The organism is Bacillus tuaregi (assembly GCF_900104575.1).
GTDB classification, from domain to species: Bacteria; Bacillota; Bacilli; order Bacillales; family Cytobacillaceae; genus Bacillus_BD; species Bacillus_BD tuaregi.
Genome location: NZ_LT629731.1, coordinates 2,942,981 through 3,404,353 on the forward strand (window position 1 = coordinate 2,942,981; position 461,373 = coordinate 3,404,353).

467 protein-coding genes, 2 other RNA genes, 5 pseudogenes, 3 riboswitches and 5 other annotated features (2 of these 482 only partly in view) are annotated in these 461,373 nt (G+C 39.3%); of the genes and pseudogenes, 74 read left to right on the plus strand and 400 right to left on the minus strand.

Features of this window, described 5'->3' with window-relative positions; all coding sequences use genetic code 11:
• Window positions 1-908, plus strand: partial view of an ATP-dependent Clp protease ATP-binding subunit gene (locus BQ5321_RS16450; protein WP_071395517.1) — the final stretch only. Its footprint begins 1,231 nt before the window's first position; only the last 908 of its 2,139 coding nucleotides appear in the window; its start codon lies beyond the left edge, outside the window; its stop codon occupies window positions 906-908.
• Window positions 909-955: 47 nt separating this feature from the next.
• On the opposite strand, the gene BQ5321_RS16455 is transcribed toward BQ5321_RS16450, so the two are convergent.
• Complete coding sequence (locus BQ5321_RS16455) at window positions 956-1,393, minus strand: MarR family winged helix-turn-helix transcriptional regulator (protein ID WP_071395518.1); 438 nt, start codon at window positions 1,391-1,393, stop codon at window positions 956-958.
• A 201-nt stretch (window positions 1,394-1,594) separates the two neighbouring features.
• On the opposite strand from BQ5321_RS16455, the gene BQ5321_RS16460 reads away from it, so the two are divergent.
• Complete coding sequence (locus tag BQ5321_RS16460; protein WP_071395519.1) at window positions 1,595-3,100, plus strand: PAS domain-containing sensor histidine kinase; 1,506 nt, start codon at window positions 1,595-1,597, stop codon at window positions 3,098-3,100.
• 111 nt (window positions 3,101-3,211) lie between these two features.
• Here BQ5321_RS16460 and BQ5321_RS16465 read toward each other — a convergent pair whose 3' ends face one another.
• Window positions 3,212-3,727: a hemerythrin domain-containing protein gene (locus tag BQ5321_RS16465; RefSeq protein WP_159433438.1), complete on the minus strand. Its 516-nt coding sequence runs from the start codon at window positions 3,725-3,727 to the stop codon at window positions 3,212-3,214.
• Between the two features lie 278 nt (window positions 3,728-4,005).
• Between BQ5321_RS16465 and BQ5321_RS16470 the strand changes: the two genes are divergently transcribed.
• Window positions 4,006-4,242, plus strand: coding sequence for an aspartyl-phosphate phosphatase Spo0E family protein (locus tag BQ5321_RS16470; RefSeq protein WP_071395520.1), 237 nt, complete (start codon window positions 4,006-4,008; stop codon window positions 4,240-4,242).
• Window positions 4,243-4,342: 100 nt separating this feature from the next.
• On the opposite strand, the gene BQ5321_RS16475 is transcribed toward BQ5321_RS16470, so the two are convergent.
• Window positions 4,343-6,637, minus strand: a complete 2,295-nt coding sequence (locus tag BQ5321_RS16475; protein ID WP_071395521.1) for a transketolase C-terminal domain-containing protein — start codon at window positions 6,635-6,637, stop codon at window positions 4,343-4,345.
• Window positions 6,637-7,650 (minus strand): 2-oxoacid:acceptor oxidoreductase family protein, encoded by a 1,014-nt coding sequence (locus BQ5321_RS16480; protein ID WP_071395522.1) that lies wholly within the window; start codon window positions 7,648-7,650, stop codon window positions 6,637-6,639. The genes BQ5321_RS16475 and BQ5321_RS16480 overlap by 1 nt, the downstream gene beginning before the upstream one ends.
• A gap of 436 nt (window positions 7,651-8,086) precedes the next feature.
• Here BQ5321_RS16480 and BQ5321_RS16485 point away from each other — a divergent pair, with 436 nt between their 5' ends.
• Window positions 8,087-9,130: an acyltransferase family protein gene (locus BQ5321_RS16485; protein WP_071395523.1), complete on the plus strand. Its 1,044-nt coding sequence runs from the start codon at window positions 8,087-8,089 to the stop codon at window positions 9,128-9,130.
• 211 nt (window positions 9,131-9,341) lie between these two features.
• Window positions 9,342-11,093 carry a B12-binding domain-containing radical SAM protein gene (locus tag BQ5321_RS16490; protein ID WP_071395524.1) on the plus strand — a complete coding sequence of 584 codons (1,752 nt, stop codon included), beginning with the start codon at window positions 9,342-9,344 and terminating at the stop codon, window positions 11,091-11,093.
• Window positions 11,094-11,119: 26 nt separating this feature from the next.
• Here the strand turns inward: BQ5321_RS16490 and BQ5321_RS24485 are convergent, their stop codons facing one another.
• Window positions 11,120-11,296: a hypothetical protein gene (locus tag BQ5321_RS24485; RefSeq protein WP_187143752.1), complete on the minus strand. Its 177-nt coding sequence runs from the start codon at window positions 11,294-11,296 to the stop codon at window positions 11,120-11,122.
• A gap of 3 nt (window positions 11,297-11,299) precedes the next feature.
• Window positions 11,300-11,461: a hypothetical protein gene (locus BQ5321_RS24490; RefSeq protein ID WP_187143753.1), complete on the minus strand. Its 162-nt coding sequence runs from the start codon at window positions 11,459-11,461 to the stop codon at window positions 11,300-11,302.
• A 169-nt stretch (window positions 11,462-11,630) separates the two neighbouring features.
• On the opposite strand from BQ5321_RS24490, the gene BQ5321_RS16495 reads away from it, so the two are divergent.
• A complete protein-coding gene (locus tag BQ5321_RS16495; RefSeq protein ID WP_187143754.1) occupies window positions 11,631-11,966 on the plus strand; it encodes a DUF3905 domain-containing protein in 336 nt (111 codons plus the stop codon).
• A gap of 53 nt (window positions 11,967-12,019) precedes the next feature.
• On the opposite strand, the gene BQ5321_RS16500 is transcribed toward BQ5321_RS16495, so the two are convergent.
• A complete protein-coding gene (locus BQ5321_RS16500) occupies window positions 12,020-14,167 on the minus strand; it encodes a DNA topoisomerase III (RefSeq protein ID WP_071395526.1) in 2,148 nt (715 codons plus the stop codon).
• 408 nt (window positions 14,168-14,575) lie between these two features.
• On the opposite strand from BQ5321_RS16500, the gene cspD reads away from it, so the two are divergent.
• Complete coding sequence (gene cspD / locus BQ5321_RS16505; RefSeq protein WP_019155915.1) at window positions 14,576-14,776, plus strand: cold-shock protein CspD; 201 nt, start codon at window positions 14,576-14,578, stop codon at window positions 14,774-14,776.
• 62 nt (window positions 14,777-14,838) lie between these two features.
• On the opposite strand, the gene BQ5321_RS16510 is transcribed toward cspD, so the two are convergent.
• Window positions 14,839-15,024, minus strand: coding sequence for a zinc-finger domain-containing protein (locus BQ5321_RS16510; RefSeq protein WP_071395527.1), 186 nt, complete (start codon window positions 15,022-15,024; stop codon window positions 14,839-14,841).
• A gap of 29 nt (window positions 15,025-15,053) precedes the next feature.
• Window positions 15,054-15,710: a ribonuclease H family protein gene (locus tag BQ5321_RS16515; RefSeq protein WP_071395528.1), complete on the minus strand. Its 657-nt coding sequence runs from the start codon at window positions 15,708-15,710 to the stop codon at window positions 15,054-15,056.
• A 253-nt stretch (window positions 15,711-15,963) separates the two neighbouring features.
• Between BQ5321_RS16515 and BQ5321_RS16520 the strand changes: the two genes are divergently transcribed.
• Window positions 15,964-16,353 carry a reverse transcriptase-like protein gene (locus BQ5321_RS16520; RefSeq protein WP_071395529.1) on the plus strand — a complete coding sequence of 130 codons (390 nt, stop codon included), beginning with the start codon at window positions 15,964-15,966 and terminating at the stop codon, window positions 16,351-16,353.
• Between the two features lie 143 nt (window positions 16,354-16,496).
• Here the strand turns inward: BQ5321_RS16520 and ltrA are convergent, their stop codons facing one another.
• From ltrA to BQ5321_RS16535, 3 genes are all read right to left on the minus strand, one after another.
• Window positions 16,497-17,798, minus strand: coding sequence for a group II intron reverse transcriptase/maturase (ltrA, locus tag BQ5321_RS16525; RefSeq protein WP_084786688.1), 1,302 nt, complete (start codon window positions 17,796-17,798; stop codon window positions 16,497-16,499).
• A 591-nt stretch (window positions 17,799-18,389) separates the two neighbouring features.
• Window positions 18,390-18,659 carry a DUF6123 family protein gene (locus tag BQ5321_RS16530; RefSeq protein ID WP_071395530.1) on the minus strand — a complete coding sequence of 90 codons (270 nt, stop codon included), beginning with the start codon at window positions 18,657-18,659 and terminating at the stop codon, window positions 18,390-18,392.
• 66 nt (window positions 18,660-18,725) lie between these two features.
• Entirely contained in the window at window positions 18,726-19,187 is a 462-nt protein-coding gene (locus tag BQ5321_RS16535; RefSeq protein WP_071395531.1) for a divergent PAP2 family protein, read from the minus strand.
• Between the two features lie 66 nt (window positions 19,188-19,253).
• Between BQ5321_RS16535 and sspL the strand changes: the two genes are divergently transcribed.
• Window positions 19,254-19,409, plus strand: a complete 156-nt coding sequence (gene sspL / locus BQ5321_RS16540) for a small, acid-soluble spore protein L (protein ID WP_084786839.1) — start codon at window positions 19,254-19,256, stop codon at window positions 19,407-19,409.
• A gap of 48 nt (window positions 19,410-19,457) precedes the next feature.
• On the opposite strand, the gene BQ5321_RS16545 is transcribed toward sspL, so the two are convergent.
• The 3 genes from BQ5321_RS16545 to BQ5321_RS16555 form a co-directional block, all read right to left on the minus strand.
• The gene (locus BQ5321_RS16545; RefSeq protein ID WP_234978477.1) at window positions 19,458-20,327 is read right to left on the minus strand and encodes a 5'-3' exonuclease; all 870 of its coding nucleotides are present in this window, start codon (window positions 20,325-20,327) and stop codon (window positions 19,458-19,460) included.
• Window positions 20,328-20,517: 190 nt separating this feature from the next.
• Entirely contained in the window at window positions 20,518-21,270 is a 753-nt protein-coding gene (locus BQ5321_RS16550) for a nucleotidyltransferase domain-containing protein (RefSeq protein ID WP_159433439.1), read from the minus strand.
• A 57-nt stretch (window positions 21,271-21,327) separates the two neighbouring features.
• Window positions 21,328-24,999, minus strand: coding sequence for a dynamin family protein (locus BQ5321_RS16555; protein WP_071395534.1), 3,672 nt, complete (start codon window positions 24,997-24,999; stop codon window positions 21,328-21,330).
• Between the two features lie 760 nt (window positions 25,000-25,759).
• Here BQ5321_RS16555 and BQ5321_RS16560 point away from each other — a divergent pair.
• Complete coding sequence (locus tag BQ5321_RS16560) at window positions 25,760-26,218, plus strand: chemotaxis protein CheX (protein WP_071395535.1); 459 nt, start codon at window positions 25,760-25,762, stop codon at window positions 26,216-26,218.
• A gap of 85 nt (window positions 26,219-26,303) precedes the next feature.
• Here the strand turns inward: BQ5321_RS16560 and BQ5321_RS16565 are convergent, their stop codons facing one another.
• Both BQ5321_RS16565 and BQ5321_RS16570 read right to left on the minus strand, forming a co-directional pair.
• On the minus strand, window positions 26,304-27,641 hold the full coding sequence (locus BQ5321_RS16565; RefSeq protein ID WP_071395536.1) for a nucleobase:cation symporter-2 family protein: 1,338 nt from the start codon (window positions 27,639-27,641) through the stop codon (window positions 26,304-26,306).
• On the minus strand, window positions 27,638-28,234 hold the full coding sequence (locus tag BQ5321_RS16570) for a xanthine phosphoribosyltransferase (RefSeq protein ID WP_071395537.1): 597 nt from the start codon (window positions 28,232-28,234) through the stop codon (window positions 27,638-27,640). The genes BQ5321_RS16565 and BQ5321_RS16570 overlap by 4 nt, the downstream gene beginning before the upstream one ends.
• Before the next feature lie 149 nt (window positions 28,235-28,383).
• Window positions 28,384-28,485, minus strand: a riboswitch (purine riboswitch).
• A 364-nt stretch (window positions 28,486-28,849) separates the two neighbouring features.
• Here BQ5321_RS16570 and BQ5321_RS16575 point away from each other — a divergent pair.
• The 3 genes from BQ5321_RS16575 to BQ5321_RS16585 are packed head-to-tail and all read left to right on the plus strand — an operon-like array spanning window position 28,850 to window position 31,155.
• Complete coding sequence (locus tag BQ5321_RS16575; RefSeq protein WP_071395538.1) at window positions 28,850-29,002, plus strand: subunit I/II of b(o/a)3-type cytochrome C oxidase; 153 nt, start codon at window positions 28,850-28,852, stop codon at window positions 29,000-29,002.
• Between the two features lie 21 nt (window positions 29,003-29,023).
• Window positions 29,024-29,503, plus strand: coding sequence for a cytochrome c oxidase subunit II (locus BQ5321_RS16580; protein ID WP_071395539.1), 480 nt, complete (start codon window positions 29,024-29,026; stop codon window positions 29,501-29,503).
• Window positions 29,500-31,155: a b(o/a)3-type cytochrome-c oxidase subunit 1 gene (locus BQ5321_RS16585; protein WP_071395540.1), complete on the plus strand. Its 1,656-nt coding sequence runs from the start codon at window positions 29,500-29,502 to the stop codon at window positions 31,153-31,155. The genes BQ5321_RS16580 and BQ5321_RS16585 overlap by 4 nt, the downstream gene beginning before the upstream one ends.
• A gap of 49 nt (window positions 31,156-31,204) precedes the next feature.
• Here the strand turns inward: BQ5321_RS16585 and BQ5321_RS16590 are convergent, their stop codons facing one another.
• The 10 genes from BQ5321_RS16590 to BQ5321_RS16635 all read right to left on the minus strand — a co-directional run bounded on the left by BQ5321_RS16590 (window position 31,205) and on the right by BQ5321_RS16635 (window position 42,278).
• Window positions 31,205-32,725 (minus strand): carboxypeptidase M32, encoded by a 1,521-nt coding sequence (locus tag BQ5321_RS16590; protein WP_071395541.1) that lies wholly within the window; start codon window positions 32,723-32,725, stop codon window positions 31,205-31,207.
• Between the two features lie 128 nt (window positions 32,726-32,853).
• Window positions 32,854-34,779 carry an ATP-dependent DNA helicase gene (locus BQ5321_RS16595; protein WP_071395542.1) on the minus strand — a complete coding sequence of 642 codons (1,926 nt, stop codon included), beginning with the start codon at window positions 34,777-34,779 and terminating at the stop codon, window positions 32,854-32,856.
• A gap of 121 nt (window positions 34,780-34,900) precedes the next feature.
• Window positions 34,901-35,155: a hypothetical protein gene (locus BQ5321_RS16600; RefSeq protein ID WP_071395543.1), complete on the minus strand. Its 255-nt coding sequence runs from the start codon at window positions 35,153-35,155 to the stop codon at window positions 34,901-34,903.
• Between the two features lie 115 nt (window positions 35,156-35,270).
• Window positions 35,271-36,410, minus strand: coding sequence for a THUMP domain-containing class I SAM-dependent RNA methyltransferase (locus tag BQ5321_RS16605; RefSeq protein WP_071395544.1), 1,140 nt, complete (start codon window positions 36,408-36,410; stop codon window positions 35,271-35,273).
• A gap of 171 nt (window positions 36,411-36,581) precedes the next feature.
• Window positions 36,582-36,967, minus strand: an RNA gene (rnpB, locus tag BQ5321_RS16610) — RNase P RNA component class B.
• A 61-nt stretch (window positions 36,968-37,028) separates the two neighbouring features.
• Window positions 37,029-37,328, minus strand: a complete 300-nt coding sequence (gene gpsB, locus BQ5321_RS16615) for a cell division regulator GpsB (protein ID WP_071396955.1) — start codon at window positions 37,326-37,328, stop codon at window positions 37,029-37,031.
• Window positions 37,329-37,425: 97 nt separating this feature from the next.
• Entirely contained in the window at window positions 37,426-37,992 is a 567-nt protein-coding gene (locus tag BQ5321_RS16620; protein WP_071395545.1) for an SLOG family protein, read from the minus strand.
• Window positions 37,993-38,088: 96 nt separating this feature from the next.
• The gene (locus BQ5321_RS16625; RefSeq protein WP_071395546.1) at window positions 38,089-38,394 is read right to left on the minus strand and encodes a CotD family spore coat protein; all 306 of its coding nucleotides are present in this window, start codon (window positions 38,392-38,394) and stop codon (window positions 38,089-38,091) included.
• Between the two features lie 346 nt (window positions 38,395-38,740).
• Window positions 38,741-39,988 (minus strand): ribonuclease H-like domain-containing protein, encoded by a 1,248-nt coding sequence (locus BQ5321_RS16630; protein ID WP_071395547.1) that lies wholly within the window; start codon window positions 39,986-39,988, stop codon window positions 38,741-38,743.
• A gap of 10 nt (window positions 39,989-39,998) precedes the next feature.
• Window positions 39,999-42,278, minus strand: a complete 2,280-nt coding sequence (locus tag BQ5321_RS16635; protein ID WP_071395548.1) for a DEAD/DEAH box helicase — start codon at window positions 42,276-42,278, stop codon at window positions 39,999-40,001.
• 159 nt (window positions 42,279-42,437) lie between these two features.
• Between BQ5321_RS16635 and BQ5321_RS16640 the strand changes: the two genes are divergently transcribed.
• Window positions 42,438-43,133: a Crp/Fnr family transcriptional regulator gene (locus tag BQ5321_RS16640; RefSeq protein WP_071395549.1), complete on the plus strand. Its 696-nt coding sequence runs from the start codon at window positions 42,438-42,440 to the stop codon at window positions 43,131-43,133.
• A 45-nt stretch (window positions 43,134-43,178) separates the two neighbouring features.
• Here BQ5321_RS16640 and hcp read toward each other — a convergent pair whose 3' ends face one another.
• Both hcp and BQ5321_RS16650 read right to left on the minus strand, forming a co-directional pair.
• Window positions 43,179-44,471, minus strand: a complete 1,293-nt coding sequence (gene hcp, locus BQ5321_RS16645; RefSeq protein WP_071395550.1) for a hydroxylamine reductase — start codon at window positions 44,469-44,471, stop codon at window positions 43,179-43,181.
• 211 nt (window positions 44,472-44,682) lie between these two features.
• Window positions 44,683-45,195 carry a YppG family protein gene (locus BQ5321_RS16650; protein ID WP_071395551.1) on the minus strand — a complete coding sequence of 171 codons (513 nt, stop codon included), beginning with the start codon at window positions 45,193-45,195 and terminating at the stop codon, window positions 44,683-44,685.
• 204 nt (window positions 45,196-45,399) lie between these two features.
• Between BQ5321_RS16650 and yppF the strand changes: the two genes are divergently transcribed.
• Window positions 45,400-45,603: a YppF family protein gene (gene yppF / locus BQ5321_RS16655; RefSeq protein ID WP_071395552.1), complete on the plus strand. Its 204-nt coding sequence runs from the start codon at window positions 45,400-45,402 to the stop codon at window positions 45,601-45,603.
• A gap of 83 nt (window positions 45,604-45,686) precedes the next feature.
• Here yppF and BQ5321_RS16660 read toward each other — a convergent pair whose 3' ends face one another.
• The 3 genes from BQ5321_RS16660 to BQ5321_RS16670 all read right to left on the minus strand — a co-directional run bounded on the left by BQ5321_RS16660 (window position 45,687) and on the right by BQ5321_RS16670 (window position 47,725).
• Window positions 45,687-46,052, minus strand: a complete 366-nt coding sequence (locus BQ5321_RS16660; protein ID WP_071395553.1) for a DUF1798 family protein — start codon at window positions 46,050-46,052, stop codon at window positions 45,687-45,689.
• Window positions 46,053-46,134: 82 nt separating this feature from the next.
• Window positions 46,135-46,383: a hypothetical protein gene (locus tag BQ5321_RS16665; protein WP_071395554.1), complete on the minus strand. Its 249-nt coding sequence runs from the start codon at window positions 46,381-46,383 to the stop codon at window positions 46,135-46,137.
• A gap of 355 nt (window positions 46,384-46,738) precedes the next feature.
• Window positions 46,739-47,725, minus strand: a complete 987-nt coding sequence (locus BQ5321_RS16670) for a DUF2515 family protein (protein ID WP_071395555.1) — start codon at window positions 47,723-47,725, stop codon at window positions 46,739-46,741.
• A gap of 158 nt (window positions 47,726-47,883) precedes the next feature.
• On the opposite strand from BQ5321_RS16670, the gene recU reads away from it, so the two are divergent.
• Window positions 47,884-48,495 carry a Holliday junction resolvase RecU gene (gene recU, locus BQ5321_RS16675; protein WP_071395556.1) on the plus strand — a complete coding sequence of 204 codons (612 nt, stop codon included), beginning with the start codon at window positions 47,884-47,886 and terminating at the stop codon, window positions 48,493-48,495.
• 39 nt (window positions 48,496-48,534) lie between these two features.
• Window positions 48,535-51,177: a transglycosylase domain-containing protein gene (locus BQ5321_RS16680; protein ID WP_071395557.1), complete on the plus strand. Its 2,643-nt coding sequence runs from the start codon at window positions 48,535-48,537 to the stop codon at window positions 51,175-51,177.
• A 42-nt stretch (window positions 51,178-51,219) separates the two neighbouring features.
• On the opposite strand, the gene BQ5321_RS16685 is transcribed toward BQ5321_RS16680, so the two are convergent.
• The 16 genes from BQ5321_RS16685 to BQ5321_RS16760 all read right to left on the minus strand — a co-directional run bounded on the left by BQ5321_RS16685 (window position 51,220) and on the right by BQ5321_RS16760 (window position 67,248).
• Complete coding sequence (locus tag BQ5321_RS16685; RefSeq protein ID WP_071395558.1) at window positions 51,220-51,735, minus strand: YpoC family protein; 516 nt, start codon at window positions 51,733-51,735, stop codon at window positions 51,220-51,222.
• Window positions 51,732-52,391, minus strand: coding sequence for an endonuclease III (gene nth / locus BQ5321_RS16690; protein ID WP_071395559.1), 660 nt, complete (start codon window positions 52,389-52,391; stop codon window positions 51,732-51,734). Before nth ends, BQ5321_RS16685 begins: the two co-directional genes overlap by 4 nt.
• Window positions 52,392-52,425: 34 nt before the next feature.
• Complete coding sequence (locus BQ5321_RS16695) at window positions 52,426-53,127, minus strand: DnaD domain-containing protein (protein WP_071395560.1); 702 nt, start codon at window positions 53,125-53,127, stop codon at window positions 52,426-52,428.
• A gap of 252 nt (window positions 53,128-53,379) precedes the next feature.
• Window positions 53,380-54,672, minus strand: a complete 1,293-nt coding sequence (asnS, locus tag BQ5321_RS16700; protein ID WP_147525502.1) for an asparagine--tRNA ligase — start codon at window positions 54,670-54,672, stop codon at window positions 53,380-53,382.
• Between the two features lie 167 nt (window positions 54,673-54,839).
• Window positions 54,840-56,027 carry a pyridoxal phosphate-dependent aminotransferase gene (locus BQ5321_RS16705; protein WP_071395562.1) on the minus strand — a complete coding sequence of 396 codons (1,188 nt, stop codon included), beginning with the start codon at window positions 56,025-56,027 and terminating at the stop codon, window positions 54,840-54,842.
• A 61-nt stretch (window positions 56,028-56,088) separates the two neighbouring features.
• On the minus strand, window positions 56,089-56,562 hold the full coding sequence (locus tag BQ5321_RS16710; RefSeq protein ID WP_071395563.1) for a cell wall elongation regulator TseB-like domain-containing protein: 474 nt from the start codon (window positions 56,560-56,562) through the stop codon (window positions 56,089-56,091).
• Between the two features lie 302 nt (window positions 56,563-56,864).
• On the minus strand, window positions 56,865-59,651 hold the full coding sequence (gene dinG, locus BQ5321_RS16715; protein ID WP_071395564.1) for an ATP-dependent DNA helicase DinG: 2,787 nt from the start codon (window positions 59,649-59,651) through the stop codon (window positions 56,865-56,867).
• Window positions 59,652-59,876: 225 nt separating this feature from the next.
• Complete coding sequence (panD, locus tag BQ5321_RS16720) at window positions 59,877-60,260, minus strand: aspartate 1-decarboxylase (RefSeq protein ID WP_071395565.1); 384 nt, start codon at window positions 60,258-60,260, stop codon at window positions 59,877-59,879.
• A gap of 11 nt (window positions 60,261-60,271) precedes the next feature.
• The gene (panC, locus tag BQ5321_RS16725; RefSeq protein WP_071395566.1) at window positions 60,272-61,120 is read right to left on the minus strand and encodes a pantoate--beta-alanine ligase; all 849 of its coding nucleotides are present in this window, start codon (window positions 61,118-61,120) and stop codon (window positions 60,272-60,274) included.
• Complete coding sequence (panB, locus tag BQ5321_RS16730; RefSeq protein ID WP_071395567.1) at window positions 61,120-61,953, minus strand: 3-methyl-2-oxobutanoate hydroxymethyltransferase; 834 nt, start codon at window positions 61,951-61,953, stop codon at window positions 61,120-61,122. Before panB ends, panC begins: the two co-directional genes overlap by 1 nt.
• A 323-nt stretch (window positions 61,954-62,276) precedes the next feature.
• Window positions 62,277-63,257 carry a biotin--[acetyl-CoA-carboxylase] ligase gene (locus BQ5321_RS16735; RefSeq protein WP_084786842.1) on the minus strand — a complete coding sequence of 327 codons (981 nt, stop codon included), beginning with the start codon at window positions 63,255-63,257 and terminating at the stop codon, window positions 62,277-62,279.
• Window positions 63,242-64,441: a CCA tRNA nucleotidyltransferase gene (locus tag BQ5321_RS16740; protein ID WP_071395569.1), complete on the minus strand. Its 1,200-nt coding sequence runs from the start codon at window positions 64,439-64,441 to the stop codon at window positions 63,242-63,244. The genes BQ5321_RS16735 and BQ5321_RS16740 overlap by 16 nt, the downstream gene beginning before the upstream one ends.
• A complete protein-coding gene (bshA, locus tag BQ5321_RS16745) occupies window positions 64,438-65,583 on the minus strand; it encodes an N-acetyl-alpha-D-glucosaminyl L-malate synthase BshA (RefSeq protein WP_071395570.1) in 1,146 nt (381 codons plus the stop codon). Before bshA ends, BQ5321_RS16740 begins: the two co-directional genes overlap by 4 nt.
• Window positions 65,584-65,657: 74 nt before the next feature.
• Window positions 65,658-66,080 (minus strand): methylglyoxal synthase, encoded by a 423-nt coding sequence (gene mgsA / locus BQ5321_RS16750; RefSeq protein WP_071395571.1) that lies wholly within the window; start codon window positions 66,078-66,080, stop codon window positions 65,658-65,660.
• A gap of 15 nt (window positions 66,081-66,095) precedes the next feature.
• A complete protein-coding gene (dapB, locus tag BQ5321_RS16755; RefSeq protein ID WP_071395572.1) occupies window positions 66,096-66,896 on the minus strand; it encodes a 4-hydroxy-tetrahydrodipicolinate reductase in 801 nt (266 codons plus the stop codon).
• Between the two features lie 16 nt (window positions 66,897-66,912).
• Window positions 66,913-67,248, minus strand: a complete 336-nt coding sequence (locus tag BQ5321_RS16760; protein WP_071395573.1) for a nucleotide pyrophosphohydrolase — start codon at window positions 67,246-67,248, stop codon at window positions 66,913-66,915.
• Between the two features lie 179 nt (window positions 67,249-67,427).
• Between BQ5321_RS16760 and BQ5321_RS16765 the strand changes: the two genes are divergently transcribed.
• Window positions 67,428-68,300, plus strand: a complete 873-nt coding sequence (locus BQ5321_RS16765) for a YitT family protein (RefSeq protein ID WP_071395574.1) — start codon at window positions 67,428-67,430, stop codon at window positions 68,298-68,300.
• A 45-nt stretch (window positions 68,301-68,345) separates the two neighbouring features.
• Here BQ5321_RS16765 and BQ5321_RS16770 read toward each other — a convergent pair whose 3' ends face one another.
• The 31 genes from BQ5321_RS16770 to BQ5321_RS16920 all read right to left on the minus strand — a co-directional run bounded on the left by BQ5321_RS16770 (window position 68,346) and on the right by BQ5321_RS16920 (window position 95,914).
• On the minus strand, window positions 68,346-69,020 hold the full coding sequence (locus tag BQ5321_RS16770; RefSeq protein WP_234978422.1) for a zinc metallopeptidase: 675 nt from the start codon (window positions 69,018-69,020) through the stop codon (window positions 68,346-68,348).
• A gap of 115 nt (window positions 69,021-69,135) precedes the next feature.
• A complete protein-coding gene (gene ypjB, locus BQ5321_RS16775; RefSeq protein WP_071395576.1) occupies window positions 69,136-69,921 on the minus strand; it encodes a sporulation protein YpjB in 786 nt (261 codons plus the stop codon).
• A 61-nt stretch (window positions 69,922-69,982) separates the two neighbouring features.
• Window positions 69,983-70,573, minus strand: coding sequence for a lipoprotein heptaprenylglyceryl N-acetyltransferase LhaT (lhaT, locus tag BQ5321_RS16780; protein WP_071395577.1), 591 nt, complete (start codon window positions 70,571-70,573; stop codon window positions 69,983-69,985).
• A 122-nt stretch (window positions 70,574-70,695) separates the two neighbouring features.
• Complete coding sequence (locus BQ5321_RS16785) at window positions 70,696-71,475, minus strand: menaquinol-cytochrome c reductase cytochrome b/c subunit (protein ID WP_071395578.1); 780 nt, start codon at window positions 71,473-71,475, stop codon at window positions 70,696-70,698.
• Between the two features lie 45 nt (window positions 71,476-71,520).
• Window positions 71,521-72,195: a menaquinol-cytochrome c reductase cytochrome b subunit gene (gene qcrB / locus BQ5321_RS16790; protein ID WP_071395579.1), complete on the minus strand. Its 675-nt coding sequence runs from the start codon at window positions 72,193-72,195 to the stop codon at window positions 71,521-71,523.
• Window positions 72,196-72,198: 3 nt separating this feature from the next.
• Window positions 72,199-72,705, minus strand: a complete 507-nt coding sequence (locus tag BQ5321_RS16795; protein WP_071395580.1) for a Rieske (2Fe-2S) protein — start codon at window positions 72,703-72,705, stop codon at window positions 72,199-72,201.
• Window positions 72,706-72,885: 180 nt separating this feature from the next.
• Complete coding sequence (locus BQ5321_RS16800) at window positions 72,886-73,350, minus strand: YpiF family protein (RefSeq protein ID WP_071395581.1); 465 nt, start codon at window positions 73,348-73,350, stop codon at window positions 72,886-72,888.
• 142 nt (window positions 73,351-73,492) lie between these two features.
• A complete protein-coding gene (locus tag BQ5321_RS16805) occupies window positions 73,493-74,035 on the minus strand; it encodes a ReoY family proteolytic degradation factor (protein ID WP_071395582.1) in 543 nt (180 codons plus the stop codon).
• Window positions 74,036-74,074: 39 nt separating this feature from the next.
• Complete coding sequence (locus tag BQ5321_RS16810) at window positions 74,075-75,340, minus strand: tetratricopeptide repeat protein (RefSeq protein ID WP_071395583.1); 1,266 nt, start codon at window positions 75,338-75,340, stop codon at window positions 74,075-74,077.
• Between the two features lie 62 nt (window positions 75,341-75,402).
• Window positions 75,403-76,290 (minus strand): hypothetical protein, encoded by an 888-nt coding sequence (locus BQ5321_RS16815; protein WP_071395584.1) that lies wholly within the window; start codon window positions 76,288-76,290, stop codon window positions 75,403-75,405.
• Between the two features lie 113 nt (window positions 76,291-76,403).
• Entirely contained in the window at window positions 76,404-77,690 is a 1,287-nt protein-coding gene (gene aroA / locus BQ5321_RS16820) for a 3-phosphoshikimate 1-carboxyvinyltransferase (protein WP_071395585.1), read from the minus strand.
• A gap of 29 nt (window positions 77,691-77,719) precedes the next feature.
• Entirely contained in the window at window positions 77,720-78,826 is a 1,107-nt protein-coding gene (locus BQ5321_RS16825) for a prephenate dehydrogenase (RefSeq protein ID WP_071395586.1), read from the minus strand.
• A 49-nt stretch (window positions 78,827-78,875) separates the two neighbouring features.
• Window positions 78,876-79,979 carry a histidinol-phosphate transaminase gene (gene hisC, locus BQ5321_RS16830; RefSeq protein WP_071395587.1) on the minus strand — a complete coding sequence of 368 codons (1,104 nt, stop codon included), beginning with the start codon at window positions 79,977-79,979 and terminating at the stop codon, window positions 78,876-78,878.
• Between the two features lie 76 nt (window positions 79,980-80,055).
• Complete coding sequence (aroB, locus tag BQ5321_RS16835; protein WP_071395588.1) at window positions 80,056-81,123, minus strand: 3-dehydroquinate synthase; 1,068 nt, start codon at window positions 81,121-81,123, stop codon at window positions 80,056-80,058.
• Window positions 81,123-82,292 (minus strand): chorismate synthase, encoded by a 1,170-nt coding sequence (gene aroC / locus BQ5321_RS16840; RefSeq protein WP_071395589.1) that lies wholly within the window; start codon window positions 82,290-82,292, stop codon window positions 81,123-81,125. The genes aroB and aroC overlap by 1 nt, the downstream gene beginning before the upstream one ends.
• 141 nt (window positions 82,293-82,433) lie before the next feature.
• Window positions 82,434-83,219: a CheR family methyltransferase gene (locus tag BQ5321_RS16845; protein ID WP_071395590.1), complete on the minus strand. Its 786-nt coding sequence runs from the start codon at window positions 83,217-83,219 to the stop codon at window positions 82,434-82,436.
• 176 nt (window positions 83,220-83,395) lie between these two features.
• Window positions 83,396-83,842 carry a nucleoside-diphosphate kinase gene (gene ndk, locus BQ5321_RS16850; protein WP_071395591.1) on the minus strand — a complete coding sequence of 149 codons (447 nt, stop codon included), beginning with the start codon at window positions 83,840-83,842 and terminating at the stop codon, window positions 83,396-83,398.
• 108 nt (window positions 83,843-83,950) lie between these two features.
• On the minus strand, window positions 83,951-84,913 hold the full coding sequence (hepT, locus tag BQ5321_RS16855; protein ID WP_071395592.1) for a heptaprenyl diphosphate synthase component II: 963 nt from the start codon (window positions 84,911-84,913) through the stop codon (window positions 83,951-83,953).
• A 117-nt stretch (window positions 84,914-85,030) separates the two neighbouring features.
• Window positions 85,031-85,735, minus strand: coding sequence for a demethylmenaquinone methyltransferase (locus tag BQ5321_RS16860; protein ID WP_071395593.1), 705 nt, complete (start codon window positions 85,733-85,735; stop codon window positions 85,031-85,033).
• 5 nt (window positions 85,736-85,740) lie between these two features.
• Window positions 85,741-86,559 (minus strand): heptaprenyl diphosphate synthase component 1, encoded by an 819-nt coding sequence (locus BQ5321_RS16865; RefSeq protein ID WP_159433440.1) that lies wholly within the window; start codon window positions 86,557-86,559, stop codon window positions 85,741-85,743.
• A gap of 187 nt (window positions 86,560-86,746) precedes the next feature.
• Window positions 86,747-86,998 (minus strand): trp RNA-binding attenuation protein MtrB, encoded by a 252-nt coding sequence (gene mtrB / locus BQ5321_RS16870; RefSeq protein ID WP_071395594.1) that lies wholly within the window; start codon window positions 86,996-86,998, stop codon window positions 86,747-86,749.
• An 83-nt stretch (window positions 86,999-87,081) separates the two neighbouring features.
• The gene (gene folE, locus BQ5321_RS16875; protein ID WP_071395595.1) at window positions 87,082-87,648 is read right to left on the minus strand and encodes a GTP cyclohydrolase I FolE; all 567 of its coding nucleotides are present in this window, start codon (window positions 87,646-87,648) and stop codon (window positions 87,082-87,084) included.
• A 297-nt stretch (window positions 87,649-87,945) separates the two neighbouring features.
• Window positions 87,946-88,218, minus strand: coding sequence for an HU family DNA-binding protein (locus BQ5321_RS16880; RefSeq protein ID WP_071395596.1), 273 nt, complete (start codon window positions 88,216-88,218; stop codon window positions 87,946-87,948).
• A gap of 515 nt (window positions 88,219-88,733) precedes the next feature.
• Window positions 88,734-90,212, minus strand: coding sequence for a stage IV sporulation protein A (gene spoIVA / locus BQ5321_RS16885; protein ID WP_071395597.1), 1,479 nt, complete (start codon window positions 90,210-90,212; stop codon window positions 88,734-88,736).
• A 316-nt stretch (window positions 90,213-90,528) separates the two neighbouring features.
• The gene (locus BQ5321_RS16890) at window positions 90,529-91,242 is read right to left on the minus strand and encodes a hypothetical protein (RefSeq protein ID WP_071395598.1); all 714 of its coding nucleotides are present in this window, start codon (window positions 91,240-91,242) and stop codon (window positions 90,529-90,531) included.
• Window positions 91,243-91,269: 27 nt separating this feature from the next.
• Complete coding sequence (locus BQ5321_RS16895; RefSeq protein WP_071395599.1) at window positions 91,270-91,473, minus strand: DUF2768 domain-containing protein; 204 nt, start codon at window positions 91,471-91,473, stop codon at window positions 91,270-91,272.
• A 257-nt stretch (window positions 91,474-91,730) separates the two neighbouring features.
• Window positions 91,731-92,786, minus strand: coding sequence for an NAD(P)H-dependent glycerol-3-phosphate dehydrogenase (locus tag BQ5321_RS16900; protein WP_071395600.1), 1,056 nt, complete (start codon window positions 92,784-92,786; stop codon window positions 91,731-91,733).
• A gap of 25 nt (window positions 92,787-92,811) precedes the next feature.
• Entirely contained in the window at window positions 92,812-94,122 is a 1,311-nt protein-coding gene (der, locus tag BQ5321_RS16905) for a ribosome biogenesis GTPase Der (protein WP_071395601.1), read from the minus strand.
• Between the two features lie 108 nt (window positions 94,123-94,230).
• A complete protein-coding gene (locus BQ5321_RS16910; protein ID WP_071395602.1) occupies window positions 94,231-94,416 on the minus strand; it encodes a capping complex subunit for YIEGIA in 186 nt (61 codons plus the stop codon).
• Window positions 94,413-95,309 carry a YIEGIA family protein gene (locus BQ5321_RS16915; RefSeq protein WP_071395603.1) on the minus strand — a complete coding sequence of 299 codons (897 nt, stop codon included), beginning with the start codon at window positions 95,307-95,309 and terminating at the stop codon, window positions 94,413-94,415. Before BQ5321_RS16915 ends, BQ5321_RS16910 begins: the two co-directional genes overlap by 4 nt.
• Window positions 95,306-95,914, minus strand: a complete 609-nt coding sequence (locus BQ5321_RS16920; RefSeq protein WP_071395604.1) for a YphA family membrane protein — start codon at window positions 95,912-95,914, stop codon at window positions 95,306-95,308. Before BQ5321_RS16920 ends, BQ5321_RS16915 begins: the two co-directional genes overlap by 4 nt.
• A gap of 159 nt (window positions 95,915-96,073) precedes the next feature.
• Between BQ5321_RS16920 and BQ5321_RS16925 the strand changes: the two genes are divergently transcribed.
• Window positions 96,074-96,217, plus strand: a complete 144-nt coding sequence (locus BQ5321_RS16925) for a YpzI family protein (RefSeq protein ID WP_071395605.1) — start codon at window positions 96,074-96,076, stop codon at window positions 96,215-96,217.
• A gap of 26 nt (window positions 96,218-96,243) precedes the next feature.
• Here the strand turns inward: BQ5321_RS16925 and fni are convergent, their stop codons facing one another.
• The 9 genes from fni to prsW all read right to left on the minus strand — a co-directional run bounded on the left by fni (window position 96,244) and on the right by prsW (window position 104,263).
• On the minus strand, window positions 96,244-97,305 hold the full coding sequence (fni, locus tag BQ5321_RS16930) for a type 2 isopentenyl-diphosphate Delta-isomerase (RefSeq protein ID WP_071395606.1): 1,062 nt from the start codon (window positions 97,303-97,305) through the stop codon (window positions 96,244-96,246).
• 12 nt (window positions 97,306-97,317) lie between these two features.
• Complete coding sequence (gene rpsA, locus BQ5321_RS16935; protein ID WP_071395607.1) at window positions 97,318-98,454, minus strand: 30S ribosomal protein S1; 1,137 nt, start codon at window positions 98,452-98,454, stop codon at window positions 97,318-97,320.
• 162 nt (window positions 98,455-98,616) lie between these two features.
• The gene (locus tag BQ5321_RS16940; RefSeq protein ID WP_071395608.1) at window positions 98,617-99,198 is read right to left on the minus strand and encodes a lysophospholipid acyltransferase family protein; all 582 of its coding nucleotides are present in this window, start codon (window positions 99,196-99,198) and stop codon (window positions 98,617-98,619) included.
• Between the two features lie 2 nt (window positions 99,199-99,200).
• The gene (gene cmk, locus BQ5321_RS16945) at window positions 99,201-99,875 is read right to left on the minus strand and encodes a (d)CMP kinase (protein ID WP_071395609.1); all 675 of its coding nucleotides are present in this window, start codon (window positions 99,873-99,875) and stop codon (window positions 99,201-99,203) included.
• A 170-nt stretch (window positions 99,876-100,045) separates the two neighbouring features.
• Window positions 100,046-100,225 (minus strand): DUF5359 family protein, encoded by a 180-nt coding sequence (locus tag BQ5321_RS16950; RefSeq protein ID WP_071395610.1) that lies wholly within the window; start codon window positions 100,223-100,225, stop codon window positions 100,046-100,048.
• A 57-nt stretch (window positions 100,226-100,282) separates the two neighbouring features.
• On the minus strand, window positions 100,283-100,948 hold the full coding sequence (locus BQ5321_RS16955; protein WP_071395611.1) for a flagellar brake protein: 666 nt from the start codon (window positions 100,946-100,948) through the stop codon (window positions 100,283-100,285).
• A 178-nt stretch (window positions 100,949-101,126) separates the two neighbouring features.
• Window positions 101,127-102,479 (minus strand): germination protein YpeB, encoded by a 1,353-nt coding sequence (ypeB, locus tag BQ5321_RS16960; protein WP_071395612.1) that lies wholly within the window; start codon window positions 102,477-102,479, stop codon window positions 101,127-101,129.
• Window positions 102,480-102,492: 13 nt separating this feature from the next.
• The gene (sleB, locus tag BQ5321_RS16965) at window positions 102,493-103,422 is read right to left on the minus strand and encodes a spore cortex-lytic enzyme (RefSeq protein ID WP_071395613.1); all 930 of its coding nucleotides are present in this window, start codon (window positions 103,420-103,422) and stop codon (window positions 102,493-102,495) included.
• A 157-nt stretch (window positions 103,423-103,579) separates the two neighbouring features.
• Window positions 103,580-104,263 (minus strand): glutamic-type intramembrane protease PrsW, encoded by a 684-nt coding sequence (prsW, locus tag BQ5321_RS16970; RefSeq protein WP_071395614.1) that lies wholly within the window; start codon window positions 104,261-104,263, stop codon window positions 103,580-103,582.
• 146 nt (window positions 104,264-104,409) lie between these two features.
• Between prsW and BQ5321_RS16975 the strand changes: the two genes are divergently transcribed.
• The gene (locus tag BQ5321_RS16975; protein ID WP_071395615.1) at window positions 104,410-105,375 is read left to right on the plus strand and encodes an asparaginase; all 966 of its coding nucleotides are present in this window, start codon (window positions 104,410-104,412) and stop codon (window positions 105,373-105,375) included.
• Window positions 105,376-105,421: 46 nt separating this feature from the next.
• Here the strand turns inward: BQ5321_RS16975 and BQ5321_RS16980 are convergent, their stop codons facing one another.
• From BQ5321_RS16980 to BQ5321_RS16995, 4 genes are all read right to left on the minus strand, one after another.
• Window positions 105,422-106,399 (minus strand): YpdA family putative bacillithiol disulfide reductase, encoded by a 978-nt coding sequence (locus BQ5321_RS16980; protein ID WP_071395616.1) that lies wholly within the window; start codon window positions 106,397-106,399, stop codon window positions 105,422-105,424.
• A 112-nt stretch (window positions 106,400-106,511) separates the two neighbouring features.
• Window positions 106,512-107,789, minus strand: coding sequence for a Glu/Leu/Phe/Val family dehydrogenase (locus BQ5321_RS16985; protein WP_071395617.1), 1,278 nt, complete (start codon window positions 107,787-107,789; stop codon window positions 106,512-106,514).
• Window positions 107,790-108,053: 264 nt separating this feature from the next.
• Complete coding sequence (locus BQ5321_RS16990) at window positions 108,054-108,629, minus strand: genetic competence negative regulator (protein ID WP_071395618.1); 576 nt, start codon at window positions 108,627-108,629, stop codon at window positions 108,054-108,056.
• 131 nt (window positions 108,630-108,760) lie between these two features.
• Entirely contained in the window at window positions 108,761-109,540 is a 780-nt protein-coding gene (locus BQ5321_RS16995) for a metallophosphoesterase (RefSeq protein ID WP_187143755.1), read from the minus strand.
• Between the two features lie 172 nt (window positions 109,541-109,712).
• Between BQ5321_RS16995 and BQ5321_RS17000 the strand changes: the two genes are divergently transcribed.
• The 3 genes from BQ5321_RS17000 (at window position 109,713) to BQ5321_RS17010 (ending at window position 110,857) form a co-directional block, all read left to right on the plus strand.
• The gene (locus BQ5321_RS17000) at window positions 109,713-109,943 is read left to right on the plus strand and encodes a spore coat associated protein CotJA (RefSeq protein WP_071395619.1); all 231 of its coding nucleotides are present in this window, start codon (window positions 109,713-109,715) and stop codon (window positions 109,941-109,943) included.
• On the plus strand, window positions 109,940-110,200 hold the full coding sequence (locus BQ5321_RS17005; RefSeq protein ID WP_071395620.1) for a spore coat protein CotJB: 261 nt from the start codon (window positions 109,940-109,942) through the stop codon (window positions 110,198-110,200). Before BQ5321_RS17000 ends, BQ5321_RS17005 begins: the two co-directional genes overlap by 4 nt.
• Window positions 110,201-110,287: 87 nt before the next feature.
• Complete coding sequence (locus BQ5321_RS17010; protein WP_071395621.1) at window positions 110,288-110,857, plus strand: manganese catalase family protein; 570 nt, start codon at window positions 110,288-110,290, stop codon at window positions 110,855-110,857.
• Between the two features lie 38 nt (window positions 110,858-110,895).
• Here BQ5321_RS17010 and BQ5321_RS17015 read toward each other — a convergent pair whose 3' ends face one another.
• The 5 genes from BQ5321_RS17015 to BQ5321_RS17035 form a co-directional block, all read right to left on the minus strand.
• Window positions 110,896-111,354, minus strand: coding sequence for a YpbF family protein (locus BQ5321_RS17015; protein ID WP_071395622.1), 459 nt, complete (start codon window positions 111,352-111,354; stop codon window positions 110,896-110,898).
• Between the two features lie 76 nt (window positions 111,355-111,430).
• Window positions 111,431-112,108 carry a LysM peptidoglycan-binding domain-containing protein gene (locus BQ5321_RS17020; RefSeq protein WP_071395623.1) on the minus strand — a complete coding sequence of 226 codons (678 nt, stop codon included), beginning with the start codon at window positions 112,106-112,108 and terminating at the stop codon, window positions 111,431-111,433.
• Between the two features lie 13 nt (window positions 112,109-112,121).
• The gene (locus tag BQ5321_RS17025; protein ID WP_390622173.1) at window positions 112,122-112,733 is read right to left on the minus strand and encodes a CPBP family intramembrane glutamic endopeptidase; all 612 of its coding nucleotides are present in this window, start codon (window positions 112,731-112,733) and stop codon (window positions 112,122-112,124) included.
• Window positions 112,734-112,784: 51 nt separating this feature from the next.
• Entirely contained in the window at window positions 112,785-114,275 is a 1,491-nt protein-coding gene (locus tag BQ5321_RS17030) for a RecQ family ATP-dependent DNA helicase (RefSeq protein ID WP_071395624.1), read from the minus strand.
• Window positions 114,272-115,327, minus strand: a complete 1,056-nt coding sequence (locus tag BQ5321_RS17035; RefSeq protein ID WP_071395625.1) for a YpbB family protein — start codon at window positions 115,325-115,327, stop codon at window positions 114,272-114,274. The genes BQ5321_RS17030 and BQ5321_RS17035 overlap by 4 nt, the downstream gene beginning before the upstream one ends.
• Before the next feature lie 283 nt (window positions 115,328-115,610).
• Here BQ5321_RS17035 and BQ5321_RS17040 point away from each other — a divergent pair, with 283 nt between their 5' ends.
• Window positions 115,611-115,859, plus strand: coding sequence for a ferredoxin (locus BQ5321_RS17040; RefSeq protein WP_071395626.1), 249 nt, complete (start codon window positions 115,611-115,613; stop codon window positions 115,857-115,859).
• Window positions 115,860-115,966: 107 nt separating this feature from the next.
• Here BQ5321_RS17040 and BQ5321_RS17045 read toward each other — a convergent pair whose 3' ends face one another.
• From BQ5321_RS17045 to BQ5321_RS17115, 15 genes are all read right to left on the minus strand, one after another.
• On the minus strand, window positions 115,967-116,572 hold the full coding sequence (locus tag BQ5321_RS17045; protein WP_071396959.1) for an ECF transporter S component: 606 nt from the start codon (window positions 116,570-116,572) through the stop codon (window positions 115,967-115,969).
• Window positions 116,573-116,745: 173 nt separating this feature from the next.
• Window positions 116,746-116,883: riboswitch (FMN riboswitch) on the minus strand.
• Between the two features lie 184 nt (window positions 116,884-117,067).
• Window positions 117,068-117,784, minus strand: coding sequence for a peptidoglycan DD-metalloendopeptidase family protein (locus tag BQ5321_RS17050; RefSeq protein ID WP_139187822.1), 717 nt, complete (start codon window positions 117,782-117,784; stop codon window positions 117,068-117,070).
• A gap of 270 nt (window positions 117,785-118,054) precedes the next feature.
• On the minus strand, window positions 118,055-119,839 hold the full coding sequence (locus BQ5321_RS17055; protein ID WP_071395627.1) for an ATP-binding protein: 1,785 nt from the start codon (window positions 119,837-119,839) through the stop codon (window positions 118,055-118,057).
• A complete protein-coding gene (locus BQ5321_RS17060) occupies window positions 119,836-120,552 on the minus strand; it encodes a response regulator transcription factor (RefSeq protein WP_071395628.1) in 717 nt (238 codons plus the stop codon). Before BQ5321_RS17060 ends, BQ5321_RS17055 begins: the two co-directional genes overlap by 4 nt.
• Window positions 120,553-120,685: 133 nt before the next feature.
• Window positions 120,686-121,870, minus strand: coding sequence for a c-type cytochrome biogenesis protein CcsB (gene ccsB / locus BQ5321_RS17065; protein ID WP_071395629.1), 1,185 nt, complete (start codon window positions 121,868-121,870; stop codon window positions 120,686-120,688).
• 12 nt (window positions 121,871-121,882) lie between these two features.
• The gene (gene resB / locus BQ5321_RS17070) at window positions 121,883-123,508 is read right to left on the minus strand and encodes a cytochrome c biogenesis protein ResB (protein WP_071395630.1); all 1,626 of its coding nucleotides are present in this window, start codon (window positions 123,506-123,508) and stop codon (window positions 121,883-121,885) included.
• 19 nt (window positions 123,509-123,527) lie between these two features.
• A complete protein-coding gene (gene resA, locus BQ5321_RS17075) occupies window positions 123,528-124,052 on the minus strand; it encodes a thiol-disulfide oxidoreductase ResA (protein WP_071395631.1) in 525 nt (174 codons plus the stop codon).
• Window positions 124,053-124,198: 146 nt separating this feature from the next.
• On the minus strand, window positions 124,199-124,921 hold the full coding sequence (rluB, locus tag BQ5321_RS17080; RefSeq protein WP_071395632.1) for a 23S rRNA pseudouridine(2605) synthase RluB: 723 nt from the start codon (window positions 124,919-124,921) through the stop codon (window positions 124,199-124,201).
• A gap of 210 nt (window positions 124,922-125,131) precedes the next feature.
• The gene (locus BQ5321_RS17085) at window positions 125,132-125,659 is read right to left on the minus strand and encodes a spore maturation protein (RefSeq protein WP_071395633.1); all 528 of its coding nucleotides are present in this window, start codon (window positions 125,657-125,659) and stop codon (window positions 125,132-125,134) included.
• Between the two features lie 6 nt (window positions 125,660-125,665).
• Window positions 125,666-126,259: a nucleoside recognition domain-containing protein gene (locus tag BQ5321_RS17090; RefSeq protein ID WP_071395634.1), complete on the minus strand. Its 594-nt coding sequence runs from the start codon at window positions 126,257-126,259 to the stop codon at window positions 125,666-125,668.
• Window positions 126,252-127,403, minus strand: a complete 1,152-nt coding sequence (locus BQ5321_RS17095; protein WP_071395635.1) for a D-alanyl-D-alanine carboxypeptidase family protein — start codon at window positions 127,401-127,403, stop codon at window positions 126,252-126,254. Before BQ5321_RS17095 ends, BQ5321_RS17090 begins: the two co-directional genes overlap by 8 nt.
• Window positions 127,404-127,531: 128 nt before the next feature.
• A complete protein-coding gene (locus tag BQ5321_RS17100) occupies window positions 127,532-128,431 on the minus strand; it encodes a superoxide dismutase (RefSeq protein ID WP_071395636.1) in 900 nt (299 codons plus the stop codon).
• A gap of 126 nt (window positions 128,432-128,557) precedes the next feature.
• Entirely contained in the window at window positions 128,558-128,944 is a 387-nt protein-coding gene (locus BQ5321_RS17105; RefSeq protein WP_071395637.1) for a hypothetical protein, read from the minus strand.
• A 124-nt stretch (window positions 128,945-129,068) separates the two neighbouring features.
• Window positions 129,069-129,647, minus strand: coding sequence for an SMC-Scp complex subunit ScpB (gene scpB / locus BQ5321_RS17110; protein ID WP_071395638.1), 579 nt, complete (start codon window positions 129,645-129,647; stop codon window positions 129,069-129,071).
• Window positions 129,634-130,404: a segregation/condensation protein A gene (locus tag BQ5321_RS17115; protein WP_187143756.1), complete on the minus strand. Its 771-nt coding sequence runs from the start codon at window positions 130,402-130,404 to the stop codon at window positions 129,634-129,636. Before BQ5321_RS17115 ends, scpB begins: the two co-directional genes overlap by 14 nt.
• 225 nt (window positions 130,405-130,629) lie before the next feature.
• Between BQ5321_RS17115 and BQ5321_RS17120 the strand changes: the two genes are divergently transcribed.
• Window positions 130,630-131,157: a DUF309 domain-containing protein gene (locus BQ5321_RS17120; RefSeq protein WP_071395640.1), complete on the plus strand. Its 528-nt coding sequence runs from the start codon at window positions 130,630-130,632 to the stop codon at window positions 131,155-131,157.
• A 21-nt stretch (window positions 131,158-131,178) separates the two neighbouring features.
• Here the strand turns inward: BQ5321_RS17120 and BQ5321_RS17125 are convergent, their stop codons facing one another.
• Complete coding sequence (locus BQ5321_RS17125) at window positions 131,179-131,523, minus strand: GNAT family N-acetyltransferase (protein ID WP_071395641.1); 345 nt, start codon at window positions 131,521-131,523, stop codon at window positions 131,179-131,181.
• 396 nt (window positions 131,524-131,919) lie between these two features.
• Between BQ5321_RS17125 and BQ5321_RS17130 the strand changes: the two genes are divergently transcribed.
• Window positions 131,920-132,789 carry a DUF1002 domain-containing protein gene (locus BQ5321_RS17130; protein ID WP_071395642.1) on the plus strand — a complete coding sequence of 290 codons (870 nt, stop codon included), beginning with the start codon at window positions 131,920-131,922 and terminating at the stop codon, window positions 132,787-132,789.
• 17 nt (window positions 132,790-132,806) lie between these two features.
• Here the strand turns inward: BQ5321_RS17130 and lysA are convergent, their stop codons facing one another.
• From lysA to BQ5321_RS17225, 18 genes are all read right to left on the minus strand, one after another.
• Window positions 132,807-134,135 (minus strand): diaminopimelate decarboxylase, encoded by a 1,329-nt coding sequence (gene lysA, locus BQ5321_RS17135; RefSeq protein WP_071395643.1) that lies wholly within the window; start codon window positions 134,133-134,135, stop codon window positions 132,807-132,809.
• 367 nt (window positions 134,136-134,502) lie between these two features.
• On the minus strand, window positions 134,503-135,981 hold the full coding sequence (locus BQ5321_RS17140) for a spore germination protein (RefSeq protein WP_071395644.1): 1,479 nt from the start codon (window positions 135,979-135,981) through the stop codon (window positions 134,503-134,505).
• Entirely contained in the window at window positions 135,944-136,546 is a 603-nt protein-coding gene (locus BQ5321_RS17145; protein ID WP_071395645.1) for a stage V sporulation protein SpoVABEA, read from the minus strand. The genes BQ5321_RS17140 and BQ5321_RS17145 overlap by 38 nt, the downstream gene beginning before the upstream one ends.
• 35 nt (window positions 136,547-136,581) lie before the next feature.
• Entirely contained in the window at window positions 136,582-137,004 is a 423-nt protein-coding gene (locus tag BQ5321_RS17150; protein ID WP_071395646.1) for a stage V sporulation protein AB, read from the minus strand.
• The gene (locus BQ5321_RS17155) at window positions 136,994-137,614 is read right to left on the minus strand and encodes a stage V sporulation protein AA (protein ID WP_071395647.1); all 621 of its coding nucleotides are present in this window, start codon (window positions 137,612-137,614) and stop codon (window positions 136,994-136,996) included. The genes BQ5321_RS17150 and BQ5321_RS17155 overlap by 11 nt, the downstream gene beginning before the upstream one ends.
• 137 nt (window positions 137,615-137,751) lie before the next feature.
• Window positions 137,752-138,510: an RNA polymerase sporulation sigma factor SigF gene (gene sigF / locus BQ5321_RS17160; protein ID WP_071395648.1), complete on the minus strand. Its 759-nt coding sequence runs from the start codon at window positions 138,508-138,510 to the stop codon at window positions 137,752-137,754.
• A 12-nt stretch (window positions 138,511-138,522) separates the two neighbouring features.
• Window positions 138,523-138,963 carry an anti-sigma F factor gene (spoIIAB, locus tag BQ5321_RS17165; RefSeq protein ID WP_071395649.1) on the minus strand — a complete coding sequence of 147 codons (441 nt, stop codon included), beginning with the start codon at window positions 138,961-138,963 and terminating at the stop codon, window positions 138,523-138,525.
• 2 nt (window positions 138,964-138,965) lie between these two features.
• Window positions 138,966-139,316, minus strand: coding sequence for an anti-sigma F factor antagonist (gene spoIIAA, locus BQ5321_RS17170; RefSeq protein ID WP_071395650.1), 351 nt, complete (start codon window positions 139,314-139,316; stop codon window positions 138,966-138,968).
• A gap of 168 nt (window positions 139,317-139,484) precedes the next feature.
• On the minus strand, window positions 139,485-140,648 hold the full coding sequence (locus BQ5321_RS17175; protein WP_139187824.1) for a D-alanyl-D-alanine carboxypeptidase family protein: 1,164 nt from the start codon (window positions 140,646-140,648) through the stop codon (window positions 139,485-139,487).
• A gap of 150 nt (window positions 140,649-140,798) precedes the next feature.
• Window positions 140,799-141,992, minus strand: coding sequence for a phosphopentomutase (gene deoB / locus BQ5321_RS17180; RefSeq protein ID WP_071395651.1), 1,194 nt, complete (start codon window positions 141,990-141,992; stop codon window positions 140,799-140,801).
• 173 nt (window positions 141,993-142,165) lie between these two features.
• Window positions 142,166-143,059, minus strand: coding sequence for a site-specific tyrosine recombinase XerD (gene xerD, locus BQ5321_RS17185; RefSeq protein ID WP_071395652.1), 894 nt, complete (start codon window positions 143,057-143,059; stop codon window positions 142,166-142,168).
• A gap of 7 nt (window positions 143,060-143,066) precedes the next feature.
• Window positions 143,067-143,294: a YqzK family protein gene (locus tag BQ5321_RS17190; protein WP_071395653.1), complete on the minus strand. Its 228-nt coding sequence runs from the start codon at window positions 143,292-143,294 to the stop codon at window positions 143,067-143,069.
• Window positions 143,295-143,462: 168 nt separating this feature from the next.
• Window positions 143,463-143,837: a zinc ribbon domain-containing protein gene (locus tag BQ5321_RS17195; RefSeq protein WP_071395654.1), complete on the minus strand. Its 375-nt coding sequence runs from the start codon at window positions 143,835-143,837 to the stop codon at window positions 143,463-143,465.
• A gap of 785 nt (window positions 143,838-144,622) precedes the next feature.
• A complete protein-coding gene (locus tag BQ5321_RS17205; protein WP_071394989.1) occupies window positions 144,623-145,228 on the minus strand; it encodes an IS607 family transposase in 606 nt (201 codons plus the stop codon).
• Window positions 145,229-145,383: 155 nt separating this feature from the next.
• Window positions 145,384-145,842 (minus strand): ferric iron uptake transcriptional regulator, encoded by a 459-nt coding sequence (fur, locus tag BQ5321_RS17210; RefSeq protein WP_071395656.1) that lies wholly within the window; start codon window positions 145,840-145,842, stop codon window positions 145,384-145,386.
• 126 nt (window positions 145,843-145,968) lie between these two features.
• On the minus strand, window positions 145,969-146,610 hold the full coding sequence (gene spoIIM, locus BQ5321_RS17215; RefSeq protein WP_071395657.1) for a stage II sporulation protein M: 642 nt from the start codon (window positions 146,608-146,610) through the stop codon (window positions 145,969-145,971).
• 101 nt (window positions 146,611-146,711) lie between these two features.
• On the minus strand, window positions 146,712-147,872 hold the full coding sequence (locus BQ5321_RS17220) for an endonuclease Q family protein (RefSeq protein WP_071395658.1): 1,161 nt from the start codon (window positions 147,870-147,872) through the stop codon (window positions 146,712-146,714).
• A complete protein-coding gene (locus BQ5321_RS17225; protein WP_071395659.1) occupies window positions 147,873-148,424 on the minus strand; it encodes an NUDIX hydrolase in 552 nt (183 codons plus the stop codon).
• Between the two features lie 101 nt (window positions 148,425-148,525).
• On the opposite strand from BQ5321_RS17225, the gene BQ5321_RS17230 reads away from it, so the two are divergent.
• Window positions 148,526-149,443: an aldo/keto reductase gene (locus BQ5321_RS17230; RefSeq protein WP_071395660.1), complete on the plus strand. Its 918-nt coding sequence runs from the start codon at window positions 148,526-148,528 to the stop codon at window positions 149,441-149,443.
• Between the two features lie 73 nt (window positions 149,444-149,516).
• Here the strand turns inward: BQ5321_RS17230 and BQ5321_RS17235 are convergent, their stop codons facing one another.
• Both BQ5321_RS17235 and BQ5321_RS17240 read right to left on the minus strand, forming a co-directional pair.
• Entirely contained in the window at window positions 149,517-149,759 is a 243-nt protein-coding gene (locus BQ5321_RS17235) for a YqkE family protein (protein ID WP_071395661.1), read from the minus strand.
• 137 nt (window positions 149,760-149,896) lie between these two features.
• Window positions 149,897-150,583, minus strand: a complete 687-nt coding sequence (locus BQ5321_RS17240; RefSeq protein ID WP_071395662.1) for a CoA transferase subunit A — start codon at window positions 150,581-150,583, stop codon at window positions 149,897-149,899.
• Window positions 150,584-150,732: 149 nt separating this feature from the next.
• Between BQ5321_RS17240 and BQ5321_RS17245 the strand changes: the two genes are divergently transcribed.
• The 3 genes from BQ5321_RS17245 (at window position 150,733) to BQ5321_RS17250 (ending at window position 152,871) form a co-directional block, all read left to right on the plus strand.
• Window positions 150,733-151,638 carry a hydroxymethylglutaryl-CoA lyase gene (locus BQ5321_RS17245; protein ID WP_071395663.1) on the plus strand — a complete coding sequence of 302 codons (906 nt, stop codon included), beginning with the start codon at window positions 150,733-150,735 and terminating at the stop codon, window positions 151,636-151,638.
• Window positions 151,639-151,698: 60 nt separating this feature from the next.
• Window positions 151,699-151,830, plus strand: coding sequence for a hypothetical protein (locus BQ5321_RS24855; protein WP_261798744.1), 132 nt, complete (start codon window positions 151,699-151,701; stop codon window positions 151,828-151,830).
• A 120-nt stretch (window positions 151,831-151,950) separates the two neighbouring features.
• Window positions 151,951-152,871: an alpha/beta hydrolase gene (locus tag BQ5321_RS17250; protein ID WP_071396962.1), complete on the plus strand. Its 921-nt coding sequence runs from the start codon at window positions 151,951-151,953 to the stop codon at window positions 152,869-152,871.
• A gap of 29 nt (window positions 152,872-152,900) precedes the next feature.
• Here BQ5321_RS17250 and BQ5321_RS17255 read toward each other — a convergent pair whose 3' ends face one another.
• The 6 genes from BQ5321_RS17255 to BQ5321_RS17280 all read right to left on the minus strand — a co-directional run bounded on the left by BQ5321_RS17255 (window position 152,901) and on the right by BQ5321_RS17280 (window position 158,599).
• On the minus strand, window positions 152,901-153,227 hold the full coding sequence (locus BQ5321_RS17255) for an iron-sulfur cluster biosynthesis family protein (RefSeq protein WP_071395664.1): 327 nt from the start codon (window positions 153,225-153,227) through the stop codon (window positions 152,901-152,903).
• 77 nt (window positions 153,228-153,304) lie between these two features.
• Window positions 153,305-153,637: a YolD-like family protein gene (locus BQ5321_RS17260; RefSeq protein ID WP_071395665.1), complete on the minus strand. Its 333-nt coding sequence runs from the start codon at window positions 153,635-153,637 to the stop codon at window positions 153,305-153,307.
• A 29-nt stretch (window positions 153,638-153,666) separates the two neighbouring features.
• A complete protein-coding gene (locus tag BQ5321_RS17265) occupies window positions 153,667-154,926 on the minus strand; it encodes a Y-family DNA polymerase (protein WP_071395666.1) in 1,260 nt (419 codons plus the stop codon).
• A 102-nt stretch (window positions 154,927-155,028) separates the two neighbouring features.
• The gene (locus tag BQ5321_RS17270) at window positions 155,029-156,450 is read right to left on the minus strand and encodes a hypothetical protein (protein WP_071395667.1); all 1,422 of its coding nucleotides are present in this window, start codon (window positions 156,448-156,450) and stop codon (window positions 155,029-155,031) included.
• 148 nt (window positions 156,451-156,598) lie between these two features.
• Window positions 156,599-157,807 (minus strand): MFS transporter, encoded by a 1,209-nt coding sequence (locus tag BQ5321_RS17275; RefSeq protein ID WP_071395668.1) that lies wholly within the window; start codon window positions 157,805-157,807, stop codon window positions 156,599-156,601.
• Window positions 157,808-157,978: 171 nt separating this feature from the next.
• The gene (locus BQ5321_RS17280; RefSeq protein WP_071395669.1) at window positions 157,979-158,599 is read right to left on the minus strand and encodes a hypothetical protein; all 621 of its coding nucleotides are present in this window, start codon (window positions 158,597-158,599) and stop codon (window positions 157,979-157,981) included.
• A gap of 317 nt (window positions 158,600-158,916) precedes the next feature.
• Here BQ5321_RS17280 and BQ5321_RS17285 point away from each other — a divergent pair, with 317 nt between their 5' ends.
• The gene (locus tag BQ5321_RS17285; RefSeq protein ID WP_071395670.1) at window positions 158,917-159,297 is read left to right on the plus strand and encodes a PilZ domain-containing protein; all 381 of its coding nucleotides are present in this window, start codon (window positions 158,917-158,919) and stop codon (window positions 159,295-159,297) included.
• Window positions 159,298-159,358: 61 nt separating this feature from the next.
• Here BQ5321_RS17285 and BQ5321_RS17290 read toward each other — a convergent pair whose 3' ends face one another.
• From BQ5321_RS17290 to BQ5321_RS17310, 5 genes are all read right to left on the minus strand, one after another.
• Window positions 159,359-160,540 carry an NAD(P)/FAD-dependent oxidoreductase gene (locus BQ5321_RS17290; RefSeq protein WP_071395671.1) on the minus strand — a complete coding sequence of 394 codons (1,182 nt, stop codon included), beginning with the start codon at window positions 160,538-160,540 and terminating at the stop codon, window positions 159,359-159,361.
• A 33-nt stretch (window positions 160,541-160,573) separates the two neighbouring features.
• Entirely contained in the window at window positions 160,574-161,017 is a 444-nt protein-coding gene (locus BQ5321_RS17295; protein WP_071395672.1) for a helical membrane plugin domain-containing protein, read from the minus strand.
• 298 nt (window positions 161,018-161,315) lie between these two features.
• Window positions 161,316-162,059, minus strand: a complete 744-nt coding sequence (locus tag BQ5321_RS17300; RefSeq protein WP_071395673.1) for an amino acid ABC transporter ATP-binding protein — start codon at window positions 162,057-162,059, stop codon at window positions 161,316-161,318.
• 15 nt (window positions 162,060-162,074) lie between these two features.
• Window positions 162,075-162,734 (minus strand): amino acid ABC transporter permease, encoded by a 660-nt coding sequence (locus BQ5321_RS17305; RefSeq protein ID WP_071395674.1) that lies wholly within the window; start codon window positions 162,732-162,734, stop codon window positions 162,075-162,077.
• A 76-nt stretch (window positions 162,735-162,810) separates the two neighbouring features.
• Window positions 162,811-163,602: an amino acid ABC transporter substrate-binding protein gene (locus BQ5321_RS17310; protein WP_071395675.1), complete on the minus strand. Its 792-nt coding sequence runs from the start codon at window positions 163,600-163,602 to the stop codon at window positions 162,811-162,813.
• Between the two features lie 185 nt (window positions 163,603-163,787).
• Here BQ5321_RS17310 and BQ5321_RS17315 point away from each other — a divergent pair, with 185 nt between their 5' ends.
• Both BQ5321_RS17315 and BQ5321_RS17320 read left to right on the plus strand, forming a co-directional pair.
• Window positions 163,788-164,963, plus strand: coding sequence for an MFS transporter (locus BQ5321_RS17315; protein ID WP_071395676.1), 1,176 nt, complete (start codon window positions 163,788-163,790; stop codon window positions 164,961-164,963).
• Window positions 164,964-164,977: 14 nt separating this feature from the next.
• Window positions 164,978-165,172 carry a YwbE family protein gene (locus tag BQ5321_RS17320; RefSeq protein WP_071395677.1) on the plus strand — a complete coding sequence of 65 codons (195 nt, stop codon included), beginning with the start codon at window positions 164,978-164,980 and terminating at the stop codon, window positions 165,170-165,172.
• 42 nt (window positions 165,173-165,214) lie between these two features.
• Here BQ5321_RS17320 and BQ5321_RS17325 read toward each other — a convergent pair whose 3' ends face one another.
• A complete protein-coding gene (locus tag BQ5321_RS17325) occupies window positions 165,215-166,009 on the minus strand; it encodes an SDR family NAD(P)-dependent oxidoreductase (protein WP_071395678.1) in 795 nt (264 codons plus the stop codon).
• Window positions 166,010-166,151: 142 nt separating this feature from the next.
• On the opposite strand from BQ5321_RS17325, the gene namA reads away from it, so the two are divergent.
• Window positions 166,152-167,192, plus strand: a complete 1,041-nt coding sequence (namA, locus tag BQ5321_RS17330; protein ID WP_071395679.1) for an NADPH dehydrogenase NamA — start codon at window positions 166,152-166,154, stop codon at window positions 167,190-167,192.
• Between the two features lie 37 nt (window positions 167,193-167,229).
• On the opposite strand, the gene BQ5321_RS17335 is transcribed toward namA, so the two are convergent.
• On the minus strand, window positions 167,230-168,564 hold the full coding sequence (locus BQ5321_RS17335; protein ID WP_071395680.1) for a sodium-dependent transporter: 1,335 nt from the start codon (window positions 168,562-168,564) through the stop codon (window positions 167,230-167,232).
• Between the two features lie 105 nt (window positions 168,565-168,669).
• Window positions 168,670-168,886 (minus strand) — a binding site (T-box leader).
• Window positions 168,887-169,001: 115 nt separating this feature from the next.
• Window positions 169,002-169,922 carry a ribonuclease Z gene (rnz, locus tag BQ5321_RS17340; RefSeq protein WP_071395681.1) on the minus strand — a complete coding sequence of 307 codons (921 nt, stop codon included), beginning with the start codon at window positions 169,920-169,922 and terminating at the stop codon, window positions 169,002-169,004.
• Between the two features lie 244 nt (window positions 169,923-170,166).
• Here rnz and zwf point away from each other — a divergent pair, with 244 nt between their 5' ends.
• Window positions 170,167-171,669 carry a glucose-6-phosphate dehydrogenase gene (gene zwf, locus BQ5321_RS17345; protein ID WP_071395682.1) on the plus strand — a complete coding sequence of 501 codons (1,503 nt, stop codon included), beginning with the start codon at window positions 170,167-170,169 and terminating at the stop codon, window positions 171,667-171,669.
• A 76-nt stretch (window positions 171,670-171,745) separates the two neighbouring features.
• Here the strand turns inward: zwf and gndA are convergent, their stop codons facing one another.
• The 6 genes from gndA to mce form a co-directional block, all read right to left on the minus strand.
• Window positions 171,746-173,155, minus strand: a complete 1,410-nt coding sequence (gndA, locus tag BQ5321_RS17350; RefSeq protein WP_071395683.1) for an NADP-dependent phosphogluconate dehydrogenase — start codon at window positions 173,153-173,155, stop codon at window positions 171,746-171,748.
• Between the two features lie 321 nt (window positions 173,156-173,476).
• Window positions 173,477-174,742, minus strand: coding sequence for a DNA polymerase IV (locus BQ5321_RS17355; protein ID WP_071395684.1), 1,266 nt, complete (start codon window positions 174,740-174,742; stop codon window positions 173,477-173,479).
• A gap of 98 nt (window positions 174,743-174,840) precedes the next feature.
• Window positions 174,841-175,506 carry an FMN-dependent NADH-azoreductase gene (locus BQ5321_RS17360; protein ID WP_071395685.1) on the minus strand — a complete coding sequence of 222 codons (666 nt, stop codon included), beginning with the start codon at window positions 175,504-175,506 and terminating at the stop codon, window positions 174,841-174,843.
• 139 nt (window positions 175,507-175,645) lie between these two features.
• Complete coding sequence (locus BQ5321_RS17365) at window positions 175,646-176,767, minus strand: tripeptidase T (protein WP_071395686.1); 1,122 nt, start codon at window positions 176,765-176,767, stop codon at window positions 175,646-175,648.
• A gap of 203 nt (window positions 176,768-176,970) precedes the next feature.
• Window positions 176,971-178,521, minus strand: coding sequence for an acyl-CoA carboxylase subunit beta (locus tag BQ5321_RS17370; protein ID WP_071395687.1), 1,551 nt, complete (start codon window positions 178,519-178,521; stop codon window positions 176,971-176,973).
• Window positions 178,514-178,933: a methylmalonyl-CoA epimerase gene (gene mce / locus BQ5321_RS17375; RefSeq protein WP_071395688.1), complete on the minus strand. Its 420-nt coding sequence runs from the start codon at window positions 178,931-178,933 to the stop codon at window positions 178,514-178,516. The genes BQ5321_RS17370 and mce overlap by 8 nt, the downstream gene beginning before the upstream one ends.
• Before the next feature lie 211 nt (window positions 178,934-179,144).
• Here mce and prli42 point away from each other — a divergent pair, with 211 nt between their 5' ends.
• The gene (gene prli42 / locus BQ5321_RS24305; protein WP_150439870.1) at window positions 179,145-179,246 is read left to right on the plus strand and encodes a stressosome-associated protein Prli42; all 102 of its coding nucleotides are present in this window, start codon (window positions 179,145-179,147) and stop codon (window positions 179,244-179,246) included.
• A gap of 52 nt (window positions 179,247-179,298) precedes the next feature.
• Here the strand turns inward: prli42 and BQ5321_RS17380 are convergent, their stop codons facing one another.
• The 16 genes from BQ5321_RS17380 to BQ5321_RS17460 form a co-directional block, all read right to left on the minus strand.
• Window positions 179,299-179,811 carry a L,D-transpeptidase gene (locus BQ5321_RS17380; protein WP_187143757.1) on the minus strand — a complete coding sequence of 171 codons (513 nt, stop codon included), beginning with the start codon at window positions 179,809-179,811 and terminating at the stop codon, window positions 179,299-179,301.
• 26 nt (window positions 179,812-179,837) lie between these two features.
• The gene (locus BQ5321_RS17385; RefSeq protein ID WP_071395689.1) at window positions 179,838-180,839 is read right to left on the minus strand and encodes an aromatic acid exporter family protein; all 1,002 of its coding nucleotides are present in this window, start codon (window positions 180,837-180,839) and stop codon (window positions 179,838-179,840) included.
• 107 nt (window positions 180,840-180,946) lie between these two features.
• Window positions 180,947-181,669, minus strand: coding sequence for an amino acid ABC transporter ATP-binding protein (locus BQ5321_RS17390; RefSeq protein ID WP_071395690.1), 723 nt, complete (start codon window positions 181,667-181,669; stop codon window positions 180,947-180,949).
• Window positions 181,662-182,321 (minus strand): amino acid ABC transporter permease, encoded by a 660-nt coding sequence (locus BQ5321_RS17395; RefSeq protein WP_071395691.1) that lies wholly within the window; start codon window positions 182,319-182,321, stop codon window positions 181,662-181,664. The genes BQ5321_RS17390 and BQ5321_RS17395 overlap by 8 nt, the downstream gene beginning before the upstream one ends.
• Window positions 182,322-182,415: 94 nt before the next feature.
• Entirely contained in the window at window positions 182,416-183,201 is a 786-nt protein-coding gene (locus BQ5321_RS17400; RefSeq protein WP_071395692.1) for a transporter substrate-binding domain-containing protein, read from the minus strand.
• A 214-nt stretch (window positions 183,202-183,415) separates the two neighbouring features.
• A complete protein-coding gene (locus tag BQ5321_RS17405) occupies window positions 183,416-183,853 on the minus strand; it encodes a BrxA/BrxB family bacilliredoxin (RefSeq protein WP_071395693.1) in 438 nt (145 codons plus the stop codon).
• A 76-nt stretch (window positions 183,854-183,929) separates the two neighbouring features.
• Entirely contained in the window at window positions 183,930-185,054 is a 1,125-nt protein-coding gene (gene meaB / locus BQ5321_RS17410) for a methylmalonyl Co-A mutase-associated GTPase MeaB (protein ID WP_071395694.1), read from the minus strand.
• Window positions 185,055-187,247 carry a methylmalonyl-CoA mutase gene (gene scpA, locus BQ5321_RS17415; protein ID WP_071395695.1) on the minus strand — a complete coding sequence of 731 codons (2,193 nt, stop codon included), beginning with the start codon at window positions 187,245-187,247 and terminating at the stop codon, window positions 185,055-185,057. It abuts the gene before it with no gap.
• A 3-nt stretch (window positions 187,248-187,250) separates the two neighbouring features.
• Window positions 187,251-189,104, minus strand: a complete 1,854-nt coding sequence (locus tag BQ5321_RS17420; protein ID WP_071395696.1) for a methylmalonyl-CoA mutase subunit beta — start codon at window positions 189,102-189,104, stop codon at window positions 187,251-187,253.
• 181 nt (window positions 189,105-189,285) lie between these two features.
• The gene (locus tag BQ5321_RS17425; RefSeq protein WP_390622193.1) at window positions 189,286-190,554 is read right to left on the minus strand and encodes a dihydrolipoamide acetyltransferase family protein; all 1,269 of its coding nucleotides are present in this window, start codon (window positions 190,552-190,554) and stop codon (window positions 189,286-189,288) included.
• Between the two features lie 38 nt (window positions 190,555-190,592).
• Window positions 190,593-191,576 (minus strand): alpha-ketoacid dehydrogenase subunit beta, encoded by a 984-nt coding sequence (locus BQ5321_RS17430; protein ID WP_071395698.1) that lies wholly within the window; start codon window positions 191,574-191,576, stop codon window positions 190,593-190,595.
• 11 nt (window positions 191,577-191,587) lie between these two features.
• On the minus strand, window positions 191,588-192,583 hold the full coding sequence (locus BQ5321_RS17435; RefSeq protein WP_071395699.1) for a thiamine pyrophosphate-dependent dehydrogenase E1 component subunit alpha: 996 nt from the start codon (window positions 192,581-192,583) through the stop codon (window positions 191,588-191,590).
• A 63-nt stretch (window positions 192,584-192,646) separates the two neighbouring features.
• Complete coding sequence (gene lpdA / locus BQ5321_RS17440; protein WP_071395700.1) at window positions 192,647-194,068, minus strand: dihydrolipoyl dehydrogenase; 1,422 nt, start codon at window positions 194,066-194,068, stop codon at window positions 192,647-192,649.
• Window positions 194,069-194,080: 12 nt separating this feature from the next.
• Window positions 194,081-195,187 carry a butyrate kinase gene (gene buk, locus BQ5321_RS17445; protein WP_071395701.1) on the minus strand — a complete coding sequence of 369 codons (1,107 nt, stop codon included), beginning with the start codon at window positions 195,185-195,187 and terminating at the stop codon, window positions 194,081-194,083.
• Window positions 195,188-195,283: 96 nt separating this feature from the next.
• Window positions 195,284-196,381, minus strand: a complete 1,098-nt coding sequence (locus BQ5321_RS17450) for a Leu/Phe/Val dehydrogenase (protein WP_071395702.1) — start codon at window positions 196,379-196,381, stop codon at window positions 195,284-195,286.
• A 216-nt stretch (window positions 196,382-196,597) separates the two neighbouring features.
• The gene (locus BQ5321_RS17460) at window positions 196,598-198,658 is read right to left on the minus strand and encodes a sigma-54 interaction domain-containing protein (protein ID WP_071395704.1); all 2,061 of its coding nucleotides are present in this window, start codon (window positions 198,656-198,658) and stop codon (window positions 196,598-196,600) included.
• 147 nt (window positions 198,659-198,805) lie between these two features.
• Between BQ5321_RS17460 and BQ5321_RS17465 the strand changes: the two genes are divergently transcribed.
• Window positions 198,806-199,066 carry a DUF2627 domain-containing protein gene (locus BQ5321_RS17465; RefSeq protein WP_071395705.1) on the plus strand — a complete coding sequence of 87 codons (261 nt, stop codon included), beginning with the start codon at window positions 198,806-198,808 and terminating at the stop codon, window positions 199,064-199,066.
• Between the two features lie 76 nt (window positions 199,067-199,142).
• On the opposite strand, the gene BQ5321_RS17470 is transcribed toward BQ5321_RS17465, so the two are convergent.
• From BQ5321_RS17470 to BQ5321_RS17590, 25 genes are all read right to left on the minus strand, one after another.
• Window positions 199,143-199,877, minus strand: a complete 735-nt coding sequence (locus BQ5321_RS17470; protein ID WP_071395706.1) for a glycerophosphodiester phosphodiesterase — start codon at window positions 199,875-199,877, stop codon at window positions 199,143-199,145.
• A gap of 134 nt (window positions 199,878-200,011) precedes the next feature.
• On the minus strand, window positions 200,012-200,803 hold the full coding sequence (spo0A, locus tag BQ5321_RS17475) for a sporulation transcription factor Spo0A (RefSeq protein ID WP_071395707.1): 792 nt from the start codon (window positions 200,801-200,803) through the stop codon (window positions 200,012-200,014).
• Window positions 200,804-201,117: 314 nt separating this feature from the next.
• Window positions 201,118-202,407: a SpoIVB peptidase gene (gene spoIVB, locus BQ5321_RS17480; RefSeq protein ID WP_071395708.1), complete on the minus strand. Its 1,290-nt coding sequence runs from the start codon at window positions 202,405-202,407 to the stop codon at window positions 201,118-201,120.
• 190 nt (window positions 202,408-202,597) lie between these two features.
• Window positions 202,598-204,286 carry a DNA repair protein RecN gene (gene recN, locus BQ5321_RS17485; RefSeq protein WP_071395709.1) on the minus strand — a complete coding sequence of 563 codons (1,689 nt, stop codon included), beginning with the start codon at window positions 204,284-204,286 and terminating at the stop codon, window positions 202,598-202,600.
• A 36-nt stretch (window positions 204,287-204,322) separates the two neighbouring features.
• On the minus strand, window positions 204,323-204,772 hold the full coding sequence (gene ahrC, locus BQ5321_RS17490) for a transcriptional regulator AhrC/ArgR (RefSeq protein WP_071396964.1): 450 nt from the start codon (window positions 204,770-204,772) through the stop codon (window positions 204,323-204,325).
• Window positions 204,773-204,860: 88 nt separating this feature from the next.
• Window positions 204,861-205,706: a TlyA family RNA methyltransferase gene (locus BQ5321_RS17495; protein ID WP_071395710.1), complete on the minus strand. Its 846-nt coding sequence runs from the start codon at window positions 205,704-205,706 to the stop codon at window positions 204,861-204,863.
• A 3-nt stretch (window positions 205,707-205,709) separates the two neighbouring features.
• Complete coding sequence (gene dxs / locus BQ5321_RS17500) at window positions 205,710-207,602, minus strand: 1-deoxy-D-xylulose-5-phosphate synthase (protein WP_071395711.1); 1,893 nt, start codon at window positions 207,600-207,602, stop codon at window positions 205,710-205,712.
• 293 nt (window positions 207,603-207,895) lie between these two features.
• The gene (locus BQ5321_RS17505) at window positions 207,896-208,783 is read right to left on the minus strand and encodes a polyprenyl synthetase family protein (protein WP_084786846.1); all 888 of its coding nucleotides are present in this window, start codon (window positions 208,781-208,783) and stop codon (window positions 207,896-207,898) included.
• A gap of 3 nt (window positions 208,784-208,786) precedes the next feature.
• Entirely contained in the window at window positions 208,787-209,023 is a 237-nt protein-coding gene (gene xseB / locus BQ5321_RS17510; protein WP_187143758.1) for an exodeoxyribonuclease VII small subunit, read from the minus strand.
• Window positions 209,024-209,025: 2 nt separating this feature from the next.
• Complete coding sequence (gene xseA / locus BQ5321_RS17515; RefSeq protein ID WP_071395712.1) at window positions 209,026-210,366, minus strand: exodeoxyribonuclease VII large subunit; 1,341 nt, start codon at window positions 210,364-210,366, stop codon at window positions 209,026-209,028.
• A 126-nt stretch (window positions 210,367-210,492) separates the two neighbouring features.
• The gene (nusB, locus tag BQ5321_RS17520; RefSeq protein ID WP_071395713.1) at window positions 210,493-210,882 is read right to left on the minus strand and encodes a transcription antitermination factor NusB; all 390 of its coding nucleotides are present in this window, start codon (window positions 210,880-210,882) and stop codon (window positions 210,493-210,495) included.
• 261 nt (window positions 210,883-211,143) lie between these two features.
• A complete protein-coding gene (locus BQ5321_RS17525) occupies window positions 211,144-211,551 on the minus strand; it encodes an Asp23/Gls24 family envelope stress response protein (protein WP_071395714.1) in 408 nt (135 codons plus the stop codon).
• Between the two features lie 17 nt (window positions 211,552-211,568).
• A complete protein-coding gene (gene accC, locus BQ5321_RS17530; protein WP_071396967.1) occupies window positions 211,569-212,924 on the minus strand; it encodes an acetyl-CoA carboxylase biotin carboxylase subunit in 1,356 nt (451 codons plus the stop codon).
• A 16-nt stretch (window positions 212,925-212,940) separates the two neighbouring features.
• On the minus strand, window positions 212,941-213,453 hold the full coding sequence (accB, locus tag BQ5321_RS17535; RefSeq protein ID WP_071395715.1) for an acetyl-CoA carboxylase biotin carboxyl carrier protein: 513 nt from the start codon (window positions 213,451-213,453) through the stop codon (window positions 212,941-212,943).
• A gap of 326 nt (window positions 213,454-213,779) precedes the next feature.
• The gene (locus tag BQ5321_RS17540) at window positions 213,780-214,343 is read right to left on the minus strand and encodes a SpoIIIAH-like family protein (RefSeq protein WP_071395716.1); all 564 of its coding nucleotides are present in this window, start codon (window positions 214,341-214,343) and stop codon (window positions 213,780-213,782) included.
• Window positions 214,344-215,009 (minus strand): stage III sporulation protein AG, encoded by a 666-nt coding sequence (gene spoIIIAG, locus BQ5321_RS17545; protein WP_071395717.1) that lies wholly within the window; start codon window positions 215,007-215,009, stop codon window positions 214,344-214,346.
• A complete protein-coding gene (gene spoIIIAF, locus BQ5321_RS17550; RefSeq protein WP_071395718.1) occupies window positions 215,006-215,632 on the minus strand; it encodes a stage III sporulation protein AF in 627 nt (208 codons plus the stop codon). Before spoIIIAF ends, spoIIIAG begins: the two co-directional genes overlap by 4 nt.
• An 11-nt stretch (window positions 215,633-215,643) precedes the next feature.
• A complete protein-coding gene (gene spoIIIAE, locus BQ5321_RS17555) occupies window positions 215,644-216,843 on the minus strand; it encodes a stage III sporulation protein AE (protein WP_071395719.1) in 1,200 nt (399 codons plus the stop codon).
• A gap of 30 nt (window positions 216,844-216,873) precedes the next feature.
• Entirely contained in the window at window positions 216,874-217,257 is a 384-nt protein-coding gene (gene spoIIIAD / locus BQ5321_RS17560) for a stage III sporulation protein AD (RefSeq protein WP_084786847.1), read from the minus strand.
• 20 nt (window positions 217,258-217,277) lie between these two features.
• On the minus strand, window positions 217,278-217,484 hold the full coding sequence (gene spoIIIAC / locus BQ5321_RS17565; RefSeq protein WP_009794945.1) for a stage III sporulation protein AC: 207 nt from the start codon (window positions 217,482-217,484) through the stop codon (window positions 217,278-217,280).
• A gap of 19 nt (window positions 217,485-217,503) precedes the next feature.
• Complete coding sequence (spoIIIAB, locus tag BQ5321_RS17570) at window positions 217,504-218,019, minus strand: stage III sporulation protein SpoIIIAB (RefSeq protein WP_071395721.1); 516 nt, start codon at window positions 218,017-218,019, stop codon at window positions 217,504-217,506.
• Between the two features lies 1 nt (window position 218,020).
• Window positions 218,021-218,944, minus strand: a complete 924-nt coding sequence (gene spoIIIAA / locus BQ5321_RS17575; protein WP_071395722.1) for a stage III sporulation protein AA — start codon at window positions 218,942-218,944, stop codon at window positions 218,021-218,023.
• Between the two features lie 188 nt (window positions 218,945-219,132).
• A complete protein-coding gene (gene efp, locus BQ5321_RS17580) occupies window positions 219,133-219,690 on the minus strand; it encodes an elongation factor P (protein WP_071395723.1) in 558 nt (185 codons plus the stop codon).
• A gap of 29 nt (window positions 219,691-219,719) precedes the next feature.
• Window positions 219,720-220,781 carry a M24 family metallopeptidase gene (locus tag BQ5321_RS17585; RefSeq protein WP_071396968.1) on the minus strand — a complete coding sequence of 354 codons (1,062 nt, stop codon included), beginning with the start codon at window positions 220,779-220,781 and terminating at the stop codon, window positions 219,720-219,722.
• A gap of 175 nt (window positions 220,782-220,956) precedes the next feature.
• Window positions 220,957-221,469 (minus strand): YqhR family membrane protein, encoded by a 513-nt coding sequence (locus tag BQ5321_RS17590; RefSeq protein ID WP_071395724.1) that lies wholly within the window; start codon window positions 221,467-221,469, stop codon window positions 220,957-220,959.
• A gap of 457 nt (window positions 221,470-221,926) precedes the next feature.
• Here BQ5321_RS17590 and BQ5321_RS17595 point away from each other — a divergent pair, with 457 nt between their 5' ends.
• On the plus strand, window positions 221,927-222,316 hold the full coding sequence (locus BQ5321_RS17595; protein WP_315970108.1) for an SA1362 family protein: 390 nt from the start codon (window positions 221,927-221,929) through the stop codon (window positions 222,314-222,316).
• A gap of 20 nt (window positions 222,317-222,336) precedes the next feature.
• Here the strand turns inward: BQ5321_RS17595 and BQ5321_RS17600 are convergent, their stop codons facing one another.
• The 5 genes and pseudogenes from BQ5321_RS17600 to BQ5321_RS17620 form a co-directional block, all read right to left on the minus strand.
• Complete coding sequence (locus BQ5321_RS17600; protein WP_071395726.1) at window positions 222,337-223,242, minus strand: patatin-like phospholipase family protein; 906 nt, start codon at window positions 223,240-223,242, stop codon at window positions 222,337-222,339.
• A 125-nt stretch (window positions 223,243-223,367) separates the two neighbouring features.
• A pseudogene (locus BQ5321_RS17605) lies at window positions 223,368-224,489 on the minus strand (vitamin B12-dependent ribonucleotide reductase); the annotation flags it as partial.
• Between the two features lie 201 nt (window positions 224,490-224,690).
• Complete coding sequence (locus tag BQ5321_RS17610) at window positions 224,691-225,152, minus strand: HNH endonuclease (protein WP_071395727.1); 462 nt, start codon at window positions 225,150-225,152, stop codon at window positions 224,691-224,693.
• Window positions 225,153-225,266: 114 nt separating this feature from the next.
• Window positions 225,267-226,706, minus strand: a pseudogene (locus BQ5321_RS17615) (vitamin B12-dependent ribonucleotide reductase); the annotation flags it as partial.
• A 361-nt stretch (window positions 226,707-227,067) separates the two neighbouring features.
• Window positions 227,068-227,901, minus strand: a complete 834-nt coding sequence (locus BQ5321_RS17620; protein ID WP_071395728.1) for a lipoate--protein ligase family protein — start codon at window positions 227,899-227,901, stop codon at window positions 227,068-227,070.
• 292 nt (window positions 227,902-228,193) lie between these two features.
• Here BQ5321_RS17620 and BQ5321_RS17625 point away from each other — a divergent pair, with 292 nt between their 5' ends.
• The gene (locus tag BQ5321_RS17625; protein ID WP_071395729.1) at window positions 228,194-228,574 is read left to right on the plus strand and encodes a rhodanese-like domain-containing protein; all 381 of its coding nucleotides are present in this window, start codon (window positions 228,194-228,196) and stop codon (window positions 228,572-228,574) included.
• A gap of 53 nt (window positions 228,575-228,627) precedes the next feature.
• Here BQ5321_RS17625 and gcvPB read toward each other — a convergent pair whose 3' ends face one another.
• From gcvPB to gcvT, 3 genes are read right to left on the minus strand one after another with little or no spacing between them, the layout of a single operon-like run.
• Window positions 228,628-230,091, minus strand: a complete 1,464-nt coding sequence (gene gcvPB / locus BQ5321_RS17630; protein ID WP_071395730.1) for an aminomethyl-transferring glycine dehydrogenase subunit GcvPB — start codon at window positions 230,089-230,091, stop codon at window positions 228,628-228,630.
• Entirely contained in the window at window positions 230,084-231,430 is a 1,347-nt protein-coding gene (gcvPA, locus tag BQ5321_RS17635; protein WP_071395731.1) for an aminomethyl-transferring glycine dehydrogenase subunit GcvPA, read from the minus strand. The genes gcvPB and gcvPA overlap by 8 nt, the downstream gene beginning before the upstream one ends.
• A gap of 19 nt (window positions 231,431-231,449) precedes the next feature.
• A complete protein-coding gene (gene gcvT, locus BQ5321_RS17640; RefSeq protein ID WP_071395732.1) occupies window positions 231,450-232,553 on the minus strand; it encodes a glycine cleavage system aminomethyltransferase GcvT in 1,104 nt (367 codons plus the stop codon).
• 240 nt (window positions 232,554-232,793) lie between these two features.
• Window positions 232,794-232,884: riboswitch (glycine riboswitch) on the minus strand.
• 144 nt (window positions 232,885-233,028) lie between these two features.
• On the opposite strand from gcvT, the gene BQ5321_RS17645 reads away from it, so the two are divergent.
• Together BQ5321_RS17645 and BQ5321_RS17650 are read left to right on the plus strand one after the other, a co-directional pair.
• Complete coding sequence (locus tag BQ5321_RS17645) at window positions 233,029-234,717, plus strand: DEAD/DEAH box helicase (protein ID WP_071395733.1); 1,689 nt, start codon at window positions 233,029-233,031, stop codon at window positions 234,715-234,717.
• Complete coding sequence (locus BQ5321_RS17650; protein WP_071395734.1) at window positions 234,695-235,480, plus strand: YqhG family protein; 786 nt, start codon at window positions 234,695-234,697, stop codon at window positions 235,478-235,480. Before BQ5321_RS17645 ends, BQ5321_RS17650 begins: the two co-directional genes overlap by 23 nt.
• 29 nt (window positions 235,481-235,509) lie before the next feature.
• Here the strand turns inward: BQ5321_RS17650 and BQ5321_RS17655 are convergent, their stop codons facing one another.
• From BQ5321_RS17655 to comGA, 8 genes are all read right to left on the minus strand, one after another.
• Window positions 235,510-235,713, minus strand: a complete 204-nt coding sequence (locus BQ5321_RS17655) for a YqzE family protein (protein WP_071395735.1) — start codon at window positions 235,711-235,713, stop codon at window positions 235,510-235,512.
• A gap of 104 nt (window positions 235,714-235,817) precedes the next feature.
• Window positions 235,818-236,204: a competence type IV pilus minor pilin ComGG gene (gene comGG / locus BQ5321_RS17660; RefSeq protein WP_071395736.1), complete on the minus strand. Its 387-nt coding sequence runs from the start codon at window positions 236,202-236,204 to the stop codon at window positions 235,818-235,820.
• Window positions 236,194-236,640 (minus strand): competence type IV pilus minor pilin ComGF, encoded by a 447-nt coding sequence (gene comGF, locus BQ5321_RS17665; RefSeq protein WP_071395737.1) that lies wholly within the window; start codon window positions 236,638-236,640, stop codon window positions 236,194-236,196. The genes comGG and comGF overlap by 11 nt, the downstream gene beginning before the upstream one ends.
• Window positions 236,624-236,950, minus strand: coding sequence for a hypothetical protein (locus tag BQ5321_RS17670; RefSeq protein ID WP_071395738.1), 327 nt, complete (start codon window positions 236,948-236,950; stop codon window positions 236,624-236,626). The genes comGF and BQ5321_RS17670 overlap by 17 nt, the downstream gene beginning before the upstream one ends.
• Complete coding sequence (gene comGD, locus BQ5321_RS17675) at window positions 236,934-237,392, minus strand: competence type IV pilus minor pilin ComGD (RefSeq protein ID WP_071395739.1); 459 nt, start codon at window positions 237,390-237,392, stop codon at window positions 236,934-236,936. Before comGD ends, BQ5321_RS17670 begins: the two co-directional genes overlap by 17 nt.
• Window positions 237,382-237,681 carry a competence type IV pilus major pilin ComGC gene (gene comGC / locus BQ5321_RS17680; RefSeq protein ID WP_071395740.1) on the minus strand — a complete coding sequence of 100 codons (300 nt, stop codon included), beginning with the start codon at window positions 237,679-237,681 and terminating at the stop codon, window positions 237,382-237,384. Before comGC ends, comGD begins: the two co-directional genes overlap by 11 nt.
• 25 nt (window positions 237,682-237,706) lie before the next feature.
• Window positions 237,707-238,738: a competence type IV pilus assembly protein ComGB gene (gene comGB, locus BQ5321_RS17685; protein WP_071396969.1), complete on the minus strand. Its 1,032-nt coding sequence runs from the start codon at window positions 238,736-238,738 to the stop codon at window positions 237,707-237,709.
• A complete protein-coding gene (comGA, locus tag BQ5321_RS17690; RefSeq protein WP_071396970.1) occupies window positions 238,725-239,795 on the minus strand; it encodes a competence type IV pilus ATPase ComGA in 1,071 nt (356 codons plus the stop codon). Before comGA ends, comGB begins: the two co-directional genes overlap by 14 nt.
• 301 nt (window positions 239,796-240,096) lie before the next feature.
• Between comGA and BQ5321_RS17695 the strand changes: the two genes are divergently transcribed.
• On the plus strand, window positions 240,097-240,798 hold the full coding sequence (locus tag BQ5321_RS17695) for a helix-turn-helix transcriptional regulator (RefSeq protein ID WP_071395741.1): 702 nt from the start codon (window positions 240,097-240,099) through the stop codon (window positions 240,796-240,798).
• Window positions 240,799-241,016: 218 nt separating this feature from the next.
• The gene (locus tag BQ5321_RS17700) at window positions 241,017-241,262 is read left to right on the plus strand and encodes a DUF2626 domain-containing protein (protein WP_071395742.1); all 246 of its coding nucleotides are present in this window, start codon (window positions 241,017-241,019) and stop codon (window positions 241,260-241,262) included.
• Window positions 241,263-241,345: 83 nt separating this feature from the next.
• Here the strand turns inward: BQ5321_RS17700 and BQ5321_RS17705 are convergent, their stop codons facing one another.
• Window positions 241,346-242,407, minus strand: a complete 1,062-nt coding sequence (locus BQ5321_RS17705) for a class I SAM-dependent methyltransferase (protein ID WP_071395743.1) — start codon at window positions 242,405-242,407, stop codon at window positions 241,346-241,348.
• Window positions 242,408-242,557: 150 nt separating this feature from the next.
• Window positions 242,558-243,172 (minus strand): MBL fold metallo-hydrolase, encoded by a 615-nt coding sequence (locus BQ5321_RS17710; protein ID WP_071395744.1) that lies wholly within the window; start codon window positions 243,170-243,172, stop codon window positions 242,558-242,560.
• 251 nt (window positions 243,173-243,423) lie between these two features.
• Between BQ5321_RS17710 and BQ5321_RS17715 the strand changes: the two genes are divergently transcribed.
• Window positions 243,424-243,597 carry a DUF2759 domain-containing protein gene (locus BQ5321_RS17715; protein WP_071395745.1) on the plus strand — a complete coding sequence of 58 codons (174 nt, stop codon included), beginning with the start codon at window positions 243,424-243,426 and terminating at the stop codon, window positions 243,595-243,597.
• Between the two features lie 61 nt (window positions 243,598-243,658).
• Here the strand turns inward: BQ5321_RS17715 and BQ5321_RS17720 are convergent, their stop codons facing one another.
• The 4 genes from BQ5321_RS17720 to BQ5321_RS17735 all read right to left on the minus strand — a co-directional run bounded on the left by BQ5321_RS17720 (window position 243,659) and on the right by BQ5321_RS17735 (window position 246,864).
• Window positions 243,659-243,973 carry an MTH1187 family thiamine-binding protein gene (locus tag BQ5321_RS17720; protein WP_071395746.1) on the minus strand — a complete coding sequence of 105 codons (315 nt, stop codon included), beginning with the start codon at window positions 243,971-243,973 and terminating at the stop codon, window positions 243,659-243,661.
• A 15-nt stretch (window positions 243,974-243,988) separates the two neighbouring features.
• The gene (locus tag BQ5321_RS17725) at window positions 243,989-245,083 is read right to left on the minus strand and encodes a YqgU-like beta propeller domain-containing protein (RefSeq protein WP_139187826.1); all 1,095 of its coding nucleotides are present in this window, start codon (window positions 245,081-245,083) and stop codon (window positions 243,989-243,991) included.
• 205 nt (window positions 245,084-245,288) lie between these two features.
• Window positions 245,289-246,476 carry a M14 family metallopeptidase gene (locus tag BQ5321_RS17730; RefSeq protein WP_071395748.1) on the minus strand — a complete coding sequence of 396 codons (1,188 nt, stop codon included), beginning with the start codon at window positions 246,474-246,476 and terminating at the stop codon, window positions 245,289-245,291.
• A gap of 181 nt (window positions 246,477-246,657) precedes the next feature.
• Window positions 246,658-246,864 carry a YqgQ family protein gene (locus tag BQ5321_RS17735; protein ID WP_071395749.1) on the minus strand — a complete coding sequence of 69 codons (207 nt, stop codon included), beginning with the start codon at window positions 246,862-246,864 and terminating at the stop codon, window positions 246,658-246,660.
• A gap of 181 nt (window positions 246,865-247,045) precedes the next feature.
• Between BQ5321_RS17735 and BQ5321_RS17740 the strand changes: the two genes are divergently transcribed.
• The gene (locus BQ5321_RS17740) at window positions 247,046-247,912 is read left to right on the plus strand and encodes a hypothetical protein (RefSeq protein WP_071395750.1); all 867 of its coding nucleotides are present in this window, start codon (window positions 247,046-247,048) and stop codon (window positions 247,910-247,912) included.
• On the opposite strand, the gene BQ5321_RS17745 is transcribed toward BQ5321_RS17740, so the two are convergent.
• The 7 genes from BQ5321_RS17745 to BQ5321_RS17775 form a co-directional block, all read right to left on the minus strand.
• The gene (locus tag BQ5321_RS17745; RefSeq protein WP_071395751.1) at window positions 247,878-249,425 is read right to left on the minus strand and encodes a rhomboid family intramembrane serine protease; all 1,548 of its coding nucleotides are present in this window, start codon (window positions 249,423-249,425) and stop codon (window positions 247,878-247,880) included. The two genes, BQ5321_RS17740 and BQ5321_RS17745, sit on opposite strands and share 35 nt — an antisense overlap.
• A gap of 137 nt (window positions 249,426-249,562) precedes the next feature.
• Complete coding sequence (locus BQ5321_RS17750) at window positions 249,563-249,757, minus strand: hypothetical protein (protein ID WP_071395752.1); 195 nt, start codon at window positions 249,755-249,757, stop codon at window positions 249,563-249,565.
• A gap of 95 nt (window positions 249,758-249,852) precedes the next feature.
• A complete protein-coding gene (locus tag BQ5321_RS17755; protein WP_071395753.1) occupies window positions 249,853-250,632 on the minus strand; it encodes a DUF92 domain-containing protein in 780 nt (259 codons plus the stop codon).
• Entirely contained in the window at window positions 250,629-251,195 is a 567-nt protein-coding gene (locus BQ5321_RS17760; protein ID WP_071395754.1) for a 5-formyltetrahydrofolate cyclo-ligase, read from the minus strand. Before BQ5321_RS17760 ends, BQ5321_RS17755 begins: the two co-directional genes overlap by 4 nt.
• Window positions 251,196-251,270: 75 nt before the next feature.
• Window positions 251,271-251,420, minus strand: a complete 150-nt coding sequence (gene rpmG, locus BQ5321_RS17765) for a 50S ribosomal protein L33 (protein ID WP_071395755.1) — start codon at window positions 251,418-251,420, stop codon at window positions 251,271-251,273.
• A gap of 77 nt (window positions 251,421-251,497) precedes the next feature.
• Window positions 251,498-253,045 (minus strand): glycosyltransferase family 4 protein, encoded by a 1,548-nt coding sequence (locus BQ5321_RS17770; RefSeq protein WP_234978423.1) that lies wholly within the window; start codon window positions 253,043-253,045, stop codon window positions 251,498-251,500.
• Window positions 253,042-253,716 carry a DUF4912 domain-containing protein gene (locus BQ5321_RS17775; RefSeq protein ID WP_071395756.1) on the minus strand — a complete coding sequence of 225 codons (675 nt, stop codon included), beginning with the start codon at window positions 253,714-253,716 and terminating at the stop codon, window positions 253,042-253,044. The genes BQ5321_RS17770 and BQ5321_RS17775 overlap by 4 nt, the downstream gene beginning before the upstream one ends.
• Window positions 253,717-253,935: 219 nt before the next feature.
• Here BQ5321_RS17775 and BQ5321_RS17780 point away from each other — a divergent pair, with 219 nt between their 5' ends.
• The gene (locus tag BQ5321_RS17780) at window positions 253,936-254,316 is read left to right on the plus strand and encodes a hypothetical protein (protein WP_071395757.1); all 381 of its coding nucleotides are present in this window, start codon (window positions 253,936-253,938) and stop codon (window positions 254,314-254,316) included.
• Window positions 254,309-254,560, plus strand: a complete 252-nt coding sequence (locus tag BQ5321_RS17785; protein WP_071395758.1) for a hypothetical protein — start codon at window positions 254,309-254,311, stop codon at window positions 254,558-254,560. Before BQ5321_RS17780 ends, BQ5321_RS17785 begins: the two co-directional genes overlap by 8 nt.
• 32 nt (window positions 254,561-254,592) lie before the next feature.
• Here the strand turns inward: BQ5321_RS17785 and phoU are convergent, their stop codons facing one another.
• The 8 genes from phoU to BQ5321_RS17825 form a co-directional block, all read right to left on the minus strand.
• Entirely contained in the window at window positions 254,593-255,252 is a 660-nt protein-coding gene (gene phoU / locus BQ5321_RS17790) for a phosphate signaling complex protein PhoU (RefSeq protein ID WP_071396972.1), read from the minus strand.
• Window positions 255,253-255,270: 18 nt separating this feature from the next.
• Complete coding sequence (gene pstB / locus BQ5321_RS17795) at window positions 255,271-256,050, minus strand: phosphate ABC transporter ATP-binding protein PstB (RefSeq protein WP_139187933.1); 780 nt, start codon at window positions 256,048-256,050, stop codon at window positions 255,271-255,273.
• An 84-nt stretch (window positions 256,051-256,134) separates the two neighbouring features.
• A complete protein-coding gene (pstA, locus tag BQ5321_RS17800) occupies window positions 256,135-257,013 on the minus strand; it encodes a phosphate ABC transporter permease PstA (RefSeq protein ID WP_071395760.1) in 879 nt (292 codons plus the stop codon).
• Window position 257,014: 1 nt separating this feature from the next.
• Window positions 257,015-257,980 carry a phosphate ABC transporter permease subunit PstC gene (gene pstC / locus BQ5321_RS17805; RefSeq protein ID WP_071395761.1) on the minus strand — a complete coding sequence of 322 codons (966 nt, stop codon included), beginning with the start codon at window positions 257,978-257,980 and terminating at the stop codon, window positions 257,015-257,017.
• A gap of 120 nt (window positions 257,981-258,100) precedes the next feature.
• Window positions 258,101-259,069: a PstS family phosphate ABC transporter substrate-binding protein gene (locus BQ5321_RS17810; protein WP_071395762.1), complete on the minus strand. Its 969-nt coding sequence runs from the start codon at window positions 259,067-259,069 to the stop codon at window positions 258,101-258,103.
• 224 nt (window positions 259,070-259,293) lie between these two features.
• A complete protein-coding gene (locus tag BQ5321_RS17815; protein ID WP_071396973.1) occupies window positions 259,294-261,387 on the minus strand; it encodes a peptidoglycan D,D-transpeptidase FtsI family protein in 2,094 nt (697 codons plus the stop codon).
• 186 nt (window positions 261,388-261,573) lie between these two features.
• On the minus strand, window positions 261,574-262,815 hold the full coding sequence (locus tag BQ5321_RS17820; protein WP_071395763.1) for an MFS transporter: 1,242 nt from the start codon (window positions 262,813-262,815) through the stop codon (window positions 261,574-261,576).
• 127 nt (window positions 262,816-262,942) lie between these two features.
• Window positions 262,943-263,551, minus strand: a complete 609-nt coding sequence (locus BQ5321_RS17825) for a superoxide dismutase (protein WP_071395764.1) — start codon at window positions 263,549-263,551, stop codon at window positions 262,943-262,945.
• Window positions 263,552-263,932: 381 nt separating this feature from the next.
• Here BQ5321_RS17825 and BQ5321_RS17830 point away from each other — a divergent pair, with 381 nt between their 5' ends.
• Entirely contained in the window at window positions 263,933-264,637 is a 705-nt protein-coding gene (locus BQ5321_RS17830) for a Crp/Fnr family transcriptional regulator (RefSeq protein WP_071395765.1), read from the plus strand.
• Window positions 264,638-264,693: 56 nt separating this feature from the next.
• On the opposite strand, the gene BQ5321_RS17835 is transcribed toward BQ5321_RS17830, so the two are convergent.
• A complete protein-coding gene (locus BQ5321_RS17835) occupies window positions 264,694-265,173 on the minus strand; it encodes a DUF456 domain-containing protein (protein ID WP_071395766.1) in 480 nt (159 codons plus the stop codon).
• A 144-nt stretch (window positions 265,174-265,317) separates the two neighbouring features.
• Here BQ5321_RS17835 and BQ5321_RS17840 point away from each other — a divergent pair, with 144 nt between their 5' ends.
• Window positions 265,318-266,103, plus strand: coding sequence for a DUF1189 domain-containing protein (locus tag BQ5321_RS17840; protein WP_071395767.1), 786 nt, complete (start codon window positions 265,318-265,320; stop codon window positions 266,101-266,103).
• Window positions 266,104-266,222: 119 nt separating this feature from the next.
• On the opposite strand, the gene BQ5321_RS17845 is transcribed toward BQ5321_RS17840, so the two are convergent.
• From BQ5321_RS17845 to BQ5321_RS17885, 9 genes are all read right to left on the minus strand, one after another.
• Complete coding sequence (locus BQ5321_RS17845; protein ID WP_071395768.1) at window positions 266,223-266,573, minus strand: 2Fe-2S iron-sulfur cluster-binding protein; 351 nt, start codon at window positions 266,571-266,573, stop codon at window positions 266,223-266,225.
• Window positions 266,574-266,641: 68 nt separating this feature from the next.
• The gene (locus BQ5321_RS17850; protein ID WP_071395769.1) at window positions 266,642-267,322 is read right to left on the minus strand and encodes a GntR family transcriptional regulator; all 681 of its coding nucleotides are present in this window, start codon (window positions 267,320-267,322) and stop codon (window positions 266,642-266,644) included.
• Window positions 267,323-267,352: 30 nt separating this feature from the next.
• Complete coding sequence (locus BQ5321_RS17855; protein ID WP_071395770.1) at window positions 267,353-267,889, minus strand: chromate transporter; 537 nt, start codon at window positions 267,887-267,889, stop codon at window positions 267,353-267,355.
• Entirely contained in the window at window positions 267,886-268,479 is a 594-nt protein-coding gene (locus BQ5321_RS17860; protein ID WP_071395771.1) for a chromate transporter, read from the minus strand. The genes BQ5321_RS17855 and BQ5321_RS17860 overlap by 4 nt, the downstream gene beginning before the upstream one ends.
• Window positions 268,480-268,582: 103 nt before the next feature.
• Window positions 268,583-269,062, minus strand: a complete 480-nt coding sequence (locus BQ5321_RS17865; protein WP_071395772.1) for a GlcG/HbpS family heme-binding protein — start codon at window positions 269,060-269,062, stop codon at window positions 268,583-268,585.
• Between the two features lie 28 nt (window positions 269,063-269,090).
• A complete protein-coding gene (locus tag BQ5321_RS17870; protein WP_071395773.1) occupies window positions 269,091-270,554 on the minus strand; it encodes an aldehyde dehydrogenase family protein in 1,464 nt (487 codons plus the stop codon).
• A gap of 138 nt (window positions 270,555-270,692) precedes the next feature.
• The gene (locus BQ5321_RS17875; RefSeq protein ID WP_071395774.1) at window positions 270,693-271,424 is read right to left on the minus strand and encodes an iron-containing redox enzyme family protein; all 732 of its coding nucleotides are present in this window, start codon (window positions 271,422-271,424) and stop codon (window positions 270,693-270,695) included.
• A gap of 229 nt (window positions 271,425-271,653) precedes the next feature.
• Window positions 271,654-272,424 (minus strand): creatininase family protein, encoded by a 771-nt coding sequence (locus tag BQ5321_RS17880; RefSeq protein ID WP_071395775.1) that lies wholly within the window; start codon window positions 272,422-272,424, stop codon window positions 271,654-271,656.
• A gap of 79 nt (window positions 272,425-272,503) precedes the next feature.
• Window positions 272,504-272,833, minus strand: coding sequence for a 2Fe-2S iron-sulfur cluster-binding protein (locus BQ5321_RS17885; RefSeq protein WP_071395776.1), 330 nt, complete (start codon window positions 272,831-272,833; stop codon window positions 272,504-272,506).
• A gap of 255 nt (window positions 272,834-273,088) precedes the next feature.
• On the opposite strand from BQ5321_RS17885, the gene BQ5321_RS17890 reads away from it, so the two are divergent.
• Both BQ5321_RS17890 and BQ5321_RS17895 read left to right on the plus strand, forming a co-directional pair.
• The gene (locus tag BQ5321_RS17890; RefSeq protein ID WP_071395777.1) at window positions 273,089-273,424 is read left to right on the plus strand and encodes a hypothetical protein; all 336 of its coding nucleotides are present in this window, start codon (window positions 273,089-273,091) and stop codon (window positions 273,422-273,424) included.
• A gap of 396 nt (window positions 273,425-273,820) precedes the next feature.
• Entirely contained in the window at window positions 273,821-275,203 is a 1,383-nt protein-coding gene (locus tag BQ5321_RS17895; protein WP_071395778.1) for a hypothetical protein, read from the plus strand.
• 60 nt (window positions 275,204-275,263) lie between these two features.
• Here the strand turns inward: BQ5321_RS17895 and BQ5321_RS17900 are convergent, their stop codons facing one another.
• The 3 genes from BQ5321_RS17900 to BQ5321_RS17915 all read right to left on the minus strand — a co-directional run bounded on the left by BQ5321_RS17900 (window position 275,264) and on the right by BQ5321_RS17915 (window position 278,824).
• Window positions 275,264-275,953 carry an NAD(P)-binding domain-containing protein gene (locus tag BQ5321_RS17900; protein WP_071395779.1) on the minus strand — a complete coding sequence of 230 codons (690 nt, stop codon included), beginning with the start codon at window positions 275,951-275,953 and terminating at the stop codon, window positions 275,264-275,266.
• Window positions 275,954-276,122: 169 nt separating this feature from the next.
• Window positions 276,123-277,574, minus strand: coding sequence for a hypothetical protein (locus BQ5321_RS17905; RefSeq protein ID WP_071395780.1), 1,452 nt, complete (start codon window positions 277,572-277,574; stop codon window positions 276,123-276,125).
• Between the two features lie 575 nt (window positions 277,575-278,149).
• The gene (locus BQ5321_RS17915) at window positions 278,150-278,824 is read right to left on the minus strand and encodes a GntR family transcriptional regulator (RefSeq protein WP_071395782.1); all 675 of its coding nucleotides are present in this window, start codon (window positions 278,822-278,824) and stop codon (window positions 278,150-278,152) included.
• A 199-nt stretch (window positions 278,825-279,023) separates the two neighbouring features.
• Between BQ5321_RS17915 and BQ5321_RS17920 the strand changes: the two genes are divergently transcribed.
• On the plus strand, window positions 279,024-279,353 hold the full coding sequence (locus BQ5321_RS17920; protein WP_071395783.1) for a hypothetical protein: 330 nt from the start codon (window positions 279,024-279,026) through the stop codon (window positions 279,351-279,353).
• A 205-nt stretch (window positions 279,354-279,558) separates the two neighbouring features.
• Complete coding sequence (gene ispG / locus BQ5321_RS17925; protein WP_187143796.1) at window positions 279,559-280,644, plus strand: flavodoxin-dependent (E)-4-hydroxy-3-methylbut-2-enyl-diphosphate synthase; 1,086 nt, start codon at window positions 279,559-279,561, stop codon at window positions 280,642-280,644.
• 84 nt (window positions 280,645-280,728) lie between these two features.
• On the opposite strand, the gene BQ5321_RS17930 is transcribed toward ispG, so the two are convergent.
• The 4 genes from BQ5321_RS17930 to BQ5321_RS17945 form a co-directional block, all read right to left on the minus strand.
• On the minus strand, window positions 280,729-281,112 hold the full coding sequence (locus BQ5321_RS17930; protein WP_071395785.1) for a DUF308 domain-containing protein: 384 nt from the start codon (window positions 281,110-281,112) through the stop codon (window positions 280,729-280,731).
• A 210-nt stretch (window positions 281,113-281,322) separates the two neighbouring features.
• A complete protein-coding gene (locus BQ5321_RS17935; RefSeq protein ID WP_071395786.1) occupies window positions 281,323-281,736 on the minus strand; it encodes a Fur family transcriptional regulator in 414 nt (137 codons plus the stop codon).
• A 14-nt stretch (window positions 281,737-281,750) separates the two neighbouring features.
• Window positions 281,751-282,593 carry a metal ABC transporter permease gene (locus BQ5321_RS17940; RefSeq protein ID WP_071395787.1) on the minus strand — a complete coding sequence of 281 codons (843 nt, stop codon included), beginning with the start codon at window positions 282,591-282,593 and terminating at the stop codon, window positions 281,751-281,753.
• Window positions 282,590-283,381, minus strand: a complete 792-nt coding sequence (locus BQ5321_RS17945) for a metal ABC transporter ATP-binding protein (RefSeq protein ID WP_071395788.1) — start codon at window positions 283,379-283,381, stop codon at window positions 282,590-282,592. The genes BQ5321_RS17940 and BQ5321_RS17945 overlap by 4 nt, the downstream gene beginning before the upstream one ends.
• 135 nt (window positions 283,382-283,516) lie before the next feature.
• On the opposite strand from BQ5321_RS17945, the gene BQ5321_RS17950 reads away from it, so the two are divergent.
• Window positions 283,517-283,771: a DUF2624 domain-containing protein gene (locus tag BQ5321_RS17950; protein ID WP_071395789.1), complete on the plus strand. Its 255-nt coding sequence runs from the start codon at window positions 283,517-283,519 to the stop codon at window positions 283,769-283,771.
• A gap of 42 nt (window positions 283,772-283,813) precedes the next feature.
• Here the strand turns inward: BQ5321_RS17950 and BQ5321_RS17955 are convergent, their stop codons facing one another.
• Window positions 283,814-284,710: a deoxyribonuclease IV gene (locus BQ5321_RS17955; RefSeq protein ID WP_071395790.1), complete on the minus strand. Its 897-nt coding sequence runs from the start codon at window positions 284,708-284,710 to the stop codon at window positions 283,814-283,816.
• Between the two features lie 19 nt (window positions 284,711-284,729).
• Entirely contained in the window at window positions 284,730-286,043 is a 1,314-nt protein-coding gene (locus BQ5321_RS17960; protein WP_071395791.1) for a DEAD/DEAH box helicase, read from the minus strand.
• Window positions 286,044-286,291: 248 nt separating this feature from the next.
• On the opposite strand from BQ5321_RS17960, the gene vrrA reads away from it, so the two are divergent.
• Together vrrA and BQ5321_RS17970 are read left to right on the plus strand one after the other, a co-directional pair.
• Window positions 286,292-286,822 carry a VrrA/YqfQ family protein gene (vrrA, locus tag BQ5321_RS17965; RefSeq protein ID WP_071395792.1) on the plus strand — a complete coding sequence of 177 codons (531 nt, stop codon included), beginning with the start codon at window positions 286,292-286,294 and terminating at the stop codon, window positions 286,820-286,822.
• Window positions 286,823-286,965: 143 nt separating this feature from the next.
• Entirely contained in the window at window positions 286,966-287,907 is a 942-nt protein-coding gene (locus BQ5321_RS17970) for a 4-hydroxy-3-methylbut-2-enyl diphosphate reductase (protein WP_071395793.1), read from the plus strand.
• Window positions 287,908-287,963: 56 nt separating this feature from the next.
• Here the strand turns inward: BQ5321_RS17970 and BQ5321_RS17975 are convergent, their stop codons facing one another.
• The 37 genes from BQ5321_RS17975 to gpr all read right to left on the minus strand — a co-directional run bounded on the left by BQ5321_RS17975 (window position 287,964) and on the right by gpr (window position 326,835).
• The gene (locus BQ5321_RS17975) at window positions 287,964-289,079 is read right to left on the minus strand and encodes a Nif3-like dinuclear metal center hexameric protein (protein ID WP_071395794.1); all 1,116 of its coding nucleotides are present in this window, start codon (window positions 289,077-289,079) and stop codon (window positions 287,964-287,966) included.
• Window positions 289,066-289,785 (minus strand): tRNA (adenine(22)-N(1))-methyltransferase, encoded by a 720-nt coding sequence (locus tag BQ5321_RS17980; protein WP_071395795.1) that lies wholly within the window; start codon window positions 289,783-289,785, stop codon window positions 289,066-289,068. Before BQ5321_RS17980 ends, BQ5321_RS17975 begins: the two co-directional genes overlap by 14 nt.
• Before the next feature lie 124 nt (window positions 289,786-289,909).
• Window positions 289,910-290,275 (minus strand): cytochrome c550, encoded by a 366-nt coding sequence (cccA, locus tag BQ5321_RS17985; RefSeq protein ID WP_071395796.1) that lies wholly within the window; start codon window positions 290,273-290,275, stop codon window positions 289,910-289,912.
• Window positions 290,276-290,469: 194 nt separating this feature from the next.
• Window positions 290,470-291,609: an acyl-CoA dehydrogenase family protein gene (locus BQ5321_RS17990; protein ID WP_071395797.1), complete on the minus strand. Its 1,140-nt coding sequence runs from the start codon at window positions 291,607-291,609 to the stop codon at window positions 290,470-290,472.
• A gap of 252 nt (window positions 291,610-291,861) precedes the next feature.
• Window positions 291,862-292,392, minus strand: a complete 531-nt coding sequence (locus tag BQ5321_RS17995; protein WP_071395798.1) for a hypothetical protein — start codon at window positions 292,390-292,392, stop codon at window positions 291,862-291,864.
• Window positions 292,393-292,480: 88 nt separating this feature from the next.
• The gene (gene rpoD, locus BQ5321_RS18000) at window positions 292,481-293,605 is read right to left on the minus strand and encodes an RNA polymerase sigma factor RpoD (protein ID WP_071395799.1); all 1,125 of its coding nucleotides are present in this window, start codon (window positions 293,603-293,605) and stop codon (window positions 292,481-292,483) included.
• A 33-nt stretch (window positions 293,606-293,638) separates the two neighbouring features.
• Window positions 293,639-295,447 (minus strand): DNA primase, encoded by a 1,809-nt coding sequence (gene dnaG, locus BQ5321_RS18005; RefSeq protein WP_071395800.1) that lies wholly within the window; start codon window positions 295,445-295,447, stop codon window positions 293,639-293,641.
• A 592-nt stretch (window positions 295,448-296,039) separates the two neighbouring features.
• On the minus strand, window positions 296,040-296,858 hold the full coding sequence (locus tag BQ5321_RS18010) for a pyruvate, water dikinase regulatory protein (protein ID WP_071395801.1): 819 nt from the start codon (window positions 296,856-296,858) through the stop codon (window positions 296,040-296,042).
• 43 nt (window positions 296,859-296,901) lie between these two features.
• On the minus strand, window positions 296,902-297,525 hold the full coding sequence (locus tag BQ5321_RS18015; RefSeq protein ID WP_071395802.1) for a transcriptional regulator CcpN: 624 nt from the start codon (window positions 297,523-297,525) through the stop codon (window positions 296,902-296,904).
• Between the two features lie 203 nt (window positions 297,526-297,728).
• Window positions 297,729-299,801 (minus strand): glycine--tRNA ligase subunit beta, encoded by a 2,073-nt coding sequence (glyS, locus tag BQ5321_RS18020; protein WP_084786852.1) that lies wholly within the window; start codon window positions 299,799-299,801, stop codon window positions 297,729-297,731.
• Window positions 299,794-300,684 carry a glycine--tRNA ligase subunit alpha gene (glyQ, locus tag BQ5321_RS18025; protein WP_071395803.1) on the minus strand — a complete coding sequence of 297 codons (891 nt, stop codon included), beginning with the start codon at window positions 300,682-300,684 and terminating at the stop codon, window positions 299,794-299,796. The genes glyS and glyQ overlap by 8 nt, the downstream gene beginning before the upstream one ends.
• Window positions 300,685-300,748: 64 nt before the next feature.
• Window positions 300,749-300,939 (minus strand) — a binding site (T-box leader).
• Window positions 300,940-300,980: 41 nt separating this feature from the next.
• Entirely contained in the window at window positions 300,981-301,733 is a 753-nt protein-coding gene (gene recO / locus BQ5321_RS18030; RefSeq protein WP_071395804.1) for a DNA repair protein RecO, read from the minus strand.
• Between the two features lie 29 nt (window positions 301,734-301,762).
• Window positions 301,763-301,906, minus strand: coding sequence for a YqzL family protein (locus BQ5321_RS18035; RefSeq protein WP_071395805.1), 144 nt, complete (start codon window positions 301,904-301,906; stop codon window positions 301,763-301,765).
• Between the two features lie 168 nt (window positions 301,907-302,074).
• The gene (gene era, locus BQ5321_RS18040) at window positions 302,075-302,995 is read right to left on the minus strand and encodes a GTPase Era (protein WP_071395806.1); all 921 of its coding nucleotides are present in this window, start codon (window positions 302,993-302,995) and stop codon (window positions 302,075-302,077) included.
• Between the two features lie 343 nt (window positions 302,996-303,338).
• Window positions 303,339-303,713, minus strand: a complete 375-nt coding sequence (locus tag BQ5321_RS18045; RefSeq protein ID WP_071395807.1) for a diacylglycerol kinase family protein — start codon at window positions 303,711-303,713, stop codon at window positions 303,339-303,341.
• Complete coding sequence (gene ybeY, locus BQ5321_RS18050; protein ID WP_071395808.1) at window positions 303,691-304,161, minus strand: rRNA maturation RNase YbeY; 471 nt, start codon at window positions 304,159-304,161, stop codon at window positions 303,691-303,693. Before ybeY ends, BQ5321_RS18045 begins: the two co-directional genes overlap by 23 nt.
• Window positions 304,158-306,263, minus strand: coding sequence for an HD family phosphohydrolase (locus BQ5321_RS18055; protein WP_234978424.1), 2,106 nt, complete (start codon window positions 306,261-306,263; stop codon window positions 304,158-304,160). Before BQ5321_RS18055 ends, ybeY begins: the two co-directional genes overlap by 4 nt.
• A gap of 296 nt (window positions 306,264-306,559) precedes the next feature.
• Window positions 306,560-307,519, minus strand: coding sequence for a PhoH family protein (locus BQ5321_RS18060; protein WP_071395810.1), 960 nt, complete (start codon window positions 307,517-307,519; stop codon window positions 306,560-306,562).
• Entirely contained in the window at window positions 307,516-308,709 is a 1,194-nt protein-coding gene (gene yqfD, locus BQ5321_RS18065) for a sporulation protein YqfD (protein WP_071395811.1), read from the minus strand. The genes BQ5321_RS18060 and yqfD overlap by 4 nt, the downstream gene beginning before the upstream one ends.
• 114 nt (window positions 308,710-308,823) lie before the next feature.
• Window positions 308,824-309,108: a sporulation protein YqfC gene (yqfC, locus tag BQ5321_RS18070; RefSeq protein WP_071395812.1), complete on the minus strand. Its 285-nt coding sequence runs from the start codon at window positions 309,106-309,108 to the stop codon at window positions 308,824-308,826.
• Window positions 309,109-309,188: 80 nt separating this feature from the next.
• Window positions 309,189-309,665, minus strand: coding sequence for a hypothetical protein (locus BQ5321_RS18075; protein WP_071395813.1), 477 nt, complete (start codon window positions 309,663-309,665; stop codon window positions 309,189-309,191).
• 40 nt (window positions 309,666-309,705) lie between these two features.
• On the minus strand, window positions 309,706-310,707 hold the full coding sequence (gene floA, locus BQ5321_RS18080) for a flotillin-like protein FloA (protein WP_071395814.1): 1,002 nt from the start codon (window positions 310,705-310,707) through the stop codon (window positions 309,706-309,708).
• Window positions 310,708-310,721: 14 nt separating this feature from the next.
• Entirely contained in the window at window positions 310,722-311,498 is a 777-nt protein-coding gene (locus BQ5321_RS18085; protein WP_071395815.1) for an NfeD family protein, read from the minus strand.
• Between the two features lie 141 nt (window positions 311,499-311,639).
• The gene (locus tag BQ5321_RS18090; protein ID WP_071395816.1) at window positions 311,640-312,083 is read right to left on the minus strand and encodes a GatB/YqeY domain-containing protein; all 444 of its coding nucleotides are present in this window, start codon (window positions 312,081-312,083) and stop codon (window positions 311,640-311,642) included.
• 15 nt (window positions 312,084-312,098) lie between these two features.
• Window positions 312,099-312,272 carry a 30S ribosomal protein S21 gene (gene rpsU, locus BQ5321_RS18095; RefSeq protein WP_015595024.1) on the minus strand — a complete coding sequence of 58 codons (174 nt, stop codon included), beginning with the start codon at window positions 312,270-312,272 and terminating at the stop codon, window positions 312,099-312,101.
• A gap of 324 nt (window positions 312,273-312,596) precedes the next feature.
• A complete protein-coding gene (gene mtaB / locus BQ5321_RS18100; protein ID WP_071395817.1) occupies window positions 312,597-313,946 on the minus strand; it encodes a tRNA (N(6)-L-threonylcarbamoyladenosine(37)-C(2))-methylthiotransferase MtaB in 1,350 nt (449 codons plus the stop codon).
• 2 nt (window positions 313,947-313,948) lie between these two features.
• Window positions 313,949-314,704: a 16S rRNA (uracil(1498)-N(3))-methyltransferase gene (locus tag BQ5321_RS18105; protein ID WP_071395818.1), complete on the minus strand. Its 756-nt coding sequence runs from the start codon at window positions 314,702-314,704 to the stop codon at window positions 313,949-313,951.
• Between the two features lie 136 nt (window positions 314,705-314,840).
• On the minus strand, window positions 314,841-315,779 hold the full coding sequence (gene prmA, locus BQ5321_RS18110) for a 50S ribosomal protein L11 methyltransferase (protein ID WP_071395819.1): 939 nt from the start codon (window positions 315,777-315,779) through the stop codon (window positions 314,841-314,843).
• A gap of 18 nt (window positions 315,780-315,797) precedes the next feature.
• Window positions 315,798-316,934 carry a molecular chaperone DnaJ gene (gene dnaJ / locus BQ5321_RS18115; protein WP_071395820.1) on the minus strand — a complete coding sequence of 379 codons (1,137 nt, stop codon included), beginning with the start codon at window positions 316,932-316,934 and terminating at the stop codon, window positions 315,798-315,800.
• A gap of 201 nt (window positions 316,935-317,135) precedes the next feature.
• Window positions 317,136-318,965, minus strand: a complete 1,830-nt coding sequence (dnaK, locus tag BQ5321_RS18120) for a molecular chaperone DnaK (RefSeq protein ID WP_071395821.1) — start codon at window positions 318,963-318,965, stop codon at window positions 317,136-317,138.
• Between the two features lie 28 nt (window positions 318,966-318,993).
• On the minus strand, window positions 318,994-319,587 hold the full coding sequence (gene grpE / locus BQ5321_RS18125) for a nucleotide exchange factor GrpE (protein ID WP_071395822.1): 594 nt from the start codon (window positions 319,585-319,587) through the stop codon (window positions 318,994-318,996).
• Between the two features lie 107 nt (window positions 319,588-319,694).
• A complete protein-coding gene (hrcA, locus tag BQ5321_RS18130) occupies window positions 319,695-320,726 on the minus strand; it encodes a heat-inducible transcriptional repressor HrcA (protein ID WP_071395823.1) in 1,032 nt (343 codons plus the stop codon).
• A gap of 124 nt (window positions 320,727-320,850) precedes the next feature.
• Complete coding sequence (gene hemW / locus BQ5321_RS18135) at window positions 320,851-321,981, minus strand: radical SAM family heme chaperone HemW (protein ID WP_071395824.1); 1,131 nt, start codon at window positions 321,979-321,981, stop codon at window positions 320,851-320,853.
• Window positions 321,982-322,069: 88 nt separating this feature from the next.
• Window positions 322,070-323,908, minus strand: coding sequence for a translation elongation factor 4 (gene lepA / locus BQ5321_RS18140; protein ID WP_071395825.1), 1,839 nt, complete (start codon window positions 323,906-323,908; stop codon window positions 322,070-322,072).
• A 108-nt stretch (window positions 323,909-324,016) separates the two neighbouring features.
• On the minus strand, window positions 324,017-324,364 hold the full coding sequence (locus BQ5321_RS18145; protein ID WP_071395826.1) for a YqxA family protein: 348 nt from the start codon (window positions 324,362-324,364) through the stop codon (window positions 324,017-324,019).
• A gap of 17 nt (window positions 324,365-324,381) precedes the next feature.
• Entirely contained in the window at window positions 324,382-325,578 is a 1,197-nt protein-coding gene (gene spoIIP / locus BQ5321_RS18150) for a stage II sporulation protein P (protein WP_071395827.1), read from the minus strand.
• A gap of 138 nt (window positions 325,579-325,716) precedes the next feature.
• The gene (gene gpr / locus BQ5321_RS18155; RefSeq protein WP_071395828.1) at window positions 325,717-326,835 is read right to left on the minus strand and encodes a GPR endopeptidase; all 1,119 of its coding nucleotides are present in this window, start codon (window positions 326,833-326,835) and stop codon (window positions 325,717-325,719) included.
• Between the two features lie 287 nt (window positions 326,836-327,122).
• Here gpr and rpsT point away from each other — a divergent pair, with 287 nt between their 5' ends.
• Complete coding sequence (rpsT, locus tag BQ5321_RS18160) at window positions 327,123-327,389, plus strand: 30S ribosomal protein S20 (protein ID WP_071395829.1); 267 nt, start codon at window positions 327,123-327,125, stop codon at window positions 327,387-327,389.
• A gap of 38 nt (window positions 327,390-327,427) precedes the next feature.
• On the opposite strand, the gene holA is transcribed toward rpsT, so the two are convergent.
• Window positions 327,428-328,450 (minus strand): DNA polymerase III subunit delta, encoded by a 1,023-nt coding sequence (gene holA / locus BQ5321_RS18165; RefSeq protein WP_071395830.1) that lies wholly within the window; start codon window positions 328,448-328,450, stop codon window positions 327,428-327,430.
• A gap of 307 nt (window positions 328,451-328,757) precedes the next feature.
• On the opposite strand from holA, the gene BQ5321_RS18170 reads away from it, so the two are divergent.
• Window positions 328,758-328,892 (plus strand): YqzM family protein, encoded by a 135-nt coding sequence (locus tag BQ5321_RS18170; protein ID WP_071395831.1) that lies wholly within the window; start codon window positions 328,758-328,760, stop codon window positions 328,890-328,892.
• A 65-nt stretch (window positions 328,893-328,957) separates the two neighbouring features.
• On the opposite strand, the gene BQ5321_RS18175 is transcribed toward BQ5321_RS18170, so the two are convergent.
• The 3 genes from BQ5321_RS18175 to BQ5321_RS18185 form a co-directional block, all read right to left on the minus strand.
• Window positions 328,958-331,273 carry a DNA internalization-related competence protein ComEC/Rec2 gene (locus tag BQ5321_RS18175; RefSeq protein ID WP_071395832.1) on the minus strand — a complete coding sequence of 772 codons (2,316 nt, stop codon included), beginning with the start codon at window positions 331,271-331,273 and terminating at the stop codon, window positions 328,958-328,960.
• A 282-nt stretch (window positions 331,274-331,555) separates the two neighbouring features.
• Window positions 331,556-331,984 carry a deoxycytidylate deaminase gene (locus BQ5321_RS18180; RefSeq protein ID WP_234978425.1) on the minus strand — a complete coding sequence of 143 codons (429 nt, stop codon included), beginning with the start codon at window positions 331,982-331,984 and terminating at the stop codon, window positions 331,556-331,558.
• 96 nt (window positions 331,985-332,080) lie between these two features.
• A complete protein-coding gene (locus BQ5321_RS18185; RefSeq protein WP_071395833.1) occupies window positions 332,081-332,728 on the minus strand; it encodes a helix-hairpin-helix domain-containing protein in 648 nt (215 codons plus the stop codon).
• 107 nt (window positions 332,729-332,835) lie between these two features.
• Between BQ5321_RS18185 and comER the strand changes: the two genes are divergently transcribed.
• Window positions 332,836-333,660 (plus strand): late competence protein ComER, encoded by an 825-nt coding sequence (gene comER / locus BQ5321_RS18190; RefSeq protein WP_071395834.1) that lies wholly within the window; start codon window positions 332,836-332,838, stop codon window positions 333,658-333,660.
• 162 nt (window positions 333,661-333,822) lie between these two features.
• On the opposite strand, the gene BQ5321_RS18195 is transcribed toward comER, so the two are convergent.
• Genes BQ5321_RS18195 through BQ5321_RS18230 form a run of 8 tightly spaced genes read right to left on the minus strand, consistent with a single transcriptional unit; the run spans window position 333,823 to window position 338,853 of the window.
• Window positions 333,823-334,569, minus strand: a complete 747-nt coding sequence (locus tag BQ5321_RS18195) for a class I SAM-dependent DNA methyltransferase (protein WP_071395835.1) — start codon at window positions 334,567-334,569, stop codon at window positions 333,823-333,825.
• Window positions 334,566-334,922, minus strand: a complete 357-nt coding sequence (rsfS, locus tag BQ5321_RS18200; protein WP_071395836.1) for a ribosome silencing factor — start codon at window positions 334,920-334,922, stop codon at window positions 334,566-334,568. The genes BQ5321_RS18195 and rsfS overlap by 4 nt, the downstream gene beginning before the upstream one ends.
• Before the next feature lie 4 nt (window positions 334,923-334,926).
• Entirely contained in the window at window positions 334,927-335,490 is a 564-nt protein-coding gene (gene yqeK, locus BQ5321_RS18205; RefSeq protein ID WP_071395837.1) for a bis(5'-nucleosyl)-tetraphosphatase (symmetrical) YqeK, read from the minus strand.
• Window positions 335,480-336,046: a nicotinate-nucleotide adenylyltransferase gene (locus BQ5321_RS18210; protein WP_071395838.1), complete on the minus strand. Its 567-nt coding sequence runs from the start codon at window positions 336,044-336,046 to the stop codon at window positions 335,480-335,482. The genes yqeK and BQ5321_RS18210 overlap by 11 nt, the downstream gene beginning before the upstream one ends.
• A 21-nt stretch (window positions 336,047-336,067) precedes the next feature.
• Window positions 336,068-336,358: a ribosome assembly RNA-binding protein YhbY gene (yhbY, locus tag BQ5321_RS18215; protein WP_071395839.1), complete on the minus strand. Its 291-nt coding sequence runs from the start codon at window positions 336,356-336,358 to the stop codon at window positions 336,068-336,070.
• A complete protein-coding gene (gene aroE, locus BQ5321_RS18220) occupies window positions 336,352-337,191 on the minus strand; it encodes a shikimate dehydrogenase (RefSeq protein WP_071395840.1) in 840 nt (279 codons plus the stop codon). Before aroE ends, yhbY begins: the two co-directional genes overlap by 7 nt.
• Window positions 337,192-337,228: 37 nt before the next feature.
• Entirely contained in the window at window positions 337,229-338,332 is a 1,104-nt protein-coding gene (yqeH, locus tag BQ5321_RS18225) for a ribosome biogenesis GTPase YqeH (protein ID WP_071395841.1), read from the minus strand.
• A gap of 5 nt (window positions 338,333-338,337) precedes the next feature.
• Window positions 338,338-338,853 carry a YqeG family HAD IIIA-type phosphatase gene (locus tag BQ5321_RS18230; RefSeq protein WP_071395842.1) on the minus strand — a complete coding sequence of 172 codons (516 nt, stop codon included), beginning with the start codon at window positions 338,851-338,853 and terminating at the stop codon, window positions 338,338-338,340.
• A 455-nt stretch (window positions 338,854-339,308) separates the two neighbouring features.
• On the opposite strand from BQ5321_RS18230, the gene sda reads away from it, so the two are divergent.
• Entirely contained in the window at window positions 339,309-339,449 is a 141-nt protein-coding gene (gene sda / locus BQ5321_RS18235; RefSeq protein WP_071395843.1) for a sporulation histidine kinase inhibitor Sda, read from the plus strand.
• A gap of 40 nt (window positions 339,450-339,489) precedes the next feature.
• Here sda and BQ5321_RS18240 read toward each other — a convergent pair whose 3' ends face one another.
• The gene (locus tag BQ5321_RS18240) at window positions 339,490-340,281 is read right to left on the minus strand and encodes a phosphatidylserine decarboxylase (RefSeq protein WP_071395844.1); all 792 of its coding nucleotides are present in this window, start codon (window positions 340,279-340,281) and stop codon (window positions 339,490-339,492) included.
• 111 nt (window positions 340,282-340,392) lie between these two features.
• On the opposite strand from BQ5321_RS18240, the gene pssA reads away from it, so the two are divergent.
• Together pssA and sigK are read left to right on the plus strand one after the other, a co-directional pair.
• The gene (pssA, locus tag BQ5321_RS18245; protein WP_071395845.1) at window positions 340,393-340,932 is read left to right on the plus strand and encodes a CDP-diacylglycerol--serine O-phosphatidyltransferase; all 540 of its coding nucleotides are present in this window, start codon (window positions 340,393-340,395) and stop codon (window positions 340,930-340,932) included.
• Between the two features lie 184 nt (window positions 340,933-341,116).
• A complete protein-coding gene (gene sigK / locus BQ5321_RS18250; RefSeq protein ID WP_071395846.1) occupies window positions 341,117-341,836 on the plus strand; it encodes an RNA polymerase sporulation sigma factor SigK in 720 nt (239 codons plus the stop codon).
• A gap of 507 nt (window positions 341,837-342,343) precedes the next feature.
• On the opposite strand, the gene BQ5321_RS18255 is transcribed toward sigK, so the two are convergent.
• Both BQ5321_RS18255 and mtnN read right to left on the minus strand, forming a co-directional pair.
• Window positions 342,344-342,601: a YrhC family protein gene (locus BQ5321_RS18255; protein ID WP_071395847.1), complete on the minus strand. Its 258-nt coding sequence runs from the start codon at window positions 342,599-342,601 to the stop codon at window positions 342,344-342,346.
• Between the two features lie 142 nt (window positions 342,602-342,743).
• Window positions 342,744-343,445, minus strand: a complete 702-nt coding sequence (mtnN, locus tag BQ5321_RS18260) for a 5'-methylthioadenosine/S-adenosylhomocysteine nucleosidase (RefSeq protein ID WP_071395848.1) — start codon at window positions 343,443-343,445, stop codon at window positions 342,744-342,746.
• 162 nt (window positions 343,446-343,607) lie between these two features.
• On the opposite strand from mtnN, the gene BQ5321_RS18265 reads away from it, so the two are divergent.
• Entirely contained in the window at window positions 343,608-343,817 is a 210-nt protein-coding gene (locus BQ5321_RS18265) for a YrzA family protein (RefSeq protein ID WP_071395849.1), read from the plus strand.
• A 147-nt stretch (window positions 343,818-343,964) separates the two neighbouring features.
• Entirely contained in the window at window positions 343,965-345,215 is a 1,251-nt protein-coding gene (locus tag BQ5321_RS18270; protein ID WP_071395850.1) for a PucR family transcriptional regulator, read from the plus strand.
• Between the two features lie 51 nt (window positions 345,216-345,266).
• Here the strand turns inward: BQ5321_RS18270 and BQ5321_RS18275 are convergent, their stop codons facing one another.
• From BQ5321_RS18275 to BQ5321_RS24500, 28 genes are all read right to left on the minus strand, one after another.
• Window positions 345,267-346,001, minus strand: coding sequence for a YrrS family protein (locus BQ5321_RS18275; RefSeq protein WP_071395851.1), 735 nt, complete (start codon window positions 345,999-346,001; stop codon window positions 345,267-345,269).
• Window positions 346,002-346,081: 80 nt separating this feature from the next.
• The gene (locus BQ5321_RS18280) at window positions 346,082-347,851 is read right to left on the minus strand and encodes a peptidoglycan D,D-transpeptidase FtsI family protein (protein WP_071395852.1); all 1,770 of its coding nucleotides are present in this window, start codon (window positions 347,849-347,851) and stop codon (window positions 346,082-346,084) included.
• A gap of 63 nt (window positions 347,852-347,914) precedes the next feature.
• On the minus strand, window positions 347,915-348,391 hold the full coding sequence (gene greA / locus BQ5321_RS18285) for a transcription elongation factor GreA (RefSeq protein ID WP_071395853.1): 477 nt from the start codon (window positions 348,389-348,391) through the stop codon (window positions 347,915-347,917).
• A 245-nt stretch (window positions 348,392-348,636) separates the two neighbouring features.
• On the minus strand, window positions 348,637-349,905 hold the full coding sequence (locus tag BQ5321_RS18290) for a peptidase U32 family protein (protein ID WP_071395854.1): 1,269 nt from the start codon (window positions 349,903-349,905) through the stop codon (window positions 348,637-348,639).
• 56 nt (window positions 349,906-349,961) lie between these two features.
• Window positions 349,962-350,891: a peptidase U32 family protein gene (locus tag BQ5321_RS18295; protein ID WP_071395855.1), complete on the minus strand. Its 930-nt coding sequence runs from the start codon at window positions 350,889-350,891 to the stop codon at window positions 349,962-349,964.
• A 5-nt stretch (window positions 350,892-350,896) separates the two neighbouring features.
• Entirely contained in the window at window positions 350,897-351,535 is a 639-nt protein-coding gene (locus BQ5321_RS18300; RefSeq protein ID WP_071395856.1) for an O-methyltransferase, read from the minus strand.
• Between the two features lie 221 nt (window positions 351,536-351,756).
• The gene (mltG, locus tag BQ5321_RS18305; RefSeq protein WP_071395857.1) at window positions 351,757-352,884 is read right to left on the minus strand and encodes an endolytic transglycosylase MltG; all 1,128 of its coding nucleotides are present in this window, start codon (window positions 352,882-352,884) and stop codon (window positions 351,757-351,759) included.
• Window positions 352,885-353,026: 142 nt separating this feature from the next.
• Window positions 353,027-353,314 (minus strand): DUF1292 domain-containing protein, encoded by a 288-nt coding sequence (locus tag BQ5321_RS18310; protein ID WP_071395858.1) that lies wholly within the window; start codon window positions 353,312-353,314, stop codon window positions 353,027-353,029.
• Between the two features lie 13 nt (window positions 353,315-353,327).
• Window positions 353,328-353,744 (minus strand): Holliday junction resolvase RuvX, encoded by a 417-nt coding sequence (gene ruvX, locus BQ5321_RS18315; RefSeq protein ID WP_071395859.1) that lies wholly within the window; start codon window positions 353,742-353,744, stop codon window positions 353,328-353,330.
• Between the two features lie 213 nt (window positions 353,745-353,957).
• Entirely contained in the window at window positions 353,958-354,221 is a 264-nt protein-coding gene (locus tag BQ5321_RS18320; RefSeq protein WP_071395860.1) for an IreB family regulatory phosphoprotein, read from the minus strand.
• 102 nt (window positions 354,222-354,323) lie between these two features.
• The gene (alaS, locus tag BQ5321_RS18325; protein WP_071395861.1) at window positions 354,324-356,957 is read right to left on the minus strand and encodes an alanine--tRNA ligase; all 2,634 of its coding nucleotides are present in this window, start codon (window positions 356,955-356,957) and stop codon (window positions 354,324-354,326) included.
• A gap of 384 nt (window positions 356,958-357,341) precedes the next feature.
• On the minus strand, window positions 357,342-358,445 hold the full coding sequence (locus BQ5321_RS18330; RefSeq protein ID WP_071395862.1) for an AI-2E family transporter: 1,104 nt from the start codon (window positions 358,443-358,445) through the stop codon (window positions 357,342-357,344).
• 125 nt (window positions 358,446-358,570) lie between these two features.
• Window positions 358,571-358,702, minus strand: coding sequence for a YrzQ family protein (locus BQ5321_RS24860; protein ID WP_084786854.1), 132 nt, complete (start codon window positions 358,700-358,702; stop codon window positions 358,571-358,573).
• A gap of 18 nt (window positions 358,703-358,720) precedes the next feature.
• Complete coding sequence (locus BQ5321_RS18335) at window positions 358,721-358,912, minus strand: hypothetical protein (protein ID WP_071395863.1); 192 nt, start codon at window positions 358,910-358,912, stop codon at window positions 358,721-358,723.
• A 15-nt stretch (window positions 358,913-358,927) separates the two neighbouring features.
• Window positions 358,928-359,398: a PRC-barrel domain-containing protein gene (locus BQ5321_RS18340; protein ID WP_071395864.1), complete on the minus strand. Its 471-nt coding sequence runs from the start codon at window positions 359,396-359,398 to the stop codon at window positions 358,928-358,930.
• A gap of 130 nt (window positions 359,399-359,528) precedes the next feature.
• Entirely contained in the window at window positions 359,529-361,937 is a 2,409-nt protein-coding gene (recD2, locus tag BQ5321_RS18345) for an SF1B family DNA helicase RecD2 (protein ID WP_071395865.1), read from the minus strand.
• Window positions 361,938-361,982: 45 nt separating this feature from the next.
• Window positions 361,983-362,639 carry a tetratricopeptide repeat protein gene (locus BQ5321_RS18350; RefSeq protein WP_071395866.1) on the minus strand — a complete coding sequence of 219 codons (657 nt, stop codon included), beginning with the start codon at window positions 362,637-362,639 and terminating at the stop codon, window positions 361,983-361,985.
• 126 nt (window positions 362,640-362,765) lie between these two features.
• Entirely contained in the window at window positions 362,766-363,878 is a 1,113-nt protein-coding gene (gene mnmA, locus BQ5321_RS18355; RefSeq protein WP_139187828.1) for a tRNA 2-thiouridine(34) synthase MnmA, read from the minus strand.
• Between the two features lie 25 nt (window positions 363,879-363,903).
• Complete coding sequence (locus tag BQ5321_RS18360; protein WP_071395867.1) at window positions 363,904-365,049, minus strand: cysteine desulfurase family protein; 1,146 nt, start codon at window positions 365,047-365,049, stop codon at window positions 363,904-363,906.
• 164 nt (window positions 365,050-365,213) lie between these two features.
• A complete protein-coding gene (gene cymR, locus BQ5321_RS18365) occupies window positions 365,214-365,633 on the minus strand; it encodes a cysteine metabolism transcriptional regulator CymR (RefSeq protein WP_071395868.1) in 420 nt (139 codons plus the stop codon).
• Between the two features lie 252 nt (window positions 365,634-365,885).
• A complete protein-coding gene (locus tag BQ5321_RS18370; RefSeq protein WP_071395869.1) occupies window positions 365,886-367,172 on the minus strand; it encodes a replication-associated recombination protein A in 1,287 nt (428 codons plus the stop codon).
• Between the two features lie 113 nt (window positions 367,173-367,285).
• On the minus strand, window positions 367,286-368,245 hold the full coding sequence (locus BQ5321_RS18375) for an ABC transporter permease (RefSeq protein WP_071395870.1): 960 nt from the start codon (window positions 368,243-368,245) through the stop codon (window positions 367,286-367,288).
• On the minus strand, window positions 368,238-369,164 hold the full coding sequence (locus tag BQ5321_RS18380; RefSeq protein ID WP_071395871.1) for an ABC transporter ATP-binding protein: 927 nt from the start codon (window positions 369,162-369,164) through the stop codon (window positions 368,238-368,240). The genes BQ5321_RS18375 and BQ5321_RS18380 overlap by 8 nt, the downstream gene beginning before the upstream one ends.
• 62 nt (window positions 369,165-369,226) lie before the next feature.
• Window positions 369,227-369,991 (minus strand): tRNA threonylcarbamoyladenosine dehydratase, encoded by a 765-nt coding sequence (locus BQ5321_RS18385; RefSeq protein ID WP_071395872.1) that lies wholly within the window; start codon window positions 369,989-369,991, stop codon window positions 369,227-369,229.
• A gap of 201 nt (window positions 369,992-370,192) precedes the next feature.
• Window positions 370,193-370,403: non-coding RNA, 6S RNA (gene ssrS / locus BQ5321_RS18390), on the minus strand.
• A gap of 64 nt (window positions 370,404-370,467) precedes the next feature.
• Window positions 370,468-372,237, minus strand: coding sequence for an aspartate--tRNA ligase (gene aspS, locus BQ5321_RS18395; RefSeq protein ID WP_071395873.1), 1,770 nt, complete (start codon window positions 372,235-372,237; stop codon window positions 370,468-370,470).
• A gap of 14 nt (window positions 372,238-372,251) precedes the next feature.
• Window positions 372,252-373,523, minus strand: coding sequence for a histidine--tRNA ligase (hisS, locus tag BQ5321_RS18400; RefSeq protein ID WP_071395874.1), 1,272 nt, complete (start codon window positions 373,521-373,523; stop codon window positions 372,252-372,254).
• A gap of 145 nt (window positions 373,524-373,668) precedes the next feature.
• Window positions 373,669-373,915 (minus strand) — a binding site (T-box leader).
• Between the two features lie 128 nt (window positions 373,916-374,043).
• Window positions 374,044-374,220 (minus strand): hypothetical protein, encoded by a 177-nt coding sequence (locus tag BQ5321_RS24500; protein WP_187143760.1) that lies wholly within the window; start codon window positions 374,218-374,220, stop codon window positions 374,044-374,046.
• Between the two features lie 261 nt (window positions 374,221-374,481).
• Between BQ5321_RS24500 and BQ5321_RS18405 the strand changes: the two genes are divergently transcribed.
• On the plus strand, window positions 374,482-375,828 hold the full coding sequence (locus BQ5321_RS18405; protein ID WP_071395875.1) for an N-acetylmuramoyl-L-alanine amidase family protein: 1,347 nt from the start codon (window positions 374,482-374,484) through the stop codon (window positions 375,826-375,828).
• A gap of 29 nt (window positions 375,829-375,857) precedes the next feature.
• Here BQ5321_RS18405 and dtd read toward each other — a convergent pair whose 3' ends face one another.
• The 6 genes from dtd to BQ5321_RS18435 all read right to left on the minus strand — a co-directional run bounded on the left by dtd (window position 375,858) and on the right by BQ5321_RS18435 (window position 384,540).
• Window positions 375,858-376,295, minus strand: a complete 438-nt coding sequence (dtd, locus tag BQ5321_RS18410; protein ID WP_071395876.1) for a D-aminoacyl-tRNA deacylase — start codon at window positions 376,293-376,295, stop codon at window positions 375,858-375,860.
• Window positions 376,296-376,306: 11 nt separating this feature from the next.
• Window positions 376,307-378,502: a RelA/SpoT family protein gene (locus tag BQ5321_RS18415; protein WP_071395877.1), complete on the minus strand. Its 2,196-nt coding sequence runs from the start codon at window positions 378,500-378,502 to the stop codon at window positions 376,307-376,309.
• A 229-nt stretch (window positions 378,503-378,731) separates the two neighbouring features.
• Entirely contained in the window at window positions 378,732-379,244 is a 513-nt protein-coding gene (locus tag BQ5321_RS18420) for an adenine phosphoribosyltransferase (protein ID WP_071395878.1), read from the minus strand.
• 2 nt (window positions 379,245-379,246) lie between these two features.
• Window positions 379,247-381,604: a single-stranded-DNA-specific exonuclease RecJ gene (gene recJ / locus BQ5321_RS18425; protein ID WP_071395879.1), complete on the minus strand. Its 2,358-nt coding sequence runs from the start codon at window positions 381,602-381,604 to the stop codon at window positions 379,247-379,249.
• A gap of 149 nt (window positions 381,605-381,753) precedes the next feature.
• Window positions 381,754-384,021: a protein translocase subunit SecDF gene (secDF, locus tag BQ5321_RS18430; protein WP_071395880.1), complete on the minus strand. Its 2,268-nt coding sequence runs from the start codon at window positions 384,019-384,021 to the stop codon at window positions 381,754-381,756.
• A gap of 222 nt (window positions 384,022-384,243) precedes the next feature.
• On the minus strand, window positions 384,244-384,540 hold the full coding sequence (locus BQ5321_RS18435) for a post-transcriptional regulator (protein WP_071395881.1): 297 nt from the start codon (window positions 384,538-384,540) through the stop codon (window positions 384,244-384,246).
• Between the two features lie 111 nt (window positions 384,541-384,651).
• Between BQ5321_RS18435 and spoVB the strand changes: the two genes are divergently transcribed.
• Window positions 384,652-386,241, plus strand: coding sequence for a stage V sporulation protein B (gene spoVB / locus BQ5321_RS18440; RefSeq protein WP_071395882.1), 1,590 nt, complete (start codon window positions 384,652-384,654; stop codon window positions 386,239-386,241).
• A 66-nt stretch (window positions 386,242-386,307) separates the two neighbouring features.
• Here the strand turns inward: spoVB and BQ5321_RS18445 are convergent, their stop codons facing one another.
• The gene (locus BQ5321_RS18445; protein ID WP_071395883.1) at window positions 386,308-386,952 is read right to left on the minus strand and encodes a DUF421 domain-containing protein; all 645 of its coding nucleotides are present in this window, start codon (window positions 386,950-386,952) and stop codon (window positions 386,308-386,310) included.
• Window positions 386,953-387,197: 245 nt separating this feature from the next.
• Between BQ5321_RS18445 and BQ5321_RS18450 the strand changes: the two genes are divergently transcribed.
• Window positions 387,198-387,587: a TIGR04086 family membrane protein gene (locus BQ5321_RS18450; protein ID WP_071396977.1), complete on the plus strand. Its 390-nt coding sequence runs from the start codon at window positions 387,198-387,200 to the stop codon at window positions 387,585-387,587.
• A gap of 64 nt (window positions 387,588-387,651) precedes the next feature.
• Here BQ5321_RS18450 and yajC read toward each other — a convergent pair whose 3' ends face one another.
• From yajC to nadB, 13 genes are all read right to left on the minus strand, one after another.
• Entirely contained in the window at window positions 387,652-387,918 is a 267-nt protein-coding gene (gene yajC / locus BQ5321_RS18455) for a preprotein translocase subunit YajC (protein WP_071395884.1), read from the minus strand.
• 74 nt (window positions 387,919-387,992) lie between these two features.
• On the minus strand, window positions 387,993-389,132 hold the full coding sequence (gene tgt / locus BQ5321_RS18460; protein ID WP_071395885.1) for a tRNA guanosine(34) transglycosylase Tgt: 1,140 nt from the start codon (window positions 389,130-389,132) through the stop codon (window positions 387,993-387,995).
• 52 nt (window positions 389,133-389,184) lie between these two features.
• A complete protein-coding gene (queA, locus tag BQ5321_RS18465) occupies window positions 389,185-390,213 on the minus strand; it encodes a tRNA preQ1(34) S-adenosylmethionine ribosyltransferase-isomerase QueA (RefSeq protein ID WP_071395886.1) in 1,029 nt (342 codons plus the stop codon).
• A gap of 30 nt (window positions 390,214-390,243) precedes the next feature.
• Window positions 390,244-390,450, minus strand: a complete 207-nt coding sequence (locus BQ5321_RS18470; RefSeq protein ID WP_071395887.1) for a DUF2905 domain-containing protein — start codon at window positions 390,448-390,450, stop codon at window positions 390,244-390,246.
• A complete protein-coding gene (ruvB, locus tag BQ5321_RS18475) occupies window positions 390,447-391,448 on the minus strand; it encodes a Holliday junction branch migration DNA helicase RuvB (RefSeq protein ID WP_071395888.1) in 1,002 nt (333 codons plus the stop codon). Before ruvB ends, BQ5321_RS18470 begins: the two co-directional genes overlap by 4 nt.
• 19 nt (window positions 391,449-391,467) lie before the next feature.
• Window positions 391,468-392,076, minus strand: a complete 609-nt coding sequence (gene ruvA / locus BQ5321_RS18480; protein WP_071395889.1) for a Holliday junction branch migration protein RuvA — start codon at window positions 392,074-392,076, stop codon at window positions 391,468-391,470.
• Between the two features lie 145 nt (window positions 392,077-392,221).
• Window positions 392,222-392,767: an intercompartmental signaling factor BofC gene (locus tag BQ5321_RS18485; RefSeq protein ID WP_071395890.1), complete on the minus strand. Its 546-nt coding sequence runs from the start codon at window positions 392,765-392,767 to the stop codon at window positions 392,222-392,224.
• A gap of 173 nt (window positions 392,768-392,940) precedes the next feature.
• Window positions 392,941-393,672 carry a YhcN/YlaJ family sporulation lipoprotein gene (locus BQ5321_RS18490; RefSeq protein ID WP_071395891.1) on the minus strand — a complete coding sequence of 244 codons (732 nt, stop codon included), beginning with the start codon at window positions 393,670-393,672 and terminating at the stop codon, window positions 392,941-392,943.
• A 198-nt stretch (window positions 393,673-393,870) separates the two neighbouring features.
• A complete protein-coding gene (locus BQ5321_RS18495) occupies window positions 393,871-394,854 on the minus strand; it encodes a phosphotransferase (protein ID WP_071395892.1) in 984 nt (327 codons plus the stop codon).
• Entirely contained in the window at window positions 394,838-396,799 is a 1,962-nt protein-coding gene (safA, locus tag BQ5321_RS18500) for a SafA/ExsA family spore coat assembly protein (RefSeq protein WP_071395893.1), read from the minus strand. Before safA ends, BQ5321_RS18495 begins: the two co-directional genes overlap by 17 nt.
• A 348-nt stretch (window positions 396,800-397,147) precedes the next feature.
• Window positions 397,148-398,245, minus strand: coding sequence for a quinolinate synthase NadA (gene nadA, locus BQ5321_RS18505; protein ID WP_071395894.1), 1,098 nt, complete (start codon window positions 398,243-398,245; stop codon window positions 397,148-397,150).
• Between the two features lie 54 nt (window positions 398,246-398,299).
• Window positions 398,300-399,136 (minus strand): carboxylating nicotinate-nucleotide diphosphorylase, encoded by an 837-nt coding sequence (nadC, locus tag BQ5321_RS18510; protein WP_071395895.1) that lies wholly within the window; start codon window positions 399,134-399,136, stop codon window positions 398,300-398,302.
• On the minus strand, window positions 399,105-400,667 hold the full coding sequence (nadB, locus tag BQ5321_RS18515) for an L-aspartate oxidase (RefSeq protein WP_071395896.1): 1,563 nt from the start codon (window positions 400,665-400,667) through the stop codon (window positions 399,105-399,107). Before nadB ends, nadC begins: the two co-directional genes overlap by 32 nt.
• A 298-nt stretch (window positions 400,668-400,965) precedes the next feature.
• On the opposite strand from nadB, the gene BQ5321_RS18520 reads away from it, so the two are divergent.
• Together BQ5321_RS18520 and BQ5321_RS18525 are read left to right on the plus strand one after the other, a co-directional pair.
• Window positions 400,966-402,114 carry an IscS subfamily cysteine desulfurase gene (locus tag BQ5321_RS18520; RefSeq protein WP_071395897.1) on the plus strand — a complete coding sequence of 383 codons (1,149 nt, stop codon included), beginning with the start codon at window positions 400,966-400,968 and terminating at the stop codon, window positions 402,112-402,114.
• A complete protein-coding gene (locus BQ5321_RS18525) occupies window positions 402,111-402,656 on the plus strand; it encodes a transcription repressor NadR (protein ID WP_071395898.1) in 546 nt (181 codons plus the stop codon). Before BQ5321_RS18520 ends, BQ5321_RS18525 begins: the two co-directional genes overlap by 4 nt.
• 58 nt (window positions 402,657-402,714) lie before the next feature.
• Here BQ5321_RS18525 and pheA read toward each other — a convergent pair whose 3' ends face one another.
• The 35 genes and pseudogenes from pheA to BQ5321_RS18695 form a co-directional block, all read right to left on the minus strand.
• Entirely contained in the window at window positions 402,715-403,566 is an 852-nt protein-coding gene (gene pheA, locus BQ5321_RS18530) for a prephenate dehydratase (protein WP_071395899.1), read from the minus strand.
• 135 nt (window positions 403,567-403,701) lie between these two features.
• Window positions 403,702-404,157, minus strand: a complete 456-nt coding sequence (locus tag BQ5321_RS18535) for an ACT domain-containing protein (RefSeq protein WP_071395900.1) — start codon at window positions 404,155-404,157, stop codon at window positions 403,702-403,704.
• A gap of 109 nt (window positions 404,158-404,266) precedes the next feature.
• Window positions 404,267-405,556: a GTPase ObgE gene (gene obgE, locus BQ5321_RS18540; protein WP_071395901.1), complete on the minus strand. Its 1,290-nt coding sequence runs from the start codon at window positions 405,554-405,556 to the stop codon at window positions 404,267-404,269.
• 37 nt (window positions 405,557-405,593) lie between these two features.
• Entirely contained in the window at window positions 405,594-406,133 is a 540-nt protein-coding gene (locus tag BQ5321_RS18545; RefSeq protein WP_234978426.1) for a sporulation initiation phosphotransferase B, read from the minus strand.
• Window positions 406,134-406,310: 177 nt separating this feature from the next.
• Window positions 406,311-406,604: a 50S ribosomal protein L27 gene (rpmA, locus tag BQ5321_RS18550; RefSeq protein WP_071395902.1), complete on the minus strand. Its 294-nt coding sequence runs from the start codon at window positions 406,602-406,604 to the stop codon at window positions 406,311-406,313.
• 13 nt (window positions 406,605-406,617) lie between these two features.
• Window positions 406,618-406,950 carry a ribosomal-processing cysteine protease Prp gene (locus BQ5321_RS18555; RefSeq protein WP_071395903.1) on the minus strand — a complete coding sequence of 111 codons (333 nt, stop codon included), beginning with the start codon at window positions 406,948-406,950 and terminating at the stop codon, window positions 406,618-406,620.
• An 11-nt stretch (window positions 406,951-406,961) separates the two neighbouring features.
• Window positions 406,962-407,270: a 50S ribosomal protein L21 gene (rplU, locus tag BQ5321_RS18560; protein ID WP_071395904.1), complete on the minus strand. Its 309-nt coding sequence runs from the start codon at window positions 407,268-407,270 to the stop codon at window positions 406,962-406,964.
• 12 nt (window positions 407,271-407,282) lie between these two features.
• Window positions 407,283-407,365: a sequence feature (ribosomal protein L21 leader region), on the minus strand.
• 163 nt (window positions 407,366-407,528) lie between these two features.
• Entirely contained in the window at window positions 407,529-408,971 is a 1,443-nt protein-coding gene (locus BQ5321_RS18565) for an Rne/Rng family ribonuclease (protein ID WP_071395905.1), read from the minus strand.
• A gap of 270 nt (window positions 408,972-409,241) precedes the next feature.
• The gene (locus BQ5321_RS18570; RefSeq protein WP_071395906.1) at window positions 409,242-410,108 is read right to left on the minus strand and encodes a M50 family metallopeptidase; all 867 of its coding nucleotides are present in this window, start codon (window positions 410,106-410,108) and stop codon (window positions 409,242-409,244) included.
• Complete coding sequence (locus BQ5321_RS18575) at window positions 410,101-410,883, minus strand: M23 family metallopeptidase (RefSeq protein ID WP_071395907.1); 783 nt, start codon at window positions 410,881-410,883, stop codon at window positions 410,101-410,103. The genes BQ5321_RS18570 and BQ5321_RS18575 overlap by 8 nt, the downstream gene beginning before the upstream one ends.
• Window positions 410,884-411,039: 156 nt before the next feature.
• A complete protein-coding gene (minD, locus tag BQ5321_RS18580) occupies window positions 411,040-411,843 on the minus strand; it encodes a septum site-determining protein MinD (RefSeq protein WP_071395908.1) in 804 nt (267 codons plus the stop codon).
• Window position 411,844: 1 nt separating this feature from the next.
• Complete coding sequence (gene minC, locus BQ5321_RS18585; RefSeq protein WP_071395909.1) at window positions 411,845-412,525, minus strand: septum site-determining protein MinC; 681 nt, start codon at window positions 412,523-412,525, stop codon at window positions 411,845-411,847.
• A 286-nt stretch (window positions 412,526-412,811) separates the two neighbouring features.
• Complete coding sequence (gene mreD, locus BQ5321_RS18590; RefSeq protein ID WP_071395910.1) at window positions 412,812-413,330, minus strand: rod shape-determining protein MreD; 519 nt, start codon at window positions 413,328-413,330, stop codon at window positions 412,812-412,814.
• On the minus strand, window positions 413,327-414,205 hold the full coding sequence (gene mreC / locus BQ5321_RS18595; RefSeq protein WP_071395911.1) for a rod shape-determining protein MreC: 879 nt from the start codon (window positions 414,203-414,205) through the stop codon (window positions 413,327-413,329). The genes mreD and mreC overlap by 4 nt, the downstream gene beginning before the upstream one ends.
• A 20-nt stretch (window positions 414,206-414,225) precedes the next feature.
• Entirely contained in the window at window positions 414,226-415,248 is a 1,023-nt protein-coding gene (locus tag BQ5321_RS18600; protein WP_071395912.1) for a rod shape-determining protein, read from the minus strand.
• Window positions 415,249-415,486: 238 nt separating this feature from the next.
• Window positions 415,487-415,627 (minus strand): annotated as a pseudogene (locus tag BQ5321_RS23820) (JAB domain-containing protein); the annotation flags it as partial.
• 79 nt (window positions 415,628-415,706) lie between these two features.
• A pseudogene (locus BQ5321_RS18605) lies at window positions 415,707-417,329 on the minus strand (reverse transcriptase domain-containing protein).
• Window positions 417,330-417,902: 573 nt separating this feature from the next.
• A pseudogene (gene radC, locus BQ5321_RS18610) lies at window positions 417,903-418,451 on the minus strand (RadC family protein); the annotation flags it as partial.
• Window positions 418,452-418,493: 42 nt separating this feature from the next.
• On the minus strand, window positions 418,494-419,066 hold the full coding sequence (locus BQ5321_RS18615; protein ID WP_071395914.1) for a Maf family protein: 573 nt from the start codon (window positions 419,064-419,066) through the stop codon (window positions 418,494-418,496).
• 293 nt (window positions 419,067-419,359) lie between these two features.
• Window positions 419,360-420,487, minus strand: coding sequence for a hypothetical protein (locus tag BQ5321_RS18620; RefSeq protein WP_071395915.1), 1,128 nt, complete (start codon window positions 420,485-420,487; stop codon window positions 419,360-419,362).
• Between the two features lie 129 nt (window positions 420,488-420,616).
• A complete protein-coding gene (locus tag BQ5321_RS18625) occupies window positions 420,617-421,408 on the minus strand; it encodes a hypothetical protein (RefSeq protein WP_071395916.1) in 792 nt (263 codons plus the stop codon).
• Window positions 421,408-422,079, minus strand: a complete 672-nt coding sequence (locus tag BQ5321_RS18630; protein WP_071395917.1) for a hypothetical protein — start codon at window positions 422,077-422,079, stop codon at window positions 421,408-421,410. Before BQ5321_RS18630 ends, BQ5321_RS18625 begins: the two co-directional genes overlap by 1 nt.
• Window positions 422,080-422,081: 2 nt before the next feature.
• Window positions 422,082-423,068 carry a type IV pilus biogenesis protein PilM gene (gene pilM, locus BQ5321_RS18635; RefSeq protein WP_071395918.1) on the minus strand — a complete coding sequence of 329 codons (987 nt, stop codon included), beginning with the start codon at window positions 423,066-423,068 and terminating at the stop codon, window positions 422,082-422,084.
• A gap of 12 nt (window positions 423,069-423,080) precedes the next feature.
• The gene (locus BQ5321_RS18640; RefSeq protein WP_071395919.1) at window positions 423,081-423,836 is read right to left on the minus strand and encodes a prepilin peptidase; all 756 of its coding nucleotides are present in this window, start codon (window positions 423,834-423,836) and stop codon (window positions 423,081-423,083) included.
• A gap of 60 nt (window positions 423,837-423,896) precedes the next feature.
• On the minus strand, window positions 423,897-424,322 hold the full coding sequence (locus BQ5321_RS18645; RefSeq protein WP_071395920.1) for a type IV pilin protein: 426 nt from the start codon (window positions 424,320-424,322) through the stop codon (window positions 423,897-423,899).
• Between the two features lie 118 nt (window positions 424,323-424,440).
• The gene (locus BQ5321_RS18650) at window positions 424,441-425,652 is read right to left on the minus strand and encodes a type II secretion system F family protein (RefSeq protein WP_071395921.1); all 1,212 of its coding nucleotides are present in this window, start codon (window positions 425,650-425,652) and stop codon (window positions 424,441-424,443) included.
• Entirely contained in the window at window positions 425,639-426,694 is a 1,056-nt protein-coding gene (locus BQ5321_RS18655; protein WP_071395922.1) for a type IV pilus twitching motility protein PilT, read from the minus strand. Before BQ5321_RS18655 ends, BQ5321_RS18650 begins: the two co-directional genes overlap by 14 nt.
• A gap of 12 nt (window positions 426,695-426,706) precedes the next feature.
• Window positions 426,707-428,368 carry a GspE/PulE family protein gene (locus tag BQ5321_RS18660; RefSeq protein ID WP_071395923.1) on the minus strand — a complete coding sequence of 554 codons (1,662 nt, stop codon included), beginning with the start codon at window positions 428,366-428,368 and terminating at the stop codon, window positions 426,707-426,709.
• Window positions 428,369-428,388: 20 nt separating this feature from the next.
• Window positions 428,389-429,723 carry a VanW family protein gene (locus BQ5321_RS18665; protein WP_084786859.1) on the minus strand — a complete coding sequence of 445 codons (1,335 nt, stop codon included), beginning with the start codon at window positions 429,721-429,723 and terminating at the stop codon, window positions 428,389-428,391.
• Between the two features lie 67 nt (window positions 429,724-429,790).
• Window positions 429,791-430,579 carry a PRC-barrel domain-containing protein gene (locus BQ5321_RS18670; protein ID WP_071395925.1) on the minus strand — a complete coding sequence of 263 codons (789 nt, stop codon included), beginning with the start codon at window positions 430,577-430,579 and terminating at the stop codon, window positions 429,791-429,793.
• Between the two features lie 71 nt (window positions 430,580-430,650).
• Window positions 430,651-432,171 (minus strand): hypothetical protein, encoded by a 1,521-nt coding sequence (locus BQ5321_RS18675; RefSeq protein ID WP_071395926.1) that lies wholly within the window; start codon window positions 432,169-432,171, stop codon window positions 430,651-430,653.
• 233 nt (window positions 432,172-432,404) lie between these two features.
• On the minus strand, window positions 432,405-433,841 hold the full coding sequence (locus tag BQ5321_RS18680) for a hypothetical protein (RefSeq protein ID WP_071395927.1): 1,437 nt from the start codon (window positions 433,839-433,841) through the stop codon (window positions 432,405-432,407).
• Between the two features lie 85 nt (window positions 433,842-433,926).
• On the minus strand, window positions 433,927-435,432 hold the full coding sequence (locus BQ5321_RS18685; RefSeq protein WP_071395928.1) for a hypothetical protein: 1,506 nt from the start codon (window positions 435,430-435,432) through the stop codon (window positions 433,927-433,929).
• A 13-nt stretch (window positions 435,433-435,445) separates the two neighbouring features.
• A complete protein-coding gene (locus tag BQ5321_RS18690) occupies window positions 435,446-435,937 on the minus strand; it encodes a PilW family protein (protein ID WP_071395929.1) in 492 nt (163 codons plus the stop codon).
• On the minus strand, window positions 435,934-436,383 hold the full coding sequence (locus tag BQ5321_RS18695) for a type II secretion system protein (RefSeq protein WP_071395930.1): 450 nt from the start codon (window positions 436,381-436,383) through the stop codon (window positions 435,934-435,936). The genes BQ5321_RS18690 and BQ5321_RS18695 overlap by 4 nt, the downstream gene beginning before the upstream one ends.
• Window positions 436,384-436,781: 398 nt before the next feature.
• On the opposite strand from BQ5321_RS18695, the gene BQ5321_RS18700 reads away from it, so the two are divergent.
• Genes BQ5321_RS18700 through BQ5321_RS18710 form a run of 3 tightly spaced genes read left to right on the plus strand, consistent with a single transcriptional unit; the run spans window position 436,782 to window position 439,030 of the window.
• On the plus strand, window positions 436,782-437,243 hold the full coding sequence (locus tag BQ5321_RS18700) for a type IV pilus modification PilV family protein (protein ID WP_071395931.1): 462 nt from the start codon (window positions 436,782-436,784) through the stop codon (window positions 437,241-437,243).
• The gene (locus tag BQ5321_RS18705; protein WP_084786860.1) at window positions 437,240-437,704 is read left to right on the plus strand and encodes a prepilin-type N-terminal cleavage/methylation domain-containing protein; all 465 of its coding nucleotides are present in this window, start codon (window positions 437,240-437,242) and stop codon (window positions 437,702-437,704) included. The genes BQ5321_RS18700 and BQ5321_RS18705 overlap by 4 nt, the downstream gene beginning before the upstream one ends.
• Window positions 437,705-437,707: 3 nt before the next feature.
• Window positions 437,708-439,030, plus strand: coding sequence for a hypothetical protein (locus BQ5321_RS18710; protein WP_071395933.1), 1,323 nt, complete (start codon window positions 437,708-437,710; stop codon window positions 439,028-439,030).
• Window positions 439,031-439,082: 52 nt separating this feature from the next.
• Here BQ5321_RS18710 and BQ5321_RS18715 read toward each other — a convergent pair whose 3' ends face one another.
• Complete coding sequence (locus BQ5321_RS18715) at window positions 439,083-440,387, minus strand: bifunctional folylpolyglutamate synthase/dihydrofolate synthase (RefSeq protein WP_071395934.1); 1,305 nt, start codon at window positions 440,385-440,387, stop codon at window positions 439,083-439,085.
• A 75-nt stretch (window positions 440,388-440,462) separates the two neighbouring features.
• A complete protein-coding gene (locus BQ5321_RS18720) occupies window positions 440,463-443,105 on the minus strand; it encodes a valine--tRNA ligase (RefSeq protein WP_071395935.1) in 2,643 nt (880 codons plus the stop codon).
• Window positions 443,106-443,155: 50 nt separating this feature from the next.
• Window positions 443,156-443,392, minus strand: a binding site (T-box leader).
• A gap of 174 nt (window positions 443,393-443,566) precedes the next feature.
• Between BQ5321_RS18720 and BQ5321_RS18725 the strand changes: the two genes are divergently transcribed.
• Window positions 443,567-443,758: a hypothetical protein gene (locus tag BQ5321_RS18725; protein ID WP_071395936.1), complete on the plus strand. Its 192-nt coding sequence runs from the start codon at window positions 443,567-443,569 to the stop codon at window positions 443,756-443,758.
• A 57-nt stretch (window positions 443,759-443,815) separates the two neighbouring features.
• Here BQ5321_RS18725 and ysxE read toward each other — a convergent pair whose 3' ends face one another.
• From ysxE to hemA, 8 genes are all read right to left on the minus strand, one after another.
• Window positions 443,816-444,853, minus strand: a complete 1,038-nt coding sequence (gene ysxE / locus BQ5321_RS18730; RefSeq protein WP_071395937.1) for a spore coat protein YsxE — start codon at window positions 444,851-444,853, stop codon at window positions 443,816-443,818.
• 24 nt (window positions 444,854-444,877) lie between these two features.
• Window positions 444,878-446,164 carry a stage VI sporulation protein D gene (gene spoVID, locus BQ5321_RS18735; protein WP_071395938.1) on the minus strand — a complete coding sequence of 429 codons (1,287 nt, stop codon included), beginning with the start codon at window positions 446,162-446,164 and terminating at the stop codon, window positions 444,878-444,880.
• A 170-nt stretch (window positions 446,165-446,334) separates the two neighbouring features.
• Window positions 446,335-447,624, minus strand: coding sequence for a glutamate-1-semialdehyde 2,1-aminomutase (gene hemL, locus BQ5321_RS18740; protein WP_071395939.1), 1,290 nt, complete (start codon window positions 447,622-447,624; stop codon window positions 446,335-446,337).
• Between the two features lie 88 nt (window positions 447,625-447,712).
• Window positions 447,713-448,693 carry a porphobilinogen synthase gene (hemB, locus tag BQ5321_RS18745; protein WP_071395940.1) on the minus strand — a complete coding sequence of 327 codons (981 nt, stop codon included), beginning with the start codon at window positions 448,691-448,693 and terminating at the stop codon, window positions 447,713-447,715.
• 8 nt (window positions 448,694-448,701) lie between these two features.
• On the minus strand, window positions 448,702-449,484 hold the full coding sequence (locus BQ5321_RS18750; RefSeq protein ID WP_071395941.1) for a uroporphyrinogen-III synthase: 783 nt from the start codon (window positions 449,482-449,484) through the stop codon (window positions 448,702-448,704).
• Complete coding sequence (hemC, locus tag BQ5321_RS18755; protein WP_071395942.1) at window positions 449,481-450,416, minus strand: hydroxymethylbilane synthase; 936 nt, start codon at window positions 450,414-450,416, stop codon at window positions 449,481-449,483. The genes BQ5321_RS18750 and hemC overlap by 4 nt, the downstream gene beginning before the upstream one ends.
• Window positions 450,417-450,435: 19 nt before the next feature.
• Window positions 450,436-451,266 carry a cytochrome C assembly family protein gene (locus BQ5321_RS18760; RefSeq protein ID WP_071395943.1) on the minus strand — a complete coding sequence of 277 codons (831 nt, stop codon included), beginning with the start codon at window positions 451,264-451,266 and terminating at the stop codon, window positions 450,436-450,438.
• A gap of 15 nt (window positions 451,267-451,281) precedes the next feature.
• Window positions 451,282-452,628, minus strand: a complete 1,347-nt coding sequence (gene hemA, locus BQ5321_RS18765) for a glutamyl-tRNA reductase (protein WP_071395944.1) — start codon at window positions 452,626-452,628, stop codon at window positions 451,282-451,284.
• Window positions 452,629-453,089: 461 nt separating this feature from the next.
• On the opposite strand from hemA, the gene BQ5321_RS18770 reads away from it, so the two are divergent.
• Window positions 453,090-453,578 carry a LiaI-LiaF-like domain-containing protein gene (locus BQ5321_RS18770; protein WP_071395945.1) on the plus strand — a complete coding sequence of 163 codons (489 nt, stop codon included), beginning with the start codon at window positions 453,090-453,092 and terminating at the stop codon, window positions 453,576-453,578.
• Window positions 453,579-453,612: 34 nt separating this feature from the next.
• Here BQ5321_RS18770 and yihA read toward each other — a convergent pair whose 3' ends face one another.
• From yihA to tig, 5 genes are all read right to left on the minus strand, one after another.
• On the minus strand, window positions 453,613-454,242 hold the full coding sequence (gene yihA, locus BQ5321_RS18775) for a ribosome biogenesis GTP-binding protein YihA/YsxC (protein WP_071395946.1): 630 nt from the start codon (window positions 454,240-454,242) through the stop codon (window positions 453,613-453,615).
• Window positions 454,243-454,244: 2 nt separating this feature from the next.
• Window positions 454,245-456,566 carry an endopeptidase La gene (gene lon, locus BQ5321_RS18780; RefSeq protein ID WP_071395947.1) on the minus strand — a complete coding sequence of 774 codons (2,322 nt, stop codon included), beginning with the start codon at window positions 456,564-456,566 and terminating at the stop codon, window positions 454,245-454,247.
• 234 nt (window positions 456,567-456,800) lie between these two features.
• Window positions 456,801-458,471: an ATP-dependent protease LonB gene (gene lonB, locus BQ5321_RS18785; RefSeq protein ID WP_071395948.1), complete on the minus strand. Its 1,671-nt coding sequence runs from the start codon at window positions 458,469-458,471 to the stop codon at window positions 456,801-456,803.
• A 134-nt stretch (window positions 458,472-458,605) separates the two neighbouring features.
• On the minus strand, window positions 458,606-459,871 hold the full coding sequence (gene clpX, locus BQ5321_RS18790; protein WP_071395949.1) for an ATP-dependent protease ATP-binding subunit ClpX: 1,266 nt from the start codon (window positions 459,869-459,871) through the stop codon (window positions 458,606-458,608).
• Window positions 459,872-460,264: 393 nt separating this feature from the next.
• Window positions 460,265-461,373: the 3' portion of a trigger factor gene (gene tig, locus BQ5321_RS18795; protein WP_071395950.1), read on the minus strand. Its footprint extends 187 nt past the window's final position; only the last 1,109 of its 1,296 coding nucleotides appear in the window; its start codon lies off the right edge, out of view; its stop codon occupies window positions 460,265-460,267.

Genomic DNA, 461,373 nt, shown 5'->3' on the forward strand with positions numbered 1-461,373 from the left:
AGATTAGAATGAAGGAATTTCAGAAAAACTTAGCATCTAAGGTTATTGGTCAAGAGGAAGCAGTTGATAAGGTATCAAAAGCCATCAGACGCAGCCGGGCAGGGCTAAAATCAAAGCACCGTCCAATTGGCTCTTTCCTATTTGTTGGCCCGACTGGTGTCGGTAAAACCGAACTGTCTAAAACATTGGCGGAGGAATTGTTTGGAACAAAGGACGCGATGATTAGACTTGATATGAGCGAATACATGGAAAAACACAGTGTTGCCAAAATTATCGGTTCTCCTCCTGGCTATGTGGGTCATGAGGAAGCAGGACAGCTCACTGAAAAGGTGCGCCGTAATCCTTACTGTATTATTCTGTTAGACGAAATTGAAAAGGCACATCCTGATGTACTTCATATGTTCCTCCAAATTCTTGAAGATGGCCGTTTAACAGACAGCCAAGGTAGAACTGTCAGCTTCAAGGAATCTGTCATTATTATGACAAGTAATGCCGGTGTCGGTGACAGAAGAATTGAGGTCGGCTTCGAAAAGAATAGTATCGAAAAAGAGTCCAATATCCTGCATTCACTTGGAAACTATTTCAAACCAGAATTTTTAAACCGTTTTGACAGTATCATTGAATTCAAATCATTGGAAAAAGTACATCTTCTAAAAATTATTGAGCTGATGCTTGCCGAATTAAATGAAACCTTAAAGGAACAGCAATATACCTTAACCGTAACAAGGGAAGTAAAAGAGAAACTTGTTGAACTTGGCTATAATAAGACCTTTGGTGCTCGACCTTTAAGACGTGTCATTCAAGAAAAGTTAGAAGATAATATTGCTGACTATATCTTTGAAAACGGTCAAGCATCCTCACTAATCGCCGTTCTAGACAATGATCAAATTATGATTAAAGAACAATAATCAGTAAGAAAGGAGTCACATTTGTGACTCCTTTCTTACTTGTTCTATTAATACTCTTTTAAAGAAAGTCCAATTTTTTTCATTAAATCTATCGCTGTCTCTTGCTCTTCACTAGATAGAACGGACATTATTCTTTCTATTTCATTTCTATGTGAAGGAAATACCTGCTCGATCAGTTTTTTTCCGCTTTCTGTAATTTGGGCAAATGTAACCCGTCTATCCTCTGCACAGGCAATTCGGGTAATATAGCCTTTTTTTTCAAGTTTATCGATAACGTATGTCATGCTTCCGCTTGCCAATAATATCTTTCCGCCAATTTGCTGTAATGGCTGGTCTCCTTTATGATATAACAATTCTAAGACAGCAAATTCAGTAGGGTTTAACCCATAACGTTGAATTCTTTTGTTTACTTGTTCATTTACTGCTCGATATGCGCGTGATAGAACTATAAATAGCTTTAATGATTGATCGTTTTCAATCCCCATAGCTTAACCAATCCTTTATGATTAATAAAAATATAGCTGAATAAATATTCAACTCCTTAAAATTCAATTATATGAAACAATATATTTTATGTCAATTTGCTCTAGTCACCAATTAGAAAAGTATAACTATTCTTTACCATATCGATGCTTTTATATTATTTTGGTATAATAATATTAGTATCAAGTTTGGAGCCATAGCCGATGAAAAACAGAAGTATTGTAACTCTATTATACATTATGATTGTAATGCTACCGGTCTTAAGTATGAGCTTTTTTTATTCAAAAGAATTAAAGCAAAAAGACGAAGCAGAGCGAATTGATCATGCTAAATGGGTAGCAAATATACATGAGGAGCATTGGAACACTTTAATTAGTGAATCAGTAACGATCATGGATATGCTTTCAGTCACTGCAGCATCCATTCAAGAGTATCCCAACCAATTGGATGCTATTCTTTATAAGGCAAACCAGTCAGACCCTCGTTATGGTGGTATATATTTATTAGATGCAATGGGGAATGTAATCGCCGGTAATACCCTATTATTATCAGAACAAAATTTAGCTGCCCAGCCTTACATCCAAGAGGTGATTGCTTCGAAGGATACCATTATTTCAGACCAAAATGAAATATTAACAAACGGGCAGAATGTGGTTGGTATTGCCAAACCTGTACTAAGCGATAATCAAAAACTGCTTTTTATTATCGTTGCTTACTTGAAGGTTGGCTACATCCAAAATGTAACGGAAATGTTAACCCCTGAGGACCAATTCTTTATCACAAATTCAGATAATAAAAAAATTATGCGCGTAATTGGCAATGAAAGTATTAGCATGACAGATAAATATTATTCCCTTCCAATTGAAAGAATTCCCTGGGAGATTCATGTTGTGATTCAGGAGGCTAATAAGCAGCTACTTCGTTGGAAAATGATAAATTTCGCCTTAATGATTTTAGTAATATGCCATATCGTGTACCTTTTAACCTACTACCTTCTAAAGCGAAGACAAGTCATCAAGCAAAAAAAGGAAAATGACCTTCACAAGCTCGAATTAGTTGGAACATTTGCGGCAAGTATTGCCCATGAAATACGAAATCCATTAACAGGAATAAAAGGACTTGTCCAATTATTAAGTGAAAAATACACATCAGAAAAAGACCTGACTTATTTTTCCGTAATAAACCAGGAGATTAATCGGATTAATGAAATTGTGAGCGAGTTTTTAGTTCTTGGAAAACCCTCCGTCATTAAGACGGAATCCACCAAAATAAACGAAATTCTAACAGAATTAGTACCGTTAATTGATTATGAAGCAAAACGATATCATCATGAATGTAAATTTCTGATACCAGACAATCCCATTTTTGTTCATTGTTCTAAGGACCAAATGAAACAGGTCTTGTTAAATATTTGTAAAAATGCAATTGAATCCATGCAAACAAGAGGACAGTTGACCATAAACCTTCAGTTAAAAAATAACGCATGTCAGCTTCTAATTTCTGATACGGGAATGGGCATTTCTGCTAAAGAGATGAAAAAAATATTTAAACCTTTTTATACTTCAAAAGAGACCGGCACAGGCCTCGGACTTGTTGTCTGTAAAAGAATCATTGATTCCTTTGGGGGAGAAATCACCTTTGATAGCAAAGTAAATAAAGGAACTACGGTTACAATATCTCTACCCGTAAGCGAAGCAACTCCCGATTGAATTAATGCAAAATGAGGGTAGAGACTTAAATCTTGTGCACCTAACAAGAAAATAAAAAATAGCCGAAGGGTGTGAACACACCCTTCGGCTATTTTTTAATCATGATGAACACTACATAGATAGTTTCTCGAATAATTCTTCTTTTTCAGTATCGCTAAATAGTCTTTCTCCCATCGGAAATAACACATTTTCCTCTTTCATAAAATGCGAGTTTAAAAGCGAATGGGCCTCTTTAACCAGCGTAGCATGTGATACCATTTCCACATCGCTCAATAATAAAGCGGCCTTTGCTAGAAAGGCTTGAATTAATCCTTTAGCCTGCTCATGCTCATACTCCATTACGGCAATAGGTCCACCGTTTTTTCCAATAAAGGTCTCTAGCATCGGGAAAAGAATCGTCTCTTCTTTTTCCGAATGGGCTTCAAGAGCCTTAAAAAAGACCACAACATTCTCAGTTAAGGCAGTAAAAACTTTCGCCTTCTCCACTTGATTCTCTAGGTGATGAACCATTTGAAGCAATTCGTCTAACTGCTCCCTTAAAGCATCATGGTCAGCAAGTAGCTTTACGAAGCCTTCACTATACTTCACTGGATCATTCCCCATCATAGAACTCATACAGCCTTCCATTTCTATTACCCCTTTCATGGTTTAAAAATTTTCCTCTTTTTTATTGTAATTACACTATAAACAATCCTTTCAACTGCTGTAGTGATGGTTATCACAATATAAATATCATGTAGATCAAACCATTGCTCATATTCTTTTATATGTCGAAACATTTTTTAAGTAAAAAAAATGTCTAATATTGCGATTCTATTTACAATATTAAAAATTATTGCAATAATTCAACAAGGGTAGTTTTTCCATATTTACTATGAGAAATTGTTGGGGCAGGAGGAAGTTCGTTGCAAGACAAGAAAAAGACCATATTAGCTGAGATTCAGAAGAAACGAGAAAAGATGATAGAATTAGCTCATGAAAAGGGTCTAACTAATAATGATACCATTAAATGCAGCCAAGAATTAGATCAGCTCATATACCAATATCAATCTTCTTTTCGCAAAAACCGTCGGCAAAGAGGTGAAAGAAAAAGGAATATAAAATATATGTTGCTTTGGTCCAAAATAGCCATTACCTCATAATCTAAAAGTATTCCCCCACTATTTATAAGATTTCATCCAAATAAAAAGTCGAGATACTGTGTATCATTACCAGAATCTCGACTTTTTTTAGTTTACTGCATTATAGAAGCGGATTTTCGTGCTTAGCTTTAAGAATTTGCCATCTTCTTTCAATTTCTGCTTCGAAATCTAATAAAATAGGCTTGTTCTCTTCTTTTAATAAATGCTTTGTCTTACCCATATAGTTAAGCCAATCAGAAACCGGAATACGTTTCTTTTTTGCTTCTGGATCATACGTAATCGTTGTTTCACCCTGCTCGACCTCGTAAAGCGGGAAAAAGCATGAATTCACGGCTGCCCCGACAATTTTTTCTCCATCCTTGTCATTTGATTTCCAGTTTAACGGACAAGCAATTAAAATTTTCCCGTATACAGTACCAACATTTTTGGCATACCATTGTGCCTTTGCGGCTTTTTTCACAAGATCTTGTGGGAATGCTTCTGTGCCTGTAAAGACATACGGAATATTGGTTGATGCCATGATTTGTGCCGTATCTTTATGATGGAATTTCTTCCCTTTTTGCGCACGCCCAACATTCGTTGTACTTGTCATATGACCTAATGGAGTTGAATAGGACATTTGTGAGCCTGTATTCATATAGCCTTCGTTATCATACTCTAACATTATTAAATGATGACCGCGAAGTGCTGTTCCGATAGCAGATCCCATCCCAATATCCATACCACCGTCTCCGGAAATCATCACAAATGTGGCATCATCTGATACCTCAATTTCGCCTCTGCGTTTCAATTCAAGGAAAGCATCCACTGTACCAGACAATGTGGCCGCACCATTTTGGAACAGATTATGAATCATGGTCTGTTTATGGGAAGTATAAGGATAAGCAGTGGTTGTTACATAAGCACAACCAGTTTGGTAAAGAACGACTACGTCACCTTCAATTCCTTTAAAGAACAGCTCTAATCCGCCAAAAATCCCGCAGCCTGGACATGCACCATGACCTGAACCAAGACGTTTAGGCTTTGAGGTTAATGCACGTAATGGCGGAATTTTCACTTTTAATTTATGTGTTTCTTCATCCTGAGTTACTTCAATTAATCCAGAATGATAAATATCACCATGCTGTGGCTCAATAACCGGCTTTAGAGCCTTATCTGGATTACCTGGAACTACCCCATAGTAATCAAATGGTTTTTCTGCATTACCTTTTTCGACTGCATCGATGGCTAATTTAAAGAATTCCTCTGCATCATCAGCATAGAAATCAGTACCACCAAGACCAAATACTCTGCTAATGACAATCGTATGATTATCCGGGTCAGATTGAAGAGCTGATTTAATTTCATGTGTAAGATTGGCTCCATGACCGCCATATGAATCTGCACGCTCACCAATTAGTAATCCTTTTACATTCTTCAACGCTTCACGAATGGTTTTTTCAGGGAATGGACGGATTATATTCGGACTGATAACACCAGCTTTTATTCCTTGAGCACGTAATTTGTCCACAACGTCTTTTGCTGATTCTGCCGCAGAGTTCAATAAGAAAACGGCCACTTCAGCATCATCCATGTGATATAAATCAAGAACCGGATAGTCACGGCCAGATATTTTTGCATATTCACTAGCAACTTCTTCATATACTTCTGCTACGGCATACATCGCTTCAGATTGTTGGTAATGGTTGTTCATTAAGTTTGGACCATCCATATGTGCACCAATTGTCACAGGAAGCTTTGGATCACGAGCAAAGTTGTAGTCTAATGCAGGCTCACCGACAAAACGTTGTACGACTTTACGGTCTGTAAAATAGTTTACTTTTCTCTTCTGATGGGATGTCCAAAATCCGTCAAAAGCAACAATAACCGGTAAACGGACTTTCGCATGCTCAGCAATTTTTAATGCCATAATATTCATATCATAAACAGCTTGGGGTGTCCTAGCTAGTAAAATTGGCCAACCTGCATTTAATGCAAAGTAAAGGTCTGAGTGGTCCCCACGAATATCAAGTGGACCGCTGACAGATCTTGTTACTAAATTCAACACCATTGGAAATCTTGTCCCTGCTTGTACAGGCAGTTGTTCCAACATGTACATTAAACCGTTTGCACTTGTTGCATTAAATACACGGGCCCCCGTTACAGCAGCACCATAACAAATACCTGCAGAACCATGTTCACCATCAGCAGCAATCAACTGAATATCATGTTCTCCCCTTGCCTTCATCTGATCCAAATACTGGGCCACTTCTGTTGAAGGTGTAATTGGGAAATACCCCATAATATGGTAATTAATATGTGCAGCCGCCATAGCCGCCATTTCATTTCCTGATTCAAATGTTGTGGTTTGTGCAGCATATTGATTTACTTTTAATTCTTCTTCTTTAATAGCCATCACATTACCCCCCCAGTAACATATGGAAAGTTATGCTTCACACGGTTTTCATCTGCATAACCGATTGTTTCTCGTAATTCTCTTAAAGCTGTTGTCGGACATGCTTCCACACATTTCAAGCAGCCTTTACAATATTGATAATCAATCCCCTTAAGGAACATTTGCTTACGTCCACGCTTATCCTCGCCAGCTTCCCAAACAAAACAAAAATCAGGACAAACAGTATCACATTGAGCACAGTTAATACATTCATCTTTAATAAACTCCGGTAAAAACCCTTGTCTTGAACCACTTAAATCTTTAAAGATACTATTTGCCTGTGCGGTGACTACACCACCAAGTGCCTGTGTTTCATATCCATGTGGTGTGGTTGGGCGTGTAAATACTCTGTTTTTGGCGTCTTCGGGTGTTTCAATTGTTTTAAACCGAACCTCGTTATAGCCTCTATCAAATGTACGAATATTGGGTTCAACCAAATGCGGATATTTCTTTTCAAATGTTTTACGAATCACTTGACGCATATCATCTGGGTTTAAGAAATCACAAATTTTGAATAGTGCACCAAGCATCGCTGTATTAACTTTTGTTTTCTCTTCAACAGAGATACTCAAAGCATCAACAATAGCTAATGTTCCATACTCTAATTTCAAATCTTTTTTTACCTCATGAAAATCTCTTGTTGAGTTGACAAGCACAATACCATCAGGTACTAATCCGCTTACAACATCAACCGTTTTATATAACGCCTCGTGAAATACACCGACTACATGAGGCTCCTCAATTGGGCTGTGGTCACGGATTTCTACATCAGGATCACAATAACGAATAAAGCTCTTAACGGGTGAGCCCTTTTTTTCTGAACCATAGGAAGCAAAGTTCGACCCGTTTAAACCGAGACCAAGTACTCCGGCTTCTGCTAGCATTTTACCAGCCAAATTCGCACCCAATCCCCCGATGGATTCTAAGCGAATTTCAAAAAAACCTAACTCATTCTTTTTTGGCAAAATAGACATTACGTATCCCCTCCCATTACAAAATGGCAAGACAGCGGATTCAATTGAATCCAGTCTGCCTTTTGCACAGACTATATAAAGACAGTCCCCTGTCTTTCCACTTGATAGCTATTTTCAAAGCTAACAATTGGCTCAATCTACCAAGTTTAATTCTAAGTGAATTTTTTTACTTTAGCTGTGACAAATATCATTAAATAAAAAGCAGTTTTAATACAATCTTTTCATTATATAACAGGTAAATGATGTTTATATGACAGTTTGAAGCCAAGTTTATAAGTATGTTAAAAATCGTTGTTTTAATAGTTTTATCCTTTGCTATGTGAGAAAATTTGTATAGACTTTTCCAATTATATGGATTTACTATTGTCTATCTCTTGGTCTATTATGAATGCAGGTCATTAATTTTGTTTTACCTAATGGGGGATTTGATAACTTTATGAAACAACGTGAATATTATTTCGATAATGCCAAGTTTATCTTAATTTTCTTTGTTGTATTTGGCCATTTATTAAGAACCTTTATTGAAGAAAACGAGGTGATCTATTCATTATATAAGGTCATTTACACCTTCCATATGCCCGCATTTATCTTAGTTTCTGGTTTCTTTGCCAAAAGCTTTAGAAAAAAGGGCTATGTAATCAAAGTAGCTAAAAAGCTGATTGTACCTTATCTCGTTTTTCAAACGATTTATTCTTTTTTTTACTATTTTCTTTATCACAAGCCACAGATTACCATCGATCCACTTGATCCACATTGGTCACTGTGGTTTTTAATCAGTTTATTCTTTTGGAATATCATGCTGTATGGAGTTGCACGCTTTCACTGGAAGTATTCCTTAACGATTACGCTCATGGCTGCACTCTTCATTGGTTTTTTTGATTCGATTTCTAATTATTTAAGTTTATCAAGAACTTTTGTGTTTTTCCCATTATTTTTACTAGGCTATTATTTGAAAAAGGAACATTTCTATCATTTATTAAATGGTAAATTGAGAATGGCAGCTGGAGTCATTTTCCTTTTGGTTCTTGTCGGCTTTTACCTTTTCCCTAACCTGGATTATGAATGGTTATTAGGATCAAAGCCATATGCTGAAATGGGTGTTGACTCTTTTACCGCTATGTTTACTAGGCTTGGTGTTTATGGCTTAAGTATTATTATGATGGCCTGTTTTTTTGCGCTCGTTCCGACGAAACGGTATTTTTTCACCAATTTGGGCAGAAACTCACTATATGTGTATTTGCTACATGGGTTTTTCATCCGTTTATTCCGGGTAAGCGAGGTCAAAAATTACTTTTCAGACGTCGAAAGCTTTTTACTGCTAGCAGTCATTTCACTTTCATTAACCTTAGTGTTATCAAGTAAAACCATTACATCGTTTGCTCAGCCCTTAATTGAATTAAAAGTATCGAACACAAAAGAACTAATCATGAAGCTATTATGGTATGTGAGATTTTATCGAACTAAACGTTGGAACCATTAAATATTATTAGATATTGACCTTACAGAAAAGAAACTGTTTAAGCTTAGACAGTTTCTTTTCTGTATATCTGGTGCTTTATTGTAATGCTCTGCCCATTTCATATACAATGAAGAGAAGTGGAAGGAATATCTCAATTGGTTTGCTTCCAAAATAACATCGATACATAATCAGCATCAGGAAGATTTGATTGAGTAGAAGGAGTTAAATAGGAATGAACATTATTTGTGCTACGTTGAATGCAAAGTATATCCATACAAACTTGGCTATTCGTTATTTAAAGGCCTATGCAAAGCCTGAATATGATGTGGAATTAGCGGAATATACCATTAAGGACCCCATTATGAATATCGTTACGGATTTAATCCGTAAAAAACCCTCTGTAATCGGTTTTAGCTGCTACATTTGGAACATTGAAGAAACGATCAAGGTGGTCAAGATGATTAAAAAAATTGACCCAGCGATTACGATTATGGTCGGTGGACCTGAGGTTTCTTACGATGTCCAGGAATGGATGGAAACTGTGCCCGAGTTTGATTTTATTATTATCGGAGAAGGCGAAGAAACCTTTAAATCCTTGCTTGGGGAATTAAATGGCAGCAAACAATTCGAGGCTGTTGCTGGTCTTGCCTACCGCGTGCAGGAGCAAATATCTATAAACCATCCACTTCATAAAATTGATTTGCGTGACATTCCAACACCATACCGATTTGAGGAAGATCTTCCCCATCTTAGTAAACGCATCACCTATATCGAAACAAGCCGTGGCTGTCCATTTAGCTGTCAGTTTTGCTTATCCTCAATCGAAGTCGGTGTACGATATTTTGATCGGGAAAAAATAAAGGACGATATTCGTTACTTAATGAATAATGGTGCTAGAACCATTAAATTTGTCGACCGAACCTTTAATATCAGCAGAAGCTATGCGATGGACATGTTTCGCTTTTTAATAGATGAACATTTACCAGGAACAGTATTTCAATTTGAAATCACAGCTGATATTATGCGTCCGGAAGTCATTGAGTTTTTAAACAAAGAAGCACCACCCAATCTATTCCGCTTTGAAATTGGAGTCCAATCAACCAACGACTACACAAATGAACTGGTGATGAGAAAGCAAAATTTTTCCAAGCTAGCAAGAACCGTTACGCTAGTAAAGGAAGGCAAAAAAATTGATCAGCACCTTGATTTAATTGCCGGCTTACCTGAAGAGGATTATCATTCGTTTCGAAAAACCTTTAATGATGTATTTGCTTTTCGCCCTGAGGAATTACAGCTAGGTTTTCTAAAAATGCTGCGAGGAACTGGTTTACGAAATCGCGCTGAAGAGTATCAATATATTTACAGTGATCATTCACCATATGAAATACTTGGCAATCGCGTGCTACCCTTTGATGACATTATCCGGATTAAGCAGGTAGAGGATGTACTGGAAAAATATTGGAATGATCACCGAATGGACCATACGATAGAATATCTTGTCAGTACAGTTTTTCCTTCTCCATTCGATTTTTTCCAGGAGTTTGGTAGTTATTGGGAAGCTAATGGATGGTCAAAAATTGGTCATCAGCTAGAAGATTTATTTAAACGACTTGATCAATTTCTTCAAGCTAAAGATATGAAGAATAGAGAAATGATTAATGATTTAATGAAATACGATTACCTAGCAAAGCATAAGTATAAACCGCGAAAACCATGGTGGGAGCCAACACTTACGAAAAAAGACAGATCCCAATTTTATCAGACACTTATGAAGGACCCGTCCCTTCTTCATGAACTTGAACTGGATGAAAAGGATTTGTTCAAGCATACACTGTTAGAGCCGATTTCATTCAATATCGACCAATATCTTATGAATGGTACCATTGAACGAAAGCCCCATATGCTATTCGTTTATTTCAATCCAAAAAGCAATATCCCTAAACTGATCACAATGGAATATCATCGTGATGGTTTGGCTAATTAATATAAGAGGGTGCTTTCAGCACCCTCTTATTCATGATTTGAATTTCTTTCCTTTACCTGTCCTTTATTCGTAATAAACGGAAATTCATATTGCTTGCTTGCATTAATATCACCAAACTCCATTCCAAATTCTACATTGGATGTTGTTTTCCCTTGTTGGTTGCGAGTTGTTTTTTTATTTGGTGTCGTATATTTTAATGGCACGTTTTACCCTCTCCCCTCACGACCTTGTTTTGAGTTGCGATTGGCACCTTTCATTGGATTTTCACCATGACTAAACTCAGCAGAAAACTCGGTTTCTTGACGGTTCTTCCTCGGTGTTTTACTGTGTTTAACAGCTGCATTATATTCCGCTTTTCGTTTTGCCATTTGTCCATCCTCCTATTGATTTGTCAGGCTACGCTCATGATAGAGAATACGTAACGACAAGCATAGCATCTGCCTGCCCATTATTTTTCATGCAGTAGTAGTGCTTCCTTTTTTTTCAGTACATAAACCATTGTTAAGAGCAGAAAATACTACAAAAAGGATGAGAAAAATGAAGAAAAAACAACGAATGGATATTGATCAAACACTTCCGCATCAAATAAACGCCCCAAGCTTCAAGAATACCGGAATGGAAATCCAGCCTCCCTTCGTCAATACCTTTGGTGTTACGATTGGTGACAGTAAATATCGTTCCGAAAACTCTCCATTGGAAAACTGGAGTGAGGATACAGACCCTGCAATCATGTCCGGTAGTGAATGGGTTCACCCGACAAACGATATCGGCTGGAATACAACAGAAAATAGAGAGTTACTTGAAAACTTGAAACCTCCACAGGCAAGTCCCTTTATGCATCCAACCATTGATGTAAGCAAAAATACAGATTAACCAAATGCTTAAATGGCCTGCAGAGCTCTGCAGACCATTTTGCACCCTATTCATCATGAAAAAACAAACTGGATTTTCTTCTCTTGCTCATCCCATTTAATGCTTGCTGCAAACTCCTTTTCCTTGCCTTTAAATCCTTCAATTACTTCAGTCTTACCATCAAGAAGCAGCTTTTTTATTTGCTTTTGTGTGATAGATTTACCCTTTATTTTTTTTGAAATGGTGAATTGGCAGCCTGTTTTTTGATAGTTGGAACAGCCATAAAAGCTTCCCTTATCAATGACAGTTCCCCCGCAGAGTTTACAAATACCCAGTTTCGTTGGCGCAGTCTTTTTAAATTGTCGCGGTACAAAGGATTCCGTTGTTTCATTATCAAAGCTCCATTTGTTTGACTCATCAACACTACTTGAAATCAAGTATGTAATCATTTTATTCGTTTGGTCCATAAACTGTTTGGGTGACGCAGCTCCCTCTGAAATTTCCTTCAACCGTTGTTCCCATTTGGCTGTCATTTCAGGCGATGCCAATATTTCATTTCCAACTGCCGAAATTAATATCTTTGCTTTGGCTGTGGCATAGACGAGATTTTTCCTTATCTCTATATACTTCCGGTCCTTTAACATTGTAATGATGCCGGCACGCGTGGCTTCCGTACCAAGTCCTTCGGTTTTCATTAGAACTTTTTCAAGCTCTTTATCCTCCATGTGTTTACCGGCAGTCTTCATCAATGTGATTAATTGACCTTCAGTGTAGCGTTTTGGCGGCTGAGTTTTACTTTCTTTCACTGTGACTTTTGCCACCACCCCTTGTTCTCCCTTTTCCACAACGGGAAGCATGGGGTCTTTGTCTTTTTCATTAGGTGGGATAACCTTTCGCCAGCCCTCTTGAAGTTGAACCTTTCCTTTCGATATAAAAACAGCCCTTCCATCAACAAGCGTGGTAACCGTTGTATACTCCGTAATTGACTTATCATAATGGGCAGCAATTAAACTCTTCACAATTAGGTCATAGAGCTTTTGCTCATCAGGACTTAAAGAGGTAAGATTGGGAACCTGCTCAGTAGGAATAATCGCATAGTGATCGGTTACCTTTTTTTCATTGACATAACGCTTATTTGTGAGAATGGATTCATTTGGAAGCGGGAAAAAGTCCCCATATTGCGCTATGTTTGACACTTTCTGCAAAATATCCGGAAACATCTCAGCTTCTCCCTCCGTAACATGCCGGGAATCGGAACGCGGATAAGATACAATTCCTTTCTGATACAGCTTTTGTAAAGTATCAAGCGTTTTTTTCGGAGGAAATTTAAACAAACGATTGGCATCAGCCTGAAGAGAAGATAAATTGTACAATAATGGAGGCAGATAATCCTTTCTTTCTGCCTGAACATCCGTTACTTCGGCAGGCTTTTGCTCACAGAAACGAGCAATTTTCTCTGCCATTTCCTTCGTTTTAATTCTAGATTCACCGTCCTGCTCCCATTTCCCCTTATATTTCTTGCCTTCCATTTTAAAGTCGGCTAACACCTCCCAAAACGGTTCAGAAACAAACTCTTCAATCTCGTGTTCACGTTTTACTATCAGCGCTAAGGTAGGGGTTTGGACTCTGCCGACCGAAAACACATCTGAAAAACCTCTTTGCTGCAGGAGAAGACTGTATAATCTGGATGCATTCATCCCCACTACCCAATCCGCACAGGCTCTTGTATAAGCTTCATAGTATAAGTTTCTTGTTTCTGATTCAGATAATAAAGACTGAAAGCCTTCCTTTATCGATTTAGGGGTAAGAGAGGAAATCCACAGTCTTTTCATGGGCAGACGTGCTTTTGTTAAGCGAAGGATATTCCTGACAATCAGTTCACCCTCGCGCCCTGCGTCTCCTGCGTGGATAATCTCAGTAATCTCCGGGTTAGCTATTAAATCCTTAATAATATTGAATTGCTTCACTTTATCCTTTGTTACTTCATATTGAAATTGCTCCGGAATCATCGGCAGTGTTGCAAGTGACCATTTTTTCCATTCGGGTACATATTTTTCAGGATTAACTAATTGGCATAAATGACCTACTGCCCATGTAACATACGCCCCTTTTTGAAAAATTTCATTCGGTAAAATTTCAATAAATCCATTTTGTTTTTTATGCTTAAAGACAGAAGCCAAGGTTGAACCCTGGTCAGGCTTTTCAGCTATAATTAATTTCATCTTCGTATGCTCCTTTAAAAGCCGTAAATGTTAAGGCGAGCAAGATTTATTTACTTAAATGAGGGAAAAAAGAAAAGCCTTCTGGAGATTTCACAGGTATTGCTAACTAGTAGTTAATCGAGGAATAACTATTCATTATGATATTTATATTCTATCAGTCTTTTTGATCATTTGCATATAGAAAAATCATAATCATAAGAGGTTCTTTCTCCCTTATTTCCTACCCGTTTTTCAGGAAATTATACATGTAAACCTTGACTGAAAGCGTTTATTCAGGTATATTATAGACATCATTTATCAGAATATATTTCCGCTATCACTAGATTTAGCCATTATATTTTGTGCAATGATAATATTTATTTTTTTAGACGCTTGTTCGTCTTGAAAGGCTTAGGAGGAAATGTAAACATGCAAAACGGTAAAGTAAAATGGTTTAATAATGAAAAAGGATTCGGTTTTATCGAAGTTGAAGGCGGAGATGATGTATTCGTACACTTCACAGCTATCCAAGGTGACGGTTTCAAATCATTAGAAGAAGGCCAAGAAGTTTCTTTTGAAATCGTTGAAGGAAACCGCGGACCTCAAGCTTCCAACGTTGTAAAACTGTAATTATAAAATATATAATTGATATTAATGAGGCCGACGTCTTGACGTCAGCCTTTTTTATTTGGTTATTTTTGCTGACTAAGTTTTTCTCCACATTGTCTAATCTGTTCGCCAATTGTACATGTTGAAATACAGAAGCGATGAGCAAAGTTTCTTCCCTTATCTTTTCGATTCTGTTTATATAAAAAACAATCACTACAATATTCTTGCATAATAGCTTCCACTTCATTAAAAATATCCTTCCGCTTCAAATATATCCACCACCCTTCGCTGTTACCTTTTATATTAATTGCATTTTACTAAATATTGCTTTACCTTCCAAAGCCTGTGTTGCAAGCTTATCTGCTTCCTTATTCTCACTCCTTGGAATCGGCTGATAACGGGGGTTTAATCCTAGCGACTTTATTTTCTCTTCAATCCTGTCGAGCCAACGGTTAAAATTTTCTTCATAACAAGGCCACTCACCTGCAAGTTGTTTTAACACGCCCTGTGCATCTCCCTTAAAATCGCAGGGAACATGATGAACACCAAGCTCCTCTAATAAATTTACAGCATAGTATAGCGCTGCATATTCCGCTTCATTATTAGAATCCATTTCATCAATAAGCTCATTGGCACGGAGACGAAATTTCTTTTTTCCCTGTTTATAATAGATGACGGCACCTAGACCTGCTTGAGCCGTATTGATTTTAAATCCACCGTCAAAGTATACCATTACTTCATGGGGGTCCTCTTCGACTTCAGCTGTAAGCTTTTTCATTTCCTTTAAGCTCCAGGATTGTCCCATTTCATCGTAATAAGTAAGTTCACTTGCCTTCCCTGATTTTTCAATATCCTCTCCCCCGGCTATGGCCGACTCGGCATCCAGCCAATCAGAGGTAAAATAGATCCCTTCTCTGCCTTTTAATTTGTACGTCCATTCTATCTTGTACTTCATTGCAAATTCATCCCCTTCTATTCAGTTAATATCGAGGCTATTGTTCATAATAGTAATGAATATGTAGTTGAGTTGATACCCGTTATTGTTTTTTCGTTATGATATTGTTATTTAGTTTATACCTTCTTCAGCGAGTAAATGCCATGAAAGGTGAATTTTTGTAATGTTTTTATCCGTAGGTTGTCTGTATAATTAGAATGACAAGTAGTTTCAGTAATTGGTATAAGAACTAACAGTTATTGGAGGCCATTTTATGATAGAAGCATATTTTGATGGTGCTAGCGCTGGGAATCCTGGTCCAAGCGGGGCAGGAATCTTTATTAAAGCAAATGGCCAGGGAGAACGTTTTTGTTTTCCGCTGCCCGAGATGAGTAATCATGAAGCAGAATTTCATGCCTTTATTGCTGCTTTGGAAATATGTCTGGAAAAAGGATATAAAACAGTTTCGTTTCGGACTGACTCTGACCTTGTTAATCGGGCGATTGAAAAAGAATTCGTCAAAAATAACACGTATAGGCCCTTACTTGAAAAGGCGCTTACGCTTACAAAACAGTTTGATCTCTTTTTCTTAAAATGGATTCCTAGCCGGGAGAACAAAAATGCAGATGAGCTCGCGAGACAAGCGATTCAAAAAGGAAAATAAAGGTCTGGAGTAGAGTAAGAAACTGATTTCAAAGGGATAGCTTGAGCTATCTCTTTTACTTTCAGTTCCTCCTCATCAAACCGTACGTGAGGTTTTCCCTCATACGGCTTTCCGACGTTCTTCTTTCTTTGGCTTTACGGTGTCTAACCAGCCAATTTCACTAAAATATGATCAACTTCTTCTCTAACATCCTTTAGTTTTCCGTGCTTCTTTCGATTGTTCCTCTTTTTGTTATAAAACAAGACGAGGCGTTCTAACACATACCAGTCAATACGATTCAGCCATTTCTTTGCGTGAGTTGATATAAGGTAATAGTTCTTGAAACCTTGCAGTTTCCTATTTAGTCCTTTCACTAACTCTTTGATGTCCAAGAATAATTTATTCCTTGGTTCTGTGTAGGCTTTAATCTTGGAGCGCATTTTCTTCATTGCGTCCCTCTTCGGTATATGTGACATGACATATAACGTGTTTCCACCTTTTCGTCTGATTGGAAACTTCCGATTATGAAAACCTAGAAAATCAAAACCATCTATGTCATTCCACAGATTAACTAGTCTCGATTTGTTTCTATTAATAGTAAGGTCGAGTTTTCCCATTATTGATTGGATAACCTTTATACTTTCAAGTGCTTGTGATTTGGTTTTGCACATGATGACGAAGTCATCCGCATACCTTATGAGTTCACCCAAGTCTTTGAACTTCTTCTCCCAAAGCATATCCATTGTATTTAAATAGATATTCGCTAAAAGAGGTGAAATTACACCACCTTGAGGTGTACCAGTAATCGGATTTCTTATTTTGCCTTCCTCCATTATGCCTGACTCTAACCATTTTCGAACAAGTTTTAAAACCCGTCGGTCACTAATCCTTTGTTCTAATAATTTCATCAACTTATGTTGATTGATATTATCGAAATATCCTTGGATATCGACGTCTACTACCCAAAAACATTTCTTACTGGCTTTTCTTATCTTTGCCATTGCTTGATGGGCATTTCGTTTTGGACGAAAACCAAACGAACAGTCATGAAAGTCAGCTTCGAATATTGGTTCAATAACCATTTTCGTTGCCATTTGTGCGACTCGGTCTTTAATAGTAGGAATTCCTAATGGACGTTTCTTACCATCATCCTTTGGAATATAGGTTCTTAGGACTGGACTAGGGTGATAACGTTTCTCCTTTAATTCTAGATAGAGTTCGTTCATAAATTTCTTCTCACCGTACTCCGAGACGATTTGTTCAATCGTCTGTCCATCGACACCTCCACTTCCTTTCTTACGTTTCACACGTTGCCACGCTTCCCATAGAATATCAGGACGATAGATTTTGTCATATAAAGCGTGAAATCTTCGAGTTGGACATTCCTTGGCACAAAGATATAACGTCTTCCAGAGTTCTTGAGCTTTTACATTATTGGTGTAGTTAGTCATTTTCCTGACATTCACTGACTCTTACCTCCTTCTGACATATGAACGAAGTAGGGTAATGGCTAACGCCGTCCTTCCCTAGACAATGTTGTGTTGTCATTGTCATCATTGGTACTATGACCCCCTCCGACTCCCTCTCATCCATCTACCATTTCGTTTGCACTTATAGGTTTCTGCTTTACTTTCTTGAGAAAGTGATGAGGAGGGTATCCCCAGTTCCGTTAACTACTTTCCTAACATGTCGTTCCCCTTACCCCGAGAGATTCTTCGGTGCTGCTGTTCCAAGTTCTTCACACCTTCCATGGTCTTCGCCCATATTCACAAGGCTCGACTTCTCTTTAGCCACCGTAGGTGGGTTCTTTTGACGAGACGGCAGGATTCACTTTATGTTACAACCTGTTAGTTTGCTCGCACTCTGCTAGAGAGTTACTTTGTCACAGGGCTTCAACCTTAGAATTTCTTCACCAGTTGCCTGTCAGCTACTGAGCGTCTTGGTACTTACTCAGATTGGACTTTCACCAATTAGCAATTAACGGCTTGCTGGGCACGCTGGATTGAAAAGACGCGCCAATCTGGCACGTCTTTTCTTATGTGTCATCCACATCCCCATTATATAGCCATTAATTCTCGTTCTCTAATGAAACGAATAGCAGCTCCACGAGTACTGATTTTATTTTTGACGAGCATTTCCAATAATGAAATGTAATAGCTGCCATCAAATTCCTTTTGTGACTTTAGTGTTAGCTCAATCGCGGTATTGGTCAATTCATCCGATGCTTTCGTATACTGTTTTCCGAAGTGGATGAAGCCGATTGCATCCTCTCGCAAATTGAATCCTTTACTTTCTAGAAAATCAACATATTGTGCTACTGTTTTCAATTGTATCCATCCCTCTCCCTAACAATTTCCCTATACCATATTACTTCAATTTTAGACAAATTTCTATTACTTTTTTGTCAATAGATGACCTATTGTACCTGTTATGATACCAAGAATTGCTCCGCCTACTACTTCTTCTGGTTGGTGACCAAGCATTTCTTTTAGTTTTTGCGGTGTTTTTTCTTCGAATTCTACGGTAGTCTCATCTTTATGAGCCTTTTCAAGTAAATCGTCTAAATCATTTACCTTCAACGTTAATTCACCTGTTTGACGGCGGATTCCTTGAGCATCATACATGACAATTAGACCATAGATCATCGAGAGGGCAAAATCAATCGTTGGAAGACCTCTTTTTAAGGCGATGAAAGTGGTCAATGATGCTACACCTGCGGAATGGGAGCTCGGCATCCCTCCGGTTTGAAAAAATAAATTAGGGTCCCATTTTCCTGTTTTTGCAAAATGAATAGGAATTTTCAAACCTTGAGCCAAGCCTATGCTGAGTAAAGCAATATATACCCCTTTGTTCATACACTTCACCTCTCTTTATAGTGTGAAGAATGAAGAGTGGATTTATTCTCATTGGAAATAATAGTAATGGAGGTGAAGGAATTGGGCCAAAAAAAGCAGTCTAACAGAGGCAAAAAGGCTCCTGGGGTTAATCCACAAGGGTACGGTCAAGATGCAGAATTTGCCGAGGAGCCAAAAAGCAAACTCGAAAATAAAGCGAAAAAGTCAAACACAAAAATTTAAGCTTGTTCAGTAAAAAAAGACAGACAATACTGTCTGTCTTTTCTCCATTTAGTTGGCTATTTCTGTTTCAAAATCAATAAAGCGATGGAGCCCCTTCATTTCCACTTCATTAAATTTAGCCATAACCTTTCCTTGGTTAAGCGTGAATTTCGCTTTTTCGAGCTCGTATTTAATGGGCACATCGCATTTTATTTCAGCTAGCTTTCTGCTTAAATAGAGCATTTCCAGATCGCTCTCAATCTTTGTTTTCTGAGCCTTTGTTAATTGATCCAAATTCGCTACCACACCATCCACATGGCTATATTGCTGTAGCAGCTTTAAGGCTGTTTTTTCACCGATTCCCTTTACACCAGGATAATTGTCACTGGGATCTCCCATAAAGGCCTTCAGATCAATCATTTGTCTCGGCATTATTCCTTTTTCTGCAAAAAATGTATCCTTATTATGCACAAGGTAGTTTCCAAAGCCTTTTTTTAATAAGATAACCGAAACATAATCATCAATCAGCTGTAAAATATCCTGATCGCCTGTAAGAATATAGACATTAGCTTCGTCCTTTGCCTGGTTAGCAATGGTCCCAATACAGTCATCAGCCTCAAATCCCTCCAAGCCAATGTTTGGTACATCGAAGGCATCCACTACTTCTTTTACCAAATCGAATTGCGGAATTAACTCAACCGGTGCTTCTGAGCGATTTCCTTTATAGTCTGCAAACATCTCATTGCGGAAAGTTTTGCTGCCCATATCCCAGCACACTGCAACATGGCTTGGTTTAAAGGATGAAACAGCCATAAAAAAGTGCTTCACAAATCCGTTTACCGCATTAGTGGGAATGCCTTTTGAATTGATCATAAACTGTCCTGTTACAGCTGTTGCAAAAAACGCTCGAAACAAAAGTGCCATACCATCGACAAGCATTAACGAAGGTTTATTGTTATTCTGATTCAAACATTTCACACTCCCTTTAAACTTAATCATAATTATAGCATTTTTATGTATTGAATGTGCTGGTAATCATCTGATTGATTGGCTTAATAAGGAAAACCGTTGCCTTTCTGTACAGAAAAAAGTGTCAGACTAGGTTGACTGACACTTCATGCTGCTCCTTTCATACACGTAATAGCTCCCAAATCCATCGGTTCAGTTCTTTTTCAATCAATTTCCCTTTTGGTAAACGATGGGATTCATCAAGTAACCCTTGTTTTTCCTGCTCTATCCTCACTAATACAGTTCTAACATCTGAAGCAGGAAATAGCTCTCCTTTCACCTTTGCTGCCAATAGCTGTTGGTAAAAAGTAACAATAGTATCATCCTCCGGAAATGAAGACGAAAAATCACTATATAGAGCGTCTAACGGCACTTTTTGTTCGGTTACAATCACTTTTGCTAGCAAAAACGCACGCACCGCTTGGATGAATTGCTTTTGCTTTCTCTCTGTCAAAGCCTTATGACAAATGTCCTTTACATTGCGATCCATTAAATGAATATAATGATAAAACAAGGAAACAAGAGAATAATTATCCTTAATATATTTTCGCAGCCTGACAGAAAAATGCTGACAATCACGATACAGAACGGGAGAAAAAACCCATTCGCATAAACCTGGATTCGATTTTTGCATTAAATGGAAGGCTTTATATATATCCCATCCTTGGGCATCATAAGGCGCAGGAAAATCAATCGTTTCCTGCGCCTTTCTTAAAGACAAATAACTTCTAATATCACGGTGCTTATAGATAAAACGAATATCATAGTCAGATTGCTTTGTTGCTCCTCCCCAGACCCGACTTCCGGTTTCAGAGGCGAATAAAATCTCAATCCTGTAATTTTCTTCGATTTCCTTTAACCAAGACTCAATCATTGCTTCCACCTCTTTTGTGTCCGATAGAGAATAAAGGGTCTGTTCAACAAGCATCTATTACTGCTTCTGTATTTTTTCGGCATTTACCAGCAAATTTCTCTCAATCGCCCGAAGCTCATCAATCGGAATTTCATTTGATATCGAAGCAAGTACTCCTTGATAGTATTCTTCCACTTGCTCCGTCAAATACGCAAGCAGTTGATGAAACTCTGCTTCAAGCAGATTTCCGTAATGCTCCTGTAAACTCTGCTTGCCAGCGGCTAAATAATCATCTGCAGGCTCTTGGAGGTTTGCTTCTAATTCTTCACCTAACAGCTTCCGCTCATTTTTTTCAAAGAATGATTTTGGATTTTTAAAATAGGCTAATGCTGCTTTAAAACGCTCTTTATCAAGTGATACGAACGCTGTTTCAAAATCAATCCCTTCCAATCGGTTCATTTCGTAGCTGCTGAAGGAAAGCTCCGAGTTATGTTCCTCTATCGCCGAAATGATTGAGCGCTCAGACTGTGTTAGGTTCTTGCGAATAAAAGCTTCAATGCGCAAGGTAGTAGCGCGCAGCTCTTGGGCAAAATCATAGCCAAAATCCTCAAGAAATCCATCAAGTGCCGTTTGAAGTGCCTTTTTCAGATTTCTTCCATCATCCTTTAAAAGAGCAGGATTAAAGGCTTCCTTTAAAAAGTCGCTGAACCGTAAGAACACACGCTGCTTAATATAAAACACAAGTTCGTCAGCTTCCTGCGCCAATCTTTTTTGTACAAAAACAGTCTGCTGCGATTGGATCAGTTCAGAGATTTGAACTTTTTCTGTTTCCAACTGGATTCGCTTTTTAGCCTTTGTATCTTGGTCCTCTTCTGCTGAATGAATAAAGCTTTGCAGCTGCGTCAGTACCCGTTCCATTTCCAATTTTGCTGAATTTACCGCGATTCCCCTCAAATCATTCTCGATAAAGGAGTAGAAGCGTTCTTCAAATAAACGAATTCCTGACTGCTCGGTTAAACGACCTGCGAGCTTTTCTTTCAATGATATGAGACTTGATACAGGATACAGGTGCGGCTGTCTAATTCCATAGGTCACGAGCTGATCTTCCACATAATCAAGGACAGCATTCATTTCCTCTTCATCGTGTGCTAAATCAATCGCGTTGACAATGAAAAACATCTTATCAAGTGCAAAGGTGTCTTTCACACGCCCTAATTGAATTAAAAATTCACGGTCTGCTTTTGAAAAGGCATGATTGTAATAGGTTACAAATAAAATAGCATCAGAATTCTTGATGTATTCAAAGGCAACACCTGTGTGGCGAGCATTGATGGAATCAGCTCCTGGAGTATCCACTAACGTAATCCCTTTTCGAGTTAATTCACAATCAAAATACACTTCAATCCACTCTACTAAACAGGACTTCTCTTCATTTGCAACAAACCCTGAAAAATTAGCTAAATCGGTTTGAATCGTCTCGCCCAGCTGATTCTGATAAGCTCCAATTCCGCGAACAAAGGCTTGCAAAAAGGCTAGATGTGTTTTCTCATAGGCATCCACATCGTTATGGTTCCCAATTACTGCTTGTGCTGATGTTACGGCGTTTTGCAGTGTATCTGCATGTGAGCCAAATGCCGCAAGCGAGCGAGTCACATCATCCATTAATGTAGTAAAAGCCTTTAGCTTTACCAGCACTGTTCCGTGAGGATGCTCCCCGTCAATCGGCATTATTTTATTAATGGCCGCAGTTGTTGGATTAGGTGAAACAGGGAGAAGCCTTTCTCCTAAAAGTGCATTAGCAAAGGATGATTTCCCAGCACTGAAAGCACCAAATAAGGCAACTGTAAAGGATTGGTTTTCAAGCCTTTCAGCTTTTTGCCCAAGCTCTTCGGCTAGCTTTTTAAATCCTGGTACTCCCTTTACTTGATTAGCAGCAAATTTTAAGCCTGGAATAAGGGCTTCCAATTCAGTTTGATGATTCTGTTGATTAGATACCACTGAACGAACAGAACGTGATTTTTTCTCTTTTTCCACTTCTGACGGTTTATCCAGGCTATCAGTAATAATAACCTCCGCCTCTTCCGTTTGGTCTACGGCCAACTTCTTGATCAGCTCTTGATAATCATGGTGATTAAAATGTCCAGTTAACACCTGCTCGATTTGAATATTAGCCAAGAGTTGCTTTTCTTCAAGCTCTGCAATTTCCTGATAAGCGCTGTAATAAGCTGAAAGCATTGCATATTCCTCGTCAAGCTTTCGTTTTTGCACATCCTGCTTTTCCTTTAATCTTGTGAAAAAGGCAGTCTGGTATGGTAATATTTGCTCTTTCGTCTTTCTTTTGATTTCATTTGTTACGTCCCTTGTGTACGTCAAAACATAATCACCAGAAAGCCGAGCACCATCCTTAACCGTTGAAACAAGAAGGTCTTGATCAAATCCAACCTTAAAGCTTTGAACTGAAGAAAGCAGTTCGTCATCTTCAATTTCATTCTCTTTCAAATTCCTCACAAACAATTCCTTCATATGCCAATCAATCTGTGATGTAACCTTTTCAGCAAAATCTGCAAAGAAACGGTCTAGCCTCTGTCTGCGCTCCTGCTCGGTTTTCTGTTTTGAGAAAAACAAACCGACCTTGAACTCAGGCTGTCTAGAAGCTAAATATTGCTCCGCTAAATCACGAGTTTGGAAAGGCATGACATAGGCATTATCTAGTACACTATCAATCTCATCATACAGCTTCTTTTCCTTCTGCTTCAAAGAATCCATTAATTCATTCAGCTGACTTTTAAGTGCTGCAACATTTTCAGGCAGACTGCTCCTGTCAGCTTCTGACAACTGTGCTAAACGTTCATTGAGCTCACGAATGGCTTCCTCGTCTTTTTCTTTTATGAATAATCGATGCTCCTCACCTAATTTCGTGAGTGATTGGAAAACCGATTCAGGAAGAGCATCCAACCGGCTGTTGACCTTTTCCTCAATAAACTGTCTAAGAGCTGGAAACTGATTATGTGGGTGGTCCGTTTTCTTTAATGACGTATAAAAGATTTTTGCCGGTGTTACGCCCCACGATGCAAATGAATTCTTTACACTTTCCTGAAACTCAGTAAAGCTCAATTCCTCATCACGATGCTTATCTATTTGATTTATGACTAAATAGACTTCCTTACCCGCTTCTGTCAATTCCTTTGTAAAAAGAAAGTTCAATTCACTTTGAACATGATTGTAGTCCATGACATAAAAGACCAAATCGGCCAAATGTAATGCAGATTCAGTTGCGATGCGGTGGGCATCATCCGTCGAATCAATCCCAGGTGTATCCATAATGATGGTATCCTTCGGGATGGATGTTTTTGAATAACTAATTTCAATCGATTGAATCTGATCTCCATCCTTACAATATGATTTTACTTGATCATAATCATACGGAGCTGGATAAACGAGCGGCCGGTCTTCCTTAAAGAATACCTTTGCATAATCATCTCCAGATTTGATTTTAACAAGATTAGCGCTCGTCGGTATCGGACTTGAGGGCAGAATGTTCTCACCCATAATCCGGTTAATCATACTGGATTTTCCCGCAGAAAAATGACCACAAAAGGCGATAGAATATTCTTGTTTTTCAAGCTTAAGAGCTAAATCTCTTGCCCGTTCAGCCGATTGACTATTTTCTTGCTTTTGAAACATTTCATATAAAGCAGCAATTTGTCCCCTTAACAATGCTGCATCTTTCTTTATTTCAATTTTGACCATGAATGACTACCCCTTATTTTTTCAATATACTAACTATTTTAAACGATTTTACGTTTATTTCCTACTAAAAAACGCAGTTTCGTCTTATAATAGGTACACTTTAATCATATGGTCCGTTTTTGTCTATTATTATAATGGTTTGGAAATAACAAATAAAGCCGAGATTCTTTAGTTAAGAATACTCGGCTTTATCAATCGTGACCTCTAAACATTGATTAACTCCCCTCTATAAGAGCTTGTCTGAAAACGTTTCCGATACAGACTAAAAAAATAGAAGTTATTTTTGGATTGGATGCGGCTTTGAGACATTATTTAGCACATGCTTTAAAACTAAAGAATATACACCAACAGTAACTGCAATAAAAACGGCTGTCATCCATTAACACCATCCTCGTAGTGATAATAACTCTCATTTACATTTAAATCATATCACGAATGATAATCCTTTTCAATAGCAATATGTGAGGATTAGGCTTTATTAACATTTTCTGGATACATTCTTTTAAGTATAAAAAAAATCCCCGTGTGTAACACGAGGAACTAACGTTTTGAAGGATTTCATGTTGTGCACTTACAAATCCTATTATAGAGCATCTAAGGATGTTCATCATTCAATAATTTTTTCCATTTTCACATCTTTTCTCTAGATATTCGCTATATTTTTTCAAAAAAATAGTAAAATTTTCACGCAAAGTAGAATTTCCCCTATAATATTATGCTAAAATTATGTTTAGTTGATTGAATGCTGGGGGAATTATACATGCCATTAACAAAGCTAGCAACTGATATTTTACAGGGAACCATTGAAGCTGTTAAAGAGGTTCTTCCATTTGAACTTACGTTGGATAAGCCATCCATGTTTACTCAACCATACACACAACATTGCATTGGAGTCCTTATTGGCATGACAGGTGATGTCAGAGGACGATTGATTATCGACGGAGATGAGGAAACGCTCGGTAAAATTGGTGAAGGAATGTTTGGTATGATGGTTGAAGGTGAAATGCTCGAATCCTTTGCAGGAGAACTTGGCAATATGATTGCCGGTACACTATCCACTTTCATCTCTCAACAAGGACTTGAAATGGATATCACACCACCAACAGTACTTGTTGGACAAGCAAAGATATATGGCTTTGAAAAAGCCTTTCGCTTGCCTATTACCGTCCAAGGTGCAGGAACCATTATTATTCTTTTGATGATTGAACAGGAATCATGATTGACGAATAACTCTACGTAAATTATTATCTCTAAATAATAAGCCCCTCATTCGATATTCCTATCGATAAAGGGGCTTTTATTTTTCAATATACTTTTCTCTTGTTCACAATCATGTCAGTTGAATCGGTTTCCTGAACAGTTATTGTGGACGGCTGCTTCTTTTTTACTTCATTAAAAACAATGTTCATGATAATAGCGGTTAAGCTGCCCGCGACAATTCCATTTTCTGTTAAGATTCGGATGCTTTCAGGCATTTGAGCGAATAGTCCCGGAACGGCCGTTACACCGAGTCCGAGTCCGACCGAGCAGGCAATAATCAGGAGGTTCTCCTGCGACGAAAAGTCAACCTTACTCAGCATCTTTATCCCATTGGCTAGAACCATTCCAAACATAGCAATCATGGCTCCTCCTAATACGGCTGCTGGTATAACTGTTGTCAGCGCACCAATTTTTGGCAGTAGGCCAAGTCCCATCAGCATAAAGCTCATCACAATAATGACTCTTTTTTCCTTTACACCGGTTAGCTGAATCAGACCTACGTTTTGCGAAAAGGTAGTATATGGAAATGAATTGAAAATACCACCAAAAATAATAGCGATTCCTTCTGCACGATAGCCTTTTGCTAGATCCTCTTCTTTAATCTCTTTTTCACAAATATCACCTAGTGCAAAATAGACTCCAGTGGCTTCCACAAGACCAACCATGGCGACTAATATCATCGTAATTATAGCCGATAATTCAAAGGTAGGCATTCCGAAGTAAAACGGTTGAATCAAATGAAACCATGATGCATCCGAAACCGGCGAAAAATCAACCTGCCCCATAAAATAGGCTGCAACTGTTCCGACAATGATCCCGATTAAAATACTAATAGAGCGTATAAATCCAGTGAAAAAACGATTGATCAGGATGATGATGAATAAGGTGCCAAATGCAAGGCCAATATTTGACAGGCTTCCGAAGTCTGGACTCCCTTGCCCACCTGCCACATTATTCATGGCAACAGGAATAAGCGTAATTCCAATAATCGTCACAACACAGCCTGTGACAACAGGAGGAAAAAACTTAACCAATCGGCCAAATGATTTCGCCACAACAATGACAAACAAGCCCGAAACCATAATGGCCCCATAGATGGCTGAAATGCCATGCTGGTTACCGATAGAAATGATAGGAGCTACCGCTGTAAAGGTACAGCCTAGGACAACTGGCAGGCCAATACCAAAAAAGCGGTTGCTTATTACTTGAAGCAGGGTAGCAATTCCGCACATGAAGATATCAATGGAAACAAGGTAGGTTAATTGTTCGACTGATAGACCAATAGCTCCGCCGATAATTAACGGTACGATAACGGCACCCGCATACATAGCCAATACATGTTGAATTCCTAATGATGTTAATTTGAAGTACTGCTGTTTCATTTCATGACCTCTGGTGCTTTCACCGTTTCAAACGAAACCTTTCCTTCTTCTAATGAGGTGATACTAGCTAATGATTCTACGACCATTCCTTGATTTCTAAGGAGCTTACCCCCATCCTGAAATGCCTTTTCAATGACAATGCCCACTCCGGCAATACTTGCCTTAGCCTGGTTGACAATCTCAATCAATCCGAGTGCAGCCTGTCCGTTCGCTAGGAAATCATCAATAATTAATACCGTATCGTTCTGACTAATATATTTATTTGCTACTGAAATTTCATTTGTTTCATTCTTTGTAAAGGAGATAACATTTGCCGTTAATAAATCATTAATAAGCGTCATTGACTTCCTTTTTCTTGCAAAAATAACGGGTATATTCATGTGCAGCCCTGTCATGACAGCTGGAGCAATTCCCGATGACTCTACCGTTAATATCTTTGTTATTCCTTTACCTGCAAAACGGTTCGAAAACTCTTTCCCTATCTCCAGCATAAGCTCTGGATCGATTTGATGATTTAAGAAAGAATCTACCTTTAATACTGAATCGGACAAGACAATCCCTTCCTGGATTATTTTCTTTTTTAACATTTCCATGATCTATTACCTCCTCTATGATGTCTGGGAAGAGAATTCTTCTAACGCAAAAATGCCTGAAGATCATTGCATCACATCCCAATAAAAAATGAGTGAAGCAATGCTTCAGGCATTCAAATCACAGATCAATAAATCCAAGAAAGAATGTCTAACAAACATTGCTCACCCATAGTCAGACTATTTACGGTAGTCTGGTAGAAACTTACAGGCCATATTCCTGAGATTATATGAGTGACTATTATGAAACTAGTAACAATTATATCATCATTTTTTCATAATTCAATACAATATACGAATTATTTCAATGAATATACTAAAATTGTTCGTGTTTTTTTACATATTTATCCTCTTCATTTCTTTTATTAAGTTCTGCGGCACCTTAATTGTCCCATCTTTTTCCTTGTCACAACTTCACAATTCATTCACATTTCCCCTGTAACCAAAGTGACTTAAATCACTATTGATTCAATTTTTCACTATCGCCATAGTGCTTATGTAACGAATGAACATTTTGTGAACTATGTAAAACTATGTAGAATTTTCTCAATTGTCGAGTATTATGAATTTGTAATCATTTATCAATTTCCACTTTTTCGAAAGGAGGGACTTATAAAGATGGCACTTCATCAAATTGACACAAAAACTTCAAAAACGAAAGTTGAGGACAGCACTTCATTAAAAGGAACTTTAGCTTCCGTATTCTTAGTTGGTTTCTTTCTTGTTTCAGTATGGGTCGGCGTTTACTTTTTATTTTTAGATCGTTTTTAAGAAATTGGGGGTGGGTTGAATATGCATATGCATAAGTTTGAAAAAGCTTGGCTTACATTTGGTATAGGAGCACTGCTAGTCTTTTTAACCGTTTTAGGTGTTAGTGCTTTCTATCTGGGAAACCAGCCGCCAAGCTGTCTAGTTACCATTGATCCGGAAAAGGTGGATACAACCAAGCCTTTTGACGAGCCAGGCCTTAAAAAGGTTGAAGGCAAGGATTGGGATTACGAGTTAGTTTTTGTTGCATCAGCCTTTTCATATAATCCTTCATCAGTTGAGGTTCCATATGGTGCAAAGGTTAAAGTTATGGCTACCACAAAAGATGTCGTTCACGGTTTTCAGGTTGCCGGAACAAATATTAATATGATGCTTGAGCCTGGCTATATCAGTGAATATACAACAACATTCGACAAAGCAGGAGACTACTTAATCCTGTGTAATGAATATTGCGGGGTTGGACATCACATGATGACATCGAAAATTGAGGTGGTTAAGAAATGATAAGTCCTTCTACATTAATAAAAATTGATCGACGTGACGGCAAATTAGCCATGGCCCATTTCTATGTAGCGTTTACGGCATTAGCTATTGGCGGTCTTGCCGGCTTATTACAGGTACTTGTTCGGACCGGAAAGCTGGAATTACCAGCACCAATTACTTATTATCAAATTTTAACAGTACATGGCGTTGTACTCGGTCTTGTATTAACGACATTCTTTATTCTTGGATTTCAGCTTGCTGCTACTAGTAGGACAGCTGGAACCTTAACAGCAGGTCAACGACGTACAGGCTGGATTGGCTTTTGGCTAATGACAATTGGAACAGTCATGACAGCTACCATGATTCTGCTTAACGAAGCATCCGTACTCTATACATTTTATGCACCACTTAAAGCTCACTTTTTATTCTATCTTGGTTTAACACTAGTTGTCATTGGAAGCTGGATTGATGGGGCCGCTGTTATTATGGCGTATGCAAAATGGCGAAAAGCTAATCCAGGAAAACCAAGTCCATTATTAACCTTTATGGCCGTTGTAAATACGATTATGTGGGATGTAGCTACTATTGGGGTAGCAGCTTCTATGCTCACTCAATTATTGCCATGGTCATTAGGATTAATTGATACTGTAGATGTTCTTGTGACACGGACACTATTCTGGTATTTTGGTCACCCGCTTGTATATTTCTGGCTACTGCCTGCTTATATGGCGTGGTATGTCGTTATACCAAAGGTTATCGGGGCAAAAATTTTCTCCGATTCATTAGCAAGGATGTCCTTTATCCTATTCTTATTATTCTCAATTCCGGTTGGATTTCACCATCAGTTAACAGAGCCTGGAATTGACCCTGCTTGGAAGTTTTTACAGGTTATCTTAACATTTTTAGTTGTCATTCCTTCACTCATGACGGCTTTCTCATTGTTCGCAACCTTTGAAAAACACGGCCGTTCAATGGGAGCTAAAAGTCTGTTTGGTTGGTTGAAAATGCTTCCATGGGGTGATGCACGCTTTATCGTTCCGTTCATTGGAATGCTAGCTTTTATTCCAGCCGGAGCCGGCGGGCTTGTTAATGCTTCACACCAAATGAACCAGGTTGTTCATAATACCATTTGGGTAACTGGTCACTTCCATTTAACTTTAGCAACTGCAGTTGTCTTAACTTTCTTTGGAATCGCTTACTGGCTAGTTCCACATATCACAGGTCGTACGCTTTCAAAAGCGATGAATAAATTAGCCATTCTTCAAGGGGTACTTTGGGCAATCGGTATGACTTTTATGTCAATGGCTATGCATGCAGCGGGTCTTCTGGGAGCGCCACGTCGCTCAGCCTTTTCCGAATATGGCGGTGCAACACAAGCAGCTGAGTGGATCCCATATCAAATTGCACAGGCAGTCGGAGGTTCCATTCTATTTATCTCGATTATACTTATGCTTTATATTTTCATTAACCTTGCCTTCTTTGCGCCAAAAGGTGAGCAAGAATTTCCTGTCGCTGAAGTTGACAGCGATGCAGAAAAAACTCCGCTTGTCTTTGAAAACTGGAAATTATGGATTGGTATCACGGCACTGTTAGTAATCTTTGCCTATACACTTCCATTTATCGATATGATTCAAAATGCACCACCAGGATCAAAAGGCTATAAGCTTTGGTAATAAATAGATTAGAGAAGAACTCTGCTTTTGGCAGAGTTCTTCTTTGCGATCAATCTAATTGATAAACTCGACTATATTTTTCTGTCAGGTATTGAATCAGATGGCTTGCATTTAGACCTTCTCCAGTTACATCCATTAATATTTCGAGAGGTTCCTTCAGCTTTCCAAATTGATGTATATTGGCTGTAAGCCACTCTTTAATAGGCAGCAGGTTTCCCTGTTCTAACAATTGATCAAAATCAGGCAAATCCTTTAGCATAGCCTGTTTAAACTGAGCAGCGTACATATAACCTAAGGCATAGGATGGAAAATATCCAAAGCTTCCCCCTGCCCAGTGTACATCCTGTAGTACACCTTCCCCATCGTGGTGAGGACGTATCCCTAAATATTCTTCATACTTGGCATTCCAAATCTCAGGCAGGTCCTTCACTTCCATTTCATTATTAAATAATCCTTTTTCAATTTCATAACGAATCATAATATGCAAAGGATAGGTCAGTTCGTCTGCTTCAATTCGAATAAGCGATGGCTTTGCCTCATTAATTGCCCGGTAGAAAGTTTGAACATCAACTTGTTCAAACTGAGATCTACTATATTTCTGTAGTAATGGGTAATTCTTTTTCCAAAAAGAAAGATGGCGCCCAACAAAATTTTCATAAAATAATGATTGTGATTCATGTATCCCCATCGATGTACCAGTACAAAGCGGCGTACCGATTAACTCAGATGAGATACTCTGCTCATATAGAGCATGACCACCTTCATGAATGGTGCCAAAAACAGCCATCCGAAAATCCGCTTCATCATATCTTGTGGTAATTCTGACATCCCCCGTATTTAGACCTGTCGCAAAAGGATGGACCGTTTCGTCAAGACGACCCGCTTCAAAGTTATAGCCCATTTGCTTTAGAATATCGATGCTTAAAAGCCGTTGGTTTTCTTTTGAAAAAGACCGAAATAAAAAATTGGTTTCAGGCTTATGGTTAGAGCGGCTAATGTTGTGGACGAGCGGAACAATTTTCGCTCGTAAATCAGCAAATACACGATCTAATACATCCACTGTCATGCCTGGTTCATATAAATCAAGGAGGGTATTATATGGATGATCACTATATCCCCAATATGTAATGAATTTTTTATTTGCTTCAACAATCTTTTCTAGATATGGCTGAAACATTGGAAAATCTGATTTCGCTCGTGCCTCCTCCCATACTGATTCAGCCTGTGATAATAGAATGACGTATTCCTTATATTCATCCGCCGGGATTTTACGATTATGGTCATATTCCTTTTTACATTCTTTTACTAGCTTTTTCGTTACGGCTGAAATCACCTCCTGCGCTACTTCAGTGGAAAGGTTGGTTATATAGGAAGCCATTTCTTCTGATACTGACAGCTCATACACTTCAGAAGATAGTATTCCAACCACTTCTGAACGCTGCTTCACACCTTGTTTTGGAGCTCCAGTACGCATATCCCAATAAATTAAACCAAGCGCTTCATTATAAGCACTGATTTTTTTTACATACTCGGTAAACCTTCTTTCTTCTTGTAAAATACTTTGCTTCATCGTGAACCCCTCCCATTATTTACTTATTATCCTATTCTGATTAATAGACAGTTAATCATATCAAACAAAAAAAGACAACAGTTATGTCTGCTGTCTAAATTTTGTTAACGGCTGCCATTTCTTTTTGTTTATTGTAATACCTTCGTCGGTAAGACTGAAAGGACGGCTTCAATTACATGTCTATCCTCTTCCTTGTTGATTAAAATATGGACAATTCCTTTGTCCTCATGTGTTCGAATCAGTCGGCCGATTCCTTGTCGTAAACGCAGCAGCATATACGGTAAATCCACATTAGCAAACGGGTCGTTAACCGCATTGCGCTTGGCTGTGAACACAGGATCATTCGGAGGGAACGGTAAGGAGAAGATAATGACATTCTCCAAGGACTGTCCCGGTATATCGAGTCCTTCCCAAAGATGAAGGGAGCATAGCACGGAATCTACTTCATTTTGAAATTGTGAGACGAGTGTACTGATTTCAGCATCTCCCTCGAAATAGATTGGAAAGGATTGTTCTCCTCCCTGACAATACCGTTTGAATGAAGCTAATTCCGTTTGAGTAGAAAATAATACAAGCCCATGACCATTCGTTTGCTTTAACTGTTCAAGAGTATAGGCGCATTTTTGTGCTATAGCATCTTGAGAGATGGCAGGCATTTTAATCGTCATATTTTCTTCATAATCAAAAGGCGATGCCACCATACAGGATAGAAAATGATCGATTCCTAATGAATGAGCAGTATAATCAAAGGACTTATTTTCAGAAAGAGTGGCGGAAGAGAAAATATAGGGTTTCTTAATGGCAAATACCTCTTCCTTCATGATTTCCTGTACAAGCCTTGGCATAATGACTAATGTTCTTTCCCCGTTGTAATCTTCCAACCAGGTAATACCATTCATTTCTTTCAAAAATAATGATAAAGAATAAGAAATTTGTTCGAGATACTCCTCCACAATTTTTAATTCATACTCATTAATCGTATACATCTCACTATCTAGAACGAGCTCTTCTTCGAGCTTATTGATCAGTGAATGCAGTTGTTTACCAGCAGCTCTAATTGCTGCATTTTTTTCGATTGTAAGTTTATCAGAACCATCATTCATATAAGCAGAATTTTTTAATTCGTAAAAAAACTGCTCGTTTTGGATAAGCAGGTCCTCAATGGTATAAAGCGTATTTTCCCTGACATCATTAGCCATCAGCTTTGTTAACAGTGTTTCGAGTACTCGTTCACTAAACCGATAGGTTAATGCCTTTTGACTGGCAAACTCCAATAAATGTCCCTCGTCAAAAACAACACAAGAATGCTCAGGCAAAAGCGCGAGTTGTCCTTCACGTTTACGTGATTCCTTTGTCCAAATATGCTCCATATAAAAATCATGTGAACAGATAATTAAATCCTTCGAATGACGATACCAATCTCGATGCAGAGTTTGTCCGCAGCGGTGCCTATTTTCACACGTAAAGCAGTCCTCTAGTGAATCCCAGCCAATTTTTGCCCATTGTTCATCTGTTAGCTCAGGATAATCTTTTCGATCACCATATCTCTCAAATGATTGCATGGAGTGGCTTCCATGAATAAAATCAGGAAGTCTATCATGAATCAAACTGAAGGCTTCATCTTCACTACCCGTCAAAAGTTTATCTAGTTTATTCAGGCATAGGTATTGATCTCTCGATTTAGCTAATCTAACGTCTATTTGTAAAGACAATGCTTTTTCAAGCTTAGCAATATCTCCCTCTTTTTTCACTAGCTGCTCAATTAAAGTTTCATCTGCACACGCAATAATGGCAGGCTGATTTGTATATCTTGCATAGCAGATTGCATATAAAAGATACACAATCGTTTTTCCCGTTCCAACTCCGGCTTCAGCAAACATGACTTTTTTATCTTTAAATGCTTTTTCCAATTGAAACGCCATATAAATTTGTTCATCTCTTAATTCAAAACCCGCTTCCGGAAGGCTGTCATAGAAAACATCTCCAATCCATTCACCTAATTTCTCAAAAAAGGATTCAGTTTTTGATAGTTCGAAAGGCATCCGATTCTGCATATTTTTTCCTCCATATCATAGCGAAAGCGTCTTTCGATGAAAGACGCTTTTTAACAACTGTCTTATTATAACAAACAGCTAAAATGAAATACATGCTTTTGCTTATTACATCTGATTTTTATTAATTGCTTGTCTTATCGTGACCATTTCCATTACGTAAATTCTTACTTCCACTATATAATCCAGAAGCTGACAGTCCTACCATGAGACCGACAATAATGCCCTCTATTAATACGTCAAAATAAAAGATACCAAAAAACAAACCGATTGCTACTGCTACTAATGGTGAAAATCGTACCGGTAAACCAGCTTTTTTTATGACTTCCACAATGCCGATGATAAGCGGGATAACGACTAAATGTAAAAATTCATACATATGTTTCCCCCCAATCTTATCTTTTCTAGTATTACTCATAGTACATAATACTAAGATTGGACAAGAATGGAACGGCTTTTAGCAAATAAAATCTATTATTTTGACAGGAGCTGATTTATTTTTCACGTGGCGGTCTTTTGCCCCAATACTGATAATAGTCAGTGCGGATAAATCCGTTAAAGAGCTTTCGCTTTTTTGTTGCCTTTTTCCCATAATAGGTTTCAAATTCCTCTTCAGATGTCAGCATATAAATGGACCAGGTATCTAGACTAGCAAAGGTCTGTCCCATTTCCTGATACATTTTATGAACCGCTGGTTTATCTCCTAATCGCTCACCATATGGAGGATTCCCTACAATCACACCATACTCTTTTTCAGTTGTGAAATCCTGAACACGCATCTGCTTAAAGGATAATAAATCCCCAAGTCCCGCTTCAAACGCGTTTTCCTTGGCAATATTGACGAGGCGGTGATCAATATCTGTTCCTGTAATATCCAAGGGCTGATCATACTTAGCGAGGTCCTCCACCTCTACACGTGCATCATCCCAAACCTTCTCATCAATCCAGCTCCAGCCTTCCGAGACAAAGTCTCGATTGAATCCAGGGGCAATATTTTGCCCGATTAAAGCTGCTTCAATGGGAATGGTTCCAGAGCCGCAAAACGGATCGACAAATGGACGATCTGCCGTCCAGTTTGTAAGGAGTACTAAGGCGGCAGCAAGAGTTTCTTTCAACGGAGCTTCGCCTTGCCCGACTCTATACCCCCTTTTATGGAGACCACTTCCGCTTGTATCGATCGTTAATAATGCCATATCCTTATGTAAAGCCACTTCAATTTTATACAGCGGACCGTTTTCTTCAAACCAGCCTGTCTTTTTATAATGCTGTTTCATTCTTTCGACAATCGCCTTTTTAACAATAGCTTGACAATCAGAGACACTAAAAAGTTTTGATTTAACTGATTTACCTGAGACAGGGAATTCAGCATTTTCCGGCAGAAACCTCTCCCATGGTAAAGCCTTTGTTTTTTCAAATAATTCATCAAAGCTTGTAGCCTTAAACTCCGCTACCTTTAGCTTAACTCGGTCAGCAGTACGCAGCCAAAGATTGCTTTTTGCAATCGCCATTTCATCACCTATAAACGTAATACGGCTGTTTTCCACCTGACAGTCATAGCCTAAGTTTCGTACTTCCTTTGCAACAATTGCCTCGAGACCCATTGCAGAAGTCGCTATCAATTCATATTTCGCCATGTTTTCACCCTTATCAATCACATTATTGTCGCTTTATATGTATCCCTGTTACATTATTATCCAGTTTTACCCAAAAACAATGCACAAAAAACTTATCATATCCTTAGGAATTACAAGAAAAGCTCTCCTTTTTTGGGAGAGCTTTTAATCTTTCATCAGACATTAATAACGTTCTGTAAGCCATGTTTTGTTCCTTTGTACTGCAAGCGACCCTTAGTCTTGTACTCAGGTGGTAATCATCTATCTACAGATGATAATCATCTGTCCTTCTCTTCGTTCATTTCCTCCAAGAAAGTGCCCCTACCATAATTTGGGTTTCTCACTCGTGGGGTTTACCTCGTTCCACCCTTTACATTTCTGAAAAGGCTCCGTCACTGTGGCACCTTCAAGGTATTCATACCATATCTCAAGAGACTTAGGTATTTTCCCTGCCGTCAGCCGGTTACCCGACTGCCCTGGCTTATGACTTCGCCAGGCACGAACACTACAAACATCTCAGTCTGTGCGAGCATGGACTTTCCTCTGCATGATGAATCATACAGCGATTACCCGAACGCTATTAATGATCACAATGTACATTATAATAAAACTCCATCGTAATAACAATAGCAATAAAAGTTATTCGTACAATTTACTTCCAAAAACATGCTTTTCAAGATTAGATAATCGTTTTAAAATATCAAAATTAGTTGTACCAGCAGTTTGTGTGGTTGGACGCTTTGCGGCCTCCTCCACTTGTTTTCTTAATCGCATATTTTCCTGTTGTAATTCTTCAATTTCCTGATGAAAGGTTTCATAATCCTTTATAATAAGATCAAGAAACTTATCTACATCTTCTGGCTTATAGCCTCTCATCGCTGTTTTAAATTCTTTTTCCAATATGTCCTTTGCCGTCAATTTCACTTTATCAGCAAGCATCATTCTCACCTCAACCATAGCCCATGTAATGTATATTTTTTCAAAAATATACGTTTTTGTCAATTTTTCTTTCTTTTAGGCTTACGCTTTGCTTAGCCTAACTAAAATGATCATAATTCCATTGCTCTTCTTCTGCTAATACTTGTAAATCATAAAACTGAATGGTTCGAATTTCGTATTCATTGTTTTCCTGATAATGTTTTGCTATTTCATATAGATATTTAGGGCTGCCTTCCTTTTCTGAGTCATAGAAAAGTAAGAGAATATCACTTTTTTCAATATGAAATTGGTTCTTCATACGAAGCTGCCATGGCTTTTCATAGGGGCGATGCGATACTGAATCAACGAAATCGGCTTCCATTAATATAGATTCATACCACTCTTTATTAGTTTCACTCCAGGCTGCCTCTTGTTCAAGATATGGTGTAATAACAGCCAGCTTCAACTCCGGATATTCTGTTTCCCGTAGCTCAAACACTACTTCTGCAGCCCATAGCTCTGTACCTAACTGACCTGAAATCAATACCCATTCTAGACCTTCCTCAAGCATTCCCTGCAAAGAATTGCGAATCGCTTTTTTTATGTATGGAATGGCTGGATGATTTTTTTTTAATATGCCAAGTTCAAAGGATTTATATCCTGATATCGCTGCTACCTTAGCCAAATCCTTCCCACCTATCTCATTGGAAAAATAAATCCACTCTTTATCATTCTACCATTAAGAAAAAACAAGGGCTAATATCGGCCCTTGTTTTTATTACTATCTAAAAAATCCAGGTCTTGGTCTCATTCCAGGAGGTCGGTAACCAGGGTATCCTGTTGGTCCAAAGCCAGTAGTCGGTGCAGGTGGCGGACCAGGAACAGGACCGATGTTTGTGCTTGTCACCTCATTCACGAAGGATTGAGTATGTGGAAAATGATGTTGATATTGATAGTTTGTGTGGTTTACATGCGTTGTATGTGAAGGATGAACAACAGGAACCACAACATTTTCTTGACTATGAGTAACGCAGCACTTTGTCGGACAAACAATTGCCGGTAACACTTTTGTTGGTCTGCAATGCATTATATTTTCTCCTTTCATCATAAATTACTTTACATTAATAACCTATGATAATCGGAGGTATCTTGTACTAATGAATATACCTAAATTTGGCTACCCTTTATAAACCCACTAATTCTAAAAAAGTGCATAGAAATTATCTCTAAAGCTTGTAAAAATAAGGGCAGTTAAACCGATCACAACAAAAAAGAGATACAGAATAGCTTTATACATGTTCCCCGCCTCACTCATTTTTAATCTAATAAAACTCAACAATTTCTAATTTTACTCGCAAGTGAGGAGACAAACAACTGTTTATTAGCCTATAGAACAAAAAAAAGAAAAACTGTCATTTATTTGACACAAACAATCATTTTTTCAATTGTTTTCTCTTTAGTCGGTTCATCCTTTTTAACAAGTCGTCATATACCCGATTATGCTGACGTCCATATATATCTAGCGCTTGCTCTGTCACTCCTAAGGCCTTGTCCATGTTCTTGTAGCGATGTTCATATATCTTTGCTAGCTCGATACAAGCCTCTACTTGGCTAAGAGAATCTCCCTGACTTACTACCTCTTCCCATAGACTGACTGCTTCTGGCCAATTTTGCTTTTTTTTTGCTTGAAATGCAAGAGCATGCTTAGCTTTGACAGCTTCTACTTGATTTCCTTCTGTCAGCTTTGAAAATACCTCTTCAGCTGCATCTGTCTCGCCAAGATAGGAATACCAGCGACCCACTTCAAAGGTTTCCTTCCCTGTTTGTGCTTGATCAATGCCTAATAACTGATAGGAAAGATGTGTGTAAAGGGTTATGAGCGATAAAATGTCCAATTCATTATGCTTTAGAATTCCAATCATGCCCTCAGGATCCTTCCGTTCAACAAAGTCAAAATAAATCATTGGCGCTAGGAAGCCTGGTACATCATCTTTTCTTTCAAAGGCTAAAATTTCTTTTTCAACCATTGAAAGCTTGACACTTTCTAAACGATGCTTCCAGATTCTCCTTGCTGCGTGATAAAGGTCAAAATGACCAAATGGAGGAAGCTTCGGAACATGCTCTCTGATTAACGTATGCCTTGTTTTTACCTGCGGCCAGTCAAAAGCCTTGCCATTATAGGTCACCATCTTAGCGTAATCAATATTCTCTAAAAAGCTCAAATAAAGAGGAACCTCTGACCCAGGCTGCGGGAGAATATGCTGCTTTAATACAATCTCCTTACCGTTAAAGCTAGCATGTCCCAGTAAAAAGATCGTATTTCCAGCACCGCCCCCAAGCCCGGTTGTTTCCGTATCAAAGAAAAATAACTCATCCGGCTGATAACCTTTAGCAGATAGGGGATGATTAACCGCACTATCATTCCAGGCAGCCACAGCCTGTAAATAGTCAGAGTAACGATATTTCCCGTGCATTGTATCGAGGGAATACTTTACTTCGCGAATGAAACAGTAATCATGATCTGTGTAGTACGGTAATACGCCAAATTCCCTCCATTTTTCAAGAAACGGAATGTCCTCCCCTCCCTTGTTGGGTAGAATAGCAAAAGCTTCCGATTTCAGATCATCCTTCTCAGTACGTATATGTGCCTTTAAGCGATTTAGTTTATTTTTTATTGACATGATTATTCACCTAGGAAAGAGTTGAATTTTGAATAAAAGAAAGCAGCTTAATTGTATCATGTTTTGCTGATTCGTTTTGCACATCCATGCCGATACAGGATGGACAGCCGGCTTCACAGGCACAGTTTTGCACCATTTTCTTAGCCTCATCTAATATGGTTTCAATTCCTTGATAGATTTTATCACTCAGCCCTACCCCTCCAGGATAACGATCATAGAAAAAGACAGTCGGCTTCTCATTATGAGCTGCTTTTACCTGTGGGACAACATGGATATCCTGTGCGTCACACATCACAAACAGTGGTGCAATATGTCTAAGTGCATGGGCCATGCCAATTAAACCTTGATCAAGCTTTTCTTCACTGAGCCCGCTCTGCTCTTTATCTAAAGAAATCCAGGCAGCACTTGTATGAAGCTCCTCCTCCGGAAGCGAAATAGGCCCAGAGCCAATATTCTCATGTGTTTCAAATTTTATTTTCTTAAAGATTGTTGCCATTGCCAGGACACTCACATCACCATAACCGATTTCCAACCGATTTATATTATGCTGCTTATCCACTTCAAGCACCTTTAGTTCCACGGCCAGATTTGCATCTGTATAGTAATCGACGGCAACCTCACGGACAAACGCCTTCTTTTCCTCCCAGTCAAGGGTTTCCACCTGATATTGAACTCCTTGATGTAAGTAGATAGCTTCTTCATGCAAAAGCGTCATGGCTGAAAAACGATCCATTTCACCAATGACCCTTGCATGAGCTGTTTCAGAAATGTCGATGATTACTACATTTTCCTGCGAAGCCGACCGGAGTGAAATATTATGGGCAGGGAAGGAATCATTCATCCAATACCATTTATCACCATTCTTATACAGAACCCTTTCCTCGCTTAAATAATCTAGAATTTCATTAGTTTGAAAGCTTCCAAAGCTCTCTCCTTCTTTAAAAGGTAACTCATAGGCAGCACATTTAATGTGATCAATTAGAATAATTAAATTATCTGGATTTATTCGGGCACTTTCCGGACTGCGGTGAAAAAAATATTCTGGGTGTCCAATAATATATTGGTCAAGCGGACTGGAGCTGGCTACCATCATAACAAGTGATTCGCTATGCCGTCTTCCAGCCCTTCCAGCCTGTTGCCAGGCACTTGCAATTGTACCGGGGTAACCCGTCATGATACATACCTGAAGCTGACCAATATCAACACCAAGTTCGAGCGCATTTGTACTTACGACACCGTAGATTTCACCTGAACGCAAACCATTTTCAATACTACGGCGTTCAGTCGGTAAATAGCCGCCTCGATAGCCTCTAATTGCTTTTGGACCAAGCTGATATTTGACCAGTTCCTTTAAATACGTTAATAGAATCTCGACTCTAACTCTGCTGCGGGCAAAAACAATCGTTTGAATTTTATTCCTCAATAACTCAGCAGCCAGCTTTCGCACCTCAAGTGTTGCACTTCTGCGAATATTTAACGGTTTATTGACAATTGGAGGGTTATAAAAAAGAAAATGCTTTACGCCACTCGGTGCTCCGTTGTTATCAATAAGAACCATTTGACTATCAGTTAGTGCTTCAGCGAGCTCGAGTGGATTAGCAATCGTTGCCGAGGTACAAATAAAAATCGGATTGCTGCCATAATATTGGCAAATTCTTTTTAACCTTCTAATGACATTGGCAACATGACTACCAAATACACCCCTATAAATATGAAGCTCATCAATAATTACATAGGTTAAATTTTCAAAGAGAGAAACCCATTTCGTATGATGGGGTAAAATTGCAGAGTGAAGCATATCTGGATTTGTAATGACAATATGCCCAGCCTTTCTTACCTTTTGTCGAATATTAGCCGGTGTGTCACCATCATACGTGTAGCTGTTGATTTGCAGGCCTGCGTCCTGGATTAATTCATTTATTTCACTTTTTTGATCCTGGGCAAGCGCCTTGGTCGGAAACATATATAGTGCTCTTGCATTTGGATTACGAGTGATGGTTTCAAGAACGGGAAGGTTATAGCATAAAGTCTTCCCGGAGGCAGTTGGTGTAACCGCAACAATGTTTCTCTTTTCCATTACCGATTCAAATGCTTCTCTTTGATGAGTATATAATGTATGAATTCCCCGACTCTGCAAGGCCGCTCTAAGCGAAGGATGAATAGAGGCTGGAAAATCAACCGTCCTCGCTTCCCTTGCCTCCATTGTCTGCCAATGAACAATATTTTCTTTCACGTCATCGGTTAGCTTTAATTGTTGAATAATTTCTTGCAAACTCTTTCGACGATTCATTCATTCTCACCTCATAACGTTTATTTTATCGAATAAACGTTCGTTATAAAAGGTAAAACCTTGATATATTTTAATTTATTATCTTTGCACAAGAATAAACGGACATTTTTATGTCTTTTTTGTTACAATAGGAGTTAAGAAATGTGATGAGGTGTCAGCATGAATAAAGAACAAATCGAAGACGTATTATCCGAGTTTTCCTTATTTCGTGAGCTAAGCAAACACGAAATCAATAAGATTGTTGAAATATCTATTTCAAGGGAATGGAACAAGGGCAGTCATGTTTTTTTACAGGATGAACCTCTTGAAAATGTTTATTTTATATACGATGGTAAAGTAAAAATATATAAAACAGATGTCAATGGAAAAGAACAGATTGTATCCATTCTAAAAAAAGGAGATATGTTCCCGCATGTTGGTTTTTTCCGCAAAGGCGGCTATCCAGCATTCTCTGAAGTACTCGAAAATGCCAACCTCGTCGTTGTCCCAATTGTCCAATTTGAACGAGTTTTAATCGACAACCCTGAGCTGTGTATTAAAGTCTTTAAGGTATTAGGAGAAAAAATTGTTGATTTGCAGGAAAGATTAGAATCACAAATTCTTAATAATACCTATCAGCAAATCGTTAAGCTACTTCTAAGACTTGGAAAAGAGCATGGCCAACAATTAGATGATGGACGTACTCTTTTAAAAGGTGAATTTACTAATCGTGATTTGGCTAATATGATTGGAACGACAAGAGAGACCGTTAGCCGCACCCTAACTAAGCTTAAAAAAGAGAATCTTATTGAAGCTGATTCAGACAGTGATTTATTGTTTGATGCAGAGGTGTTGGCAGAGGAGCTATTCTCTTAAACCAATTCAAAAAAGAGAGTGGGATTCACTCTCTTTTTCAATGCTTTAATTTAATTGGAGCATTTCCTTCATATCTTCTGCGGCGGTTCCGATTAATTTCAGGTTAAAGGTCTGCTGTAAAACACTCATAACTCCTTCAGAGATAAATTCAGGTGGCTTTGGTCCAATCCGAATATCTTGAATTCCAAGGCTGAATAATCCAAGAAGAATGGCAACGGCCTTTTGCTCAAACCAGGAAAGTACAATGCTTACAGGCAGTTCATTGATTTCACACTCAAAGGCGTCCGCCAAAGCTTTTGCTATTTTTACTGTTGAACCGGAATTATTACACTGTCCTAAATCAATATATCGAGGAATATCAGTGCCTGGAACGGTTCCATAGTCCACATCATTAAAACGGAATTTACCACAGGAAGTAGTTAAGATGACCGTTTCTGGAGGCAGCGAAGTCGCTAATTCACGATAATATTCCCCACCTTTTCCAGGCGCATCACAGCCCGCAATAACGAAGAAGCGTTTAATTTTGCCTTCCTTAACTGCTGCAATTACCTCAGGTGCTAATCCAAGAACTGTTTCATGATGAAAACCGGTAAGCAAGGTTTCATCTGATTCAATATTTGCTTCTGGAAGCTCCAGTGCCCGGTTAATTAATGGACTGAAATCATCCTCCTCGATTTTCTGTACCCCTTCAAGTCCCGCCACCTCATAGGAGTACATACGGTCAGCATAGGTACCTTTTATCGGCATAACACAGTTTGTCGTAGCCAAAATAGCACCCGGGAATTTTTCAAACAATCTTCGTTGGTCATACCAAGCTTTTCCGATATTGCCTTTCAAATGGTCGTATTTCTTCAATTCAGGATAACCATGTGCTGGAAGCATTTCTGAATGTGTATAGATATTAATTCCTTTTCCTTCTGTTTGTTTCAATAATTGCTCAAGGGCAAATAAATTATGTCCTGTCACAACAATCGATTTACCTTCAATTTTATTCTGTGATACACGTACAGGCTCTGGAATACCAAGTAGCTTTGTATGTGCTTCATCTAGTACTTCCATAATACGCACTGCAGACTGACCGACCTTCATAGCCATTTCAATATGCTCCTGGACATTGAAATTCGAATTTGTTAATGTCATATACAATGCTTCATGTGTTGTTGCATCGACAAACGGATCTGTATAGCCTAATTGATTTGCATGAGTACGATAGGCAGCAATTCCCTTTAATCCGAAAATGATGGTATCCTGCAAACTGGCAATGGTTTCATCTTTTCCACAAACACCGATAACTTTACAGCCACCAGTAGGTGTTTGCTCACATTGGTAACAAAACATTCTTTACAAATCCCCTCTCTACTTGAATTCCTTTACAGTGTACCTTCCTGAAATTACCATACCTGTGATTCATATCACACTTTGAATGAATGTCATAAAATTTTCACTATTTAACCAGTGATTTTCGAACAAACTGTGACAAATAGTGATTAAAGTCCTTGTCTAATAAAAAAAACGGTCCATATCAAGGACCGTATTCGAGTATTTGCTATTAAGCTTTAAACATGCCTCCGAATCCTTTTACAACAGATGATACCTGACTGACAGCATTAATCATTTGCCCAGCAGTATCAACCATTTTGTTGATATCTAATGTTCCATCCTGTGCCTTGAACGAATTTAACACTGTTTTCATTCCTGACGGCGGCTTCGTAAGAAAAGATCCCTTAGGATATGGATTCATGTAGGGATAGCCGTTCTGCTGCGGCTGCTGTAATGACATATAGGCCTCTTCTTTTTCCTGGAGCGGGTTATGAAACACGGTTGATGAATAGGATGGTTGTGACGGCTGCGGCTGAAGATAGCCAGAAGACCCTTGATAAGAAGGAAAATATGACGGATGTACTTGATAAGGATTCAAGTATGGATAATCAGACGGAGGCTGAGTCCCTTGCATGATTGAGTATGGCTGTTGTCTCATTTCAAGATTTACGAATTTATTGGCTAAGGACGGCATAGAATGATATCCAAAGTAACGACTGTGTCTAAACCTTGGAGCATACACGGGCAGTATCCCTCCTTTATAAGTTCCTATATTTTTAATTATATGATGGATTCGCCCAGTTGGTGACTGTGTCAATTGGTGTATCTTTCTTTTTCTGATTATGTCAGCTGATGGGGGATTCTGTCGGAAGTCTAAATATTTTAAAAACAACTGACAATTCTTTTGTCATGTTAAAATAAAGTAAAAGACGAAGGAGGTATAGGCATGACTATTCACGAACTAAAATTAAAGTTTCTGCAGCTTCGTGATTATTTAACCGATGATGTGAATGTTTTATTGGACTTCACAAAAAAAGAGTATGTGCAAAATAAAATTTCAATCATTGAATACCGAAACCTTGTTCGCGAACTAGAAAACTTAGGGGCGAAATTTCCCGACATATTCATCGATCATTCCATAATACATTAACAGCCAAACACAGTAGCTGTAGTCCTAGAACATACCGTTCAAAAGGAAGTCCCCACATAGAAGACTTCCTTTTTGTTTTCCATTTACACATAATCGTCATGTAATTCATTAAGAATGCCCTTAAGGACAAACTCTACAGAGTGCATCATATGATGAAAGCGCGTCATGCTCGTTTGCGGAAAAAAGGCTTGAACAGCAAGTATTTCCAACTGCTGTATGACCGAATCAAGCTGTTCAAGATGTAGATTCCGTGGTTGAACAGAAACAATCCAACCTTTAGCAAGCGGATACCAGCTTTCCAGCTCTTCTTTAAGCTTATTCGCAAATGGCAGCACCTCATGATGAAAATCAGCTGCTTGATTTGACTTCTTCGCTTCCACAAAAATGCCCATAACTTGTTGGCAAAAACCTAACAGTGTCTCAGTCTTACTGAACAGCCCCTGAGTCATCTCCATTCACCCCAAACTTAATTGTATTACCTGTCAAATAAAATAGAGAAGCCATTAGGCTTCCCTTACTGAATGTATATATTTAATAACTAAGTGTCAACTTTAACGATTTTTTAGGCTGTTCCTTTCGTTCTTTTAAGGAGGTCATGTTCTTTTCCAGCGTTTCCAATTGCTCGTCACAGAAAGCAATACGTTGTTCCTGTATTCTTTGCCATTCATCCTGTTGTTGTGACATATTGGTCTTGATTGATTTATCCAATTGCTCGAGCTGATGATTCATCTCTTCAAACATGTCAATTAGTTCTTCTCTTCCAATAACAGTTGCCTTCATTCTCCATCTGCCTCCCTCTTGAACTTTAGTAATAATACTTATTCTCCCTTTCCTTTTATCTTCCTTCCCGCTTGACAAAACTAGTTAGAATTCGGCAAAGGTAGAAGAAATTTTCTTTTTAAGCACTCTGTTCGACAAAACAATAAGAATGAAAATATCCCCCTTGAACAAACTAGTAGTGGAGGTGTTTTAAATGGGGCAAAAAGAAAAACAAAATAAAGTCCAACCTAAAAAACTAAATGAATCAAAACCTGGCTATGGAGACAAAAAACTTGAAGGTCCTGATCGTCCTTCAACATAAGTAAGACAAAAAAAGCAAGGACTCGCTCCTTGCTTTTTATATTATTGGTATACATCATTCTATTATCTGTTTGAATAGTGCCATTCTTTGTATCTGGCTTTGCTTACGAAAAAACCAATCATTTAATAAAATAGGATGATAATGAATTGGATTTTCATACCATGACTTCCTTATTTTTGTCCTCACTGACCAGTCTTCGTGGTCCATTATTCCATGAGTGCCAGGCTCTATAATAGGATAAACCGCACGCAAAATCGGCGTCTCTCTCGTTTTTCCTTTCATAAAATAAGATTCATAATCATATCTTGAGCCAGTATGAACACTTTTAGATGCAAACTTATAAAAGGCAGGATATAGCTGTTCATTGAATAAAATGGAAGCAATTCTTTTGCCAAGATCTATCCGTTTATGAACATTTTTAAACCCATTGACGCTTGCCCCATAGAGATTCCCTTCACAGGTAGGCAACAGGATTGAACTAAAGTGGAGCAAGTCCTGAAAGAAAAAAGTAAAGGTTCGAAAAACATTACTTTGGACATGCGGATGGGTGATGACTGGTTTATGAATGACATGCTGTTCATTCACAATGAGTGAAATGAGTAAGCGTTTATAATCTCTATAGCTCCAGAAGTGGTTCCATTCTCTTTCCATAAACGCAGAAACTTGGAATTCATTCAATAAATGAAACATGGCACTATCCACTTTCGTCGAATAATGATAGAGCAATAACTGTGGATACGCATCGCGAAAAATAAGCCAATTTGCTTTTTCATAGGTATAGAAGAGTCTTACCCGAACTTCCTTACTTAAGAGCTGTGGAAGCCAGCTTCCTTCTAAATCACACATATTCCAGCCAGCATTACGTGAAACCATCGATGCCAAAAAGGACCAATGTATTTCCGGATGCTGTTTATAAAATTGAAAATAAGCATCTGTGCGGGAAATATTATCTTTGTTTAAGGCTTTTGTCTCATTTTTAATATTCTGCACTAGAAGCTGTTCATTTGAAAGGATAGGATGTGATGCTGGTTTTAGTATCATGATTTAATTTGCAACCTCACGCTTCTATAATCAACAGTAGAAAACTGAATGCTCTCCGTGATTTTTTTACTCCTATCGTTTGTTAAATGATTCTTTTTATTCAACATGAATGCGCAGATATTTGATATTATAAGTAATAGCATGTGAGGTGAAATATAATGACTTTCCATTATCCGAATGGTAAGCGCTATGTAGCAGCAACAGCAGAAACTGCTAAGAGCAAAACTATGGATAAAAAATGGTCCTACGGAAAAAGGGGGATGACATTAGAGGAGGACATTAATGAAACAAATCAATATTATTTAGAGCAAGGACTTGCTGTCATTCATAAGAAACCTACACCTGTACAAATTGTTGATGTGAATTACCCAAAGAGAAGTGCAGCGGTAATAAAGGAAGCTTATTTTAAACAAGCATCAACAACCGACTATAATGGTGTCTATAAAGGTAGATATATAGATTTTGAAGCGAAAGAAACGAAACTTGAGACCTCTTTTCCGCTAAAGAACTTTCATGAACATCAGATTATACATATGAAACAGGTTATAAAGCATAAAGGAATTTGCTTTGTATTACTGCGTTTCTCGTTGACGGAGGAAGTTTATTTTCTAGAGGCTCTGCATCTCCTCTCCTTTTGGCAGAGAATGCTGGATGGTGGAAGAAAATCCATTACCAAATTAGAAATCGAAAACCTAGGATGCCAGATTCCACTTGGTTTTCAACCAAGAATTGATTATATTAAAGTCATTAATAATCTTTATGATTTATAAATGTACTTATGTTGTTTTTTGAGAAAGGAAGGAATAGGTATGACTGAGAAATATCAATCGAGGGAGGAGCGTCGAAAACAGCAGGAGGCTGCTAAAAATAAGCATAGTAAGAAGAAAAAGCCAAAAGGATCGATTTTCAAACGGGTTTTTCTTATTCTCGTAGCCCTAGGCATTATTGGCATAATTGGCGGAGCAGCTACATTTGCTTTCATGGTTAAAGACGCACCTAAGCTTGATGCAGATACATTAAAAGCAGCAATACCCTCAGAAATTTATGATACAGAAGGAAAACCCATCACCGAAATTGGGACACAAAAGCTTGAATATGTAGAGTATGAGGACATTCCCGAATTAGTCAGGGATGCTGTTATCGCAACCGAAGACTCACGATTTTTCAAACACCATGGGGTTGACCCGATTCGTTTAGGCGGAGCCGTTATTGCAAACTTTACTAACGGCTTTGGTTCCGAGGGTGCCAGTACAATTACACAGCAAGTTGTTAAAAACTACTTTTTAACCGCTGATAAGACCCTTTCACGGAAAGCACAGGAAGCATGGTTATCCATCCAACTAGAGCGCAAATATACAAAAGAAGAAATTTTCGAACTATATGTTAATAAAGTATTTATGTCTGAAAGAATTACGGGGATTGCCACTGCATCACAGGTTTATTTTGGAAAGCCTTTAAATGAATTAACCCTGCCTGAAGCAGCATTACTGGCTGGAATGCCGCAAAGTCCTAACAACTATAACCCGTTTAACTATCCGGACAAAGCAGAAAAAAGAAGAAATATTGTCCTTTCATTAATGAACCAGCATGGTTATATTTCTGAAAGCGAAATGAAGGAAGCACAAGCTGCATCTGTCACCGATTCCCTTGAGGAGGAGCGTGCCCAGCAAGGTGATATTCCATACGATTCCTTTATTGGACAAGTGATAAAAGAAATTGAGGAAAAATATCCTGAATTAAATGTATACACCGATGGGCTGAAAATTTATACAACCCTTGATACAAAGGCACAGAACTATGTCGATCAAATCATGTATGAAAACGACATTGTTCCCTTCCCTGATGAAAAATTTCAGGCTGGGATTACCCTGTTAGATACAAAAACAGGAGAAATCCGCGCCCTTGGAGGCAGTAGAAATAAGGACATCGATTTTGGTTTAAATTATGCCACTTCAGTTCCGCGGCAGCCAGGATCGACTATTAAACCGATTCTAGATTATGGACCTGCGATTGAATTTTTGAAATGGGGTACTTACGAAACAATTGTCGATGAACCCTATAAGTATTCAACGGGGCAAACCATTAATAACTGGGATCATAGTCATATGGGCCCATTATCCATGCGAGAGGCGTTAGCAAGGTCTAGAAATGTTCCTGCTTTAAAAGCCCTACAGGAGGTGGGACTTGAAAGAGCACATGAGTTTGCTAATAATCTTGGACTGAACCTTGAGGAAATGGTTGAATCAAATGCAATTGGTGGACTCAAAAATGGAGTCACTTCCTTGCAGATGGCGGGAGCCTATAGCGCCTTCGCAAATAACGGCTATTATACAGAGCCACATTCTGTTAAGGAAATTGAATTCCGCGATGGAACCAAAATCAATATGGCACCAAAATCAGAAGCGGTGATGAGCGATTACACAGCCTTTATGATTAGCGATATGCTGAAGAGCGTTGTCTCTTCCCCTTATGGCACAGGTCAAAAGGCAAATGTATCTGGTCTTCCAGTTGCAGGGAAAACAGGAACAACTAACTATTCCACTGATGAAATGAAGAAATTTGGCATCACCGCAAGCGGAGCTGTACCTGATGCATGGTTTGTCGGCTATACGACAAATTATACCACCGCCGTATGGACCGGTTACGAGGAAAGAAAGAATGCGATACTTCCTGGTAAAGATCAACGAATCGCAATGGAAATCTTTAGTAAACTAATGAAGTATGTATCTGAAGACAAAAAAACTGCAGACTTTACCGTTCCAAAATCAGTACAAAAGGTGAGAGTTGAAAAAGGTTCTCGACCTGCCAAGCTTGCCAGTGAATACACACCTGATAGTCAGGTGATTTATGAATATGCTGTAAAAGGAAATGCACCTAGCACGGTGTCAAATAAATTCAAAAAACTTACAGGTCCTTCTGATTTATCTGCAGTTTATGACTCAGAAACCAATGAAATCGTCCTCTCTTGGTCTCATGGAGAAGATGAAGATACGCAATATCAGGTATCTGTTTCGCTTAATGGCGGTGCCGAACAGGCTTTAAGCACTACGTCTGAAAGTGGATTGCGAATGTCTAATCCTCAGTCTGGCGGAACCTATACATTTAAGGTCATTGCCGTGAGAGACGAACAAACAAGCAACCCGGCTACAACCAGTGTCACGATTCCTACTGAAGAACAAGAGAATGATGAGGAAACTGACGAAGGTCGTAACGAAAATAATAACGAAGAAAATCCAGGCAACAATCCTGGAAATCCAAACAATAACAACGGTAATCCAGGTGGAAATAATGGAAATGGAAGGCCTGGCAACAACAATGGATCCGGTAATGGGAATAATCAAACCAATCCTGGACATACACAGCCAGATGATGATGTGGAGGATGTTGATTCCTCCAACGAGCAGCCGCAAACTGGAGCCCAGGACCATAATTCCACCACTCCGCAACAATAAATAAGGTGAAAAGATAATAAAAAAGCGTCGAAAAGCTGATCATTAGCTTTTCGACGCTTTTTTTGCCTTCATGACGGTTTGCTGTTTTACGTAGCTTTTTTCCTGTTCTGAAAAAAGCTCTGCTAATTGAATATAGGAGTGGTACTTGGTTGGATTGGCCAGGATATATTCAAGCCTTTCTTCCCAATTCACCGGTTTACGAACAAGCTTAACAGCTTTGTCTAGCTTCCAAACGACTGGTGATTGATTACACCAGTATAGTATCTCTAGAAACAGGCCCATCCCTTTTTTCATCTGTTCTAAGATATTGTTTACATCACGATGCGAAAACTTTTCATGCAGGTCCGCTTTGATTATTGTCCAACTCTCAAACACTTCTGGTATCGTTCTTTCCATCCTATTCCAAGGTTTAAGCGTGTCAATACTATTAATAAAAGCAGCGTCATAAAGCAGCGGAATATGTACCTGAAATTCCTGCGTATATGTTTCCTGCCAGACTGACTCTTTTTCCAGTAAAAACGCTGTCCACTCAACAGGAAAGACTATTTGATTACTCATGACACTTTATCTTTTCCCTTCATTCGTTTCTTTCCTTCACGACACAGCTCCAATAACGGACAGGACGGGCATTGCGGATTCTGCGCTTTGCAATGGTATCGTCCAAAAAAAATCATCCGGTGATGCGTCACAGACCATTCCTCCTGAGGCACCTTTTTCATTAACGTTTTTTCTACCTCAAGGACCGAATCTTTATATCGACAAAAACCAAGCCGTTTACTTACCCGCTCAACATGTGTATCAACGGCAATGGCAGGAACACCAAAGGCTACAGACACCACTACATTGGCTGTTTTTCTACCAACACCGGGAAGGTTTGTTAATTCATCACGATTTCTCGGAACTTCCCCTTGGTACTCTTCAAGTAGCATTTTACAAAGCTTTTGGATATTTTTTGCCTTATTTCGGTATAGACCAATAGAACGAATATCCTGCTCCAGCTCTTCAAGGGGTACATTTATATAATCCTCAGGGGCTTGATACTTTTCAAACAACCCTTTTGTTACCTTATTGACCAGTACATCTGTACACTGTGCAGACAAAGCGACAGCAATCACTAATTCAAATGGATTAGAATGATTCAATTCACAATGTGCATCAGGAAACATTTCTCCCATTTTGTCTAAACAAAATCTAATCTGACTCTTATTTAACATTATTTTATCCCTTCTATTTTTTCACAATTCCCTATTAATGTTCAAGCCAATTATAAAATGGGAGTGATCCATTCGTTTTTGTAGGCTCCTTAGGTTTATTTATTTTCTGATACTGCCTGAATTTCTGACCATAGCTCTTTGCCTGCTCGATGGTTTTAATTCCATTTTTCTTCCATTCAAAAAGAATCCGATCTATATAGCGAAAGTTCAGCTTACCTGATATTACCGCTTCCCTTAAGGCAGCTTTAATAATGACCGTATCATGATGGTCATCATCCAGCCACATCGCTAGAGTCTCACATTCAAACGGAGACAATGGTCTGCCAAATTCCTGTTCAAAGCATGAATAGAGATTTGTTTCCTCCTGTTGGGTAACCATCGTCTCTGCCTGCTTTTCTTGTAATAAAAAGTAATCAACACATTTTTCCCATAAAGGATCGAGCGAATATCTTTCGAATCTTATTCCATCACTTGTAAAACCATCCTTTATTTCAATAAATCCCTTTTGAATTAGTTTTCGCAAAATATCGGAACATTCTGAAACACCAATCGTCATGGAGGATGAGATTTCAGCAGGAGTAGGAAATTCATTTCCTTTTTCGACAAATGAAATCAGTTGTAATAATAGGACAAGCTCATGTTCATTTAAGTTCATTGCTTTATATTGGGTTAAAAGGACATTCGGAATCGTAACCTGACCTTCCTTAAGCCAATTTAATAAGTTCGCTTTACTCATATTTAAGACACCTCCCTATTAGTATAACATGAAGTATTTTCGTAAGTAAGGTGAATGAAAGGCAGTCTTGCCAAATTAAGTGAGTATCAAATTCGCCCGTCGAATTTGCGTCCGGATTACCTGAGCTCGCTCGATAAACTACCTTTAAAAAATCCGTGACATCCGCCGGAGGCTTCTGCTGAATGTAGTATAAACAAACCAAAAAATCCGCCATGCAATGTGCGGATTTTTCGACTTATGATTGTTCTTATTTTAAGGATACAAACGATTTAATAAACGAGGGAATGGAATGGTTTCCCGAACATGTTCAACGCCACTAATCCACGCTACCGTTCTTTCTAGTCCTAGCCCAAAGCCAGAATGAGGTACAGAGCCATATTGACGAAGTTCTAAATACCACTTATACGCATCTAAGTCTAATTGATGTTCTTCCAAGCGTTTTTTCAGCAGTTCCTCATCATGAACACGCTGAGAGCCACCAATAATCTCCCCATAGCCTTCTGGTGCAATTAAATCAGCACATAGAACCACATCATCTCGATTTGGATCAGGCTGCATATAAAATGGTTTTAATGTAGTAGGATAGTGTGTGATGAAGACAGGCTTATCAAAGCTTTCAGCAATAGCCGTTTCATGCGGTGCACCGAAATCATCTCCCCACTCAATGTCATTAAATCCCTTTTCATGCAATAAAGTAATCGCATCATCATAGGAAATACGTGGAAACGGAGCCGTAATTTTCTCCAGTATACTCGTATCGCGTCCAAGCGTAGTTAATTCTAGCTTACAATTCTTTAGGACCGCTTGAACGACATAAGAGACATATTCTTCCTGGACGCGTAAATTTTCATCAAATTCACAAAAGGCCATTTCAGGCTCAATCATCCAAAACTCAATTAAATGCCGGCGTGTTTTGGACTTTTCTGCTCTAAAGGTCGGTCCAAATGAAAATACTTTACCTAATGCCATCGCTGCTGCTTCCATGTATAGCTGACCGCTTTGAGATAGAAAGGCATCTTCATCAAAATATTTAGTTGCAAATAATTCCGTTGTTCCTTCAGGAGCACTTCCCGTCAAAATAGGTGGGTCAACCTTAACAAAGCCATTTTGATTGAAAAATTCATAGGTTGCCCGGATAATCTCATTTCGAATTTTCATCACGGCATGCTGACGTTTGGAACGAAGCCATAAGTGGCGGTGATCCATTAGAAATTCTGTTCCATGTTCTTTCGGTGTAATGGGGTAATCAACAGAGTGATGCAGTACTTCGATTTCTTTTATATGCATTTCATAACCAAACGGGGAACGTTCATCCTTATGTACCACACCCGTTACATATAATGAGGACTCCTGGGTAATTGATTTTGCTGTTTGGAATACTTCTTCCGGTACCTCTGCCTTTGTTATAACACCTTGCATAAAGCCCGTTCCATCTCGCAGTTGTAAAAAAGCTATTTTACCACTAGAGCGTTTATTAGCAACCCAAGCGCCAATTTTTACTTCTTGATCAACATATTTATATACTTCAGCAATGGTTGTTTTAATCACGTTTATTGGTCCCTCCAGAAACTATAAAAGTCAACTATGTATCGTATCTAATTATACCTGTCTGTTTAATGACAAGCAAATCAATCCTTAGGGGATAAACAAAAGTGGAAAAACACAAAAAAGGCGAAAAAATGAAAGTTTTCCGCCTTTTTATTGAGTAGCTTTTACGAGTTCTTCTCGACAAATGCTTTTATACGAGACACTGCTTCTTCTAATAATTCAAGAGATGTTGCATAGGATAAACGAATATTTTCTGGTGCCCCGAAGCCTGAGCCTGGAACAACCGCTACCTTCGCCTCTTCTAACAATGCGGCAGAAAATTCATCTACCGTTTTAAAGCCTGTTAATTCAGCTGCTTTTTGGGCATTAGGGAAAAGATAGAATGCACCTTGTGGTTTAATACATGTGATTCCAGGTATCTGAACTAGTTGGTCGTAGATGGTATTTAATCGCTCTTCAAATGCTTTTCGCATCATCTCTACAGCATCCTGGGACCCACTGTAGGCTGCAATTGCCCCATACTGTGCTGTTGTATTCGGATTGGATGTACTGTGACTGGCAAGGTTGGTCATAGCACTGATAATTTGCTTACTTCCTGCAGCATAGCCGATTCTCCAGCCTGTCATGGAATGAGATTTGGATACGCCGTTAATGATAATTGTTTGCTCCTTTAATTCCGGTGAAATTTGGGCAATAGAGATATGCTCATATGCACCATAAACTAATTTTTCATAAATTTCATCCGAAATAATTAAAATGTCTTTAGCTAAACAAAGTTCACCTAATGCTGCAAGCTCATCCTTTGTATATATCATACCGGTTGGGTTGCTCGGTGAGTTGATAATGACAGCCTTTGTTTTATCAGTAATGACAGCCTCAAGCTGTTCCGGTGTTATTTTAAATTGGTTGTTTTCGTAGCCTTCCACATAAACGGGAACACCGCCAGCCAATTTTACTTGCTCAGGATAGCTTACCCAGTATGGGGTAGGGATAATCACTTCATCCCCTTCATCAAGCAGGACCTGGAATAAGGTATAAAGTGCATGTTTCGCACCGCTTCCCACCATAATTTCTGTTACTTCATAATCTATACCTTGATCTTTTTTAAACTTCTTTACAATCTCTTCTTTTAAGGCAGGTAACCCTGCAGATGGAGTATACTTTGTTTGCCCTTCATTCATTGATTTTACAGCCGCATCGATAATATGCTGCGGGGTATTATAATCAGGTTCGCCGGCACCCAAACCAATGACATCATGACCTGCTGCCTTTAGCTCCTTTGCTTTTGCAGTAATCGCTAATGTTGTTGATGGAGTTAATGTTTTTACTCTTCCTGCCAGTTTCGCTTCCATATTTACTTCCTACTCCTTCTATCATGAATATATATGATCTGCTTATTAACAGATTTTCCCTTTATAAATTCTCAATTTTTTTCAACCATTCGCCACTTTCAAACACAACGGAATGGTAATTCAAGAGATTTTCTTTTGTACGGGAATGGATTTCCCACAGTGGAATTCCATTTTCCATACCAAGCTTAACTGAAATAATTTCGGCTGAATCAATGTCTGCAAGAACCTTTTTTACGGCCTGCTCCCGAGTTAGTCCTTCAGTAGATTTTTTCACTAGTATCTTGCCTTTTTTTTCCGGAAGCCAGACAATTAGCTTGGTCCCCTTATCGTCTTCTCCCTGTACAATATAATAGGTTTCTTCCCCGTGATATGAACTAAATTCCTTCACTTTAGTTAAGGCAGTCTTCTCCAGTGCCTGTTTGACTGCGAATTCCTCTGCTTTTTTAACAGGCTCAACAGCATTAAAATAAACGACTGCCACTATTCCTGCTAAAATGACTATGCATAAACTTAAAATAACTAACCACTTTTTCATTATTATCACTCTTTATTTATCAAAAGTATGGAGAGGCGTATTTTGTTCTTATGTACGAAAACATTTCATTTTTTATTTTCCAACCTGGAAACGCCTCCTGAAGTCTCGTCATTTTTTTCTACTTATATCGTCACTTTAACCTGGTTAAAATAACGAAACAGGATAGCCTTATGAATTATTATAACAGCTTACATGTAAATTAGTTCAATTTTTCATTAAATTATTCTAGTTCAAACCGTCCTTTAGGCTGCAAATTGCAGCCCCTTTTTATGTGGCTGCAATTTATAATTGAAACGTTACACCTACAGCCATTTATGAATAAAATGGACAGTCTGACCGATATCCATTTCATTTTCCTGAACACCTGGCAGCGAGTCAAGAAAAATCTTTCCGTATTGTGCTGATAGAATTCGACGATCAAAGACAATCATGATACCTTTATCGTTTTTCGTCCGTATGAGACGGCCAAAGCCCTGTTTAAAACGCAAAACCGCTTCCGGAAGCGAATAATCATAAAATGGATTCCCGCCACTCGTTTGTATCCTCTTGCATTTTGCCTCTGTCAGTGGATCATCAGGGGGTGAGAAAGGCAGTCTGACCATAATAAGACAAGAAAGGTCTTCACCCGGGATATCAATCCCTTCCCAAAAACTACTTGTACCAAGTAGAATCGCTTTATCAAAGCGCTGGAAATTCTTCACAAGTCTAGTGCGACTGCCAGCCGTAATACCCTGTGCCAGCATCGTATATTCCTGTAAAAATCCACTTTCCTTTATAAGCTCATATGTTTTCCGAAGCATATCATATGACGTAAAAAGGATCATCAAACGCCCTTTCGTAGCTTCTGCAATAGAAATAATATGGGCACTAATTGACGACACATACTCCTGTATTGGGACAGAGTTTACTTCAGGTAAATCATTCGAAATGATTAATTTCACTTGATTTCCATAATCAAAAGGAGACGGAATTTGCTCATAATGGCACGATTCAGACTGTAACCCTAAAGCTTCTGTCATAAAGGAAAATGAACCTTTAACAGATAAAGTTGCTGAAGTGACCACGACACTCTTTTTTTGCTGGAATAACAGCTCTCTAAGCTGATTTGAAACAGATACCGGCTGCGAGTAAAGCGTGGTTCTATTCTGCCATGAGCGGGCATCCATTTCAATCCACGCTACATCATCAGTGTGATTTTCGTGGATGATTTTCCTAATACATTTCTTTAATTTCTCAATATCCTCAAGCCATGCAGCGGTTTCATGTACTACAGCTTCATGGGGGATATCTATTCTACCCTGTTTCTTCAACATATCAAAACGAGAAGAGATTTCTTTTGAATAATCATTTAATAGAAATAGGAATTGCTCCGCCTTTGCCCTGAAAGCTTTTGTCTCTCTCGACATATCAAATTGGAATGAACAGCTCATTCTGCCTTGAATCTTATTTACACTTTTTTTAGCTATCATGGCAAGAATGGAGAAGAGCTCATCCATCGTAAAAACTAATTCAGACATGATATCATTCAGGTCAACGGAAGAAAGCAGCCCCCGTTCTTGTTTAGAATGCTCCTGCAGTAAGGCAGCTATTTTTTGAGAAAGCATTTTCTGCTCTGACAGTCCCATCTGCTGAAGAAGATATCTTGTCGATGCATAATCCATTTTGCTGCCAAAATATTTCCCAGCTACCTGTTCAAAATGATGCCCCTCATCAATAATGATAAAATCAGACTCGGGAAGTACGTGATTATCAGCTGTAAGATTTGCAAGCAATAGACTGTGATTGGTGATAACAATATCAGCCCTTTTCGCTTTTTCACGCATTTTTAAATAAAAATCGCTGTTTTCTCCAGACTGCTTTCGTCTATGAAAACTGTCATCATGTTTAATTCGATGCCAGAACAAGTTTCCTCCGCTTGATAAATTTAACTCATCACGGTCACCCGTACTGGTTTCAGTAAGCCAAACAAGAATTTGCATCTTTGTTAAAGTTGTATCATAATTATCATTCTCTTCTTGAAGGAGTCTAACAAACTTTTCAATATTAATATAATGCCCTTTACCTTTCATCAACACTGCTTGAAAAGGAAAGTCTACCGCCTTTCTTAATAAAGGGATATCCTTTTGCAGTAGCTGCTCCTGAAGCTGGTTTGTATAGGTGCTGATTATAACCGGCTTTTTACTGCTAACAGCCTTATAGAGGGCAGGCAATAAATAGGCAAGTGATTTTCCTACACCGGTTCCGGCTTCAATCATTGCATGCAGCTCATGTTGAAAGGAATGATAAACGATATCCATCATTTGATACTGACCTTTTCTTGTCTCAAAGGCTGGAAATGCTCTTTTTAGTAGATGTTCTTTCTCAAATTCCTGTAGTGGATAGTTAGGCTCCTCTCGGTCCGCAAAGCTCTCTTCGGCAGAAGGAGTTTTGAGACAAACTCCTTTATACTCAAAATAATCGGGAATTTCTTCAATCTCCGTTTCTCTTTCTGCTAGAAGCTCTTCGACGATATCAATTAAATCACTTTTTAACCCGCCTGAAAGATGATGGAGCTGCCTAAGCGTTTTTAATGGCAGTTTCTGCAAACGATCAAATAAAATCAGTAATAGTTCACCGGTTGCATAGGCATCACTATCAGCCTGATGGGGTCTGTCATGCAGAAGGCCTTCTTGAACAGCCAAATCAGATAATTTATAACTGTCACTTGATGGAAAAAGAATCCTTGCCAATTCCACGGTATCTAGAACAGGGCCATAAAAGCCCTCAAAACCGGCCATAATTAATTCTTCTTGTAAAAAGGATAAATCAAATAACACATTATGTGCGACAAAAAATGCATCCTGCAACATTTCCATTATTTTAGGAGCAATGTCCGGAAATTTCGGCGCGTCCTTTACCATCTCATCTGTTAGTCCTGTTAATTCTTCAATAAAGACAGGAATAGATTGTCCGGGGTTCAGTAATGATGAAAATTGGTCTACGATGCACCCATTTTCAATTACTACAGCTGCAAACTGGATAATACGATCCCCTTTTTTAACTGAATTCCCGGTTGTTTCTAGATCAATCACAATATATTTATTACTCATCTATTTACACCTCAAACATTCCGTTTCCCAATCAAACTAGAATGTGGTTTACACTTTTATATTTTTGACTAGCCATTACAGAGCCATATTTTTAAACGGTATCATATTTTACAGGAAAGAAAAAGAGTTTCATGCAATCCACCTTAACAAGCTCTTCAGCCTTTACCCATTCTATTTTGCCCAGTTTATATGAAAAGCTGACTCAATTTGAGTCAGCTTTTCCATTTACATTATAGTCATTTCAGGTTCTGCGTGGATGATTTCCTTAATTCGATTCTCTTCACCCATAATAGCCACTCTTGGATGATGATCAGCAATTTTATCTTCATGTACTAAAGCATAAGAAATGATAATAACGGTATCTCCTGGCTGTACAAGACGAGCTGCCGCTCCATTTAGACAAATGGTTCCAGAACCTCTTTGCCCAGGGATAATATATGTTTCTAAGCGTGCACCGTTATTATTATTGACGATTTGCACCTTTTCATTTGCAACCATCCCTACCGCATCGATAATATCAGTATCGATGGTAATACTTCCTACATAATTTAAATTGGCTTCTGTAACGGTTGCACGATGGATTTTACCATTCATCATGGTGCGAAACATTCTGCTTCCTCCTATTCTTCTACTAAAATCACATTATCTATTAAACGGGCTTTTGAAAATTTAACGGCTAGCGCCATAATAAAATTGCCTTGCACCACTTCGACTTTTTCAAGATCAGGATAGGTTAGAATACTAACATAATCAATTTGACCAGACGTTTCAGTTTGAATTCTATCCGAAATCACCTGAACGATTCTTTCAGGATTAACCTCTCCTGCTTTGATCCTATTAACCGCATCTAGCAGACTTCGATAAAGTGCCGGTGCTTCAGCACGTTCTTTTTCCGACAAGTAAACATTTCGTGAACTTTTCGCTAAGCCATCATGCTCTCTTACCGTATCAACAGGTACAATCTGCAAAGGGAAATTGAAGTCATTCACAAGGCCCTCTATCACAGCAAGCTGCTGTGCATCTTTTTTTCCAAAATAGGCTTTATCCGGCTGCACAAGATGAAAAAGCTTGCTTACTACCGTTGCAACCCCATCGAAATGACCGGGACGAGATTCACCACATAGCACATCCGTTCGTTTTTTTACCTTCATCGTTACAGAAAGCTCATTCGGGTACATTTCCGTAACAGATGGGTGGAAAATAATATCCACACCTTCTTCCTGTGCTACCTTTTGATCCTGCTCAAAATCTCTAGGATAGGATTCTAAATCTTCGTTAGGTCCAAATTGTAACGGATTTACGAATATACTTAGAACAACCACTTGATTTTCCTCACGTGCTTTTTTTAATAAAGCTTTGTGTCCTTCATGGAGATACCCCATTGTTGGTACAAAACCAATCGTTTTTTGTTGTGATTTCTCAGCCTTTATAGCTGCCTTTAAATCAGAAATCGTGGTGATTACTCTCATCATTTCCCACCATAAAGAGTCTGCAACTCTTCCTCTGCCATTGTATAACTATGTTTTTCTGCTGGAAATTCTCTAGATTTTACCTCACTCACATACTGCTTTAAGCCTTCCACAACCATTCCATCTATAGAGCAGTATTGTTTAACAAATTTCGCCACTCGTTCAACACCATAGCCAGCCACATCATGGTAAACGAGAACTTGTCCATCTGTACCATCACCAGCACCAATTCCAATGGTAGGAATCGTTAGTAGACTACTAATTTTAGTTGCTAATTGTTTAGGAACACATTCAAGAACAATCATAAAGGCACCAGCTTCTTCACATTTTTTGGCGTCCTCTATGAGCTTTCTAGCTGCTTCGGCATTTTTCCCTTGTACCTTGTAGCCACCTAATACACCAACAGATTGCGGCGTTAACCCAAGATGTGAGCATACAGGGATACCAGCCTGTGTTAAAGCTTTAATATGCTCTAGTACACCATCGGCACCTTCCAGCTTTACAGCATTTGCACCGCTTTCCTGCATCATCCTCGCGCTTGTCATAATCGTATCCTTAATGGAGAGATGATAGCTAGCAAAAGGAAGATCAACAATGGTGAAAGTATCTTTCGCACCTCTTTTAACGGCTTTTGTATGGTGGATCATATCTTCTACTGTAACAGGAATGGTGGAATCATATCCTAGTACGACCATACCAAGCGAATCCCCTACAAGAATGACATCAGCCTCAGCCTGGTCTGCATGCTTTGCAGACGGATAATCATACGCTGTAATCATGGCTATTGCTTCGCCGTTTTTTTTCATTTTCATAAAATCAGTAGTTTGCTTCATTCCAATTCCTCCTGTTAGGAAGAGGCATAACACGTTTAGAGTATGATCTGGTTGACTTTCAGAATAGGACACAAAATCATGTTCTATTTCCGGTTAGTCAAAAAAATCCTTCTACACAGCAGAAGGATTTTGAATAGTAAGTTACGTGTTTTATCCCTCTGTCCTGGTCCTATTTTCGGATCTAGGCAGATATTATTATTGAATCCATTTACTTGCATTGGTGCAGTTCACAACAATGATACCGCCCATAAGAAATTATAACAGATAAAATTAATTTTTGACTATAATAATATATAATTTTCACAATAATTTGTCAACAATTGTCACGACAGCTCAATATCTGCAGAATATACCAAATGAACTTTCCCTGTTTCATCCTCAAGCATTAAGGCTCCATCATCGGTAATGCCAAGTGCTTTTCCGTATAAATCCCCTTGCACCATTCTTGCTGTAATCATCTTCCCTATACTGATTGCATAGCTTTCCCATAAGATTTTAATCGGCTCAAAGCCTTCCTGTAAATACAAATCATATAAGTATTCAAGCTTCGCTAATACCAATCGAATTAGCTCAGCACGATTTATACTTTTTCCCGTTTCAATTCTTAACGAAGTTGCAATAGAGCGGAGTTCTTCCGGATACATCTCCTGTTCTTGATTAACATTCATCCCGATTCCGATAATGACCGAATTGATCCGATCACTTTCTGCCTGTAGCTCTGTCAAAATGCCGGTAATTTTTTTCCCATTCAATAGAATATCATTAGGCCATTTTATTTGCGGCTTAATGGAGGCTAATTCCTCAATCGCTTGTACAACTGCCACAGCTGTTACTAATGTTAATTGCGGGGCCTTGTGCGGCAAAAGCTGGGGCCGTAGAATCACACTCATCCATACACCAGTATATTTGGGTGAGAACCAAGTTCTGGCCATTCTTCCCCGCCCCGCCGTTTGTTCTTCCGCAATCACAACAGTGCCTTCAGAAGCACCATCAAGGCTCAACTGAAGGGCCATTTTTTGCGTTGAATCTATCTTTTCCTCGTAATGAATATTTTGTCCCAGCCTTTTTGTCAACAATCCAAGCCGAACCTCATTCGCCGTTATTTTTTCTGGTACTTTCACAATTCGATATCCTTTTCTTCTGACCGCTTCAAGCTCAAAGCCTTCCTTACGAAGCTCTTCAATATGCTTCCATACAGCCGTTCTCGTACATCCAATTAATTCTGCTAAATATTGACCAGATAAAAATTCATCCCCACTATTGGTAAAAGCATCAAGCAATCGTTTTCTTAGCTCTGATTGCACTTTAACAGCCACTCCCTTATAGAATCTCTATTATTGTTAACCACATTATTTATAACGGCCTTCTCAATTTGATTCAGCTTTTCATTTACCCATGGTCCGCCTGTCTTGTTACACCATTCCATTAAATCATGTCCACTAACAGCAAGTTGATGACGACTTTTGATGGTCAGCTTTTCATATTTCTCTGTCAGCTCTGCCATAGATTCTGATATGGGACGATGCTGATAAATATTAAAAATTCTTTCCGCAGGTAGAATGTGCTCATCACCTGCATGATAGAGATCTTCTCGATTCCATTGCGAATTCAGGCGGTACCGCACCCAACCGACGATGTGTTTAATCATTTTGATTTTTTTTACGGGTAGCTTCCATTTTCTTAAAAAATGCTCTGCTTCGTCGGTTTCAATCCCTACTAGCAATAATAATAACGACCAGATTTCAATGGTGGTTAATTCTCTTATATCGTACTGAAGCAATTGCTCAAGTGCTTTTTCTTGATTTCGCAGTCCTGGTAAATACTGATATAGACCTGAATCCAGCAGAAGCTTAAAGCCTGCCATTCTGTCTTCACCCTTCAGCAGCTTTTCAAACTCAAGTGTTTTTCGTTCTGTTGCAATTTTTTCCAGCAGTCCGGCATTTGCCTTTAAGGCTAAGAAGGTTTCCGAATCAATGGAAAAGTTTAATTGACTAACAAAGCGAACGGCCCTCATCATCCTTAATGCATCCTCATGAAAACGTTCTGCAGCAGAGCCCACTGTTTTGATGATTCTATTGTGAATAGCCTCTTGACCATAAAATGGATCAATTATTTGACCTTCCTTGTTCATCGCCATGCTATTCATCGTAAAATCACGACGTTTTAGATCCTCTTCCAGGCTACGAATAAAAGTGACATCACTAGGTCTGCGAAAATCATGATATTCTCCATCTGTACGAAACGTTGTTAATTCGTAGGTTTCCTTATCCCATAGGACAATGACGGTTCCGTGTTCAATCCCGACATCAATTGTCTTAGGAAAAATGTGTTTTACTTCCTCTGGAGTTGCCGAAGTGGCAATATCCACATCGGCGATTTCCTTACCTAGTATGTAATCTCGAACACAGCCGCCGACAAAATAAGCTTCAAAACCAGCTGCTTCCAATCTCTCAAAAAGAGGGATGGCTCTTTTAAAAATCGGCATCATCCCACTTCACCACTTTTCAATAATTGATAATATATTTGTTCATACTGCTCCACAATCTTTTCAGCCCGAAAGTGATCATTCACTATCTGGACAGAATGCTGTGAAAACACCTTATGCTTTTGTTCATCCGTTAGGAGTTGGACCGCTTTTTCTGCTATTTGCTCGATATCTCCTAACTCGCATAAATACCCATTAACACCATCCTGAATCACTTCAGGAATACCGCCGATATTCATCCCGATACATGGAACTCCACATGCCATTGCCTCGAGGGCTACAAGACCAAAGCTTTCTTTTTCTGATAAAAGGAGCATTAAATCACTGATGGAATACAATTCCTCAAGATTATCCTGTTTTCCGAGGAAAAGCACATGGTCCTGGATATCTAATTTTTCAACCAACTGGCTGACAATGGAAAATTCCGGTCCATCACCAACCAGTAAAAGCTTGGCAGGAATTTGTGCTACAATTTTAGCAAATGCCCTTACGACATCTGGAACACGCTTGACATTTCGGAAGTTTGAAACATGAATAACAACCTTTTCATGCTGATTGATTTCATATTCTTCTTTTAGATGACAAGTCGATATTTTATGATAGACCCTCTCATCGATAAAATTATAGACTGGCATGATTTTATTTCTTGGTTTGACAAGATCATAGGTTTCAGCAATTAAGGAATGAGACACGGCCGTAACCGCGTCAGATTCTTCTATACCAAAGCGAATAGCATCTGTTAACGATGCATCATAACCAAGTACCGTGATATCTGTACCATGTAGGGTAGTAACAATTTTGATATTTCTTCCTGACATTTGCTTAGCTAAAATAGCACATACAGCATGAGGAATTGCATAATGCACATGAAGTAAATCAAGTTTTTCTCTTCTTATGACTTCTGCCATTTTACTGGCAAGAGCAATATCATATGGTGGATATTGAAAAACAGAATATTGATTTACCTCTACCTGATGATAGTAAATATTATGATACATTTTCTTCAATCTAAAGGGCAGGCTGGATGATATAAAGTGGATGCTATGACCCTTCTCCGCTAGCATTTTTCCCAATTCAGTTGCAATAACTCCTGAACCACCAACAGTTGGGTAACAGGTAATGCCAATTTTGAGTTTTGTTTTCATACTGTTTCTCCTCGACTTCCTAATACACTGTCGGCTTTTTTATTCTCTTGCTTGTATGTATTTGTGCTACATCCTTACTCCATATTATTATCGGGTACTTCTCCTCTAACAATATTACGCCAGGACAAATCATTGCGCTCTAGGCCTCTAATCAATACCTCTCCTGTTCCCATATTCGTTGCGAGTGGTACGGAATACACATCACATAGTCGAATTAACGCTGTTACATCAGGCTCGTGTGGCTGTGCGGTTAATGGATCGCGAAAGAAAAAAACCATATCCATTTTATTATTGGCAATCAACGCTCCAATTTCCTGATCACCACCGAGCGGTCCTGATTGAAACCGAGTAACCGTTAGCCCCGTTGCATCCATTATTTTTTGACCAGTTGTACCCGTAGCAAATAAAGTATGCTCCTGTAGAATTGCTTGATAGGCAGTGGTAAAACGTATCATATCATCTTTTTTCTTATCATGGGCAATCAACGCAATATTCATTAGGCTCTCCCCGCTTTATTCAATAATATTTTCCAAACCATATACAAGTGTAGTAAGATTCTTAACTGTATCTACTGCTAGTTTTACTCCAGACATAAACGAAACTCGATCATAGGAATCATGGCGAATGGTTAGCGTTTGTCCTTCGGCGCCAAACATCACCTGCTGATGCGCAATTAATCCTGGTAAACGGACAGAATGAATGTGCATTCCCGAAAACTCAGCCCCTCTTGCACCTTGTAGCGTTTCTTTTTCATCAGGATGACCCTGTGATTTTTCTTCTCTAAACTGGGAAATCATTTCAGCCGTTTTTACTGCCGTTCCTGATGGAGCATCTAGCTTTTTATCGTGATGCAATTCAATAATTTCTACATCCTGGAAATATCTTCCTGCTAACTGTGAAAACTTCATCATGAGCACAGCACCTAAAGCAAAGTTTGGCGCAATAATACAGCCTGTTTCTTTTTCTCGGCATAGCTCTTCAAGCTCTTTAAGATTTTCTTTTGTAAATCCAGTTGTCCCCACTACTGGACGTACGCCAAATTCTAGTGCGGTTTTCGTGTGATGCATTCCAACCTCTGGTGTTGTTAAGTCAATTAGCACGTCTGCCTTAATTTCCGATAAGCATTCAGAGATATCAGCGAAAACAGGTACCGGCAATGCTGAAACACCTGTTAATTCATTTAATAATTTTCCACCATGCTTGTGGTCTACGACTGCGACTAATTCATATTGTTCGGTCCTCTCAACAAGCTTAACTGCTTCAGATCCCATTCTCCCCCGCGGACCTGCAATGATTATTTTTGTTTTTTCCATTCTTTTCCCCTCTTTCTTACGATTCATCGATTTTTGTCCAGCGGTCTTTGTCCCTCGTATTAAACTTTTTCATCACCCGGTTATGAGCTTCTTCAAGATCTATATGTAAGGAATTCGCAAAGCAAATCAAAACAAATAGTAAATCGCCAAGCTCTTCTTCAATCGTATTTTCCTGCTCTGTCGATTTTTTAGGCTTTTCTCCAAAGTAATGATTAACCTCTCTAGCCAGTTCACCTAATTCCTCAGTCATTCGAGCCGTCATCGCCAGCGGACTGAAATAACCTTCTTTAAATTGACTAATATAATCATCCACTTCCTTTTGAAGATCCTTTATTGTTTTATCATTTGACAAAAAAATCACCTCTAAAGCTGGTTAGGATAAAATATTTACTCTTCTATCATGTTAGCTAAACAAAGCCAATTTGACAAATTTTTTTCTTCTTTCAAAAGCTTTTATGAATTTGTTCCACCATCACTTTTCCTATATAATTATAATCGCTTTAAGGTCGTATTTGGAAGAGGAGGTATCATATGGTTTTTGGCATCAAATACAAAAATATTTTATTTATTCTCCTAGGTGCTAGCATCTATTCATTTGGCATTGTTCATTTTAATATGCAGAATAACTTAGCAGAGGGTGGCTTTACTGGAATAACACTTTTGTTTTATTTTCTATTTTATTGGGACCCTTCTTATGTCAATTTAATCTTAAATATTCCTTTATTTTTTCTTGGTTGGAAAATACTAGGCAGGAAATCCTTAATTTATACAATAATAGGAACAGTAGCCGTTTCTCTATTTCTCTGGATTTTTCAAAGGTATCAGATTAATATGCCTCTTAAAGAAGACATGACATTGGCTGCCCTCTTTGCAGGGGTGTCCCTTGGGGTCGGGTTAGGGATTATTTTCCGGTTTGGCGGTACAACCGGAGGGGTTGATATTATTGCACGCCTCGTCTATAAATATAATGGCTGGAGCATGGGAAAGACGATGTTTATTTTTGATGCCGTCGTCATTACCTTATCACTCATTTTTTATTTAGATTACCATGAAGCCATGTATACCCTTGTGTTAGTTTTTATTTCAGCAAGAGTTATTGACTTTATGCAGGAAGGCGCCTATTCAGCAAGAGGAGCGATGATTATTTCTGAGCGCAACGATGAAATTGCCGATAAGATTCTTCAGGAGATGTGCAGAGGAGTTACGGTGCTAAAGGGCTATGGTTCCTATACAAAACAGGACAGGGAAGTATTGTATTGCGTTGTAGCTAAAAATGAGATTGTTCGTTTAAAAAGCGTGATTATGGAGGTGGATCCGCATGCATTCGTATCCATCAGTATCGTCCACGATGTCATTGGGGAAGGCTTCACATTAGATGAAAACAAGAAGCCAATTGTTCATTAAATGAATAAAAAAAAGGATTTAGACCGAAGTCTAATCCTTTTTTTATTAATCCTCACTTTGCATTCCTGTATATATGAGTATCAAGCGAACTAGCTCTAATACAGCAATAGCAGCTGCTGCTACATAGGTCAGTGCTGCTGCACTTAAGACTCTTTTCGTTTCACTTTCTTCGTCATTACGAATAACACCGAGTGCCACACACTGATCCATTGCACGGCTTGAAGCATTAAACTCAACTGGCAATGTTACTAACTGGAATAAAACAGCTGCGGCCATAAAAACAATCCCCAGCAAGACAAAGTTACTCATTCCAAGCAGCATACCAATAATAATTAATATCCAAGAAAAGTTTGAACCAATATTAGCAACCGGCACTAAACTATGGCGTAAACGGAGAAAACTGTAAGCTTCTTTATCCTGGATAGCATGACCAACCTCATGTGCCGCAACCGCTGCTGCTGCTATCGAATGACCATGATAATTGTCCGAGGATAATCGAACTGTCTTTGTTCTAGGGTCATAGTGATCAGATAATATTCCACGAACTTCCTCAATATTCACATGATATAATCCATTTTCATCAAGAATTCTTCTTGCCACTTCCGCACCCCGCATTTGGGAGGATGAAGGCACATTAGAGTATTTTGAATAGGTTTTCTTGACCCGTAGCTGCGCCCATATCGGAATAATAATAATAATCGCAAAATAGATTAAAAACAATTTCTTTGTTCCTCCATTCAACATAAACTATTATCTACTATTGTAAGAGTTGTTATCATTCTATGTCAATCGATAAGCTTCAATGAAGAAACAGTCCTACTACTCTTATTATAACTCATCTGGAACGATTCTTACTTTTTTCCTTCTCACCCATATATTTTCTCCATCCTACATAGGATAATGTAGCAATAATGATACTTCCTGTTGAAATGATGACCCACCATAGGGATGGATCTGCCTCATCTGCTTGTAGATCGTCAAAAATTCCTTGCAATTCTGTTTCGAGAATAAGCAGCTCCTTCATTGAATTCTGCTGTGTTAATATATCCTGCCTGTAGCGGTCAATAAAATGAACTCTTGTATCAAGCCTTTGAAAGCGCTCTGTCGAAACATCAAGCTTCATACTCGGATTAATAATCTCATACAATGATAAAAAAGCATCAAGGTTATGATGAAATACGTCTCGATTACCATTAAAAGCAGCTTCCTTTACCTCATCAAATACAGCTAAAATCGGTTCCTCCATTTTTGTCCAAAGTGGGTGCTTTGTTGAAGAAATAGCGTCAATAACTAAACGAAATTTAGTTACTCGGTTAATCCTTTCATCCGGGTTCATGGTTACATTGGTGGTTGCTTCAATCGCCTCATTGTGTGCAATCGTGACAATCCGCAGTTCATCCATCGTAAATGTGTTTTCTTTTATCGTTACAGAGGAAAATTTATCTGAAAAAGCCTCTAGTATTTTTTTAGCATCCTCATATCTTTGTGATTTCGTTAATTGAAGTGCCTCATCTGACAGAGCGTTAAGCTGATCGATAGGTGACATATCCTCATCTGCTAAAGCATTGTTAGATAATAAAAGAATAAATAAAAAAAATACAATCCCAAGCTTGGATTTCATGCTTGTCCCCCCTCATTAGTAACAATGTATGAGAAACGGGACAAGGATAGACCACTATCATTTAGATCTTTAATTCATAGCGATTTTTTCTCACAGCTATCAGATAAGTGATAAATAATGAAAAAATACTAAGCCAAAATGTAAAATAACCAATCTCAGGTATGTATTGATTAAGCATGCTATATCGCGGAAGCATAAAGAAAACATAATCTATCACATCATTATGTAATGTCCAAATTCCAGCTACAACCAAATGCCAGAGCTTCATTCGATAAAAGGGTGCATATAAAAGACCTTGAACGGCCATTGCAGCATGAGAAAAAATCAACATCCACGCTGTCCAGCTAACCTCTCCACCAACGATAAACACAAGCAGGTTCATCACAACTGCCCAAATCCCATATTTGATCAGAGTAACGACAGCCAGAGCCTCAAATAAAGGCCAATTTTTTCCCATTAAAAAAGCAATCAGAACAAAAACGAAAAATAGGCTTGCTGTCGGACTATCTGGAACAAACAGGAGAAATTTCGCCGGTGTATCGGCTAATTGCCAGCCATACCAATAATATCCATACAGAGTTCCTAAAACATTAATGATTAATAAAAGCCATAAAAACTGACGATTTCCTAAGATTGGGTACAACCATTTCATCTTTACTTCCCACACCTCTCTCCATATCATACACATCTATCTTATCACAAGCTTACGGGCTTAGATAAATAATAAAATAGGAAAAAAGCCGACAGATACTTGCCGGCTTTTTTCCTATTTTATTATTTACTTTCTACACTTGAAATAAACTCTGCTAATTTCGATAATTCCTCATCAGTACCAGTAAATAGTCCTGGAGGCATTTTTCCGTTTTCAGAACCATTTTTAGCGATATTTGCTACTTCTTCAGGAGTTAAACCTGTATCAATTAAGGCAGGTGCAGCTGCTCCCCCTTCTAATTGATTACCGTGACAGCTTACACAGCCATTGGCCTCAAAGATTTGATAGCCCTCAGCAGAAGTATCAATATCAGCCTCTGCCACAATCTTACCTTGCTCGGCAGCAGCCTCCCAGTCATGAGTGGCAACTGATTCCCAAGTAAGATACGTAATACCTGCAATGGCTAATAGCATAAAGCCTGTTGCTAAAGGACGCTTTGACGGACGTCTTGCTGGTCCACGGTCAATAAATGGTGCTAATAATAAGGCACCGAACGCAAGGCCCGGGATAACAAGCGCACCGATTGAATTATAAGGACCAGATGCATAGCTATATTTTAATAATTGATATAAGAATAAGAAATACCAGTCTGGCATCGGAATATATGCAGTGTCACTTGGATCTGCAATTTTTTCTAACGGAGACGGATGCGCAACTGTTAAGCATAAGAAGCCGATAAGAAAAACCGCACCAACCATCCATTCTTTTAATAAAAAGTTTGGCCAGAAAGCTTCTGTTTTACCAGGGTATTCCGAATAATCTTTTGGAATATTCGGTTTTCTATGTTCAGCCGCAGGCACACGTGAATCGCCTACGAACTTCATACCTTTTCCACGATGCATGAATAGTCTCCCTCCTTTTAAGAGATATTAAAACAAATGTTATGATTACAATGGACCTGAAATACCTTGTTTACGAATCATCATAAAGTGAGCAGCCATTAAGCCGAACAGTGCAGCAGGCAGGAAGAACACGTGAATCGCAAAGAAACGAGTAATCGTTTGAGCACCAACAATGTCGGAGCTACCAGCTACTAGAATCTTTAAGTATTCCCCAATAAATGGAACTGACTCAATGATTTGAATCGTTACCTTAGTCGCAAATAGCGCTTTCATATCCCACGGTAATAAATAACCAGTAAGACCAAGACCAAGCATTACAAAGAAAATTAACACACCAACAACCCAGTTTAATTCACGAGGTTTTTTGTATGCACCTTGGAAGAAGACACGCAATGTATGTAAAAACATCATGACAATAACTAAGCTTGCGCCCCAGTGATGCATTCCTCTAACAATTTGTCCAAAAGCCACTTCATTTTGCAAGTAATAAACAGATTCCCAAGCATTTTTGATATCTGGAACATAGTACATGGTTAAGAACATACCAGATAAGATCTGTATTACGGTAATAAAAAAGGTTAATCCCCCAAAACAATAGACAAAAGCCGAAAAATGATGTGCCGGGTTTACGTGCTCCGGTACTTCATGATCAGCAATATCCCGCCATAAAGGCGTAATGTCTAAACGTTCATCTACCCAATCATAAATTTTGTTTAACACTGATTACGCCTCCTTTCGCGGCTCGGCTTTACCTAAGTACAGTAAACCGTCTTTTTCTTTAAATGGATATTCATCCAATCGTGCAATCGGTGGTGTACCTGGAATGTTTTTACCATCCTTTGAATACAGTCCCCCATGACATGGACAGTAAAAATGATCTGGATGAGACTTGTCCGTATTCCAGTCAACCGTACAGCCTAAATGTTTACATACTGGAGAAAGGGCAATAATCTCGCCTTTATCGTCTTTATAGACCCAAGCTGAATTCGTTACCTCTGACTCATACCAAGCATCCTTCTGTGTGAAAGCGAAGTCCACTCGTGTAGGAACATTAGTAATTTCACTAACTTTCTGTGGTGTTGCGATAAAATCGCCGCCGCTTGTATGCTTTAATACTGGATCAACAGCAAATCGAACCATTGGCATTAGCATTCCAGCAGCCATAAATCCACCCACACCTGTTAATGTATAATTTAGGAACTGACGTCTAGACACATGATTTTTGCTCATATTTCTCCCCCCCCTTTAAAACAATTTTAAATTAACACAATTTTCATACTAGGACATACCAATAATATATCAATATTTCAGTAAGGTCAATATAATCAGAAAATATATGTAACTTTTATCGCTTTTTTATTCACATTTTTCCATTTATATTTCATAATTTTCCATTTTTATACACAATTTTTATTCTATATTTTCCCATTTTTGGACAAATAAAGAGATAAGTTGCTGAATCTGGTCTTTTAAAATAGTATTCCGGTATTGCTGGTCCATTTGCTGAAGCGGGATGGTTGGCAGCCATATTAGGGAACCGGTCAATTTCGCTTCAACAAGCTTCCAGTCACTATCAGAAGTTATGTAGACAATGTGCTTGAAGCCTTTAGCCATAAATTCCCTTTCCCATTTTAACAGGTCTTGAAGTGTAGCGTCTCCGTCTGTTGACTTTAAATAGTTAAACCCGGGTAGCATGATTAATCTTCCTCTAAACTGCCTCTCTAGCTGCACTGACAAGAGATTAATAAACTCCGTCATTTCTGCTGTCTTTTTGATTTGTTCATCAAGTGCGACCGGATATAATGGCAATACAATCGTATCAACATATTCCTTCGCTTTGATGTACATATCGATGTCTTCGCTCGTCCACTTCATTCTCTTCACTCCATCTCTTTCAATTTCTTACTATTCTAACATGTTGAAAAAAAATGTCTAGAAGTCTTTGACACCCCAGCTTCGCCATTTAGCATCGTTTTGGACAAAATAAAAAGACCTGTCACCTACAGGCCTCAAATGGTTATATATTAAATTTTTTCAACTGTTCTGTTAACTTTTTAAATGCACTTTCATCATTATTGTCTAATGCCTCGTCAATTTGTTTGACAAGCTTTTCTTTCTGAAACCGCTTAATACTTGAGGAAAGAAAGTCTTCCGCCATTAACCGCTCTTTTTCACTTATCTGCAGGTTCTTCGGCATATATGGGTTTTCTTCTAATACGGCTGCAAATTGCGGAGCCTGAAAGGAAGCATGAAAATTAAGTTGAATAAAAATATCCTCATCTCGATTTAATCGGATGTCATGAAATGATTTTTCCGCATCTGTTGTCATCACATTTTCTTTATAGAAACGAAATGGGACATCATCCACACAATGTGTGGACATGACAATTCCCCGTGGACAAAATTGAGCTTGTTCAACAAAGTGTACCTTTTCCATAAGTTGATCATGACTCATTAAATAGTTCAAAATCCAAACACATTCACGTCTTTTTAATTGATAATGATTGAGAAACCAACGAATAAATTCCTTTTTCTCATTGACAGATACAGGGGCGCTCATGTTGATTCCCTCCTCTGCTTTCAGCAAATTTTATCCTAATTATCTAACGTCATCTGTTAGTCTTTGCCACACGTCTTGAAATTCTGTATTGCTTGGATCAAGCTTTATTAGTCTATTAAACACTTCGACAGCCTGTTCTCTTTTTCCTTCTTCAATTAAAAAATAACCATAGTCCACTAAAAAGTCCATACTGTCTTTATAAAAATTATATGCGTTTTCATAGCTGTTTAATGCCTGTGAAAAATTTTCCAGATTTTGATGAGCTACAGCTGCATCCCATAAAAATTGTGTTTCAATTTCGCCCCCCTCTTCCATTATATGAACAATTTCAAGAACGTCCTCCCATCTTTCCTGATGAAGCAGCAGCTTATTTAATGTCAAGGCAGCATCTGTAAGTTCAGGATCAAGAGCGATCGCCTCACGAAGCATTTTCTCTGCTTCTTCCTCCTTACCCATTTTCAATGCCAATTTTCCGGCATAAAAATATAAATCCTTATTATATTCATCATACTGAATTCCTTCTATTAGAGTCTGAAAACCCTTTTCCGGATCCTCTTCTCTTTCGTACGCACGAGCTAAATTCATATACAATGAATAATACTCAGGATCCAGTTCCTTTAATTCACTGAATTTTTCTATTGCTTTGCCATTATAACCTGCCTGTAAGGCTGTAAAGCCATAATTAAAAAGCGTATTAATCTCTAATTTATTTTCTAAAGCTCTTTCATAATAAGGTAGTGCCTCTTCAAATGCCCCGCCAGCACTGATGGCATCGGCCATTCTTTGATTCACATCCACTCCACCAATTTCATTTCTTGTTTCCAGTACATGTTCATAGCATTTTATCGCATGAGTAAATTTCCCTTCCTCAGCATAAAGCTCACCAAGGGCAAAATCAATAATAACCTCTTCCGGAAGCATCGTCTTTGCTTTTAGCAGTTTTTGCTCACTGACCTCGTATAGACCCTGCATTTGGTATAAATCGGCCAACAAGACGAGTGATTCTGGAAAGCTTGAATCCTGCGCATCGATTTTTTCCAATTCCAGAATTGCTTCCTCTTCTTTTCCAAGCTCAATTAATGTTTCCGCTAATAGAACAAGGATTTCACCCTCTTCCGGATAGATATTGAGCAGATATTCGAACAAGCTCTTTGCTTCCTCTAAAAAACCGTATTGGAAAAGCTCCTCCCCTAAGAGAAATCTTTCCTCATTCGAGCCGGCATTAAGAATTTTCTCATAGCCCTTTAGTGCCTCTTCATGTTGACCATTTTCTAATTGTGTAATTATTTTATTAACTGATTCCATATTTAAGACCCTTTCTATTTAAAAAGCGTAAAATACCCATGTTCATTATTATAGATGAGCTTTTAAGATTGTAATTTGATATTTATATTTTCACCGCACCCGGGCTGAAAGAAAACCTGCTTTCCAGCCCTGATTACCTTCCCTTTATGGACCGTTACTAGTAATTTTTCTTCAGCTGGTTCAAAAAGTGTACTCCCATCCAATCGTGAGATACTGCTGTATTCATATAGATTATAGCTTACTTCCCTGCCCTGTTGAATGGATGCCTTTACGGGATAAAGCTTGATTTTAGCCAGCTCCACCTCTTTGATTGGAAATTGATGAGGAATTTCATCCTCGAGTGACGGAAGCTTTTCTTTTTTCGTAACTTTTTGCCATAAAGCTTTGACCTGCTTCAATTCTTTTCTGTTATATTCTCTGGGGAAAATCGGTATTAAAGGACTATTCAACGGAAACATGGCTTCCCTAATCCAACCCCACGGTAAAGTCTCTAACTCTTCCTTATTTTTAATATCAACAAAAACAGCAGGAATTCCTTTCTGTTTACATTTTCTCATAAAACTTGGTGTTAATAAACGAATAGGAATCTTGACCCCGAGCAGATAATCAATCGGGGAGTTTAACAACCCCTTTTCACCTAGCATCAGCTTATTTCCCAGCTCGTACTCATAATCGATGCTTACATAGGTCAAAAGGATTGTACAGCCTTTCATAATGAAATGACTAGAATAATAATCCTTTTGTCGCTGAAATGATTCATCGACAGGGATTTGTGTATCAAATATAGCATATGTGGGTGTCATAATATAAGATTCTGCATTCATTCTCATAAACCTGTATTTTTCTAGAGATGATTTTATATAAGCAACCTTATTTTGTTCAATCATAAGGCTTGTCCGGTCCAGTTGTCCATTTATTAACCTATTTACATTCTCAATTATATACGCCATATGCTCACCTCTATAACAGTCATATGACAAATTATGAGGATGGAGCTTAAATTATTCATAGGTTAAAATAAATACACAAAAAAACTGCATCGGCCTGCAGTTTTTTTGTGTATTTACATTAACTTTTCTAAATCTGTAAAAAATTGCGGATATGATACAGAAATAGCCTCTTTTTGTTCCAAACTTACATCCTGTTTACAAATAAGTGCCGCAACCGCCAGCATCATCCCAATCCGGTGATCTCCATGACTGGACACAACACCGCCAGCTAATTTATTCTTCCCTTTAATAATCATGCCGTCATCGGTTGCTGTAATGTCTGCACCCAGCTTTGACAGTTCCTGTACGACTGTATCTATCCGATTTGTTTCCTTTACTTTTAATTCTTGTGCATCACGGATAACCGTTTCGCCTTCTGCCTGCGTAGCAAGCAACGCGATAATCGGGATTTCATCAATTAGGCGCGGGATTAAGTCTCCACCAATGGTCGTCCCTTTTAAATGCGACGTTCTTATGGTAATATCGCCGACTGGTTCTGTTTGCTCTGCCACTAGAGGTTCAATTGTCATGTCAGCACCCATTTCCAACATAACATCAATAATACCTGTTCTCGTTGGATTTAAGCCAACATTTTTCAAAGTAATGCAACTATTAGGCACAATCGCTCCGGCAACCAGGAAAAAGGCCGCAGATGAAATATCGCCAGGAACCTTAATATTCGTTCCTTTTAGGACCTGACCACCACGGACTGAAACAGACAGACCATTTTCCTCTACAGTACCGCTAAATTGCCTGATCATTCGCTCGGTATGGTCTCGAGATTTCTCTGGTTCAACTACTGTTGTAATACCATCTGCCTGGAGACCAGCAAGTAAAATAGCCGACTTTACTTGGGCACTGGCTACAGGTGACGCATACTCAATACCAGAGATTCCTCCACCGCGAATGGACAATGGCGTATACTCACCAAATTGTCTACCTTCAATTTTTGCCCCCATACTACTAAGCGGCTTGGTCACTCTTGTCATGGGCCTTTTACCAATTGATTCGTCACCGATAAGAGTGGTATGAAAAGGACGTCCGGCCAATATTCCCATCAATAGGCGGATTGTCGTTCCTGAATTTCCAACATTCAGCACTTCTTTTGGCTCCACCAGGCCATCCCAGCCTTTCCCATGGATAACCATTTGATCGGCTGTTTCCTCAATTTCTACTCCAAGCTGCCTAAAACAAGAAACCGTGCTTAAACAATCTTCCCCCATTAAAAAACCCGTAACAGTTGTGACACCTTCCGCCACAGCACCAAACATAACAGATCGATGGGAAATAGATTTATCTCCAGGGACAATGATATCCCCCTTTAATGAAGTAATATTTGTTTTCAATGTATGTTTACCCATCTTTTCCCCCTCTTTAATCTCGATCAAATTTAAGGACCAGTTGAAGTTTCAAAGCTTGTATAGTGTTCAATACAAGCTTTTGCACGAAGACGATCATGCTCTGTTTGAAAACTAATGACAAGTACGCCAATAATATCTTCCCTTGTTTCCCTAATTTGAATATTCGTAATGCTGATTTCCTCTTTCGCCAGATACCCAGTTATTTCAGAAACAACACCGGGGTAATCAGGCACATCCACGAACAAATCATAAAAGGCTGGAATAGCTCCCATTTGTTTTTGCGGTAGTTCATCCCTGAACTTTTTGGCACTTTCAAAATAACGATAAATTTTTTCACCATCCTGCTCCTTAAGCATCTCAGCCACTTCTTTCATTTCTTGCTGCCAATCTGAAAGAAGCAGAAGCAAAGTATCTTTATTATGAAGAAGAATATCTCTCCACATTGTCGGACTGCTAGAAGCAATCCTAGTAATATCACGGAAACCTCCTGCAGCCAAGCGCGTAACTAGACTTTGCCCTTGACTGGTCTTTTCAGCCTGATGGACTAAGGAGGCAGCAATAATATGCGGAAAATGACTGATGATTCCTGTTAAATAATCATGTTCTTCAGGAGAAGTTACAATGAATTTTGCCTTCGTTCCTTTCAGCCACAACTTCAGCAATTCAATTTTCTCCTCTGGCATATGTTTTTCCGGAGTTAATAGATAAAAGGCATTTTCAAACAAGAGCTCTCTAGCAGCGGATACACCGCTTTTATGGGAGCCTGCCATCGGATGTCCTCCGATAAAAGTAATGCCTTTGGCAGTTAGTTTATCTGCCCTTTTAACAATTTCGGCTTTTGTACTTCCCGCATCACTGATTATCACTGTTTCCTTTAACGGCAATTCTGCGAGAAGCTCTAGTATTCTCTCAGTCACTTGTACAGGTGTTGTAATTAATATTAAATCAGCTTCCTTTGCTCCCTCTTCAATGCTGCCTGCTATGCAGTCAACAACGCCCAGCATCTTCGCCAATTTTCCCTGCTCCTCATTGATGTCATACCCTGTAATCTGGCAGCCTTGATGCTGCCCCTTTATACACAATGCGAGAGAACCGCCTATTAGGCCTAAGCCAATCACGAATACACGGCCTTTCAAACCGGATCATCCCCTTATCCATCGCATTGTTAACATCAGCATCGTTCCTTTATTTCGTTACAGATGCATTCTCTGCTAAATATTGTTTCATTGCGTGTATGACTCCATTGTTCTCCTCGGCAGACCCTACAGTCACCCTAACAGAAGAAGCATAGCCTAAAGCATTGCCTGAACGAACAATATAGCCTTTCTTAAGCAAATATTGAAATACTTCATCACCGCTCGTTCCAAAATCGATGAGAATGAAATTAGCCTGTGAAGGGAAATAGTGTAATTTATGTTCTTCACAAAATTGCTCGAACTGTGCCATTCCCTCGCGGTTTTTCTGCCTGCAATGAACTACATATTCTTGATCATCGATCGCTGCAACGGCAGCAATCTGCCCTAATGTATTGACGTTAAAAGGTTCTCTGGCAGGTTCAAGAACACGAATAATGTCTTGATGTGCTATTCCATAGCCAACACGCAAGCTGGCAATGCCATATATTTTAGAGAATGTTCTTAACACAATTAGATTTCTATATTCGTTTACAAAGTCTTCCGCATTATAAAAATCATCAGCAACTACATAATCATGGTAGGCATCATCAATGACAACCAAGGTCTCCTTTGGTACCTTATTAAGAAACGCAGTCATATTCTCCTTTGAAATATAGACTCCTGTCGGGTTATTGGGACTACATACCCAAACAACAGCTGTATTCTCATCAATTGCCTTTACCATTGACTCAAGGTCATGTTCCCCGTCAAGTAACGGTATTTCTCTAACCTCGGCTCCATCGATAATAGCATTATGCTTATATTGTGAGAAAGTAGGACTAGCCATAACGGTATTTTTTCCTGGCATTAGAAAAGCACGGGAAATAATCTGAATTAAGTTATCAGCCCCATTTCCGAATATTAACTGCTCTTCATTGATATTTAAAAACTCCGCAACAGCAGTACGTAAATTCGTTGCATAACCGTCAGGATAGATAGCAAACGAAGTAAGTGCTGATTTTAGTGCAGTGACAACCTTTGGTGATGTACCAAATGGATTCTCATTTGATGCCAGTTTTACAACCTTTTCAAGTCCATACTCTTTCTTAACAGATTCAATTGGTCTGCCGGGTTTATACGGAGCCAATGACAATAATTGTTCTTTCCACTTCATAACAACATTCACCTCGTTCAATGATGATTTCTGATAAAGCTAAATCCGGTCTTAAAAAAGATAATCTCCCTTATTATTAAAAAAGACCCAATTCTAAAAGTATTTCCTTTTCTGATAATTCATAAAGTCCTGGCGAGCCAACTTTATTTAGAAGCACCATTCGAATTTGTTGTCCGACTGATTTCTTATCACCCTTCATGCGTTCAACTAGACTTTCATAGGATAAACCTTCAGGCACCTTTGTTTGATAGCCTAGCTTCTCGACCCACTCATATAAGTCACTTATGTCAAATTCAAGACCGGCATACTTTTTACTTAATTGTAAAGCAAACAGCATTCCAATCAAGACCGCTTCACCATGTGTCATTTTCCCGTAGCCCATCTCAGCTTCAATTGCATGTCCAAGTGTATGTCCAAAGTTTAAATAAGCTCTTATTCCCGTCTCTTTTTCATCTTCAGCAACAATGGCACTTTTAATTTCAATTCCTCGCGCCAAAAACCGCTCTAACTCATCTCCAGTAATGTTATCTAAAGAGTTAATGTGAGCCTTTAGCCACTGATAAAAGGCAAGGTCTTGAATAAGACCGTGCTTTATCACTTCTGCAAAACCAGACCGTCTTTCATGTAGGGGCAGGCTTTTCAGAAAATCGATATCATAAATAACCGCTTCTGGCTGATAAAAGGAGCCAATCATATTTTTTCCTTCCGGGTGATTGATTGCTACTTTACCGCCAACAGCACTGTCATGAGCCAAAATAGTAGTCGGAATTTGAATAAATGGAATTCCCCTCATAAAGGTGGCAGCAACAAAGCCGGATAAATCACCAACCGCTCCACCTCCTAAGGCAAGAATAAGGGAATGCCGGTCTAGCTTATATTTTAGTGCAGAAGTTAAGCACTCATAGTATACCTCAAATGTCTTAGCTTTCTCACCGCTTGGGACCTTTACCACTTCAGCCTGAAATTCAGCAATAGAATCAAGAATAACAGGGAGATAGAGCTCTCCTACTATCTCATCTGTTATTATTAGTATTTTCGTCACTGCCTTCTGTTTCTTAATTACTGCTGGAAGCTGCTGAATTACACCTTCACCGATATAGACAGGATACGCTTTTAAAGGAGTCTTAACTACATGCTCAATCATTAAAATTCCCTCGCATAACTGCGTTGTTCAGCAATATTTTCCTTTAATGCATCAAAACGATCACTGTAGAATTGATCGACGATTGCCTGCGCTAGCTCCCAGGCAACTACATTTTCTGCGACAACCGATGCAGCTGGAACGGCACAGCTGTCAGAACGCTCCACACTTGCAGAAAACGGCTCTTTTGTGTCAATATCAACACTTTGTAACGGCTTATAAAGTGTTGGGATAGGCTTCATTACACCTCTTACAACAATTGGCATGCCTGTAGACATCCCGCCTTCTAAACCGCCTAATCGATTCGTTTTCCGGTAATAGCCTTTTTCCTCTTCCCAGGCGATTTCATCATGAACCTCACTGCCTGGTATATGAGCCGCTTCAAAGCCGATGCCAAATTCGACACCTTTAAAAGCATTGATAGAGCAAATGGCTGCAGCAAGCTTCGCATCCAGCTTTCGGTCGTAGTGAACATAACTGCCGACACCAGCCGGCATTCCTTCGACAATCACCTCGACAATTCCACCAATTGAATCTCCGTTTTCCTTCGCAGTATCGATCGCTTTCATCATTTCCTTTTCTGCATCTGGATCAAGGCAGCGAACCGGTGAATTTTCTGTTATTTCTCTTAAGCTTTGGATTGACTCGTAGCTTGATATAGCTGATTTAACTCCACCAATTTCCACAACATGTGAAGCTACTTCTATTCCTAGCAGCGATAACATTTTTTTCGCCACCGCTCCTGCAGCCACCCTTACGGTTGTTTCCCTTGCAGACGAGCGTTCCAATACATTTCTCATATCACGGTGTCCATATTTTAAGGCACCATTTAAGTCAGCATGTCCAGGACGAGGACGGGTTACTTTTCTTTTTACTTCATCTGCATTCTCATCTATCGGGTCCGCCCCCATAATCTTGGTCCAATGCTTCCAGTCATTGTTCTCAACCACCAGTGCCACTGGTGACCCAAGCGTTAAACCATGTCTTACACCACTTGTAATTGCAGCGGTATCTTTTTCAATCTGCATTCGACGCCCACGTCCATACCCTTTCTGTCTCCTAGCAAGCTGAACATTTATATCCTCTTGCAACAACGGCATTCCCGCAGGTAAACCTTCAATAATTGTTGTTAATTGGGGTCCATGTGATTCCCCGGCAGTTAAATATCTCATCTTCTTCTTTCTCCCTTCAACTCGTTAAAGGATTATGTATCAATATAACATATGAATAAAAATTAGAATAGTAAGTTTTTAAAAAAATGATATGTTCATTAACTCCTTTGGCTTATTCATGAGCACATTGATGCAATCCTATTATTTTTTCAAAAGACTTTTTTTATAAAAAAAAGTATCTTCTACTTCAAATCCGTATTTACTTGGATTAAATATCTGTTCCGTACTTCCAACAAAGAGAATTCCTCCAGGATTTAAACTAGAGGCAAATTTATGATAGAGAAGCTCCTTAGCCTCTTCAGTGAAATAGATTAAGACATTTCGACAGATGATTAAGTCATAGGGACCGCCAAAGGAATCTGATAGGAGATTGTGCTTTTTAAACGACACAGCCTGTTTTATATCTTCAGAAACCTTAAAGAAGCTTCCTTCTTTAATAAAATATTTCCTTTTCATTTCTTCCGGTACTTCTTGCAATGACCGCTCAGGATAAACCCCTAGCCTCGCTCTTGATAATACGTTCTCATCAATATCAGTAGCGACGATTCTAATATCGGATATAGGTAAATATTTTGCCATCAGCATTGCCAAGGTATAGGGTTCCTCACCTGATGAACAAGCAGCACTCCACAAACGGGGCTTTTTGGTCCTTTGGAAGATTGTCGGTAGGATATTTTTCTCTAATACCTCCCATCGCTTATAATTACGATAAAATTCTGAAACATTAATCGTCATGCGATCTAGAAATTCATTTAGCAGAGCTTGGTTTTGGTTAATGACAGAAAAGTATTCATCAAAGGAGCTATATCCCTTTTTTTCGTATAATGAGGTTAATCTTCTTTTCATTTGTGCTTCTTTATAGAGGGCAAGATCAATTCCCGTTTTTATTTTTACTTGATTTATAAATCGTTCGTACTCGCCAGACATAGACATACTCCTCTTCTAGGATAACCTTAGTATAGCGGAAAAAGAGGAAATTGGAGACTATTTTATTTAAATTGTCTAAAAAAAGTTATACAACTATCACCAGTAATGAGATTAAATAAATTCTCCATTGGATACGTTTACAAATTAAAAAACACTTGCATTTGCAAGTGTTTTTTCTAGTTAATCCATTCATTGATTAATTTCTTATATTCAACAAGTTCAGTTTCATTAAAGAAAATACCAATTTCACGAACAGCACTTTCTGGTGAATCAGAGCCGTGAATAACGTTTTTCCCAACCGTCACACCGAAATCCCCACGGATAGTTCCAGGTGCCGCATCCTTCGGGTTTGTTGAACCCATCATTTGACGCGCAGTTGTAATAACATTTTCACCTTCCCATACCATAGCAAATACAGGACCTGAAGTGATGAAATCAACTAATTCTCCAAAAAATGGACGTTCTTTATGCTCACCATAATGCTCCTCGGCTAATTGTTGTGAGATACTCATAAGCTTACCACCAACAAGCTGAAAGCCTTTCTTTTCAAAACGAGAAACAATTTCGCCAATTAGATTACGTTGTACACCATCAGGTTTTACCATTAAAAATGTTCTTTCCATGAACTCAGCCCCTATTACAGTATGTATAGTAGATATCCTTTCGAGAAATATTCTCAAAGAGGACAACCCATGGAAATAATATCATTTTTTTGAAAAATTCGCAACTTCTTAATATTTTCGCTTTCCGATGTACTTTGCAATACTTCTGAGAGCTGTTTTCGCTTGATTTTGTGGGAGCTCTTCTACCAACGCCAATGCCTTTTCAAGATATTGATTACTCACCTTTCTGGCTCTATCGATTGCATTAGAACGAATAATCATTTTTATAATATAATCCATATCTTTTCGTGACATATTTTCATGAACCTTTATGATTTCTTTGCGAATGGAAAGATCCTCCATAGCAAATAATACAGGAAGTGTTATATTTCCTTGCAGCAAATCACTTCCTGACGGTTTTCCTAATTCCTTTTCCGTCGCTGTGAAATCAAGGATATCGTCGATGATTTGATAAGACATTCCGACATAATAGCCAAACCTTGTCAACTTCCTTTGTAGATTTTGATCTGCATTAGAGCATATGGCACCAAGCTCACAGCTCGTTGAAATAAGGAGGGCCGTCTTCCGCTTTATTCTTCGCAGATAATCCTTCAGATTCTGGTCAAAACGATACTTATCCTTAATTTGTTCAATTTCCCCAATAACCAATTCTACCATTGTATCGGCTAAAATTTTGTGTGCCTCAGGCTTATCAATTTCCGTCATAAGCTCGAGTGAGCGAGCAAATATATAATCACCAGTATACATAGCGATTCGATTATCCCATTTTGCCTTAACTGTCAGCTTTCCTCTACGAATTTCAGCATCATCAATGACATCATCATGAATTAAGGAAGCAGCATGGATTAACTCAAGTGCCACAGCTACTTTCTTTATAATATGTACGTCATACGAACCGAACTTGGCTGCAAGTAAAACAAAGAGGGGACGAATCCGTTTTCCCCCAGCTTGTAATAAATGTAAAGAAGCTTCTTGAAGCAATGCTGAATCTGCGTAGACAGCCTCCTCCAATGCTTCCTCAACGATATCAAAGTCAGAATTTAAAAATGAATACATCATTTTAAATTTCATATCCGTATCCACCTTGCTGTAACCCTGTCTGCTAGCATGAAGCAAAAGGAGTTGCTTTCTTCAATCATAATCAAAACAAGCAATTTACCGAATGCTACATTTAACAAACAGAAATATCTATTTATTTTGTTTTTTTCCAATATGGACAGCTGCCACTCCGCCAGCATACGGCTTAAACGTTACATCAACTAGTCCGGCTTTTCTAAACATATTAGCTAGCTCTTTCATACCTGGAAAACTTCGTGCCGACTCTTGAAGCCAGGAATATTCTTGATAGCTTTTGGCAAATAGCTTTCCAAAAAGAGGCATAATAAAACGAAAGTAAAAATAATATAATTGCTTAAAACCAATTAATGTCGGCTGCGATGTCTCCAAGCACACAACCATCCCTCCAGGTTTGACAACCCGATGCATTTCTTTTAACACAGTCATAACATCTGGCACATTTCTAAGTCCGAAGCCAATTGTCACATAATCAAAGGAATTATCAGGAAATGGCAGTTCCATCGCATTCCCGTGTATAAGTTTCACTTGCTGTAAATGGCGTACCTTTTCCTCTCCTACATTAAGCATATTCTGACTAAAGTCCAGACCCATTACTTCACCATTAGGGCCTACAGCGTTAGCAAGTGCGATTGTCCAATCTGCTGTTCCACAACAAACATCAAGCGCTTTCGAGTCTTTTTGCACATTCATCATTCTCATGGTGTCCGAACGCCATTTTACATGTTGTTTAAAGCTGATTACCGAGTTCATTTTATCATATTGGTTTGAAATCTTCTCGAAAACGTTATGGACCTTTTGTTCTTTTGTTTGTTGCATAGCATTTACCCTTCTTCCACAAATGATTTTTCTCTTGGAGAATAATCCTTGATCATATTCATCATTCGTTCCTCATATAAAGTATTGAAAGGCTGAATTTTATTCATTCCCTTTGTCATCAATTGCATTGAATATTCAATATAGCTGTCATAAATTTGCAATACCTCTTGGGGCTGTTCAACTGCTTTTTGCTTTTGGTTTTTCATAAACAAACGATCTAATGCCGCGAACACGACTGAATCACCTGTTTTTTCCTGGCGTTGTTTTTCTAGAAGCAGTCTTTTGACTAATAGCCAGTTTGAGGCACTTTCATACCATTCAGCAACCCCAAAATAATTGATTAATTTATCTATTAATGAAAACTCAATCATCTTGACACTACTCATGATTGTATGAAAATCATCCTGATCTTTATGGTAAATGAATACCTTATGTTCGTTAATATTTTTTACACCTTCTGATAAGGCCTTAATTACCTGTACATTCTCTATGCTAGCTAAAAACTTATAGTACAGACCGCTATAATAATCACCAGCCAGTACGGTTAACTGTCTAATTTTCATGTTTGTTTCATCCACAAGGGTATTCGTGACTTGATCATGTGTATCTAAAGCCACCTGCATCAGCATGATTGCTAAAACATATATGTCTTTTTCATGCGGGGAAAGTTCGAGTTGGTCGACGATTGAAATAAGAATCAGAAGCTTATCCTCATCAATCTCTGGTGGAATAATATATTCACGTAAATAAGGATGGATAACATATTTTTCTATCCTTTCCTTTGTATAAGTTAATTTATCTACAATTTCACGCAATCCAATCACCCTTATTTCCCCAACTTATCTTCTAGGTTGTCTATCTTTTTTCAATTAGGTCATGTTTATTTTTATTCTATTTTTGATTACAAAAAAACAATAAGCAGCCATAATTATAGCATAAATGTAAAGAATTTGGCAGACCAAATAAAATTTATGTCGTAGAATCTGATATCTAGTTGCCGCAGGCTCCCAATCATTTCTCCTGCTGACTGTGCCTGCCTTCGCTCTCCACATCACCATAGGCGGTTTTAATTAACGCTTCACCACGTACTTTGATTGCTGAAGTATGCTCGGTAAACTGAGCAATCATCACTTCCCCTTTATCTAATTTTTCAGAATGATGAAATCTAGTATCAGACCCTCTGGTCAATCCGATTACATTCACTCCGTCCTGTTTTGCTTTTATAATAACATATTCACTAACTGAAGACTTTTTCACATCCATCTGTTTACACCTCTCCGAAATAGTATCTATACGTTTAAACTATTCTAAACCCTATTATTTATACAAACCACATACTCTTTTACTTAGTCTTTTATGAGAGATAATACTTCCGCTCTTGATGCTGCATCGTTTAAGAATGTACCACGAACGGCAGAAGTAACCGTTTTGGAGCCTGGCTTTTTTACACCGCGCATTGTCATACACATATGCTCTGCTTCAATTACGACCATAACACCATATGGCTCTAATGTTTCATATATGCTGTCAGCTATTGTAGACGTAATTCTTTCCTGGAGCTGCGGTCTTTTAGCAACAGCTTCAACGGCCCTAGCGAGCTTGCTTAGACCGGTAACCTTTCCATTTCGTGGTATGTAAGCAACATGAGCTTTTCCAAAGAAGGGAACCAGATGGTGTTCACACATAGAATAAAAAGGAATATCCTTTACTAACACAAGTTCCTCATGGTCCTCCCCAAATATCGTTTCAAAATGTTCCTTAGGGTCCTGTCCCAGCCCGTTAAATACTTCTTCATACATCTTAGCGACTCTTTTTGGTGTATCAAGCAAGCCTTCACGATTTGGATCCTCACCGATGGCTTCAAGTATTAAACGTACCGCTTCTTCGATTTGGGTACGGTTCACATTTGACATTTCTATATCCTCCTAAATTCTAACTAAATAACGTACGGGTGCACTAGTAGATACACTTCTTGATAAAAAAACGTTTACACTATTGCATAACCGGTACGCAGTCTTTTACTTTTTATATTAGCATATTTATATTAGCATACCTATTCATTTAATATTAGGGAAAAAATTAGGGGAAAGGAGGAACAGCCTCCGTATCCATTAAGCTAGAATGAATGGAGTATCAAGGATAAAAAGAAAGCTCATTTCAAAATAAAGAACCGCGATTATCTCGCGGTTCTTTATAAGCACTTTATGTAATTATTTCACTGCATCCTTAAGCGCTTTACCTGGTTTAAATGCAGGGACTTTACTTGCAGCAATTTCGATTTCATCACCTGTTTGAGGGTTACGTCCTTTACGTGCAGCACGCTCACGCACCTCGAAGTTTCCAAAACCAATTAGTTGTACTTTATCTCCATCTTTTAATGCATTTAAGATAGAATCAAAAACGGCATCAACTGCTTTAGTAGCATCTTTTTTTGAAAGCTCGCTTGCTTCAGCAACTGCGTTAATAAGTTCTGTTTTGTTCATGCCAGTCACCTCCTCCCAAGATAACCTAACTTTCTAAATTGTTTCTTACATACATTTGTAAACAAAAAATGCCCATTCTATACGTTGTTGCTCATTTTTAACTTCATTCAACAAAAGTCCTCCAATCCAATATAGAGGGAAGATGAATGAAGTTAAGCCTCCGGCGGATGTCCAATTATCGAACTTGATAAAAATCCGACGCAAATTCGCCGAGCGAATTTGATTAACAAGCATAATCTTAAATCAACGAATAGAATATTTCAACTGTTTTTTAGCAAAAAACCTTTATTTACAAGGGATTAGCATGAATAATAGTAATTCTGATAAAAGGTTATCATAATCATATAATGTTAGCAAGAAAAATTCTTATCATGCTCATATACTTTATATTTTATGACAAAACTTCGAAAAAACAGCATGAATAATGGCTATTTTCTAACCATTATTGCCATAAAATGAGTCTTACAAACCTGTTTCCTATTGCCAACAAAAAAAAGAACCCTCAATCGAGAGTTCTACAGGATAATCGCAATTAATCCGCCAGATCCTTCGTTAATAATTCTTTCGAGGGTTTCCTTTAACTTATAGCGGGCATTTTCTGGCATTAAGGATAGTTTCGCTTGAATGCCCTCTCGGACAATGGAGCTCAAGCTTCTACCAAATATATCTGAACTCCAAATCGATAATGGATCATCTTCAAAATCTTGCATTAAGTATCGGACTAGCTCCTCACTTTGCTTTTCCGTCCCAATAATTGGTGCAAATTCACTTTCTACATCTACTTTAATCATATGAATAGACGGTGCAACCGCTTTTAATCGGACACCAAAGCGGGATCCCTGTCGAATGATTTCCGGTTCATCGAGACTCATATCGGCTAATGATGGAGCAGCAATCCCATAGCCAGTTTGTTTCACCATTTTCAATGCATCTGCGACAACGTCATACTCCGCCTTCGCATGGGCAAAATCCTGCATCAGTTCAAGCAAGTGATCCTTGCCGCGAATCTCGACACCGACAATTTCTTTTAGAATATCATCATATAAATCATCCGGTGCATAAAGGTCAATTTCGGCAATCCCCTGACCCATTTCGATTCCGGCTAAACTCGCCCGGTCGATAAATTCAAAATCACTAAAGTGATGAACGACCCGATCCACATCGCGCAGGCGTTTAATATCCTTTACCGTTTCCTTCACGGCTTCCTGATAGCTTTCACGCAACCAATGATTTTCACGTAATACCATCACCCAGCTCGGAAGATTTACGTTTACTTCAAGGACTGGGAATTCGTATAAAGCCTCTCTCATGACATTTAATACATCTGATTCCCGCATTCCCTCTACACTCATAGCCAAGACTGGTATATCATATTTCTCTGATAGTTCCTCACGAAGGGCTTCCGTGTTTGGATGCTGCGGCTGGACGCTGTTGATAATCATAATAAATGGTTTACCAACCTCTTTCAGCTCATTTATCACTCGCTCTTCCGCTTCTATATAGTTACTGCGTGGAATTTCACCGATGGTTCCGTCTGTTGTAATCACTACTCCAATTGTTGAATGCTCCTGAATGACCTTTCTTGTGCCAATTTCGGCTGCTTCATGGAATGGAATCGGTTCCTCGTACCATGGTGTTGTAATCATACGGGGACCATTTTCATCTTCGTAACCTTTAGCACCTGGTACTGTATAGCCGACACAGTCAACTAAACGAATATTGACATCCAACCCTTCCCCAACATGAACGTTGGCGGCCTGGTTTGGAACAAACTTCGGCTCGGTTGTCATAATAGTTTTTCCTGCTGCACTTTGAGGTAACTCATCTTGGGTACGAGCGCGTTCGGCTTCATTATTCATGCTTGGCAATACGACCAATTCCATAAACTTTTTAATAAAAGTGGATTTTCCTGTACGAACAGCGCCTACCACTCCAAAATATATATCACCGCCCGTTCTCTCGGCAATATCTTTAAAAATATCAACCTTTTCCAAGTGATCCCCTCCCGAATCCCTGCGTTAGTGGATAGTTATTATCCTGTTATTTATTTTATGACAGTATATATTTATGATGTTGTCCTACATCGTTATGACAGTTTTATATTTTTTAACCCCCTTGTGATATAAATTTACTAGTTTTACTATCTTCTTATGGACTCATTCCTCTTAGTAGAAGAAGTTTTTGCTTTTACAAAGCAGAAAAGGAAACGATGTTATCTGGAATGTTTAGTATGGTTTTAATGGTGAATGGCATATGAGGGAATAAAAATACCCTTCTCCTACAATATATTTTGTAAAAGAAGGGTTATGACTAATTCGTTAATAAAAAGATAGGCTCTTTCGTGTCACTATCTATAGTATAGGGTAAAGAATAGGCTGGAACAAATACCGAATCATTTAATAAAATATTTCGAATATCTTCACCAGGCTCGTAATGCAATTCTTCCTTTTCAAGAGCCGCTACGATATCTGCTCGATAATCAACAAAAATCTCTGCCTCGCCATTAATGACAAACGGTAGCATTTGTTTTGTATAAGGACTTTCGACAAAAAGTTCTTCCTCGTATCCTAGCTTCTCATAATCAAGTGTGTATATCCCCTCTGCCAGTTTTTCTTTATATGGCGGATAGCCCTGGACTTTAATACGCAGCTTCAATTCACTAATCATTTCAGAAAGTCTAAGATCAAATAATTTCACCGTAGGATTTGTTTCTGCATCAACAATAACGTATTGAAAGACACCACCGCTTTCAAAGGCATTGCCCGGAGGCTCGTGGATATACTTTGGAGAAATTTTATTAAAATCAATTAAATATTTTTGATACACCGGGGTATTCTCCTCCGAATTTTTTATCGGTAATATCCCCCCATTATCTTCCTTGAATTGCATGACAGCAGCTTGTACAGATTCGACTTGGTCCTGATAAGGTATTTGATTTTGAACCAGCTTTTCATCTGGATACATACATCCAGACAACATCACTAGCAAGGAACTCCATAATAGAATCAGCAGTTTTTTATTCATTTTATCAACCCTTTAAGTCTATAAACTTTAGGCATCCGTCGGCCCACTAAAAACGACTAAAAACATGATAAAGCCAGATAAAGCTAATAACATATAAGCAAATACGGCAGAAACAGCTTTTAAAACCCCTTGTTTTAATTTATAGCGGCTTAGAAAAATTAAAACAATTGAAATAAACATAAACCCCATTGAAGCAAGCGAAATCCACATCTTCATTAACGCAGGTGACATCATATCCACTCCTTTATTCGAGAAGTATTATATCACAAGAAAGAATTATTTTTATATATTTTTAGTTTTTTCTGTTATTTTCATAGAATAAATTAAAAAAAGACCGGTATAAAGAATTGGGGCAAATTCTTTATACCGGTTCCAAGGCGACTAAATGAACCCAAACACGCTTGTTCATTACACTAGGTTGCTTCGTTTGCATTTTATTCCTGCTTTAAATAAAGCGTATCCTCGAATGCCTAAAAAAGATAAAAATATTATTCATCCTGCGAACGAGCCACAAGAACATTCGTTAAATCTTCCATTTCATGTGTTTTGACTCTCGCCATTAAGCGATCTACGGCATCCTTTGCATCCACACCGCTAAATAATACATCATAAAGAGCATTTGTAATGGGCATATTCACATTATACTTACGAGCTAACTGCCAAGCTGCTTTTGTTGTGCGAACACCCTCTACCACCATTCCCATATTATCCAATACTTCCTGAAGGTTTTTGCCTTTGCCTAACAAATTACCTGCTCTCCAGTTTCGAGAATGAACACTTGTACACGTTACAATTAAATCACCAATCCCAGTGAGCCCAGAAAAGGTCAATGGACTAGCCCCCATTTTTGTACCAAGCCGTGAAATTTCAGCAAGTCCACGTGTCATCAGAGCTGCTTTGGCATTGTCTCCATATCCGAGACCGTCCGAAATCCCTGCTGCTAATGCGATAATATTTTTCAAAGCACCACCGATTTCCACTCCGACAATATCTGGATTCGTATAGACACGAAAATGCTGATTAATAAATAAATCTTGAATGTGCTCGGCTGCCTCCATGTTTTTAGAAGAGACCGTAACGGTTGTAGGCTGGCGGACACTTACCTCTTCTGCATGACTAGGTCCTGATAGCACAACAATCTGCTTGACTAAATGTGACGGCATTTCCTCTTCGATCATCTCTGAAATTCTTAATAATGTATCCGGCTCAATTCCTTTACTTACATGGACAATGGTTAATGGCTCAGTCCTAATCTCCATGATATGTCGAAGGACTTCACGTACCGCTTTCGTCGGAACAGCAAGAACCATGATATCGACACCTGACAAAGCCTCTGGCAACTCTGAATATCCAATAATTGAATCCTGTAAAATCACTTCAGGAAGATATTTTTTATTCGTATGATATGTGTTAATTTCTTCAATTTGCTCAAGCTTATGTCCCCATAACCGTACTTCATGACCATTATCGGCAAGCACCATGGCTAAAGCCGTTCCCCAGCTGCCAGCTCCAATAACGGCTACTTTTTCATGTTTACGCTGCATATGCTCACAACCTTCAAATCAGTTTTTACTTTCTTTCACGAGGATAGATTTTAATTGGTGTCCCCTCAAAGCCAAAGGCATCTCTAATTCTGTTCTCCAGAAATCTTTCGTAAGAAAAGTGGAGTAGTTCAGGTTCATTTACAAACACAACAAAAGTTGGCGGCTTTACCGCAACCTGGGTCGTATAATAAATCTTTAAACGTTTACCTTTATCTGTAGGTGTAGGATTCATGGCAACCGCGTCCATGACGACATCGTTCAGGATACTTGTCTCCACTCTTCGAGCATGATTCTCACTGGCTACATTAATCATCGGCATCAATGTATGAATCCGTTTTTTCGTTTTAGCTGATAAGAAAACAATTGGCGCGTAGTCAAGGAATAGAAAGTGCTCGCGTATTTTTTGTTCAAATTCTTTCATTGTTTTTTCGTCTTTTTCAACAGCATCCCATTTGTTTACGACAATGACAACAGCCCGTCCTGCTTCATGAGCATAACCGGCAATTTTTTTATCCTGTTCGATAATTCCTTCCTCTGCGTTGATGACAACCAGGACAACATCGGAGCGTTCAATAGCCCTCAGTGCTCTTAATACACTGTATTTCTCCGTAGTTTCATAAACCTTTCCCTTTTTCCGCATCCCTGCTGTATCAATTATGACATATTCCTGCCCATTATAGGTTACATAGGAATCAATTGCATCTCGTGTTGTACCGGAAATGTCACTGACAATCACACGCTCTTCGCCAAGAATAGCATTAACTAGTGACGACTTTCCAACATTCGGACGACCAATTAAAGAAAAACAGATAACATCATCATCATAATCCTTCGTATCCCGCTTAGGAAAATGCTTTGCCGCCTCATCTAGCAAATCACCCAAGCCTAATCCATGTGATCCGGAAATAGGAAACGGTTCTCCAAACCCCAACGCATAAAAGTCGTAAATTTGATCGCGCATTTCCGGATTATCTATTTTATTAACCGCTAGGACTACAGGTTTTTTCGCTTTATATAAAATTTTGGCTACTTCTTCATCTGCAGCCGTAACGCCTTCTCTTCCATTTGTTAGGAAAATAATTACATCTGCTTCGTCAATCGCTATTTCAGCCTGCTGACGAATTTGTTCCAAAAATGGTTCATCCCCAATATCGATACCACCTGTATCAATGATATTAAAATCATGATTTAACCACTCAGCGGAACTATATATTCGATCTCTAGTTACACCCGGGATATCCTCAACAATCGAGATACGTTCACCAACAATTCGGTTAAAAATAGTTGACTTCCCTACGTTTGGACGCCCCACTATGGCAACAACCGGCTTTACCATTACCTTCACCCTCCTCTATATGTTAAACTCCCATATTATGTATCGGAATAAATTTCCATTAATTAGACAGGCTTAACTTAACTAGTTTATCAAAGGAATAGTGTAATATCAATGTTTGACAATTATATAAACCTCCTCTGTAATTGCGTGTGCAATTCCATCCAAAATCGCTTCCAAATTGGTTGCATAGTAATCCATCTCTTCTTTATTATCACAAACAAACACTGTTGCACCATGTGGAACCCTTTGCGGATTTGTTGTCACCACAGCTAATATATATTTTTCTATATTCATAATGAATTACTTCCTTCCGTTTCCACTCTTCTTTCATTAGGCATACGAATCGCATTTTCTAATGTAGGAACAGCACCGATCACTTCAATGGCTCTTTGGATATCCTTTTCCTGTGGCAGGACGAATATCGCAACTCTTCCATCATCCAGATCACGTTTTGCTAACGGGACTAACGCTGGTGTACCCGAATCCCTGTAAACTCCCATTGCAGTTGACACATCATGAAGAATAGCCTGTCTTTGCCCTAAATTAGCTATCGTTGAGCGCGAATCAAAATTTTTCGGTTTTAATATAAAGCCCATTCCATATCGAAGCACTTCTTCCTGTCGTGCAGGAATCCCAATATTCATAATATAGATATTATCCACATACAGCCCTGGACCCTCGAATCTTGGCTCTACATAGGTTATATCCACAATGTCCTTAATTTTACTTCCAGCCATTAATTTTTTCGAAATGAGTAGCGAAAGGATAGCTACAATTAATCCTGCCCAAAAGTTAAATACTAAATAAGCTAATGTCGATATGAGTGAAGTAAAAATCACCAAATAGTTTCGACTTTCAAAGGCTATCGCAATACCTTCAATATAGGTCTTGCCACGCGGAACCATTTCATAGCTATCCAATTCAGCAAGAGTATTTCTTTCCATATTGCGAACTTCTCGGAATTGTGATGCTGCAACGGTCAAAAACGTAATGGCTGTAAAATTTTCTTCCATTATGGAAGGAACAGCAACGGTACCTAATCCAGCCGCAATAAAGCCTAGTGCTACATGGATGATTTTTCCATGCAAATAGGTTGGATACTGACGATAATCAGTTCGAAGCATGTAAATTCTCGTCAGTGTTCCAATTGTCATTCCTAATATAATCGGATAAGTATATTCATTCATGTCAGCTTCTCCTTCTCCTTTTCTATAGAATGCAGGTTTTTTTCAAAATAGCTTACAACCATTTCTATCGTGTTCCACCCGACTGTAAGGACTGCCGCTAACGCTAATGCATCAAGCGAGTATAGGTCTGCAACCTGAAAGGAAAATGAATATTTCTTTAAGATAAAGGAATATAGTATTTCACCTTGAATCATCCCAAGCAAAAGCAAGAGAAGTCTCTGCTTTTTGTCTGAGTGCAGAAGTACAGCCACACACGCAGTCAGGATTGCTAACAACCAGTCCCTTTTAATCAATATCCAGATGGGGTCAAACAGCTCGAATAACAAAAAACAAACCGTAGTGAGCATGATGATAAAGGAAGATAGCATAAAATACAGTAGTTTTTTTGCCGGCAGACGGGACGCCCATATGTAAATAGATAATAGGATAAAGACTCCTGTCCCACTTATCGAAAAATCAAACAGGACAGTCGAGGCTGTTGATAAAGTAATCGCAACCAATATCCAAACCGACAAAAGCAAGCGGTCTGGATGTATTCTAGGATAAAAGAAAGTAGTAATTATCCATCCAAACCAAAAAAGCCAATAAAACATTAAACCATCCATCCTCATGCACCCCCTATCCTTTCCATTATGGCTTAAGTTGTTATACTTTAATCGTCTTGTTTGCCTTTTTCCCTGTACCTTGACCGAAAAAAGATAGTTGTCAGAATGTATAATCCTATCTCCAGGAACCATGCTAAGAAGAGGAGGTGTCACAAAGCCATGGGTAGAGACCGTCAAGAAAAAAAGCTAAAGAATAGTGGACGTGTAGAGTCTGACAGAGATCAAGCGCTCCACTATCCAGGCGCTACAAAACTACAAAGTCCTGAAGAGGCCAGAAGGCTGAATGACAACAAAGACATATAAAAAAATAAAGCCCCCCTTCGGGAGCTTTATTTTTTTATATGTCTTTGACTATATTTTTTTGTATCAATACCTCGTTCCCGCAGCCAATGATGCGTTCTTCCACTGATAATAAGCGGAGCAGACTGTAGGTCTGATATTGTTACGGCACCTAATGCCGTCATGATAATGGATAATTCCTTGTGGAGGAGCTCTACTTCCTCCATTAATCCTTCTAGGTCTTCTTTAATTAAGATTTTTAGGAAATAACCCGCTATTCCAACAAGGCTTGCGCCAAGGGCAATTGATTTAGCCACATCAAGGCTTGTTTGAATTCCCCCTGAGCTAAGGATTTCTATCGATGAGGGACTGTTTCTTGCCTCCGCTAAGGCTGCTGCTGTAGGTATGCCCCAATCATTAAAAAAGCTGAGCAGCCGCTGCCTTCGTTCATTTTCAATTTTGGCGAAGTTGGTTCCACCATACCCACCGACATCGACAGCCTTGACTCCGATGGAAGCAAGCTTGTTGACGACCTCTTGATTCATGCCAAATCCAACTTCCTTCACAATCACTGGACGGTCAATTCCATTGACAATGGCCTCAATACGTTTGAGTGCATCAGAAAAATCCCGATCTCCTTCCGGCATTGTAAGCTCCTGAATGACATTAATATGTATTTGCAGCATATTTGCCTCAATCATATCAATGGCTCTTTTAGCCTCTTCGACGGTAGCCTCACTGCCAAGATTACCGATAATAATCCCATGAGGATTCTCTTTGCGGACAACCTTGTAGGTTTCTTCCTCTTCAATATTTTTTAAGGCTGACATTTGCGAGCCGACAGCCATAACCATCCCAAATTCTTTCGCAACAGCCGCTAAATCACGATTAATCCGCATTGTTCTTTCCCCGCCACCACCTGTCATGGCATTGATAAAAATTGGCGAACTTACGAAAAGTTCGCCAATCTTAGTATCCAACGAAACCTGACTGACCGAAGTATCAGGCAGACTTTGGTGAAGAAACACAATGTCGTCCAATCCAGTGACTCTTTCCTGCCCTGTTGTAAGCGCATATTGGATATGATCCCATTTTCTTTTAGATCTGGACAATTTATATCACCATTATTTTTTCAGATTCTTTAACTGATCGCCAATCATATCACCTAATTGGAACCCTTTTGATTCTTCCGGAAGCTCATAATCTTTTTCTTCGACTACATTTTCTTCCAGCTCTTTTATGCTTAAGGATAAACGTTGCTCCGCTTCATTTACATCAAGAACTTTGACTTTAATTTTTTCACCATCACTTAATACCTCATGCGGTGAACCGATATGCTTATGAGAAATTTGCGAAATATGAACTAAACCTTCGACACCAGGAAATACTTCAACAAACGCTCCGTATGATACAATCCGCTTCACTTCACCGTCTAAGACAGTTCCTTTTGGTGCTTTTTCAGCGATATTTGTCCAAGGTCCAGGAAGCGTTTCTTTAATGGATAAAGAAATTCTCTCATTGCCTTGGTCAACACTTAATACTTTAACTTGGACCTTCTGTCCTTCCTCGACAACATCTGATGGCTTTTCAACATGCTGATAGGATAACTGAGAAATATGAACAAGACCATCAATTCCGCCAATATCAACAAATGCACCAAAATCGGTAAGCCTTTGGACTGTTCCTTCTAACACCTGACCTGCCTCTAGCGAAGCTAATAACTCTTTCTTCTGCTTTTCCTTTTCCTCCTCTAGAACGGCACGGTGAGAAAGAATGATTCGGTTTTTCTCTTTATCCAACTCAACAATTTTAAATGTTAAGGTTCTTCCCTTATAGTCAGAGAAATCCTCAACAAAATGAGATTCCACTAAAGATGCAGGGACGAAGCCGCGTACGCCAAGGTCAACGACTAGTCCACCTTTCACAACATCTTTAATTTCGGCTTCAAATGTTTCACCTTTTTCAAATCTTTCAACAAGCTGATCCCATGCCTTTTCAGCATCCACTTTACGTTTTGAGAGTATTAACGCTTCCTCTTCTACCTTTAATACCTGTAGATCAAGAGCATCTCCTTCAGCAACCACATCACTTGCTTTTTCAATATGAAGACTGGATAATTCGCTAATCGGAATAATTCCATCAAGCTTACTTTCAGGAATTTCAACAATCACTTGCTTTTCTTCCACTTTTGTAACGATACCACGAACAGTATCTCCCACCTCAAAATTCTTAACCTCTACTTGATTCATTTCTTCTGACATATGTATTCCTCCTTAGTCCGCAGAACTTGCTTTTAAAATAGGATTATTTATTGTCGCTTTTCATTTGTAATGAAGCACAAAAAATTCCATCGATAGAATTTTCAAAAAAAATCTCTTTGTATAAACTTCTTATAAATGAGTCTTTTTGTCAAGCAAGATGAATTATGAATAGGCAGTAAGAAGCTGCTTAATTTCATTCATAATCACTTCAGTTACTTGTTCAGCCGAAGCTTTATTTTGCCTGTATTCATCCATTGAAATTGGCTTACCATATACCACCTTTAGTCTTTTAAAGGGTTTATACGGTCCAATAATGGCACAGGGTACCACATGCGCTTTAGAGCGTAAAGCAAAAAAGCCAGCACCGGCTAACCCTTTTCCTAATTCCCCCGTTTTACTTCTAGTCCCCTCTGGAAAAAGGCCCAAAACGTTGCCTCCATTTAGTACATCTAGCCCTTTTCTTAAGGCCCCACGGTCACTCATCCCCCTTTTAACAGGAAAGGCATTGATATGCGGAAGAATTTTGCCGAGTACCGGGACGGAAAACAGCTCTTCCTTTGCCATAAAATGAATGGGCCTTGGCGATGTAATACCAATTACCTCTGGATCAAAATTATGAATATGATTACAGCAGAGCAAAACTCCGCCATCAGCAGGTACATTTTCTTTACCGATGACCTTAAATTGATAAATCGGAAACAAAACAATATTAACAATTGAGCGACCCAATGGATACAAATTCAACTCTATCTTATCCTTTCTTTTACCAGATCCATAATCTTTTCAACAACCTGCTCAATCTCTAAGGCTGTCGTATCAATCTCGACCGCATCATCAGCCTTTTTTAGTGGAGCAATCTCTCTCTCAGAATCAAGCTTGTCACGCTGCTCAATTTCTTCCCTAAGTTTGTTAATATCCGATGCATAGCCTTTTATAAGGTTTTCAGCGTGTCTTCTTTTAGCCCGTTCGTCTACCGATGCTAGGAGGAATACCTTTACCTCTGCATTCGGTAAAACATGTGTGCCAATATCACGTCCGTCCATTACGACACCACCAGCCTCAGCAAGGCTTTGCTGCCTTTTCGTTAATTCGCTTCTTACTAATGAGTGACGGGCAACGATTGAAACCGAATTGGTTACCTGTGGGGTTCTAATTTCATCGGTCACATTAACACCATCTAAATAAATAGACTGACCTCCCTTTTCAGGAATCAAATCAATTTTTGTATCAGCTAACAGTCTGCTTAACTCCTTCTCATCCTCTAAATCAGTTTGCTGTAGAATCGCCTTATATGTTATAGCTCTGTACATGGCTCCAGTATCAATATAAACGTAGGATAGTTTCTTAGCTACTACTTTAGCAACTGTACTTTTTCCTGCTGCTGCAGGGCCGTCAATTGCGATTGAAATTTTTTCTTTCATATTTCCTCCTAATGTCTTAAGCTAGACAGTACCTATGGTTGAAAACTTTCCTTCCCTCCAGTTAATGGTAGCCTTCCTCTTAACTACTCTATTTTATCATATGTAAGGTATACCGTGTTACCGATGAAGCTTAAACAATCAATACAAAAAAGCAGGGATGCCCCTGCGAATTATTTACCGGAAAATGTTTCCAAGAATTCAGCTAAATCATCTTCAGATACGCCTTCGTATTGTGCAATTTGCTGAAGCTCAGGAAAGGAGTTGAACTGATGAAAAAATACTTGCGTAAGGAGCAAGAATATTAACTGTATCAAAATCATTTTGAATAGCAATCTTTCAACTAATTTCATTGGACTAACCCCATAACTTGTTATAGATATTCCTATTATGGGATGAACAATGGGCTATTATTCGCTAAGTTCTAAGCCTTTTTTCTTCAATGCTAGCTGTCTGTCAAACGTAAACCGAAGCAGCTGTTGCCGCTCAAATGGAGTGACATCCTGAAATAGAATTGAAAATAAATCCTGGTTAGTTCCTTTCTTTTTCATGACCCGCACAACTTTACTGTGCAAGTCCATGTAATGAATATCACCATTTTGCATGGGTAAAACAAACACAGAGCGGATATTCATTCCTGGCATAATATTTGCAGCATGATTAAAAACAACTAAAGCCCCACCGGCACTGATATCCTCCGTAATCGTTGTAAAAGGATAAAACTCTGAATTCAGTGGATGGATAGCGACATCTACTGACGTTTCGATACGTACAAACTCTCGCCTTTGAACTTTTATCACATAATCGTCACCTGGATATTGCAGCAACATCATTGGGATTCCCTGAACCATTCTCCCTAATATTTCCGTTTCAAAAAGATACCCTGACTTACCTTCAACAAAAGAAACCCGCAACTGTGTGCCATCAACTAGAAATGTTGTCCTGTTTGTCTGTACATTTATAGGGTAATCAATATACAGAATGTTACCCTTTCTCTCAACTAAACGGCACTTAAATGTTTCCATGCGATCCGAGTATTTTGGTTCTAAAATGAGTGAGTTTCCTATTGTTAGCATATGATTACTCTTTCCTTCCATACTCCCCAATACATAAATTATGCCACGCAGTAATATGGTAGGCAAGAGAAGATTCGTTGATTAATTATTGCCACTGACTCACAAAAAAAACATGACCTTCATCCCTTGCCTGAAGTGCACTTGTGCAAAGGGTGAAGGTCATATATAAGATTCGATATTACACTATCTTTTCATAAATGGGTTCAGCATTTTTCATCTTTTCCACTTTTTCTTCAATTCCTGATTCGGCATTAATAAAGATGCGATACGTATCCTGATCAAGTGTTCCCATAAACTCATAGCATAGGACTTCCTGATTCATATCATTCATAATCACCGCTAGGCCATCTTCCATGACCTTCACCTGCGGATTAATCTTCTTTCTTGCTTCTTCTACCGATAGTGATGGTTTAGCCAGCGTTCGCTTGTCATTAAGCGACTTCAAATAATCTTCTTCTGAAAAACCAACGATTTGACCATTATCAAGGGCAACCTTCATTTTTACTGATTCAGGATAAATTCTAACCCCATCTTCAGCTTTAACAAAAGTAAAGACACCTAGATTATCATATTGGGCACTTTCAAACATTGCTAAGCCTTCAAAGCCATTTTCCTTCAGGAACTGCAATGCTCTATTCCCCGCATCATTCAAGCTAATTTTCTGCTCCTTAACCTCTCTCGATAGAATATACCAGATAGGGTAGCCTCCCTTTCTTGTTATATCCATATTCGCTATTTGTTTCGTTTTCGCATCTTCAAGTGAGACACTGAAAAACTCATAATGGGAACCATCACCATTTTTAGTAATGTTAATTTCCACATCATTTCCTAGTTTTGCATATTTTTTGGCAATTTTCACCGCTTCATCTTTCGAGATATTCTTCCCCTTCAAATTATTAAAACCATCATCATTCTTTTGCATACTGACAAAAGCGGGTCCGAAGTCTGTTTCTCCGTAGCTGTCAACTGCTTTTTCAACCGTCTTAAAGCCATCAATAATTGTATTATCACCCGTTTCTTTCCCTGTTGCGAGCGCCAGCTCCACATCCATCCAACGCAGATTATTTTCCAAGGCCATATGCTGGACATTTCTTAACTCGTTTTGAATCTCCTCAGCTTGCCCGTACAGTTCCTTTAAGGCTTTGTATTCTTGGTCACTTAAAGGTTCCTTCTCAAGATCTCGAATGGTTGCCTGATAACTAAAGTCACCAATCTTTGATAAAAACTCTTCCGTTTTATTAAACGGGAGCAGGGTTAATGGCAGCTGTCCGACATCATTATGTGCCTGCGAGGTAATCTTCCAAACCTCTGCTAAGGCAGGCGATAATGACTCACGAGAATTCATAGCTAGTGTGGTTCCAATTTTGTCATGCAATAAATCAACCTGGTAGGTTAAATCATGAAAAGCTCTTTGATAATTATTTTCTGCATTAAGTAATACTGCATTTTTTTCCCGATGCTCCTGATATCCCCATAAAGCCGTACCAGCAACACCTAATGACAACACGGTAATGACAATTCCTCTAAACAATGTACTCACCTCTTTATTTGCAGAATATATGCTTACCAATCTGTTTGATTTGCGGTCGTGTCCATATCCATCCGCTTGTTGCCGTATCAGGATTAAAATAATAAATGGCATCACCGGTTGGATCCCAGCCATTTATCGCATCAAGCACTGCTTTTTTAGCTTGTTCGTTAGGCGTAAGCCATATTTGTCCATCTGCTACAGCTGTAAACGCACGAGGTTCAAAAATGACTCCGGATACTGTATTCGGAAAGGAGGCACTGTTTACCCGGTTTAGAATAACCGCAGCAACAGCTACCTGCCCAATATAAGGCTCCCCCCTTGATTCTCCATAGACAGCATTTGCCATTAATTGAATATCATTTTGTGAAAAACCATTTGGTACATTCGCGGCAGTCGGCTTATTGCCTCCTTGTGGTGGTGCTGCGTTTGGTTGGGCCTGTTGCTTTGTGTTTGCCTGTGACTGCGGCTTTGCCTGTGGCTTGGCCTGCTGCTGCGGTTGAGCCGCTGGGGCTTGTTTTTGTTGATTACCGCCTGCAGGCGCTTTGGCTGTCGGTTGCTTCTGTTTATTTAAATCTGTTCCTCCATAATGAGAAAATTTATTACCTTTATTGATCTGCTCCTTCACAAAGCTCTCATTGTATTTAGAAGCCTTCACGAGCTTATTTTTTGTTTGCTGTCCTGCCAGTCCATCAATTGGCAGACCAAACTCATATTGAAAATTTCTTAATGCCCAGTAGGTGCCCCAGCCGAAAACACCGTCAATTTTCCCATTATAGAAGCCTAAATATTGTAAACGGGATTGAAGCTCGATGACATCATCACCAACAGACCCTTGCTGAACAACCTGATTGGAAAAAGCATTCACTCTCTCATGAGATGGGACAATGAATAAGAATATAGAGAAAAGGACGATGAGTTTTGATTGTAAAATTATTCTTTTCATGGTTCTACTACCCCCAGTTGTAAATCATTCTCACATTAACCGTATTTTTTGTATTAACTGTTTTTTTATACAATAAAAGTACAAAAGAAACATAATTTTTCCAAAAACATGCGATACAGTACCTGGAAAATGAGTCTAAAGGAAAGCAAAAAGCCCTTCATTCACAGGAACGAAAGGCTTTTTGCATTTCAGCATATTGTTCACTCAAGGTATGTGCTTTTTTTACTTTCCTTAAACCGAGCCACCAGAGAAAAATCATAAATGGCAGCATAATATAGACCCAATTTGTTTGTGATATAAGGATATAATCATAAATTCCATGCAGTAGAAAGGGAAGGAGAAAGGATAAAATTAGCCATTTTCGGTTGGAGGAGGAAGAAAATTTACCTTTTCCAAGATAATACCCCATGATAACGCCGAATAGAGCGTGACTGGAAACCGGCAGAAGCGCACGTCCAAGTGCAAATTCAAGTCCGTTTGCAACTAAATACAAAATATTCTCCATAGTAGCAAACCCAAGTGAGACGGAGGCTCCATATACAATCCCATCATACGGTTCATCAAAATGCACGTGGAGAAATGCAGTGTAATAGACAATAAACCATTTAAAAAACTCTTCCAGTAAACTAGTTGAGAGAAACGCATCGGCTAAACTAGAATGTATAATATTTTCCGTTTCCAGTACATACTGAATAAACATAATGGGAAATACAAGCAATGAACCGAATAAAAAAGTCCTGATTACCAATGAAATAGGTTCAACACCGAAGCGGTCCTTTAAGTAAAAATAACATAATAAGGCTAAACCAGGTGCAATCCCGGCTGATAATATTCCCAGCATTAGCCGTCCTCTTTTCAATCTATTTTCCTTAATCCTACCATGATATGATACTATTGAAAATGACCTATTTAAATCAATAGGAATAATTTGGGAAATGAAAGCTATTTTGACAATCATAGATTTACCATTATATGGAGGCTTTAGCTATGTCTAAGAAAATTCTAATTATTCATACCGGCGGCACCATTTCCATGAGCGAGGATGAAACAGGTACCGTGAAACCAACCGGTCAAAATCCAATTACACAGCATACAAAGGAATTAACTGATTTAGGTGAACTCCTCATCGAAGAACCCTTTCAGTTACCTTCCCCACATATTACCATGAAAGAAATGCTAGTATTAAAAAAAATGATTGAAAATTATAGTGCACAGGAAATAGACGGAGTCGTTATTACACATGGAACCGATACTCTCGAGGAAACAGCCTATTTTCTTGATTTAACAACCGATACAACATTTCCAATTATTGTCACAGGAGCCATGAGATCCAGTAATGAAATTGGTTCAGACGGCTTATACAATGTTATTTCAGCGATTAGAGTCGCATCTAGTGAAGAGGCTAAAAATAAAGGAGTACTTGTTGTCTTGAACGATGAGATTCATACAGCAAGTAATGTGACGAAAACGCATACCAGCAATGTATCAACCTTTCAAAGTCCACAATACGGGCCCATCGGCATTGTAACAAAAAGAGGCATTATTTTTCATCATTCCCCGCTTGAGCTGGAATATTATCGTACGAATCATATCGAAAAGCGTGTCGCGTTACTGAAAGCCCATGCTGGAATGGATTCCTCTCTATTTTATGCTATCAAAGAGCTACATTATGACGGGATTGTGATTGAGGCACTTGGTCAAGGGAATCTGCCTCCTGATGCAATTGAGGGCATTAAGGCAATATTAGCTGAAAATATCCCCATTGTTCTTGTATCACGCTGCTTTAATGGAATAGCCGAGGATACCTACTCCTACGAAGGTGGTGGATCCCACCTAAAAGAGCTTGGCGTCATATTTTCGAATGGCTTAAATGGCCAAAAAGCAAGAATAAAATTACTAATTGCTCTCGCCACGACAAATGATATTAATAGGATTGAGCAGATGTTCCAATAATGACAGTTTAAAGAAAGGTCCCCACCGTGAGGACCTTTTTTACGTTTTATGATAAGGATTGAGTCTCCTTTTGCTTTAAAGCACCGGCAATCTTTCCACCATGAAAACGCCCATTTTCAATAAAAATTTCATTCGCTTCATTTCCGGCAGCAATGACACCGGCAATAAAGACACCTTTGACATTAGTTTCCATCGTTTCTTCATGATAATGCGGACGACCCGATTCCCCATCAATTTCGACACCCATTTTTTTTAGAAAATCCTTATCAGGATGGTAACCGGTCATTGCAAAGACAAAGTCATTCTTAATCGTAAATTCTTGATTGTCTTTCACATATGTTAAACTATCTTCTGTTATTTTTGTGACAACTGCCTCCCACACCATTTGGATTCGCTCATTTCGAACATGACCCTCAAATTCGGGCAAGATCCAAGGTTTTATCTTCGGAGAATACTCGCTGCCCCGATAAATAACCGTCACTCTTGCACCAGCTTTAACGAGCTCAAGAGTGGCATCAACACCAGAATTCTTTAGCCCAATGACAACAACATCTTTGTCGAAATATGGATGGGCTTCTTTAAAATAATGCGAAACCTTTGGTAATTCCTCTCCCGGTACACCGAGATAATTCGGATGATCATAGTAGCCGGTTGCAATAACAACAGCTCCTGCCTCATACTGAGCTTTATCAGTTGATACCAGAAAACTGGAATCGTTTTTCTTTACTTCCGAAACTTTTTCAAAGGCGTTTACGCGGATATTTTTTCTTTTAACCACTTCTCGATAATAGGCTAGTGCCTGGCTCCTATTCGCTTTACGTGTTTCTGTAATAAAGGCTACATCACCAATTTCTAGCTTATCGCTTGAGCTAAAGAAGGTTTGATGTGTTGGATAATGATAAATCGCATTGACAATATTTCCTTTCTCTATAACGAGCGGAGTAATTCCCACTTCCTGTAACGCAATTGCTGCAGACAATCCACATGGACCACCGCCAATAATAATAACCTCTTCCTGTCTCATTCTTTGTTCACTCCTAAACTTACTTATCTATCATCATAACTGGCAATAAAAATAACTCCTATCTTTACTATGATAGGAGTTTTCCTTAAAAGATTCAATATTATATGATAACCTATACCCAGCCACGGTACCTAGAAGCTTCAGCCATTTTCCTGACTCCTACCATATAGGCTGCCAGCCTCATATCCACACGGCGGTTTTGAGAGGTGTCATATATATTATTAAAAGCCTTCACCATTACTTGTCTCAACCTTTCCTCTACTTCCTCTTCTGTCCAATAATAGCCCTGATTGTTTTGAACCCATTCAAAGTACGAAACGGTCACACCGCCGGAGGATGCTAGTACATCGGGTACAAGAAGAATACCACGGTTTGTCAAAATTTCAGTTGCCTCCAAGGTTGTGGGTCCATTTGCTGCTTCCACAACTATTTTCGCATGAATATTATGTGCATTCTTTTCGGTAATTTGGTTTTCGATAGCGGCAGGAACAAGAATATCACAATCCTTTTCCAACAGCTCCTGATTCGTTATCGTATGGCTGAACAGCTTCGTAACTGTGCCAAAGCTATCCCTTCTGTCAAGTAAATAATCAATATCAAGACCATCTGGGTCATATAATGCTCCGTATGCATCCGAAATACCAATCACTTTTGCACCCGCATCATTCATAAATTTTGATAGGAAACTACCTGCATTTCCAAAGCCCTGAACAATGACTCGTGCCCCGTTTAATTCAATCCCCTTTTTCTTAGCAGCTTCACGAATGCATATCGTAACCCCTTTAGCCGTTGCAGATTCGCGCCCATGCGAACCACCAAGCACAAGTGGCTTGCCGGTTATAAACCCCGGAGAATTAAATTCGTCTATCCGGCTATATTCATCGAGCATCCAAGCCATAATTTGGGAATTCGTAAAAACATCAGGTGCTGGTATATCCTTTGTCGGACCGACAATCTGACTAATGGCTCTTACGTAGCCACGGCTTAATCTTTCTAATTCCCGAAATGACATATCGCGAGGATCACAGACTATTCCACCCTTCCCTCCGCCATAAGGCAGATCCACAATACCACATTTTAAGCTCATCCAAATAGAAAGTGCCTTTACTTCCTTTTCGGTTACATTTGGGTGAAATCGAATACCGCCCTTTGTCGGACCGACGGCATCATTATGCTGGGCGCGGTAGCCTGTAAAGATTTTTGTTGAACCATCATCCATTCGCACCGGGATTTTGACCGTCATCATCCTAATCGGTTCTTTTAAAAGCTCAAACACTTCCTCAGGATACCCAAGCTTTTCAAGAGCTTTGTGTACGACCGTTTGCGTGGATTTGAGTATATCAAGCTTTTCTTCCTGCGTTTTACTTTCTTTACTATTATCGGCTACCATATATGAACCTCCTAAAAAGCAACAATTGTTGTCATCTTAGAGAAATAGTATACCGCTTAGTACTCTTTATGCAAGGATAAAGATTTTTTATTTGGAATTTTCCAAAATATTATCCCGCTATTATCTATGTATTGAAGATCATGACCAACCATTAATCCCCCACTTTTTGACTGCAATGAATACGATGATTAAAAAAGCGGGGGATATGCTAAAAGCGTTTGTATTATTGTCATCTTCGAAAAACCCCCTTAACCGGAAGATTTTTCATTGAAAGTATGTCAAGATTTGATTGACGGCATGATTTTCCATGATCATTTTTCCGTATTCCTGGATGATATGAATACTGATAAAAGACGGATTACCATATTCCGCTAAGATTGCAACTATTTGAGTCTGAATATCCGCACAAACATTATCAATTAAAAAGTAATAAATATTATTCATGGAGTAAAGTGTTCCACCGGAAAAACCGATTGCCGCTAACCTTTTGGCCAATTGAATAACATGCTCAAAATCATCGATTTCAAACAGAATTTCGACATTCCCCTCCAACGTTACTTGCATATCAATAAAGCTGTCCCCAAAGACATCTTCCTCCTGTTCTTCCACGGTTACAATCATGACCATTCCCTGTGCCTGCATGGAGAAAATCTCTACTGCAACAGACCCCTGGAAATCTACATCAAAGGTCTCGCTTGCTTCCTCAAGCATATCATGAAAAAGCTGGTGCCACTTTAATGAATCCTTCCATATATCGTCTTTCGTTAGACCTCTGTCAAATAAATCATCTAGAGATAAAAATATTTTTATTTTGTTAGCATTCAATCGTTCTAAGCGCATGATTATGCCCCCTACCGTGAACAAACTCTTAATGTAGTGTATGAAAAAATACCATGTTGGTGAGTCGTCTACATTGGCTGTAGGATAATATTATATTTATGTCATCTTATTCTTTCATTCAGGAGCGGTGATTAGCTATGCTTATGTTGGATGGTCAATATATGAGTCTCTGCTTTGGCCCCTAAACGCAATGGAACCCCTGTTGTCCCATAGCCATTACTTATCAGAGTCGTACGATTTGGCTCAATCTTTAAGGCACCTTTCTCGTATAAACTAAAGCCCAATAGATGAATTTGACCTCCATGGGTATGTCCGGATAGCATAAGCTGTATCCCCTGATCGGAACGAAGCTTTCTCGAGATTTCTGGATTATGACTAATTAATATTTTAAAGCTTTCCTTATCAGTATTGATAAGGGCTTGATCAATATCTGCTTGATTGGTACTTAAATCATCAACACCAAGAATGAAAAAACGATTTCCTTTCCCATCCTCAAAGGGAATAGATTGATTGACGAGGACCTTTATGTCAAGGTTTAAAAAAAGGGAATTTAAATAGGCCACATCTACTTCATAATCATTATTACCCCATATAAAAATGACTTGCCCAAGCCTTTTCAATTGAAGCAGATTTTCCTTTACCCTTTCCATAGGTACACCCTTTTCCGTAATATCTCCGCCAATAATGACAATATCTACCTTACCTTGTACCTGTTCCATTAAATTTTCAGTGATTCGCCGGCGATGAATATCCGAAATAAAGAAAAGCCTCACTTTTCCAAAACTTTCTGGAAAGGAGGAGAATTCCAATTGATGGTACACCACTTTATCGGCAAAAGCTTCTTTATACATATAGAATAGTAAACATACTCCCAGCAAAATACCTATTGTTAATATTATGATAATTTCCATATATCCCCCAAATAGTATAAATCATTCTTTAGTCTTTCAATTCCAATCTTTAGAAATCATACCATAAATGACGAAAAAGACTAAAAAAACTGTTCAAAAGAGCTGAACAAAAAATATACATAGAACGTCGTTTCCTTCATATGATTTACAGACGCATAAAAAGGAGGTCTGTATGTTTACAACTACAAAGTATTATCATCCATATATAAGTCCTTTTGATCCTTGCCAACCAATTACTACAAAGAGCTATTCTACTCCTCCTCAGCTATATGTAGGATTCCAACCACCAAACCTCGAACAGTTTTCACCGATGGAGGCATTACGTGCAGGAACGCTTTGGAAAATTTTTTATGACCCCTACTACAATCCGTATGAGCTGGCGAAGGGGGGCATTAAAGGATGAAGCAGCTACCACCGGAATACTACCAGCTCCTTGAACAATTGCAAGCGGTCGACTTTGTACTCGTTGAGCTAACCCTTTATTTGGACACACATAATGATGATGTAGAAGCGATTAATCAATTTAATCAATGCGCCAGCGAACGTAGACGTTTAAAAAAGGCCATTGAAAGTAAATTTGGACCCCTGCAGCAATTTGGCAACAGCTACTCAGGATGCCCCTGGAACTGGGATGACCCACCATGGCCCTGGCAAGTCTAAGATGCGGAGAGGGCTTGCTCAGGGACAACTAGCGTAAGATGAGACGCCTTGACTAGCTGCGACAAGCTTAAGGAGGAATGGAGCAGAATGTGGATTTATGAGAAAAAATTACAATATCCTGTACGTGTCAGTAAATGTAATCCGATGTTAGCAAAATTTTTAATTGAACAATACGGTGGTGCCGACGGAGAATTAGCGGCTGCTCTTCGCTACTTAAATCAGCGATATACCATTCCTGATAAAGTTGTTGGCCTTCTCACTGATATTGGAACCGAGGAATTTGCTCACTTAGAAATGATTGCCACAATGGTCTATAAATTAACGAAGGATGCCACGCCAGAGCAATTGAAGGCCGCTGGTTTGGGGGCCCACTATGCTGACCATGATAAAGCACTTTTTTACCATAATGCCGCTGGAGTACCCTGGACTGCCACCTATATTCAAGCAAAGGGTGACCCAATTGCCGACCTTTACGAAGATATTGCTGCGGAAGAAAAAGCAAGAGCCACCTACCAATGGCTTATCAACATGAGCGACGACCCCGATATCAATGATAGTCTTCGTTTTTTAAGGGAAAGAGAAGTCGTTCACTCGCAACGTTTTCGTGAAGCAGTCGAAATTCTCAAGGATGAACAAAACAAACAGAAATTTTTCTAATCTTCTTTTAGAAAATAAATAAGAGCAGTAATCTGCTCTTATTTATTTTCATGATATAGATTTATGTCATAGTTCTTTTTCATCATCTCAAATACAAGATGACGATTAATCCATGCATCTTCCTTCTTCCATAGGTCTTTACTTTTATCTATTATTTCACAGCGTAAGGCATGAAACTCCTTCTCGGCCTTATCCCGTTTTTGTCGATATACATTCATTAAGCCGAATAAACCCATTATCACCATTAGCATAAATAAATTACTTGTATGATTGACAAAGTTTGAGAAAAGTACAGCAAAAGAATATGAATAGGGAATCATCATCGTGTAATAAAGAAAAACAAAATAGACTAAAGTAATCAAAATCCCACTCCACATCATGATTAAATGGATGCGTGTCAGCCTGTCAAACTTTTGTTTTCTCTCAACTACCTTTTGCAGCATTTTTCTTGTCGCTTGGTCCGTCCTTTCGTCAAGCATCATAATTGGTGACTCCATGTTATCCCCGCCTCCCATACCAATCTATGAGCTTGTCCGAGGATTTATGAATAAAATCCGGAACTTGAGTCCGGATTTACTTGTTTAATGGAATAATAAGAACCTGTCCGACCCTAATTTCATTGGATGTAAGACCGTTCGTCGCTTTTATCGTGTCAATACCGGATTTCGATTTGTAATACATCATTGAAATCTTAAAAATCGTCTCACCTGGTTTCACCGTATGATAGACGGTTTCCTTTGAATGGGTTTGTAATGAAACATCATTGCTTTCCCCTAAAACATTTGAAACAACTGCTTCTTTTTCAATCATATCCTGCTGTTCAAGGTCGCTAGCCTGTTCATTCCCTAATACATCTTGAATGGCAGCATTATCCTCTTCAACAGTATCACTATTTTCATTTTTCAATTCTACAGGCTCCTCAACATCGCTATCCTTAGAATCCTCTATATCAATAAACTCAAAACCATCCGTTGATTCCCCAACAACAGGCTCTGAATCACCTATTTTATCCTTTGTCATCGCAGAATAAATGCTAAAGATTGTAATCGGGAGCAAAATGAAGAAAAGTACCAATAAGCGAATGACTGGATATTTAAGCTTCCATTTATTTTTTTTCCTTTTTTGTTGATGCACTCGGCTTCTTGGCGGCAGTTCCTCACGATCAACGACCTGGCCTTCTGGAAAATCTGCCGGTTTTATTTTTTGTCGCCGTCTTTCTACTTGATCTCTGTATGGATCCTCTTTATTCATCTAATTTCCCTTCCTATTCTGTTGTGTTGCTTTTCCCGTATGTATAGTTAATAAAACACCCTAGTAAAAAATCAATTAAAAAGTGCATAAAAATAGTGACAAGTAAATTTTCTGTTAGTAAGTAAATAAAACCGATGAAAAAGCTTAATAGTGTGACGTTTAATAATAAAAACCAATTAAATAGATAACGGTAGTGAATGACTGCAAAGACTAGACTTGACACAATTAAGCCAAAATGAGTCTGAATCACTCCTCGAAATAATATTTCCTCGCTAATGGATACCATTACAGCAATGAAAGCTATCTGATATATTGACCTTCCCTGGAAAATTCGTTTGTTTAACCCGCCATCATCATAATATTCCTCAGTTAAAAGCTTCATTAATAGTAAATCAAGGAAAAACACAGCAAGTCCTGCTGTTCCTCCAACAAGCAAAATCTCAGTATCTTTCCATCTAAATAACTGAAAAAATTCAGTAAAGCTATCAAATAAAAATATACCGAAAATAAATGAACACAGGAATAGTAAAATTTGCGTAAAATACAAGGAAAGTAGTAATTGCTTGTCTGTTACCTCTTGAATAAGATTACGTTTGTTTTTCATCATTTCAGCTCGCTTATACAAATCAAGTTAATCCATTTTATTAACGAATACAGTCTAACATAGTCCATTCTATTAATTTAATAATATATCAGCTAATCGCTGTTTCCAACTAAATTCGTCATAATTATTGGTCATAACCGGTAATTCATGAAATTGACGCCATTTCAATCCACAAATATCACAGCAGTTTTCCGGCTTATTTCCAGCCGCTCTCTCTCCAAAATATTCAAGAATTCTTTCTCTTCGGCAGCTTTTCGAAAGAGTCCATCCAGTCATAGAAGCAATTTTTTCCCTTTTTAATTGTCTTCTTTTATCAAGCTCTTTTTTATACTGATGACAAATTTGCTTCACATCACCAGGCACATCAAGTTGCAACAAGTAATCACACAGCATTCGCCATTGTATTTCGGTAAATCCTCCCATCCTTTGAAGCTGCTCTTGAAACGGCAGCTGATAATAGGAAATTTCCTTTGATACCTCCAACATATCAGCAAGCCAATCAAGCTGCTCTGAGGATGGTATTTCTGACTCTGCGAGCTGATATGCTAACTGCTCATCTCCTGTTGAATATAATAGGACGGCTATACTCGGTAGGCCATCTCTTCCTGCCCGTCCTATTTCTTGAAGATACGACTCCATTTGCTGCGGCATATGAAAATGAATGACAAACCGAATATTCTCTTTATTAATTCCCATGCCAAAAGCACTTGTCGCACATATAATATCAAGCTGATTGTGCAGAAATTGCTGCTGAATTAATATTCTTGATTCCTGATCCATTCCGCCATGATAAGCCATTACCCGCTGAACCCCCTTACTTTGCAAGAATTCAACCGCCTGCTCCGCCATCTTTTTACTTGAAAAATAAACGATTCCCGGAGCAGCAAATTTAGCAATATGACCATAAAGAAGTTCCCATTTTTCCTGTTGACTTTCAGTTTGTTGAACGGTCAAGGCGATGTTTGGTCTGTCAACAGAAGAAATCACTTTTTTACAATGTTCAAGCTCTAATATATTAATGATATCTATTATTACCTTTTTAGTTGCTGTTGCTGTTAGGGCTAGGGTCAGGGGACGTCCTAATTTTTTACGTACTATACCAAGCTTCAGATAATCAGGTCGAAAATCATATCCCCACTGAGAAATACAATGAGCCTCGTCAATGACAAATAAAGAAATATTTATGCGCTGAAAGAGCTCCATAATACGCTCATTAGCTAATGTCTCAGGGGAAATAAAAATAAATTTATACTGTTCTAACTGACTTAAAACCCTTTTTCTCTCCATTCCGGTAAGAAAGGAGTTGATTGCCACCACGCTTTTTTCACCATTCATCTTCATTTGCTCTACTTGATCCTGCATTAATGATAATAACGGAGAAACAACTAATACATGGCCAGGAAGCAGATAGCCTGGAAGCTGATAACAAAGTGATTTTCCTGTACCAGTCGGAAGCATGGCCATCGTATGATAACCATCAAGAACAGTAGTAATCACTTCCTTCTGCCCTGCCCGGAAGGAAGAATATCGAAAATATTTTGTCAAATACTTTTCCAGCGTCATAGTTCTTCACCATACTTTGCTAATACGAGTCTTATTTCGAAATAACCAGCCTGCCCCACCATGCTGCGAATCTGCTTAAGCTGCTTTGTCTGTAGCTTTTTGGCTGCCTGCTTGATTAAGTTTTGCTTTTCAGCGGAAACATAAGCATCAATCGTAAAGTTTTCTACATTTAACGCTAACTCAACAAGATGATCTTCAATTGTGCTTTTTTTTAAGCCTCGAATGGTCATAATATCTGTAACGGAATGTCCTTGCTTTAATAACGTATAGGTTTTTTCCGTTGAGTTGGTTAAATTATGTTTTTGCGGTTTTTCTATAAAAAAAGATAAAATTGGGAAATGTGCCGGATTTGTCTCAATATGTCCGATCATATAATGGAGAATACTTAAAAAATGGTAATGATAATAGGCTTGTTCCATTTGAAAATTCTGTGCCGCCTGAACTTCCGTGTAGCCAATGGACCGATATCCAGTCAGTCTTATGACAAGATAATCAGGATTAAGCGAGGGGTCACTTTCTAAACAGCTAACCAATTCTTGATATATTTGCTTTCCAAGTGAGTCTCTGCTCAATCTGTTATGTGCAAGAAATTGTCTTATCCATAACAAGGTTTCTGTTTTTCTTTGTACCGGAAGATATTTGGACTCACGTTTCTTTAAATTTGAAATAACCTGAACAGCAAGAGATAATCTTTCCCAAAAAACAAGCGATGTTCGTTGATGTTTCCATCCATTCACATGTTTTGGAATCGGCGTTTCGGCTAGTCCCTTTTCCAGTTGCTTTACTCCTTTTTCCGTAACAGCATAATGCTGGGCAGCTTTTTCGATAATCAGCTGTTCATTAGATAACTCTGTAACCATCGTTTCTAATTGCTGCCTACTTATATTCGTTTCTGTTTGAAATAATGGTGCTAAATGAAACAAATGGGCATCCTGAATAGTTTGGGAGGATTTTTTCCCCTGTAATAAATGATAGATTGAATAAATCGTCCGTTCACCCTGTAATTTATGTAAACAGTAAAGAATCATTAATTGGTTAAAGGTCAGCTTCATTTCATCACCATACCATATCTTTTTCTGTCAAATTTAGATAATTTGTTACCAGAATCACTGAAAACTGTCTGATTTTATCATATCATGAAACAGTGGAACTAGTTATTATAATATATGTTCCATGAATTTCATAATAAAAAGCTTAAATGGTATTCTCAATATTTTTTCTATTGAAAAGTTTTTCATACAGCTTTACAATAGGGAATAGAAAAAGAGTTTATCGTTAAAGTTTTTCGTTAAGACGATAACAATAAAAGCTTATATTTTTTGGGAGGTTTTATTAATGGCAAAATATACTATCGTAGACAAGGAAACATGTATCGCATGTGGAGCATGTGGCGCAGCTGCACCAGACATTTATGATTATGATGATGAAGGTATTGCATTTGTAACACTTGATGACAACCAAGGAGTTGTTGAAATTCCTGATGTATTAATTGATGATATGATGGATGCTTTTGACGGCTGTCCTACAGATTCAATTAAAATTGCTGAAGAGCCATTCGATGGAGACGCAACTAAATTCGAATAATTTCATGAAATAATAAGCTCCCTCATAGCAGGGAGCTTTTTTGATAGCTATTTAATACTGGATTATGTGAATCAATGAATAAAAGCACCTATCAGGTGCTTTTTATTTTATACTACTTTTCTCACCTTATACTCGTTGTAGGAAGCTTGTTTTTTCAGCCAGGTTCCCATCTTTGTGAATAGGAGCATAAATACGATTGACATTGCCAAACCTTTTATGAGGTTAAACGGAAGTATTCCAGCAACAATATATTGACGCATTTCCGTTGCACCCATGGCCGGCCAGTTAAGGAAAAATGTGTACGCTGGTATTAATACATAGTAATTCAGAACACTCATAATCGTTGACATAATTAATGAACTGACGATTAAGGCAATCGTCATACCCTTTTTCGTTTTCATTTTATTATAAATATAATAGGTTGGCAGAATAAAAAGTAGTCCTGAAACGAAGTTTGCAAAGTGCCCTACTGGAACACCGGTTTCACTACCTGTCATAAAATAATCAAGTACATTTTTTAAGAGTTCAATTATGATACCTGCCATTGGTCCAAATATCAAGGCCCCAATTAATGCAGGAAGATCACTAAAGTCAATTTTTAAAAAGTTTGGGAATGGTGGAATTGGAAAATTCACCAACATTAAGACGTACGCTATGCTGCTTAACATAGCAATTGTAACTAATGCTTTTACTTTGTTTTGCCCTTTACTCATTTTTCTCTCTCCTTCTTTTGGATCCATCATCTCCAAAGAAGTAGGTTCAGCTTCACAACACTCCAATAAAATTCCATTAAAAAACCTCAAGTATGGAAACTTGAGGGAGAATTCATTAGAAGGTATGCTTAATAAGCATTCAGTTAGAATTATTTTTTTGAATGCTGCTAAACCTCCATCTTCTCCCATCCAGACTGTACTGTCGGCTTTGGAATCGCACCAAATCCTGCTTAATCAAATCAAGCTCACGGGCTTAGAGTATTTCACTCATCACCGTCGGTCGGGAATTTCACCCTGCCCCGAAGATAGATCATATTTTGTTTTTGTTTTACACGATAATTATACTGAAAGAAAACCTCGTTGTGAATATATCAGCCTATAATCTAGACATAAAACTTTCTTCTCTGCCACTTTTTCGACAAAAGTTCGTGAATATCCTGCAAAAACAGTAAAAAAAGAACAAAGGGACAGCTTGTCCTATTGTTCTTTTTTAGCTTAATCAACCATTAACCTTTGTTGAGGCGTAATCAGGTCATCCTTCAAGCCATTTTTCATTTTCAATTCAGTGACACTCATCTTTACTTTTTTGGCAATCGAATATAATGTATCACCCTTTTTCACAACATAAGTATTATGGTTATTAGCCATAAATCTACCGGCCGTTTCAATAGCCTGCTGATCCTTTTGCAGTGCAGCAACAGCTTGTCCAATTTTTACCTCGCCTAATGCCAGCATTGGATTAACTGCATTTTTCTTATCAACTGTCCAATGAGATTGATGTACTTCAAAATGAAGATGGACACCGGATGAATCACCTGTGCTCCCCATTTTACCAATGACCTCTCCTCTCTGAACTCTTGCCCCCTCATGAACATTTCTTTCCTGTAAATGAGCATAAACGGTCTCGAAGCTTTTATCATGCTTGATAAACACAACATGTCCATATGTATCTGAATAATAAGACTTAGAGACTACTCCAGCTTCTACAGCATGAATGGAGGTTCCTGGGGATGATGCTATATCAATCCCCATGTGCTGTCCCTGTCTAGTACCGAAAGAATCGGTAATGACTCCATCGGAGGGCCACATCCAATCTGTTGTCATCTCGTTTATGTTGCTGGCAGCTTCTGCGTGTTTTATGCCCAAAAATAATAAACTTACACAAAGCGCCATTATTCCAGCAATCAAAAAACGTTTTATGTATTCTCGCAATTCTTTTCCTCCTTGATCTAGTACCTCTTTTCAAACTATGTATACCTAGTATGATTTAGAACTACGTATAGGGGTCACTCCTTTATTTACGGTTAACGGTACATTAGAGCAAATTAATAGAGAGCAGCTGCAAAAAACACATCTATTAGAATACGGAATAATAGTCTCTTTTATACGAAAAAACGCATTATTTATAAAAAATAAAAAAGGAAGGATAAAATCCTTCCCCCATGTTTTGTTTCGTGTGAATCAAGAACAATCGGCAAATTATTAGCTTTTTTTCGCATTTCTTGGGATATAAAAGGAAAAAGATGTCCCCTTCCCGAGAATACTTTGTACTGTAATATGACCATGATGGGCTTCAATAATATTTTTCGCAATTGCCAAACCCAGCCCCGTGCCCGATCTGCCCCGTGTTCTTGCTTTATCGGCTTTATAAAAGCGTTCAAATACAAAGGGAAGATCTTCCTCAGGGATTCCAGCTCCATTATCCTTTACTTCAATATAGAGCCCTCTTTCATCACTGCGTTCAATAATCGAAACTTCTCCTCCTTCAGGTGTATGACGAATCGCATTATCGATAAGGTTCGTTAATACCTGTTCAACCCGATCCGAGTCAAATTCAAAGAATTCCACCTCAGTTTCTTGGTCAAATAACAAAGAAATATCCCTTTCTTTTGCGGGCCCTTGAAACTTTCTTTTGATTTTATCCAAGAAAGGACCAATTTCTACTTGATCAAGCATAAGATTGAAATACCCTGATTCCATTCTTGCCAAATCTAGCAATTCATTTACAAGCCTGCCCATGCGCAATGATTCATCATAAATAATCTTAGCCATCTCTCTTTTCTCTTCATGAGATTCAGCAATATCATCAACAATCGCTTCGCTGTAGCCCTGCATCATCGCAATAGGTGTCCTCAGTTCATGGGATACATTGGCAATAAAGTCACTCCTCATTTTATCCAAGGTTCTTTCTTCCGTCATATCTCTTACAACGGTAACAGCCCCACGAATATTCTTATGACTGTACAGTGGGCTGACAATCATCACCCAATATCGTCCCTGCAGAGTGATTTCTCCAATTTGTTCTTTCTCAGTACTTACAGCTAAATCAAATAATTCCATAACCTTTGATGGCACAGCAGCAGAACTATTTTCCTGACTTTTCTTTTCATAATACCAGCTTTGTAAAAATAACTCGGCTGGAGGATTCGTCATTAATATCGTACCATCACGATTAAACGTGATAACACCATCAACCATCCCACTTAATATACTGGACAGAAGCTCTTTTTCCTGACTTAAAGCATTAAGATTAAATTTCAGCTGCCTTCCCATTTGGTTAAAGGCTGTGGCTAATTCCCCAATTTCATCACGAGTTAATATCGGGACTTTAGTATCAAACTTACCCCGCGCTACTTCAAAAGCAGCCTGTTTCATTTTTCTTAACGGTGCATTAATTCTTGTAGACAGAAAGAAAGCGAAAAATGTCGTTAATATAATGGCTACTCCTGCAGCAAGTAAAATAAATTTCGTCGTTTCTCTTGCTGTTTCTTCCCCTACTTCAACCGACTGATAAATATAAACAGCACCATTTTGACCATCTCGAATGTTTAAAGGAACCCCAATAATAACGAGTTGATTATCCATTGACTTCTTATAGCGATTTGAAAAAGATGTTACGATGCTTTTGGTTTCCTTTTCCTCCATTACCTGCATTAATTCTTTATCATCAAAAAAGTAATTAACCGGAATTTTTACCGTATTAGCTTTTTCTGGTGAAGAATAATGTTCCTCAGGACTCAGGACAATCGTAGCGTTGGTTACATCATTTATTAATTCCCAGGAAATATCCAAGGCCGTTTGAAGTTCGTAATTTTCGACAATTTCCGCAATTTTCTCCGCATTCTCCACTAGATTTTGCTCATTTTGTGAAGAAGAATAATTTTGCAGAAATTCCATAATCATAATGGAAACGATAAATAATATAAATGAAACAAGTAAAAGAATAGTAAACCAAAGCTTGACAACGACACTACGCCAAAACATCATTCATTTATAACCTCAAATTTATACCCTACACCCCAGACAGTAATAATCATTTTGGCTGCCTGCTCTGAAACCTTGTTTAATTTCTCACGTAAGCGTTTTACATGCGTGTCAACCGTACGCAAATCACCAAAAAACTCATAATGCCATACTTCTTTTAATAATTGTTCACGGTCGAATACTTTATCAGGTGATTTTGCAAGGAAAAAGAGCAGCTCATATTCTTTAGGAGTCAAGCTAACCTCTTGACCATTTGCAATCACTCGATGGGCATCATTATCAATGGTTAAGTGCTGGAAAACAATGATATCTTTTGTAACAGGTTCCGTTTGAATATAGTTTGTTTTTACAGAACGTCTTAACAATGCTTTCACCCGTAAGACAACCTCACGCGGACTGAATGGTTTCACGATATAGTCATCTGTGCCAACTTCAAACCCTTGGACTCTGTTTACTTCTTCGCCTTTAGCTGTCAACATAATAACAGGCGTGCCTTTTTTCTCACGCAACTCACGGCAAACTTCAATACCATCCTTACCCGGCATCATTAAATCCAGCAGGATGACATCATAATCATTTGCCAATGCCTTTGACAAGGCTTCGTTTCCATCCTCAGCCTCTTCAATGACATAATTTTCCCTTTCTAGATACATTTTTAATAAACGTCTGATTCTTTCTTCATCATCAACAACTAATATTTTCACATTTTTATCCAAAAGAATACCCTCCTAGCAAGTATATTGTACCTAAAGAAACGGGTTTTTTCTATGATTTCATGTGCTTTCAGGAAAATATTTCTTTTTAAAAAAGCCTGCACTTTAAAAAGTGAGGCTAAACGATTATTCTTTATTATCCTGCATATGAGTGTAAACCTACAATGACAAGATTGACAGCAACTAGATTAAACATGATAATGACAAATCCGATTACGGCTAACCATGCTGATTTCTCACCATGCCAGCCTTTTGATAGACGCAAATGTAAAAACGCTGCATAAAAGAGCCATGTAATTAAGGCCCACACCTCTTTTGGATCCCAGCCCCAAAAGCGAGTCCAAGCAATTTGCGCCCAAATCATCGCAAAGATTAAAGCACCTAAAGTAAAAACAGGAAAACCAATTAAAACAGAACGATAGCTAATTTCATCCACAAGATCTGAATTAATATTTTTGACAAGCGGCTTTAACAGCTCACCAATCCGTTTCCTTGCGAACAATCGGATAAGTCCATAAAGTACTAATCCAGCTGTTAGCGACCATATCACTGTATTAAGCTTCTTCGCATCGATAATGGCTGGCATAGAAAGAAATGGTTCAAATTTCCCTTTTGTCACCAGTTCTCCTTCATGTGGTCCGACTAATGCCGGCATTGTATATTCAACCTCTGCCTCAGCACCGCCTTTATCAACCCAATTAAAGCTTGCCTTATAATCACTAAGTGAAAAAGCGGTTGTCACTGTAATAAAACCAATTGTACATATGAGTCCAAACATTACGATTTCGAGCCAAAATGTACCTTTACTTTTTTTCGTCTGGTCAATATGTTTTACAAGGTAGATTAACCCTGCGGCAAAGCTAATGGCTAAAATAGCTTCTCCCAATGCAGCAGTAATAACGTGAATATGAAGCCAGTCACTCTGCAGTGATGGGATGAGAGGAGTAATATTTCTATTAAACATACTTGCATAAGCAATGACTAAAATTCCAATTGGTAATGTGAATAGGCCGAGTAATGGAGTTTTGTAAATGAAAAAGATTACGATAAAAGCACCAATGAGTGCCATACCAAAAAAAGTTGTAAACTCAAACAAATTACTAACCGGCGCATGTCCAGACGCAATCCAGCGTATGATAAAATACCCAACCTGTGCTGCAAATCCAATTATTGTGATGGTAATCCCGATCTTTGCCCAAAGATTTAAGCTACTATTCCCTTGTCGATTTCTCTTATCCCTAATCGCCCCTCCAAAAAAAACAAGAGCAACTAAATAGAGAACGAAAGCTGTATATAATAAATTACTACTTAGGTTAACCAACCTATTTCCCCCTTATCCGTTCTTTTCTTCATCTAGTTGATCAACAGGCTCTGAAATACCAGTACCCTCTAGTACTGCTGAGATTTCCTTCTTAAGTCCATACCAGTTTTTATTTGTATGGCCAGCAACCCACAGCTCTCCATTAACTTTACGCAGCCAGATTCGACGATGATTCCAATACGAACCTTGGATTACACCTAGCATAAAAATGGCACCGCCCAGAGCAAGTATCCAAAGCGTTAAATCCTTTCTAATGGTTAAGCCTGTGACATTTTTTGTTTCGACACCCTTGAAGGTCATTTTATTTTGATTATCACCATATGGTTCAATATTTTGACGAATGGCTACAAAGCTGACTTCCCCATCAGGAGTTTCGGGTGTATACATTTTAAAAATAAAGCCGGGATTATTAGGAACACTCGACTTTGTGGATGGTTCTCCACCTTTATTAAATTGAAAATCCGGAAAATAGCTTAGCATTTCAACATAATATTGATCAGAAAGAACATATTTCTCTTCTGGATGAAATAAATCAACCGTCATGGTCCCGTACTCTTCATTTGTGGTTTTATTTGTGAGTGCAAAGGTCATTTTATCGAGTTGATTTAACTTATACTCAGATTGGTAAACAGCAAATTTCTCAAATTTCAAAGGCTGATTGACACGAATTTCATAATCCTTTACCTTTTCAAGCTCAGGTGTAACTCCTGGAATGGAATTACCTTCCTTTTTATAAAGAGTTACATTGGATTGATAATTTTTAGGGACCATTCCATTTTGTTCTAGAGCAGCATCAAAGACCTCTCCATCCTTTTGGGCATCATACACTTCAAGTACAAATTGGTCATTTTTCAAATAATACTCGCCCTTTGTCTCTGGAATGACCTTTGTCTCCCCTTCACGTAACCAAAGAACCTTATCCACATACATCCCGGGAACGAATCGCAACATTCCGCCAATTAAGAAGATTATCAGTCCAATGTGGTTGACGTATGGACCCCACCTTGAGAACCGTCCTTTTTCAGCGAGAATATTTCCATTTTCCTCTCGAATACGATAACGTTTCGCTTGTAATTTTTCTTTCACTCTCTTGAGCGCATCCTCAGATGACTCTGTCTTTGAAATGCCAAATAAGCGTTGACGCTTTAAAAAACCTTCATGCCTTGTCACGTTTTGCGTTTTCAATGCTCTGTATAACGGGACAACACGGTCCAGTGAGCAAATGACAAGTGAAACACCAATGGAAGCAATTAATAATAAATACCACCAAGAGCTGTATAAATTATGGAAACCTAGTTCATAATAAAGTTGTCCGATCCAACCGTATTGGTCCTTATAATATTCAGCAGCCGGTAATGTAGGCGGAATATACATTTCCTGCGGGAAAAGCGTCCCAAGCGCTGAAGCTACCAAAGTAATAACAATCAACCAAACTCCCACTTTAACAGAGGAGAAAAAGTTCCATATTTTATCAACGATCGTTTTATTATAGGTCTGAGAGCGGCGTGCACTGCCCTCATACCTCATGTCTAATAACTGTTTGTCTGTCTCTGATATATCCAATATTTTTCCGCACGCCTCGCACAGCAAGGTTCCATGCGGATTGACGTGCCCGCAATCACATTTTACCTCATTCATATTTTTAAACTCCCCATGTTCAAGGTTGTATTTGTTCCATAAAATCCTGTACCATTTCTTCAGTCAGTTGTCCTGTGTGGGATTTCACTACAGTCCCGTCCTTATCGATTAAAAACGTAATCGGTAATGGATTTATTCCATAGGCAGTTTGAACATCTCCTGTTTTATCAATGACAGCAGGAAAAGATAATTGATGACGCTGCATAAATTGATTGACGGCAAATTCTGTTTCCCCAACGTTTACAGCTAATACCTCTACCCCTTGGTTTTTAAATTGCTGATACTGATGGTCAATATATGGAAACTCCTCCTCACAAGGCTTGCAGAAGGTACCCCAGAAGTTCAAGAACACGCCCTTTCCTTCATATTCTGACAAACGATGCTTATCCCCATTAAGATCCACTAATTCAAAATCAGGAGCCTTTTCGCCAATTTCAACCTTCTGTATTTTATCTTTAGTTGCGTTCGCATATAATGCATAACCGACGGCTATAACCAGTAAGGATAGAATAATCGTTCTCATCCATAAGCGCCGTTTTTTCATGTGTTTCTCCCCTCCCCAGAAAGTGTTTTTAACCCACACACTTAACGCTTTACTAGTATAATATCAGAAAATTGCGTAGTTTGACATTATTATACCATTTTCAACATCCCCATGTTGTTTTTATACTTCATCAATTTGTGACACTTCTATGAATTTTCCGCCATCACTCGAAGCTGCTTTACTTCATGCGCCGTTAGCTCTCTGGCCTCTCCAGCCTTGAGTCCATGCAATGTTAAAAATGCGTATCTTTCGCGTCGAAGCTTCATTACCTGACAGCCTATTGCCTCAAACATTCTACGCACCTGTCTGTTACGCCCCTCATGAATGGTCAATTGAACGATTGAAGTGCCTTTTCTTTTATCAAGTGATAGCATTTTTGTCCGTGCAGGTGCTGTTTTCCCATCCTCTAACACGATTCCTTTTTCTAAGCTTCTAAGTTGTTCTCTTGAAGGAATCCCTTTAATTTTTGCAATATACTCTTTTTCTATTTCGTTTCTTGGATGCATGAGAAGATTGGCAAATTCCCCATCATTCGTTAGCAATAATAAACCTGATGTATCATAATCAAGCCTGCCTACCGGATAAATCCGCTGCTTAATCTCAGGAAAATAATCTGTAACTGCTTTTCTCCCCTTTTCATCCTGGACACTCGAAATAACTCCGCGTGGTTTATAAAAAAGAAAATAAACCGGCTCCTCCTTTTCCACCGGTATCCCCTCAACTTCTATTCTATCTGATGAGGATACCTTCACCCCAAGTTCCTTCACAACTTTACCATTTACCTTTACCTTACCCTCGAGAATCATTTCTTCTGCTTTTCTTCTCGATGCAAAACCAGCATGGGCAATTACTTTTTGCAGTCTTTCCATCTAGTCACCTCTATTAATAACTTTCTTAGTTTATCAAATCGTTCATCTTGAATTATGCCATAATATATTATTTTTTCAAAATAAAAGTGATAATTAGTACAGACAAATCGACATTTTTTAACACAAAAAAAACACTGACATTCATCCATCAATAATGAGTGTCAGTGCTTTTTCAATTTTGCCAACTAAACATCGCATATTCGTGATGCTTTAAAAGACTAGAACAACCACTACTATTGCGGCAATAATTCCAACTAAGTCCGCTAGAAGTCCAACCTTTAAGGCATCGCCCATTTTTTTTATGCCAACTGCCCCAAAATAGACAGTCAGGACATAAAAAGTCGTATCAGTGCTCCCCTGCAATACCGCCGCCAATCTGCCAATAAAAGAATCCGGTCCATGTGCAGCTATAAGGTCACTTGTCATCCCAAGTGCTGCATTGCCAGAAATCGGACGAATAATCGCTAGTGGAGCTATTTCAGCAGGCACACCAATGGCTTCCAGAAACGGGCGTACTAGGTTCATAAAATATTCGAGAGCTCCTGAAGCGCGAAAGATAGAGATCGCAACAAGCATTCCAACTAAAAAAGGAATGATTGAAAAGGCAATTTTAATTCCCTCTTTCCCACCCTCAACAAAGCTTTCATAGGTTGGTACTCGTTTAAATGTTCCATAGAGAAGAATAAAGCCGATTAAAATGGGAATAAACCACAAGGATATTATCGATACAAATTCCATCTTCCATCATCCTTTTCGCTTTCGGGTTCTTCGGTAATAAAACCAGCGATCAATTAAAATGGCTCCAACAGCCGAGCAAAAAGTAGCCAGTAAAGTTGGACCGACAATATCGGTGGGAGAAGCGGCATTATAATTCATTCTTATGGCAATAACCGTTGTCGGAATTAACGTGATACTGGACGTATTGACTGCCAAAAAAGTGACCATCGACCGGCTCGCTTCATTTTTGCCTCCATTTAGCTCCTTTAATTCTTCCATTGCTTTAATCCCAAGCGGTGTGGCAGCATTACCAAGCCCAAATAAATTAGCCATCATATTCGATAAAATATAGCCCATAGCAGGATGGTCCTTAGGCACCTCAGGAAATATTTTGTTTACGATTGGACGAAATAGCAGAGAGAGCTTTTCCAATAAGCCTGCTTCCTCAGCGATTCGCATAATACCTAACCAGAAAACCAATACACTGATTAAGCCGATACAAAGTGTTACAGCTTCAGATGCACCCTTAAAAACCGCCTCGTTCACTTCTTCCATGGTTCCATTTATCATGGCAAAGACTATTCCTATTAGCGTTAACAGAATCCAAATAATATTAACCATCCGATTTCACACCTAATTGAATGAGGAATAATTCGCGGACAGAATCATAGAAGGATTGCTTCTCTTTCTTTTTTGACTGTTTATAATATAGGTGAACTTCTTCAATTGGTTTATTATCAAAATAAACGATCGCTTTCCCAACCACATCTGGTACCATTTCCTTATCGCGCCACGCCTTTTTAGGCTTCTGAAGCTTATATTCAACCCTGAAGAGTTCCTCTTCAGCTTCTGTTACCGGAAAGAAAATATCACGCTTTACATACAGCTTTTTTTTATAAAACGGATCATTTATGTCTTTAATTTCCCCTTCCTTCATGACCTTTACAAGCTCATATTGCTTAAATCCATATTCATACATATTAATGTGATCATTCCAGTCATCTGGTCCATTTAATGTGACAGCAATTAAATCAAGTCCTTCTTTTGAGGCTGTCGTGACTAACGTTCTTTTTGCTCGTTTTGTGTAGCCTGTTTTACCTCCTGTAGTATATTCATATAATTCGGTAAGCAAACGATTTTTGTTCTTCCACACCCTGTCCCAGCTTTCAGTTGGATTTGGAGCACGATGAACTTTAGTTCCAGCAATCTTTTTATATGTACCATTGGTCATCGCATATTTCGTTAGCAGCGCCATATCATAGGCAGTAGAATAGTGATTCTCATGGTCATCCAGCCCATGTGGATTAGCAAAATGAGTGTTTTCCATCCCAATTTCAGCTGCCTTTTGATTCATTAAATAAACAAAACCGTCAAGACTTCCGCCAACGTGTTCAGCAATAGCGACTGCCGAATCGTTTCCTGACCGCAGCATTAAACCGTAGACAAGATCCTCAAGCTTTATTTTCTCACCCGGTTTCAAATAAATAGAAGACCCCTCTGCCCGAACAGCTTTTTCACTAACGGTGACCGTATCATTTAATTTTCCAGATTCAATGGCTAAAATGGCTGTCATGATCTTTGTAATACTTGCGATTCTTCGAACCTGATGAGCATTTTTTTCATATAAAACCCTACCTGACTGTTGCTCCATCAAAACAGCACTACTAGCACTGGCGTATGCAGAAGCGGCTGTTTTAAAGGGAAAGTACAGTGAGATAGTTGAGGTGACAAGGATCATAATGAGTACGATTTTTATTAATTTCATTCCACAATCCCTCTTCTCCTTAATCGTTAGTACAAGTCTATGCAATGCCAGTCCCGTTATATGACAAAAAAGAGCTCGCAATATGATTGCCATATTGTGAACTCTTTTTTGCTCATTTGAGTCTCAGTCTAGAAAGGTTTCCATTTTAATTGACTGGCTTTTGCGAAGCGTTCCTCAACATTTTTCCAGCTTACTATATTCCACCAATTGTCAACATAATTAGCTCTATTGTTTTTATATTGTAAATAATAAGCATGCTCCCAAACATCTAATACTAGAAGCGGGATGGTATCCCACTGGGTTAGTAGCATATGTCTTTCCGATTGCAGGATTTCTAAGCGCCGGGCCCTTGGAGACCAGACAAGAATCGCCCAGCCTACTCCTTCCACTTGCTTTGCTGCCTCGCTGAAATGCTGCTTAAATTGATCGAAGCTCCCAAAGTACTTCTCCATTTCCTTTAGTAGGGCACCCTTAGGTTTCCCACCTCCCTTTGGACTCATATTGTGCCAAAAAATAGTATGCAGATAGTGTCCGGACCCATGGAAAGCCAGTTCCCTTGACCAATGCTTAACTAGGGAAAAGTCTCTGTCCTTACGCGCTTGTGCCAATTTCTTTTCCGCCTTATTTAAGCCCTCAACATATGATTGATGATGCTTTGTATGGTGTAATTTCATTATTTCTTCAGATATATAAGGTTGAAGGGCATCGTATGCATAGGGAAGCGACGGTAAGCTATGATTGCCCATTTCTACATATGGTTCATTCATATAAACCATCCCAAGCTCCTGTCGACTGATAAAATATTGCTCCATTTCAGAATGTAGCTCATCGACTTCATTCTGAATTTTGGCCAATTCCCCTTCACTAAGCTCTCTTTGTGAGATATCCTCCATAATTTCAGCAAATGTATCTAATCGACTCCAGATTTCAGCTTCTTGTTCTACTTGTTCGGATTCTAAGTATTGTTTTAACTCAACATTCCATTTCATGACATTTTTGATGTAGTCATTGAAGTGACCCACAGCCATCCCCCATTCCCTTCAATCTGCTCCGTGACTATCCTATGAAAACAAATGGGGCATTATGAAAAAAAAAGAAAACCATCCTAAAATGGTTTTCCTTACTGTTTTATATCCGATATCATCCACCTGAGACTATAAAACGCTTGATGTATTTTGCTCCAACTCCTGAAAGACACGCTTCAGTTTTTCTATGTCTACATCCTTAAAGCAATTGGAAAATTCAGCAGCCTCCTTGATATAGACCCGCTTCCGATTCCGGAATTCAGGTTGCTTTATTAAGCATGCTAAGGCAACGATATCCTTTAACTCAACCTCTCTAGTCCCTACACTAAAGATTGGATTTTGTTCAAATGGTGTGAATTCTTGTAGATTTTCTTCAAAGTAACGTAGATAGAGAACTCGAAATACACGTTCCCTTCCGTTTTCTTCGATGATTAATTCACTTCGATTGAAGAAGTCCTCCGAGGTATTAGGCTTCTCCTTTTGCAATTCATAACCACTACAGCCTTTGATGAGCAAGTAACCACTCCTCCCCATCTCTCAGTACTTGAAAGATATTTTATGTAAAAATAACAATTAGAAAATAATCAATATTGATTATATTTTATCATATTTCTTACAAAAGGGTTAGATAAATCAAGCATCAAATTTTCGTATCAAAGCGCTCAAAGAACAGGTCCGCTTCCTCTTGGACATTTTCTTCAACCTTTTCAGGGAGAGGTGGAAGTTCTTCAATACTTTTCAAGCCGAAATAATCAAGAAATTCCTTCGTGGTTCCGTATAAATAAGCTCTTCCAGCTCCTTCTGCTCTCCCAATCTCTTTAATCAGGGCCTTAGCAATCAACGTTTGCAAGGGTCTTTCTGTTTTCACACCGCGAATATCTTCGATTTCCATTCTTGTAATTGGCTGTTTATAGGCAATAATCGCTAAGGTTTCAAGCGCAGCCTGTGACAATGCCGTAGTATGGGGAGACTCGACCAATTTTTTCAAATAGATGGCATGCTCCTTTTTCGTGGCTAGTTGATAGGTTCCAGCAAGCTGAACAAGGGTGATGCCTCGATTAATATTTTCAGTGTATTCGGCCATTAATTCCTCTAACACCTGCTCGGCTAAGGTTTCATCTATTTCAAGAACTTGAGATAGATGTTTTAAGGTAAGCCCTTCATCACCTGCAGCAAACAACAAGCTTTCAACGATTCCTTTCCAATTAACTAACTCCATGATAATCTGCTCCTTTTCGCTGCATAACAAAAATATCAGCAAAGTTGTTCTCTTGCTCGACAATAATTTCATTTTGCTTCATTAACTCTAATATTGCTAAAAAAGTCACCACGATATGTTCTCTATTTCGAATCGAAAATAAATCATCAAACCTTGTTCTACCTTTAGCGTTTTTTATTTCCTTGATGATTTCTTTCATCCTTTGTTCAATCGGTATCTCCTGGCGGGTTATTTTCGTCAGCAAGGGTTTTTGCAGTCGTTTTCGTCGTAAAAGCTTTTGCAGCGCGCCAAGCATGTCATATAAGGATACATTTATATCAGGTTTATTTTCGGTTTCAAGTACCTTACTGTATGCTGATAAATCACTGGGAGGCTTCGTAAACATTAAGCCCCTCTCCTGCTCTAATGATTTTAAGTCATCTGCTACTTCCTTATACTTACGATATTCAATTAGACGCTGTACCAATTCTTCACGAGGATCCTCCTCCATTTCAACGGCTAATTCATCATCTAAGCCAGAATGACTGTGGTTCGGTAGGAGCATTTTACTTTTAATCTCTAATAAGGTTGCTGCCATCACTAAAAATTCACTCGCTACATCTAGCTGTAATTCTTTCATCGTATGAATATAAATTAAATATTGCTCGGTAATTTCCGCAACTGGTATATCATATATATCAATTTCAAGGTGATTAATTAGATGCAGAAGTAAATCCAACGGTCCTTCAAATGCATCTATTTTTACATTATATTGCATATATTCCACCAATACTTTTCATTAATGTTGTTTCATCATAGGTTGTCATAGCAAATCTTTCAAAGAGACTTTCCGGGCTTGCGCTAAACTATTAATTAGTATAGAGGATAGATAGTATGAATCCAATAGTAATTTAAACAATCCGTATGAAACATTCGCAAGAAAAAACACTAAACTGATAGTTTAAACCTGTGTTACACTTTATCTCAGGAGGGAGACAAGAAGATGACATATCCATTCGAATATATCGATTATTTAGTGCATTTTCACGGGGATCGCGACTATTTTGAATGCCATGAGATACTAGAGGATTATTGGAAGAGGGTGGACAGCCGAAACAAGTCTTCTGTTTGGGTAGGATTAATCCAGTTGGCAGTTTCCAACTATCATCACAGACGGGGGAATTATAACGGTGCGCTTCGAACGCTGCAAAAGTCACTAGAGATCATTACGGCACATAAAGACCTCATCGAAAAATTAGGACTTAATCAGCCATTGCTCGTTGAACAAATAACGAGACAGAGAGATAGAATCATAAAAGGTCAAAATTATCAAAGCATGAACCTTCCTATCCATTCAAGGGTATTATTAGAGCGATGCAAAGCACGAAGCAACGAATTGCAGATGACCTGGATGATGGACAGTGATTTATCCAATCACGACATCATACACCGTCATAAGAAGAGAGATCGCTCAGCTGTATTGGAGGAGCGAAATAGAGCCATTCAGAAAAAAACAAATAGAAGGCAGTGAGCTAAAGCCACTACCTTCTATTTAATCACATTTATTAAAAAAATCATTCGTTTCTTCATTTGCCGTTATGTTCTTGTCTGGATACAAATCCTTTAAAGCCTTCACCATATTCTTTCCAATCCCCTGCCTACGATGCGATGGGTTAACCGAGATATGATGGATGATGATTGTCGAATCATCAATCCAAATTCCACCCAAGAGACCGATAATATCTTCCTCTTCCTTCCATAAAAATAAGCGCCAATTCTCATCCGATTCATATTGCTTAATTGTTTGCTGCAGTTTTTTTAAGTCTTTTTCATTTGGCATAAAAGACAATAAGCCCATAGCAATTTTTTCAAACGTCTTTTTATAACGAATTAGCATCATTAATCCCTCATTAATAAAACATTAAATCTAGTTTTACCATTTCAAAAGATTTTTAAACTACTTCTCCAGTACGATTCAAAGCCTAATTATTTTTACTATAATATCATACATAATTTAACTGCATCTTTCAATCACTAATCGTACTATAAATATGTCGTTTCCATTAAAATGAACCTGTCTATGCAACCATTTCTGTCTAAAAAATCCCCCCTTTAACAGTGATTTGTACTGACAGCTTCCTTTTCAACGAAAAGTTTCGTATGATTGTGTTGCATCGATGTAAAATGGTTATCCTAATGATAGACAATTTTATTCCTATTTGAAAATGTAACAATAATACTCGATTTCTCGTCTATTCAATGATAACCCTGATTATAACAAGGAGAAGATATAATGAAAAACTTTAAGGTTACGATTCTACTATTTTTATTTCTATTTATGTTTCCTTTCCGCGGTTGGGCTGATGTTGCCGTAGGCGATATGATTATCACGCTTGGAGAAAATCTATCAGAGGAACAGAAAAATATGCTGCTCTCCGAAATGAATGCACCTGATGATGCACAAATCATTACCGTATCAAATGCCGAAGAGCATCAGTATTTAGGCAATTATGTCTCAAAATCACTTATTGGAACAAGAGCCATCTCCTCCTCAGCGATCACAATCGCTGAAAAAAATTCAGGTCTAGAGGTTGAATCCAATAATATTAATTGGGTCACGGATGAAATGTATATTAATGCCCTCATTACGGCAGGAGTAAAGGATGCTAAAATCTATATTACTGCCCCATTTGAGGTATCCGGTACCGCTGCGTTAACCGGTATTATTAAAGCATATGAAGTGTCTGCTGACAAAGCCATTCCTGAAGAGGTCAAACAGGCTGCAAATGAAGAAATGGTTAAATCAGCAGAATTAGGTGATGAGATTGGGACTGAAAACGCAACAGCCCTAATAACAAAAATTAAAGAGAAGATGGCGGCAAATCCACCAAAAACAGAAGCAGATATACGGACCATCATTGAAAATGCTGCCAAGGAGTTAGGTATTACCTTAACAGATGCACAATTTCAAAGCCTGCTTGATCTTTTTAACAAGTTAAAGGAATTAAATATTGACTGGAATCAGGTTGGTGATCAATTAACCGTTGCCAAAGAGAAGCTTACTAAATATCTTGAAAGTGAAGAAGGCCAAGGCTTTCTAGAAAGTATAAAACAATTTTTTATCAATATTATTGATGCCATAAAGGCTCTTTTCTCTAAATAAAATAAAAGCTAAGCATCCTACAGATGCTTAGCTTTTATTTTTTCATTTAACGATAAATCGAGTCTCACTAAATCCTCGTATGTTTCTCTTTTTACAACTAATGTCGCTTTTCCATTCTCTACGAAAACAACTGGTGGTCTCGGTATACGGTTGTAATTATTGGCCATGGAGTAACCATAGGCACCTGTACAAAATACTGCTAGTATATCTTGTTTGTCTGTTTCCGGTAATGGAAGATCCCAAATCAGCATATCACCTGATTCACAGCACTTCCCTGCAATTGACACGACATCTGTCGGCTTTTCAAGTGGCTTATTTGCCAGCACTGCCTCATATTTCGCTTGATAGAGTGCGGGTCTAATATTATCGGTCATACCGCCGTCTACCGCCAAATATTTACGCACATTCGGAACTTCTTTTTTTGAGCCTATTTTATATAAGGTGATTCCGGCATCTCCTACCAATGATCGACCAGGCTCAATGCCTATTTCTGGCACTTTCAGCTCATATTTTTGAGCCTGCTTTTTCACTTCGGCAATAATTTCAATAACATAGTCAGCAGCAGGCTTTGGATCATCTTCGTCTGTATAGCGGATACCGAAGCCACCGCCAAGATTTAAGATTGCTGGTTCAAAGGAAAATTGAGCTTTCCAATCGTTTAGCTTTTCAAAGATTTTTTGCACTGCAAGTGTAAAGCCAGTTGTTTCAAAAATTTGCGACCCAATATGGCAGTGGATTCCAGCTGCCACCAGCCATGGAGATTTTAGTACTTTGTTTAGAGCTTCCTCTGTTTGTCCATTATGAAGACCGAACCCAAACTTCGAATCTTCCTGCCCTGTTAATATATAATCATGAGTATGCGCTTCAATCCCAGGGGTAATTCTTAATACAACATCCATCTGTTGCTTTTTTTCAGCGCATAATTCTTCAAGCACATCTAATTCGTAAAAATTATCCACGACAATATAGCCTATTTTATAGTGTAAGGCCATTTCCAGCTCTTCTCTGCTTTTATTATTGCCATGGAAATGCACACGCTCCATTGGAAAATCAGCAGCAACTGCTGTATACAATTCTCCTCCGGATACCACATCTAATGACAGTCCTTCTGCTTCGGCTAATTGAACCATCGCTACCGTTGAGAAAGCCTTACTTGCAAATGATACCTGTGCGTTGATTCCATTACTAATAAATGCTTCCCTAAAGCTTCTCGCTCTTTGTCTAATTAAGGCCACATCATACACATAAACTGGTGTTCCAAATTCCTTCACTAATTCAACTGTATCAACGCCGCCTATTTCTAAATGTCCTTTATCGTTTACTGCGGTGGTTCCATAATAATACATAACCGTCCCTCGTTCCTATAACTTGCTGTATCGATTAGCGTTCCTATTTATTCCTCTATTTTAGAAAATACTTTAACATAACATAGTTTAAATCGCAATATGTTAAATAATCTAATAACTTACCCCTTTTCCTAGTCATTCTTTATATCAAATTCGCCCGTCGAATTTGCGTCCGGATTTTTATCGAACTCGCTCGATAAACTACCTTTAAAAAATCGCATGACTCGCCGGAGGCTTAACTTCATTCAGCCGGGGTTTGAACCCCCACTGCATCGAAGATCCATTTGCATTCATCCCCCACTTGTAGAAGTGGAGGACTTCTGCTGAATAAAGTTAAACAGCAGTAAACAGAAGCTGTTGCTTCTGTTTACTGGCGCGGCTGTCTAATTCGGTTTCGTGTATGGATAATTCTTGGTCTGATTTGTGAACCAGGTATTGATCGGCGAACCAATATTTGCATAAAGGCCTTTGGATGAAAAGGCAATACAGGCCACAAATAGGGGGTGTTAAAGGAGCGAATTCTCGCCAGTAGGATAATATACAGCGTGACCCCGATAACCAAACCGGGAGTATGGAAAACGGCAACTAATATAAGTAGAAACAGCCTGACAAGCTTATTAGCAATACTCAGTTCATAGCTTGGCGTTGCAAAATTCCCCATCGCTACCACGGCTATGTATAAGATAACTTCTGGGACAAATAAGCCAACATCAATGGCAATTTGTCCAATTAAAACGGCGGCAACCAAACCCATTGCAGTGGATAATGGTGTTGGTGTATGTATAGCTGCCATACGCAGGAATTCAATTCCGATATCGGCCAAAAAGATTTGGACAACGATTGGAATATTCGCGGACTCATTGGGACCGATAAAATCTAATGGCTTTGGCAAATGATGCGGCTCTAACACTAATAGAAACCATAATGGTAATAAAAAAAGTGAAGCAGCAATGCCAATAAACCTTACCCAGCGGACAAAAGTACCGACACCAGGAGATTGACGATATTCCTCAGCGTGCTGCATATGATAGAAGACTGTGGTAGGTGTAATAATGACACTTGGTGATGTATCTACATAAATAATCACATGTCCTTCCAGTAAATGTGTTGCGGCTACATCTGCCCGCTCTGTATAACGGACAAGCGGATACGGGTTATATCCCTGCTTTAATATAAACTCTTCAACTGTTTTATCTGCCATCGTTAATCCATCAACCTTAATGGCTTGAATTTCCTTCTTAATCACCTCAATGAGGGTTGGATCTGCAACACCATCAATATAGCCTAGGGCAATATCTGTTTTTCCTCTTTCCCCAATTCGCATAATTTCAAAACGTAACCGTTCATCCCGAATCCTTCTTCTTGTAAGGGCTGTATTCACAATAATATTTTCAACAAAACCATCGCGCGATCCGCGGACCACCTTTTCCGTATCAGGCTCTTGCGGTGAACGCCCAGGATATCCTCGAACATCAACGGTTAGCCCTTTACCTGCACCCTCAACGACTACCACTATTAACCCAGAAAGAACCTGATCAACTAATTCATCCATGGTATTAATGGGGGATACGGATTGATGTACAATACGATTTTCAACAATAGTAAATAGATTTGCTGAAAGCTTCTCATCATCATTAATTTTTATCAACTGCTCGGTGATTTCAATAATAAAATTGGTATCACACAAACCATTTACATAATAAAAATGAACATCTTTTCGTAATATCTTTAGCTTTCTAACTCCAAGGTCAAAGCTTGTCCCTAGCCCTACACGTTCCTTCATATATGCTTCAATTTCCAGCACTGATTCAGGAATCGGTTTTTTCTCCTTTTTCTGAGTTCCCATCATAACCACTCCTTTCCAAAATAAGCTCTACCGCCTTTCGAGTAATTGGAGAACCTTTTTCATAATGGTCCTTACCTGCCATTTTTCCAATATCACCAATCCCAACAATGATAGGCACCTTTAATTCATCAAGGCAATAAACTGTATCACCGTAAAGTCTCCCCACTTCCAACTCCTGTATTCCATATTTGTCAACTCCATTAGCGGTTATCTCACCATCACGATCAATGCATATATCCACTTTTGTCCACTCTTCATGCCTTGGATTCGAAGCAACTGCGATGACTCCTATTACTTCAATATCATCGTGGTCAGCAACATATTTCAATGCCCTTTCCCCTGCCCCTTCACCTATAAAACCACTGTCATCAAACATCACAAGTACAGGATCATAGGCAGCTTTTTTAATTTGCTTGACTATGACTGAACCATCTAACACGGATGGATTACCATTCGAAATAGAAAGACATCGGCCGCCAATTTCCTTTGCTACAATTTCAAGTGACTTACGAGCATATTTATCTCCATCTGTAATTAATATGACGCGTCGTTTTGCACTCTCCATATTTTGATGTCCTTTCGATTAAAAGTGTGTCGATGCTATTGATCCACAAAATAGATCCAATGAAATAATGAACCCACTATTTTTCCAAACACAAGCGCCATCAATAATATGGCGATTTTATCGTCGACACCGATTCTTTTGGCCAAAATCGGCCAGACATTAAGTACCTCTGTTAAGGCTCCTGCCATCATTCCCACAAAGATACCACCGGCAAGACCAAAAATAATTAATGTATAAGGAGAGATGTGAAAATGAGGGTTTTGTAAAATAGCAACGGCTCCTGTAACGGCGCCAATCACAACACTCCATTCATACATTTGAATTAATTTCATCGTTTTGGTTAATTGTGTAAGTCTTGGTATAATTCCAAGCACTGTTAAAAACGCGACATATCCCGCTCCAACTGATAATCCCCCTGCAAAGCCGAGAAAAATAATAAACAGCAGTTTAATGATCATCGAGCTTCTTCATACTCTCCTTATTTTCATGCATAATGACATATTGATCGAGATCCTGTTGGTAGTTAAACATTTCAACCTCAAGGGGGCTAGGTTCCTCGTTAAGTCGCTTTTTAAAGACATGATTAAAAAAAATAATCATCCCAAGACCTAATCCGATTGAATAAGGAATTTGAAATAGCAACGGCTTTTCAATGTCTTGTCCAGTAATCATTTTATAAAGCTTTTGGTGAACATGCTGCATACTAACATCCTCATGAAAATTCATAATCGTCAGCATGGAACCAAAAAATAATAAAAACCAGGTTAAGACAAATAGGAATGGCGATACTTTCTTTTTCTTATAAACCACCTCCACAATCGTTTGTGATGGTCCTAATACTTGAACTTCTATAGATGAATTAAATTTGGCAATTTCGGCAATGACCTGCATGACATCAATAATGATAATATTTCGGTCTTTAGCAGATATGCTGTAAATAAGGAGTTGATTTAACTGCTTTTGCAGCACATCTTCGGCAATGATTTGCGTGATATCCTTCAAATACACCTTCTCATTAGGTCGAACCAATACACGGTTACGCAGCCGAATATAAACCGTTTTTTCCAACTCACTCACATCCTACACAGCAATTTCCTTTACTCATTAGTATTTCTTACAAGTTCCTCCTCATGAACTCCAATAAATGGATATCTTTGTGGCAAACATCCTCTCCTTTAAGCAGAATAGAAAAAGACCGTATAGATCTACAGATCCATACGGTCTTTCATTTGCTGTAATATTTTCTTTTCGAGTCTAGAAACTTGCACCTGAGAAATTCCAAGTCTTACAGCAACCTCTGATTGTGTCTGATCTTTGTAGTATCGTAAATAAACAATCAATCGTTCACGATCCTCCAGCTCTCGAATCGCTTCCTTAAGTGCAATCTTGTCAAACCATTTTCCTTCATTACCATCATCAATCTGGTCAAGTAGCGTAATCGGATCCCCATCATTTTCATAAACAGTTTCATGAATCGATGATGGTGTCCGGCTTGCTTCCTGGGCCATGATAATATCCTCTGCTGGAATTGACAGATATTCAGATATCTCATTTACCGTTGGTACTCGGCCAAGTGATTTGGATAATTCATCCTTTGCCTTTCGAATTTTATTCCCCATTTCCTTCAATGAACGACTTACCTTAACAGTCCCGTCATCACGAATAAAACGTTGAATTTCCCCGATAATCATCGGGACGGCATAGGTTGAAAACTTTACATCATAAGAAAGATCAAATTTATCTACAGATTTTAATAAACCAATACAACCAATTTGAAAGAGATCATCTGGTTCATAGCCTCGATTTAAAAAGCGCTGAACAACAGACCAAACTAGCCGCATATTTTTTTGTACAATTAAATCTCTGGCACTTTGATCTCCATCCTGACTTTGTTTAATCAATTCTTTGACTTCATGGTCTTTTAAATAAGGTTGGTTCTTATCTGATTTAACCTCCACATCCATAGGCAAGACTCCTTAATTACACAGCATTTTGCTTGTTGATAAATGCTTCCTTAGTCGAATCTCGGTACCTTTACCTGGCTGCGATTTCACTTCGATGTCGTCCATAAAATTTTCCATAATCGTAAACCCCATTCCAGACCTTTCTAATTCAGGCTTTGTTGTATAAAGGGGCTGACGAGCCTCTTCTACATCAGGTATTCCGATGCCTTCATCTTTGATACTTAACTCCACATATCCGTCTTCAATGGAGACAGAAATATAGACGATTCCATTTGGATCACTTTCATAGCCATGAATAATAGCATTTGTAACCGCTTCAGACACAACTGTTTTAATTTCTGTTAATTCATCTATGGTCGGATCCAATTGCGCAATAAACGATGCGACTGTGACGCGGGCAAATGATTCATTCTGGCTCAGCGCACTAAATTGAAGCTGCATCCTATTTTTCATATTTAGGCAACCCCCAATCTTTGCAAAGCATTTTCTTCCGTAGGCTCAAGACGAATAATTTTAAATAAGCCTGACATCTCAAATAATCTTTGAACAGACGGGGAGATTGCGCATACGACCATCTCGCCATGCAGCTGTTTGATTTGTTTATAACGTCCCAGTATGACACCAATGCCCGAACTATCCATAAAGGATAATTCCTCTAAGTTCAAAATAATGTGGCGGATAGCATATTCTTCTATTGCGTTCACTGCTCGTTTACGAAGTTCATCCGCAGAGTGGTGATCAAGCTCACCGGATAATCGAATACATAAGACGTCTTGCTTTATTTCCAAATCAATGTTCAGACTCACTAGTTATCCTCCTTATTCATGTGCTCTTTTCTAGTGAGTCAATTCGCTATATCCTTGTATATTTCCTTCACCAAAACAAAACTAGTGAATATTCGCTAATAAAAATAGTATCCTTTATCTTTTCGACAAAGTGGTGCCGTTACATTTGGCAGCTTCAAAATCTGAATTCTACTCACTTTTCGTAAAAATCCCTAGAGAGCGCTTGAATAACCCCCACCAACTTGCCTCATTTATATCTTCTTTAGCGAGCAAAGGACTTTTGACCAAGGTATCGCCGTTTTTCTTAATCGTCAGCGTTCCAATCTGGTCACCTTTTTTAATCGGCGCCTTTAAATCCTGTTTCAAGCTTACCTTTTGCTTCACATCCTCAATCGTTTCACCTTTTTTCGTTAATAAAGAAATTGACTCACTTGTAACCATCTCTACCTTCTTTTTTTGTCCCTTACTAACCTTGGCTGCGCCCATGACATGATTTCTTTCGAAAATTGGATGTGTTTTATATTGATTAAAAGCATAATCTAGCATTTTGGTTACTTGGGCATTTCGCTCCTTTGAAGAAGGCGCACCAAATACAACAGCAATAACCCGCATTCCGTCCTTCTCAGCGGTAGCTGTTAAACAATACATCGCTTCTCTTGTAAAGCCTGTTTTCAGCCCGTCAACACCAGGATAAAAGCGAACTAGCTTATTGGTATTCACAAGCCAGAATTTTTTATCTGTATTTTCTCGTAAATATGCTTCATAGGTACCGGTGAATTTTGTGATATCTTCATACTTAAGCAATTCTTTCGCCATTAATGCCATATCATAGGCAGTACTAAAATGATCATCGACCGGCAGTCCTGTCGTGTTTTTAAACTTCGTATTTTTTAACCCAAGCTCTTTTGCCTTTTGATTCATCATTTCAACGAAGCCATCTTCCGAACCAGCAATACGTTCAGCCATCGCAACAGATGCATCATTGCCTGAGCCAATCGCAATCCCCTCTAACATTTCTTTCACTGTCATTTCTTCACCAGGTTCTAAAAAGATTTGCGAACCACCCATGGATGCGGCATATTCACTCGCACGAACTTTCTCGTTCAGGGTAAGCTTCCCTTCATCTAACGCCTCCATAATTAATAGCATCGTCATTATCTTCGTCATACTTGCGGGCGGCAGTTGCTCATTGCTATTTTTCTCATATAGTACCTTGCCTGTATCACGTTCTATTAAGATAGCTGACTTTACATTTTCTGCTAATTGAACACCATTTTCTTCCGCAGAAGCAAACGGAATGGCAATTGCTGTGAACATCATCATTGCGAGCAAAATAGAAACAAGTCGTTTCATCACAAAACCCTCCATTCTTTCTATAGATTTCATTTTTTCCATAAAAGACAAATTTATACAAACTGAGTAAAATAGTGGAAAAATAATTTTGTCATTCGCGGCATAAAAAAACACAAAGGAAATAGAAGTCCTTTGTGTTCTGTTCGCCTCTTATTTTATTAAATCTTGTAAAAAGCTGCTTCCAAATGAAGGCATTTGGACAGCAAAGTTTTCTGCTATGCTAGCCCCGATATCTGCAAAGGTATTTCGTAATGGCAGTTCTTTTCCAGCGGTCATGTTTTTATTGTAAACAAGCAGCGGAACATATTCACGGGTATGATCGGTTCCAGGATGGGTAGGGTCATTGCCATGATCCGCTGTAATGATAAGTAGATCGTCCTCACGCATATGCCCAAAGACTTCCGGGAGGCGGAGATCAAATTCCTCGAGTGCTTTTCCATAGCCAATTGGATCACGGCGATGTCCATAAAGAGCATCAAAATCCACAAGATTAACGAAGCTTAAGCCGGTAAAATCGATTTGAAACGAGTCTAGCAGTTTATCCATACCATCCATGTTTGAAACGGTGCGGAAATGCTTGGTCACACCTTCACCATCGTAGATATCATTGATCTTTCCAATTGCAATCACGTCAAGATCTGCATCCTTTAATTCATTCATCACCGTTCTGCCAAATGGCTTTAGGGCATAGTCGTGGCGGTTTGCCGTTCTTTTAAACTCTCCAGGTTTCCCAACAAACGGCCGTGCAATGATACGTCCGACCATATATTTTTCATCGAGAGTCAGTTCACGTGCTATTTTGCAGATTTGGTAGAGCTCCTCTAATGGCACAATTTCTTCATGGGCTGCAATTTGCAGCACAGAGTCTGCAGATGTATAAACAATTAAAGCGCCTGTCTTCATATGCTCTTCACCAAGCTCAACAAGTATCTCGGTTCCACTTGCAGGTTTGTTTCCAATTATTTTTCTTCCAGTCTTCTCCTCTAATTCAGCAATCAATTCTGCGGGAAAGCCATCCGGAAAAACGCGAAAAGGAGTTTCAATATGGAGACCCATTATTTCCCAGTGTCCAGTCATTGTATCTTTTCCGCGCGATGCTTCCTTCATTTTTGTATAGCAGGCAAGTGGAGCTTCTACTTTTTTAACCCCTTTTATTTCTTCAATAGACCCGAGACCGAGCTTTTCTAAATTAGGCATATTTAAGCCATTCATTTTTTCAGCAATATGTCCTAATGTATGGGAGCCTTTATCACCAAATTGCACTGCATCCGGTGCCTCACCAATTCCCACTGAGTCCATCACAATTAAAAAAATTCGCTTATAATGAAATGAAGCCGTCGTCATTTTCTTACCTCCGTATACGGTATTTTACCTTTTCTAATATCTGTCAGATTTTTCGCTTGTATACCTACTAGGATTCCATTTCTCCAGATGTAACCTTAACACCGTTGTAGGATAAGAAAAAGCTACCATTTCTGCTGGTAGCTTTCTAATCATTCCAAGAATCTCTCAGTCTATTAAGCACGTGGATGAAACTGACTATAAACATCCTTTAATCTTGTTTTCGTTACATGTGTATAAATTTGCGTTGTCGATATATCAGCATGACCGAGCATTTCCTGAACAGCACGTATATCTGCACCATTCTCCAATAGGTGGGTAGCAAATGAATGCCTTAACGTATGTGGTGTCAATTCTTTCTCTATGCCTGCTTCACGAACAATTTTTTTTAATATCTTCCAAAAGCCCTGCCTTGTTAGCTGTTTACCGTGATGATTCAAAAATAATGCGTCATCCTGCCGTTTCTTTGAGATAAAATGGAGTCTGCCATTTTCCAAATATCGTTCAAGTGCCATAACAGCATTTTTGCCAATGGGAATAATTCTCTCCTTATTCCCTTTCCCAATGCAACGCACAAATCCCATCGTTAAATGGACATCTTCTAGCTTTAATCCAATTAATTCACTGACACGGATCCCTGTTGCATACAATAATTCGAGCATCGCTTTATCTCTTACGCCATAGTGATTGCTGACATCTGGTGAATCGAGTAGTGTTTCTACCTCCTGGAGACTCAAAACCTTTGGAAGTGACCGCTCTAATTGTGGTGTTTCAATATGTACAGAAGGATCATGGTCACTGACCTTTTCCCGAAGTAAAAATTGGTGAAAGGCTCTTATTGACGCAACATGTCGAGCCAATGTTCTTGATGATTTCCCCTGCTCCTTCAAATGCCCCAGAAAATGGACAATATGAATCCTTTGCACATCATTAAAGCTGTTAAGCTGCTCTACCGCTTTTTGATATTGCATGTAGCTCTTTAAATCCCGTTCATATGAAACAATCGTATTTTGCGCCAGACCTTTTTCAACAATTAAAAAATGGGTAAAATCCCTAATTTGGTCTTCCATTTATACATTACTCCCCATTTAAATAAAACAATATTATCCGATCAAACCAATTCGAATTATAGTTATCTTCTACCGTTGTTACCTTTATAGCAGAACCCTTTGGCTCATCGTAGCGATGATAGTCTGCGTATTCCTCATTTAACCACATAATAGCATAATAAAAAAGAATTGTGCATCCTGTAAACAACACAAATACCTTCAATGTTCTCAACAGCATTTTAAACCATGTTCTCATACTCTTCCTCCAACAATAGCATATATACCTATTAATACATATGCCATCTTGGACAGGATTTATACATATTTCAAGTAATGTTTCCAAATCTACCGCTCTACAAAATTTACCTAAACTTACTTAAATACTACTTAGAGGCAAGTTTTCCAGTAAACCTTGCTCCCTTGGTCAAGCCATAGGATTCAATTTATTTGCACCGCTATTTCTAACGGATGCAATCGGTTTCTCATGATTTGCGAACAAATCATACCTTACCGCATAGGTGATACAAGCGAGCTTCCACTTTTTCACCCAGTCCGAGCCAGACAATATTTGTATCTTTTTAGCCATATTAATGGCACTATTTAAGTCACGAACAATGGTATGTCCACAAGAAAGACAAATAAACAAACGAACCTCCGGTTCTTTCTTTTCTTTATGACCACAAACACAACATTCTTTGGTTGTATTTCTTTCGTTTACCATTTTATATTGTTTCCCACGTTTAGAAGCAACCCACTGTAATATTTTACGGAATTCACCAATATGTGTTTGATTCAACATACTTCTTTTCATATTTTTAGAACGANGAATAAGTAAGTTTGAATAATTTTATTCTTTTATAACTTCTTCCACCATTTGTTTTAATTTTTTTGACTTATGGCTTCTACTTCCATATAACCGACTACTAAATACCGTTAAAATGGATAATAGATCTTCTACCATTTCTTGTTCATATGTTTTGTCTTCTGTTTGATTAATGACTTCTATTTTCACATCGTGAAACTCGCAAATTTGTTCGATTAATTCCATACCAAATCGAATCAACCGATCTCGATAATTTATANGTATCTTTCCCAAATGAAATCCTAATCGTTTTAGAATCGAGTAATTTAAACCCTTTGTTTGGCTCATCAAAGTATAAAGAAAACCACTTCTCCTTCCAACTACGGAACTTTGGATATCCATTTTGCTTTTTAAAAAAACGGTCATAGGCATCTTTTAAGCGCAAGGCCGTGTTTTTTAACGGGGAAGAATGAACGGTCCGAAGGAATGGATGGATTTTTTTCAATGTTGTAGCGTAATTTCTTAAATTTCTTCCTTCTAACAACTTTAAAGGGGAACCATTCTCATAATCATTTTGGGCAGCTTGAATTAATTGATTATACAGCCAATTACATATTTTACTTTGACCGTCTAAGGCATAAGTGGTTTCTTTTGGAAAAATAATTTCCACCTTACGATTGAACGTTATACTCAAGTTTTCTCCCTCCTTTCTTTGATAAATAACCTAATTATAAGATTATTCAGGTGATATTTCAAGTAAGAATAAGTAAGTTTGAATAATTTTATTCTTTTATAACTTCTTCCACCATTTGTTTTAATTTTTTTGACTTATGGCTTCTACTTCCATATAACCGACTACTAAATACGGTTAAAATGGATAATATATCTTCTACCATTTCTTGTTCATATGTTTTGTCTTCTGTTTGATTAATGACTTCTATTTTCACATCGTGAAACTCGCAAATTTGTTCGATTAATTCCATACCAAATCGAATCAACCGATCTCGATAATTTATAACCACACGTTCCACTTGATTCGATTGAATCATTTTAATTAATTTTGTTAAACCTTTTTTGTTATAGTTTAATCCACTTCCCAGATCTTCTATTATTTCGAAACCGTACCCCTTTGCCGTACAATACATACTCACCAGTTCTACCTGACGTTTCAAATCTTCTCTTTGATCAGAAGAAGAAACGCGACAATAACCTACGGTTATTTTTTCATTTAATGGCTTCACTTTTTTTATTTTAGATAATTCTTCAACAGTATACCGACGGTGGTTGCCTGTTGTACGAACGGACTTAATTTTTCCTTCGTTTTCCCACCTTCTTAACGTAGATGTTGCCACTCCTAACATTTCCGCCGCTTCTCTAATTGTGAACATAATAAAAACACCTCACCTTTGTAGATGAAGTGTAACATATTTACTTGCTTAATTTAAGTAATTTAGAGTAACTTTGGATGATTTTAAACAAACAGTTATCGAGCCCCTAAAAATAAAAACCTCTTCTATTACTTAAAATAGAAAAGGCTTCCTTATTATTTAGGTTTCGATTGTTTTTTTTCCTGACAACGATAGCAAATTCCATGAAACGTAAGACGGTGGTCTTTTATTTTAAATTTCCAATCACGTTCAACTAATTGCTCGACATCATCTAATAAATCCTGCTGAATTTCATCAACAGAGCCGCATTCAATACAGACAAGATGATGATGAAAGTGCGCTGCTCCCTCTGTACGAAGATCGTAACGAGATACACCATCGCCAAAGTTAATTTTATCGACAATTTTCAATTCAGTTAACAGCTCTAACGTACGATAAACCGTTGCTAAACCAATCTCAGGCGATTTTTCTTTTACTAGGAGGTAAACATCTTCAGCACTTAAGTGGTCTTCTTCGTGCTCTAATAAAACACAAACGGTTGCTTCACGCTGTGGTGTTAATTTATAGCTAGATGAGTGTAACTGCTTCTTAATTCTTTCTATTCTAGTTTCCATTTCGAAGGTCCCTCCTCGCCACGTTCATTCTCATTATAGCAGATGAGAACCTTTAGTCAAACTAAAATCATTACAATCTGCAATTGAAAATTATTATAATATAACACTCACTATAAATTGTTATTTTTAAGATACTGAATCGATAACCGCCTTCATTAATGAGGGCGATAAATAGGCTTCAATTCCTGCTGCAATAGCAAGCAGCAAGCCAGCTGCAACGAACAAAATGAGATATTTTCCCAGCATCGGTAGAATTGGTTCACTTATTTTTTTCATAAATTGTCTTTTTATCATTTTCAACGAGATGGTCACGGCCACCGTTGCCGTGACAATAAAAACAGGGATAATGAGAAAATTCTGTGGAAGCACAGAAACGAAGGATAGCAGAAAGCCATTCCAGCCCATTTGACTCACGAGAAAACCCACCGTAAAGCCGACGACCATCCCTTTTATAAACAATAGAATCAATATGATAGGAAGACCGATAATCGATATTCCTAAGAGTCCTATCAAACCGATATATTTACTGTTATGCAGAAAGCTTTGCAGAAATAAATCATGTGATGTGGCTATTTTCCCATTTGAAACCTGTCCAAAAAATTGTGTTAAATAATAAAACAAATCTTCCTTTTGGCCAAAGCTTAAGCTATTGACAACGATAGCACCAAAAATAACTCCCATTAAAAATAGCACAATCACAAAGAGATAAATTGAGGAATGCTCGCGTAAATGTGTGACAATAACGTTATGGTACATTTTTTTCTTCATTATCTGCTTCCTCCTGCCAATCTATTACTACATTGTATGCAGGAGGATTCAATCTATGACGATGATTCTAGTGAAATTTACTAGATTGACCACACATTCAATTACATAACCTTTCCATACTTTCCAGCCCCGCCAGCGGCAAGCTGCAATGCTCCTGTTCGCGCTGCCATAATTCTTTCAGCCATAAGAGTCGGGACAACCTGCTCCAAATGTTCATAGGAAACTTCATGTAAAATGGCCATCTCTGTACCAAAGTGGTCTAAAAGCTTTTCTTTCATTTTTGGTCCAAGTCCCGGTATAAACTCAAGCGGAATTTGATGAATATACGGCGGACGCACGGGTGGATTCTCGGTCGGCGTGGAAAGCTCGGCAATTCGATCCGCTACCCCTTTTACATACTTATGATGACCGCAGTTTTGACATTTCCCCTCATTCGGATCGAAGCGATGCTGGCATTTTTCACAGGCTGTTTGATGGTATTTACCAAGCAGTGGGTCTAATCCATAGTTGGCTATAATCCCTCTTTCCCCCTTGTTAGCTAATGCCTTTTCTAATTCCTGAAACGTCGGAGCATTCATCGCAACCGTTTGATACTCACGAGCTATTTTACCCAGTGAATGGGCATCAGAGTTCGAGATAAAGGTATAGGAATGAAGCTCTTTAATTCCATCTGCCATATAAGTATCCGAGCTTAACCCAAGCTCAATTGCATCAATTGCTTCCGGATCAAACACCTCCGCTAAGGACCTCTCCACTCCTTTTCCATAAAGGCTTTTAAAGGGCGTGAACACATGTGCCGGAATAAATAATCCGCCCAATTCCTTTACTTTCTTTTGCAGCTCTTTTCCACTTGCATAAATTCGCTGTGAACTAAGGTGAATATTTTTTAAATGATTTTTAAGCCAATTGGAGAAATATTTTAAGCTCATCATACTAGGAAAAAAGCAGAGAACATGAATCGGACCATGACAGCTTTCATCATAAATTTCAAGTTCAGAGCCCGGAATAATCGTTAAGCCCCCATATGAAAGACCTCCGCCGGATAACTCTATTAGTTCTCCGGTATCCATATGCTCCTCCATTTCCAAAATGACTTCTGGAGAATGACAGTCAATAATTCCAATCATATTGAGACCTTTTTCATCTCTAGCATGCGCAATAATATTGGAGAAGGTTAAGCTTTTCGCTCCTGTAATTTTCACCGCTCTGCCGCTTCTTGTCCGACCAATGTGAATATGAAGATCTGTATAATAATGGTTCATCTAGTTTTTCAACACCTCTTGCAGCAGCAGGTATTGGACAGCAAATACCGTTTTGGCATCGCAAATTTGTTTTTCCTCAATGGCTTGCTGTGCTTCATTAAGAGTCAATTCGATTAGATTGACAAACTCATCTTCATCAAGCCCAGCAGCATTTTCCTTCTTCTTTAAGCCTTTTGCAACATATACATGAACAATTTCATCGGCAAATCCGGGAGAAGTATAGAATGAATTTAATAATTCTATGCTCTCACAATCATAGCCGGTTTCCTCTTCCAATTCTCGCTTCGCACAAGCTGAAGGCTCTTCTCCTTTTTCCAGCTTTCCGGCTGGAATTTCAATGATCGTCTTTTCCAAGGCTTTTCGGAATTGTTCAACCATCACCATTCGATTCTCATCTGTAATCGCAATAATCGCGACTGCCCCGGGATGTTTAATTAATTCTCTTTTTGCTTTCTTCCCATTCGGAAGCAGTACCTCATCTACCTGAAGTTGGATGACCTTCCCAGAGAAGATTTTTTCTGTTGATAATGTTTTTTCTTCTAGGAGACTCATAAAATAACCCCTGTTCTATTTCAAATTTAATAGCACATATATTTTATCATACTCTATTTGATGGGAAAAAATATGATATAAAGGAAAAGGAGGTGTTCACTTTGCAAAAAAGACAATTAGGTCAATCCGATTTATTCGTTACAACACTTGGGCTAGGCTGCATGTCATTAGGCCATGATAAAAAGACAGCTGAATCGATTCTAAAAACAGCTGTTGAAGAAGGAATTAACTACTTTGATAGTGCGGATTTATATGATTTTGGAGAAAATGAACAAATCATCGGCTCCGCACTCAAATCTGTCCGTGACAAGGTGATTATTGCGACAAAGGCAGGCAACCGTTGGAATGAAGCAAAGGATAACTGGAGCTGGGATCCATCCAAGGCATACATAAAGGAAGCTGTTAAAGCTAGTCTGAGAAGGCTCAATACCGACTATATTGATTTGTACCAGCTTCATGGCGGGACCATTGATGATCCAATCGATGAAACGATTGAGGCTTTTGATGAGCTAAAAAAGGAAGGAATCATCCGTTATTACGGAATTTCATCCATTCGTCCAAATGTCATTCGTGAATATGCGGCAAAGTCTAAGATGGTTTCTGTCATGATGCAATACAGCCTTTTAGATAGAAGACCTGAAGAAGAAGCTCTACCACTTCTGCAACAACAGCAAATAAGCGTCGTTTGCCGCGGCTCACTGGCAAAGGGAATGTTAAGTGAGAAAATGCTGGCAAAGGCTTCACCATCTGTAAAAGAAAATGGCTATTTGGATTATTCCTATTCTGAACTTGCCGAGCTGCTTCCAGCATTAAAGGCACCCTTTGATCGCCCATTCAATGAAATAGCGCTACAATACAATCTCGCTCATCCTGCTGTCGCTTCTGTTATTGTTGGTGCCAGCTCTCTAGAGCAGCTAAAAGAAAATATTCGTGCCGTACGCAGTCAGCCTCTTACAGACGTTGAACTTGACTTTCTCAGGGGGCATACGAAGGCGAATAAATATGTTGCACACCGTTAACCTTTTACGTAAAAAAACAAGAAAAGAAATGGCCGTTTATGGGCTGCTCTTTTCTTGTTTCACATTTATTTTACTATTTAAAATCTTTCCAGTTAACGCTGCTTTCATTTAACAGCTCCTCGAACGATTTATTTTTTTCCTTTAATCTACGCTCTTCCCGTTTTTGTTCCTCCAGTGCCAACCGGTGTTGCTCCTCTTGATTTTGCAGCTCTTTTTTCCTGTCCTTTAGTTCATTAATGAGCTCAGCGTTCAGGAGATCACCAAGGGTAACCGGTTTATCTTGTGTTTGTGATTTTTTCTCTTGTCTTTTCTTCATGGCAAATTCCCCTTTTTATGATGATGTTCATATTATACCATGATGCTGGGAAAAAACGACCATGGGATGTCATTCATGCTAGTAAGCATCTAAAATGACCGTAGCATCTATTATGATTGCACTAGTACACACACCTCCTACCTGAGGCGCAAGCGCTCCATTCGTTTTTGCTGTCTGCCCTCTACTATCGTTTGAACATAGATTCCAGGTGTATGGATTTGATCTGCCTCGAGCTCTCCCGTTTCCACAAGCGCCTCTACTTCAGCTATCGTAACCCGGCCAGCCGCAGCCATCATCGGATTAAAATTACGTGCTGTTTTATGATAGACTAGGTTCCCCAGCCGGTCTCCTTTCCACGCCCGTACAATACTAAAATCCGCCATTAAGGCCTCTTCAAGCAAATATTCCTTCCCATGATAAGTGCGGATTTCTTTTCCTTTTTCCAGTTGGGTCCCAACACCAGCGGGGGTAAAGAAGGCTGGTATTCCAGCACCTCCAGCTCTGATTTTTTCCGCCAGTGTTCCTTGTGGCAGTAGTTCTACATGAAGCTCCCCGGCAATTACCTGTCTTTCAAACTCTTTATTTTCACCAACATAGGATCCAATCATTTTTTTGATTTGACGGTTTTTTAACAGAAGGCCTAACCCCCAATCATCTATTCCACAGTTGTTGGAGATGATGGTTAAATTCCGGACATTTTTTTCTACCAATGCCAAAATGAGATTTTCTGGAATGCCACATAGACCAAAGCCTCCTACCATCAGTGTTGCTCCATCGCTAATCTCTGCTATTGCTTCCTCAAACGACGAACAAATTCTCTTCATTCCTCAACCTCCACACACCTTTGTAATGCTCCTACTTATGCATCATGCGTTTCTTACCTTCATAAAGTGGTAGTAAAAAGGATCCGCTTTCAATCTATTTGTTGATGTTTTTGCCTTCTAATTTGAGATTATGATGTGGAGGAGAAAAAATGACACTTCACTTGCCAAAAAAAGTGACGATTATTGAAGTAGGTCCACGTGATGGACTGCAAAACGAGAAAAATTTTATTCCAACGGCAGTTAAAATAGATTTTATTGCCAAATTAAAGGAAGCTGGCCTTCAAGAACTGGAATTGACCTCCTTCGTTTCTCCCAAATGGGTTCCACAAATGAGTGATGCCGAGGATATCGTTGCTGCTTGTCTTGACTTGAAAACGAAAGCAATCGTTCTTGTTCCAAATCGTAAAGGAATGGAGAGAGTCATGCATACACCGTGCCGAGCTGTTGCCGTCTTCGCCGGTGTAAGTGATGAGTTTAATCGAAAAAACAGTAACAAAGCCACCTCCGAGCTCTTGAAGGAGCTGATTCCTGCTGTGATTGAATTAAAGGGGAAAGGCTATTTTATCCGCGCTTGTATTTCAACTGCTTTTTACTGCCCCTACAAGGGGAAAATAGCTGAGGCGGATACAATCCGACTTTGCAATGTGTTTATTGATGCTGGTGTGGATGAATTAAGCGTAGCAGACACAATCGGAATGGCTGCCCCACATGAAAGTTTTTCTTTATTTTCCAAGTTAATCCGAAATTTCCCAAACCAATTGATTACTGCTCATTTTCACGATACACGAAAAATGGCATTAGCCAATATTTATGCAGCCCTCGAGGCGGGGGTTGTTCGGTTTGATGCTTCTGCCGGCGGTCTTGGCGGCTGTCCCTTTGCTAAGGGTGCAACAGGGAATGTTGCGACAGAGGATGTCGTCTACATGCTTTCACGGATGGGAGTTGATACAGGCGTGGACTTAGAGAAGCTGATTGACGCTATTCACCTTATCTCCCCACACCTTTCACGTCCCATTGACAGCGCGGTTTTCCGTCTGCACACGGCTGCTGAATAATTTGCACCTCCTTAATCCATGTTAATGAATGTATTCTATTCAATAAGGAGTTGAATTTGCTTGAGTCAAAAACGCGAAAAGGGCTACAGCCAAAAAGGGAAACCAACGGCTGATACAGTGAAGCAGACGATTGCAGCTGAAGATTTAGAAAACGCCATTCATCCAACTAAAAGACAAAATGCCCAGCAGTAAGCCGCTTCTAGTAAGCGGTTTTTTTGTTAGACCTATCTCTAGATGTTACAATAAAGAGAATTCTATACGCAGCCAGTTTCTCCTAACATGAAAATAATCGGAGGCATGAAAATGAAAAACCTGAGAAAACTGCTTCGGATTCTTTTTTCGTTCCTGTTCTTCCTTACGTCTTTTGGGGTTTATTTTACCAATCGGATCATGTACATCAAGAAAAAAGATGAGCAACTGATTTTAAACCGCGAAAAAAATGCGGGACGGTTTGATCCTGATGAGTTCCAGTACTTACCCAAAAGAGAAGTAAGCATCCCTTCCCCTTTCGGATACGAATTAAAAATGATTCTTGTCGAACCACATTCTGCTAAGCACTATATCATTATTTCCCACGGTGTAACTGAGAATAAAATCAACTCGATTAAGTATATGAAGCTTTTCCTTGAAAGAGGCTTTAACGCAGTGATTTATGATCACCGTCGCCATGGTGAATCTGGCGGAAAGACTACCAGTTACGGCTATTACGAAAAGTTCGACCTAAAAGCGGTTGTGAATTGGCTAAAGAAAGAGAAGGGGCCTGATTTATTGCTGGGGATTCACGGAGAATCCATGGGTGCGGCCACAATGCTCCTCTATGCGGGAATGGTTGAGGACGGGGCTGATTTTTATATTTCCGACTGCTCCTTTTCCGATTTTAAAGAGCAGCTTTCCTATTTACTGAAAACGGAAATGAAGCTGACACCGAGGCCGCTGCTTCCGATTGCAGATGTTTTCCTGCGGATGCGGGAAAGATATTCATTGCGTGACATTTCCCCTATTTCAGTCATCCAGCAAATAAAGAACCCTATTCTGTTCATTCACAGTAAAAAGGATACTTATATTCTCCCTTCCATGACGGAAGCCCTATATGAGAAGAAAAAAGGACCCAAAATGCTGTTTCTTGCTGAAAACGGTGCACATGCCCAATCCTTAAATGAGAATAAGGAAGATTATGAAGCTGCCATTGATGAGTTTTTACGTGAATTTGGTTTTCTTAACAAAGATACCTAATCGAGGATATCTCCCTCGATTAGGTATCTTTAGTTAGTCTTGTCGAATAGACTCATTCTTGGATTCAAATATTGATTTGGACTTTTCAATTGAAAGCAATTCGTTGCTTCCTGAAAGTCAATGGTCAGGACATCATCGAGAAAAACCTCTTTTGATTTCTCAACATAAATGCTGTCATACTGAGTTTCAATCGCATAGTCGTCGTCTTCCAATTCATTCACAAGCCATAAATTAGTTACACCGCACATCACACAGCCGCATTCCTCGGCATCATATTTCAGCTTTAACAAGCCTTGCTTTCCTGCTCTGAACGCTGCTATTTTCACCGCGGCTCGAGCTGTAATCGTTATTTCCATTTTTACGGTCCCCTTTCACTATGGACGATTGTAGCATACTTTTATAAGTGAGCCATAGTGATAAACCTTCAAGCCTATCATCCGGCATGCTGCACCTCCATGATATTTTGCCACTCAATTCGGTGCTCCTCGCCAAAACGGTCTATGACATGAAGACGACTGTTTAAACTATCACAGCTGCAGATACGACCGACCAGCAATTCATATTTCCGCTCGCGAAAGTGAATAATCGTTACCTGCTTGTCAAATTCCATTGCCTCAGTAATGATTTCGTTCATGATTTCTAATTGCTGCTCATCCAGCTCTTTTTTCGTTTCATACGAGTCCTCTTCTGCCCATTCCCTTAAAACCTTGACATGCTCGGGCAGCATCATCGATACCCATTTTATACGGCCACGATCACGAATCATATAGATCCTCCCTTTGTCTTTTCAAATTCTTACCTCTTATGCCCACCCACGAGCTTTGCCCGTTGCCTAGCCGTACCAGCAGCCGTATAAGATACAGCACGCAAGAGAGCATCAGAGCCGAAACGTTTACGGATTTTGTCCACCGTATAGCCAAGCTCACGCTTTTTCCATCCATTTAAATCAAACAAATTCAACTGAAAATCAACATCATCGGACAATTTACTGAGAGACATCGTTATTTTCCTGACCGTTTTCCCTTCATAATGTTCATGAAAAAGTTCAAGACAGACACGATAGATCTCCATTGTCACATTTGTCGGGCGTTCAATCGTCCTAGAACGATAAAAGCCGCCGCCAAATTCATCCTGGCTGTAGCTGACACCAAAGCTAATCGTTCTTCCTGCTTTACGGTGAGTCCGGGCTCTCTTGGCCACCTCTTCACACATTTCCAAAATGACATGCTTGATTTCTTCTTCTTCCTTATAATCACGCATTAGCACCTGGCCTTTTCCAAAGCTAACCTGCCCCGCCATAATCGGTGCACCGATTTCAGACAAATCTATTCCCCAAGCATGATGGTAAAGCTGATTTCCCATAATTCCAAATTTCTTCTCAAGCTTTTGTAAATCATAATGGGCAAGCTGCCCCACCGTAAAAATCCCCATTCCATTCAAGGTTTTCTCTAGCCTGCCTCCAATCCCCCACATATCACGAAGTGGGCTGATTGGCCAAAGCTTATTTGGAATATCCTCATACCTCCATTGTGCCACGCCTTGTTTTTTCGCCTCCAAATCAAGACAGAGCTTTGCCATCAGCATATTAGGACCGATGCCGACCGCACAGGGAAGCTGAAATTCCCGTTTAATATCGTCCCTAATTTTCTCAGCTATGGTCACGGCGTCTCCCCACAGCTTTGCCGCTCCATCCACCCTCAAAAAGCTTTCATCAACACTGTAGGCATGGATTGCTTCTTTTGGTACATAGCGGTTAAAAACGCGAATGATTTCCATTGAAATTCTGACATAGGTGGCCATCCTTGGCTCTACTACCGTAATCCGCGGGTCATCAGGGATATCAAACTTTCGCGCCCCCGTTTTAATGCCAAATTCTTTTTTCATCCGCGGTGAAGCCGCAAGAACGATACTCCCTTCGCGTTCCTTATCACCCACGACCGCTAAATAGCAGTCAAGCGGATCAAGCCCCTCCATAACAGCAGAGCAGCTCGCATAGAAGCTTTTCATATCGATGCATAAAATTTGCTGCTGCGGCATTTTACTGTAATCCATCATAACCGCATCCTCCGCTTATAATTAAGAACGTTTGTTCTGTATTATTCTATTCATTATTGTAAGCGAATATGCGTTCTTATTCAATGGAAATTTTCGGCATCATCAGCCTGTCACTTGATTCCTCACTAATTGATCATAAACTTGCTGGTAGGCGGATGCCTCCTCGAGCATTCCTTTATGCTGATACATTTTGGACAGCTGCAAGACAGGAGCCGCAGCATCCGGATGGAGTTCCATTTCCCATGAGAAGCATTCAATGGCTTCATCATACTGCTGAAAGTCAGCATAGTATTGGCCCAGTTCCATCATATGATCTGGGTCTTCTAGTAATTGAAGCATTTGATTGATTTTTAAAAAGAGTGGTGAGCGGGGTACAAGCCTTTGAATCGGTTGAAGCATACGTGAAACAGACACTAAATCATTCGTTTTCAGTAATAGGTTAATAAGACTAAACAGCTTCTGTTCCAATTCCTTCAGCTTATTCTGCTTGATGAGCCTTTTCATAACGGGGATAAATGTCTTAAAATGAACAGCAATGAAATGAACCTCTGCACGTTCCCATACTAAGTCGAGAATACCGTCATAGGAGTCTGGGAGGTCGTCGATACATTCTAATAAGAAAAGAGCTGCCCTTTCATAACGGTCTTCGCGCACCATCCTAGACATGACAGCTTGTAGATTAGGCAGTGTGCGGAACGGATTCACATGGATATAGCATAAAAGTCCGATCCAATCCTCCATTGTCATGAATTGAAGCGCAATTGTTGTATAGGTATCCACCAAATCAGCTTTCGAAAGCTTCTGAACCTTTTCAATCCACAGCAATAATAGCTCGACATATCGCCCTTGTTCACTTAGTAATGTATTAAGAAAGGAAGCTTCCATCTCGTTCATACGATTTTTGAAGCAATGCCGTTCAATAAACAAAGGATCCTTCTTATAAATAGCTTGTAAGGAAGAGGACTGATATAAACGACTATAGGAAAGGAAATCCTGAACATGCACGCTATCTTTAGCGGCACTTAATTCAGGAGAAAAGTCATGTATAAGAAGCAGGATTTGGTAGGCCTTAAAGAAGCTACCTTTTCTTCGAAAATAGAAGAAGAGCTTATCAATCGTTTCTGACAATTGTTCTTTTGAAAAGAAGGAATCAAGCGCTGTAGCAATATATGCTACTTCCTGAAGAGAGAATTGACGTTGAAGCTGGGAGAAGAGTTTATGTTTGTTGGGAATAACAGCCTTTTCTGAAGGGAGTATAAACGGGAGAAGAGGATGGTCTGCCTCCAGGACCATTCCTTCATGAAAGGCTTTAGCCAAAAATGACCCCATTTCAATTTGCTCCAATGCTTCCCCATATACAGGTAAATCATTATAGAAAAAACAATAATATAACGTGGTCAGTGATGGCGTTTTTACCTCCAAGATTTTAAATCGCGAATAGATTACAGTTCGCAGAACCTGACCTGTTACAACATTCTTTTGATTCTTAATAGATAGCTCTACTGCCTGGACTTGTTTCATCATTATTATTCAGCCCCTTATGTCATATCCTATTAACATTATTATAGCATAGCTCCCATTTTGATAGGACAGTAAAGGAAAGAACCATTAAACCGTACGGTTTAATGGTTCTCCACAATGATTCACGATAGCTAAGTACAGCTATGTGATATTATTTAGTTCCCATAGCCGACTTTTGATGAGAGTTTCGCTTAAAGGAACGTTTCTGCCATATAATAGTAGTTACAAGCGTCAGAACAAGTAATGTCAATCCTAAAAAGAAGGGGTAAATGATTTCTACATCATAGAGAACTCCCGCCAGCATCGGTCCTAACACATTCCCAATACTCATATAAGCATTATTCATTCCCATCGCAAAGCCCTGTTCATTGCCAGCTAATTTTGAAATAAGCGTATTTAATACAGGACGTAAAATGGAAGTGGCAAGGAAAATGAGCAGCGTAATCGTAAAGAACAGCAAATAGCTTGAAGCAACCAAGGAAAGTAAAAACCCGACCGTTGCTACCCCTAAGAAAATATTTAGTACAGCCCCTTCACCGTAACGGCTCACAATCCGGTCAACGACAAAGAGCTGAACAATCACACTAACAATTCCCGTTGAAGTTACCATGATGGCGATATCCTGCGGAGAAGCACCGAATTGATTATCAACAAAGAGACCAAGCACGGATTCATAAGCCATTAACCCAAAGCTCATCGACAGAGTAATAATAAGCGGAATAAAGTATGGCATTTTGACCGAGCGCACCATTTTCTTAGCCATTGATTCTTCCTGCGGCAGTTCAATAGCACCCGGTTGAACGACTTGACTTTCCTTTAGAACAATAACCGAAAAGATTACTGCCCCAAGCGATACAATGGCCGAAATTAAAAATGGCATTTTTAGTCCAAGATCAGCTAGAAAGCCTCCAATTCCCGGTCCAATGACAATCCCTAAGGACATCGCTGCAGAAACAAAGCTGTTTCCTTTTGCCCGCTGCTCCATCGTGGTGATATCCGCTACATAGGCAAAAATAGCCGGTACAAGGAGGGCACTGCCCATTCCTCCAATCACACGAGAAGCGTACAGCATCCAAATGGAGTCAAATCCATAAAAGATAAAACTTGAAAGCGTCAGACCCATAAGTCCAAATATAATCATTTTTCTTCGTCCATATTGATCCGTCCACTTCCCAGCAATCGGCGAACAGATAAACTGGGCACCGGCAAAAATCGCAATCATTAACCCAGCTGCTGTCCCCCCCTGGTTAATCGACTCTAAATAGGCAGGTAATATCGGAATCACAATCCCAAAGCTACCAATCGCAATAAACATATTTATCATTAAAACTATCAGCTTTTTTCGTTGGTCTGCTGACATCAAATACACCTCTTTCTTATTTTTCCAAATATACATTCGCTACCGTAAATGAGAATTATTTAGCGACACAAAAGAATTTATATATTACATGACAATGAGAGCAACGTCAATAAAAAAGCTCCCAAAACTAATTTGGGAACCTTACGACGTTACCGTACAAGGTCTATATTATTAAAGAGGGAGTGTCGGTAACCTTAGCTTTTTCATAACCAATCTGATTAAGTCAGCTCGATTCATTCGACTGTCTTCTTTACTTTCCACTATATCTGATACATGCTTATAATCCTCGAAATCACCTTGATAGACTAATTGAAAAAAAGGAATTTGTTGAAAATCATGCGGTGTTACATGTGAAGGATGCTTTGGCAGCTCCACTACCTGTGCCTCCTTTAATACAGTGAACACAAATTGAGAGCAAAAGAAGGCATGCTTGCGGTTAAATTGTTTATTCAAGGGAATAGCAAATAGACCTAGTAAATTGTAGCGGTAAAGGTCCCTTTCAATCTCAATCTGACGGATGTACTGATTCATTTTTAGAAATTGACTTTCCGTAATCGTGCAGCAATAGATTGCACATTTCGCTTGTTTTAATAAACCGGTGTGAATACTTTCCTTAACAAAGCCTCCAGTAAACGGGTTTCTCGGTCTCTTTCTTCCAAAGCTATATAGCTCTGAGAAGTGAGGATCAAAAGAAAGAGAAGCATGATTATAAGGTTTTTTTGTATAACACTTTATCATTCTCGTAAGAAGTGTACCGGTATCAGTAAGAACAACATAGACTTTTCTTTCCATGGTAAAGTACTCACCTCGGGTCCATAAATAATAAATAAACAACAGCGTCTTACGATTACAGAAATAATCCTTACAATGAATGACTGCTGCTTTCTATTTATATTGTATCAGGGATTTTTAATATATAAAGGTACCCCAAGCTTTAATTTACTATAAGACTTAAGCCTTACTAAAGCAAGGTAATATTATTTCCAATTATAGTGTAAATCCGCAATAAAGAATAGAATTAGTCAATAATTGCTGATATGATACAATAAAAATAGAATCCTACATTCCATTTCGATGAACAGGAACCTTTGTAAATAGAGGTGATAAAAATGTTAAGATACAGAAGGCAAGAGGGATTTCGCTTTACATTTAATAAACCGATTCCTGTCTTGTTTACCATTAAAGAAGTAGATGGAAACAAGGTTGAATCCTCAGAAGGCATGGCAACAATGATGGATATAAGTCCGAACGGATTAAAATTAAATACAGCCTTAAACATTCCCATTTCCAAACCAAATCAAATTAAAGTCTCTGTTCGTTTTCAATTAAATGATACATTATTTCAAGTTAATGGGATGGTGATTTGGCGAGAAGAAAAATACAATCATTTTCTTTACGGAGTCCAGTTTTCTATTGATGATCAAGAACAGGAAGAACTGATTAACCATTTAAAATCATATGTCAAATCTACTGCTGACAATACCGAATAAAAAAATAACAGAAAAAACCGCTCACAGAATGCTGAAAGAGCGGTTTTCCTTGTCTTAAAGATTAATAGGCTAAGCTAAAAAGACCTTTAATATGTGTGAGGTAGCGTACATTACTTGCTTCTTTCATTAATGAGGCAGGAAGACCTTTAAGCGGCGTTGAGTTTCCGCCAATTTCGGCCACTGCATCTTTACGTCCAAGGCTAGCAAGCGTACCAGAGTTAATTGGAGCAAATACTTCAAATGATTTGTCCATTAAATAAGCGTATAGATTATAACCAACAAGTTCTCCCATTTGCCAAGCATTTTGAGCCGTTGGCGCATAAGGACGTCCACCCTCTTTCGGGAATGCCACCGCTGAATCTCCTACCACAAAAACATCCTTATGTGACGTTGATTGAAGGTATTCATTCACCGTTGCCCTACCGCGATCTGCTTCAAGTCCTGATTCAGAAACAATTGGAGGTGCCTGTACACCACCAGTCCAGACAAAAGTATTAGCAGTGATTTTGCTTCCATCCTTAAGGTCAATCACATTACCTTGAACATTTGTAACTGGAAGTCCTGTTAAGAATTCAACACCGCGTGCCTCTAAACTTTCAACAGCACGTTCAATTAAATGGTCTGGCAATACAGGAAGAACCTTTGGACCTGCTTCAACAAGCTTTAATTTGATCTCCTTTGGATTAACGCCATAGCCTTTGGCGATTTTTGGAAGATTATCTGCAAGCTCACCCACTAATTCGATACCGGTTAAGCCACCACCACCAATTAAAATCGTTGCATCTGCTTCATTTTTCGTTTTCGCGTACTCACGAATACGGCCTTCAATGTGGCTGCGAATATGATTGGCATCTTCAACAGATTTTAACACCATGCTGTTTTCTTCCAATCCAGGAATTCCAAAATAGGCTGTTTTACTACCTAAAGCAACAACAAGGGCATCATAGGTTAACGTTGTACCTTCTGAAAGGAAGACCTTTTTATCCTCTACTGAAAAACGTTCAACCTTTGCAATTTTCAGATCAATATCCTTTCCTTTTAGCAGCTTATTTAGAGGAAGCGCTACAGTACCTTCGCTTGTTGTACCACCTGCAAGACGGTGTAGCTCAGTAATGATTTGATGTGTTGGATATTGGTTAACCACCGTTATATAAGCTTCTTGGCTATTTAAATATTTTCGAACTGTTAATGCAGATAGCAGACCGCCATATCCCGCTCCTAAGATAACAATATGTTTTGACATGTATTTCCACCGTCCTTAACTATTTACAAGAAATTATTGATGATTTTTTTGTTCAGCTGAGATTTCAAGGTATGCATGAACGAAACGAAATAATTTTTGTGCTTGTGGATCTTTGAGCATTTTTAAAAGCCCAAAAAGACCAATCACTTCAGTGCTTTCATCTGCACGTTCCTTCGCTTCCATTGCTGTAGCAGCTACATTTTTTACGGTTGCCGTTACAGGCTCAGTAATTTCCTTAATTGCCCCTACTGTGTCATTTTTCAAGATTTCGTCAGTCGCTAGTGACTGAGCCATATCATATGATTTTGTTAAAACATTAACAAGCTCAGTCAGTTTTGGAAGCTGTTCAACCAATACTGTTAAAGATTCCTGCACCTCAGGCTGTAAAAGTTGATCAAGAATATCACTTTTTCCTTTTTCAGCAGACAAGACTTGAGATTCTTGCTCAATTTTTTCAATTGTGTTTGTTTCTGCCATGTTCGATTCCCCTTTACCTAAAGTATTAATTTTGATTTTTTTGTGTCATTTTAAGTTTTCTTCCATCCATAAAGCTTCATCTGTGATAAATGTCCTTTACAATTCTGCCTCATGTATGAGTCTTCTCTATTATACATGATATTGTTAAAAATTTAACATAATTATTAATAATTTTTTTACCAAAATTACGTTATTAATATAATAATCAAAGGATACTGATTTAACCTGCATGAAATGACGCTAAAAATTAAAAACATCCCAACCGAAATATCAGCTAGGATGTCAAAACGAATACTAATTATTTTAAACTGCGAGTTAAAAAAGCCTTTGTCCGCTCATGCTTTGGATTATTAAATAATTCCTGTGGATGACCTGATTCAACGATTTCACCATTGTCCATAAAAATGGCACGATTTGCCACCTCTTTAGCAAATTCCATTTCATGTGTGACAACAATCATCGTCATATGTTCTTCAGCTAAATCCTTCATGACCTGTAATACCTCTCCAGTTAATTCAGGGTCCAAAGCAGATGTTGGCTCATCAAAAAGCAGGATATCTGGATTCATCATGAGTGCACGCGCAATAGCTACCCGCTGTTTTTGACCGCCGGATAGATTGGCAGGATATGCATTGGCATGCGAAGTCAGACCGATTTTCTCCATCAATTCCATGCTCCTCCTAGCTGTTTCAGAAGTCTCCTTTTTCACTAATTTAGGAGCAAGTTCAAGGTTTTCTTTTACCGTTAGATGCGGAAAAAGATTAAAATGCTGAAAAACCATACCCATTTTAGCTGTGATGGCTTTAATTTCATGTGGCTTTGCATAGACGCCGTTCTTTACTAAATAATCACCGGATACGCAGATACTGCCCCCATTTATTTCTTCTAAATGAACCAAACTCCGCAGCATCGTACTTTTACCTGATCCGGAAGGACCGATTACAGCCACCACATCTTTTTTATTTACATCAAAGGAAATCCTTTTTAATACCTCGAGGTTTCCATATGATTTTTTGAGGTCAGATACTTCAATGATAGCCACATTCTCTACTCCTTCTTATTCAAATTTAAAACGTTTCTCAAGCCATTTAAATACGCTCGTTAATAAGAGAGTCATGATTAGATAGATGACACCTGCGACAAAGAAAGGCACAATCGTAAAATCACGGTTCACGGCCGTCTGGGCAAAGTGTAACAATTCCGGAACAGCAACGGCATATAATAAGGCAGTATCCTTTACTAGCGTGACAGATTCATTAGCAACAGAAGGCAGCGCAATACGGAACATTTGCGGCAGAATAATTCTAGTAGTTGTCTGCCATTTATTCAAGCCCAATACCTTCGCAGCTTCATACTGGCCTTTATCAATGGATAAAAGACCACCTCGAAAAATCTCAGCAAAATACGCAGCATAATTGAGGATAAATCCAAGACTAGCAGCAACAAAGCGGTCAAGGATTAAGTATTCTCCAATGACCGGAATCATCGGAAGCCCAAATGTAATCACTAATAATTGCAGTAAAAGCGGGGTTCCACGCATAACATATATATAGCCTTGCGCAAGCCACGAAATTGGTTTGAAGCTACTTCTAACAGCTAGTGTGAGTAAAAAGCCAAGCGGAATCGACAACACAATCGCAATAAGGAATAATAGAATGGTGGCCTGCGCGCCTTCCAGCATAGGCTTGAGTATTGTGATTAAATATTCTCCTGACATGAGAGGATTCCTCCAAAAACAAAACAGGGTTTCCAAACGGAAATCCTGTTTGCCATATATTTGTTCTGTCTCATTTTTATTTTAATACCTTATCTTCACCGAACCATTTTTCGGAGATTTCTGCTGCTGTACCATCTTCATTCATTGTATCTAATGCTTCCTGAAGTTCATTAAGCAGCGCTTCATTTCCTTTTTTCACCCCAACAGCATATTCTTCAGGTGAAAGCGACTCATCAAGTACCTTAAAAGTTCCTTCTTGTATCGTCATATAATAATTAATAACGACTTCATCAATGACAACCGCATCAACACGGCCATTTTCTAAATCCTTTAATGCCAATACATTTGTTTTAAATTCAGTTAATCCAGCAATTTTTTCATTAATAGGATGTGCATTAAGTGCATCTACAGCAGAGGAAAATGACTGTATCCCGATTTGTTTCCCCTCTAAATCATCTATTGTGGCAACATCTGAATCCGCTAAAACGGCCACAACTTGAGAGTTTTTCAGATATGGTTTTGTAAATAAAACCTTTTCTTTACGTTCATCTGTAACAGTATAACCATTCCAAATCAGGTCAATTCGACCACTGTTAAGCTCTGTTTCCTTTGTTGTCCAATCAATAGGCTGAAACTGAACCTCTACGCCCATTTTTTCACCAGCAGCTTTTGCCATATCAATATCAAAACCGACAATATCATTACTATCATCACGGAAGCCCATCGGAGCAAAAGCATCATCAATTCCAATTACTAACGTATCTATATCTTCCGTACCAGTGTCAGAACCTGAATCCGAGCTTGTACATCCGACAAGAAGGGCGAAAACGGACGCAATTATTAACATAAATAAGCCTGTACGTTTCATATAATATTAACCACCTTTATCCAAATAATACTTTAGTACGTTACTATATTATTAGATTACCATAATAATATAAACGATTGTAGCCCTAAAATATTATTAGAATAAAATTTTTTCTGTTGTTCATAGTGGAAATTGACTATTCATATCCATAATCATTATAATTATCGAGAAATGGAGTGAAATATATGGTAGAAACAAAAAAAGCATTACCCATTCTTTTTCTTGTGATGTTTCTCGTTATGATTGGATTTGGGATCATTATTCCTGTTTTACCTTTTTATGCAGAAAATATCGGTGCATCCCCATTTGAATTAGGTTTATTGATGGCAGTGTATTCATTAATGCAACTTTTGTTTGCACCGCTATGGGGACGAGTGTCTGACCGGATTGGTCGAAAACCAGTCATAATGATCGGAATCTTAGGTTTGGCTCTTTCCTTTTTCCTTATGGGACTTTCCTCCGCACTTTGGATGTTATTTGCCGCAAGAGTGGTCGGAGGAATTTTATCCGCAGCCAATATGCCCACTGTTATGGCTTATGTTGCTGATATCACATCCGCAGAGGACCGTGGTAAGGGAATGGGAATTGTTGGCGCTGCCACCGGACTTGGATTTGTTTTTGGACCAGCTCTTGGCGGGGTATTTTCGAAAATGAGCTTAAACATGCCGTTTTACATCGCTGGATTTTTTTCCCTTTTGACCTTTTTTCTCGTTTGGTTTGTTTTAAAGGAATCTTTGGCAAAGGAAAATAGAGGACAGCAGAGGAATGAAAAATCCTCCGTATGGCAGGCATTAAACGGTTCACAATCCATTTTGTATTTTCTACAATTATTTATTTCCCTATCACTATCAGGATTAGAAGCTACCTTTGCTTATTTCGCAGCCGTTAAAGCGGGATTAGGGACAGTTGGGCTAGGTTATATATTTATGATTATGGGATTGGCTGGAGCACTTGTCCAAGGTGGGCTAGTAGGCAGAATGACGAAGAGCTTTGGCGAAGGAGCCGTTATTCAAATCGGCATTATTGTATCGGCCATTGGCTTTGGTCTTATTTTATTAGTCGATAGCTTTACGACTGCCGCTATTTATCTAACCATATTCGGAATTGGTAACGGGGTTATTCGTCCAAGCGTTTCTGCCCTTTTAACCAAAACATCGTCAGCAGGACATGGCAGTACAACAGGCTTACTTTCTTCGTTCGACTCACTTGGGAGAATTGCAGGACCACCTCTTGGAGGCTGGCTGTACCATATCACTATTGGCTTGCCGTACATTTCAGGAATCATTTTATCCATACTAGCCTTGATGCTATACCGAATCTATACTGTGCAAGAGAAAAAATTACTATCTATTGGTTCATGAAGGAGGCTTTCAGAATGAATGGACAAAACAGAAAAGATATTCTCCCCGGAGCAATGGTCAATATTGTCCTTAAAGCCGACCAAAAAACCGGGAAACTAACCAGTGGGATAGTAAAGGATATCTTGACAAAGTCAAGCTACCATCCACATGGAATTAAAGTACGACTTACAGATGGACAAATCGGAAGAGTTCAATCAATTAAACGGTAATCATACAGGCGTAAGAGATGACAGCTGATGTCATCTCTTTTTTTATTTTTTATTTAGGACCTTTTTTCCTACCCGTTCAAATAGACCTGGAAACAGGGCAAAAAGGATACTTCCCACATTCATCCAACGGGGTAAATTGATTTCCCTTGTATTCGTCAGCATACCGTCAACGACTTTTCTAGCAACAAATTCTGGCTTTAAGATATATTTTTGTACACTATTAACATAGGTTCCCGCTTCATCAGCAATGGAGAAGAAGTTTGTTTCAATCGGTCCAGGATTTATTGCGGTGACAGAGACATTAAAATCAGCTAGCTCCATCCTAAGGCTGTTTGTATAACCTAATACAGCATGCTTTGTTGCAGAATATACGCTTGATTTAGGTGTTGCGATTTTCCCTGCCTGTGAAGCAATGTTTATAATATGGCCTTTTCTTTGTTGCCTCATTAAAGGCAATACCATTGTTGTGCAAGCAATCAGCCCAAGGACATTTACGTCAAACATCGCCTTTACCTCATCCATAGATACTTCATGCGCTGCCCGAAAGACGCCAAACCCCGCATTATTCACTAGTACATCGATTGTCTTCAACTCAGATAAAAGCTTGGAGAAAACCGCCTGGACATCGTCCATATTCGAAACATCCAGTCTATGTACCCGAACAGTAATAGCAAACCGTTCCTCTAAATCTCGCTTAATATCCTCCAAAACATCAAGTCTCCTTGCTAGTAACACTAAATGAGCTCCTCTTTCTGCGCAAAGAGCCGCAATGGAAAGTCCGATTCCACTGGAAGCTCCTGTAATGACAATCGTTTTGTTATTCAGATTACCTGCCAATATTTTTCACCTCTGTACTTTAACATACACGATTGTATCGTACACCAATTCAATGACATAGTAAAACGGAGTTATCTGCTTACCTTTTCACGTATCGTGCTGTTATACTAGCAATGAACAAGAGAAGGAGGAAAATGCCGTAATGGAAAATACAAAACTATTTTCACCTTATACGATTAAAAATGTTACGTTTAAAAATCGAATTGTCATGGCACCGATGTGCATGTATTCATGTACAAACGAGGATGGAAAGGTGACACCATGGCACTACACCCACTACATAAGCCGTGCAGTTGGACAAACAGGCTTGCTGATTCAAGAAGCAACTGCCGTTTCTCCGGAAGGTCGTATCTCACCATATGATTTAGGAATCTGGGGCGACGAGCATATCGAAGGACTTTTACAGCTGACCACTCTTATTAAAGAGAACGGCGCCAAAGCTGGTATACAGTTAGGCCATGCCGGACGCAAAGCCGTATTAGAAGGAGAAATCCTTGCTCCTTCTTCTATCCCATTCGATGACGAAAGTAAAACACCGAAGGAAATGACATTAGAAGATATTCACGCCACGATTAAAGCCTTTAAAAATGGAGCCGAACGTGCAAAAAAGGCTGGATTTGATGTCATTGAAATTCATGGTGCCCACGGGTATTTGATTCATCAATTTTTATCTCCACTTTCCAATCATCGTCATGATGAATATGGCGGCAGCCATGAAAATCGTTACCGCTTCTTGAAAGAAGTGATTGAGGAGGTTAAATCAGTTTGGAATGGACCATTATTCGTTCGTATATCGGCAAATGAATATCATCCGCAAGGGCTGACTGTGGAGGATTATGTCCTCTACAGCCGTTGGATGAAGGGGCAGGGAGTCGACTTAATCGATGTAAGCTCAGGTGCAATTGTGCCGGCAAAGATTAATATCTATCCAGGCTATCAAGTCCCACTAGCCGAAAAAATCAAGCACGCTGCACAGGTTCCAACTGGTGCAGTTGGCCTAATTACATCAGGCCTGCAGGCAGAAGAAATCCTCCAAAGTGAGCGAGCCGATCTCGTTTTACTGGCGCGAGAATTACTGCGCGACCCCTATTGGCCAAGAAGCGCTGCACAGGAGCTTGGTGTCGATATTGAAGGTCCTGTCCAATACGAAAGAGGCTGGAAACAAAGACGAAACCAAAGATAAAGGAAATAAAAAGGTGGACAGAGCTGTCCACCTTTTTCTAGATGATATTTGTGACATCAAGAAATACGACAATAATCACAATGGGTACAACATAGCGTAATAATAAGTACCAGACCTCAAACAGATAACGATATTTTGTCGTTTGAATCAGCTCACTTATTAAAATACTCTTTTTCATTCTATAGGAGACAAAAATTGAGATTAACAGGGCACCAACAGGCATTAATATATTACTAACCAGGTAATCCGCTGCATCAAAAATACTCTTTCCAAGAATTGAAATGTCCGACCAAACACCAAATGACAGCGCCGATGGAATGCCGACTAAAAATACGAGTATTCCAAGCATCCAGGAGAGTCGGTTTCGCCCACCCTTCCCTCTTGATACAGAAGCGACTACAATCTCCAATAAGGAAAAGGCTGATGTGAGAGTGGCAAACAAAAATAAAAGTAAAAAGATGAGTAAAAAGAGATTACCGAAAACCATCTTTTCAAATACGGACGGCAAGACAATAAAGAGCAGACCAGGCCCTGCAGTTGGTTCAAACCCTAACGAGAATACAGCTGGAAAAATCGCAAGACCAGCAAACAAAGAAATAAATAAATTCATCGCCACAATCGATAAGGCCGGCTGAACGATGCTTTCTCCTTTCGGTAAATAAGAGCTGTACGTCACCATCACCGACACCCCTACACTTAACAAAAAGAAGGACTGCCCAAGCGCAAATAAAATACTTTCCGAGTTTAATTTACTGAAATCCGGATTGAGAAGAAAGGATACACCGACCATCGCATTTTCTAGCGTCAGGGAGCGAACAATCAATACCATAAATAAGATAAATAGAGCAGGCATCATGACTTTACTCGCTTTTTCTATCCCAGTTTGAATTCCCCTGCCAACCACGATAATTGTGATAATCAAGAAAAGAGCCTGTGCTCCGATGGATAGAAGCGGATTCGCTACAGATTCAGTAAAAAGTGCCTCGTAGTTGACATTTCCGGCCCCAACCTGCCCCGAAAAGCCAAATACAATATATTGAATAATCCATCCCCCAATGACACTGTAAAAGGATAATAAAATGAAGCAGGTAACTACGCCGAGATAGCCAATCCAATGCCATTTAGAACCTGGAGCAATCTGCTTATAGGCCGAAATAGCTTCTTTTTGCGTGCTGCGACCGATGACAAACTCAGCAAGCAAAAGGGGAAAACCAATTAAAAGGGATAGAAGGACAAATAAAAGAATAAATGCTCCTCCACCGCTCATGCCCGTTACATACGGCAATTTCCAAATCGCCCCAAGTCCAATAGCTGACCCGGCAGAAGCCAGGATAAAGCCGATTTTTGATGACCATTGTTCTTTTTGTTCCAATGTTGTCTCCTCCTGATTGTGAAAGTTAATTTTTTGATACTATCTTAGAAAAAGCTAATATAAGAGCTTGAATTCGGAGAAAAAATAAAAAAAGTCAATGCGATAAAAAGGGACGTGCAGTGCACGCGGTACCACCCTTTTTGAAAGCATTGACTTTCCACTCTATTCGCTAACGGGTTTATCCGTTTCTCGTACAAATACCTGTAAAAGAAAAAGCTCCAAGCTGAATTTCACCATTACCTTTGTATCAGCTTCCACCGACCGCTGACTCTCTTTATGTACAGGGAGATATGGTTTACTTTACACTTTTCATCGCCAAAATTATATTATGATAATTCTATTTAATTGGAATTATACGTGACTCACTTTCATCATGTCAATAAACGTTTCGCGAAAATTATTATTTTTACTTTTATTAATAAAATTCATTCATGACTTTAGCGGGGAATTTCGATGCTCTTAAAATCAGCTGCAAGCTCGGTATTGGGGAAGATTCGCCGAGCTTCCTGTACTAGCTCCTCTGATGCTTGTCGATCATAACGTGAACTAATGTGCGTGATGCAAAGCTTTTTAACCGCTGCCCGCTTAGCCGTTTCTGCAGCCTGACTTGTGGTGGAATGATAATAATCATGGGCCAATGCCTCTTCCCCATTTGCAAAGGTAGCCTCATGGACTAATAAATCCGCTTCATTAGCAAGACTATGCGCCGCTTCACACATCCTTGTATCTCCTAAAATGGTGACCACTCTTCCCTTTTGCTGTGGACCGACAAAACAGTCCGCTTCGATAAATGTGCCATCCTCCAGGGTGACAGACTCACCCGCCTTTATTTTCTTATAGATCGGGCCTGGCTTAACACCTGCCGCTTTTAGCTTCTCAACTAACAAGGTGCCCTGACGATCCTTTTCGATCATTCGAAACCCGTAGGAGGGTATTCCATGCTCAAGCTTTTTAGCCTCCACGAGGAATTGATCGTCTTCAAATACAACTCCTTCATCGATTTCTACTATTTCCAGAGGATATTTTAGATAGGTTCCGCTCACACGTAAAGACGTCTCCACAAATGCTTTTAAGCCTGAGGGGCCAAAGACCGTTACCTTAGTCTCTCCACCTTGAAACGAACGGCTTGCCAGGAGACCCGGAAGTCCGTAGATATGATCCCCATGAAGGTGAGTAATAAAGATTTTCTCTATTCTTGATGGTTTAATGGAAGTATGTAATATTTGATGCTGTGTAGCTTCACCACAGTCAAACAGCCAGATTGAGCCGCGTTCCTCCAATAATTTTAATGCAATCGCTGTAACATTTCTAAGCTTTGCAGGTACACCTGCACCCGTCCCAAGAAAAAATAATTCCACTGATAAGCTCCTTTCTCCTGTCCATACTTATCTTATTATAGCCAAGTTATGATAAGCAGGAAAATAATGAGATTTTTTTATTCCGATTCTTTAACATATAATAAGAACAAAGCATTTGCGTATTTCGACATAAATCGATAAAATCTTTAAGCGTTAGTCCTATTTTTCGGATTGAATTTCAATTTATATAAGAGCAAACCAAAAAATAGAAGTCAATTTTTTATGAAGAGAGGTTTTACATATCGTGAGACAAAACGAACAACCATCAGCCTTGATTATGATTTTCGGAGCTACTGGTGATTTAGCCAACAGAAAGCTTTTTCCATCACTTTATCGCTTATTTGAAAAGGGAAATCTGTCTGAAAACTTTGCTGTCATCGGCGTTGCCAGAAGACCATTATCCAACGAACAATTTCAGGAAAATGTAAAAAAATCCGTGCAGTCTGCGGCATCAAATGAAGGTGAAAATATTGATGAATTTGCCTCTCATTTTTATTATCATTCACATGATGTTACAGATACAAATTCATATGTATTTTTACGTGACATGGCTGCGAAATTGGATGAGCAATACAAGACAATGGGAAATCGAATTTTTTATTTAGCCATGGCTCCTGAATTCTTTGGTACCATCGCAATCCATTTAAATGAGGACGGACTCACGAATGTAGCTGGGTTTAAACGCCTAGTTATTGAGAAGCCTTTCGGACACGACCTCAAGTCTGCAAAAGCATTGAATAATCAAATTCGGACAGCCTTTTCCGAGGATGAGATTTACCGAATTGACCACTATCTTGGAAAAGAGATGGTCAGAAATATAGAGGTTATTCGTTTCGCTAACGCGATATTTGAACCATTATGGAATAATCGCTATATCTCAAACATCCAAGTAACCTCAAGTGAAACCCTAGGGGTCGAGGAACGCGGACGTTATTATGAAAACAGCGGCGCGTTACGGGATATGGTGCAAAACCATATGCTGCAAATGGTTGCCCTTTTAGCTATGGAGCCGCCGATTAAATTAAATACGGAAGAAATCCGCTCTGAAAAGGTAAAGGTACTACGTGCCATGCGAACAATCAAGGACGATAAAGTGGATAAATATTTCGTTCGCGGTCAATATGGTGAAGGTCTGATTAACGACCAAAAGGTATCCGGTTACCGAGAGGAACAAATGGTAGACCCTCAGTCTAATACAGAAACCTTTGTAGCGGGTAAGCTCCTTATTGACAACTTCCGTTGGGCAGGTGTTCCCTTTTACATTCGCACAGGAAAACGGATGAAATCAAAATCAACCAAAATTGTGATTCAATTTAAGGACATTCCGATGAACTTATATTATAAAACGGAACAAACCCTAAATCCAAACCTGCTCGTGATTCATATACAACCTGAAGAAGGAATTACCTTACATTTGAATGCCCAGAAAACTGGTAATCATATGAATGCAACACCTGTTAAGCTAAGCTATGCTAATACAGGGATAGACGGTATCAATACACCAGAAGCATACGAAAAACTATTATATGACTGCATGCGCGGCGATGCAACAAACTTTACCCATTGGGATGAAGTCGCACTATCCTGGAGCTTCGTTGATAATATATCACAATTTTGGCAAAAAACACCAGCGCAGTTCCCTAATTATGAATCAGGCTCGGCAGGACCAAAGGAAAGCGATGTTCTGTTGGCAAGAGACGGCTTTTACTGGTGGCCAATCGGCGATTTAGAAGTAGAAAACTGCTAGCAGAAAAAACTGAAGCGATGAAAAAACAGTCAGAAAAAACCCTCTTTGCATGAAGTAACAAAGAGGGTTTTTCGTATTATTCAAGCCAATTGGTATGAAAAATTCCTTCACGATCAATTCGTTCATATGTATGGGCACCAAAGTAATCGCGCTGTGCCTGTAATAAGTTGGCAGGAAGCGTGGCGGTTCGGTAGCTGTCATAATAGGCTAAAGCTGACGAAAAGCACGGTACTGGGATGCCGTACTGAACAGCATTCGCAATCGTTTCACGTAATGCCTGCTGATAGCTTTCGACAATCTCCTTAAAGTAAGGATCAAGCAAAAGATTTTTAAGACCTGATTCGCGGTCAAAGGCATCCTTAATCTTTTGTAAGAACTGGGCTCGAATAATACAGCCACCACGGAATATCATGGCAATGTCTCCGTATTGTAGATTCCAGTTATACTCTTCGGATGCTGCTCTCATTTGGGCAAACCCTTGGGCATAAGAACAGATTTTACTCATATACAGCGCTTTACGAACAGACTCAATAAAGGCTTTCTTATCACCGGTAAATGTTTTGGCTTCAGGACCACTTAAGACCTTGCTTGCTGCTACCCGTTCTTCCTTCATAGCAGAAATAAAGCGGGCAAACACAGATTCCGTAATAATCGGCAGCGGAACACCTAAATCAAGCGCATTTTGGCTTGTCCACTTCCCTGTTCCTTTTTGACCGGCAGTATCTAATATGACATCGACTAAAGGTTTACCTGTTTCATCATCGACTTTCCTAAAGATATCAGTCGTAATCTCAATAAGATAGCTGTCAAGCTCTCCTTTATTCCACTCGGCAAAAACCTCGTGGAGCTCAGCAGCAGAAAGACCAAGTACATTTTTTAATAGGAAATAGGCTTCACAAATAAGCTGCATGTCCCCATACTCAATGCCGTTATGCACCATTTTGACATAATGTCCTGCACCATCCGGTCCAATATAAGTCGTACACGGCTCGCCGTCTACCTTCGCAGAAATATCCTTAAAGATTGGCGCCACTAACTCATAAGCTTCCTTTTGACCGCCTGGCATGATAGATGGGCCTTTTAATGCACCTTCTTCGCCGCCTGATACACCAGTACCAATAAAATGAATGCCAAGATCACTTAGCTTTTTATTACGGCGCTGTGTATCGACGAAGAACGTATTACCGCCATCGATTAGAATATCACCTTTATCCAAATGCGGAATAAGCTGTTCAATTGTAGCATCTGTTGGAGCCCCGGCCTTTACCATAAGCATAATTTTTCTTGGAGTTTCAAGTGACTGAACAAATTCTTCAATAGAATAAGTACCCTTGAAATTACGTCCCTTAGTCTCAGCAAGGACTTCGTCTGTTTTTTCGCTTGAACGATTGTAGACGGATACGGAATAACCTCTTGACTCAATGTTCATAGCTAGATTCTTACCCATAACTGCCATTCCAATAACACCAAACTGTTGTTTTGTCATCTTTTTACATCCCTTCTAACCTATATCAAATTCGCTCATCGAATTTGCGTCCGGATTTTTACCCGAGTTCACTCCGGTAAATTACCTTTAAAAATCCGAGACATCTGCCGGAGGCATTAACTTCATTCAGCGAGAACTTAAACCTCCGTTAAAACGGAGAGTTTACTTGCATTCATCCCTTAACTTTAGAAGTAGAGAAAGTCCACTGAATGAGGTTAGATACTTCCTTAAAAAAGACCTTTTTACTTTAGCCTAATCGATAATTATTTGCAAATAATACCTCTCCATTTAGTGTGTCAATTCTCATAAGAATTAACCATCTTAATCGTTTGAAAAGAAATCGAGAAAATCTTTACTAAAGCTTGTCTCTGAAGTACTATTTTCTTGTTTCTCATACGATGCTTTTTCAACAGCACTGTCAATTATCGCTTTACCGTATTTATTTCGTAGACGATTAACGGTTTCGAGCAAAGGCTCCTTTTTCGCATCCTTCTCGTAAGAGAAAATATCGAGCTGCTTCACTGCCTGTTCCTTTTCCACTAATTCAGCGCCCGTTACGCCAAGAAGACGGACAGGATCTCCATTCCAGTTCTTTAAAAACAGCTGCTTGCTTTCTTGATAAATATCCTCAGATTGACTAATCGGATTAAACAGCTTCCTACTTCTCGTGATGGTATTCCGATCTTTATAGCGAATCGTAACACCCACAGATGAAGCCATAACCTTCTTCCGCTTCATCCGTACAGCCACCTTCTCTGCCAGACCTTCCAAAACAAGGAGGAGCTGGTGTTGATTCGTTATATCATTTGGCAATGTAGTGGAATTTCCAACACTCTTAAACTCATTGGCTGCTTCGGGGTCTACAGGTCTTTCATCTATCCCATTGGCCCTTTCCTTTAAGCGAATGCCATTAATACCCAATAGCCCTTTCAGCTGAATAGAATCAGCATTTGCCAAATCCTGTATTGTTTGAACTCCAATCGTATTTAACTTAGCAGCTGTCTTTTTACCGACTCCGTGCATTTCGACTACTGGTAGTGGCCAAAGGACCCTTTCAACATCCCGTTTTCGCAATACAGTTATCCCTAATGGCTTCATCATGTCGGAGGCCATTTTGGCAAGAAAGCGATTGGGGGCGATTCCAATGCTGCAAGGCAAGTCAAGCTGTGAAAGAATTTGCTTTTGAATGTTGGAGGCAATTTCTAATGGTGATCCTAATTCATAGCTATCCGTGATATCCACATAGCCTTCGTCGATCGAAACGGGTTCTACAAGCTGTGAATATTCATGTAAAATCTCAAACATACCGTGAGATGCTGCCCGGTAACGATCAAAATTCGGACTCATCACAAGAAGCTGTGGACAAAGCTTTCTAGCCTCCCAAATGGGCATGGTTGTTTTCACACCATATTTCCTCGCCTCATAGCTACAAGTCACGATAATCCCCCGGCGCTCCTTTGGATTTCCTGCAATAGCAAGCGGTTTACCCTTTAACGACGGATCAAAAGCCATCTCAACAGATGCATAGAAGCTATTCATATCAACATGCAAAATAACTCTTCCTTTTTTCGGATACATTTCCTTCATTCATCAGCACTACCTTAAATAAGTTCCGGGTGTCCGGATTCATTTTTCTTCATTTTAGCATATAAAAAGACCCGCAGCATTGCGGGCCCTCTTGTACATTATTTCGTTGTAACGGTGCTTTTTGCCATTTCCTTTGCAGCTTGTCTTGCTTGCTCCTTCGCTCTTTCCATAATCTCAGGAATTTGCTTAGGAAAATGGTCTAAACCCTCTGCAACAATTGTGTCCATTACATCCATGCCAAGGAAGGTAAGGGCTTTTCTTACGTACTGATCTCCCATTTCGAATTCAACCATCGGCCCAGTGGAATATATCCCACCACGGGTCTGAATATGAATCGCCTTTCTTCCGGTCAATAATCCCTTCGGACCTTCCTCTGTTGTAATGAAGGTCTTCTGATTTAAGAACATATTATCCATGAAATCCTTTAAAATCCCAGGGGCACCCAAATTCCAGATTGGCGTCACAAAAACATAGTAATCACAAGCAATAAACCGATCGGCAAGAGAATGCATAGCGGTAAACTTTTCCCTTTCAGCCTCTGTCAATTGTTCTACCGTATAACCCATAAATGACGTTTTTGCACGTGCATACAATAAATCGGTATCAATTCTTGTTATGTTCATATCATACAAATGCATTCTTTCAATTTCAACATCCGGACGCTCCTTTTGAAAGGCTTCTAAAAACACCTCGCCGATTTGTGCGCCCTTCGATTGACTTACGTCTTTTTTTGGATTTGCCGTAATGTATAGTAATTTTGACATACTAGCATCCCTTTCCTTAAACAAATAAGTAGCTATTCCAATCATAACGAATAGACTCACGTTCAGTATTGAAGAACTAGTGAAATTTATGAAATTTTTGTGTCTTCCATAGAACAAAAGTGATAATCAGCGTTTACACTTACTGTCCGGCTACTTCTTCAATAATCGCAACGGTCATTTCCGCTAGCTTGTATAACTCCTCAATCGGCATACGCTCGTTTGTTGTATGAATTTCCTCATAGCCGACAGCAAGGTTCACGGTTGGAATGCCAAATCCGGCAATAACATTAGCATCACTTCCGCCTCCACTATGTAGTAATTCACAGCTGCGGCCAATTTTGGCGGCTGCTTTTTTGGCTACCTCTACTACATGGTCACCGTCAGAGAACTTAAAGCCAGGATACATCACCTGTACTTCCACTTCTGCTTTCCCGCCCATTTCCTGTGCAGCACTCGCAAAAGCCTCTTTCATTTTCTGAACTTGTGCTTCCATTTTTTCAGGAAGTAAGGAACGTGCTTCCGCTAAAATATCGACATGGTCACAGACAATATTTGTTTGCTGTCCGCCAGCAAATCGACCGATATTCGCTGTTGTTTCTTCATCAATACGACCTAAAGGCATTCTGGAAATGGCTTTCGCCGCAATCGTAATAGCTGAGACACCCTTTTCAGGTGCGACACCGGCATGAGCTGTTTTTCCAAGTATGGTGGCCTTAATATGCGCCTGGGTTGGAGCAGCCACAATAATATTGCCAACCTTTCCGTCACTGTCAAGTGCATACCCATACTTAGCTTTCACCAATTCTCTGTCAAGTGCCTTTGCCCCTACAAGTCCTGACTCTTCGCCAACTGTAATAATAAATTGGATATCTCCATGAGGAATATTCTGTTCTTTTAGAATTCTTACTGTTTCTAGCATAACCGCAATACCGGTTTTATCATCTGCACCAAGAATAGTTGTTCCATCTGTGACAACATAGCCGTCCTTAATGGAAGGCTTTACCCCTTTAGCCGGTACAACGGTATCCATATGGCAGGTAAAGTAAATCGGGTCTGCCCCTTCTTTTGTCCCAGCAAGGGTACAAACAAGATTTCCTGCCCCATGACCCGTTATGGCAGTCGTATCATCCTCGAATACATCGACACCTAATTCGCTGAACTTTTGTTTTAATACTTTTGCAATCTCTGCTTCATACTTTGTTTCAGAATCAATCTGAACCAATTCAAGAAATTCATTTAATAAGCGCTCTTGATTAATCATCCACGTTACCTCCAAATCTTCTATTTCCCCCTAATAGTATACATCTATGAGTATTTACCATCAAATAGATGCACCTTCATTAAAAAGTCAGCGGAAATTTATCTTCACCTATGCAAATATTTTATATTTAATTGTATAATAATAGAGAAGAAAAATAAAAAAATCGGCCAATGGCCGATTTTTCATTAAAAGTATCGATACTATTATAAAGGAATATTTCCATGCTTTTTCTTTGGTCTTGACTCTTTTTTATTACGAAGCATTTCAAGAGCCTGTACAATTTTAATTCTAGTTTCACGTGGGTCAATGACATCATCAACCATTCCTTTACTTGCAGCAACATATGGATTGGCGAATTTTTGTCGATATTCTTCAATTTTTTGCGCACGTGTTTCTTCAGGATTTAGACTTTGATTGATTTCTTTCGCGAAAATAATATTGGCTGCACCCTGTGGTCCCATAACAGCAATCTCTGCATTTGGCCATGCAAACACTAAATCAGCGCCAATCGATTTACTATTTAATGCTACATAGGCTCCACCATATGCTTTACGCAGAATGACCGTTAACTTTGGTACAGTTGCCTCTGAATAAGCATAAAGAATCTTAGCACCATGACGAATAATACCACCATGCTCCTGTTTAATACCAGGGAAAAACCCTGTTACGTCTTCGAACGTAATAATTGGGATATTAAAGGAATCACAGAAACGAATAAATCTTGCCGCTTTATCAGAGGAATCGATATCAAGTCCCCCTGCCATAAACTTAGGCTGGTTACAAACAAGTCCGACAGATTCCCCTTTCACTCGTGCCAAACCAATGACGATGTTCTTAGCAAAATCCTGCTGTACTTCCATGAATGAACCTTCATCGACAACCTGTTCAATGACTTTCCTTACATCATATGGTCGAAGTGTGTCGAATGGAATCGCGTCTGTTAAATCCGGACGATAATCATCCTCTTCATTGTATTCAAGCACCGGAGGCTTTTCTTCATTGTTTTGTGGCAAATAGCTTAACAGTCTGCGAACCTGTTGTATAACAGCCTCTTCAGACTCGTCCCTAAAATGGGCATTACCGCTAATAGAGTTATGAACCTTCGCCCCACCTAGATTTTCCGAAGAAATTTTCTCACCTGTAACCGTCTCGATAACCTTTGGACCTGTAATAAACATCTGACTGGTCTTCTCAACCATTAGAACAAAGTCTGTGATGGCTGGTGAATAAACCGCACCGCCTGCACATGGTCCCATAATCACAGATATTTGCGGAATAACCCCTGAATAGATTGAATTTCGATAAAAAATCTGTCCATAGCCATCAAGAGAAACGACACCTTCTTGAATTCTTGCTCCACCTGAATCATTCAAGCCAACAAAAGGAGCACCATTTTTAGCAGCTAAATCCATCACAGTCGCTATCTTTTTTGCATGCATTTCACCAAGCGCACCGCCAAAAACGGTAAAATCTTGAGCAAATAAGTAGATTGGACGGCCATTTACCTTACCATAGCCTGTTACAACACCATCACCAGGACTTTTTTGCTGATCCAGTCCAAAATCATTACAATTATGTTCAATAAAAGGATTAAATTCAACAAATGTACCCGGATCAACTAATAGATCGATACGTTCACGAGCAGTTAATTTTCCTTTTTCATGCTGTTTTTCAATCCGCTCGTCGCCTCCGCCAAGTTCCACTTCTCTTTTTCTGTCATATAAATCATGAATTTTATCATAGATATCAATCATGCTGATGGGCTCCTTTCTTTTCACATAATTCAAATAAAACGCTTGCAGTTGATTTTGGATGCATGAAGGCTACGCTAGCTCCAGCTGCTCCAATTCGTGGCTCGTCATCTATCATTCTGATACCATTCGACTTCATGTCTTGAATTCTCTCTTCGATTGATTCAACCCCTAGTGCCACATGATGGATTCCTTGTCCACGTTTTTCAATAAATTTAGCAATCGCACTTTCCTCGCTGGTAGGCTCTAATAACTCAAGCTTTACATTGCCAGCTTTAATAAATGCTACTTTTACCTTTTGATTCTCGACTACTTCGGTGCCAAGCAGCTCTAGTTTCAGCACTTCCGTATACAAAGGTAATGCCTCTTCAATAGAGCTCACTGCAATGCCAATGTGATCTACCTTTTTAATCATCTTTTACCCCATCCCCAATAATGAATCTGCGCAACAAAAAAGGGTGCGCAATAATTTAAATATACTACAATTGTAAAAAAATACTACAATAATCTTAAAATTCGATAAAATTTTTCAAAATCCTTCTTTTTTTGCACTATTGTCCAAAATATTTTTTGCTTGTAAAATAAACATAGGATAATGACTCATGAAATAATGGAGGGAAAAAGCCTTGTCCAAAAAGAGAAAGAAAACCCAGAAAATATTTGTGTATTTAATGATTTTTGCCATGCTAGCATCTACATTACTTGCAGGAGTAGCAATGTTCTTTTAATAAAGCAAAAGGGAATTGTCACGATTCGACAATTCCCTTTCTCTTTTACACTTTATTTTATAGCATGATAATCTCTTCCCAGTTCCTCAAAGGATTTTGAGGTTGATAGAATTAAAATTTTTGTCCCAAGTGGAATGAACTCATATAGTGATTCGATTGCCTCATTTTGTAACCTAATACATCCCTCAGAAACATAGTGACCAATTGAAGCTGAATTATTAGTCCCATGCACCCCATAGATTCTCCCATCCGTCCCTTTTGCGTCAAAACCAATCCATCTTGTTCCAAGAGGATTGTCAGGTGAACCACCTGGGATGTCTTTTCTCCGGAAATAAGGATTCTCAGCCTTCACTGTTATTGTAAATAACCCTTCCGGTGTCAGCTCATGCGTTTTGCCCGTCCCGGCTTTCACTACCGTTTGAACACGATTATCATGAATAAGCGCCAATTCATTTGTTGCTTTATTAACAATCACAAATGGATCACCTGGTGCAGGGTTCACACCAAGGGGCCAAAGCGGAGAAAGAGAAAGCACGACAAACAGACTTGAAATCAATCGAAACATTATGATCACCCGCCTATTCCTTTTGCTTAGTTTCCTTCTCCAAGCTGTTTATCATACACAACTTTTTGTTTCTTTATCCCTTTAAAGTCACGTTTAATCAGTAGGTATTGCTCCATTTCCTTCACAAAGTACAGAAGTGCCGCACGAACCTCAAATTCTTTTCTTGTTTTCGGTAGCTCCATATTTTCAAACGCTTTATGCATTTCTTCAAGCTTATCTAAAAAAAAATTCGCTGTATTACCTGGATGAATATGACCTGCCATCTCCTCAATAAAATCTGCAATCATTTTTCCTTGCTCGACCGTATGTGAAATAGAGGTGACGATTGGCAGCACTCTTTCAATAATTTCAAATTGTTTTTCTCGAATTTTGAAATAAGTATAATAAAGATCGTCCTCTTCGTTATGTATAAATTGATTCTCCATTACCCGAAATGACAGCTTTTTAGCGTGATTAATTAAATCGATTGTTTCAGTAATTTCCTTACCATCCCAATTACTGTCACCAACTCGCAAATATTTACTTATTTCAAGAAAGATACTTCTAAAATTGGCCTCAATTCTCTCTTGATATTCCTCAATCTGGGTATCAAGACTTGGCATGTACAAATTCGCAAACAAAGCGACACCTACTCCAATGAAAATAATTGCTAATTCATTGAATATAAAGGTAAGTGTAACGTCCCCTGCTGCAAAAAAATGTAAAATGATGACTGTACTTGATACAATTCCTTCACTTGCCTTCAGCATGACGACAGTTGGAATAAAAAATAATAACAATATGCCAATTACAAATGGATGATAAGCGATTACTTCAAAAAATACGCTTGAAAACATGATAGCGATTATACAGGCTAGGATTCGGTCCCATGATGCCCGCAATGATTTTTTCTTTGTTATTTGAATACAAAGAATGGTAATAATGCCGGCAGAAACAAAATTTTCGAAGCCTAGATACTGCGCTAGCATAATAGATACTGTTGCACCGACAGCTGATTTAATTGTTCGATAACCAATCCGAAATCTCATATGTGATCTCCTGTCCAGCCTTTTTCTTTCAGTTTACCATGAAATAGGTCGGGCAAAATAAAAAAGGTGCTCCTTTCGACCACCTTTTTCCATATCCTTTATAATCTTTAAAGTATTTTCTCCAAAAACTCCTGTGCCCGCTGGCTTTTCGGATTAGAAAAGAACTCGTCAGGTACGGCATCCTCAGCAAGAACACCACTATCTAAAAAGAGGACCCGGTCTGCAACCTCTCTTGCAAAACCCATTTCATGTGTGACAATCGCCATCGTCATTCCTGACTCAGCTAATGATTTCATAACATCGAGCACTTCCTTAACCATTTCCGGGTCTAACGCAGAGGTTGGTTCATCAAACAGCATGACTTCCGGTTCCATCGCTAAAGCTCTGGCAATCGCCACACGTTGTTTTTGCCCTCCTGACAAGCGATTCGGATAAACATTAGCTTTCTCGGCTAATCCTACCTTTTCCAATAAAGCCATTCCCTTCTTCTCCGCCTCTTGTCTTGACAGCTTCTTTACCTTTATCGGTGCATAGGTTACATTCTCCATTACCGTTTTATGAGGAAATAAATGAAAATGCTGAAAAACCATCCCGACATTTTGTCTAATCTTCATAATGTTAGATTTTCTATTTGTAATGTCGATTCCATTAATATAAATATGTCCACCAGTGGGTGCTTCTAATAAATTTAAACATCGAAGGAAGGTTGACTTTCCTGAACCAGATGGACCAATAATCGCTACTACTTCACCTTCTCGAATCGTGGTGGAAATGCCCTTTAATACCTCAAGTTTGCCGAAATTCTTAGTCAGTCCCTCAACCTTAATCACTTTTTCTCATTCTCCTTTCGACAAGCTTACCAATCATCGTTAATGCCATGACAATCAGATAATAAATAACACCAGCTAATAGCAACGGCTCTATAAAACGGAATTTATCCGCTCCCACCTGATAGGCTCTCCTCATAATATCCATCACACCTATGGTCGTCACAATCGCTGATTCCTTTGTTAGCGTAATAAACTCATTCATTAATGACGGCAGGATATTTTTTAATGCCTGCGGTAGCACGATATTCAGCATCATGGAAGAGTATGGAACTCCTAAGGCCATTGCTGCTTCACTTTGTCCTTTATCAACAGCCAATATACCACCACGAATAATTTCAGAAATATAGGCAGTTGAATTCAATGCAAATGATACAACCGCTGCAGTGAATGGATCAATTTGGTAGCCTAGTACCTGTGGGGATCCAAAATAGATAATCATCAATTGAAGAACAAGCGGTGTTCCGCGAAAAATAGATGTATAAGCATCTGCAAACCAGCCTAAAAATTTAATTTTACTAATTTTAAAGATTGATAGGATAATACCAAATACGAACCCTAATACCCCGGCAAGAAAAGCTATCTGTAGAGTCACCAAAACGCCTTTTAAGATAAAGGGGAACGATGGGAGAACAGATGAAAAATCTAAATTCATGTAGAATCATTCCTCTCAGAAATCTAAATAGAAGTATATAAAAAACGTCCAGAAAACGATTCTCTTCTGAACGTTTTTTTACCTTTTCTTTTTATTACTCAGCGTCAAACCATTTCTTTATGATTTGATCCACTTCACCGTTTTCAATCATTTTTCTTAATTCAGCATTAAATGCTTCTCGGAGTTCACTACCTTTAGGGAAAGCAATAGCATAGCCGCCATCCGCATCTTCAATTGTTACCCCGACAAGATCCTTCGTTTCTTCTAAATATCCCTTTGCAACCGTGTCTTCAATAATGGCAGCATCCAAACGACCAGCAAGAATCTCCTGAATCAGTTCCGGTATACGGTTACGGCTTTCATAACTATAACCTGTACTTTCTGCTAATTCCTTTGCTTTTTCCTCTTGAATGGAACCAAGCTGTGCGCCGACCTTCTTATCTTTTAAATCATCTGCACTTTTAATGCCACTATCCTTCTTTGATACGATGACGTGTTTTGAAGTGTAGTACGTATCACTGAAATCGACACTTTCTTTACGTTCATCAGTTGCAGACATGGCAGCCATAACAAAATCAGCCTGTCCACTTTGTAAGGCAGAAATAAGACCGCCAAAATCCATGTCCTGAATTTCTAATTCATAGCCTAGTTCTTCGGTAATAGCCTTTGCGATATCAATATCAAGTCCAATAATATCGTCTCCCTTTGCCGTATCAATGTATTCAAATGGTGCATAATCCCCTGATGTTGCCATTTTTAATACTTTTGCATCTGCATCGTTATTGTCTCCTTGACTGGATGACTCTTCACCACTGCCGCATGCGGCAAGAACACCTATAATCAACATACTCATCAATAATAATGAAATTAACTTCTTCACAGCATTTCCTCCTCTATCATTTCATAATCTTTATACTATTAGATTTTTTAATAAACTAATAATTATACATCTAAATGAATTTTAACACATTTATTCGTAGATGCAAGAAAAATTTATATTAAAATACTATTTTGATATTATTAATGATATTGATAAAAAAGAGGAATACAGAATGATATCTCATTTAGTATTCCTCAATTATTTAATCCTTTAATTACACTTCATCACAATACTGATCAAAGGCATCTTGAAGCTTTTGCATAACGGCAGCAGGTTCATGTCCTTCAATTTCATGTCTTTCAATCATCGTTTGGATTTTTCCATCCTTTAAAAGAGCAAATGACGGCGATGACGGCGGATAACCAGTAAAATAAGAGCGAGCCTTTGCTGTGGCTTCCTTATCTTGTCCGGCAAACACAGTAACTAATTGTTCTGGACGCTTATCATAATGGATGGCATGACTAGCAACCGGACGGGCAATTCCTCCTGCACAGCCACAAACAGAATTAATCATGACTAATGTGGTTCCTTTTTTCGCAAATGCCTCTTCCACCTCTTCAGGCGTCTTTAGCTCCGTATATCCCGCTGCCACAATTTCCTGTCGTGCTTGGCGAACATGATCATTCATAAATAGATTAAAATCAATATTCATTTACATTCTCCTTACTCTCATTTTTATATTTACATCATAACAATAGTTATTACTTAAGTACAAATGAGAAGCTTTTTTAGGAGAAGGTTTTATAATAATGGGCGAATAATTCTTCCACAGCAGTGGTTACCGTCTTATCTCCAGCAATCACCTGGTTTTCTACCTTTGGAAGCAGCTCTTTTATCACTGTATTATGAAAAAAGCTGTTCTGTAGCTGGTCAATGATCATACTTTTCATCCATTCTTTTGTTTGCGATCTTCTACGGTCCGCAAATACACCAGACTGCTTTGTTGTCGCTTCAAAATCCTTGATGACATCCCAGATTTCTTTAATACCATCTTCCATTAAGGCAGAGCATGTATAAGCCTTTGTGTCCCAGCCTTTCGTTGCTGGCTGAAGGAAGTGTAAAATTTGATTATATTCTCTTTTCGTTTTTTGTGCATTTGCTTTATTTTCCCCGTCTGCTTTGTTGACCACTATCGCATCCGCCAGTTCCATAATTCCCTTTTTCATTCCCTGGAGCTCGTCACCTGCTCCAGTTAACACAACCAGCATGAAAAAGTCTACCATATCGCGGACAATTACTTCGCTTTGGCCGACACCGACAGTCTCAATCAAGATAACATCAAAGCCATAGGCCTCACATAAGAGCATCGTTTCTCTTGTTTTTCGGTGTACACCGCCCAGCTTCCCTCCCGAAGGAGAAGGGCGAATAAACGCCCTTGGATGACGGGCCAGCTGCTCCATCCGTGTTTTATCACCAAGGATACTGCCGCCGCTTCTGCTTGAACTGGGATCCACGGCCAATACCGCTACTTTAAGTCCAAGGTTGCATAAAAACATACCAAAGGCCTCGATGAAAGTACTTTTACCTGCACCGGGAACTCCGGTAATACCGATACGGACTGCTTTACCGGTGTTAGGTAAAAGCTGCTGCAGAAGCGTTTGTGCCTTCTGAAAGTGATGCTCTGCATTACTTTCAATTAAGGTAATGGAGCGAGCCAACATACTGCGGTCACCTTTGAGGATTCCCTCTGCCAGCTGCTCACAGTCCATTTCATCTGGCTTCATTTTTTTTCGAAACGTCGTGTTTTTAACGAGGCCTTCCTGTGATACTGCTTCAACCCCTTTACGAATATAGGTTGAAAATTTATCTGGCTCATCTTGATTTGTCCATTCAGGCCGTTTCTCGTCTGACATTTACGCCTTCACTTCCTCATAGCCGAGTCGCTCATAGATAGCTCGGACAACCTTTTGGGCAGCAACCGGAATAACTGTTCCTGGTCCAAAAATAGCTGAAGCTCCTTGTTCATATAGGAATTCATAATCCTGTGCAGGAATAACACCGCCGGCAACCACAATAATATCTTCTCGGCCGAGCTTCTTCAATTCAGCAACAAGCTGTGGCAGTAATGTCTTGTGGCCAGCAGCAAGCGAACTCATACCAATAGCATGGACATCGTTCTCAACTGCCTGCAGCGCTGTTTCTTCTGGTGTTTGGAATAATGGACCGATATCCACATCAAAGCCTAAATCCGCAAATGCAGTTGCAATTACCTTAGCTCCGCGGTCATGACCATCCTGTCCCATCTTTGCAATTAAAATCCGAGGGCGGCGACCTTCATTTTCAAGAAATTCATCAGTCATCTGCTTCACCGTATTAATTTCTTCTTCATTTGAAAAAGCAGAGCTGTATACTCCGCTAATTGAGCGGATTGTCGCTTTATGACGACCGGATACCTTTTCAATCGCCGAGGATATTTCGCCTAGCGTTGCACGTACACGTGCTGCTTGTACAGCAAGAGCTAGAAGATTTCCTTCGTTTGTTTCACATGCCTTTTCAATGGCAGCCAATGCTTCCTGTACTTTTTCTTCATCACGAGAAGCTTTTAATTGATTTAATTTTTCAATTTGCTTTAATCGGACAGCCGTATTATCTACTTCAAGAATTTCTATCGGTTCCTCTTTATCAAGACGGTATTTATTCACACCGACAATCGTTTCTTTTCCTGAATCAATTTGAGCCTGTCTTCTAGCTGCAGCTTCTTCAATGCGCATTTTTGGTAGACCTGTTTCAATCGCCTTTGCCATTCCGCCAAGGTTTTCAATTTCTTCAATATGCTCCCAAGCACGATTCATTAATTGCTCTGTTAAGGCCTCGACATAGTAAGAGCCTCCCCATGGATCAATCACATTTGTGATGCCAGTCTCTTCCTGCAAATAAAGCTGTGTATTGCGGGCAATTCTCGCAGAGAAGTCTGTTGGCAATGCAATTGCTTCATCTAGTGCATTCGTATGCAATGACTGGGTATGTCCCATGGCTGCAGCATGAGCTTCAATCAGAGTCCGTATCACGTTATTGAACGGATCCTGCTCCGTCAAACTCCAGCCCGAGGTCTGTGAATGTGTACGCAGTGCCAGTGATTTGCTATTTTTCGGCTCAAACGACTGCATCATTTTTGCCCAGATACGGCGAGCAGCCCGCATTTTAGCCACTTCCATAAAATAATTCATTCCAATTGCCCAGAAGAAAGATAATCTTGGAGCAAAGGAATCGATATCAATGCCGGCCTTTAATCCTGTTCTAACGTATTCAAGACCATCTGCAAGGGTATAGGCCAATTCGATATCAGCCGGAGCCCCCGCTTCCTGCATATGGTAACCAGAAATACTGATGCTGTTAAATTTAGGCATGTACTTAGATGTGTATTCAAAAATATCAGCAATAATCTTCATCGACATTTCTGGTGGATAAATATACGTGTTACGAACCATATATTCTTTTAAAATATCATTTTGAATCGTTCCGGAAAGCTTCTCCTGTGAAACCCCCTGCTCTTCGGCTGTAACGATATAAAAGGCCATGATCGGCAGAACCGCTCCGTTCATCGTCATAGAAACAGACATTTGATCTAATGGTATACCATCAAATAATGTTTTCATATCAACGATTGAATCAATCGCAACACCCGCTTTTCCGACATCGCCCACAACACGTGCATGATCGGAATCATAGCCCCTGTGTGTAGCAAGATCAAAGGCAACAGAAAGTCCCTTTTGCCCCATCGCTAAATTACGGCGATAGAATGCATTACTCTCTTCAGCAGTTGAAAAGCCTGCATATTGGCGAACTGTCCATGGTCTATTCACATACATGGTCGGGTAAGGACCTCTTGTATAAGGCGGTAGACCCGGCAGGTCCCCAAGATGCTTAGCATCTTTTTGATCCTTCTCTGTATAGAGCGGTTTCGTGCTAATATGCTCATTGGTCTCAAATAAAAGGTCATCAATCGATGTAGAAATTTCAGCTTCCGCTTTTTGTTTCCATTCTTCTTCTGTAAATGTTGTAGATGTATCTATATTAATTGTTTTAAAATCAGGCTTTTGTGTCATAATTTATTCCACCTCCAATTCATCTAAAAAGGCTGCAGCTACGTCATAGCTGTTGCTTTTCACATGAATAAACTGAGAGATTCCGCTGTCAAGCAGAGATTTTTGCTCCTCTTCAACAGGTAAACCTGCTAAGTGAAGCTTTACATGAGGAAATTCAGCTTTAATGGACTGAATGGTTTCTCCTCCAATTGCTTTATAGTCATCATCAGACCCACAAACCACATAATGATTAAGCATGGTCTTCTTAATAAAGTTCAGTGCCCCTTCAGCCCCTTCAAGCTCCTGACTTCTTTCTGTTTTAATTCCTCCAGGAGCTAAAAACCCGCTGATAAAGTCTGCCCGTACCTTATGATGCTTTAATTTTCCAAGGCAAATCAGGCCGACAGCAGGTGCAGCTTTGTCCTTTGCCAATTTCTCTGCTCTTTTTCTAAGCTTCTCATATGGCTCAGCCAAACGTGCTTCTTGAATAGGGCTGACAGCAGAAGGTATTGTGTCTCCACTACTGGAAGATTCTACCTTTAACGGCGTGTCATCTAAATTCGCATATTTATTAGTTCCAACAATGGACTGTTTACGCGAAGAGATATCCTTCTGTCGTTTTGCTGCCACTTCCATGATTTGCTCCTGCAGCCAATTGGATTGCAGCACAGTTATGATTCCGCCCTTTTCTTCAATTTCAAGGAACAACGACCATGCCTGTTCAATCAATTGATTCGTTAATGATTCTACATACCACGATCCGCCTGCCGGATCTACTACGGTACTTAATCGGGCTTCATCCTTTAGAATCAGCTGTGTATTACGGGCAATTCGATCAGAAAATGCTGTTGCCTTACCCTCAGGCTCATTATAAGGGCTAACGTGCAGATATTGAATTCCTCCAAGCACAGCAGCGAAAGCTTCATTGCTAGCCCTTAATAAATTAACATATGGATCATAGGCCGTTTTTGTAAACCATGATGTATCAGCTGAAAGCACCATTTGTCCCTCGGCATCTGGAGAAGCATGATAAGCCTCGACAATCTTACTCCATAGGCTTCTAGCACCACGAAGCTTTGCAATTTCCATAAAGAAATTACTGCCGATTGAAAAATGAAAGACTAGTTTACTAAGTATATCCTGAACCTCTATCCCTCTCGCTTTTAACTGTTCGATATGATGGACGGCTGTTGCAAGGGCAATCGCAAGCTCTTGAATAGCATTGGCACCACCATTATGATAGACAGTCGTATCGACCAAAAGCGTTTTCAACTCAGGGCATGCCGATGAAGCTGTTTGCATCGTTTCAACTAAACGATCATAAACAGAATCTAAATTTTCCTTTTCTCCCCCTTGCTTCGCATAAAGTGAAACAGGGTCTTTCCCTACATATCCGCTTACTTTTTCAGAATTCCTTAACGAAGCTAGTCCATAGACGATTTCGTTTTGAAAATGAGCTCCATTTACACTTAATGAATGGGATTCATAAAATTCTGTAAGAAGTTCTGGTAATTCCTTTACAAGCGAAACCGAAGGTGCAAATGCAATGGCAGTCTGTCCTTTTTCGAAGCCTGCCTTTAGTCTTTCTTTAAATTCTTCTGCATTCTCTGTATCAATGCGCTGTGCAATCTCCCAAGAACCTCCAATATACCCTAATGGTTTACTTCCACGGCGAAAATCACCGCTTCCTGGAAATTGGGACAGGTTCTCAACATTCACATCCTCTTTTGTATACAAGGGTTTTAATTGAATGTTTTCATAGGTATTTCTCGATAAAGTGTCTATCCCTTTTCCCTTTAACGTTTCTTCTGCCTTTTGTTTCCAGGCTTCATATGTTTGCTGTGAAAATGCATGATCAATCATCTCTTTTAGACTCATCTCACGCCGCCAAAGTCAGCAGCATTCCCTCCTAACTATAGAAAAAGATTTTAATATTATAAATTATTTTTCTATTCATTATTTTATTATACAATCGTAAAACTAGCAATCACAAATATGGAAACAAGTGGGATAGAAAATAAACCGCTGCATGTGCTTGCAGCGGTTTGATAATAGTTTATTAATATATTGGAGTATTATCTTTTGTTGTATTTTCAAGGATTTCCTTTACTCTATTCATGAACTTTCCGCAAATAAATCCATCCAAAATTCGATGGTCTAGCGAGAGGCATAAATTCAACATATCTCTAACAGCAATCATGCTTTGATTCATAACAACAGGACGCTTGATAATGGATTCTACCTGCAGGATGGCAGCCTGCGGATAATTAATGATCCCCATTGATTGGACGGAGCCAATCGACCCTGTATTATTGACGGTAAACGTACCGCCTTGGAAATCCTCCACCCTTGTATTACCGGTACGAACTTTATCAGCCAGCACGGAAATTTCACGAGCTATTCCCTTTATCGTTTTTTCATCTGCATGTTTTATGACGGGAACAAAAAGAGCATCCTCTGTCGCTACAGCAATGGAAAGGTTAATCTCCTTTTTACGGATTATTTTATCTCCTGCCCACATCGCATTCATTTGCGGGAATTCCTTAAGTCCTTGTGCTACAGCTTTGACAATAAAAGCAAAAAAAGTTAAATTAAAGCCTTCCTTCTGATAAAATTCTGCTTTTATCTCGTTACGGTATTCGACAAGGTTAGTAACATCGGCTTCTACCATCATCCAGGCATGGGGTATTTCATGCTTGCTTTTTACCATATTTGCGGCAATGGTCTTCCTTAGACCCGTAATGGGGATTTCAATATCTCCAGAAGCAGGCTTTTTATTGTTTCTATGCACATAGCTATTAGGCGTTTGAGTCTCCTCCTCACTTATAGAGGTATCGGCTGCTGCGGGCTCTAGCCTAACATTTTCCTTATGGACTATTTGTCCCGAAGCGACTAATTGCAGGAGGTCTTTTCGAGTAATTCTCCCTTGAGCACCTGTTCCCTTAACCTGTTTTAAATCAATTCCATACTCCTCGGAAAGCTTTAATACAGCTGGGGAATAACGTAGCTTTCCGGATTCTGACTTCTTCCCTTCATGATAAAAACTAACCTTCTGTTCAACCTTTTTCCGTTCTTCAGAAGCATCCTCGTTATCTTCAATAGTAGAGTTATCCGTTTCCATCACAAGGATTGCCGCACCGACAGGTAATGTTTCTCCCTCATCAGCTAATAATTCTTTAATAACACCTGTATACGAGGAAGGTATTTCAGCATTTACCTTATCTGTCATAATTTCTGCAAGCGGATCATATTTTTTGACCCGGTCACCTACAGATACAAGCCATTTGGAAAGTGTTCCTTCGGTTACACTTTCACCTAATTGAGGCATAATAATGTTTTCAAGTGACACTCCGGACCCTCCCCTCTTTAAAACTCTGCAAGCTCACGCATCGCCTTTTCCACTTTTTCCGGGTTGACCATAAAATACTTTTCCATTGTTGGTGCATAAGCAGCTGCCGGTACGTCTGGAGCCGCAAGTCTTTTTATCGGCGCATCTAACTCAAATAAGCAATGCTCGGCAATGATCGCTGAAACCTCACTCATGATACTGCCTTCTTTGTTATCCTCTGTTACAAGCAGAACCTTCCCTGTTTTTGAAGCAGCCTCGATAATGGCTTCCTGGTCAAGAGGGTAAACGGTCCGCAAATCTAAAATATGAGTCGATATCCCATCCTTCGTTAAATTTTCTGCCGCCTGGAGGGCAAAATGAACACAAAGCCCATAGGTGATTACGGTAATATCCTCTCCCTCACGCTTTACATCTGCTTTCCCGATAGGAAGAATATAATCCGTTTCCGGCACTTCTCCTTTAATTAAGCGATAGGCCCGCTTATGTTCAAAAAATAGCACTGGGTCTTCATCCCGAATTGCAGCCTTAAGCAATCCTTTTACTTCATATGGAGTAGATGGCATGACGATTTTTAAGCCCGGTTGATTAGCAAACACAGCCTCTACTGATTGAGAATGATACAAGGCACCATGGACACCGCCGCCATATGGAGCCCGAATTACAAGTGGACAGCTCCAGTCATTATTGGATCTGTAGCGGATTCGTGCCGCTTCAGAAATAATTTGATTCACGGCAGGCATGATAAAATCAGCAAATTGCATTTCAGCAATAGGTCTCAAGCCATACATGGCCGCACCAATTCCGATACCGGCAATCGCGGATTCGGCTAAAGGAGTATCGATGACTCGCTGTTCGCCAAATTGTTCATACAGCCCTTGTGTTGCCTTAAATACTCCCCCTTTTTTTCCTACATCCTCACCTAATACAAATACTCGATTGTCTCTTTCCATTTCCTCCCGAATCGCCATCGTAACCGCTTCGATATATGAGATAATTGCCATCTTAATCCCCCTTATCCTTTCGCATATACGTAATCTAATACTTGTTCAGGGTCAGCGTATGGCGCTTTTTCAGCATATTCGGTTGCTTCATTTACAAGTAAGCTCACGCGTTCATTGATTTCCTGTTCCTTTTTCTCATTGAGAACTCCAACCGTCTTTAAGTACGTTAAAAAGGCTGCAAGCGGGTCTTTACTTTTCGCATCCTCCACTTCCGCTTGTTCTCGATAGCTTCGGTCATCATCATCGGAGGAATGTGGTGTGAGACGATATGTGATGGTTTCAATTAGGGTTGGCCCTTCGCCTCTTCTGCCTCTATCAGCCGCATTTTTTACTGCTTCATAGACTGCAAGCGGGTCATTGCCATCAATCGTATATCCAGGCATCCCATAGCCAACGGCTCTGTCGGATACCTTTTCACAGCCGAGCTGTTTAGTGATTGGGACAGAAATTGCATATTTATTATTTTCACACATGAAAATAACCGGAAGCTTGTGAACACCCGCAAAATTTGCCCCTTCATGAAAATCACCCTGATTTGAGGAACCTTCGCCGAAGGTTACGAGAGAAACGATGTTTTCTCCGGACATCCTTGCCGCCAAGCTGATTCCAACTGCATGGGGAACCTGAGTGGTAACCGGTGACGAACCTGTTACAATTCTATTTTTTCGTTGACCAAAATGCCCCGGCATCTGCCGCCCACCCGAATTGGGGTCCTCGGCCTTCGCAAAGCCAGACAGCATAATTTCCTTGGCAGTCATACCAAATGCTAAGACCATTCCGACATCGCGATAATAGGGCAGGATATAATCTTTCTCTCGGTCAAGCGCAAAAGCAGCTCCTACCTGAGCAGCCTCCTGACCCTGGCAGGAAATAACAAACGGAATCTTCCCTGCTCTATTCAACAACCACATGCGTTCATCGATTCTACGTGCTAAAAGCATCGTTTCATACATTTCCAAAACGGTCTCATCGTTCAACCCCAAAGAACTGTGACGGTTTTCCATCATAAGCAACCTCCTAAATCTGTAAGATTAAGCACCCTGCGCTTGAAGAGATAGATTTGAATGCCATTAGCCATGGATTGCTTTCCCTTCTATAAGCCATGCCACTTCCCCCATTACCTCTGATAGGCTCGGATGCGGATGAAGCGATTGCGCTATTTCCCATGGTGTAGCATCAAGGACGCGGGCAAGTCCTGCCTCTGCAATTAAGTCCGTTACATGGGGACCAATCATATGAACTCCGAGTACATCATTGGTCGCCTCATCCACAACCATTTTGACAAAACCATCAGCTTCTCCAAGTACCAGCGCCTTCCCAATGGCCCGGAAAGGAAACTTACCTGTTTTGATTTGATACCCTTTTGTTCTTGCCTCTTCTTCTGTCAAACCGACCTTTGCTGCTTCCGGGTAACTGTATACACAAGAAGGTATTCGCGTGTACTCAAGCGGTTGAGGTTCTTGGTTGGCTATATGGGCAACGGCTGTCATCCCTTCGTATGAAGCTACGTGGGCAAGCTGCAGACCACCAATACAATCGCCAATCGCATAGATATGTGAATTATTGGTTTGGTAAAATTCATTTGTCCGAATAAAGCCATTTTCCAGCTGAATATCTGTATTTTCTAGCCCAATACCATGAATATTCGCCTGTCTTCCGACTGAAATTAACACCCTTTCAGCTGAAAATCCCTTTACTGCTCCATTCACCTCCGCTGAGATGGAGACATCAGTACCCATTTTCATCGTTTCTGGTAGAACTTTCGCATCTGTTACTGCTTTAATGCCTCTCTTTTTCAGTACACGCTCCATTTCTTTTGATATTTCCTTGTCTTCAGTAGGAATCATTCTGCTGGCAAACTCCAAAATAGTAACATCTACCCCAAAGTCTGCCAAAAGTGAGGCCCATTCAATCCCAATTACACCTCCGCCAACAATGAGAATCGATTTTGGCAGCTCTATCATTTCTAACGCTTCATCAGATGTCATGACAAAGTGACCATCGATATGGAGGCCAGGAATGGTTTTTGGTCTAGAGCCGGTTGCCAAAATGACATTTTTGGGAATTAAGAGTTCGTTTTCTCCGCCTTCATTCATTTCAACGGAAATCGTACCTGGTAATGGCGAGAAAATAGATGGACCTAATATACGTCCGATTCCCGCAAAAACATCGATTTTCCCTTTTTTCATTAAATGCTGTACTCCACTATAGAGCTGCGCTACTATTTTATTTTTGCGCTGCTGTACTTTCATATAATTTAAGGCTACTTCATTGATTTCAACGCCATATTCGTCACTTTCCTTTGCCTTTCGATAAACCTCTGCACTGCGTAACAAGGACTTCGTTGGAATACAGCCTTTATGTAGACAGGTACCGCCTAATTTATCCCTTTCCACAATCGCTGTTTTGAGACCAAGCTGGGCAGCGCGGATTGCAGCTACATACCCGCCAGGACCACCGCCAAGGATGACAAGGTCATATTCATGAGCCAAAGAAAAACCCCCTTATTTTTTCAACAAGCTTCCTGCTCTCCCGAAATATTCTTTTGCTGCTTCTTCACCTCGCAGAATTCGTAGTGCACCTTCTGCTAAAGCAAGCAGTTCATTTTCACCTGGGTGTACATAAACATCTGCAATCCAGGAGACGCGTTCACTGATTTCCTTCACCAAAATGTCCCTTGAAGCTAATTCACCGGTTAAAATAATTCCATCCACACATCCTGCTAATACGACACTTGCTGCCCCTATTTCCTTTGCAATTTGATAGGCCATGGCAGAGTAGATAAGATTGGCTTTTTTATCTCCTGCGGCAATTCTTGCCTCTATTGCATCTGGATCATTAGTACCTAAATAGCCGATAAAACCACCTTTACCAACAAGCAACTTCATGATTTCTTCCTTAGAAAATTCTGTTGAAAAACATAAATCGACGATATCGCCAACCGGTACAGCCCCTGCGCGTTCAGGACAAAAAGGTCCTTCACCTAGTAAACCATTATTAACATCAATTACTCGTCCTTGCTTATGTGCCCCAATCGTGATGCCTCCACCCATATGTGTAACAATTAAATTGACGTCTTCATAGCGTCTGTTCATCTCTTTCACTACCCGATAGGCCACCGCTTTATGATTTAAGGCATGAAAAATACTTTTTCTTTCAATCATCGGCAATCCGGATATTCTCGCGATTTCATCCATTTCATCGACTACTACCGGGTCAACTATATAGGCAGGGATATTAAGCCCTTTAGCAATATCATGGGCAAGCAATCCCCCAAGGTTCGAGGCATGCTCTCCTGAATAGCCCTTTCTTAAATCAACAAGCATTTCTTCATTCACTTCATACGTTCCTCCCTCTATCGGACGAAGCAGGCCACCACGAGCACATACAGCCTCTAGGTTGGAGAGATTGATTCCTTCCGTATGAAGGGTTTGGAGGATACTGTCTTTCCGAAATGTGAATTGCTCCATAATATTGGAATAGGATTCAGTTGCCTCAATCTCATGTTTGATATTTTTCTCCCAGATTGAAATTTCATTTTCAAATACAGCAATCTTTGTGCTTGTTGAACCAGGATTGATAATCAGGATACGATATTTTTGTTCACGCATTTACCCCACCTCCGAATGATATGAATGATGATGAAAGACTGTTTCGTTATGTATGCCGCAAGGGATAGAAGCCTAGCTTCCGTCCCTCACATGTCTCTACCGCCTGCTTAAGATATGATGTCCGTTCTGTAAAAATTGTGTCCGCGAATTTTTGATAATCTGCAGTCTTTCCTCTGCCATCCTGTCTGCTGCAAGGTAGGTTGGAATTTGATCACGCTTTGCAATAGCAAGCACTCTTTCAACATTTTGATAAATGGTCGTTTCCACTTTCCTCATAGCACGCTCACGGTTATACCCATTCAGTTCATCCGCTACATTAATGACTCCGCCTGCATTGATTACATAATCAGGTGCATAGATAATCCCCTTCTCAAAAAGCATGTCACCATGCTTAGGTTCCTGCAGTTGGTTATTTGCCGATCCGGCTATGATTTTTGCCTTTAGCTTCGGTATGGTCAAATCATTCAAGGTTGCACCAAGTGCACAGGGAGAATAGATATCACATTCAACAGAATAGATATCTTTAGGATCGACTGCTCGTGCCTTAAACTCCTGGACCGCTCTTTGAACCGACTCTTTATTAATATCTGTGACAATCAGCCTAGCCCCTTCTTGATGTAAATGACGACAAAGAGCATATGCCACATTCCCAACCCCTTGAACAGCAACCACCTTTCCTTCCATTGAATCAGACCCAAATACTTCCTTTACAGCTGCTTTCATTCCCCTGTAAACTCCATATGCTGTTACCGGCGAAGGATTGCCCGAGGACCCGAATTCTGGCGATATCCCGGTAACATAATCCGTTTCCACACGAATCATTTCCATATCGGAAACCGTTGTACCTACATCCTCTGCCGTAATATACCTGCCGTTTAAGCTTTGCACATAACGTCCAAAGGAACGAAAGAGTGCTTCACTTTTATCCTTATGTGGATTTCCGATAATAACCGTTTTCCCACCGCCAAGATTCAGTCCAGCCGCTGCATTTTTATAAGTCATGCCGCGCGCTAGTCTAAGTGCGTCTTCTATGGCTTCAGCCTCTGTGGCATATGTCCACATACGGGCTCCGCCTAGGGCAGGTCCCAATGTTGTATCATGTATCGCAATAATCGCCTTTAAACCAGAGGTTTGATCCTGACAAAATAGGAGCTGTTCATAATCGTACTTTTCTAAGCTATGAAATATGTCCATGCTGTTCACCCCAAGGATGTAGTAGTTCTTCCTCCCAAACTTTGTTTCAATTCATTTTGCCCGTATGAAGCAATGATCTTTTATAACAAAATTTCGGCTTCATACCAAAAGAAAATAGCTATCCCTCTTGATGCAAGAATCATGCCAATGAAAAAATGGCAATAACATGCCATTCTTTTAATAGTGAGTATGAAATTTCTTGCATGCGTATGAAAATTATTGCATGCTATTTTTTTCAATATTATATTTTCCAAGCTTATAATATAAATTCCTCAGTGATACCCCCAGCTCTTTAGCAGTCATCGTCTTATTACCGCTGTGTTTCATCAGTGTCCGAGCTATGATGTTCTTTTCATAGTCCTCGACCATCTCCGCTAACGTCCCTTCTAATTTGAATTTCTCTCCTCCCTGCCGTGGAGGCATGGTTGTTTGAAGATCAATTAGATGATTCACATCAATTAGTGACTCATTGTACTTCATGAAAATAATGGCTCTGCGCAGTATATTATCCAGCTCCCGAACATTCCCTGGCCAATCATAGGTTTGTAGTTTAGCCAATGCTGATACAGTCATACCTTCAATATTACGACCATACTCCTGGTTTATTTTTTCAATTAATCGCGAGGATAAAAGACTAATATCATCCTTCCGTATCCTAAGTGCCGGTATATGGATCGGCATTTGGTTTAATCGGTAAAATAAGTCCTCACGAAACACTCCATTGACCATAGCTTTTTCTAAATTAACATTCGTTGCAGCGATAACACGGACATTTAATGAAATCGGCTTGGTTCCACCCACCCTGATGATTTCATTCTCCTGGAGCACTCTTAACAATTTGACTTGCGTACCGATCGTTAATTCGCCAATCTCGTCTAAAAAGATGCTTCCATTATCAGCTTCCTCAAAAAGTCCTCTTTTGCCGCCACGCTTTGCACCGGTAAAAGCTCCTTCTTCATAGCCAAACAGCTCACTTTCAAGCAGAGATTCAGTTAAAGCAGCACAATTAACCCGAATAAACTTATTATATTTACGGTCACTGGCATTATGGATGGCATGCGCAAATAACTCTTTTCCTGTCCCGGATTCACCACGTAATAATATCGTGGCAGGTGTTTTTGCGGCCAGTTTTGCCTGTTCAAGTGCCAGCTTCATGATATCAGAGGTACCAACAATATCTTCAAACGAATATTTAGCTTCCAGCTTGCGGATAATTTGTCTTGCCCGATGCAATTCCCGATTTAAAATTTTTATTTCTGAGACATCATGAATGACCCCTACACTACCTTTTAGCTTTCCATCCACAATAATCGGAGCACCGTTAACAATCACCTCTTTTTTATTAGGACCTACCCGCATTGGAACGCCCCGTACCTCTCTCCGCGTTTTTAGCACCTTCAGATGTACACTCTCGCCATCGGCAATATCTGTTGTGGCAGGCTTACCAATCACCTCATCTTCCATTAACCCCGTAATCCTTGAATAAGCCGGGTTAATCATCATCCCAATGCCATGCTCATCCACAACGGAAATCGCTTCATTGCTCGAATGAAAAATGGCTTCTAGCTTCGTTTGAAATTCTTTGAGATCGGTAATTTGCTCAGCCAAGTGGACCGCTTCCGTTATTTCCTTAAAAACAGCGACAGCTCCAATTAACATTCCATTCTCATCAATAAGCGGAATTCTCGTTGAAATAATCTTTACACCGTTTTCCAGCATAAGCTCTTGATTATTTTCAACCTTTCTTGTTCGTAAAACCCGAGGTAAATGGCTTGATGGAATAACCTCATGAATACGCTTGCTAACTGCATGATTTTTAGTTGTTCCCATAATCTTTTCCGCACTTTTATTGAGGAGAATAACCCTTTCATCATTATCAATGACAATCATGCCATCATTGGTAGAATTGAAAATAAGGTTATACTTATAGGTTTCCTTTTGGATTCGTTTAATCAGTCTTTCCTTCTCTTTAAACAGCTTAACAAGCAAAAAGGCCACACTTCCTGGTATTATCACCGTTTCCTTCCCAAATACACTTCGCAAGTCAGCAAAAACCTCATAACTTCCTGTCACTTCTATAATCATATCAATGGTTTTATCCCTATACGGACGCCAATCACTATTTGTTTTTAGACCTTTCTGATTTGCCCATTTAATACCAGGGGCTTCCGGATTTACATCGATAACGGCTTCAATCGAAAGTGCTGCAGAATCTTGAATGATCTGCAGAATTGCCAAACCGCCTCTCCCTGCACCAACTATCATAACTGTTTGCATATATACTTCCTTCCTATGCAATTTCCTCTTTGTTATATTTTTTTGAAAATTCTTTCATATTTCCATTGTAATGTTTAGCATGGTTCTTGACAAATGCTCTCAATGATTTATTATTTTGATATATATGACAATGAAGGGAATATTTCAATGAACAGAATCGTAGCGCTCGTGATACTATTAATTCCTGGAATTATTGCCGCATTGGGTGTGAAGCTCATGAGAGATATGGTATTTAGCATTCTTCATAAACCCTTTCCGTTTTTATGGCTTCAATCTCTCACAGGCTTACTCATGTTTCTTATCGGGCTTGGCTTTATTGCTGGGTTTATTCTACATCGGGATCGAAAAAGAAATAAAGTTCAATCGCGTTTTCAATCAACCAATAAAAAGGATGAAAACATGAAATAAGAATTAAAAAAGCGAAGCTCCCAGTAATTACGGTTGCTTCGCCTTTTTCGCGTTAGTTTCATGGTGTAGCTATCATTTATGGTCTTGCTGTCCTCTGTCTAACCTTTATGGCTCTAACAGGGTCATCTGTTATAATGGCCGAACAACCTAATTTCATTAATCGGGCCATATCTTTTTCCTTGTTTACTGTATAGGGTCTAACCACAATTCCGTAACTTTCAGACTGCTGAATTATATCATCCGTTAAGCCTTTATACTTTGGATGGATGCCTTTTGCCCGAATGGATTCAGCATAAATCCATGGCATATACATGACTTGTCCCATTAACGGTGCAGTCTCTATTTCCGGGGCCTGTCGATAGCAGGTAACAATACTGTAATGATTAAAGGATGAAAGGATAATTCGGTCGCTCAGCTTATATTGCCGAACAAGCTCAATTACCTTTTCCTCCATACCATCATATGGAAAAATCCCATTTTTAAGCTCAATATTACATACCATTCTATTTCCGGATAACCATTCTAACACCTCCCGCAAAAGAGGAATCGGCTCCTTTTTAAGCAGTGTTTTCATTTTATATCCTGCATCCAGCTTTTTTAAAGCATTATAGGTTATATCCTTCACATTTCCTTTGCCATTTGTTGTACGGTCCACGCTTTCATCATGAATCACAACGACCTCACCATCTTTTGTTAATTGGACGTCTAGTTCAATTCCATCAGCACCGGCTTTTTCTGCCTCCGTAAAAGCGAGCATGGTATTTTCAGGATACTGTGCCGAATAGCCTCGATGGGCAAATATGAGCGTCATGTTAACTCCCTCCTAAAAGGACCTTTTCGCATCTGAACCGAAACAAAAGGTCTGATTTCATTCATACCGGTAATGTATATATAATCCGGATAAAATGAAATCAGACCTTTTTTCATATCATTTGACTAACTCTTTCAAGAAGCGCGGTGTTCAAGACGTAGCTTATCCGCAACCATCGCAATAAACTCAGAATTTGTTGGTTTTGCCTTTGTCATCGATACGGTGTAGCCGAATAAAGAAGAAATCGATTCAATATTCCCACGGCTCCATGCGACTTCTATTGCATGACGGATGGCGCGTTCCACCCTGCTTGCTGTCGTATTGTATTTTTTAGCAATATCGGGATATAAAACTTTTGTAATGGAGCCAAGTAGCTCAATATCATTGTATACCATTGAAATAGCTTCACGTAAATACATGTAGCCTTTAATATGCGCAGGTACACCAATCTCATGAATGATGCTTGTGATGCTTGCATCTAGATTCTTTGGTTTTGATTCTGTTTGCGCACGATAACCACCTGATGCTGGTTTTCTTAATACAGATGTTGACTTTCCGCTTACTTGACGAATATGGCTCGCTAAATGCTCCATATCAAATGGCTTTAAAATGAAATAGGATGCTCCTAATTCAACAGCTTTCTTCGTCACATCCTCCTGTCCAAAGGCTGTAAGCATAATGACATTTGGAGTAGGCTGATTATCCATTTCATGTAACTTTCCAAGCACAGCAAGCCCATCCAAGTGCGGCATAATAATATCTAGCACAAGTACGTCCGGAGTTACCGTTTCAAGCATATCAAGGCAGTCCTGACCATTATGAGCTACACCGGCAACTTCCATGTCTTCTTGGGAATTAATAAATTCTTCTAATAGGTTTACTAGTTCACGATTATCATCAACTACACATACTTTTATTTTTTTCACTATTTGTTTCCTCCTCATTCCCTTAATTTCTTAATTATTCCATATTAAACGCACAAGAAAAAACGTCTCTGATCGATAGCATTATGTTGATAGTATATAGTTATATTCTAAATGAGAAATTCGACAATGCAACCGAAAATCCTTTTCATTTTTTATTTTTTCTAAATAAATCATGAAAATCATTATTTTTCTTTCGTTTTCTCGCGTTTTCGACTTTATCCGCTATCCTCTTTTGGGTTTGTCGAAAAATCTTTATTTATTATGGTAGAAGAACCAATCAATTCAAAAAAAGACGGGAGAACCCGTCTTTTTTGTTAAGAAGCTTTTTCATGCGGCTTCTCATATATGTCTATACCAGCCTCATTCAACATCCATTCTAAATGAACGCCGTAGCCTGAGGTGGGATCATTTACAAATACATGGGTTACTGCTCCAATTAATTTTCCATCTTGTATGATTGGACTTCCACTCATCCCCTGTACAATTCCACCCGTCTTTCCAAGCAGTTCGGGGTCTGTTACCTTAATCACCATCCCCTTGGTGGCTGGGAATTTCTGTGGAATCGTGCTGACAATCTCAATATCAAAAAGCTTAACTTCATCATCTTCTACCACGGTTAATATTTGTGCTGGACCCTCTTTTACTTGATGTGATAATGCGATTGGCAGTGGCTCGTCCATAACACCATTTCGAATGTCACGACTTAACTCACCAAAAATTCCATATGGACTGTTTCGTTTAATATTTCCAATTACTTCTTTATCCGAAGAGAAACGCGCAAGCTTTTCACCTGGATTTCCATTACTGCCTTTTTCAATTGAAGTGACTGTTGATTTTACAATTTGACCATCGTCCACTACAATTGGCTTTTTTGTATCCATATCAGAAATCACATGACCCAAAGCACCATATTTTCTCGATTCTGGATGATAGAAGGTCATCGTCCCAATACCGGCAGCAGAATCACGGATATACAAACCAAGCTTATAATTTTCTTCCCCTTTTTCTTTTTGCGGCATTAGTTCTGTTTCGACCTTCCCACTTTCCCTTGATAGCCTAATCTTTAACGGCTTCTCATTTTGTCCGGCCTCTTGAACAAACGGAGCTACATCCGTCATTTTCTCTATCTTCTGGCCATTAATTTCTGTAATGATATCTCCAACTTGGATACCGGCTGTTTCCCCCGGCGAAACCTTCCCTTCCTCTGTTGTTACTTGATGATGTCCGACAACTAAGACACCAATCGTATTTAACTTCACACCAATGGATTGACCACCCGGTATTACTTTAAAATCTTTTAGAACATTTACATCTACTTTCTTTACCGGAAAACCAGCAAGTTCTAAAAACATTTCATTTTTCCCTTGTTCTTTTGCCTGTAATGAGACTGACTTGTCATCTTGACTAAGGGCAACAATAGAATTATCTGAAGATAAAGAAGCTGATACGGACACTGCTTTAGACATATCAAGCTTTTGACCTTCAAAAAGCGTTATATGATTTGGAATATGAAGATATTCCTGAACTGGTTTCATAAAACATATAGCAATTAATGAAACAAGGAGAATTCCACCAATTAGTTTTCTATAGAAGTCTTTCCTCAAAACACATTCACTCTCCTCGCTTCTAGTCCAACCCGTCTTAATGGCTACATCATTAATTTTGCCTGCAAGTAGCACATTTATAACCTACACGTCAATAAAAATACTGTACACATAGGAAATAAATCGCAGTATAAAAAATAATGAGCCACCAAATAATAAACCTCTGAAACCAAGCGGCTTCAGAGGTACTTTAAAAAACCTTACTATTATGTGCCATAAGTAGTAATTCCTTCGCATGCTCCTTCGTTAAATCCGTAATCTCAGCACCGGAGATCATACGACCAATTTCTTTGATTTTATCTTCTTCACTAAGTGGAGTAACCTTTGTTTTAGTTCGTCCATCCTTCATTTCCTTTGTAATATATAAATGAGTATCGGCCATAGCCGCTACCTGTGGTAAATGGGAAATACAAAGAACCTGTGAATCGATTGACACATGGTGAATTTTTTCAGCTATAGCCTGTGCTACCCGGCCGCTAACACCCGTATCGACTTCATCAAATATAATCGAGGTAACCTCTTGATGCTTGGAGAAAATACTTTTTAAGGCAAGCATAATCCTTGAAAGCTCACCACCTGAGGCAATTTTTGATAAGGGCTTTAATGGTTCTCCCGGGTTTGTCGAGATATAGAATTCAACATCATCCAAACCGGTTTTTGTAATAAATTTCTCTCCACTCTCAAACCTAACTTCAAAGACTGTTTTCTGCATATACAGCTCTTGTAATTCAGCGTGAATGGAGTCAGTTAGCTCTTGGGCAAACTTCTTACGTAAGCTGCTGAGCTCATTACCTTCAATCAATAAATCCTTTTTTAAGGATTGAAGCTCTTTTTGCAGTTGGTCAATATGCGTTTCTTTATTTTGCAGCTTTTCGAGTTCTTCTTCGATTTTTGCTCCATATTCCAAAATAGCTTCTATTGAGTGACCATATTTTCGTTTTAGCTGATTCATTTCATTTAATCTGTCTTCAATGATATTTAATCTCTCCGGATCAAATTCAAGGTTATCTAGCTCTGAGCGTAACGATTTAGCGGCATCCTCCAATACATAATAGCTATTGGCAATAGATTCAGAAAGCTCCTTATAATCAGGGTTTAACGCAGCGGCATCCTCCACCTGACTCATGACAAGGCTAATCCAATCAAGCCCCTTTTGTTCCCCCTGGAGAGCGTTATAACCTGAATGAACAGCCTCATATATTCGTTCAAAATTTGAAAGCCGCTTTTTCTCTTCCAATAGCGCCTCATCTTCATTTAACTTTAGGTTTGCCTGCTGAATTTCAGAAAGCTGAAACTGAATTAAATCTACTCGATGGGCCATTTGCTGCTCATTTTCATTCAAGCTTTTCAGCTTCCTTGCCGTCTGCTCGTAGGCATGATAAATGGCCCCATACTCCTCTATCGCGGAAGCAATTTCATTTTTCCCGTATTGGTCAAGGAGGGATAGATGCCTAGCTTCGTCCATCAGCTCCTGATGCTCATGCTGACCGTGAATATCAACAAGTGTGCCACCAATCTCCCTAAGAATGGCGATTGTAACAAGCTTACCATTAATCCGGCATACACTCTTTCCGCTTTTGGAGATTTCACGTCTCAACACAATCATTTCGTCTTCAATCTCTATCCCAAATTCACTTGCTTTTATGTAGATGGGGTGTGTAGGCTTTTCGATTTGAAAAAGTCCTTCTATCTCCGCACGGGCTTCGCCATGACGGACAAAATCAGAAGAACCTCTACCACCGACAAGTAAATGAATAGCATCAATGATAATGGATTTACCAGCACCGGTTTCCCCTGTTAATACGGTTAAACCTTTTTCAAAAGATATTGATAGGGCTTCAATAATAGCAAAGTTCTTAATTGATATTTCACTTAGCAAATTTCCCACCTCTTTAATCAAATTCGCTCTGGCGAATTAGAGCAATCCGAGAAAACGATTTGAAATGGTAACTGTATCTTCTTCGGTACGGCAAATAATTAATATCGTGTCATCACCGCTGACTGTACCCAATATTTCTTCCCATTCAAGATGGTCAATTAAAGCCGCTATGGCCATTGCATTACCAGGCAATGTTTTCATTACTAAAAGATGACTGGCTGAATCAATGCGTACAAAAGCATCAATTAAATTTCTTTTTAGCTTTTGCAGCGGGTCAAAGCGTCGATCAGCGGGAAGACTATATTTATAACGTCCATCTGTTAGCGGGACCTTTATCAAATGAAGCTCTTTAATATCACGTGAAACCGTAGCCTGTGTCACATTATAGCCTGCATTTTTTAGCGCTTCTACAAGATCATCCTGTGTTTCAATATCATTATTCGTTATAATTTCACGAATTTTTATATGTCGTTGACCTTTAGTCATTTTCTCACCTCTTATACCATTCCCGTTCAAATCTATCCCTCTTATCTTAGCGGATTTTGTCAGCTTTCTCAATTAAGAGAATGAATAATTATTCATTCTCTTTTTTATCCTTTGCTTTTAGGTCGCTATGGGCTGTCTGAACAATATCCATTGGTGCTGATATTAATTCATTGATCCCCTGTTCTTTTTCACCTGACCAATATAAATGCAACAGGAATTCGATATTCCCTTCTCCACCCGTGATAGGGGAAAAGGATAGATTTTTCACATCATAGCCTAATTTCAGGGAGTAATCGATCATAGAGGTAATGACACTTTCATGAACCTTCGGATCTCTAACGATGCCTTTTTTTCCTACCTGATCTCTGCCGGCTTCAAATTGAGGCTTTACAAGCGCTACTACATCACTTCCAGTAACAAGCAATGTTCTAAGCACAGGTAGTATCAGCTTTAAAGAGATAAAAGAAACATCAATCGAAGCAAAATTCGGCATCTCAAAAGTGAAGTCACTAGGCGTTACATACCGAAAGTTTGTCCTTTCCATGACAACAACCCGTTCATCCTGTCTGAGCTTCCACGCCAATTGATTATAACCAACATCTACAGCATAGGACATCGCTGCGCCATTCTGGAGAGCACAATCAGTAAACCCTCCAGTTGAAGCACCAATATCGAGCAGAATCTTCTCTTTAATATTTAAATCAAATACCTGTAATGCCTTCTCCAGCTTGAGACCGCCTCTTGACACATAAGGTAGTGTCTTTCCTTTCACCGTCAGCTTGGAATCAGCAGGGATTTTTTCCCCTGGCTTATCTAATCGGCTTTCATTACAATAGACAATTCCAGCCATGATGGCTCGTTTAGCCTTCTCCCTTGTTTCAAACAAGCCTTGCTCCACCAACAATACATCTACACGTTCCTTCTTACTCTTCATTTTTCATGCCCTTTTTTGTTTTTTTATAACCATTGTACTGATATTCTTGATAACTTCGTCTACTGTTAAACCAATTTCTTCCCATAACACTTTGACACTTCCATGTTCTATAAAATGATCAGGAATACCGATACGACTGATTTCTGTATCATGAAACCCATGACCATGTGCAAACTCTAATACTGAACTGCCAAACCCACCCTGGAGAGCGGCTTCTTCGATAGTTAAAATTGGAATATCTAATTGAAGAATAGCTGTTAATAAATGATGATCTAAAGGCTTGATAAAGCGGGCATTAATGACCTTTATTGTACTGCCTTGCTTCTCTAAGCGAGAAGCCGCTTCCAACGCCAGTGGAATCGTTGTCCCAAAGGTAATAATGACTGCATCATGACCTTCCTTTAATACTTCCCATGAACCAATAGGAATCGCCTTTAAGGTTTCATCCATTGGAACGCCTAGTCCATTACCACGAGGGAACCTTAAGGCAATCGGACCATCATCATATTGCAAGGCGGTATAAACCATGTGCTGACCTTCATTTTCATCCTTTGGCATCATAATAACTAAATTCGGAAGATGACGAAGATAGGCAATATCAAAGATTCCATGATGGGTTTCACCATCTGCTCCAACGAGACCGGCACGATCGATGCCAATAAAAACATTGAGATTTTGGCGACAGATATCATGAACCACTTGATCATAGGCACGCTGTAAGAATGTTGAATAAATCGCTAAAAACGGCTTCATATTTTGCGTCGCAAGTCCAGCCGCTACAGTTGCGGCATGCTGCTCGGCAATCCCGACGTCAAACATCCGCTCCGGAAACTCCGAAGCAAACCCTTCAAGCTTCGAGCCTACAGGCATTGCAGGTGTAATCGCTACAATTCGTTCATCCTCCCTTGCCAATCTTCTCACCGTTTCACTTATGAGTTTACTCCATGCAGGCGGTGAGCTAACCGGTTTAAGGAAATCGCCTGTATCGATTTTGTAAGGTCCGGTCCCATGCCAATTACCTGTGCGGTCACTTTCTGCCGGGTCATACCCTTTCCCCTTCTTAGTCAGTACATGCAGTAAAATAGGACCATCCATTTTCTTAGCATAATTAAGATTTTCCAACAAATCTTCATAATTATGTCCGTCGACAGGACCCAAATAAGTAAAACCTAACTCTTCGAAAAAGACACCAGATACAAGTAAATATTTTAAGCTATCCTTCACTCGTTCTGCCGTTGAGGCTAGCTTTCCACCTACAGCGGGAATTTTCTTCAGCAGCATTTCCAGCTCATCCTTCGCCCACTGATACTTACCAGCAGTACGAAGACGTCCTAATACACTATGAAGCGCTCCGACATTTGGAGCAATCGACATTTCGTTATCATTTAAGATGACAATCATATTTTTCTTTTCATCACCGATGTGATTTAACGCTTCCAAGGCCATTCCGCCAGTAAGCGCCCCGTCGCCTATAATAGGAATAATATACGAATTCTCTTTTCTGAGATCCCTTGCAATCGCCATACCCATAGCAGCCGATAAGGAGGTTGAGCTGTGACCGGTTTCCCATACATCATGTTCACTTTCACCGATTTTTGGGAATCCACTCAGTCCCTTATATTGACGCAATGAGTCAAAATCCTTCGCCCTGCCTGTTAATATCTTATGGACATAAGTTTGATGTCCAACATCCCAAATCAATTTGTCCTTAGGACTGTTAAAGGCTTTATGGAGGGCGATAGTTAATTCAACCACTCCAAGATTTGGACCGATATGACCTCCTGTAACAGAAAGCTTGCTAATTAAAAATTGGCGGATTTCTTTACTCAGCTCCTCCAATTCATTAATAGAAAGATTTTTGAGAAACGAGGGGTCTTTAATATCTAAAAGATCCATATCTTTGGATCACTCACTTTCATTTTCAATTTAATTCATATTCTTTCCTTCCTATTGATGTAAAAGAAGGATATTTATTAGCATTTTTCCGAATCATTACGGGTTAACCGCAAAAAAAAGGTTCTGTTATCTCGATATAACATTAGATTACCTTATCATAACCGATTTTCCAAACCATTTTATAAAAAAGCGAATAGGAAACGGCTCCTATTGAAAAAATAACCGCTAGCACATTTAAAGTGTTAACGGTATTCTTCCATAAATGGCTACGTTTTTTATCAAAATAACAGTGATTAATAATTTCTATTCTCGACAAGGTCAGTTATTTCTTCTAATATTTGTGTGTCCTCATCTAGTTTTAGAAGAAAGTCTTTCGCTAACTGAATTTGCTTCATGAGTTCTGCTTTAGCGCCATTAATTCCCAGAAGTGCTGGATAAGTCGTTTTGTGATTCCCCTCATCGCTTCCAACCGGCTTACCAATCACTGCTTCATCTCCATCAACATCAAGAAGGTCATCACGTATTTGAAAAGCCAGTCCTAAATGGTAGGAAAATTGCTTTAGCCAATTCCTTTTTTCTTCATTGACTCCCGCCAGAATGGCTCCCGCCAGAACACTGCCTGTAAGCATTTTACCGGTTTTATGAACATGAATATATTCGAGCTCTTCTAAACTTAATTCCTTTTCCTCTCCTAGCATATCAGCGACTTGACCTGCTACCATTCCTTCAGCACCAGAGCTTTGGGCAATGAGTCGCACCAGCTCAAGCTTCGCTTCCGCCTCTATACCCGGTGTTTCAACAATCAGTTGAAAGCTGTATGTTAAAAGCGCATCCCCTGCCAGGATGGCGTTTGCTTCTCCAAACACTTTATGATTGGTCGGTTTTCCCCTTCTTAAATCATCGTTATCCATACTCGGTAAATCATCATGTATTAATGAATAAGTATGAATCATTTCAATTGCCGCTGCTGAATTCAAGCCAATCTCTGGATTTTTTTGAAAGGCGTGTAGTGTAGCAAATAACAAGAGCGGCCTTATTCTTTTTCCTCCTGCCTCTAAAGAGTACTGCATCGCTTCCTTTAAAACCTGAGGAGCTTGTAATCGATTAATGGTTTTCTGTAGATATTCTTCGAGTAATGTTTTATATTTTGTAGAAAAAGATTCCAACTGTAGGATTGACAACGTTTACTCCTCCTCTGGAATAGAAAAGTTCTCTTTATGTCCATCTGCGGTCAATATTTGTGTAAGCTGTTCTTCAACGTTTTTCAGCTTATCATGACACAGCTTCGACAGCTCCATTCCCTTTTTATAAATCGTGATCGCTTCTTCTAACGGGACATCTCCCTCCTCAAGCCTTTCCACGATTGTTTCCAATTGTTCCATTGCCTCTTCAAAGGTAATTGATTTTCCCTCTGGCACCATACTCACTCCTCTTTGTCAGTCACTTGACACATTAGTGCTCCATCTGACAACTTGATCCGCACTGTATCCTTTATCTGTACATTCCTTGAACTTTTAAGTAACTGTCCTTCATTATTATAAGTAAGACTATAGCCACGTTCCATAATTTTTAATGGGCTTAAGGCCTCTAAGGTAGATAATCTATTTGAAAAATCCGCCTCTTTTTTAGCTAGAACCGACATCATCGCCTTTGTTAGCGACTTGAGTGATTTTTCATAATGAACCGTTGCTTCCTGTAGCTTGGCATCGGGATGATTTCGCGCTAGTCTTTTTTCAATGAGCTCCAACTGCGCTTCTTTCACAGTAAAAAGCTTCTGGGAGTTAGTGAAGAGCTGCTCTGTCCTTTTATCCAGCTCTTCAAGCTTTTGCTCATACAGCCTGTGCGGATACCTGAAAGCATAGGACCTTTCCATCCGTTCAAGCTTACTACTTTGCAGACTGATTTTTTCCTTAATTGCACGGATTAAGCGAGTCTGCCTCGTCAGGACTCTTTCAGCCCATTCATCCACATGCGGAACAGCCAATTCAGCAGCACCTGTTGGGGTTGGAGCCCTAAGATCGGCAACAAAATCGGCAATTGTAAAATCTGTCTCATGACCGACCGCTGATATTATGGGAACTTCTGATTCATAGATAGCTCTTGCCACCATCTCCTCATTAAAGGCCCATAATTCCTCGATGGAGCCTCCACCCCTACCAATAATTAAAACGTCTACCTGATTTTTTGTATCATTTGCCTGCTTAATCGCCGATACAATGGAAGGTGCGGCCTGTTCGCCTTGAACTAGAGCAGGAAATATTAATACATTTCCAATCGGGTAACGCCTTTTAATCGTCGTTAATATATCCCGAATGGCCGCACCGGTTGGGGACGTAACAACACCGATTGTATTAGGAAACTGAGGCAGGTTCTTTTTATTGTCTGAAGCAAATAGGCCCTCTTTTGCCAATTTTTCTTTTAACTGTTCAAATGCTAAATAAAGGTCACCAATGCCATCTGGCTGCATTTCTTTTACATAAATTTGATATTGTCCACTCGACTCAAATACGCTCACGCTGCCACGTAACAAGACCTTCATTCCGTTTTCAGGCGAGTACTTTAGCTTCTTATTAGCACTCGAGAACATGACAGCCAAAATTCTCGCCCTTTCATCCTTTAGCGTAAAATACATATGTCCACTGGAATGCTGCTTATAGTTTGATATTTCCCCTTTAACAAACACATCTTGAAGATGGGGGTCTGCATCAAATTTTCTTTTGATATATTTGGTTAACGCAGTAACCGTTAAAAAACGCTGCTCCATCCTTACAAGCTCCCTTATCTGAAATGCGGAAGGCTGGTCCTTCACTTTCTCATCGTCACCGCTTATGACCTTACCTTAAGCGATTAAGCGCTGCAGCTTAGGACCATTTACAATCACAAAAGGTATTTATAAAGTATTTTTCACCTTTGAAAGAACTCCGTTAATAAACTTGCTTGATTGCTCATCGCCGTAAATCTTCGCAATTTCAATTGCCTCATCTAAGACAACATTTGCCGGTACATCCTCCCCGCAGTAAAGCAATTCATATACAGCCAAACGTAAAATATTGCGGTCAACGTTGGCTAACCGTTCAAGTGTCCATTTCTCTAAATGTTTAGAGATTATTACATTTATTTCTTCCATATGATTCACGACACCATTGACAAGGTTCATTAAATAAGGATCATTCGGCTCTCCTTCAAGTACATGTTCCATAGCGTCACTTATCGTTGTTTGACTCATTTCAATTTGAAAGATAGCCTGTAAAGCCTTTTCTCTAGCAGTTCTTCTTTTCATTACGTTCTATAACTCCTTTAGTATGTAATGGGCGAAACCCAAGATTATCAATATGTGTTTACACTATCATGTCCATTTTCACATAAGACGATAATAGCATATCTCGAGAGTATTCGCACTTCTATGCAGGTTTTATTTTTGTGTTTTTCAACTGGATATTATATATTCATAACATTTGGTATTCCAATTCGTTTAATACTCTTTTTCTTCATTACGGTAACATAAAAATACCAAGGACGTTATGTCCTTGGTATTTTTATGTTACATTTCATCTTCGATTTCTATTTCTTGGTTACTATTTTCAAACTGGATTCCTACCACATGAACATTTATCTCGACTGTTTCCAAGGCGGTCATATCTAAAAGAGCTTGACGAATATTATCTTGAATGCCTTGTGCTACATTTGGAATAGAAACACCAAATTTCATTACACAATAAACATCGACTTTGATACCTTCCTCAAGCAATTCAACCTTAACACCTTTTCCATGATTCTTTTTTCCTAGACGTTCAACGACTCCAGAAGCAAAATTTCCTCTCATTTGTGCTACACCTTCAACTTCAGATGCAGCTATCCCAGCGATTACCTCAATAACCTCAGGGGCTATTTCCACTTTTCCAAGATTATTGCTACCCGGACTCATTTCTAGAATGTTGTTTACGCTCATAATGGTACCTCCTATTATTACATTGATTTCATCACATCATGTAACTCCAAGAACTTTGTATTGAATTCACCGTTTACGAATTTTTCATGGTTTAGCAATTTAAGGTGGAATGGAATCGTTGTGTGAACACCCTCAATCACAAATTCACTCAAAGCTCTTTTCATTCTGGCAATAGCTTCATCACGAGTTTTTCCATATGTGATAACCTTTGCAATCATTGAATCATAATACGGAGGAATCGCATACCCTGGGTAGGCTGCTGAATCAACACGTACTCCTAAACCGCCAGGTGGTAGATACATATTAATTTTCCCTGGAGAAGGCATGAAGTTTTTAGCAGGATTTTCTGCGTTAATACGGCATTCAATAGACCATCCATTAAATTCAACATCCTCTTGACTCAAACTTAATCTCTCACCAGAAGCAACGAGAATTTGCTCCTTAATTAAGTCTGTTCCAGTTACCATTTCTGTAACAGGATGCTCTACCTGGATTCGTGTATTCATCTCCATAAAATAAAACTTACGATTGCGGTAGTCATATATAAATTCTACCGTGCCTGCACCAGTATAATCAACTGCCTTTGCAGCCTTTTTCGCTGCCGTTCCCATTTCTTCACGAATTTCACCATCTAATGCCGGTGATGGTGTTTCTTCAAGAAGCTTTTGCAGCCTTCTTTGGATGGAGCAGTCTCTCTCTCCTAAATGAATCACATTTCCATAATTATCGGCCAATACCTGTATTTCAACATGACGGAAATCTTCGATATATTTTTCAAGATAAACCCCTGGATTACCAAATGCAGTCATGGCTTCCTGTTGTGTAATGTTGATTCCCTTAACGAGTTCATTTTCATCACGAGCAACACGAATTCCTTTTCCGCCTCCGCCAGCGGTTGCTTTAATAATCACAGGATACTCGATTTTATTAGCAAGTTCAATTGCTTCGTCTACTGTATTAATAATTCCTTGAGAACCAGGAACAATAGGTACTCCAGCTTCTCTCATTGTCTCACGAGCAACATCCTTTGTACCCATTTTAGAGATGGCCTCTGGAGTTGGGCCGACAAAGATGATATTGCAATCACGGCATAACTCGGCAAAATCAGCATTTTCCGCTAAAAACCCATAGCCTGGATGAATCGCATCACAGCCCGTTTTATTTGCAATACTGATAATGTTTGTAACATTTAAATAACTATCCTTTGAAGCAGTTGGTCCAATACAGTAGGCTTCATCTGCAAGCTGAACATGGAGTGCATCTTTGTCAGCTTCTGAATATACAGCTACTGATTCAATTCCAAGTTCGCGACAAGCACGAATAATTCTTACCGCAATTTCTCCCCTGTTTGCGATCAATAATTTCTTTATCATCATTTTGTGCAACTCCTTATTCAGGCTTAACTAGGAACAACGGTTGTCCAAACTCTACCAACTGTCCGTCTTTTACTAATACTTCAACAATTTCACCGTCTACCTCTGCTTCAATCTCATTAAATAGCTTCATTGCTTCTACAATACATACAATAGAGTCTTTAGAAACCTTTGCTCCTACCTTAACATATGGATCTGAATCAGGTGTTGGTGATTGATAGAAAGTACCCACCATTGGTGACGTGATACTATGTAAATCAGATGTATCTTTGATTTCTGTTTTTTCTGGCTTTGCCTCAGTCTGTACTGCTACAGCTTTTTCCACTGGTGCTTCTTGTACCACTGGTTTTTGTACAACTTCTGTTACCGTTTTTTCCACTGGTTGTTCAACTGTCTTGACAACATTAACAGATCCGCCTACGTTCTTCTTCATTTTAATTTTTGAGCCATCATGCTCAAAAGTAAACTCCTCGATTTTCGAGTGATCAATTAGTTTGATTAATTCCCTGATTTCCTGCACCTTTAACATGTTAAAATGCCCCCTGTTTAAATTATCGCCCATCTCAGGCAGACCAAAATTTTGTAAAACGGTCTTATGTAATCAGATACTAATATCATACGATAAGACCTGATAAAAAAACAACAATTAATGGTCTAGTCTTTAATTTCGACATTAATTGTCATTTTCCTTTATAATATTCAAAAAAAAGAGAAATTTCTACACTTTATCTGTTACATAACAAAAAAGAGAGAAGTTTCTATACTTCTCCCTTTTTTTATAGGCTTTATTAAAATGGTTATTAATTTCCATTTAAGAACAATATAATCCTGAAGCCATATTTCTAAAGTAGCCTTTTATTTAGCCATTTGAAATTCTACAACAGCGTGAAGAGGACCTAGTTCACTTCTAACTGTTTGAATAATTTTATTTGCCTCTGAAGCAGATTGTTTTTCTGCCTTTACGGTAATATTCACTTGGTCACCATCAGCACGTACTAATACATCCTCATAATTCATAGATTTAATTAATGTTTCCAACAATAGCTCCTTTTGAGCTATTTCATTTAATTCATCCATTTGTTCTTTTGCTTCACTGCGATCCTCCACAGGAAGATCAGTGGAAGCGATTCTTTTCGTTAAATCTTCCTTCATTTGACTCCGCTCATCCTGCAGCTGCATACGGAGTGTTTCAAATGCTTCATCACCAGCAGCGTTTGTGATGATTTCTGCATCCTCCTGTGCACCACTGGAAACAGCATCATCTGCATTTTTCTCCGGATTCTCCTCTGCATCCTTCTTCTCCTCAATGGCTGCTAATTCATTCTGCTGCTGTTCTGGCGACGTAAGATAATAAACGGATAAAACGACAACTAAACTCAGCATTGTTAATAACCAGACTGTTTGCTTTTTTAATAACATTTACGAATCCCCCTTCGTTTTTTTCGGTAAAACAGAAACACGATGCTCCGGAACATCCAGTGCCCTAGTGACGGCCTCTTTAATCCACTTTTTCACTTGAATATTCTCAGCACCCTTTGCCACAACCAAGACACCACGAATTTCCGGTTTTTTCGTTTCTAGTACAATCGGAACTTCTTTATCTCCGTCCTGGATGATGACAAGCTGTTCATCTGAAGAAGTATCCTCGACTTTTCTTTTCCCTCCCTCACGGTCAGTCTCATCTGTGACCTGTGACTGAGTTTTAATATTTTTTTCTAGTACTTTTTTCTCGGTTGAGTCGACGTTTACGACAACTGTTACATCACTAACACCTACAATCGTATCAAGAGCCTCTTTTATTTGATTTTCATAGGCCTGTTCATATTCTTCTATCACATTATTACCGGATGCTTTCCCTTGGCCGAAGGTTTCCACATCCTCCTGCTGGTTTTCGTCCTTATTAAAAGCCGGTAGTGCATTTTGGGCCGTTTCATCATTTATGAATAGATTTCCAGCTAGCATAAACCCTGCCCCGAATAAAACAACTAGAACTAAATAAGGATATTTTCCTTTTTTATTATCGCCCTGCTCATCTTTTGAAAATTGCTTTTTCAACCATGAGAACGGTCCTTTATGCTGTTTCATTCTGCTGACTTGCCCCCCCTTTCTATTTGAAGATCAATTAATTGGTCATCAATACTCCATTTATCGGAAAGGAGCTGGATTATATTTGCGTTATTTTCTGTTTTTTCCTCCGTCACAAGCGGTTCTGCTGTATTAATTTCGACTGGATTGATTGCAACAATAGCATCTGTTTCATCACTTGGTTCCTGTAGCTGTATGACTACCTTCTGCAAATTCTCAGGGAAAGGGCGTTGATTATCTTTATCTACTAATAAATTCAGATCTGTAATCACTAAACCGTATTGGTCCATCAACTCCTCCTCTGCGTCCTTTTTCAGCTGGACAGCCATTTGTTTTAAAATATATGCATCTTGTGAGGCTTGTATTTCAGTTTTCTGTGAATCTATTAAATTTTTTATATTATGTTCCTCATGGTTTCCGAAATCTGGAATTGAAGCCATTGTTGCTTCGAAATCTTGAGAAATCAGCTTAAAAATAGGCGATAATATAATCGCAATTAACAACAAGCCAATAACCATTTTTGTATATTTTTGAAACTTTGAATTCGGGAGCAGCATGTCAATCATCATCGCAAATAGTACAAATAGGATAATATTCGTTACCCATTCCTTAATAAATTCCATGCAGCACCTCCCTACCTCACCATAATGGTTAAATTACCGGCCGCAACAATGACCGTAATACTTAAAAAGAACATGAGAGACACGATGGAAAGGGCAGCGAAGACATAAATGATGCTTTTCCCAATGATATCCAGGCATTTAATGATGGGTCCGCCGCCTAATGGCTGTAGAATGGCAGCGGCAAACTGATAGATAAGGGCAACAATTAATATTTTTAAAGCTGGAAACGCAACAATAATAAGTAAAATGGCCACACCAGCGATCCCGACAGTATTTTTCAATAATACAGAAGCACTGAGGACCGTATCGGTGGCATCTGTAAACATTCTTCCTATTACAGGAATAAAGTTTCCGGTAATAAATTTAGCCGTCCGAATCGTAATGCCGTCCGTAATAGCCGCTGATGCCCCTTGGACAGAAATCACCCCTAGAAATATAGTAAAAAAAAGACCTAAGAGGGCAATGCTAGCATTACGAAGCAGGTTGGCAAGCTGGGTTACTTTGTACTGATCACTTAATGCACTGACAACGCTTAACAGCGTTGCCAAAAATAATAAGGGCAGGACAATATATTGAATGAAAACACCGCTCATATTCATTAAAAATAGGATAATTGGATGAAAAAAGGCTGCGGAGACCAATCCCCCTGACGCGGCAATAAGCGCGAGTAACAAAGGGATGAGCGCCATAATAAAGCTGGTCATTGTCCTTATGGCATCAAGTGCATATGTAACCGCAACATGGAAGCTGTTCAAGGCAATAATGACTAACACCATAAAAATAACAGCATAAGCTACTTTACTAATCGTGCCACTTTCAAATGCATTTTGTAATGACTGTAAAAACATGCTAAAGACTGTTAGCATGACGAGTGTTCCGAGCAGCTTCCCATTAGCAATAAATTCATGAAAAGCATATTTCATAGCACCCGAGAACCATTCTTTAAAGGAAAACTCTCTCTCTCCTTTAACAAAATCATAGAGACTGCCCTTTTGACTTTCTGGCAGGAAACCACCATATTCATCCATAATGTCCTCCCAAAATGCTTTCAGTTCATCCAAATCTAATGATTCCAACTGAGAATCTACTAAATCCTGGATTCCAGATTCCACAATTGGATCCTCTTCTTGTGGCGAGGCTTGTACACTAGGGATGAGGAGAAAGGACGCGACAACATAGAATAGTAGAAAAATAGATAACCGCTGCTTCATTTCTTTCACCTCTCTAGAAAATGCTCAAGATTAATTTGGAATCAAGCTAATGATGGTTTCAACCAAAACAGTCAAAATGGGGATGGCCATAGCTAATATCAATATTTTCCCACCCAACTCGATTTTCGAAGCCATGGAGCCTTGACCTGCATCCTTCGAAATTTGTGCAGCGAATTCTGCAATATAGGCGATACCAATTATTTTCAAAATCGTTTCTACATAAACAGAATTCACACCTGCATTGAGTGCCATTTTCTCAATCATAGAAATGATGGCATAGATTTGATCGACTAAAAATAAAAAAATCGCACATCCAGTAAAGACAATCAGTAAAAAAGCAAGGTTAGGCTTTTGTTCTTTTATGATTAAGGCAAGGAAGGTGGCAACTAGCGCAATTCCAATTATTTGGAAAATTTCTATCGCCGATCCCCCCTTTACCCTTGAAATAAAAAGACCGATTTAATTTTTTGAAAAAGATCATCCACAATCGATGCAACCATAAATAAAATGTAGATAAAGCCAAATAATGTCACCCATTGGGCATATTCCTTTTTTCCAACCTGGTCAAGGATTGTGTGTAAGAAGGCAACAACAATCCCAACCCCAGCAATTTTAAAGATAATATCAACCTCAAGACCCATTTTATTTCCCCCTCATAAGCTACATTAATAATATGCTTAATAATAGACCCGCTAGAAATCCTATGCTTTTAACCATTTTTTCATATCTAGTCTGCTTTTCACGTGCTTCACTTTCCTCTCTTTCCAAGTGGGTCAAGGTAAGCAAAATTTGTTTCTGCTGGGAAAGCCGGTCATGACGCCCGAGAGTTTCACCAAATTGCTTCATAATTTCAAATTCATTTTTCTTAAATGCTGTTTGAGCCCAGATTTCCTTTAAGCTCCCTTCCCATGCATCGCGGACAATCGTTTCAGATTCAGTCAGCTTCTGAGCAAAAATTGAAAAGAAGCGATTAATTGGATTTGGCAGCTGTGCCGCCAGTCTCCTTGATGCCTCATGGAGAGGAGTATGACCGTACATAATTTCTGCCTCTAATGATTGTAGAGCTGTTTTTAACACACGAAGCTGACGTGGACGTTCTGACAGCTGTCTCGCAGCTTCAAACCCTGTCCAGGTTGTGGCAAAAATAATCAAAATTGCACCGGTTAGTTTAATCACATCAATCCACTCTCACTCTAGATTCAAGCTCTCGGCCTTCATGATCTAATACGCTAATAATGGTGCCTGGTCCAACACTCCGACCTAATATTATAAAGCGTTGAAAGATACCTTCCTGAAGGATGGCTTTTAGCGTTGGCCGTTTGCAAATCTCAGCAAATGAGTCACCATGAGTCGTCATCATCAGCTTAATCCCTGCGTTTACTGCCTCCAAAATAGCTTCTGAATCCTCTTTCCTGCCTATCTCATCCACAATAAGCACATCTGGACTCATGGAACGAATCATCATCATCATCCCTTCCGCCTTTGGACACGCGTCCAGTACATCCACTCTTGGTCCAAACGACATTTGCGGAATTCCTGCGACACAACCGGCAATCTCTGACCGTTCATCGACAATGCCGACCTTTGCTGCCTTAAATTTCCCACCTGCATCACCGCTTGAAATAATACGGGCAATATCTCTTAGCATTGTGGTTTTTCCCGTTTGTGGCGGACCAATAATCATTGTATGAAGCCAGTTCCCTACGTATATATCGTTAATAAGCTTATCGGCAATGCCTATTTTTTCACTTGCGATTCGGATATTAAACGATGCAACTTCTTTAATTGCTTTCACCCTGCCTGCTTCAAGCACAACCTTTCCTGCTAGACCGACCCTATGTCCTCCTTCAATCGTTATAAAACCGCGTTTTAGTTCCTCTTCAAGAGCGTATAAGGAAAAATGACTAATTTTATTCAGTAAGTGAACAGCATCCTCCTGCTGTACTAGATAGGGGAAAAAATGTGCAGTACCTCTTGCTGAAATCTCGAGAGGTCGATTGACTCGGACACGAATTTCTTCTATTTCTTGCATCTCGTTAGGAGGGAGGCGCTTAATTTGATGGGAGATATTTTTTGGTAAAAAGGACAGAACTACTTCCACTATGATTTTCCTCCTCTTTTCTTGTATGAATGGCACTCATTAAAATGTATGCCTGCTTGGCCACAATATGACCTTGTTTTATTAGAGTTCATACATAAAAGACAAAGGTGTACATGAAGAAAAGATTTATTCATAAAGCAAAAAAGCAACAGCTTCGTTAGGCTGTTGCTTTTTTGCTTTACATTATATTAAGCTCTTGATACATAGCTTCCATCAGTTGTATTGATGATTAAACGATCACCTTGGTTAACAAAGAATGGTACTTGAACAATCAGACCTGTTTCAAGTGTCGCTGGCTTGGTACCGCCAGAAGCAGTATCACCTTTTATTCCTGGTTCTGTTTCTGTCACTTCTAATTCCACTGTGTTTGGAAGCTCAACACCAAGCGTCTCACCTTGGTATAACATAATATGTACTTCCATATTTTCTTTCAAGAACTTTAATTCATACTCAATGCTTGCTGCTGCTAATTCAATTTGATCATATGACTCTTGGTCCATAAACACATGTTGATCCCCGTTTGCATAAAGGTACTGCATTCTACGGTTATCAATTTGAGCTTTTGCTACTTTTTCACCTGCACGGAACGTTTTTTCTTGGATAGCCCCTGTTCGTAAGTTACGAAGCTTAGAGCGAACAAACGCTGCACCTTTACCTGGTTTAACATGTTGGAAATCTAATACACGCCAGATTCCTCCATCCACTTCAATTGTTAAGCCTGTACGAAAATCGTTTACTGAAATCATATAAATAAATCCTCCTAAAAATGATGAAGTTATAGTACAATGAGTTCTTTTTCTGAATGGGTCAGCGTTTCATTCCCTTTAGGTGTAATTACGGTATCATCTTCAATCCGAACACCGCCAAGTCCCGGAATATAAATTCCCGGTTCAACGGTTACGACCATGCCTGGTTCAAGAACAAGGTCCGACTTTAGTGAAAGAGCTGGACCTTCGTGTACTTCCAGTCCAATTCCATGTCCTGTCGAATGACCAAAATACTCACCATAGCCTTTTGCGGTTATATAATCCCTTGTAAGAGCATCGGCTTCCTTCCCGCTCATACCTGGCTTAATACCAGCAACACCAAGTTTTTGTGCTTCTAATACAATATCATAAATTTCTTTTAATTTTGCATCAGGTTCACCCACTGCTATGGTACGAGTGATATCTGAAACATATCCATGATAATAGGCGCCGAAATCAAGCGTAACCAAATCGCCTATTTCAATCAGCTTATCTGAAGCAACACCGTGCGGGAGGGCAGAACGATATCCTGAAGCCACAATCGTATCAAAGGAAGATGAAGTAGCGCCTGCTTTTCTCATAAAGAACTCCAATTCATTCGAAATCTCCAGCTCAGACACTCCAGGTTGAATAAATTGTAAAATATGAGTAAAGGCCGCATCCGCAATCTCGGCCGCTTCCTTTAATATCTTAATCTCTGCTTCACTCTTAATCAAGCGTAATTTTTCTATCATCCCTGAAACAGGAACTAGTTCAGCCTGAATGACCGACTCAAACTCTTTAAAGGTGGAGTATGTAACATAGTCTTGTTCAAAACCGAGCTTTTTAATCGCAAGCGAGGTTACCTGGTTTGCAATTTCATCAGACATACTTTTCTGTTGCTGGACAATATCAAAGCCTTCACACTGCTTTGATGCTTGTACAACATAACGGAAATCGGTAATAAAAACGGCTTTATCAAGACTAATAAGCACAACGCCTGCAGATCCAGTGAAATTTGATACATAGCGCCGATTATATGGACTCGTAATTAAGATACCGTCCAATCCTTGAATTTCAATCGCAGCACGGAGTTTGTCTAGTTTTTCCAATTGATCCTCTCCTTTAACGTTCGAAGGTGTCTCAAGATGCTGGCCCATGTTGTTGGATGCCGGACATCTTTAGGACACCCTCTTGTCAATTCTTACTATTTAATATTTTACCACAAGGTGCTTCATTCACAATATGGAAAGGATTGTCCCACAAAAACAGACAATCCCCCATTATTTATGCACTTGATGCTTCTTCTTCCTTTTTACTGCTGCGAATTTCATTTTCCTCATAGGAAATGGTATAGCCCACAAATAACCCAAACAACGAGTACAAGCAAATTGAAGTAATAATAGTGTTTAAATCGATCTTATTAATAGGACGAATTCCCGGAAAAATCGGATTTAACACAAAAAACACAAGTAGAAAAAGTACAATTCCATAGGCAATTCCGACCCATATATTGTTGAACTTTCTTAAGGTTGCATAATATAGCAGAGCTGCAACGATTGAAAGAACTCCAATTAAAATAATTGCAATTACCGTTCCTAGCCAGCCTTTTTTCCAATCTCCAAGTGCCCATGGTTCTAAAATGACGCGCGGCGGAATTTCTGTAAAACTAAAGATATACGCAAGGTATCCTAAACAAGCAAAAATAATCCCGCCGATTAATCCAGTTAAAACAACAAGCGTCATAAACGACATTGGTTTTTCCTTCATTTCCTCTCTCGAAAGCTTTTCATCAGCCATTGATAACACCTCCATTTTTAGTATGTCCTATCCCCCATAAACCTTACATCTCTTAGGATAAATATCAGGAGATAATTTGAGCAATTTATTATTGTTATATATTAATTACCTGTTATTCTATAGATATTGCAGGAAATATATTCGAGTCCTTTCATACGATAGCAGTTTTACACATTTTGATGTAAAATATAATTAGAAAATAGGATTAATCTACACACAAAGCGTTGATTTCTTAATATTATATATATTAAAAATATTCCTATTTTCTCATTTTGGTATACCTCGAAAAAAAGAACTAAAACTTCATTTTTTTAAAGGATTTTTAGTTGTTTATTCCGAATATTCTTATATAATAAGGAGATAACCAAATAAATCAGAATAATTAGTATAAATATCGTATTTTCTATGCAATTTGCGTTTAAAAACTGGAAAAAGTGCTTATCATGCTCTTAGGGAGGTGGCTTTCTTGAAAAATCGGATTTCGTTCTATATTGTTATTGGGCTAATTGTTTTAGCAGTCATTGGGGTAGCATCTAATCTCTATACAAATCCTGCCGGTTTTTTCAAAGGAATTGCTGTCATGCTCGTGATTGGAGCTGTTATTTTCTTTCTGGTAAGGAGCTTTCATAAACCAAGCCCTGCTAAACGTGAGCAACGCGCTTTTGTTAAAGCTGCAAAAAGATCTGTAAAAAGACAGAATCAGAAGGAACCTAGTCAGCCAAAGAAAAAAACAGGCAACCTAACATCCATCAAAAAATTGAGGGCCAGAAAGAATCACTCAAATCCTCAGCTAACAGTAATTGAAGGAAAAAAAGGGAAAAAGAAAAACCGAGCCTCATTCTTTTGAGACTTGGTCTTTTTTTGGTTTCAGATTACTTTAAACTTTCGATCATATCTCCAGTTGTTAAAAAACCTAATTGCACACTCTCTTCCCTGCTGGACGAGCCGTTGTTTCATTTCATCATTTAAATCGAATTCCGTCGCAAACACGCCATCTGACGGAATAAAAATAATGTCCTTTTCCTGTTTGCTTGATATGTGTCGGGCATCATGTGCATCCTTCATCGTTTCAAATAAGGCCTTAAATAACTGAATCGCATTTTCAATTTTATTTTTAGGCACGTCATCCATTTTAGGACTAAGCTTGATTCCAATAATCGGCCGTTCTCTTTGATTATGCTCATCTTCAAACAACCAAATAGGAAAGTTACTTAATACACCACCATCGACAATAATACTGGTTTCACGATCTACCTTTAATCGAACTGGTTCGAAGAAATAAGGAATGCTGCAGCTCATTCGAATCGCTCTTGCAATGGGAAAGTGTTTCGGGTCTAGGCCATATTTTTCAAGATCATCAGGAATAACTAGTAGCCTGCCATTTGTTATATCAGAAGCAATGAAGCGTAGCTTCTGCTGTGGCAAATCTGAAAAAGTCTGTAACCCCTTTTTTGCTAATACATTCTCCAGCCAGACTTCAAGAGCATCACCTTTATATAATCCAAGTGTCCAATATAAGCCGACCCATTTTGTTAATGAAAATGGCAGAAAGGACTTACGTTCATCCAATAGATTTTTCAAGTCCATCTCATCAACCAATTCAAAGATTTCTTTACTTTTGTAGCCCGCTGCCAAAAAGGCAGCAATAATCGCACCGGCGCTGGAACCAGCCACACGAGCAAATTGATAGCCTCGTTTCTCAATTTCCTCAATTGCCCCAATTAAAGCAATTCCCCTAATACCTCCTCCAGAAAAAACACCATCTATATACATATCAGCCACTCCTATTCTGTATTTATTAATACATCTTTAATCAGAAGCTGGTATGGATAGTACCATGGACAAAATAAAAAAAGAAAAAGGACGGGAGACCCATCCTTTTTCTGCTTAATAATAGATTATAAACCACATTTCAATTGTGCATTACAGTTTGTGCATGTGTTACAGCCGCCAATCTCTTCTACTGTACCTTTGCGGCAGACCGGACAAGTATCGCCGACCTCTGATCCAATGGTTACAGATGTTGAACGTAAATCGTTGATCGTATCAAGTAATACAACATGCTGCTTAGACTTTTCTTTTTTATGTTCATGTGTCTGCTCGAAGTTGTTTTCTTCAGCTTTTAATGTAAGTACCTGTGCATCACGGGAACCATCAACATAAACCGTTCCACCCTTTGCACCGCCTTTATATAAACGCTCGTAAACTTTTTCTACTTGTTCAACGCTATAGCCTTTTGGCGCATTAACCGTTTTACTGATGGAGCTGTCAATCCAGCGCTGGATGACACATTGGACATCAGCATGTGCTTCTGGGTCAAGCTCCATGGCTGAGACGAACCAGTTTGGAAGGTTTTCCTGATCTGCTTCAGGATGCTTGTTTAAATACTCTTGAACAATATCCGCTTTGACTTCAATAAATTTACCCAATCTTCCGCTTCTGAAATAAGAGAAGGAGAAGTAAGGTTCAAGTCCTGTTGAAACTCCCACCATTGTACCAGTAGATCCAGTCGGAGCAACAGTTAGTAAGTGTGAATTACGGATGCCATGCTCCAGAATAGACTCTCTAATGTCTTCAGGCATTTTCTTCATATAGCCTGTGTCAATAAATGCTTGGCGTAAACGATTTGTTTCTTCTTCTTTTTCGCTTGTTAAGAATGGGAAGCTGCCTTTTTCCTTCGCAAGCTCAACTGATGCACGGTAAGCAGTTGTCGCAATCGTTTCAAATACTTCATCAACAAGCTTGTTTCCTGCTTCAGAGCCATATTCTGTTTCACAGTAAATCAATAAGTCATGCAGTCCCATGACACCAAGGCCGACACGGCGTTCTCCAAGTGCTTGCTTTTTATTTTCTTCTAGGAAGTATGGTGTCGCATCAATAACGTTGTCCTGCATGCGTACGCCCACTTCAACCGTTCTTTTTAGCTTTTCAAAGTTAACTGTTTTTGTTTCTTTATCAGCCATCTCTGCTAAGTTAACCGCTGCAAGGTTACAAACAGAATATGGTGCAAGAGGTTGTTCCATTTTTGTTATCCTAGAGGCTTTTTATCCTCTAGTTCTTACAGTTGAATTCCTGCAAGATCAGCATATATTTTCATTTCCCATAAGGAAAATGTTGCGGCCTCGTGCCCGGGTTATAGTCTGCTAACAGCAGGATCACCGAGTATGCGTTGCCCCTGACTAGATTTTTACCTCTAGCCTTCGGTTCGGATTAGCTGATAATTAACGAAATCTTGCAATGTAATGATATATGAACTTTAGAAATTCTTCTTCAGTTCTTGTGCCTTTAAGTTGATTGCAATCATGACAGCTTACACAGACATTCTGTATACAGTGCTTACCACCTCTGCTGAGAGGTATTTTATGCTCAAAGACGATTTCCTCTTTTTCGAGTGGAACTTTACAGTAATGGCAATAAGGAGTTTTCTCATAGAGTCGTTCTAAATCAATTTCTGATATAGGTTCGGAGCTTCTTATACTGTTTCCAGCTTTTCCGTTTCTTCTGCCAGATCCATTATTGAAGGACTTTGCTCGATTCCTCCAAAAATTATTTTTTCCCCAAATCTTTACTCTTTGAGATACACACTCTTTACAATCATGTCTATAACCATCTTTGCTGTCTGTTCGCTTTCCGAAACAACTCAAATCTTTTATTTGATTGCACTTTTTACATTGCTTTTTCATTTTTATCACCTAGTAAAATTTTATCATAATCTTACTAAAGTGTCGTTAATTACCATATCTCAGCCTTCCCGCTTAATTCCGCAATTTTTAACGTGAGGCAAACTAAGCTACTCTACCACACGGATTTGTCGCAACTACTTTTTGACCATAACTTTGGGCATTTGTCATATCATTGGCATTATCGATGAAGAAAATGCCTGGCTCTGCAGAATAAGTTGCACAGATATTGATGAGATTCCAAAGCTCTTTTGCTTTGATTTTCTTATACGTGCGAACTTTATGACCCATCTTTTCCCACTCGCGAACATCGCCTACTTTATGCCATTCTTCATTATAAACTTTCATTTCTTCAGCATCATAGCTTTCTGTATCAGGGAATCGAAGCTCATAATCAGCATTGTTTTCAACAGCTTCCATGAACTCCTTCGTCAAACATACAGAAATATTGGCTCCTGTTAAGAACTCAGGATTATTAACGGAGTATGTTCCGCCTTCTGCCAGTGTTTCTTCTGCATGGGCAATAATGCTTTCACTGAAACCGCCGTAGCCGGGAATATTTTTGTAATTAATAATTCCTTGGTACATCGCTTTCTCCTGCTCTGTTAAGCGGGTAAATTTCAGCTTGTCTTTTGCAAGCTTTTTAATTTTCTCATCTTCGGTATTGTCAATTAAGAATCGCAAAATACGTGGATTTTGCATTTTCGAGATAATAAATTCCATAATGTCTGGATGCCAGTCCGCCAGCATAATCATCTGGGCCCCTCTGCGCGACCCGCCCTGCTCAACTAAATGAGTCAATTTCGCAATATCATCCAACCATGATACAGATCCGGAGGATTTACCGTTTACACCTTTTGCCAGTGTATTGCGAGGTCTTAGTGTGGAACCGTTTGTTCCAACACCGCCGCCGCGGCTCATGATTTCCATTACCTTTGTACGGTGCTCTGAGATACCACCACGGGAATCCTGAACAAATGGCATAACGTAGCAGTTAAAGTACGTCACATCTGTTCCGGCGCCTGCTCCATATAATACACGACCTGCAGGGATAAAGTTTAAATTGACTAATTCCTGATAGAACTTTTCAAACCATTCCTGTCGCTTTTCCTCTGTTTTTTCTACTGAAGCCAAGCCCGTTGCATTACGCTTGGCAATTTGCTCGTAATAGACTTCCAGCGGCTTCTCAATCACATCTAAAGGACGTCTGATAATTCCTGTCTTTGCCTCGTCAGGATCATCGAGAACTCCCCTGAATTCTTCTTCTACCAATACTCTTGCAGATTTTTTCACCCAATCAATATCAAGAATATAACCTAAACCGCGGGCAGGAAATTTTGGATCTTCTTTAATGGTGAGGACAACAAAGTCTCCACTGGCCATTGTAACTTTCTCAGTATCCTTGAACGTATAACGATCAAGCATGACCAGGCGGGAGACCCCTTTGTGAGTAATGTTCATATCAGGGGTTATCGGATGAACTTGTGGAAAAAGTTCAATGTCTTTGTTTAATCGTTGTGCATCCAAATTCATTTTTTTTCCTAGGGCAACAGACATATATACAACTCCTTAAAAATAGATTCCATGTCCCTCTATGCTGCTATCAATCAACATGAAACTCTAGTTAGTCATTATTATTTTACAGTACACTAAACTTATCATACGCCGCTACCAAAATCAATATATTGTGTTATAAATATTTTCAACACCACAATATATTGATTTTAGGTCAAAGGTTCTTTATTTTGTCAAACACAAGAAAAAAGAAAAATAAGAGAATAATAGAGTTTTGGTTCAATTTCCGGGTAAATATGATAATTTTCGCCTTTTTTCAGGACTTGCACTTCACTTAAGAAATCAAATCCATAAATACCTATTTTTACCATTTAAGAGGGACTTGCAAAACTGCAGGTCCCTCCTATCTCATAAAGTTCCACTCATCATTTTCATAGCGTTCAGAAGCAATTTTATTCACATAATCTAACTCAGCTGGAGTCAGCTCATAGGGCTCAAGTCGTATATTTAAGCCCTCTTCAAAACCAGCTTTAAATGCCTTCTTCGCCTGTTCAATGGATACTGTTTCAGAACTGATATCGTTGACAGCCACTGCCTTGCTTTTAAAGGCCTTCTGCATCCGTTCCTTCACACGGTCATTAGAATATTTAAACAAATTGAACAGCTTGTCCTCATCCAAGTCAAGCAGGATGGAACCATGTTGGAGAATGACACCTTTTTGTCTTGTTTGTGCACTACCTGCAACTTTTCGACCTTCAACGACAAGCTCATACCAGCTTGGCGCATCAAAGCATACAGCAGATCGAGGATTCTTTAATGTATCACGTTCTTCCGAGGTTTTCGGAACAGCAAAATAAGCCTCCAAGCCAAGCTGATGAAATCCTTTTAGAATCCCTTCCGAAATGACCCGGTAGGCTTCCGTTACCGAACGCGGCATTTTCGGATGTTCTTCCGGCACGATGACACTATAGGTTAACTCATGCTCATGCAGAACGGCCCTGCCGCCAGTTGGGCGCCGCACAAAGCCAAGCTTTTGCTCTCTTACTGCTTCCATATTTATTTCTTTCTCTACTTTTTGAAAATAGCCGATAGAAAGAGTTGCAGGGCTCCAACCATAAAACCGGATAACCGGAGGAATTTCACCTTTGCTATTCCATTCGAGCAAGGCCTCATCAAGAGCCATGTTAAAGGCTGCTGAACCATTGCCAGAATCAATAAATCTCCATACTTCCTCCATCTTTCGCGCCACCATTCTATCTTTTTTTCAACCTATTTAGTCTAACAAAATTACCATTAAAAACAAAGTGAATTACATGTTAAATTTTTTTGTATTCTCCTTTACTAGGATAATAAAAGAACTATATAATATAATGGTTAGTTCATTCTTTACGGTTCCACACCTCTCACAATGAATTAGCCATTTTCAAACTATTACGGGCAGTTATCTTCCACTTTTTCATATACCTACAGTGGATAATACTGCCCGTTAGTATGAGATAAATTGCATAGCTTGAAAGGAGAAAACGACTTTGGATACACTTTATTTCCTGCTCATTCTTATTGCTGCTTCACTCATTTATATTGCTTATAATTGGCTTAAGCAGCGAAAAATACTCAAAACACTAACGGAAGAACAATTCCGTGAAGGATACCGAAAGGCACAGCTGATTGATGTCCGTGAACCAAATGAATTTGAAAATGGTCATATTTTAGGTTCTAGAAATATTCCTCTTTCACAGCTAAAAATGCGCATGAAAGAATTACGTCCTGATAAGCCTGTCTATCTATACTGTCAAAATGGAACAAGAAGTGCCCGTGCTGCCCAATTCCTGTACAAAAAGGGCTATAAAGACCTTTCCCATTTACAGGGTGGCTTTAAAAAATGGACAGGCAGAATTAAAACAAAGTAATACCTAACAAAACAAAAGGCTGACTCGTAATCATAGAGTCAGCCTTTTCTTTATTATTCTTCTTTTTTATAGCGTAGGACAGGCTTACGTGCAGCTAGCGTTTCATCTAATCTGCTGACAACCGTTGTATGTGGAGCTTCCTGAACGATTTCAGGATTGGTTTCAGCCTCTTTCGCAATCTGAATCATCGCCTCAATAAAGCTGTCTAATGTTTCTTTTGATTCCGTTTCTGTTGGCTCAATCATCATACATTCCTCAACATTGAGTGGGAAATAAATTGTCGGCGGATGATAGCCGAAATCTAAGAGACGTTTAGCAATATCAAGCGTTCGGACACCCAGCTTTTTCTGACGCCTACCACTTAAGACAAACTCATGCTTACAATGTCTATCGTATGGTAAATCATAGTATGGAGCTAATCTCCTCATCATATAATTGGCATTCAAAACAGCATTTTCGGTTACCGCCTTCAAGCCATCAGGGCCCATTGAACGAATATAGGTGTAAGCACGAACATTAATCCCAAAATTACCATAATAAGGCTTCACACGACCTATTGATTGTGGTCGATCATAATCAAGCAAATAATGGTCCGCAGCCCTTGTGACGACCGGCTTTGGTAAAAATGGAATCAGCTCGGCCTTCACTCCAACTGGACCTGAACCCGGACCGCCACCGCCATGCGGTCCCGTAAAGGTCTTATGAAGATTTAAATGAACAACATCAAATCCCATATCACCCGGACGCGCTTTAGATAAAACGGCATTTAAATTTGCGCCATCATAATAAAGCTTTCCTCCGGCATCGTGGACAATTTTCGCCATTTCAAGAATATTTTCCTCAAATAATCCGAGCGTATTTGGATTTGTCAGCATCAATGCTGCTGTATCCTTCCCAACCACTCTTCTTAAATCAGCTAAATCAACAAGACCCTTTTCATTTGATTTAACGGTTACAGTTTCAAAGCCTGCCACCCCTGCGGAGGCTGGATTCGTTCCGTGGGCAGAATCAGGAACGATTACTTTCACTCTTCCATAATCACCGTTCGCCTCATGAAAGGCACGAATCATCATGAGACCCGTCCACTCACCATGAGCTCCGGCTGCAGATTGTAGTGTTACTGCATCCATCCCCGTAATCTCAACGAGATGCTCTTGTAGATCATACATTAATTCCAGTGCTCCTTGTACGGTAGATTCATCCTGCAATGGGTGAACGTGGGCAAAGCCATCCATACGAGCAACTGCTTCATTTATTTTTGGATTATATTTCATTGTACAAGAGCCAAGCGGGTAGAATCCTGAATCAAGTCCATGATTTCTTTTTGATAATGCCGTATAATGGCGCATAATATCGAGTTCGGAAACCTCAGGAAGCTCTGGCTCAAGCTCACGCATATATTCAGCCGGTATCAAGTTTTCTAGATCAACTTCTGGAACATCGACTTCAGGAAGACTATAACCGATTCGTTCAGGTGTACTGCTTTCAAATATTAATGGTTGATTTTGTTTATTCATGATAATCCCCCAATTCTGCCACAAAAATATCAATTTCTTCCTTTGTTCTTAATTCCGTAACAGCAATCAGCATATGATTAGACAGCTCTGGGTAATCACGACCTAGATCATAGCCGCCAATGATGTTTTTATTGACCAGCTGTTGATTCACTTCCTTAACAGGCTTTGTGAGCTTCACAACAAATTCATTAAAAATCGGCCCTTCAAACACAATATTGGCTCCTGCTTCCTTCAGCTTATTTTTAGCATAATTCGCTTTTTGAATATTGGCTACAGCCATTTCCCGAAGACCCTTTTTCCCAAATGCAGTCATCGCAACCGACGATGCTAATGCATTAAGTGCCTGATTAGAGCAGATATTCGATGTTGCCTTCTCGCGGCGAATATGCTGCTCACGTGCCTGTAATGTCAAGACAAAGCCTCTACGACCTTCTTCATCCACTGTTTGCCCAACCAATCGGCCTGGAATTTTTCGCATCAGCTTATTCGTAACGGCAAAATAGCCGCAGTGCGGTCCACCGTAAGCCCCCGGAATACCAAACACCTGTGTATCGCCTACAACAATGTCTGCTCCAAAATGTCCGGGTGGAGTAAGAACACCTAAGGATAGAGGATTGCTCGAAACAACAAATAGTGATTTATCCTTATGTGCCAGTTCCTCTATTTTTTTCAATGGTTCAATTCCGCCAAAGAAGTTAGGGTATTGAACCATCACGGCCGCTACCTCTTCACTAAGCAGTTCTTCAAGTGCAGATATATCGGTTAAACCATTATTAGCTGGAATTTCAACTACCTCAAGCCTCTGTCCTTTTGCATAGGTGTTTAATACCGCTCTAGCTTCTGGATGTACTGTGCTGGACACCAATAATCTATTTCTACGGGTATGTCCAGAAGCCAGCATCGCAGCTTCTGCTAATGCAGTCCCCCCATCGTACATAGATGAGTTTGCTACATCCATTCCGGTTAGCTCACAAATCATTGTTTGGAATTCAAAGATAGCCTGCAGTTCACCTTGAGAAATTTCTGGCTGGTAGGGTGTATAGGCTGTATAAAATTCTGAACGAGAGATAACATGGTCAACGATTACAGGAATATAATGATCATAAACCCCGGCACCCAGGAACGATGTATTTCTACGCAAGTCTGCATTTTTAGCTGATAGTTGCGACAGTTCCTTTAAAAGTGCTGATTCAGACTTTGCCTTTTTCAGCTGATATTCTCCTTTAAAACGGACCTGTTCAGGAATATCGCTAAACAATTCATCAACAGAAGCTGCTCCAATCGCTTCCAACATTGCTTTTTGATCCTTTTCTGTCATCGGTAAATAACGATGCTTCATCATTCTCTCCCCCTGTTTTTTACTGCACTCTTTTATAGAAAGGTGTTTTGACAATCTTCGCTTTTAAGCGTTTACCACGAATTTCTACAAATACTTCGTTCCCAAGAACAGCCTGCTCCGTCTGTAATAACGCGAGACCAATATTTCTCTTTAATGTAGGAGATTGCGTACCGGTAGTTATGAAACCGATTTCCTTTTCATCAACAAAAACACGATAACCATGGCGAGGTATCCCACGATCAATCATTTCAATACCTACAATTCGTCTTGGTAGACCGGAATCCTTTTGCTTCTTCAGGGCGGATTTCCCAATAAATTCTGCTTCTTTATCCAGTTTCACAGCAAAGCCAATTCCGGCTTCAAGCGGAGTAATGTCCTGGGAAAGCTCTTGACCATATAAGGCAAGCTTCGCTTCAAACCGTAATGTATCACGGGCACCCAAACCAATAGGACGGATGCCATATTCACTGCCAGCTATTAAGATTGCTCGCCATAAATCCTCAGCATCCTCAGGCTTACAATAGATTTCAAAGCCGTCTTCACCAGTATAGCCTGTTCGTGAAAGCGTAGCCTGCTTCCCAGCAACCACTACTTGATTTTGAATTCCAAACGGGCGAACCTCAGTTAATTTAACATCAGGTACTAATGGTTCAAGAATCTTTTCTGCCAGCGGTCCTTGTAGTGCTAATTGGGCCATGTGCTGTGAAATATTTTCAAGCACCACACCCTCATCTAGATGCTCTAAAAGCCATTTGTAATCCTTTTCAGTATTTGCCGCATTTACAACAAGTAAATAATCGTCCTCTGCAAGCTTATAAACAAGTAAATCATCCACTGTCCCACCATTGTCATAGCACATGGCATTATATTGAGCAGTACCATTCTTGATTTTGCTGATGTCATTCGTCATCATTTTTTGCAGGTACGACAGACTTCCAGGACCTCTAACGGTTATTTCCCCCATATGAGAAACATCAAATAACCCAGCCTTTGTTCTTACGGCTTCATGCTCCTCCTTTATACTAGAAAACTGAACTGGGAGCTCCCATCCACCAAAATCAATAGTTTTCGCCCCATATTCCTTATAAACACGGTAAAGAGGTGTTCGTTTTAATTCAGTCATGATTTTTACTCCTTCCTCTGAAATACTGTTTACGATCCACTGCTTATCCATAGCTTTTTAAATATTAAGATTTTTAACCCTAACGAAAATCTGCATAAAAACCCTTATTTCATAACCTGAACCAAAAAAGGACAGAAACCACCCTATAGATCATAAGGTGGTCTCTGTCCTGGAACCTGAAAGTTTACCTAATAAAGGCTTTCCTCGTGGGCGGCTTATCAAAAGCACTCTCCAGAGATGCGTCAAATAAGAGTTCTTTTGCCTGAGAGATTCACAAATCCATGTTTGCTCCTTCGGCGCTACTTACAGTAGTCTCTCCCCTTATCATCATCCGCATTTATAAAATTAAATTACTTGGTCATACTATCCATAATTAAACATTATTTCACTGTAGTAAGTTTCTAAACTTTCAATTATATACATAGACTACCATGTCGGATTGATTTCAGCAATACCATTTTGAGGAGTGTTAACAATGACGGTGCAAATAGAGTTTGATCATTCATGGCAAGATGAATTTATGACGAGAATGGATCATGACGGACCATGGGGTAATTGGGACTTATATAAATTAGCTGTTGAGGTGGAAAAGCATACTGTCATTCCAGATTTTGAAGGACTGCTTGCACCAAAGCATTTATCCCATTTAACACCACTTCCACACCAACTTGAGGTCGCAAAGCAGGTCGTTGAAAACATGAATGGTAAAGCCATCCTAGCTGATGAAGTCGGTCTTGGGAAAACTATTGAAGCCGGTCTTATATTAAAAGAATACATGATTAGAGGTTTAGTTAAAAAAGTCCTTATTTTAGTTCCGGCCTCCTTAGTTTCACAATGGGCCATGGAATTAAATAGTAAATTTTATATTCCTGCTGTTGCCCAGCGGAAAAGTTATGTTTGGGAGCAATGTGATGTCGTGATTTCATCAATTGATACAGCCAAACGCTCTCCGCATAGAGAAATTATTTACGAGCAGGATTATGACCTTATCATCATTGATGAAGCCCATAAATTGAAGAATAATAAAACAAAAAACTATGAGTTCGTGCAGAACTTAAAAAAGAAGTTCTGTCTGCTATTAACAGCCACTCCGATTCAAAATCGAATCAGTGAAATATTTAACCTTGTTTCCTTATTAAAACCAGGCCATCTAGGCAATGAGTCGGATTTTTATGACAAATATAAAAAGGATTCCCGTTCATTAGATGATGATGAACATTTAAAAGAACTAGTCAATAAAGTTATGATTCGAAATCGCCGCGCAGATACTGGCATCGAATGGACAAAGCGAATTGTCGAAACAATCCCAATTGAATTCTCTCCACAGGAAAGGGAACTATACGAAACTATATGTTTATTAGGCGGAAAAAGTGACACAGTAAATAAAAGTCAGTTTTCAGTCATGACTTTGCAAAGAGAGGCCTGCAGTAGCAGAGAAGCAGTCTATTTCACCTTGAAAAACATGCTGCAAAAGGAGGAAAATTCCTCCCCATTATTACAGGAGCAAATCCAGTACCTGATTAATAAGGTGGAAGCAGTACAATCCAATGCGAAAGCGGAAAAAGCATTGGAGCTCATCAAAGAGATTAATGATAAAGTTATTATTTTTACCGAATATCGGGCAACACAGCTCTATTTACAATGGATTCTTAAGCAACACGGTATAACCTCCGTTCCGTTCAGAGGCGGTTTTAAACGAGGCAAGAAGGATTGGATGAGAGAATTATTCAAAAACAACGCTCAAGTTCTGATTGCAACCGAAGCCGGCGGAGAAGGAATAAACCTGCAGTTTTGTCACCATATTATCAATTTTGATTTGCCATGGAATCCGATGCGACTTGAACAGCGTATAGGTAGAATTCATCGTCTTGGTCAAGAAAAAGATGTTAAAATCTATAACTTTGCGATAAAGGACACGGTTGAAGATCATGTGTTAAAGCTGTTATATGAAAAAATTCACCTTTTCGAAAAGGTCATTGGCGAGCTCGACGATATCCTAACGAAATTAGAATTCGGAAACGTCGAAGAGCATCTCATCGATATTTTCAACTATTCCGCATCAGAGGGTGAAATGAAGATTAAAATGGATAACCTCACCTCAATGATTCAATTTGCCCAAGAAATGAAAGGTGGAGACAGGCATGCAGCAACAGGAAATTCATGAATTTCTCGAACGATATTTCCTTGCAAACGATTGTGAAATCAAGGAAAACAAGGCAGGCTATATGACCGTTCAATTAACGGTTGACCTGGACAAAGAGCTAATGAACCGCCCTTTCTACTGGCATTATCTTGAAAAAACCGGAGGAATGCCAAACCCAATGTGTCTAACTTTCATAACAGACCCAAAGCGGGCATCTGACAGTGTAAAAGGGGAGACCATTCATTTTGGCTCGCCACGACTCCACCAAATTTTTCAATCAACCAAGAAATTAGCAGGCTTTATTCGCCTCTATGAAAATGGTCCAACAACTGCCGGACAACAAACGCCATTAAAGCCGTGGATTTGTTTAAATGTGAAGGTGTCCTATCAGTGTGATCGAAAAAGGGATGTATTCCAGTCTATTGGTCTTCAGCTTATTAACGGACAAATAGTTGAAGACTTTCATCATCAGCTTCTGGAGCTTCCATTAACACCAAAAATTCCAGACTATTCTTTTACACTTTCTCCCCTGATTATGCCGAAAAGCGGTTTAAAACGGATTGAGAATTATTTAATCACTAAAATAGAAGCTGAAAATCATTCATGGGCAGACGATGCAAGAATACGTTGGCAGAAGGATTTACATTTATTAGAGCATTTCTATAAGGATATCGACGAAAAAGAAGATAGCTATGCAATTGAAAAGCTTGCGCTTAAGGATCAATATGAACCCAATATTCACATTTCCATTATTAATGGCGGGATATTTTACCTCCGCAGTTAAGTTCACAAACACAAACAACGAGAAGCAGACTATTCTGCTTCTCGTAATTTCTGTTCTTTTCTCTCTCTTAATTTCAACATCAGTACATATGGAATGATTCCAAACCATCTGTACATAAAGGTTGCTCTACGGTCTTTCTTTTCCTGTCGGAGCTTGCGGCGCTCATCCTTTGGTTGATCAATATATTGCACAACGGTTTGCGTCACGTATTTTACATAATCATTCGTCTTCATTGATATACACCTCTTACACAGCGTGAAGCATTTCTATCTATGTGTAAGTATATCCGGAACAATCATTTTTCAAACGATAACAAAGTATTCTTTCCCACACCTGCTTAATTTCTTTCCACCCATTTAATCATTTTCTTTAATTCAAAATCATAATAGGCATAGCCAGTGAACTCACGATGTTCAATACCTGTCTTAAGATTGATTCTTATTTCCCATAACTGATCCGTTAAATCCAGTAGTACATAGGAAACCTGTCCATCATAAAAATTAATTGTACCCGTGTTGTTTGTCTTTCCGTGCTCTGATAAGGTTTTTTCAATTATTTTCATTGCATTTACGATGTAATAATCTTGTTTTTGAATGTATTCCGTTTCAATCAGCATCCTTTTTTCTGTGAGGTATTGTTCCGTATAGATCATTAAGACAGTTGAAAACAATATCAGGATACATAACGTCAACGGATACGTAAAACCATGCTGATTACGGACCATATAAACCATCCTCATCTACAATTGCTCGAATTATCACAGACTCCATTTGTTTGAATTGATCCTCTACTGATATCCTCACCCCCTTTTTCACCTTATCAAACACTACTTTATTCATATTCTGCAGCATAACTTCATGTCCTTTTAGATCCACTCTTCTACGAATATCCGTTCCGTAACTTTCATACATAATGCTTTCATTGTTTATCTTTAAAATGAGTCTGTTATTTTCAACGGTCAAACTGTCACACATCCGCACTTCCTTTTTCACCTGAGCAGCAAACACCTCCCACTCCATCCTCTGTAAGCGTTCCTCCACAAACCCATTTTGTAACAGCATTTGAAAAAATAAAGGAAATAATGAAACGATAATGAGAAAGGTAGAGAATGCGATTAGCATCTCAAGAAAAGTAAAGCCTTGGCTACGGAGTTGTTTCATGAATTTCAACCATTTTGCCTGACAGATCCTCATACCGTATCATGACCTCCTTTTGCTCATCGCCGTACCATACAATAAAAAAATCCTTCTCCCCCTTAGTCAGGACGATATTTTCCCTATCAGCATCTTCCACTATGACATTTTGCAGATATTCATAAAAAAGATGAAGAGCATCGGATTTCTCCTCTAATTGAATAAACTGGTTATGCAGTTGAAAATAAAACGGAACCAATATCGAGGTAATTAATATCCATCCAGAGAGACTAATGATTAATTCTGCCATATAAAAGCCTTTATTCCTTAACCACATAAAATCTTCCCGCTCCAATTTGAAAGGTAATTTTGTAGCGCTCATAATCAACTAGAAAATAAAAGTTTCCAAATCGATTTAATCTGCCATTCGGTGAAAACTCAATGATCATATAGGCAAGCCCTGGTGTTGCTAATGTTCCTTTTTCTATTTGAATCGATTGCGGTAGTTCACGCTCTATAACAGATTTACCAGTTGTTTTTTCTTTAACTGTATAACGCTTTTCTTTTGGAAAAATGTGCAGTGATAGTTGCTTTTGATGTGATATCGCATATTGCTGTGTATATAGAATATCCGCTTTAAATTGGGAAAAGAAACGCTCCTTTTCATACCATAAATATTGTGGCTTTAAGAAAATGGAGGTAATAGAAGAGATGATTAAAAAAATACTTAATACGATTAGAATTTCAATAAGAGTAAAGCCTGATTGCTTACTTTCCAAGGGAGACAACGCCTTCAGCTGAAATCAGAATCTCTTTTCCTACTGGACATTTTGTTTCTGCAATATATTTCTCAGTAACCAAGTCAGTTACCGTTGGATATTGGTGTTTTTCCATTTTATATGCCTGTACTTGTCCTTCAACCATTTTCAAGTACGCGTCACAGCCTTTTTGATTGATGGTTGAGTTATTTTTTGTTACATTCGGCACCGTTATCATAAGTAAGATAGAGATAACTAATAGAACAATCATCATTTCAATTAAGGTAAAGCCTTTTTGATTTTTTAACATTGAATGATACCCCTCTCAATTATGTTTATAGTCCATTCATTAGGTGGAACATTGGTAATAAGACGGCTAAATACATTGAAATTATTAATAATCCGATAAAGCCGTACAAAACAGGCTGGATTTTTTTCATCAGATTGTCCATTTTTTCCTCCAGGCTGTGCATACATTGGCCAGAAAAAAACTGTAGTTCCTCAGCAAGCTTTCCATTATCCTGTCCATGCTTGACGACCATAGGAAGTTCCTGTTCAAAGAAAGCATAGCTCCTGAGGATATCCTCTAATTTCTCACCTGATATTAACAACTGTTTCATTTCTCCTCCAAGCTGTCTGTAAAAGGGCTGGTTCTCATTTTGCTCAAAGATGGTCAGTGACTCATTGACAGAAAGACCCCCTTCAAGCAAAAAACCTAATTGAACCGAAAAGTAATGAGTATAAAACAACCGCAAAAGACCTGCGACAACTGGAATTCTCATTAATAACTGCTTTTGGTCTATTGCTGAGTTTTTTCTATACCTTGGCAAATAATAGAGAATCAAGCCGATCAATAAGAGGAGGAAGAAAACAATGAGAAGCGGAAATACTTCTCCGGTAGAATAAATGACTCTTGTAAATAGATTGGTTTTCAATTTCATCGAGGTAAAGAGTGAAGAAAATTGTGGAAGTAAATATTTTTGGACAAAGAAAAATAACATAATAGTCGTTAGTACTAGAAAAAGCGGGTAGCTTAAAAGCTTTTTAATTCTCGATAGGTTTGTCGCTCTTTTCTGCAGCATTTTACTGCCTTCGAGAAACGCCATAGCCAAACTGCCATGCTGTTCAGCAAAATAAACATACCCAATGACGTGCTCATTAAATTCAAGCTTGCGAAGCATGATATAAAATGGATATCCCTCCTTTAAGCCGTACAAACATTCCTTCAATTCTACATGACGAGTTCTCGGTAGATGGTATGTGGCCGAATCCAGGGCTTCCGCAAGCGGGTAGCCCCTAATCAAAAGCTCTCCTATCATTTTCAAGAAGCTTGCCTGTTCTTGTAGTGTCCATTTATTTTTTTTCATTTGTAAATACCCATCTAGCAAATTCATTTTCTTTAATATAACCAAGTGCCACGCCCTTACGAATTTCCTCCTTTAATGTTTTATAGCGAGGTTTCATTTGTTCACCGCGCATCTCCCCTATGGCAGCTCTTAAGTCTCGGCCAGATAAAAGTTCAAAAACACTGGCCCTTTTCGGACGCTCATACCCAAAACAGGAGGGTGAGCACTGCCCTGAACAAAATGGACAGGCTAATTCTACCAATCTTTGAGCAGTAATGGCGACAAGGGTTTGATCAATCTCCTGTTGACTCACACCAAATTCTATGAGTCTGTATACGGCTCCCTTTGCATCCCTCGTATGCATGGTTGTTAATACTAAATGACCTGTAAGTGCAGCCCTTACTGCAATTTTAGCCGTTTCAGCATCACGGATTTCTCCCACCATAATAATATCTGGATCATGTCTCAGGATTGCTTTAAGGCCGGTTGTATAGGTGATACCAGCTTTTTCATTCACCTGAACCTGCAGAACTAAATCACTTTCTTTTTCAATGGGATCTTCTAATGTAATGACATTTCGATTATAAATATGTGAGGTTTCATTTAATAAAGCGTATAGGGTCGAGGTTTTACCGCTGCCTGTCGGTCCGGTCAAAATGATTAGACCGTGGGAATGCTGTAATAGAGCTAATAATTTTCTAGTCATAGAAGGAAACAGTGAAATTTGAAAGGAAGGAATATGTTCCTGTTGAGGAAGTATTCGAATCACGAGGCTTTCATTATGACTAGCTGGTAGAGTCGACAACCGGAGACCAATCATTTTTCCATCAATCATGAATGAACAGGCACCGCTTTGTGGTCGTCTTCTTTCACCAATATCCATGGATGCTGTAAATTTAAAATGAGAGATTAAACGGTCACATTCTTCTTTTGGCAGTTGAATTTTAGGGACTAATCTGTTTGATATGCGCAGTTGAACGAGGGTATCATTTCTGCGGGGGATAATGTGGATATCGCTTGCGTGGCTTCTAACAGCTTCAGTGATGATTCTGTCAGCCAATTTTTCAATTAAGCTCAATTGAAATACACCGCCTTTCTTATTTCTAATTGTAGAAATTCGCTTCTTTTTTGTTAACTCCTGCACAAAGAAAAAGATTTTTAATAATACCTTTCGAGTTATCATAATTTCGTCACAATTTGCTCTCCCACTCACTTTAATCCATTTTGTTTTAACTATAGGTTATCCTAAGCTTTTCTTAAAATACCAATAATTACATTTAATAATTGTGAACATTTTATAAACTTATAGTGAATATAGTGTTAACCTAATTAAGCGGGTATTATAATGGTATAAAGTAAGCAGTATGAGGTGAACTTCTGTGGAACAAACATTAAAAATAACGAATGTACTATCCGATCCAACTCGTTACTATATTTATCAATATATTACGAGAAGACACCAAGAAGTAACAGTACAAGAAATAGCTGATAACTTTAATATCCATCCAAACGTTGCCCGACTTCACTTAACAAAACTTGAAGATGTCAACATGCTTGTATCTGAAACGAAAAAGACCGGTAAAGGCGGAAGACCAAGCAGACTATATCGCCTATCAAATGATGTTATTCAGCTTCATTTCCCATACCGTGACTATCAGCTCCTATCAAAAATCACAATGGAAACGATGGCTTCACTGGGCGAAGCTGGACAAAAAGCTCTTTATGAAACTGGGAAACGCTTTGGACTTGAATTGATCGAGCAGGAATTATCGAAAAATATGCAAAGTGTTGAGAATTTATCCTTTGAGCAAAAGTTGAATATTATTCGAAATGCGGCTTCATTAGCGGGACTATCTCCTGATTTCCAACCAAATGAAGATAAAACAAAAGTTTATTTTCAAATTTTCAACTGTCCGTTTAAAGAAGTAGCGGTAGATCACATGGAAAACGTATGTCAAATGCATGCCCAATTTTTAAAAGGGATGTTCGAGGCGCTATTTAATGAAATTGAATTAATTGAAGGAGATAATTTAATTGCCGGCTGTGAAGCCTGCAGCTATAATGCCAAAATTATTGGCTAATTCTCCCTTCTATCTGACTGGAGGCAATCATTACTTGATTGCCTTTTTTCCATTTTATCAAGGTGTATTATCGCTCATTTGAATAGGTATTTTTCACAATCTACCTCATATTTCAGAAAACTTTTACTTTACTGCTTTTTAAATTTAAAGAGTTGTTTACTTTTTCAGAATACTTCATTATAATAGTGATGAAACTCACAGCAAAGGGAGGGATACAGTTGGAACGAATGTATCGAGTATTAGGCTTTTGGACGGGCATTTTTGCAGTTATGTTTTATTTAGGGGATATGTATACGACGTCCTTAATATTCTTCGGTCAAACAGGGTTCTTTCTGCTTCTCAGCTATTTAAAACTTACTGAGCGTATGTACATTTACATTTTTGGAGCTTACTTAACAGTCTTTTTCATCGGTTTTACATACTGGACAACCTTTATGATGATTCCAGGTATGGGCCAACATTAATACGCTCCAAAATAAAAAAGCGACCATTATGGTTGCTTTTTTATTTTGTAACCGTTTAATCTGCCTGCTCCAAATAATCATTACTATTCTTTCTTTCGTTGTACTAATACTTGAAAGGACGTACTCATGCCGGAGGGCATTATTAAGCTGCGGATAGCTCGATTTCGTTTATTTACTTCCGAAAAGGGATTGAGGTCCTGATGACTTTCGAGCTGGTCTAATATCCCGATTGCAAGCAGAAATTCATCTTGACGTTTTCTTTCGATGGTATTGATTCCATACTTATAGCCAATATTTTCGAGTGCATCCCAATGTATATGGCTGGTAATGTCCATGTCACCAGGATGCTCCAATACATTTCGAATCAGCCTGTGCTGATAATAGCCCCTTAGGCTGCCCTCCTTTCTGATTGGTTCCTGCCACTCTTCATTTGTGTACCCATAATCAATGGTTACAATCATCCCTTTTTGTAATACCTGATCCAGCCTTGAGAACATCTCCTCCATAAGAAGGGGAATCTCGATACGATGCCCCTCGGGAATCGTAATCATATGCTCTTCAATAAAGGCAATAATAATTGGATTGGAAAGCGGACAGGGTACTTCAATCAAGTTCCCATTTTCAACACCAACCATTATTTCGTACAAGCAATCTTGCTGCTTCATCACCACATGTACGGGCAGTGCATCAAATAATTCATTCGAAAAAAACATACCTGAAAAGTCCTTCAAATCATTCACAGCTTCACAATATTGGACATGCCATTCCTTTTTAAATTTTTCCTTTTGAAGCTTAATATGAAATGGACTCTTTTCAATAATTGTATAAGTTAGCTGTGGATTTTCTCTAGCATACCATTCCTGTAAAAAAGCTTCGGCAAACCGGCCATTTCCTGCCCCAAGTTCGCAAAAATGAGGTGAGATGTCTTGATTCTTTACTAGGCTTGCAAACCACTTGGCAAAGGTTTTACCCATAATGTCAGCTATATTACTTGATGTAATAAAATCACCGTTACGCCCTATCTTCTCCTGCTCTTTCATATAATAACCAAGGCTAGGATGATATAGTACTAGATTCATGTATTCGGCATATGAAATCATTTTCAGTGGTGCTTCATTAATATAATTAATAAGAAAATTATTCATCATATCTCCTATTTCTCATTTAACACTATTGACAAGGTGTTAAACTTATTATATTGTTTATTTAGTAGTAGTTAAACAATAACCTCCCATTACTAGAATTCGAATATCCCCCAGAAAAACCCTTCTCATTTGAGAAGGGTTTTTCTCTTTTTAGAATCCATTTAGAAAAGGATTTGAATTCATTTCTTTGCCAATGGTTGTAACAGGGCCATGACCAGGTAAAACAGTGGTTTCTTCCGGTAGTGTTAAAAGCTTTTCATGAAGACTGTTCAGCAAATCTTGATGATTACTGCCTGGTAAATCTGTCCGACCAATACTGCCGTTAAACAATGCGTCACCAACCAATACAAGGCCTGTGTCCCTAAAATACAGTGACACACTCCCCGGTGAATGACCTGGTGTCTCGAAGAGCTGGAACGTGTAGGACTCAATCGTTAGCTCCTGTTCTCCGGTCAAAGTATATTCAGCCTCCCGTGCAACTACTTGGCCCAAATTTAACGATGGTGATGACAGCCATTCCTTTTCATTTTCATGTACATAAGCTGGGATTTGGTACTCATCCCTAATACGATCAACAGCTCCAATATGATCAAAATGAGCATGTGTCAGCACGATGGCAACTGGCTTTAGCTTTCGTTCACGAAGAAAGCTAATCAGCTTTTCTCCTTCACTACCTGGGTCAACAATGAGACAGGTTGAATCTTCCTTTATTAACACATAACAATTTGTCTGCATCTGTCCAAGCGGCATTTGTATCCATTCCATAAAGCAATTTCCTCCAATGTATAAGCTATTTAAAAATTATTTTACACTATTAAAGAAATAAAAACTAACTATTTGCCAATATTATTGCTGAACTATTGCGAAAAGTCCCTTATTTCACCTCGACAAACATTCAGAAAAATTATAAAATATTAGAAGTAAGTTTGCATTTGTATTACATATTATTCTAATACAAGAAAGCGCTTATTTTTCAAATGCATATGAACAAACATCGAACAAGGGGGGGCTAGTTAATGGGTACAGTCATTATTTTTGCATTAGTATCACTTCTTGCGGCTATAGGGACCGTTAGCTCACTAAAAAACAAAAATCTGCTTGGAGTATTATTCGCAGTTGGAAGCTTCGCAGTTTTTGGCTGGTTTGCTGTCATGACTCTAATTAATAGCGGTTTTCCTGCAGCACACTAAAATGGAAAACAAAAAGCACCCATACAGTGGTGCTTTTTTCTTTTTGCCAGCATTTTTATATTTATTCTTTAAGAAGACCCTGGACTCTTTCCACTTTTTCTTCCATTTTGCGTTTCACATCGCGACGGTCATCGATACGGATATTGGTACACACACGTACCAGTCCTTTTTCAAAAGGCACTTCATGCATTGCCAGAATTACTTCAAATAATATGGGTAAATCACCTTCAATAATCGTATTCATAGGGGTTAATTGATAGCGTATACTGCCTTGCTCTTCATACTTTTTTAGTACTCGATGAATATCAGCCACGTACTCACTAACACTTGCTGTTTGGGTACCGACTGGAATGACGGTAACATCTACAATTGCCATTTTACACCCATCCTTTTACTCATCCATTTGAACTAACTGAGCGTTTTTTTTTGTTTTAATATCAATCAGCTTTTCAAAGTAGTAGCCGTATAAGCATAAACTACCCTCTTCGTTACATTTTATGGGCTCATTATTCAAGCCATCGATGATAACATGATTCTCACCCTGCAAAAGTTGATGTTTGACAAGCTGAAAGCCTTCCTCATAGGAGCCCGCTTGTTGAAAAGTTAAAAAGCTTTTTTCTGCCTCATTATAATCATAATAGGGAATAAACCAGCCTGAATCATTGGTTATTCTCGGCATTGAAATAGAAGCTATTTGATTTACTTGAGCATCATAAAAGCGATAGTTCATATTTTCCGGCTGTTTTTCATCAGCTGTAATAGCAAGGAAATAATCAGAAAACGAATCTAGCTGAAGAACATTTGAAAGCAGGAGTGTTACTTCTCCATTCGTAATATTTTTCAGCTTTACATTAGATAATTCTGACTGCACCTCAGGACTCCAATCGAAATATATAAGCTTATTACTAGATATCCAATAGGAAAAAGGATTTGCCAGCTCTATCTGCGTTATTTTTTGTTTATCAAGCGATAAAATAAAGGTCTGGTCCTGCCAATCCTCAGTAAAGCTTGAAATCAGTACCTTATCTTCGTCATAGGGATTCCATTTAATCTCTACATCATAGGTATCCTCTAACACGGTAGAAAAAATAGTCTCTCCTTTACTATTTATCACGGTTATTTGACAGGGAAATGCTTCAGAAGAAGAGCGAATCAATAGATAGTTTCCTGAGTGACTGATCTGAATATCATCAATTATGGAATCTAATTTAAATAGTAATGTACTTGTCCCATTTTTCAAATCATATGCATAGAGGTTTGATTGCTGATGATGCTTTGTCGAATATACGATGGTTTCATTATGTATCCATCCATGGAATTTATCAAAACCAGCTTCCATGTTAATCGGTAGATGCTTCATGACTTCTGAAATAGAAAATGGAGAATGTTCAGCTCTAGGCTTTTCTTTCTGCTGTATTGCCTGTGAACGAGAATCTCCTTTTTCACATCCTATTACCAACAGTGTGGAAACCATTAATAGACACAAAAAAAAAGCCTTCCTTATCACTATTTTTTCCACACCGCCTTTACTCATTCGTTACAAATGATAATACCTCCATATTTTGCAGTTTGCATCACGATAAAATACGGAGGTATTTCATGTACTATTCTCCATGTTACGCTTAAAGCAGCAAAATAAAAGCATAATCTATTATTCTTAATCGATAAAATAGTTTTATAATTTATCTTTTTTAAATATACAGGCTGGCAAGGAAAATTCCAAGTACTTCCTCATAAATTTCATTAAATTGTGACAATGGCAGTGGATTTATCCCATAACCAAGTTCCATCGTAAAGGCTGGTTTTCGAAATTCCTGAATAAACCAATCCTTATAACCGGCGTGACTGTCAATATATTGGATGGATTGATAACCACTGACCCGTTCAAACTCGTTTGCTAGTACCCTTGATTCCGGCGGCTCCAAGCCCTCATACCCCCAATAAAATTCCTTACCCTGTGTATGAAAAGCAAGCAAACGATCGAATTGACTATTTCTAGCTAAAGAAGCCATTACTCTGGCTTCCGGCTCTGTTAGCGGTGCATCACCGGGATAATCTCTTGGTGCAGGAGATTTTGGCTCCTTTCTTTCCTTTTCAATTTCCCAATTTGCCGGAAATTGATTATTTAAATCAACCCCTCTTATATTTGCTTTCCAATCGCTAAAATCAGCGCTTCCTTTGTTGATGGCAATCAATTCTTCCCTTAATGCCGGCGGTGGTCCCTTCAATACTAAATCAACACCATCTGGGTTGACCATTGGTACTATTGACAAGTCAATAGACTGATACAAAGGCATTGTAACAAGGCCACGAATAGGCTGGCTATTTGTTAAGGACAAGAGAAAAGTATTGAGTAATGCCATTAGAATGGGGGTTGTTATCCATTCATTCGCATGGAAGGAAGCGTCAAAGTGAATTTTTTTCGTACCTTTACCTAGCTTAATTTCTTGTATCGGTTTTCCTTCAACACTACGTCCAATTGTTCGAACCTGAATGAAAGGAAACTGACTTTTTAATGTTTGAATATCCCTTGCTAATAGAGACGAATCATATCTGACAATCCTTCCCATAGAAGGAGCTATTACACGAGCAGGCAGGTAAATCGTTTGACCGATTTGAAGACTGCTCGGATTTACATGCTGATTTAAAAGCAATAATGCATCAATAGAAATATTTCTGGCCGTCGCTAACTTCCATAAGGAGTCTCCGCTTTTAACTCTATAGGTTTGGCTCGTAAACCCTGGGATAAATATTTCCTGTCCAACTTGTATCTGTGAAGCATTGAGGCCGGGATTAGAATCAATAATCAGTGGTAATGGAATCATAAATAGGCTGCTATAGTACCATAATGTGTCACCAGAGCGAATATTGACCTTCACCTGTTTTCCTCCTTTCCATCACATCATACATATGTCATGGTTTTCGATTTATGCCATTCAAAGGCTATAAATCATCGGATAAAAAAAGACCTGCCATCACGATACTAACCTGAGATAAAAACAGACAAGCAAAAAAGGGCTGACCCTATTGGGCCAAATCCCTTTATTCTATAACTGATGATTATTCCTTTCGTTGTTCCTTTAAAAACTGTATTTCATGACGTAATAATAATACCGCTGTCTGATATTCACGCGGATCCATTAATTGGGCTCGATATAATTCGTGGACCTCCGCTTCCATTAGCTCCAAATCAGCAATCCGTTCACCAATGTAAATAATCGTGCCAAACTTCTTTAAATATTGTTGAATATCGTAAATCGTCTTCATCTTATTATTCCCCATCTATCTTATTTAGCCTCAGTATAAAGCAAAATGACTAACCTCTCAAGGGCTGTCGCAAATAAGCTATCCTTACCGCTTTGTCATCTTTTTGTCGCTTCTGAATATATATGAATGGGACAACCCGTCCCAGCTACGGAAGGTTGGTAAAGAAAAGGAGGCAGGCGGTTTGAATAAAATCATACATCTTTTAGCTATGATGATGCTTACCATTATCACTATTTATATGATAAATAACTATGTCAGAACAGCTGAAAGCTTTACTTATTTTCCACCTGACCAAGAAGCTTCCTTTCTCTCAGCTGAAACAGCTCTTTCCTTGGCAGGTGATACAAATAATGGATATGCCATTCTTTGGAAAGCCTCTTCCTTGTTAGACCGCAAGGCATATTTAAGACAGGATATAAGCTTTTTGTATGTAAATGGAATCCTACAAGCAAAGCTAGGAAAGGAATGGAAAAAGGGTGAAGACAAAATTTATTTAGACAAAAATATAATGCAGCACGAAAGTGCCAATTTTAAAGCGATTAGTTTCCACCACGCGGAACTACATAACAATAACAACATTACCAGTAGTCAAAGGATTACGCACGATGAACTTTATGTGGTTCAATCAAAATTCACTCAACTGCATTCCTTTCGTTATCCAAAAGGAAAGGAAGACAAGGAATGGAAATTCATTATAGATCAAATGATTGAGGAGCATCTAAAGCAGACACTCTCAACGGCAGAAAAAACCTTTGACCTTGCAAAGGCTTATACGGTTTATCCTTTAACAGATATGTACCAATTTGAGAATTCACCGCTTCCAGGCTTTGATGAGCAAGAAACCAAAAAAATATTGGGTCGATTATGGGAGGGAATTTATAAAAATTATTTCCTTGGTATCCAAAGAATGGATGGTACTACAGCTGATCCAATTGGAAGCACCATCCCCCTAATATTATTGGCTAAGGACCAATCACATTTACTCGTCATTAGTATGCTAAGAGATGGTGAAGCTATGATTCTACGCCAGCAGATTCCAGCTCATTAATTTTTGTGAGCAGCTTGTCATAATCTTTATTTTCCGGCTGTAATTGATGGGCTTCCTCAGCATATTCTTTGGCCTGTAAATAATTCTCTTCACTCAAATAGAGAAGTGATAAATTATAAAAGGCTTCATGAAAATTCGCCTCCATATCAATAGCTTGGTGCAAATGTGCCTTAGCGTCATCTAGATGATTAAGTTTTATTTCAACAAAAGAGAGAAGGAATAGGATATTAGCTGTACTTTCATTTTGACTATCATACTCCTGTAATAACCTATAGGCTGGTTGATAATCTTCATCCTCTACATACTGCTGAGCTAAAACAAGTGCTGATTGCTCATCAATCAATTTACCTTCATTCTCTTGCGTATACTGAAATAGACCGAAAAGGACGGCAGCACTTGCTAGGAAGGTAATGATTTGCACTGCTGGTCTTTTTTGCTTCGGTAAGTGTACCATCGCCGCCGCAAGAAATCCTCCGATTAAACCGCCAATATGTCCTGCATTATCAATGCCTGAAATGGTAAAGCCAAAGGCTAAGTTGATCGCTATGACAATCAGAATATTCGTTCCCATCGTTCGAAAAAATAGCTTAGGAAAAGCGGTGCCAAAATACAACAATGCACCAAAGCAGCCAAAAATGGCACCGCTGGCTCCGGCCGATATATTTTGACTAAAGAGAAGGCTAGCCAATGAACCGCTAATGCCCGCAAATAAATAAATGAACAGGAATCGACTGTTTCCAAATAGCCTTTCTACTGTTAATCCAAGATAATATAATGCCAGCGTATTCATAAGTAAATGCAATATACCGATATGGAGAAAAATAGGTGTAAAAAGACGCCACCAATCTCCTTCTAGAATGAGCCAATTTGCTTTCGCACCAAATTGTATTAAGACAGACGAATTCGTGCTGCCGCCGGCTGCCTCCATAAGCAGAAACATAATAATTTGAATGGCAATAAATAAATAGGTAAAACGAGGCTTACCATTTTCAAACAGCGCTTTCTCTGATAGTACCTTTTTTCTCGCAGCCGATAAAGCTGCTTGTTTTTCAACTTCGATATCATGCTCCAAATACTCCTCTTTCCAAAGGATTGGAATCGACTCATTCAATGTCTGTTCAATTGGCTTGATATCAGTTTGTCTGTCGCATATAAGCGAAGTAATTTTTGTTTTTTCTCCCTTTGGATGGACTAAGGGTTTATTAATATAATCTTCATAATCATCAACAGGAGGATAGGGCGTTATATAAATATTTAAAACATCCAGCGACCTTTTATGTAGCTGTTTGCGAATACTCTCCCCGTTCGCTAAGGTTAACTGGATATCCCGCTGAAGCCAATTACCCCAGTCTAAATTATAGTGAAGAATCCGAATAACCTGTAACTCTTTATTTTCCAATTTCTCCAGCCAAAGCTCTTTTTGACTTTTTGAAAGCTGAATGATTCGATAATCATGCTCACTGATGAAATAATTCGCCAGTCTCCAGAATATAAAATCTTCTCGAAAACTCACATTTCCCCCCTCTTTCTTTGCTGTCATTACTAGTTTATTTTTACTATAGGCAATTTTTAAGCGTTCGTAAAGTGATACCCACTTTCTATGTCATATGAAAAAAAGACCCAATCGGGTCTTTAACTAAGCCTATGTGATTAGATTGGGCTTGGACCCTGTGAAAAAACAGAACCCATCATCCGATTTCTTATTGCCGGAATATTCATCAGTGATCTAACAAAAAACCTCCGCATCATGGAATTACCTAAGACTGTGTTAATAACTCGAAATCGTTTTTGAAATAATAAATATCCACCCATTCCAATTAATATGATTGATAAAATTCTACCCATTTATCATCCCTCCTTCCACTAGTGTGAGATAAAATAACCTATATTATCCGATGGAAGATAAGGAAATAAATGACTTTTATTGACAGAATAACGGCTTAAACTACGCCACTAATCAAAATACTCACAAATAAAATGATAAGAACAGACAGAAAATTAACCACATCATTGTTCAGAATCGAAAATCCTTTAATGAGCCTTGTCCTATGACCGCAATGTTTTTTTTTCTCTGTTTTCAAGCCACAATTGGGACACTGATATTCAGCCTGCACGAAAGCTCCAAGTAAAGTATCGATAACATTCCCGCAAAAACCAAGAATAAGAATAAACAGGAATTCATTAAACGGCAATTGAAAAAGCAAAAACGCTCCAAGAGCAACAACACAGGAGCCTGCCGCTGCTGCAACGGTCCCTAGAACGCTGATGGCACCTGAAGTTCCACGAGCAACTCGTTGGAAGGTTTTCACATTCACCGGCCTGCCTTTACTCATTGAGCCAATTTCAGATGCCCAGGTATCAGAATTGGAAGCAGCAAGACAAATACTAAAGCCAAGCACCCAAAAGAAATCTTTTGTATAGTAATACATCGCACTTGAAAAGGCCGCAAGAGCACCATTAGCAAAAACCTGCTGCCAGTCTCGCTGGGAGCCTTTAACAAGAATTTCTTCTGCTCTTTGTTTCCTTGTACTTTTTACTTTCGACCATGCACTCGAGCTACCAAAGAATAATCCAAGCAGTACTAATCCTTTTATGCCGAGGCCTAACGTTATCAAAGCTCCGATTACAAAAGCAGCAGCACTACCAGTAATGGTTAATAATTTAGAATAGTAACCTAGGATGGCTGCTGTTAAAATACTGAGAACAATAACGATCGTCATGGATTCATTTCGTTCCCTTCGTACGTGATAATTTTCTCAACCGGTATATCATGTGGCTCTTTCGGGAGTTGATTGACCATCTGCTCTCGAAAAGCAAGCGACACGGTTTTCCCATGATAATTTTGCAGAAAGCGGTCATAGTATCCCCCGCCTACACCCAATCGATAGCCTTCCATCGTAAAAGCAAGTCCAGGTACAATCAGGAGATCGATTTCTTCTGGGTCTACCCTTGTCGTGCTGGCTTCTATTGGCTCAAGCAAACTGAAATAGACAGACTCTAACTGATTAAAGCGCTCAAGAATCCGAAAATTCATTTGTTTTTCCTTTGGCAAGCATTTAGGGATAACAACTGTCTTCCCTTCATCCCATGCCTTACGAATAATTTGATATGTATCAACTTCAGGCGGATTGGAAATCGTAATACCAATCGTTTGTGATGATTTCCATAATGGGTCGTCATACAGCGTTTGCGCAATCTGATAGGAGTAATGTTCATAAAGCGGTTTAGATATTCTGTGCAATGTTTCTTTCATTTTTTGACGAAGTGTATTTTTTTCCATCATGCAAGTCTTCCTTTCGCATATAATGAGAACATTTAATTAAAAGGAACAAAAAAAAGCAGCAGGATATCCCGCTGCTTATTTTGTTTCACGATGTGCAGTTGTACGCTTTTCTCTTGGGCAATATTTTTTCAGCTCAAGACGATCTGGATTATTCCGTTTATTCTTTTTTGAAATATAGTTACGGTCTCCACACTCAGTGCAAGCTAACGTAATATTCACACGCATGTTAATTTCCCTCCAAACTATATAAAGCTCGTTCGTTCATACGACTTTTCTATAATATCATTTTTTATTTGGAAATGCTAGTGTGATTTTAAAAAGCTTGCGCTTAAGTGGTGGTGTTTTTTGGCATTCAGGATATGATCATATAGCTTCACTGTTTCTAGCGCCGCGATATCCCAGTTATACCGGCTTAGAACGAGTTCTTTACCCTTTTTTCCAATTCTTTCCGCTAAATCAGGGTCTTCTAAAAGCGTGATAATCCCCTCCACTATATTTTCACCAGCCGGCTCTATTAGCATACCTGTCTCTAAATGTTGAATGATTCCTTTTAATCCACCTGTATTGGAGACAATAGTCGGTTTTCCAGCCTGCATCGCTTCTAAAGCAACGATTCCAAATGGCTCATAAAGGCTTGGAAAAATCGCTATTTCCGCGAGCTGTAACAACGCATTACGCTTTTCTTCATCGATAAATCCAATGAAACGGACCCTATCTGTTAGCTGCATTTCAATAACTCGGCGACGATACTCCTCAAGCATTGGACCTTTACCAGCAATAATAAAATATACATTTATGCGCTTCGCCTTTAAAGCTGCGGCGGCTTCAATTAAAGTGTCAAACCCCTTTTCTTTCACCATTCTACCGATTGAAAATATCATACGGCAATCACGATCTATTTTAACATCAGATAAATCTCGATTAAGAACCTCCGAGCCATCGCAGTCTATCCCGTTTGGAATCGTTACTAACTTTTTTTCTTCCGCTGAAAAAAGCTTCTGAACCTCCCCCTTCATAAAATCACTGCAAACGACAACTTGGTCAGATTGTTCTACCAGTTGTTTTTCCTTTTGATGAATAAATCGCTGCATTTCCGTATATATACCGTTATTTCGACCATATTCAGTAGCATGGATGGTTGTAACTAAAGGAAGCTGCAAATGCTTCTTTAATGAAACGGCGGCTGCACCGACAAGCCAATCATGCGAATGAATACAATCAAAAGAATATTCTTCTGCTAAAGCGGCTGCTTTCTCTGCTAAAGCAATATTTAATCCACCGATCCAAAGCAGAAAATCCTCTTCATTTTCACTGAGCGGCTTTACCCTATGTATGCTGACACCATTGATTTTTTCCATTACTGGCGAATCTCCCGCACCTGCTGTTATAACATGTATTTCATGCCCCTTCTTCGCCAAGGCCTTTGTCAGCCCGTGGACATGGCGTGATAAGCCGCCAACAATATGAGGAGGAAATTCCCAAGTTAAAACTAGAATTCTCCTCTGCTTACCTTTCCGGTCATTTTCATCCGCATCTAATAAATCTGTCCTTTGCTTCAATTCAGCACCCTCGTATAATGCTACAGTACGCTTGACACCTTCGGTTATAAGATCATTCATCCACCGCCATTGTGACAAATAGCCTTCCGTAACAGAAGGATTTACTAACATCCCTGATAATTTAACCCACTCCTGAAGCAGCTGCGTAAATGCTTTTGTTTCGTCGATTAAATACTTGATCACGGTATCTGTGATGGAAAATAATGGGATACTTTCAGATTCAACTTCACGCTTATATGGAAGAAATGGAACATCCTGCCTTGTACTACTAAATAGAAAAGGGTTGTTCATGACCTATCATCCTCTTTTGAGATTCTTTCGTAATAACTATACGTACTAACATGCTCTACCCATTGCGGAGTTCGCTCTCTTTTAGAGTATACCTCATTTTCCTCTGTCTCCTGTTTTGCGCTTCCCTTTGGTATATGAACTTGATTAGAACGAAGCAACGGAAAAAATCTATGACCTGACACAAGGATGCCAATTTCAACCAAGTAACATCGATTATCCTGCGGCTGCTTAAGAAATGACACAGCCTGACCCTCCTCTAACTTTACCTCAAGAATGGGCGTTTCATTGCTAATAAATGGAGTTTCCGTGACATCATATAGCCTTAAAACTTTTTGAAAGCTACTAACAGATTGATCAAAATATGCTAACACCAGGTCTTTTTTTATTTCTGATAATCTCCAAAAGATGAACAATTTATTTTCAGACAGTATCCATGCCGTTAAATGTTCCTTTTCCTTTGTGTTCAGCCTTCCCTTATTTAGATAACGGGCCTGAATCGTGCCCTTCCTTACGATTCTTATCGGTTTTCTCTTAGCAGCGCTTAATGTCTCTTCTCTTTTTTGATACTTTTTCCATTGATACTGTACCTTTCCGACTGTTGTATGTAACTCATCAGCTATTTTGCGAAAAGAAAGACCCATACTTCTCAGTTTCTTAATCTCTTCAATCATGGCGCACCTCTTTTAAAAAAGAACGTATTCATTAAATATCAGAATATAATTACTATTTTGTATAATGGTATCAAATATTAGGGCTTCCGACAACAAACGGTTTTTGTCGAATGTAAGCACTCAAGGTTTTTTCATTATGACGAAATAATGAAATTGTCGAATCTTGTCAAAGATAATGATAAAATGAGGATTGTTCAGTTATTACTATGAGGTGACAGAATGAGTACACTATTAATCAGTTTATTTTGCGTTTCACTACTTCTTTTTTTTCTGTCTTTTTTTCTCAAGGACCCTTACAAACAGCTTCGTGAAGAAATAGACCAGCTAAATATGAATCAACTTCAGGAGATGTATCAAATAAAAAAGAAATTAAAGATACTAGAAGAGGAGCTTCTTATCAATGAAATTGAACTGTCACCCTCTCTATCGAAAATAGAGTCAGAGAATCGAGCAGTCCATGACATTATTAAAAACCAAGTCCGTTCATTAGCAGGACAAGGAACACCCATTGAGCAAATTGCCCGGCAGTCCTCCTTACCCATCAAGGAGGTTCAATCCATCTTAAAGGAATATGGCTTCAAAGGAGAAAAATATGAATAAACGAAGTATGCGTGCTTTTGCATTCGGTATTTTTCTAACTGCCTCCGTAATAGGGGCTGGATATTATGATCAGGGGGGACAACAGAACTCCATGACAGTTGATGCAGCAAAGTCACAACTGGAAAAAGCAGGTTATGTCATCTTATCTGAATCGGAATTCAATCATTTAAAAGGTAAGATAAACATTGAGGAAAAAGAACATCCTTCCCCAACAAACTCTGTACAAGAAACAACAAAAAGATAAGAAGCAGCTTTCCAAGCTGCTCCTTATCTTTCTTAGTTATTAAGCTCATAATGTTTTCCTTTTACTAAATAAAAAATATACTCTGCTACATTTGTGATATGATCGGCAGACCTTTCTAAGTAACGGCATATAAAAAGATACTGTGTAATGTGATTAAGATTTTCAGATTTCTCACCGCTCAGCTTAAAAAGTTCCTGAATCGTTTCACCGTACAATGTATCTACTGCATCATCCATTTCAGCCACTTTTTTAGCCAGTTGGGTATTCTCATCTTTATAAGCAGCTACGCTATTTTTTAACATCACAGCAGTGATTTCATACATTTTCTTCAGGTTGTTTAACGCCATCAAATGAGCTTCTTTTCCAATCCTAATCGTTGATTTTGCAATATTAACAGCAAAATCTGCAATTCTTTCGATATCTGTAGCAATTTTTATCGCAATAATAATCCGGCGTAAATCAATCGCAACAGGCTGCTGTTTTGCAATAAGCAGGATAGCAAATTCATTGATTTCTTCATAAAGAATGTCTGCTTTCGTATCATCCTCCATGATTTGTAAGGCAAGATCTATATTATGCGTTTCAAAAGCCTCAATAGACAGCCTTAGCGCATCATCTGCAAAATGAACTAGGTCAACTAATTTATCCTGCAATAGCTTTAATTCATCTTCAAATTTCCCACGTACGACCAATTCTTTTGCTCCCCTCATTTATCCAAATCTACCCGTGATATAATCTTCTGTTCGTTTATCAGTAGGTGTTGAAAAAATTCGATTTGTTTCATCATATTCAATAACTTCACCGTTTAAGAAAAAGGCCGTTTTATCGGAAATACGAGCAGCCTGCTGCATATTATGCGTCACTATAATGATACTAAACTTCTTTTTTAATTCCTGTACCAGCTCTTCTACCTTTAAAGTAGAAATAGGATCAAGTGCCGAGGTTGGTTCATCCATTAGAATCACATCCGGTTCAATCGCAAGGCAACGGGCAATGCACAGACGCTGCTGCTGTCCTCCAGAAAGACCATAGGCATTTTCTTTTAGGCGATCCTTGACTTCATCCCAAATAGCAGCACCTCTTAAGCTCTTCTCTACAATTTGATCAAGAATTTTTTTATCACGAATACCATGTATTTTAGGCCCGTAGGCTACATTTTCATATATTGATTTTGGAAACGGGTTTGGCTTTTGAAATACCATTCCCACTTTTGTCCTTAGTTCTTCCACTCCATAGGATTTATCGAGGATATTTCTGCCACGATAACTTATTTCACCTGAAGTTCTGACTATCGGCACTAATTCAATCATCCGATTCAGCGTTTTAATATAGGTTGATTTCCCGCATCCAGAAGGACCAATAATGGCTGTCACTTCATTTTCCATAATATCAAGGTCAATATTTTTTAATGCGTGATTATCACCGTACCAAAGATGTAATTGACTTGTTTTATAGACAACCTGTTTAATCTTTTTGTCCTCCTTTGCCATGGGCGGGATTACGTTTAATTCTCTTTCAATCGTAATATTCATATGAAATCCTCCTTCATCCTGATCCTTCATCCAATGTAATTTTTACATTCTTTTTTGAAACTTATTACGAATAATGACCGCAATGGAATTCATAGCAATCAGCAAAATCAGTAAAACAAGGATGCCAGCAGCAGCAAGTGCCTGAAACTCAACTTGCGGGCGACTCGTCCAGTTATAAATTTGCATTGGTAACACCGTTAACGTATCTAAAAAAGAATTCGGTAAGAAGGCAAGGAAAAGTGGCAGTCCCAAAACAACCAATGGTGCTGTTTCACCAATCGCACGGGAAAGAGCTAAAATAGCACCCGTTAGAATTCCTGGAATAGCAGCAGGCATCACAACCCGAACGATTGTCTGCCATTTTGTCGCCCCCATTCCATAGGAAGCCTCACGCAGCTGTTTAGGTACGGCACGAACCGCCTCTTGTGCAGCAACGATGATGACTGGAAGAATCAATAAGCTCATCGTGAGACCGGCTGCGAGTACGCTTGTTCCTAACGACAGAGCTCGAACAAAAATCGTTAAGCCTAATAAACCAAATACAACTGATGGAACGCCAGCTAGATTAGAAATATTAATTTGAATAAACATTGTAAAACGATTCTTTTTCGCGTATTCCTCTAAATAGATAGCTGTGCCTACTCCTAAAAGAAGTGAAACAGGTGCAACAACGAACATTAACCAAATCGTTCCATTTAAGGCTGTATAAATTCCAGCCTGTTCCGGTTTCCTCGATGGCAAGCTATTCAAAAATTGCCAATCCAAATATACTGCCCCTTGTGATACCACACGATATAACAAAGTTCCTAACACTAATAATCCAAACAGCGTTGCAAGGAGAAATATTCCTTTGAAGAATACATTCTTAAATAATCTTGATTTCATCTTTTGTTTGACTTGCTCACGATCGACTAAATTCATCTTAATATTCCTCCTTGAAACGGCGAGAGACATATTGAGCCAGTAGGTTCATCACTAACGTAAATAGGAAGAGTGTAAATCCAACTGCATAGATACTGTAATAAATTGTTGTGCCATAACCAGCATCACCTTGACTAACCTGAACGATATAAGCGGTCATCGTTTGGATAGAGCTTGAAATATCCCAGCTTAAATTGGGTGTTGATCCACCCGCAACGGCCACAATCATCGTTTCTCCAATGGCACGGGAAACACCTAACACAATCGATGCGACAATTCCAGAAATGGCTGCAGGGAGTACGACCTTCAATGCAACTTCAAGTTTTGTTGAACCTAATCCAAGTGCTCCTTCTCGCATTGCCTGTGGTACAGAAGACATGGCATCCTCTGAGAGAGAGGCAATCGTTGGAGTAATCATAATTCCAATCACAATGCCTGGGCTGATGGCATTGAATATTTCTATTGAAGGAAACAGTTCACGCAAAATAGGTGTGACAAATGTTAAAGCAAAGAATCCATAAACAATGGTCGGAACACCAGCGAGAACTTCCATAATCGGTTTAATCATGCGGCGAGTTCTATCTGAGGCATATTCACTTAGATATATGGCTGTTGCCAAACCAATTGGAACAGCAACGATAACTGCAATGAGCGTAACCTTCAATGTACCTGAAATGAGTGGTAAGATTCCAAATGAACCTGGGTCTGAGAAGGGATACCACTTCTGTCCAGTTAAAAATTCACCAATTGATACTCGTTCAAAAAACGTAAACGTTTCAAACAAGAGTGTAAATAAAATACCCAGTGTCGTTAACACCGATACACATGCAGTTAGTAATAGTACTACAGGCATAACGCTATCCATTGAGATGGCTTTTCTTCTTTTTCTTTTTTCCACAATCATTTCTTGGACAGACAACACATTATGATTCTTCGTACTCAAAATGAAAACCCCTTTCATCCCCATGACAAGATGAGAAGCCCTTCGACGTGCTTCTTGTGACACTAGCAAAGGTCATTCGCTCAGGTTGAGAGCCGTCAACGTTAAGCGAATGACTTCCTATTGGTAATGTAAAATTTCTATCGTTTATTTTAAGTCCTCTAACGTTGATAAGGCATCATCATACGATGGGAGTTTCACATAACCAACATCCTCTGAGAGCTCTCCAGCATTTTCTAATGTAAAATTCATAAAGTCATAAATTTCTTCTTTTTTCACTGAATCATTTTTTACGTAAATGAATAATGGACGTGATAAAGGAGAGTATTCGCCACTTTCAACCGTTTCATTTGTTGGTTCAACCGCTCCGTTACCTCCGTCAATTGGCACAACCTTTAAATTCTCTTTGTTTTCTGCATAGTAAGCATAACCAAAGAAACCAATGGCATTTTTATCCCCTGTCACACCGGTCACAAGGATGTTATCATCTTCAGAAAGAGTAGCATTTTCAACAATTGGCTGTTCCTCTAAAATCACTTCATTGAAATAATCATATGTTCCTGAATCAGTACCAGGTGAATAGAATTTAATTTCTTCTTCAGGCCATTCTTCACGGATATCAGACCACTTTTTTGCTGTGCCATCTTCAACCCACATTTGCTTTAATTCCTCAACTGTTAAAGAATCAACCCAATCGTTGTCCTTGTTCACAACGATGGATAAACCATCTTTTGCGATTTCAAATTCAGTATATTCAATTCCAGCTTCTTCCAGCTGCTCTTTTTCTTCATCTTTTATAGGTCGGGATGCATTACTAATATCCGTTTCCCCAGCGATAAACGCCTTAAATCCGCCGCCTGTACCAGAAGAAGCTACCGACACCTTCATATCTGGTTGAACTAAATTATATTCTTCTGCAACAGCCTCCATAATGGGGAATACGGTGGAAGACCCATCAATATTTACCGTTCCTTCAAATTGCTTGCTTTCGCTTGCATGTTCAGGTGAATTTTGATTTCCTTCTGTTACACTTCCTGTGTTTTGCGGTCCACAAGCTGATAACGCTAATGCCCCAGAGATAGCAGCAGTAAGTGCTATGTACTTGAATTTTTTCATGATCCATTTCCCCCTAATTGTTCAGTCATTTATTTTTGTTTTATCTTACAAGTAATACATTAAAGGTTGACTGTTAACGAGGTTTTAATGATTTGTTAAGCTTTTGTAAATATACAGAAACTTGTATATATTTGTCGAAGGCAGAAAATACTTGGGATTAGTTCTTACGGATAAACATTCGTAAAAAAAAATCCTGCCATTTACATAGCAGGATTCCTACACAATTATTGTTGATTATTCTCATTTTTAGCTTCTTCATCGGTATCGGCATTAGAATTCTCATCCGTTGTATTGCCGGCTGCGCGCTGGGCTTTTAACTCAAAATAAGCATCCATAACTTTTTCACCGATTTTCAAATTAGCACGGTTGTCTGTTCCTCCTGTATATGCCCATGGTACAATCACAGACATCGCAATTTCAGGGTTATCGGATGGTGCATAGCCTACAAGGCTGAGATTCATGACGGAAGCCATCTTATATTTTTTGAGCGGACCGTCATAGAAGGATTCAGCAGTTCCTGTCTTGCCTGCCGGTGAATAGCTCTTGCCACCGAAAAAGCCGTTTGCAGTCCCACCCTGCTCCTGCATGACCTTTTTAAAGCCGAGCTGTACACGTTCAATCCAGCCATTCTCCAAATCTAAGCGATTTAACACCTTTGGCTGAATTTCCTGCACAATGGGTCCAAGCTCGTTATCAAGCTGCGGCTCACGAATTTCTCTTACCATATGCGGTTCCATACGGCTACCGCCATTTGCTACCGTTGAAACATATTGAGCAAGTTGCATAGCCGAATACGTATCATATTGTCCAATCGCAAGGTCCATTAAGTGACCTGGCAATGTACTAGAACCTTTAAATCCGTTTTGCTCACCAGGTAAATCAACTCCAGTCCGAACTCCAAGTCCAAACTGGGCAAAATGCTGACGAATCGTATTAAACGCATCGGTGTTTATAGGAAGTGACCCATGTGGAACATAACGGCCTTCACCAATTTTGATCGCCGTCAGAAACATATAGACGTTCGATGAATATTTTAAGGCATTCACATCATTAATCGAACCGAAGGATTTCCAAGATTTTTTCGGCGGTGTACCTGCGATATACAACGGTGCATCATAAAAGCTTGAACCCGGCTTAATCACACCTGTCTGAAAGCCGGTTAACACCGTTGCTCCCTTAACAGCAGAGCCGACATTATAGGTTGTGGTGAACGTACCTAGTGCATCATCCTGCATTACGGTTTTACCTGTTTCCTCATTTCTTACAATCTTCTTACCTGCTAACGATTTAATTTCACCAGTATGAGGATCCATTAATACAACGTAAGCACGGTCCAATAAATTTGTTCCTGGGAATGATTTTGCTGCCCAAAGCTCTTGTTCAATAATCTGTTCAACCGCCAGCTGTAAATCCATGTCAATCGTTAATACAAGGTCCTTCCCTCTTTGACCTTCAGTAATCACTTCAGTGCTAACAATTTCACCAGACTGATCGGTAATATTTTTCACCTTGGCTTTTTGTCCATGTAGTACATCCTCATACTGCTTTTCAAGATAGCTTGTACCAACGCGGTCATTGCGACTGTAATCTCTTGATAGATAATAATCTATTTCTTCCGCTGGCAGCCCTTTATCAGAGGTTGTCACCCCACCAAGGACAGATCGTAATGTATCACTATAAGCATACGAGCGTTCCCAATCGGTTGTTGTGTCTACTCCTGGAAGAAGCTGAAGATTTTCACTTACAACAGCAAATTCTTCTGGTGTGACATCCTTATTTTTGACGATTTGTGGAGTGAATTTATAACCACTTACAAATTCACGGTAGATGGCAATAATTTCTATATCCTGTTCAGATAAGCTGTTTAAATCTGCTTCTGTAATTCGATCGAGGGTTAATTTATAAACCTTACTATCATATTCCTCGTCTTCATATTTGACTTTTAGTTCCTCCAGCTCTTTTTCAGGAACCTTTTTTTCTGCTTCTTTTGGATTCTTAATGATCCAATAATCCTTCATATCTCTTTCTGTGACTTTGTCGGCATCTTTATGGATTAATTTCGCTAGTCTTTCCGCAACCTCGAGCATTTCCGTTTGACTAACACCATTATTCGTATAGGTTATGGCATTTTCTGGAACATTATCGACGACAATTTTTCCATTCGTATCAAACATTTTCCCTCTTGGTACCGGGTTATTAACAGTCACATCCTCGGTTCGTTCGATTTCCCTTTTATAGTCTTCACCATAGACAATTTGGACAACCCCTAGTCGAAGAATTAAGACCGAAAATAATAAAAACACAATAAAAAACAGCATATTAAGACGAAAAGGTACCTGAGTCTTTTTCTTTTTCTTCTTTTTATTATTCAATGTGAACCACACTTCCTCTACTAGACCATACTCATCATTCTTTATAGTAAAAGAAAAACGATTAGAATACCACTAAAAAACCCAATTCTTTTTGGTAATTGCTTCTAAGCGTTTACACAAAAAAAGAGGCTTCTAAGCCTCTTTTTGTTTTCTTTGCGGCAGGTTTAATTGAACACGTCTAATGAACAAATAAATCAAGCTATGGCCAGCCCCCAAGGCAAGAAAAAGAATAGGCAAGCCTTCCTTTGCATCCATCATCTTTACCATAATAAGAAAGAGAAGAATGGAAACAATTCTACCCGCATTTAGAAAAACTTCTCGAACAACTATGTATTCTATTCTCATTTCAGCAGCCTTCCAGCCGCTTCCGATTACATCATAGGTAATCGAAAGATAGGGTACTAATAGAAGCGGATAGGCTATTGCTATCGTAGCAGCATAGATAAGTAATTTAGTGTAGGTGACATCAAAGGCAATGAGAAAAATGGCTGCATACAACAGCAAACCTCCGATTAGAATGGATTTTAAACGCTGATTTTTTTTTATTAACCTTGATACGGCAAAATACGCGAGAAAGGACACTCCTGAATTGATAAGCCCATAGGTTCCTAAAGCCATTTCAGTTCCAGTTGAAAGAAACACAAGCACTGAAATCATAAAGGCAAAGATACCTTCACGGAGACCTTGGAAAAAATGCGCATTTGTGACCATTTTCCAATTAAGATTGTGTTTTCTCTCTGACATAATCCGCTTAAAACAATACTTTCCATTTGCCGGTCTCCTTTTTAATGAGAAGCTTAAAAAGACGGCCAAGGCAAACAGACCTAATGATATCCCAAAAACGATGGAATAACCGCTGAATTTTTCTAATTTAGAAATAATAAATCCGGCTGCAAACGGACCAATCATTCCACCAGCGGAGGTAAGAATACCAAGGAAACCATTAAAAAAATCTCTTGTTTCTGGCTCCGTTATTTCAAACGTTAGTACGTTAAAGGCAAGCCAATAAAACCCATAACCCATGCCCAAGAGTGTCCCAAGGACTAATAAATACTTTGAGGCTGATGCACCAAAACCTAGCACACTTAAATAAAAAAGGGCGAGAAAGATGACGCCGATCCTTAAAACGATCACTCTGTCTATCTTCTTTGCCCATCTGCCGGCAAGAATAAATGTAAATGGCTGCGCTACTGTTACCGCTAGATTATAAAAGCCAATATCCAGCAGCTTTCCTGTCTGTTTCCACAAAAAAATATTTACGAATGTATTAGACAGGGCAACACTCAAGGAATATAAGCCGCCTATAAGCAGCAGAAGGGTTAAATCCTTCGTAAGTTCAATATCACCAATCAAATGTTTTTTTAATGTGCTCATAGAAAAACTCCCTTTTGTCTCTATGGGGTAGTCTTTACAAAACAGCACTCGTTATTCAAAAAACATAGAAAGACCGACAGAATTTTTCTCTTCTGCCGGTCTTACGCTTAAATCAGATGTAACTTTATTATTTTGCTGCTTCGTAGCGTTTTGTAACTTCTTCCCAATTAATCACATTAAAGAATGCATTAATATATTCAGGACGACGGTTTTGATATTTTAAATAGTAAGCATGCTCCCAAACATCAAGTCCAAGAATTGGTGTTTTGCCTTCCATTAATGGAGAATCCTGATTTGGAGTGCTAGTTACTTCAAGGCTGCCATTGTTTACAACAAGCCAAGCCCAGCCTGAACCAAAACGAGTTGTTGCTGCTTTTGCAAACTCATCCTTAAAGCTTTCATAGCTACCAAATTTGCTGTTAATTGCATCAGCAATTGCACCTGTTGGCTCTCCACCGCCATTTGGTGAAAGGATTTGCCAGAATAATGAGTGGTTAGCATGTCCACCGCCATTATTACGGACAGCAGTACGTGCAGCTTCAGGAACCGCATCTAAATTGGCAATCACTTCTTCAACAGATTTAGAAAGAAGCTCATTGTTGCCCTCTAGAGCATTGTTTAAGTTCGTTACATATGTGTTGTGGTGCTTTGTGTGGTGAATGTTCATCGTTTCTTTGTCAATATGAGGCTCAAGAGCATCATATGCATACGGTAATTGTGGTAATTCAAATGCCATTATTAATTCCTCCAAATAACTTTTTTATTTTCTTTAGATTCTGTTCACAAAAAATTCATAAACACTAAAGAACTAATATTAGATTACCAAATTCAACTAATTATTATCAAATAATACGCATTCATTTTTAACACAAATATCCTTTTCTATTCATATGACCGTTCTATAGGTCATTAATAGACCCTTTCTTCATCATTATTTTAATATATTGATTCCTTCGATAAAAATTCGAAAAATTGTCAAGAATGTCCCAACTAGCCATCTGTCAACGATATTAGTCATATCTTCCTATTTTAACTTCCAATATTTGACAAATGGTAATTGAATAGAAAGCGGTTTTTTGCTTTAATCAAATTAGAAGAAAAAAGGGGTGTAACAGCTATGTTTGAAGTAAAGGAATTAAACATTTCCCTTTATAGTCTATTAATTCAGTATTTTATTGATAAAGAACCTATTCAAAAATTCCCAGCAGGCGCTTACCTTTTCCAAGAAAAAGAGGAGGTTGAGAACATTTACCTTCTCCTTAACGGGAGTGTATCTGTTGGACGTGTTCATGTAAAAGGAAAGGAATTTATACTCAAAATATTAAGCGGTGAAGAACTAATTATTGAGTATGAATTATTCAAAAAAAGGCCTACCTATCATTTTTTCGCAAAAACAATGTCAAACTGTGAAATGCTAGTCATAAAAAAATCACAGCTAGAGGAATATGCCTTAAGAGAACCAGATGTACTTGGCGCACTAACCAATTGGCTAAGTGTACGGTATGTAAAATCACAGATAAAATGTCAAGATTTAATCATGAATGGAAAAAAAGGCGGTTTATATTCGATTCTAATTAGATTATGCAATAACTATGGTATTGTAACTGAAAACGGAATCCTGATTGATTTACCTATTACCCATCAAGAGCTAGCTAATTTAACGTTTGGTACACGGGAAGTCATCCAGCGGATGCTGAAGGAGCTCCGTGAAAAGGACGTTCTTACTTATGACAATCAACGTTTTACGGTTAAAAACTTAGCTTATTTAAGACAAGAAGTTGATTGCCAGCACTGTAGTAAAGAAATCTGTGGTATTAACTAATTAGTAATTCATCTAGAATTCTAGAGGGTGCCATAGAGCACCCTCTTCGACAATTATTAGATCACCCAAATAAAGTATAGAATCATCACAAGCTGAACGGCACCCTTTGTCACCACGCTGCTAATAAAGCCAACAACAGAGCCAAAGCCAATTTTCACAGCTTCCTTCAGCTCCACTTTATGGACAATCAGCTCCGCTATAACGGCACCGATGAAGGGTCCAAGAATAATCCCCAAAAAAGGGATAATAAACGGTCCTACTAGTAAACCGATTGTACTTCCCCAAACTCCCGCTTTCGAGCCGCCAAACTTTTTCACGCCTATTATATTGGAGATATAATCAGCCCCAAATAACAAGAGTACAAATAACCCTTGAATTAGCCAGAAAATCCAATTAAAAGCAGAAAACGAGAACAAAAAGCCGTACAAAATAAACCCAGCGAAAATAAATAAGACACTTGGTATGACTGGATACACCAACCCAACAAACGCCACAATAAATAAAAGGATAATTAAACCCCAATATACATAATCCATCAGCAGCCTCCTTAATAACACTTCTCATTTGTTATACGATTGAAATGCCTCTATTATCTCAATAATTCCCTACTTTTCTTTAAATTGTACAATTTAATTGGAGAAGGTTACAATAAGAAGTGAATTTTTACAGGGGTGTGCATAATGAATATATTTAAACAGCTAATTGTAAGTCTTTATTCGCCAAGAAACATCGCAGGATTTCGACAACAAGGAACAGGAAAAACGATATTCTATGTTTTTTTCCTGACCCTTCTTTCCGTCCTTCCAAGTATCTATTACTTCAGCACTTCTATGATGGCAGGATTTAACGCGGTTGAAGATACCATTACAAGTGAAATACCTTCATTTACAATAGAAAATGGTGAATTAGTAGTAGAGGAAAATGCACCAATTACTATAAAAAGCGGGGATTTGACCGTTGTTTTTGACGGTACGGGAACTCTTGATCAAGCTGATGTTTCGCGATCCGACAATACGATTTTTTTCTTAAAAAATGAAATAACGTACACAATTACAGGTCAAACACAATCCTTTCCCTATTCAATGCTGGGAGACACTGCTGTCACAAAAGAAGATCTTTTATCCATAATTAACTCACTAGATTCCCTTCTACCTGTGATGCTTCCCATAACATTGATCATCATTTATTTATTCTCAACGGCTATGAAATTTATTGAAGTGACCATTTTGGCATTAATCGGTCTTGCCTTAAAAAACCTAGCTGGAAAACCACTTCGGTATGGTCAGTTATTTCGCTTAGCAGCCTATAGTATCACATTGCCTACTATTTTCTTCATTATTATGGACAGTTTACAAACGGTCGTTCCGAGTGGTTTTTTCATCCACTGGTTTGTAGCTATCATGATGCTAATGCTCTCTATTAAAGAAGTTCAATCCGATAGTACAGAAGGAAAGACAGACATGTAAAGCTTTCCTTCTCCATAAAGAAACTCATCCTAATTAGCATAGGATGAGTTTCTTTCATTTTGCCTTTTTTTATCATTAATGTGAACGCCCTTAATTGCCTCAAAATAAATGACTCCTTTTTACTCTCCTGCTGTAACCTTTGCCTTTAATTTATCCGGCTTTCTTTTTATTACCTGTTTTTTAATTTCCTCATCCCAAGAAATTTTGATATCACCATTTGTTACAAAGGTCTGACAGCCTAATCGGTACCCTTTTTCTAGCAGCTCATCACCTAATTTTCTTCTTTCCTGTACTTTAACATTATCTAGGAATTCAGCGCCTTCTTCAATTTTACATACGCAATTGCCGCAAATTCCTCCGCCACAACGGTTTGGCAGCTCGCCATCATAACGAAGGGACATTCTTAAAACACTGGAATTCTCAGGCACTTCAATTATCTTATCGCTCGTAATAAAGTGAATTTTTGGCATAGTATCATTTCCTCCTAATATATAAATTTCAATTATCAGTTACAGAAAGCATAAGTTATGCAAGCCGCTTACTTTTTGAGTCTTACTTTCAAGTTATCCATGTAATTTATATAAGCCTTCTTTGAATTCTCAATATGAATTTTCATGAGATATTCAGCCATCTCCGCTTCCTGATTACGTAATGCCGTCATGATGCTAATATGTTCCTTTAATGATTCTTGTCTTCTGCCTGGAGTTTCATAGCCCATATTTGCCGACATATGGATGTAGTCGATAAGACCGGATAGAATTTCATATAGTTTCGGACTTTTCGAAGCTTTATTAATCAAATGGTTCATCTGAATATGTTCAAGATTAAAAGTACCTTCATTTTTTTCTTGTATTTCTTTTAGCTCCTGAATCTTTAAGTCGAAGGCCTTTTGTGTTTTCGTATCCATTTTTTGTGCGGCTAGCTTTACTGCTAGCACTTCCAGTGAGGATAAGATCGTAAAGACTTCAATGACCTGCTCTTCAGAAATATTAGATACAACGACACCTTTTCTTGGTACCGTTTTAACATATCCTTGCGATTCTAAACGAAACAACGCTTCCCTTATAGGGGTACGGCTAATGTTTAATTTGGCTGCAAGTTCTCTTTCAATTAGTCTGTCTCCTGCTTTGTACGTCCCTTCTAGAATTAAGTCTTTCAGATACAAATAGGCGTGTTCTCGAACTGAAAGAAGATTGTTTTCCTTCCATTGTATTTCCATTCACTCCCCCCCTATTAGCTTTGTTATGCATCAGGCAACTTGTAGAAATATTCCACCATAAACTAGAGCCCCGATAATAACTAAAGAAGGATGGATTTTCCACTTGTTCAATGTTAAATAGCTAAGTACAGTTAATAAAATAAGATGTATAATTCCGCTACCTTCAAAGAATGTTAAAAAGAATTGATAGGCCATCACTGCAAGAAGTACGGCAATAATGGGCTGAACTGCTTTTGTCATCAGCTTTACTTCTGCTGAATCTTTAAATAAATCAACAAACTTAAAAAGGATGATGACCGCAATGGCTGAAGGTAAGATGGTTCCTGCAAGCGCAATAGTTGCTCCTAGAACTCCCCCTATTTCAAATCCAATAAAACCGGCAAGCTTTGTTGCGATTGGTCCAGGTAAGGCATTTGCAATGGCTAACAGATCGCCAAACTCTGATAATGTCATCCAGTCATAATTATTGACTACTTCATTTTGGATTAACGGTATGGTTGCAGGGCCGCCGCCATAGCCTAATAAATTTGCTACAAAAAATGCCCAAAATAAATCCCAATACATCATAAGCTTTTTTCCTTTCTCTCAATAATGACTTCGGCAGTCTTTGCAGCCTTTTTCTTGCGCCGTGCAATGAAGAAAGCAGAAAGCAAGAATGCAGCAATTAAGATTCCTGGATGAAGTCCGATGATTTGCATGGTGACAAAGGAAATAGCTGTAAAGATGATCATTTTTGACAATCCTAAACCCTTATGACCCTTTTTATAAAAGCCATAAGCCATTTCTGCTAGCATATAGCCGATAACAGGAGTAACACCTAGAACCATACCACCGACAATTGGTGAGTGACGATAGGCATACAGTGCTCCTAGTAGTCCAATCAAAGCAATAATTGATGGCAGAATATGGGCAAGAATAGCAACCGTTGCCCCTAGACTTCCTTTTACTTTATATCCAATATAGGCAGCCATTTTCGTTGCAATGGGACCCGGTAACGTATTGGCGAGCGCCAACACATCCCCAAACTCTTCTTCCGTCATCCATTTGTATTTTTTTACAACCTCATATTCTATTAATGGAATGGTTGAAGGTCCTCCTCCAAATCCGGTTAAACCAGTGCGGGCAAATCCAATAGATAATTCAATATAAGGATTCAACCTCAATCTCCTCTTTTCTAAAAAGTTACTATTATTTAGTTAGCTATTTAACAAGGACCTCATTTCACCATTGAAGATAGAATGAATGAGGTCCTAGCTATTCTTATTTCTTTATATCTGCATCAGTAATCACTTCATAACCTTTGTCTGCCACTACAGCTTGCAAAGCTTTTAGGGCAGCAGTACCTACTGCCGTATCCTGTTCCCCATTACCGCCGCTTATGCCGACTCCGCCAACAACTTCTCCGTTTACTACGATCGGGAAACCGCCAACGAAAATAGCGAATTTTCCGTCAAGCATATGCTGAATACCAAATGCTTCATTACCAGGTAATGCCGGACCATTTGGCTCTTTATTAAATAAATGTGTGGAACGCTTGTGACCAGCGGCCGTAAAAGCTTTCGCAATCGCAATTTCTGGACCTGTGATACGAGCTCCATTCATTCTTTCTAACGCAATCACATACCCGCCATCGTCAACAATAGCAATGGTTTCTAATACATTGATTTCTTCAGATTTCTGCTTTGCAGCTTCAATCATTACTTTTGCTTCTTCTAATTCTAACTTTAAAGATGTCTTCATGTGTGATCTCCTCTATCCCTTTTGTTAATTAATAGCCAACATAGACTGTTTTTACTTGACTGAAAAATTCTAAACCAACTCTGCCGGATTCACGGAAAGTTGAAGTACTTGATTTTTTAACTCCACCAAATGGTGCATTCATTAGGTTTCCGGTTGTCGTACGATTTACTTTAACGGTTCCAGCTTGAATATCCTTTGTAAACTGATGGGCAGTCTTTAAGTTATTAGTAATAATAGAAGCGGATAAGCCATACTCTACATCATTAGCAATCTCTATTGCTTCCTCATACGAATTCACTTCAATAATAGCTATAACAGGCCCAAAGATTTCTTCTTTTGCAATTCTCATGCTAGAGCGAACATCTGTAAAAATAGCCGGCTGAACAAAATAGCCTTTTTCGTACTCCCCGCTTGTCAGCTGTTCACCGCCATATACAAGGGTTGCACCATCTTCTTTACCGATTTCAATATAGTTCAGAACATTCTTCAGCTGCTTTTCATTTGCTAACGGACCAATCTTTACACCGTTTTCAAAGCCATTGCCTACTTTTAAGGCTTTTGTTTTTTCAATTAACTTCTCAACATATGCATCTTTTACTTCCTTCATGACAATAACACGACTCGTGCCAGTACAAGCCTGACCTGTTAAAGAAAATCCGCCATTTACAGTCAAAGTAGCTGCCTGATCGACATCTGCATCATCCATAACGATAATAGGGTTTTTACCACCTAATTCCATTTGTAATCTAGTTGTAAAAGATGATTTATGATGAATATCTTCACCCGCTCCAGTTGATCCTGTAAACGTTACAGCTTTAATCGCTGGATCTGTTACTAACAAATCTCCTACATCAGAAGCTTTCCCTGTTACTAGATTGATAACGCCTTTTGGAATACCTGCATTATGTAATGCCTCAACAAGACGTACAGCTATTAGAGGGGTATCTGATGAAGGTTTAAACACAACAGTATTACCTGTAATTAATGCAGGAGCAATCTTACGAGAAGGAATCGAAATAGGAAAATTCCAAGGAGTAATGACACTTATAACTCCAAGTGGTTCACGCTCAGTTGAAACTTTCATATTTGGATCATCATTTGGAAAGGTTTCTCCAGTAAAGGTTTGCCCTTCAACTGCGTAAAACCGTAGTGTTTGGGCTGAGCGTATGACTTCATTCTTAGCATCTGAAACATGCTTTCCTTCTTCTCGAGTCAATTCTTCAGCAAGAGCCTCAGCATTTTCTTCAAGGATATCTGCAGCTTTATTTAAGATGGCTGCACGCTTAGAAGGAGCAGTAGCCGCCCAGCTCGGAAATGCTTCAACAGCTGCATCAATCGCTTGCTTTACATCTTCTTCATTAGAGGCTTGAAAAATCCCAACAATCTCTTCCTTATTAGCCGGATTGATATTGGTAAATGTTTTTTGACTTACAGATTCTGTCCATTCACCATTAATATAGTTGCTGAATGTTTCTACTTTTGTTGTAAGCACTCTATCACCTATTCCTTATTTATTATCACATAGCTTTATTTATAAAAATGGGCCGTCATGTAGAATCTCGGTTAGAAGATTATATTTGACGGCCCAGAAGGGGAAGACGTTAATCCCCCTCTTTAGTCATTACTTTAATTATTTATTTTCTACTAAATTACCAAGGTCTTGCTCTAAGTATTCTCTGTATAGACCATCCATGTACATTCTTCTCATGTTTGCACCTACACGTACAATTTCAATACAACGTTGTTGTAATTCTGGAGTATTCGCATGATCAAGAACAATCTTATAACCGCGCTCACCATGAATTTCGTCTGATACGATGTGAAGGTCAAAGAATTCGATTTCTTCATCTGTAAATCCGTATTGCTCACGTAATGCCGGAGTTTGCTTACGGTAGATATCTGGTACTTGAGATTCTAATCCTACTACTAGTGCTGCAGTTGCTACAACAAAATGTTCACGTGCTGCAACTGAGTAGCACCAGCTTTGAAGACCTAGTGTTGTAGCAGCCATGTTTTTAGGATCTTGAACTCGTTCACGAGTTGTGCCACATGCTTCAGCAAAACGGATTAATAAATCTGTATGACGGTCTGCAGCGATTTCTTCTTCATACATATTTTGTAGAGTGAAGTCTTTTGCTGACTCATACTCAGGGATGTCTGGAGTATTGTGATAGATATATGCTAAGTAGTTTGCGAAAGGTCCTACATAGTGATAGTGGTTTTCAGCCCATCTAGCAAAGTGCTTTCTTTCTAATTTCCCTTCAGCCCAAGCCACTGTGAATGGAGCCTTTTGGCTGTGATTTCCTTTAATCGCTTCCTCTAATTCTTTACGGAATTCGTCTTTAGATAATAATTTAGTCATTACTTTTTCCTCCTCAATATTTACCAAGAATGTTATCTAATAATCTGGTATTTGATATTTTGTATACCAACCACCTTAGAATAAAAGTCTGAATATTTTTTTGTTTCAGTTTATCTTTTATTTTTTGGTATTTGGTATACCGTTAACTAGATATTAAACTATATTTTCTAGTTTGTAAATAGTGTTTTCTAAATTTTTTAAAAATTTTAATTATTATCGATTCATGCTTCTACTTCACTACTTCTGCTTCTATTTTCATCAAAGTAACAAGTTCTGATGATAAATTATCCAATGCTTCCTCAACGATCTGCTCACCTATTTCCAAGCTTCCCTTCGTGGCATCACCAATACATCCGTTTTCAGTCATTTCTTCATAGGTATAAAACCCTTGAATCGCCTTCCCAGGTCTAAGTTGCTTCCATCTACCAGTTTCCTGAATTGCACCCTTTACAAGCTTCTCCTTACGTACAAGCTCAGGCGCTAAGTATAAAGCCTCTGAAACTTCACGCTCACAGCTGTGACCGAAAAGCTTGGATTCAACTAAACGTCCGATTGCATTCTTGGCTGACGCCGTTGTTTTAGCATAATAGACTTCAACATCTAATTCATTTGACAAAGTCAATGATGCTAGACTCAAGGTTGATTGATTACCACCGTGAGAATTTAACAATAAAAATTTTTCAACTCCATGGTGTTTTAATGAGGATATCATATCCTTCAGGATAGCCATTAGGGTTTCCGGTCGCAGTGATATGGTACCCGGAAAATTCAAATGGTGCTGTGATACTCCCATATTAATAGTCGGAGTGACAAGGGCATAAGGGTACATTCTCTCCCCCAGTTTTTTAGCCATTCTTTCCGCCAGTACAGCATCACAGCTTTCAACCATATGTGGACCATGCTGCTCGTGTGCTCCTATCGGAATAATAACAAACTTCACATTTTGTAATGATTCCTTCACTTCTTCCCATGTCATAGCTGTTAAATCATAACAAGCCATCTAATCACCTGCTTTTCTTTATTCATTCAATTCCAATTTAAATACCGAATCGGCATTTTGTATACCTAACTACCATGAATTAAATTGATGATGATAATTTTTTCTTAGGGGGATCAATTTTAATATTTTCCTGTGATATTTCAATATCTTGCTGAACAGTCATTTGGCATGTTAAGCGGTAGCCTTCAGTTAATTTGTCGCCGAGCATTTTTTCTTCCTTCCAATTTGGTGGCGTAACCCCATCTGCTCCATTAATTACCTGGCATACACATTTTGTACATCTGCCCATTCCACAACCATATTTTAATTGAGGAAACTGACGAGTTCCGGCTAAAACAACCAGGTTGGCATTATCCTTTACCTCTTGTTCAACAACTGTTCCATCTACATGGAGGATTACCTTTGGCATACAATCGCCCCTTTATCATATTTTCTAAGTTTTTTGAAAACTAAGTTTATTATACTAGAATCTTTATGGAAAAGCAAAAACAACATGCGTATAGTATTATTTAAAAATTTTGAAAATTATATTGAATATTTGATAAACATCCATTAAACTAGTAAACAAGTAGTTTGGTATACAATATTCCAAGCTTTAATACCTGTTAACATTTTAAATTGTACGCCTGCTTACGTACAAAATTTTATCTTAAGGAGTGGTACTATGGAAAAATACGCTGTCCTTACGAATAAGGATACTTTCCAAACTGTATTGGAGAATGATGCACTTGAATTAGTTGAAACATATCAATTCTATTTTTTCGATAGTCTTAAGGCAACTTACACGATCGCGAAAATCGTTGATGACCATGCTAAAATTACCTTATATGAAAAATATGATGGTAAAGATTATATTAACAAAATTCATGTTAAATTTTTTGAAACATTCCCAACCATTGAAGAAGCACGTGAGGAATTAAATGAAATCGTTAAGGCATCTGGAAATAGCGAGGATTCTCAGCATTCTAAATTAGTCAAAATCGAAAATGCCAATGTATGATGACTATTTTATCGTAATCCCGGAGAGAATACATATCTCTCCGGGATTATATTTGTTATAAAACAACTAAACCTGGTCGATGACAAAAATAAACCGTCATATAGTGATGACGGTTATAATAGGATTATATGTTTTAAAATTTTAATAATTTTCTTAAAAGCACTAACTTTTTCTCAGACTTTTCAACAGCTTTATGAGAACCGAATAAAAAGTTAAACATAGCTCATACCTCCGAATATTCAATTAATATTATTTACATCTTGATTATACAATGTTTTTAGCAAATTGTATACCAAATGCTAAAATTTATGGTAAATTTATTAATAATTAACGCAAATATATCTATATGGTATACCATGCGGATGTTTTCCATATTATAAGGATTAGGGTGATGTCATGTTACGATTTCTTTTCTTATCTGCCATAACGCTATACTTACTATCTACTTTGTTTCCGCTTCTTAGTATCGGACCGTCTATATCGATTCTATGTCTTGTAATCGTCTTATGTACAATCGGGATAGTAAAAAAATTTGTAAGGATTCTAGGTAGCATTTTCCTGTTACTAGGCTTATTGCTGCTTTGGACGAGCGGTGCAGCTTGGAATGAATACATCCTTTCCTTTGGTTCCATGCTTGATCTTCTTACCCTGTTTACATTAGTACCTATATTAGGGATACCGATAAAATTGGGAGAATATAGTGAAGGAATAAAAACACTTATTCACAAAAAGGTTAAAACCACTGGAAAGCTATATATGTTAACTTCAGGAATCTCTTACTTTTTCAGTATCTTTATGAATCTCGCAACACTCCCAATGACCTACTTTTCCATTAGACCCGCTCTCGATAGCTTTCCAATCAAACAGGAAAATCGTTTTTTAAGCAGGGCCATTACACGTGGATTTGCCATGCCGCTATTGTGGGCACCGGTAACTCCTATTGTTGGAATTGTTGTCGGAATGACAGGTGTCAGCTGGCTTTCCATCCTTCCCTATGTTTTGCCGTTAAGCATTTTTGGATTATTACTGGACTGGTTTCTTGGCAGACAAAAATCTTCAACGAAAATAGAAGACCAGGTTTCGGCTTCGGTCTCCGAATTAGCGGCAACCAAAGAGGATAGCAAAAAGGATTCTCCCGTACGAGTCCTGCAAATTTTACTAGCCATTGTCGTTTTTATTTTGGTTATTTCAACATTAGAAACCTTATTAGATTTTTCCTTTATCATTCTCGTCTCTTTATTAGTGATTCCATTTTCATTTGTTTGGGGTTTATTATTAAGAAAGGGCAATGATTTCTTTATTCAGTTGATTGATCATTTTAAGACCTTTACTGTGGGTATGAAGGATCAGTTCTTTATTTTCCTTTCTGCAGGTTTTTTAATCTCAACGATACAAGTCTCTCATGCGAATGAATATATAAATGAACGGACCCTTGATTTTATTCATGTTACAGGAGCAGAAGTTTTCATCATATTACTTCCGCTCATCCCTTTAGGTCTTGCTTTTGTCGGGCTTCACCCTGCCGTAAGTCTTTCTTTAATAGCTGGAGCCCTAAATCCAAGCCTTCTTGGGATTTCACCGTTTGTCCTAACCGTAGCGATGTTAACCGGAGCCGTTGCCTCCTTCCTTGTCGGTCCATATAATGCAACAATTGGGCTCATGTCGAATATCATTAAAGAAAGTTCCTTTAAAGTATCCAATTGGAATCTTGCCTATACAGGCTTATACGTTGGTTTAGCAATGGTTTACTTAATAGTATTAGAAATGATTATGTCCTAAATGAAAAAGGAACCCCCGGAGAAAAATCTTTTCTAGGGGTTCCTTTTGTAGTCCTTGCCATCATTTTGACTTGGACAGCTGTATTTCCTTCACTATTTCCTTTGCAAAATGCCCAAGAGACCCATTACTGTAAGAGCGAATAACCTCGGGTGCAATGGATGTTAAAGCTCTTTTAACATATTCTGCGGACAGACCTTTTTCTGCAAAAATAGCCTCAATCTCAATAGCTGCTTTTGCTGCATAGAAGGTAGCTAATTTATTGACCTGAACCAATCGATCCTCTTCATCTATCATGATTTGACCAAGCTTCTGGAATAATTCTTCAATCGGCCCAGGCAATGGTGTTTCACTGATAAACAAAGCCTCACCGTGCTCAAACAAATCTCTCGCATGTCCCATAAATTTCACTCCAAAAACCGTTAATTGTGGAAAAGCACTGATAATCTCCTTGGAATTTAATGCCGTTGCCATATTCACAAGCATAACCTTCGTTAAGTCAAGTCCTTCTGAACGTAAATTTTCTAAAAAGGGAGAAATATCCTTACCCGATAGCGCTAATATAAGAATATTAATTTCCGCTAAATCCTTCTTTTCAAGAATATATCCATTTTGAAATTGATTAATAAATGTTTCTGACTTTTCCTTCGTAGGATGGTACACACCAATGTCCAATTGCTGCTGGTCCCATTGTTTCATTAATGCCGATCCTAATCTACCTATTCCTACTAAGCCTACTTTATAATTCTCCATTTCATTACCTCCAATTTGTTAATCGATTATTCAAAACGTCCATATCTGTATAGGCAAAAAAAATGGCTCCACCTCAAAATAATGAATATATTTTGGGTTAGAACCTGCAATATTTATGGTGATAGGATTATATAATAAGATTATGGATATTATTTTATTCTATTAGGTACTACCAGATAATAATTGCGGCTAATGTGGAAAGGAAAAGTCCAACTATAACTGGAATAAAATTTCTTCGAGCTAACTCCATTGGCTGTAATTTCAAGAAACCAGCAACGGCAACAAGTGAAGACCATGCAACAAGTGTTCCACCTGCCCAAATTGCGCCCATTTGTCCAATTGCTGCTAAAGTCGATGCATCCATACCTGCAGTCGCTAATGCACCAGATAATGCACCTGTTAATGGTAAACCGGAGAACCCCGATCCATCAAGACCAGTTATTAAGCCGACAATCAATAATCCGAAGCCAGCAAGGAATTCATTTTGCGGAACATAGGTCTGGGCTGCTTCAATCACATCGAATAGAAAAGCGGGCTTTGCTGCATCTTCTCCTAATGAGAGAATAGAACCAGTAAAATCTGAACTACCCATAAAGAAGAAACCGGCAATTGGAATAACTGGCGCCATGGCACGAAAAGCAAATACAAAGCCATCTGTAATATGGTCACTGACTTTATCCAATGCATGCATCCGATTAAATGCAAGCGTTGCCAAAATTAATAGTATTACCGCTACACCACCGATAAAAGCGGCCCCATCTCCACCTTCTAACCCTGTTCCACCAGAAAACTTATTTTGGAACATGTAAATCATAACACCAAGTAGCGATAACGGAACAAGAACAGAAAAGATTTTACCATACTTTTGTTTTCTTTGAACCATTACTGGATCTTCTTCCACTGCAGCTGCCATTTCATTTGCAGCATCAAAAAATACAGCTTCTTCTTCGTTGCTTTTTTCTGTTTTTGCACCTGAACTGGAGTTTTTATGTATGGCCTTATAATGTGACACATACACAATCACCAGTGCACTTAAACCAGTAATTAAAGAAAGGACTAATGCTTTATCTGTTACCAAAGAGGTTTCTATACCTGCTGCTGTAGCGCTCAGCATTGGGGCTACCTGCATGATATAGTCGGAGGACAATGCCATCCCTTGTCCAGCAATACAAACAATACTGGCTGCAGCCATGACTGGTAGTCCAGCCTTTACAGCTGCAGGCACTAATAAAGCACAGATTAGTGGAACCGCAGGGGTTGGCCAAAAGAATAGCGAAATCACATACGTTACAACCATTAGAATAAGGTATGAAACATGACCATTAAGCATAATCTTCTGAATGGGGGCAACCATTTTCTGATCTGCTCCTAGATCTTTTAAAGCATTCAGCATCGCAATCATTAGTGATATGATCAAGAATATATTGAATAATTCTTTAGCCGCCACTAAATTTGCGTTAAAAACGCCTTGAAATCCTGAAACAATACTTCCTTTATATAAAGCTGCTACCAAAAAAGTTCCAACAAGTACCGGTAACACTACACCTTTTCTAAAGAGCATTGTAATCACTACTGTCAAAGTCACAAGTACATAGATCCAATGTGCTAATGTTAGTTCCATATATTCCCTCCACCTACTATATTTGCTATTGCGATAAAAGATCTTGATTTTTGCATTTAGTATTTGGTATACCTAAAAAGCTTGTAATCTAGCAAAAAAAAATTAGTTAATACCCCCTAACCCGAAAATAATAATAGGTCTGCACTCTTAACAGGTCATGTTGCCATCCTCCTTTTTCACTATAGACGTATTGGAAATACTATATCATTTATTTGAAGTATTGTGCAACAATTTTGAAAATTTTATAAATTAGATATTTTAAAACTTTAAGTTTGTCATCATCAGATAAATTTGCTACTATTCAACATAAGCTTTTTCTTTTTAGGTATAAGAAGCACCTTCCCTCCCTCCGGGTGATTCTTATACTTTTTTCATGTAATGTTTTATAACATTTATATGTTTTTTATATTATAAAATATTAAAAATTGTCTGTATGTCGAAATCCGTCATCAAAAACCGCATATTTTATGACATTTTTTTCACTTTTACGTAATATTTCCTTACATTCGTATGGATGATATGGCAAATTAACGTAAACAAAAAAGAAGAGCCTCGCAGCTCTTCTTTTTTGTTCTTTAATCATTTTTATCATGATTAACAGCATCAATATACGCTTTCTTAGAATTTTCAATGTGGATTTTCGTAAGATATTCAGCCATTTCTGTTTCCTGATTTATTATTGCCTTCATGATCTCTACATGTTCTCTCATTGACTGCTCAGGTCGACCTTCATTACGGTAACCAGTCTTTGCAAATGCACGAATATAATCTGATAATCCACTTAGCATTTCAAAAAGCTTTGAGTTTTTAGCGGAACTGTATAATAATTCATTCAATTCATTATGTAAAGCAGCATAATCCTTACTATTATGATCATTTAAATAACCTTCAACCTTTTCTATGCTGGCTTGAAACTTCTGCTTTAGCTCTTCATCTAGCTTTTGGACAGCTAATTTAGCAGCTAGAACTTCTAAAGCTGATAAAACAGTAAAAACCTCCAATATTTCTTTTTCCGTAATATCAGCAACGATTACACCTTTGCGAGGAACCGTTTTTACAAATCCTAGTGATTCTAAACGAAACAATGCTTCACGAATAGGTGTCCGGCTTATATTTAACTTTTCTGCCAATTCTCTCTCAACTAACCGGTCTCCTGCTTTTAGCTCCCCTTCAAGAATCAGATCCTTAAGGTGCAAGTAAGCTCTTTCTCGTATCGAGATTAGATTTTCCTCGGACCAATTTTTTGCCACATGTCTCCCCTCTTCCAGTTATATACATTATTAAAATTATAGCTTACAGACTGGTTTAGTTCAATGATATTTCCAAAATGTTGATAGAATTCAACTTCAATCCTGTTGACAGTTTCATCTCACTCTAACTGTTCTAGGTGAAGGCAGACAAGCATATCTATTAATAGGATGATGTTTTTGATAGAGGGAGGAAGAAAATATGAAGCGCTTAGTCGGAGTATTCGTTATCCTTTTAATCCTATATGCCGTCTATTATGACTTAAGCGAAGGCACTCTTCCCGCTAGTTTTACCAAAGAAACAGCTGTAGATTCAGCAGCCAAACAGACCGAAGAAACGACATACTTTGAACAAAAGGTTGATGCAGGAGATACGGTTATTTCTATTATCGAAGACCACCTCAATGAATCCATCTCAGTCCCCATTACAGAAGTGATAAATGATTTTAAAGAATTGAATAAAGGAGTTTCACCACAGGAAATTCAACAGGGTATGGTCTATAAATTCCCTGACTACTCTAAAGCACATTAAATAGTAGCATGCTGGAAAGAATCTACATATCAACTTCCTTGTCAATTTCCTATCTTCATTGCTACAATAAATATAGTCCTGTAAAATAAGGAGTAGAGGCTGTTTTGATTTATCAAGCTGCCCACACATGATTATTTTCAAAATCTAATCTACATTCATAACATTGAACAGTGATTATTAAAGGAGCGAATCACCATTGAGTGAAATGATACATCGTACGAAAACCCGACCTGTAAAAGTCGGTAATTTAACGATTGGCGGCAGTAATGAGTTATTTATCCAAAGTATGACAACGACCAAAACACATGATGTTGAAGCAACGGTTGCCCAAATTCACCAACTTGAAGAGGCAGGCTGTCAGATTGTCCGTGTTGCCTGCCCTGACGAACGAGCAGCAAATGCCATATCAGAAATTAAAAAGCGCATCAATATCCCACTTGTCGTTGATATTCATTTTGACTATAAGCTTGCCTTAAAGGCGATCGAAGGCGGCGCGGATAAAATTCGTATTAACCCTGGTAATATCGGTAAACGAGAAAAGGTTGAAGCTGTAGTAAATGCAGCTAAAGCGAAAGGGATTCCGATTCGAATCGGAGTAAACGCAGGTTCACTGGAAAAACGCATTTTAGAAAAATACGGTTATCCTACTGCTGACGGTATGGTTGAGAGTGCACTCCATCATATAAAAATCCTTGAGGATTTAGATTTCCACGATATCATTGTATCGATGAAAGCATCAGATGTTCCGTTAGCGATTGAGGCGTACGAAAAAGCAGCAAAAGCCTTCGATTACCCTCTCCACCTTGGAATCACGGAATCTGGTACTTTGTTCGCTGGTACAGTCAAAAGCGCTGCTGGATTAGGCGCTATTCTTAGCAAAGGAATTGGGAATACATTGCGTATTTCTTTAAGTGCCGATCCTGTTGAAGAGGTAAAGGTCGCTAGAGAGCTGTTAAAGGTATTCGGTCTTTCTTCCAATGCTGCAACATTGATTTCCTGCCCTACCTGCGGAAGAATAGAGATTGATTTAATCAGCATTGCGAATGAAGTGGAAGAGTATATTCAAAAAATTAAAGCTCCAATCAAGGTTGCTGTCCTTGGCTGTGCCGTTAACGGTCCTGGAGAGGCCCGTGAAGCGGACATCGGCATTGCGGGAGCTCGCGGTGAAGGTCTCTTATTCCGTAAAGGCGAAATAGTCCGGAAGGTTCCAGAAGAAACTCTTGTAGAGGAGTTAAAAAAGGAAATAGACCAAATCGCGGAAGAATATTTTGCTAATCAGGCTACAAAGTAAAAAAGTGTAATCATTCATAAAGGAGAAGCCAAGTACACCAGGTACAAGGCTTCTCCTTTTTTCTCTTAAGCGATAACCGCTTTATTAAAAAAACGGGAGGATAAACATACCGAGAATAAGAGAAATAGCGCCAATCGTAATTGCCCAAGAACCAGTTCTAGCTCCTTTTGCGCGAGCAATAAAACCAAGAACAATACCTGCTGCTCCGAATAATACTGGAAATACAAACAGGGACAGGATTGAAAGAGCGATAGCCGCTAACCCAATGCCAGTACCGCCCTCCGCTCGAGCTTCATTTTTATCACCAGTACGCTCGTTCAACCTCATCGAAGTCGGTGCTGCGATTTCAGCTGCTGTTTCTTCTCGATAGTTTTGTTCGCCAAAATTATCTACGCCATACAACTGACCGTCATTTTGTTCTTTTTGCAATTCCTGATTACCTACATTATTTGGGTCTAGATCTGCCATTATGATCCCCCACTCTCTTCATGCATTGTAAATCCAAGCTTAAGCTATTTACCTGTCTCATCCCATGACCCTTTTTGCTAAGTGTCTTTGATAAGACATTTACTATTGTGTGCTAAAATGAGATTTTCACTATAACAATGTTTGACTAGATTGGATTATTAAGGACAAAAAAGCAAGCATCGTTTACATATCGATGCTTGCTTTTCTCCCTTATGATGAACAGGTCGGGCAACGACCGTATATTTCAAATTTATGACCTGAGATGTCATATCCCTTTAAATTATCAGTCAGAATATTCATGGGACAGGTCTCAATTTCCTTAGTTGTGCCACAATCTAAGCATATAAAGTGATGATGATGCTCATGATGCGAACAGGTTAAGCGAAAGTGCTTTTCTCCTGACAGCTCAGTCATTTCAACCAGCCCAAGCTCTACAAATAATGATAAATTCCGATAAATGGTATCAAAGCTTAATCCTGGATATTGGTCTTTCAATTTGTCCAAAACATCTTTAGCTGTTAAATACTTATTATGATCAGCAAATAGCTGAAGCATTTCCTCTCTTTTTCCCGTATGCTTATAGCCCTTTTCCTTCAATATCGTCATTGCTTGATCGACATTCATCCTAATCCACCCCTTTATACCACAGCTTTCACAATCCACTTTTTTGCTAAAATCGACAGGATTAATATTAATACCGAAATCATGACAATCGTTCCACCCGGTGCCAAATCTAGATAATAGGAGATGAATAATCCACCTAAAACAGCGGTCTCACCAAACAAGATGGAATAAAAGATGGTCTGCTTAAAGCCGTTGGCGAGACGAATCGCCGCCGCAACAGGCAATGTCATAAGTGCAGAAACCAACAGCACTCCCACCACTCTCATCGACGCTGCAATCACAAGTGCAACCATGACAATAAAAATCAGATGCAGACCCTTTGTCGGCAGGCCGGACGCTTTCGCATGCTCCTCATCAAAGGAAATTAAGAATAATTCTTTATATAAGAAAAAAATAATGGCAATAACAAAGATACTAATGATAAAAATTAACCATAAATCGGCTCTGCTGACAGCCGATACACTTCCAAATAAATAACTGAACAGGTCGGTATTAAACCCATCTGCAAGTGAAATAAAAATAACGCTTAATCCAATCCCGCCAGAAAGAATAATCGGGATTGCCAGCTCTTGATAATGCTTATAGACGGTCCTCAGCTTTTCGATAAATAATGAGCCCGCAACAGAAAAGGCCATCCCCATATAAATCGGACTCAAGGAGCCGGCAGCCAAGAACTTTTTCTCAAGTAACAGACTAGCAGCTATTCCAGCAAGCGTAACATGACTAAGTGCGTCTGCAATTAAAGACAGCCTTCTAACCACAACAAATACACCAATTAAAGGTGCTATAATTCCAATAATAACGCCTGTTAGAAAGGCATTTTGTAAAAATTCATACTGAAAAATTCCTGCAATCATGAATTTCCCCCTCCATGATTATGTTCATGGGCATGATCATGGGTTAATAAATGGAGATCATAGCCATAAAAAGCACCTAAGCCATTTTTATTCTGTTCCTCAAATTCATGGGTATTTCCATGAAAATGTAAATGCTTATTTAAACAAGCAACATGTGTCACTTTGTCAGTAATGGTTCCAATATCATGGGTAACCAGCATTAAAGTTATACCAAGGCGCTTATTTAAATCACCAAGCATTTCATAGAAAGAACGGACATTTTGCGCATCAACCCCTACTGTCGGTTCATCAAGAATCAAGAGCTCCGGTTTACTAACAAGCGACCTTGCTATAAATACCCTCTGTTGCTGTCCTCCTGACAGTTCGCCAATATTGCGCTTGATAAAAGGCAAGAGTCCAACTGAATCAATAGCTTCTACAATCGTATCATGATCTTCCTTCTTTAATCGACGAAACAGGCCGACTTTTTTCGTTAAACCACTTTTAACCACTTCATAAACCGTTGCCGGGAATCCCGTATTAAATGAATTAGCTTTTTGTGACACAAAGCCAATCCGCTCCCATTCCTTAAATCGGCTGATATCATGGTCAAAAAGCTTAATCTCCCCTTGCTGCGTTTTTAATAGCCCAAGGATAAGCTTTAGCAGAGTCGATTTTCCCGAACCATTTGGCCCGACAATTCCCAGAAAAGAACCCTTCTCTACGGTAAGATTAATATCCTCTAGTACATATTCCCTTTCATAACGGTAGGAAAGACCGCTTATCTGTATGATAAACTTATTATTCATTACATCACCTAAATTCCGAAATCATTCCGATTTAGAGTATACAAGAACCACCTAAAAAAGTAAAGGAAGGAGTCCTCACAGTCTAGTCACTCATCCCGCACCCCCATCATATTTTATCAATAGAGGAGTGATAAAATGAGGATATTTGCTAGCATCATCAATCAAAAAATAAATAGTATCACAGCAGAAGAATTATTAAGATACGCTAAGATTTTTAAAATCTCCATAACTGGGGCACAGGCAGCTCAAATAGCAAAATACCTGCGAGGAAGACAGGTCAATATTTTTGATGATCGAGAGCGTGCTATCCTAGTTAAGGAAATTGCCAGAACGGCAGGAGTGGAGACAGCTCGGGAAGTTAATCGGTTATTTCTAGAATTAATGAAATGAATAAAACCAGGCACATATTTTATCGTGCCTGGACTTATTTTTTTAAGCTTCACTTACGATATCGCGGAGCAAATGTTCATTAAAGGTTTTGTTTCTAAGCATAGCAATCTCATGCTTGTACGGTGGTTTTTTATTATCTTTATCCTCACCAACGAAAGGAGTCTCAAGAATTTTTGGTACCTCTGTTAATTGAGGGTGATGCACAACATAGTTTAGTGCCTTAAAGCCAATATTACCATAGCCGATATTTTCATGACGGTCTTTTCTTGATCCCTGGACATTTTTACTGTCATTGATATGCAGGACCTTTAAGCGGTCAATCCCGATAATATGATCAAACTCATTCAATACACCATCAAAGTCCTCCATAATGTTATATCCAGCGTCATGCGTATGACAAGTATCAAAACAAATAGAAAGCTTATCATTATGGGTAACTCCGTCAATGATCATGGCTAACTCTTCGAAAGACCTTCCACACTCAGAGCCTTTGCCAGCCATCGTCTCAAGGGCAATTTGAACCTGCTCATCTCCAGTTAATACTTCATTTAAACCTTCAATAATTTTTTTTATTCCTACCTCTGACCCTTCCTTGACATGTGCACCTGGGTGAAGAACGATTTGTGTAGCACCAATCGCTTCTGTGCGGTCTATTTCTGTTCTCAGGAAATTGACACCAAGTTCAAAGGTTGCGGGATTTACTGCATTACCTATATTTATGATATACGGAGCATGGACGATAATTTCATTTATACCGTTTTCTTCCATATGTTTTCTACCTGCTTCGATATTTAAGTCCTCAATTTTTTTCCTTCTTGTATTTTGTGGTGCACCAGTATAAATCATAAATGTATTAGATCCGTATGAAACCGCTTCTTCACTTGCTGCCAAAAGCATTTTCTTTCCACTCATGGATACATGAGAACCAATTTTTAACATTCACACTCTCCCCTTGCTCTTACTTTTTCTTTTGCAGTCTTTTCTGTCGCTTTTTAAAGTTTTCTGTTTCATGCTGAATTTTCTTTTTATAGCCAGGCTTTACCTTTTTTGGCTTTTGGAATAGAGATTTTGCTTTTAAATCAATCTCATCAACTTGTTTTTTCCGTTTTTTCCGCTTATTTCGATCTTCCAATTCAACCCATTCTTTATTTTGAAAATCAGCATTTTTAAATTCAATGCCCATCTTCTCTAATCGATTTAACGCATCCTCATCAGAATCCTCATAAATCGATAAAGCAATACCGGAGTAGCCTGCACGTGCGGTTCTACCCACCCGGTGGATATAGAAATCAAGGTCCGTTGGAAGCTCATAATTAATGACATGACTGATTCCTTGAATATCAATTCCACGAGCTGCTAAATCAGTAGCTACAATGTATTGATACTCCAAATCAACAATTTGCTTCATCATTTTTTTTCGTTCCCGCGGTGATAAATCACCATGGATTCGACCCACTTTAAGGCCCTTTGCCATTAGCCCATCCGCCACTTCGTCTGCCTTTTTCTTTGTATTGGTAAAGACAATAGCTAAATAAGGATTAAAATGAAGCAATGCCTGATGTACCAGCACAACCTTGTTTCGATGCTTTGCGGGCAGCAAATAATGATCAATTGCAGCAGCTGTTACCTGCTTAGGTTCAACATGAATATATTTAGGATTCTCCAAATATTTCTTCATAAATGGCTTTAGTTTCTCGGGAATGGTAGCCGAGAAAATTAACATTTGCAGATTCTTAGGCATTCTAGCAGCAATATAATCAACATCCGTCAGAAATCCCATATCAAGCATGATATCTGCTTCATCAATAACAAGCATTTCAGCAGTATGGACAACTAATGCCTGCTCCTTCACTAAATCACTAATCCTACCTGGCGTTCCAATGACAATTTGCGGCTGGTTCTTCAGCTTCTCAATCGTTCGCTGCTTGTCCGTACCACCAATAAATAAACGGACTGATATCTCCTGACCCTCAGGGCAGTGCTGAGCGACTTTTAACGTTTCATGGTAAATTTGTGTGGCTAACTCCCTTGTCGGTGCAGTAAAAATTGCCTGCACTTCCTGACGTTCCGGTTCGATACTGTGAAGGACCGGCAGGACATACGCATGTGTCTTACCTGTTCCAGTTTGGGATTGACCAATTGCACTTTCTTTTTTTAACACAGTCGGGATAATTCTCTCTTGAATCTCAGTCGGCTCATAAAAGCCAAGTTCTTTTACAGCTTCTATAATAAACGGTTTTAAGTTAAAACGCTCAAATTTTGTCTCATTCATTTATATTAACTCCTTTAAATTAAGGGCCATTTTCCAACATTATTGCCAAAACCCTGTCAAATTAGCCTGTTATAACCATCATAATATTATAATCAATTTTAACAAGAATAACCACCCTTTGTTGAAGCAACCATTTCTCCGCATATATCCTAAGCAAAATAGACAGAGATGAATATGATATAAGTGATTGTAAGAACTTATCGAAATAACGAGCTTGATTATGACGTTAAGAAGGGAGGCACTGCAATATGATGCCTAGATATCGTTTTCCAACGCGAACAGGGATGCCCCCCCACTATTTTAATCCATACGGAAGACCGCCAATTCATCCCAGGATGGGGATGTATCCACAAATGCAACAAAGAGGTGGTATTCTTTCCAGGCTGCTTGGAAGGGGAGCACAGACTGGTGCTGCTCCACACAGAGCTTTAGGTGCATTCGGACCACAACAGGCAGGCGGTGGAGGTTCTTTTCTTAAAGCATTGACAAACCCTTCTTCCCTAAACAGCATGTTATCCAATACACAGAAGGTTCTAAGCACAGCCCAACAGGTTGGTCCAATTGTGCAGCAGTATGGCCCGATTGTTAAGAATCTACCAACTCTATGGAAGCTGTACAGAGGTTTCAAGGACGCACCAGAATTCAATCAAACTGAAGAGGAATCGAATGGAGAGCAGAAAGATATTGATGCAGATATGGATATGGATATGGATATCGAAATAGAATCTACCTCAGCCAAACAAGAACCATTACCATCAACACCCAAACTGTATATCTAATAAAAGGATGCTGGAAACAGCATCTTTTTCATTTAAGCTAAAATCATCTCATTTTCACACGACAGCTGCTTGATTTTGGTTTTGCTATAATAATCATTGTTGACTATAATGAATGAGAAAGAAGCTGACTGGGAGGATCGGAGATGAATGTAATAAAAATTGCCCCGCGCGGCTATTGCTATGGTGTCGTCGATGCTATGGTTATCGCCCGCAATGCGGCCTTAGATAAATCGTTACCACGTCCTATTTATATTTTAGGCATGATTGTCCATAATAAACATATTACTGATGCCTTTGAAGAGGAAGGCATTATTACGTTAGACGGCAAAAATAGAAGAGAAATACTTGAGAAGGTAGACAGCGGAACTGTCATCTTCACTGCACACGGAGTGTCTCCTGAAGTCAAGGAGCTTGCCAAACAAAAAGGCCTTGTGACAATCGATGCAACCTGCCCGGATGTGACAAAAACACATGACTTAATCCGAGAAAAAGAAAAAGAAGGGTACACGGTTATCTATATTGGAAAAAGAAATCATCCTGAGCCAGAAGGTGCAGTTGGGATTGCCCCACATATCGTTCATTTAGTTGAAAACGTGCAGGATGTCGAAAACTTAACCCTTCAAGCAGAGAAAATAATTGTCACCAACCAAACCACCATGAGTCAATGGGACGTTAAACATGTGATGGATAAAATTAAAGAACAGTATCCACACGCAGAATTCCATAACGAGATTTGTCTTGCTACACAAATCAGACAAGAGGCTGTGGCCGAGCAAGCTGGAGAAGCAGATGTCTTAATTGTTGTTGGCGATCCGCGCAGTAATAATTCAAACCGTCTTGCCCAGGTATCAGAAGAAATCGCCCATACAAGGGCCTATCGGATTGCCGATATTACTGAGCTTGATATTGATTGGATTAAAGACGCTAAAACCGTTGCCGTCACGGCCGGCGCCTCTACACCAACGCCCATTACAAAAGAAGTGATAGGCTTCTTAGAAAAATTTGACTCGTCAGATCCTTCAACCTGGGTTAAAGAAAATAAAGTCCCGTTAACTAAAATACTACCTAAAGTTAAACAGAGTTAATGTATAAAAAAGCGGCCGTATGGAGAAAACCATACCGCCGCTTTTTGATTTATTATTTAGACAAACTGAAAGGGCTCCGTTACCTTTTCAGAAGGAAAAACGGATACATTATAGCCCTTTTCCTGGCACTTGATTGTCAAATAACGAGTGACTCCCTGTTTCATTACCTTCTCAACATTGTGGCCAGGGTCTATTACATTTAAGCCCATCATCATGGCATCATGGGCAACATGGTAGTATAAATCACCAGTTATGTACACATCTGCACCCTTAAATTTAGCGGATGATATGTATTTATTTCCATCCCCACCCAGAACGGCAACCTTTTTCACCTTGGCTCCCAAATCTCCAACGACACGAAGCGCTGGCACGTCAAGAGCTTGTTTCACAAACTGAGCAAACTCCCCTAATGTTGTTTCCTCTATTTCACCTACTCTGCCAAGTCCCAGACTTTCACCCTTGTTCTCTAACGGATAAATATCGTAGGCAACCTCCTCGTACGGGTGCGCCTTTAACATCGCCTGAATGACTCTTCGTTCTAAATAATCTGGAAAAATGGTTTCGATTCTTTCTTCACTTACCTCTTCCAACTGTCCTGTTTGGCCAAGATGGGGATTAGCGGTCTCTCCCGGAAGAAACTGCCCCATACCTGCTGTTGAAAATAAACAATGACTATAGTTCCCGATTGCCCCTGCGCCAGCATTGCCAATTGCCTCTTTCACTTTCCCGCTGTCTTCAATAGGGACAAATACAACCAATTTTTTTAATTTTGCTTCATAGGTCGGAGCAAGCACCTCTGTATGGGTCAGCTGCAGTGCTTCTGCTAATAAGTCATTCACCCCGCCATTTGCCACATCAAGATTGGTATGCGCCGCATAAACAGCAATTTCATGCTTTAACAGCTTTTCAATCATTCTTCCCGGTAGCTTATCCGTTGTTATATTTTGTAAGGGTCTGTAAATGAGCGGATGGTGGGCAATAATCAAGTCTACTTTTTTTTCAATTGCTTCATCCACTACATCTTCTAGAACATCCAGTGCAATCATAACCCGTTCAACAGGCTTATTTAAGCGGCCAATTTGTAAGCCTATTTTATCACCCTCCATAGCTAATTGCTTTGGAGCAAATGCCTCAAATAATTGAATGATTTCATGTCCATTAACCTTCTTCATTTTCTAGTACCTCCTCTGCCAACGATATTTTTCTTATCAGTTCTTCTTTTTTCAGTCTGTTTTCCGGGGTATCTGATGCATGCTCAAGCTTAGCTAGGATAGACTTCCAGTTTTTACTCTCGGCCTTCCATTTCTTTTTAAAAATCTCGTTACACTCATCCAGTAAAAATGGACCAAATAATAAACCCTTTTCGAGATTTTTCTGATAGGCAGATTGTTCATCTCCCTGTTCGGCAACAAGTACCTCATAAATTTTTCCGTCTTCCTCAATAATTTCCTCGGAGATTAGTACCCAGCCGTTTTCCATTAACCAGACTCGAATCGAAATGGCACTTATATTCGGCTGTAAGATTAGCCTTTTCACATCAACTAGCTTATCCTTGCCTTTTTCAAGGATACTGGCAATCAATGCTCCTCCCATACCAGCAATCGTGATACAATCGACCTCACCCACTTCTATCACATCTAATCCGTCTCCTTTTCGGACGGAAATCTGATCAATTAGCCCTTCTTCTTCAACCTGTCTTTTAGCAGACTGAAAGGGACCTTCCACAACCTCCCCGGCCACAGCCCATGCCACAATCCCTTTTTGGACGACATGGCATGGTAAATAAGCATGGTCCGAACCAATATCTGCTAATCTATATCCGTGCGGTATGTATTTTGTCACAGTCTCTAAACGGTATGATAATTTCTCACTATTCATTCCTTCACCACTAACTCTATTTATTCGTTTTATCGACAGCCTAATAGGTCTTTCCTGTTAAGTATAAAAAAAGTCCCCTGCATATGCAAAGGACAAAAGGAAAAATTAACGAATCAATATAATCTTATTTTAAACCAGCCAGCCATTCAGCCATTTCACCAGCTTTTTCTGCCGGAACTAAGCCTGGAGGCATGGAACCCTTACCATTTGTAACGATATCAGCAATTTCATCTGTAGACATTCTGTCACCAACACCCTTTAAGGCAGGCCCCACTCCGCCCTGGTATTGATCACCGTGACAGTTGATACAGTTCTGCTTATAGATATCCTCCGGATTTGAAGCTACTTCTTCTGTCTTCTCCTCGCCGCCACCTTCAAGTTCGGCCGCTAACTCTTTTGAATCTCCAATACCTTTGAATGAAAGAAGAAACATTGCTAATACCCCGACAACCATAATCGTAATAAACGGTATAATCGGATTACGATTCATAAGATTACCCTCCCCTATGTACAAACTTTTTAACTAATTAATATATTTAAACAATTTCTATTTTACTCGAAAACCAGCAGAAGTAAAAGACCTTATATCAAACTTTGTCAAATTTAGTTGCTAAAAAAAATAAAATCTTCATCCATTTAGATGAAGATTCAGGATTTTCGAGAGAATCATTCTCATATATTCCGTTAGCAGCCAATTGATCTTGCAATCACCATATGCTGAATTTCTGAGGTTCCCTCACCTATTTCTGTTAATTTTGCATCACGCATATATCTTTCCACATGATAATCCTTCATATAACCATAGCCGCCGTGGATTTGGACCGCCTGATCTGTAACTTCCATACATATCTTTGAGGCATATAATTTACAGATTGCCGCTTCTTTAGTAAAGGGTCTTCCTGCATCCTTCAGCCAAGCAGCTTTGTAAACACTATTTCTTGCTAATTCAATTTTCATAGCCATTTCCGCCAGTTTAAATTGTATAGCTTGGAAAGTGCCAATGGATTGACCAAATTGCTTTCTTCCTTTTGCATAATTTAGTGCTCTCTCATAGGCTGCCTGTGCAATCCCAACAGCCATAGCCCCAATCCCAATTCTTCCGCCGTCAAGGGTAGCCAGAAATTGCTTAAAGCCTTCACCTTTTTTTCCTAACAGTTGTTTTGTCGAAACATGAACATCATCAAAAATCAGCTCGGTTGTATTTGACGCATGCAACCCCATTTTTTCATAAGAATCACGAATGGTAAAACCGGGAGAATCTGTCGGGACAATAATGGCACTTATTTCTTTTTTACCATTGCTTTTGCCAGTAACGGCTGTAATAGCTACAAATTTTGCATAGCTTGCATTGGTAATAAAACATTTATTTCCATTAATAATGTATTCACCATTTTTCTCGACTGCCTTTGTCTCCGTTCCACCTGCATCAGAGCCCGCACCAGGCTCTGTTAAACCAAACGAGCCAAAGCTGACTCCCGTACATAGAGGAATTAAATATCTTTGTTTTTGTTCCTCAGTACCAAAATAATAAAGCGGAGCACCGCCTAAAGAAATATGTGCGGAATAGGTGATACCCGTTGCCCCACAGGCACGGCTTAATTCTTCGGTTACTATCGCAAAACTGATGGTATCAGCTCCAGCACCACCGTATTTTTCAGGGAATGGCAGCCCCATCATACCAAGCTTTGTCAATTTTTGAAACACGTCAATCGGGAAGCTGTGTTGACGATCTCTTTCCAGCGCACCTGGCGCCACCTCTTCATCAGCAAATTCTTTTATCATTTTTTTAATCATTAGCTGTTCTGCGGTTAAATCAAAATTCATAACCATCCCCCCAATGATATGAATTTCTATCCCCCATACAATAATATGTTATTAAGAAGGAGGTCATGAATATCAAATTCGCCCGTCGAATTTACGTCCGGATTTTTATCGAGCTCGCTCGATAAACTATCTTTAAAAAATCCGTGACAGAGGCTTAACTTCATTCAGCCGGGGTTTGAACCCCCACTGAATCGAAGAACCATTTGCATTCATCCCCCACTTGTAGAAGTAGAGGACTTCTGCTGAATGAAGTTAAAACAGTTTGTCACTGAATAAGGCGAGACTTAATAAAAAGAGTCCCAATATCCCAGACAAAGTAAAATGGAGCTGCTTAAACCTCCAGCCACCTGCCAGCCACATGATACAATTCAATCCTAATACGATATAAAGCACCAGTAAATTTTCTGGAAGTAAAGCTAAGGTTAATTTTACAGATGAAAATAATACCACTAAGGCCGTCACAATTAGGGGGATTTGGAAAAGTAGTCCTTTCTTCTTAAATAAAAATGTTAGATAAATGCCCATTAATATCAAAATGATGGAAAACACCAATTGCAAAATGAAAGATAATTCAGTAAAATATAATATAATCATAATAATAGGGATAAATAGAGGTAATAAGAGTTCTTTTTTCAACCAATGGGATTTTTTACTTTTTTCTTCTATGCCATTTCCTTCTGTATAGATGGCAAGTAAAAAGTCACAATAATGCTCAGGAAGTAAACGGTTTTTCTTCCAATATGTAATTTCATTAATAATAATTTGTTTCCTGCTATCCTGCATGAGCTCACATCCTATTTCTGTAACAAATACTTTAAGCAAAAAAAATAGTTCACCTCTATTGTAAGAAGTAAACTATTTTATGGCTAGCCTATTCTAAAAAGTCTTTCAATCTTTTGCTTCTGCTAGGATGTCTCAGTTTCCTTAGAGCCTTTGCTTCAATTTGACGAATACGTTCACGTGTTACACCAAATACTTTTCCAACTTCCTCAAGCGTACGTGTTCGCCCATCATCAAGGCCGAAACGAAGTCGCAATACATTTTCTTCACGATCAGTCAACGTATCTAGCACATCTTCCAGCTGTTCTTTTAATAATTCATATGCTGCATGCTCCGATGGAGAAGTTGCCTCATGATCTTCAATGAAATCTCCAAGATGTGAATCATCCTCTTCACCAATTGGTGTTTCAAGTGAAACGGGCTCTTGAGCAATTTTTAAAATTTCTCTTACCTTTTCTGGAGGTAAATCCATATCTTCACCAATTTCTTCCGGTGTCGGTTCGCGCCCTAAGTCCTGTAATAGCTGTCTTTGTACACGAACAAGCTTATTGATGGTTTCCACCATATGAACTGGAATACGAATGGTTCTTGCTTGGTCAGCAATTGCTCTCGTGATTGCTTGACGAATCCACCAGGTGGCATACGTACTGAATTTAAAGCCTTTACGATAATCAAATTTCTCAACGGCTTTAATTAGACCCATGTTGCCTTCCTGGATCAGATCTAAAAACAGCATTCCACGACCAACATATCTTTTGGCAATACTCACAACAAGACGAAGATTCGCTTCAGCCAATCGTCTCTTTGCTTCTTCATCACCCTGTTCAATTCGTAAGGCAAGGTTTACTTCTTCCTCAGCGGAAAGAAGATCCACACGACCAATTTCTTTAAGATACATACGTACAGGGTCATTTATTTTAACTCCAGGGGGAACACTTAAGTCATTTAAATCAAATTCCTCTTCATTTTTTGACAATTCCTTAATATTAGGGTCTTCTTCTTCACTATCGCCAACTAGTTCAACCCCATTGTCACCAAGGAGCTCATAAAATTCATCCATTTGATGGGAATCTAGTTCAAAGGTAGCTAATTTTTCCGCAATATCATCATAGGCAAGGACACCTGTCTTTTTTCCTAATAATGTTAACTGTTCTTTCACCTGCTCTAGGGTCAATTCTGATTCAACCTCTTTTGAACGAGCCGATTTTTCAGCCATTTGTCCCCCTCCTTCCAAAAATCAAAGAAACCATTATAAAGTTTTACGAATTTGTTGAATCTCTGCTAAGAGAGCGACAGCCTTTTGGATATCCTTTTGACGGTCTGCTTCTCGCAGTTCTGCCTCTTTTTCCTTTATCTTTAACACTTTTTGATATTTCAACACCTGTTTGATATAATCATTTAATTCCTGATCTGATATTTCTTCATTTATTGGCATCATTTCAATATCGACAACGATTCTCCTCAGTTTCTCATCATGAATATAATCCAAAAACGAATTAAAATCAGGCTGATGATTTTTTTCATAAAAACCATATAAATAAGTTATGATGGCCTGGTGTTCATCAATATTAAAGGCTTTGCCCTCCATCAGCTCTTGTACCTTATAGGTCACATCAATATCCCGCAGCATATGTGCAATCAAAAATCTTTCTGCATTATGATATGCCGGCTTGATTCGTTCTACTTTTCTTGGAATAACCGACGGATTTTGTACCGGTGGATTTTGATGCCTCTGAACTTGGTGGCTATTCTTCGAATATTGCCTTTCCTGCTCTTTTAACGCCTCAAGTGATAAATTAAATTCATCTGCTAGCTGGCGTAAATAAAGGTCTTTTTCCACAGCCTTCTCAAGACGGCTGATTTCCTGTAATACTTTTTCTATATAAAGGAGTCGATCTCCTTCATTTTGTAGATTTTTCCCTTTACGATAGTAGAGCATTTTAAAGCTCATAAAGGTCATACTTGAATGAATGATATCTTGACGAAATTTTTCTGCTCCATAGCTTTTCACATATTCATCAGGATCCATTCCATCTGGCATTACGGCAACACTCACCTGCAAGTTGGCATCGTGCAGCATTTTTCCAGCTCGAAAGGCAGCCTCAATTCCTGCGGAATCAGAGTCATAGCAAAGGGTTACAGTTTGCACATTTTTCTTTAGAATCGATACGTGCTCTTCTGTTAAAGATGTTCCCATTGTGGCTATGCCGTTTTCAACGCCAGAACGATCAGCAGCAATAACATCTGCAAACCCCTCGAATAAGATGGCCTGTTGCAACTTTCTCATTGTCGGTCTTGCCAAATGATAGTTGTATAAAATTTTACTTTTATTGAAGATTGCTGTTTCGGGACTATTTAAATATTTGGGCGACTGTGCCCCTAAGGCTCTCCCGGAAAAAGCAATCGTTTCTCCATTTCTGTCAAAAATAGGAAACATAATTCGATTCCGAAACCGATCGAAATAGCTTCCATCCTGCTCTCTTTTAATAATCAAGCCTGCCTTTTCCATTAATGTAGGTTGAAAGTTTTTATTGGTTAAGAATTTTACATCAAAATCCCAAGAATCGAGAGAATAACCAATTTGAAACTTATCAATGGAATCGGAGGTAAAGCCTCGCTCAAGCAAATATTCTAATGCATGCTGACCTTCCTTTGTGTTTACAAGCAAATGATGATAAAATTTACGTAATAAATTATGAGCTTCAATCATTTGCCTTGCTTCGTCGGAAAGTGTATTAGGTTTGCTTAAAGTAGATATGCTCATTCCAAGATCAATATTCGCATTTTGTGCCAGTTTTATTGCTGCTTCCTGGAAGGAAAGGCCTTCAATCTGCATTAAAAAAGAAAACACATTACCTCCTGCACCGCAGCCAAAGCAATGATAGACTTGTTTTTCAACTGAAACGGAAAATGATGGAGAGTTTTCATTATGAAAAGGACATAGACCGGTATAATTTCGACCCTGCTTTTTTAACTGTACAAATTCACTGATGACATCCACAATATCTGATGCCTGCCTAATCTGATTAAGCGTTTCTTCGGCAATCCGATCTGACATGTGAACACCTCCGTTTACTTTATGAGGTATTCGTCAAAAATTATTAAATTCCTGCAATTTTAGACAAAATCTTCGATAATTCTTTAATAAATCTCATCATTCCTCATATTATTAGGTTTCAGACCTTTTCCATAAATAATCTTCTCCGAATCTCTACAGATCAATACCTCATATTTATAGCTGTAGGAATGAAGCATTTCTATCCCTTTTTACATCAGTTATTTCGACAATTTCCTTTTAAACGGGACAAGAACAGCGGCAGCCAAAATAATTGGTTTACCTAATGTACTAATTATTCTACATCACTCCGCATATTCCTTCTTTATAGGAATAACTTTTCAATTAAGCGCTTGTCGAATTTTTTATAGCAGTAGACTTGACTTCTCACTTTAAATAGTTTATTCCTTGAAGTGAAAGTCTAAACCTAAATTACCTACATTTTTATCACAATTTTTTATTATAGTATAAAACCTTGATATTTGCATTAGTTTTTTTAAAAAAATAAAAAAACAACATATATTTCTTGAAACTTCAGGCATTTCGCATAATATAACATACTAATAAAAAAAGAATAGCACATAAGGAATATGCGCTATCCAGTAGTCAGATTTTTTTGATATATATTATGAATAATATTAGCTGTCTCTTCTACCGCTTTATTGGTTACATCAATAACTGGACAACCAATCCGCTCTACAAGTTTTTCAAAGTATTGTAATTCTTCGTTAATCCGCTCTACTTTAGCATAGGTTGCATCATCATTTAGTCCTAATGTGCGCAATCGTTCTCTACGAATCCCGTTTAATTTTTCCGGACTAATCTTTAAACCAAAGCATTTCTTTGGAGATATGGTAAATAATTCATCTGGAGGGTCCACTTCTGGAACAATCGGTACATTTGCCACTTTTATTCTTCTGTGGGCTAAAAATTGAGATAGAGGCGTCTTTGAAGTCCTTGAAACACCAATGAGGACTAGATCAGCCTTTATAATTCCTCTAGGATCTCGACCATCGTCATACTTTACAGCAAACTCAATTGCTTCCACCTTTTTAAAATACTCCTCATCCAGCTTATGAATGAGACCAGGTTCAAATAAAGGTGCCTTCCCAGTCAAGACCTGTATCTGGTCAATGAGAGGACCAATTATATCATAGGCTACAATCCCAGCTTTGGCAGCAGCCTCTCGCATATACTGTCGTATTTCCGGTCTGACAAGGGTAAAAACGATCATTCCGTCCTCATATTTGGTTAATGAAATCACTTCGTCTACATTTGTTTCATCCTCAACAAATGGAAATCGCTTTATTATGATATCACTGCCGTCGAATTGGCTTAAAGCTGCTTTAGTGACGAGTTCAGCCGTTTCTCCCACTGAGTCGGATACCACATAGATGACCGGCATTTTGCTCATCCATTACTCATCCCTTCTTTATATCAGTCAAGCATAGTATTTCCTACCTATCCTCAGCTAAAGCAACTAAAGCCTTGGCAATATTTGTTTTCGTAATTCTACCGATTACTTCAAAACCTTTGTCAACTTCTCTCACAACAGGCATAGCATCAATCTGTTTTTCAATTAACTTTTTTGCAATATCAATTAATAGGTCTTCACGGAAACACATTGTAATATTAGGCATTCTTGTCATAATGATATTAACAGGCAGGCTTGATAATTCCTGCTTTCCAAGACTTGCTCTCAATAAGTCCTTCCTCGACAATACTCCAACTAGCATTGAATGCTGATCCACCACAAAAAGTGTCCCTACATCCTCTAAAAACATCGTTACAATCGCATCATAGACGGAAACACCTTCATTGATGACAACCGGAATAGATTGATAATCCTTCACATATAACTTTTGTAAATTTTCCGTTAGAAGCTGGACACCAGTCTTTCCAGTATAAAAATATCCTACACGGGGTCTTGCATCTAAATAACCCGCCATAGTCAAAATGGCAAGATCTGGTCTTAAGGTTGCCCTTGTTAGATTAAGCTGATCTGCAATATTTTCTCCTGTAATCGGTCCATTTTCTTTAACGATTTCTAATATTTGTTCTTGACGCTTATTAAGTTCTATTGTTCACACCACCTATCATGCCCAGTTAATCCATAATAATGCTATACTATTACATAATTATTATATACTATTTTCCAGAAATGAAAAGTCACTCTCTGCTTTATCATTATAGGTTTTAGCAATCAGATTATGTAAAAAGACAAAAAGAGCCAAATTCAACAGGCCCTCTTGTCTTTTATTGTGGAAAAAATACGTTTTCTTTATTACTTCACAATGATTTGATTCACATTAGCAAACTTATTAATCAGCTGTGCAAGCATCCCCATTTGGCTAAGACGATTTAGTTTTACCGCTTCATCCTCTGCCATAACCATCGTATGATCAAAGTATTGATTGATTTCAGGTCGCATAGAGACAAGTGCAGTAAAATAATCTGCCTCTGTCATACTACTACTTGCCAATTGAGCCTTAACTTCCTCATATTTCTCATACAATTTGTGCTCTTCATTGTTCTCAAACAGATTCTTTTGAATCTCACTAATTACCTCAGCCTTTGCAGCAATATTTAATACCCTGCTTAATGCTTCAATATTTTCTTTAAAATCAGCCTCTACTCTCATTTCTTCGAGCACTTGTGCTCTTCTAACAAGCGAGCTTATTACACCAATATGACTTCCTAATACAGCATCAATTAAATCATAGCGGATTCCTTTTTCCTGCAGCAGATGCTTTAAGCGTAGTTTAAAGAAAGCCATTAATTCCTGTTTAATATCCTCAGGTGCTCCTTTTAATACTCCTTCTGCCTCTAGTAACGATAATGATTGTAATAGAATTTCTTCTAGCTCAATCTGCCATTCTTTTTGTAGCAATATTTGCACAACACCTGTTGCCTGTCGTCTTAATGCATAAGGATCCTGAGAACCGCTTGGTATTTGGCCAATGGCAAAAAAGGAAGTAATCGTATCGACTTTTTCTGCAACAGACAAAACAGCTCCAACCTCCGTGGATGGTACCTGATCATCCGCGTTACGTGGCATATAATGCTCGTTAATGGCCAGTGAGACTTCCTCTGACTCTCCTTTTTGACGAGCATATTTCTCGCCCATGTAACCTTGTAATTCAGGGAACTCATAGACCATATTGGTAACTAAGTCAAATTTGCAAATCTCAGCGGCACGGTCAGCGTTTTCTTTTTGCTCAGCTGCATAATGAAGCTTATCACTAAGCAGATTAGTCAAACGTCTTACTCTTGCCACCTTATCTGCCAATGTGCCAATTTCTTCATGATAGACAATTGATTTCAATTTAGTTAAGGCTTGATCAATTGGCATTTTTTGATCTTCACGATAGAAAAAGTCTGCATCAGAAAGCCTTGCCCGCAATACTTTTTCATTTCCTCTTGCCACATTCTCTAGGAACTCTTCTCCGCCATTTCGCACTGTAACAAAGTATGGCAGAAGCTCTCCCGTTTTTGCTTTAACTGGAAAATAACGCTGATGCTCCTTCATGGAAGTAATGAGTACTTCCTCAGGCAATTCGAGGAACTCCTCTTCAAATTTTCCGAATAACGCTGTCGGATATTCTACAAGGTTATTAACTTCCTCAAGCAAATCTTGGTCAACCGGAATATCCCAGCCGTTTTCTTCTTCCAGTTTTTTCAGCTGTTCAAGAATCATTTGCTTTCGTTTTTGCGGGTCTGCAATGACAAATTGCTTAGCCAAATCTTGTTCATAATTTGCAGGCTCGAAAAATTCGAGTTCAGTACCAAGAAAACGATGACCTTGACTTTGACGCCCAGTTTCCACATTAGTGATGGTAAAAGGAATCACCTCTTGACCAAATAAGGCAGCAAGCCATTTGATTGGTCTAATATAGCGAAGATCATTATCTGCCCAGCGCATATTTTTAGGGAAGTTCAGACTGGTCACTAGGTCTTTCAATTCTGGTAGTAAAGCAAAGGTTTCCTGACCTTCAATAAACTTTTTAACATGTGCATACTCTACACCATTTATTTCTTTGAAGTAAATATCATCAACAGTCATACCTTGCCCTCGGCTAAAGCCAATGGCAGCCTTCGACCATTCACCCGCTTCATTTAAGGCAATCTTTTTCGCCGGACCCTTTGCCTCCTCATGAATATCCGCCTGCGCTTGGGCTACATCCTTTACTAGAACGGTTATACGGCGCGGCGTCGAGAATGCTTTCAGCTCACGATATTGTATTTGCTTTGCTTCAAGCCATGATTGAACCTTCTCTGCCAGCTGATTCATTGAATTCGTCACAAAACGGGCAGGCATTTCTTCTAAACCAATTTCAAGCAAAATATCTTTAGTCACGACTCTTTTCCTCCTTTGCCTTTAAGATTGGGAAACCAAGCTTTTCTCTTTCCTCATAAAACGTTTTAGCAATTTTACGAGCAAGGCTACGGCAGCGTGCCAAGTAACCAGTTCTTTCGGTAACGGAAATCGCACCTCTTGCATCCAGCAAATTAAATGTATGTGAGCATTTTAGTACATAATCATACGCCGGATGTACAAGTCCCTCTTCCATTTGTCGATGTGCTTCTTTCTCATAAATATTAAATAGGTTAAACAGCATCTCTTGATCAGATGTTTCAAAAGTATATTTTGAATGCTCATATTCAGGCTGACCAAATATGTCTCGAACGGTAAAACCATCTGTCCACTCAAGGTCGAATACATTTTCCTTATCTTGTATGTAGGATGCAAGACGTTCAATACCATACGTAATTTCAACAGAAACAGGCTTACATTCCAAACCCCCTACCTGCTGGAAGTAGGTAAATTGAGTGATTTCCATCCCGTCAAGCCAAACCTCCCAGCCTAGTCCAGCACATCCAAGCGATGGATTTTCCCAGTTATCCTCTACAAAGCGAATATCATGCTTTAATGGATCAATGCCAAGCGCCTGTAAAGACTCTAAATAGAGTTCTTGAATATTGTCGGGTGATGGCTTCATTATGACTTGAAATTGATGATGCTGATACAGACGGTTAGGATTTTCGCCATATCGACCATCTGCCGGACGACGAGATGGTTCCACATAGGCCACATTCCAAGGCTCAGGACCAATCGCCCGCAGAAATGTGTAAGGGCTCATCGTTCCTGCTCCTTTTTCTGTGTCATATGCCTGCATTAAGATACACCCTTGTTCAGACCAATGCTTTTGCAACGTTAGAATCATGTTTTGAATATTCATTGGACACCTCCAAAATATTTTTCTTTCCCAACACAAAAAACTCTCGTCTCTATGCTGGAAATAGCATAGGGACGAGAGTTTTACCCGCGGTTCCACCCTATTTGCTCACCATTGGTAAGCCACTTTTATTAGTGTCAAAAGACACGTTATGTTGCTCAGGAACGCCCTTCCTTAACCTTCTATATCCGGCTTTCACTGTCCCGAATTCGCTTCAATAGAGGAGAGTTAAGTACTCCTTTCCTTCACTGCAACTTATATAAGATGATTTTCTACCATGAATCATAGCGGAAACAGAATTAGTTGTCAACTTTCAGGGAGTCAAGCTGGTCAAGAAATTTTTTTGATTTCAAATACAAACCAGAATATTCATCATAATAACTATCAATGACTCTCTTTAGCTCAACTTTTGTTTCAGACTTAATTGAAATATTGCCAAGCCGACTGATGTCAATACAATAAAAAGTAAAGAGAAGCTTCACTGTTGCAGGTGAAATTTTCAGATGATAGGGATCCTTATTAAGACAGCGGTGACAGAGGATACCGCCTTCTCTAATTGAAAAGGAAAACCTACCTTCATTGCTGCCACAAATGACACAGTGATTTAAGGTTGGATAAAGCCCTAAGCTGTTCAGCATTTTCATTTCATAGATATTCTTAATAATATCCGCATCATAGCCTTCATTGATAAAATTTAAGGCTTGATACAGCAGTTCAAATAGATATGGGTTTGTTTTCTTCTCCTCTGTACACTTATCGGTTAATTCAACAATATAACTAGCATAGGCAGTTAGAAATATATCCTCTTTAATTGCACGTAAAGAGGCAATCATCTCCCCCTGCTGCAGACTTCCCAAACCATGACCCTTCTGCACTAAAAAATACCCATATGTAAAAGGCTGAGTGATGGCAGCCAGCCTGCTTTTGGGTTTCTTAGCTCCGTTTGCCATCACGCCAAATTTTCCCCATTCACGAGTATAAAGTGTGACAATTTTATTTGTTTCACCATAATCAGTTGTTCGAAGGACAATCCCTTCGCATTTTTGCAACATCTGTACACCATCCCAATTAGGAGGCAAACTTACATAATTGGAAAATCTAATTCAATTAGCTCATCGTCCTGACTTACGGGTATTTCTTGATTCTCCTTTTCCAATTCCTTAAAAAGAAGATATGTGTCAATATTACCTGTTTGCGAAAACACCTTCCAAGTAAAATCTAACATTGAAAACCCACCTTTCCATTGTTGGACTAGCTATTATTTATTCCAATCCTTATCTATATATTTGCCTGTCTTTCGAATATCATAAGTCGAAAATTTTGTTAAATATAACATGGATAATCGATGGAACCAATGATCACTCCAGTGAAGGTGATTTATTCAGCTTTGCTGTTAATATTCATCTTCCCTAAAGCCATAATCCCTCAGCTGTGAGGCTTTGTTACGCCAGTCCTTTTGAACCTTTACCCATAGCTCCAAAAACACCTTTGAGCCGAGTAAATTCTCAATATCACCTCTTGCGCGTTTTCCGATTTCCTTCAGCATCTTACCCTGTTTTCCAATGATGATGCCCTTTTGCGAATCTCGTTCAATAATGATTGTTGCCATCACATGCACTAAATCTTGGTCTTGTTTTCGCTCCATTTTCTCAATAACAACAGCGAGGGAGTGAGGAATCTCTTCTCTCGTGAGATGGAGAGCTTTTTCCCTAATCAGTTCTGCCACAATAAATCTTTCCGGGTGGTCTGTCACTTGATCGGCCGGATAATACATTGGTCCCTCAGGAAGATAATTCTTAACCTGTGTTAATAAGGTTTCAACATTATTTCCTTCAAGAGCAGAAATTGGAATAATTTCTGCAAATTGGTATTTTTCCTTATAGGATTCAATCACCGTTAATAGCTTGTCAGGATGGATACGATCAATTTTATTAATGATTAAGAATATGGGCGTTTTAATCGATTGGAATTTCTCTAAAATAAATTCTTCTCCCCTGCCATACCCTTCCTCGGCATTTACCATAAAAAGAATTAAGTCTACTTCTTTTAATGTATTTTGAGCTACCTTCATCATAAAATCGCCTAGCTTGTGCTTTGGCTTATGAATTCCTGGAGTATCAATAAAGATGTATTGTGTATCATTCGTTGTTAATACTCCTTGAACTTTATTTCTCGTTGTCTGCGGCTTATCACTCATAATGGCGATTTTTTGCCCGATAACACGATTAATAAATGTGGATTTACCTACATTGGGTCTACCAATAATGGATATAAACCCTGATTTAAATACTGGTTCTTTTATTTCTTTATTCATTTAAGTCCTCCGAAGAAAATGCTCCTGGCAACCGTTCTTTAACAGTTAATTGCAGGATATCTTCATTTAAATTTGTGAGTATAAAATTTCGAATCGTTATATATGTTTTATTCCGTGCTTTATTTCATTTCTGCAATTAATTCTTCACTCTTCTCCTTCTTCACCTTTATCAATCATATATTTGATGACCACCGCTTCTTATTATTTTACCCCATTCTTATTAAAATTTCATTGCTTATCAGGAATTCGTTATTAATTAATTTGAATTTTCTAATAATATCTCTATTGCTTTTTTCATACAAAAAAACGCAGGCTGCAAAGGACAAATGCGCCTTTACCTACGTTAGAACATTTTTGGTAAAAAAATAATACAACCGATTAGCACAGAAATCAAGGCGTAGATTAACACCGCTCCAGCTGCAATATCTTTAGCTTGTTTGGCAAGTGGGTGGTATTCTTCAGTGATAAGGTCGACTACTCTTTCAACAGCCGTATTCATCAGCTCAAACGAAAGCATGCCACCGATAGCCAAAACAATGACTAACCACTCAAAGCTAGAGATTTCATATAGAAATCCAAGTACGGTAACGGACAGTGCCACTGTCAGATGAATTTTCAGATTTCGTTCTCTTATTAAAGAATGAAAAATTCCTTCAATGGCAAAACCAAATGACCGCATAAGTCCCCCTCTTCGTCTACCGTTGTAGCCCGAATTCATCTAGGATATCCTTTTGTCTTGAAAACATTTTTTTCTCATCTTCCACTGTTTCATGATCATATCCTAACAGATGCAAAAATCCGTGGACGGCAAGAAAACCAAGCTCTCTGATAAAAGAATGTCCATATTCATCGGCCTGCTCTCTTGCCTTCGCTAATGAAATAATAATATCGCCTAAGACCCGCGGCATATCGCCTCCAACTAATGGTATTTCCCCTTCACCGAGCTCTTCCATAGCAAAGGAAATAACATCTGTCGGACGATCCTTATCTCTATATTCCCGGTTAATCTGCTGTATCCGATCATTTGTGACAAAGGTGACAGATAACTCACTATTTTCTTCGACCGCTTCCTTATTGGCAGCAAAAAATAGTAGCTTCTCAAGCCTTTCTAGGTCCTCTGCTGTCAGTTCATTTGTTTCGTCAATAAAATCAATCATTATACTCATGCATGCTTCACCTTCTGCTTTGACATTTCTGGATATTCGATCCGCGAATGGAAAATCCCTTTAAGAGTTTCACATAGCGCATTAGCGACCTTATCCAATTCTTTTAGTGTAATATCACATTCATTAAACTGATTATCCTGAAGTCTGTCAGCAATAATCTTTCTTACGAGTTCTTCAATTTGTTCTGGCGTCGGCTGTGTCATCGACCGAACCGCCGCTTCAACACTATCGGCAATCCCCACAATGGCTGATTCCTTCGTTTGTGCTTTCGGTCCCGGATATCGGTATTCCTCCTCATTCACCTCTGCACCACTTTGCTTCACCTTATGATAAAAATACTTTAACAGTGTTGTACCATGGTGCTGCTCTGCAATATCAACGATTTCCCTTGGCATACGATGGGACCTCAGCATTTCAGCTCCATCTGTGGCATGAGCAATAATGATATTTTTACTCATATTAGGCGGTATACGGTCATGTGGGTTTTCAATATTCAATTGATTTTCAATAAAAAACTGTGGCCTTTTTGTTTTACCAATATCGTGATAATAGGCCCCTACCCTTGCGAGTAATCCATTCGCACCAATGGTTTCACAAGCACTTTCAGCTAGATTTGCCACCATTACACTATGATGATAGGTTCCAGGTGTTTCCGTAAGGATTTTCTTTAATAATGGATGATTCGGATTAGAAAGCTCAATCAGTCTCATCGTTGACAGAATACCAAACCCAGCTTCAAAGAACGGCAGGAGACCGATTGTTAATACAGCAGAGAAAATACCTGATATTAGACCGATCACAACCGTAATCATATATTCCTGAAGATCATACTGTGCATTTCTTAAAAACACAAGCGATAAAATCACAACGACATTGGCTGCCGCTACAAATAACCCTGCCTTAAAAATATTTGAGCGACGTTGATTGCTTAAAAATAAAATACCTGCTAAACCGCTGCATAGAATATAGATACCAACTGACACATGCAACGAGCCGGTTACTCCTTCATTGAACATAATACTCCCACAAATAGCCATAATCATCGTAAAAATGATCGCCAGTTTCTCATCGATTAAAATTTTCATCAGCAATGCACCCACAGCTGCTGGGAAGATAAAGGCAATATCGGCAATATCGAGAGCATAAAGGAAACTAATTGTTTTCATGAGAAAGATTGACAAAAGGAAAATCAAGCTGAATAGCAACAAATAGGTTTGCTTTTGCTCCTTTTTCACCTCCAAATTATAAAAATAAAAATATAATACTGTTAAACAGACCATAATAAGTAAAGCTAAACCGATAAAAGGTTCTTTCGACCGATCATTATCAAGCATCCCGGCAAGCTCTAATTGTCGGTACACATCACGATTTATTAATTGGTTTTCTTCAACAATAATTTGACCTTCCAGTATTTTTACCGGTTCAACATTTTCGACAGCCTGCTGACGCATTTCTTCGGTTGCTTCCGGATCATAAAACTCATTTGGAATAATTGCATACCTTCCTAACTGGATGGCTGCATTTTTTAAATCAAGATTTAAATCTGTATATTTTAATTCCTCTTCTACCTTCTTCTTAGCATTTTCCACTTCATGTGTGGGAATGCGATTGTTCATAATCATATTTATCGCCGTGATAGCCAGATCCCTGGCAATCATTAACTCATCCTTTGAAGATACAACCAGACTGGTTAAGACGGAATCCGGAATATCCTTCGTCACATCTACGGTTAATTTTTCCTTCAACAGCTTTAATTTTTCTTCTTTAGATGGGAGGGTTTCATTCTCAAAGAGACCCTCTTTCTGCTTCTTTTTTATGTCATTATTAACCTCTGTAGCAGCGTCAAAGATTGATGATATCAAATCAATACGGTTCTCTGAGATGGATTTATTTAATACGTAGACATCCTGAACCTGTTCTTCGGCATCTTTTCTTTTCGCTGCAGTACTTTCTTTGTCCTCAATCGTTATCGGCGAGCGAATGGTTTGATTTGCAATTGAAAACAAACGAATATCCAGCTTCTCAGGCTTCACATTGCTATACATAGATATATAAAGGACAATGCCAAGTAATACAAATAAGAGGATCCGGAAAAACTTCATATTCAAAAGCCTTCTAATTTTCGATAAGTGCTGCTGCATCGTTTCTCTATTCCTCCTCTAAAACATTACTTTAACGGTACGCTAATCCATTATTATCTATGACTATGTAAAAATGATAACAGTTTTTGACTCCTCTTTCATCCTTTTCTAATAAAACAAGTCCGATAAAAATGGAATTATTAGTTATTTTATCCATTATTATCTTTTCATAAGCTTTATTCCTTATTTTATTACATTAATGGGAAAAATTGCCGCTCGGTATTCCGAACGGCAAGTTAGTACAAAGAATGAACAGCTTATTCTTTCGTTTCATATGCTTGAATGATTTTTGCAACTAGAGGATGACGGACAACATCACTTTGCTCAAGATAAATAAATCGAAGACCTTGAACATCATGAAGTACCTCCTCAGCAATTTTTAATCCAGATGTTACTCCCTTAGGTAAATCAATCTGTGTTTTGTCACCAGTAATAACCATTTTTGAACCAAATCCTAGTCTAGTTAAAAACATCTTCATTTGAGCCATGGTTGTGTTTTGGGCTTCATCTAAAATCACATAAGCATCATCAAGGGTTCTTCCCCTCATATAAGCAAGAGGAGCAATTTCAATTATCCCACGCTCCATTAACCGCTGAGTATGCTCTGTGCCAAGAATATCATGTAACGCGTCATACAACGGTCTTAAATAAGGGTCAACCTTCTCTTTTAAATCACCTGGTAAAAAACCCAAGCTTTCTCCAGCCTCTACAGCCGGTCGAGTTAAAATGATCCTTTTCACCTGTCCGCTTTTTAAGGCAGTCACTGCCATCACAACAGCTAAATAGGTCTTTCCTGTTCCGGCAGGACCAATCCCAAAGACTAAATCATTTTTCTTCATGGCTGAAATATAATGTCGCTGCCCAATCGTCTTAACTCGAATTGATTTTCCCTTCGCGTTTTTGGCAATTTCTTCTTCAAATAAATCCTTAAAATAGTCGAGTGTTCCCTTTTTTGCCATTTGAATGGCATATATGACATCCCGCCCGCTGATGCTGATTCCTTTTCTAATCACATATAATAATGCTTCGAGAATATCGCTAACTAGTTCTACATGTTCAAGATCACCAGAGACATACACTGTTTCTCCTCTAGTAATAATAGACACATTAAGCTCCTGCTCGAGCACCTTAAGATTCGCATCTGCATTACCAATTAAGGCGATTGCTTCATTTGAATTCTTTAATTGAACATTCATCGTTTTTAAATCTTCTGTCATTCTGACTCTCCTTGGATAATTGGTTGTCCTTCTGCTATATTTTCGATAATTTGGAAATGTATTGATAAGGTTACTTTACCATTGTCTAATGATTGACGCAAAATTTTTTCTCCTTTTATCTTAGCATCCTCAGATAAGCGGTTTTTTATATCAAGCTTAGCCATTTCTTTTGCCACTCGAAAGGCTTCTTCCTTTGAATATATCCTTGTCTCAACTTCTCTATCACGATGGGTTTCATGAACAAATGAAAGCGGAAGCTTCCATTTTAAAAATTGAATGTTTTTTTCATTTGTTTCTGTTTCATATTCCTTAAACTCGACCTTGCCAAATCCCCAAAGCGGAATTTTCACATCAGCAGCTTTTAAATAGTATTTCCGTTTTTCATTTCCATTGAAAACTTGAAACGTACTTTTTAATGGCAATTCAACATCAGAACGATACCACGTTTCCCCCCAGATTTCTCCTCTAGCAGGGACTTGTACATTCTGGCCTTCTTTTCCAATCAATCCCGAAACAAGCAGCTGGCCTGCATCCACGCTATCATGAATATTAACTACAGCCTGGCCTTCTTCAACGAACATGTCAACAATCACGGCCTTTTTTTTCGCAACCAGATTTTGTGGACTTAAATATTCAGGCTGTTTCGGCTCATTTTTCTCTACAACCTGAAGATGATAGGTTGTCCCTTGTAATTCAACACCAACCCAGGTAATTTCCTCTACATTGTTTGTTAATTGACGCTGTATCGCTTCGACATTCTCAACAAATAGTTGAAGTCTGCCAACCTTCACACCCATTTTATCCAGTTCCTTATGAATTTTATATTCTGTTGCTGGGTCAGCACCTTTTACCTGGATGCCCCAAATCATATTCGATAAGAGCAGAATGATAAAAATGAATAAAATGGCACCTACAAGAAACCCACTGTTATGGAGGAGCCTTTTCAACAGGAAAGGAAATCCTTCCCGTTTAAAGAAGGATACTTTCAAGCCGCTGCCTCTGACATACTTCCTAAATTCCTTCACATCGGTTAATTTGATTTTAAATGTAATCGATTCAACACCTTGACGCCTTACATGCCAAATATTCAAACCGTTACGGGTTAATGTGTTTAATAATCGTTCAAGACCCTTGCCGCTTATTTTTACTGTGATGATTCCAGAAAAGAAAATGATCCATCGGTTCTTCATGCCTGTCCTCCCCCAAATTTACTTGCGATAAAGGAGGCACTTGACAGGTGCCTCTACTGGACCCACAGGATGCGGGTAATACTGACATCGTCACAGGATGCAAGTTCGTAGTCCTTATTCATGCAAATATATCACTTGGTCTATTTTTCCTTCTAGCAGGATTTCTTCGGGCATTATGGCTTTAATGACAAATGCTTTCCCTTTTATTAATAGCTGCCCCTGTTTTAAAAGCAGTCTAAGCTCATTATCTGAAAAGGTAATTAAACCACGATGGTTTTCAATATAGATATGTATATGTCCAATCATCGTAATCCGGGGTAGATCCATCATGACATCCTGAGGAAGCTCCATATTTTTAGTCACCCAATTGCGGAGGTATTGTCCCCACTTTTTCGCCATAAAAAAAAGAACCCCCTTTCATCTCATATGTATGAAATGAAACAGAGTTCTAGCACCATTTTTTGTCTCCAGGCTTGTGACTAGCTTCTAGCTTTTCGCCTTTGATATGGATTCTTAGCACGAGGAGGTCCAAGAATTTCAGCCCAAATCACGGCATCCACAAGTGTTTTTTCTTGTACTTTTATTTCTGGCTCTCTTTTCTCTTCACTTATTGTATCTTTAACTGCAATCTGCGGTGTTCCTGATTTAATATTCTGCTTACCAGAATGCTGTGTACCGGTTTCTTTGAATTGGTTCACCACTTGTTTCTTTTCCTCATAAACCTCTGCCATTTTTTTAACAGGAGCCTTTTCCTCATCTGACAAAGTACTCGTCATTTCCTTGAAGATTTCTTTCATCTCATCAAACGGATTGCTCGGCCCCGCTGTTTTTCTTGATGGTGTATGCGGGCTTCTCTGTCTTTGGTTTTCAGCTGCCTTTTTCCTATTTTTAAACAGAGATGACAAGGCGGCAACTAATATAATGATAATAAAAGGATTATCAAAGAGTATTTCCAATTGTGGAACCTCCTTTCTGCTGATTCCTTGGCATCAGCATCTATTCCTTTTTATTTTTACCGTCTTTAGGACCGGACATTTTCCCAATAGATTCCCGCATATCTGTATCAGCTGTGATATTTTGCAGGTTCATATAATCCATAACACCTAAATTACCTGAACGAAGTGCTTCCGCCATAGCAAGTGGGACCGTTGCCTCTGATTCAACAACCTTTGCTCTCATTTCTTCTACCCTTGCTCTCATTTCCTGCTCCTTAGCTACAGCCATCGCTCGACGCTCTTCAGCTTTGGCCTGGGCAATATTCTTATCAGCATCCGCCTGCTCCATCTGTAGGTGCGCACCGATATTTTTACCGATATCCACATCAGCGATGTCAATCGATAATATTTCAAAGGCTGTACCAGAATCTAACCCTTTTGCAAGGACTGTTTGTGAAATCATATCTGGATTTTCTAATACTTTCGTATGGTGTTCAGAAGAACCAATGGTGGAAATAACCCCTTCCCCAACACGGGCTATTATCGTTTCTTCCCCAGCACCACCGACAAGCCGGTCAATATTTGCTCTAACCGTGATTCTAGCTTTCGCTTTTACTTCAATGCCATTCATAGCCATCCCTGCAATAAATGGTGTTTCAATTACTTTTGGATTAACGCTCATTTGTACAGCCTCTAATACGTCTCTTCCTGCCAAATCAATGGCTGCACAGCGCTCGAACAGTAATTCAATATTCGCACGGTGTGCGGCAATCAAAGCATTAACCACCCTGTCCACATTACCGCCTGCTAGGTAATGGCTCTCAAGTTGATTCGTTGTTACATTAATTCCTGCCTTATGCGCTTTAATTAGCGGGTTAATAACCCTGCTTGGAATAACCCTTCTTAACCTCATTCCAATTAGGGTAAAAATACTCACTCGTACTCCAGCTGCAAGGGCTGAAATCCAAAGCATTACCGGGACAAAGGTAAATAAAATCGCTAACAAAATAATCCCTATTACAACGGCCACAATTAAAAATGCTGATCCTGCTGATATAACCATAAAAACCCTCCTTATTATTCTCTATCTTTATTTACTATTTCTCTTACAACTATTCTTGACCCTTCCGTTTTCACTACTTTTACTTGAGAGCCTTTAGCAATAAATTCTCCTTCAGATACCACATCAATTCGTTCTTCACCAATAACAACCATACCTGAAGGACGTAAATCAGTTAAACAGGTACCGACAACTCCCACCAGTTCTGTTCTATTTTGATTAGATACATAGCCTTGTTCCGTGCTTGTAGAATCAGTTAGGATTAATTTCTTGAAAAATTTCATTTTTTTATCATACACCTTTATCATAACCACGCAGGCTAGAATAGAAATTGAAAATGCAATAAGTAATGAAATACCCATTTGAACAAAATTATTTCCAGCAAGGAAAAAACTAGCCAAAAAGGCTCCGAAACCAAAAATACCAATAATTCCTCCTGGTAAAACTAATTCCAATAAAATAAGGATAATTCCGGTCGCAAATAAAATGACGGCTGTAATCCCTGCCGAGCCGATAACAATATGACCATAAAAAAACAGGAGAAACGCTAAAATCCCCACTATTCCAGGGAGTCCAATTCTAGGAGTAAATAATTCAACGACAAAGCCTAAAAACCCAATTGTAAGTAAAATGGTTATGACAATTGGCTCGGTTGTAAAAAAGGCAAGTTGCTCTAAAATGCCACCGTTTATTTGACCATCTCCTTTCATCATTGAAGCACTAACACCGGCTGGAATTGAAAGCAGAATAAAAGCGGACAGGCCCCATAACAATCCGACATGACGGCTAAGCATATACTATCCTCCTCCCTATCTTAACACCCTAAGGATATTTACGTTTCATGTTCAAAAAAGTTTCACTTTCATAGTATATGGAAAAAATTAAAAAGACTGCAGTAACTGCAGTCTTTTAACCATCATCATGTAAGATTATTGTTATGAAAGGTGTTGTTGTACAAGTTTATTTACAAGTGATCCATCTGCTTTGCCCTTTACCTTCGGCATCACTGCTGACATCACTTTTCCCATTTCTGCTTTTGATGAAGCACCCGTTTCTAAAATAGCCTGTTTGACAATTTCAGTTACTTCCTCTTCAGATAGCTGCTCAGGCATATATAATTCTACGTACTGTAATTCAGTACGGATTTTTTCTGCGAGATCTTCACGACCAGCTTTTTCAAATTCATGGAGGGAGTCCTTGCGTTGTTTAACTTCACGTGAAAGGACATTTACTTCTTCTTCTTCAGATAGCTCTGACCCAAGCTTGATGGCTTCATTTTGAATAGAAGCTTTTATCATGCGGATAGTCGTAAGCTTATCTTTTTCTTTGTTTTTCATCGCTTGCTTTATATCAGAATTTAAACGTTCGAGAAGACTCATGAATTACACCCTCTCTTAGAACTTACGTTTTCTTGCAGCTTCAGACTTCTTCTTACGCTTAACGCTAGGTTTTTCATAAAATTCGCGCTTTCTAGCTTCTTGAATAGTACCAGATTTAGAAACAGTACGTTTGAAGCGTCGAAGAGCATCTTCAAGCGATTCGTTTTTACGAACGACAGTTTTAGACATTCTCTTTCCCTCCCTCCGAGCACAACACACTTACATCAATCCATGGAAATTCCATGTACTTTGCAATTATAATATATCAAAGAAACTAGGTCAACTGTAATTCGTACTGACTTGTATCGATTATTTAATTTCCAATCATAAGCTAGATGGATTTCACGAGCAAGAGAGACCGACAAGTTTAGTTTTTCCCAATAATTTTGACGCTGGCACTGGCTCCAATCCTTGCTGCACCAGCATCAATCATATTTTTTACATCCTCTGCTGTTCTAATTCCTCCAGAAGCAAAAAGAAGCTGTCTAGACAGCTCCTTTTCTCTCAGTATTATTATACTGCCTCATTTTTTATTTCTGAATCCTCAAGGACACGAACAAATTCCCCTTCATTGTATGGGTAACCTGCTCTTGCTATTTTGACCTTAACAATTTCACCGACCATGTCTTCCGTAGCAGGGAAGACAACCTTTAAATAATTGTCAGTATAACCAACGTATAAGCCTTGATTTGCTTCTTCCTTGAATTCCTCTTCAGGAATTACCTCTAATACTTCGCCTTCAAATTTAGAGGCATATTCTTTTGCCAGCTGATCTGATAAGGAAATCAAACGGTGAACACGTTCATTTTTCACGTCCTCATCTACCTGGTCCTCCATTCTGGCCGCTGGAGTGCCTGTCCGTTTTGAATATGGAAAGACGTGTAGCTCAGAAAATTGATGCTCCTTGACAAATTGATAGGTTTCCATAAATTCCTCTTCTGATTCACCTGGGAAACCAACAATAACATCGGACGTAACAGCTAAATCTGGCATGATTTCTCGTAATTTCCTTAATCTTTCCGCAAAGGAGGCCATTGTATATTTTCTTCGCATTCTCTTTAATACAGTGTCTGATCCAGATTGAAGTGGGATATGCAAATGTCTGACAATCACATTTGAGTTCTTAATGACATCAATGACTTCATCAGATATTTGACTGGCCTCAATCGAAGAGATTCTAAGACGCTTTAATCCGTTGACATTGGCTTCTAAATCACTTAATAGCATAGCGAGGTTATAATCCTTTAAATCTTCTCCATAACCGCCTGTATGAATTCCAGTTAACACAATTTCCTTGTAGCCTGCATCAACAAGCTGCTGTGCCTGGTGAATGACTTCCTTAGGGTCACGGGAACGCATTAAACCTCTTGCCCATGGAATAATACAAAATGTACAGAAGTTATTACAGCCTTCTTGGATTTTCAATGAAGCCCGTGTGCGATCGGTAAAGGAAGGTACATCCAATTCTTCATAAACACGACTCTTCATAATATTTCCAACTGCATTGATTGGCTGACGTTCTTCCTTATATTGGTTAATATATTCAAGCATTTTCACACGATCCTGTGTTCCAATGACAATGTCTACACCTGGTATCGCCATAATTTCAGCTGGTGACGTTTGTGCATAGCAGCCTGTTACACAAATAACAGCATCAGGATTTTTTCTGATTGCCCGTCGAATAACCTGACGACTTTTTTTATCGCCGGTATTAGTTACTGTACAAGTATTGATAATATAAACATCTGATCTTGCTTCAAAATCTACACGCTCATAGCCTTCTTGTTTAAATAATTGCCAAATGGCCTCTGTTTCATAGTGATTTACTTTACAGCCAAGTGTATGGAATGCAACTGTTTGCATTATTAATTCACCTCGAGTAATTCTAATTGATATGATACCGCAGATAGCAGGTATAGCGGGGCTGTTTCTGTCCGCAGTATTCTTGGTCCCAGCCCACAGGGATGAAAGCCGTCTGCTTTCAGCTTCTCCACTTCATTATCCGTTAAGCCGCCTTCCGGTCCGAACACAATAAGTAAAGAGCCGCCTTTTTCCAAGCCTTTTAAGCTGGATACAAGCGCTGTAACCTCGCCTTGTCTTGCTTCCTCCTCGTATGCCACTAATTTTACATCATATGACTTTGCATCCTTTAGAAGTGCTGAGAGATTAACAGGCTCTGTAATTTCAGGGATGACGGTACGATGAGATTGCTCAGCAGCTTCCTTTGCAATTTTTTTCCACCTAGTAATTTTTTTATCTGCTTTTTTTCCATCCCATTTCACGACAGAACGATCTGCAGTAAAAGGGATAAACTTTGCTGCACCAAGCTCGGTTCCTTTTTGAATAATCCACTCCATCTTATCCCCTTTAGGCAGGCCGCTCACGATTGTCACTGTGACAGGCAATTCAACCGACTCTTCCTTCCATTGTATAACGCTAGCTGTCACTTGGTCAGTGGAAATTTCTGCAATTGAACAGAGAGCGGTTCTCTGATCATCACTTACACAGATGATTTCATCCTTTTCTTTCATTCTCATCACCTTGGAAATATGATGACAATCCTCTCCAGTGATAAAAAAACAATTATTATCTGTTGAATAGGAAGCAAAATATCGCTGCATCCCTCGAGCACCATCCTTATATAAAATGAAAGCGGCTGAAGTCTATAGAATATCAAGCCCTCTACAAATAAATCATTTTACCGCAAAACAATTAAAAAGGGCGTGTGGAAATTAACACTTAGCCCCTTTTTTTCATTTATTTTCTTTTTGCAATAAAGGCAACCCAGTCCTCCATATAAAGTGTTTCTTCAATTTCAAAACCAGCACCTTCAATGGATTCTCTTACTTGGTCCTTTTTTTGTTTGATAATACCGGCTGTGACAAAATAGCCGCCCTCTTTCACACATTTAGCAGCATCATCTGTAAAGCGCAAAATCACTTCGGCAAGAATATTAGCCACGATGACATCTGCCTTCGTGTCGATTCCTTCTAGTAAATTGTTTTGTCGGACCTCAACGATCTCGTGCACCTTATTAAGCTTTAAATTTAATCTGGCAGATTGAACCGCTACCTCATCTAAATCTAAAGCCGTCACCTTTTCAGCACCTAACATAGCTGCGGCAATGCTTAAAACACCTGAGCCTGTTCCAACATCGATGACAGTGTCAGCTTTTTTTACAATCCGCTCGAGGGCTTGAATGCTCATAACCGTCGTTGGGTGTGTTCCTGTACCAAAGGCCATACCCGGGTCTAACTCAATGATTAGCTCATCACTACTTACAGGTGTATATTCTTCCCAAGTAGGTACAATCGTAAAATACTTAGAAATTTTCACGGGATGATAATACTTTTTCCATGCCGTTGCCCATTCTTCTTCGTGAACCTCCGAGAGAGAAACACTATTTTTTCCAATGTCTATATTATAGATAATCAAATTATTGATTGCCTCTTTGATTTCCTCAACCGTTTCACCTAAAAAGCTATTAATCGGTAAATAAGCTTTTATAATAACGCCTTCCTCAGGGTAATCTTTCGGATTTAGCTGGTAGATTTCGCCGAAACGATCTTCCCTTTCCTTCACAAGTTCTACCGGGTCTTCAATGACCACACCGCTCGCACCTGCTTCGTGCAGAATGTTGGAAATCGGTTCAATTGCTTCATTTGTTGTATGAATACTGATTTCTGACCATTTCAACGCTACCAACTCCTAATATTATTCACCCTTGAACGCTCTTCTTACTTTTCCGAAAAAGCCTTCCTCTTGGTCATCCTTTGGAACCGCTCCGCTGATTTCAGCAAATTCCTGCAGTAATTGTCTCTGTTTCTCCGTTAGCTTTGTTGGGGTAATAACCTTTACAATAATATGCTGGTCCCCGACCCCACGTCCGCGGACATTAGGAACTCCTTTTCCTCTTAAGCGGAATTTGGTCCCTGTTTGCGTTCCACTTGGCACTTTAAGCTTCACTTTTCCATGCATGGTAGGAACTTCTATTTCATCACCAAGTGCTGCCTGTGCAAATGTGATTGGCATCTCACAGTAAATATCATCTCCGTCACGTTCGAAAAATTCATGTGAACGAATATGGAAGACAACATACAAATCACCCGCTGGTCCACCGTTAGTACCTGGTTCACCTTGTCCGGATACGCGTAATTGCTGTCCATCATCAATACCTGCTGGAATTTTGATGGATATTTTCCGGCGCTTTTTCACTTTCCCAGTACCGCCGCAAGTAGAACATTTATGTTTTATTTCTTGACCTGTTCCATGACAATAGTTACATACCCGTCTATTTACAATTCTGCCAAACGGCGTATTTTGTTCAATATTTAATTGCCCTGTTCCATGACAATGTGAACACGTCTCAGGCTTCGTCCCCTTTTTAGCCCCGGAACCATTACATGTTTCACAGTTTTCCTCACGTGGGATTTCAATTTCTGTCTCTTTTCCGAATACAGCATCTTCAAAAGATAATGTCATCGTGTATTGTAAATCAGCACCCTGTCTTGGTGCATTTGGATCACGCCGTCTACCGCCGCCCCCGCCGCCAAAAAAGGTGCTAAAAATATCCTCGAAGCCGCCAAAGCCACCAAAGTCTCCACCGCCGCCGAAACCACCAAACCCTTGATTTGGATCGGTATGACCAAACTGATCATAGTGGGAGCGTTTTTGATCATCACTTAATACTTCATAGGCTTCTTTGATTTCTTTAAATTTGTCTTCTGCACCTGGATCTTTATTGATATCCGGATGATATTGCTTTGAAAGCTTCCGGTACGCCTTCTTAATTTCATCTTTTGATGCACTTTTACTTACGCCAAGTACCTCATAGTAATCCCTTTTATCCATCATTGCCACTCCCCGAGTCTTTTCACATGAAAATTATTGTAGCATTTCTCTGTGGGTAATATCAATTATTTTTAGATGAGTAAAATAAAAGTCAAAGCCAAGTAAGACCTGACTTTGACTTTTAGTTCATCATATTATTTTGTCTATCACTCCAAGCCATCCAGTCCTATATCACAAGTGTGGCTTGGCAAAAGACTATAATTACTTATCGTCTTTTACTTCTTCGAACTCTGCATCAACTACATTGTCATCTTTCGGAGCGCTTTCGCCTTCTGCTCCCTGTGCTGCTTGCGCTTGTTTTGCTGCTTCTTCATATAGTTTGACAGATAGGTTTTGAACAATCTCTTGTAAGGCATCTTTTTTCGTGCGAATTTCATCAAGATCATTTTTCTCGATAGCTGCTTTCAGTTCGTCTTTTGCTGTATTAGCCTTTTGAACCTCTGCTTCGTCCACTTTACCTTCAAGGTCTTTAATTGTTTTTTCTGTTTGGAAAACAAGCTGGTCTGCTTCATTGCGAAGCTCAACTTCTTCTTTACGCTTCTTATCTGACTCAGCGTTCATTTCAGCTTCTTTGACCATTTTTTCAATTTCCTCATCTGTTAAACCAGTAGAAGATTTAATCGTAATCGTTTGTTCTTTATTTGTACCAAGGTCTTTAGCACGCACGTTAACAATACCGTTTTTATCAATATCAAATGATACCTCGATTTGTGGAATTCCTCTTGGTGCTGGTGGAATATCACTTAATTGGAAACGTCCGAGTGTTTTGTTGTCATTAGCCATTGGGCGTTCACCCTGTAGCACATGAATATCTACTGCTGTTTGATTATCAGCAGCCGTAGAGAACACTTGAGATTTTGAAGTTGGAATGGTTGTATTACGATCAATTAGCTTCGTGAATACTCCACCCATTGTTTCAATTCCAAGTGATAGCGGAGTTACATCAAGTAATACTACATCCTTAACGTCACCTGTGATAACACCGCCCTGAACAGCAGCACCCATTGCTACCACTTCATCAGGGTTTACACCTTTATGAGGCTCTTTTCCCGTTGCCTTCTTGATTGCTTCCTGAACAGCAGGAATACGAGTTGAACCACCAACAAGGATGACTTTATCAATTTCTGACGTTGAAAGACCTGCATCACTTAAGGCCTGACGAGTTGGCCCCATTGTACGTTCAACCAGATGAGAAGATAGCTCATCAAATTTAGCACGTGATAATGTCACTTCTAAGTGAAGTGGACCAGCTTCTCCCGCTGTAATAAATGGTAATGAAATTTGTGTGCTTGTTACACCAGATAAATCTTTTTTCGCTTTCTCAGCCGCATCCTTCAAACGCTGTACAGCCATTTTATCTTTAGATAGGTCAATTCCATTTTCTTTACGGAATTCATCTACTAAATAATCAATAATGACTTGGTCGAAGTCGTCACCACCAAGACGGTTGTCACCAGCTGTTGCTTTCACCTCGAATACACCATCACCAAGCTCTAGAATCGATACGTCAAACGTACCGCCGCCGAGGTCAAATACCAGGATCGTTTGATCTTCGTCTGTCTTATCAAGACCATAAGCAAGTGCTGCAGCCGTTGGCTCGTTGATAATACGTTCTACTTCAAGACCGGCAATTTTACCAGCATCTTTTGTTGCTTGACGCTCTGCATCATTAAAATAGGCTGGAACGGTAATAACTGCTTTGGTTACTTCTTCACCTAAATAGGCTTCAGCAGTCGCTTTTAAATTCTGCAGAATGATTGCAGAAATTTCCTGCGGACTATATTCTTTACCTTCAATTTCCTCTTTATGATTCGTACCCATATGACGTTTAATTGAAATAATCGTATTTGGATTTGTAATTGCTTGACGCTTTGCTACTTCCCCAACCTGTCTTTCGCCATTTTTAAATGCGACAACAGATGGTGTTGTCCGGTTTCCTTCTGGATTTGGAATAACCTTCGGTTCGCCGCCCTCCATGACAGCCACACAGGAGTTTGTAGTTCCTAAGTCAATACCAATGATTTTGCTCATATTCCTTTCCTCCCAATCGATATGTAGATTACTGATTTACTTTTACCATTGACGGACGGATGACTCTGTCCTTTAAGAGATAGCCTTTTTGGAATTCTTCCACGACGATGTTTGTTCCAAAATTCTCATCCTCAACCTGCATAACTGCTTGATGAATATGTGGGTCAAACTCTTTCCCAACTGCTTCAATTTGCTCTGCACCTGCGTTCTTAAGAGCCTCAAGCAGTCCTCTGTAGACCATTTCCACACCCTGTAATAATGACTTAGCCTGTTCATTTTCAGCTTCCATCTTTAGTGCTCTTTCGAAGTTATCAATAGCAGGCAAAAGATCAGTAATCAAGCTTTGTGCCTTATATTTTTCACTCGCTTCAAGATCAAGTCTTGCACGGCGACGAGAATTTTCAAAATCAGCCTGAATACGAAGAATCCGATTCTCTGCTTCATCTAGCTTTGCTTGTAATTCAGCGTTTTGCTTTTTTAATTCATCTATTTCTTTTTGCAAAGGCTGTTCGTTAGCTTCTTCCATTACAGGCTCTTCAGCAAAGACCTCTTCAATCGCATCCACTTCTTCTGTAGCCTCAACTGCATCTTCAGCAGTCTTTAAATCTTTTTCTGACACCATTTGTCACCTCCTCAAAAGGATTTATTAGTTTCTAAATAAATTAATATATGAAAACATATTGAAAGGGATGGAAATGGCTTATTCCACCCTTAACAATATTTCCACGTCTATTTCATTTGATACAACTTAGTTAAGACTGTAGATAAGTCATGGGATAACAATTGCATTAAACTAATCACTCTGGAATATTCCATTCTCGTTGGTCCAAGAATGGCAATGGAGCCCAACTGCTCTTTGCCAATTGAATAGGATGCCGTAATAAAACTGCAATCCTCCAAGGCTGAATTAACATTTTCACGACCAATTTTAACATGTATACCACTTGGATTTTTACGAATAATCTCATAAAAATCCTTTTCCTGATCAATTAAGTCCAGTAGGTTACGAACTTTCTCAATGTCGTGAAACTCAGGCTGGTTTAGCATATTCGTTTTACCGCTAAAGAATAGCTTTTCATTATGCGATACCTTTAAGGAATCACCAATGATATTCAGCATAATATCATAGTTTTCAATGTGGCGGCGCAGTAGAGCAGCAATTTCCAGAAATAATTTATTGTTTAAGCTGTCAAGCGGTACCCCAGCCAGACGCTCATTTAAAATATTGACCGTCTTCTCAAGATCACTTGCATTCATCGATTCAGGCAAATGGAATATTTTATTTTCCACATGACCTGTATCAGTTACAATGATAGCCACTGCTGTTTCTTGATTCAGTGGAACGATTTGAATTTTGCGTAATTTATTTTCCCTCACAGCAGGACCAAGTACAATAGCTGTATAATTCGTAAGCTCAGATAGGATTTTTGCTGATTTTTGCACAATTTTTTCCATTTCATAGATCCGTTCAGCAAAAACCGATTTTACTTTATGGATATCTTGAAAATTTAGCTTCTGCGGCGAAAGTAAATGATCGACATAATATCGATAACCTTTTTCAGACGGTATTCTACCGGAAGATGTATGTGTTTTTTCAATAAATCCCAATTCTTCTAAGTCTGCCATTTCATTACGAATTGTGGCTGAACTGAAAGATATCTCATCCTTTTTTGCCAAGCTTCTAGATCCAACCGGTTGGGCGTAATGGATGAAATCATCAACGATCACTTGCAGAATAAGCAGTTGTCGATCCGTTAACATATTCATCACCTCTGTTAGCACTCATAACTTGCGAGTGCTAATTCTAATATTAAAATATCAAATATAAGGGCAGAATGTCAATATAAATACAACTTCTGCTAAAAGCAATATTTACTCTTCTTTCCTATAAAAATGCCTGAAAAACCTCGTTTCCTAAAAAACGGCCCCGTTTTGTTAGATATATATGGTTATGACTTATTTGTAGCAATTTTTTATTTATGAGCATTTCAATTTCTTGATTAAAGATTTCAAGCGGATTCTGTCCAAATTTGGCTTGAAAACGACTAATGGAAACACCTTTTATCTTTCGCAACCCAAGAAACATCTCTTCTTCCCACATTTCTTTTTCACTCAGCTTGTTTTCCTCAATAATGGGGAGCATACCCTCTTCAAGTGGAGTCATGTATTTTTTCAATGGACCGTAATTGGACCGTCGGACTCCGTTCAAATAGCTATGGGCACCGGCACCAAAACCAAAATAATGTTCATTATTCCAATAGGTTAAATTATGAATGCTTTCAAAGCCTTTTTTAGCAAAATTGCTTATCTCATATTGATGGTATCCATGTTTTTCCATTTGCTCAATTAGTATTTCGTACATAGCTGCCTCTTCATCCTCTTCAGGTACATGCAGCTTTCCCTTTTGCATCAGCTGATAAAAGATTGTTTTCGGCTCAATAATCAATGAATACCCTGAAAAATGGGTTGTTTCCAGAGTAAATGCCGTTTGTAAGGTTTCATTAAATTCAGCTATGGTTTGACCAGGCAACCCGTACATTAAATCGAGACTAATATTTTGAAACCCAGCCTTTCTTGCTGCTTCAACGGAGTGAAATACATCCTCCGCTTTATGAACTCTACCTATTTTCTTCAGCAGTTCTTCGTTAAAGGATTGGACACCAAAGCTAAGCCGGTTCACACCCGAGTTATTTAGTATTTTTAGCTTTTCAAAGGATAAATCTCCAGGGTTAGCTTCAAACGTAAATTCAACTCTATCAGCGAATGGAATATGTTCACGAATAATGAAGCATAATCTTTCCAGTTGGCTTTCGTTTAAGGCGGTGGGTGTTCCTCCCCCAACAAAAACGGTTTGAATCTTCGATTCAGGTAGCTCAGAGAGTGTTATTATTATTTCCTTTTCAAGTGCAGTTAAGTACTCATCCACTGGCTGTCCCTTTAAAAAAACCTTATTAAAATCACAGTAATGACATATATGCTCACAAAATGGGATGTGTATATATGCAGCTTTTATCATCATGCTACTCTCCTTAATATATGAAAAAGAGGCTAATGACTCTCCAAATCATGAAGACCACCAGACCTCTCTCGGATTATTCTGTTTACTATTTCTTTGAGTTAGAGCTATCGTCCATCTTCAAAACAGCCATAAAAGCCTCCTGAGGCACTTCAACGGACCCAACCTGCTTCATCCGTTTTTTACCCTCTTTTTGCTTTTCCAATAGCTTACGTTTACGGGAAATATCGCCCCCATAACATTTAGCTAACACGTTTTTACCGATAGATTTTATATTTGTTCTTGCAATAATTTTTTGTCCTACTGCGGCTTGTACCGGTACCTCAAACTGCTGACGTGGAATAAGCTCCTTCAGCTTTTCAACAATAACCTTACCACGATCATACGCAAAATCTTTATGTACGATAAAGCTTAATGCATCGACCTTTTCACCATTCAATAGAATATCCATTTTTACAAGTTTAGACGGCTTATAGCCAATTAATTCATAATCAAAGGAAGCATAACCCTTTGTACTTGATTTTAACTGATCAAAGAAATCATACACAATTTCTGAAAGGGGAATTTCATAAATGATAGCTACACGAGATTCATCCATATAGTCCATATTCAAAAAATTTCCGCGTTTGCTTTGACAAAGCTCCATAATTGTACCAACATAATCGTTCGGTGCCATCATAGTTGCTTTAACATATGGCTCTTCAATTCTGTCAATTTTTTGTGGATCCGGCATTTCAGAAGGATTACTTACACTCACGTTCGAACCATCTGTCATAACCACATCATAAATAACACTTGGCGCCGTTGTAATTAAATCAATTTTAAATTCACGCTCAATCCGTTCCTGGATAATTTCCATATGCAGGAGACCTAAAAATCCGCAGCGGAAACCAAAGCCCAGTGCCTGTGATGTTTCTGGCTCAAATTGAAGCGCCGAATCATTTAATTGAAGCTTTTCAAGTGCTTCACGCAAATCATTGAAGCGGGCGTTATCAATTGGATATAAACCGCAGTATACCATTGGGTTTAGCTTTCTATACCCTGGTAAGGATTCTGTTGCCCCATTTTTAGCATTGGTAATCGTATCACCAACTCGAGTGTCGCCGACATTTTTAATGGAGGCAGCTAAATATCCGACATCACCTACTGTTAGTTCATCAACAGCACAGGCTCTTGGATTATAAACACCAATTTCAGTTACTTCAAACTCTTTATTTGTCGCCATCATTTTTATTTTATCGCCGACTTTAACAGTACCGTCCACAATTCGGATATAGACTACAACTCCGCGATAGGCATCATAAAGTGAATCAAAAATCAAAGCCTTTAAAGGAGCATCGGGATCACCGGTTGGTGCCGGTACTTTTTCAACGATTTGCTCAAGAATTTCTTCAATACCGATACCCGCTTTAGCAGAAGCTAACACTGCATCAGAGGCATCCAAACCAATGACATCCTCAATTTCTTGTCTAACCCGTTCAGGATCTGCACTTGGTAAATCAATTTTATTAATAACCGGAACAATTTCCAAATCATTATCTAATGCCAAATATACATTTGCTAATGTTTGAGCCTCAATTCCCTGTGCAGCATCTACGACAAGTATGGCACCTTCACATGCCGCAAGACTTCGGGACACTTCATAGGTAAAGTCTACGTGTCCTGGAGTATCTATTAAATGGAAGGTATAAATTTCTCCATCCTTAGCCTGATATTTCAGCTGGACAGAATTTAATTTAATCGTAATTCCTCTTTCTCGTTCTAAATCCATAGAATCAAGGAGCTGATCCTTCATTTCACGTTTTGTTAATGCATTCGTTTTTTCTAAAATCCTATCTGCCAATGTCGATTTTCCATGGTCGATATGAGCGATGATGGAGAAATTACGAATTTTTTCTTGCCTTTTTAGCCTAGCTTCTCTGTTCATATCGTTCACTCCTACTAAACTTCCACTTTTGCACTATTTTTGATTATAACAGCAGGAAACCGAAGATTCAATCATGGTTTACTGTCTACTTCAAGAGTGTTCGCCATACTATTTTTCGCCAGTAAACAGACCGGTTATTAGTTGAATGATTTTCTCTGTTGCGAAGGATAGAGCCCCCGCCAGATTTTTACCTAAAGAGGAAAAAAAATTAAAGGCCTTCATTTCTTCCAGTTCCTTTTTTTTCTTCTCTAAATCATGACTAGAGACATCCTTACCAAGAATAGAAGCCTCTAATTCACCATCTGCACTTTCCTTTAGTGTAAAGGCTCCATTGAATTGGTCATTCGAATACCCCTTCATGTTTTGAATCCCGACATTTGCTTGCTCCATTCCAAATAGAACAGAGACAAACATAAGAGCTGCTATTAGCATCGATTTTAGCATAAACATTTTCATTACCGGTCACTCACTTTCTAGCTTTCGTTTACTGGACCTTCTCCATCAACCTTTTCTGCCTGCCAATAGTATTCACTAATAACATCTGCCAAAACCTCGGCCGAATTATAGAGTTCTTCAAAGGTATTATCCACACCGCCAAATTCTACAAGTATGGCTTTTTCAGATAAATCCTGATTAAACTTTCCATTTGTTCCGGCTCCCTTTTTCGTAAATACGCCCCGGCTTAAACCGATATATTTTTGATCAAGCATTTCTTGAAGTTCATTAGCAAAGGTCAGGTTTTTTTCGTAGTTCGCATGCTCTCCGCCCACAATAAAAGCCAGCTTCGCATACGATTTACCATTCATTTCCTTTGTTGTATCCTTTTTACGGCGGGAATCACGATGGATATCAATTAAATAGTTTAAATCGCGATTCTCTGTTACAGCAGCCTCTACTACCGCTCTTGATTCTTGATAGGATTGCGCATAATTCAAGCCTTTGTTGGTTAAATTTGCCTGCACATCGGTCTTATCAACAACCGTACCAACCCCTCTTTTTTCCAGCTCTTCCTTCAGCTTGTCCCCAATATTTGTCACATTTAATTGAGAATGAAACGCCATATTCGGGTCTGTTACACCCTTCAAGTGTGGGAGAAAGGATTCACGATTATGGGTAAAATACACATAAACCACTTTACGGTCCCCAGTCGTATTAGGCGGTACATCAGCATCTTGTCTAGCTTGTCCATCAATCTCTTCCGTATTTTGCAGGGCTGCTTCCTTCTCTGCCTGTAAGACTTCAAGCGGCGGTGCAGATTCTATCGGCATATTTGTATAGTCAGTTCCTTCTCCAGCGACTAGTATTTGTGTATCAAATAATGAAAAAGCCGGAAGTTCCCTGCCCAATAAGCTACGGGGATCATCAAGATTAACATTGGTCGAAAGCTTAAATAAATATTGAGCAGGTTCTGGTGCTGGACTAGATTCCGGCAATCCTCGTAAGAAATAATGATTTTCCCAGCCAATTAAATGATAGAGCATATCTCCTGTTATATTTGTTGCGGCAGAATGCACAGATGATGACGCCGGCCGGTATTCTGGTTTCAAAACCGTCAAGAGCCCACTGATTAGGAAAATAAATAGAAGAAAGCCAATAAATCCTGCTGTCACCTTTAGCAAACTAGTCCCTTTAACGGTTATCATCATCTGACCTGATTTGATAAATTTCACTTGTTCCACCTCTCCCAAGCAAGTCTACTAAATCATATGTAGTTGCTAGATTAGGTAGAACGAAAACTTTTTGTGCGAAAGTCCCTTGGAGGAGATGAAATCGACTAAAAACCGCCACAATTTGTGGCGGCTGCTTCTTTATCTTGTATAGAAACCGGCATTCTCCTGGTTAATAGAGCCGTGTAAACTGGCATTCAGTCCATTCGCCAATAGATTAGCCATGTCTTCGATAAAAACATCAACCTCTTTCGGAGTGACCATCAAGTTATGCCCAAGCGGTGCCAATACCTCATAAATTAATTTTCGCTTTTCTTCATCCTCAAGTGTTCCCACCATGCCCAGAAAAGTTTTTCGATGCTGCTCCTCAGGTAAATCTTCATCTGTCAGCTTCTTACGTTTTCCAAAGGTCATACCTGCCGGTGCTAATGCCCGTGAAGGACGGTTCCCTTCACGGAGTTCTTTACCAAAATGCTTCAGAATAAAGTCGATTGTATCGCTTGTAATGGAAACCGCATCCACCACTGTGGGTACACCGATAGCAAAAGTTGGAATTCCTAGTGTTTCTTTACTGATCTCTTTACGTTTATTCCCTACTCCCGAACCGGGGTGAATACCTGTGTCGGAAATCTGAATCGTTGAGTTAACCCTTTCAATAGACCTTGATGCTAGCGCATCAATGGCAATGACAAAATCAGGCTTCGTTTTTTCAACCACTCCAAAAATAATATCGCTCGTTTCAATTCCTGTCAGACCCATAACACCTGGAGCAAGGGCGCTAACAGGACGAAAACCCTCTTCAACACTTTCAGGCTGAAGCTTATATAGATGTCTTGTCACAAGGATATTTTCACAGACCTGTGGACCTAATGCATCTGGAGTTACATTCCAGTTACCAAGTCCTACTATTAAACAAGAGGCATTTTCCTTAATTCCATTTTGTTTTAAAAAGTGAGAGAATTCTCTTGCAAAAACTTCCTCTACCTTTTTTTGCAGCTCCGTATCACTTTGTCTAATTCCTACTACTTCAATCGTTAAGTATTTTCCTTCTTTTTTACCAATAACATTTTCTCCTTCTTTCGTCACTTCGACAAAGGATACTTTTATATCATTTTCTTCCTTTTCTTTAATAATAACCCCTTCAATGTGGGAAAGATCCTCTTGGTCACTGATATTCTTCTCATTAAGGACCATCTCCCTTGCTTCAATGGCAAGATCTGTACGAACAGAATATTGACTTAAATCAATGGATTCCTTCAAAACAATCCCCCCTACTCATTTATTAATATCTTTGCCGAAAAAATGGAAATCATTCAATATCTTCCTTCTCATAAGGAAACCTATATCAAATTCTCCCGTCGAATTTGCGTCCGAATTACCTGAGCTCGATAAATAACAATATTTGGAGGGTGGGAATCAATCGTAAAAAAAAGAAGTAGTATTGCAATCTTGACCTGTATTTGATAAAATATCTTTTGTTGCAATTGGTTATTAGATGCAAAATCGAGTTCATATAATCTCGATGTTTTTCTTAGGAGGTGAACCGAATGCCAAATATTAAATCAGCTATCAAACGTGTTAAAACAACTGAAAAAAGAAATGCGCAAAACAATACGATTAAATCTGATATGCGTACTGCTGTGAAAAAAGTAGAAGCAGCAGTTGTGAATAGCGATGCTACTGCAGCTACAAGCACTTATGCAGATGCCGCACGTAAATTAGACAAGGCAGCTGCAAAAGGACTTATCCATAAAAATGCTGCTTCAAGAAAGAAAGCACGTCTAATGAAAAAATTAAACTCTTTAAATGCATAATTGATATAAAAAGGCTGTTCCCTTTGGGAACAGCCTTTTTATACCGGGTCTTTTAATTTGAGTAAAAATAATTCTATCAGCATTTCTTTATTCATTTTACCCGTTTTCATCTGATAATCTGCCTCTGCTAATTGTTTCATAATTCGAAGCAATTCTTTCTCAGCAAACTTTTGGGCTTGTCCTGCAGCCAGCTTCACACGAAATGGATGGACTTTCAAATGAGTAGCTATTTGCTTTTGTCCATAGCCTCGCTTGGCCAGCTCCTTGACCTGATAAATCAGGCGGAACTGATTGGTAATAACGGCCAATATTTTAATTGGTTCTTCATTGAGTTTTAAAAGGTCATAATAAATGCGTAAGGCATCTTCAATGTTTCGCGAGACAATCTTATCAACTAATGTAAAAATATTCTGCTCTAATGAACGTGAAACAAGAAGGTCAACCGTTTTTGCATCAATGGTTAACCCTTTCCCAATATACAAGGCAATCTTGTCTATTTCACTTGTAAGCATAAATAAATTTGTCCCCACAAGAGTTAGCATTAGCTCTGCTGCCTCAGGCTCAATGGTAACTCCATTATATTCAGCTCTGGAGCGAATCCATTTTTTCAACTCAGCCTCGGATAGTTTATTGGCTTCAAACGTAATCGCATTTTTCTTTAACTCTTTTGTCAGCTTTTTTCGGTCATCCAATTTTTCATAAGGCGCCACAAAAACAACAATTGAATACGGTGCAGGCTCTTTTATATAAGCCTCAAGCCTTGCCAAATTATGTTCAACCTTTTCCTTTGTTTTCTCGGAAGTTAGAAAATGCGGATTATGTAAAAAAAGCAGCTTTCTTTCCCCCATAAAGGGAAATGTTTCAGCATCCTCTAGCGCTAATTCTATCGGCGTTTCCCCAAGGTCGTAGCTGGATAAATTAAACTCAGTCTCTTCCTCATGAAGCACTTGATTAATAAGGAGCTGTTTTGTTTCGTTAATGAGAAACGACTCTTTTCCAGCTAATAAATAAACAAGTCCAAAATCTTTCCTTTTTATCGACTTCCACAATTCAAAAATCATATTCCTCGCTCCGATCAATTTCCAACTATCATCTACCTATATCGTAAAGAAGCAAAGGAGATTTGACAAGTAATCCAAAGGAATTGGTACTACCTAAAAGCACCAATTCCTAATCTATATTGAACGCCAGCCCTTAAGTCCTAGGAAACATAAAGGCTTGACGGTATCACGATACTTTTATTTTGACCTGCAGAATTTCATATATTAGTGACAACTGTTGTCAGTTAAGGAAGTGTATTGATTGAGGTGTAGATTTTTTCTTTCCAATCGCTTATACTATTATCAGAATATTAGGGGGGGGAAAATTGTGAACGAATTTGAACAAAATGTCCAAAGTAAACGTAATGATGCAATCGATTCAGGGGTAGGCTTTATTGTTTCATTCGGATTTTTCGCAACATTATTTATTATCGCAACTGTTATTCAATTCATTGGATCCTAATATTACATAGCTTCCAATCAAGAGACTACATGTAGTAGTCTCTTTTCTTTTGTTATATCCATATCTTATGGGTTATGAACAGAAAAGGTGCCTGCCTCTTTTTTGAATGTGTAAGTAATTGCCCCATTTACATCTGTTCTAAATACTCTTATTTTCCTTTTTTCTAACCGCTCCATGACATCAGGATGTGGATGACGGAAGTTGTTCTTCTTCCCAACAGAAATAACAGCCACTCTTGGTGATAATTGATTAATAAAAGCCTCCGTTGTGGATGTTTTACTGCCATGATGCCCAATTTTTAAAACATCAACAGAAAGGCGTGGATACTTCTTAATAAGTCTTGCTTCACCTTCCTTTTCTAAATCTCCGGTAAACAGCCAAGAAACACCTCCAAGTACGGTATATAGGACAACCGATCCATTATTCCCTGATTCATTACTCTTTTCCTGCGGTGACAATATATAAAACTGATTTTCATCCACCTGCCAGCTGTCCCCATCATGTGCATAATGTATCGCTGTTTTCTTTTTTCTTGCCATTTGAATAAGCTCAAGCTCCATTACACTTTTTTCTTGTATATCAGGGAGCACCATTTCACGGATTCTTAATTCCTTTAGGACTGCTTTCGCACCACCTGCGTGATCTGTATCTCCATGTGACAAGATTAGTTTATCAATGGTAGTGACTCCTTTACTCTTTAAAAAAGGTACTACCGTATCCTCCCCTGTCTCATAACCATCCCTTTCCTGCCACGGCTCTCTTTCAAACGGAATATTCCCTCCGGTATCAATAAGATAATGTCCTTTTCCATAAGGAAGTCTAATATAAATACAATCTCCCTGACCAACATCTAAAAAGGTAACCTCTCCTATTGATGAAGCTGCCATCACCGTGTATTGACATAAAAAAAGGAAGAAGGGCAGTAAAAAAATAATGAATTTCTGTACTCCCTTCCCACCCTTTTCCCATAAAATTAGAAAAATAACAACGCCCCAGCAATAAAGGAAAAGGAATGCTTGATTTGGCCTTCCTAATACAACTGTATTGAGGGGCAATAAAGAAATCTTTTCTGCTACTGTGTTAGTTAAAAGGATTATGCCATTTAACGGAATGAGAATAGGATTAACGATACTACCCAAACATAAATGAAGCACAAACCCAAACAATACATATGGCAGGATAATCAGATTAAAAAGTGGAATGTAAAGAAGATTTACGAACAAAGTGATAATGGAGAATTCGAAGAAGAAATACAGTAATAATGGCGCCGAAATAAGCATCGACAGAAATGAAGTAGATAGTAAAAGCGTAACAGGATGGCTATGTCTTTTTAGTAAATGAATACTTGAAATCAGTAATGTGAAGGTAACAAGATATGATAGCTGAAAACCAATATGATAAATCGATAATGGAGATATGAGGAGATACAGAAGAAATGTAAGACTGATTACATCTAATGATTGTAGCTGATGACCCTTCCCCCAACGTTTTCCAATCAGTAGCAGCATGGTCATGAGGACCGCACGATTTATCGAAGGAGAAGCACCCGTTAGAATACAATAAATAGGTAAACACAGGATTAAGATAACAATACTTTTTTCTCGGGTGATTCCAATGCGAAGCAAGCAAAAGTTGACAATGGCTACAATGATAGCAATGTGGAGGCCTGAAATGGCTAGTAAATGGACAAGACCAAGGTCTCGATAATGATCCATTGTGTCCGAGGAAAGTAAATCACTTGTACCAAAGAGGAGAGCAGCAGCCAATGGAATGGTTTCTGCTGGAAAATAGGCTTGTAAATAATGAATTCCAGCTTGCCGAAGCTTCCTTAAGCTTGTTAACAGGGTAGGATCCTGCTTGCAGGCGGTGACATTGATTTGGTCCGGCTCCAGAATCCAATGGATTCGATTATGCTTTAAATAGACTTTATAATCGAAGGCATTCTTATTTGTTGCAGTGGAAGGTTCTTTAAGGTTTCCTTTCACAGTACAGATTGTACCTGGCGCTAATTGTTCTAATAATCGTTTTTCATCTTCTGTCCGAATCCGATATTTCAGCAAGAGATTTTCTGATCTTCTGCGGTCAGCTACCTTCATTGTCAAACGATCTCCGTCTATATCGACCAGTTCATTAATAAAGAGCTCAAAGCTCTCTTCATTTCCAGTTAAATTTGTTTTGTTATGGGCAAGCTCTATTTCAGCTCGAATGAAAAAAACAGCAAACAAACAAATCCCTGCCAACACTTGAACAAAACGATATTTTTTGACCTTAATAAGAAATATTAAATAGAAGCAAAAAAGAACTAAAAATATAGGGATGCTTTGAAATGAAGCCATAATCCCTAAAAAACCAATGATAGCAAAAAAGATAGTCTGATTCATATGTTAGGTCTCCTCAAGCATACGGAGCTTGTTTCATATTGATTCTGTACATGACAGTCATTCAGGAACAAGGCTCCGTATAAGCAAATTCGCCCGTCAAATTTGCGTCCGGATTTTTATCGAGTTCGCTCGATAAGCTACCTTAAAAAAATCGCATGACTCGCCGGAGGCTTAACTTCATTCAGCCAGGGTTTGAACCCCCACTGAATCGAAGTACCATTTGCCTTCATCCCCCACTTGTAGAAGTGGAGGATGAAGGCTGAATGAAGTTAAATCGTACAGCTACGATTCTTTTTTAGGAAGGTGAACCACTTCAATATCCTTTAAAAAGATGTCATTCCACTTGTTCGGATAGGCATCCCGATAAACAATTCTAGCTATTCCTGATTGTGCGAGTGTCTTTGCACACTTTTCACATGGTTCATGTGTAACATAGGCAGTTGCACCTTTTAACAGCCCTCTATCAGCATGCAGAACTGCATTCTCTTCAGCGTGGAGTGTACGAATACATCTTCCTTGCTCATTAATTAAACAGCCGACATCCTCACAATGGTCATGACCATGAATGGAACCATTGTAGCCAGTTGAGGCAATATGCTTGTCCTTTACAATCACACAGCCGACATGAAGCCTAGGACATGTAGAGCGTGTCCCAACCTCTTCTGCAATATCAAGAAAATAGTTATCCCAGCTTTTTCTTCTCATTGTCATGATTGTTTTTCTCCTTTTACTAATGACTCTGATTACAGCCTTGCTAATAAACGAATTCGTTCATAATTGTATCATGACTGATAGACATAGACTATCCTAGTAAACAGAAATATGCTCCTTCAATTTTTCAAATGTTTTTTCTCCAATTCCACTGATTTCCATTAGCTCTTCAATTGAGCGAAAACGACCATTTGTTTCACGATATTCTAAAATGGCTGATGCTTTTGCAGGTCCCACTCCAGGTAAGGTTTCTAATTCAGCACTAGATGCTGTATTAAGATTGACAAGGTTTTCCCCTCCAGAAGCAGTAGCTGGAGATGCCCCAGGTATTGCAGCTACTGGCTCCCCTGCTTCACCCAGCATTGGAATATATATAACCATTTCGTCAACTACCCGCATAGCGAAATTTACGTTATTTTGATCAGCTGTTTCCAGAAGTCCACCTGCTTGATTGACAACGTCTAGAACACGATCCCCAGAATGCGCTTCATACAGACCAGGAGATGCAACCGCCCCTTTGATATCAATGAAAATCCGCTCCTTTTCTTCCGAGATTCTGTCTTCTCCCCATTCAGCCTGCTTGTCCTCAATCAGAATATCAGCCTCGTTTTCCGTCCAAGCATCAGAGATTCCACTCTCTGATTGATCCTTATCTAAGGGGACGAGGAAAAAAATTGCTACCGTTATGACTACGAGGATAGCAATCAAAAGATACATTTTATTTCCTTTTAGCCATTCCATCATCTTGAACATCCTTTCCTTTAAGAAATATGGGTTTTGGGAATAAGCATAAATCCAAGAATTTACACATAGCATGATATGAGAGTGGGTCTGTAAAGGAGGGTGGTACTATGGAAGTCGGGATTATTGGAACAGGAAATATGGGGAGAATCTTAACGGAAGCATTAGTGGACGGAAAGGCAGTTTCCCCTTCCTCCATAATGATTACGAATAGAACCCTGTCAAAGGCTTTTACCCTAAAACAATTATATCCAGAAATACGAATAACGAAGGACATAGAGAAAATAGGTAAAGCTTGTGATTTAATTTTTATTTGTGTTAAGCCACATGATGTGTATCACGTAACGAAAAAACTTCAACCATGTCTTACAGAAGAAAAATGTGTTATTTCAATAACGAGTCCGATCAATGTAGAGCAGCTTGAATCCGTTCTCCCCTGCTCAGTAGCTAGAGTGATACCAAGCATTACGAACAGGGCACTTGCCGGTGTTACATTAGTATCATTTGGATTAAACTGTACAGAACAATGGAAGAAATCAATCATTGCACTTTTTAATCATATTTCTACTCCAGTTGAAATCTCAGAGGATATTACTAGAGTTGCCTCAGATATTGTCAGCTGTGGTCCTGCTTTCTTTAGCTATTTAACTCAGCGTTTTATTCGAGCTGCTGTCCATGAAACGAAAATTGACCAAGACAAAGCGACCATTCTAGCAAGTGAAATGTTAATAGGTTTAGGAGAATTACTTCGACAGGGCCATTATACTCTGCCAACACTTCAAGAAAAGGTTTGCGTTAAAGGAGGTATTACGGGAGAAGGAATTAAAGTACTGGAAAATGAACTTGGAGATGTCTTTGAGCATGTCTTTCAGGCAACCCATTTAAAATTTGAGGATGACCTAGCAGAATTAAGGAGTCAATATACAATTAAGTAATTCGCTGTATAATGAACAATTCCTTCCTGTCAAATCACTTTTTTGTCGATCTTTGTGTCAAATATTAAAACCTGCGCGATATGAGACCATTCTCATTTATATTTCGAAGGTCAATCTTGTTGTCACTTATCACGCAGGTAGATTTTTGTAGTTATTTCATACTTACCGTTTTCGCGCTGTAAAGAAAATTCTCTCAGACTCTGCATTCAGCTTAGAATCGAGAAAATCGGCTGAAATCTCGAGTAGCTCAAAACCTGCCTTTGATAGCCATGTTTCATATTGCTCGATAGAAAAGGTACGCTGTACATGGAGCTCATCATAGCGCTGATACTGGTTTGTACGAGAGTCCAAATGGAAAAAGGTTAATTCATGTTCAACACTGTCCGGGTACTCGCCTACAAAGCATTGCCAAATATAACTGACATCCTCACCGTTATAAGCGTAAGTTTGGTCAATAAATAAATGATTCATTTTATAGATTGAGTGGACATCAAACAAAAACAATCCTCCAGGCTTTAGGTGTTGAAATACTCGTTCAAATGTCTGCATAACAGCATTTTCTGTTTGTAAATAATTAAGTGAGTCACAAAAAATGCCGATGATGTCGTAGAGGTCCAGACCTTCTAACTCTGACATATCCTGCTCGATAAGAAGTAATGAATGGCCTTTTTCTTCCGCCTTTTCCTTGGCCACTGCCAGCATATCTGCAGAAAGGTCAACACCAGTCACACTATAGCCATTGTCTGCCAATTGAATGGATAACTCACCTGTCCCACAGGCTAAATCGAGCAGATTCTTTCCTTTCACACCATACATTGATGCCTGTTTATTAATAAATCCGACCCATTTCTCATACGGGACGTCCTTCATTAATTCATCATAAAGATATGCGAACTTTCCATATGTCATTGATTGAGCTCACTCTGTATATGTTCTATTGGGGCGTCTCCCCAAAGGCGTTCTAGGTTATAATAGCTTCTTTCGTCTTTATGGAAAATATGCGCAATGATATCACCAAGGTCAACAAGAATCCATTTTGCTTCGTCGAAGCCCTCGACTCGTTTAATAGAATAGCCAAATTCCTCTGCCTTATCCTTCATTTCCCCTGCAATAGCCTGGACTTGTTTATCTGAATTTCCGTGACAAATAATAAAATAATCAGCTACCAGTGAAATGCCCTGCATATTTAAGACAACAATATCTTCTGCTCTTTTATCATCTGCTGCCTTAACAGCAACCTCCAATAATTGGCGTTCATTCATGTAATCAATCCTCCTTATTAATCAAATCGTTATACGTAAGAAATGTGAGCGGAAAAATACGCTGATTTTTTTTCAAAAGGAACATAATCGTATTTCTTAATGCCTGTAATAAAGCTTGATTTAAATCCTTCTCAGCTATTTCCCTTACTTCTTCCACTCCTGGAAAATGCCTACCCGGCTCAATATAATCAGCAAGATAGATTATTTTTTCTAGTTTGGTCATATTTGGACGACCTGATGTATGGTAACGAATTGCATCCAGTACTTCTGTATCAGTGATACCAGCTTCTTTTTCGGCCAAATAGGCACCTACCGGAGCATGCCAAAGCTCACTGTTATAGTTAAGCAGTTCAGAGTCCATTTTTTGAGCGGCAATGATAGACTTCATTTCATCTTTATCACGGAATTTTGCATAATCATGAAAAATAGCGGCAAGCTCTGCCTTTCTTTCATCTACTCCATATTGCTCTGCTAAATCAATAGCTGTCTTCATTACACCTAAAGTATGCTGGTACCGATGAGGCGTAAGCTGTTTTTGGACGATTTCAAGTGCTGCTTCACGTTTCATATAACCTATTCTCCTCAATATATTCCATTACCGAATCAGGAATGAAATAGCGGGCGTTTTTTCCATTCTTTATTCTATTCCTAATCATTAATGAAGAAATCTCAATGTTAGGAACATCCACATAGATGATTGGATAATCTGATTGTTTGTCATATTCAGGTCTATTAACACCGACAAATGTTACTAATTGGACTAGCTCTTCGATTTTATACCAATTAGGTAGGTACTCAATCATATCAGCACCGATAATGAAATAGAAGCGATCATCATTTTTCTCCGTCAAAAGCTTCATCGTATCATATGTATAGGACCTGCCTGGCCGTTCTAACTCGATTAATTGCAGTTTAAACTTTGGATTATTAGCAATAGCCCTACGAATCATCTCTGCTCGATGTTGCCCGCTCACTCCATTTAAAGTCTCTTTATGAGGTGGCTCTTGATTCGGCATAAACCATATTTCATCAAACTCTAATTGTATTTGTACTTCATTCGCAATAATTAAATGTCCTAAATGAGGAGGATTGAACGTCCCTCCTAAAATACCTATTTTTTTCAGAGAAAATCATCCCCATATCATTTATGGCAATACAAGCTGCTTATTATCTACTGACTCTTTATACAGAACAATAATGTTTCCGATGATTTGAACAAGCTCTGCTTCTGCTCCCTGTGAAATAGCAGCAGCTACCTCTTCTCTATCCTCATCACAATTTTGCAGCACAGTAACTTTAATCAGTTCACGGGCTTCTAATGCCTCCCGAATTTGTTTTATCATATTTTCATTTACTCCACCCTTTCCCACTTGAAAGATTGGATTTAAATGATGTGCTTTCGAACGTAAAAAACGTTTTTGTTTTCCTGTTAGCATGTCTTTCCTCCCAATTGTTTCAATACAATAGACTCCATACTGTCCGTATCCGGCAGTATTCCAGTCCATTTTTCAAATGCCAGCGCACCTTGGTAAACAAACATAGAGATACCATTTTGCGTACGCGCACCATTTTGTTTAGCCTCCCGCAGAAACTTTGTCTCAAGCGGAGTATAAATAATATCACTGACAAAGGCATCCTTTTTGATACCGTCAAGACAGATCGGTGTCCGTTCCGTATCAGGATGCATGCCAATGGATGTCGTTTGGACAATTAAATCATATTCAGCTAGCTTTCTTTCTGCATTCTCGATACTTAATACAGCAGAGTCTACTGGATAGGGACAATTTTGCACAAGATATTCAGCTTTTTCAGCTGTCCGATTCGCAATATCAATCGTTTGAACACCTGCATGCGCCATCGTGTAATAAATTGCCCGCGCAGCTCCTCCAGCTCCTATCAATAGCATCTTTTGGTTTTTAAGGGTTGGAATTTCCTTCTTTAGTCCTTCTAGAAATCCACTTCCATCCGTATTATACCCAATAAATCTACCTTCATCGTTCACAACTGTATTAACGGCACCAATTGCTTGTGCAAGCGGATCAATTTCATCCAAATAAGCCATAATCGTTGTTTTATGTGGTACCGTTACATTAAAGCCAGCTAATTGAATCGCCTTAAATCCCTTCACCGCATCATGTAAGGCTTCCTGTTTTACATGGAAGGCCAGATAATCCGCATTTATGCTGTAGCGTTTAAATGAATCATTATGCATGATTGGCGACATTGAATGCGCGATTGGATCACCAATTACCCCATATATTTTTTTCACAAAAACCTCTCCCACTCGGATATCTTTTATCCATCATCTATATTAATGCTTTTCTTATGAATGCATGAACTCCTTTTGGAACATATGCAGCCACAACAGCACCCGGTTCATGGACAGTAATCCATCCAAGTCCTGAAAATACTATATCTGTCTTTCCTTCTTTAACCGTGAATTCGCGTCGAACCAACTCTGGGAATGAATTTAATTCATCCTTTTTAGGTGGTGTTAACAATTCTCCTACCTGTCTCGTATATAAATCGTCTGCATTTTCTATCTTTGTCCGATGAATCATTAGCTCATTGGAAAAATGACATGAAAAGGATTTTCTTCCACCCTTAATATAATCAAAACGACCTAGTCCGCCAAAAAATAAGGTTTGTCCTTCATTTAATTGATAAACCTTTGGTTTTATTTCTTTCTTCGGTGTAATCACCTTCAAATCCCGTTTATCTACATAATGTGCCATTTGGTGATGATTAATGATTCCTGGAGTATCTACTAGGACTTGACCATCTGAAAGTGGGATTTCAATAATATCGAGTGTTGTTCCCGGAAAATGCGAGGTGGTAATGACATCATCCTCACCTGATACTTCTTTTATTATTCGATTAATAAAGGTCGATTTTCCGACATTTGTACAGCCGACAATATAAACATCCTTGCCTTCTCGATATTCATCAATCGCTTGAGCAACCTCTTTCATATAAAGGCCTTTAGCAGCACTTACCAGAAACACATCAATTGGCTTTAGACCAAGCTCTTTGGCCTCCTGCCTCATCCAATTGGTTAATTTATTTGGTTTTACTGCTTTTGGAATTAAATCGACTTTATTTCCAATTAGTAATACCTTATTTTTACCTGTAAAACGATGCAGTCCAGGCAGCCAGCTACCATTAAAATCAAATATATCAACGATTTTCACAATTAATGCATCCCGTTTACCGATTTCATTCAGAATCCGTAAAAAATCATCATCCGTTAAGCTAACATCCTCTATTTCATTATAATGCTTTAAACGGAAGCATCTTTGACATATAATTTGTTCCTTTTGTAATGCAGATGCAGGTGTATAGCCTATTTCCAAAGGGTTATCAGTTTGGATTTGCACTCCACATCCGACACATGTATATTGTTCACTCAACTATTTTATTCCTCCCATTGTAGCATGCCTTTTTTTCTAAACCAGTTCAATATTTGCCTTTCGACTAACCGATTAAATTTGGTTGCTAAGCCATCTGTTTGGGCAACCGGTACAACTAGGATCGTATGAAAGCCACCTAGATTACCGCCAAGCACATCTGTAAGAAGCTGATCGCCGATTACAACGGTTTCTTCTTTCTTTACGTTCATTATTTCAGCCGCTTTATGAAATGCTTTTGCCAACGGTTTTCTTGCACGATAAATAAACTTTATATTTAGCGGTTCGGAGAACGCCTTTACCCTTGTTTCGTTATTATTTGAAACAATTGTTACTTTAATATGATATTTGTTCATTTCTTCAAACCACTTAATAACATGCGGTGTCGCCTGTGGCCGATCCCATTCGACAAGTGTATTGTCAAGATCTGTAATAATCGCTTTAATTCCTTTTTCTTTTAAGTCTTCCGGGCGAATATCCAGAATACTTTTTACATGTTGGTTAGGCAAGAATTGCTTTAACACGAATTTACACCCCATTATCGATAACACGTTTAACAATCATTTCTATCTATTCTTTTCTAGTTGCTTCCCTTTTTTCACCGTAACCATCATAACCAATTTTAAACATTCTTTCAAAATAAATCCGAAAACATTTTCCTGCCTATGATGGATATGAGTAAAATCGTTCGACAGTCTTCAACAGCAAGTAAAAATGTGGATAACTTTATTCACATTACTGGTATTGATTTTAGTACAGTATTTCTATTTATTAACAACCTAATCACAAGTTATCCACTTATTAATGTGGATAAGAGAACGATTGTTCTCAACATTAAATTCTGTTAGAGTATGTATACAAGCAACACAACCTACACTATACGTTTATAGAGCAAGCAATTGAACTCTTTTGTTTCATAGCCTAAGTATCCTGATAGATGATCCATTATCATAACAGGAAAATGGAGGTGAATTCTGACATGTTTAAACTATCAGATGAGCTACTGCTAGAATCCTATCACAAAGCCATAGAATTAAACTTAAGTCCAGATTTTATCCGCTTAATCGAAGCTGAAATTCACCGACGCTCCCTCAACATCACCATCAATGTTTCTTCATAGTCTCTCCAACAGGGGTTTTTCTTTTTACACGGCAAGCTGATTATCGTGTGGAAGTCTCTTTAAGATAACCAATACACTCACCAACTTGAACAGGATAAGGTAAATTTTTTAACACAGGTGTAAATGTATTCGCTTCAAAAAGAAGGACAACCGTTGATCCAAACGAAAAATAGGCGATTTCGGAGCCTTTTTCTACTTCATTCCTGTTGCTTAAAATCTCAATCGAATTAATAAACATGGCACCAACTTTTACTAAGGCCATCGATACACCATTATAATATATTTCTGTGATAATACGATAATTTTTCGAAAGCGGTCTTTTTCCATATTTTAAACCATATTTATTAACAGGATAGGATTTTGTACCAATCGTCCTCTGCTCGGTAATTTTCCCTGAAATAGGACTGTGGATACGATGATAATTTGTAGGACTTAAATAAAAGACCATAAACGTTCCATTAAGATATTTTTGTACCTTATCCTCACCGCCAAGCATTTCTGAGACAGAATACATTTTTCCTTTCACATGGATGCTGTGATCGAATGAAATCTCGCCCATATCTTCAATAGTGGCATCGACAGGACTAATGACCGATAATGAATCTTGAAAAATAGGCCTGGCATCAGGCTTTAATTTTCTTGTGAAAAACTCATTTAGAGATTGATATTCATGGAGAGGCTTCTCCATCTCAAACTGATTAATTTTATATATTCTTGAAAAGGAAGGTATAAACATCCTGCTTAGTTTCGATTTGGAAAACTTAGCCAGCAATAATGAAGTTGTTTTCCTGTTTGTTAATTCAATGAATAAGCGATAGATCATTTGTATCAATATCTTAACCTCCAAAAGGCAGTTTTGCCTTTACTAACACGCGTAAACACTTTACAATTATATAAATAGACTTAGGAGTTAATCCCATTTCTAATGAAAGGAGTGAGGAGATTGTTCTTATCGCATGTCTTAGATCAGACGATAAAAAAATTAAAAACCCAAACTGCCAATATACTGACGCTTGGCAATTTAACATTGGGTGGATTCGCCATTATTTCTACTATTAGAGGCGAATTACACCTAAGCCTGCTCCTAATTTTTATTGCGGCACTATTGGACCGCTTTGATGGGATGACAGCAAGAAAATTAAATATTGAGTCCGAACTGGGAGAGCAGTTAGATTCTATGAGTGATATTATATCATTTGGTGTCGCTCCCGCACTACTTTTGTATCAAGCTATTTTATATGAATTCGGCGCTCCTGGTACCTTTTTTACTGTATTTTACATTGCCTGCGGTGCATTTAGGCTTGCACGCTTCAACATTTCCCAAAATCATAGTTATTTTACCGGATTACCGATAACTGCTGCTGGTTGCTTAGCAACGTTTAGCTTTTTAGCCCTCCCATATCTGCCACCACAATTTTTTCTGTTTTTAATCATTGTTCTTTCTCTTCTAATGGTTAGCACCTTCCGTTTAAAAAAGGTATAAACAACATATATATCAATTTCAAATCTAAAGAGAGCTCGTACTACATCAGTATGAGCTTCATTTTATATCATTCACTAAATCCAAAGGAAATTTATTTTGACTGGACAGACAAATTAGCCTTCCCTTTCACATAAGTATTGGTTACAGGCATCAGTCTCATACTTAAATAAGCGGAGGTGGCGCCATGTCCGGGATTATGACGGCAATTGCTTATGTATTAAAGGAAATTGTCTTTCTCGTCTCCTATGTTAAAAATAACGCCTTTCCTCAACCACTATCTGCTGCCGATGAAAAAAAGTATTTGCAATTGATGGCAGAAGGTGATTCGAATGCCCGCAATATTCTGATTGAGCATAATCTGCGATTAGTTGCCCATATAGTAAAGAAATTCGAAAATACAGGTGAGGATGCAGAGGATTTGATTTCCATCGGTACTATTGGGCTCATTAAAGCCATTGAGAGTTACTCTGATGGAAAAGGTACAAAGCTTGCAACCTATGCTGCCAGATGTATTGAAAATGAAATTCTAATGCATCTGCGAGCATTAAAGAAGACGAAAAAGGATGTCTCATTGCATGACCCGATTGGACAGGATAAGGAAGGAAATGAAATATCTCTTATTGATGTTCTAAAATCGGAATCGGAGGATGTCATTGATACCATACAGTTGAATATGGAGCTTGAAAAGGTAAAGGAATATATCGATGTACTGGATGATCGGGAAAAGGAGGTCATTGTCGGTCGTTTTGGTCTTGATTTACAAAAAGAAAAAACCCAGAGGGAAATTGCAAAGGAGCTCGGCATATCAAGAAGCTATGTTTCCAGAATTGAAAAAAGAGCACTCATGAAAATGTTCCATGAATTCTATCGTGCTGAAAAGGAAAAACGAAAAAATATGGAATAAAGATAGAATTACTAGGTAAACAATCCTCGTCTGTCTTTTTCTAGCTGTATGGAAAGGAAAAAAAGGCATTAACCCAGTAACGGTGTTAACGCCTTTTCATATCAAATTCGCCGTCGAATTTGCGTCCGGATTACTTGAGCTCGCTCGATAAACTACCTTTAAAAAATCCGAGACATCCGCCGGAGGCTTAACTTCATTCATCTCCCACTTATAGAAGTGGAGGAATTCTGTACCTGTCGAGAGCTTTCGGTACAAAAAACATTTGCTGAATGAAGTTAAACTTAATCTGCAATTTCAGCAGAAATAATACAGCCAATTGCCCCCACAATAATAAAAGACATTACCATGATAAACATCTCCAACACCCCTGATGGTAAGTTTTGTATAGTATGAATTTACCACATTATATGAGATAAAGCGGTGACGGAATGTGAAAGTTTTGTTACGTTTTGAAAACCCTTACAAACAAGCATAAAAAGCAAAAAAACGTCCAAAACGGACGTTTTTTTATCTATTCATTAAAAATTCCTGTCCTTCCTCCGATTCAAGCAGCTTTTTATAATAGCTTTTTGACCGCATTAGGAATAAAACTGACCCTGCCAGAAAAACTGTCGTGATCACCATCATGACCACAATCTCAAATTGATTCTTTTCCACGGTTGGAATAAGAACACCTAAATAAAAGAACGCACTTATAGCAAGCAATACCTTGGCATACTGCTTAAAATCAACCATTTTATCATAATATTCCTTTACCTTTTGCATCTCATCACCTGCATCATCAAAATGTTGACTTGCATTCTCGTTAACTACTTATTTACTTTAACATACTTAAACAAGTCACAGATGATGTAAATTTTAGTAATAAGAATCGGAGACTGAATCTCTTCCAGTCTCCCTAGAATAGTTAATGATTTTTTATTAAGTTTACCATTCTAATCACGAGGCTGGATGAATTGACAGCAGCCTTTTCTAAAAACTGATCAAAGGAGATATTGGATTCCTTCCCAGCAATATCGGACAACGAACGGATGATAACAAAAGGGACTCCGAATTGATGCGCTACTTGGGCAATCGCTGCCGCTTCCATTTCTACAGCCTTAAGGTCCGAGAACTTCTCGCGAACAAATTCTACTCTGACAGGATCATTCATAAAGGAATCTCCAGTTGCAATTAAGCCTTCAACCGTTTGAACACCGCTGATTTCCTTGGCTCCATCTAAAGCTATCTTAATGAGTTCTTTATCTGCTGCAAATGCCGCTGGCAGACGCGGAACCTGACCATATTCATAGCCGAATATCGTGACATCAACGTCATGATGTCGGACCTCTGAAGAAATGACAATATCACCTATATTTAAATTCGGGTCATAACCACCCGCTGAGCCTGTATTAATAATATAATCTGGTGAATACTTTTCAAGCAGGATCGTTGTTGACATAGCAGCATTTACCTTACCAATCCCAGAACGAAGTAGCACAACTTCAACACCGTCCATGATTCCAAAAGTAAATTCAGAACCTGCAATCACTTCAACTCTCTGGTCCTTCATTTGATCCCTAAGAATCGTCACTTCTTCTTCCATTGCTCCAATTATCGCTATTTTCATTTATGGTTACCTCTTTCTTTTTATGCCGATAGACAAACTTTCATCCTAAAAGTATACAACAATTTTATTCATATTCAAACACGATACTAAAACAGTGCTCAATATAGTATAATTTTATATTTGATTAGGACATAAGATATAAAAGAAAGGATGTAGGTACAAATGAAGTTTCAGCTTGATTTAATCGAAGACAAAGTAGAATTTTATGAAGCCCTGGATATCAAAACACTTGAGAAGAACATTAATCAGCAAATAGAAGTGAATAAAGCCATTTTACTTAAGGTTCATTCAGTTTCTCATCAAATGCATGTCGATGATAACGGTAGAACGTATTACTCAGCCGTTGTTCATTATAAGACCAGTCGCGGTTAATAAACCGACGCTGTTAGCTCTGGAAAAAAATTTTATGAAATCCATTACTATTTCAATATATTTTTGTTAGGATTAACAAGGGGTTTCTCTATAGCCTAAAAAATAACAGCAGAATTACTTTAAGTTGCCAGAAAGGTTAGATGTAGCATGGTCCACAACCCTTTTCATACAAACTTTCATCATTTAGATGAACTTGCCGATTACGTAAGTAAACTACTCCACTGCCCTATCACAATCGAAGATGCAAATCATAATCTTCTTTCATACAGCTCTCATGACCTTCAAACAGATAGGGTAAGAATTTCAACGATTATTCAGCGACGAGTGCCGGAAAAGATCATCAATCAATTATGGAAGGAAGGAACGATACCTGCCTTATTATCAAGCTCTGAGCCAATTCGAGTTAAAGCAATGGATGATATGGGGTTCAGCGAACGGGTAGCCGTATCGATTTGGAAAAAAGATGAGGTGCTTGGCTTTATATGGGCATTAGAAGGGGAAAAACCATTTGAGGACAAGGATTTAGTGATTCTTAAGCAGGCAGCTGCTGCAACGAAGAATATCCTCTTAAAAGTGCAAGCACCGAAAAATATGAGGGAAGAAAGATATCAGGAGTTTTTCTGGCAGCTTTTAACCAGTCACTATCATTCAAATAATGAAATCAAAGATAAATTCCATACACTGCAAATGGTGCCGCCTGCCCAATTTGCAGTTGTTATTTTTCAGTTTTCTTCCACCGTTATTTCTGGAGAGGAAGAAAAAAAAATCATCTATCTTTTAAAAACACGTCAGGATCCGAAGATTACACTTTATACCTTTGACCACTCACAGCTTATTCTGCTTATTTCACTGTCTGAATCTGGTGAACTACAGCATATCCTCAAATTCTGCGATTGGTTCGTTGAAAAAATGAAGGAAAGGTATCATGTGGAATCCATTGTCCAAAGCATTGGCGGATTATTTAATAATTATATAAAGGTTGAAAAATCTTATCAGCAGGCCTTATCATTATTGGATTTGAAAGGGAAATTCCCTTCAGAGGTAAGTCATATTCATAGCTATCAGGAATTAGGGATTTTTAGATACCTTGATATTCTCCGTGATAAAGCGTTAACGGAAGACTATGAAAACTATTCATTAAAAAAGCTTCATGAGTATGATCAGAAATATCATACTGACCTCGTACAAACATTAGACGTATATTTGAACAATGATAGCAATGTAAATGAAGCATCCAAAACTTTAAATATTCACACCAATACTTTAAATTATCGGCTAAAAAGAATTGTTGAAATTGGCAACCTTAATCTAAAGGATGCCAATCAAAAAATGACTATATTTCTTGACCTTAAGCTAGAAAAACTTGTCAAGAAAGCAGAAGCAAAAGTCGTTGAGTAAACAGAAAAGACAGAGAGGATATCGCTTAGCCCCTCTGTCTTTTTCTGTTTACTAACCGTTTAATTCTTCTACCATTGTAGGCTGCCAGCCAGAGCCTTCTACCCAATCGATATAAACGCGATATTTTTGTTGTGTATCCTTTTCCAGAATCGTACCAACTGATTTATTTGGACCATTATTACCTAGAAATATTATCGTCATATTACTTTCATCTATACCAGTAGCGTACGTAATAGCCTGGACCATTTCGTCCCAGTTCTGCCCACCGTATTCATTTGGTTTTGGTTCAGCTTGTGATGTCTCAAGCGGTTCCCATCCAGGATTGACAATCGTCTTCTTTACATCTTGATTGCTGCCTCCTTCTGTAACAACTGCCTCATCCTCAACATCCTTCTTATTTTTATCTTTATCTTTTTCTTTATCTTTTTCTTTATCAGCCTTTTCTTGCTCACGATCTACATCATCTTCGGCCTGATCATTCTGCTCTTCTTTCTTATTTTGTGATTTTTCATCATCACTTGACTTTTCTTTGTCCTGCACTTTCTTTTCGCTACTGTTCTCTTCTGTTGATTGAGCTCTTTCTGCAATAATGCTGCTGTCTGCACCCGCAAGATTTTTTTTCTCACTGGCAGTCTCATCACTCCCGAAGAAAATCTTAACGGATACAAATATAATTAATAAGAAAACAATGATTATTAAGCTATTTAATATAATATTGGTTTTTCGTCTTTTCGACCGAAGCAACGAACGAGATTTTTCATTTAAGGGCTGCTTATTGTCTTTCACTGTTTATGTCTCCTCTCCAAAAGCTTTAAAACAGATTCAACTATATCATAGGATTATACTGAAAAAAAGGTCCTAAGGTTTCACTCTTTTTGGTTTTGATCGTATTCATAAATAGATTTTACCATATCTGCAAACAGAAGGTTCACTCCGCCTTCACTTTCCATTACATCAAGATTGACTGCCACCAGTGCGTAGCGGGGGTTTTCATAGGGAAAATAGCCCGCAAACCATTTATTATGAAGCTGTTTGCCTTCCTTATATTTACCAGTTTCACCCGTACCAGATTTTCCCGCTACATCATAGGGTAGATCTTGAAACCAACGACCAGTACCTTCTCCATGTGTCACGACATAGCGCAGAAGCCGCTGCAGCTTTGTTGCCGTATAGGAGGAAATTCTATCACCTTCTAAATTCTTTTCTTTAAAGGATAGTAGTGATGTCCCGTTTTTATATTCAAGAGCATATGCTGCGCGCACCATTTCTTTCTTGCCACCCCTGGCAATCGCTGCCATCATATTAGCAACCGCTAGCGGTGTCGCTCTTACCTCATGCTGACCAATCCCCGTTAGACCTGCGTAATTCCGGTCAGTACGAGCTTCATCAGATAAGAATACTCTACCATGGTCCTCTTCAGGAAGCTGCTTAAATGCTTCATAATGATAAATATCCCCTATCCAGCCGGATGGTCCGACAAAGGCCAATTTTTTTGCATAGTCCTCCAGCATATGTGAATTCTTTTCCTGCAGCTCTTTTGCTAATGTTGCAAACGTATTATTACAGCTTCTAGCAAAGCTGTCACTTAAATTCAATGAACCATATTGATACTGCGAATCTAATTCACCATTAATTTTCCTATTGCAGTCAAACAGTCTTGCCGGGTCATCGAGTTGATTCTCTATCGCAGCAGCTGCGACAACGGTTTTAAACACAGACCCTGTAATTTGCTGCTTTAACATCAAATTTTGTGTTCCGCTTGTTTTTTCATTAAAAGGGTCATTCTTATTAATGTTAGGACGGGATACTATCGATAAAACAGAATTTGTCTTGATATCTAATAACACTAGTCCCCCCTTTTGAATTCCATGTTGATCAACTAATTCCTCAGCCCTTTGCTGTAGCTCTGAGTCAATCGTTGTTCTAACGTTAATTGGGTAAAAAGGATTCGCAGGCTCGACATACTTTACATTTATTCCAAAAAGGGGTCCCCCACTTGCATCGACATGATAAACAAGCTTTGCTTCCCCTTCTGGCAGAAGAAATTCATCAAAGCTCTTCTCTAAACCTGTTAGACCAATCGAGGTTTTCAAGGAAATCTCCTTGTCCGGATAGCGTGCTTTTAGTAACTCTTCATTCTCTCCAGTAATTCCGATAAGGTGCTCAGCAGGATTGCTTTCAATCATGAATTTCTTTTCCACCGCGAACACACCAGGAATTTGCAGCCCATTAATATTTTTCATTTGCACTTTCGTTAACTGTAAGGGCTGTGGACTTCCAAAGGCAAAAGGCTCTTTGGCCTCTTTCACAGCATTTAATAATGTATTGGTATTAACTCCCACAATCGATGCTACCGTTTGAACATCCCAATCCATTTTTTTTAAAAAAGGAAAAAGAATAAGCACGGGTATATTTTGATGTGTTAAGGCATTTCCCTTTCTATCTAGAAATCCCCCTCTGCCGCTGTCTATTACGATGGCCTGTGACCTTTGCGAAACACTTTCCTCAAGCAAATTAATACCATGCTTCGAGAAATGCTCTGTTTCGAAAAGCTGCAACTGCATTAAACGACCGATTAATAAAGCAAAACAAACCATACAAATACATATCATGATGACTGCTCTTTTTCTCCACATAATAAACAACACCTCGTCAAAAGTTTTGACGAGGTGTTTGATTTATAAACAATTTTTTCAGAATTATTTAATTGTCACGATTTTAACGTTCATTTCGCCACCAGGCGTATGGACAGTAACTTCATCTCCAACTTTTTTGCCAATTAGACTTTTCGCAATCGGAGAATCATTTGAGATTTTCCCTTCGAACGGATCTGCTTCAGCACTTCCAACGATTGTGTATGTTTCTTCGTCTCCATCTGGAAGTTCAATAAAGGTAACAGAGCTTCCTAATTGAACGGAATCACTGTTCAATTCGTCTTCTCCAATAATTTTTGCATTACGAATCATATTTTCGATTGTTGTAATACGGCCTTCAACAAAAGCCTGCTCTTCCTTTGCGGAATCATATTCAGAGTTCTCAGATAAATCACCAAAACTGCGGGCAATTTTAATTCTTTCTACCACTTCTTTACGTTTAACCGTTTTCAATTGTTCTAATTCTTGCTCAAGCTTTTCTTTACCAGCTTGCGTCATAGGAAATACCTTTTCTACTGCCAAAACCTTTCACTCCTTCTAGTGTTCACAACCCCCATTAGATTGTGCGGTATCATTGTAATAAGTGCAATACCTTTTATCGGATAAAAATATATACATGCGCGTCCTTAATAGAACGCGCATTTTGGGTTTGATAATAAGGTAATAATTATTTATGTTATTGTTGCATAAAAATGATTATTATGCAATAACACATGTATTTTTTGACTTAATTTCTTCAAAATGAAGTCATTTTTCATATGATACGATTACAATTCCTTACGCATCATATTATTTGGGTATACAGGTTTATCAACCTTAAAATGAACAATTTGCAAAGGATGACGGGCAGCATCTAATTCGTTCCCGTCTTCATCCCAGATTTTTTCGATAAGCTGTGTGAAATTCTCAATTTCTGGTCCGAAGAATTCTACTTCTTGTCCAGGTCTGAAGTGATTACGCTGCTGAAGGGTTACCATGCTTGTTTCCGGGTTATAGTCTAGCACAAGTCCTGCAAAATCAAAGCTTGTCTTTTTGCTATGATTTCCAAACATTTGCTCTTTATACCCTGGTACCCCTTCAAAAAATGCAGGTGCTGTTTCGCGATTTGCACATTTTTCTAATTCCTTCAGCCATTCTTTTTGGATAACAAAATGATCCGGATCTGCGCAATATGCATCAATAACCTTACGATATACACTGACAACTGTTGCAATGTAGTGAATGGATTTCATACGGCCTTCAACCTTTAAACTGTCAATGCCTAATTCAATCATCTTTGGAATTGATTGAATTAAATTTAAATCCTTTGGACTCATCGCAAATGGTTCATCATTTTCACTGAATAAGGCCGCCTCTTCGTCATTGTTCAATTGGTAAAGATCATAATCCCAACGGCATGATTGGCAGCAGCCGCCTCGATTGGAGTCACGAGCTGTCATGTGATTACTCAATGTACAGCGCCCGGAATAGGCAATACACATCGCCCCATGAACAAAGGTTTCTATTTCAATATCAACTTTTTCCTTCATTTCACGGATTTCTTCTGCACTTGTTTCACGGGCCAGAACTACACGCTGAAGCCCCTCTTCTTTCCAAAATTGAACTGCTTTCCAGTTAGATAAGGATTGCTGTGTACTCAAATGTACCTCAATTCCTGGAGCTAGGCGCTGACAGGTTTCAATTATTAATGGATCCGCGACAATAATCCCATGAATGCCCGCTTCCTTTAATCCAAGTATATAGTCCTCAAGACCCTCGATATTCTCATTATGAGCAATAATATTCGTTGTTACGTAGATTTTTGCACCATATTTTTTCGCAAATTCTACGCCTTCCTTCATCTCTTCGAACGTGAAGTTATCGGCGTTTGAGCGAAGGCCATATTCCTGACCCCCAATAAATACAGCATCTGCACCATAATGCACAGCAATTTTTAATTTTTCAAGATTACCAGCTGGTGCTAATAGTTCAGGCTTTTTAACAATTATTCGTTTCCCATTCACGATTTGTGAAATAGGCTGTTTCGTTATGGACATGATAATCCCCTTTCTCATTATCTGCTGACATTTCCTTACTTAACGTGTTCTCGTACCTAGTAAACTGTTTCCTTAAAGAAAAAGCCAGTGTCTAACGGGCGATGTTCGGGTTGAATGTCTTCAATTCTCTCAAGTAAGTCGGTCTTTATATCTTCATACGCATCTGGGTCCTCTATGCACGTATCGATTGCCTGACGAAATAGCTTCGTTACCTCTAGAACATAGGAAGGTTCGTGCAGGATTCCATCGATTTTAAAGGAATCTACTTCTGCTTCAATCAAATCCTGTAGCTCATCAATAACACACATATCATTAGGACTCATAATATGAGTTCCATTTTCATCTTCAAAAATTGGATATTTATTTTCACGCTCTTTATCATGCAAGAACATATTTTTTTCCTGTTTACGATTTTCAACTTCCATCGCTTTTCCTTGATACTCGAAATAGTGACCAAGGAGTGAGCGTTTTGATTGGAACATGTTGATCATGCCATGAACCTGAACCTCAATTTCAACCTCGGCCTTTTCTTTCATTTCAAGAATCGCATCAAGATTAATTTCTGGGGCAAGAACGGCACGTTTGGCTCCTTTACGCCCCCAATAGTTACATGTGTACCAATTTGTTCCTAATTTTTCTGTACTCCAGTGAAGCTTCAAATCAGGAGCTGCTTCTCTTGCCGCCATTAATACAGCTGGATCTCCAAAGATGGCAGCATCTGCCCCCGCCTTTTGTAAGAACTGAAGATAGCCGGCAAGTTCAGGTACTTTATCATTATGAAATAAAGCATTCATTGCCACATATACTTTTTTACCCTTTTCATGAGCGATTTGAATCGCCTTTTCTACCTGCTCACGGGAAAATTCGCCTGCCAAGCGCAGGCCATATCTTTGTTCACCAATTACAAATGCATCTGCTCCAGCCTCAATTAACGGAAGGATTTGATTCACATCTGCCGGTGTTACGAGTAATTCTGGTTTTTTCACGTTATTCACCTCTTCTTACTAATTGCTACACCGTCTCCAACGGGTATTATTACGGTATGATAGTCAGAATGCTTCATCAGCCACTCATTGAACTGACGGATTTTTTTGACAAGATTAGCTGTTCGTTTACTTTCAATTTGCTCTTCTGCCACCAAGCCCTTAAATAGGACGTTATCCGTTACAATGATTCCCTGCTCGGTCAGATAGCCTGAATATAACTCGAAGAACTTCTTATATTGACCTTTTGCCGCATCAATAAAAATCACATCATAGGGAGAGCTTGAAGCAACATCCGCTTCAACCTCAAGAGCATCACCGATAATCAGTTCAATTTGCTCCTCTTTGCCCAATTGCTTTATATACTGCTGTGCCAATGCAGCTCGCTCAACATCTCTTTCAATGGTTGTAATCCTTGCGTTTGGCAGAGCATCGGCCATTCGTAACGCTGAGTAACCAATCGCTGTCCCCACTTCAAGAATCCTTTCCGGCTGCGTCAGACGTAGAAATTGGAGCATTGCCTCCATTCCGGCCAGCTCCATGATTGGAACATTATTTTCAGAAGCGTATGCTTCCATCTGTATGAAAAAATCCGGACGATCCGGAATTAAATTCTCTATATAGGCTTGTATCTTATCACTTTTCATCGTATCGCCACCTTATTCTGTGAAGCATGAAAAAATAGCGTTTCACAGAATCATCGTCAAAACAGGATAATTTTAACGACTTTCAGGACAAGCCTGCATAACTGTGTTTACGCTACTGATTTCTGTATGAAAAACACTTGAACTATTTTAACATAAACAAACGGGAAATGCCAACAAACTGTCACTTCCCGTTCACAATTACATACATGTAGTTTCTTCCGTTATTGGATATGTTCTGCCTTTTTCTCATTATGCTCGTCAAGAGTTTTCGAGTATAATACCTCGCCCCCAGGTGTTGCGAGGAAATACAAGAAGTCCGTTTCAGCTGGCATTAATGCAGCCTCAATAGAGGACACACCTGCATTCGCAATCGGCCCTGGCGTCAAGCCCTGATTCATATAAGTATTAAATGGGTCCTCAATCTCTAAATCACTATAATAAACCTTTTCCTGGTGCTCGCCTTTAGCATAAAGAACAGTAGGATCTGTCTGTAAAGGCATTCCCGAATCAATTCGGTTATAGAAGACACTTGAGATTTTATCTCTATCCACTTTTTCAGTTGCTTCTTCTTCAATTAAGGAAGCCATTGTCAGTAGTTGATGAACAGTCATCTGTTTTTCTTCTATTTGGATTCGATATTCATCAACAACCGATTTTGTTTTATTTAGCATGACAGTAACGATTTCTTCGAGAGAAGGATCTTCCCTATAAAATGGATACGTCGCAGGAAATAAATAGCCTTCAAGCGGATATTTAATCAACGGATTCAAGACATCATTTGTTAACAAATCAGGGTATTGAGAAATAATTGATTCAATAAAGGTCCGGTCATTTAATGTAGCGAGAATATCTTCAGACTTATGGCTTGTATGTTTTGCTATGATTTCTGCAATTTCAGTTAACTTTTGCCCTTCCGGGATTGTCATTGTAAAAACAGCCTTCTGCATGACTTTTCCTGTCTTTAAACTGTTGACTATTTGTGGTAGCGTCATTGAAGGTGTCATAACATATTCACCCGCCATAAAGCCAGATTCGTTTTTAAACTTTACATAATATTTAAAAACACGGGAGTCTTTAATAATCCCGTTATCCTCTAAAATTTTAGAAATATTTGTAACACCTGAACCTATTGGAATTTCAATCTTCTTTTCTTCTTTACTATCCGGGTCTACCGGCTTTAATGCAGAATTAATATAAAGATAACCGCCGCCGAACAAAAGAACAGCAATCAATAAAATGGAAATAGATATAATAGCAACTACCTTACGGACAACCTTTGCTTCTTTTTGACGCTCCAGTAATTCTTCTAGTTTACCTGAATTTTCGTCATTTTTCTCTTTATTCTTCATTCATTCCCCTCCATTCATCAGGGTTTTACATTATATCTCGAATTATTATACTATATTTTTAAAACAACGTAAAAAAAAGTTCCAGACCACTCTCTTTTAAAATAAAGAAAGACCAACCTATAAAAGGCCGGTCTGTATAGTATTATTCTTCTTCTTCCTGCTCATCCATGAACGTATTGAGCATTTCCTCGATTAGATCCCATTCTTCATCTGTTTCGATCGGCATTAATTCGCCATCTTCATTATTTTCATTCGGCGTGAAGGATGAAGCGTGTATCTCAATTTCCTCTTCGTCATCTTCAGCACCAATTGGATAATAAAGGACATAGGATTTGCCAAACTCTTCAGAGTCAAAGGTAAAAAGGACTTCACATAATTGCTCATTTCCTTCTTCATCGACTATTGTAATATTGTTTTCACCGTGGTTCATATCAATCACCTCATTAATTTTTACTGTCTAAATATCCTTGCAGGATCATAGCAGCTGCCATTTTATCAATTACTTTTTTTCTTTTTTTACGACTGACATCCGCTTCGAGCAGTACTCTTTCTGCAGCAACAGTTGTCAGTCTTTCATCCCAAAGAACAACCGGGATTCCAAAGAGCTTATTCAGCTCATCGGCATAAAATTGGCTTGCTTCACCACGCGGACCTATTGTACCGTTCATATTTTTCGGCAATCCAACTACAATCGTACTAACCTCATATTCTTTAATTATCTTTTCCATTTCACTGAAGCCATATTCCCCTTCAGCCTCATTAATAGCGATTGTCTTCAAGCCTTGCGCGGTCCAGCCAAATGCATCACTTAATGCAACCCCAACCGTTTTAGTACCAACATCTAAACCCATAATTCGCATTCATGATCCCTCACCATTTTGATGCCATTGTCTTTCCACAGGAAATGGGAAGAACCCCTTTTCTTGTTCGAAAAGCCATATTTTATGTACAATCATTCATAAAACAAGGCACCTTCATCCTACCAAAAGTGCCTTGTCCTTTTCTAAACTAAAAAATCGTTTGAAGAGTCTTTTGCTGCTATCTACCACCGTATTAACCATTGGATGCAAATCCTATGCTTTGTTCTCCTTTAAATAGGATTTCATTAATTCTTCAATAATTTCATCCCGTTCTAATTTGCGGATCATATTCCTTGCATCACGATGTCTTGGAATATAGGCGGGATCACCTGATAGCAGATAACCGACAATTTGATTAATCGGATTGTATCCTTTTTCCTGTAATGCTTCGTAAACCTGGAGAAGCACTTCCTTGACATTATGTTCAAACGGTTCTTCAGGGAAATTGAATCTCATTGTTTGATCAAATGAGCTCATGATTTACACCTCACTTTTTGTAGAGGAAAAAACAAACATAATCCACTCCAATTACCGATTATAATCGTAGTTGTATATATTTTACACTACTTTAGGACAATATCAAACGGATTTCACCCATTCTTCTACATATTCTAAAGCCGCATCTAATTTTGCCGGATCCTTACCACCTGCTTGGGCCATATCTGGACGGCCGCCACCGCCGCCTCCGCATCTTGTCGCTACTTCTTTTATCAGCTTACCAGCATGGTAGCCTTTGTCCATTAAATCCTTCGTAACGGCAGCAATTAGATTAACCTTTCCTTCAACCGGACTGCCAAGAACCACAATACCTGATCCTAGCTTTTGCTTCAAGTCATCAGCCATATTACGAAGATTATTCATGTCTGTCCCTTGCACTTTTGCGGCTAATACAGGAATCCCATTAATATCCCTCACCTTGGATACAAGACTACCTGCCTCAATATTGCCCAATTTAGTCGCTAATGATTCATTTTCACGCTGAAGCTGCTTCACTTCATTCTGTAAAATATCAATTCGAGCCGGGACATCCTTTAAATTTGCTTTTAATTTAGAGGCTGCTTCTTTTAAAATATGGATTTGATTATTCATCAGGCTATATGCCCCTTCACCTGTCACTGCCTCAATCCGGCGGATTCCCGCACCAATTCCGCTTTCAGATACGATTTTAAATAATCCGATTACAGATGTATTTGGAACATGGCAGCCTCCACAAAGCTCTAGACTGTATTCCCCGACCTTTACAACTCGGACAATATCACCATATTTCTCTCCAAACAGAGCCATGGCTCCCATCGCTTTTGCCTCGTTAATGCCTTTATAGCTGATATCCACTGAAATGCTCTTCCATATTTGCTCATTAACGATTTCTTCAATTTTTTCCAATTCCTCAGGCTGAACTTGGCCAAAGTGAGAAAAGTCAAAGCGTAAACGATCGGGCTCTACTAATGAACCAGCCTGATTAACATGTGTCCCAAGCACATCCTTTAGAGCTTGATGCAGAAGATGTGTAGCGGTATGGTTTTTAATTACCCTTGCTCGATTCTCTTCATTCACAACAGCCTGTACCTTTGTATCAACCTTAAGCATTCCTTCTGTTACGACACCACGATGCAGATTCTGGCCATTCGGAGCCTTTTGGACATCTAGAACCTCAACCTTTAATCCATCAGCAGTCAGGAAGCCTTTATCCGCAATTTGACCGCCGCTTTCTGCATAGAAAGGAGTCTGGTCAAGGATAAATTGGAATTCCTCACCTGACTGGACTTCCTCTGTCAGCTGTCCACCCTTTAATAGGACGATTACGTTTGCTTCTAATTGCAGCTGGTCATAGCCATCAAATTTACTTTCATTCTTAATCTCACTTAGAACACCGCTTTGAACCTGCATGGAGTCCACATCCTGGCGAGCAGAGCGGGCACGCTCACGCTGCTGCTCCATTTCCTTTTCAAAGCCTTCATGATCCACACTCATGCCCTCATCCTCGGCATACTCTTCTGTCAGTTCAACAGGGAAGCCATAGGTGTCATATAGACGGAAGATATCTGCACCAGAGATTTTACTGTTGCCCTTTTCTTTTTCCTTCTTGATGACTTCCGCTAAAATGGCTAGACCTTCGTGAAGAGTTTCATGGAAACGTTCTTCTTCATTTTTGATTACTTTTTCAATAAAAGCCTGTTTTTCTTTTACCTCTGGATAAAAGTCTACCATTATCTCTCCAACAACCGCTACAAGCTCAAACATAAATGGACGATTAATACCGATATGCTTTGCATAACGAACAGCTCTTCTTAGTAAGCGTCTTAAAACATAGCCACGTCCTTCATTTGATGGAATCGCGCCATCGCCAATTGCAAAGGCAACCGTTCTGATATGGTCTGCAATGACCTTAAAGGCAACATCTGTTTCTTTATCCTTCCCATATTGTGCACCTGAAATTTCCTCCGTTGCTCGAATGATTGGGATAAATAAATCGGTATCAAAGTTTGTTTCCACATTTTGCACAACCGATGTAATCCGTTCAAGTCCCATCCCAGTATCAATGTTTTTCTTTGGCAGCGGTGTATATGTGCCATCCGGATTATGGTTGAATTCAGAAAACACTAAATTCCACACTTCTAAATAACGATCATTTTCGCCGCCTGGGTATAGCTCAGGATCCTCTAGATCATTGCCGAATTCAGGTCCACGATCATAAAAAATTTCTGTGTTAGGACCGCTTGGGCCTTCACCAATATCCCAAAAGTTTCCTTCTAAACGGATAATCCGCTCTTCCGGAATCCCGATTTGACGATTCCATATTTCAAATGCTTCTTCATCCTCTGGATGAATCGTTACGGAAAGCTTCTCTTTCTCAAAGCCAATCCATTTTTCATCCGTTAAAAATTCCCAAGCCCACTCAATCGATTCTACTTTAAAATAATCGCCAATTGAAAAATTCCCCAGCATTTCAAAGAATGTATGGTGGCGGGCTGTCTTCCCAACATTTTCAATATCATTTGTTCGGATAGACTTCTGTGCATTTGTAATACGCGGATTTTCAGGAACCACACGTCCATCAAAATATTTTTTGAGCGTTGCAACCCCACTGTTAATCCATAATAAGGATGGGTCTTCATGTGGTACTAGCGATGCACTCGGCTCCACTGCATGACCTTTTTCCTTAAAAAAATCAAGAAACATTTGACGAATTTCTGAACCTGTAAGTTTTTTCAATTTATTTACCTCCCATATATTTTCACTATAAGCAAAAAGTATAGTTATTTTTTTGCACAAAAAAAGCCCTCTTCCCTGGACAGGGACGAGAAGCTTGACTCGCGGTACCACCCTGATTATGAATGCAAATAACCCATTCATCTCTCAATATCACCTTAACGCGGCTCAAACGGCAGTGATTAGCTGCACTCAGGATTAGCCTTCTGTTATTCTTCATCTAGAGCTTCTCTCAGCCATGAAAGCTCCTCTCTTTCGTGTATAACACAGTTAGATGGGCAATAACATACTCGTTCCTTCTTCATGTTAGATTATGTAAGTGTGATTATATTACGCATTATGCGATATTCTCAAAAGCTTGTCAATATTTGAATCTATTCTATTCCATTATAGCTCTTCCTTTGTTCTATTTTGCTTGAAAAGGTCGATCGTTTTCTTTTTACCAAAGTGCTTTTTCGTATGAAGCAAGCCTACTTTTATAACAGCCAGAATCGGAACCGATAAAATCATGCCCGGGATTCCTCCGATCTCACCACCTCCAAAAAGAGCAAGCATAATGACAAGAGGATGCATATGAAGACTTTTCCCTACTATGAGCGGTGATAAGATATTTCCCTCTAAAAATTGCATCGAAAAAATAATACAAACGGTAATAATCATCATTTTAACCGATATAGTGGAGGCTATGATGACTGCCGGCACGGCACCGATTACGGGTCCGAAATAGGGAATGATATTGGTTATTCCAATAATCAACCCCAGTAATAAGGGATATTTCATATGAAAAAACCAAAAAAGCAACGCCGAGATGGTCCCAATCATGACACAGACAAGTGTCTGCCCCCTTATATAGCTGCCAAGGGATTTATCGATATCCCTTAGAAGGAGTAACCCTCCCTGCCGCCAATTCCTTGGTGTTAAATACCAAACCGCCTTTTTAATCAAGAGATAATCCTTTAGCATATAAAAGGAGATGAATGGAATAATAGCTATCGTAAAAATTGACCCAACAAGCTCTAGGATCGAATTAATAACATTAGTCAGGATAGCTGCCAAACGCTGCTCAATGGAAACAATTCCGCCATTGACCCTTTCCTGTATTCCATCCGGCCAGGCTGCTGTTTTCTTTTGAATTGAATCAACGAAGTACATATATTGATTCGTTAGCTCGGGAATACTCTCTGCTAAATCCTTCAGCTGCTTGATAAACTCAGGTAGACCTTTATAAAAGGCATAGCCCACACCACCAAAGAATAGAAAATAAATAATAAATACAGCTAGTCCTCTATGTAATCCTCCTTCATGGATTCTTTCAATAAGCGGATGAAGAAGATAGGTAATAAATGCAGCAACGATAAACGGAAACAATATCTTAAAGATGACTTTTATGATTGGAAGCCAAATCGGCTGAAGCTTAATAAAAATAAACAACACAATCATAAAAAGGAGCAGAAATCCTAAACGATAATACCATTTTAAAGAGATATTCAACGCTTATCGCCTCCCTTACTTATTGTGAAGGCTAATACATTTTTTATACCTGTTAAATAACAATTTCCTGACTAGAAATATGATACGAATAAGGGATAACCGTATACAGGTTATCCCTTTTGCTTCTAGAATAAAGCTTTTATATTTTTTTTCATTTTCCGCATTTGCCGGTTTGACATGAGGTTATTTTTTTGCACATAATTATAAGCGGCCACTCCAGCACTTACTGCAAGCATGGAAGTTATCACTTTATTCATAAGATTCACCTCAGTATTTTATAGGATAAACCGACGTTCATCTTCATCAAACAAATCATCAAGTGAGCTTAAAGAACCATCTTCTTCTACCTGATGGGTGAGAATCAGTCCGTTCGAAAGAGTAAGCTCTATAAAGCAATTCCAACAGTAATATTGATTGATTCCAATTTTACCGATATCCTTACTCTGACAATTAGGGCAATTAAACATAAGAACACCTCACAGTTATTTAACATCCACTATGATGGCATCCTTCCCAATTGCAGGCGGTTTATCGGCCTTCACCACACGTTTACCTTCCATGATATCTGAAAAGAAGCCATCCGATAATTCATACCCTATAATTGTTCCCGCTTCTTCCAGAAAATATACATCCTCTAAGAAACCAAGTCGTTCTCCTTCGCTTGTCATCATCATTCTGCCAAGCAGCCTTCCTTGATTTTCAAACGTGTATTGCTTTGGTTCTGTTAATGGCTCAAGAACACTACGGTCCTCAATCATGACCCCATCAAAGCCAAAAGAAGATACATCCGTCACATTGATTACATATGTTTTTTTTAAGAAAACGCCTTTCTTGAGCAACAGACCTCTAACCATTCCATTGTTAGAAATATTCAAGTCACATACTTCCCCTATTTTTGAACCTGTTTTCAGCTCAAACACAGGCAATCCTTTTAATAACGAAAATGTCCGCAAAAGCAATCCCCACCCTTCCGAACATTCATATTATCTGCCACTGCCTCTAAATCATAAGAAGAAACGTTTTCCATTGATGGCATTTTTCTATTACGAAAGCAAAAAAAGAGCATCCTTTGATACTCTTTTCCTACATAAACTGATAGGGTGTAACGTCGTCCATTCCAATCATTGGATCAACGCTCAACATTATTTCCTCGTAGGTCATTTCGGCGCTTGTACCCGTTTCGTTAACAGGCTTCTCGATTGACTTTGCTGCCTGCAGCTCTTCTTTCAATTTCACGGCTAAAGTAGTCTGACGGGATTGTTCATCTGCTCGCTCGACACCAAGGCGAAGCGCTTCTTCCTCACCACAGAGAATTAAAAACTGCTTGCTCCTTGTAATCGCCGTATAGATTAAGTTTCGCTGCAGCATTCGATAATAGCTCTTAACAATCGGTAAAATGACAATGGGAAATTCACTTCCCTGTGATTTATGGACCGAGCAGCAATAAGCAAGGGTAATTTGGTTTAAATCCTGTCTTGTATAGGTGATTTCGACCCCTTCAAAGGATACGACTACCATATCCTGCTTTTCTGTATTTTCCTTTGCATAGAAGATCGACACAACCTCACCCATGTCCCCATTAAACACATGCTTATCAGGCTGATTGACAAGCTGAAGGACTTTATCACCGACCCGGTACTTTGTATTTCCAAATACCAGCTCTTTTCGTGAACCATCAGGATTTCCGTTTAGAATTTCCTGCAGCATCTCGTTTAAGCGATCAATTCCTGCCGGTCCTTTATACATCGGGGCCAAAACTTGAATATCCCTTGGTGTATAGCCTTTTTTCTTGGCATTTAATACTACCTTCTCAATGACATTTGCGATTTGGCCTGTATAGCAGCGAAAAAAGGAACGATCCTTCTGCTGTACAGTAACATTGTTAGGCAAACTACCTTTTTTTATTTCATGGGCCAATTCTATAATCGAGGAGCCTTCAGCCTGGCGATAAATATCGGTTAAACGAATTGTCGGAATGACCTGTGATTGAAGCAGGTCCTTTAATACCTGCCCAGGACCGACTGAAGGAAGCTGATCCTCATCCCCGACAAGAATGACCTGTATATGCTCGGGTAACGCTTTAAATAAACGGTTAGCAAGCCAAATATCGACCATAGAGGTTTCATCCACAATGAGAATTTTGCCTTCTAACGGGTTATCCTCGTTGTGATCGAAGCCTTCGCTTCCATTCCAGCCAAGCAAGCGATGAATCGTCACAGCCGGAAGGCCTGTCGATTCCGTCATTCGTTTCGCAGCCCGGCCAGTAGGTGCTGCTAATAAAAATGGAAATGTCTCTTCTTTTTTGTAATCCTTTGGATCGAGCGAGCAGCCATGCAGCTCTGCATATAATTCTACAATTCCTTTGATGACCGTCGTTTTCCCTGTTCCAGGACCACCGGTTAATAATAAAAGCGGGGACATCAGAGCGGTTTGAATAGCATCCTTTTGTGTTGGTGCATATTGAACGCCAATTCGTTCTTCCAATTGCCCGAGAGCCAGCAGAAACTCTGATTCTGGAAATTGCTCATTGTACTCCGTTTGTCCAAGCAGCTTCTTTATACTTGTCACAAGACCTTTTTCGGAAAAATAAAGTGCTGGCAAATAAAACTTTTTCTCTTCAACGATTATTTTCCCTTCTTCTTCAAGCTTCAATAATTCTCTTGTGATGTCGGTAAACTCAATTTGGTCCCGTTTGTTTTCTTCGAGGAGCTTCTGCACACTGAGCAAAAGGAATTCAGCATCGACAAAGACATGTCCATTTTGCATACATTCCTGCTCCAATATATAAAGACAGCCTGCTTTAATACGATCTGGATGGCTGCCGGTAATTCCTTGCTGATGACCAAGCTCATCTGCACGGGCAAAGCCAATCCCCTCGACATCTTCAACGAGCTTATACGGGTTTGTTTGAATCACATCAATCGTTAAATCTTTATACACCTGATAAATTTTCATCGATAATTGCGGCCCAAAGCCATATTGATTTAAAGCAATCATCGCCTGTTCAAGTCCTTGGTGCTCCATTAACGTATCATATAAGTCCTTTGCCTTATCAGGCGGTAGCTTGGGAACCTGATCTAAGAGGGAAGGCTGATTTAGTATCCGAGTGATGGCATTTTCTCCAAGGGTTTCAACAATTTTCTCAGCGGTTTTCTTTCCAATTCCTTTAAATAGCTCACCCGAAAGATAGCTGACAACTCCCTGCTTCGTTTGCGGTATATCCTTACGAAAATGAGTGGCATGAAACTGTAGTCCAAATTTCGGATGCTCCTTCATTTCTCCGTAAAAAATATAGGCTTCCTGCTCATGGATTTTAGGAAAATAACCGGTAATGACCGCCTCTTTGTCATCATAATTTTCATTGGTTTCTTCCACTCTCAATCTTAGAACCGTATATAAATTCTGCTCATTATGAAAGATCGTTACAATCGGTTTCCCTTTAATAAATTTGCCCTCTTCTGCATATAAATCAAGTGAATCCTGCTTAGCCACCTATTCGTTCCCCTCCTTACCGTCATTGACTTTATATGGGACTGATTATTGGCCAGCTTCCTCAATCAAACGTTTTCCGTGACCTGCCAATAGATGGTCCGGTTGAATTTCTATTGCTTTGTCAAACATTTGTAGTGCTTTTTCACCATTTTCCTGAAATCCGTATGCCACACCTAGGTTATAATAAGCATCTGCATGCTGAGGGTCAATTTCAATACATTTCTCAAATTGCTGAATGGCTTCATCCAGATAGTGTTGATTAGCTAAACAAAGACCATACTGAAAAAAGCCTTCAGCATCCTGATCATTTAATTCTGTACACCTTTGGAAATAAGGCAGTGCTTTTAATGGCTGTTCTAGCGCTGCATGGGACATACCTAGCATAAAAAAGTTATCAGATGAATCCAGACCTTTTTTCATGGCGGTTTCAAACATAGCTCTTGCCTGCTCGAACTGCTCATTCTCATAATAAACATTCCCTGCACTATAGTAAGCAGCCGCTGCATTCTCATCTAATTCAATCGCCTTTTGGAAAAATTGCAGCGCTTTTTCTGTTTCACCAACAACAGCAAGAAGATTACCAAAATTTATGTATGATACGGGTTCCCCTGGCGCCTCTTCAATGGCCTCCATGAAAATCTTCGCAGCATCCTCCCACTTGCCTTCCTGCATATATTCAATTCCCTGTTGATTTTTATCCACATTCTTCACTCCGTTCCTGTTGTTCAATAAAAAAGTATAGCATACTTCAATGCTTGATAAGAACAGCTGCCATCAAAAAAGGTGCCAAGTATTACAGATACTCTGCGAATACTGACACCTCATTGATCACCCTACATATGTGAGTTTTTCATCCTGTTTGAATACTTCATCGATCGTTCCGCCGCCCAGACACTCATCCCCATTGTAAAAAACAACAGCTTGACCTGGTGTGACAGCACGAATAGGTTCCTTGAATATGACTCTTACCCTTTGATTATCTAGAATTTCGACTCTTACTTGATTATCTGCTTGACGATACCTGAATTTAGCCGTACATTCAAAGCTTGCTGGTTTTTCTCTGTTAGACACCCAGCTTACATTCACTGCCATAATGGAAGTTGAATATAATTTCTCGTTATGAAAGCCTTGTCCAACATAAAGAACATTACGCTTTAAATCCTTGCCGATCGCAAACCATGGCTCACCGGATCCGCCAATTCCAAGGCCGTGCCGCTGCCCGATTGTATAATACATAAGTCCGTCGTGCTTTCCGACAACTTTACCATCAAAGGTCTCCATATTCCCCGGCTGTGCCGGTAAATATTGACTAAGGAAGGTTTTGAAATTACGTTCCCCAATAAAACAAATGCCCGTACTGTCCTTTTTCGTTGCGGTCGCTAACCCAGCTTCCTTGGCAATTTCCCGAACCCGAGCTTTTTCAATATTACCGATTGGGAACATAACCTTCGAAATCTGTTCCTGTGATAATTGGTTTAGAAAATAGGTTTGATCTTTATTTTCATCAACGCCACGGAGCATTTTATATTCGCCGTCACGATATTCCACTCTTGCATAATGTCCAGTAGCTAAATAATCGGCCCCAAGGTTCATCGCATGCTCTAAAAAGGCTTTGAACTTTATTTCTTTATTACACATAACATCTGGGTTTGGTGTTCTTCCCGCTTTATATTCATCGAGGAAATACGTGAATACCTTATCCCAATATTGCTTCTCGAAATTCACCGCATAATACGGGATTCCAATCTGATTGCAGACCCGGATAACATCCTCGTAATCCTCTGTAGCTGTACAAACACCAAACTCGTCCGTATCATCCCAGTTTTTCATGAAAATCCCAATAACATCATAGCCCTGCTGCTTTAGTAACAGTGCTGCAACAGAGGAGTCTACTCCACCAGACATCCCAACTACTACACGTGTGTCTTTTGGTTCCTTCAACCGTTTTCCCTCCTTTCTAATTGTATTATTTATTTGTTAACCTCTGAACAATTTTTATCATTTCATCGCCAACACGCTTAATTTGATCAACTGTATTGGATACACCAAAGCTGAATCGTATCGAGTTCGTTAATTTATCAGATTCCTTCCCAAACATACTAACGAGGACATGTGAGGGCTCTACTGCACCTGCTGTACAAGCAGAGCCACTTGAAGCGGCAATACCCGCTAGATCAAGGTTAACAAGCAGTGCCTCTACATTTGTACCAGGGAAGCTGATATTCAGTACATGCGGCAGAGATGTTTCAAGAGAACCATTAAGTGTATATTTTATATCATTTGCTCTTAATGTGTCTATCAATGTTTCTTTATAAAGCAAATACTGATTTTTTCGATTTTCTCTGTCCTGCTCCATCAGCTTAACTGCTTCTAAGAACCCAATGATTGCCGGAACATTTTCGGTACCTGCCCGCCTTTTTCTTTCTTGGTCTCCTCCAAAAGTCCGGGAGATAAGCTTAATGCCATTTTTTATATAAAGAAAGCCAATTCCCTTCGGCCCATTTATTTTGTGGGCGGAAGCACTTAACAAATCTAGCTTCAATTCATTGACATCTATTTTTTCCATCCCGTATGCCTGGACAGCATCACTATGAAAAACTGCCTGATGCTGTGATAGAATCTGCCCAATCTCGGCAATCGGCTGAATCGTTCCAACTTCATTATTCCCGAACATGATGGTAACAAGAATCGTATCATCTCTTAACGATTGTTGAAAATCTGTAATTGAGATCCTACCCGTCTCATCAACAGGTAAATAGGTGACCTCAAAGCCTCTTTTTTCTAATTCCTCACAGGCATGTAATACAGCATGATGTTCAATGCTTGTCGTAATGATATGTTTTCCTTTATCCTTATTCGCTTCAGCAGCCCCAAAAATAGCATAATTATCAGCTTCTGTTCCGCCACTCGTGAAAATCAGCTCTGTTTCCATCGCACCAATGCTCCGAGCAATACCCGAACGAGCCTCATCCATGATTTTTCGTACTTCACGGCCGTAAGAATGAATGCTAGATGGATTACCGAAATGCTCTGCCATCGCTATCGTCATTTTTTCAATGACTGCCGGATGCATGGGGGTTGTCGCCGCATGATCGACATAAATCCGTTCCAAATCCTTCACCTTCTTATCCTGTTACATTATGAAATCAAATTCGCCCGTCGAATTTGCGTCCGGATTACCTGAGCTCGCTCGATAAACTACCTTAAAAAAATCCGTGACATCCGCCGGAGGCTTAACTTCATTCAGCAGAAGTGGAGGACTTCTGCTGAATGAAGTTAAATATAAAACATGTAGGAATCAATTTCACCTTCATCTTTATGGTTGGCTAAATCTTGGATGGTGGTGTTATCTAGAACATCCTTCACCGCATCCCTTATTCTAATCCATAATGCCCGTTTTACCGGCTCTTCATCCTCAATTCCTTCGACTGGTGTAATCGGACCTTCTAGGACACGAATAATATCACCCGTGGTAATATTAGATGGGTCATCGGCAAGTACATAGCCTCCATATGCTCCGCGGACACTTCTTACAAGCCCTGCATTACGAAGTGGAGCAATTAGCTGCTCTAAATAATGTTCAGATAAATCATTTGCCTGGGCAATGGATTTTAGTGACACGGGCCCATCCCCATACTTTTTTGCTAATTCAATCATAATCGTTAGCCCATAACGGCCCTTTGTTGAAATTTTCATTTCCTAACACCCTCTCTCAATTTTTTAAAAAATCTCGGATAAATATATGGATGAAATTCTTAAATTGACTTTGTACAATAGGTGTTGATTTTCGTGCCTGAAACGAAAATCAATATAAAAGTTAATCGTTTATTACAAATGAATAGTACTAATAAAAAGCATACTATCTAGATAAACTTTATCTATTATATCATATTCTCCTATACCCTTACAGGTTTTCAGAATGACTGCAAGGGGTGCATTGCACAAATGCTACTTCCCTTTTTTAAACTGTTCCAGTCGCTCATAGATTGCGGCAAGCCGTTTTTCTTCACCTGCTTCAACGGGCTGATAATATTTCGTTCCTTTTAAATTAACCGGCAAATATTCCTGATTCACCCAGCCACCAAAAGAGCCGATTGGATAATCATGTGGATATTGATAGCCAACATGTCCTAATGCCTTTGCACCGGAATAATGGGCATCCCGTAAATGCTTAGGGATATCGCCTACTTTTCCTGATCGAATACCATCTATCGCTGCATCTAGTGCCTTATAGGCCGAATTCGACTTCGAGGATAAACACATTTCAACAACAGCAGCTGCAAGTGGAATTCTTGCCTCCGGTAGTCCTAGACGTTCTGCCGATGTCACAGCAGCTAATACACGCGCGCCAACATCAGGGTTCGCAAGTCCAATATCCTCATAGGCAATGACAAGCAATCTTCTATTGACGGATACTAGGTCGCCACTTTCCAATAAATGTGCCAAGTAATAAAGCGCTGCATTCACATCACTGCCACGAATGCTCTTTTGTAGGCTGGACAGTAAATTATAATAGTGGGAGCCCTTTTTATCGCCATAAACCCCAGCCTTTTTAATCATTCTTTCGATGGTTTCATCTTCAATTTTATAGGTTTGATCGACAAGATCTGAGGAATAGACAATGGATTCAAGCATCGTAAGTGACTTTCTGGCATCACCTGCAGCACCCTCAGCGATTTTGTCCATTTGCTCCTGGGATATCTCAATCGAAAGACTGCCAAGGCCCCTTTTCTCATCCTTTAATGCTCTATTAATCAGCTCTGTAATATCTACCTTTGCTAGTCTGGTCAATTGTAGAATTTGACCGCAGCGACTGCGAATCGCTGGATTGACATCATGAAAGGGATTTTCTGTTGTTGCCCCAATTAAAACGATTGTCCCATTTTCCACATGCGGGAGAAGGTAATCCTGCTGCGCTTTATTAAATCGATGAATTTCATCTAAAAATAAGATTAATTTCCCTGTTAAACGCGCTTCCTGAACAACCTCCTCCACATCCTTTTTACCTGAAGTGGTCGCATTTAAGGCGATAAATGGAAGTTTGGTTGTACCAGCGATGGCAAAGGCAAGCGAGGTTTTTCCAATACCAGGTTCCCCGTACAGCAGCATGGATGGTACATAGCCGTTTTGTACCATTTTATATAAACTTGTATTCTTACCAATGATCTCTTTTTGTCCGATCACTTCATCGATGTTTGTCGGACGCATTCGAAAGGCAAGCGGTTCTCCATTCAATCCCAAAACCCCCATTATATATCTGCCTTCATTATAGCTCAAAGTATGGTTTGAGGCATTTACAATCCTTCTTTTAGTCTAGTATGTACGTTTCAGAAGGGCATTTCTAATCATTACGAAGCTACATCCCGTTTTTTGAATACAATATAAGCCAAATAAAGAAAGAGAATAAAGTAAATGAGTAACATGAATACTGAAAAAGGAAGAGTCATCCCCTCTACCATTGGTACTCCTGTGAAATATTGCATCAAATCCGTATTGGCGAATAGTACATATTTTGCCCATGAAAATTTCATGGCAATCAATTCTGTAGCTTGTCTGCCTGTAAACATGAGAAATAACGATAGCCCGATCGCAAGTGAATTATTACGGAAGACAGCTGATATCATAAAGGCCATCGCAGCCAGCATATACATGCTAATCGACTCGAAGCAATAAAAACTAAATAAATGCAATGGCATGCTTTGTTCAGTAATCGAGCCTTGATAATAGCTCAAATAGGGTGCCGGGTTTTCTGGAAAACCAAACAGAACAGCACCTAATAGTGTAGAATAGGCGAATAAAAGAAACAGCATCAGGAAGCCAAATAATAGAACCATCATAAATTTAGCTCCCAGTATTCTTGCTCGATTAATAGGTCTTATCAATAGAAGCTTGATGGTTCCCCAGTTAAATTCGCTCGCAACAATGCCAGCCGCTATAATAATCGTGAATAAGCCGGCAAAATCTATCATAAGTGAAGTATCCTTGACAAAGCTCCAAACTGAATATTCCTCATTTGGTGAAATGTGATGCTCCATCCTATATTCATTTAGAGCGATTTGTCTTTCATAATATAAAAGAGTGTTCTCTGGTATTCTATCGCCCAGTTCTTCCATTTGCTTCTTAAGACTTTCATTTTCCAATAAGAGACCTTGTTCCCAGTTTTGATTATCCGGTACAGATCCACCTTGCTCCTGATATTTGATAAAGGCTCCTGTTATGGTAACCATGAAGAGCAGAAGTCCTATCATGACATATGTACCAGGTCGTCTAAAGATTTTCATCCACTCATTTTTGATTAAATTAAGCATGAATGGAGCCCTCCTTTCCTCCGGTTAACTCTAAGAAGCGATCCTCTAATGTTTTCGTTACTTCCTGAACACTATAAATATCAACTTGGTTTCCCACTAGCATGGAAACCATTTCAGGTACCTTCTTTTTAGGAATCATGATCAGAATTCTATCATCTATCTGCTTGATATTCATATCTGGATGCTGAGCCTTCATTATTTGTATAGCTTTTACAGCATCACCTACTTCAAAAGCAACGGCATTCTCCGAGCCTTCGGTAAAATTCTGAACCGGCTGGACATCGATGAGCTTTCCAGCTTGAATGATGGCAATGCGGTCGCACATCATCTCCATTTCTGCTAATAAATGACTGGAGACGATAACGGCCATGTTTTTTTCTCGAGCAAGAAAACGAAGATGATCACGAATCTCTCTAATTCCCGCAGGGTCCAAGCCATTTGTCGGTTCATCAAGAATTAATACATCGGGTTCATGGAGAAGACACTGAGCTAAGCCAAGACGCTGTCTCATCCCTAATGAGTATGTTTTGACTTTTTCATGAATCCGCTCAGTTAAACCAACTAATTCAACAATCTCCTTTATTTTCTCCTTTGAGACACCGTTTGACATGCGGGCATAATGAACTAAATTCTGATATCCAGTCAGAAATTTATACATTTCTGGATTTTCAACAATCGCCCCAATATGATGGACAGCCCGTTCAAATTCACTTTTGATGCTTTTACCCGCTATTTCGATATCGCCTTCGGTTATTCCTATCAATCCGACCATCATACGAATCGTCGTTGTTTTCCCTGCTCCATTTGGACCTAAGAACCCAAATACTTCTCCTTTATGGACCTCAAAGCTGATTGAATCAATAATAGTCCTGCCTTTTATGACCTTTGTTACCTCTTTTAGTTTTACGATGCCAGTCATTATAAAACTCCTTTCACTGCTTAAGGATATCGCTTTCTTTCATAGAAAAAGACGCTAAAATCTTAAGCGTCTTTCACCGTACTGATTTTAATATCACTGAGCAGCTGTCTAACCGTATAGCTTGCCATAATAAGACCTGCAACAGACGGAACGAACGCATTGGAGGACGGAGGCATTTTAGCCTTACGAATTTCCGCATCGTTTTTTCCAACTACCTTTCGTACATCTTCTCGAATGACAATCGGACTTTCATCTGAGAATACCACCGGGATTCCTTTTCTAATTCCTTCTTTTCTTAATCTTGTACGAATAACCTTTGCAATTGGATCTGTATGTGTTTTTGAGATATCAGCAATTTGAAAACGAGTTGGATCCATCTTATTCGCTGCACCCATACTAGAAATAATGGGGATTTTTCGATTAAGGCATTCCTTCATTAAATGAATTTTATAAGAGATTGTATCAGAAGCATCGATGACAAAATCAAGGCCATGAGCAAAAATTTCTTCATACGTTTCTTCTGTATAAAACATCTTCAGGTCGATTACTTCACAGTCAGGATTAATATCTGCAATTCTTTCCTTCATTAACTCCACCTTCGGTCTCCCAACAGTAGAAAGTAAGGCAATGACCTGACGGTTTACATTTGTGATATCAACATCATCTTTATCAATAAGAACCAGCTTCCCAACACCTGAGCGGGCAAGCGCTTCGGCCGAAAAGGAGCCGACACCGCCAATACCAAGTACGGCGACAGTACTGTTCTTTAATATTTCCAAGCCTTCCTTACCAATTGCTAGTTCATTACGAGAAAATTGATGTAGCATTTTACCAACTCCAATTGTTTCTTTGATTACCTTTAGCCCACTCAAAGGGCAGTAAAGCCCCGCTAGTAGTCATCTTTAGATTTCCTGTTTAAGACTATAACATACTATTTTTTTAAAACAAGTATACAGGTATGAATAATTCAGAATACCAGCAAAAAAACCACGTCGTTTGAGACATGGTTTTACATTTCATTTGTATGGAAGAGTCCCAATTATGCCGTCGTGGTTTAGCCTTTGTTTGAACCCGCTCTAAGCAGGTGGGTGCTCTATTCTAACTATTGTAAGTCCCGAGTAAGAACTCTACGAAGGTGAGTTCTTAGGTAAGGCATGTACGCTAATTAGAAACTCCGAACTCCCAAAGGTAAAATGTTCGGTCAAACGATAGGTTATACTACGGACACATCAGGACCCTTTTCTTACCTTCATGATAGCATATTGCCGACATGCATTCAAGAAAAGTAAAGTCGTTATTATAGTTACTTTATGACAGTTGAAGCAAGCTGTAATTCAAGTAATTGCGCCGGACTTACTTCAGAAGGCGCATTGGTCAATAAATCACTTGCACTGGCTGTTTTAGGGAATGCAATGGTATCGCGCAGATTATTTCTGCCTGTTAATAGCATGACAAGACGATCGAGACCCAATGCAATTCCGCCATGCGGAGGTGTACCATAATCAAATGCATCAAGTAGAAATCCGAATTGTTCGTTTGCTTCTTCCTCTGTAAATCCTAAAGCCTTGAACATTTTATTCTGGACATCTCTTTCGAAAATTCGAAGTGATCCACCGCCAAGCTCATAGCCATTTAAGACAATATCATAGGCTTGGGCACGTACTTTACTTGGCTCATTTTCAAGCAGCTCAAGATCCTCACGAACAGGCATCGTAAACGGATGGTGTGCTGCAGAAAAACGACCAGTGTCCTCATCATACTCAAGTAATGGCCAATCTGTAACCCATAGGAAGTTAAATTTACTTTCGTCTATTAAGTTAAGATCTTTTGCGATTTTTACTCTCAATGCGCCAAGAGCATCTGCAACAACCTTCTTCTTATCTGCAACAAATAGAATTAAATCATCCTTTTCAACGGCAAGGATTTGATTTACAGCTGCTAATTCCTCTTCACTGAAGAACTTAACAATCGGTCCCTTTAAGCCGTCTTCTTCGGCTTTGAGCCATGCAAGACCTTTAGCCCCATAGCGCGCCGCAAATTCAGTTAAACCATCTATAACTTTTCTTGAATAGTTTGTTGCCCCATTTTTCACATTAATGGCTTTTACCTGTCCGCCAGTCGATACAGCTCCCGCAAACACTTTGAAGCTCGAGCTTTGGAAAACCTCAGACAGGTCTGTCAGCTTAAGCTCAAATCTAGTGTCCGGCTTATCAGAACCATAGCTTCCCATTGCTTCATCATATGGAATACGCGGGAATGGGACTGTAATATCAATGCCTTTTACTTCCTTCATTATGCGTTTCATCATATTTTCAACCATTGTTTGGATATCCTCAGCACTCATAAAGCTAGTCTCAACATCCAATTGTGTAAATTCAGGCTGACGGTCTGCACGCAGGTCCTCATCACGGAAACAGCGGGCAATTTGGTAGTAACGCTCCACACCACTAACCATTAGCATCTGTTTAAATAGCTGCGGTGATTGTGGCAATGCATAGAACTCACCCGGATGTACACGGCTTGGGACAAGATAATCTCTCGCACCCTCCGGTGTGCTTTTCGTTAAAATCGGTGTCTCAATATCAAGGAAGCCTTCACCGTCTAAGAAATCACGCATGACCTTTGTCACTTGGTGACGCATTTTTAATGTATTAAACATAGCCGGTCTTCTTAAATCAAGATAACGGTATTTCAAGCGGATATCCTCTGAAACCTCTACATCATCTTCAATCATAAACGGTGGTGTTTTTGATTCATTGATGATCGTCATTGTTTCCACCTGTACCTCAATTTTACCGGTACTTAAATTTGGATTAATCGTCTCTTCATCCCTTGCAATAACAGTTCCGACGATATCTACCACATATTCGCTGCGGACCTTTTCTGCTACCTCTAACGCCTGTTGTGAGACCTCAGGGTTAAAAACCACTTGGATGATACCAGTCCGGTCACGTAAGTGGATAAAAATTAAACCACCTAGGTCACGGCGTCTTTGTACCCAGCCCTTTAAATTTACTTTTTCTCCAATTGCACTTTCCGGCACTTCACCGCAAAAATAAGTTCTTCCAAACATATTCCCTTTTCCTCCTATTGCTGGATTTCTTTAAATTTTTCTACAAAATGACTTAAATCCATTTCCCACTGTTCACCAGTTTCCATTCTTTTCACCAGAATACGGTTTTCCTGCAGCTCGTTTTCACCTAATATCGCAACAAATTTCGCATTTAAACGGTCAGCCGCCTTCATTTGTGCTTTTATTTTACGGTCTAAATAATCCCGCTCCACTGAGAAGCCCGCTAAGCGAAGCTTTTGCAATAGTCCTACTGTATAATCCTTTGCTTCTTCACCTAAAGACACAAGGAAGCAATCAATACCTTTATTAATAGGAAGCTCTACTGCTTCTGCTTTCAAGGCAGCTAGGAAGCGCTCAATACTGAAGGCAAAGCCAATTCCCGGTGTTTCAGGACCACCGATTTCCTCTGTCAGGCCGTTGTAGCGCCCGCCACCACAAAGAGTGGTAATAGCACCAAAGCCCTCTGCATCACTCATAATTTCAAATGCTGTATGATTATAATAATCAAGTCCTCTAACTAAGTTAGGATCCACCGTAAAGGGGATATCCAAAGCAGTCAAATACTGCTGTACCTTCTCAAAATACCCCTTTGACTCCTCATTTAAGTAATCAATGATAGAAGGAGCCGATTTCATTAGCTCATGCTCACGGTCTTGTTTACAATCAAGAATCCGCATTGGATTTTTTTGAAGACGATTTTGACAATCCTGGCAAAACTCTCCGATGCGCGGCTCAAAATGCTGGATAAGGGCCTGGCGGTGTGCAAGACGACTTTCTTTATCGCCCAGGCTGTTAATAATCAGCTTTAATTTTTTTAGACCGAGACTGTTATAGATAGACATCGCCAGAGCAATGACCTCTGCATCGATGGCTGGATCCTTACTTCCAAGTGCTTCAACCCCGAACTGGACAAACTGGCGGAAGCGTCCAGCCTGTGGTCTTTCATAACGAAACATAGGTCCCGTGTAATAAAGCTTAATCGGTTGATTTGGGTCACCATACATTTTATGCTCTACGAAAGAACGGACAGTTGAAGCCGTTCCTTCTGGGCGTAGTGTCAAACTACGACCACCACGATCCTCAAAAGTATACATTTCCTTCTGAACAACATCTGTCGTTTCTCCGACTCCTCTAGTAAAAAGCTCCGTGTGCTCAAAAATAGGAGTTCGAATTTCTCTATATTGAAACCTCTCACAAAGCTCACGTGCTTTTTTTTCAATTAGCTGCCATTTTTCTACTTCACCCGGCAGTATATCCTGAGTTCCTCTAGGTATCTGGATGGACATATTTGCTTTAACCCTCCTTAATAGCAAAACAGTAAACCTATCTATATGTAAAAGTTTGAATAGGCCTTTTAGAAAGTATAAGGTGTCTGAAGTTGAACTTCCCTATCGCTTATAATAAAAAGCTCCCGTCCCTTGTATGAAATATACAAGGGACGAGAGCTTGAATTCCCGTGGTGCCACCCTAGTTTGAAGCAATAGTTTTCTATTACTTCCACTTTTTCCGTTAACGCCTGTGTACGTTCATCACCTAATGAAGAAGGATATCCTTCTTGTTCAGCGCGAAGCCTCAGAAGTGTTCTTCGTTTAGTCATCATGCAGAAACACTTTCAGCCTCTGGTGTTTCCTCTCTATCCATGTGGGTCTAAATTACTTTTCTTCTTCTACGGCAATATTCTCATTATCTACATAATATTACGAAGCTTCTCGAAAATTGTCAATAGGAATAGATCAAATTTGCCTGTCGAATTTGCGTCCGGGTTTATGTCAAGATTACTCGATAAATTACCTTGAAAAATCGCAGTCAATTTCTCTCCATTTGCTTTTTCAGCTTTTTGACATCCTGTGGAGATAATCCGAATTCAGAAGCGAATTCGACTGTTTGACCATTCTGTTCTCTTTGAGTCAAATCATGAAAATCTACACCATTCAATTGATTTTCTCCAGAAAGAGCTGATATTCCCTTTTCTCCGTGCCGCATCGTCATCCACCTTTTCACAGTCTTTTTTAGTTGATCAATGGTTTTCTTTGTTATCTTTCCCAATTCATCAAGGATAATTTCATAAAAAAGAAAATTGCAGATAAAAAACTAAAAAATCGTAAAAATAATCCGATACAAGAGAAGGGATATTGGATGCTTAAAGAGAAGTAATTTTTCAGACAGGAAAAAGACAAACAAAAATGAGGGAGTTAACATGAGAAATATCCCACAACAAAACAGAATCAAGGGAGGGATCTGTGCATGCAAACAAAAAGGAAATTAATCATTCTCATCTGTATCGCTCTCTGTCTTCCATGGCTTCAATCAATAGCTAAAGCAGAGGCAGCAGCGACAACCATCACCATTTCGACTGATGATTTGAATGTTAGGAGTGGTCCTGGCCTTGAATATAACGTGATTAGCACCTTGGCGAAAGGAAAGGTGTATTCCGTTTTGCAGGAGGAAGGTGAATGGATACAAATCCAGTTGACAAATGATACCAAAGGATGGGTTGCAAACTACCTTGTTACAAAAAATGATAAGGAAGAATCATCCATCACGCCTGAGAAAAAGAAAGAGGATTCAGCTAAAACCGGACTCATTACTGTAAATTCATTAAATTTTCGTGTATCCCCTGCATTGGATGCAGCCATTATCGGAAAGCTTGATCAAGGGACAATCGTTGAGATAAGGTCAGAACGAAATGATTGGGTTGAAATTCAATTTGCTGGCCAAATCGGGTGGGTTTCCGAAGATTATGTTCAATTCACAGAAATTGAACAAAAAGAACATACAGAAAGTAACAATGTCGAGCTTGAAGCGACAGCCTTAACGATTTTACATAACGGAACCAATATTAGGAAAAACCCCAATACACAATCAACCATCCTTGAGCGAGCAAATAAGGGAGATACCTTTAACGTGAAAGGCTTTGCCAATGACTGGTATGAAATTCAATTAACAGACGGTCAAGTTGGTTATGTGGCTAGCTGGGTAGTGAAACCACAAAATGAAGTGGTAACAGAACCAATCAGCAATGAACCAGCCAACCAAGACTGGGCTCATTATTTAAAAAATAAAAAAATTGTCATCGATCCAGGTCATGGTGGTAGAGATAATGGAACAACCGGTACAAGAGGTACATTGGAAAAGGAGCTAACGCTTGAAACCGCTCGTAATCTTTATGAGAAGCTAAAAGCAGCTGGGGCAGATGTAACCTTAACTAGACAGCGTGATAAATATCTGAATCTGCCTTATCGGGTTAATGTGGCATATGAGCAAAATGCAGATGCTTTTATCAGCATCCACTATGACAGCAGTAAAGATCATAGTGTCCGAGGCTTAACTACCTACTATTATTATCCATGGCAGAAAGAGCTGGCTGTGAATATCCACTCTGCTCTTATTGAAGAAACTGATATGAAGGACCGTGGTTCACGCTTTGGCGACTACTACGTGATTCGTGAAAATAATAAAAAGGCCGTCCTGATAGAATTAGGATATTTAAGCAATCCAACTGAAGAATTACACGTCCAATCCAACCAGTATCAAGAATCAGCAGCCACCGGAATCTTTGAAGGCTTGGCCCGCTATTTTAAAGAAAGATAATAAAAAAAGAGAGCTGAGGCTCTCTTTTTTTAGCTTTCCATTATTAAAGTAACTGGTCCATCATTGATAAGAGATACATCCATCATGGCACCAAACTCTCCCGTTTCAACCGCCACTCCCTTTTCCTTTAACAGCTCGTTAAAACGAGTATAAATGGCCAAGGCGTGATCTGGCCTAGCTGCCTCCATAAAATTCGGTCTTCTTCCCTTACGGCAGTCGCCGTATAGGGTAAACTGTGACACGGACAAAATACTGCCGCCCTTATCTAATAATGAAAGATTCATTTTATCGTTTTCATCCTCAAATATTCGCAGATTAACAATTTTATCTGCTAAATAAGCGGCTGCTTCTTCTGTATCATCATGTGTAACACCTACAAGGAGCACAAGTCCTTTGTCAATTTTCCCGACTACCTGTTCATTTACCTTTACACAGGCTTCCTTACTTCTTTGTACAACAATTCGCATGCTATTCCACCTTAATTCATGATTCTTCTAACTGCATAAAGATCAGGAATTTGCTTAATTCGATCCACCACTTTTTGCAAATGACTGACATTAAGGATTGAAATGGACATCGTAATCGTGACCATTTTATTGCGGTCCGTACGTCCTGATACGGTTGAAATATCAGTCTTTGACTCATTAACAGCCTGGAGAACCTCATTTAGAAGACCTCTTCTGTCAAAGCCGGTTATTTCAATCTCGACATTGTACTCTTTCCTGTCATTTAAGCCGGATTCCCATTCAACCGGTATGAGCCTTTCCTTTGCATCATCTGTCACGATATTTGGACAGTCCTTGCGGTGAACAGATACTCCTCTTCCCTTTGTGATAAAGCCAACAATTTCATCGCCAGGAACAGGATTACAGCAGCGGGAGAGACGAATCAGGAGATTATCGATTCCTTCGACCCGGACACCCGATTCCCGTTTTTTCTTTGTCGGAAGTGTTTTCAGTTCTGAAACCGCATTGGATAGATTGGCAACCTGCTCCTGGTCACGCTTTTTACGCCACTTTTCTGTTAGACGGTTGGCCACCTGCAAGGCGGTAATGCCATTGTAGCCAACAGCAGCATACATATCTTCCTCATTAGTGAAGTTAAACTTTTCGACAACCCGCTTAATATTATCAAGTGTTAATATTTCCTTTAAATCAAATTCCATTAGGCGGATTTCCTTTTCCACCTGCTCACGGCCTTTGACAATATTCTCTTCTCTTCTTTGCTTTTTAAAGAAGGCTCTAATTTTATTCTTTGCCTGTGAGGTTTGGGCAAGCTTCAGCCAGTCCTGACTTGGTCCATAGGAATGTTTAGACGTTAAAATTTCAATAATGTCCCCGGTTTTTAATTTATAATCGAGGGTGACCATCTTACCATTCACTTTTGCACCAATGGTTTTATTACCAATTTCAGAATGAATTCGGTAAGCAAAATCAATTGGTACAGAACCCGCGGGAAGCTCAATGACATCACCCTTTGGTGTAAACACAAAAACCATATCAGAGAACAGGTCAACCTTTAACGACTCCATGAACTCCTCTGCATTGACCGTATCATCCTGAAATTCTAATATTTCACGGAACCAGGTTAATTTATCCTCGAAGGTCGATTTCTCCTGCAGCGTCTTGCCTTCTTTATAGGCCCAGTGTGCCGCAATTCCGAATTCAGCAATTCGGTGCATTTCAACCGTACGGATTTGAACTTCTAGCGGATCACCCTTAGGTCCAATGACGGTCGTATGCAGGGACTGATACATATTCGGCTTTGGCATCGCAATATAATCCTTAAAACGTCCCGGCATTGGTTTCCAGCATGTATGAATGATGCCAAGAACAGCATAGCAATCCTTGATCGAATTAACCACAATACGGATGGCCAATAAATCATAAATTTCATTAAATTGCTTATTTTGACGGGCCATTTTACGATAAATGCTATAAATATGCTTTGGCCTTCCAGACATTTCCGCCTTTATTCCTACTTCCTCCATATGCTTCTGGAGCTCAACAATGACCTCATCCAAGTATTGCTCGCGTTCTGCCCGCTTCTTCTTCATCAGGTTCACAATTCGATAGTATTGCTGCGGATTTAAATACCGTAATGCAGTATCTTCAAGCTCCCATTTGATAGTAGAAATCCCCAGCCGATTCGCTAAGGGAGCAAAAATTTCCAATGTTTCATTGGCAATACGACGTTGTTTTTCTGCTGGCAAATGCTTTAATGTCCGCATATTATGAAGCCTGTCAGCCAATTTTATCATGATGACGCGTATATCCTGCGCCATAGCCACAAACATCTTTCGATGATTTTCTGCTTGCTGTTCCTCGTGTGACTTATATTTAATTTTACCGAGCTTTGTAACACCATCGACGAGCATAGCCACTTCATCGCTAAAGGCTTCCTTCAAATCTTGTAGAGAAGCTTCTGTATCTTCAACAACGTCGTGAAGAAATCCAGCTGCGACCGTAGAAGGATCCATTTCTAAGTCAGCAAGTATCCCTGCCACCTGAATCGGATGGATAATATACGGTTCACCTGATTTTCTGTATTGTAAACGATGTGCATGTCTGGCAAATTCATACGCCCTTCGAACGAACTCTACATCCTCATCGTTTAAATAACCCTTTGTTCTATCGATGACTTGTTCGGCGGTTAATACTTGATCGTTCGCCATAAAATCACCTTTTTAATTAAATTTAAATTTTATTTAAAAAACTAATATAAATAATAAAATCAAATGATTGTTATTATTATCGAAAAAAAATGATGAGATGTAAAGAGAATGTATGTTATTTTTCAGTTTAATAACGAAAGATTACAATTTTATGAAAGAATAAGTGCATTTAGCCAAGCGTTTTAGAATATAGGAAAAGAGCGCTTATAAATGTAAGCGCTCACACTCCCTAAAAGGACATTAATGTTAGAATATCGTGATTTTCAAGCTTATGACGCCCACCTAAATCACTTAACTCAATTAAAAAGGCAATTCCTGCAACAACCCCGCCCAGCTGTTCTACTAGCTGAATTGTAGCAAGGATCGTTCCACCAGTAGCCAGTAAATCATCTGTAATTAAGACTCTTTGCCCTGGTTTTATTGCATCCTTATGGATTGTAAGGACATCCTTTCCATATTCTAATCCGTAGTCTACTTTAACGGTTTCACGAGGTAGCTTCCCCTCTTTACGAACAGGCGCAAAGCCAACGCCAAGGGAATAGGCAACAGGACAGCCAATAATAAATCCGCGTGCTTCAGGACCGACCACAAGATCGATTTCTTTGTCACGGGCATATTGAACGATTTGGTCTGTAGCGTATTTATATGCTTCTCCATTATCCATTAATGTCGTAATATCTTTAAAGCTTATTCCCGGTTTGGGCCAATCCTCTACGACAGTAATAAATTTCTTCAAGTCCATTTCTAAAGTGCCTCCTCTAATTTCACCGTTTCATGAATCAACTGGTCAAACCAGTCTTTTAGCTGTTGAAACGATGAATATAACAATTCCTTTTCAAGCTCATATTGAGCCAGCTTTTGCTGATACGTTTGGGAATCGGCTAAATCCCGCTTCCCAGCATCCTTATTCAACGCAATCAGTCCATTTTTCATTGTAACAAATTCAAGTTCAAAAAACACCTGTGACATAAAATCAATGGTTTCTCTTGTCCAGCCTCGATGCTTAGCAATCGCATCACCATTCTTTTTTAAATCAAACGGACCCTTTTTAGCAATTAATGCATAAAACCATTTGAAATCCTCACGGGTTGGGATGGTTGAGAAGAAATCACTTTCAGCTTTAAATAAGTGGGCATAAATTCGAGCCACTTTTTTTCCTGATAGAAGCCGGTAAAGGATTTCCTTTGAAGGCGGTAAATCGACCAGCACCACATGACAATGGTCAAGCCTAGCTTCTTCTGCTTCTGTAACGGAAGAAATAAACAGTACATCACCGTCTGCAATGGTTTTTTGCAATCTCATCGCATAGTCCTGTCGGAAAACAATCCATTTTGTTTCTTCAGGTGGCAGACTGTCAGCAATCCCTATGATTTTTTTCGCACCTCGATAATCGAACAGCTGCCAGGAGGATACAGCCAAGTCCTGCAGGAAGATTTGCGGTTTTTTACGATTATTCCATTCATTAATCGAAAGCTCTCCAATCACCGACAGCTGTGAAGCCGGGGAAATATGATCGCACACTTCGCCAAGACCAAAGCCTACACCATCTAGTGCCATCCCTTCATGCTCCAGGGTTAATTTTAAATGATTTTGCTCTGAACCGATCTTTCGGATACTGCCAATCTTTGCTTCCTTTATCAGCACCTTAGGCTTTGGGTTATCCATGCCGTATGGTGCTAATAGATTCATTTCCTCAATCGAGGTAATATGGATATCCTGAACAGACACCTCGGTATCAATATAGGTGATAGGGATTAAATCCTCTTCAGACAATTGCTCGTTCGCAAGCTGATTTAAACGGCGGCGTAGCTCCTCGACATCACTCATATTTAAGGTCATCCCTGCAGCACTAGTATGTCCGCCAAAATGCGGCAGAATATCACGACAGGTGGACAGGTTTTTAAAAAGGTCAAATCCAGCAATACTTCTAGCCGAACCTTTTGCAAGACCCTTTTCCACATCATAGCTTAATACGATTGTCGGTCTGTAATATTTCTCAACCAGCTTTGATGCCACAATTCCAATGACCCCTGCGTTCCAGCCAGATTTTCCAACGATTAGGAAGCTGTTCTCCTCAATTGGGAATTGCTCCTCTACCATCTGTATAGCTTCTGCTGCAATGCTGTTTACCAGTTCCTTCCGATCCTTATTCAACTGCTCAATATCCTCAGCTAAGCTTTCCGCTTCGATGGGATCCTCTGTAAGCATTAAATAAACGGCCGGATCTGCGCTATCAAGTCTCCCTGCTGCATTGATACGGGGTGCAATAGAAAAACCAATTGTTTCCTCGTTCGTTGCCGCCGCTTCAACACCCGCTAACTTAAAAAGAGCCTTTAACCCAACGCTATCCGTATTTCTTATTATGTTCAAACCCTTTTGGGTAATTAGTCTATTTTCATCCTTTAATGGAACTAAATCGGCAATGGTTCCGATTGCAGCATACTGTAATAAATGCTGAGGAAGCTTGCCAAATAATGCATGTGCTAGCTTAAAGGCAACACCCGCTCCGCAAAGCTCCTGAAAGGGATACGGGCTCCCCTCTCTTTTCGGATGGATGATGGCGTATGCATCAGGTAGCTCCGGTCCGGGCTCATGGTGATCGGTAATGATTAAATCCATACCAAGCTCCTTTGCCACACTTGCTTCGTTAAGGGCAGCTATTCCGGTATCAACCGTAATAATCAGACTAATTCCAATTTCATGTGCATACCTGAAGGCACCTTCATTCGGTCCATAGCCTTCCGTGAAACGGTTTGGTATGTAAAATTGCACATTGGCTCCAAGCTCTTCAAGCGTCTTCATCATAATGGTTGTACTCGTAACACCGTCGGCATCATAATCGCCAAAAATCATGATGGCTTCGCCTGATTCTATCGCCTGTTTAATTCTATTCACGGCCTTGTCCATATCTAAAAAAAGAAATGGATCATGAAATTCCTGTTTTTCGCTAAATAAAAAAGCCCTTGCTTCCTCAGGATCTTCCAGTCCTCTGTTCACAAGTAGCGATGCAACCAGTGGCGTCACATTCATCTCGTCCACCAGCTGGGTGACTTTATCATTATTTGAATTTCGAACAATCCAACGAGTCTTTGAATTTAACATACGCTCACCCCTTAGCTTATTCATTATACAAAAGTGAGGTTAAGGATTCAATGAAAGAGTATGGATTGTATGGGAAAGGAAGGAAAAAAGAAAAGTGCCATAACTTGAAATAATAAAAACCGCAGGAAATCCTGCGGTTTCTATCTTTCTTATACTTGTGGCTCATCTGAACGCACACGTTTTTCCTTGTAGGTATTAATGGTACCCTTCTTCTTCAATTCCTTATGCTTGAACTCTACCCAAAGAGGGATTGCAATAAAGATTGTTGTTAAGGTTCCAACAATTAACCCAACCGTTAAGGCAACTGAAAATGGAAGCAGGGATTCACTACCAAAAATTAAGACCGCGACAACCGTTACCGCTGTCATTAAAACCGTATTAATCGATCTTCCAAGCGTTTGCCTTAGACTTGTATTGGCAATATCAGCGATATCCTCAAACGTTTTAATCCGTCTTCTTTTCTGCATATTTTCGCGCATTCTATCAAAGGTAACAATCGTATCATTAATCGCATAACCGACAATGGTTAATAATGCTGCAATAAAGGTTAAATCCACTTGTATTCTCGTAATACTGAAGAACGGAATAATGATGATTGCCGCATATAGTAAGGCAATAACTGCGGATACGGCCATTCTCCACTCAAAGCGGAACGAGACGAAAATAATGAGCCCAATCGATGCGATTAATACACCGAGAACAGCATTTTTTGCTAATTCTTTCCCAACAATCGGTGTCACGGTGCTGACATTAGGCTCAGAACCATATACTTTTTGGAAGTGAGATTTGATGTCGGCTATTTTTTCCTTTGAAAGAGCGGTATTAAATTGCGCAACACCTGTATCGCGATTATCACCAGAAATAACAATATCATCTGTCGGTGTTCCGATTTTTTCAAATTCCTTGGAAATTTGCTCCGCTGTCAATGATTCCTTAGCTAATATATCCACTCGTGTCCCACTAGTAAAATCAATGGATAAATTTAATCTAGCAAAGGCTAAGACAATCATCCCGATGACTAAGATGGTTCCAAAAATCGCTAAGGCTTTTTTCCGACCCTTAATAAAATCAAAGCGGTCAAATTTTGTTGTCAGGTCAAGTGTATCTATATTATCGCGTAAATCATGAATATCACTCTTTTTCACACCAAACCAGCCTGGTCTTTTATCTAAAGTACCACTATTAACGAATAGGCTTAGTAGCCATCTTGATAAAAATACATTGGTGATAAAACTCGCCAGGATACCAATGATTAAGCTGGTCGCAAATCCTTTTACAGAGCTTGTACCATAATAGAAAAGTACTGCTGCAGCTAATAGAGTCGTCAGGTTGGCATCTGTAACGGTTGATAGAGAGTTTTCATTTCCTGCCTTGAACGCAGACTTTATCGATCTTCCTACCCTGATTTCCTCCTTGATTCTTTCGGCGGTAATAATATTGGCATCAACCGCCATCCCGACACCGAGAATAAGTGCCGCTACCCCCGGCAACGTCAAAACAACATTCATCCAATCAAATACAACTAATACTAAAAATAGATATACGGTTAAAGTAATCGTTGAGATAATCCCTGGTAAGCGGTAATAAGCAATCATGAAAAGGAAGACTGCTGCTACCCCGATTAAACCAGCAAAGACCGTTTTCGTTAGAGCTTGTTCACCGAATTGGGCTCCAACTGAAGTGGAATAGATTTCATCCAATTTAACTGGCAATGCCCCTGCATTTAAAATATCTGCTAAGCTTGTCGCTTCCTCCATGGTAAAGCTTCCCGTAATGGAGACAGAGTTCTGGTTAAAAACTTCACTTACTCTTGGAGCAGAAACAAATTTCGGATCTGGCTTCACGATTTCTGCCTGATACGAGTCTACCCCTTCTTCGAAATCAAGCCAAATAACTAATACATTGTTCGGTGCACCCATATTAACAATCTCTTGGGTTACCTGTTTAAACTTTTCTGCGCTTTTTAATTTCAAGGATACAATTGGCTGTCCATTCTCATCAAAGGTTTGCTGGGCACCGCCTTCAGCAAGATCCGTCCCATCCATCATCACGCGGTCATTGGCATCCCGAAACGTTAAATTCGCTTCAGTAGACAGGATTTCCCGGGCTTGGTTCTGGTCCTCAACTCCTGCGAGCTGAACTCGGATACGATTTTCTCCTTCAATCTGAATGTTTGGCTCACTTACACCTAGTACGTTAACACGGCGATCTAATGCTTCTACGGTACTAGTAAGAGCTTTCTGGTCAATTTTTTGACCCTCTTTCGCTGGACTTACTTCATAAAGCACCTCAAATCCACCCTGAAGATCGAGCCCTAGCTTGATGTTATTGACTACGTCCTTAGTTGTTGCCCCCATGACTGCACCCATGACAACAATAAAGATTAAAAAGGCAACAATCCGACTTCTTTTTACCATTATGTATAGCTCCTCCTTAACTCTAAAGCCGACAGATCATAAAAAAGCTAATCTGCAAATCACTGTTTCGATTACAGCAATCTCACTTCAAAAAACTAACCATTTTTCAATAAAAAATGGATATCCCTTCAAATAGATTATTATGAAACAGTTTTAATGGACTGTCAATTTGATACAGTATTACGACATAAAGAATTAACAAATGTCGTTTTATTATTTACACTATTTCAATAATTCCAAAAGCTCTTCATCGTTATCCAGTGTAAATTCTGCATCCTTTAAAGCCTCAACTGTACTATAGTTCATAAATTCCCCCACTTTTAAGGAAAGAATACTTTGAACCATTTCATAAAGTTTCATTTCATTATTTTCCTTGCGCCACTTTTTTCGAACTAAAAACTGCCAAATATCTTCCTCCGAAACACTTTCATACCCTAATAGCTGGAATTCCTCCTGTTTACTTTTCAAAGCTGGCCATACTTTGCTGCGAAAATGATCATATTCCTGGCTAATCTCCATATTAGCCCCTCCCCGCGATTTCGTTTGGAATTCTTAGTCATGCTTTGTCCATATCAGTGCATATAGATAATTGTATATGATAAAACCTTTTTTGAGAAGGTAGGGAATACAATGTCTAAGTTTATCAAAGGGACACTGATACTACTAGTAGCAGGACTTATCACACGTGTATTAGGATTCATTAACCGCATTGTTATTGCCCGCTTTATCGGAGCAGAGGGTGTTGGGCTTTACATGATGGCGGTACCGACCTTTATTCTTGCCATTACCATAACACAGATTGGTTTGCCAGTTGCCATTTCGAAAAACGTGGCGGAGGCTGCGGCCGTTGGAGATAAAGCAAAGGTCAAGAAAATCCTCGTTGTATCCTTAACCACAACGATTACCCTTTCAGCAATCTTTACTCCTATCTTACTTTTGACTGCACCACTGTTAGCGGAGACACTGTTGACTGATGAAAGAACGCTTTATCCTTTATTAGCTATTGCACCGGTTGTACCGATTATTGCCATCTCTTCTGTGATTCGGGGCTATTTTCAAGGAAAACAGAACATGAAGCCTGTTGCCTTCTCGCAGATGATTGAGCAAGTGATACGAATTGGCTTAATCGCCTTCATGACAAAAGCATTTATTCCCTACGGAATCGAATATGCAGCAGCAGCGGCAATGGCATCTGCTGTCATCGGAGAGTTCGCATCACTTTTGTATCTACTCACTACTTTTAAATTGAAAAAGAAATTTCCTGTTCGAAAAAACTTTTTCTCCTATTTACGTTCAGGAAGAAATGAATTCAAGGGTCTTATGAGTATTGCGATGCCAACAACTGGCAGCAGAATGATCGGTTCCCTATCCTGGTTTTTTGAACCCATTGTCGTTTCTCACAGCCTGGCACTTGCTGGGATTGCTGCTGTTGCAGCAACAGAGCAATACGGTTCCTTGACCGGCTTTGCCCTTCCATTATTAATGCTGCCATCGTTTATTACCCAATCCTTGTCCACATCATTAGTACCAGCGATAAGTGAAGCACATTCAAAGAATAATATGAAGCTTGTTGAATATCGGCTCCAGCAAGCACTGCGTTTTGTTTTTTTATCAGGTGGACTGGCTGTTGTCATGCTATATGTACTGGCAGACCCGCTCATGAAAGTATTATATGGCTCAGAAAGTGGCTCTGGATTCATTAAGCTCATGGCCCCTTTCTTTATTCTATATTATTATCAGGGTCCACTGCAGGCAACGCTTCAAGCACTCAATTTGGCGAGAGCAGCTATGGTGAACAGCTTGATTGGCGCCGTCGTGAAAACAGCCGTTATCTTTGCATTAGCAAGCCAGACAGCCTTTGGTATTAACGGAGTGGCAATTGGTCTGCTCGTTGGCTTTGTTTTAGTCACCCTACTTCACTTTGCAACAGTCCTGAAAAAGGTTTCATTCACCTTCTATCTACGTGATTATTTGAAAACCTTTTTTGTTATGGGGATATCCGGCATTGTAGGCGCCTGGATAATTCAACACCTTCCTGCAGCCCAACATCTTGCGATAAAGGTTCTACTCACAGCCATGGCAATTTCCATCATCTATACTATGCTCGTACTCCTACTAGGATTACTACAAAAAGATGAGCTCACCCGAATCCCATGGATCGGCAAACCCCTGTCCAAACTAGCCATCTTCGGCCAGCCCCACCCCACATTAAAGCGTTAATCCAACGGGGGACAGACCCCCACTGCTTTAAAGCGGTGGGGGTCTGTCCCCCGACGCTTTAAAGCGTTACTCATTTATTAGGTCAATGTAGAATTGGCCGTTTTGGTAGCTGCAGAAGGAGATTTGTTGGAGGGTGGTGATGCCCTTTTGTTTCAGCTGCTGTCTTAGCCAAAGTTCTGTTTTGTTAATAATATGTAAGTGCTCCTGCTGAATCTGCCCATCAATAATGAGGGGAAGTGTTAAGCTTCCCTCCTGCTGCTTTTCTTTCTCTAATACGGACAGCTTTCCTGATGGCTCAAGAATCGCAAATTCTACATCCGCAATATTATGAACATTTTTTTCCCGGAGCTGCTGGAGTAGGTCATCGAAATTATAACGCTGCTTCCGCATCGCTGATTCATCAATTTGGCCCTGGTTAATAATAATAGTCGGAGAACCATCCACTATATCTCTAAATTTCTTACTTTTTAATGATAAGCGTGCCATGGTAATTTGAATGAGCATGAGCAGTACAATTGGAATAATTGATTTCATTACCTCAATATTTGGTTCATCGATAGCCATTACAGCTATTTCAGCAATCATAATATTGACGACCAGATCAAATACACTTAACTCCCCAATTTCTCTTTTACCCATCATTCGGAAAATTAGTAGAATGATAAAATAAATGAATATAGTCCTAAGTATTACGATAATCCATTCATGCATCTACTCTATCTCCCTTCACGCCATCCTGCTTTCATGTCTGAGCAAGCAGTCTTCAGCATTCATTAGTTGCCTATTTATTTTGTTCTTTATTCTAAAATCCATGTTGGTAAATTTTCCAAAGGTGGTTTCATTTGAACAAAAGATTCTAGTCTATATTCATCAATTCACGAATATGCTTGTACAAAGAGACTTGGTTCATTTGGAATACGCAAGACTGTTCCAAATTCAGAAGGGAGAGATTGATTATCGAAGAATCAAAAAACCTAGGCAGCGCAGTATTATATGGAACACTAGCTATTTTTGTTTTTGCGATTATCACTAGCTTATTGTTCGCTTTTTTATTAAGATTTACCTCGTTGCAGGAGTCATCTGTGCAGTATATAATTTCGGCTATATCCTTCATTTCTATTTTTCTTGGAGGTTTTATTTCAGGGGGAAAAGGAAAACAAAAAGGCTGGATGCTCGGTGGATTAACCGGCATCATCTATTCAGTAGTGATTTTTTTGTATCAATTTTTAGGTCTCGATAACCTTTTCAATTTCGAGCAGCTTATCTATCACATCTGCTATATATTAATTGCCATGATGGGTGGAATTTTAGGAGTTAACATGAGTGGTAAATCCAGAAATAATTAAAACAAAAAAACAGGAGCCGTATAACCTCAGGGCTTCCTGTTTTTTTATGCTGCAATGCTAGTACTTAAGCAGATTCAACTACTTCGCGTACTGCTGATCTGTCATATGTAAGACGGCTGCCATCTCCACATTTAATCACAACTTTTTCTTCATCAACTGCATCTACGATTCCATGAAGACCGCCAATTGTCACGACTTTATCTCCCTTTTTTAAAGAGCTTTGCATCTGTTGCACAGATTTTTGCCTTTTTTGCTGTGGACGAATTAAAAGGAAATAAAACAAAACAAACATTAAAATTATCGGACCTACTGTCCCTAAAATACCTTCCATGCACACATTACCTCCTTTCAAGCATGATTAAATCTAAAGCTGTGTCCTATCATCAAGGATGAACACAGACTTGATCAAAAGTTTTTGGCGTTAGGTTTATTAAAACCGTATTGCTCAAAAAATTCTTCTCTAAAGTCCCCTAGACGATCTTCTCGAATCGCTTGTCTGACTTGTTCCATTAATTTTACCAGAAAATACAGGTTATGATAAGACGTTAGGCGTATTCCGAATGTTTCGTCACAGCGGATAAGATGACGAATATAAGCACGACTGTAATTTCTGCAGGTATAACAATCACAATGCTCGTCAATCGGGCCAAAATCTCTGGCATATTTCGCATTCTTAACAACCAAACGGCCACTTGACGTCATCAAAGTTCCATTTCTTGCAATACGTGTCGGCAATACACAGTCAAACATATCTACTCCACGGATAGCTCCGTCAATCAAAGAATCCGGCGAACCAACACCCATTAAATAACGAGGTTTATTAGTTGGCAGCAACGGTGTCGTAAACTCAAGGACCCTGTTCATCACATCTTTCGGCTCTCCGACTGACAGACCGCCAATGGCATAGCCAGGAAAATCAAGTGACACTAAGTCACGGGCGCTTTGCTTACGAAGCTCTTCATACTCACCGCCCTGTACGATTCCGAATAATCCTTGATCATTCGGTCTGTCATGGGCTTTGAGACAGCGCTCCGCCCAACGCGATGTTCTTTCCACCGACTTTTTCATATAATCAAATTCAGCAGGGTATGGCGGACACTCATCAAATGCCATCATAATATCAGAGCCAAGGGCATTTTGAATTTCCATTGCCTTTTCTGGTGAAAGAAAAAGCTTATCACCATTTAAATGATTGCGGAAATGGACACCTTCTTCTTCAATTTTACGAAACTCGCTAAGACTAAAGACTTGAAAGCCCCCTGAATCCGTTAATATGGCACGGTCCCAGTTCATAAATTTATGCAGACCGCCGGCTTCTTTTACAATATCATGTCCCGGGCGAAGCCACAAATGATATGTATTACTTAAAATAATCCCGGCTCCCATTTCCTTAATATCCTCTGGAGACATCGTTTTCACTGTCGCTAATGTTCCAACAGGCATAAACACAGGCGTTTCAAAGGACCCGTGCGGTGTATGAACACGACCGAGCCGTGCTCCCGTTTGTTTACATGTTTTAATTAACTCATAAGTTACTGCTGACAATAGTTATTCTCCTTTCTATCTCAAAGGCTCGAAGGCTTTTTTACCATACTGCCTAAATAATCAGCATCGCATCACCGAAGCTGAAAAAACGATATTTCTCTTGTACTGCTGTTTCATAGGCATGTAATACGGCTTCACGGCCTGCTAATGAACTGACCAGCATGATCAGCGTTGATTTCGGCAAATGAAAATTAGTAATCATCCCATCAATCGCTTTAAACTCATAGCCTGGATAGATAAAAATATCCGTCCAGCCGCTTCTTGCTTCAAACTTACCATTACAAGCCGACGCAATCGTTTCTAATGTCCGAGTAGAGGTCGTCCCCACTGAAATAATCCGTCCTCCAGAGCTTCGAACTTCATTTAACAGGGCTGCCGTACCTTCTGTCATTTGATAAAATTCAGAATGCATTTCATGCTGGTCGACCTCGTCAACACTAACCGGCCTGAATGTTCCCAATCCAACATGTAAAGTAATAAAGGCAATATGTATACTGGCGGCTTTTATTTCCTCCAACAGCTCTTCTGTAAAATGTAGACCTGCTGTCGGGGCGGCAGCAGAGCCTCTTTCCCGCGCATAGACCGTTTGATAACGGTCCTGGTCCTCTAACTGTTCTTTAATATATGGCGGCAGCGGCATCTCTCCTAATTGGTCGAGCACTTCATAGAAAATTCCTTCATATTGAAAATCAAGAATTCTCCCTCCATGCTCCAGCTCCTGGGTACAGACCGCTGTTAATAATCCGTTACCAAAAACAATTTTCGTCCCATTTTTTATCCGTTTCGCCGGTTTAACAAGCGTTTCCCAGCGATCATTTTCCTGCTGTTTTAATAATAGTACCTCAATTTTCGCGCCAGTATCTTCCTTTGCACCGAACAGCCTTGCCGGCAAGACTCTCGTATCATTTAGAACAAGGCAGTCCCCGGGCTTTAAATAGCTTTTAATATGCTTGAAAATATCATGTGTAATCCTTCCAGTTTCTTTATCCAACACCATCAGCCTGCTGCTGGAACGGTCAAGCAGCGGAGTTTGTGCGATTAATTCTTCCGGTAAGTGAAAATCAAATAAATCTACTTTCATAATGTCACCCTATCTTTAACTATTCAAACGTTAACGGAATTTCCCAATGAAATAAAAAATCAGTGACAGCACAACACTAAGTACAATCGATGTCATAATCGGAAAGTAAAAGGTTGTGCTGCCTTTCTTAATTACTATATCTCCAGGTAATTTTCCAATATGGATAAACTGCATCAGGAAACCAATAATGAAAATCACGACGCCAATTGTCATTAGTAGTTTTCCTATCCCTGTCATTCCTCGGGCACCTCCATTCCAAGATGACGGTATGCTGAATCAGTTATGATTCGTCCTCTCGGTGTCCGTTGCAGAAAGCCAATTTGCAGGAGATATGGTTCATATACATCCTCGATGGTATGCGCCTCTTCTCCAATTGTTGCTGCAATGGTTTCAAGCCCAACAGGACCTCCACGGAATTTTTCAATAATCCCTCTTAATAATTTATGGTCAATATGATCCAAACCTAAACGGTCAACCTGGAGTAGGTCGAGTGACTTCAGGGCCATTTCCTCATCAATTACCCCATCACCACGTACTTGAGCAAAATCACGTACTCGTTTTAGCAGTCGGTTTGCAATTCTTGGCGTTCCCCGCGACCTTGAGGCAATTTCAGATGCGGCCTGTGAATCAATTTCTATATCCAATACCTCCGCAGTCCTAATGACGATTTCCTTTAGTTGCTTTGAATTGTAGTATTCAAGCCTGCTATGAACGCCAAATCGATCACGCAATGGTGCTGATAAAGACCCCGCTCTTGTCGTAGCCCCTACAAGAGTAAACGGTGGCAAATCAAGCCTGACAGAGCGGGCACTTGGACCCTTCCCAATGACAATATCTAAGCAAAAATCCTCCATTGCTGGGTATAGCACTTCCTCAATAGAGCGGGTCAAGCGATGGATTTCATCAATAAACAATACATCACCAGGTTCTAGTGCCGTTAAAACAGCTGCCAAATCACCCGGTCTTTCAATCGCAGGGCCTGCTGTTGTCCTGAGATTGACTCCCATTTCATTAGCAATAATCGCGGCAAGAGTTGTCTTTCCAAGTCCTGGAGGTCCGTAAAGTAGGACATGATCTAACGTCTCCTGCCTAAGCTTAGCTGCTTTTATAAAGACAGCTAAGTTTTCTTTCACTTTATCCTGTCCAATATATTGGTTTAAGGTTTGGGGACGAAGGCTTGTTTCAAAAGAGCTTTCCCCTAAATCGGCTTCACTTGAAATAATTCGTTCTTCCATTCGTCATCTCCCCACTTTCCTATGATCGAAGCAGCAGCTGTAAACCTTTTCGAATATACTCGTCTGTTGTAAGCGTCTCTTTTTTCAACACAGGTGAAATCTTCTTAATTTCTCTCTCCGAGTAGCCAAGGGCCAATAAGGCAAGAAGTGCTTCATCAAATTCTTCATGCGCTTTGATTTCCTGTTCCTGATCAGGTGCAAATAAATTAGGAAAATAATCCGGTAGGATATCAGGCAGCTTTCCTTTTAAATCTAGAATCATTTGTCTAGCGGTCTTTTTACCGACACCAGGAAATTTAACTAGAAACGCTTCATCTTCGTTTTCAATCGCCTGTACAACCTGCTGCGGTTCACCTGAAGCAAGGATAGCGAGCGCCCCCTTTGGACCAATGCCTGTAACATTTAATAGCTTCATGAACAAGGTTTTCTCTTCACGAGACTGAAATCCGTATAGGGCAAGAATATCCTCCCGTACATATGTATACGTATAAACGGTGACTTCTTGACCAGAGTACTTTGAGTATGCAAATGGATTCGGTGCAGATATCTGATAACCCATTCCATTATTCTCAATCACAATATACTCTGGGTGAATATATTGAACACTTCCTCTAATAAATTCATACAATGTTTTTCTCTCTCCTCTAAATAGCTGTACATCATTTTATCATACAATATTTAACGGATTAAGAAAAATGTTGGATTCATCAAATTATTCACGTTCTTATTCCAATGCAAAAAGAACCGGCTGACCGGTTCTTTATTAGAAGCTTTTAATTAGCCGCCTTTTCTTTCGAATACGATTTAAACGTTTCTAATACTTCCACATAGCGGTCCTTTGTTTTAATCGGAATCCCCTTTTTTAATTCTATTCTTTTACGGCTTTCCAGCTTCCCAACATCAATTTGGAAAAAGGATTGAATTATATGAGATTTATAGGGCTTTCCATTAAAAATTGTTAATATCCCGTCCTCCGTCACACCAAAATAACCATTTGTTTTCAATAATGGCGAGATATCGTCCATTTCCTTCCGAAAAACGAATTTCCCCTGATTCATCCCAATAAACTGCCATTCATCATATTTAGCCCAAAAGTTTTCCATGGACCAAATCGTTTCGGTGATGGTCTCTTCACTTATTTCACCATCCACATACATATAGGTTAATAGGACATCGACTTCGATTGGGAGCTTTATTTCTTCAACAGGTTGAATAGCTAAAGCTTTATGACTTTCTCCTCCTAGAGAGAAATCTGCTAAAAGGATCACCCATACAAATCCAACCAGGGCAATAATTCGAACAGACCATTTTGTTTGCATAGACGATCACCTCGTTTTGAAATCGGAGCAACGGCTTTTTACCTATCAGTAAGAAGCTTTTACGCAATTGAACCTCTTATTATCACATTACTATTTTGACCAATTTTTTCATGCTTATCCTTGTTTTAAGCACAAAAAACAGAGCAAGACTATAGCCTGCTCTGTTTATCGGGTTATTGGTCAATATTTTCCTTTGAGTTCTTTATATTTTGTATCTCATGATCCAGATCATCCATTGGGCCACCGTTTTGAATATCGTTGTTAATGACCTTAATACGGTTATACTGACTTTCATTTGTCAGTATTTTAACTGTTCTTCCATGACGATATGGCTCAATGGCACTGGCGATGTTTTTCTTCGTCTCTTCAACCTTATTGCCATCATTTAATAGGACGCCTACAATAATCGTGTCCTCTCGAATCACCGTCTGGGCATCCTTAACATTTTCTACCCTTTTGGCTTTGCTAGTGATTTGTTCCGTTTGTTTTCCACCATTGATAGCATGATTATTACGGCGCGAAGGGGTTGCTTGATTTGATAAATGTCCATGATAGTTCCTATCGTCATTGCTGATTTCTTCTCTGCCATCAATGACTACTTCGCGATTATTAATTTTGTAAACGCCACTTTTATTTTTCATGTTTTGAATGCCTTGGCGGTTCGTTCCTCGTTCTTTTCCCAATGAATGGTCCAAAGCCTCTGTTGCAGGACCATCATTGTCATCCTCAAGAAGAATAGCGTTTCCACCATTTCCATCATGGTTTTCATTTGAGTAATAACCAATCGGGATGGTGTCATTATCGTTTCTCCGGTCTTGAATAGCTGATTCATCATTTCCGCAGCCGGTAAGACCGATCATGATGAACATAGTTGGTAGTAACCAGAATTTTTTATGTTGTTGCACGGAAGCTCCACCTCTCCACTTAAAAATGAGCATCGCATTCACTTTGTATGGAGAAGCTTAACTTCAAGAAAAAAGTTAACTTCATAATCATTTTCATTCCAGTCTGGCTTCCTGGCCGGAATAAAGGAAGAGTAAATACAATGCTCATTATTAGAATGTGAACAGACTCCGTTTTTAAATCCTGTCAGATACCTCCATTTAGTTAATGTTTGTTTCAAGCTGTTTGTAGAAAGCAAGCCTCTCATCCAATTGTCCCAAGGTTAATTCCATGACCGAACGAACCTTTCGTACATCATTGTAAGTATGCTCTTTAACAAGCCTGTTCCATTCACGGAAAATATCGGTCGGAAATGCCAGTGCATATAAAAAGACAGGATGTTGAAAATAGGACTGAAGGAGTTGAAATGAGGACAGCTCCTTGATTGACCAACTTAAAAAAGGAAGAATTCGGTTAGAATATTGTAAATAATCGGCTATGCTTGGTCCGGTACTAATTAAGTCAAAATCAATTAAATACAATTCCCCCGTCGAAATTCGGAAAAAATTATGATGTGCTACATCTCCATGTAAAATCACATTGGGAAAGGAGTATAAGGATTCCTTTTCCTGTCTTAAGCCGGTTAATGACCATTCAGCCCAATAGATTAAGCCCTCAATAACCTCCTTTTGTAAAAAAGAGGAGAGTACGTGAGCATTAGCTTGAAACTGCTGAAGCCTTTCTTCCCATTTATCTATAAGATGGAAAGCCGGTAGGATGGTTCTATAGCTGTCAACCAGCTTTTCTGATGCGATGTGAAAACTCTGTAAAAGTGTAAGACCTTCCTGGCAATGATCCATCGAATCATAGTAAAAGGTATTCTCTCCCCTTCTAAGATACTCAAGAAAACCAAAGTACTGTGACTCAAAAAATAACCGATGTTCATTTGGAAGGGAGTAAAAAGAATACGAATAATCGAAGCCGGCCTTTTTTAGAGATTGGGTAAAGACCTCTTGTATTTTCAGACGTCTGAGGGAGGAATAGCCCTTTAGCACAAATTGAAATCCGTCCTTTAAGCTAACAATATACACATTTTTTCTAAGTGGCGTAAGGGAGAGAATCTGAAAAGGCAGGTGTTGCTTTAAATAGGAGAGGAGACGATTATGAAATCCATCGTCTCCTCTAAATTTAATCGTTATATTCACTGCTTTCCTCATCACGTGGTGTTGGGTACCCTGGCCCAAAATCGTAAGGAACCCCATAATCGCCCATCGGCGCCCCATAGTCTGGCACTCCTGCCTGCATATATGGTCCGTAAGGTGGTTGACCAAAGCCCATTTGCGGATAATAAGGACCAGGGAAAAATCCTCCAGGCATACCTGGTGACATTGGTGGAGCAGAATAGCCCCCTCCTCCAAAGCCTTCCATTGGGTATCCAGGCTGGGATCCTCCACAACCGCAATCCTTTTCTTGCATAGGCTGCGGCATTTGGTGCGGCATCTGTTGACCCATCATTGGCATTTGTTGTGGCATCTGCTGGCCCATCATTGGCATAGATTGCGGCATCTGCTGGCCCATCATTGGCATAGATTGCGGCATCTGCTGACCCATCATTGGCATAGACTGTGGCATCTGCTGACCCATCATTGGCATAGGTTGTGGCATCTGCTGACCCATCATTGGCATAGGTTGTGGCATCTGCTGACCCATCATTGGCATAGGCTGTGGCATCTGCTGACCCATCATTGGCATAGGTTGTGGCATCTGCTGACCCATCATTGGCATAGGTTGTGGCATCTGCTGACCCATCATTGGCATAGGTTGATCCATTGGCATCATTGGGGTTTGCGCACCCATCTCCGGATTTCCTGGTGACGGCATTCCTTGACCTGTTTCGGGTGAGAACATTTGCGGCATAAATGGTGATGATTCTTCATACATATCAGGACCATCCTGAATACCGGCTACCATGCCAGGCTGATTTGGTATTGGCGCTTCTGGCATGTAAGCACCCTGTACCTGTGGAAAGGCAGGATTAGCATTCATTGGCATTGAAGGCATTTGTGCTCCCATTAGCGGTGGACATGGCATTTGTGGTGCATGCATTTGCGCACCCATTACCGGAGGACATGGCATTTGTGCTCCTTGTACCTGTGGATATGGCATCTGTGCTGGCATTTGCATTCCTTGTACCTGCGGATATGGCATCTGTGCTGGCATTTGCATTCCTTGTACCTGCGGATATGGCATTGGCTGACCACCTGGATAACACGGATCGAAGCATGGATTAACATAGTTTGGCATGTATGGATACATTGGCTGATATTGACCTCCTACATTTTGATCGATTGGGGATTCCGGAATCGGTGGAAAGTCTTCAGGGCTTTCAAACACCGGATTTACCTCCGGAAGAACATTTAATGGCTTTGGTGGTAATTTGGGCAATGATTTAGGCGGCTCTGGGACGTTGACATTTGCCATGTTCGACATAAAATAGTTATTGATATCAGCTTCAGAGATTGGCAGCGGCATTTTGGGAAGATATGGCTTTTTCGCCTCTTCAACCGCTTTTACTTTCGGAACCTCTTTTATTGGTTCCATCGGCTTTACCTTTGGAGCTTCTTTTGGTAATTCCTTTGGCTTCGCTTTCGGCACTGGCTTTGGTGCTTCAGGCATTGCCTTCTGTATTGGCTTTGGTGCCGGCTTCGGTGCTTCAGGCATTGCCTTCTGTATTGGCTTTGGTGCCGGCTTCGGTGCTTCAGGCATTGCCTTCTGTATTGGCTTTGGTGCTGGCTTTGGTGCTTCAGGCATTGCCTTCGGTACTTCAATAGGTGCTGGCTTTGGAGGTTCTACCGGCTCCGCCTTCGGTTCTTCCTTAGGCTCCTCCTTTGGTTTTTCCTTCATAATAGGAAACTCCTGCTTTGGCATTTCTTTTTTGGCACCCATGTTTATTTTTGCCCCTTGTACTCCGGTAGGAGCCTCTTTCTTTATATTGCCTCCTGATGTTGGGACTTTTATTTTCATACCGGGCATAATCATATCGGGGTTGCTAAGCTGTGAATTCATCTTTTTCAGCTCTTCGAAATCTACGCCATACTTCTTGGCTATCTTCCAAAGAGTATCCCCTTTTTGTACGATATGGATTTTCACTCTGATTTCCCTCCCATGCATAAGTCCTTTCATTCTATGTTGAATTGGGCAAATTGTTATCAAATTCGCCCGCCGAATTTTCGCCCGGATTTTTATCAAGCTCGCTCGATAAAGATCCGAGGCATCCGCCGGAGGCTTAACTTCATTCAGCTGGGATTTAACCCGTCTGAATCGGAGAGAGTTTTTACATACATCCTTGAACTTTAGAAATAGAGAACTTCTGCTGATTGAAGTTAGTCTTCATAAAAACTTATGCTATTTCTTGAATAAATATGATTACGCAAAAAAAGTGGCAGGGACCGTAAAAGGACGAATATCCTTTTACGATCCCTGCCACTACTCACATCTTTATCTTTGCAGCATTCTATCAAGAGCTAATTTTGCTTTTTCTGCTACATCTTGATCTACTTTAATGATATTTTCAGATTCTCCCTTTTCAATGGACTCTAATGACCATGCCAAATGAGGAAGATCAATTCGGTTCATGGTTAAGCAGGAACACATATATGGGTTTAATGAAATAATATGCTTATCCGGATGCTGTTGAATGATTCTGTTCACTAAATTCTGCTCAGTTCCAATAGCCCACGCGGAACCCGGCTCAGCACTTTTGATTGCATCAATTATATAATTCGTTGAACCAGCCATGTCACTAAGGGCTACGACCTCACGAGAGCATTCCGGGTGAACAATAATTTTCATGTCCGGGTGCTGCTTTCGAACACTTTGGACGTTTGCGACCGTGAAGTTTTCATGGACTGAGCAATGACCCTTCCATAGAATCACCTTAATATTTTCAAGCACCCCCTCATATTCCAGTCTATTTTCCTGCGGATTCCACACGGCCATTTCTTCTAAGGAAATGCCAAGATTATAGGCTGTATTTCGTCCCAAATGCTGATCTGGAAGGAATAAGATTCTTTCCTTCTGCTCAAAGGCCCAGGCAACCATTTTTTCCGCATTCGAGGAAGTAACAGTTGCACCGCCATGCTCACCGACAAACGCTTTAATGGCTGCCGTTGAGTTCACATACGTCAATGGAAGAATCGTGTCACCGAAAGCTTCCATTAATGCCTCCCATGCTCTTTCTGTCTGATAGATGTCTGCCATATCTGCCATTGAACAGCCCGCACGCATATCAGGTAAATAAACCCTTTGCTCTGCTGTTGTTAAAATATCAGCGGTCTCTGCCATGAAATGAACACCGCAAAAGGCAATAAATTCAGCCTCCCTATTCTTAGCTGACAGCTGTGCAAGCACTAAAGAATCTCCTGTTGCATCTGCAAATTGAATGACCTCATCCTTTTGATAATGATGTCCAGGAATAAATAAACGTTTCCCTAATCTCACCTTTACCTCCTGCACACGATTTTCCAGCTCTTCTGTTGACATTTGTTTGTATATGTCAGGTAGCATTGTATGATTCATCGTCTGTAAAATGGTCATTTCCCCACTCCCCTTAATCGTTTCTATAAAGTATCGCTTTAGCAAACTAGTATTCTAGCCAATATGAACTCTCACACTAATATCAAGAGCCTTCACAGTATGCGTTAAACTACCAAGTGAAATCACATCTACACCTGTATCACTGTATTCAGCTAAATTATCCAGATTAATGCCGCCAGATGCTTCGGTTCGAATCTCATCTGGTACCAACCCAATCCACGCTTTAATTTCCTCGGGACTGCGGTTATCAAACATAATCACATCCGCTTTGGCTGCAACGGCTTCTAACAGCTGTTCTTTTGTTTCAACCTCTACTTCTATTTTCACCATATGACCAATGTTGGACCGGGCTTTTTCAATTGCCTTTGTAATCGAACCTGCAAAGGAAATATGATTATCCTTGATCATCACTGCGTCGTATAAGCCAAAACGGTGGTTGGTACCGCCGCCGCACTGAACGGCATGCTTTTCTAGCATCCGTAATCCCGGTGTTGTTTTTCTCGTATCAGCAATTTTTGTATGTTGACTGTTTAAAATACGGACTGCCTCATTCGTTTGGGTTGCAATGCCGCTCATTCTTTGAACAAGATTCAGTACAACGCGCTCGCCCTGTAGCAGGCTAGCAACTTTACCTTTTACACTGGCAAAGATTTGCCCCTTTTCAATCCGCTCTCCGTCCCTTACTTTTAGCTCAATAGCACAATTTGCATCTAGCATAGGAAACCCTGTCCGAATGACGTCCTCACCACAAAAGATTCCATTTGCCTTTGCGATAAAAACAATCTCACCACTTTCTTCAGGACCGAAAATTGATTCGCTCGATAAATCCCCTTCCCCTATATCTTCAATGAAAAACTGTTCAAGTTGTAAGCGCAATTTCAGCTTGTTCAACGCAACCACCCTTTTTATATTGTATTATTTGTGTTTTCTCCCATGCTTTTTCTTCATTTGGATAATCTAAGCGAAGATGGCCACCACGGCTTTCCGTTCTTGTAATAGCTGATTTGGTAACCAGCCATGAGCTGATGAGCATAAAGACCTGATTTAATTCCTCAGTAGATAGTGAATCTAAATCAGCTTCAAGCCATTGTTCAATCGCAAAGCCCTCAAGAAAATCTAGTTGCTGCTTTAGATTTTCCTTTGTCCTGACAATCCCAGTACGCTCCATCATACTCTTTTTCAGCTTTGTAACATCAGGCAGGAGACTGCGGGAAGGTGTTATCCTTTCATTTGTACCTTTTCGAACAAATAAATTCCCTTCTCCCTGTGATTCATTAATAAAAGCTGCCAGGCGCTTGCCAAAGAATAATCCTTCTAGTAACGAATTACTGGCAAGGCGATTGGCTCCATGCACACCAGTACATGCTGCTTCACCAATCGCATAAAGATTAGGGATGGTTGTCTGTCCATTGAGATTCGTCACAATGCCGCCCATTAAAAAGTGACAGCCCGGTACGACAGGGATTTTCCCACTGTTAATATGAATGCCATTTTCTTCACAAATAGAAGCAACGGTTGGAAAATGACTCTCAAAATGTTTAATAGTCGAAATATCCAAATAGATCGTATGCCCTCTTCTCATCCAATCAAAAATCGTTTGTGACACTACATGTCTTGGTGCTAAATCCTTGTAAGGATGAACCCCCTCCATAATGTAAGTCCCATCCTCTGTTACAAGTCTTGCCCCTTCACCTCTAACTGCCTCTGAGACAAGACCCGCACCCTTTCCATTTGCATTCAATAGAGTAGGATGAAATTGAACAAACTCCATGTCTGCCAATTGAGCACCGGCGCGATACGCAAGGGCAAGACCATCCCCTGTTACGGTTTCAGCATTTGAAGTAAAGCTATAAATTTGCCCCAGGCCGCCTGTGGCAATGACTGTATGATCTGCAAACACTTGAATAGACCGTCCATTGGATTCCTTTGCCTTTACACCTATACATCTACCATCACTTATCATTAATTCATAGACTGTCATATTTTCCATCAAGGTTATATGGTTAATTTGTTGCTGCAAAAAGTCTATAATGGTTTTTCCTGTTGCGTCTCCTCCGCCATGGACAATTCTTTTTTCGCTATGTGCACCTTCAAGCCCGAGCTTGACATGGCCTGATGCATCACGGTCAAAGGAGCAGCCCTCTAGGAGAAGTTCATTTATTAATTCCGGCGCCTCTTCTGTCATTAAGGAAACTGCTTCAAGGTTGTTATGAAAACGTCCAGCTTCTAGTGTATCCTGATAATGTTTAGTTGGATGATCATAATCAGCTATGGCAGCAGCAATTCCTCCTTGAGCTAAATAAGAATTACTCGTTGTGACCTCTGTTTTTGTGATAATAATCACATGTAAGTCACTACTAAGCTTTTTCGCCAATTGTAAAGCCGCTATCCCGCTACCAATAATCACTACATTTGCATGCATTTTCCCTTCATCTGCCCTTCATCTTCTCCTTTTAAGTTAACAGGTGTCTTGACACATATATTTACATAGATTTAAACTAATGACAAGTATTTTTTCCTATTTTTCTTTCAATTCCTTTAGATTTCATGTATTTTTCCTTTTGATACCTACTTGTTTACTAGATTTAATTGATGGATTTCAACGGAAATCACTCCATTTAGAAAATGGTAATCCTGCAATATTTGCTTTATCATAAAAGCAAAGCTCTTGTGAATACATGATCATTTTTAGCAAAAATCCGAAAAGTTGGTGAACACATATGATTTATTTTGATTATGCAGCTACGACTCCGCTCGATGCTGATGCGGCCGATATATATGTTCAAGCAGCAACAGAATATTATGGCAACACAGGAAGCCTTCATGATATTGGCTGCACAGCGAAAGATATCCTCGAAAATTGTCGCCAGGAATTTGCCAGTATTCTTGGTGTTCCAAAGGACGGGATTTTCTTTACGAGTGGTGGTTCAGAAAGTAACTTTCTTGGTATTCAAGCTCTGCTTTCTGCTACTAAAAAAAAGGGAAAGCATATCATTTCAAGCATGGCCGAGCATTCATCGATTCGAAGCACTTTAGATCTCCTGGCTTCTCAAGGCTATGACATCACCCTTCTGCCATTTAATCAAAAGGGCCAGATTGATATGGATAGATTAAAAAACGCAACGAGGGAAGACACCGTTTTAATCGCTATTCAGCATGGAAATTCTGAAATTGGTTCACTGCAGCCCATTGAAGAAATCGCTAATTGGTGTCAGGAGCAGAATCTATTATTTCATAGTGACTGTGTGCATACATTCGGGAAAATAGACTTAAAAAAATTAACCAAATGGGTCGACAGCTTTGCACTCTCATCCCATAAGTTTTACGGCCCGAAAGGAATTGGAGTCGGCTATGTTAATCCGAAGCTTGCCTGGAAGCCGCATTATCCGGGTGCCACACATGAAAAAGGCTTTAGACCCGGAACCGTTAATGTCCCTGCCATTGCCGCTATGACTGTTGCCGCCCAGAAAAGCATAGCAAAACAAGAAGAGCTGTTCACACAGATGAAGAAGCATCGCCAGCTTCTGTTATCTATTCTAGCTGAAGCAGGTGATAGAATAACACTGTACGAAAATAGTGAAGAACATCAGCTACCGCATACTCTCGGTCTCCGTTTAAATGGATTAGAGGGGCAATGGGTCATGCTTGAATGTAATCGACTCGGTTTTGCCATTTCAACCGGTAGCGCCTGCTCAACAGGTCTTACGTCTGCATCCAAAACCATGACAGCCATGAATATTCCTGAAAAAATCGGTAAGGAATTTATCCGTATTTCCTTTGGACAGCAGACCACCGAGCAGGATGTTAAGGGGCTCGCCGAGACGCTGCTTAACATCATTCATGAAAGTCAAAAGGGGGTAAGATTATGAAGGAACAGAAAAAGGTTTTCGGAGAGGAAAGGCGCACACTGCTCTTATCCCTTTTAAAAGATAGTGATGAACCCATGACAGGCAGTGAGCTAGCCGCTAAAACAAATGTAAGCAGACAGGTGATAGTGGGAGATATTTCGCTCTTAAAGGCTAGAAAGGAACCGATTATGGCAACTAGTCAGGGGTATTTATACTTAAAAAGCAATTCACCTGCTACCATGTTTGAGCGGACCATTGCCTGTAATCATCCGCCTGAGCGGACTGAGGAAGAATTAAATATTTGTGTAGACCATGGAGTAACCGTAAGGGATGTCAAGATTGAACACCCGGTATATGGTGATTTAACGGCTTCTGTATTAGTGTCTAATCGGAAGGAAGTAACGCAATTCATCAAAAAAATTAAATCTACCCAGTCTTCGTATTTACTCGAGCTGACGAATGGGATCCATCTTCATACCATTTGCGCTCCCTCTGAAAAAGCTTTAGATGATGCCATAGAGGCATTAAGGGATGCAAATTTTCTAATTGATTCAACGGTCTAAAGGGTCCTATAACCGAAAAAAAGAGTCTGACAGGAAATCCTTGTCCGACTCTTTTATTTTACTTTTTTAATTGATAATATGGATAGCTGCCTAGAACCTTTACTTGACAGTTTAGTGCTTCCATTTCCGCAATTGCACCAGGAATTAAAACATCATCAAGCGCGGTATCTAAATCAACGATGAAAAAGTAATTACCTAAGCCCGTTTTAGTTGGTCTCGACTCAATTTTGATTAGGTTCAGCTTTCTCCAGGCAAATGCGGATAAGACCTGATGAAGCGCTCCAGAATGGTCTGCCGGCAGTGTAACCATTAACGTTGTCTTATAGCCAACATAGTTTGGTTTGATAGGCAGATTGATTGGCTGCTTTGACAAGAAGATAAAGCGCGTATGGTTAAAGTCAAAATCATGGATATCATATTTGGCAATCACGAGGCCATATTCCTTTGCCGCCAGTTCATTGGCAATCGCTCCAATCGGCTCATCAGGATGCTCGGCTACATATTGCGCTGCACCAGCAGTGGAGGTATAGCCTTCTGCTCTCACACCCTTTAACTCATGGTGTAAAAACTTATGGCATTGGGCAATCGCATGTGTATGACTGTAAATCTTCTTTAGATTCTTCCAATTTTCTAGCTGGCTAGGATGCACCATTAAATGCTGACGAATCGGCGCTGAAAGCTCTCCTCTAATCGGTAAATCTACTTCATGAATTAAATAATCAAGCGTAATATTCACAGAGCCTTCCAACGCATTTTCAAGTGGAACGACTGCAATATCTATTTCGTCATTCACGACTGCTTCGATGCAGTCAGGAATAGTTGTAAAAGCAACGGACTCGTATTCTGGAAACATTTCGCGTACGGCCAAATCTGTAAATGTAGCTCTAGGACCTAGATAACCTGTTTTCACTGCACTATTCTCCCTATTTTGTATTTTACAAATACTTTACCATTTAAAAAAATGATTGTACAACATTTTTCAACTATAATAAATAATTATTTTCTATGATAAAAATATAAAAAAGGCGCTGTTCCAAGTGCATTACTATGCACCTGAACCAAGCACCTCTACTTTTTCTACGAACTCCAGACGTCTCAGCTTTGTTAGAAGCTCTTCTATATCTATTTCCATTTGCGCTGTATTTATCGATAGAGTCACGTTAGCCCTACCTTGAAGAGGAATAGTTTGGTGTATCGTCAGCACGTTGCAGCCCGTTGAAGCCACCGTTGTTAAAAGATGGGATAGGGTCCCTGAACGATCCTCTAAATAGAAAAATAACGTGATTAAGTGCTCCTTTACAATCGTATGAAATGGAAATACCGTGTCGCGGTATTTATAAAAGGCACTTCTGCTGAGGTCTACACGCTGAACCGCATCCCAGACCGATTCTGCTTTTCCCCGTTCAATCATTTCCTTTGCCTCGAGCGTTTTTTTCATGGCTTCAGGCAGCACATCTTCCCGTACTAAATAAAACTTTCGATCAGTTTTATTCTGTCTCATTCCTCTACCCCCAAAAACAAATCCGCAAGCAGCTATGTCCTTCTCAAGGCTTGCGTCTATACGATGTTTTCCTTACAACGCTAGTTTCACAGGTATTTTTTTCTAAAGCCTACTCGATAAACTCAAACTCAAATTCTAACAGCCTAACGGTATCTCCGTCCTTAGCACCTTTCTCACGAAGCGCTTCATCAACACCCATACCACGAAGCTGACGAGCAAACCGTTTTACAGACTCATCTCTTGAGAAGTCAGTCATCTTAAATAATTTTTCCACAGCATCCCCTGACAGCACAAAGCTACCATCCGGATCCCTTGTAATTTCAAATTCCTTCTGCTCTCCTTCATGCTTATAGAGAACATGATGTACACTCGTATCCTCAGTTTCAGCCTGAAGTGGAAATTCTGGTGTATCCTCGAGCTTATCCGCAATCGCGTATAACAAATCTCTAAGACCCTTTCTAGTTATCGCTGAAATTGGAAAAATTGGATAATCCTCCTGAAGCTTCTCTTTAAACTTCGCTAACTGCTCTTCCGCTTCCGGCATATCCATTTTGTTCGCAACGATAATCTGTGGTCTTTCCATTAAACGTAGATTATATTGCTCTAATTCTTTATTAATCGTCAGATAATCCTCATAAGGATCGCGACCTTCCGTTGCTGCCATATCAATCACATGAACGATTACTCTTGTTCGCTCAATATGACGTAAAAATTGATGGCCTAACCCAACCCCTGAATGGGCTCCTTCAATAAGACCAGGCAAATCTGCCATAACAAAGCTACGGTTATCCTCAGTTTCAACCATTCCTAAATTGGGAACAAGGGTTGTAAAGTGATAATCAGCTATTTTCGGCTTAGCTGATGATACAACAGACAATAAAGTTGATTTACCAACACTCGGGAAACCAACAAGTCCAACATCTGCCAACAGCTTTAATTCAAGAACAATATCTCTTTCCTGTCCCGGTTCACCATGCTCTGAAAGCTCAGGAGCTGGGTTTGCAGGTGTAGCAAAGCGCGAATTTCCTCTGCCGCCTCGACCACCTTTGGCAATCACCGCACGCTGACCATGCTCGGTTAAATCGGCAATCACAGCACCTGTGTCAGCATCCGTTACCACTGTACCAGGCGGGACCTTTACGATCATATCCTTCGCACCACGGCCATGTTGATTTTTAGACATGCCATGCTCTCCACGCTGTGCCTTGAAATGACGCTGATAGCGAAAATCCATTAAGGTTCGAAGACCTTCCTCAACTTCAAATACAACGTCTGCGCCCTTTCCGCCATCCCCGCCTGCAGGACCGCCCTTTGGCACATATTTTTCACGACGGAATGCGACCATACCGTTACCGCCGTCTCCGCCCTTCACATACACTTTGACTCGATCGACAAACATAATTCATTTCCTCCAAACAATATTTTGGAACATGTGCTCACTTATAGGGAATCATCAACTCAAGTGTAAATTCCCGTTCATTCATCTCAAACTGTTTAACATCCATTCCAAAAGAAGTATTATGTAAAAATGGCTCTAGTGATTCTTTATTCTCTATTATTCCACAAAAATCAAAAAAGAAACGAAGCCCCTTCTGCTGTTGTTCAATTGTTAGGATTAAATGATTATCATAATAGCTTTTTATACTTTCATTCAGGAGCGTAAAGAACGTCCTAATCCAGGCAGTCAGCTCATCATCATCAAGCTTTCCTAGCTTATGATCATCAATGACTTCAAATTCTAGCTTAAAGGATTGCGTTTCCCAATTATGTAAAAGTAGCAATGCTGTAAAATTAGGCAGGTTCAAATTCGATAGCTTGGTTTCATGCTGTGCCTCAATGACAATTTCCCCAATGATTTCTTTGACGCGGTCTATTTTATTTAAATCAAGATTTCCCTTAATTAATTGCAGCTTATTTAACCAGTCATGCCGCACATGACGAAGCACATCTACCGTGTTCCATTCTTTTTTCATCATCTATAATACCCCTACACATTTATTTAGTGTCAGAAGACTGCTTTTTGCTAGTATATCAAAAAAGTGAGGTAGAGTAAGCAATAAAAAGGAAAAAAGAAGAAACTTAGGTCCGTTTATAGTATTTTCCCCGCAACATAAAGAAAACTCTAACCATAACAGTTAGAGTTTTCCAATACTTTATGCTTCTTGTGCTGCAGGGTATACGCTCACTTGTTTACGATCACGACCTACACGCTCAAATTTAACAACACCGTCAACTTTTGCGAATAGAGTATCGTCACCGCCGCGGCCAACGTTTACTCCTGGATAGATTTTAGTTCCGCGCTGACGGTAAAGAATGCTTCCGCCAGTTACGAATTGACCATCCGCACGCTTAGCGCCTAGACGCTTCGAGATTGAGTCACGACCGTTCTTAGTTGAACCTACTCCTTTTTTAGAAGCGAAAAACTGAAGATCTAATTTCAATAACATGGTATTCCACCTCCTACTTTTTGAAGGTTATTTTTATGTGTTCTCCGTATTGTTCTTCAATCGTTTGTAAGGAAATCACCATCGTTTCGAGGATCAGCTGAATTTTCTCCTGAACTGAATCTGGAATATTTTCCGGGACCGTACAGCATAAAAATCCATCTTCACCTTGCTCGATATGAGGGATAACTCCCGTTAACTCATGAACAGCATTAATCGCTCCAAAGGAGACTGCAGAGGCTCCTGCACAGACAATATCTTGACCATGCTGGGCAAATAATGCATGTCCCGTCATAGTAAACGATTGAATCAACTCGGTTTCGTTACGATTAATCGTAATATTAATCATCGGTTAGAACCTTACGCGTTGATTTTTTCAACAACAACTTTTGTGTATGGCTGACGATGACCTTGCTTCTTGCGGTAGTTTTTCTTTGCTTTATATTTGAAAACAATGATCTTCTTTGCGCGACCTTGCTTTTCAACTTTAGCTGTAACAGTAGCTCCCTCAACAACTGGGCTTCCTACCTTTACGTTTTCACCACCAACGAAAAGAACCTTATCAAATGTAACTGTTTCGCCTGCTTCTGCGTTTAGCTTTTCAATGTAGATAGCTTGACCTTCTTCTACTTTGATTTGCTTACCGCCTGTTTCGATAATTGCGTACATAACTGCACCTCCTTATAAACTCAGACTCGCCATTCACAGGTGATTTGCTAAAATAACAAACTCTTAATACCTGTTCCGAGCGGTTGTAGCACGGGTGCTACAAACATAACATGAAAATAGTATCATATAGGGAAAGATAATGTCAATATAGATTTAGCGAATAGCGTGTATCTGACGAGTTATTTTCAGTGGTACATTATGGCAGTAAAAAATTCATCAATCCTTTTAACCTCTTCAAGCAGAGCTCCGTCTCTTTCATTAACGTATTTTCGCAATGTGATAGAAAGGTCGATGAGCTGTCTGGACATCAAACTGTAATGAGAATTTCAATATGTCCTCCAGCCTGTTTTGATGAACATGCTGTTCCCCACAAAACACCTTTTTCACATCTTCCGTTAATTCAATCCTCACTTCTTCTAAATCCTGAAAGCGGTATTCATAAAGCTCTCTTTCTAGTCGAAAGGCAATCGTTTCCGCACTAGGAATTTTTCCCGTGCCGTCACATTGGGGGCATCTTTCCATCAGGCTCTCCGATAGAGAAACCTTCGTTTTCTTTCTCGTCAATTGTAATATACCAAGCTGAGTAAAGCCGAATAGCTCTGTCCGCCGGCCATCCTTTTGACATTCCCGCTTCATCCTATCTATAACCTGTCTCCGTTCCTGCTCCGTTTTCATATCGATGAAATCAATCAGGATCATCCCGCCAATATCCCGAAGGCGAATCTGCCTCGCAGCTTCCTCCGCTGCCAGCAAATTGGTTTTTAGGACCGTATCTGCTAAATCATGCCTGCCTGAAAACTTACCGGTATTCACATCAATAATCGTTAAGGCTTCTACCTCATCAAACACTAGATAGGCTCCGTTATCAAGCCAGACAATCCGCTTTAATAATTTCTCAATTTCTCCTTCTAAATGATAAAAAGAGAAGATATTTTCCTTCTCAGTATGTAAGGAGACCGGGAGCTGTGGATACTGTTTTTTCAGCTGTGAAGCAATATGACGGTCATCGGCAATTACCTCGACTTCCTCGGCAATCGGTTGGAGCTCATTTATCATTTCTTGCAGGAAATGATCCTGCTCCAGTAATAATCCCGGCTTTTTCATTGCTTTTGCCTGGACTTCAAGCTCATGGAAGGTCTCCCTAAGCTCAGCAAGCTCTGTTCGGATGTCCGCTTCAGCAGCAGTCAGGCTTGCGGTACGAAAAATAATCCCTTCATCCTCTTCCTTCAGTTCATAGCCGAATTCCCGGATTTTTTCTCTGTCTTCCGTCTGCTCTACTTTTTTCGAAACAGCTATATATTTTCCCTTCGGCATATAAATAATCGCGGAGCCGGACAGCTCAATGACGGCATTTAACCTTGGACCCTTTGTACCGGTAGCATCCTTGTCCACCTGTACCATCAGCCTTTCCCCCTGATGTACGAACGACGAAATACTCTTCTTCTCCTTTACACTCTTTTCTTCACCTGACAGCACGAAGGAAGGTAATTTATTGCGGTAGATAAAGCCATTTTTCCCTTCTCCGATCTCAACAAAGGCTGCATTCATGCCGGGGAGGACCTTCGTTACTGTCCCGATATAGATGTTTCCAACAAGGGAGTTGTGCTCTGGCTGTTTAATGAATAGCTTTTCAACTTTTTTATGTTCTAAGAGTGCAAAGCGTTTTTCACTCGTTAAATAATTAACCACTAATTTCTTCAAATTCCGTTCCTCACTTTTTCAACATCAAATTCGCCCCGCCGAATTTGCGTCCGGATTTTTATCGAGCTCGCTCGATAAATTACCCCTAAAAAATCCGTGACATCCGCCGGAGGCTAAACTTCATTCAGCCGGAGTTTGAACCCCCACTGAATCGAAGGACCATTTGCATTCATCCCCCACTTGTAGAATCGGAGGACTTCTGCTGAATGAAGTTAAAAAAGAGTGAATATCAGGATATTCACTCTCGTCTCACTTTATTATTATGGGGATTTAATAGGGATAAAGCAACTCTCCAATTTTTGCGTGAAGCATTTTCTCTGTAAAATAGGCATGCAGCAATTCATTCTCATCTAATTGCTCTGTTTCTGCATCCTTTTTTTCAATCACAATGAGATGCTTACAGCCGCGCTGAAATTGCTCCAGCACACGAATAACAGATTCATCCTCATGAACATAAATATGCTTCAATGATTTAAACTCCATTTTATTGCCATAATAGCGTTCAAGTAGAAAGCGGACAAAGACATACCGTCGCTGTTTCCATTCATAAAAAAGCGAGAAGCTTAAAAAGCCCATGACAATCCATAAATTCAAGTTAAACGGCTGAACAAACAGAATAAGCAGAAAGAAGAGCAGTAAGCTAACCATGGAAATGATGACCGTTTGATGATGTGCAATCGGAAAGGATGCCTTTTGAGATCGCCATAGATAGACGAGCTTACCGCCATCAAGAGGCCAAATCGGCAATAAATTAAACAATAGTACCATCATGTTAAAGTCTACAAAGGTCTGATAATAATGCTCAGGCAGCCATGAGAATTGATAGAGGATAAACGCCAAGCCTATCATCCATAAATGCTGCAGGGGACCTGCCAGGGTAACGAGCGCTTCCTCCTTTAACGGTCTGTTGCCGTGTTCATCGACCTCCGCCACCCCACCAAAGGGTAAAAGTGATATTCTTTTAATTCGCCAGGAGAAAAAAGCTGCCGCTAAGGCGTGCCCCAGCTCATGCATCATCACGATAAACAAAAAAAGGGACAGTTCAATAAAATGAGCCGTCATAATCGATAATGCCATCACAATCCATAGCAAGGGATGAATGTGAACAAATCTTAATATCGTAAGCATCTTAATCAAATTGTATCACCTGTATCGGGTCAACAAAGTCTTCACCCTCTTTAATGGCAAAATAAAAAGAGCCCTTTGTTCCATCACTATAATCTGTGGCCTTTCCAACCTTTGTCCCTTTTTCAATGTATTCATATAATGTCACATCAACCTCACTCAAATTCCCATACCAGGATTCGCTTTTATCAGCATGCTGTATGACAACGGTTTGGCCAAAGCCCTCCTGCTCACCGATAAAACGAACAAGTCCTTCATTCATCGCCTCTACTGCTGCCCCTTGACCGGTTTCGATGGTAATCCGCTGCCCATTCTCACCAAAATCCTCCAGTATTTTCCCTGAGGCTGGCAGGGCGTATTGTGGTTTCGTATCAGAAGGATGATTCTCTTCACTTTTTTGTTCAGTGGTTGGCAGCAGGGCCAGAGGCTTGCCAAACGTGTCCTCATACCAGCTTGAAACGGCTGCAAATTGGAATTCCTCATTCATCGATTTAGAGACAAACTCTCTGGCAGGATCGAATGCAGGGCTTTGACTACGAAATAGAATCGCAATAACCAGAACTAAGCATGCAGAGGCTAATATTTTAAAAATAAATACTTCTTTCCGAAAAAGCGGATGATTTTCTTCGTCAACAGGGCCGCTTTCATATGAGGTCATTTTATCAAAGCCGTAGCGTTCTTCATCCTCGGTCCAGGGCAGCTTTGTTTCCAGCTCCCGCGTCAGACGCTCCCGTTGTTTCTTTCTTTTCTCGATCCGTCTTCGAATGTCATCACTTCTTGAACGCATGATTCCCCCACCATTCCTTTAAAGACGTTTTGTAGTACAAGTCTATGAACGGACTCTGTAAAATATGACGACTGTCCAAAAGGAACCGAGGACATAGCTGGAAGGGCACTATTCGTCTGAAAAAAATAAAAAACCGGAGATTTTCTCCGGTTTCATTTATTTCACACCAAAAAATTTCTTTAGTTTTTTAAATACACCAGTACTTTCTGGCTCTAACGTTTGCAGCGGGATGGATTCACCTAATATCCTTCTCGCAATATTACGATAGGCAATACTTGCTCGGCTATTTGGATTTAACACAATCGGCTCACCGCTGTTAGAGGCTTTAATCACTTCATCATCATCAGCGACAATTCCAATTAGTTCGATTGAGAGATGATTGGTTACTTCATCTACATCAAGCGTGTCACCGCTTTTCATCATGTGATTACGGATACGGTTAATAATCAGGCGAGGCGCCTCTACGCCTTCCTCCTTCTCAAGCAAGCCAATAATCCGGTCTGCGTCCCGAACAGAGGATACTTCCGGATTGGTTACGACGATCGCTTTATCCGCACCTGCTACCGCATTTTTATAGCCTTGCTCAATTCCTGCAGGACAATCAATAATGACATAATCATAATCCTGCTTCAAGCCATCAATTAATTCCTTCATTTGCTCCGGTGTCACAGCCGTTTTATCGCTGGTTTGGGCAGCCGGAAGAAGGTAAAGAAGATCCTCAAATCGTTTATCCTTTACAAGCGCCTGATGAATTTTACATCTTCCCTCAATCACATCGACGAGATCATAGATGATTCTATTTTCAAGACCCATGACCACATCAAGGTTACGGAGACCGATATCTGTGTCAACTAAACATACACGCTTCCCTTGAAGAGCCAAAGCAGTGCCTATATTTGCAGAAGTGGTCGTTTTTCCAACTCCGCCTTTTCCTGATGTAATAACGATTGCTTCTCCCATCCTACCTTCCCCTTTCTAATCTTGTTAAATTCGGTCGAATATGCATTAATACCTGTAATTTATCAATCATGATTTGCTCATCTTCATTCACATAAGCACATTCCATTTCTCTTATTTCCTCTTCATCATAATGATCGGGTGCCCGGTTAATATGTTTACTGATTCGGAGCTGAGACGGTTTCATAACGGAAGCAGCAATAATGGCTTCCATATTGCCGAAGCAGCCTGCATGGGCAATCCCCTTTAATACACCCATAATAAAAATATTTCCACCGGCAATGACGGTTCCACCTGGATTGACATCACCAATCAATAATAAATCTCCCGGTACCTTTAACACTTGACCGGAACGAACGATTCTTGTGACAGAAACAATTTCCTGCTCCTGCTTCATTTTCTCTACTTCTTCTTTTGTCATAACATTAGAAGTAATCGAATCAACAACAAGATTCTTCTTTCGGCTAATCAATTCTTCTAGCTCTTCTGCCTGCTGTTCCGATAAATAACGATTACCCACTTGGACTTTTACTGTGATTAGCTGATTGCCATCCTGTAAGCGGGAAGTTTCCGATAATTTCCACTGTAGCTCTTTTTTTAGTTCTTCAAAAGAACAGCTGTCGTTCAAATGAAGAGTGAGCCCTTCTTTTGTACCTTTTATGGTTACATTTTGGATTTTTTTCATGTAAAGATGGTCACCTCAACTAGAGCACTGTCAGATTAATAGATTAAGAGAATTTATATAAAAATGGATGTTTAGTTCAATTTATTGATAAATACACACCATTTAGTTTTCTTTTATAAATAAGTATGATTACCTAGTAAATAAAAACTGTTTTAATACTTCGACAAAAATCGTAAAATCTCCTTTTTCAAAATAACAAAAAGCTATTTTAACAAGACCAAATGAAATTCGCCATCGTGACAAAGAAAGATTGGTAAAAAAAGGTAAACGACTAAAGCAGTGCGCTTTAATCGTTTCTCAATGCTTCCGCATAGCTCTCCAGGAATTTTTTCAATGGAAAAGCAATCAGTACGGTAAAAATAAGATTTAAGATTAATGTTGGCAGCAGTCTGATTTCAACAAAACGAGAAAATACCATATTGGTCCTGTCAATGATAAAATTCATTTCATATACTCCTAATTCTAGTAGGGCAACCCCTAATAGAGCAACAAAACTTACAATCACTACATTCGTTTGAAGCACCTTCATAATCTTGGAGGCAATATACGCAACAAGTGGGAGCATAAACAAGTAAATCCCAATAATTTCAGTATAGACCACATCAAATAACAGACCAAAGATAAATCCATACATGAGACCATGTTTTCGATTTCCATAGATGATGGTAAAAATAATCGCCACGATTAAAAAATGTGGCACAACAATTCTTTTCGTCACGAATGCTTCTACTGTCATTAGCTCAACAAAGATGCTTTCAAAAAGAAAACAGAGACTAATAATCAAGGGGAGAAAAACCTTTCTCACTTTTTCTCCTCCTCGTCCATCATATCACTCAGCTCCGGCTGGGTCATTCCCCGTTTCACTACCATAACATGCTCGATATCATAGAAATTGGCTCCCGGCTTGACATACGCCATTTGCGTTAAGCCGAATTCATCCGGAACAACCTCTTCCACTGTACCAATCACAAGCTGTGATGGAAACACGCCGCCCATTCCTGAGGTTTGGACAATTTGTCCTTTTTCTATCTTTGCCTCATAGGGAATTCTTTTTAAGAGAAGCAATTCCTTTTCCCTATCAAAGCCTTCAATTTGACCGTAGTACGTTTCATCTCCGACTATTTCTGCCGAAACACGATTGGATGAATCATTAGAGCTTAACAGCTGGACGGTTGAAGTGAATTGCCGGCTGTTTTTTACTTTTCCAATCAGTCCGGTTGATGTGATCACAGACATATTCTTCTTCACACCATCTGTTGAGCCCTTATTAATAATTAGCAGCTCATTCCAACGATCGGGATTCCGACCGATGACGGTTGCCTGCATCGGCTCATAATCACTTAACGATTCCTGCTTATCCAGAATATCTCTCAGTTCCGTATTTTCTTCCGATAAGCTCTGGACCTCCGCCTTCAGCTGTGCCAGTTCATTTAAGCGTGATTTTAATTGTTTGTTTTCTTCGTATGTATTTTGCAAGTCCTTTACATTTTCAAAAAAACCGGCAAAATAATGAGCCGGTCTCGACACAAGGGTTTGAACCCAGCCGGTTGTGTCTTTAATAAACTGCTCCGGCCAGGTTAACTCGTCACGTTCCTTTAGTGAAAACCCTATTAATGCCACGAGAATGATAATGCTAACAAGCAAAATAATCAGGCGTTTGTTCAAAAAGAACTGTGGCATTTAGAACACCTCTAATTATGTTAGCGAGAATCTCGCGCTTTGTTTTTAAATAAATGAATATGGTCAAGAGCCTTGCCCGTTCCAATGGCAACACAATCCAATGGATTCTCAGCAATTAAGACAGGCATTTTGGTTTCTTCACTGATTACTTTATCCAAATTGCGTAGCAGGGCTCCACCGCCAGTTAATACAATTCCTCTGTCCATAATGTCAGCAGCAAGCTCCGGTGGTGTTTTCTCCAGCGTTACCTTCACCGCGTCCACAATCGCATCAACGGTGTCCCTTAGAGCTGTAGCAATTTCCTTTGCCGTGATTTCAATTGTTTTTGGCAGACCTGTCAAAAGGTCACGACCGCGGATTTCCATATTGTCAATCCCCTCCGCATCACCTGCAGAGCCGATTTCCATTTTAATCGCCTCAGATGTACGGTCACCAATCATCAGATTATACGTTTTACGAATGTAATTCACGATGGCGTCGTCCATTTCATCGCCCGCGATACGGATCGATTGACTTGTTACAATCCCGCCAAGCGAAATAATCGCTACTTCGGTCGTACCTCCGCCGATATCCACGACCATGCTTCCAGTTGGCTCCCAAACCGGCAAGTTTGCTCCAATCGCAGCAGCAAACGGCTCCTCGATTGTATAGGCATCGCGAGCACCTGCCTGTCGAGTGGCATCAATAACCGCTCTCTCCTCAACCGCCGTAATGCCGGAGGGAACACATACCATCACATATGGCTTACCTGAAAAAACACTCTTTGTTTTCAACGCTTCTTTTATATAATATTTCATCATGACTGCCGTTGTTTCATAGTCAGCAATGACTCCATCCTTCATCGGACGAAGAGCTACCACGTTTCCCGGCGTTCTGCCGATCATATTTTTCGCATCATTTCCAACCGCTACAATGCTTTTTGTATCTGTTTGTAAAGCTACAACAGAAGGCTCTCTGACAACTACCCCTTTTCCCTTTACATAAACGAGCGTATTTGCAGTACCGAGATCGATCCCAAGATCCCTTGTCCCAATTCCAAACATGATTGTATCTCCCTTTCTAAAACTAAATGCAAACTTTCAAGGTAAGGTCCTTTATGTTATTTATTGTCAGTACTGACCCATTGATAAAAGTTTCACTTACTATTTTATTATTGCTTATTTCCAGTACAATGTACTGAATATTTATCCAAAAATCATCATTTTCATTCAAAATCTTCGTGAAAATTCGTCAAAAAATCACAAACTATATTATATCCTAACACCCGATAAAATCCTAGTCTTATAAGTACCCTTTCTCCTTTAAAGAGACAAATTTATTTTCGCCGATTATGAGGTGGTCAAGAAGGTCGATGCCAAGAATCTTGCCACATTCGGCAATGCGCCGCGTCACATCAATATCCTCACGACTTGGAGTCGGGTCGTAGGGTAGGAATCATGCGCCTTACTTTGTCTCCAAAGTAGGTTTCACAACTCCCCCCTCAGAACCGTACGTACACCTTTCAGCGTATACGGCTCGCCAGTTGACTAATCGGAATTTCCTTCTCGTGGTGGTCATGATGAACCTCCATCTGACCTTATGTTGTACCTCACGCTTCACATTTATTTGCTAATAAACGCTGTTCAAATCCAATTTTTCCTGAATATTCCAATGTATTAACTAGCTGGTCTATTTCAGGCGAATCTGCTTTAATTGCACCCTTATGTTTAGGAAGGTCTTTAAGCTTTACAAGCTGATGAATTCTTTCATTGCCATGTTTATCCTTCCTAATAATGCTTAAGACTCCCTGTTTGTGGGTCCTCATGCTTGATGCAACCTTCTTTGAGGTACTTCTGCGTTTATTAGCGATGGTTTTGATAAAACTACTTTCTGCCAGATAGAATAACTTGTCTAGATGGTGATAGTTATTCGCCAGCTTGTAATAGTTTGCCATTCCCCTTAGCTCAGCGTTATAGGTATACAGAATTTCTAGCTCCGAATTGTTAATTAGTTTTGCTTTGTGGATTATTTTGAAATTCTCCAGGTTACCATACCCATTTTTTAGCGCAAATTCTTTAATTTTCTTATCAGGAATTTCTAACTTAATTGCACCTGAGAGTGTTCGCTTTTTCAGTGGATGCTTTTGGTTTTTATATGTGACCCGTTTGACCTTAGCCTGATTCCATGTATGAAACTCATACCCAAGAAAGGGAATTGGCTGTTCCAAATGAGTAATGAGCGTTTTTTCTTCATTTAAGTCAAGCTGAAGTTCCTTTTCAAGAAAAGTTTTTATCATTTCCTTTATCCTTAATGCATCTTTTTTGGAGCCTGCAATCCCTATAACAAAATCATCAGCATACCGAACAAATTTCATTCTTTGATCATTTCTGTCCATAAGGTCCACAGATGGGATCCCAATTTTTCCTCTATCGAATTTGTCCATTTGTTTTTCCATAAATACGTCAAACTCATGGAGATAGATATTAGCAAGCAAAGGTGAGATAATCCCGCCCTGTGGCGTACCGCTGTAGGTTTTATAATAAGTCCAATTTTCCATGACACCACAAGTAAGCGCATTGTGAATGAGAAGCAGGAAACGATGGTCATGAATTTTCTTTGAAATTAAATTGATTAATACAGAATGGTCAATATGGTCGAAGAAGCCTTTGATGTCTCCTTCAATACACCATGTTAAGCCTTTCCAAGTGTTTTTGATTTGAGATAGAGCTGTGTGACAGCCTCTTCCGTCTCTAAACCCATGGGAGTTATCTGAGAATATTGGTTCATATACATTATCTAGTATTATTCTCATAACTTCCTGTACCATCTTTTCTTCAAAATTAGAAACTCCTAAAGGTCTCCTTTTTTCATTTGATTTTGGGACATAAACCCTTCTTACAGGTGCAAAGCGAAATGTTCCAGCTTTTAATTGCTCTATGATGTCATCTATTTTCTGTAAACTGAAACCATCTATTGTTACATTAGTTGTACCCTTTGTTAGATTCCCTGCATTTGGATATAGTTTTGCATAGGCTTTAATCCACAGCTCTTTGTTATACATAAGACGATAACAATCTGTAATCCTGTTTCCTTTTTGAGAAGTATTCCTTATAACGTCTAACTGTCGAAATGGATTCTTTGCCATAATTCATGACGCCTTTCTAGTTAACGTTAACATCAACCTGTCTCCCTTCCCCCTGCTAAACTCATTACAAGCAAACGTTGGGTAGTATGGAGACTCCGTTACCCTATGCAATTTTCAAAACCTTGAGTCTAATAGCCAATTGGCACTTGCACTTAGGTAATCCCTGCATTATGACATCATTTTAGATATGTGATGGTTAGGTATCCCTTTCGACGGTTTCCTCTAGTGGAGGATTGAAGGACAAACCTTACTATGGGCAGGAAAGCGATGATTTCCAACGGACGGTCCGGCGATACGTCCCCCATTTTATCCTCATTGCCTGTTAGCTATCGTAGACAATGGCGCACCCATCGCTCATTCGTCTAGGATTCAAGCAGTATAGCTTTTACCGTACATCACTTGGTCTGAAGAACTGACTCGACGTTAGATAGCTTTGTCGTCTTTTCTCCTTTTCACATCATGCTCTGTTCCCTCTATAGGTTTCCCCTCTAGGTAAGATGCTGACCATAGAACATTGTAAGGAGTTCTAGTTTTCCTAAGAAAACACTAAAATGACGCACCTTGCAGGCGCACTCCAGATGGATGATTATGCACACAAACTATGGATGCAGCCGAACGACGCAGGGCTTCTTTATAAATCTCGCGCGGATGTACGATCGATGCGTTTAAGCTGCCGATAAAGATGGTTTTTTTGTGGAGAACTTGGTTTTTGGTATTTAAGTATAACGTAACGAAATGCTCTTGAGAGAGGAATCTCATATCATTCATCACATATTTGGCACCGTCCTCAGGTGAACGAATCACATAGCGGTCATCATGCTGCAGATTCGAGACTCTTCTTCCGATTTCTACAGCCGCCAATACTTGTATAGCTTTTGCCATACCAATCCCTTTAATCGAGGTAATTTCATCTAATGTTGCATCCTTTAAAAGCCGTAATCCCTCAAAATGAGTAAGGAGGCGGTTTGCCAGCTGAAGAACGGATTCTTCCTTCGTGCCCGTCCTAAGCATTAAGGCAAGCAGCTCCTGATTGGACAGGCTTTCTGGTCCATATTGAATAAAGCGTTCACGCGGTCGTTCATCCTTTGGATAATCACGAATCATTAAGGTTTCGGTTTGCATATTGTTCTCCCTTTCTCAATCAAATCTGGGAGTATGAAGAGCTTAGCTGCGATACCCGGCTTTTTTTAATTCTCTAATTGTCCGAGCAACCGGGAGACCGACAACAGAAAAATAATCGCCTGATATTTTTTTGACAAGAAGGCGGCCAAAGCCTTGAATTCCATAGGCACCTGCCTTATCAAACGGTTCCCCTGTATCAAGGTAATCATTAATTTCATCATCCGATAGCTCCCAAAATTCAACCTCTGTTTTTTCGAAAAACTTTACTTCGTTTGACTGCGATACAATCGCCACACCCGTATAAACCGAGTGGCATCTGCCTGAAAGACTTTTCAGCATCGAAAAGGCATCCTCACGGTTTTCTGGTTTTCCGAGGATGGTTTCGTCTCTTACAACGACCGTATCTGATCCAATCACAAATGAATCGGGATGCCCATCCGCTACGGCCTTTGCTTTTCGATAAGCCAATTCCATGACAATCTCTTCCGGACTCGATTCCGGATCATAATGCTCATCCACATCGCTCGCAACTGTGTGAAAGGTTAATTGGAGATTTTCAAGTAGTTCTTTCCGTCGAGGAGATGCTGAGGCTAAAATGAGGCTTTGTTTTAGCATTGTTTCACCTTACCTTTATCTTAAAATGGAGAGATACAAGTTCATCGTATCACTAATACTCTAGACAAACAATTACCTAACTAATGAATCACGGTTAAATAAATCCTTCCATATCATTTGCAGGATTTCAAGAAACCATACTCTATCGATTTAGGAAAAATAAAGGCATAAACAATAGGTAAGGTTAGCTCTACTCTAGCTTTCCTTACCTATTTACTATCCATAAGTTATTTATACTATTTCCCGGAAAATACAGGTATCGACTTTTTTCTGATACTGCACTTAAGCAGCTGCTATTGGAGGCTTTGATAGCTAGCAAGAATGGTTAATAAGCTTTGTTGTATTTTAGTTAATGTATTCTCATCCGGTTTTTTCTCAAATTCCTTGATTTGAGCTGAAGCGGCTTCTAGCTCATTATACAGCTGGATGACTGATTTAGTTTGCAGCTTTTCCTTATCAATGTTTGAAAGCATGGAGGCTTCTTTTTCTACATTTGCCATGACATCTTCCGGAATACGGTTCGAAAGGCCGGCGGTGGTGACGCTTGCTGTGAGGGTTTTATATAGCTGTGGGGAGGCTTCGAGCAGTTTCTTTTCTTCATTATGCTGAAGACTGATTTTTTTCTCAGTTGTCGTAAATTCCTTCGAAAATGTTGTCAGTCCCTTTCCTTCCATCTCTTTGCCAAGTGCTTTGGCATCTTCTATTGTTGCGGCAACACTCACATAAATCGCAAATTTCCCGTCAGTTGGAATCACTGCCGCTGGTATCCCTTTTTCTTTTATACCTGCCAATATCTCATCCGCATTCCCTTGCGAGGAATATACCCCCTCCTGAACCACAGCAACAGAAAATGGCTGGAGGGCTGCCGCTACACTACCGCTTGCGATTGGCTGCTCTGCTTCCTCTTCATTGACTGTCGTTGTTGCTTCCATTTCTGCCGCCTCATCTGACGGTACTAATTTAAGTAGTATAAGTCCGAAAAACGTTCCTACTATAATAGCAAAAACAACAGAAAGCAGCAGCGTGCTATTAAATTTGTTAAAGCCTTTAAAGTTAGGTTTTCCTTTTGATTTAGGCTTCAGCTTCTTTGAGGAGTCTATTTGGCTCCATAAAGCAGTAAATGGTTTTACCAGCTTTTCTTGCTTTTTATCCTTAAGGTATATAATATTTGATTCTTCTTCACTTTTAGGAAGGGACGTTCCACTCGGCAGGATCCAGTCAAATTTTTCGCCGTCTTCTGTTGTCTCCTTTGTAGCTGCAGACTCCCGCTCCACTGATTCTTTAGGTCGTGACGGCTGTTCACCAGGTTCCCTTCCTATGGTTTTTTGATCGGGTGGTCCTCCTTTTTGCCCTTCGTTAAACGGATTGTCCTTACCATTAATTTTGATCTTAATGGTTTTCCCGTTCCTTGGCTTGTCCATATATCAGCCCTCCCTGTCACCTGATAGTTGGTTCCATCCTAACATATGGGCAAAAAAAAATAACAAGACTTTTGTCGTCTTGTTATCGAATGATTTCGTCAAAGTTTTTATTGAAGAGATATATTTATGTTAGTCTTTTTTTACATCATTTGGGAAGCTGTTGAGTGGATTCTTTTTATTGGCCGCTTCTGGTGTATCAATTGGCGGCAGTTCCTTTATTAAATCTACCAACTTAGGATAATAGAAGGCAGACATCGCCAGTTCAAATTCTGTTTTTTCCGGTTCTTGATCCGTCTTCCTGTATTCGCTGTTGCCCTCAAATGATAGATTATCAATCACAATAATCCGATTGAGAGAAAGAAGACTATCGATGAACCGCTCTAGCTCGAAGTAGTTAACAGCCGTGCCCTTAATGGAAATGGAGGTTCTGTTGACTCCTTCAGGCAGCTCCACCTCAACCATTTCAATCTCTTCCTCGTCTTCCTCCCTGTCAGCTTCCTCTTGTTCTTCATCAGCGTTCCCTTCAGGAGCTTCCTCATCGGAAGTATCCTCTTCTTCGGTCTTTTGTTCAACCTCAATCAATTCATCAGCATCTGTACCGTTCATCCTGATTTCATCGATCATCACGTTAGAAATAATCTCAGCCTTTTCAATATCAAGAATCAGCTGCTCGAGCTGACGCTTAACAGGTACAAGCTTCTGTAGCTTCATCGAGCTTTCAGCTGTTTGCTCACCTGCTTCTACCGTTTTACTCTCGATGATCGATAGCTGCTGATTCGCCATATCCAGCTCGGTTTGTTTTCGATCAAGCTTGTCATTTAGCGGCTGTAAATAGAGAAAATAACCGCCCGCTACAATACCAACGAAAAGCAAAATACCGATTAGGATGATCAAATGCTGTTTTTTGCCTGAGAAATTCATCACTGATCATCCCCTTCCTCAGTATCTTCAGCGCCTTCTTCCTTTTTCTTCTCCGCCTCTAACGCTGCCCGAGTTAGGTTTGGAATGTTGACAATCATTTCATATTGTGCGATATAACGAGGCAAAACATTGTCCTCATTCACAAGACCAACAGACTTGTTTTCTCCCTCTTCATCCTCTTCTTCGTCTAAGGCAGCTTCTGATTTGGCCTCTGAAAGGACTGCCTCATCCACCCAGTCGAATGCAAGCAATGAATGCAGGTAGTAGGCAGCCTCGCTTTTAGTATCAAAGCGAATCTTTTGTTTGATTTTATGATTGCCATCCATGTCAAACTCAGTAAAATATCCCCGTTCAGGCAGTATTCTTGTCAGCTCATCGACAAGAAAAACAGCATCAAACGGCTGGGTTTCCGCCCAGGATATCGCCTGCTCAAGCTGCTGGACAGAGGTCGAGGATTGATAATCAGTTATTTGTTTATTTTTCGCCTCAACAAGATCAAGCGTCATCGTGAGCTGCGTTTGAATATCTGCCAGCTCTTTTTCCTTTGCATTAATCTGCCAAATATAAAAGGAAAGGGCTGCAACAATTAATAGAATAAATATAAGAGCCAGGATTAATATATTTTTATTTCGGGTATCCTTTTTTGGCAGGAGGTTAATTTCCACTAGCATCTCTAATCCACCTCTTTCAAGCCAAGTCCAATATTAAGATGGTAAGAGGATGGAATCTTCCCCGCATCTCCGACTGCATGCGTTTGACCTTCAACGCGAAGGACCGGGATATCAAACTGACTTCTCAGCTTCTCCTCGATTTCCTCTAGCCATGGATGGTCTCCATCAAGCAATAGCTTGCTGACGAGCTTACTGCCTTGATTTAATGAATAATTATAAAAATTCCGCACCCGATCTATTTCAAGATAGGCATCATCCAGCGGATGATAGATATCATTCTGGTCACCCAGATATGTATTTAAAATAAGATGGTTTTTGCCTCTCTCCCATTTACTGATATCCACGTCCATCATCAGCTGCCTTGTGACAACCGGCTTTTTATCTTCAAAAATACAAATATTAACCGATTTTAAATCGACTTGAACGAGCATAACGATTTGATTATCATCAGGTGTCTGCTGGTGATAGAAACGGAACAGGGCCAGTGAAGAAATATCTGCACTGATTGGCTCTAGCTTTGCATCTTCTAATGCATCTGCATACTCCTTAATTACCTCTTCCGGTCCGGCAAACAGCAAGAGCTCCTGCTTTCCCTCCTTTTGACCAAGGCGGACATAATCAAAGACTGGATTTTCAAATGGAAGGTGAATGCTTGAGCCAATTTCCATAAAGATATAGCCGTGCATTTCATCGTCATCAATTTCAAGCGGAACCGCAATTTTCCGAATAATGACAAAAGAGTCCGGTACAATAAACCGAACTAGTCTTTTCTCTATTTTCCAATCTGATACGCATTCTTCAAGGATTGCCTCAAAGGTTTCATGGTCGACAATTTTCCCATCATGAATGATACCAGCTGGTAAATAACGTTCACCGTAATTTTGGACAATTGGAGGGTTCGTATTTTTTAAATCGACAAAACGAATAACATGATCTTTAATGATGAGATTGACTATTTTCTTTTTCCCGATGCTAATACGAAAGCCCATAAACAAAACTCCTTAAAAGAAAAGTTGAAAATACCATGTTAGAATATTTTCTCCAAAAAAATAAGCAAGCAATACGCCTATACAGATAAACGGCCCAAACGGGATTGGTTTACCTCGCTCTACTTTCCCCGCCAAAAGACCAATTCCACCAAATAAAGCACCTAACAGCGTCGCTAGGAAGAAGCTCAGGAGCACCATTTTGACGCCGAGAACAAGCCCAAGAACACCGTACAGCTTAATATCACCGCCGCCCATGCCGCCTTTACTAATGACGGCAATTAAATAGAGGAGACCAAAGCCGACAGCCGCTCCGAGCAGCGAATCCCACCATGGAGCGAGAGGGATGAAGAATCGCTCGATTAGGAAAATCGGTAAAAAGAACAGCAGTACCTTATCAGGGATAATCATATACTTGTAGTCTGAAACAAACACAATAACAAGCAGCGAAATAAGCGTCCACGCTACGAATAGCTCTGAAGTCCATCCCATCACAAGCGGTGCTGAAACAAATAGTAAGCCTGTAGCAAGCTCTACTAATGCATATAAAGGGGAAATTGGAGCTTTACAGCTCCGGCATTTCCCCTTTTGTAGAATATAGGACAGAACTGGTATCAGCTCTAAGGCTCCTAGGACATGTCCGCATTTAGGACAGTGTGAGCGTGGTTTGACGATAGATTCTCCGGCTGGGATGCGGAGGGCTACTACGTTGTAGAAGGAGCCTAGAATGATACCATATATTAAAATTATACTAGAATAAATTAAAGTCATTATTAACTCACACTTTAATAAGAAATATTTCTATATTTATAATTATTTATCATCATTCTATTATTTATCCTTATACTCCATCTTGGAAATAGCGGACACAGTCCCATTAAAAGTAGGTACAGTTTTCCCATCTTTATATGTTATACCACTTTTTACCGTTACATCGGATAATGAAGGTATACCATTTGTAAAGCTAACTGTAAATTTAGTAATGTTTTCTATTGCATCAATATATTCCTTTAATTCAGTACTAGTCTCATTTAACGAATTAGCAGGAACTCCTTCAGCAGCTGTATAAAGCTTAGCAGCATTTAATATCTGTATTGCATCAGCCTTTGCTGCGTCAAATTTAGACTTCTCAATGATATTACCGATACTTGGCACCGCGATTGCAGCAATAATACCCAAAATAACAATAACTGCTAACAATTCAACCAATGTAAAACCCTTTTGATTCTTAAGTCTATTGCCCATCTTTTTTAGCATAATGATCTCCTCTTCCTTTATTATTACTATTTACCCATTACATATGTCACTAAAGATATTATATTACATAATATCTAGGATGAAAATAGTAAATTATTAACAATCCTATATCATCATTTTATCCTACATAATTATAAATCTCAAACATCGGAATTAATATTGCTAAAACAATTGTACCAACCAACGCAGCTAATATGACAATCATTGTTGGTTCAATTAGCGCCTTTAGACGATCTGTTGCTGTATCGACTTCTTTCTCATAAAAGTCAGCCACCTTTGCCAGCATTGTATCAAGTGAGCCTGATTCCTCTCCTACCGCAATCATCTGCGATACAAGGGGCGGAAAGACCCAATGACTTTTCATCGGCACGGTCAACGACTGTCCTGCTTCCAGCGAATCACGTGATTTTCGCAGTACTCTGGCAATGACCTCATTCTCAACAACCTGCTCAACAATCGTCATTGATTGAATGATTGGCACAGAGCTGGCAAACAGGGAGCTTAGCGTTCTCGTCATTCTTGCGATGACAGCTTTTTGTAACACCTTGCCAAAAATAGGAATCCTTAAGAGGACATAATCTAAATAATACTTTGTATCTTTTTGCTTACGGATAAAGGTGATGGCAAATGTAATCAATAACATGATTAAAATTACAAGCCACCAGTATACCTGCATAAAGGCACTAGCATTCATCACAAACTTTGTGATTGCCGGCAGCTCCGCATCGAAATCATTAAACATATCGACAAAGGTCGGCACGACACTGACTAATAAAAAGATAACTACACCGATGGCAACAATTGTTAATACAAGCGGATACATAAGCGCGGAAATAATCTTCTGCTTTGTATCATTATGCTTTTCATAATAATTGGCCAACTGCTCAAGTGTTTCATCGATCTGCCCGCCGGCCTCACCGGCTCGTACCATATTAACAAACATATTCGAAAATATTCGTTTATGCTTAGCAGCGGCATCTGACAACGGGATCCCGCCGCGCAAATCCAACTCCACTGCAAGCAAGGCCTTTTTCAATGGCTTACTTTCTGTCTGTTGGGCAAGAATCACGGTCGAATCGACCAGTGTTACCCCGGCCTTCAGCAGTGTGGCAAATTGCCTTAAAAAAATAACAAATTGTTGGGTTTTAACGGCTTCACCGAACCCGATATTAATATCCTTCGTTAAAAACGTTTCAGGCAGCTCGGTCATTTCTGTGACCTTAATGCCCTTTTCCCTCAGCTCGAGCAGAGCTTCCCTTTTTGAGCCTGCTGACACCACACCTGATTTCTTCCCTTTACGATCACGGCCCTGATATTTAAACCTTGCCATCTTCTAGCACCTTTTCCTGAAGATAGGATTGAACCGTTTCGTTTGAAATCATGCCGCTTTGTAAAAGGGAAGTAATGCTTGTTTCCAAAGTGTGCATTCCTTGTGAGCGAGAGGTTTGCATAATATTCATAATTTGATGGACCTTTTCATTACGAATTAAGTTGGCAACCGCTGGATTGTTAATCAGAATTTCCGTCGCAGCAATCCGCCCTTTTCGATCAGCCGTTTGGAATAAACGCTGAGAAATGACGCCGACTAACACGGAAGCGAGCTGAATCCGAATTTGGTCCTGCTGAAAAGGCGGGAAAATATCGATAATCCGGTCAATCGTTGTCGGTGCACTGGAAGTATGCAACGTCGCATAGACAAGGTGACCCGTTTCAGCAGCTGTAATCGCTGTTTGAATCGTCTCAAGGTCACGGAGCTCTCCGACTAAAATAACATCCGGGTCCTGACGTAAGGCCGCCCGCAGTCCATTAGCAAAGCTTTGTGTATCAATCCCGACCTCACGCTGGTCAATAATGCAATTGCCATGACGATGTAAATATTCAATCGGGTCCTCGAGCGTGATCACATGCTTGGCCATTATCTTATTCATATAGTCAATCATGGCCGCTAGTGTGGTTGATTTCCCGCTTCCTGTCGGTCCTGTCACTAACACAAGTCCCTGCGGCTTCTCGACAATTTTCTTCAGAATTGACGGAAGGTTGAGGTCATCAAGTGACGGCACCTTTGTTGGTACAATCCTCAGTGCTATGGCAATGCTGTTGCGCTGGTGATAAACATTGACACGAAAGCGAGAAATTCCGGGAAGTGTGTAGGAAAGGTCGAACTCCCCTTTTTCTTTAAAGCTATCCCATAAATGGTCTGGAATGATCACCTTTGCCATGGCCTCAATTTCACTCGGAAGCAGCTTTTCTTTTCCATATCGTTTTAAATCACCATTAATACGCATAATTGGAGGCACACCGGCAGTTAAATGCACATCGGATGCTTTTACTTCATAGCCTGCACGCAGCAGAGTATCTAATTTATTTTTCATCTTACAACACCCCTAATCAGGAATAGCCACCCGTAATACTTCTTCTGTCGTCGTGATTCCCTGCTTAATCTTCAAAAGCCCGTCATCGATTAAGAAGATGGTTTTATTTTTCACCGCATAATCACGCAGCTTTGAAAACGATTCACCATCCATAATGACACGGCGTATTTGATCATCGACGACAAGTACCTCTTGAATCGCAATCCGGCCTTTATAGCCTGACATATTACAAGATGAGCAACCCTTTCCTCGCATAATTCGGTCGATTTTCAAGCCTCTTTTAGCGAAAATTTCCCTTTCCAGCTTTGTCGGTTCCAGTGCTTCTCCACAATCACGGCACACCCTTCGCACAAGACGCTGAGCGACGATACCCGTAATGGAGGATGCCACCAAAAATGGCTCTACGCCCATATCAATTAAACGAGTAATGGAACCAAGTGAATCATTGGTATGGAGTGTGCTAAGCACAAGATGCCCTGTTAACGAAGCACGAACAGCAATGTCCGCTGTTTCTTTATCACGTATTTCCCCGACCATGATGATATTCGGGTCCTGACGAAGGATTGAACGCAACCCTGTCGCAAAGGTCATCCCAACATTCGTATTGACCTGTATTTGGTTGATTCCCTCCAGCTGATATTCAACCGGGTCCTCAATCGTAATAATATTCACGGCTTCATTGTTCAAATGATTTAATGCTGCATAGAGTGTAGAGGATTTTCCTGATCCAGTCGGACCTGTGATCAACACAATTCCGGTTGGCTTTCCAATTAAGCTTTTAAATCGTTTTAAATTTAGAGAATTAAAGCCTAGCCTGTCTATATCATTTAAGGCATTGCCTAAATCCAACAGACGCATAACGATTTTCTCCCCGTAAATCGTCGGAAGCGTGGAGACACGAATATCAAGTGGATGATAATCAATATTCAGCTTTATCCGACCATCCTGCGGCACTCGGTGCTCGGTTATATCAAGATTTGCCATGATTTTGATCCGGGCAATCAGCATGCTTTGCATATGCTTTGGGAAGGTTCTTTCCGTTCTTAAGACACCATCAATCCGGTAACGAATCTTTACTTTTGTTTCCTGTGGATCAATGTGAACATCGCTTGCCCGCATGCTGGCAGCATTTGTGAGAATCAAATTGACAAGCTTGACGATTGGTGAGGTTTGGTCAACGATTTTATCCGGCTCAACCTCATCGTCCAGGCTATTATCATTAAATAGCTCCTCAAGACCCTCGTCCATATCATAATACTTATTAACAGCACGCAGGATATCGTCCTTCGTTGCAATAGCCGGTTCAATTTGAAAGCCGGTAACAAGCTCCAAATCATTAATTAAGAAATAATCCATAGGATCGGCCATCGCAATGACGAGCTTGTCACCATCTTTTTTCATGGGAATAATCAGATTACGCTTCGCAATGTCCTTTGAAATGAGTGAAAAAAGCTGTGGGTCGAACGGATACTGGAATAAATTCACATGGGGAATCCCCAGCTGAAACTCGAGCACTTCAATAAGCTGCTGCTCTGTAATGTATCCGCGAGCAAGGAGAGCATCCCCCAGCTTCTGCTCCTTGCTTTTTTCCTCTAAGGTTGCCTGCAGCTGTTCTTCCGTGATTAATCCAAATTCAACAAGTATATCTCCCAGTCTTTTTCTTGTTCGTTTCAATGATATCCCTGCTTTATTTCTTATTTTGTTGGCGGAGGTTCTTCCCCTGCAGGCGGTATTACCTGTGTTGGATCAGGGGCAATACCTGGAGCCACATTTTGTGGAACTGGCGGCGTTTTTGGATTTTCAGATCCTGTTCCACCTGTCTGGTTAGTGTTTTGTTCTTCTCCTAGAGTGCCTTCCTCTTCGGACTCAATCTGTGCTTTTGGTGCTTTTAAGCCTGTTGCCACTACCGCATGGACAGGAGGGTAAAAGTCTTCCGAAATGAATTCCCGATTAAGCAAGGCACCATTTTGGTCTAATATCTCTCGGATAATATTGATCAACAGTCCCTCTTGGCCTTTTTTTCTGACAACCTGCTGGTCAGGCTCGAGCTTAGCATCGTATTGTAAAATGTTCTTTGGTTTAAAGGTTTCGTGGTTCTTTTCAATAATTTTATATTGATAAAGATAGGCCGGCCCTGTAAACGAAACAGTCAATTGATCACCGAGATGATTGAATTCTAAAATATACTCATAGTCTGTCACATTGGAAATAACTAAATCCATATCCTGTTCCACATCAACCTTTGCTTCATAGCCCGCCTTCACATAGGATGGTAATTCTCGACTCGTACTTCTTTCCGTTATTTGAAAGTTCGTTGGGAGAACTGCCTGATAAATCGCTGTGGCCACTACACTCAATCCTTCTGACGTGAACGTTCGAACACCACTCTCTTCTACCCCAGCTAGGACCGAGTACTGAGAATGAGGAGCTATCGTAACCGTTGGAAAGTGACTTACCCACAAGTCCAGCTGCTCACCAATGTCCTTGTGAGTGACAGCCGCCTCTGAAATTAGCTGATTTTCCGGTCCTTCAAGCATATAGTCATCAAGCTTTATCATATGAGTGCCCGCAGTTAGCATGGACGGATAGGATAGTACCGCCTGAATAAACGCCTCTTTATTAAAGTGATCCTCCGCTATGCCAAACTCCGTTAAGATGGAATTTAACGTTCCTTCCTGTAGCTCAACAACGAACGGAGTTTGCCCTCCATTTTTTACTAGATTAATAGATTTTTCCAATAAAAAAACAAGGTTATCATTACTGAATCCGATTGATTTTTCTTTATATTGCAAATTCAAAATCGTTTCGTCGGCCCATTTTTTTGTTTCTGTTTGTAGCTTATCCAATGCCTCTTGCTCACTAAGATGTGAGACATCAACAGCCCCAATCGTGGTGCCTTCTGTAAAACCATTATTTTGCGCAAATACACGTTCAAATGCTTGTTCACCTAACAACGAAAAACTAAAAATATATCCTGAACAAAAGGTTAGAAGAATAAACAACCAAACGATTTGACGTTTTTCCATCATCCCGCCCCCTTCCGCTATCGGACAGGCTGCTTGCCCTTTGCAAAGGGCAAGGCTTGACCGCTATTATTTATGCTTCAACATTCATCGATACTTCTACTACCGTTCCAGGACTGTCATCCTGGGCCTTTGTAATGTCAGCAGGAGTCAATTTGGTGCCTGCTTCAAATAATACCTGACCTTTTGAATCATAAATGGTCTTTGTAACCATTTTCCCTTTTAAAAGGTCAATTTGTTTTCTTTTAAGTGCTACCAGCTCATCATTTTGGCTTTCCTCTTTACTAGCTGTAGGCTCGCTTTGCTTATTCACAACAACAGCCGGCTGGGGCTCTTCTATTATCGATGGCTTTTCCCCATTCTGACCGACCTCTAGAATATTCTCGAGGAAGTTTTTAGCTGCTTCTTCCTTCACAATAATAATGTCCTTTCCATACGTAAGGACATATTCAGAAGAAAGGGCTAAATCCTTGTTGGAGGTTTTTAATTCCAAGCCGAGTATTTGCCCTGACTCATCGTCAATGAAATACTCGCTGATTTCTCCCAATAATTCACCTTTTCTCGTCATCACTCTTGTGTTTTTTAATTTTATCTTTTTATTAACAAGCTGATTAGCAATTGGGATTTCATTTAAATCAATCACAGCATGAGAACCTTCAATTGTCACAGCAAACTCACCAATTCCAATAACCTTTTTGAATGGAATTGCTTTTACGCTTCCGTGCCAATCCTCATGTTCAATTGTTAAAAAATCAATCGAGCCCTTCTCAGGATTTATTACTAAAGCTTTAACCATTCCGACCTGTATTCCGTCTGAAATACTGATAATCGGCAAACCAATAATTTGTGCACTATTTTTCATTAAATTCACCAAGCCTTATATTTGAATTGCGCCAATCGAAAAGAACAAAAACATTATAGAACTATAATAAATTATTTCTCAGCATAATGCGCTTGTAAATAATGAATTTCTTGTAACAATATTGGATATTGGGAAAAATTCTCCTCCAATTGTCCTAGTAACGATAATAACGCATGATATTGATGATTACTTAAGAAATGTTCAATTAACAAACTCGCAAACGTAAAGCGCTGCACCGCTGGACTGTTTGAATCGATATAGCTTTGCAGGAATTGTTCATATTGCTGATGTGTGAGCTCCTGCTTAGCAATTTCCGTCTGCAGCAGAATCGTCTGGAATATGTCCTTCTGCTCCTCAGACATTTCTGTATCTGCTTTGTCTCCTGTTTCAGGTTGATATTGGCTATAAGTTTCCTCTTCAAGGGCATCCTTATACTCCTCATTAGTATCTGTTCTTTCAATAAAAGTATTTGTTCTCTCAGCTTCGATTGAATCAATATCAATTTCCTGTAAGTCATTGTCGTGATTATCAGTAGAATTCTCATCATCAGACTGAGGTTCCTCAACTATTATATCGAGAGTATCATCCAGAGAGGTTGATTCTTCGACTACCTGGTTCACGTATGCTTCTTCCATTACTTCATCAAGGATTTCAACAGCTTCTACTGTGTCAGCTTCTTCTATTGCCGCAGCAGCTTGTTCTTGGTTAACATCGAACTCCACAACCTCATGTTCAAGGTTATCATCCTCTAGCTCAACCTCTTTAAGAAGATCGTCGATGTCATTTTCGAATCCAGAAGGCTCGATTGCTTTTGAATCCTGCTCTAGTGAATCCTCTTCCTTTGTTTGAGCATCCATCATCATTTCTTCTAGCTCTGCGAGGTATGTCAGGTTTTCACTTTCAGCCATTTCATTTTCTTCTGCAATTAAAGTGTATTCCTGCTCACCCTTCTGTTCATTACCATGCTCAAACAGTGCCGTAAGATCATCAAGCTCAGGCACTTCTTCAACCGTTAGCTCCTCAGCAGATTTCACTTCTTCGGCAAAGGGTTCTATTGGTTCCATTTCAGGTAAATCATTTTCAAATGTAATCGCAGCTGGGTCAATTTCATCAAGCTCACTAATGGGTTCCACATGGGCTGAAGTTTCTTCGAAAGAGTCGCTATCCTGTTGAACCACTGGCAGCACATCTGTTTCAGCAGCGGCTAGAACATTTCGTTCTTTATTATCTTCTTCAGCTTGTTTCAGTTCAGGGATATAATCAAAATGAAACAGGTCTGAATCCTGTTTCTTTTCCATTGGTTCAGCAGCATCATTCATAATGGAGCTATCGTTATCAGCCATACTATACATAAAGGGCGTGAACCTTTTCTTGAAAATTAATGTTACTAACAAAATAAGTGCAATCAACAGCAAAACACTTTGCCAAACTTGTAAAAAGAGCTTCGCAAATAATCCGGTTATCGAAATAAGAAAAGAAACAGCGATCACGATTATCTTTCCCTTTGCTGAAATTTTCAAAGGTAAGAAATAAATAATCGGGAATAATATGATTAAAGAAGCTAATGCAAAAATCAATAAAGTTACATCCATTCTTATCACTCCCTTCCTGCAACTATTTTACTACTTTTTCCTCAGAAACATATACTTTTTTATCTTCCATTTCATTCGAATCACCTATAAGAGTTATTGTATAATAATAAAATAGTTTTTTAAAGAAAAGGTATATATTGTTTGATATAAAATTACAGGTATTTGTCCATGTCTTAGTCAAATATAAGTTTATTTTTCTATACTAGTTAAGGAAATATGCCCTAGTTTCATCATTATTTCCTTGAACGACCTTGGGCTATTAATGAAATATCGCTAAAAACTATCTCCTGAGAGGCTTTAGAATTTATTATTAGTTTACCTGCTCCGCTCACAGTCAAATCACCAATGACCTCACCATTAATCGTTACCGTTTGCCCCTTAGATACGTGAATATCAATTCCTTCGTCAGCAAAAAATATCCCGTTATAGGTTGTGCAGTTTGAATGATTTTCAATTTTTAAGTTATTTTTAACTAATAATTGAAATTTAGAGTAATCTGAACGGATACAGGAAGCATTTAAGACCGCATTTTTATGAACATAGATGCTGCTGCCATTATTTATAAAATCCACAGTAGCATTTTTAATAGAAAGGTCGTCCATCGCCACCATTTTCCCGCTTAGATTAAGGGTACTTTTATTGCTAGTATCTCCACCGATGATTAATGATTTATTAACATACAGCCCTTCTAAAAAAGTAAAAGTTCGTTTACCATCTGTATCTTTACTAAATAGAAAGCCTCGCTTGTCCTGCTGAATAACAGTATCTCCAAGAACCGCCAATTTTTTAAAATCAATATCCTCATATTTATTAATGGCTAGAACAAGTACACCAAGCACTGTATATCCACCATTAATGACAACATTTGTATTCTCTAATTGATTCGGAAATTCTAAGACATCTACGGTTAAGAGCCCTAAATCTCGCAAGTCTTTTTTATTATTAAATGCCGCTAGACCTAGGAGTTGACCTTTTCTACAGGCTATGATTCTATTATTCTCTACCCGACTATAACCTCCAGAGCCAATACTGATGAGGCTGCCTAACAGATTTAGTTTCACGACATCGTCAGTCGGAATAGGATAATACCACTGGTCAGGCCCTCTAGGATTAATCACATCTAAATTTAATATCCCTAAATCGAGTCCTATTAGGTCTGTTTCCGTAACATCAATGGGGATGGTTCCTGCCGCATCAAATTTCGCTAACTCCATTGTCGGTGTGTCAAAATCCACCTCAAAGTCGAGTTTATAATAACCAATTAATGTTTCTTCACTCTTCCCATCTGTACCGTAACTATGAACCTGGACAAGATTTCGCTCAATCTCCCCTTCACCATACTCCTTGCTAGTTGTTGATTGGGCTACATCAGGCGGAATAACCGTTACCTTGATTTCACCATTACTAGTAGGTATTTCCCTTCCTTCTTTATATAAGTTAAAAAAGTCCTTCAACTCCTTTAACGTAAGGGACTTTGCCTTTTTAAAATCACTTTCAAAATAGGTAAGACCATCTCTCGCTAGATTACGAGCCTGTACATTGGATTCTGTTTTACTGACTCTATTACTTTCACCAATAACATTACTCAGTAAAGAAATCCCCAGTACAGAAAATATAAGAATCACAAGTAGAACAAGAACAAGCGTTGAGCCTTTATTATTAATATTCATCGCTACTCATCTCGTTTCTGGGTCTATTTTATTAGTGATACTTTTACAAAACTCCGTATAAATCAGAAACAGTTGTGCTTAATTTCTATTCAAAGGATCTTCCTAAAGGAGCTAATGTTATGTTTTCAAATATTACGTCATCATAATAATTAGGGTCTCTATTTATTGTTAATTTTCCACCGCCAATTACCTTAACTTCTCCTATTAATTCACCATTTATGGTGATATCCTGGCCCTTCGTATTGATTTCGATTATATCTTCAGAATAGAATAGCCCATCAAATGTATTACATCTTGAATTATTTTCTAAAGATATTTTCCCTTTAGAAAAAAGATGAAAGTCTTTATCATTCGAAGTGATGCATGCATTTTTAATTAGCGCAACTGGAGGATTCGTAGTTTCCTCCGGTTGAGTGGTACTGGGAGAATCACCATGAACGTATACATTACTATGATTAATCTGTAAATCTACATCCGTTATATTCAAAGTGTCCATTGCGACCATATCACCGCCTAGCTTAAGCTTACTAATATGATTTTTAGTCGCACCAATTATCAATGATTTATTAACATATAACCCTTCTTGAAAGTTAAATGAGCGAAGATTTGGCTTCCGTTCACTCCAACAGGCAATCCCCAGCAGTGTCTTACATGTATAGTCCCTTTTATCCTGTTGTATTAATGCATTACCAACAACGGCTAATTTTTTAAAATTAATATCTCTAAAATCTTTAATCAAATCTAAACCAAGCAATTCGAGTATCCCAAAGTATCCATTAATATTGACATTCGAATCCGGTTCATCTCTAAAATTTAGCAAGTTAACATTTAATAATTTACCTATGAGACCTAGATTTAATAATTCACCTTTCCTTGTCAGGACAACTTGTCTCTTTTCCATCGTTTTAAACCTGTCTCCATCACCAATACTTAAGCCTAATACACTATGTAGTAAATCTATTCCTATGATTTCGTCACTTGGCAATTGATGAAATCTGTCATTATTTCCTCGTAGATTAATTAAACCTAAATCTAATAGCCATATATCTAACCCGATAATATCTTTTTTTGTTAGATCAATCGCTACACCTTCCTTTTGAAAATCAGCTAAGTGATAGGTAGGCTCATCGAAATTGATATCAAAATCTAATTCGTAATTTCCTACTAAAACGTCCTTCTTGGCTCCCTTTTTCTCCCGGCTTTTTACTTGGAATTTTTTTCGTTCTAAGCTCCCTTGAGTATATTTTTGCGGGGAATTTCCATCCTTTAAAATATCAGGCGGTATCACCATTATTTCAACTTCGTCAGTAACGGCGACCCATTTTTCATATTTATGAAAATATATTTTTAGATCTTCTATTGTCGGAGCGTCTAATTTCTTCGTAAATTTATCAACCGTTTGTTTAAAGTCCGCTTCGAAATAGGTGAGACCATCTCTAACTAAATTACGTTCTTGTACATGTGTTTCGGTTTGCTGAACTCTTTTACTTTGACCTACAACATTTCCTATTAAAGAAATTCCCAGCACAGAAAAGATAAGCAAAACCAATAACACTATAACAAGGGTAGAACCCTTTTCATTAGCAGGCACAACCTTTTCACCTCTATTCTTCTTTTTCCACGTTCACAAAAGAAACCTCACTAGTTAATGTGACCTTCTTCGTGTCCTTTCCTTGTACGGCTAAATTTATATGTACCGTTCCGTCATAGACCTTCATTTGTGAGCTATTTAAAATTTTAATGGAGGAAGAATGAAGAGGTTTTCCCTTTATAACTGCTTGCTCATTATCAAAACCTAGTTGAATCTCTTCCGCACTTCCATATTTCGTAATACTTATGAGTTTCGTTTTTTCTCCCTCAGGTACACTAGGCACAGAGGTTACTGACGTTGCTTCAAAGATTTCATTAGCAAACATGGTCATAATGTAATTTGCTTCATCATGCAAGGATACTTCTTTACTTACCTTTTCAAAGCTTTTTGTACCGCTTACAAGTACCCCAACAATAAGGGTTGAAACAACACCGACAAGTGCAAGGGACACCAGCAGCTCGACAAGAGTAATCCCCTTAGCTGATGTTATGAACCGATTCTTCATAATTCCACCAGCCCCTTCACTTTACTTATCAACTTATCATCAGCCCCATAGACTTGAACTTCTACCGGATAAATTCCCAAATTGTCATGCTCAGGATACACAGCTAATTTCACTTCATACTCTTGATTCTTGACAGAGAACTGATATCTGTTTTCACAGTTACTAGCTCCATTGCAATTTCCTTTACCGATTTCTTCATAATTATCTGCGGGGATTGGAAATGTAACATTTTTTCTAATATCACTTAGATACCCCTCGCCTGTCCCGGTATTGACCATTCTTTCTAGTACTTTCTCAGCAAGATTCATTGCCACTAATTGATCTTCATTACTAGTCGTTGCTCGTTGTGCAAAAACAAAATACTGAAAAAACACCGTCAACACAATTCCTAATATCAGGACGGAAGCTAGTATCTCCAATAGCGTAAATCCACGGTCGTTATTCATAGTTATCACTCTTATTATTATTTTTTTATTATTACAAAAAGGAAAAATTAACCTTAGTTATAATATTATAATAACATTTAATTACCAAAATAGTAAGATATTAAATGTGATTTCTGTCACGGTTAAAATGAACTATAATGGTAGTTCTTTCATTCAAAAGGACTTCCTCTACCGAGATAAAATTAAAAATTAATAAAAACAACAAAAATAACACAAATTTCCATTAATAAAGCCTCTTTTTAAATCTAATAATAAAAAATTTAAAGCTAAACGAGGATAGAATATAGTAAAATAATACTATCTAGATATATGTACTAAATTAGGATTAGAATCGAAAATCCCGAGGAAATATTATCCTATTTATAATATTTTCCATTAATCATGGAGGATGGATATCTTTGAATTTTTTTAATCAAAAAGGGACTACCCTAATAGAAGTGCTTTTATCAATCGTCATATTGACTATTGTTTTGACTTCCATAATGAATTTTTTTCCTCAAATGGGACACTTAAATAACAAAAATTTAGCTCATACCAATGCCGTTGGTATTGCAAAAGAAGAGTTATTATTTTGGCAGAATGAGAAAGCTGTATTAAGTGCTCTCGCTAAAAATCAGATGCATACTTTAGAAAACTATAAAGGAGAAGCAGCTGGTTACTATATTTTTGAAAGACAGCTTAATAATTATAAAAGGGAAGTAAAAATTCAAAAAGAGGATGAAAAAAAAGTGAACCCGTCTGGAATTGAGGACGAAGCTAAATATAAAGCACATTATATACACATTACTATTCAAAATAATCAAGACGAATTGATTAGCGAAACGTACGGTTACATTATATATGATACAGGTGTGATATGATGTTCAAACGTAATCAGCAAGGAATAACAGTTATTGAATTATTAATCTCCTTAGCTATTCTTTCATTAATTGGGGTTTTAATTTGGAATGTCTTTTTCCAGGGCCTAGATTTTTCAAGTAAAGAAATAACTAAAAACCGAATGCAGCAGGAAGCAAATATTATCCTCACACATCTAACTAAAATTCATCAAACAGCTGAAGAATATAAAATTGAAACTAACAGTGGTAAGATTTTAGTCACATATCAAGAAGGGGATCAACCACTACAAAAAGTTGCCTTTGAAAATAGTAAACTAACGTTACAAATAAAAAAGCTTGGAGAACAAAGTGAAAATCAGGTGATCGAAGTAAATCCTTTTGTATCCGATATTTCTTTATTAATCCATATTTCGGATATCGATAACCCAAATACAAAAATAACTGTTAATACGCTTTTATCTCGTTTAAGAGGCGGTGAATGATGCATGAATATGAAACGGAATCAGCATGGTTATGCCCTATTAACCACTTTACTTGTTAGTACACTATTAATTTTTATTGCATTCACCTTTTTTGGCCAGTCAGTAAATACGGTGAAACAAAATAAAATCGTGGAAACCAATTCGCAGTCTGTTGCCTTGGCTGAAATGGGCGTAAACTTGGTTGAGTATAAGGTTCGAAATATTTATGAATCTAATAAGTCAGAAATTATCAAACAGATTCAACTTACCCGTGAGGAGGACATTAAAAATAATAGACTTCTATCCAATGAAGTCTATATCCAAAAAGCAGTCGATGAGACGTGGAAGCTGCTTAATGATAAGATTAAAAAGGACACAGATATTACATTAGACGACAAAGCATCAGCATTAATACGTATAGAAAAAATTTACTTCACTAAAAAAGAAAAAGAATTAGATATTGACTTTACGATTTCTGGTATTGAAAATGCAAAAGCCGCTAAAATCAGTACTGATATGTCTATAGACTTTAGTCAGGTCATGACAAATAACGGTAATAATCCATCTAACCCACCTAGTAATGGCGGATATAGTCCTATACTTACTGGGACAGAAATTCCAGATCCCGGTCAATTGGATACATGTAATAGCGCTAAATCAAACTTCACCAATGAAGAATGCCAAATTGAAAAAAGTTCAGTAACATTTGGTAATGATTTAACCTTAAACGATAGTATCTTTAAAGTTATTGGTAAACTTATTGTTGGAAATATGAATAATGACATTAAAAACTCGACACTTTTTATCACAGGTGATTTACAGACAGGACAAATGAATAGTATGAATCAATTGCTACTCCATGTTGGGGGAGATGCAACCATTGGCAACTTAAATGGCAACGGGTTAACAGATTCCACTATTGAAATAATTGGAGAAGCTCAAATAGGAAATGTTAAAATGAAAAATACTACAATGTATATTGGTAATAAAGCCACTATTAATGGTAAAACTACGATTGACGGTAATACTATAATTGGAAATATTAATGGAATGGAAGATTCTACAATATATATAGATTCAATTAAGTCTACTACTATTGCAATAGCAAATCTTGGTAAAAATTCCACATTATGTGTGACCGGTCCTCTCACCATTGGTAATATTAACATAAATAGAAAGGATACTAACAGTAACGTATATGCGAAAAGCAGTATGAATTCAGATGTAATCACAGACGAAAAGGCTTTTAAAAATGCATGTGGTAAAAAATCAGCACCAACTCCACCACCAGTCGCATGGGGAACTCCGGAGATTAATATTAGTTATCGTTATGATTATGATTTATAAGATGACTGAAACACAAAAACAAGCGCATATAGTAGAAGCGCTTGTTTTTGTGTTATATGATTGTATCCTTCAAAAAAACCTTCACCTGCGAAATAAAATACAACGACCCAGTCACAACTAATATCTCATTCTCCTTCAATGTGGTATATTCTGCCATAATCGCCTTTTGCCAATCCTCCTGCACTTTTCTCTGAGATGAACGGCTTAGATTGTACAATGCCTCTGCCATCGATGCTCGTGGATAGTCAAAGCTGACAAACGTCATTTCATCTGCTGTCTTGTCCAGCTTTTCAATCATCTTATCCAATTTTTTATCAGACAGTGCTGAAAAAATCAGCTTAATTCTCTTGTCACCATACCTTTTCGTCAGCTCTGCAGTTAGGGCAGTGATTCCTTCTTCATTATGTGCTCCATCAAGAATCAGGAGAGGATTATGCGAGACTATCTCAAAACGACCTGGCCAATAAGCATCCTTCAAACCAGTAAGAATTTGACTGTCACTGATTTGGAAACCATGCTCCTTATCCAGCTGCTTAGCAGCCATAATCGCCAGGGCTGCATTTTCCGTTTGATGCTGACCAAACATACTTATGGTTATGTTTTGAAGCTCCTGCTCTTCATGCTGCCAAGTAAAGACTTCGCCTGTTTCTATCGAGTGATGATTCTTTACGAAAAAATCCTCATACAATAAATAGACTCCAGCATTCATTTCCTTTGCTCTATTGACAATGACTTCCTTTGCCTCAGGCTGTTTGACTGCTGAAATAAGGCAGGTATCTTTTTTAATGATTCCCGCTTTTTCAAAGGCAATTTCCTCATAGCTGTTTCCGAGGAACTGGGTGTGGTCCAAGCCGATATTTGTAATGATGGACAATAGCGGATGAATGACATTGGTTGAATCAAAACGGCCACCAAGACCAACCTCAAAGATAGCGAGATCGACTGGATGCATTTCAGCAAAATAGTAAATCGCCATCGCGGTAATGATCTCAAATTCAGATGGACCACCGAGCTCCGTGTCCTCCAGCTTGATTGATAGCGGGTAAATGACATTCGCCAGCTGCACGATTTCTTCATCTGTAATCGGAAATCCATTCAAGCTGATGCGTTCATTAAATTGCTCGATATAGGGAGAAGTAAAGGTACCCGTTTCGTAGCCGGCATGTTCCATAATGTTACGCAAATAGGTTACCGTCGAGCCTTTGCCATTCGTTCCCCCGATATGAACATATTTAATCTTCCGTTCCGGATGATTCAGCTTCTCCAGCATCCATTCCATTCGCATCAGACCCGGTTTAATCCCCACACGAAGCCGGGAATGAATCCAGTGCAGTGCTTCTTCATATGTCTGAAACATGATGAATTCTCCTCATATTAATGGTGCCTGGCACCACATATTTATCCCTATGCGGTGCCTGACACCCATCATTAATTAGCCTCTTAATTCCTTTAAGCGTTCTTCTACTGCAGCACGCTTTTCGGTGTAATCTTTTTCTTTTGCTTTTTCTTCCTCGATTACCTTAGCAGGTGCTTTACTTACGAAGCCTTGATTGCTGAGCTTCTTCTGAACACGCTCAACCTCTTTATTTAATTTATCCCATTCCTTTTCAAGGCGGGCAATTTCTTCGTCAAGATTAATCAAGCCTTCAAGCGGAAGGATAATTTCAGCTCCAGTCACAATCGATGTCATCGCTTTGTCTGGAATCGCAACGTCTGTTGCCAGCGTTAATTCCTCTGGGTTACAGAAGCGCTCAAGATAGGCTTTATTGTTTTCAAGCGTTGCCAGTACACCTTGATCCTTTGCTTTCACCATCATTTTAATTTTCTTGCTCATCGGTGTATTAACCTCTGCACGGCTGTTACGAACAGAGCGGATGATTTCCACTAAAAGCTTCATTTCCTCTGCAGCCTTCACATCTGTAAAGGAAGGATTCACTTCCGGCCATGCTGCGACCGTAATCGATTCCCCTTCATGTGGAAGGTTCTGCCAAATCTCCTCTGTGATAAATGGCATGAATGGATGTAATAACCGCATGGTGTTATCTAGAACATAGGCTAGAATGGAACGGGTTGTTTTCTTTGCCGCTTCATCCTCACCGTATAACGGCAGCTTCGCCATCTCAATATACCAGTCACAGAAATCATCCCAAATGAAGTTGTAAAGAACACGTCCTACTTCACCGAATTCATAGCGATCCGAAAGTCTTGTTACATGCTCAATCGTTTCATTTAGACGAGTTAAAATCCATTTATCAGCTACTGATTTTTCACCGCTTAAATCAATTTCCTCATACTTCATGCCGTTCATATTCATCAAGGCAAAACGGGAAGCATTCCAAATCTTATTCGCAAAGTTCCAGGTTGACTCGATTTTTTCTAGGCTGAAGCGTAAATCCTGACCAGGTGATGAGCCGGTTGCAAGGAAATAGCGCAGAGCGTCAGCCCCATACTTGTCAATGACATCCATTGGGTCAACACCGTTGCCAAGTGATTTACTCATCTTTCTGCCTTCTGCATCACGAATCAGGCCGTGAATCAACACATCCTTGAATGGACGCTGCCCTGTAAATTCAATTCCTTGGAAAATCATCCGTGATACCCAGAAGAAAATAATATCATAGCCTGTTACAAGCGCATCTGTTGGGTAGTAGCGTTTATAATCTGCGGCGTCTTGATTCGGCCAGCCTAATGTTGAGAACGGCCAGAGGGCGGAGCTGAACCAAGTATCTAACACGTCATTGTCCTGCTGCCAATTCTCACTGTCTGCCGGTGCTTCTGTACCCACATATACCTCGCCTGTTTCTTTATGATACCAGGCAGGAATTCGGTGTCCCCACCATAGCTGACGAGAAATACACCAGTCGCGAATATTTTCCATCCAGCGTAAATAGGTTTTTTCAAAGCGGTCTGGAACAAAGTTGACTTTTCCTTCCTGCTGTTGCAGTTCAATTGATGCATCGGCTAATGGCTGCATTTTGACAAACCATTGTGTGGATAGATATGGTTCAACCACCGCGCCGCTACGTTCAGAATGGCCGACAGAATGCAGGTGGTCCTCAATCTTAAATAAGACGCCCTGCTCCTCGAGATCCTTAACAATTTGCTTACGGCATTCAAAACGGTCAAGACCTTGATATTTGCCTGCCTTCGCGTTCATTGTGCCATCTTCATTCATCACTAGAACACGCTCTAGATTGTGACGATTCCCTACCTCAAAGTCATTCGGATCATGCGCAGGGGTAATTTTCACGGCACCAGAACCAAATTCCATATCGACATAATCATCACCGACAATTGGAATTTCACGGCCGACAATTGGTAAAATAACGGTTTTGCCAATTAAATGCTTGTAGCGTTCATCCTCAGGGTGAACGGCAACAGCTGTATCACCTAGCATCGTTTCAGGACGAGTGGTTGCAATTTCAATCGAGCCTGAACCATCTGCTAAAGGATATCTCATATGATAAAAGGCACCTTGAACATCTTTATAAATAACCTCAATATCAGAAATCGCTGTTTTCGTTGCTGGGTCCCAGTTAATAATATATTCACCGCGATAGATAAGACCTTTTTCATACAGCTTAACAAAGACCTCGTTCACTGCCTTTGAAAGACCCTCATCCATTGTAAAACGCTCACGAGAGTAATCAAGCCCAAGTCCTAGCTTTGCCCATTGCTCACGGATAAAGCCAGCGTACTCTTCCTTCCACGCCCATGTCTGCTCTAAAAACTTTTCACGGCCTAAATCGTAGCGGCTTTTTCCTTCTTCACGCAGCTTAGCCTCTACCTTTGCCTGTGTCGCAATACCGGCATGGTCCATTCCTGGCAGCCAGAGAACGTCATAGCCCTGCATTCGTTTCATTCTTGTTAAAATATCCTGAAGCGTTGTATCCCAGGCATGACCTAAATGAAGCTTACCTGTAACGTTTGGCGGCGGGATAACGATTGTGTAAGGCTGTTTTTCCTGATCATCCTTCGCTTCGAAAAATTTTCCTTTTAACCACCATTGGTATCTGCCCTTTTCAATCGAATTGGGATCATATTTCGTTGGCATTGTTAATTCATTTTGTTCCATCTTTAAATCCTCCTATGCTTGTTAAACACAATAAAAAACCCCATTCGTCATAAAAGGACGAATGGAGCTGTTGTTCGCGGTACCACCTTTTTTCCGAGCAGAAATAAAACCTGCCGGCACTTAAATGGATAACGGAGTTCCCGTCTTTTACTACTCAAAGCTAGCTTCTTTCGCAAAAGATGCTCGAGGGTGACCTTCCAATGGCTTCACTTAGAAAGCCTTTCAGCAGCTGGCTCTCCTCTCTAAAAGCAAAGGGTCATTGTACTTTTCCCTGTCAATGCATTTATGTAATGAATGATAACCATATAGTATCGAAAAAATAGACTAATCGTCAATAAGGATTGCCGGTTTTTTTATCATTTATACATCTTAGAACGATACCTATAACGTTTTACAGGCACTTATCTATGTAATGAATCATACACTGTGATAAGGATGCTTTTCAATAAGGGGGAAATCCAATGAAAAGACGATATAATCCTTACTCACTTCCACCCTGGCTGCGGACGCTTAGAGGGGCTTGCCAGCAATTTGCGATTCCGTTTAGTGTGTTTCAGGCAATCCGGACCCTTCTGCTGCCGACAGCCTTTGATGTCTTATTGTTAGCCTTCCTCATTCTACTTGCCTGCGCTTTCCATCTTGACCTTATTTAGGCCTGAACATTTATTATTTCCTTTATAACTTCCCAGGCAGAGGAATAGCCCAGCAGATTAAGAATCCTGCTGGGCTGCTTCTTCCTGTTTTTTTTGCCTCTCAATCTCATCGATTCGAAAGACAATATATTCCGTATTTTTCAAGTACCAATAATCCCTTTGCAGCTTTTGGACAGCCTTCCGTTCGTTTCGTTTCTTTCCTTCCTGAAAAAACCGCCGTGCATTTTTAATCAAATTTCCCGGATGGGCTAAATAGCTTAAAAATAACTGCATTTCATCCTCTTTTAGAGGGAAATATTTAAAGTACGTGTACAACCAATCCACCATTTCTTCGGACTGCTTTAGGTACCCCTTTAGGGACCTTGCCATAAAAGGCAGTAAATCATGGATAGGCGCTCCAATATCCGCCTTTTCAAAATTAATAAAATAGCCATAGCCTTTTTCGTCAAAAATAAAATGATCGATGGCCATATTCCCGTGTACAATTACAATACGTGCCTTTTCTTTCTCTTTTGTCCCCTCGTACCAATCATTCAATTTTTGTTTAGAGAAAAACAGTGCCTGCTTGACCGTATGGTAATACGTACAAAACAACAGCTCGAAGGGTGACATATAAATTTTTCTTTCACAGGCATCTAAAAGCTCATCTAAGAATTCCTCTTCCTGCTCTAGCTCCGCCTTCGTTTTTTCATAATGAACCGTTCTTTCCTCTTTATTTACCTTTATTTCACGAGCCGAAATGGAATGGAGTCGGGCAAGCTCACGAAATAGCTGCTGCTGACTTTCAAACGGATCCCTTTTTTCTTCATTTGAAAGCCAGGGCATTAAATAATAAAGATGGTTCTCATCTAAAACCGCATAACGGCCATCCAGAGTCGGATAGATTGGAACGATACGATTATAGCCCTTTTGATATAAGGTTTGAACATGCCTGATAAAGTCAATTCCATGCTGAGGGTTAATTTTTTTAAAAGCAAAAATACCATGGTTTGAATAAACCTTATGGATATTCCCCATATCCTCCACGAAATAGGGCTCAATCCTATAGCTTCTTAATAATTGAGCTATTTTTTTTAAGCTATCAGATTCTCTCATATGATCCCTCTATTTTTATGGGACTTACCTTTGAGTTTGAGCTATAGGTATATACAATACTTGACCTTCGTAAATATCTTGATTTAATTCCATCTGATTCACTCTCTGAATTTGTGCAACGGGTACCTCATATCGCTCGGAAATGAGATCCAATGTTTCTCCGTTTTGCACAATACACATCGTTACTCTTGTATGCTCTTCCTCTGCCTTTCGGGCAAAGAACTCTGATAAGGTAAGGCTTTGTTTGTTCTTCCATTTTTTACTCTTTTTCTTATCAGTATCATCTGATGGTGAATCCTCTTCCTCTATTTCATCGAGCATTTCCTCCATCTCTAAAGTCTTAACCTTTTCAGGTGCTTCTGTCTTCTCATCTAATCCCTCTGTTATCTCCTCGACCTTTTCTTCTAGCACAGGCGATGCTGGCTTCTGAGGTTCTTCACTTCGTTTAGATGAAAAAACAATTTCAGGTAAAGAGGCCGGCTCGGTTTCCTCTTCTCTCGGATTCTCCTGCTCCGTTTCCCTGAATATTACTTCAGGTTCCGGATATTCTGGCTCTTCGGAATACGTATGCTTGGTTACGGTCGGATTTACATCTTTTCGCTCGTATAAATATTCCGATTGATTAGCTTTGTCCAGATTAGCCTCTTCTTGTTCAGCGTCTTCTGCCTGATAATCATCCTGTATTTCAGCTTGAGGATTTTTTCTGGCCGCCACCTCGAATGGTTTAAATATTTCTGATGATTCTTCGTCGGTATATTGTGGTTTGGCAAATGGATTTTTCCTTTCGTCATAATCTTCCTCAGGTAAAATGGATTCGCGATATGCCGGCTCAAATTCATATGATATAGGCTCTGGATAATCATCCTGTATCAGCTCATGCTGCTGTTCACCATATAAGCCAGTAATCATTAAATCAGCAGACAGTCGTAAACAGCTTTTCTCTGGAAAGGCATAATCAAAGGTCTCCACTGTCACTTGTATGTCATTCAGATCCTCAATTCGATTTTTCGGGATGGTAATCTCTACTGGAAATAAGTGCGAAAATAAATGTACGCCCTCTTCCCTTACCTCCACGGTTTGAATGAGCTTTGGATTTGCAAAATACTCCACTTCCTCGGCATCTAACTGATCACGATTATATTCGCCTGATAACTCCAGCGAGCCTTTAATGGTCACATATTGATCGCTTTCCTTTATCGTAATGATTGGATCAAGAGAGATCGACACAAGCTCATCGACTTCCTGTCCTTTTTGAAACCAAACTGACTCTTCTAGCGAGAATCGTAAATAGGATTGATTTCCATGCGACAAAGCGAACTCCTCCCTTCCATTCCATCCTGTTACTCACTATGTCATTAATCACTCTATGAATCTGGAGGAAATATTATGAGTTCCAAGCCACAAAAAAACACCCATCATGAAAATGGGTGCTTTTAACTTCATTCAGCAAATGCTTTTTGTACCGAAAATACCTTTCTCGATTACTTGCGCAAGGTAGAGAAAGAATATTCAATGGCAGAGATTGTTTTTTCAATATCTTCATCACTGTGTGACTTCGATAAGAACAAGCCTTCAAATTGGGATGGAGGCAGAAATACGCCCTGCTCTGCCATCGCACGGTAATAAGCAGCAAAAAAGTCTAAGTTAGATTGTTTAGCTGTATCATAATTGATGACCGCTTCATTGGTAAAGAAGAAGCCTATCATGGAGCCAGCACGATTTACGGTTGCCGGTACATCATATTTCTCGGATGCAGCCTTAATACCAGCTTCCAGTCGGTCTCCTTTACGCTCAAATTCTTTATAATCAGCCTCTGTCAGCTGACGAATCGTTTCATAGCCAGCAGTCATAGCAAGCGGGTTGCCTGATAATGTACCCGCTTGATAAATGGTACCGCTCGGAGCCACTTTTTCCATTATTTCCGCTTTACCGCCATAAGCTCCAACCGGAAGTCCTCCTCCAATGACTTTACCGAGACAGGTAATATCAGGAGTAATACCAAAATAACCCTGTGCACAGTTATAGCCAACACGGAAGCCTGTCATGACTTCATCAAAGATCAGCAGCGCTCCGTACTCAGTCGTCAGCTCGCGAAGACCCTCTAAGAAGCCTGGAAGTGGTGGTACAACACCCATATTTCCTGCTACCGGCTCAACAATCACTCCGGCAATATCTTTGCCAAATTGTTCGAATGCATACTTCACACCATCTAAATCATTGTAGGCAACCGTTAGGGTATTTTTCGCTACGCCTTCAGGAACACCTGGGCTGTCCGGTAAGCCTAATGTTGCTACACCAGAGCCAGCCTTAATTAATAAGGAGTCAGAGCTTCCGTGATAGCAGCCTTCAAATTTTAAAATAATGTTACGACCCGTGTATCCTCTTGCAAGTCTTAAGGCACTCATGGTCGCCTCTGTACCAGACGAAACCATACGGATCATTTCCACGGATGGTACACGTTCGATGACCAGTTTAGCTAATTGATTTTCTGTTAATGAGGGAGCACCGAAGCTTGTCCCTAACTCTGTCATTTTCTTTAACGCTTCTACTACCTGATCATTAGAATGTCCTAAAATCAGCGGACCCCAAGATAGAACATAATCAATATATTCATTGCCATCGATGTCATAGATTTTGGAACCCTTTCCTCTTTCCATAAAAATCGGATCCATATTAACAGATTTAAAAGCACGTACCGGGCTGTTAACACCGCCTGGCATTAAGTTTACAGCTTCTTGAAAGGCTTTCTTAGATTTTTCGTAAGAGCGCATGGTGATCCCTCTTTCCTCGTAATTATTCCACTGCAAATATCAATGGATTATTCTATCTATTGCTTTTTATTCTTTGATTCTCATTAGATTACTGCTCTTTCAGCCAGCGGGCTGCGTCCTTTGCATGGTAGGTAATAATGAGATCGCTGCCGGCACGCTTCATACCTGTCAGCATTTCCATGACAACGCCCTTTTCATCGATCCAGCCATTAGCCGCTGCCGCTTTTACCATAGAAAATTCTCCGCTTACATTGTAGGTGACAATCGGAAGGTTGAAACGGTCCCTCACATCGCGAACAATATCCAGGTATGGCATCCCCGGTTTGACAATTAGGAAATCGGCTCCTTCTTGTACATCTGATTCAGCTTCACGAAAAGCCTCAAGTCGATTGGCTGGATCCATCTGGTACGCTTTTCTATCTCCAAATTGAGGTGTACTGTCTGCCGCGTCACGGAATGGACCGTAGAAGGCAGAAGCATATTTAACAGCGTATGACATGATTGGAACATTTTCGAAGCCCGCTTCGTCTAAGCCTTTACGAATTGCTGCCACAAACCCATCCATCATGTTGGAAGGTGCAATGATATCAGCTCCTGCGCGCGCCTGACTAACCGCTGTTTGAACTAATAATTCAAGCGATGGGTCATTTAAGACCTGATCCTTTTCAATGACACCGCAATGTCCATGGCTTGTATATTCACATAGGCAAGTATCCGCAATGACAACGATGTCCTGATATCGTTCTTTAATAAAACGTGCAGCCTCCTGGACGATGCCATGATCATGGTAGGCACCTGAACCACACTCATCCTTTTCGTTCGGAATCCCGAATAATAGAACGGACTTAATCCCTAATGAAACGACCTCATCCATCTCTTCTGATAGTCTATCAAGTGAATACTGATAGACTCCGGGCATGGACGAAATTTCATTTTTAATATTATTCCCTTCAATGACAAAGATAGGATAAATAAAATCCTCCACTCTTATGAAAGTTTCTCTTACTAACGCACGCATTGAAGCAGATTGTCTTAATCTACGGTGACGTGTAAATTGTAAATCCATCATTACCCCTCCTATAAGGATGATACCTTTAATAAATAATCAGCTACTTCTTTTATTAAATTTTCAACTGTGTAGACAGAAGGAACGGCATGAATCGTCAAGCCCCAGCTTTCCGCCTTTTTGTGTGCAACAGGTCCAATACAGGCAAAAACACACCGTTGTATTCGATCAGATAGACCGTTTTCTTCTACAACCTGCATAAAATGATCAATTGTTGAAGGACTTGTAAAGGGAATAATATCGAGCTTATTCTCTGAAAGCAGACGGGCTAGTTTTTCTTTACTTTCCTCTGGAAAATAGGTTTCATAGATCACGATTTCATCCACTATTGCCCCAATATGACGTAATTCAGTTGAAATATAATCCCTTGCCAAATTACCCTTTGGAATTAATACCCTGTCCCCGGCTTTCACCAACGGACAAAATTCCATGACAAACGCTTCCGCCACATACTCAGCCGGAATAAAATCCACCTTCAAGCCCTGCGCCTCTATCGCCTGTGCCGTTTTCTCACCAATAGCGGCAATTTTAAGGGGCAGCGTAGTCCCTTTTGGCCAATGCGATAAAAAGGCTGTTACTGCCACACTGCTTGTTAAAATCAACCAATCGTATGTATGGAGCTTTTTCATTATGTCTTGATGTTCTTCTAAAAATGCAGTGGGCCTGAAAGCCAATAAAGGAATCTCAATAGGTGTCCCGCCAAATTTTCTTACAACATCTGAAAAAGCCTTCGCCTGACCCTTTCCCCTTGGAACTAATACCGTTTTATTTTTGAGGGGGGACGAGGCAGTCATTCCCGGTCAAGCTCCTCTTTCACACTATCAATTAACTTCTTTGCACCCTTCTCAATCAACGTTTGCGCAAGCATTTCACCAAGCTCCTCAGGATTTTGCCCACTTATCGCTTCCTTGTAAATGGTGGTTCCATCCGGTGAAGCAACCAATCCGGTTAAAACGATTTCAGCTTGGTCTGTTAGCTTTGCAAAGCCGGCAATCGGCACCTGGCAGCCGCCTTCCATTCTATTTAAAAACGCTCTTTCGGCTAGTACCGTCTGCTGTGTTTCCAAACAGGTAAATTTCTTCAACAGTCCTAATAATTCCTCATCACTTCCACGGCATTCAATGGAAAGGGCCCCTTGTCCCACTGCTGGCAGACAAACCTCAGGCTCAAGGAACTCTGTGACAACATCCTTTGCCCAGCCCATCCGAGATAGTCCTGCAGCCGCTAAAATAATCGCATCATAGTCTTCATTTTCCAGCTTCGACAACCTCGTATCAATGTTTCCTCGAATCCATTTGATCTCAATATCAGATCGTTGCGCCAACAGCTGCGCACCTCTGCGCAGGCTGCTTGTTCCTACAACAGCACCGGGCTTTAAATCATGAAATTTAACATGATTCTTAGAGATAAAGGCATCACGATAATCCTCACGCTCTGGAATACATCCGATCACAAGGCCATCTGGCAGAACAGCAGGCATATCCTTCATACTATGGACAGCCATATCAATCTCTTTATCAAGCATCGCTTGTTCAATTTCCTTTACGAATAAGCCTTTACCGCCTACCTTTGAAAGCGTGACATCTAAAATTTTATCACCCTTTGTGACTATTTCTCTTACTTCAAAATCAAAGGAATCATCCAATGCTTTCAACTGTTTAATAACCCAATTCGTTTGTGTTAACGCAAGCTTGCTGCGTCTTGAACCGACAATAATTTTTCTCATAATGAGCCTCCTAGCTAGTCTACAACCAAATGTGGAAGGATGAAAAACTTCCAATTAGGAAGAAATTAATTAATAGAATGAGAAATGCTGCAATATTCCACAGTGCAAGCGACTTTCCAGCTAATCCTCTTCTAATTCGTAAATATAAATAGACACAGTAAATGGCAAGTACAAATACGGAACCAATAATTTTCGGGTCAACCCAGGATAAATTTGGCAGCTTAAGATACGCCCATTGTGATCCTAGTATGACCCCAATCATCAGCATAGGCGCTCCAATCACATTTGATACGTAGGACATCTGTTCAAGCTTGGATAAATCTGAAATTCGCCAAAGTCTTTTTCCCCATTTTTTCCCTTTTAATAAATTATACTGCAATAAGTATAGTAGCGAGAAGACGAATGATAAAGAAAAAGCTCCATAGGATAGAATAGCTGCCGTAATATGGATTAATAGCAGTTCTGATACGAGCTGCTGCGCCATTACCGTTGAGTCCAATTGATCAGGTGCAAAAGTATGTATAACCATAAACATGAAACCAATTACATTTGTGAAAAAGACAATAAAATCAACTCGTAAAAGACGATTGATAATGAGTGAGAGAGTAATTAGTACCCACACATAAAAATAAAGGCCCTCAAAAATAGTCAGCACAGGAAAGCGTCCCGTATTGACCATGTATAAGTACAAAAAAATCGACTGCAAAACCCATACAAACGAAAGTAACCAGAAGGCAGTACGGTTTGCCCTCCGGTTATGATGTAGAAAATCAATGAAATATAACAATACGCTTACGGCATACAGAATAACCGTTAACTCATGCAGCCGCGTCATTACGTTATCCATCATAGCCGGATGACCTCTTTATGATTGAAAGGCAGGCTGTGATGAATGAACATTTACCGGTTTTTGTTCGGCCGCTTTCACTTCTCGTTGTTTTTCAACAAGCTCTTCAATATTAAAAATAGACATAAACAATTCTAATTTTTCATCAGCATTCTTAGAACCGGCTAATTCCTTCGCTTGTAATATTGGATCCTTTAACATCTGATTAATGATACTCTTAGTATGTTTGTTCAATACCTTCCTATCACGGTCACTCAAATGGGAAAGCTTTCTCTCAAGACTTTTCATTGTTTCTGCCTGTATAGAAAGTGCCTTTTCACGAAGAGCAGATATCACAGGAACCACACCCAGCATGTTTAACCATTGCTTAAATTCTACGATTTCCTGCTCTACCATTAAGAGAATCGTTTCAGCCGCCTTTTTCCGCTCCTGCAGATTGGCTTCCACAATCCCTTCTAAATCATCGATATCATATAGGAACACGCTATCCAATTCACTTAAGGCTGGGTCTAAATCACGGGGTACAGCAATATCAACCATGAATAAAGGCTTGCCTTTTCGCTTTTTCTCAACGTTTTCTATCATATTCTTTGTAATGACAAAATCCTTTGCTCCTGTCGAGCTGATTAGAATATCAGCATCCATTAATGCTGCTTGCAGCTCATCCATGGATTTAGCGATTCCATTAAATCGATTAGCCAAATTCTCCGCTTTTTCAAAGGTACGATTAATAACCGTCACTTTCTTGGCACCGTTCCCATGAAGATTCTGGATAGCTAACTCACCCATTTTTCCGGCTCCAATGATGAGCACATGTTTGTTTTCAAGGGTTCCAAAGATTTTCTTCGCCAATTCCACAGCTGCATAGCTGACAGATACGGCATTCGCACCGATGTCCGTTTCAGAATGAGCCCGTTTGGCAAGCGTAACAGCCTGCTTGAACAACTGATTAAATACAGTGCCTGTTGTATTCTCTTCCTGTGCAAGTAAAAAGCTTGAACGAACCTGACCTAGAATCTGTGTTTCCCCAAGCACAAGTGAGTTCAAACCACACGCTACGTTATAAAGATGCTCAATGGCACCATCTTGTTCATAAATGAATAGAAAAGGTGAAAATTCAGACTGCTCTATTTCGAACCATTCTGCCAGAAACTCTTTAATATAGTATCTGCCAGTGTGTAATTGATCCACGACCGCATAGATTTCTGTTCGGTTGCATGTTGATAGAATGACATTCTCGAGAATACTCTTTTTGCCATTCAGCCTTTTCATCGCTTCCCCTAATTGCGATGGATCAAATGTCAACCGTTCACGAATTTCTACTGGGGCCGTTTTGTGATTAATCCCAACGACAATAATATGCATGTTATTTTTATCCCCCTAAAAAATAAGCATAATTCCCCTGCCATCATTATAGCACGTGTCCTATTTATATTTTTTTGCAAATATATGAATATATACTAAATTCTTTTTTTGATATGATAGAAGTGTATAATATCTCAAGGATTCCTTCATAATGTGGTACTATTTAATCAAATTCGCCCGTCGAATTTGCGTCCGAATTTTTATCGAGCTCGCTCGATAAACTACCTTTAAAAAATCCGTGACATCCGCCGGAGGCTTAACTTCATTCAGCCGGGGTTTGAACCCCCACTGAATCGAAGAACCATTTGCATTCATCCCCCACTTGTAGAAGTGGAGGATGAATGCTGAATGAAGTTAAAATATAGTAACACATTACTACAGGATTCGATTATATTCTTATATAAGTACAGTAACAAAAAAACAAACAATATTCAAGAAATCATAATTGGAAGGATTGTCATATGAAGAATCTGAGTATATTCCCTGGTATCATATTAATTGGCTTTGGAGGCTTTTTTTTCTTACAGCAAGGAAATTTCCCCCTGTTAGCTGAGTTTATGTCTTGGCCGACACTGCTCATGATTGTCGGAATCGCCTTTCTATGCCAGGGCTATGGCGGAAAAGACTATGAGGCCATTTTACCAGGTGTTATTCTAACCGGCTTCGGCTTTCACTTTCATGTTGTAAACCGCCTGTCGATTTGGCCGGATGCACTTGGAGTTTTTATTCTAATCATTTCACTGGGGTTTTTACTTCGTTATCAGAAAACGAGAAACGGACTTTTCCAGGGCGTTCTTTTCCTTGCCTTAGCCGGACTGCTGCTTTTTTACAATCAAGTAATGAGCTGGTTTGGTCTGCTCGAAAACAGGATCGAAGCCTATAGTAAATTCTGGCCTGCCGCTTTGATTCTTGTTGGTGTCTACTTATTATTGTTCAAAAGAAAAAAATAACAGCCTAAAATAGGTTAGAGAAAGAAGCGGAACATTAATGTTCCGCTTCTTCCGTATTCTCGGCCTCTTCTTCTGAAGAATCCTTCATATAGCTATTCATGACGGCCCAAGCTTTGTCCTTCCCATAGCCAGTATCAGCTGAAAACAGGACAATGGTGTCACTCGGATCAAGCTCGAGTGTTTCTCTTGTGATTTTCAGATGCTTTTGCCATTTTGATTTTGGAATTTTATCGGCTTTCGTATTGATAATGATGCAGGGAATATCATAATGCTTTAGAAACTGATACATCATTACATCATCCGCTGTCGGTGGATGGCGTAAATCAATGATTAACACGACAGCCTTAAGCTGCTCCCTTGATGTCAAATAGGTTTCGATCATCCTGCCCCATGCCGCACGCTCTGTTTTCGAGACCCGTGCATATCCATAGCCTGGAACATCTACAAAATAAAATTCCTCATTAATGAGATAGAAATTTAATGTTTGTGTTTTCCCCGGCTTTGAGGAGGTACGGGCAAGATTTTTTCGATTCAATACTTTATTAATAAAGGACGATTTCCCAACATTTGACCGGCCGGCTAATGCAAACTCCGGCAAAAAATCATCTGGATATTGTTCAGGCTTTACAGCACTTATGACAATATCAGCACTTTTAATTTTCATTCCTATCCCTCGCTTTTTAGTGCATGCTGCAGCACTTCATCAACGTGGGAAACGAGCACAAATTCTAATTCTTCCCGAACGCTTTCTGGTATGTCATCTAAATCCTTTTCATTTTCCTTAGGACAAATGATTTTCGTTAACCCAGCCCGATGTGCACTTAATGTTTTTTCCTTTAGTCCGCCAATTGGCAATACTCGCCCTCTTAGCGTAATTTCGCCTGTCATTCCCACTTCTTTACGAATTGGTTTACCTGTTAGCGCAGACACGAGTGCCGTTGCCATCGTGATTCCCGCCGAAGGACCGTCCTTCGGAACCGCTCCTTCCGGAACATGTATATGGATATCGCTTTTTTCATGAAAATCCGGATCAATACCAAGCTCTACCGCCTTTGAACGAATATAGCTAAAGGCTGCTTGGGCAGATTCCTTCATGACATCACCTAGCTTTCCGGTTAAGACAAGCTTTCCTTTACCTGGTGACAGGGAGACTTCAATTTGTAATGTATCGCCGCCAACCGTTGTATAGGCAAGACCTGTTGCTACACCCACTTGGTCCTCAAGCTCAGCCTGTCCATAATGAAACATTTTCTTCCCAAGAAACTCTTCGATATTTTGATCATCTACAACCACTTCTGCCTTTTCACTCGAAACGATAATTTTAGCTGTTTTACGGCAAATACCGGCAAGCTTTCGCTCTAAGCCCCGGACACCGGCTTCACGAGTATAGTAGCGTACAAGATGAAGTATGCCTTCATCACGTATCTGTAGCTGTTCTGTTGTTAAACCATGCTCTTTTATTTGCTTTGGCAGCAAATGGTCCTTAGCAATATGGAGCTTTTCAAGCTCTGTATAGCCCGCAATCGAAATAATCTCCATCCGGTCACGTAGCGGTCCCGGAACGGTACCTAAATCATTTGCCGTTGCGATAAACATTACCTTTGAAAGGTCATAGGTTTCCTCAATATAATGGTCGCTGAAATTATGATTCTGCTCAGGATCGAGTACTTCCAGCATGGCTGCAGAAGGGTCGCCACGGAAATCGCCTGACATTTTATCAATCTCGTCTAATAAAAAGACAGGATTAATGGTGCCGGCTTTCTTCATGCCTTGAATAATCCTTCCCGGCATCGCGCCTACGTAGGTTCTTCTGTGACCACGGATTTCTGATTCATCCCTGACACCTCCAAGTGAAACACGGACAAAGTTCCGGTTTAACGAGGTGGCAATCGAGCGGGCAAGACTTGTTTTCCCTACCCCTGGAGGACCGGCAAGACAAAGAATCGGACCCTTCAAGGAGTTTGTCAGCTTCTGAACCGCTAAATATTCAAGCACACGCTCCTTCACCTTTTCGAGGCCGAAATGATCTCGATTCAAAATTCGCTCTGCTTTTTCAATATCAATATCATCCTCTGTTGCCTTGGACCACGGAAGAGAAATCAACCAATCAATATAATTTCGGATCACAGCACTTTCAGCAGAGCTAGATGGAACCTTTTCATAACGATCTAATTCCTTCAAGGCAGCTTGCTTCACATGGTCTGGCATGCCAATTTTTTCGATTTTCTCAGTCAGCTCGGCTACCTCTCCAGACTTTCCATCCTTATCGCCAAGCTCCTTTTGGATCGCTTTCATCTGCTCACGCAAGTAATATTCCTTTTGCGTTCGCTCCATCGATTTTTTAACCCTTTGACCAATTTTCTTTTCTAAATTTAATACTTCTTTTTCATTATGAATAATTTCAATCACACGATTCAAACGATCCTTTATGTTCATCAGCTCTAAAATATCTTGTTTTTCTTTGAGCTTTAAAGGAAGATGCGAAGCGATGATATCAGCCATTCTTCCAGGCTCTTCTATATCACTGACAGAGGCATAGGTCTCTGCAGAGATTTTTTTTGATACTTTTATGTATTGTTCGAAGTATTCAAGCATCGTTCTCATAAGTGCTTGATCTTCAGGGTCAACCATTGCTTCGTCTTCATGTGTTCTTAGCTTTACTAAGAAATACTCTGGCTCATCAATAAACTCCATTATCTCTGCCCGCTTAAGGCCTTCAATTAAGACGCGGATTGTGCCATTTGGAAGCTTCAGCATTTGCTTTACTTTCGTTAACGTTCCTACCTGGTAAAGGTCTTCTTCCTCTGGCATGTCAACGGACAAATCCTTTTGCGTGGTTAAAAAGATGAGATGGTTGTCAACCATTGCTTTTTCAAGGGCCTGGACTGACTTGTCACGGCCGACATCTAAATGGAGTACCATTGTCGGATAAACTAGTAATCCTCGAAGCGGTAGCAAAGGGACGATTACCTCTTCATTGTTTGCCATACCTTACACCCCCATATGGTTATTTTTCCATATATCACTAACATTTTCCTATTAAACAATTTTATCGTATTTGAGTCCACGTGTCTAATAACGAGGTTGCTTGTCAAAGGATAGAATCAAGTTACTCTTTTCTTATCAAGGTCACATAATAAAGCTTCGTCTTGTCCACATTGGAACAAACCGAAGCTTTTTTATTATCCTGCCATAAAAAAACATGCTTAGTATCATTATTCTTTAAATGCTTTCCTTCTTTGTCATCTCTATAGCTGAAGCAGAAATCGTTTGATTAATGCTGTAATCCTTCCTTATTGCCAGGTCAAAGACCTCGTTAATATGTGTAACGGGAATAATCTCAATATCTTGAATTTCCTGCAGGATGGTCTGCATATTTTCTTTCGGGATAATCACCTTTTTTACCCCAGCCTTTTTCGCTGCCTTCACCTTTGGATATACCCCGCCAATTGGCTTCACATTTCCATGAATACTAATCTCACCAGTCATCGCTACTTTGTTGTCAATAGGCAGCTTATAAATGGCTGAATAGATTCCGGTTGCCATGGCAATTCCGGCAGATGGACCATCAATCGGAACACCGCCAGGGAAGTTGACATGGATATCAAATTCGTCTGCCGGAACTCCCATCGAACGGAGTACTGTAATGACGTTTTCAATAGAGCCCTTTGCCATGCTTTTACGGCGAATCGATTTCCCACTGTTCCCAATGCTTTCTTCTTCCACAATCCCTGTAATATTAATGGAGCCATTCTTCTTTGCCGGAATCACCGTTACTTCGATTTCAAGCAAGGTTCCTGTATTAGGTCCATGGACAGCTAGTCCGTTCACAAGTCCAACAGAGGACTCCTCATTTATCTTTGGTTCCATTCTTGGATTAAGCTGACTTGAATGAACAACCCATTCAATGTCCTCTTCCTTTATGTATTGCCGGTCTTCCGTAATGGCTAGTCCAGCAGAGAGCTGGATCATATTGACCGCTTCCCGTCCGTTCCTTGAATAGGAGGCGAGGATATTGATTCCCTTTTCACTTATCTTCATATTTACTTTCTCGGCAGCTTTTTTACCAACTGTGGCAATTTCCTCTTCCGTTAATTCACGGAAAAATACCTCCATACAGCGTGAGCGAATAGCCGGAGGGATTTCACTTGGTGTTCTGGTCGTTGCCCCAATTAAGCGAAAATCTGCCGGTAAGCCATTCTTGAAGATATCATGAATATGATTAGGAATTTGCGTATTTTCTTCACTATAGTAGGCACTTTCTAAAAATACCTTTCGATCCTCAAGTACCTTTAATAACTTATTCATTTGAATCGGATGCAGTTCACCAATTTCATCAATAAACAAAACCCCACCATGTGCATTTGTGACTGCACCCTGCTTCGGCTGAGGAATACCTGCCTGACCCATTGCCCCAGCACCCTGATAAATTGGGTCATGAACAGACCCAATTAATGGATCCGCAATTCCTCTTTCATCAAATCTTGCTGTTGTCGCATCAAGCTCGACAAATACGGAGGATTGTTGAAAAGGAGATTTAGAATTTTTTTTTGCTTCCTCTAATACGAGTCTGGCTGCAGCTGTTTTCCCTACACCTGGAGGACCATAAATGATTACATGCTGTGGATTCGGACCGCAAAGTGCTGCCTTTAAAGACTTTATTCCATCCTCCTGTCCAACAATATCCTGAAAGCTTGCCGGACGCACTCTTTCAGCTAGAGGTTCACTTAATTTAATTTCTCTTAACTTTCTGAGCTGATCCATCTCTTTTTTCGATTCACGGTCGATTGATACTTTCTGGGTACGTTGGTTTTTCAGTAGATTCCAAAAATATACCCCGATCACAACACCGAAAAATAATTGTATAAACAAGACAATACCCGTCCAACTCATCGTATTCCCTCCTGCAAAATTAATACTAGGTGATATTTGCTAGTATCTCCTCTACTAGGCAGGAATAAACAAATTTTCTTAGTCAGAACAAGAAAAGCACAAGCACCTGAATAGGCGCTTGCGCTTTCCATCATTTATGCAGATGTTTTTCTTTTCTCTTCAACGATTGTACCATCGGTTAGAATCAGCTTAGGGTCCATCTTATCTGAGACCGTTTCCTTTGTAATAATACATTTGGAAATATCCTCTCGTGAAGGCAGCTCATACATAACATCAAGCATAATCCCTTCAATGATTGAACGTAATCCACGAGCACCGGTCTTCCTTTCAATCGCCTGCTTAGCAATTTCAAGCAATGCACCTTCTTCAAACTCAAGCTCAACATCATCAAGCTCAAGCATTTTTTGGTACTGCTTCACTAAGGCATTTTTCGGCTTTGTAAGGATTTCAATTAAGGCATCTTCATCAAGCTGAGCAAGACTAGCAATAATTGGTAAACGTCCGATAAATTCCGGAATTAATCCGAAACGTAATAAATCCTCAGGCAATACCTTTGATAATAGATCCTTTTGCTCCACTTCTTGTTCTTTTAAATCAGAGCCGAATCCAATTACCTTTTGACCTAGACGGCGTTTAATAATGGTTTCGATGCCATCAAATGCACCACCACAGATAAATAAGATATTCGTTGTATCAATTTGAATGAATTCCTGATGAGGATGCTTTCTTCCACCCTGTGGCGGAACACTCGCAACCGTTCCTTCAAGAATTTTCAACAATGCTTGTTGAACCCCTTCACCAGAAACATCTCGAGTGATGGATGGGTTTTCAGATTTACGAGCAATCTTATCAATCTCATCGATGTAGATAATTCCTTTTTCAGCCTTCTCCACATCATAATCCGCTGCTTGAATAAGCTTTAGCAGAATGTTTTCAACATCTTCGCCGACATATCCGGCCTCTGTTAATGATGTTGCGTCTGCAATCGCAAATGGAACATTAAGGATACGCGCTAATGTTTGAGCTAGTAATGTTTTACCACTACCTGTTGGCCCGATCATGGCAATATTACTCTTTGCCAATTCCACCTCATCAATCTTACTGTTAGAGTTAATACGTTTGTAATGATTGTATACTGCGACAGATAAGGACTTCTTGGCCTGGTCTTGTCCAATAACGTATTCGTCCAAAATCTCACGAATCTCTGCCGGCTTTGGTACATCTTTAAATTCAATTTCTTCTTCTGTACCTAATTCCTCTTCAACAATTTCAGTACAAAGCTCAATACATTCATCACAAATATAAACGCCTGGTCCCGCAACTAATTTGCGTACTTGTTCCTGTGTTTTTCCACAGAAAGAGCACTTTAATTGGCCCTTTTCGTCATTAAACTTGAACAATATTTTCACCCCTTGAAATGACTTTATGTAATCTATAACTAACGTGAATGACTCGCAATATCTAGATATTGTTACTATTTATTGAATTGTAACACATTTTATGAAAATACAGGAAATAATAACTCTTGCAGGGTTGCAAATTAGCTGAAGGTTTTATACTTGCGAGTAATTCGTTGCCATGTATGTAATATATAGAATCATTATTCCAAGAATAATGATCATGATTTCTATAAGCGTATATGTATTATTTATATTCCTGTATGTTCAAAATAAAACCTTCGCAAAGAGTTACTTTTATTTATTATATGTATTTTACCATAATATAAAACAAGGTACGATAAAATCGCACCTTGTTTTTATTTATCCTTACATTACATATGATAATTTAATGAATTAAGCTTGCTTTTCAACTGTTTTACTGTTATCAACTAAGAACTTAACAGTATTTCTAGCTTGAAGATCGCTCTTAAGTCCATCAAGGCTTCCAAGTGCATTTTTGATATTATCAACAGTCATGTTATACATTCCTGCCATTTTCTCTAGCTCTTCGTTGATTTCCTCTTCAGTTACTTCGATATTTTCAGCTTTTGCAATCGCCTCAAGAGTTAAGCTTCCACGAACACGTTGTGCAGCTTCTTCGTTCATTTGTCCACGAAGTGCTTCCTCATTTTGACCTGAGAATTGGAAGTAAAGCTCAAGATTCATACCTTGCATTTGTAAACGCTGCTCGAATTCTTGAAGCATACGGTCTACTTCATTATTAATCATCACTTCAGGAACATCGATCTCAGCGTTAGCTGTAGCTTTGTCAACGACAGAATCTTGAATGTGATGCTCTTCTTGGTGCTTCTTGTCATGCTCTAGACGAGACTTGATTTTTTCTTTAAGTGCTTCTAAAGTTTCAACTTCCTCGTCCACATCTTTAGCAAATTCATCATCTAGCTCTGGAAGTTCTTTTCCTTTTATTTCATGAACTGTTACTTTGAATACTGCTGGCTTTCCAGCTAATTCTGCCGCATGGTATTCTTCTGGGAATGATACTTCAACATCCTTAGATTCGCCTGCAGCAAGACCAACTAACTGCTCTTCGAAGCCTGGGATGAATTGGCCTGAACCAAGCTCTAGTGAATAGTTCTCAGCTTTACCGCCTTCAAATGCTTCACCGTCAACAAAGCCTTCAAAATCCATCACTACAGTATCGCCATTCTCAGCTTTACCTTCTTCTTTCACAACAAGCTCTGCTTGCTTTTCCTGTAGTCCTTTGATTTCGTTATCAACATCTTCATCTGTTACAGTTGTATCAAATGCTTCTACTTCAAGACCTTTATATTCGCCTAACTTTACTTCAGGTTTAACAGTAACCTTTGCAGTAAAGATGAATGTTTTGCCTTTTTCGATTTGCTCTACATCGATTTCAGGACGATCAACTGGCTCAATACCTGTTTCATCGATTGCTGCACCATATGCTTCAGGAAGCATTAAATCGATCGCATCCTGATATA

Bases quoted from the DNA above. Each gene is read 5' to 3' on its own strand.
- BQ5321_RS16455 (WP_071395518.1), bottom strand. From the start codon at position 1,393: ATGGGGATTGAAAACGATCAATCATTAAAGCTATTTATAGTTCTATCA.
- BQ5321_RS16460 (WP_071395519.1), top strand. From the start codon at position 1,595: ATGAAAAACAGAAGTATTGTAACTCTATTATACATTATGATTGTAATG.
- BQ5321_RS16465 (WP_159433438.1), bottom strand. From the start codon at position 3,727: ATGGAAGGCTGTATGAGTTCTATGATGGGGAATGATCCAGTGAAGTAT.
- BQ5321_RS16475 (WP_071395521.1), bottom strand. From the start codon at position 6,637: ATGGCTATTAAAGAAGAAGAATTAAAAGTAAATCAATATGCTGCACAA.
- BQ5321_RS16480 (WP_071395522.1), bottom strand. From the start codon at position 7,650: ATGTCTATTTTGCCAAAAAAGAATGAGTTAGGTTTTTTTGAAATTCGC.
- BQ5321_RS16485 (WP_071395523.1), top strand. From the start codon at position 8,087: ATGAAACAACGTGAATATTATTTCGATAATGCCAAGTTTATCTTAATT.
- BQ5321_RS16490 (WP_071395524.1), top strand. From the start codon at position 9,342: ATGAACATTATTTGTGCTACGTTGAATGCAAAGTATATCCATACAAAC.
- BQ5321_RS24490 (WP_187143753.1), bottom strand. From the start codon at position 11,461: ATGGCAAAACGAAAAGCGGAATATAATGCAGCTGTTAAACACAGTAAA.
- BQ5321_RS16495 (WP_187143754.1), top strand. From the start codon at position 11,631: ATGAAGAAAAAACAACGAATGGATATTGATCAAACACTTCCGCATCAA.
- BQ5321_RS16500 (WP_071395526.1), bottom strand. From the start codon at position 14,167: ATGAAATTAATTATAGCTGAAAAGCCTGACCAGGGTTCAACCTTGGCT.
- cspD (WP_019155915.1), top strand. From the start codon at position 14,576: ATGCAAAACGGTAAAGTAAAATGGTTTAATAATGAAAAAGGATTCGGT.
- BQ5321_RS16515 (WP_071395528.1), bottom strand. From the start codon at position 15,710: ATGAAGTACAAGATAGAATGGACGTACAAATTAAAAGGCAGAGAAGGG.
- BQ5321_RS16520 (WP_071395529.1), top strand. From the start codon at position 15,964: ATGATAGAAGCATATTTTGATGGTGCTAGCGCTGGGAATCCTGGTCCA.
- BQ5321_RS16535 (WP_071395531.1), bottom strand. From the start codon at position 19,187: ATGAACAAAGGGGTATATATTGCTTTACTCAGCATAGGCTTGGCTCAA.
- sspL (WP_084786839.1), top strand. From the start codon at position 19,254: ATGGAGGTGAAGGAATTGGGCCAAAAAAAGCAGTCTAACAGAGGCAAA.
- BQ5321_RS16545 (WP_234978477.1), bottom strand. From the start codon at position 20,327: ATGCTTGTCGATGGTATGGCACTTTTGTTTCGAGCGTTTTTTGCAACA.
- BQ5321_RS16550 (WP_159433439.1), bottom strand. From the start codon at position 21,270: ATGATTGAGTCTTGGTTAAAGGAAATCGAAGAAAATTACAGGATTGAG.
- BQ5321_RS16555 (WP_071395534.1), bottom strand. From the start codon at position 24,999: ATGGTCAAAATTGAAATAAAGAAAGATGCAGCATTGTTAAGGGGACAA.
- BQ5321_RS16560 (WP_071395535.1), top strand. From the start codon at position 25,760: ATGCCATTAACAAAGCTAGCAACTGATATTTTACAGGGAACCATTGAA.
- BQ5321_RS16565 (WP_071395536.1), bottom strand. From the start codon at position 27,641: ATGAAACAGCAGTACTTCAAATTAACATCATTAGGAATTCAACATGTA.
- BQ5321_RS16570 (WP_071395537.1), bottom strand. From the start codon at position 28,234: ATGGAAATGTTAAAAAAGAAAATAATCCAGGAAGGGATTGTCTTGTCC.
- BQ5321_RS16575 (WP_071395538.1), top strand. From the start codon at position 28,850: ATGGCACTTCATCAAATTGACACAAAAACTTCAAAAACGAAAGTTGAG.
- BQ5321_RS16580 (WP_071395539.1), top strand. From the start codon at position 29,024: ATGCATATGCATAAGTTTGAAAAAGCTTGGCTTACATTTGGTATAGGA.
- BQ5321_RS16585 (WP_071395540.1), top strand. From the start codon at position 29,500: ATGATAAGTCCTTCTACATTAATAAAAATTGATCGACGTGACGGCAAA.
- BQ5321_RS16590 (WP_071395541.1), bottom strand. From the start codon at position 32,725: ATGAAGCAAAGTATTTTACAAGAAGAAAGAAGGTTTACCGAGTATGTA.
- BQ5321_RS16595 (WP_071395542.1), bottom strand. From the start codon at position 34,779: ATGCAGAATCGGATGCCTTTCGAACTATCAAAAACTGAATCCTTTTTT.
- BQ5321_RS16600 (WP_071395543.1), bottom strand. From the start codon at position 35,155: ATGTATGAATTTTTACATTTAGTCGTTATCCCGCTTATCATCGGCATT.
- BQ5321_RS16605 (WP_071395544.1), bottom strand. From the start codon at position 36,410: ATGGCGAAATATGAATTGATAGCGACTTCTGCAATGGGTCTCGAGGCA.
- gpsB (WP_071396955.1), bottom strand. From the start codon at position 37,328: ATGCTTGCTGATAAAGTGAAATTGACGGCAAAGGACATATTGGAAAAA.
- BQ5321_RS16625 (WP_071395546.1), bottom strand. From the start codon at position 38,394: ATGCATTGCAGACCAACAAAAGTGTTACCGGCAATTGTTTGTCCGACA.
- BQ5321_RS16630 (WP_071395547.1), bottom strand. From the start codon at position 39,988: ATGTCAATAAAAAATAAACTAAATCGCTTAAAGGCACATATACGTACT.
- BQ5321_RS16635 (WP_071395548.1), bottom strand. From the start codon at position 42,278: ATGAATCGTCGAAAGAGTTTGCAAGAAATTATTCAACAATTAAAGCTA.
- BQ5321_RS16640 (WP_071395549.1), top strand. From the start codon at position 42,438: ATGAATAAAGAACAAATCGAAGACGTATTATCCGAGTTTTCCTTATTT.
- hcp (WP_071395550.1), bottom strand. From the start codon at position 44,471: ATGTTTTGTTACCAATGTGAGCAAACACCTACTGGTGGCTGTAAAGTT.
- yppF (WP_071395552.1), top strand. From the start codon at position 45,400: ATGACTATTCACGAACTAAAATTAAAGTTTCTGCAGCTTCGTGATTAT.
- BQ5321_RS16660 (WP_071395553.1), bottom strand. From the start codon at position 46,052: ATGACTCAGGGGCTGTTCAGTAAGACTGAGACACTGTTAGGTTTTTGC.
- BQ5321_RS16665 (WP_071395554.1), bottom strand. From the start codon at position 46,383: ATGAAGGCAACTGTTATTGGAAGAGAAGAACTAATTGACATGTTTGAA.
- BQ5321_RS16670 (WP_071395555.1), bottom strand. From the start codon at position 47,725: ATGATACTAAAACCAGCATCACATCCTATCCTTTCAAATGAACAGCTT.
- recU (WP_071395556.1), top strand. From the start codon at position 47,884: ATGACTTTCCATTATCCGAATGGTAAGCGCTATGTAGCAGCAACAGCA.
- BQ5321_RS16680 (WP_071395557.1), top strand. From the start codon at position 48,535: ATGACTGAGAAATATCAATCGAGGGAGGAGCGTCGAAAACAGCAGGAG.
- BQ5321_RS16685 (WP_071395558.1), bottom strand. From the start codon at position 51,735: ATGAGTAATCAAATAGTCTTTCCTGTTGAGTGGACAGCGTTTTTACTG.
- nth (WP_071395559.1), bottom strand. From the start codon at position 52,391: ATGTTAAATAAGAGTCAGATTAGATTTTGTTTAGACAAAATGGGAGAA.
- BQ5321_RS16695 (WP_071395560.1), bottom strand. From the start codon at position 53,127: ATGAGTAAAGCGAACTTATTAAATTGGCTTAAGGAAGGTCAGGTTACG.
- BQ5321_RS16705 (WP_071395562.1), bottom strand. From the start codon at position 56,027: ATGGAAGCGAAACTGGCAGGAAGAGTAAAAACATTAACTCCATCAACA.
- BQ5321_RS16710 (WP_071395563.1), bottom strand. From the start codon at position 56,562: ATGAAAAAGTGGTTAGTTATTTTAAGTTTATGCATAGTCATTTTAGCA.
- dinG (WP_071395564.1), bottom strand. From the start codon at position 59,651: ATGAGTAATAAATATATTGTGATTGATCTAGAAACAACCGGGAATTCA.
- panD (WP_071395565.1), bottom strand. From the start codon at position 60,260: ATGTTTCGCACCATGATGAATGGTAAAATCCATCGTGCAACCGTTACA.
- panC (WP_071395566.1), bottom strand. From the start codon at position 61,120: ATGAGAGTAATCACCACGATTTCTGATTTAAAGGCAGCTATAAAGGCT.
- panB (WP_071395567.1), bottom strand. From the start codon at position 61,953: ATGAAGCAAACTACTGATTTTATGAAAATGAAAAAAAACGGCGAAGCA.
- BQ5321_RS16740 (WP_071395569.1), bottom strand. From the start codon at position 64,441: ATGATGCCGATTTTTAAAAGAGCCATCCCTCTTTTTGAGAGATTGGAA.
- bshA (WP_071395570.1), bottom strand. From the start codon at position 65,583: ATGAAAACAAAACTCAAAATTGGCATTACCTGTTACCCAACTGTTGGT.
- mgsA (WP_071395571.1), bottom strand. From the start codon at position 66,080: ATGAATATTGCGTTGATTGCCCATGATAAGAAAAAAGATGATATGATA.
- dapB (WP_071395572.1), bottom strand. From the start codon at position 66,896: ATGGAAAAAACAAAAATAATCATTGCAGGTCCGCGGGGGAGAATGGGA.
- BQ5321_RS16765 (WP_071395574.1), top strand. From the start codon at position 67,428: ATGGTTTTTGGCATCAAATACAAAAATATTTTATTTATTCTCCTAGGT.
- ypjB (WP_071395576.1), bottom strand. From the start codon at position 69,921: ATGAAATCCAAGCTTGGGATTGTATTTTTTTTATTTATTCTTTTATTA.
- lhaT (WP_071395577.1), bottom strand. From the start codon at position 70,573: ATGAAATGGTTGTACCCAATCTTAGGAAATCGTCAGTTTTTATGGCTT.
- BQ5321_RS16785 (WP_071395578.1), bottom strand. From the start codon at position 71,475: ATGCATCGTGGAAAAGGTATGAAGTTCGTAGGCGATTCACGTGTGCCT.
- BQ5321_RS16795 (WP_071395580.1), bottom strand. From the start codon at position 72,705: ATGAGCAAAAATCATGTGTCTAGACGTCAGTTCCTAAATTATACATTA.
- BQ5321_RS16800 (WP_071395581.1), bottom strand. From the start codon at position 73,350: ATGAAGTGGACGAGCGAAGACATCGATATGTACATCAAAGCGAAGGAA.
- BQ5321_RS16805 (WP_071395582.1), bottom strand. From the start codon at position 74,035: ATGAGCGCCCCTGTATCTGTCAATGAGAAAAAGGAATTTATTCGTTGG.
- BQ5321_RS16810 (WP_071395583.1), bottom strand. From the start codon at position 75,340: ATGGAATCAGTTAATAAAATAATTACACAATTAGAAAATGGTCAACAT.
- BQ5321_RS16815 (WP_071395584.1), bottom strand. From the start codon at position 76,290: ATGGCGTATATAATTGAGAATGTAAATAGGTTAATAAATGGACAACTG.
- aroA (WP_071395585.1), bottom strand. From the start codon at position 77,690: ATGGGTAAACATACATTGAAAACAAATATTACTTCATTAAAGGGGGAT.
- hisC (WP_071395587.1), bottom strand. From the start codon at position 79,979: ATGAAGTGGAAAGAACAATTATTGTCATTGGCTCCGTATAAACCCGGC.
- aroB (WP_071395588.1), bottom strand. From the start codon at position 81,123: ATGATTGAGCATGTAGTTAAGACTCCTTTAAAAGCGTATCCTGTCTAT.
- aroC (WP_071395589.1), bottom strand. From the start codon at position 82,292: ATGAGATATTTAACTGCCGGGGAATCACATGGACCCCAATTAACAACA.
- BQ5321_RS16845 (WP_071395590.1), bottom strand. From the start codon at position 83,219: ATGTCTGGCGAGTACGAACGATTTATAAATCAAGTAAAAATAAAAACG.
- ndk (WP_071395591.1), bottom strand. From the start codon at position 83,842: ATGGAAAGAACATTTTTAATGGTAAAACCTGATGGTGTACAACGTAAT.
- hepT (WP_071395592.1), bottom strand. From the start codon at position 84,913: ATGAAATTTAAAATGATGTATTCATTTTTAAATTCTGACTTTGATATC.
- BQ5321_RS16860 (WP_071395593.1), bottom strand. From the start codon at position 85,735: ATGCAACAAACAAAAGAACAAAAGGTCCATAACGTTTTCGAGAAGATT.
- mtrB (WP_071395594.1), bottom strand. From the start codon at position 86,998: ATGGATGTGAAAAAGTCTTCAGTTAGTGAATATGTTATTATAAAAGCA.
- folE (WP_071395595.1), bottom strand. From the start codon at position 87,648: ATGTCAAATGTGAACCGTACCCAAATCGAAGAAGCGGTACGTTTAATA.
- BQ5321_RS16880 (WP_071395596.1), bottom strand. From the start codon at position 88,218: ATGAACAAAACAGAACTTATTAACGCAGTTGCTGAAGCAAGCGAGCTT.
- BQ5321_RS16890 (WP_071395598.1), bottom strand. From the start codon at position 91,242: ATGAATAAAAAACTGCTGATTCTATTATGGAGTTCCTTGCTAGTGATG.
- BQ5321_RS16895 (WP_071395599.1), bottom strand. From the start codon at position 91,473: ATGTCACCTGCGTTAATGAAGATGTGGATTTCGCTTGCTTCAATGGGG.
- BQ5321_RS16900 (WP_071395600.1), bottom strand. From the start codon at position 92,786: ATGCAGCGTAAACATGAAAAAGTAGCCGTTATTGGAGCTGGCAGCTGG.
- der (WP_071395601.1), bottom strand. From the start codon at position 94,122: ATGGTAAAGCCGGTTGTTGCCATAGTGGGGCGTCCAAACGTAGGGAAG.
- BQ5321_RS16910 (WP_071395602.1), bottom strand. From the start codon at position 94,416: ATGAATATAGAAAAATATATATTAGCTGTGGTGACAACAAATCCGCAA.
- BQ5321_RS16915 (WP_071395603.1), bottom strand. From the start codon at position 95,309: ATGAATGAATATACTTATCCGATTATATTAGGAATGACAATTGGAACA.
- BQ5321_RS16920 (WP_071395604.1), bottom strand. From the start codon at position 95,914: ATGGATGGTTTAATGTTTTATTGGCTTTTTTGGTTTGGATGGATAATT.
- BQ5321_RS16925 (WP_071395605.1), top strand. From the start codon at position 96,074: ATGGGTAGAGACCGTCAAGAAAAAAAGCTAAAGAATAGTGGACGTGTA.
- rpsA (WP_071395607.1), bottom strand. From the start codon at position 98,454: ATGTCAGAAGAAATGAATCAAGTAGAGGTTAAGAATTTTGAGGTGGGA.
- cmk (WP_071395609.1), bottom strand. From the start codon at position 99,875: ATGAAAGAAAAAATTTCAATCGCAATTGACGGCCCTGCAGCAGCAGGA.
- BQ5321_RS16950 (WP_071395610.1), bottom strand. From the start codon at position 100,225: ATGAAATTAGTTGAAAGATTGCTATTCAAAATGATTTTGATACAGTTA.
- BQ5321_RS16955 (WP_071395611.1), bottom strand. From the start codon at position 100,948: ATGCTAACAATAGGAAACTCACTCATTTTAGAACCAAAATACTCGGAT.
- sleB (WP_071395613.1), bottom strand. From the start codon at position 103,422: ATGAAAAGAATAATTTTACAATCAAAACTCATCGTCCTTTTCTCTATA.
- prsW (WP_071395614.1), bottom strand. From the start codon at position 104,263: ATGCTGGGAATATTATCAGCCGGGATTGCACCTGGTTTAGCCTTATTA.
- BQ5321_RS16975 (WP_071395615.1), top strand. From the start codon at position 104,410: ATGTCTAAGAAAATTCTAATTATTCATACCGGCGGCACCATTTCCATG.
- BQ5321_RS16980 (WP_071395616.1), bottom strand. From the start codon at position 106,399: ATGAGACAGGAAGAGGTTATTATTATTGGCGGTGGTCCATGTGGATTG.
- BQ5321_RS16985 (WP_071395617.1), bottom strand. From the start codon at position 107,789: ATGGTAGCCGATAATAGTAAAGAAAGTAAAACGCAGGAAGAAAAGCTT.
- BQ5321_RS16990 (WP_071395618.1), bottom strand. From the start codon at position 108,629: ATGCGCTTAGAACGATTGAATGCTAACAAAATAAAAATATTTTTATCT.
- BQ5321_RS16995 (WP_187143755.1), bottom strand. From the start codon at position 109,540: ATGGAAATTATCATAATATTAACAATAGGTATTTTGCTGGGAGTATGT.
- BQ5321_RS17000 (WP_071395619.1), top strand. From the start codon at position 109,713: ATGTTTACAACTACAAAGTATTATCATCCATATATAAGTCCTTTTGAT.
- BQ5321_RS17005 (WP_071395620.1), top strand. From the start codon at position 109,940: ATGAAGCAGCTACCACCGGAATACTACCAGCTCCTTGAACAATTGCAA.
- BQ5321_RS17010 (WP_071395621.1), top strand. From the start codon at position 110,288: ATGTGGATTTATGAGAAAAAATTACAATATCCTGTACGTGTCAGTAAA.
- BQ5321_RS17015 (WP_071395622.1), bottom strand. From the start codon at position 111,354: ATGGAGTCACCAATTATGATGCTTGACGAAAGGACGGACCAAGCGACA.
- BQ5321_RS17020 (WP_071395623.1), bottom strand. From the start codon at position 112,108: ATGAATAAAGAGGATCCATACAGAGATCAAGTAGAAAGACGGCGACAA.
- BQ5321_RS17030 (WP_071395624.1), bottom strand. From the start codon at position 114,275: ATGACGCTGGAAAAGTATTTGACAAAATATTTTCGATATTCTTCCTTC.
- BQ5321_RS17035 (WP_071395625.1), bottom strand. From the start codon at position 115,327: ATGAAGCTGACCTTTAACCAATTAATGATTCTTTACTGTTTACATAAA.
- BQ5321_RS17040 (WP_071395626.1), top strand. From the start codon at position 115,611: ATGGCAAAATATACTATCGTAGACAAGGAAACATGTATCGCATGTGGA.
- BQ5321_RS17045 (WP_071396959.1), bottom strand. From the start codon at position 116,572: ATGAGTAAAGGGCAAAACAAAGTAAAAGCATTAGTTACAATTGCTATG.
- BQ5321_RS17055 (WP_071395627.1), bottom strand. From the start codon at position 119,839: ATGATGTTTTGGCGTAGTGTCGTTGTCAAGCTTTGGTTTACTATTCTT.
- resB (WP_071395630.1), bottom strand. From the start codon at position 123,508: ATGAATGAGGTAAAATGTGATTGCGGGCACGTCAATCCGCATGGAACC.
- resA (WP_071395631.1), bottom strand. From the start codon at position 124,052: ATGAAAAAACGGCGCTTATGGATGAGAACGATTATTCTATCCTTACTG.
- rluB (WP_071395632.1), bottom strand. From the start codon at position 124,921: ATGGAAAGACTGCAAAAAGTAATTGCCCATGCTGGTTTTGCATCGAGA.
- BQ5321_RS17085 (WP_071395633.1), bottom strand. From the start codon at position 125,659: ATGGAATTTGTATCGATAATATCCTTGTGGTTTATTCCCATTTTAATC.
- BQ5321_RS17090 (WP_071395634.1), bottom strand. From the start codon at position 126,259: ATGGTTAATATTATTTGGATTCTGTTAACGCTAATAGGAATAGTCTTT.
- BQ5321_RS17095 (WP_071395635.1), bottom strand. From the start codon at position 127,403: ATGAAATTAATAAAAATCGTACTCATTATGATCCTTGTCACCTCAACT.
- BQ5321_RS17100 (WP_071395636.1), bottom strand. From the start codon at position 128,431: ATGGCTGTGGGTCACTTCAATGACTACATCAAAAATGTCATGAAATGG.
- scpB (WP_071395638.1), bottom strand. From the start codon at position 129,647: ATGGAGTTAGTTAATTGGAAAGGAATCGTTGAAAGCTTGTTGTTTGCT.
- BQ5321_RS17115 (WP_187143756.1), bottom strand. From the start codon at position 130,404: ATGCAATATAATGTAAAAATAGATGCATTTGAAGGACCGTTGGATTTA.
- BQ5321_RS17120 (WP_071395640.1), top strand. From the start codon at position 130,630: ATGACATATCCATTCGAATATATCGATTATTTAGTGCATTTTCACGGG.
- BQ5321_RS17125 (WP_071395641.1), bottom strand. From the start codon at position 131,523: ATGCTAATTCGTTATAAAAAGACGTTTGAAAAAATTGCTATGGGCTTA.
- BQ5321_RS17130 (WP_071395642.1), top strand. From the start codon at position 131,920: ATGAAAAACTTTAAGGTTACGATTCTACTATTTTTATTTCTATTTATG.
- lysA (WP_071395643.1), bottom strand. From the start codon at position 134,135: ATGTATTATTATGGAACCACCGCAGTAAACGATAAAGGACATTTAGAA.
- BQ5321_RS17140 (WP_071395644.1), bottom strand. From the start codon at position 135,981: ATGGGAACTCAGAAAAAGGAGAAAAAACCGATTCCTGAATCAGTGCTG.
- BQ5321_RS17145 (WP_071395645.1), bottom strand. From the start codon at position 136,546: ATGGAGAGTGCAAAACGACGCGTCATATTAATTACAGATGGAGATAAA.
- BQ5321_RS17150 (WP_071395646.1), bottom strand. From the start codon at position 137,004: ATGATCATTAAACTGCTGTTTATTATTTTTCTCGGCTTTGCAGGGGGA.
- sigF (WP_071395648.1), bottom strand. From the start codon at position 138,510: ATGGATGTGGAGGTTAAATCAGATAAGAACCAACCTTATTTAAAAGAC.
- spoIIAB (WP_071395649.1), bottom strand. From the start codon at position 138,963: ATGAAAAATAGGATGCAGCTTCAATTTAGTGCGCTGAGCCAGAATGAA.
- BQ5321_RS17175 (WP_139187824.1), bottom strand. From the start codon at position 140,648: ATGAAACGACTTGTTTCTATTTTGCTCGCAATGATGATGTTCACAGCA.
- deoB (WP_071395651.1), bottom strand. From the start codon at position 141,992: ATGACGACGGCTTCATTTCATTATAAGCGAATTTTTTTAATTGTGATG.
- xerD (WP_071395652.1), bottom strand. From the start codon at position 143,059: ATGGAAGACCAAATTAGGGATTTTACCCATTTTTTAATTGTTGAAAAA.
- BQ5321_RS17190 (WP_071395653.1), bottom strand. From the start codon at position 143,294: ATGAGAACATGGTTTAAAATGCTGTTGAGAACATTGAAGGTATTTGTG.
- BQ5321_RS17195 (WP_071395654.1), bottom strand. From the start codon at position 143,837: ATGTTGAATCAAACACATATTGGTGAATTCCGTAAAATATTACAGTGG.
- BQ5321_RS17205 (WP_071394989.1), bottom strand. From the start codon at position 145,228: ATGTTCACAATTAGAGAAGCGGCGGAAATGTTAGGAGTGGCAACATCT.
- fur (WP_071395656.1), bottom strand. From the start codon at position 145,842: ATGGAAACTAGAATAGAAAGAATTAAGAAGCAGTTACACTCATCTAGC.
- spoIIM (WP_071395657.1), bottom strand. From the start codon at position 146,610: ATGAAGAAAAAAATGTACCATAACGTTATTGTCACACATTTACGCGAG.
- BQ5321_RS17220 (WP_071395658.1), bottom strand. From the start codon at position 147,872: ATGAACCATTATTATACAGATCTTCATATTCACATTGGTCGGACAAGA.
- BQ5321_RS17225 (WP_071395659.1), bottom strand. From the start codon at position 148,424: ATGAGTCTCCTAGAAGAAAAAACATTATCAACAGAAAAAATCTTCTCT.
- BQ5321_RS17235 (WP_071395661.1), bottom strand. From the start codon at position 149,759: ATGAAGAAAAGACAAGAGAAAAAATCACAAACACAAGATAAACCGGTT.
- BQ5321_RS17240 (WP_071395662.1), bottom strand. From the start codon at position 150,583: ATGAAGAGAATTTGTTCGTCGTTTGAGGAAGCAATAGCAGAGATTAGC.
- BQ5321_RS17245 (WP_071395663.1), top strand. From the start codon at position 150,733: ATGACACTTCACTTGCCAAAAAAAGTGACGATTATTGAAGTAGGTCCA.
- BQ5321_RS17255 (WP_071395664.1), bottom strand. From the start codon at position 153,227: ATGGAAATAACGATTACAGCTCGAGCCGCGGTGAAAATAGCAGCGTTC.
- BQ5321_RS17260 (WP_071395665.1), bottom strand. From the start codon at position 153,637: ATGATTCGTGATCGTGGCCGTATAAAATGGGTATCGATGATGCTGCCC.
- BQ5321_RS17265 (WP_071395666.1), bottom strand. From the start codon at position 154,926: ATGATGGATTACAGTAAAATGCCGCAGCAGCAAATTTTATGCATCGAT.
- BQ5321_RS17270 (WP_071395667.1), bottom strand. From the start codon at position 156,450: ATGATGAAACAAGTCCAGGCAGTAGAGCTATCTATTAAGAATCAAAAG.
- BQ5321_RS17275 (WP_071395668.1), bottom strand. From the start codon at position 157,807: ATGTCAGCAGACCAACGAAAAAAGCTGATAGTTTTAATGATAAATATG.
- BQ5321_RS17280 (WP_071395669.1), bottom strand. From the start codon at position 158,599: ATGGAAAGAAAAGTCTATGTTGTTCTTACTGATACCGGTACACTTCTT.
- BQ5321_RS17285 (WP_071395670.1), top strand. From the start codon at position 158,917: ATGTTAAGATACAGAAGGCAAGAGGGATTTCGCTTTACATTTAATAAA.
- BQ5321_RS17290 (WP_071395671.1), bottom strand. From the start codon at position 160,540: ATGTCAAAACATATTGTTATCTTAGGAGCGGGATATGGCGGTCTGCTA.
- BQ5321_RS17295 (WP_071395672.1), bottom strand. From the start codon at position 161,017: ATGGCAGAAACAAACACAATTGAAAAAATTGAGCAAGAATCTCAAGTC.
- BQ5321_RS17305 (WP_071395674.1), bottom strand. From the start codon at position 162,734: ATGTCAGGAGAATATTTAATCACAATACTCAAGCCTATGCTGGAAGGC.
- BQ5321_RS17310 (WP_071395675.1), bottom strand. From the start codon at position 163,602: ATGAAACGTACAGGCTTATTTATGTTAATAATTGCGTCCGTTTTCGCC.
- BQ5321_RS17315 (WP_071395676.1), top strand. From the start codon at position 163,788: ATGGTAGAAACAAAAAAAGCATTACCCATTCTTTTTCTTGTGATGTTT.
- BQ5321_RS17320 (WP_071395677.1), top strand. From the start codon at position 164,978: ATGAATGGACAAAACAGAAAAGATATTCTCCCCGGAGCAATGGTCAAT.
- namA (WP_071395679.1), top strand. From the start codon at position 166,152: ATGGAAAATACAAAACTATTTTCACCTTATACGATTAAAAATGTTACG.
- gndA (WP_071395683.1), bottom strand. From the start codon at position 173,155: ATGACAAAACAACAGTTTGGTGTTATTGGAATGGCAGTTATGGGTAAG.
- BQ5321_RS17355 (WP_071395684.1), bottom strand. From the start codon at position 174,742: ATGAAGGAAATGTATCCGAAAAAAGGAAGAGTTATTTTGCATGTTGAT.
- BQ5321_RS17360 (WP_071395685.1), bottom strand. From the start codon at position 175,506: ATGTCAAAATTACTATACATTACGGCAAATCCAAAAAAAGACGTAAGT.
- BQ5321_RS17365 (WP_071395686.1), bottom strand. From the start codon at position 176,767: ATGATTAATCAAGAGCGCTTATTAAATGAATTTCTTGAATTGGTTCAG.
- BQ5321_RS17370 (WP_071395687.1), bottom strand. From the start codon at position 178,521: ATGATTGATATCTATGATAAAATTCATGATTTATATGACAGAAAAAGA.
- mce (WP_071395688.1), bottom strand. From the start codon at position 178,933: ATGATTAAAAAGGTAGATCACATTGGCATTGCAGTGAGCTCTATTGAA.
- BQ5321_RS17380 (WP_187143757.1), bottom strand. From the start codon at position 179,811: ATGTTTCGATTGATTTCAAGTCTGTTTGTCGTGCTTTCTCTTTCTCCG.
- BQ5321_RS17385 (WP_071395689.1), bottom strand. From the start codon at position 180,839: ATGAGATTTCGGATTGGTTATCGAACAATTAAATCAGCTGTCGGTGCA.
- BQ5321_RS17395 (WP_071395691.1), bottom strand. From the start codon at position 182,321: ATGAATTTAGATTTTTCATCTGTTCTCCCATCGTTCCCCTTTATCTTA.
- BQ5321_RS17405 (WP_071395693.1), bottom strand. From the start codon at position 183,853: ATGAATATTGATTTTAATCTATTTATGAATGATCATGTTCGCCAAGCA.
- meaB (WP_071395694.1), bottom strand. From the start codon at position 185,054: ATGTCAGACGAGAAACGGCCTGAATGGACAAATCAAGATGAGCCAGAT.
- scpA (WP_071395695.1), bottom strand. From the start codon at position 187,247: ATGACACAAAAGCCTGATTTTAAAACAATTAATATAGATACATCTACA.
- BQ5321_RS17420 (WP_071395696.1), bottom strand. From the start codon at position 189,104: ATGAGTCTAAAAGAGATGATTGATCATGCATTTTCACAGCAAACATAT.
- BQ5321_RS17425 (WP_390622193.1), bottom strand. From the start codon at position 190,554: ATGCCTCAATTAGGTGAAAGTGTAACCGAAGGAACACTTTCCAAATGG.
- BQ5321_RS17430 (WP_071395698.1), bottom strand. From the start codon at position 191,576: ATGGCAATTATCTCATATATCGAAGCGGTTACGATGGCGATTCGGGAG.
- BQ5321_RS17435 (WP_071395699.1), bottom strand. From the start codon at position 192,583: ATGATGGAAAACCGTCACAGTTCTTTGGGGTTGAACGATGAGACCGTT.
- buk (WP_071395701.1), bottom strand. From the start codon at position 195,187: ATGCGTGAACAAAAATATCGTATCCTGATTATCAATCCTGGTTCAACA.
- BQ5321_RS17450 (WP_071395702.1), bottom strand. From the start codon at position 196,381: ATGGACATATTTCATAGCTTAGAAAAGTACGATTATGAACAGCTCCTA.
- BQ5321_RS17460 (WP_071395704.1), bottom strand. From the start codon at position 198,658: ATGCAAACAGTTATGATAGTTGGTGCAGGGAGAGGCGGTTTGGCAATT.
- BQ5321_RS17465 (WP_071395705.1), top strand. From the start codon at position 198,806: ATGAACAGAATCGTAGCGCTCGTGATACTATTAATTCCTGGAATTATT.
- BQ5321_RS17470 (WP_071395706.1), bottom strand. From the start codon at position 199,877: ATGACGCTCATATTTGCCCATCGAGGCTATTCGGCACAGTATCCTGAA.
- ahrC (WP_071396964.1), bottom strand. From the start codon at position 204,772: ATGACTAAAGGTCAACGACATATAAAAATTCGTGAAATTATAACGAAT.
- BQ5321_RS17495 (WP_071395710.1), bottom strand. From the start codon at position 205,706: ATGAAGAGTAAGAAGGAACGTGTAGATGTATTGTTGGTGGAGCAAGGC.
- dxs (WP_071395711.1), bottom strand. From the start codon at position 207,602: ATGGATCTTTTAGATATTAAAGACCCCTCGTTTCTCAAAAATCTTTCT.
- xseB (WP_187143758.1), bottom strand. From the start codon at position 209,023: ATGGTGCCAGAGGGAAAATCAATTACCTTTGAAGAGGCAATGGAACAA.
- xseA (WP_071395712.1), bottom strand. From the start codon at position 210,366: ATGGAGCAGCGTTTTTTAACGGTTACTGCGTTAACCAAATATATCAAA.
- nusB (WP_071395713.1), bottom strand. From the start codon at position 210,882: ATGAAAAGAAGAACTGCTAGAGAAAAGGCTTTACAGGCTATCTTTCAA.
- BQ5321_RS17525 (WP_071395714.1), bottom strand. From the start codon at position 211,551: ATGAGCGTAAACAACATTCTAGAAATGAGTCCGGGTAGCAATAATCTT.
- accC (WP_071396967.1), bottom strand. From the start codon at position 212,924: ATGATAAAGAAATTATTGATCGCAAACAGGGGAGAAATTGCGGTAAGA.
- accB (WP_071395715.1), bottom strand. From the start codon at position 213,453: ATGTTAAAGGTGCAGGAAATCAGGGAATTAATCAAACTAATTGATCAC.
- BQ5321_RS17540 (WP_071395716.1), bottom strand. From the start codon at position 214,343: ATGTTATTAAAAAAGCAAACAGTCTGGTTATTAACAATGCTGAGTTTA.
- spoIIIAG (WP_071395717.1), bottom strand. From the start codon at position 215,009: ATGAAACAGCATAAAGGACCGTTCTCATGGTTGAAAAAGCAATTTTCA.
- spoIIIAF (WP_071395718.1), bottom strand. From the start codon at position 215,632: ATGGAATTTATTAAGGAATGGGTAACGAATATTATCCTATTTGTACTA.
- spoIIIAE (WP_071395719.1), bottom strand. From the start codon at position 216,843: ATGAAGCAGCGGTTATCTATTTTTCTACTATTCTATGTTGTCGCGTCC.
- spoIIIAC (WP_009794945.1), bottom strand. From the start codon at position 217,484: ATGGGTCTTGAGGTTGATATTATCTTTAAAATTGCTGGGGTTGGGATT.
- efp (WP_071395723.1), bottom strand. From the start codon at position 219,690: ATGATTTCAGTAAACGATTTTCGTACAGGCTTAACAATTGAAGTGGAT.
- BQ5321_RS17590 (WP_071395724.1), bottom strand. From the start codon at position 221,469: ATGGCTGATGAAAAGCTTTCGAGAGAGGAAATGAAGGAAAAACCAATG.
- BQ5321_RS17600 (WP_071395726.1), bottom strand. From the start codon at position 223,242: ATGTATATAGATGGTGTTTTTTCTGGAGGAGGTATTAGGGGAATTGCT.
- BQ5321_RS17610 (WP_071395727.1), bottom strand. From the start codon at position 225,152: ATGAAAAAGCAATGTAAAAAGTGCAATCAAATAAAAGATTTGAGTTGT.
- BQ5321_RS17620 (WP_071395728.1), bottom strand. From the start codon at position 227,901: ATGGAGGAAGTATGGAGATTTATTGATTCTGGCAATGGTTCAGCAGCC.
- gcvPB (WP_071395730.1), bottom strand. From the start codon at position 230,091: ATGAATAAACAAAATCAACCATTAATATTTGAAAGCAGTACACCTGAA.
- gcvPA (WP_071395731.1), bottom strand. From the start codon at position 231,430: ATGAAGCATCGTTATTTACCGATGACAGAAAAGGATCAAAAAGCAATG.
- gcvT (WP_071395732.1), bottom strand. From the start codon at position 232,553: ATGACTGAATTAAAACGAACACCTCTTTACCGTGTTTATAAGGAATAT.
- BQ5321_RS17645 (WP_071395733.1), top strand. From the start codon at position 233,029: ATGACGGTGCAAATAGAGTTTGATCATTCATGGCAAGATGAATTTATG.
- BQ5321_RS17650 (WP_071395734.1), top strand. From the start codon at position 234,695: ATGCAGCAACAGGAAATTCATGAATTTCTCGAACGATATTTCCTTGCA.
- BQ5321_RS17655 (WP_071395735.1), bottom strand. From the start codon at position 235,713: ATGAAGACGAATGATTATGTAAAATACGTGACGCAAACCGTTGTGCAA.
- comGG (WP_071395736.1), bottom strand. From the start codon at position 236,204: ATGGTCCGTAATCAGCATGGTTTTACGTATCCGTTGACGTTATGTATC.
- comGF (WP_071395737.1), bottom strand. From the start codon at position 236,640: ATGAAACAACTCCGTAGCCAAGGCTTTACTTTTCTTGAGATGCTAATC.
- BQ5321_RS17670 (WP_071395738.1), bottom strand. From the start codon at position 236,950: ATGTGGTTAAGGAATAAAGGCTTTTATATGGCAGAATTAATCATTAGT.
- comGC (WP_071395740.1), bottom strand. From the start codon at position 237,681: ATGTTAAAAAATCAAAAAGGCTTTACCTTAATTGAAATGATGATTGTT.
- comGB (WP_071396969.1), bottom strand. From the start codon at position 238,738: ATGAAAAAAAATAAATGGACACTACAAGAACAGGCAAGCTTCTTGAAA.
- BQ5321_RS17705 (WP_071395743.1), bottom strand. From the start codon at position 242,407: ATGAATAATTTTCTTATTAATTATATTAATGAAGCACCACTGAAAATG.
- BQ5321_RS17710 (WP_071395744.1), bottom strand. From the start codon at position 243,172: ATGGAATGGATACAAATGCCGCTTGGACAGATGCAGACAAATTGTTAT.
- BQ5321_RS17715 (WP_071395745.1), top strand. From the start codon at position 243,424: ATGGGTACAGTCATTATTTTTGCATTAGTATCACTTCTTGCGGCTATA.
- BQ5321_RS17720 (WP_071395746.1), bottom strand. From the start codon at position 243,973: ATGGCAATTGTAGATGTTACCGTCATTCCAGTCGGTACCCAAACAGCA.
- BQ5321_RS17735 (WP_071395749.1), bottom strand. From the start codon at position 246,864: ATGAAGACGATTTACGATATTCAACAATATTTAAAGAAGTTTGGCACG.
- BQ5321_RS17750 (WP_071395752.1), bottom strand. From the start codon at position 249,757: ATGGGTAGAATTTTATCAATCATATTAATTGGAATGGGTGGATATTTA.
- BQ5321_RS17755 (WP_071395753.1), bottom strand. From the start codon at position 250,632: ATGACGATCGTTATTGTTCTCAGTATTTTAACAGCAGCCATCCTAGGT.
- BQ5321_RS17760 (WP_071395754.1), bottom strand. From the start codon at position 251,195: ATGATGGAAAAAAATACACTTCGTCAAAAAATGAAAGAAACATTGCAC.
- rpmG (WP_071395755.1), bottom strand. From the start codon at position 251,420: ATGCGTGTGAATATTACGTTAGCTTGCACTGAGTGTGGAGACCGTAAC.
- BQ5321_RS17770 (WP_234978423.1), bottom strand. From the start codon at position 253,045: ATGAACAACCCTTTTCTATTTAGTAGTACAAGGCAGGATGTTCCATTT.
- BQ5321_RS17775 (WP_071395756.1), bottom strand. From the start codon at position 253,716: ATGATTGAAGAGATTAAGAAACTGAGAAGTATGGGTCTTTCTTTTCGC.
- BQ5321_RS17780 (WP_071395757.1), top strand. From the start codon at position 253,936: ATGAGTACACTATTAATCAGTTTATTTTGCGTTTCACTACTTCTTTTT.
- BQ5321_RS17785 (WP_071395758.1), top strand. From the start codon at position 254,309: ATGAATAAACGAAGTATGCGTGCTTTTGCATTCGGTATTTTTCTAACT.
- pstB (WP_139187933.1), bottom strand. From the start codon at position 256,050: ATGGCAAAGGAGGACAAAAAGATTAAACAGGTTGTCTATAAAACAAGT.
- pstA (WP_071395760.1), bottom strand. From the start codon at position 257,013: ATGAATTTAGTCGATCGTGAGCAAGTCAAACAAAAGATGAAATCAAGA.
- pstC (WP_071395761.1), bottom strand. From the start codon at position 257,980: ATGGGGATGAAAGGGGTTTTCATTTTGAGTACGAAGAATCATAATGTG.
- BQ5321_RS17810 (WP_071395762.1), bottom strand. From the start codon at position 259,069: ATGAAAAAATTCAAGTACATAGCACTTACTGCTGCTATCTCTGGGGCA.
- BQ5321_RS17815 (WP_071396973.1), bottom strand. From the start codon at position 261,387: ATGCTGTTTTTTATTGTGTTTTTATTATTTTCGGTCTTAATTCTTCGA.
- BQ5321_RS17820 (WP_071395763.1), bottom strand. From the start codon at position 262,815: ATGAGCACATTAAAAAAACATTTGATTGGTGATATTGAACTTACGAAG.
- BQ5321_RS17825 (WP_071395764.1), bottom strand. From the start codon at position 263,551: ATGGCATTTGAATTACCACAATTACCGTATGCATATGATGCTCTTGAG.
- BQ5321_RS17830 (WP_071395765.1), top strand. From the start codon at position 263,933: ATGTTTGAAGTAAAGGAATTAAACATTTCCCTTTATAGTCTATTAATT.
- BQ5321_RS17835 (WP_071395766.1), bottom strand. From the start codon at position 265,173: ATGGATTATGTATATTGGGGTTTAATTATCCTTTTATTTATTGTGGCG.
- BQ5321_RS17840 (WP_071395767.1), top strand. From the start codon at position 265,318: ATGAATATATTTAAACAGCTAATTGTAAGTCTTTATTCGCCAAGAAAC.
- BQ5321_RS17845 (WP_071395768.1), bottom strand. From the start codon at position 266,573: ATGCCAAAAATTCACTTTATTACGAGCGATAAGATAATTGAAGTGCCT.
- BQ5321_RS17850 (WP_071395769.1), bottom strand. From the start codon at position 267,322: ATGGAAATACAATGGAAGGAAAACAATCTTCTTTCAGTTCGAGAACAC.
- BQ5321_RS17855 (WP_071395770.1), bottom strand. From the start codon at position 267,889: ATGATGTATTGGGATTTATTTTGGGCATTTTTTGTAGCAAATTTATTA.
- BQ5321_RS17865 (WP_071395772.1), bottom strand. From the start codon at position 269,062: ATGAAGACATCTTTAAAGTTAGAATTAGAAGAAGCAAAAGTAATGATT.
- BQ5321_RS17875 (WP_071395774.1), bottom strand. From the start codon at position 271,424: ATGACTAAATTATTATCTAAAGACGAATTCCGTAAAGAATTAGAGGAA.
- BQ5321_RS17880 (WP_071395775.1), bottom strand. From the start codon at position 272,424: ATGGCTTGTTATGATTTAACAGCTATGACATGGGAAGAAGTGAAGGAA.
- BQ5321_RS17885 (WP_071395776.1), bottom strand. From the start codon at position 272,833: ATGCCAAAGGTAATCCTCCATGTAGATGGAACAGTTGTTGAACAAGAG.
- BQ5321_RS17890 (WP_071395777.1), top strand. From the start codon at position 273,089: ATGGAAAAATACGCTGTCCTTACGAATAAGGATACTTTCCAAACTGTA.
- BQ5321_RS17895 (WP_071395778.1), top strand. From the start codon at position 273,821: ATGTTACGATTTCTTTTCTTATCTGCCATAACGCTATACTTACTATCT.
- BQ5321_RS17900 (WP_071395779.1), bottom strand. From the start codon at position 275,953: ATGGAGAATTATAAAGTAGGCTTAGTAGGAATAGGTAGATTAGGATCG.
- BQ5321_RS17905 (WP_071395780.1), bottom strand. From the start codon at position 277,574: ATGGAACTAACATTAGCACATTGGATCTATGTACTTGTGACTTTGACA.
- BQ5321_RS17920 (WP_071395783.1), top strand. From the start codon at position 279,024: ATGAAGCGCTTAGTCGGAGTATTCGTTATCCTTTTAATCCTATATGCC.
- ispG (WP_187143796.1), top strand. From the start codon at position 279,559: ATGATACATCGTACGAAAACCCGACCTGTAAAAGTCGGTAATTTAACG.
- BQ5321_RS17930 (WP_071395785.1), bottom strand. From the start codon at position 281,112: ATGGCAGATCTAGACCCAAATAATGTAGGTAATCAGGAATTGCAAAAA.
- BQ5321_RS17935 (WP_071395786.1), bottom strand. From the start codon at position 281,736: ATGAATGTCGATCAAGCAATGACGATATTGAAGGAAAAGGGCTATAAG.
- BQ5321_RS17940 (WP_071395787.1), bottom strand. From the start codon at position 282,593: ATGATTGCAGGAATTTTTCAGTATGAATTTTTACAAAATGCCTTTCTA.
- BQ5321_RS17945 (WP_071395788.1), bottom strand. From the start codon at position 283,381: ATGAATAATAAGTTTATCATACAGATAAGCGGTCTTTCCTACCGTTAT.
- BQ5321_RS17950 (WP_071395789.1), top strand. From the start codon at position 283,517: ATGAGGATATTTGCTAGCATCATCAATCAAAAAATAAATAGTATCACA.
- BQ5321_RS17955 (WP_071395790.1), bottom strand. From the start codon at position 284,710: ATGTTAAAAATTGGTTCTCATGTATCCATGAGTGGAAAGAAAATGCTT.
- BQ5321_RS17960 (WP_071395791.1), bottom strand. From the start codon at position 286,043: ATGAATGAGACAAAATTTGAGCGTTTTAACTTAAAACCGTTTATTATA.
- vrrA (WP_071395792.1), top strand. From the start codon at position 286,292: ATGATGCCTAGATATCGTTTTCCAACGCGAACAGGGATGCCCCCCCAC.
- BQ5321_RS17970 (WP_071395793.1), top strand. From the start codon at position 286,966: ATGAATGTAATAAAAATTGCCCCGCGCGGCTATTGCTATGGTGTCGTC.
- BQ5321_RS17975 (WP_071395794.1), bottom strand. From the start codon at position 289,079: ATGAAGAAGGTTAATGGACATGAAATCATTCAATTATTTGAGGCATTT.
- BQ5321_RS17980 (WP_071395795.1), bottom strand. From the start codon at position 289,785: ATGAATAGTGAGAAATTATCATACCGTTTAGAGACTGTGACAAAATAC.
- cccA (WP_071395796.1), bottom strand. From the start codon at position 290,275: ATGAATCGTAATCCGATTATACCGTTTATTACGATTATGGTTGTCGGG.
- BQ5321_RS17990 (WP_071395797.1), bottom strand. From the start codon at position 291,609: ATGAATTTTGATTTAACCGCAGAACAGCTAATGATTAAAAAAATGATA.
- BQ5321_RS17995 (WP_071395798.1), bottom strand. From the start codon at position 292,392: ATGCAGGATAGCAGGAAACAAATTATTATTAATGAAATTACATATTGG.
- rpoD (WP_071395799.1), bottom strand. From the start codon at position 293,605: ATGGCTGAAAAATCGGCTCGTTCAAAAGAGGTTGAATCAGAATTGACC.
- dnaG (WP_071395800.1), bottom strand. From the start codon at position 295,447: ATGTCAGATCGGATTGCCGAAGAAACGCTTAATCAGATTAGGCAGGCA.
- BQ5321_RS18010 (WP_071395801.1), bottom strand. From the start codon at position 296,858: ATGAGCAAAATGCCGGTCATCTATGTGGTATCCGACTCAGTGGGAGAA.
- glyQ (WP_071395803.1), bottom strand. From the start codon at position 300,684: ATGAATATTCAAAACATGATTCTAACGTTGCAAAAGCATTGGTCTGAA.
- recO (WP_071395804.1), bottom strand. From the start codon at position 301,733: ATGTTGCAAAAATGCGAAGGGATTGTCCTTCGAACAACTGATTATGGT.
- BQ5321_RS18035 (WP_071395805.1), bottom strand. From the start codon at position 301,906: ATGTTAGATTTTACTTGGAAGGTGTTTTCGCAAACAGGTAATATTGAC.
- era (WP_071395806.1), bottom strand. From the start codon at position 302,995: ATGAATAAAGAAATAAAAGAACCAGTATTTAAATCAGGGTTTATATCC.
- BQ5321_RS18045 (WP_071395807.1), bottom strand. From the start codon at position 303,713: ATGAATTCGGGCTACAACGGTAGACGAAGAGGGGGACTTATGCGGTCA.
- ybeY (WP_071395808.1), bottom strand. From the start codon at position 304,161: ATGAGTATAATGATTGATTTTATTGACGAAACAAATGAACTGACAGCA.
- BQ5321_RS18055 (WP_234978424.1), bottom strand. From the start codon at position 306,263: ATGAAGTTTTTCCGGATCCTCTTATTTGTATTACTTGGCATTGTCCTT.
- BQ5321_RS18060 (WP_071395810.1), bottom strand. From the start codon at position 307,519: ATGACAGAAGATTTAAAAACGATGAATGTTCAATTAAAGAATTCAAAT.
- yqfD (WP_071395811.1), bottom strand. From the start codon at position 308,709: ATGAAGAACCGATGGATCATTTTCTTTTCTGGAATCATCACAGTAAAA.
- yqfC (WP_071395812.1), bottom strand. From the start codon at position 309,108: ATGGCGAAAAAGTGGGGACAATACCTCCGCAATTGGGTGACTAAAAAT.
- floA (WP_071395814.1), bottom strand. From the start codon at position 310,707: ATGGTTATATCAGCAGGATCAGCATTTTTAATTGTGGCCGTTGTAATA.
- BQ5321_RS18085 (WP_071395815.1), bottom strand. From the start codon at position 311,498: ATGCTTAGCCGTCATGTCGGATTGTTATGGGGCCTGTCCGCTTTTATT.
- BQ5321_RS18090 (WP_071395816.1), bottom strand. From the start codon at position 312,083: ATGAGTCTTCTCGAACGTTTAAATTCTGATATAAAGCAAGCGATGAAA.
- rpsU (WP_015595024.1), bottom strand. From the start codon at position 312,272: ATGTCTAAAACTGTCGTTCGTAAAAACGAATCGCTTGAAGATGCTCTT.
- mtaB (WP_071395817.1), bottom strand. From the start codon at position 313,946: ATGCAAACAGTTGCATTCCATACACTTGGCTGTAAAGTAAATCACTAT.
- BQ5321_RS18105 (WP_071395818.1), bottom strand. From the start codon at position 314,704: ATGCAGCGATATTTTGCTTCCTATTCAACAGATAATAATTGTTTTTTT.
- dnaJ (WP_071395820.1), bottom strand. From the start codon at position 316,934: ATGGATAAAAGGGATTACTATGAGGTACTTGGCGTAAGTAAAAGTGCA.
- dnaK (WP_071395821.1), bottom strand. From the start codon at position 318,965: ATGAGCAAAATCATTGGTATTGACTTAGGAACTACAAACTCCTGTGTG.
- grpE (WP_071395822.1), bottom strand. From the start codon at position 319,587: ATGGTGTCAGAAAAAGATTTAAAGACTGCTGAAGATGCAGTTGAGGCT.
- hrcA (WP_071395823.1), bottom strand. From the start codon at position 320,726: ATGTTAACGGATCGACAACTGCTTATTCTGCAAGTGATCGTTGATGAT.
- hemW (WP_071395824.1), bottom strand. From the start codon at position 321,981: ATGATAAAAGCTGCATATATACACATCCCATTTTGTGAGCATATATGT.
- lepA (WP_071395825.1), bottom strand. From the start codon at position 323,908: ATGAACAGAGAAGCTAGGCTAAAAAGGCAAGAAAAAATTCGTAATTTC.
- BQ5321_RS18145 (WP_071395826.1), bottom strand. From the start codon at position 324,364: ATGAAAATGTTTATGCTAAAATCGATGCTAATAGCAGCTCTTATGTTT.
- rpsT (WP_071395829.1), top strand. From the start codon at position 327,123: ATGCCAAATATTAAATCAGCTATCAAACGTGTTAAAACAACTGAAAAA.
- holA (WP_071395830.1), bottom strand. From the start codon at position 328,450: ATGATTTTTGAATTGTGGAAGTCGATAAAAAGGAAAGATTTTGGACTT.
- BQ5321_RS18175 (WP_071395832.1), bottom strand. From the start codon at position 331,273: ATGAATCAGACTATCTTTTTTGCTATCATTGGTTTTTTAGGGATTATG.
- BQ5321_RS18180 (WP_234978425.1), bottom strand. From the start codon at position 331,984: ATGACAATGAGAAGAAAAAGCTGGGATAACTATTTTCTTGATATTGCA.
- BQ5321_RS18185 (WP_071395833.1), bottom strand. From the start codon at position 332,728: ATGATGGAATGGCTAAAAGGAAATAAAATGTATCTTTTGATTGCTATC.
- comER (WP_071395834.1), top strand. From the start codon at position 332,836: ATGGAAGTCGGGATTATTGGAACAGGAAATATGGGGAGAATCTTAACG.
- BQ5321_RS18195 (WP_071395835.1), bottom strand. From the start codon at position 334,569: ATGACATATGGAAAGTTCGCATATCTTTATGATGAATTAATGAAGGAC.
- rsfS (WP_071395836.1), bottom strand. From the start codon at position 334,922: ATGAATGAACGCCAATTATTGGAGGTTGCTGTTAAGGCAGCAGATGAT.
- yqeK (WP_071395837.1), bottom strand. From the start codon at position 335,490: ATGAAACGTGAAGCAGCACTTGAAATCGTCCAAAAACAGCTTACGCCT.
- yhbY (WP_071395839.1), bottom strand. From the start codon at position 336,358: ATGCTAACAGGAAAACAAAAACGTTTTTTACGTTCGAAAGCACATCAT.
- sda (WP_071395843.1), top strand. From the start codon at position 339,309: ATGTTTAAACTATCAGATGAGCTACTGCTAGAATCCTATCACAAAGCC.
- sigK (WP_071395846.1), top strand. From the start codon at position 341,117: ATGTCCGGGATTATGACGGCAATTGCTTATGTATTAAAGGAAATTGTC.
- BQ5321_RS18255 (WP_071395847.1), bottom strand. From the start codon at position 342,601: ATGCAAAAGGTAAAGGAATATTATGATAAAATGGTTGATTTTAAGCAG.
- mtnN (WP_071395848.1), bottom strand. From the start codon at position 343,445: ATGAAAATAGCGATAATTGGAGCAATGGAAGAAGAAGTGACGATTCTT.
- BQ5321_RS18265 (WP_071395849.1), top strand. From the start codon at position 343,608: ATGAAGTTTCAGCTTGATTTAATCGAAGACAAAGTAGAATTTTATGAA.
- BQ5321_RS18270 (WP_071395850.1), top strand. From the start codon at position 343,965: ATGGTCCACAACCCTTTTCATACAAACTTTCATCATTTAGATGAACTT.
- BQ5321_RS18280 (WP_071395852.1), bottom strand. From the start codon at position 347,851: ATGTGGAGAAAAAGAGCAGTCATCATGATATGTATTTGTATGGTTTGT.
- BQ5321_RS18290 (WP_071395854.1), bottom strand. From the start codon at position 349,905: ATGTCCATAACGAAACAGCCTATTTCACAAATCGTGAATGGGAAACGA.
- BQ5321_RS18300 (WP_071395856.1), bottom strand. From the start codon at position 351,535: ATGAAAAGTGATAAGATACAAGCCTATATAGAGAATTTAATTCCGGAT.
- mltG (WP_071395857.1), bottom strand. From the start codon at position 352,884: ATGAAGAATAAAGAGAAAAATGACGAAAATTCAGGTAAACTAGAAGAA.
- BQ5321_RS18310 (WP_071395858.1), bottom strand. From the start codon at position 353,314: ATGAACCACGGTGAAAACAATATTACAATAGTCGATGAAGAAGGAAAT.
- ruvX (WP_071395859.1), bottom strand. From the start codon at position 353,744: ATGCGAATTATGGGTTTAGATGTTGGTACTAAAACGGTTGGGGTTGCA.
- BQ5321_RS18320 (WP_071395860.1), bottom strand. From the start codon at position 354,221: ATGAGCTCATTTGATCAAACAATGAGATTCAATTTCCCTGAAGAACCG.
- BQ5321_RS24860 (WP_084786854.1), bottom strand. From the start codon at position 358,702: ATGAATAAAGTGATAACTTCCATGCTTGCAGTAAGTGCTGGAGTGGCC.
- BQ5321_RS18335 (WP_071395863.1), bottom strand. From the start codon at position 358,912: ATGTTTAATTGCCCTAATTGTCAGAGTAAGGATATCGGTAAAATTGGA.
- cymR (WP_071395868.1), bottom strand. From the start codon at position 365,633: ATGAAAATTTCAACAAAGGGCCGTTATGGGCTAACGATTATGATTGAA.
- BQ5321_RS18375 (WP_071395870.1), bottom strand. From the start codon at position 368,245: ATGCTTAATTTAATCAAAAATGAGTGGATGAAAATCTTTAGACGACCT.
- BQ5321_RS18380 (WP_071395871.1), bottom strand. From the start codon at position 369,164: ATGACTGGCATCGTAAAACTAAAAGAGGTAACAAAGGTCATAAAAGGC.
- BQ5321_RS18385 (WP_071395872.1), bottom strand. From the start codon at position 369,991: ATGCTACATCAATTTTCTCGTAATGAACTAGCAATTGGTAAGGAAGGC.
- aspS (WP_071395873.1), bottom strand. From the start codon at position 372,237: ATGTTTGGAAGAACTTATTTTTGCGGTGAAGTGCCGGAAAGTGCAATT.
- hisS (WP_071395874.1), bottom strand. From the start codon at position 373,523: ATGTCCATCCAGATACCTAGAGGAACTCAGGATATACTGCCGGGTGAA.
- BQ5321_RS24500 (WP_187143760.1), bottom strand. From the start codon at position 374,220: ATGCGGCACGGAGAAAAGGGAATATCAGCTCTTTCTGGAGAAAATCAA.
- BQ5321_RS18405 (WP_071395875.1), top strand. From the start codon at position 374,482: ATGCAAACAAAAAGGAAATTAATCATTCTCATCTGTATCGCTCTCTGT.
- dtd (WP_071395876.1), bottom strand. From the start codon at position 376,295: ATGCGAATTGTTGTACAAAGAAGTAAGGAAGCCTGTGTAAAGGTAAAT.
- BQ5321_RS18415 (WP_071395877.1), bottom strand. From the start codon at position 378,502: ATGGCGAACGATCAAGTATTAACCGCCGAACAAGTCATCGATAGAACA.
- BQ5321_RS18420 (WP_071395878.1), bottom strand. From the start codon at position 379,244: ATGGACTTGAAGAAATTTATTACTGTCGTAGAGGATTGGCCCAAACCG.
- recJ (WP_071395879.1), bottom strand. From the start codon at position 381,604: ATGTTAAATTCAAAGACTCGTTGGATTGTTCGAAATTCAAATAATGAT.
- secDF (WP_071395880.1), bottom strand. From the start codon at position 384,021: ATGGTAAAAAGAAGTCGGATTGTTGCCTTTTTAATCTTTATTGTTGTC.
- BQ5321_RS18435 (WP_071395881.1), bottom strand. From the start codon at position 384,540: ATGGAGATTAGCCAGGAATATGATCATTTTCGCAGCAAAGTATGGCCA.
- spoVB (WP_071395882.1), top strand. From the start codon at position 384,652: ATGTCTAAGTTTATCAAAGGGACACTGATACTACTAGTAGCAGGACTT.
- BQ5321_RS18445 (WP_071395883.1), bottom strand. From the start codon at position 386,952: ATGCATGAATGGATTATCGTAATACTTAGGACTATATTCATTTATTTT.
- yajC (WP_071395884.1), bottom strand. From the start codon at position 387,918: ATGGAAGGTATTTTAGGGACAGTAGGTCCGATAATTTTAATGTTTGTT.
- queA (WP_071395886.1), bottom strand. From the start codon at position 390,213: ATGAAAGTAGATTTATTTGATTTTCACTTACCGGAAGAATTAATCGCA.
- BQ5321_RS18470 (WP_071395887.1), bottom strand. From the start codon at position 390,450: ATGACAGGGATAGGAAAACTACTAATGACAATTGGCGTCGTGATTTTC.
- ruvB (WP_071395888.1), bottom strand. From the start codon at position 391,448: ATGGAAGAACGAATTATTTCAAGTGAAGCCGATTTAGGGGAAAGCTCT.
- BQ5321_RS18485 (WP_071395890.1), bottom strand. From the start codon at position 392,767: ATGCAAACAAAATGGTCTGTTCGAATTATTGCCCTGGTTGGATTTGTA.
- nadA (WP_071395894.1), bottom strand. From the start codon at position 398,245: ATGACCATTTTACAGACGATGAATCATACAATGCTACCTGACATATAC.
- nadB (WP_071395896.1), bottom strand. From the start codon at position 400,667: ATGCATGCAAATGTAGTGATTATTGGTAGCGGGATAGCGGCTTTACAA.
- BQ5321_RS18520 (WP_071395897.1), top strand. From the start codon at position 400,966: ATGATTTATTTTGATTATGCAGCTACGACTCCGCTCGATGCTGATGCG.
- BQ5321_RS18525 (WP_071395898.1), top strand. From the start codon at position 402,111: ATGAAGGAACAGAAAAAGGTTTTCGGAGAGGAAAGGCGCACACTGCTC.
- BQ5321_RS18535 (WP_071395900.1), bottom strand. From the start codon at position 404,157: ATGAGACAGAATAAAACTGATCGAAAGTTTTATTTAGTACGGGAAGAT.
- obgE (WP_071395901.1), bottom strand. From the start codon at position 405,556: ATGTTTGTCGATCGAGTCAAAGTGTATGTGAAGGGCGGAGACGGCGGT.
- BQ5321_RS18545 (WP_234978426.1), bottom strand. From the start codon at position 406,133: ATGATGAAAAAAGAATGGAACACGGTAGATGTGCTTCGTCATGTGCGG.
- rpmA (WP_071395902.1), bottom strand. From the start codon at position 406,604: ATGTTATTGAAATTAGATCTTCAGTTTTTCGCTTCTAAAAAAGGAGTA.
- BQ5321_RS18555 (WP_071395903.1), bottom strand. From the start codon at position 406,950: ATGATTAATATTACGATTAATCGTAACGAAACCGAGTTGATTCAATCG.
- rplU (WP_071395904.1), bottom strand. From the start codon at position 407,270: ATGTACGCAATTATCGAAACAGGCGGTAAGCAAATCAAAGTAGAAGAA.
- BQ5321_RS18575 (WP_071395907.1), bottom strand. From the start codon at position 410,883: ATGCGTTCAAGAAGTGATGACATTCGAAGACGGATCGAGAAAAGAAAG.
- minD (WP_071395908.1), bottom strand. From the start codon at position 411,843: ATGGGAGAAGCAATCGTTATTACATCAGGAAAAGGCGGAGTTGGAAAA.
- minC (WP_071395909.1), bottom strand. From the start codon at position 412,525: ATGAAAAAAATCCAAAATGTAACCATAAAAGGTACAAAAGAAGGGCTC.
- mreC (WP_071395911.1), bottom strand. From the start codon at position 414,205: ATGCCACAGTTCTTTTTGAACAAACGCCTGATTATTTTGCTTGTTAGC.
- BQ5321_RS18600 (WP_071395912.1), bottom strand. From the start codon at position 415,248: ATGTTTGGAATTGGGACAAGGGATCTTGGGATCGATCTCGGTACTGCA.
- BQ5321_RS18615 (WP_071395914.1), bottom strand. From the start codon at position 419,066: ATGCTAAAACAAAGCCTCATTTTAGCCTCAGCATCTCCTCGACGGAAA.
- BQ5321_RS18620 (WP_071395915.1), bottom strand. From the start codon at position 420,487: ATGGACAAGCCAAGGAACGGGAAAACCATTAAGATCAAAATTAATGGT.
- BQ5321_RS18625 (WP_071395916.1), bottom strand. From the start codon at position 421,408: ATGAATTTCTCAGGCAAAAAACAGCATTTGATCATCCTAATCGGTATT.
- BQ5321_RS18630 (WP_071395917.1), bottom strand. From the start codon at position 422,079: ATGCTAGTGGAAATTAACCTCCTGCCAAAAAAGGATACCCGAAATAAA.
- pilM (WP_071395918.1), bottom strand. From the start codon at position 423,068: ATGGGCTTTCGTATTAGCATCGGGAAAAAGAAAATAGTCAATCTCATC.
- BQ5321_RS18640 (WP_071395919.1), bottom strand. From the start codon at position 423,836: ATGACTTTAATTTATTCTAGTATAATTTTAATATATGGTATCATTCTA.
- BQ5321_RS18645 (WP_071395920.1), bottom strand. From the start codon at position 424,322: ATGCTAAAAAAGATGGGCAATAGACTTAAGAATCAAAAGGGTTTTACA.
- BQ5321_RS18650 (WP_071395921.1), bottom strand. From the start codon at position 425,652: ATGGCAAGGTTTAAATATCAGGGCCGTGATCGTAAAGGGAAGAAATCA.
- BQ5321_RS18655 (WP_071395922.1), bottom strand. From the start codon at position 426,694: ATGAAAAATAAATTAGATACTCTGCTGCGTGCAGGCTATGAAGTAAAA.
- BQ5321_RS18665 (WP_084786859.1), bottom strand. From the start codon at position 429,723: ATGATGGAAAAACGTCAAATCGTTTGGTTGTTTATTCTTCTAACCTTT.
- BQ5321_RS18670 (WP_071395925.1), bottom strand. From the start codon at position 430,579: ATGAAAAATAGTGCACAAATTATTGGTTTGCCGATTATCAGTATTTCA.
- BQ5321_RS18675 (WP_071395926.1), bottom strand. From the start codon at position 432,171: ATGGATGTAACTTTATTGATTTTTGCATTAGCTTCTTTAATCATATTA.
- BQ5321_RS18680 (WP_071395927.1), bottom strand. From the start codon at position 433,841: ATGAATATTAATAATAAAGGCTCAACGCTTGTTCTTGTTCTACTTGTG.
- BQ5321_RS18690 (WP_071395929.1), bottom strand. From the start codon at position 435,937: ATGAAGAATCGGTTCATAACATCAGCTAAGGGGATTACTCTTGTCGAG.
- BQ5321_RS18695 (WP_071395930.1), bottom strand. From the start codon at position 436,383: ATGAATAACGACCGTGGATTTACGCTATTGGAGATACTAGCTTCCGTC.
- BQ5321_RS18705 (WP_084786860.1), top strand. From the start codon at position 437,240: ATGATGTTCAAACGTAATCAGCAAGGAATAACAGTTATTGAATTATTA.
- BQ5321_RS18710 (WP_071395933.1), top strand. From the start codon at position 437,708: ATGAATATGAAACGGAATCAGCATGGTTATGCCCTATTAACCACTTTA.
- BQ5321_RS18715 (WP_071395934.1), bottom strand. From the start codon at position 440,387: ATGTTTCAGACATATGAAGAAGCACTGCACTGGATTCATTCCCGGCTT.
- BQ5321_RS18720 (WP_071395935.1), bottom strand. From the start codon at position 443,105: ATGGAACAAAATGAATTAACAATGCCAACGAAATATGATCCCAATTCG.
- BQ5321_RS18725 (WP_071395936.1), top strand. From the start codon at position 443,567: ATGAAAAGACGATATAATCCTTACTCACTTCCACCCTGGCTGCGGACG.
- ysxE (WP_071395937.1), bottom strand. From the start codon at position 444,853: ATGAGAGAATCTGATAGCTTAAAAAAAATAGCTCAATTATTAAGAAGC.
- hemL (WP_071395939.1), bottom strand. From the start codon at position 447,624: ATGCGCTCTTACGAAAAATCTAAGAAAGCCTTTCAAGAAGCTGTAAAC.
- hemB (WP_071395940.1), bottom strand. From the start codon at position 448,693: ATGATGGATTTACAATTTACACGTCACCGTAGATTAAGACAATCTGCT.
- BQ5321_RS18750 (WP_071395941.1), bottom strand. From the start codon at position 449,484: ATGACTGCCTCGTCCCCCCTCAAAAATAAAACGGTATTAGTTCCAAGG.
- hemC (WP_071395942.1), bottom strand. From the start codon at position 450,416: ATGAGAAAAATTATTGTCGGTTCAAGACGCAGCAAGCTTGCGTTAACA.
- BQ5321_RS18760 (WP_071395943.1), bottom strand. From the start codon at position 451,266: ATGATGGATAACGTAATGACGCGGCTGCATGAGTTAACGGTTATTCTG.
- hemA (WP_071395944.1), bottom strand. From the start codon at position 452,628: ATGCATATTATTGTCGTTGGGATTAATCACAAAACGGCCCCAGTAGAA.
- BQ5321_RS18770 (WP_071395945.1), top strand. From the start codon at position 453,090: ATGAAGAATCTGAGTATATTCCCTGGTATCATATTAATTGGCTTTGGA.
- yihA (WP_071395946.1), bottom strand. From the start codon at position 454,242: ATGAAAATTAAAAGTGCTGATATTGTCATAAGTGCTGTAAAGCCTGAA.
- lon (WP_071395947.1), bottom strand. From the start codon at position 456,566: ATGGCAAACAATGAAGAGGTAATCGTCCCTTTGCTACCGCTTCGAGGA.
- lonB (WP_071395948.1), bottom strand. From the start codon at position 458,471: ATGAGTTGGACGGGTATTGTCTTGTTTATACAATTATTTTTCGGTGTT.